Source organism: Bdellovibrio bacteriovorus, assembly GCF_048286975.1.
GTDB lineage: Bacteria > Bdellovibrionota > Bdellovibrionia > Bdellovibrionales > Bdellovibrionaceae > Bdellovibrio > Bdellovibrio bacteriovorus_H.
Genome location: NZ_JBLVRT010000002.1, coordinates 1 through 461,373 on the forward strand (window position 1 = coordinate 1; position 461,373 = coordinate 461,373).

A 461,373-nucleotide genomic window follows, 5' to 3' on the forward strand; every position below is an offset into this window, starting at 1 on the left:
GCGGTGGTGGTGGAATATCACCGTAATCTTCTGGCATATTTGGCGCTGGCACATAGCCGCCGTCGCCGCCAAAATCATCAAATGTTGGAGGTGGTGGGAACGAGGGACTGCTGGAGCCCCCACCGAAACTGGAACCACCGGATGAACCCGAACTGCTGGCACTGGTTCCAAATTTAGGTTTAGCACCAAACATGGCGCGCTTGCGATAGTCGTAGCGTGGACGATCTTCAAGCAAACCCAACTCCTGAGATTCGGACGGCAGATTCTTTGCCCCACGATCCAAGGATTCGCGGCGCGCACTTTCGGCCGCATACACTCGACGCTCCTTTTCATAGGATTCGTCCCAGCGTTTCTTAGCAGCCGCATCAGCCTGAGCTTCAGGGCCGTCTTCAGTCATAACAATCGATTTTTTGTTTTTCTTGTACTCTTCAAGCTGGCGGTCTTTCTGACGTTCCCACTGCTCTTCTTCTTCGAGGTAGGCACGCTCACCCTGCTGACGAGCCTGTTCAAAGCGATCCTGCGCTTTATGATGCTGAGCAAAACCCTTTAGACGAGCCTCTTCCGGGCCATCCCCCCAAGCGGAGGAAGCAACAAAACTAAGCAGAAGAAGTGAGGTCAGACGCCCTGAAGGTTTCATTCGTACTTCCGAGTCTATCAGGGCTCCCGCTTTTTTTTGAGCAAACAAAAAAGATGCTCGACCTTTGTCTGTTTTCTCAATAACGTACCAACTTGCCCCTAAGGAGTACTATGGACGCATTGCAGAGCATCGGAGTTTTCGCAGCACAGACCTTCTTGATCCTTTTTGCCGTTATTGCGGTGATTTTGGTCATCGCCCTGCTGGCTGCCAAGGCAAGTCATAAATCCGAAATCCAAATCGAACTTCTGCACAAGCGCTACAAGAACTTCCGCCATCTTCTGACAGCTCACACGGTCACCAAGTCCGAACGCAAAGAGCTCAAGAAAAAGTTGAAGGAAGAACGCAAAGCCCTTGAATCCAAATCCAGCGACGGCGACAAAAAGATTTTCGTTATCGACTTTGAAGGCGATGTGAAAGCCTCTGCCGTTGAAAACCTGCGCGAAGAAGTCACTGCGGTTTTGACCCTGGCCACCCCGTCTGACGAAGTTGTCGTACGCGTGGAAAGCCCCGGCGGTGTGGTTCATGGTTACGGCCTGGCGGCAAGCCAGCTTTTGCGCATCCGCGAAAAAGGCATTCCACTGACTGTCTGTGTGGATAAAGTGGCTGCCAGCGGTGGTTATCTGATGTCTGTGACTGCGAACAAAATCCTGTGCGCCCCGTTTGCCATTGTTGGCTCTATCGGCGTTGTAGCCCAACTTCCAAACCTGCACCGTCTTTTAAAAAAGCACGATGTGGACTACAAAGAATACACCGCTGGAGAGTTCAAGCGAACTGTGAGCCTTTTGGGTGAAATCACTGACAAGGGCGAAGAAAAGTTCAAACAACAGCTAGAAGACACGCATGTATTGTTCAAGAGCTTTGTCAGCCGCTTCCGCCCGCAGATGAATCTGGCTGAAGTAGCCACCGGCGAATACTGGTACGGCGAACAGGCCCTGACAAAACTGCTGGTTGATGAAATCTGCACCAGCGATGACTACCTTCTGACCCTTTCTGAAAAGCATCAGGTAGTTAAAGTAAAATTTGAACACCACGAAAGCTTCAGCGACAAGCTGACCGGCGTTCTGGGCAAAGCCTTGAAAAAAGGCGCCCTTTCTGCTGTGGAAGAACTTGAAACAAGACGCTTTCTTTAAGAGGACTTAAATAGTGGCTATTCAACCAATACTTGAAGTTAAGAATCTGGAAACCACCTTTCACACAAAGATGGGTCCGGTCCGTGCCGTTAACAATGTCAGCTATGACATCTATAAAGGTCAAACCCTGGGGATCGTGGGCGAATCCGGTTGCGGCAAGTCTGTCACCTCTTACTCCTTGATGCGTCTGATTGAAAGCCCCGGCAAGGTCACCGGCGGGCAGGTCCTGCTAAACGGCCGTGATATTTTGAAACTTTCTGAACCCGACATGGCCGAAGTTCGCGGTGGCGAAATGGCAATGATCTTTCAGGAGCCCATGACGGCCCTGAACCCCGTTTTGACCATTGGCTTCCAAATGGATGAACAAATCATGAAGCACAAAAAGTGCGGACCGAAAGAGTCCCGCGAACGTGCCATTGAAATGCTTCGCCTGGTGGGCATCCCTTCCCCGGAAGAACGCTACGAGGCTTACCCTCACCAGTTGTCCGGCGGTATGAGACAAAGAGCCATGATCGCCATGGCTCTTTCCTGCGACCCAACATTCCTGATTGCCGACGAACCCACCACGGCGCTGGACGTGACGATTCAAGCCCAGATCCTGGAATTGATACAAGGTCTGCAGGAAAAACTGAACATGACGGTTCAGTTCATCACCCACGACCTGGGTGTTATTTCTGAAATTTCGGACCGCGTGATGGTGATGTACGGTGGCCAGACTTGCGAACAAGCCGATACTTCCGAGCTGTTCCTGAATCCAAGCCATCCTTATACAGCAGCCCTGATCTCTTCACGCCCGAAATTTGGTGAACGCGTCAGTCGCTTGGCGACGATTGAAGGCTCCGTTCCGGCTCCATACGAATTGCCGAAGGGCTGTCCGTTTGTAAACCGCTGTTCTCGTGTGAAAAGCGAATGCGCCGGCACCAAGCCGCCTTTGGTAGAAATCAGACCGGGTCATAAAGTGGCCTGCTTCAACCCTCTTTAAGGTTCGGGAATAATAAAGATGAACGAAATCATTCTTGAAGCCAAAAATATCAAAAAGCACTTCCCTATCAAAAAGGGTCTGTTGTTGCGTGAAGTTGCCAGCGTTAAGGCCGTGGACGACGTTTCCCTGTTTGTACGCAAAGGTGAAACCCTGGGTCTGGTGGGCGAATCCGGATGCGGAAAATCCACTTTAGGCCGTACTCTGATCCGTCTTTACGAACCCACCGCCGGTGACATCAACTTTGATGGCCAGGACTTTCTGAAACTTAAAGGCGAAGCTTTGCGCAAAAAACGCAAAAACATGCAGATGATCTTCCAGGATCCATATGCGTCTTTGGATCCACGCATGACCGTGGGTCAGATCATCCGCCAGCCTATGGACATCCATAATGTCGGCACTGCTGAAGAGCGCACTCAGCGCGTTCTGGAACTGATTGAAGTGGTGGGTCTGCGCAAAGGTCACGTGAATCGCTATCCACACGAATTTTCCGGCGGCCAGCGCCAGCGTATTTCCATTGCTCGTGCCATTGCTTTAAATCCCGAACTGATCATCTGTGATGAACCGGTCAGTGCTTTGGACGTTTCCATTCAGGCGCAGATTCTGAATCTACTGAAAGACCTGCAGGAAAAGCTGAAACTGACTTATGTGTTTATCTCCCACGATCTTTCCGTGATCGAGCACACTTGTGACCGTATCGCCGTGATGTACCTGGGTAAGATTGTCGAAATCGCCCCGCGGGATGAACTTTTCAAAAATCCTCAGCACCCGTACACGCAGGCTCTGATCGGCGCGATCCCGCGCGTGGGTCATGGCAAAAAGAAAATGAAAAAGTCCCTGGGTGGCGAAGTGCCAAGCCCGATCAACCCGCCTTCCGGCTGTTCTTTCCATACAAGATGTCCGTACAAAATGGACATCTGTACACAAAAGACTCCGGTTCTGGAAGGCCAGGGCAACCATCAGAAAGCGTGCTGGCTTGAAGCCGCGCCGAAGATGCCGGTTTAGTTTTAAAACAAAGTTAATCAACAAGGAGAAAGTGATGTTGAAAAAGTTTGCGAAAGGTCTCTGCGTGGTTGCAGGTTTGGGCATGACTGTCCAGGCTGTGGCAGCTCCGTCCAACACCGAACTTAAAATCGGTATCTCTCAGGAATTCGAAACCATGAATCCGCTGATCATGTCCATGTCTGCTTCTGCTTACATGTACCGCATGGTGGGCCGTTCTTTGGTGGTTCTGACTCCTGAAGGCAAATGGGTCACTCAGCTTGCCAAAGAAATCCCATCTTTGGACAAAGGCACCGCGAAGATTATCGAAGAAGGCGGCAAAAAGAAGATTGTAGCCAACTGGGAAATCATCGAAAGCGCAAAATGGGGCGACGGCAAACCGGTTATCTGCCAGGACTTCATCACTTCCCACACCATCGCGACCAGCCCGACTGTGAGCGTGGGTGAAAAAGAACAGTGGACTCAGGTGGAAAAGATCGACATCGATCCTAAAAACCCAAAGAAGTGCACATTCAAATACGAAAAAGCCAAATGGGACTTCTTCACTCTGGCTCAGTTCTTCCCGGTGCCAACTCACCTGGAAAAACCTGTGTTTGACAAATACTCCAAGCAAAAAGAAGGCTACGAGAAGAACTCCAACTATGTTCGCAACCCGACCAATCCGGGCCTTTACAACGGTCCTTATGTGATCAGCGAAGTGAAATTGGGTTCTCACGTTGCTTTCGCAGCCAACCCGAACTTCTATGGCAAACAGCCGAACATCAAAAAAGTGATCGTGAAGCTGATCCCGAACACCGGGACTATGGAAGCCAATCTTCGTTCCGGCACAATCGACATGATTTCCACTTTGGGTCTGGACCTGGATCAGGCGCTGGCTTTCGAAAAGAAAAACAAGTCTGAGAACCTGCCTTACGTGGTTCACTTCGTTCCGTCAGTGACTTACGAGCACATTGATCTTCGTTTGGACAATCCAATCCTGAAAGATGTGAATGTTCGTAAAGCGTTGTTGTATTCCATCAACCGTGACGATCTGGTGAAAGCATTGTTCGAGAACAAACAACAAGTGGCTTTACACAACGTATCCCCGAAAGATCCTTGGTTCACTGCGGATCCAAAAGAGATCACGGTGTACCGTTACTCCAAGCGTGAAGCTGGAAAACTTCTGGATGCTGCTGGCTGGACAATGGGCAAAGACGGCTACCGTTATAAAGACGGCAAAAAACTTTCCATCGTCTTCCAGACAACTGCGGGCAATAAAACCCGTGAGCTGGTTCAGGTTTACCTGCAAAACCAATGGAAACAGGCTGGCATCGAAGTTCTGATCAAGAATGAACCGGCACGTGTGTTCTTCGGCGAAACAATGTCCAAGCGCAAGTTCGAAGGCATGGCTCTGTTTGCCTGGGTTTCTTCTCCGGAAAACAGCCCGCGCTCCACGGTCTATTCCAAAGCTATTCCTAACAACAGCAACGGCTGGTCCGGTCAGAACTATCACGGTTGGACAAATGCGACTGTTGATAAAAACCTGGAAGCTCTGGATCTGGAATTCAACGCAAAGAAACGCGCGGACCTGGTTCATGAAATCCTGAAGCTTTACACTGCGGAAGTTCCGGTTTTGCCGCTTTACTACCGCTCTGACATTTCTGTAACTCCGAAAAATCTGAAGGGTTACAAAATGGCTGGTCACCAGTTCTACGAGACAAACAACATCGAAGACTGGAACCTGAACTAGATCCCTGATTTTGGAGGACCCCTGTTATGACTACATTCATCACCCGCCGCATTTTGCAGACACTCGCAGTGATAGTGATCCTGTCCTACGTGTGTTTTTATCTGATGAGCTTAATGCCCGGTGACCCGGTGGACATGATGGTGGCCTCCAATCCCAAAATCACCGCTGAAGACGTGGCCCGTCTGAAGTCGTTGTACGGTTTGGACCAGCCGGTCTATAAACGTTACGCCAGCTGGATGGGCTCCATCCTTCAGGGTGATCTTGGTTACAGCCGCACCTATCGTGTTCCGGTTCAGGAACTGATGGGTCCTCGTCTGTGGAACACCTTCCTGCTTTCTGCAATTTCTTTGACCCTTTCCATTGCCATTGCCATTCCTCTGGGCGTGATCTCGGCGCTGAAGCCGGGAAGTCGAACAGACTATATAGTGAATCTGTTCTCGTTCGGGGGCATTTCCATCCCCTCTTTCTGGCTGGCGATCGTTTTGATCATTCTCTTTGCCGTGAAATTCCCCATCTTACCGGCCGGGGGCACACAAACCATCGGAGCTTCCGATTTGGGACTTTGGGCTGATATCAAAGACCGTTCCATTTATCTGATTCTTCCCGTCTTGAGTCTGTCCATTCAACAGATCGGACGTTTCTCTAGATTCACCCGTTCCACCATGCTCGAAGCCATGCGCAATGATTTCATCCGCACGGCAAGAGCCAAAGGCCTTTCCCGCAAAACAGTGATCTGGCAGCACGGCTTCCGTAATGCCCTGATCCCGCTGATCACGATCCTGGCTTTGAGCTTCTCGGGATTGTTCTCCGGCGCCATCCTGACTGAGACTGTTTTTGCTTATCAGGGCGTGGGCAAACTTGTTTACGACTCCATCATCGGTAATGACTACAACGTGGCCATGATCTCTTTCGTGATTTCCGTCAGCATGGTTTTGCTGATGAATCTGGTAGCGGACATCATGTACGGCTTTGCGGATCCTCGCATCTCTTACCAATAGGATCATAAAGTATGAGCGAAATGACCATGAACGAAATTGAAATCGATAACAACCAACTGTCTGCCAAGGACCGTGCCGAGCTTGAAAAAGCCCAGCCGATGTGGAAGATGATCCTGACACAGTTTGTGGATCACAAACTGGCTGTGGCTGGCGCTGTGATCATCAGCATCTTCCTGCTGGTGGCCATCTTTGCCGGCACTATCCAATCTGTGACAGGACTGGATCCGGATGCCCAAAATGTCGGAAACCGCTATCTTGCGCCAATGACAAAGGCCTCTGTCGGCCTGGACGTGCGCGAAACTGAAATTGAGCGCTTCATCACCGACAATCCTGAAGCGGCCGATGTTGTACAAAAAGCCCTGGTTGAAAAAGGCATTGTGGCAGTGGCGGAAGCCGACGCGATCTATGAACTGGGTGCTCAGGAAATCTCCAAAGCCCTGTCTGATCTGAAAAGCTTGAACATCGCGGAAACAGCGGGTCTGGTTTCCATGTTCAACAACTTTGAAACCTTCCACCTGTTCGGCACCGACGAACTGGGCCGTGATGTCTTTATCCGTCTGGTTTACGGCACCCGTGTTTCCATGGGCGTGGGTGTTCTGGTGGCTCTTGCTTCTGCACTGATTGGTCTTTTGATCGGCAGTGTCGCGGGTTTCTATGGTGGCATGATTGACACCTTCCTGATGCGCGTGACAGATGCTTTGCTGTCCCTGCCGCACATCCCGGTTCTGATTGTTATCGCCGCAATTGATCTTTCCAAGATCCCTTGGCTGAAAGCTATCATCAGCACGTCCAACGAAAGCATCTTCAAGATGATCATCATCCTGTGCCTGTTTTCGTGGATGTCGGTGGCTCGTCTGGTGCGCGGAAGTATTCTGTCCATTCGTGAACGCGAATTCGTACTGGCGGCAAAAACCCTGGGCGCGAAAGACAGCACAATCATCATCCGCCACATGTTCCCGAACGTGATTGCCCCGATGCTGGTAGCGATCACTCTGGGCGTGGGTGAATCCATCTTGTTTGAAGCGGCACTAAGCTTCCTGGGTCTGGGGATCATGCCTCCGACACCAAGCTGGGGTAACATGCTGAACAATGCTCAAGAGCTGATTTATCAGGCTCCGTTCCTGGCGGTTCTTCCGGGTCTGTTGATTTTCCTGACGACAGTCAGCTTCAACTATCTGGGTGACGGCCTTCAGGACGCCATCGATCCCAAAGCGATCCGCCGCTAGTTCTTACTGAGGGACCGTCATCCACGGTCCCTGCGCTCTTTTCTGATAAAATTCATCCAGAATCTTTCGACTTTTCTTTTGCAAGTCCGGCGCCAGCCATGATTCCACGGCGCGCTGGTATTCACTGGTCAATGCCAGTTTTTGTAAGACTTGATCTGCTTTGCGAACAACATCGCGGCCCCAGGGATTTTTTGTGCAAGCCAGATAAAACACCGCCGAAGGGTGGGATTCTTTCACAATACGGGTTATCAGGGGTTTTGCCGGAAATATTTTTTCATTATAGGCCCGCACCACCGCTTCGTATTCGATCATGTAATCAAAGCGCTTTTTTTCCAGCATCTTCAGCAGCGAAGTGTAACCTTCGGTCACGTTTTTCTTAAGCATCAGATGTTTATCCCTTGGGGATACGCCTTTCACCAAGCCATCAATCTCGGAACCGTATGATCGGTCCTTCACAAAAAGGCCGGTCCATTTTTTCTTTTTCATGACGTCCTTCAAAGAAACTTCTGCAGGCAGCTCTTCAAGCATTTTTGCATTCGCTGTCACCAGCACATATTCATGGGGCACTTGAAACGACAGAGCTGAAAAGTAAGCCAACTTTTCCCTTTCAGGAGTTATGAGTGCAGAGCCTGAGCAGATGTTTCTGCCGAGCTTCCACAAATCTATGGTCTTGGGCATATCCGCATACATGTCGGTGAACTGATAGTCTTTCAAGTTGTCTTCCAAGACCCGGCGCAAACGATCCACCCGTCCCATGTTGGCATTCGCACCTTCACGTATGTAGTAGGGCTCCCAATCAGTGACCGCCCAGGGAACGGTGGTTTTCTCAGCAACGACCGGGGTGCCTTGAGCCCAGCCCTGTGTCAGTACAAATGAAAGGATAATGGAGGCCAGAGGTATCACGGCGCCCTCCTCTGGTTTTAATTTACTCCCCTGAGCTGACGGTACCATATGTAATTTGACCCTTCTTCGTGTTCAGCAGGTGCCGACAAAAGACTGATCAAGGATGTAAAAAGGTAAGATTCACCGCCCTCAAAGCCCCCTTGGATTGGAGCAAGCCCGGCATGGATCTTGTTATAGGGGCCTATAGATAAATGGGGTTGATATGAAAACCGTATTCTCTTTCTTTGCCACTATTATGTTCTCGCTTTCAGCCATGCCACAAACTGCTGCAGAGCTGACTTGCCGCGCCCAGGCCAAAGAGATGGCTCTCCAGACCTACTCTTCCTGCATTACTGAAGCGCGCAACACGCAGGTTGAGGAAATCCGAAAAAATTATCAAAAAGAACTGTCTGATCTGAAGTCCAAGTACGACAAAGAGCTTAAGAAGATGGGTAATGGCAACGCTAAAAAGGCCGCCAAAGCCGCTCCGGTGGCTCGTGAAGTCCAGGCTCCTGTACCAACCAAGGGCATCGCAAAGCAGCTCCCAGGCAAAGCTCAGAGCTCTGAAGCCATCCCGGTACAAACCGTGACTGAAGGGACAAAAGTCGTTGCCGTTGGTTCAGAAGAAACCGACGGTCTTGAGAAAGAAGCTGCAGACGCTGATCAGGTCGAAATTATCGATATGCCAGTGGAATAACGCCAGACAAGCATTGATTTTCCTCCCAGACAGGTCTAAAAAGTGTACACTTTAAGAAATTTGGGAGGAACCCCATGGGTGAGTTTAGCCTTACGCACATTCTGCTTCTTGCAGTTATCTTTTTGATCTTCTTCGGTCCAAGCCGTCTGCCACAATTGGGTCAGTCCATGGGTAAAGCCATCCGTGGTTTCAAACAAGGCCTGAATGAAATCGACGTTGATGCCAAAGACATTCACGACAACCAACAGGTTTCCCATCAGAACAAACAATCTATGGGTCAAACTCAGAAACAAGGCGAAAACCAAAACTCCTAAGTTTTAGTTTTTTTGTTTCTCTTAAAAGCCTTCCTGGAGCTAAGCTTTACTTAGAACCATGAAGGCTTTTTTATTTTATTCCCGCTACAGTCTTGCTTATCTCTTTGCCCTGCTGGCTTTGCTTGGGGCTGCCTTGGGTGGCGCGTGGACTTTCCTGGGAGTCATCGGTCTTTTTGTGATCCACCCCATCTGGGATCATATTTTACGCACAAAGCACATCCCTGAAGTTCGCCCCAAAAGCCGCCTGCCTGAGGCCCTGCTGATTTTTGCACTTCCCTTCATGTCTGTGTTTCTGTTTACTGGAGTGATTCATTCTCTGGATGCCACTGCCTTGGAACTAACAGGACTGATTCTTTCTTTCGGCGCCTTCACCGGAGTTCTTGCCATCAACACCGCCCACGAACTTGCCCACCGTCGCGAAAAATCCATGCGCGGTCTTGGTGTGGGACTGTTGCTGCTGGCGAATTTCGCTCACTACGCCATCGAGCATGTGTATGGCCATCACAAGAATGTCGCAACTCCTGAAGATCCCGCCACCGCCCGCAAAAATGAATGGATTTACACCTATCACTTCCGCTCTTTCTTTGGGGGTCTTTGGGACGCCTTCAAGCTTGAAAACAAACGTCTGAACAACAAGCCCCTGTGGCACCGGGTTCGCCACCGCATTGTGTGGTATCTGCTTTTACAGGCATTGATGTGTCTTGCAGTATTTGGCCTTTACGGAAACGCGGCCCTTGTCTTCTGGCTGGGACAGGGGGTTGTGGGAGTGCTTCTGCTTCAGACTGCGGACTATATCGAGCACTATGGTTTGGTGCGCACCAAAAAAGAAGACGGCTTTTATGAAGGCACCAAAGCCCCGCATTCGTGGGACAGCTATCAGGCCGTCACAAACTACACTCTGATCAATCTGGGGTACCATTCGCATCATCATCTGAAAGCAACCCTGCCGTTCACCGAACTGCAAGAGCAACCGGGAGCACTGAAACTTCCCCATGGTTATTCAGCCATGGCACTGCTGGCTTTTGCGCCGCCTTTGTATTTTAAGAAAATGAATCCACTGATTTCTCAACATCAGAAATAATGCTGATCGCCCCGGCTTGAAGATAAGCTTTGGCACGATCCAGATCATTCACCGTCCAGAGCGCCACCGGAATGCCACGCTCTTTATAAGCGCGCACCTCGTTCGGCGTCACAAAGCGATAATCCAGATTCAATGCGTTCACCCCCACATAAGGGGCCAGCCAAAGTTTTTTAAGATAAACTTTATTTTCAGGATCGTTTTCACCGGTCGCAAGCAAAGCCCGCGGCACTTGCGGCAAAAGTCGGCTTAAGCGCCAGATGGAAATGGGATTAAAACTTGAAAACATCACGTCTTTTTCGCGATGATACTTTTTCACCAGTTCAGCCACACGTTTTTCAAGTCGAGAATCAAAAACTGAGTTGCTCTTGATTTCAATATTTATTGAGGCAGGAATGTCTTTGGATGCCAGCACTTCTTCCAGGGTGCAGGCGCCGGCCCATGATTTCAGATCTGCCGCAGCCACCTCAGTCACGCGCAGATCTTTTTGTGCGATACGCTTCAAGTCCCCGTCATGAAACACCACCGGAACTTCATCCTGGGACAGACGCACATCCAGCTCGAACATCTGAAACCCCATCTCTCGGGCTTTCACAAACGACGAATAAGAATTTTCCTGAGCGCCCGCCTTCCAGAAACCACGGTGTGCCTGCCATGATGCGGGCTTCACACCTTCGACAGGCCAGCTTTGCGCCTTCCAGGTTTTATGGCGATAAAACAAGAGCCCCGAAACTGCCAGCACCACCACCAGAAAAATCATTAGCGCCGCGCCTTATCTTCAACAAACTGCGGAAGCTCACGCGTGCCTTGAATCTGCCAGCGACGCTGGATCTTGCCGTCCTTCACCTGCACGTGGCCTTTTAAGCGGGCATCCTCATTCCAGGACCCCTCTGTGCTCAGCTTCCCGGTGCGCGAGGCCTGAGCCTGGAACCCCTTCCAGGAAAACTCTTTGGAACTCTTTGCACCCAACTGGCCAGTTAAACCTGTCAGATTTAAAACGCCCTCACGCCACCACGAGTTCAAAGTCACCGGACGCAGTACTTCAGCCGTTGGAGAATTTGGCGACACTTTCATCGACTGCACCTGGGCGTTCAGCAGAACCTCCCCTTTGCTCCAGTCAAAGGAAGCACGGGTTTTCCCCAAGGCCACACCTTCGACGTCCATGGAATTCAGTCGCAAAAGCCCTTTTAAAGACTGCACTTTGCCTTCGGCAAAACGCAGATCCCCGTCCAGACTCATCAGGCCGATTTCACCACCGTTGGTCATCAGCTTTTGCACTGGCAGCGCCAGCTGCAATTCATCGATATGAGTTTTCACCGCCACGGCTTTAAAATCACGGTCCGCGCGCAAGCTCAGATCACCGACAAAGACACCCCCACGGGGCTCCACTCGTTTGATCTGGAAACTCCACTGGTCCTGATCCAAGGCGATATCACCGACCATGCTTTCAATCACCTGAAGCTCACGCTGGCCTTTATTGGAAAAGACAAATTCAAGACCGGCATGTTCGCCGCTCATGCGCATCTTCTGATCTGACACGATTTCTGCGCGTCCCGTGAAACTGCCCAGATGCCCCAGAATACTGGTTTGTTTGGTGCGATTTAAAAGCACCAGCAGTTTTTCGATATCCAGCTTTTTCACATCGACGTGGATCGGCTCGTATTTCAAAGGCTCAATGGAAGCGATATTGATTTTATCAACATGCATTTCACCCAGATCACCTTCCATGCGCAGATCACGAATCTCCAGCGGCAAAGAGCGAATTTCATCCACCGGGCCCTCCATACGCGCCTTGGAAGACATCCACACCTGACGACCGTTCAGGTCCCGCGACGCCAGTTGATATTTCTGCAGGATCGCCAGAATCTGACTAAGTGGAATGTGCTTCAGGTCGGTTTCCACCGCCAGCAACTGATCACCCAGAGTGTAATTGGCAATCACACTATAGTGCCCTTCACGCCAGTTCCCGAAGAAATGCGCCTGCACGGCGGCCTCGGGGGATTCTTTGTACTGCAAATACAGATTCGCGTGAGACAGATAATCCCCGACCTGACTGTCTTTCATCAGATGGGTTTTTGCGGTGACTTCAATAATTTTTGGTTCAAAGGATTTTACCTTTACGGCAAAGTTCATCAGCTCGGTGGAGTACTGCGGATGCTTGGCAGAAGTAATTTTCAAAGTGCGAACCGAAACACCACGCACATCGTTGCGGTATTTCTGACTTTGTTCGGAAGGCGAAAGCATCACAGCCGGTCGTGGCTGGCTGGCCGGGATCTGTTCCGGATCCGTCGGGTCACAGTCTTTGAAGTCGTCTCGCAGGGTCAGATTCACACTGTTGGCTTCCACCACGCGCACCGGGGCTTTGCCCTGAATCAAATTCAGGAAAGACAACGGCAGGCGAAGCTCATCAATCTCCATCACGGGCGCAGCCCAGCAGGTCTGCGCAGACTCCATGCGCACATTGGTGATGATCACGGCAAAGCGTGGCAGAATGCCGTTGCTCAGACTGACATAGGCGGAACCAAAGCTGACTTTGACGTCTTTATGAATGTGACTTGCGGCTTTTTCAATTCGCGCTGCCAGCCGTGACGGCGACAGCAGGGATTTCGTGGTGTAACCAAGAAGAAACGCCAGAATCAGACCGGTCAGAAGAATGGTCATTCCAGGTTGTTCAGCTATGAGATGTCGGTCTGAGAGGCGTCTGCGCGAGTCCATGACCTATTCTCACAGAGAAGGTCATGGACCGACAAGAAAATTACTTATACTCGAAAGAGATGATTTCGAACTCTTTGTCGCCTTTAGGGCTTTGTACTGTCACGGTGTCAGAGTCTTTTTTACCGATCAGCGCACGCGCCAAAGGAGACAGGATGGAAATCATGCCCTTTTTCACGTCTGCTTCATCCACACCAACGATCTGGTACTGGAAGGATTCTTCGGACTCAGTGTCTACGATCTTCACAAACGCACCGAAAACGATACGGTCTGCTTTGATTTGAGAAGTATCAATAACATCCGCACCAGCCAGTTTGCCTTGAATTTCAGCAATACGACCTTCAATCATAGCCTGGCGCTCTTTAGCAGCTTCATATTCAGCGTTCTCAGAAATATCGCCCTGAGCACGAGCTTCCTCGATCGCCAAAATTACGGACGGTCTTTCTTCCAACAGAAGCTTTTTCAACTCTGCATCCAGCAGCGCTTTTCCGCGGATGGTCATAGGAAGTTTATCAGGTGTAGCAATAGCCATTTCAGCTCCAGTGTTAGAAGGACATTTGTTTTACAGGATTCCGGCGGGCTTTTCAATGCACTTATGACGCTTAGCAGTACTAAGGGTTCAGAAGTATCCTTTTCAGATGCGGGGCATTACAATTGATCCATGGGCGCCAAGAAAAAGACCGAAATCATCTGCCGTTGCAATAACGTGAGTCGAGAGACCATTGAGCAGGCCATTAAAAACGGCGCCACCACCCTGAATGACATCTTCGATACAACGTCGGCCGGGGTTGGACCTTGCGGGGGCTCTTGCCGCCGTAAACTGGGCCCTCTTTTGGATTATTATCTAAAAAACGGGACATTCCCCGATAAGATCACCGAAGACCTTACCGGAAAAGCCCCGGTGCCCCCGAAAAAGGATTAGGCCGACTTTTTACCCAATCTGAAATCGATGATTTTTTGAACTTCAGGACGACAGGTCCCGCAATTGGTACTGGCATTGGTCTGACGACTGACTACCTCTGTGGAATGAGCTCCCGCAATAATCGCCTGATCCACAGTGTGCGCCGAAACGGAGCGGCAATGGCAAAGCTCTTCTTCGCAATATGGGAAAGCCCATTCCCCACGCAAACGCAGAATCATTTCACGCAACAGCAGGCTTGAGTGATCCTGAGCCTCTGGTACAGGCCACTTCTTAAGGTCCGCACCAAAGTTTTTGCGCATGGTCTGCATCATATCCATAAACTGGGAACACCCCATGATCGAAACCTTTTCCACCGCGCCGGGAGCCTGGGTGTTGTCACCCTGGCATTGCACTTCAATAAAATCACGGCCTTCAAGCTCTACTTTGATCTTCATAATAAGTTCTCATTTTAGTGTAAAATCCCAGTTTGCCCAAGACCAGTTGTGCTGTTAATCAAACCCACCTTGGTCTTGTCGAAAGCAGTCCCAACTGCAAGAATAAGACATGGTGAAAAACGAACATGTCGAGCTGATCCCCATCTTTGACGACAACTATGTCTTCGTATTGATCGACGAAGCCACAAAAAAGGCCGTTGTTGTGGATCCGGGCGATGCGGGCCCGGTCACCGAGTTCCTGCGCGAAAGAAAGCTCGACCTAACAGCCATTTTACTGACTCATCATCACTCGGATCACATTGGCGGAGTCACTGCACTTAAGAGCACCTTCGGCTGTCCGGCGTACGCCCCTGAAAAAAACCAGAAGCAGATCCCCCAGGCAGATCACTGGCTGAAAGAGGGCGACCTGCTGAAACTGTCCCCTTGGGAATTCACCATTCTGGAGCTTCCCGGTCACACTCTGGGGCATATCGCTTACTGGGATACTCAGCACAAATGGCTTTTTTCCGGTGACGTAATTTTTGGACTGGGTTGCGGACGATTGTTTGAAGGCAGTCACGAACAGGCCTATACAAGTCTTCAGCGGATCAAAAAGCTTCCGCCGCAAACGCTGATTTACTGCACGCATGAATACACCGAACGCAATCTGGATTTCTGCCGGATTCTGACAATTCAGGACAACACCCCGATCACCGGCGATTCCGAGGCGCTGGAACTTTACGCCAACGAACTTTCCAATCGCCGGGAACTGGGGCGCCCCAGCGTTCCCCTGAAGCTTTCCATTGAAGAAAGCACAAACCCCTTCTTGCTGGCCAAAGACGTTGAACAGTTCAGATACCTGCGCGAGCTGCGCAACCGTCAGTGATCAATCCGTCTTGGTTGGCAGCGTTCCCATATTGGCGATGTATTTGCGACGAAAGGCAAAGATGTTTTCCACATCTTTCCTGACGAAACGATTTGCCACCAGCCATCCCAAAAAGCCCATCGGCATACGGTAGCGAACCCGGTCCACCAACAAAGTCCCGCCACAGAACGGACGGAATTCATGCGTGTGATGCCACAGCCGGTACGGACCTTTCAACTGATTGTCGACGAACTTAAAAGGCGGCTGCCATTCATCGATTTCGGTTTTCCATTTGGCCGGAACGCCGTGAATTTTCAGACGATAATCGATCAAGGTCCCCTGACCGATTTCCGGCGTCGACATTTTCTCGATCAAAAAATTCAGCGTGGGCGGCGTGATGCGCTCCAGATTGTGGGCATCCTTGAAAAACGGAAACAGCTTTTCCGGAGGTGCCGGGACAAACTGCTCAGCCACGAAAATCTCTTCCCCCATCTTAAATGGCAGACAGATTTCGTTCAGCGCCTCCAGCAGGTTTTCATAATGAAACTTGTATCCCAAGCGCTGCGCCTTGTCCGGGACCATGCGAGCCGAGGCCACCAAGGACTTCGCCAGCTCACCAAATAAAACATTCAAAGCAAAAAGAGGTACAGCCGGCCCCAGACGAGTCCCCAAAGCCTGCACCAGCGTTTCAGAGAACTCCCGATTGGTGACTGGATGCGGAGCCCCCGCATTCAGCGCGCCTTCCACATCGTGATGCTCGAGAGCAAACAGATACAGACCGACAATATCCTGCAAATGAATCCAGCTCATCCACTGCTTGCCGTCGCCAAGAACCCCGCCGACACCGCTGCGGAACGGGAAAAGCATCTGATCCAATGCCCCGCCCTGCCTTGCCAGCACAATCCCGGTACGAACAAAGACCGACCGACCCGGCGCCTTGGCTGCCTCAGCCTCCCATTCTTTGCAAACGTTGGCCAGGAAATCATCCCCATGCGCAGACTCTTCAGTCAGTGGTGTGTCGCTTTGATCCCCATAAATTCCCATCGCAGAAGAGGAGATGAAACATTTCAAGCCTTCGGGCAGACTTTGTACCAAATGGCGCGTGCCAATGACCCGGGACTGATAAATGCGCTTTTTCTTTTCCTCGCTCCAGCGTTCGCCTGCAATGGATTCACCCATCAGATTGAAAACGACCTCAACACCGGCCAGACGTGAATCATGCAGGGGGTTTGTGTTCAAGTCCCCTTCGATGATTTCACAGGGAAAAGGCAGCTGTTCGCGGGCCTTGGCCTGATCACGACTGACGACATAAAGGTCATGGCCTTTTTCCGCCAGAACCTTTCCCAACTCCCGTCCGATCAATCCGGTCGCTCCGGTCATCAGAATTCGCATGACTGCCTCCTACTTTTTTAGAACCTTGGTGAATGCCTGTAAACAGCGACCGCGGGCTTCGTTGTGATCCACCATAGGCTCTGGATATTCATCCGTTCCATACTCTGGAACCCATTTTTGCACATATTTGCCATCCGGATCAAACTTCTCAAACTGAGTTTGCGGGTTGAAGATTCTAAAATACGGAGCCGCATCACAGCCCGATCCCGCCGCCCACTGCCAGTTGCCATTGTTGGCTGATAAATCATAATCCAAAAGTTTTTTGGCAAAGTAACGCTCGCCCTCATACCAATGAATCAAAAGGTGCTTGCACAGGAAACTCGCCACCACCATGCGCACGCGGTTGTGCATATATCCAGTGGCATTCAGTTCACGCATGCCTGCATCCACCAGGGGGTACCCGGTTCGTCCTTCGCACCACTTCTGAAAATCCGCCTTGGATGTACGCCAGGCGATTTTATCGTATTCGGGACGGAAACTTTGCTTTTCCACCTGGGGAAAATGCCACAAGATCTGCATAAAGAAATCACGCCAGATAAGCTCACTCAACCAAACGGGTGAATACTTTTTAGCTTCGCGCGCCAGTTCCCGCACGCTCAAAGTCCCAAAGCGCAAATGCAGCCCCAGATGGGATGTGCCCTTTTCGTTGGCCGGAAAGTCCCGCGTCGCCTGATAGGTCTTCAGCATTTTAGTGGACAGATCCATGGGTGGGAACTCGATCTGACTGCGCTCAAAGCCCAGACTTTTCAATGTCGGCATCGCCTCTGTTTTTTTGACTTTGGCATAACTGCTTTCATACAGATCATTGGGATACGACTTCAGATAAAACGGAGTCAGGTTTGCCAATACCTTGTTTTTGTAAGGCGTATACACCGTGTAGGGTTTTCGCGCATCGGTCAGGATCTCATCTTTTTCAAACAGGCACTGGTCCTTGAAAGTCAGAAACTCAACGCCCTCTTGCGCCGCCCAGGCCGCCACCTTTTCATCCCGTTTGCGGGCCGCCGGCTCATAGTCATGATTGGTGTAAATGGCTTCAATTTCCATCTCCGCTGACAGATCCTTAAGAATCTCCAATGGCTTGCCATGACGAACCAACAGATCGGATTTTTTGGTTTTCAACTGCTGTTTAAGATCCTGAATCTGGTCATAAATGAACGTCACCCGCGCATCCGCCGGGTCGTCGAGCTTTTCCAGGATTTCAGAATCAAAGATAAACAGCGGCAACACCGCAGAGCGTTCTTTAAGGGCGTGATACAGCCCCGCATTATCATCTAGACGGAGATCGCGGCGGAACCAAAAAACTGTGACTTTTGACATAGGAATAAAAGTTTAACATTTCGACTACTTAAGGTAAATTGGGATTCTATGGACGAAAAAAAGTCTGCCAAAAAACATACAAAAAAGATCGAGAAGATCAAATCCTCGGTCTTTTCGCGCAGTCTTTCACTAGCCAAATTGACCATCCAAGCAGGTGCTTCCATCGCCCAGCACGGGGTCACCACCGCCTTAAAATCCAAAGAATCCAAAGAGGAAACCTGGAAGCAGCTTTTGCAAAACCAGGCCCAAAACATCAGTGCCGAACTGGGGGAGCTGAAAGGCAGCCTGATGAAGGCCGGCCAAATGCTATCCATGTATGGCGAACATTTTTTGCCGCCAGAGGCCAATGATCTGCTGAAATCCCTGCAGCACGACTCCCCACCTCTTTCCTGGGAGGCGATCGAGCCGACTTTGAAAAAGCAACTGCCACCGGAAAAGCTGGAGCTTTTGGAAATTGAAAAAGAGGCCCTGGCATCGGCTTCGATGGGGCAGGTTCACCGTGCGCGCATCAAAGCCACCGGCGAAAGCATTGTGCTCAAGATTCAGTACCCGAATGTGGATCGCGCCATCGACAGCGATCTTCGCGCGATCAAGACGCTTCTGGGGACCCTGAAGCTTCTGCCTAAAGATTTCAACATGGATCCGATATTTGCCGAGGTCCGTGAAATGCTGGTGCAGGAAACTGACTATGAGCTGGAAGCAAGCCTCACCGAAGACTTCCACAACCGCCTAGCTGGTGACAGCCGCTTTGTGGTTCCGAAAGTCCTTCGAGAGTTTTCAGGCCCCCGTATTCTGGCCACCACATTTGAAAGAGGCTTGCGCGCTGATGATTCCCTGATTCAAAGCCTGCCGCAGGAAAGACGCAATCGTCTGGCGCTGAATTTCCTGGATCTTTACTTCAAAGAGATTTTCGAATGGGGCGTCGTTCAGACCGACCCCCATGCCGGCAATTACCGCATTCGTATCGATCCACAGGGGCGTGACCAGCTGGTTCTGTTTGATTTCGGAGCCACCCGTTCTTACGATCTGGACTTCCTGACGCCGTATCGCCGCATGGTCAAGGGTTCGCTGTTCAATGACCGGGATCTTTTCTTAAAGGCCGCCATGGACTTAAGGTTCGTCCACGACAATGACAATCCGGTCCTTAAGCAGGTCTTTGAAGAGTTCTGCTTTGAAACGGTCGAACCCTTCATTGAATACAACGATCCCCGCAACAACCAGGGGCAGATTGCTGCCGATGGCACTTACGACTGGAAAAACACCACACTGCCCCAGCGTCTTTCCAAGAAGGTGTTTCAGATTATCCGAGGCTTCCACTTCCGCACACCACCGCGCGAGATCATCTTCCTGGATCGCAAGACCGGTGGGGTCTTTATCTTCCTGGCAGTCCTGCGCGCCAAAGTGCGCGGACGGGATTTGTTACTGAAATACATTGAAAGGATCTCTTAAATGAGATTTCTGACTGTTCTGATTCTGTTTTTGGCAGCCTCTGCTTTTGCCAAAGAAATGCCCTCCACTGCTGAATTCAAACGTCTGCCGACCGTGAGTTTAAACAAAAGCGACATCAAAAATCTGGAGGATCTTCAAGGCAAAGTTGTGTTGGTGGACTTCTGGGCTTCGTGGTGTGAGCCCTGTAAAGCCGCCCTTCCTCACTATAACAGCCTTTACAAAAAGTACCGCAATCAGGGGCTGGTGGTGCTTGGGGTGAACGAGGATGAAGAGGCTGCGGAGCGTGATGCCTTTTTAAAGACCGTAAAGCTTGATTTCCCGCTGTTTCATGATCAAGGACGTCTGGTACTGGAGGACTTTAAAGTTCTCGCTCTGCCAACGCTTTATGTCTTTGATAAAAAGTTAAAGCCTGTGGTTTTTTATCGTGGTTACGACGAAAAAAACTCACAGGCTTTGGAAAAGAAAATTCAGGAACTTTTAAAGCAGTAAATTATCTCTGGCTAAGCTTGGTCTCTGCCGGTGCCAGCCAGATATCCACGATTTTGCCTTTTTTGATCTTTTTGCCGTCTTTATACCAGAAGTCGGCGCGCTCGCGGGCCTCTGCATAAGCACCAATCGGACTCACCACTCCTTTTTCATAGTTCAGCGAGATCTTGGTCACTTTCGTGTGCAGCGCGATCATCTCCTCTTTCTGGGAAATGCCATCACCATTTTTATCCTGCCACATCACCAGTTTTTTGAAATCCTTGTCACGGTGATCAATCACGCCATCCTTGTTGGAATCAAAGGCTCTTAGGACCTCAAATCCATTCACTTCAGAAGCGTTATCACCGAACAACTCATCCTTCTGGTCGATCTTGCCGGACTTGTCGCGATCCAAAGCCACGAACCAGCCTGGAGCATTTGCTTCCGGCCAGTGAGTCTTGCCGACCGGATTCAGCGGGAAGTCACTCATGTTGTTGAAGTTTGGTCTTTGATCATCAAAGAAGACCATCAAAGGTGACCAGTAACCACCGCAGAAGCCCGTTTCACCCGGGAAGGACACGTTGATGTCCACCACGGATTTGTCGGCAGATACGGAGATACCGCCGAAGGAGGCTGTGATGGCTCCGGATTTCCCCATGAAGTCACCACACTTGCGTGTCGGAGTGTAAGACGAATAGCCGTATTGTCCGTAAATAGCCTGGTTCCCAGAGCAGTCCACTTCCTGGTTGAAACTGGAGGATTTCAGGGACACGTCCCCTTTTTCCGGGATCAGGACCTGACCTGAAGAATCCACACTGACTGATGTTGGAATTTTGGTTTTCATCACCACGGCATTTCCGAATAACGCGGCCGTGCCTGAAGCCCCTGTCACGACAAATTTATCCTGCGCCATCGGAGCTGGATTTGCCGTTGTCATTCCGGACTTCAGCACCAGATCACTAGGATACTTCACCGAGAAGGTATAGTCTTTACCACCAAGCACCAGAGTGAAGTTCGCTGTCACAATCGCTGAAGCAGCCAAAGGATTCGTCACCCCACGAAGGTTCGTTGGGAAGCACGAGTTATTCAGCCTAACTGTGACCACATCTTTGGCCGCTCGACTGACCATGCCGGATGCTGGAGCTGCCGTTACGGTCTCTCCGGAGCTGGCACTGTTCACAGACATCGGGAAGTCTTTGTCTTCAGCCTGAGCCGCGCCAGAGACCAACATCCCCGCGACTACGATCATTTTGAATTTATTGTTCCCCATAATTTCCCCCAAAAACGGACTACAGACCTGCCGTCTGCGTTGTCTTAACTTTCTTTACTTTAAAATAAATCATTCGTTTCAGAATCGAATCGCGACGAAGGCTTAACTGCTCGACACGATCGGCAAGCAAAACCGGCGTTCCCCAACGCCCTTCTGAATAATTCACCTTGTACAGTCTCGCCATGCGCTGTGTGCTGCCGGTTTCTTTCATTTCTTCCAAATAGTATTTAATCAAATGGACAGCCCGAAGACGGATCAAACTTTGACCACCGCCAATGGAAGGCGCACGACGCAGGAACAAGTCTGCGGAAGCAAGAGTCTCACCGGTTTCCGGATGGTCCATATTCACATACTGACTGATGTTGGAGTCTGAAACCGTGCTGATTCCATGAACTGTTCCAACATAGACCGGACTTCGCGGTGCCACCTGCATATTCGGCACTCCATTAACAAGCGGACGCAGTCTGGCTGGTGTATCCAGCATGACCGTGCGACCACTGTTCCATAGAGCAGGTCTTTGCGACGCCACCTTATCGTTATAGTTCAAACCTTTGAAAGTTAGACTTGCAGCCACGTTAAAGTCATCCGGCGCAGGACCGACCTCATATGCAAAAACAGGATCGTAAACCAGGACACCACCTGCCGCCGCATCCTGTGTCATGATCACAAAGTCCTTCCGGCCGGTCAGAGACAGCGTAGCCTCCCGCTCCAGACCATTTTTAATCGCGTTAGCCGGCACATCGGGATAATAGTCAAAGAACATTTTCCCGGCGTCATCCTTTACGGTCAGATTATTATAGGAAGGATCCACGTTATTGAAGTCACTGAACAGAATGCGCTCTGCCAGCTTGGTATCAATGGAGTCTTCCAGCTCTTTGGTCAGCTTCATCTGATCTTTGCTGACAGTCAGCTGCGTCGTTACCACGACACTTGTCAGGATGGCGACCAAACCGACCCCAATGACCAACTCAACTGCTGTTAAACCGTGATTATTTAAATTCTTCATTTTGCACTCACCACGAAATGATAGTCTTTAAAGGCCTCACCCTTTTCTATCCACGACTTGTGGGTCACTCGCAACGTCACTTTATAAAGTCCGCGGAATTCCGGATAAGGCTGAATCACATAGCCATAGGTGCCCTGGCAGGTATCACACTCCTTGCGCAAAGCCACTTTACCGTTATCCCATGCCATTGGCAGCGTATCCGGATTCAACAATTCAGACACACTTCGATTGGAATCATAGGTGATCTGGTAATTTTCAACACCAGATTTGATATTCTCCGCAATATCCGTAACCTGCTTGTCAGTCGAAGAAAGCAGGATCGTGCTTTTGGTGGTGTTTCGCAAAGAAACCATTCCCCCCACAAAGGTCAATCCCACCATCGTGATCAAACCAAAGCCCACAATGGCTTCAACAATGGTCTGACCTTTATTGTTTCGAATTACGTTCTGCATTTTCATTAGATACCTCCCTCACGGGATTGTTCCACAACGAAGAAGCGAACCAGTCGACGCTTACATGTGGTGTTCGACGCCATGGTTCCTGCCGCGATACCACAGTCCGGATCCACCGCTGTCCACTGGAATGGATCTGCTTTGGCCCGAAGACTGATCGTATTACAACTCATGCGGTCAGCAACGGCCTTAATTGATGGAATCGGATGCCAGATCGGTTCGTTGCTGGTTGAGTTACAATCGGCACCGCTGAACGAGTGCAGTATTCGTGGATTTCCCGCCGCACGCAATTCACGTGTGGCTTGAGGATGGTACACACTGCTCCAATTGATACCGGCTTTAATCGCCGTCGGATCAATTTTCATTCGCCCCACAATAAAGGTACCTATGATTCTCAAAGGCGTGCTTCTGGCTTCAATGTGAAGTTCATCACAAGTCATAAAACCCGTCACAAACGTGGAGCTTGCCTTGATCACACACTTACCGACGATGGAACGAACCTGGAAGGTTGCATTGGCCTGAGTCATATTGTCGAACTCAAACGTCGCCAATGCCGGGTCCGCCTTCATATCTTTGCTGCTGTCGGCACCCGCAAAGTTCCAGGATGTACGGGCCGTCGGAGCAAAACTCACGTCCCAACCAGCACCACCGAAGGAAGCCGACGTCATTGTTCCGTAAGCTTTAGCACATTCGGTCATCATTGTCTCAAGGTCGTTATCTTCTGCCAGTTGAACTGCAGAACCACCTTTAGGCACACGAGAAATGCTGGACGGGAAGTTCAATTCAGTCTTACTGCCGTTAAAGGTCATGTTGATGTAGCCCATCAACTTGCCATTCTCATTCTTAGGGTCAATCGGATTACTCTTATAATAAGTACTGTCATAAGCCTGAACCCCGATAAATGGCTCAGAATAGTTTCCGTTCTTGTCGATCATGTTCTGCACATTTTTCGCAGTCACTTCCAGATTCAATTTGTCAAAGTAGTAAGCGTTGGAAGCCTTGGAAACCTGCACCGTAATTTTTGGCGGATTGGCCTTTTGCAGCTCATAAGTATTCAATGCGGTTTTGTCGGTATCCAGTTGTTTGGAAGCCAGATTGACCACAGAAGACTGCGCCGGAATTTTATTATTGTTCAAATCACTGATCAGCTTTTTCAAATCACTGATAGCTCTTTCAAGTTCGGCAACAAGCTTTTCATCGCGATAGTCGATTTTGGTTCCGCCGCCAGTGGAAGACCCTGAGCCGGAGCCCGTGCCTGTATCCGCAACTCCAGAATCTTCGACTTTTTCTTCAGTTTCCAAAGTTTTTTCGATTGTTTTGGTCCCAGATCCACTACCAGTACCAGTACCAGTGCCAGTTCCTGTGCCTGTACCAGAGCCAGTGCTGCCACCAGCAAGACTGCCTTTAACTGGCTTTTCCATTTCTGCAGCCAAGTCAGCTTCTTTGTCCTTCAGATCTGAACGATACGCTGAAAGCGACTTGGTCAAATCAGCTTCGGACTTGACCGCTGCATCATAGGTAGCCTGTGAGGATTTAACTTTGCTTCTCAATGTCGCTTCAAGAGCGGCAGATCCCACTTCCGGAGTGAACGTCACCGTTCCCGAGCGCGGCAACTGAGCCTCCACTGTACGATCACCGACGGCCAGAAGAATCTTCACGACAGCATCATTATAGTCGTTGGAATCAACAACCACCTTACCATTGCCCCAATTGGATTTATCAATGGTCAGTGCGTTACTTTGACGGCTGAAATAGTTCCAATTGGAAAGATACAGACGATAATCAGCTTCGTTATAGCGTTCATCAATCATACGAGCACCCAGCTCAGACTTATAAACGCTGGTTTTATCGGCCTGTTTGGTACTCATGTCCTGACACTTCGCCATCAGGGTTTTATCCACGTTAATGCTTTTGGTTTTATCAGCAAGATAGACGAGGCCTGCATCTAGACCCCCGTCATTTTCAACCCCTTTAAGGAAGCCACCAAAAGTGCGTACGTCAGCCCAGAACCGGTCGCCCATCTGGCCGGAGCTTCTTGGCGAAAACTTCCCTTTGGAAGTCATAATATCACCGTTACCCATGTACACGCGGTCTGCAAACGTCACACCCGCATAATTGATTGAGTCCGGGGAAGCATCATCTCCCGCTTCATCCGTCGGCAGATAAATATTGCGATTTACAAACACGGGGCTTTGGAAAACTAGACCGGAGCTTCCTGCCATTTCTTTACGGCTCGTAAACTTGTGTAAAGCCACGTCACCGGCATTCATTGGCGAATCCCAGGAGCGATCCATGTACAGATCCTGCGGCACTAACAAGGCAAATGAGCCCACCTCACGCGGGTAAATAACGATCTGGGATTTCAGGCTCAGCTCTTTGTTGCCCACTTTGATGGGATTTATATTGCCCAATGAATCCACCAGATCCACACGGGAATCGACATAAACTTCTCGACCCGCTTTAGGCAGGTTGATACTTTCATTGCGAGTCAAGGTCACACGAATAGCGGCAACTTTAACAACATCACCGTTTTCATTGCGAACTGTTTTCAAGCTCTCCAGAACCGGGAACAATGGATGTGTTGTTGTCGCCTTGCCAACCTCCAGCAAACGCACAATAGTCTTCAAACGAATTTTATTCTGTGTTAGCGCATTGGATTCAAGCGGACCGACGTTTTTGCCGTCACCCACCAACTGACGAATAAAGTTTTCCTGCTCAGTAGACATGATCAAGCGCTCCACGCTACCGGTGTGCGCCAGATTACACTCAGCCCCCAGGTCATTCATCAACAAGTTGTCATTGGAAAAACAGTACTTCTGACGGACCCCGAAGATCACATAGTCCATAGCACTGTTCAAAGCAAATCGCAGGTTTACGACGTTGGAGGTCTTACTGACCTGCTGCCTTTGCCCGATCACGTAATTCGTTAGAAAGTAAAACGACGTGCTCATCACCGCGGTGGCCGCGAGGATTTGCAGCAAGATATTACCTTTGGTGTTACGTACCGAATTCAGCATATAAATGGTTCCTTATTTTCTAGGCCCGTACCTTTATCGGTAATTATGTGAAAAAACTGATGGAAATCGCTAATGTTTAAGTAATTGAAATGAAGTTCCGTCTCACGCTGATGCAAAGTGCGCGGACTGAGGAGTGAAGCTGACTCAGACAGAGATTGTGCAAAAGAAAAAGCCCGGCAATGCCGGGCTGGAATAACGTATCATTTGTAAACAGTCTTAATGGTGTTCCGGATCCGCGCAGTGAGTGCCGTCAGTTTCCGTTTCGATGGTGGCTTCGACAATGCCAAAATCACGCACTCGTTTTTTGACCTGATTTTTGATCTTTTCAATATCTGCAGCGCTGGCTCCGCTGGCCACGACAATATGCCCGGTGAAGATGTGATTTTCGCCATCCAGGGACCACAGGTGCGCATGGTGCACACCCACCACCTGATCCACTTCCAAAATGGCTTTTTCAACATCCAGCACCTGAATATGACTTGGTGATGCCATCAAAAACACCTTCAATGCCTCGCGCAGATTGCGAACCACGTTGTAAAGAATCCACAAAGCCAGCGCGATCGCCATGCCCGCATCCAATTGCGGCACATCAAAAAATTTCATAACCAAAGCGCCGACCAGAACCATCACCCAACCCAGCACATCTTCGATCATGTGCCACATCAGCATTTTTTCATTCAGAGATTCACCCTTGGACACACGGTAAGCAGCAAAACCATTCACCGCCACACCCAGAAACGCCAACAGGATCATACCATCTGCATGCGGCTGCTGCGGAGCAAACAACCGCGGCACGGCCTCTACCAAAATAAAGATCGAACCCAATACCAAAATCAAACCGGTGATCACCGCCCCAAGGGTGGAGAAACGTCGATAGCCATAGGAAAACCTGCCATCACTTTGTTTGTGCGACACTTTTTCCAGAATGATCGCCAAAAGCATCGCGATGGCATCGCCGAAATCATGAAGCGCATCCGACAAGATCGCCACAGAGTTCGTCCAAAGCCCCCCGATAAGCTCAATCACCGCAAAGGTCAGATTCAGCACCAGCGCAAAGGTCATACGCCCGACAACCGCGCCGTGGGAATGATGATGATGGTGTCCGTGAGAATGAGAATGGTGATGATGAGCATGCTTGGATTCAGACATAGCTCATTTAACGCTTTTCTGGGATTGGAAGTCAATCGAACAGCCTTGAATTGACCCCCCGAAACGGTCGTGATAGTTGAAAAGTCACTATGAAACGCTCTCAATACAAGCAATTTGCATTTGGCCTGCTCGTTTACACCCTTCTTGTCATCCTTTGGGGGGCATGGGTAAGGATTTCTCATTCTGGCGATGGCTGCGGCGACACCTGGCCTCTTTGCCACGGGCAATTGATCCCTGAAGCCGAACGCGGTAAAACGTGGGTTGAATACGGCCACCGCCTGATGTCTGGCATCTATGGCCTTGTGGTGATTTATTTCTGGTGGGTATCGCGCAGGCTTTACCCTAAAGGTCACTATGCCCGCAAAGCGGCTCTGGCGACTTTGATCTTCACCATCTCTGAAGCGCTGCTGGGAGCAAAGCTGGTTCTGTTCGGACTGGTAACCACGAACGACACACCTTATCGCGCTTTCATCATGGCTTTGCACCAGATCAATTCCTTCCTGCTGACCGGATCTGTGGCACTGACCTATGCAGCAGCCCTGCTAACTGAAGACCTGCGAGTTCCAACAACTCAAGACCGTCGTTATCGGCTGATGCCCTGGGTGATCGTGATCATCGGTATCACCGGAGCCTGGGCTTCACTTTCCAATTCCCTGTTTCCGACTGACAATTTGCTGCAGGGATTGTTGGATGATTTTTCCAGTGAGTCCCACTTCCTGGTTCGACTTCGCGGCTTCCACCCCGTACTGGCTCTGCTGGGCGGCGGCAGTCTTGCGCTGTTCTTCTGGCTGAAGGCTCAGACAACGGAATCCCTGCTGGTGCAAAAACGCTCCGTGCAAATGAGTGTGCTTTTGATTGCGGGTATTTTATTCGGAATCGCGACGCTGCTTTTGCATGCGCCGGTATGGATGAAAATCGTGCACCTGGCACTGGCTCACACGATCTGGGTGGTGTTGCTGCAATGGGTGTTCTTCATCCGCAGCAACAAGCTTACGTAGTCAGCTCGTTCGACTCCATCAGACGGTGCAGGAAATGCACCTTCTCGTTGATGTCATCGTATTCCAAAACCATCTGCTGCAAATCGTAATCGCGCACCAGATAGGATGCAAAACTCCCCACGATCTCTTCCGGGTGGGTGAGATTTCTCATGAAAATATCCCTCTGAGCCGGATCCGGAATGTGCGTCTGGATCCAACGGGTCAGAATCTTATGCAGGGAATTCAGCTCCAACCTTAGGCCGGGCTCAAGCACGGTTTTCTCGGGGATGATCTGCCCCTCACAAACCATATACGGAGTTCCACGATCCAGGACCTTGCCCAGACGTAACTTGCCCTGCCCCTGAATAAAGACCAAAAGGGTCCCGTTCAGGCGCTCTTCAATAATCTGAGCATATCCGTATCCGGCCACCTCACGCACAAAGGGAACAACCTCCCCTGGACGCACGGGAGTGACCTTCGCAGGATCCTCGATGAATCCCACGGCAATCGGGGTCTGGGTTTCCACAGCTTCCTTGATCATGGAAAGATAGCGGGGCTCAAAAATATTCAGAGGCTTGGTTGTCCTTGGGAACAAGGTCACATTGACTAGAGGAAAAAGAAAGACTTCCATGCGAACACGACTCCTCTTGCTTGAACTTTGATTATAAGGACTGTAGCCTGTAATTGCTATGGAAAAGGTGGATATATCAATGCGAAATGTGGTCTTTTTTGATGGCGTCTGCCACCTTTGCAATGGTTTTGTCGATGCTGTGATCAGCAAGGACAAAAACCACACTTACCTCTTTGCACCTTTGCAAGGAACGACCGCGGAAGAGGTTCTGAGTGCTCAGGACCGGACCAATCTTGATACAGTGATTTACTTTGAGTCAGGTAAACTTTATTACCGCTCCGCTGCCATTCTGAAGATCCTCACTGGCCTGGGTGGAGCCTACAAACTGTTTGGCCTGGCCTGGATCATCCCCGGACCTTTGCGTGATGCACTTTACAAACTCATCGCAAAAAACCGTTACTCGTGGTTTGGCGAACGCGAGTTTTGTCGCCTTCCCACCCCGGCTGAACGCGCTTACCTCTTGCCGTAAGCGTTCAGAATTTTCTCAACAAACGGGCGATCCGCCGCCGACAGGGACATCACATCAATTTCCTCAGGCCGCTGCCACTTGAAGGCATCATGTTCGGTCAATACCAAATCCTCTCCACCTCTCACTGATGCCCAGTACACTCTTAGACGGATGGTCTTGGACGGATAAGAAAAATCCTCCTCACCAATCAGCTCATGCACCCGGATATCCAAAGCCAGCTCCTCCGTTATCTCGCGGACCAAAGCCTGCTCGGGGGCCTCTCCGGCCTCCACCTTGCCACCCGGGAACTCCCAAAAACCCGCCCCGGACTGTTCGGGACCACGGCGAACCACAAGAATGCGCCCCTCGGGGTCTTCTTGTCTTTGAATCACGGCGGCGACGACTAATACCGGCAGCTTGGTCATGAGATTTCCTTCTGTAAGACTAAAGTATATAAGCGGTTTTTGAGTTTTATAAGGATTTGTTTTACTCTAAGAAAGATTCACGCACAGTATTGGTGCTTCCTAAATATGAAGCCCCTTGATAACATCAAGGTTTTGAGGGAACACGCATCATGATCGACTCGGGCAACTCGTACTTCATTCTCCTCGTCAGCGGGGTGGCACTCTTCCTTTACGGGATGAGCATGGCCTCCAGCTCTTTGGAGAAACTGATGGCCGGAAAAATCACCGGCCTTTTAAATCATCTTTCGCAAAGTAAATTTCTGGCCATCCTGACCGGGGTGGTTCTAACGACCCTGATGCAAAGCTCGGGGGCGGTAACCTCCATGCTGGTGGGATTGGGATCGGCCCGCGTGGTCAACCTGCGCCAGGTGATGGGTGTGATCATCGGCACCGCCATCGGCACCACGCTGACGGTTCAGCTGATCTCTTTGGATCTGACCCAGTATGCACTGCCGGTGTTCACGATTGCCTTTGCTTTCTATTTCAAAGCCAAGAAAACAGTCTTCAAGAACCTTTCCCTGGTCTTCATGGGCTTCGGCCTGCTGTTCTTCGGGATGAAGCTGATCTCGATTTCCTCCCACCACTTTGCTGAAAATCCAATGTTGACGGAGGTCTTCCAAAGTCTGCGTGACAATCCGGGTTATTCACTGCTGATCTCAGTCGTGTTCTGCGCCTTCGTACAAAGCTCGGCTGTGACGATTGGTCTGGCGATGAGTTTGGCAACCGTCAAAGCGATCACCTTCTACGATGCGATGTTGTGGGTGTATGGTGCCAACATCGGAACCACTTCCGTGGCTCTGATTGCAGCAGCTGGCGGCAACTATATCGGCCGTCAAGTGGCCTGGGCGCACTTCTTCTATAAAACTTTAAGCGTGGTGATCTTCTACCCGTTCACGCAGATCTTTATCGACTTCCTGATGACGTTCGACACCACTCAGACCCGCTCCATCGCCAATGCGCACTTGATCTTCAACGTATTGTCTTCAATCATCTTCTTCCCATTCATCAACAAGGGTGCCGAGCTGATTGAAAAAATGTTCCCGAAAGCGGCGTCTGAAGAATTTGGCACTGAGTTCGTGAACATGAACAACTACCAGAGCTCCGCTTTGGCGATATCTTATGCCAACCGCGAAATCATGCGCACGGCGGACATCGTTCTGGGCATGATCAAGGACTCCATTCGTCTGTTTGAAACGAATGACCCGAAGGACTTTGATTCCATCAAAGACCGCGATAATAAAGTCGACTTCCTGTACCGCGAAACCAAGATGTTCCTTCTGGATCACGCGAATAAATCCACCACAGTGGTGCACCAAAACGTCATGAACATGATCATGTTCCTCAGTGACGTCGAGCGCGCCGCTGACGCCATCGACATCAACATCCTGGCATTGGCGATCAAAAAGAACGCACTGAAACTTGAGTTCTCTGACGAGGGCTGGGCCGAAATTCGCCAGATGCACGAACAAGTGGTGAAAGTGGCGTCCATGGCCATCAATGCCTATCAGAACAAGGAACTGGCCGAAGCCGCTATCCAGCTGAAACGTGATCTGGCCAAAACCGAGATCTCTTTGCGTGAAAACCACATCAGCCGTTTGAACAGAGGTCTAAACACTTCAATCAACACCAGTTCGATCCACTTGGATCTGCTAAGTGAATACCGTCGTATCGCAAGTCTTCTGTGCAACCATGCTTACAATCAAAGGTCCCAGTCATGATGAATAATGCCCTTGCCCCGATCGGCCTGCTGATCATTTCCAATATCTTTATGACATTTGCCTGGTACGGGCATTTGAAGTCGTTGAAATCTTCAGCTTTGTGGCTGGTGATTCTGATCAGCTGGGGCGTGGCCTTTTTCGAGTACGTGTTTCAGGTTCCGGCCAACCGCCTTGGATCAGACCACTATTCCTTGCCGCAGCTTAAGATCATCCAGGAAGTCATCACGATGGTGGTCTTTGCGGGGTTTTCGGTTCTCTATATGAAACAGTCCCTGAAACTGGACTTCCTCTGGGCGGGTTTATGCCTTGTGGGGGCGGTTTATTTCATTTTCCGCACCCCTTAGAAATAAATCACGCATTTGCCTCATTTTAGGATACGATTAAAGTATGAAGTTCATTTATGTCCTGGAAGATGATGAACGCATTCAGAAGGATCTATTTGAGACCTTAAAAAATATAGATTCCGGGCTTTCTATTCGCTTTTTCCTGAACCTGGCAGAATTCCACGAATGGCTGAAAATTTCCGTTACTGAGGGACCAAAAGCACTGGCCATCGGTGGTCGCCGCCATGCTGACGACACGTCTCCGGATGTGACACCGGCAAGCACCCACGAACTGCGGCTGGTGATCGCCAAAAACGAATTCCTGGGCGTGCAAAACATGGGTCTGATCAAACGGGCCCGCGACTTCTTCCTGCGCAAGAAAATGTGTTCAACCCAGGAACCGACGGCATTGATCATCACCGCCTTTGACAGCCCGGATTTTGATATTTCGCTGGCCGAAGAGCGCATCATCAACAATGTGATCTTCAAACCCTTCGACAAACTTATTCTGCGCCAGCATCTGGAGTTCGCCCTGTCCGGCCATCACCCGGTCAGCTCAACCGCCGTGGCGTCAATGCAGATCAGCTCAACAATTGAGATGCTGAAAGAAGTTGAACTGCACAGTATTAATGAAATCGGCTTTGCAACTGTGAACAACCATGAAATCCGCATCGGAGCGCTGACCAAGTACTATAGCGAATCCTTTACCACAGACAACAAGCGATCACTGCTGGCCTACTGCCACTCATGCAAAGAGCTCTCTCCTAAAGAGTTTCTGTGCGAATTCCTGTTCCTGGGTGCCGACAACCAGCAACTAAGCCAGATTCGTAAAAATATCCTGACTGACAAAACCCACCTCCTGGAAAATGTAAAAAACAAACTGGGAAATCACACCCGAATCCTGCTGCTGGACGAGGATGTGCCGCTGGCCATCGAAATGAAAACGTTCCTGTCGGAACGCTTCGAAAACACCGAAGTCTTCACCTATTCCAACTACGGACAACTGCTTTCAGACCTGGCAAACAAAGAAACTCCGAATCGCCAGGAAATTCCGGCGCAGTTTGACATGATCTTTGTGAACTACGCGGATTTTGAAATCGAGAAACAGAAAAAATGGGAACAGCTCCAGCAGTATCTGAAAGACCGCAGCAAGATCTATAATCTGGAGTTCAATGAAGCGCCGGATCTTTACATGATCTCGCGCAAGCGCATGACTGTGGAAGAGGTTAAAACCATGTCCTCTTGGGTGAAGGACATCTACTTCACGCCGCTGGATAAGACCTATATCTTTAAAAAGCTATTAAAGACCCGCACTTCACTTGTGAATAAAACTGAAACCACCATTGCCAGCCACAAGGACAACAGTGCCCTGAAAGTCGCAAACCCCGTGGAAATCACCCAGATTTCCGAAGCAGGTCTGATCATGAAGTACTATCGCGAGATCAGCATCGGCGCCTTCCGGGAATTCGTTTTATGGCGTCCGGAAGAACTGGAGACTCCGGAAATCATCGGAACTGTCAACTACACCGAAAAAGACAAAGGCGGCGGAAACTACTTCCTGAACCACTTCGTCTTCTTCGGCATGAAAGACTACTACCTAAAACACATCCGCCTCTGGCTGCGCGAAGCCTACATCAAAACCAAAGAAAAATAAGTGCCTGGTTCTTTTAAATCTTCTTTCTTTTCAGCAGCAGCGAATTACTTACTACTGAAACTGAGCTCATCGCCATGGCGGCACCTGCGATGACGGGGTTTAACATTCCCAAGGCTGCCAGAGGGATCCCCAGGACGTTATAGATAAAGGCGAAGAATAAATTCTGACGGATTTTCTTTAATGTCAGATGTGACAGCTCAATGGCCTGAGCCACGGACTTCAGATCGTTTTTCATCAAAGTCACGTCCGCCGTTTCAATCGCAATATCGGTTCCAGAAGACATTGAAAAACTCACATCAGCCATCGCCAATGCAGGAGCATCATTGATACCGTCGCCCACCATCGCCACACGCAGTTTTTTACGCTTCAGCGTCACGATGACATTGGCTTTGTCGGCGGGCTTCACACTGTGTTTGTATTCAGTGATTCCAGCCTGACGGGAGATTTCTTTGGCAGTGCCTTCGTTATCCCCGGTAAGCATCATGACTTTCACACCGCGCTTTTGAATTTCGGCGATAGCCTCTTTCGAGCTTTCACGGATACGGTCTGCAACGGCGATATAACCCAGGACACGAGCGTCATCCGCGAGCACCATCAAAGTCTGACCTTTGGATTCAAGATTCTTTAAAAGCTCCTGATTCAAGGAAAACTCCGGAGCCACCCAGGCACTCTTACCCAGCTTCAGTGAACGGCCCTGAATACGGCCTTCCACACCCTGCCCCATCACGCTTTGAAAATTTTCAACATGAACCAGGGGCAATCCCTCTTTTTTTGCCTCTTCCAAAATAGCGTAAGCCAAAGGATGCGACGATCCCGCCTCAAGGCTTGCCGCAAAGGTCAGAACTTCTTTTTTGTCCTGACCGGAAGTCACATGAATTTCCGTTACTACGGGCTTTCCTTCTGTAATGGTGCCGGTTTTGTCCAAGACCAGAACATCAATTTTTTCGGCCAGCTCCAAGGCTTTGGCATCGCGGAATAAAACCCCAGCCTGAGCGCCTTTGCCGATGCCCACAACCACGGCGGTCGGTGTGGCCAAACCCAAAGCACACGGACAGGCAATAACCAGGACCGAAACGGATGAAATAAACGCCATCGTCAAATCCCCGGTCCACAGCCAGGTCCCAAAGAATGTCAGCACGCTGATAACAACGACCACTGGAACAAAGACCGCTGAAATCTTATCAGCAAGACGCTGAATAGGAGCCTTCGAGCCTTGAGCGGTCGTCACTATTTTAATGATTTGCGCCAACTGAGTCTTACTGCCCACACCCGTGGCTTTAATGCGCAGACTGCCATCCTGATTCAGGGTCGCTGCATAAACGTGATCATCGACAGCCTTTTGCACCGGCATACTTTCGCCGGTCAGCATCGACTCATCCACAGTCGAAAGTCCCTGCACAACCAAACCATCCACAGGAATGGATTCGCCGTTTTTCACCACCACGATGTCACCAGCCACCAGTTCGCTGACGTCCAAAGAAACAACTTCGCCGTTTCTTTCCACCATGGCCTTTTTCGGCTGCAGGCGCAGCAGGCCTTCCACCGCTTCCGAGGTTTTTCCCTTCGCGCGGCTTTCCATCAACTTACCCAGCAGAATAAGGGTAATGACCGCAGTGCTGGCCTCGAAATAAACGTGATGATGATGCCAGCTCATGGCCGTCATCACCGCACTCAAGCCATAAGCCATCGTTGTCCCCAAGGCCACCAGTACATCCATATTGGCACTGCCCGATTTCAAGGCGTAGTAAGATCCACGATAGAATCTCCAACCGACCCAGAACTGAACCGGCGTCGCCAGAATCCACTGCACCCAGCGCGGAATCATCTCATGCCCCACCCCGCTCAGCATCACGGCCATCTCAACCAGAAATGGCGCCGTCAGAATTGCTGAGATAATAAAAAGACGCAGCTCTTTGCGGTATTCAGCCGCAGCTTCCTCTTTCAGCTTTTGGGCATCGACTTCGGAATTCACTTCAAAAGCCTGATACCCCAGCTCCTGGATGGTTTTAATCAGGTTTTCAACTGTCAGGGGACTGTCCCCCAGATTCACCTGGGCTTTTTCTGTGGCAAAGTTCACCGTTGCCGTCACACCTGGCAAACCATTTAATGTCTTTTCAATCTTGCCTGCACAATTCACACAGGACATGCCAATGAGTTGCAACTCGGCACTGTTGTTTTGTGTTTCCATAACGACCTACTTACTGACGAGATTCATGATCTCGTCGATTTTTTTGGAGATTTCTTTTTCGTCCTTGGATTTGATCGCGGTCTTCACGCAACCGTGGACATGGGTCCTCATAATCTCATTTTCCATCGCCTGCAGCGCTTTTGCGGCCGCACGGATCTGAAACACAATATCAGGACAATAGCGACGTTCTTCGATCATGTTCTGAATGCCATCCAACTGACCGCGGACACGGTTGAGACGCTTTAAATGACCACTGTGGTCGGGATGCTGACCGGATTCTTTTTTCATGACACACCTCGATTTCAGTTCCAGTATATACCCCCCTGGGGTATGTATTTCAAGAGGCCTTGAAGAAAAATATTTTTCCTCGGATTGTCACAAGGCTGGATACCCCCTCCTAGTAGGGTGTGCGGAGGCATTAAAGTAGACCTATGCTTGATAGAATTATTAAATACTCACTGACTCATCGTCTCATTGTGATTGCAGTCGCTGCTTTAATGGTGGCCTATGGAGGCTGGGCCCTGGTGCACCTGCCTGTGGATGTTTTTCCAGATCTGAATCGCCCAACAGTTAACATTATGACCGAAGCCCATGGTCTGGCCCCGGAAGAGGTCGAAACCCTGGTGACCTTCCCGCTGGAAACAGCCCTGAATGGCCTGCCGGGCGTAGAGCGGGTTCGGTCGTCTTCGGGCGTGGGTTTAAGTGTGATCTACGTCGAATTCGGCTGGGACACGGATATCTATAGAAACCGCCAGATGGTGCAGGAAAAAATCGCCCTGGCCAAAGAGAAGCTTCCCAAAAACATCTCCCCGACTCTGGGACCAATTTCCTCCATCATGGGAGAAATCCAGTTTGTCGGCTTAAGCTCTCCGGACAATAAAGTCTCAGGAATGGATCTGCGCACACTGGCAGACTGGACTCTGCGCCCCCGTCTGATGAGCATCCCGGGTGTGTCTCAGGTCATCTCCATTGGTGGAGGCGTTCGCCAGTATCAGATTCTGATTTCGGCAGAAAAGCTGCAAAAGCTGCAACTGACGATGGACGAGGTTGAACACAACCTGTCGGATGTGTCCCAGAATTCAACCGGAGGTTTCATTGACCTGAACGGACAGGAGTTCCTGATCCGCAACATCGGCGCTGTTAAGGAAAAAGAAGAGATCATGAACTCCGTCGTGGGCATGCACCTGGGGCGCCCGGTTCTGGTCAAAGAAATCGCTGATGTTGTTGAGGGTCCACAGACCAAGCGTGGTGACGGCAGCATCAACGGCAAACCCGGCGTGATTCTGTCCATTCAAAAGCAACCCGGAGCCAACACTCTGGAGCTGACAGAAAAGATCGATGAGGCTTTGAAACAGTTCGCCACCACCCTCCCGGCCGGCGTTGAGCTTCAACCCAACCTGTTCAAACAGTCCCTGTTCATTGAAACAGCCATTGATAACGTAAAGATGGCCCTGCGCGACGGGGTCTTCCTGGTCTTTATCGTTCTGTTCCTGTTCCTCATGAATTTCCGCACCACTGCGATCACCATGACCGCAATCCCACTGTCCTTTGTATTGACGGCGATTGTGTTTAAATTTTTTGGACTTTCAGTCAACACCATGACCCTTGGAGGCTTGGCGATTGCCATCGGGGAACTGGTGGATGATGCCATCGTGGATGTCGAAAACGTCTATCGCCGCCTGCGCGAAAACAAACTTTTGGCAAATCCGCGCAATTCACTGGTTGTGATTTATGAAGCCTCTTCCGAGGTTCGTAACTCTATCGTGATTGCGACTTTGATTGTGGTTCTGGTGTTTGTGCCACTATTCAGTATGGGTGGCATCGAAGGACGTCTGTTCGTTCCACTGGGTATCTCTTACATCGTTTCTTTACTGGCGTCGATGGTGGTTTCTTTGACCGTAACCCCGGCCCTGTGCTCTTACTTCCTGTCCAAGGGCGAGCTGCTTGAACACAAAGACAGCGCTCTGGTGCGCTGGATGAAGAAACATCAGGAAAGACTGCTGAATAAAACCCTGGACAACCCGAAGCCTGTTCTGTGGTTCTCTGGCCTTTTGTTTGCCGGATCCATCGCCTTGTCTTTTGTTGTGGGTCGCGACTTCCTGCCGCACTTTAATGAAGGCTCCGCGATGATCAGCGTGGTGGCACCTCCGGGCATTTCACTGGAAGAGTCCAACAAAATCGGAGCACAAGCAGAGTTGATCATCCTGAAAACCCCGGAAGTCGTCACAGTATCCCGTCGCACAGGACGTGCGGAACTGGATGAGCACGCTGAAGGCGTGAACACCTCCGAAGTTGAAGTTGATTTCAAAGAAGAAGGCCGCCCTCGCGAGGTGGTTTTGGAAGAACTGCGCAAAAATCTGGAAGCAATCCCGAACGTGGGTGTGAATGTGGGACAACCAATTTCCCACCGTCTGGATCACCTGCTTTCAGGCGTGCGTGCCCAGATCGCCATCAAGGTCTTCGGACCTGAGCTTTCCACGTTGCGCGCCAAAGGCGCCGAAGTATATCAGGCCATCAAAGATGTACCCGGACTGGTCGACCTTCAGGTGGAACAACAGGTTCTGATTCCACAGGTTAAAATCCATCTTCTTCGAGAAGAAGCCGCCCGCTATGGAATCACCGTCGGTGACCTGGCACAACTGCTGGAAAAAGCTCTGCAGGGCGAAGTGGTGGGTCAGATTCTGGAAGGACACAAAACTGTTGATGTATTCATGCGCTTTGATGACAAGTCCCGAACGGACCTTGAGCTGATCAAACGCACACCGGTAAAAATCATGCCGGACGGAAGCCGCATCACCGTTGAAAAAGTCGCTGACGTGTACGAGTCCACAGGTCCCAACATCATTCAGCGCGAAAACGCCCAAAGACGCATTGTCGTTCAGGCGAACTCAACAGACCGCAGCCTGGATGCCATCGTCGCTGACATCAGAAAAAACATCGAAGCGAAGGTTGAAATGCCAGCGGGCTACTATGTCGTCTATGGCGGGCAATTCGAAAGTCAGCAGCAGGCCTCCAATATGATGTCAGTTCTGGGAGTAATTTCAATTCTGACGATCTTCCTGATCCTGTATGCCAACTTTAAGTCCACCTTTATCTCTATTCAGATCATGCTGAATATCCCGATGGCCTTCATCGGCGGTATCATCGCGATTTACCTTACGGGTGGCACACTGAGTATCGCCAGCCTTGTGGCCTTCGTCACTTTATGCGGGATTGCCTCCCGTAACGGCATCATGATGATCTCGCACTATCTGCATCTTATGAAACACGAGGGTGAAGACTTCTCTAAACACATGGTTGTGCGCGGGTCACTGGAGCGTCTGGTTCCAGTTCTGATGACAGCACTGACTGCGATCCTGGGCCTCTTACCCTTGGCACTGTCTCCAGGAGCACCGGGCCGCGAGATCCTTCATCCAGTCGCCATTGTTATTGTCGGCGGCCTATTAAGCAGTACACTGCTGGATATGTACCTGACTCCGGCGGTTTTCTGGAAGTTTGGCAAAAAGTCCGCATTAAAACACATTGAAGAAACTGAAAAACAAGGAGTCCTTTCATGAAACGCACCCTGAAAAGCCTGATCCTTCTGGCATCTCTGTCACTATCACCGTTGGCGCTGGCCCACGAAGGCCATGATGTGCCCGGCACTCTGAAAGCCCAGCACGGCGGCATTCCAAAATCAGGAAAATTGTTCAACATGGAAATGCTGGCGATTGAAAACAAAGTTCAGTTCTTCCCGCGCGCTCACGAAGGCGAAAGCGTTGACAACAAAAAGATCAAAATCACCGGCACCGCCAAATCACCAAAAGGAAAGCCCGTGGCTCTGCAATTCGCGCCCACGGCAAATTCCTTCGATACGACTGTAGACTTCCAAGGATCACACCGCGTGAATCTTGAGATCAAAGTCGACTATGAAGGCAAATCCGACACCTTCAAGTTCCTGGTAGAAAAGTAAAAGGAGTTCCTATGAAGTGGCAATGGGGTTTGACCACCCTGTTCTTCAGTCTCTCAGCGACCGCGCAAAACCTGACAAGCCTGCAACAGCAGCTTGTCAGCAACAATCCCGAGTTGCGCGCAAGCATCTCGCGCCAGCAGGCCAGCCAAAATCAGGCCAAGAGCCAATGGAGCCCTTTCCTGCCGGAGCTGTCAGCCTCTGCCGGATATGGCAAGGAAAACACTTTGCATGACAAAGACGATGGCTATGTCGGCTATTTAAGCGGACGCTGGAATCTGTATCGTGGTGGCCAGGACTGGAAAAACAAAGGCCTTGCCACTCAGGAATCCCGCATTGCCGACTTCGATTTGGAAATCACCTCCCGCCGTCTGCACCGCGAACTGGGCGAAGCCTATTACGAGGCCTTACTGAACACACACTTCATTTCCGTCGACTCTGAAAAACTGCAGTTCCTGCAAAATCAGCGCGCTATGGCTCGAAAGAAAATCAACGCCGGCCTGACTTCCGATGTCGACGCCATTGAACTGGATCTTGAAGAAAGCACGCTGTCGGCAGAAATTGAAGCTCACAAAACCGATTTGCAGATTTCAAAGGATGCTATCAAGACTTTGATCAACAGCACGGACGCAGTTCAACTGACGACAAAAGAAACCTTCCCGCGCGTGAGCGAGTCTGACTTTACAAGTTCCGATCTTGCGCGCAATCCCACCCTTCTGAAGCAACAAGCCCTGGAGGAAAGCACACAGCTTCGTCGCCAGCAAACCCAAGGCGCATACCTTCCAAGTATTGATGTGAATGCGCAGTATGGCCGTCTGGTTCCGAAGTACGATGATCCATTGGAGGCTACCGAATCCCGCGTGTCCGTACTGATGACCTGGACATTCTTCTCGGGCCTTGAAACTCGCTTCAAAAGCGCTGCCGCCAGGGACATGGAAAAAGCTCAAGGATTTGAAAAAAATGGCACCCGCCTGCAACTGGACACTCAGGTATCCAGCCTGCGCAACAAAGCCCGGGAACTATTGCAGCTGCGCACACTGCTGGAAAAACGCCAGACGCTGACTCAGAAGTATTACGACCTGACGCTGTCTGAATATCGCCGTGGAGTCAAAAACTCTTCGGATCTGGCCAGCGCCACGAACAGTCTTTTTGATAACCGCACCAGACTGCTGGAAGTGCAAAAAGAACTTGCCGTGCTAAAACTGAAATTCGACGAACTGACTATCTAAGGAGACTCACATGAAACTACTAGCAACCCTCATCCTTCTTCCGGCATTATCCTGGGCCCACGGCGAAGACAAACCGGGCCCTCACGGCGGTCACATCCAGATGCCCGGCGCCTTTCACACAGAAATCACCGTGGACAAAGACCAGAGCGTTCATGTTTACCTGCTGGATATGAACTTTGAAAATCCAACCATCAAAGATTCATCCGTAGCGGTGACAGCAAAAAATAAAAAATCAGAGGTGAAATACACCTGCTCCGTGATGGGCTCTGATCATTATCACTGCATCCCGAATGGAAAAGTCCCTGCAAAAACAAAATTGATTATTCAAGCAACCAGAGAAAAAGCCGTGGGCAACGAAGCCGTTTACAAACTGCCGCTACCAGCCTTCAAAGAATCAAAAAAGGAATCCAAAAAAGAAGACCACTCCCACCACCACTAAGCGAAAAACGTGCTGGGACTTAGGCCGCTCAAAAAGACCCAGATGCAAGGCGGAGGAGAAGTCAGATGGGCCTTTTTCAGCCGCCTAAGGGACGGGGCGGACTTTTTGGGTGGCTATGGTAATGGATTCGAATTCGCGACGGAACAGGGACATCAGGTCTTCGGCCACGCGCACTGGATCCAGCTCCAGATCCTGCAAAGACAGGGTTTCAACCGGAGTGCCCTTGTTGGTGACGTTCATGGCGAAATGAACCATCACAGACACTGGTGAGCGAGTCGCAATGCTAATGCTTAACTTTTTGGTATCCAGGTAAATATCATCTCCGTCACGACGAACAGACTTTCCGTTCAGAAGACCCTTCCCGTGAGACTGAACATAGTCTTTCGCAATCGAAGCAAACAGACGCTGCAAAGCCACGCCCGAGAACAAATCACGATCAAACACTTCGATGATAAAATGAAGCATTTCATCGGACTGGATCACCGCCTTTTCAAGCAGATCTTCTCCGTCGACCATGTGGTCAAAGGGAATGGAGCAAGCCCCTACCCAGGAAACAATGGAGGGCCCCAGAATTCCATGATCCAGATACGCAAACAAAGAACGTAGCTGGGAACCGTCATAGGCAAATTTCTTTTCAATAAATGAAGTTTCCATCCGCACTACTCCTTAAAAAGATGTTTCACATCAATACTGGCTGAAGCAAAAGCCCGTTTGGAACGAAGACAGGATTCACACTGCCCGCACCACTTGTCACCCGAGAAGTAACAAGGCCAGATCAGCTCCCAGGGAACTTTCAAGCCCTGTCCCAGGCGAACGATATCCGGCTTTTTCAAGTGAGCCGTATAACAGCCCACCGTCACGTGATTGGATGTGGAATACCACAGGGACTTAGTCGCTTGTTCCAAAAATTCACGGGAATTGTCCGGGAAAGTGGCAGCCTCTTCGGCATTAAACCCCGGTATCACGGCATCGGCACCCAATGCCTCGGCGTATGCCGCTGCGATATTCAAAAAAATCCCGTTGCGATTGGGAACCCAGACCGACTTGGCCGTCTCTTCGGATTTTTGCTGATTGTCGATTTCAACGGCAGATCCCGTGGGAACGGCCTGATCCTCGACCAGCAAAGAAGACTTGTTAAAATCCTTGAACCACGGAAGCTCGACAACTTTATGTGGAATCCCCAGATGCTTGGCGATGTTCGCCGAAGCTTCCAGTTCTTTCTTGGCGGCGCGCTGACCATAATTGAAAGTCAAAGCCAGAACAATTTCATGATGATGTTTGATAGCCTCGTAAGCATTCACCGTCGAGTCCAAACCCGCCGATAAAAGCACTACGACCTTTTTGTTTTTTTTCATGTGGCTGCCTTTAAATCCCGAATAAGAATCTGAACTGTCTTTTGCCCGGCAAAATAGTTCCACTGCAGTTCACCCAGAACATGGTAGAACCCTGGCACATTCGTCAAGGTATCCAGCTGGCGTGGTGTCGGCGTGAACAACAATGCTTCCGCAGAAGCTCCGCCATCAGCATCGGCAATCTTCAAACGAAGATGACCGCCCTTCAGTTCGCGCTTGGATAAAACCTGCACATTCGTGAAATGAATCAAAGGAATCGAGAACCCCGCCCCGAACGGACCGACGAAGTCATACCATTTCATCAGAGCTTCGCTGACTTCGGAAAGCCCGGCTTCAACATCGTAGAAGATTTCTAGCGGTTTGGGCTTTTCGCGCAAATCCGAGAAATGATCCGCAAGTTTACCGACGAAAGTGGAAACCTTGGTTTCAGCAATTTCAAAACCCGCTGCAGCCGAGTGACCACCGAAACGACTGAGCAACTCCTGCGCCGAAGACATCGCCTCCACCAGACAGGCTTCCTGACCTTGTGGCAAACGGGCACTGCCCACGATCATGCCGTCATCACCCACCGCCCCCACAAAGGCTGGTTTGTTATAGACTTGAGTCAGCTTCGTCGCGATCAACCCAAGAACTCCGCGGTGGAAGTTTTTGGAAGCGACAAACACGAAATCCTGATGAGGCCAGCCTTGAAGTAATTGTTGAGCTTCTGCTTCCGCATCCCCCTGCAATTGCACGCGGGTGGAATTATTCTTCATCACTTGTCGAACCATATCGCGGGCTTGGCTGGGATCATCCAACAAGAATATATCAATCGGAAGAATGCCGGATTCCATACGAGAAAGCGCATTCAGCTTTGGCGCAAAACGAATCGCCACATCCTGACTTGTCAGCGGTCTTCCGGTCAGGTCTAATTCTTCAAGCAACGCTCGAAGTCCTGCACGTTTGGTTTCAGCAAGCTTCACCAGACCATGCTTTACCAGCACGCGGTTGTCGTCCACCAGCGGCACCATGTCCGTCAGCGTACCGATGGTAAAGTAATCCAACACTTCTTTTAAATCCCAATTACTTTTAGGCAGTTGCGGATGATCGTGGAAGTGACGTTTCAATCCACGCAAAAGATAGAAGGCAACACCCGCCCCACAAAGATAACCCAATCCCGACGGACAATCCCCCTGATTGGGGTTCACCACCACAAATGCCGCAGGAATTGTTTCTGCTGGCAAATGGTGATCCGTCAGAATTACATCCACACCCAGTTCATTGGCTTTATCAATCGCCGCGTGCGCGGTGATACCCACGTCGACGGTGATGATCAGGCTGACACCTTGCTTTTTCAACTCCTCGACCGCATGGGCGTGGAAGCCGTAACCTTCCGCCAGCCGTTTTGGCTGATAGTGCAAAACATCCGGAAACCCCAAAGCCAGCATGCCGGTTTTCAGCAACGCAAGACCGGAAGTTCCATCCAGATCGAAGTCAGCATAGATGCAGATTTTTTCTTTATTCAGGTACGCCTGACCCAGGCGCTCAAGAGCTTGAGACATCCCCTTAAGCACAAGAGGATCTTTCAAATCAGCGAGCTTCGGGAAGAGAAGCTTCTCAACATGGGAAGCTTCAGCAAAACCGCGAGCTGCAAGAACCTTTGTGATGAGCTTCGGCCATTGCCCCTCGACATTCGAGGGGATGACTGGCTCATTCTCAGATTCCCGCAGCGTCCACAAAGGATTCATGAAAATCCTTACGCCGCTTTAGCTTTTTTGAACTGGAGCTTGTCCATCAAAAGAACGAAAGGAGCCGCTACGTAGATAGAAGAGTAAGTACCGAAGAAGATACCCACGCAGATAGAGAACGCGATGTCCTCAACTGTACCATCAGCAAAGATGTACAGGCAAAGCGCGGAAACGAAAGTGGTACCGGACGTAATCAAAGTACGCACCAACATTTCGTTGATGGACTTGTTGATAACGAACTTGAAGCCCTTATCGTGGTTTCCAGTGTCGATCTCACGGATACGGTCAAATACGACGATGGTATCATTCAGAGAGAAACCAATCAGCGTCATGATCGCAGCCAAAATAGACACATTCACTTCTTTACCCACAAGAACGAAGACCGCCAAAGTGATCACCGCATCGTGGAACAAGCAAAGTACTGCGCCCGGAGCAAACTTGTAATCAAAACGAAGTGCCACGTAGATCAGGATCACCAGCAAGCAATAGAATACTGCCAGCAAACCGTTACGCTTCAACTCCGCACCCACCTGAGGACCCACGGTATCAATACGGCGGATGTCCGGATTGGAAGCCTGGAATTTCTCAGTGATGATGCCACGAACCTTGGTCAGGTCCGCATTCAAAATCTCATTCGTCTCTTTGTCCGTTTTACCTTCACGGCCCTGGAAACGAATGATGAATTCGTTGCCTTCACCGAAGGACTGAACACCCACTTCACCCAAGTCCAGACCCGCCACGGAGTCACGAACCTGATCAATGGTAACACCTTGGTCAAATTTCACCTGGATCTCGGTACCACCTTTAAAGTCGATACCGTAGCTGATGCCGTGAACCGCAAGATAAATCAAAGAAGCAACAACCAGGACCAGGGACACGCCCCCGAAAAACCAGGCTTTACCGACGAAGTCAAAACGTCCAAATGATTCTGTATTTTTATTAGCCATATATACCTACTAAACCGACAACTTCTTGAAGTTGAATTTATTCACCAAAGTATCAACGATAACTTTGGAAACGAACACGTTTGCGAACATGGAAGTCACGATACCGATCAACAAGGTCACCGCGAAACCACGCACCGGACCCGTACCGAAGTACAACAGAACCACAGCAGTCGCTGCCGTCGTCACGTTGGCATCGATGATCGCAGACATCGCACGGTTGTAACCTTCAGCAACAGCCACCTTGATTCCGTGGCCCATGCGCAGTTCCTCCCGAATCCGTTCATTGATCAGAACGTTGGCATCAACCGCAAAGCCCACAGTCAATGCGATACCCGCAATACCCGGCAAAGTCAGAGTTGCACCGAAAGTTGTCAACAAAGCAAAGATGCCCAGGATGTTCAACCCCAAAGCAAAGGAAGCAACCGCACCCATGGATTTGTAGTAAACCAACATGAAGATCACGATGATCGCGGCACCCACGTATGAACCCAACTTGGCTTTGCCGATCGCATCAGCACCCAAAGTTGGACCTACACGACGCTCTTCCAATTGCTCCAAAGAGGCAGGCAAAGCACCGGCACGCAGAGACGTGGAGATCATTTTCGCTTCATCCATCATACCGTTACGGTCACGACCGCCACCCAGTGTGATGACAGCAGATCCACCCGCAATACGATCGCGGATGCTTGGAGCAGATTTTACAACTTTATCAAGAACGATGGCCATTTGCTTGCCAACGTTATTGCCAGTCAGGTCTGCGAATTTCTGAGCACCCGCAGAGTTGAACTGCAAAGACACCTGAGGAGAACCGTACTGGTCGTAACCAACAAACGCGTCATCCAAAGCCCCACCACCAAGATCTGTGTCAGTTCTTAGCAAGTAAGGGATAGCACCTGCATCGATAGTCGCTGCATTGGGAGCTTTTTCGAAGTAAACAGCCGTTTTCTCCGGAAGTTTGCCTTTCAAAGCCTCATTCACGCGAGTCACGTAGTCAGAGTACTTGGTGTTTTCCATGTTGAAGTTGCCCGCTTTTTCAGCTTCAGCAATCATCACCTGAAGTTCCTGAGGTGTCTTCTCATGGGACACGATCATGAAATCAAGCTTCGCAGTTGTGTTGATAAGCTGTTTCGCTTTTTCAGCGTCAGCCATACCCGGCAACTGGATCAGGATGCGGTTGGCACCCTGCTGGGAAATCGAAGGCTCTGCCACACCGAATTCATCGATACGGTTACGGATGGTTTCGATGGACTGCTGAATAACGCGATTTTTGTAGTCATTCAGGTAAGCATCGAAGTAACGAGCCGTTACAGATGTGTCTGTAGAGCTCACAACCTGCAAAACAGTTGAATATTTGTCGGCAATGAATTTCTCAACAGCTGCTTTACCAGCGGCATCAGCAACCAAAACCTGAACCTCTCCGGATTCAGGTTTTTCGGATTTAACGTCAGCATAAGCCACGTTTTCCTTGGTCATTTCAGACTTCATGGTCATGATCAGACGAGTGGTGGATTCTTTAACCACACCATCAACATCCACGCCCATCACCAAGTGCAAACCACCCTGGATGTCCAGACCGTAATTCAGTTTTTGTTTGGAAGGCCACCAGGACACATCCGACAAGTTAACCAAGTTAGGCAATACCCACACCAAAGATGCGGCTACGCCCAATACTGCTACAAACGTTCTCCAGCGAAGACCTTCCATTATTTCTTTTCCTCTTGAGTTGCTGCTTTCTGAGATGTTGCGATCTGACTGCGAAGCATTTTCACCTTAACGCCGTCGGCGATCTCCAAAGTCACAAATTGCTCAGTGATGCCTTCTACACGACCCAGGATACCGGAGGAAGTGACAACTTCGTCACCTCTTTTGATTTCGGTCAGGAACTTCTGGTGTTCTTTCTGACGCTTGGACTGAGGGCGAATAATAAGGAAATAGAAGATGACGAAGATAAAGATGAACGGCACAAACATTTCGAAAGCTGATGGCTGGCCGCCAGGAGCTGCTGATTGTGCATGAGCTGTGGATACAAGAAGTCCGTATAACATTGATTCCTCCATAAACTTACAATTCTAACTGACGTTAAAATTCAGCATTATTCTTGGGAAGAATCAATACTTTAGTAGAAAGTCGATCAAAAAGGTTCGGATGCAAGGCGGAGGGCCTTCCCGCAGCGCAGGCGTGCTCTATGCACGCCGGAGTGAGGACAAGGCCCGACAACGCAGCAGGCGGGCCTTTTTCATCGGCTTTAAGAATCTTTCTTGGCGAAGCGTGTTAAGCAGAAATCACGATACTCTGCCCAACGGCCCTGGGCGATGGCCTCACGCGCTTTTTCCATCACTTTCATATAGAAATGAATGTTGTGGATGGTGTTCAGACGGGATCCCAGGATTTCCCCGCTCATGAACATGTGACGCAGGTAAGACTTGGAATAGTTCTTACAAGTATAGCAATCACATTCCGGATCCAAGGCTGAAGGATCTTCCTTGTACTCAGAACGTTTGATGCTGACCTTGCCGTTCCAGGTGTAAATTGTCCCGTTGCGTGCCACTCTTGTAGGCATGACGCAGTCAAACATATCCACGCCGGAATCAATTGCGATAATCAAATCTGTCGGCGTTCCCACGCCCATCAGATAACGCGGTTTATTGGCTGGCATTCTTGGCGCCACATCCGGCAGCAACGCATGCATCAAATGCATCGGCTCCCCGACACTGAAGCCACCCAAAGCATAACCCGGAAGATCCACGGAACAGATCTGCTCCATGGATTTCAAACGGTGCTTCAGGCTCAAACCGCCCTGTACGATACCGAACAGCAGACTTTCTTTGCGGGTCATCGCCGCCTGAGAACGCAGCAACCAGCGATACGTCAACGCCATGGATTTTTCGATCTCTTCATCGGTGGCCGGATACTTCAAGCACTCGTCAAAGGCCATGATGATGTCTGAACCCAGGTCCATTTGGATTTCCATGGATTTTTCAGGAGAGATAAAGTGCTTCGCGCCATCAAGGTGGGAACGGAACTCCACACCCTCTTCAGTCATGTTGCGAAGCTGGGACAAAGAGAACACCTGGAAACCGCCAGAGTCCGTCAAAATCGGACCGTGCCAGTTCATGAACTTGTGCAGGCCACCCATGCGCGCGATGGTTTTTTCGCCAGGGCGCAAATGCAAGTGGTACGTGTTACCCAAAACAACCTGAGTGCCGCAGTCTTTCAGTTCTTCCGGCGTCATGGCTTTCACTGTGGCTTTGGTCCCCACGGCCATAAATACAGGCGTCTGCACCGGACCGTGCGCCGTCATCAGGGTGGCACGACGGGCATTGCCGTCAGTCGCGTGAACTTTGAATTCACCCAGTTTCATAGTTGCATCTGTTGCTGTGGAATTAGGACCCACGGCTGTGGAATTGTGACCGTCCAACATAACCTCACCCTTCGTGAACTGCCGACTTTGCGGCCGCGACCCAAACTGTCAGATCGCCATAAGAAAAGAGCCGGAACTTTCGCTCAATGGCCCATTGATAGCAAGCTTTTACTCGATTCAAGGAAGAAAATCCGGCGACCAAAGCCACCAGAGTCGACTGCGGCTGATGGAAATTCGTCATCAGACAATCGACCACTTTGTACTGATATCCCGGCTGAATCAGCAGTTTGGTAAAACCACTGAAACCAGTTTCGGACATCGCTCCCAACAGACCTTGCGCCGCACTTTCCAGCGAACGACTGGTGGTGGTGCCCAGCGACCAGATCTTACGACCTTCCGCCTTGGCTTTTTGCACTGCCAACCAGGTCGCCGCAGAGATTTCGACATACTCTTCGTGCATATCGTGATCATTCAAATCTTCCGCCGTCACCGGCAGGAAAGTTCCCAGCCCCACGTGCAAAGTGACTTCCAGAACTTTCACTCCGCGGGATTTCAGACCTTCGATATCCTCTGCAGAAAAATGCAGACTCGCCGTCGGAGCCGCAAAACTGCCCGGATTTTTATTCCACGCCGTTTGATACCAGGATTCATCAGCTTCCACCGTGTGGCGCTGTTCGCGGGCTTTTTGAATGTAGGGAGGCAGTGGCAGTTCAGCCACTTTTTGGAAGTAGTCTTCGCTGATTTGCTGGCTGAGAGAAACTGTTTGCGGGCGGCCTTTTTGCTGTAAAGTCATCTGCACACCCAAAGGAAGCTCCAGCACAGAGCCTATTTTGAATTTCTTGGACGGGAACAAAACCTCCCAGTCCGTGGTATTGATCTGCTTCAGGAAAAGGATTTCAACGTCGCCCGAAAATACCCGGCGTTTCAGAACACGGGTGTTATTCACGACCAGCACATCGCCTGCCGGAATTCGCGATAACAGATCCTGCAGACTGATTTCCTGGGGCTCCAATTCACCTTCCACCCACATCACGCGGGACGGCCGCACAGGGGACGTGGCAATAAGCTCTTCAGGGTAGGAAAAGTCCAAATCGGTCAGTTTCATAGGTGGGTTCTGATACCATAAAACCCCCATACGAGGCAGTTTTTTGTGGCTTCGGCCCACGGAAAGGGTTTAAAACAACAGCCATGACTTTAGGACCCCTGTTACTTTTACTCTCTGCCCTGCTTCATGCTGCCTGGAATGCCCTGGCCAAGGCCTCTAAAGACAAGGAAAGCTTCCTTTTTCTGACCATTTTACTAAGTGGTCTGATTACAGCCACAAGCCTGCCGATCAGCGGGACAGGGTTTATTTTTCCAGACAACCGCGCCTTTGCGATTGCCATTCTTTCCGGCGTTTTTGAGGGGTTCTATTTCCTGACGTTGTCCAAAGCCTTGCGGACCTCAAGCCTTGGGAAATCCTACGCCATCATGCGCGGAGGCGCCATGGTCTTGGTGTGGATGTATTCCACCCTGCTTCTGGACGAGCGGGCCCACGGTCTGCAATTCCTGGGAGCTGTTTTTGTGCTTTTGGGAATTCTGGCGATGAACTTCCAGGATCTGCTGAAAGGAAAACGGCAGAATCTGAAAAACGATATCTGGGCCTATATCAGCGCCGTCTTTATCGCCGGATATCATCTGGCCTATCACGAAGCCCTGACCGAAAACACCGATCCCAAGCCGCTCTTCATGGTGGCGATGATCGTATCTTTGCCGTTTTTACTTTACGGCATCCGCAGTGCCCCTTGGCAGCGCCTGAAAGCCACGATGACCTCGCACCCCGTGCGGGTTCTGCTGTGCGGAAGCTTCGCCACAGCTTCGTTCCTGATCTTTTTGTATGGCTTAAAGGTTTCAGCCCCCGGCTTTGCGATTTCGCTCAGAAACTCCTCCATCTTTTTCGCGGTTATTTTCTCGGTGTTCCTCAAAGAGTCCCTGACCCGGACACAAATTCTGAGTGCGGCCACTATCGGACTTGGCGCTTTGCTGCTAAGCCTTTAAAAAAATCTGGACTGTTTGCATAGTTCAGCGTCTCCTATCATTGTTATTTCACAACAAAAGGAATGCTTAACATGAACAAGGTTTCTCTTCGCTTAGGTTTGATCACAGCAGCCACTCTTTTCACCGCAGCTTGCGCCCACCACCCGGATGTTCGCGCCGGAGCTGACGGCATCCACCGCGTCGTCATCGCCAGCGAAGACACCGACCAAGGCTCCCGCGAAGCCATCCGTCAGGCAAACAGCTTCTGCAAAGAGCGCAACCAAACAGCCGCTTTCATCAACGAAAACTCCAAATACAAGGGCGACTATGATGAAAAGACTTATAAAACCGCAAAAAAAGCCAGCAAGGCAGCTCAAGTCCTGGGCAGCGCGACCTATGTTTTGGGTGGCCAAACTGAATCCACCGCCGGCGGCATCGTAGGCCTGGGCGGAGCCGTCGCCGACGGAGTTCTAGGAAACGGCTACAACGTCGAAATGAAATTCAAATGCATGTAAGAAAATGGGCGGGTCGTTGATCTGCCTTTAACACGACGATTTGGGGCCCGAGCAAGGCCCCTGTCGGCGCGCCGTTCGGCACGGCATCCTGCCTCGTCGCTTCCGCCTGCGGCGGAGGGCCATCCAGGCCCCGCGAAGGCCTCTCTCTGGCCGCCAGGGTCCTTCCTCGCTCCCCAAATTTTGCTATTTATGAATGATCAACGACCCTGATTTTCAGCGCCAACCCACAAAGCTCAGTGCAAAAAAAATAAAAGCAAAAAAACCGAGAGTCGCGCGCGCGGGCACGTTTAAAAAAACGAAAGAAAAAATGTATCCAGCACCGAGGGAATTGGGTGGGACTCTTAGGACCCGCCCGGAAGTGGGCCTTCGGTGGCGCATGGGGGAGGTGGGCCCTCCTGTGGAGGGTGCCGACCTCGGACCGGGACGCAGTCCCGGCACCGATTGAGCATGGATGCGTGCCCACTGGACTGGCGGGACCTAAGAGTCCCACCCAAGGCCCGCCCCCGCTCGAAGATTTTGGCTGTCGATTTGTTTTAAACGCCTGGATGGATTTGGGCGTAGGTTTTGATCGTATCGTCTTCGACACGCTTGTACAGGTGGCTTCGGTTCAAATCTTGGTGACGAGCGACACCCATCGCGCCAATCACGTGTGCAACGGATTCAAGTGTTTCCTGGTGGAAGTTCTTTACGCGCACGCGTTTTGTCGGAATGTGCAGGCCACGAACCAAGTTTGGATCCTGAGTTGCAACACCTGTCGGGCATTTGTTGTTATTGCAACGAAGGGCCTGGATACAACCCAATGCCAGCAGCATGGATCTTGCCGCGTATGTCGCATCTGCGCCCAGGCACAACAACTTGATGATATCAAAAGCTGTGGTGATCTTGCCGGTGGCGATGACTTTGATTTTGTCTTTCAAGCCGGCTTTTTTCAGCGTGTCGACAACAATCACCAAAGCATCCATTCCTGGCATACCGATGTAGTTGGTAAATTCCAGCGGAGCGGCACCAGTACCGCCTTCGGCACCATCCACGACGATAAAGTCAGGATACACTTTTTCAACGGTCATCAGGCTGACCAGCTCTTCAAATTCATTGCGATGACCAAGGCACAATTTAATGCCGATGGGTTTTCCACCGGAAAGTTCACGCAGTTTCGTGATAAAGGCCAGCATGCCGCGACTGTCGCTGAACGCTTTGTGACCCGGAGGCGAAATCACATCCTTACCCATTGGAACGTTGCGGATGTTGGCGATTTCCTGGGTCACCTTTTTCCCGGACAGCATACCGCCATGACCGGGCTTTGCGCCTTGAGAAAGTTTAATCTCAATCATCTTCACTTGTGGGTGAGCCGCGTTTTTCTTGAACAATTCCGGATCAAAATCACCGTCATGAGTGCGGCAACCGAAATAACCCGTTCCGATTTGCCAGATCAGATCGCCGCCCGGCTCCAAATGGTAAGGGGAAATACCACCCTCACCGGTGTTGTGCGCAAAACCGCCGTCTTTGGCGCCACCGTTCAAAGCCAGAATGCTGGCCGTGGAAAGAGAACCAAAGCTCATCGCAGAAATATTCAAAAGAGACATGGAATAAGGCTGCTTGCACAGATCCGTCCCGATCGTAACACGCAGATCTTTGCGATCGACATGCTTTGGATACATGGAATGAGTCACGAACTCATAGCCTTGCGCATACACGTTGTGCTGGGTTCCAAATGGAACAGTATCCAGTACTTTTTTCGCACGCTGATAAACCACGGAACGCTGTTCACGGTTGAACGGCTTTCCATCGGTGTTGGATTCGATAAAGTATTGATTTATTTCAGGTCGGATGGATTCAAGAATATAGCGGAAGTGACCGAATACCGGGAAATTGGCTTTGATCGCATGGCGATTCTGATGAATGTCGCGGAACCCCAGCAGGAAGAAAGGCACAAACAAAAACAGGGAATAAAGTCCTGGTGTCCAGTAAAGATAGAACAACACATTCAGACCCAATGCCACCGCAAATGCGATATAAAACTCTCTTCTCATTTCAGCCTCAAGACCCTCTCGCCTTAAAATAAACTGCGCTTTCCGACAAAGTATCGGACACAAAGCACAGCCAATCTAGTCCAACTGGACTGAAAAGGCAAAAGGGAAAGACCCGGTCAAAACCGGGCCTTTCTTTCGTCTTAAAACTTAAAATGTCAGAGGAAAGCTCACACTCAGCAAGCCGACCTTGTTCTTGAACTTGCCAAGCTCCCCGGTCACCGGACCGGCCTCTTCCAGCTTGGAAGTGCCGTATTCCAGGTCCATATACTCAAGATTCACGCTGACGATCAGGATTTTGATACCAACCCCCACTTTGGGCCCCTTGGCACCTTCAAACTTCACATCCACGCCACCGTCTTCTTCCGGATCCAGATCACCTCCAAAGATGTATCCGCCCCAGATGCGAAGCCCCGCCACCGGCATTTGCGCGCCGATCACCGCACCGTAAAGTGTCGATGTCGCCTCGGCAGAATAGTCGGTGGAAGCAGAGCTTTCAAACTTCGGTTTGGAGTAAGATCCATCCAAACCGACAAAAAAGATGTCATTGGCGTGGTAACCCAGCTTCAGATTAAAACCCAGGCCCTGCCCCGTTCCGGTGGAATTGCTCAAGGGCGCAGGCCACTCCAGCTCGTTATCACCTTTTTCATAGGTGATTCCGGGCTCAATATAAAATCCTGCATAGGCCGGCATTGCTGCCATCACGGCCCACCCCAGAAATATCGCGCTGATTGTTTTCATAAAGCCTCCGTTGTGAAATCAAGAATGACTACTTCATGTAAACCATAATGACAGCTTTGGACGATTTGGCTTTTTGATTGAAAAAGCCGGTTTCATCCTGCGTGCGTGGAGCAGCACCACTGTCTTCCATGGCCGTTTTGGTTTTTGCAGTATCTGTGTGCATGAACTTCTGCAGAGCATTCGGACGCTCGGTCATGTTGTAAGTGTTCACCGAACCCACTTTCAGTTCATCCTTGATGAAGTTCTTCACCACACGAGCGCGGTCATTGGCCAGATTCACATCCTGCTTGGAGGCTTTTGCACCTTCCGTCGGATATTCACGGTCTGCCCATACCGCGACCTTCAGCTCGTCAATTTTGCCTTTTTGCTTGGCTTCATTCACCATTTTGCGGATGTCGTCTTTGGCTGAATCCGTCAAAGAGGATTTCCCCTCGTCGAAGGAAATTTCTGAAACCATTTTTGCGCCCAGGGTTTTCCCTGCGGATTCCGTGGCGTTATCCACCGCAAAAGATGTGCTTGCAGACAAAGCCACTGTAAAAATCAAAGTGCCGATCACAGATTGAATGTTCATTTCATTCTCCTTTGTTGTTGTATAAATTCTGCGAATATCAGTATTTCCAGGTGGTGCATCAACCGGACCGGACTTGAAAACACATTCAATTGCAGCTCACAAGTCCACGGTCCCGAAATGCCCGCCCGGATTGCGGAGTTTTGCCCCGCGGGGATTTATTCCATAATCACCATGACGATCGACTTGGAGGCTTTAGATGGAGCTTTTGCAGTTGAATCAGTGGTTGGAATTCCCGCAGTTTCCAAGTTCTTTTTGATACGAGAATCGGAGGTGTTCAGCATGTCCTGCAACAGATTTGGCCTTTCGGCCATGCTGTACAAATCCACGTCCGGTGATCTGTCATAGGACTTAATATAGTTTTCAATGGCCTTGTTACGTTCTTTAACAAGCTTTACTTCGGCCGAAGACAGTTTTTTGGTTTCTGTAGATGGATAGTCTTTGTCGCCCCAGGTGATTACTTTGATCTCTTTGATGGTGCCGGTCTTTTTAGCTTCATCAATCAATCGCTGCAAATCCCCTTTGGCATCGTTGGTCAGCGCGCTGGATCCTTTCTTAAATCCGAACTCTGTCACGTGAGTCGCTTCTTCCTGCACCGCCACAGTTTTTGCCTCACTACTTGGCATAGTGTCGACCGTCTTTTCTTTATGTGAACAAGAAACCGTCGCGGCAGCAAACAATGCAATAACAAGATATGTTTTCATAGTTGATCCTTTGTTAAGGTTGTTGATCACCTGAAAGACTAAGATCTTTTTTTCACACGGCCTACATCTTCGGTCATGTTTGTGAACAGGCCTTCCCGCATGTAATAAAAATTTCTTTGCGTGCGTTTTTGAAAGTCCGCTTAATAAAAAAAAGGAGTTTTACATGACACCTCCCAGACCCAATGAAATTCCCATTCCCCAAGATCCACCACCATCAACACAGCCCCGTCCATCACCGGTGAAGGAGCCACCTCGCCCCAAAGTCGTGCCGGAAATTGATCCAGGAATGCCGCGGGAAAACCCCTCCAAAGATCCCGGCACGCCTCCTCCTTCTGAAGGATGAATTTGTGTGTATATTTGCAAAGACTTTTACCTTCCTCCCACCCCTCAAGGGTCCGATAATCGAGGGGTGAGGTTGCATGACGAAAGTGAAGAATTTCGTATTCACATTCGCAGAAAGATTCAGTGACTGCCACACCATGACCTGGGCAGCCTCGGTGGCTTTTTACACCTGCTTTTCTCTGGCACCTTTGGTGATGATCTCGCTGGCAGTGGTCGCCAATCTGGGACTGGAACTGCAACAAAGTTTTATGCAGGAGGTTTTTTCCCTGGTGGGACCCACGGCCGGCGAAGCAGTACAGGCAGTGGTTAAAAACGCCAATGATCGTGTGGACCTGATGTCTTTGGCGGGAATCGTGGGGTCACTGACCCTGATTCTTTCCGCTGGTTTGATTTTTGGCGAAATGCGCGCGGCCCTTACAGAAATTCTCGGACACAAAGTTGAGGAAGAGAATCTAAGTTTGCTTCACGCCACCATCGCCTACGTCAAAAGCAGATTGCTGCAAATCGGTCTGGCCTTCGGATTCATTTTTGCCATGATGGTGTCATTAATAGCCTCCACTTTACTGAACACCATCATCCGCATGGGCATTCTGGCCAACGGAGAAGGTGCATTCCTGATCAATATCATTTTCTCCATACTTCTTTACATCCTGCTTTTCACTGGCATCTTCCACTTTCTGCCAGTTCCCCGCCTGGCTCTGCGGGATGCCTTCCATGCCGGAATTATCACGGCATTGCTATTCGTGATCGGGAAGGAACTGGTAGGCCTTTATTTGGGCGGAAGCCCCATCACCTCTTCCTATGGGGCAGCCGGATCCATCGTTGTTTTACTGGCCTGGGTTTATTATTCGACCTTGATTGTATTTTTAGGTGCCCATTCGATTTATGCCTGGAGAAAGGAGTTTTCCCATGCAGCCACATCAACAGAATAACACCTCTATTTGGCAGGACACTCAGGTTCCCGAGTTTCCGCCACTTCGCGAAGACGCCTCCACTGATGTCTGTGTCGTCGGCGCCGGCATCGCCGGGCTTTTAAACAGTTATGTCCTGCTGAAAAACGGTTTTCAAGTGACGCTGCTTGAACGGGACACGCTGGGACACAATGAAACCAGCAGAACCAGCGCGCATCTTTCCAATGTTCTCGATGAAGGCCTTGCCAAACTGCTGGACAATCTGGGTGAAGACAGCGCAAAAAAAGCCATTGCCAGCCACAGTGACGCCATTGATCTTATCGAAAAAATCACCATCGAAGAAAACATCGAATGCGACTTCCGGCGCATCGACGGGTATCTTTACCTGAGCCCCGAAACCAACAAGGACTTTCTAAAGGAGGAAGCCAAGGCCGCCGCCAGACTGGGCTTCAAGGATGTGGAACTGCTTTCCTCACCCCCGCACTTTGCCGAGTTCGGACCGGCATTGCGCTTTCCGCGACAAGCGCGCATCCACAGTCAGAAATTCATCAACGGCCTGCTTAAAGCCATCGTGGAAATGGGCGGAAAGATTCACAGCAAGTCGCCCGCTATGGAATTCAAAGACGGTGCCCTGCCTTCGGTGAAAACTGACAACGGTCACTATGTCTATGCCAAACATGTCGTGGTGTGCACCAACGTTCCGGTCAATGACCGGGTGATGATTCACACAATGGAATCAGCCCATCGCAGCTATATCATCGGCATTGAAGTGCCTCATGACGCCTTCCCTGACATTTTAATGTGGGACACATCCCATCCTTATCACTATGTACGAAAAGTTGAAAACCACGCCGAAGGAAAAGACCTTATGCTGATTGGTGGCGAGGATCACCGGGTGGGACAGGAAGATCACCCTGAAGCCAAGTTTGAAACCCTGCACGACTGGGCTCTGTTCAATCTGGGAATCTCCGGACCGATTACCTATCAGTGGTCCGGACAAATCATTGAACCCGTCGACGGCCTGGCCCATATCGGAAAAAATCCGGGCAATCGCAATACCTACATCGTCAGCGGAGACTCAGGCCATGGCCTGACTCATGCCGCGGTCAGCGCCATGGTCATTCGTGATCTGATTCAGCAGCATCCCAACGAATGGACTCATATCTATTCACCATCGCGCTTTAAAGTTAAAAATCTGGGCAAGGTCATCTCGGCCAACATGAACGCACTCACCCAGTATAGAGATCGCATTATGTTACGGGATGAGCTGAAAAATGTCTCTGCACATCCGGGCGAAGGACAACTGATGCATCAGGGGGCAAAAACATTTGCCGTCTATACAAATGAACAAAACGAAACCGTCACTCTCAATGCCGTATGCCCGCATCTGGGCGGAATCGTGCACTGGAATGCCGCTGAAAAAACCTGGGACTGTCCGTGCCATGGATCGCGCTTTGCCTGTACCGGTGAAGTGATCAATGGACCCGCCATTTCAGGACTGAAACAAGCCGTTATGAAAAAACCACAGGAAAAGGCAGAAGCCATTTCCATGCCTGATGAAAGGACTGAGTATGAAAAAGCAAAACCGCGTGACACCTCAGCGGAAAGATAAGCGTCCCGCCCACGATGCCAGCGTTCACTGCTATCATGATCTGGATTCGCAAAAAGAGCTGCAATCCAGCAGGCCTGACATCAATCGCCAGCGCCGTGGCACCACGGGATGCACTCAAAGCTTCCGACCCGCTTTTGATGACGCCCGATTCGGCTCGACCTCCAGCAAGGACATGGAGCTCAGTGACCGAAATATCAGTGACGAAGTCGAGCACGCCCTGGCGTTGGAAGGAGACATTGATGTGGCGGACGTGGAAGTGATCGTCACACAAGGGGAAGTCACCTTGCGTGGCGTGGTTGCCGACCGCAAGATGAAAAGATTCGTTGAAGAGTATGTCTCCCGCTGCTCAGGAGTGAAAGACATCCACAACGATCTGCATTTCAAACGAAAGTAGGTATCCGGGGACCCACCAAGGTCCCTGGTCCTGCATGGTCTCTGACAGAAAGTGCGATGTTATATACTCTGCCCGCCCGGCCCGCGCGACAATAAAGAAAAACCAAGCAAGGAGGCTTTTATGGCAGCTCAGCATGCAGGAAACCCTTCCACGCATTATGGCAGTCCCAAACAAAGAAAACCAACATCGCCGACACACAAACCCACCATAACCGGATCTTCACCGCTGAACTTCAATAGTATCTATCAGCAAGCCGGCGAACTTCTGGAAAGCGGTCGCAAATACGCAGTGAAACACCCTTACCAGATTATTCTGGGTGCGGTGAGTGTGGCGGGCGTGGGGGCTTTGGCTGCGTACCTTTTAAAAAGAAGACACTAATCATTAACTCATCATCAGGAGGCTTTCTATGAAACTCACAGCACTCGTCGTCATATCCCTGCTGCTGCCATCGCTTTACGCCCAGGCACAGTACAGATCTTCCGAAACTCAGTATCAGTCACGCCCCATACCTACCGGGCCTCAGGAAAGACGTCCGCAGCCCAATCCCCGCACTTCCCAGAACACACTGGATCAGGACTGGGACCGACGTCAGGATGAGATAATCCGTCGTCAAGAGCAGCTGGACCGCAACATGCGTAGCCGTCAGCTCCGTGATATCGATTCACAGAACCTGATGCCCGATGGAAGAAGCTGGGACTGATTTCACTATTAACAACATCATAAAACAAAGGCCTTCATAACGAAGGCCTTTGTAGTTTCGTGACAAATTTGTTTTATAAAACATTACATAAAGGAAGGTGGTCATCCCCGAGGTATCGTCTCAACATCAACGCTCCAACAACAAAAGGAGTCAATTATGAGACATGACCAACGTGATCCACGCAGCATGCGCGGCGACAGATACTCATCTTCTGAAAGCAACTTCCGCCGGGATGAGCAGCGTCCTTCACGCCGCGAAGCCTCTGAGCGCAGAGACTGGTATGAGCGCGATGAAATGGACGAACGCTCAGGCTATCGTGATGAAGAATACCGTCCATCTTCAGAATATCGTGATGCCTCTGATTATCGTCGCGATTTTAATTACTCGAATCAGGACTATGGCCGCACTCAAGGGTCCCGCGAGTCGTCCCGTGGCAGTCGTTCCATCGACGGCAATCGCTCTGGCTCTTCTTATGAACCCCATGCCAGTGGCCGCCAGGATCGCTATGGTTCTTCCATCGAACAGTCTTATGACCGTTCCGATGACCGCAGTTCCCGCCGCGGGCTTTACGGTACCAGCGATCTGACACGTCAGGGTTCTGACCAATACCGCTCCAGCTCCTCTTTCGATACTGATCGTGAGCGTTCTTCTGAACGTGGTTCAGAGCGCGGGTCTGAACGCTCTGAAGGACGTTCCCAGTTCTTCGGTCGCGGACCGAAATCCTACAAACGCTCTGACGAACGCATCAAGGAAGATGTGTGTGAAATGCTGACTCGTGATAACAACATTGATGCCGAAGGCATTGAAGTCGAGGTGAAAGAAGGCGAAGTCACTCTGACAGGAACTGTGCCGGAACGTCGCATGAAACATCTGGCGGAAGACTGCGCTGAAGGCTGCTATGGAGTGAAAGATGTCACCAATAACATCCGCGTCAGCCGCGAGTCTTCATCCACTGAAAGAGACAGCTCCTCTTCATTGGGCAGCGAACGCTCTCCCAGCATGGGAACATCCGGATCAACTGGCACGAAGAAGTCCTCTTCTTCCAGCACATCCACAAACGCCCCTAATCATTAAGACGCAAAGGGAGGCCATGACGGCCTCCCTTTTATTTTTTCAAATAGACGGCATGATTCCGGGCGGGGTTATCAATCCCGACAATCTGCTGATCGAAACCGGAATTATTTCCGGCCGTAAAATCACCTCTTGGCCCAGTCTGCGCACCGACCTTATCAATGCTGGCGGCGACTGGTTTGACACCCAAGTCATGGTGGATCAGGGCCTGGTGACCAGCCGTAAGCCTGAAGACATCTCAGCCTTCAGCGAAAAGATGATTGAGGTCTTTTCTCAAGGTGATCAGCAATTGAGGGACACTTCGCCCCCTTTATGAGCCCCCCTTGCGAATATGCTGCATTTTAAGCCTTTATGGGCTGTTTTGTGTTGCGAGAAAGCACCACCGCGCCCGTAAAAAAAGATACAGTTTTTAGATGCACGGCCAATAAACTTTCCGGGTGTTGCAACTTGCCAGGACCTATTGGATAATTTTCTCATCGATTAAACACTATCCTCGAGAGAAATATTATGAGCATTCAACAAGTTCCATTTATCACCCTGAATCGTTTCGAACCTGGTTTCCGCGATGAATTCCTGAACGGCGTTGCAAATCTATTTGATAAAACACAATTCGTTGGCGGCCCGATCGTTGGCGTAATGGAAGCCAACCTTGCTGCTTACACCAAATCCAAACACGCCATCGGTTGCGCGAACGGAACAGACGCGATCCAGATCGCATTGCGCGCTGTCGGTGTTAACAAGAACGACAAGGTCCTTGTTCCTGACATGACTTTCTGGGCGACTTTTGAAGCCGTAGTTAACGTGGGTGCAAACCCTGTGACTGTGGACGTCAACCGCGAGACCTGCCACTGGGATCTGGCGACTTTCAAACAAGCTGTAGAACAATTCAAACCAAAAGCAGCCGTGATGGTTCACCTTTACGGTTGGGCTTCTGCTGACACTTTGGAAATCCGCAAATTCGCCAAAGAAGCAGGCGTTCTTCTGATCGAAGACGGGGCACAGTGCTTCGGCACTGAAATCGACGGTCAATCCATCCTGGGCACGGCTTTGATTTCCACCACAAGCTTCTACCCGGCAAAAGTTCTGGGTGCTTCCGGTGATGCGGGCGCAATCTTCACTACAAGTGACGAATATGCAAAGAACTGCCGCACTTTGATCAACCACGGCAGAACTGATCACTATTCTCACGGCATGATCGGCTGGAACTCCCGTATCGGGGCTTACGAGTCTTTGTTCCTGAATATGTCCTTGAAACACATCGATGCGCGCATTCAAAGCCGCATGAACGCAGTGAAATTCTATGAAGAGTCTTTGAAAGGCCTTCCACTGAAACCAGTGCGTGCGACTTCAAAAGTAAAAGAAAACGGCTACTGCGCGGTTGCGATGATCGAGCCTTCTTTGCGTGCTTCTTTGATTGATTCATTGAAAAAAGCCAACGTGGGTTACGGTACAATCTATCCAGGCGCGATGAGCCTTCAATCCGGTTCTGCAGGTCACTTGGCTGGCAAAATCGACAACGGCAATGCTCACCATATCTCTCAAGCGGTATTGAATCTTCCTTGTTATGCTTACATCACTCAGGAAGAACTTCAGTACGTTTGCGACACAGTTAAGAAGCACTTCTAGTTTTCTTAATTGGCAAGACCGGGGCCCGGGCGAAATAATTCGCCCAAGGGTCCTTCCCAGCCCTCAGTATCTGCAGGGCTTTTTTTATATCCACGGCATCCCCGCTTTTATATTTCTTCAACTGATTCCAGGCTATCGGCATCGCCACCGAACTGTACTCGCGCGCGCGCAGCGAGTACGGCAGCACACTGGTCGACCCTTTCGAGTTTCGGAAATAATCAATAAAGATTCTTCCCGAGCGGATCTTCTTGGTCATCTTGCTGACGAACCTTTCAGGATGGCGGTCCTCCCAATGTTGTGCCAGTGCTTGTGTGAATCGCTTGACCTCATCCCAAGAGGGCCCCGGTTTAAACGGCACATGAATGTGCAGGCCTTTGCCTCCGCTTAATTTCACAAAGCTTGGCAGCCCCAGACTTTCCAGATCCTTCTTAAACATCAGGGCCGATTCAACAACTTCATCCCAGCTGACTCCCGGGCCGGGATCCAGATCCAGGACAAACTGATCAGGCCGTCCCGGAGTTTCTGATCTGCTGTTTCGGCCATGAATTTCATAGGCCCCCATCTGCACCAGCTCCAACAAGCCGCGAGGCTCTTGCACAAACAAAGCATCATCCTTTTCAAAGATGGCCACGGTGTCGCCTTTGATATTCAGGTGTTTCTGAAAAAAGCATTTCCCGGCAGATCCCTCCGGGCATCGCAACAGGGCCAGAAGGCGGTTTTCAAGATACGGCCACATCCGTTCGGCGATCGTGATGTAGTACTGCGCCACCTGAAGCTTCGTGATTCCATCACCGGAAAAAAGAACCTTATCGGGATTTGTCAGCAATAATGATTCCGAAGTGACCTCGGGTGCCGGTTTATCTTCCCGCAATTCGATAAAGACCGGTGCACGCAAATGCTGATCTTGGGTCCAATTGGCAAAACGCACCTCCGCAACCAATTCCGGCTTTACCCAGACAGCTCCTCGCTTCGGTGGATCCCCTTTGGCGAAGGGATTCGATTTTCTTTCCCGGGCTTTTAATTTTTTTAAAATCGTGGTGATAAGACTTGAATCAAATCCGGTTCCGACTTTCCCCACATAACGAAGACCGGCTTTTTCATGAACTCCCAGCATCAGCGCACCGAAATGTTCGCGCCCGCCCCGACCTGTTGTGTACCCGCCAATCACAAATTCCTGGCGGATCTGAAACTTGCTTTTCACCCACTGGCCTTTTCTTCCTGAAACGTAAGGACTGTCCCACCGTTTCGAAATCACTCCTTCCAAACCTTGTTCTTCAAACTTTCGCAAGCTGGTGCCAGCCAGAGACTTCACTTCACCGCTGAGTTTTAAATCCGCACTGCGATGACCTTTTAGAATTTCGGCAAGTTTTCTTCGGCGTTGTCGTAAAGGCAATCCCCGCAAATCCTGCCCATTTAACATCAACAGATCAAAAACCTGATACACCAGTTTATGATCTTCGGATTCGCGAAAATAGTTTTGCAGCTTCTGAAAGTGACTGACGCCATTTTTATCAAGCACCACCACTTCACCATCCAGCACAGCTGACTGCACGCTCAGTCGCCGCAACGAGGGCGCCAGAGACGGCATTTTTCCCGACCAGTCATGCCCCGCCCTTGTGAAAAGCTGAACCTGACCGCTGCGCACATGCGCCTGAATTCGATAGCCGTCAAACTTCACTTCATGCATCCACTCTTTGCCCTTGGGGGGCTCTTTAGTGGACAACGCCAGCATTGGTGGCACAAATTCAAATTCTGCACGGTGACCGTGCCATTTGTGATGTCGGGTTGTTTTTTCAGCTGCACCAATAACCGCGGCTTCATTACCGGCTTTGGCGTAGCGATCCTCGCGCTTCACCAAAAGCCACTGGGTTTGGCGGCCCTGCATCCGTGTGCGAATCAGATCCCAGGTGCCTTTCAGCCGGTGACCTTTCAGTTCAAATTCCAGATGACCTTTCTTAAATCCTGCCGCCGGAGGAATTTTAGGAACCCATATTCCCGTATCCCAGATGTACACCTCACCGGCCCCGTATTGATCCTCAGGAATCACCCCCTCAAAACTTCCGTAGTCCAATGGATGATCCTCCACTTCAACTGCCAGACGCTTTAAATGCGGATCAAGACTGGGCCCCTTGGGGACTGCCCAGCTTTTTAAAACACCCTGCCACTCCAGGCGAAAATCATAGTGCAAATGCGAGGCATGGTGCTCTTGCACCACGAACATCAATTGATCCTTGGTGGACTGCGTGGATTTCTTTTTGCGGGGCTTGCCACGCGGTTCGCGCGTTTTTTTGAAGTCCCGCTTTTGGTGATACTCTTTCAACGGCATGAGTTACGCCCTTGCCCGCACCTTGCTGCGCTTGGTGGCTTTCCGCTTCGCCAGCAGTGACTTTTGCAACAGCGGCATCAAATCAATGACATTGTCGGTGGTGGCGATTTTTTCCTCTTTGGCTTCGCTGACCCGATGCCCCTGACCGCCTTTGACTTTGCGCTGGATGGTTTTCATCACATCCTGATAATAGGTGTCTTTGTATTGCTCAGGCCTCCACTCGCTGGTCATGCCTTCAACCAGTTCTTCTGCCATCTTCAGTTCTTTGGGGCTGTATGAAGGCTTTTTGGCTGACGCTGCCAGAAAGTGAACCTGCTTTTCACTTTTGACTTCATGGGAAAAACGCAAAATTTCAAGAACCAAATAGGGCCCTCGCGGCATAATCAGCGCAAGGTGCTGCTTGATCCTGATTACAAGTTTGCCTATCGCCACTTTACGAGTCCCTTCCAACGCATCACGCAGCAGGTAGTAGCCTTTCTCAGCCCCCTTTTGCGGCACCAGATAATAGGGCCGGTCAAAGAACATCGGATCCACCTCATCCAGCAGGACAAAGTCCTCGATATCGATGGTTTGAGTGGCTTTGACGTTGGCCTTCTTCAGCTCACCTTCGGTCATAATAACGTAGCGACCGGACTGGTACTCGTAGCCTTTAACGATGCGATCACTTGGAACTTCTTTGCCGGTTTTTGCATTGACCTTCAGATAACGAATGCGCGCCAGGTCCTTTTTGTCCAGCATGGAAAAATGAACCTCTTTTTCGCTTTGAGCACTTTGCAGACTCACTGGAATATTCAAAAGTCCAAAACTAATAGAGCCTTTCCAAATACTTCCCGCCATAAAGTTCTCCTTTTAAAAAGGACAAACCATCATAAGGAGTTTGAAAAGTCATAAGGGCTTGTTTTGCCAATAAGCCCCGATTCCCCGTCCAGTCCAGTGGGAAAAGACAATCACTCGATCCGATAGTGAATGGGCTTGCAATGAAAGTGATTTGTTTCCGGGTGAGAACACGCAGTCAGTCCCACATGCAGGTCCATTTGTGCCTGCAATAAAATATAATCCCCGGCCCGCACCTTGGGCGGTTGAATGGAAATCAGGCCCTGGGAATTCACTTCGACATTCATAAAAAGATTGAACGTGGTGCCCACAGTGTCTTCAGCAATGCCCAGGTCCTGAAATGCCTGCACCAGATTTTCATGACAGCTGGGATGATGGTCAGCATTTCCCGCGCCAATCTGAAACATTCGCAAACTGCATGGGGTCATCAAAAAATCATGCCGCCCACAACTGTCCTCCAAAACCGAAAGCATCACATTGCTGCGATTGGAATAAAGATCATGCCCTTGAGTTAAATAGATCGTGTCGTTGTAGTCAATCGACCGGCCGCTGGACAAAGTTTCCGTTACATCAGAAACCGAATAGCAAAACAGATCCGCAACCTGCATATCTTCCGGACTGACCACCCGAAGCTTCTGCCCGCGACGCAATTTAAACCCCGCTCCCCTCTGGGCAGGAATGCAGCAAAACGGAGAAAGCGTGCTCACCTCCATAACTTGCTCCGTAAAATTCCCAAGCCCTTCGTGAACGGACACTTCCATTCCGGCGGATTGTTTCGTCCCGAAAACTGGATGCTTTCCCAGGATTCATTATAAGTTTCGGCCATCGGATTCACCGAGCCCTGAAAGCGCAGATCCCGGTCCCGGTTGACCTTCACCATGGAATCATAAGTGCCCTTTTTCATCAGCTCGGTGAATTGGCTGTACAGATTAAACACCAGAGCATTATACGGAAGCCTTCGCGAGGTGCGACTGGCTGCCGGATGCAGGCCCACGACGAAGTAAGCGCTCCCATCCAGACTGAAACAAAAATTTTGATCTTCCGGATCGTCGCTGAACTGCGGATCCCAGCTGCCTGCGATTTTTTCATCCTCCCAAAGAGCAGACAGCTCGCGCCACATCTTCCGTTCAAACTCTTCCTCGGTATTGGCCCGGTCCTGGGGGTAAATGGCAAAGTAGCTTAAGTAAGGCACCTGGCTGCGTCGTTGTTCGTGTTTAAAACGAATCAGATTCACCGCCAGACGGTGCCGGGACTCCCCGGTGCCGAAGTCTTCATACACATCAAAACTGTAGTCTTGGTGATGCAGGGCTTGAATCGCGGCCACACACGGATAATGACGCTGATTTATCAGGGACTTAAGGTCGGCTTCAATTTGAACGGTTTCCATAAGGCATTGTCTGTGCCACTTCATACCCTAACAAGGTCGGGCTTCGTGTCTTTCTGCACTCCCTTTCAAGCTAAGAATATTGGATGTCAAAAGCCAATAAAGGGTGCTATGGTATTACCCATGCAAAATAAAATCGTGAAAATCGGAAATATCGAAGTTGCCAACGACAAACCCTTTGTTTTGTTTGCGGGCCTGAATGTCCTGGAATCCCGTGATCTGGCGATGCAGGTGTGTGAGCACTTTGTTAAAGTGACTGACAAACTTAAAATTCCGTATGTATTTAAATCATCTTTCGACAAAGCCAACCGTTCCTCCATCCACTCTTACCGTGGGCCGGGCATGGAAGAGGGCTTGAAGATATTTGCAGAGCTTAAAAAAACTTTCGGTGTGAAAGTCATCACCGACGTTCACGAAATCCATCAGGCAAAACCTGTGGCTGAAGTTGTGGACGTGATCCAGCTTCCCGCCTTCCTGGCCCGCCAGACAGACCTGGTTGAAGCCATGGCCCGTACCGGTGCGGTGATCAACGTGAAAAAGCCCCAGTTCCTGAGCCCGGGTCAGATGGGTAACATCGTTGATAAATTTGCAGAGTGCGGTAACGACAAGATCATTCTGTGTGATCGTGGTACCAACTTCGGTTATGACAATCTGGTTGTAGACACATTGGGCTTTAACATCATGAAGAAAGTTTCCAAAGGCAGTCCGGTGATTTTGGATGCGACTCACGCCCTGCAGTGCCGCGATCCATTCGGAGCCGCTTCTGGCGGCCGTCGTGGCCAGGTGGCAGAGCTGTCCCGTGCCGGTCTTGCCGTGGGCTTGGCGGGTCTGTTCATCGAAAGCCATCCAAATCCAGACAAAGCCCTCTGCGACGGACCATCAGCATTGCCACTTTCCAAAGTGGAGCCGTTCCTGCAACAAATGAAAGCTCTGGACGATCTGGTAAAATCCTTCCCAGAACTGAACACCGAAAACTAAAAAAAAGCCCCATCACTGGGGCTTTTACTTTTTCAGATCCTGAATGTCATAGACATAAAGCCCCGACTCGCGAAGTTCATACTTCACATCATTTCCCAGAACATCAATGCCATACCGCTGTCCCCACGATGCCGAGTCGGTCACCGGGTTTTGACGTTTTTGGAACGCGGGACGAGGATCAAGCTCCATCACATCCACAATCAAAGCACGCAAATTCTGCGCCCCTTGAGGATCACGTTTTAGAATTTCATTTTCAGCTTCATCCGAAAAAATAACCGGATAACGAGGAATAGGTGCAGACGCCCACCCCGCGCTGGCATGAGGAATTGAATCTGCATAAGCGATGTAGGGTTTGATATCCAGTACAGGAGTGCCATCCACAAGATCCACACCACCGACATGAATCTCGGGGCCATCTTCGGCATCAAAATCAATTTTTTCAACCAGAACCGCCGAAAGCCCGATCGGATTCGGGCGGTGCGGAGAACGCGAAGCCAGAACACCGACTTTGCGGTTACCCCCCAATCGCGGCGGACGAATGCTGGGCTTCCAGCCCTTGCCACCATGATCGTGAAAGACAAAGACAATCCAGATATGAGTGAATTCTTCCAGCGAACGCAGAGCGGTTTTCAAATCCGGATCGGGGTTGATTTTAATCACCCCTTTGGCCTGCGCCGCAAGCCCGGGCTGGCGCGGAACTCCGAATCTGTCTTTGAACGGAGTTCGCACCACACCTATTGCCGAAAATTCAAAAGCCTCTCCCAGCTGTTTCATTATCTTGGCAGGTTGGTCACGCCGATTTTGATCACCTGACCGTCAATGTCTGATGTTTCGGTGTGTTTGCCGTTAGGCTCTGCCGTCAACGCCAGGATGTTCAGGTTTTTCGTCAGCGTCTCGCCCGTAATCATGTCCTTGTGGGCATTCAATGCATCCAGCAAAGCACCGTCACACGCGATTTCCAAAGTGATCTTGTCATCCATCTGGAAGTCCGCCGTTTTACGGGCGACCTGGATCTTACGCATGATCTCTCGAGCAAGACCTTCACGTTCCTGCTCTGGAGTCACGGTCGGATCCACCTCGATGGATACGATCTGATGCACGGACAAATTCGCGTTGTCACCTTTAGGTGCACGACGGATTTCCACATCAGACAGACTGATCTCTTCACCTTCGATGACAACAACACCGCCGCCTTCAAGCTTCAGGATGTTTTCCAGGGACATGGACATGATGCCCGCGCCCACAGCTTTCATCTTAGGCCCCAGACGTTTACCCAACACCGGGAAGTTCGCCTTGGCCGTCACCTGAACGAATTGATCTTCATTCGGGTTGTAGACAACTTTGCGGAAGTTCAGTTCGTCCACGAAGAACGGTTCGAACTTTTTCAACGTTTCCAGAAGTCCTGCACTTCTGTGGATGATCTTGATTTCATTCAGCGGGATTTTTGCTTTCACGCCGATTTTTTCACGGTGATTACGACCCAGGGTCACCAATGTGTCCATGGCTTTTACGGCCTCTTCCAGTTCAGGACGAAGCATGGAAAGATCTGCCGTCGGGAAGGATTCCAAATGAACAGAATCTTTCTTGTCTTTCAGAACCTGCGCCAGATTCTTGTAAGTCACCTCTGACATGAACGGAGCAAACGGAGCCATCAAACGTGACAAGGTCACCAGAACCTCGTGCAAAGTCTCGTAAGCATAGCGTTTGGTTTCCGGCATGCCGTCTTGCCAGAACAAGCTGCGGTTGAAGCGGATGTACGTGTTGGTCAGGTCCTCAATGAACTGAAGCAAGTGAGGCACAACGTTGTACAGACGATAAGCGTCCATTTCCTTGTGCGTGTTTGCAATCAGACCGTTCAGACGGGACAAAACCCACTGGTCCAGAATGTTAGGCGATTTCTTCGCATCGCCCTTTGGAACAAAGCCATCAATATTGGCATAGTTCGCAAAGAAGGAATAAGAGTTCCACCATCTTAGCAAAATCTTACGAACGATATCGTAAACGCCTTTTTCAGAGAACTTCAGTTCCTGAGCTTTCACCACCGGAGAATCAATCAGGTACAAACGCAAAGCATCCGCACCGTGCTGATTCAACACTTCCATTGGGTCCGGATAGTTTTTCAAGGACTTGGACATCTTGCGACCGTCTTCAGCCAGAACCAAACCGTTCACCACCACGTTTTTAAACGGAGCCTGATTGAACAACGCCGTTCCGATGATGGAAAGCGTGTAGAACCAACCGCGCGTCTGATCCAGACCTTCCGCGATGAAGTCTGCCGGGAAGGCTTTCTTGAAGTCTTCCACAGACGTTTCAGGATAACCCCACTGCGCATAAGGCATGGAGCCGGATTCAAACCAGCAATCCAATACGCCGTCCACACGCTTCAACGGCGACTTGCCCGTTGGAGACGGGATAGTGATTTTATCCACGAATTCGATGTGCAAATCGTCGACCTTCTGGCCGGATAGTTTCTCTAATTCGGCGCGGGAACCGATACACATCACTTCGCCTTCAGCATTTCGCCAGATTGGCAGTGGTGTCCCCCAGAAACGGTTGCGCGAAATCGCCCAGTCACGAGCTCCCTCCAGCCAGTTGCCGAAGCGGCCATCACGCAGATGATCCGGAACCCAGGAAGTTTGTTTATTATTGGCAATCAGCTCTTCTTTGATTTTTTCAACGGCCACAAACCATGAAGACACCGCACGATAAATCAGTGGCGTGTCGGAACGATAACAGAACGGGTAACTATGCTGAATAGTGTCTTGCTTAAACAGGTTCCCGCGTTTTTTAAGATCCGCGATGATATCCTTGTCAGCTTCCTTCACGCGTTTTCCAGCGTAGTCAGGCACTTCCATTGTGAACATACCGTCGTCATCCACCGGATTGACCATCGGGATGCCGGCTTTCGCACACGCATAGTAATCCTCTTCACCGAACGCAGGCGCCATGTGCACCACACCCGTACCACTTTCAGTGGTCACGTGATCAGAAGAGATAATGCGGAAGGCCCCTTTGTCAGCGCGGTCACCAAAGTAAGGGAACAAAGGTTCGTAAGTCAGACCCACCAGCTCTGTGCCCTTCATCATCTGAAGAACTTCCACTTCCTCATCCGCTTTTTTGAAGACTGAAGAAAGCAAAGCCTGCGCCATGATCAGCTTGCGGCCCGTGGCTTTTTCCTGAACCTTGACGTATTCGATGTCATTGCCAACCGCCAACGCCAGGTTGGAAGGCAATGTCCAAGGAGTCGTCGTCCACGCCATGATCGCCGTGTCGGGCTGATTCACCAACTTGAACATCACCGTGATCGCCGGATCCTGAACCATTTTGTAGTTCTGATTGGCTTCAAAGTTTGAAAGCGAAGTCGAGATCCCTACAGAGTAAGGAACGACTTTATAGCCCTCATAGATCAAACCTTTTTCAAACAACTGCTGGAACACCCACCACACGGACTGCATGAAAGACACGTCCATGGTGAAGTAAGGATTTTCCATATCCACCCAGCGACCCACACGGCGAACCGTGGTTTTCCATTCAGTGGAATAACGTTTTACAATCGAACGACAGGCCTCGTTGTAATTGGCGACACCCATTTTGAAAACGTCTTTGCGGCTTTCAATTTTATGAGTCTTGTTGATTTCATACTCGACCGGAAGACCGTGACAATCCCAGCCAAAACGACGAGGCACAGTGTAGCCCTTCATCGTCCAGTAACGAGGAACAACGTCCTTCAACACACCCGCCAGCAAGTGACCATAGTGCGGAAGACCGGTTGCAAACGGAGGACCGTCATAGAAGCTGTAAGTTTTTTTGCCTTCAGGATTCAATGATTGCGCAAAAATTTTCTCCTGATCCCAGAAGTCCAAAATGGTCTCTTCCTGCTTGGCAAGATTCACATCTGGTTTTACGGCTGAATACGGTGTCGAACGTGTGTTTGCATTTGTCATAGGTCCTTAATAACTATCAGGTTTTCAAGGAACTTGCACGCCTAGAAGCCCGCTTTCCGGGACCAGATTGTTGTTTTGGCAATGCGTCAGAAAATGACACTTCCCGGAGCTTGTTTAGAGAGTGAACAGGGCCCTCTTCCCTGGGACTGCATTATTTGAATCTGGCCATGGAACGGATTCTGCTAGTTAAAGCCCGATGACTAAGCTGGTTTTCCTGACTCTTATTCTGATTTCCACAGTGGCTTTCGGTAAATCCGAGCAGGCCACCTATAGCGATTTGCGCCCCCGCCTGCTTTTACAGGCCACCGCCGACCTGTCCCAGGTGGTCACCCAGCCTGAACTTCTGCAACCCCCGGAAAAAACTGTCGATATGGCCCTGACTGAATACGACCAGTCTCCCATCCGCAAAGGCCGCTTGTATCGCGTCAGTTACGTTCACTCTTTTGATTCCTATGGCCTGAAAGACCACAAGAAAGTCGACACCGTTTACACGCTGTCTTTGGTGGAGCTGGGTAAAAACCTGCAACCCACCGGAGTCACTTATTTTGTGGGAGCCAAGGCGGACCCTGAATCTGTGATTGGTAATTTCAATAAGATCCCCGACCAGCTTTACAGAAGCCCGACCCTGCAAACCGGGCGCGCAGCCGTGCGAGATCACGTGGTGAATTCAGCATCGGTGATCCTCAATGGCAGAACCATTGCGGCCTACAACAAGTTTGAAGTCATCGCCATCAGCAAAGAGTACATCCCCTTCACTCTGGCCTTCAAATACACGCTGAAACTGCGTGAAGTCAGAACCAAGAACATTTACACGCTGGCGGCGCCAGAGCGCCAAAAGCTTCCACTGTGGGCACACCTAGTGGCCCCAGGGAACGAGCGCGTGATTAAGTTCCCAGGTGGCGAGCTTCACTACTAGCGTGAAGCCTTCTGATTTTCTTTTGAAATTTTAAGGCAAATTCGTGGCGCGAAGACCGTTCAGGGTGACTTCATCAAACACGTGAGTGGCGTCGTTGTAGTTCCACAGGTGACCGTTTTCCAGGTCGAAGTAAACCCCGAAAAGCTCTAGTCCGCGGTTTTTGATCGCATCCTGAATGAACGGGAACGAACGTAGATTCTGCAAAGAAGTCACGATGGATTCTTTTTCACAATCGCGGCAATGCGTGTCCAGATCCCCATGTGGATCTTTCTCAAGAACCTTCAGCTTCGCTGTTTCCGCGATGGTCATCCACTGCGCCACAAAGCCGCCCTTAAGGACGTTTTCAGGCTGGAACAGAGAGCGGATACCACCGCACTGACGGTGCCCCAGAACCACGATGTTTTCGACTTTCAAATTGGCCACGGCAAATTCGATTGCGGCACTGACCCCGTGGAAACCCATATTGGATTCATACGGTGGCACCAGATTGGCGACGTTGCGAACCACAAACATTTCACCCGGGGAAGAAGAGAACAAAATAGCCGGATCAACACGGGAATCGCTGCAGGCAATCATCAATGTCTTGGGACTTTGACCGATGCTGGAAAGGTGTTCGTACAGGTGAGAATCCTGATTGTTAAAGAATCGCTGCTGAAAGCGATGAAAACCAACAACCATCTTCAGAATTTCTTTTTTAAGAGTGCGTTCCTGTAAAGCCATGGGATTTCTGTACCACCGGATTGGACAGGCGAAAAGAATTTTATACATTCTACATCAAAGAAAAACCGGCCCACCTAACCAGTTGCGTCGCATGCGTCCAAGTACTCGAAATCACGTCGACTCCTGCTTATTTTTTAGGGTCCGTCGCACCGCCTGACAGAGCGACCGGATGGCATAAGCCTTAAAGTCATCGGCCGGATCGCAGGCGTCTTCGAACACGACTTCGATGCTCTCCAGATAGTTGCAGATTTCCTTCATTGAAGGGTCCTCTTCCGCCCGGGATAAAAGGGTGTCAGAAATGGACAATGCATGCCACCAGCGCTCCCAGTTTTCGACCTTGCTGGATTCTGTTGTCAGCACTTCTTCTTTTTTCATATTCATCCGATTCCCATAAAACAAAAGCAACCGCCCTGCTTCAAATTAAAGAAGCAGAACTCCATCCATAATTTTTTCCGATTTGAACAAGAAGCGGAAGAAAGGCGAGCCCAGCTCAAGCCTTTCTTCGCAAAACTACTCTGAGACAGAAAAACTAATTACAAACATAGGCTGACAATATCACAGCCCCGAAAAAATGTCCACACCCTGACGTCACCTTCTAGGTGCCGTCAGGGCGTCGGGTGGATCGGTATTGCATTGCCCGAAGGACAACAAAGACGACCAGAGTGATCACGTGAAACACAATCAGAGGATCCTGACGTCCGAAGATGTTTTTGAAACCCAAGTAGGCTGTCAGTTGTGACATAGCCACAACCAGAAAAAGAGCCGTCCCCCAGCTCTTTCTTTGCCATAGCCCCACTGCCGCGACCAGATCCAGCACCAAAAGATACAAAATCCAGGTCTTCCAGACGAATGACATCTCGCTAAACTTCAAGCGAAGATCAAACACGTCCAGCACATGTAAAAGGCCGCCAATGAAATAGCAGGCGGCCATGATTTTCAGGTAAATCTTCACTTTTCAAACACCTCTACGAATTGGCTTTTAAATAAAATTCGTTCGGGCCGGGCTTATAACCAAACTCAAACCAGACAAGACCGTGCTTCTGTTCCCATTCATCTATCGCGGCAAGATATTCTTTCGGCCACAGACCTTTCAGGATCGCCGTCTGCTTGTACTGCAGCCACCCGTTCACAGAGTGAGCTTTGGAATACACAGACCTGCAGCTTGAACGCAAGCGTTCGCGAATATCAGTATCCGTCACCTTCTCAAGAACAGACACCTCGGCCGCATTGGCATCCTGAGCGACGGCTCTTTGAATCTTGTTCGCCTCAAGAATGGAAATCCCCGTGGTTCGCGCAAGAATTTTCAACCAGTCTTCCCGGAAGATCAACAACCCCTTGGTGTCTTTAAGTTCAGGCAGTGATTCAGGACAGTCAGAAATGGTTCGTCGCGGATACGCAAAAAACTCTTCGCGCATTCCCAGCGACATCAAACAGTCCTGCACCATGTAATCCATCGGACCATTAAAAACATTTGCCTTAAAGAAGGCCTCTAGCTCGTCATTTTTCCACCGCGATTTTTCTTTCCATTCCTGAGTGGCATTTTGGTGGGCATGAAAATCAGGACTCCAATCAAGCCAGAACAGACCTCGTGTGCCGTTTTGAGGTGCATGCAAAATCATCGGATCAAAGTCAGAAAAGGAATTAAACTCCACTTTTCCGATTTTTTGCTCCAAAGATTTGAAAATATCCAGAAGAGGACTGCGGAAGGCAATGACCTCAACACCGGTTTTCTGTGAAAGTTCATCACACATCCGGCCGATTTCCTGGTGACGGGAGTACTCAACATCCAGCCAGATAAACTTGGAGGCACTGAAAAGTTCCGGCAGCAAGCCGTAATCCATCGGATTGCGCTTGGAATACCCCTCACCAAACAAAACCAGGCTGCCCGCAGAGTTCCCCCGCCCCGGCCCTAAAAGAATATTTTCTTTTTTTGCGTAGTCGATGATCTCGCGAATGCCCGCAATGACCTGTTTCTTCTCACTGGAATAAAGTGCGATTTCTTCCCGCACCTGCAAAAACGCACGCTCATCCATGATGCCTTTGCGCTTAAGATTGTTTTCGCTGATTTCAATGATGTTTTCCATAACCTGACTCCTCTCGGTTTCTGACAATTCCTTGTCTTGTTTTAAAGAGGTCAAAATGGATTCCAGGCTTTTTATCTGCTGCTGCATCAGCGAAACACTCTTGCGACTTTCACAAAGGCGCGCTTCTAAGAGTTCCTGCAAAGATTGCCCGTTTGTTTCGCGCAATAACGCCTTGATCTGCTCCAGCGAGAAACCAAGATGTTTATAGTGCACAACGCGCTCTGCCACCAAGACCTGCTCGGCAGTATAAACGCGGTAACGGCTTTCACTGCGAGTGTGCGGATTCAAAATCCCGCGCTCCTCATAGATACGCAAGGCCTTGATCGAAAGCCCCGTACGTTCGCCAAATTCACTGATAGTAAGCCAGTTCTTCATCATGAACCTCTGATACTAAGGCTCAAGTCCGCCCCTGGGGCAGAGTAAAGTGAAAAAGAAGCAGCCAGCCACACCCCAGACGCGCCGCGCCCTTGATCATGGATTGTTTTCGCCTTCTAATCTTCAAATGGAGTTTGAACCAAAGATATTTCGCACCATCATATTTGTTCGTCACGGGCAGTACTCTTCTGATCCCGAGGTTCTGACTGCCCTTGGCCGCAAACAAGCCAAAAAGACAGCAAAAGCCCTTCGCGAACTGATGCCCTCTAAACTTCATTGCAGCACAATGCCACGAGCGATCGAAACCGCCGCGATCATTGGTCAGGAAATTGGCCTTAAAGCAAGATCAAGTGATGTTTTTCGAGAAGGACTGCTGCCAGGGACAATCGGCTTTAACAATTTCGTCACAAAAGGCAAAACACCAGAGCAGGTAAAAGAACACTTTGCAAAAACCAAGCTTGCAAGAAAACAAGCAGACTCTGCCTTCAGTGAACTATTTAAAACTCCACAAAAAGGCCAAAGTGTCGAAGTCGTCGTGGCTCACGGAAACGTTATACGTTACTGGGTCTGCAAAGCACTCGATATCTCGGAAGAGAAATGGCTTATGATGGATGTCAGCCACACATCTCTGACAACGATTCGTATTTCAAAAAGCGGAAATATGATCCTTTTAGGTTTTTCGGATACGGGACACCTTCCGTTGAAAATGCGCACATATGTCTAATATTCGCGTCAAACTCATACCCGGCTCTGAAGCCGGCCCGATCGTTGATGCCTTCTATGAACAAGAAGGTAAAAGCCACCGCGCACGCGATACTGACTTATTCTTTACCGCCTTCATGGAAAACACCATCGTAGGCGTCTGTCGTTTTTGCATCGAAGAAAACACCCCACTATTACGCAGCATGATCGTGCACGCACCTCTGCGATCGCATAAAATCGGTGCAAAAATTCTGGAAAGCTTCGCCACGTACCTCGACGAAAACAATCACAGTCCGACTTATTGCATCCCCTACGATCATCTGGAAAAATTCTACGGTCTCATCGGCTTCAAGATAATCAAAGAAGAGGACGCCCCTGCGTTCTTACAAGAACGCATCCAAACCTATCGCAAAAACACCACCGACAAATTCATGTTCATGCGCCGAGACTAAAAAATATCACCCACGCAGTGAACGGCCCTCTGCGCGCAGCGCTCTTTGGGGCTCTTGCCCTCATTGGCAAGTTCCGCAGGCCTTTGCAGTAAACTGAAGCACCCAAAGACGCCGACGAACCCAAAAGCGACCTAAACTAGTAAAATAAAGAAAAGAGCGAGGACTGTCCGAAGCCAAGGAGGGCAAGAGCCCCAAAGAGTGGTGCGCGGAGAGGGACTTGAACCCTCACGCTTGCGCATACGCCCCTCAAACGTACGTGTCTACCAATTCCACCATCCGCGCGCACCTATAAGAAATTCTGATAGAGGGAACAACTAATTAACCATTTTGACCCCTCAGAGTCAATAGGATGCCCTTTGAGCCCCGGCCAGTAACTAGACCTTTTTTTGCCCACAAATTTAGCAAAAAAGATTAACCCCAACCCCACCCCTCCCTGTCATATCAATAAGAGCACGGACGCTCTTACAAACGGAAACAAGGGGACGCTAGGATGGCACCTCAGGAATCCGAGGCCAAGGAAGGCCGCAAAAAGTAAAGGAAGGAGAGTACATGACAGACTTACAAGATGTAGCGATGTTCTGCCTCTTCTACTCGGGAGTCGTGATGTACGCTCTCTGGATAACGGTGGCACGAAGCCCCGCCCGGGTTGAAGCAAGGAAAAGACGATACTGAAACTAAAAATTTATTTTGGGCGACTCAGTGAAGGTTTGGTGGTTCCCTTCACACGAGTCCGGGGGGCCGATGAGGCCCCCCATTTTATTTTCAGGCCTGCTTGAGCGCACCAAGTCATATTATTCCTACATTTTCTTCATTAAAATTTGCCCCAATGGTCATAACTCCCTATGGTGATTTTATGACTAAGCCTCAACCCATTCCTTTTGGAAAATCGGACTTATTCTCGCTGGGTGTAGAAGTTGAGCTTCAAATCATTCACCCGCTAACCAGAAACCTTTTTCCCATCTCTCCGGACATCCTGGAAGAATGGTCCCTGCAAAGCCCGCATCTGAAACCTGAAATTTTTCAGAGCATGCTGGAAATCGACACCCCGATCTGCAAAAACGTGCAGGAAGTGGAATATGAACTGCTGCTAACTGGCCGCGAGCTTTCGCGTATCTGTAAAAAGCACGGTGCAAGACTTGCGACCAACGGAACCCATCCGTTCGCTCAATGGCATCATCGTATATTTTATCCATCGGATCGCTATGAGTATCTGCTGGAGCGCAACCAACACATCGCGCGCCGCCTGATGATTTACGGTCTGCATGTGCATCTGGGAATGAAAGATGGTGATCACTGCATCGCCATGATGAATGAATTCCTGTACTATCTGCCGCACATGCTGGCAATGTCGGCAAGCTCCCCGTTCTGGACCGGGCATGACACCGGCCTGGCCTCTTCGCGTATCACCGTGTTTGAAGCCCATCCCGCCGGAGGCACCCCGTGCCGCGTGGAAAACTGGGCGCAATTTGAAGACATCGTACAAAAACTGACTCGCAGTAAATCCATCGGAAGTTTCAAAGATATCTGGTGGGACATCCGTCCAAGCCCGAACTATGGAACGCTGGAAATCCGCATCTGTGACGGCGTTCCGGGCATTCGCAAAACCACGCGCCTGGTGGCTTTCATTCATCTGCTGGCGAAACATCTGCAAAAACGCCTGGATCAGGGCATTCGCCGCCAGACGCCGGATGACTGGATGGTGCGCGAAAACAAATGGCGCGCTTCCCGCCATGGCCTGGACTGCGAAGTGCTGATTGATAACGACGGCATGACGAAAAATCTTCGCGAAGACATCAATGATCTGCTGTCCGCGATGAAAGAGGATGCCGCCGAATTGGGCTACACAGAATATCTAAAACAACTGGTGGAAGAGGATCTGGCCCATCCTTCCTATGAAATCCAGCGCGCCTTGTTTGAAAAAACCGGAGCACTCGAGGACGTTGTCGACTCACTTTGCGACGTCTTTGAAAAGGATCTCGAAGTCGTCTGATGGCAGGCCCCTTGCTTTGTTAAGACAGCATGCAAGGGTGCTTTTCCAAAACCTCTATAAAGCTGCTTAAAGCCGTGGTTGTCACATCCGTGGTCAGCCTGTTGCCGTTCTTCGCTGCTGCAGAGAACTTCGACACCTGCATGACCCACGCCCTGACAACCTCGTTCCCGCGTATTGCCGTGGGGGAAAAGTCGCGTCTCTTTGTGAGATGCTCCACTGAAAAAAGCCAGCCCGAGGCTGGCCAGCCACGCCCTCGCTATACCACTTCCGAAATCAAAGCCCTCAGCCAGGCCTTTGAAAACATCACGGACTGTCTGGAGATTGATCCACAGTGGCTGTTCCCGAAGCTGATGATGGAAAGCGGTTTTCACGTGCAAATTCAGAATCCCAATGGGGATGCCGGCATCGGTCAACTGACCGGAAAAGCCATCGCCGATGTGGATCAGGTGTTGCCCGCGTATAAAGAACAGATCTTTAAAAGCAGCAAAAAATCCTGCCAGTGGATCAAATCCCGCACCCAGTACCGTGGCGCCAGCTTCTGGCGTCCGCTGCTGAAAGAAAGCAAATGCTCTTTGATGTCGAAGAATTCAAATCCGGTGAAGAACCTGCTTTATGCGGGGATCTTCCACAAAATGAACGAAAGATACGTCGACAACGAATTCGCCAAACGCAACATCCCCGCTTTGCTGCGTGAAGCGGGCTATCCTCGCCAGGACTATGTCCAGCTCAAACGCATTCTGATCACTCTGGGATATAACACCGGAGGCGCCGTGGCGGTAAAGAATCTGCAGGACTATCTGTTCAGCCGTATTGATTTCATTCGTCGTAAAAGCCAGGAATTCAACATTCAGCTGCTGGGAAGCCTGACGACAGAAGACCGCGCCCAGGCGCTGTCTTACGTGCAGGCCAAAGACTTTGACTTCAAAAAAGGCCTGGGAGAATTCCAAAAACACAAAAACAGTCTGAAACAACAACTGCGTGAACAAAACCGCCAGCTGAGCGATGAACAAGTCGATGTGGCAGTTTCCCGCGTCTTAAGAAACGTGTCGGCGTCAATGTACAGTTTCCCCGAATGGCTGCAAGTGTGGCAAAGTCACGGCGGGCCCGGATATGTTTCAAGTCTTGCCCAAACGGCAGTGCACCTTGAAAAGCGCTTTGGTCGCACATGCTCAAATCCCGACAACTATCGCGTGATTGAATAACGAAATTGGGCGCTGTCTCACTCTGAAACGCTCGGTCCAACACAGAATCAACCATAACAAAGCTCAGCCCCACAAAGCAGGCATCGCTTTTGAATAGAACTCAGCTATGGGATACAGCATGTGGATTCTATTATTGGTTCTAAGTTTTGCCAGATTCGCCTGGGCTACGGGTGATCTGGTTCGTCTTTATGAGTGGAGTCCGGGAAACACCCTGGCGCCCATCATCCTTCCGGTGAAGTCGGGCGAAACACCACAACAGGCCGCCACCCGCTATATGCGCGAACTGCAAAGACAACCTGAACTGATGGAGCTTTTCGAAGGCAGAACTCCGGACTTGGCTTTGTCAGGCTTTAAACCATTGAATGAAAATTCCCGCGAATCGCGTGCACTCTTAATTGCCAATCTTCCCAAGGATTACGGCATGAATTCCCAGCGCGTGATCAACTTCAAAAAAATCTTTTCGCAAAGCCGCCAAAGCTCGTTCATCCTTCCCATGAACGCCAACCTGGGACTGAGCCTTGAAGAAACCCGTGACCTGTTCAAGCAAATCTCTGAAAAGTTCCCATTCATGGTGGCCATGGGTGGTGACGACGTCGAGCCAAATCTTTACAAGAAACAAAACACCCATTCCCGCAACACCATCCCGACGCGTGATCAGTTCGAGATTCAACTGATCAAGTCTTATGTTGCACAGGAAAAAGGTTTCCTGCTGGGGGTCTGCCGGGGTTCGCAGATTTCTGCGGTGGCTTTGGGTTATCAGCTGATGCAGGATGTGCCATTCCATGTTGGCGACAAAGTCAGCCATGGAAACGACTGGCACGAAATCCAAGTTCATAAAACCAAACACAACCTGCTGGGATCTTTCCTCGCCAATGGCGAAGGCAAGCTGATGGTGAACTCACTGCACCACCAGGCCGTGATCTATAAAGAAAATGGACCACTGCAACTGGCAGCGCAAGGACACGATGGCGTTACCGAAGCCACCGAGTTTAAAAATGGCCGTGGCTTGCTGCTGCAGTTCCATCCCGAACTGATGGGCAACGAATTGGGATCCAAAATCCTATGGCGTATCGTTCAGCAGAAAAACGTGGTCATGCCGTCCCGCTGCTCCAAAATCTTTGCCCTGTAACACAGACTGACTCACTAAACGATTGCCCTTTGAAGACAGTGTTCTAACATAAGGGCATGCTGGAAAAGTTTTTTCTTCATCAAAAGCAGTACAGTCAAAAAATCCGCGCCGAAGGCCTGGATTTCCGTATCGATGCCTTGAACGAGCTTGAAAAAGCGATCGAGGCCCATCGCACTGAAATCATTGAGGCCCTGAAAAAAGACTTCCAGAAGCCTGAAGCCGAAACTCTGCTTTCAGAGATCTATCCAGTCCTGAAAGAAATCAAATTCACAAAGAAGCATCTTTCTCAATGGAGCAAAGCCAAAAAGGTTCACACCCCACTGACTTTGTTTGGAAGCAAAAGCTATATCCAACCCGTGGCTCGTGGCGTGTGTCTGCTGATCGGCCCCTGGAACTATCCATTCCAACTGTGCATGCTTCCTCTTGTGTCTGCGATTGCGGCTGGTAATTGCGCAATCGTGAAACCTTCGGAACTGACCCGACACACCAGCAGCGTGATCAAAAAAATTCTGACAGGAACGTTTGTTTCAGACCACGTTTTTGTAGCTGAAGGTGGAGTTGAGACTACGCAGGAACTACTGAAGCTCCCTTTTGATCATATCTTCTTCACTGGCAGCACCCGCGTGGGAAAGATTGTTATGGAAGCTGCCGCCAAGAATCTTACCAGCGTGACGCTGGAGCTGGGTGGAAAGTCACCGACCATCGTGGATGCGACGGCCAATATTAATGAGGCCGCGCAAAAAATCGCCTGGGCCAAATTCATCAATGCCGGTCAGACTTGCGTGGCTCCGGATTATCTGTTCGTGCACGAAAGCATTCATCATGCATTTAAAAAACGTCTGATTGCGGCCATTGAAGACTTCTATGGCAAATCCCCTGAGCTACGCAAAAATTCGCCGGACTTTGCACGCATGGTTACTTTCAACCATGCTCGCCGCCTGAAGGACCTGATAGACGATGCCGTCAGCAAAAATGCCAAGATCGTCTTCGGTGGCTTGTCCACACCGGATGAGCACTTCTGCGAACCGACCTTGCTGGAAAATGTGGATCCTCATTCCCTGATCATGCAGGAAGAAATCTTTGGCCCCATACTGCCAGTTATGACTTTCAAAGAAATTTCAGAGGTGATTCACTTTATCAACGAACGGGAAAAGCCCCTGGCCTTGTACTGCTACACCAACAGCCAAATGAACATGGAACGAATTCAATACGAAACCAGCTCTGGTGGGCTGGTCTTTAACGATTCAGTGATTCACTTTGTAAATCCGTATCTGCCTTTTGGTGGCGTGAACCACAGCGGACTGGGCAGTTATCATGGGGAACATGGCTTCCGCGCATTTTCACATGAAAAAGCGGTCTTAAAGCAGTCCTTCTTCGGCAAGCTTTTGCGAATCATGTATCCCCCGTATACGCCGATTAAGATGACGGCACTGAAGAATCTGATCCGCTTCCGCCTTTAAGTCAGTTGCAGGATCTTTTCGCGATCTCCCACAATCCAAAGTAAATCCCCGCGCTTCAGCGTTTCGCTGGAGTCCGGGTTTAAAATACGCCCGCCTTCACGCTCAATACCCACCACCAGTCCGTGAGTGATCTCACGCAGACCGCAGTCACGGATGCTTTTGTTCAGGAATGGCGAACCTTCCGTCAGCAGATACTGCTCAAGGCTGTACTCGGCCTCGGCTTCAGTCGAAGCAACTTCAGGAACCTCAGATTGGATAAATTCCTTAAACAGAATCAACTGCTCATCCGTGCCGATCACAAAGACATGATCGTGAGGCATCAGGCATTCCACCCGGCCCGGCGCCGTAATACGACGGCGTCCGCGTTCAATCAGGGCAATCGTCACACCGTATCTTTCACGAATCGAAAGCTGATGCAAAGGCACACCAACGTACGGAGCCTCCGGCGGAATCATAAACTCGGTGATGTGTGCGTCCCAAGGGGCCAAAGAGCGACTGTTCTTTCGGGCATGGACTTTTTGAACATCGTCATGCAGGTTTGTCAGGAACCTCTTTTCAAACCAGCCGTAAATATCCTGCAATTTTTGAGAAAGCACATACCCAACCACCACAACCATCCAAAGGGTGATCGCCACGGCCCACAACAGCGGCACAAACTGGCCCACCATCGCGCCCAACAATCCGACCGCCAGCATGATCCGTGAAACCAGGAAGACATAGTTATGACTGCCCTTACCCTGCTCGACCAAAAGAGCTTCGAATTGTTTGGTCCGCCCAAAAGCCAAGGCCCACAAGAAAGGAGCACTCATCACCAGGGTGGCACTTAAAGTTAAGAACTTGGCCGGGCCTTCCTCCATCTGGCGCTCCAAAAGGAACGGCAAGAATACACGGGCCATGGTCAAAAACACCGCCACGACAACAACGGCATTCAAGAGAACCTTTAAGATATAGGCGCGAACCTGTTCACGCCATTCGCGGTTCCCGGACATTGAAAACGAGATTACGCTGTAACTGTCGATGGCTTGAATAAAGCGGGCTGGCAGGAACTTCTCAAGCCAGTTATAGGTCTTCTCTGCGGAGCGGGCCATGTACGGGGTTGTGAATGCCGTTAGGACTGATACTGCCACCGCAATCGGATAAATCTTTTCACTGATAACCTTAAGACTCAGACCCAAGGTCGCGATAATAAAGGAAAACTCCCCGATCTGCGCCAGACTCATCCCAGACTGCAAGGAGGACTTGAAGGTCTGCCCCGAGAGCACCGAACCTAAAGTCACACTTAAAGTTTTTCCCACGATAACAACAGCAGAAAGCAGCAGAACTTCTTTCCAATAAATAGAGATCACATGCGGATCAATCAGCATCCCGACCGAGATAAAGAATACGGCCGAAAACAGATTCTTGATCGGAGCAATCAAATGGTGAATTCGCTCCCCTTCAATGGTTTCAGCCAAAATGGAGCCCGTGATGAACGCCCCCAAAGCGGAAGAAAACCCGACGTTACTGGCAAAGACCACCATCATCAGGCAAAGCCCCACGGCCACCACCAGGACCGTTTCTTCGGACAAAAGCTTTTGCGCACGTTTCAAGAAACTTGGCAAAAGGAAGATCCCCGCCACAAACCAGATCGACAGGAAGAAGGACAGCTTCAGCACCGCCCCCAGCATTTCGGTTCCGGAAAAGTCCCGGGTCAAAGCCACGGTGGTCAGCAAGACCATCAAAAGAACGGCCACAAGGTCCTCAATAACCAGAACCCCAAAGACCATTCCCACGAACTTCATGTTCTTCATGCCCAGCTCTTCCACCGTGCGGATGATGATGGAAGTGGATGAAATGGACAGAATCCCACCCAGGAACAAACTGTCCATGGTGCTCCACCCCAGCAGTCGTCCGGTGGTGAAACCAAACAGGATCATCAAAGAGACTTCAAACAGTGCGGTAAAACTGGCGGATCCGCCGACACGCAAAAGTTTTTTAAAGCTGAACTCCAACCCCAGGGCGAACAAAAGGAAGATAACCCCGATCTCGGCCCACAGGTTGATGCTGGCCACCCCGATCACCGTCGGGAAAATCGAAGTTTTCGGTCCCACCAGGAATCCTGCGACCAAATATCCAAGAACTATGGGTTGATTGAGTTTTTTAAATAGAAGTGTAACAAGCCCCGCAGTACCAAGAATCAGGGCCAGGTCGTGAATCATCGCCGGTAAATGCTGCATAGATAAATTATGCCCACATTTCCACCGAAGGCACCAGCTGCGTTTTTACTAAAAGGTACCAGGTACCTTTTTCCGAAGCAGTGCGCCAGAAAAGCAAAACGGCCTTCCCGAAGGAAAGCCGTCTTTAAAAGATCTGAATTTGAAGCGAAAATTACTTCGCGTCGATCGCAGCTTGAACAGCCGCTTCCGCATTCACGATACCAGCGCCCAACTCGTTAGCAGAGTTTGGAGTCAGTGGAGTCGCAGTGCGCTTCAAGATTTCTTTTACTTGAGCACCAGTCAAAGCTTTGTTCGCAGCTTTCATCAAAGCAACAACACCAGATACGTGAGGAGTCGCCATGGAAGTACCGTCGAATGGAGCGTAGTCAGTTGCCATAGTGTGCAAAGTTGCAGTTGCTACTTTACCGGAGTTGATTACACGAACCAGCTCTTGACCAACAGCTTGTTCGATCATGAACACGCCTACTGGAAGAACAGAACCGTCATCAGTCAAAGCACCTTGGATCAGGCCCGGAGCATTGTTGTAAACAACCACACCAGCTGCACCAGCTTTGATCGCGTTCTTAACTTTGTCACCGAAAGTGATTTCACCGCGAGAGATCAAAGCATATTTGCCTTTAACGTCTACTTTAGCGAAGTCTTCTGGTTTACCCAAGTTAGCGTGAACAAGTACGTTCGTTTCTGGAGTCAGGATTTCTCTTGCACCTTGGAAAGTGGAAGAAGCAACTTTTACAGTTTTCTGACCGTTGGAAACGGATACTGCAGATTCACGACCAGTGCCTTGTGGTACGGAAGAAACAACCGCAACACCCGGAGCCACTACAGCCAATTCTGGACCGTATTGAGAGAAATCTGCTTTTTGCAAGTTTACGTCAACTGCGCCTACTGCAATAACAGTGGACAAAGCAGCTGGGTAAGAAACGCGGTTGGAACCGTTGTTACCGGAAGCCGCTACAACAGTGATACCAGCTTTATCAGCGGCAGCTACTGCAGTTCTTTCAGCAGGAGTGGACCAAGCGCCACCCAAAGACATGGAGATCACGTCTACTTTTTCCTGGATACCCCAGTTGATACCTTGAGCGATTGCTACGTTAGAGCAACCTTGCTCAGAGCACACGCGGCCCGCAAGAACTTTTGCTTTAGGAGCAACACCAGTGAAACCTGTGTTGTCCAGAACACCTGCGATTGTACCAGCTACGTGAGTTCCGTGACCTACTTTATCAGTGAAGTCAGAACCGTTGCTGTCGCCAGTGAAGTCTTTACCTTTTTCGAAGTTAGCAGCCAAAGAAGGGTGAGCTTCGTCGATACCAGTGTCCAACACAAGTACGCGAGCGCCAGCACCGCGGCCGGATTTATTCCAAGCCTGAGTCGCTTTTACTGCATGGATACCCCATGGAGTTTTTTGACCCAATTTAGCCTGAGAAGATTGACGGGCCTGACCCAAGAAACCTTTTACTGGAGCTGGAGCGTCGTGGAAGATTTCCTTCTCAACGTAAGCCACTGCCGGATTCGCTTTCAATTTTTCAATTTGAGCGTCGTTGTCAGTATTAACAACTAGTGAGTTCAAATTCGCAAGACTGTCCTCAAGTTGACCTACGGCTTGAGATTGAACTCCCAAGTCCAAGCCCTTAGACGCATAAGACCCCTTCATCTTATAAGCCATGTGAGCTTTATTGAAAGACTGTTGGTCTTTCATGATCACTAGAACGCGCTCTGCTTGAGCTGATGTCGCGAAAAGCACTGATACGATGAGTGCAAACACGTTGAATTTCATTAAAATTCCCCCCATATCCATGGACTCCAACAATTGAAGTCCTCATGGAGAGGCACTTCATTTCAGCTTGAAAGATTTATCAAGTACTCTTTTGGAACCACCTAAATATTTTTTTGGCACCAGAAAAGTGAAAAAATCTGTCATGAGGGTGGGGGTTCCAAAGTGGCACCCCAGTTCGATTTTAGGACCAGAGCGGCCTTTAGTATTAGATTCTCTTATAGATACCATCATTTATTTGGAATTAGCTGCACAATATTAAATCAAAGTAAATGACATTTTGCGTCGTCACTTTTTTGTTCATGAGCAGTTCTTGTGCAGCCGGAGAACCCCGGCATCAGGCCTTTTTAAGGCGACGGCGCATCTGGCGAATAGCAAAAAGCATCTCAACACTGTCATGTATAATGCGCACACGAGAAGATTCTTTGTGTTGCCAGCGAATCGGCACTTCGCGCACGCGCAGACGGAATTTTTCCATGAATAAAATCAACTCCACATCCCAGGCGAAACGCTCCACTGAAAGAAGCGGCAGCACTTTGCTGCGAAACACCTCTTCATTGCGCACAAGTTTGAAACCGCACTGAGTGTCCTTATATGGAAGGCCGATGAAAAAGCGCATGATGCGATTAAAGATCTTTCCCATCGTCTGGCGAATCCAATGCTGACGAACTTCAATCTGACTGTCCGGCAGCGCGCGCGATCCCATGATCAAGTCAGCACTATCTGAATAGGACAGAAGCTTATTCAGCTCTTCCCACGGGGTCGCCATATCCGCGTCCGCCACCAGAATCCAGTCAGCGCGGGATTCAATCAGACCTTTTTTAACAGCCGCCCCTTTGCCGCGATTTTCCTGAAGACTGTAAAGCCGAAGCACAGGCCACAGCTCGCGAAGTTTTTCCACAACTTCACGTGTGTGATCGCGGGAGCCGTCATCAATCACCAGCACTTCACAGACTTCGGCTTCAAACGCACCCGAAGAAGACAGCTCGCGCAGCCGCTGCAAGGTGCCCGGCAGACGCTCTTCTTCATTGTACGCCGGAATGACCACCGAAACTTTCCGCATCAGTGACCATGGTTTCCAGTGGAGGATTTCGGCACGGTGGAACCCACCGGCAGGAAGAAACTCAAAGGGCTGGAGAAGAATCTTTTCATCACCGCCTTGCGAATGGCTTTACGCTGAGGCGGCTTAATGCCACGGGCTTTGATTGCCACCCACAGGGCCATGCCAAAGCTGACCAATACATTCAGCGCACCGATAAAGAAGATCCCAATCACCGCACGCCAGAACTCCCAGGACTTCATAAAGTCCACACCCAGGACCGGCAAGGCACCGCCCAGGGTTCCGGACGACAACGTCACATGGCGCACATCCAGGTGCAGGCCGATGAATTTCATGATCTCTGGAGTCATCCCCAGCAAAATACCCAAGGAGATATTCCCGACAAGGCCCGAGATGTTATTTTCAAAGAACACGGCAATGCTGCGGGCCCCGCGCTTGCCAAAAACAGCTTTCAACGTCGGGCTGCGAGCCAGGGTCTTGCGCAAAGAATTCAGCGCAAACCAATTGTCAGCCCATCCGGCAAACAAACTTGAGAACCACAAAAGCACACCGGTGAACGCAGCAAACAACAATGCCGGCCCAAAGATGTCGACGGACTTAAAGGCATACACCGCTTTTTCATGGGACATCAGATGCCCGCCAAACAGCATAAAGAACAAAGCATCAATCAAAATCACACATGGCACCACAAACATCACGTTCCCGGCGATTGCCGCCACCTGCGAACGAATCAAATGCGTGATGTCTGTCACCAGATCATTCATCCCCTTTTCGCTGTCGACGTCCTGCATTTTTGCCGCCAGTGCGGGTGCCGTCATTGCCGGCTGCTTCGTTCCCAGAGTGAATCCGGCCAGATGGATGGCCACGAAACTCAAGGCATAGTTCATAGAGGCAAAAACCCCTTCCATGAAACTGGAAAGCCCCAGAGCCAGAATCCCGGTTTTTACATACACCGTGATTGCAGTCAGAGCTCCGCCACCCCCCGCAGCCTGAAGCATGCGGCGGTATTCGTCCTTGGTGCGGGTGATATAGTGCTCACCGGTTTCTGCGGCTCGTTCAACCACTTTACGCGCCAGCAAAGACACGTTCTGGGAAAACAGCGATGAAATGCTTCGCAGGTCCTGATTTTCCTCAATCAGTTTCGAAAGGAAGCTGGTGACTTTTTTCGAATCCACACGCTCATTGAGCAAAATCTCAAGCAGACTGTCCACCCGCTGCAGATAAGTGCGAAGGCGGGCCATCTGGAACACCAGATTGACACTGACGCCATATTCATCCAGATGCTTGTGAACCTGGGCCATTTCGCGACGGCACTCCCAGATAATCATGCGAAAGCGCGATGCCTTTTCCAATGCCAGGTTGCGATCCCCGGCATGATAGGCATTCATAAACTCTTCAAGGCCGCGGACCAGCGCAAAAAAAGCAGAATCGCGGAAGTTGGGTTTGTCCAGGCGATAACGGATCGCCGGAGAAAGTCCGATCGCGCGCACCTGAATAACCAGGTACACCAGCGCATCCTCCAGATCCATGCCGAAGCGGTTCCAGTCTTTCTCGTCTGAACCGACTTCGTAATTGAACAGCTCCACCAGACGTTCAAAGGTTCCTGGATCAATAGAGGCCACCCACAACGGGTCTTCTTTTTCCGGGAACAGAGCCCAGAACAAATACCCCAGCTCATGATCCAGCGGTGGTGTCGGCAGCATCTTCATCATCAGACGATCAGAAAGTTCACTCCATAATCCCAGTTCGCGCGGAAGACCCGTTTCGGTGTAAAGCTCAAGGCCGCTGACTTCGTGAACAACAGTTCGAAGAATCACCGCCACGGATTTTTTCCATTGCGGATTGCGCTCCAGAACCATCAGCAGATAGCGCAACCGCGCCACTGGCAAACGGCCCGTTTCTTTTTCAATATGCGCATCCACGGCGCCCTCATAGCGAACCCATTGCAGCAGCCGAACCAGCCACTGGAGCTGATCTTCCAGTTGTTTTTGCTCTGAGGCCGAACCTAAAAGCACATCCAGGTCACTGTGAACCTTGCTGCTTCTTTTGTACTGAATAAACCGATTTCGGAAGGCTTTGATCTTTGTAAACATATAGAAAGTTTACAGAATCCCAATTCAAAGGCACGCGGGATTCTGCCCAAAGCCGCAACGCACAACGCAACCATTTGTGGCATTTCTCCCCATCCCTCATCGTGCTAGAAGTTCGCAATGCGAAACGGTGTGCTTTTCATCCTTTTTTTGATGTTCTCTCAAATCTCTATGGGAGCTGATAAAATCACCAGCCTGTCAGGGCTGGATGTGATTAGCAGCGAGACGAAGACTTTTGCCACCGCCAACCAAAAGGCCACAATCATCGTGTTTCTTTCCGCCAAGTGTCCGTGTTCAGCCAGCCATGAATCTTTATTGAAAGACATGGCTCAACAATACAAGGACTTCCAGTTCGTGGGAATTCATTCCAACTCGGATGAAAACCTTGAAGAAACACAAAATCACTTCCGCGAAGCCAGACTATTATTCCCGGTGATTCAGGATTCTCGCAGCCACTGGGCGAACAAACTGGGCGCTTTGAAGACCCCTCACGCCTTTGTTCTTAGCCCCACTGGAGAAGTGCTTTATCACGGTGGAGTCACGGACAGTCACGTCGGCCCTACTGCGAAAAAGCACTTCTTAAAAGAAGTCCTTGAAGATCTGCAAGCGGGCAAACCCTCCCGCCACAAAGAAGGTCGCGCTCTGGGCTGTTACATCCAAAGAGCGGATGAAGCATGAAACATCTGCTTGTGCTTTTCGCAATGACCCTTTGTGCCTGCGCCCGTCCCGACTATCTGCCGGAGACACCGGCGGTGAACAATGAGCAGAACGACCCGCAGTCGACGTGCCCGCTTTATTTCAGCAAAGAAAATATTTGCGCTGAGCTGATCTGGAAACAAAACCCCACCAGCACGGACTTTTCTGAATTTGAACTTCGTTTCAACTCTGCGGTGGCTGCTGAAAATCTTTCGGTGATTTTATGGATGCCTTCCATGGGACATGGTTCATCTCCAGTGAAAATTGAATCTCTGGGTGATGGCAAGTTCCGTGTCTTTAAGGTCTTTTTCATCATGCCCGGCGACTGGGAAATTCGCATCGTTCTGAAAGACACCCAGACAACCCGGGATCAGGTCTTTGTACCACTGGTGGTGCCTTAGATGAAACTGCTGGCTGCGCTTTTATTTCTTTCAGGATCTCCGGCTTTGGCAGCAAGCTGCTGTGGCGGCAGCTTTTCATTTCCCGCTTTGATTCTGGGGGATGACAAGGCTCAGATCACCGGCACAATCAGCCAGTCTGAAATCACCGATGATGTCTTATCCAGCGGCAAGTGGATCCGCCGCAAAGACGACAACCGCGCGCAGATGCTAAAGCTTGAAGGGGCCGCTCTTTTAAGCGACAGCCTTCAGGGTGGATTTTCCCTGCCTGTGCATTCCAAAAACAGCCGCACCTCTGACCCCAGTTCAGGCCTTGGGGATGTGTCGCTGTATCTGGGGCATGAGACCTTCCCTGAACTGACATATTCTGCCTGGAAACCCCGCGGGATCACATTCCTGCAATTGACCCTGCCCACAAGCCCGTCCATTTATGACAGTGCTTTGAATGCATCGGACATTCGGGGCCGCGGCTTTTACTCTTTGGGGGCAGGACTGGCTCTGATCAAGGCCTGGAAGGTGTGGGACTTTAATTTCAGTTCCGAGCTTCACAGGTCTTTTGAAAGGACCGCTTCAGGAGAAGCCTATAACGGCGAAGCCACCATCCGTCCGGGCTGGGGCACAACGCAAAGCCTGGGCGTTGGCTGGAACCGCGGGGACTTCCGATTGGGAAGCACTTTGGCGTTTCTGTATGAAGAAGCTATTGCCATCAGCGGCTCAACGACTTCAGAGGGGCACGCACAAAAGAACTTCACGCTAAGTGTTGCCGGAAGTTACATGATCAATCTGGAATCGGCTGTAACCGTCAGCTACGCCGATCAAAGTCTGATCGGCAATCCCGTTAATTCAAGTTTATCTAATACCATTAATCTGAGCTACCAACAGCGGTGGCCCCGTTAGGAGATTTTATGTTTAAGAACTTCATGCTTGCTGCAGGTCTGATGCTGGCATCTGTAACAGCTTCAGCTCAACAATCCGCAGATTGCCCGCTTTCTTTCCCTGGCAGCGAATTATGTGCAACTATTGAGTTTGCACAGGCGCCAAATCAAAACACAGATTCGCCGTTTATCCTGAAAGTATATGATCAGACCAGCACGGCTTCTGTACCCGTCCTGGTGGATCCGGCTCAATTGAAAGTGGATTTGTGGATGAACATGGGCCACCACGGCCATGGAACATCACCGGTAAAAATCGAAAAACAGGAAGTGGGAACTTTCCTGATTTCTGAAGCTTACTTTGTGATGCCGGGTAAATGGCTGATCCGCGTTTGGATCAATAATGAGAAGAGCGAAATGACTGTGGTGGTGAAGCCTTAGGCTTCAACCACAAAGTATGGAATTTCCACGATGGCCCGGATGCCTTTTCGGGCCAATGTTGCCGAAAGAACCGCACGAATGCCGCTGATGTTCTTGCCTTTGCAGCCGATCACCTGTCCCAGGCACTTCTGATCGCACTCCACCTTATAGACAGTCGTCTTATCGCCCACCATATAAGTTACAGAAACCGTATCAGGATAATCGACCAATCCTCGGATCAAAGTCTCAAGCAGGCTGCGACCACTCTCTCGATCTTGGTCTTGGTTGGGACTGATCTCAGGTCTTTTACGAATGACTTTGATCTCTTTTAGGCCAGACATTTGTTTCACTCCAATTATATCAACAAGAAACATTTCGGTTTTGTAATAATCAAACTAAAGGGGGATTTGGCAAATGTAATTCAAAATCTGTAAGAACCCCACCAAGAGTTAGGCACTTTTTTTAGATTTCTCAAAGAGACTCGCACTTACCGAAAATTCCGGGGTTACTTAGTGTCAAATAGAATGGATCAAGAAATTATTCTCGAGTTTATTTCGCACTGTCCGAGCCAGGTATTCAGTGTAATTTCAATTGCGAGATTTCTTGGACATCCTGTCGGAAGTTTCCTCTAATAGTGTGATGATTCAACTTCTGAAAAGCTCCACTTATCAACGCATGCCCTGGAAGAACGGCCTTGGTGTCACAGATCAAATTGACCTGGCTCCGGCAGAAATCAAAAGCAGTCAGCCCTATGCGTGGCGCCTGAGTTCTGCTTTAGTGACGGCGTCGAATCCATTTTCAATCTTTGAAGGTTATGATCGTTTACTTAGTGTGATCGAAGGCGATGGCCTGATGTTGAATCAAAATCCGCTTCTGCCGCTGCAGGTATGCGAGTTTTCTGGGGACGATCACACCGATTGTCAGCTGATCGGCTCCCCCGTACGGGACCTGGGACTTATCTTCAATCCCAAAACCCACCGCGCACGCATGCAGTTTCACACCCTGCCCGCCGTCAGCGAATCCGTGATGTCCCTGAAAGAAGAGATTCACTTTTTCTTCGTGGTCCAAGGCAAGATGCGCCTGGACGGCCAAACAGCGGAAGTGCAAGACTGTTTTAAGCTCACCCGGGAAACCCAGATCAAAATCCAAAACACGGCCAGCGAGACCCTGGGATACTATCAGATCTCGCTTTCCCCCATTTAGTTTATTTTATAGATGCGACTTTCAAACGGGCGAAGCTCTCCACCGGTGATCTGACTGTGATCAGCCACGGTTTGATTCGCCATCAAAAGATTCGCCGAAGACAGACTGATTCCCGGCAGATCAAATTTCGCAGGCTTGCCCGTCATGTTGGCCATCACGAGCATTTTTTCATTCTCGTCAGTGCGGGTGTAAGCAAAGATCTGATCATGCTTGCCAAGAACCTCGTCATAGACACCATAGATGAATACCGGATGATTTTTGCGGAGACGAATCAGATTGCGATAAAAATTCAGAACTGAATTTGGATCCTGCTCCTGAGCTGCGACGTTGATGGTCTTATAATTCGGATTCACCTTCAACCAAGGACGACCTGTGGTGAAACCACCCTGCTCAGAAGCATCCCATTGCATGGGAGTTCTGGCATTGTCTCGAGAGGCACTGGCAAGGTCTGCCGTGATCTCGGCATCTGTCGCCCCTTGCCTGCGGCGAATTGTGAAAATATTTTTTGCAGAAACATCGTTAAAGTCCTCAGGCCCGGTAAAGACCGTATTGGTCATGCCGATTTCCTGCCCCTGATAAATGAAAGGGGTTCCCTGCATCATGAAATACATGGTCGCAATCGAGGTCGTGCTTTCACGCCAGTAATTCTGAATATCACCCCATTTGGAAGTGATACGAGGCACATCATGATTTTCCACGAACAGCGCATTCCAGCCACGGCCTTCAAGGCCTTTTTGCCAGCGGCCCAGAACGGATTTGAGCTTGGCCAGATCCACCCGGCGCTCGGGATTTGCGTCCCACAGGCCCACGTGCTCAAACTGTATGATCATATTGAATTTCTTCTGTGCAGTGCCCACCCACTCTTCCGCATTTTCCGCCGACACACCGTTGGCTTCCGCCACGGTCATGATGTCGTACTTGTTGAAGGTGTTGGTGCAAAGGTCTTTCAGATATTCCTGAATGCCATTCACGTTCATGTGTTTGTCATAGGACGGGACATACTCAAGATTGTTCGGATTGGGCATGTCAGCAAGGCCCGGCTCTTTGCGGGCATGGCTGATGGCATCCACACGGAACCCATCAATGCCCTTGTCCAGCCACCAGTTGATCATGTCATAGACGGCCTTGCGCATATCCAGATTTTCCCAGTTCAAGTCGGGCTGTTTGCTGGAAAAAATATGCATGAAGTACTGCTGGGTCAGTTCGTCAAACTTCCACGCCGAACCGCTGAAGATACTTTCCCAGTTATTGGGTTCTTTGCCGTTCTTACCATCACGCCAGATGTACCAGTCGCGCTTGGGATTGTTTCTGGAGCTGCGGGACTCGATAAACCAAGGATGTTCGTCGCTGGTGTGATTCACAACCAGATCGATGATCAGCTTCATTCCGCGAGCATGAACCTGCTGCAAAAGCTGGTCAAAGTCCTTCATCGTGCCAAACTCGTGGTGAATATCCTGGTAATCGCTGATGTCGTATCCGTTGTCGTCCTGCGGGGATTTGTACATAGGACAGATCCAGATAACATTGATGCCCAGATCTTTCAGGTAATCCAGCTTGGAGATCAGACCTTGCAGGTCCCCCATGCCGTCTCCGTTGGAGTCCTTAAAGCTGCGAGGATAAACCTGATATACAACTGCTTCTTTCCACCAATTCTTCTGAAATTCGGACACGGCTAAGACCCCTTGTGAGCCTCGAATTTAAACTGACGGCTCATCGGACTGCAAATCATTTCTCTTCAGCTGAAGCGGGATAATCCGGGAGTTGCGCACCCGCACTCGCGCCATCAGGTACGAAGATACCGGAATGCCCAGGAACAGCACCAAGGCCGCCAGCACCAGCAAGCCCCCCATCAAGACATCACCAAAATGCACGGCGGCGCCCGCACATAGCAGAACCACACCCAATGTCGAAGATTTGGAAACGGCCGCCATCCGCGTCAGCGTGTCAGGGAACTTCACTGCTCCGACAGAGGCCAACAAAATCAAAAGGCATCCCAACAATAACAGCACCTGCACAATGACGCTCATAACAGATCCTTTTTCCGTTCCAGTAAAAACACAAAGAACGTATTTGAAAGAAAAGACAGCGGAGCCAGCACCAAAATCAGGGAAACCGCGTCCTCGCTATTGCTGAAAACCGCAAACAACACCGCCGAAGCAATAGCAATGTTGTTCAAAAGATCAAAAATCATCACCCGGTCCATCCAGTCCGGCCCCTTGATACAGCGGTACATGGCCAGCCCGGCCGACATAATCAAAGCCGAGATCATTATATAAATCATGACTTCACCTCCCCCAGAATCAAACGCAGCTTGTGTTCAAAGCGGGATTTTAAAGTTTGTATATCCTTGTCGGCGTCATGGGTGTGCAGCAGGTGCACATACAACAACCCCAGATCCTGCCTCACTCGAACCACCATGGAACCGGGAATCAGAAATATAATCAGCGAAAGCCACCAGATGCCCCATTCACTTTTGATATCCAACGGCAGACGCACGATCGCAGGCTTCATATAACGATTGGGACGAAACACCCAGGACACCACCTGCAGCACAGCCACACAGAAGTCCCACACAAACTTCAACAGCACTTCCAAGGTCCACACAACACGCATCATCCACGGCCTCCGTCCAAAAGTTCCTGGGCTATTCTTTCAGTCAGGTTCACCAAGGGTTGAAAGCCCAACCCCACACCTAAAATCAGCAGGGTCATCGTCAACAGCGGCACCCCCAGCCAGCGCACGCGGCCCTGCCGGTCGTTCTCTGGCAGTGACGACACCGCGGGCTTCCAGAACACACCATTCCAGATCTTAAGCATCGACATCAGGGTCAGAAGACTGACCACCAACGCCATGGCCACCGCAAGCCACCGCTCTTCAATCAAGGCGGCCTCCAAAGTCAGAACCTTCGCCCAAAAACCTGACAACGGCGGAACACCGACCAGCGACAACGCCGAAAAAGCAAAAACCAACCCCAACAGCGGACGAGCCTTCCATAACCCGCCGGACTCTGAAACAAAACTTGTGCCGGTGACTTTTTCCATTACGGCCACGGTGAAGAATAAATTCGTTTTCACCAGCATGTGATGAATCATATAAAACACACAGGCCGCGATCCCTGCCGATGTTCCCATCGAAAGACCCAGGACCATGTAACCGATTTGTGAAGTGCTATGAAAAGCCAATATGCCTTTCATGTTGTCACGAGAAAGTGCCCCCAACACCCCCAGGATCATCGAAATCAACGCCAGGACATATAAAAGCGGCAGCAGTCTTTCACTTCCGGGCAGGGTCGACACGGGGACCAGGATGCGCATCAGGGAATAAACTCCCACCTTGGTCAGAAAGCCTGCGAAAACTCCGGCCACGGCGGTCAACGTCACCGGATATGCCGCCGGCATCCAGAAAAAGAACGGAAACAGCGCCGACTTCACTGAAAACGCCATCACCAGACAACACAGCCCGACGACCACGCCCAGATTCTGGCCATAGGTGCGCTGGTACTGAATCAGATCCCCGATATCGAGGCTGCCCGCGGTGTTGTAAATAAAGGCAATGCCGATCAAAAAAGCCACAGAGGAAAGAATGCTTAAAACCGCGTACTTGTAAGCTCCGGTGACGGAAGTGCGATAACGACTCATCGCCACCAGAAAAAACGAGGCCGCCAGCATCACTTCGTACCACACATACAAATTAAAAAGATCTCCGGTGGAAAAGGCGCCAAACACACCCATCATCATAAAGTGAAACAAAGTATAGTATCCACGCAGTTCCCACTGACGATTTAGCAGCGCCTGCATGCACAGATTCCCCACCAAGGCCACCAGCGAACTTCCCACCAGCATCAGCGACGAAAACAAACCCACGGCAAATGAAATACCAAAGGGTGACTGCCAGTTCCCGATCTGCACAGTTTGCCCACCGCCCTCATCCACCAGCAAAAATAAATGCACAGCCACTGCCAGGGCCGCCACTGAGCCCGCCAAAGACACACCTCGCAACAAAAGGGAATTTTTTCTGCACAAATAAGTCAGCAAAGCCGTAATAAAGCTGATAAGCACCGGAGCCACAATCATTCCGAGTCCTCCGGCAAGAAGTCCGCATCCCGGGACTTGGAATACTTAAGCCCCTGACTGGCCAGCACCAACAGCACCGCCATCATCCCCAGGCCGATCACAATCGCCGTCAGAATCAGGGCCTGAATTAAATGATCATCCCCTTGCAGGCCTCCACTTTTCAGAATCAGCAAATTCACCGCGTGCCCCAGAACACTCAGTCCTAAAATCAGAGTCAGCCAATCCCGGGACAAGAGCAACCAGACCCCGGCAGCAAAAAGCAGGGCAATGCTCAGAGAAAGAAAATCAATCATACATCCCTCCTCAAGAAAGCAAAGAACAAGCTTGTGCCCATTCCCAACACCAGCAGATAAACACCCACATCAAACAACAAGGGCGTCCCTAGAAACGCCAACGAGCCTGGCAACCACACCGCCGTCAAAAAGGGTTTTCCCAGCAGCACGGGCACCCATCCGGCGACAAAAGCCACAACCAGTCCGGTGCACACCCAGCTTAAGGGTTTCAGGACCAGCACCCTGCGCGCCCACTGTTCCCCAAAAACCAGACCGTAAAATGTAAATGAAATTGCCAGCACCAAACCTGCGATAAAGCCACCACCCGGCGCATTGTGCCCGCGCAAAAGAAGGATCAGAGAAATTAATGTGAACAAAGGCGCCATCACCCGAACCGAAGTGTGCAAAATAGTGGACGGCCGCAAAGTCAGGTTCAGACGTCGCCTTCTTAACAACATGAATTGAACACCCATGGCAACAATTCCCAGAACCGTGATTTCACCAAAGGTGTCCATCGCGCGGAAGTCGACCAAAATCACATTCACGACATTCAGACCTTTTCCCAGAGGATGGGCGTTCTCCCGATAATAATCAGCCACTCGGGAAGAAAGTTTTCCGTCGGCCATAACTCCGCACAAAAGCAATGCGCCGACAAAGGCCCCCGCCGTCACAATCCCACGTACACTTCGGTACACCACACTGAATCCAGACGGATTCGGCCTGAGAAAAACCAGAGACAGAGTCAACACAACAACAGAAAGCGTTTCGACCGCCATCTGAGTCATGGCCAGATCCGCGGCGCCCACACTCAGGTAAAACAGACTGATGCCGATCCCGACGACGCCCAAGCCCACCACTTTTAGTAGCGGTTTCACACTTAACAACATCGGGAGCAGGCCCAGCACCACCAGCACAAACGGAATCATCTGAAAAAGAATCAGTTCATCTGTTTTTAGAGATGGCACATATTCCTGCAAAGGCAGAACCCACGGCAGGATCAGACAAGGCACCATCAGCATCCACAGAATATAAAAACTCAATCGCCCGCTTTGCAGCCGGTCCATGATCTTTTTTGCCAGTGTTCCCATATAGCCGACTCGTGGAGACGGCTTGTACAATCCCTTCAACCATACAGCCGCTTTCGTGACCACCCCGGCATACCGGGCGGCCAGAAAAGTTCCCAGCCCCAGGGAAATCAGACTGAGAATCAAAGCCAGATTCACCCCCGTCCACATTTCAAGATTCAACTCCACGTTTCTCAGTACGATGGAAGACACCACCGGGTTCAGAAAATATTTGTTGATATCCGCCAGAAAAAAACCGGCCATCCAGCCACAAGAAGCCAGCAGCAGAGGTGGCCCCCACATGGTTGTGGGCACCTCACGCAGGACCTGCCGGTCTTCCTGGCGCGCAAAAATCACGACAATAAGCCGATAACCCACGACGATCGACATGATACTGGCCCCCAACAGTGCCAGCACCAGAAACGAGCCCGGGAACTTTAACGCCAGAGCGGATTTAAACAGATACTCTTTGCTTAAAAAACCCATGCTGAATGGAAGACCCATCATAGAACCCAACGCCATCAACAGTGCCAGCGAAGTCAGGGGCATGCGACGATAAAGACCCGAAACATGGTCCAGACTGCGCCCGCCCATTTGTTTGTCGATGTTACCAACACACATAAACAGACTGGCCTTGTAAAGAGAGTGCGCCAGAATGTAGGAAAAAAAGGCCTTCCAGGAATAGGCTTCATGCAATCCCACCAGCATGCACATCCCACCCAAGGAACTGACCGTGGTCCATGCAAAAAGCTGTTTCAGGTCGGTCTTGGTCAACGACACAATCATACCCCAAATCAGTGTCGCCGCCCCGACAAGACCCAACGTCATAAGCCAATCCAGATTCTGATCAAACAAAGGACTGAACCTTGCCAGTAAAAACACCCCCAGCTTCACCATCGTGGCGGAGTGCAAATAACAACTGGCTGGAGTGGGAGCCACCATGGCCCCAGGCAACCAGAAATGAAAGGGAAACTGGGCTGACTTGATCATGGCGGCAATCATGATCATCAGCATCGTCAACTGACTGTGTTGGTATTCAGTGCGACCATAAAGAATATCCAGCAACGAGTTGCTGCCCGAGGCCTGGGACAGCATCAGCAAGGCCAAAAGCAGACAGAGCCCCCCGGCTATATTCAGGACCAGCGCCTGCTTGGCACCTTTGCGCACGTCTGGATCCGCGAATTTGAATCCAATCAAAAGAAAAGAACACAGACCTGTGGCTTCCCAAAAACCGTAAAACACGAAAATATTGTCAGCCCAGAGGACCCCGAGCATGCACCCGGTGAAAGCAAAAAAGAGCGGAAAAAACCGGCGCCTTTCCACAGTTTTAAAGTAAGTTCCGGCATACACACAAACACAGGCCCCGATCCCACTGACGATACAGGCAAAAAAGTCTGTCAAACCATCACGGGGAAAAGGCCAGGATTGTTCGATGAAGGGTTTTAAACTTTCCCCAAAGGCCCCCAGATACGGCAGCAAAAAAATCACTCGCCAGATCACAGCCGGCAGACGCAAGCACAAAGAAGCCGTGAGTGCCAAAAGAAAGAAAAAAATCACCCAGTACATCAGCATCCGCACCTCTTATGTTTACTGTCTAAAGTGTTCCTAAGATGCGGGTTTTGAACAACTTTGAATGGAAATTCCGGGATAAAATCAAAGGCATTTTTAGGGACCCGAAACTGTTCCTCTGGCCCCCCTTTTGCTCTATGAAAACTTTGAACTTTTCGGTCTCTGGAAGTGAGGTCCCATGCACCCTCTAATGCGATATATGGCATTTGGGCTGGTCCTTTTGCAGTTGCAAGGCGCCAGCGCCAGCAATTTTCGTAACTCTGCCAGCGGCTTAACACCAGAGCCCTTTTATCAGTCCATCCCCCAGGCAAAAGATCCTGTGGCAGAACTCATTGAAAATCCTTATCACAAGTATTTTACCAGTGCAGACATTGAACGCATCAGTCAACAGATGCGCGAAGAAGAGCGCCACAAGCAGCGTCTGATCAAAGGGCAACTGATCATGGTCGACACCCGTGATCAGGAGGCCTGCCTTAAAATTCAGGATCAACTCTCCAGCAACAGGAACATGAAGGCTGTCAACGACATCAGAGGCCTTTGTGTGCAGGACAACACTAAACCTATTGCCAGCGTGATGGTGCTACGTGAATCCAACGAAATTGAGTGGCAACGCGAAGTGGACATCAGCGGTCTGACCTCGGATCAATCCAATCTTTACACCAGCACCCGCAACGTGGCCTTGGGGGCCGTGGGCGTGGCAGGTTTGCTGTACATGATGCCCGAGAGTGTGACCAAGTGGGACAAAGAGAAAATGAAAGATCTGGGCAAGAACTGGCAGGAAAACGTCAAGGAAGGTCCGGTGATGGACAAAGATGACTGGGCCATCAACTATATCGGCCACCCCTATTCCGGCGCAATTTACTATCAGGTGGCCCGTCATGCCGGTGTGGGCCCCATGGGATCTTTCGGTTACTCAGTTCTGATGTCGACGTTCTTCTGGGAATATGGTGTTGAAGCCTTTGCGGAAAAGCCCTCCATTCAGGATCTGTTCATCACACCGATTATTGGATCCATCATGGGTGAATTGTTCTATCGTGCAGAAATGAAAATTCAGAAAAATGGCGGTAAAGTCTGGGGCTCTAAAAAACTCGGCTCGGTGCTGATTGTTCTGATGAACCCCATGGGGGCCTTCAGCGACCAGATGAACAAACTCTTTGGCAGCAAGGTCATCAAAAGCGCCAGCGCCCGCTGGGTCGTGCGACGCCACACCAATTCTGGCGGTCATCCTTCCGTCGAACGCGCCCCCATTTGGGGCTTTGAACTGCAGTTTAAGTTCTAAATTGAAAATTGCCGCTGAAGGATTTCCAAGGTGGCCGGAACTGAATTGACCGAATGAAACGATCTAAACCCCAAATGCCCGGCCGCATCCACATTGGCTGGGCTGTCATCGATAAATACAATTTCTGACGGCGACAATCCCACTTCAGTGGCGGCGGCCATATAGATTTCAGAATCAGGTTTTCTGTGCCCCAGTTCAAAGCTGGTCAGGATCCGGTCGAATCGTTTCATGACAGGGAACTGTTTCATAAAATAATCATAGTGAGGACGATTGGTGTTTGAAAGTGCATACAGCGGAACTCTCCCGGCGTATCGATCAAAAATCTGATCCACTTGCGGAAGCGGCCCCAAGATCAACTGATTCCAGGCTTCTTCCAGAGGAGCCTCGGGCGAAAGCTTTAATTCACTTCTGACGAAGGCAAAGAACTCTTGCGGAGTTGCATTTCCCCGCTCCAGCTCCAGATGAATCTTGGCACTTCCCAGCACGGACCATATCTGGTCCTGTTGGGATCTATCGAAAACCCCCAAAGCTTCAACTGTCTTTCGCCAGTTGATTTCCAAAACAATACCGCCAATATCCAAAAAAATCGCTTTTGCCAGCATACACTGACAGTACCATCATTGGCCGAAAAAATACTACTGTTCACAGGTTGCATTAGAAGGTTTTGACAGCGAATCCAGGACGATCCCAGACTCTAAGCTGTGGAACCAACTGCGGAAACCCTTCAACCTGAAGCCCCTCAAAGCCCCCAGCAAGCACTGCTGCAGGCTGATGCCACCGCTTTCCCGGCTTTCTGGCAGAATCTGCAAAATCAGAATGTTCTTCTGGTGGGCTGGGGCACCGGCAAACTGGCAGAAAGCCTGCTGGACAAAGGCAACACCGTCACGTGCATTGAAGCCTCAGCGGATCTGATTTCAAAGGCGAGGGAGTTTACAGACACTCACCCCATTCACATGATTCATGCGGACCTTGCAAATGCCGCAGAGGAATCCGGACATGCAAAATTTCCGGTGGTGATCACAAGTCTTGTGGCAGAACCGGTGCGGGACCTTGCCCGTTTTTTCAAACAGGTGACGAGCCTGCTGAGCTTGCATGGCACCTTCTATATCTCAGAAATTCATCCAGAATCAGCTCCTCCCGCCAATCACATTCACCATGAAGAAACCGTCAACCTCACCGCCCAACAAACAGGACTTGATCTGGAGCGCACAGAAATTTTCTATGGTTCCTCGGATCTCAGAGCGCTGACCCAAATGTGGGAGTATCACCTTGAGACAGAATTCCCCCCTGCGGAACACTAATGTTCAGCGTGCCTAAGGATTGTTCTTAAAATTCAAAGCCGGGCACCGATAAGAACTAAGATGTTTAAAGGCACGTATTTCCTAAAGAAATTATCATATTTAAGATCCGCCTCATTGCAGGCCGGATTTTTATTTTTTGTTATGTTTCTTTCAGCGTGCACGGCGGAACTCGAGATTTCTGACATCCAATCTTCAATGCCGCTCTTCACGCAAAAACCCACGGCGTTTTCTTCCTCCACTTCAGCAACCTTTCATTTCAAAGCTGCCAACAGTGTGATCAAGTCCTACAAATGTTCTTTGGATCAAAGTGATTGGTATGATTGCACCAGTCCCCACACCTTGAGCGGTTTGGCACATGGTACACATGAATTCAAGGTGCAGTCGTTGGAGGCAGAAGGCACCCTTGCCGGGGAATCGTCCTTCCAATGGACCGTCGACACGGATCAGCCGACTTTGAATGTCACACAAACACCGACGGCCCTGAATAATTCAAGCACCGCCGTCTTTAACTTCGCAGCCGGCGATGCGACTTCACCGATTGCGGGTTATCAGTGCAAACACACCAGTGGCAGCCAGCCCACAGGAAACTTTGAAACCTGCAGTCCTCTGGTGCCGTTGGTGGGCCTGATTGAAGACGTGCACACCTATTCAATCAAGGCGGTGGATGAGGCCGGCAACCTTTCGGCTGAATACACCTACAGCTGGACAGTGGATTTGACGGCACCGGCAGTGCAAATCACGGCCAAGCCCGCGACAGCGACAACCAGCGACTCGGCCACTTTCAACTTTACCAACACCGAAATCGGCGGCGCTGTTTTTGATGGTTATCAGTGCAAGATAGACACTGAAGACTACGTCGATTGCGTGACGGGACAATCCTATCCATCCCTTTCGCAAGGGGCGCATAGTTTTTCAATCCGCGCCAAAGACACAGCCGGAAACACCAGCGTGCCCCTGACCTACAACTGGATCGTGGATTCAGGAGCGGTGACCCTGTCGGCCTTCACCATTGCCAACAATGCTCCAACCATTGGACTTGCTTACACAACAACGCAACTGACCGCTTCTTCGGCCTTTGCTGCCATCACCAGCATGAGGTTTTCAGAGCTGGCGGATTTCTCTGACGCCGCGTGGGTTCCGTATTCAGCCGCGGGGACAACCACTTTGAAAAATCCCGGCGGCTTCAAAACAATCCATGCCCAGGTCAGAAATGCTGCGGGAACAGTCAGCAACACACTAAGTGACTCGGTGACATTGGATTTGGGGAACCCTCCGTTGGTTTACCTCACGTCCCCTGTCGGCGGTCAAACTTATGCACCTGGTGCCACCATCAACATCGAGTGGTCCTGCAGTCCGGGGGCCGGGCCGATTCCTCTGGCGGCAAACCCGATCAGCTTGATCGAATACACCGTGGATGACGGCATCAGCTATCACACCATTGCAACAAATCGCCCGAACAACCTCAGCGCCACCACCGGAAATCATTCTTGGGTGGTGCCATCGCTGACCCCGGCGGGCCAGACCATCAGCGCCACGACCCCGTTAAAGTTTCTGATTTCCTGCGTATCGGATGCCGGAGTCGTCACCAGTGCTATTTCAAATGCAGTGAATTCGCAGTGGACCGTTCTAATAGGTGAACCCGGAAACCTAAGCAACGGCGTGCATATGAACGCCGCAGACCTGACGGCCAATGCCACAACGGGAATGTACGGTTTTTTTGCGGATTCCTTAAATCGAATTTATTACACCAAGTTCAACAGTATTTCGACAGTGAATTCGGAAACCGGTTTGGTTTCAACTTGGCTGGGGGAACCCTTCAACCCGCTTTGCGATATTGGAAGTGGAAAATTCACAAGCCCCATGATTCTGGATATCAACGAATCCGATGAAATGCTGGTTCTAAGCCTGCCGTGTTCCCAGTTGGCACGCATTCGTATTTCCGACAAAACAGTTCTGTGGAGCAAAACCCTTCCCACAATCACCATCAACAGCAATGTCCTGAACAAAGAACAGGCTTCCAGCATCCGATACGTAAAAACAGGGCATCTGTTCTATTTCTCAAATGAAGCGTTCTGGATGGTGGACGTAAACTCAACCGCGAAAAATCCAGTACTGGTCATGGGCACTCCGGGCACCTGCGGAACCATGGGGGCTGTTGATACCATGGCGGATGTTTCTCCGATCCCCTGCCCAACCTCAGACTTGTACCTGACACTTGTCAGACCGGACCTGAACAAAATCTGGATTCAAATCAACGGTTCAACTTTTGAACTGCAACAACAAGGCACCTACGGAAAGTACAAGATCGCCCAGGTGGGGATGACCACCGGCACCTGGAACACCTTCTTCAATCGCTGCACTCAAGTTTCAGGATTGCCAGGGAAGCTTTATTGCCTGCGCGCTCAGTATGAGGGCAACAAGATCGCTTACTTCGACCTGGCGACAGAAACCTGGTCCGCAAGCTTCAATCTGGACAAGCACTATAAAAACATGTCGACCATCTTTTACATGGGCGCCGCCAAAGACTTTATCTATGCTTTTTCCACCACCACCAACGAGCTATTCAAAGTCGTGGATGACAGTGGCTCGTTCACCAGCACGATGGTGGCCGGAGTCCCGTTCTTCACCTTTGGCAACGGCACAGATCCTTCCAAAACGGCGTTCACACAAATTTCCAGCATCGCCTATGAGCCGGCTTCGCAATATCTGTATGTGCGCGGTCCGCGCCATCTAAGACGTCTGCACGTCAACACGACTGTGCCCGGCTCTGAGACCATCGATCACATCGCCACGGGCTACCATGCCTCTGCAGGCAACAGTTCTGCCTATGCTTCGCTGACTATTTCAGGTACGGGCATTGCCGCTTTCTCGCAAATCGCAGGCACTCCGGCCAATCTGTGGAGTTCTTATGGCATGAGCACCTGGGATGCGAGCACTTTGGAATACAGCCTGACTGTCGGGCCTTATTATTATCAGGCCACCTCTGCGGCCAGTGCCTACCCCGCGGTGGACGTCGGGCAATTCAACACCATGAACACCGGCTATAACCTGCATTCATACCGCAAGATCGCAACGTTCCTTCCCAACAACAAACTGTATTTCTATGGCTCCTCAGGCCTGCTCGACGAAGCCAATCTTTGGATCTTTGAATCCGACAAAGACACCGGGAAAATCACGCCTGTGGTTGGTGGCGCGGGGGCGGCAAACTATGTGGGAACTGATCATGGCCAGAATGCCTGGGGGGCATACTTAAGCGATATCTCTGGCCTGCAAGCCAATGCCGACGGTGATCTTTTGATCTTTGACGGCTGGAGATTGCGTAAAGTCACCATTGCCACCGAATCCGGCAGCCCTAAAATTTACGATGTCACCAACTTCGCGGCTTTGCCGAACATGCCCACCATCGCCTCTTGGACCCACGCCGTTCACGACAATGCCACGGGCTGGAGCTATTTCGTCACTCAAACCGAAGGCACCACTCAAGGCCAAGTGTGGGCCGCACATCCGGATGAAGGCTTTGTGCAGATTCCGACCGCGGGCTGGGTTTTGCCATCTCGTCTAACCACATTCCGCCCTATCACTCTGCAAGTGACTCCACTGGGGTTGCTGCTGCTGGATACCACTAAAAAGCGAATTCTTAAAACCGCTCTTTTCCCGACACCTCTGTAATACTCGTGTCTCAATTTAATAAGTTCACTCTAAAACATAAATTAATTTAGTTTATTTCCGATAAGAACAGTCGGAGGACTTTATGGAGCAGAAGCGCAAGCCCCCCACATTGTTCTGGCCAGAAATCAACGATCGCATTGACGCCGAAGCCCTGGTCCGCCGTGCCGTCGGCATCTGCATCTTTATCGCTGCTATGGGTATCACCCTAAGCCTTTTATACAAGTACCAAGTCATTGATATACCTATGGCCAAAGACGCCTGGGGCAGTGCCTTGATTTACGGAGTCTTGGCTTACTTTATCTCGGAGCACTCCAAAGCGGCCGGCTGGATGGCCCTGATTGTTTATCTGGGCGATCGTGTATACACCATCAAGTACACGGGTGTCGGCGGCCTGGCGATCGCCGTCATCTTCACCTGCAGCTTCATTGCCTGCATCCGCGCGCTGGATTATCTTAAGAAGAATCCGACGGACAAACCCGAACAAGAAAACATCCCGAAAGCGAGCTAAAGGACATCCATGCAAACCACCGAAGTCACCCTTGAAAGAGCCGTTAAAATTCTTGTCAGTTGGTCGTGGAGAATGATGGTTCTGATGCTGCCGGTGATGATCATCACCGGTGTTCTGATGTTCTTCATTATGCCCACCCCAGAACCCGGCGCCACGCCGGAAGAAATTCAAAAGAACATGCCCTTGGGTCCGTTCTTTATCATGTGGTTCCTGATGATGTTTGGTGGGATCCTTGCCCATGCCATTTCCATCCAATGGCTGATGAAAGTGCGCTGGTCGGACTTTCATTTGGTGGCAGTAGAGTCTTCCCGAAAAACAGAATAGACAAGGGAAGTCTCTCACTGCAACCAACTACTATAACAAGGTGCCTTACTTCTTTTGTTTTTTGGGAGCAGGTCCTGCTTTCATCATCTTTTCACACTCCCCATGTGCCATCTTGGCTTTGCACTCTTCCATTGTTTGGTGGCCGCACATCTTTTCATCATTATGCATTTTCATACACTGACTCATCATCTCATGCATATCCATCATCCCGGAACCTTTTGCCTTCATAGGCATCCCCTTTTCTTCAGGATGATGCTCCTTATGCTGCTGATCAGCCGCAATAGAGGTTTCAAAACTCAGGCAGGCCAAAACAACAATAAAGCTTCCTATAAACGCTTTCATATGATGATCCTTTCAAATTAGGTTATGAACTTTTGTTTTCAGATGAAATTCCTAATGATCTGGCATTAACGGCAACAATAACAGTACTCACCGACATAAGCACTGCCCCCACCGCCGGATTCAGAACGACTCCCATTTTATAAAGAGCACCTGCTGCCAAAGGAATCGCGATAATATTGTATCCCGTGGCCCACCACAGGTTCTGAATCATCTTCCTGTAGGTTGCCTTGGCCAAAGTGATAATCGCGACGATATCCTTTGGATTGCTTTTAACCAGAATGATGTCCGCCGTCTCTATAGCAACGTCAGTTCCAGCACCCACCGCAATTCCAATATCCGCTTGTGCCAACGCCGGAGCATCGTTGACGCCATCTCCGGTCATTGCCACAATCAGCCCCCGCTTCTGAACCTCGGAAATCTTTTCAGACTTCTGATGAGGCAAAACCTCCGCAAAGTATTCGTCAAGACCAATCTCGTCGGCGACCCACTTGGCAACCAGTCGGCTGTCACCAGTCAGCATCATACACTTTATGCCCTGATTCCGAAGAATACCAATCGCCTCCTTCGACTCAGATCTGATTATGTCAGCCAATGCGATCGCTCCGATCAGCTCTTTATTGCATATAACAAAGATGACAGTCTTTCCCTGCACAGAAAGTTGGTCTAGATCCTTTTGAGCTGACTTTGGAATCTGCATCTGATTTTCGCGAAGATACCCAGGACTCACCACAAGAATATTTTTCCCGTCAACATCTCCCATGGCCCCCTTGCCCGGAACCGCCCTGAAGGAAGACACTGGCCGGGTGCCGTCCACCGCAGCAACAATCCCTTTGGCGATGGGGTGTTCAGAATGGGCCTCAATCGCCGCCGCAAAAGAAAGCACCTCGCCTTTTGAAAACTTCTCTCCAAATGAAATTATATCTGTAACTCCAAATCGCCCTTCGGTGAGTGTTCCCGTTTTATCAAAGACTATGGCGTTCACATTGCGCGACCGTTCAAATGCCGCCCGATCCCTGATCAGCAAACCGCTTGTCGCAGCAATGGATGTCGACGCTGCCACGACTAAAGGGACCGCCAAACCCAAAGCATGAGGGCATGCAATCACCATCACGGTGACCGCCCGTTCGATTGCGAATGCCAAGCTTTGATCTGATAAAGCCAACCAAGCCACCAATGTCAGCACCCCACCCACCAACGCGACAAAAGTCAAAACAGACGCCGCCCTGTTGGCCAGATCCTGCGTCTTTGACTTGCTTTCCTGGGCTTGCCGAACAAGTTCAATGACCTGATTAAGGTATGAATCGGCCCCGGCCTTATGGATCCGAAGCGTCAGCGAGCCTTCCCCATTGATGGCCCCACCAATAACCTCATCACCTTCCTCTTTGGGAACCGGCTTGGATTCGCCTGTCAGAGCGGATTCATCCACCGATGATATTCCGTCCACCACAATGCCGTCGGAGGGTATTTTTTCACCGGGCTTCACCAAAATGAGATCGCCCGGAACCAACTCCTCTATCGGCACCTCCAGAGTCGATCCATCTTTCACGACCTTATGAGCACTTGAAGGCATCAACTTTGCCAATTCTTCCAAAGATCTGGAGGCACCCAAGATGGATTTCATCTCAATCCAATGCCCGAGCAGCATGATATCAATCAGAGTCGCCAATTCCCAAAAGAACTCCATTCCCGCCAGTCCCAGAACGACTGCGGTCGAGTACACATAGGCCGTACTAATAGCAATAGCAATCAGGGTCATCATCCCCGCAGCTCTTGCCTTTAGTTCACTGATAAATCCTTTTAAAAACGGATACCCACCATAGAAAAAGACAACAGACGAAAGAGCCCAGCTGACGTACAAATCCCCACGAAACCGAAGCGCACCACCAAGCCCCGCGAAATGTTGTATCATTGGAGAAAGAACTAGAATTGGGAGAGTTAAAAAAAGACAAATCCAGAATCTGATACGAAAATCATCAACCATTTCCGAATGGGAATCATGACTGTGAGCTGGTACAGAAGACCTCCGGGAAGAACTCATCTTTTCCCCGGAATTAGTCTGCTCGCGCATGACAGAATGGTGGTCGTGATGATGCTCCATCATAGAAATGCCCCTAAGAAATAGTTCCTCACAGGCCGCCACAGCGCAATCTGTTAGTTAGCAGGTCAGCGAAAGACTTTAATCTTTCGCCCCTCGATCAATCCACCAGCGGATGACATTGATTTGTTCAGCGGTCAAAGGAGCATACCCGTCACTCAACGGCGGCATCCCTTTGGAGTCTTCTCTGATTAGAGAGATAATCAAACCCGACTCCTCTGAGTTGAAAGGAATGACCAGCTCCAACGGAGAATCCAACAGAGATTCTTTATCCAAAGGAACGCGCTTGCCGGACCCGGAAGGATTATGACAATCAACGCAGGACCGTTGAAAGACATAGCGGTCAATTGACTCAAAGGTCGGCTCGATTGGCAATGGTTCTGGCCGTGGAACTGAGTAGTCCACCTCAGACTTTGAATTCTCGCCCCCACGATCACTTTCAGCAGGACGGTTGCAGCCTAACAGCACAGCACTCACCAGCAAAGCACAGAAAAAGCCAATCATAGCCCTCAACACCTTTAGTTAACAAATTCAGCTGCGACAAAAGACCCATCAAGAGTCAGATATACCAGCAAATTTTCCGCTGACAGATCTGATGTCATTTTCCCCACAACGACCTCCTGTCCATTCCAGGTTCCTTTTTTGATCTCAAAGGACTTAAGGCCTTTGTCAAAAAGAGCGACCCGGGCATCGTTGGTGTTCTCAAGCACATAGTGAAGCGCATTCTCACTCAATGAAACCGCATCTTTGACAGACCAGCCGTAGTCAGGCCCAGCCACGCCACCAGGAATTGCTTTGTAAGACAACGGTTTGCCATCATCATCGAAAGAAATTTCAAGCTGCAATGGAGCTCCCTGCGTCGGTGGTGTCTGACTTACAACAACCATGTAGTAAACGGGCGCACTATTCACGACCACAACCTCCATTTTATCAAGGCGGCCCATAAACGAGGCATCAATCTTCCCCAGTGTCACAAGGCGATCAATTCGATGCGCGGCCAACTCCGCCACTTTCGCATTACTGACCCCTGGCCCATTCTCATGAGCAACTACATCAAGTGACAGGAAGGACATCAAACAAACAAAAAAAATCTTCTTCATATAAACTCCTTTAACAATTGAATAAAAACTATGGATAAGCACTGCACTGATTCGATCTGAAAGAAAGTGGATCCAGGGCCATCCTTCCGTACTCCACGCCCAGACTTCTCATTTTTTCCTTGGGCACTTTCGCGGAAGACAAAATATCTGAAACAATATCATGCAACATATGGTTGTTATCAAATGAGGCAGAAATCAGCGGGAACTGAGCAAAGAATGTCGGGGCCTCTTTGCGTGTCTCTGGCATCATGTCAAACTCAGCAGAATCCGGCAGGTCGCTGATGAGATTCCAGAACTCATCAACCGTCTGACCGACCGCCAGATCTCTCTGTTGCTTTGTCGGCTTCATCAAGGCCTCATACAGTCGGATCTGGAACCAGTGATAAGACCAGATCAGCAAGTTGAAACTTGGATAAGTCCTTCTGAAGTCTTTTGAAAAGTAGTGCCCGTCCATAAAGAGCATTGTTTTGCACACGTCTGTGATAGCCAAGTACTGATTCGCTTTGTATTGACTGAAGATCTCGTGAACCCGTTTATTCATTGCCGGCCCGCGATCCTCAGAGGTTGCCAGGACGTCCAGAACGAACTGGTGAAGCATGTGAGACCAGTCAAAGGCATTCACCATCAGAGGAAAGGTAAAGACATATTCTGGCGCAATATCGTCTTCATCAACCTTCACTTTCGGGGGATTTTTAAGAATCTCGGTAATATCACGCAGGATCTGCCGCTCAAATTCTTTGGGATTTTTAATCTGTCCTTTGTTATGCAAAAGTCTTTCGTAAACAAGAGCATGACCATAATCAAAAGCATAAAGAAGTTGTTGTGCTTCAGGATACAGCTGTCCGAACTTGTAGGCCTCTTTTGGCAGAGGGAACCAAGACGGGGCCGCCAGAGAAGATGAACCAAAAACAAAAACTAGCGCAAGGAAACATACATGTTTCATTTTTCACCTCTGTCCACCAAGACCAGGTGGTATTCATTCCAACGATAACGAATTTTTGCCTCTGTCGGCAGCATGATGGTGGGGTCCCTGATTTCAAAGTACAAATACGTGTCCCAACTTTCCTCTTTCCCACCAATCTGTGGCCAGCCAGCTCTTTTTGGACCTTGGCAGGCATAGTCATTGGCGACCAGATAAACCCTGACCACGAACTCGGGGAACAACGGGGAAGGGTTTTGATTGCTGAATCGATTGTCCTGCCCGTCTATGAATACACAGGTCAGTGGCAACTTTTCACCGTTGATTTCTAGGAAGGAACCATCTTTAAACAAAACACGATCCCAGAACATTCTATAGAAAAACCGTTCATTCAGACCGACATGATGATCCGAGACCATTGGCAGATCATAGACCGGTTTATCAAAGTCAAAATGATATTTAATAGAGCTCTGAACCCCCGGGAAAGGAATGGAAAACTCTCCGACAGATCTGATCCGCAAAGTCATGGCCCGGTAGTCTGTGGATTCTGGAACCCTGACACTGCTGCCCGCCTTATGACTCCCATGTGCGGCCAGAGACGCCAGCACAAATGAACTGATCAACAGAAATATCGCATAAATCTTCTTCAAGCTTCCCCCTTTTGTAACAAGGCCATGGTGCTATACCCGTAGGGGGTATCAAGTCAACAGTCCGATTTGTTACAAAAAACAATCTCCCTTAAGCTTTCACCAACAATGACGCATTGCTATTTCTCTCGATTTTCTATACCCGCCTGGGGTATCTAGATTTGAACAACCAAGAAACCTATGGAGATGCGTATGACAAAGTTAATTTTTTCTTTGGCGATTCTGTTCAGCACAAGTCAGGCCATGGCCCACGGACAATCCGAAGAGAGATTCTCAATCGAACCCGAAATTCAGGGACCTCTGACTGCAGGGAAGATTTCATTTCCATTTAAAATATTTGATGCCAAGGCAGCCAGAACTGTGGGCGACACTGATCTGGATGAAACTCACACAAAAAAACTTCATATGATCGTATATGACCAGGCTTTGCAGGAGTTCAACCACACTCATCCCACATTTGACGGAACAACGTGGAACTCCACACTGGAACTGCCTAAAAATGGCACCTACTTCATCTGGGCCCAAGGGCAACTGAATGATGGCACCGAATTTTCAACTTTCACAAAAGCACAAACTCAAGGTGGCACACCGGAAAATCCGACAAAACCCCTGGGCGACGTCAGAAAGTCTGCCCATGACGGTACAGTCGTAGAGCTTGCAAAAAATCAGGTCAAAGCGGGCAAAATGACAATGCTGAATTTTGTCGTTTCAAGACAGGATGGTTTGACTCCTGAAATCTCGCCTTACCTTGGCGCATTCGCCCATGTCATTGCCGTATCACCAGACGGTGATGAACTAATTCACGTTCATCCAATGGAAGGATCCCGTCCAAACTCAGGCATGCTTCACGCCACATTCCCAACCCATGGTGACTATAGAATCTGGATTCAGCTTATAGACAGAGGGACACTTAAAACAATCCCGCTGTCCGTCACTGTCATTAAATAGCAATAAAAAGGGCGCCTGTTGGCGCCCCTTTTTTATTTTATTGCAGGTCTTATCATTTAGATTCAACACCCTGATCATCAACCTATCGTTTAATTAAAAGCATGATTTCATTGATTTTGGTCGTCACATCTTTTTCATTTCGAGATTTAATTGCGGTTTGCACACAACCATGAATGTGTGTTTGCATGATCTCGGCCTCTACAGCTTGCAATGCCTTTGATGCAGCTCTGAGTTGTATCAATATATCAGGACAATAACGTCGTTCATCTATCATTTTGATGATACCGTCGATTTGACCTCTAACCTTTGTCAGACGTCGCTTTCCTGAGCTATGATCCATTCCTTCAGTTGTCTTGGCCATAAACACCTCTTTGCTGTAAATTGCACGGACCATACTTCAAAAAAGCACGTGATAGCAAGCAGGTTCAGCTTTTAAGTCTCCGTCTACAAGAAATCTATTGGCAGGATCTGTTCATATCAAGACAATCACTCACACACTGTCCAAACTGCTCATCTGCAGCACCATACTGAACCAACAAATCACAGTGATTTGCACAGGTCATTTGTTCGTCGATTGAATAAGAAATCTCAGCAAGACATTTGTTATATTCAGCCTGGCGATATTCTTCAGTTACCTCGGGAATACTCAGTATCAATTCACAATCAGCCTTTGTCAGATTTGCAGCAGAGGAGATTTGTGCGAAAAGAATGGCAGAAACAACGATCACTGTTTTCATAATAATCCTTTTTTTTAAAAATGTAGGCCATCCTGTAACTGCTTTTACATCTCGCCACAAATACAATTCTATTTATAGTAAAAACGAAAGGAAAATTGCCGAACAGCAACGGAAGCGAGATCCACTCTTAAAGAACGTATTTTAACGTTGGAATTAATAAAACACTGAGAATAATCAGAAGATAACCGACGAAATATCTGTGCTTTTCCCGAGGAAGCATTCTCTGAGGTCCCCATTCAATCAGAAGTCGACTTCTAAGCTTTGAATTTACTTTTGCGGAGATCACAAACCAGCCGCCGAGAAAGAGCAGTAGAGCCGGAACGAATCCTTCTAACCCAAAATACGGAATGAATAATGCCGGTATGCCAAAAATAACTGGCATACCCAAAAACCAAGCTTGAACTTTAGCTTCTTTTTCAAAGTTGACCATATTGTGCAGCTCCCCTACGCGGGTTATCGACTTTATGTGCGTATAGGGGGCTAACTTGCTCCTCCAAATGCTCTTTCAACTTGTCCTTATAGGCCCAGGCAACAATGAATACTCCTGCGGCAATCAACAGAATCAGAGCAAAGATGACCTTAACAATTTGAGGTTGTACCGGACAATCCATGCGATCTTTTAGCAAAGTTCGGACTTCACTTTCTAATGGAGCAAATTCCAATACTTGGTTCCGGAATCTTTGATATTGGGATGGCATCAACGGCACCCACATTGATACAACAATCCCTTTTCGACGTAGCACCAGACGATCGCCTTTTATAGCGACAGACCGAATATCGTCCCACTTTACAAAATCATTTCGAAATTTTACTCCGGCAATTCCCGCCGCGGGCATATCCAATAAGTACTTGGGAACCATCGTCATATGATTGAGGATATCGACCTGTTTAGAACATTCCCAACCAAGTTTCAGTCAATGGACCATTCTGAGATCGGAAAGGGGCTTAAAACGCAAAAACCCGCTGTTAAGCGGGTTTAAAGTTGGAGGTGACGAGCGGATTTGAACCGCTGTAGCAGCTTTTGCAGAGCTGAGCCTAACCCCTCGGCCACATCACCATGTGCATTTTCTTATGCGAAGGAAGGACCAAATTAATCCTTCCCCCCGTTTAAGTCAATATTTATCCCCCAAGTCGTTTTAAAGCTTCAAACGGAAGGTGGGTGATCTTTAAGGCTTCCTCAACATGAAGCGGATGAAGCTTTTCAGCCTTCATCAGGTCGGCCAAACTCCTCGCGACCCGGAGCGTCGCAAGCTCCCGGCGCCGAGAAGACAGCTCTTTTGGGAACAGCTCGCGCATATAAAACCCTGGCAGATCCTGGGTCAGATCTTCCCAACCCCAGCGGGCGGCCACCCTCAAAAACCGAGGATCTTTTCCGGCCATGGCGGCCCGAAATGCCCGAACCTCTTCCAGCTCTTTTAAAAGACTGATCCCGGCAACCGTCCCGCCCTCTTCCCGCTTGCGGGTGAAAAAGGTGATCTGAAAGCGATCCACCAAAGGCCCCGACAGGCGCTCCATATAAGAATGGCATTTCTTAATCGAACGCCCGCAGATGACCTTGGCCTGCGGCACCCAATCCCCGCAGGGACACAGGTTCGTGGTCGCGACCACCAGAGTGTCGGCCGGATGTTCTTCCACGTACCTTCCGCGACGAATGCGGATGCGGAAGTCTTCCATGGGTTCTCGCAACGCCTCTTGCGCGCGCGGGTTGAACTCCAACAATTCATCTAAAACCATCATCCCCTTATGAGCCCGGGTGATGTCGCCTTTAAACGGAGGCACTCCCCCGCCGATCAATCCCAAAGGCGAAGTCGAATGATGAGGATGCACCAGTGGACGCCACGACAAAGGCGCCTCGGCCCCGCCCTTGTTGTTTTGGCGGATTTCATGCATCTCTTTTTGCGTGGGAGCAGCCAGCAAGGCGTGCAGCGCTTTGGCGATCGTGCTTTTACCAGAACCCGCAGGGCCAGCCAGCAGCACGGAGTGCTCACCAATGGCGGCAAGTTTTAAAAGCTTTGCCTGACGGTCAGGAAACTCCAAATCAAGGCCAAACGACGGACGTTCAATCGGATATTCGCGCGGAGCATGAGCCACGATCTCTGGCGCCGTCACGGATTTTAATTCCCGCAAACAGGAACGCGCAAAAGGCGAAGAACGCCCATCACTGTCCCCGGTCCACACGGTCAATGGAACTTCAGGATCAAAGTCTTCATGCAGATCCCCCGGTTCAAACACCTCCCCTCCAAGGGAAAGTTCTCCATATACCAATGCTTCCCCATCCAAGGGCTTTGGAACTTGTTCTGTTTCCCACAAGATGCCCAAGGCCACCGCCAGCTCCAGCCCCCGCGAAGTTTTCTTTAAATGCGAAGGTCGCAGGTTCACCAAAATCTGCTGTGCTTTCGGGAATTCATAACCCTGATTGCGAATGGCGCTTTTGATTCGATGAATGCTTTCTTTGATCGCCTGATCCGGCAAGCCTAAGAATTGAATTTGCGGCAACCCCGGAACGAAGCTCAGCTCCACTTCCACAGGCACCAGACGGTCGTTGTTTCGAATAAGTGATTGGATTTTCATGACAGGGCCCAAAAGCAAGTTCAGGCCCGCTATAGAACAAATAAAAAAGGCCCCTCAGTGAGGAGCCTTTTCGAAAGCCGGACTATTTATCCGCATCCACCATCTGCGAAAGCGGATGGTGTTCTTCGATGGTTTTGGTCATCGTGTTGGTGGTGACGTTGGTGTAAATCTGCGTGGTCTGGATGCTAGCATGTCCCAGCAGCATCTGAATGGATCGCAGATCCGCTCCGCTTTCCAGCAAAGCCGTTGCACAACCATGACGGAATCGGTGCGGATTCACCGGCTCAGCAAAGCCTGCACGCGCCGACCACGCCGCCAGCCATCTCCACACATCCACGCGGGACGGACGATGACCACGGTCGTTGATCAAAATAGACGGGCTATTTTCTTTCACCAGAGCCATTCGGTGTTCTTTCAAATAAACTGTCAGATTTTCCGCCAGCTTTTCAGTCAAAGGCACCAGGCGTTCTTTATTGCCCTTACCCAAAACCTTGATCCAACGGTCCGTCTGATTGAAATCAACCACATTCAGACCGATCAGTTCAGACACACGGCAGCCCAAACCGTACAGGAACAACAGCGTCAGCTGGTTGCGCGCGGTTTTCACAGCATCCGGCACTTCTGCCGCATCAAAAAGTTGCTGAAACTCTTGCGGAGTCAGAACCTTTGGCAGGCCCACTTTCACTTTGGGTGGACGAAGCTCACGCAGCTCCGGGCATTTCATCCCGCGGGTTTCACAGAATTTGAAGTAAGTGCGCAAAGAAGAGATCACACGGGCCTGAGAGCGTGTGGAGAGCTTATTTTTCTTCATAAACTCATAAAAGCCCGGCACCGTTTTACCGGTTTTACGGTACTCAAGATAGAGTTCCAAATCGCGGCGATATGCCATCACCGTATTCTGGGAGCGTCCTCGTACATTTTGCAGTTCATCAAAGAAGTCGATCCAAAGAGGTAGTTCCATACCCTTATTAGACCCAGACTTTCATCCATACGCAAGAAAAAACCCCAGGTTTCCCCGGGGCTTGGTGATTCGTTTGTTTGGATTTGGTGAGGATCAGTAGAAGGAACCGAAGAATCTGCCAGAGCAAGCGTAGCCATTGACTCTGGTCACAGAAACTTTTGCGAACAGACGGGTTCCGGAAGTGAACAACTGACCGTTTTCGATCTTCACTTCGATGTTACCCACGTTGCTCAGCATTGCCGGCACATTCACATCGCCGCCAGCCAAGCCCATAGTTCCAGTCGTCAAAGTCTGCAAATTGTAAGTCCCTGCTGGCAAAACACAAGGAGTCAACTGAGCCCCCGTGATTGTATCCACATCCACCATCTGCTTGGTCACAACCATCTGACCCTGGATCGCGATAGGCCCCTGGTAGTTGTTGTAGTTGTTGCCGGAGGCATTTTGCTGAATCAGGTTCGCAGACACGATGATCTGCATGTTCTGCAAAATGATCTCTGGATTGCTTGTCGAAGACTGCGATTGGAAAGTCGTCAGCACAACCGGTGCTGTGATATTTCCACACGCTTGCGACAGACAGTTCAAACCCACATTGGTGTTCGTACCGCCGCCACCGCCTTTACCGCAGGCTGCTAAAGCCAGAACCATACCCAGCGCTGCGAAAGCTCGTGTGAACATCTTTGCTGGAAAACTTAAAGTTTTGTTGTTAAGTCCTTCCATTTTTTCTCTCCTGGTTAATTACCTTATTAATAATAATTATATTTAAAATTCTAAACTGCTTCAGCCTGCGCGCCCGAGGGCGCTTCGGCTCTGCCGGGCGCAGGCCCGATTACTTAAACGCTGCAGATTTCGCCAAGCCGGAGAATGTTCCAAGCTTTTTGAAGCCGTCTGCCGGGTAAAGGCTGGTCTTGTCAATCACTGCAGAAGCGCGGCAGTTGTATGGACCAGAGCGGATGTACCAGCATTTTCTGTATGGAGACTGTTGTACGTAGGACTGCGCGAAGTTCTTGTAGTATACAGAACCTGTTACATATCCGCCGCCTTGACCGTCACCTTGGTTCACTACGTTATCCACGATCAGGACAATGGCACCCTGAGCATCCTGGAAGTAAGCGCTGAAGACCGTCTTGCTGCCGTATTTGAACCAGTAGTTATAGTTGTACTCCAGCATGTTGTTGTCCTGCAGACCGCTCAGTTTCTGATTGGTACCAGAACCGGACTCAAAAACACCTTGATACTGGTAACCGGTATCCACATAAGAGATCTTCACAGAACCGGCATAACGGCCGCTCTCAAGCTTTTGCAAATCCACAGTCAACTTATAGTTGGATGGATTGTTCAGCGGGTGAGATGCCACATAGTTACTGAACTCAGTAAATGATGTCGGTACGAAATCAACCGTGTTGCTGCCAGAAGTGGATCCAGAAGAAGATGAACCAGAACCATCTGGGGAAGTTGGTACGCTGCCATCAACTCCGCCATCAACAACTGGAGGGTTGTTGGTGTTGGATCCAGTCTGGAACTGATTGCTCTTACCGCAACCAACGCCCATCAAAGAGAACGCTGCCAGCAGGAAGATCAGTTTAGAGTTGAATGTTTTCATATCAGCCTCACTTAAAAGGTCCGGTTGATTGATGGACCTCTCACCAAGACTCTATTGCGATGCTTGTGCCAACCCTGCCAAAAGGGTCTAACTCTATGATCTAACTGGGATTTTACAGCTAATCTCAGGGTGGTACAAACACCAGTAATCGTCTAATCCTTGAGGAAGGTGCGCAAAAGGGGCACCACTGTCACATCCTGAGCCGCCTAAAACTTCGACGAAAAAAGAAATATTTAAGATTTTCCCTCATCTTACCGAAATGGGATGTATCAATTTAAACAAGGAATTATAGATGACTGTTACAGCAACAAACGCATTGATCCTGGGCGCAGTATTCATGTTTGCAGCCCGCGTTTTCTTGGCATTCTAAGAATAGAACTTCCAAAAAAACTTTATCCGCGAACTCTTGAAATGGGCTTACAGGCCCTTTTTTTATTTCTGAACAGTCTCTTGCGCGACCAGCGTCGCATCACTCAAACCCGCCAATGGATAATAGTGTTTTAAAATCTGACGGAAGGAATAGCCCTTCTGCCCCAGAGCGCGGCTGCCCCACTGACAAAGTCCCACGCCATGACCAAACCCCCGGCCCTCGAACAGGAACCGATCCCCGGTTTTCTTCATATCGAACAAAGCACTGCGCAGATCCTGAAAACCCAGCGCCTGACGGAAGTCATTGGCTGAAATCACCTTGTCCGGCAGGCCATTGAAGGCCACACGCACAGACTTGATCCTTTGATCCGCCGGGTTTCTTTCAAGCTTCAGTTCACTGAAGTCCTCAACCTTCAAACGCTTTTGCAAATCCATTTTCGTCAGTGCCAACTTCCAGTGCCCCCGCGGGTTCGTGGGACAAGAGCTGTCCACCACCACACCTGTGTTCACACCATAGTTCCAGACATTCTTGGACGTCGTGGTTTTGCCACCGCAGTCGGAATGATAGAAGGCCTTCAGCACGCGGTCCTTATTTCCCAAAAGTTTGATTCCTTTGGTCGACTCCACGGCCTGCAAAGCTTTTTGAATCAACGGGCTTTGACGGTCTTCCGCCACCACATGACGAAACACCTGATCCAGCACACTGCTTTCCAGATGATAAGCTTTGTCTTTGCGTTCATTGATCACCGCCAGGGCATAGGATCTTGCCGCCACTGCCTGTGCCTTCAAGGTTTCCAGTGGCCAGGACAAGGGCATTTCGCTGGCAAGGACACCCGTGATATATTCATCCAGCGGCATCACGCCGATGACATCAATCTGTCTTTCAGAGTTCAAATTCAGCAAAACCCGGCCCGGCAGAGCCTGCGATCCGACTCGCAGATTGTGCCCCTGGATCATCAGGTACTTGTCGGTGAAAAGGTGTTCAGGGTCTTTGTTGTTGATACGAAGGGCCCAGATTTTTTTGGAGCCTTTGGAAAGAACTCGAACTTCCGCAGAAGAGGAATTGGGAATCGCCACCGGACGGAAATTCTGGGTCAGGTTCTGAAACTGCAAACCCGTCCCGCTAAAGGCAATTTTACCAGCCAACGAGCTTAAGCGCACACGCACGATCTCTTTGTCTTCCGCGCGGGCCTCTGAGGTGAAACTGACCAAACCAATGCTGAAGATCAACGCTGCAAAAACGAGCTTCACTGTTGTTACTCCATCCGTAGAGCAAAAAAATAGGGATAAAGCGTCTTGCTTTATCCCCTCTATTAAACCAACAGTGGTCCAGCGATGAAAGTCTAGTTTTCCTTTTTCGTCATCTCCATGAACGGTTTAATCATGTCTAGAGGCAACGGGAACAGGATCGTGTTGGATTTATCACCAGCAATTTCCGTCAAAGTCTGCAAATAAGCCAATTGCAGGGCTGATGGAGATCCCGCCAGAGTGTTGGAAGCTTCCTGAAGCTTCTGCGCACGCTGCACTTCCCCTTCCGCGCTGATGACTTTTGCACGACGCTCACGCTCAGCTTCCGCTTCACGGGCCATGGCTCTTTGCATTTCTTTTGGAAGGTCGATTTGTTTCACTTCAACCATCGTCACTTTGATTCCCCAGGATTCAGTCGCCTTATCCAGGATCACCTGCAAAGCGGCATTGATCTTGTCACGATGCTCTAGCACGTCATCAAGATGGTACTGACCCATCACAGAACGCAAAGTGGTCTGCGCCAGCTGACTGGTTGCAAAGTAATAGTCTTCGATTTTTGTGATCGCTTCCATCGGAGAAATCACCTTGAAGTAAACAACCGCATTCACCTGCATGGATACGTTGTCTTTCGTGATAACGTCCTGAGGCTGAACATCCATTGTGATGGTACGAGTGTCGATCTTGATCATGCGCTCTACGAACGGAATCAACAGAATCAAGCCCGGACCACGCACGCCCACAGCTTTACCCAGACGCAAAACCACACCGCGTTCCCAGTCGTTCAGAATCTTGATCATCGAGCTGCCGATGATACCGCCGATGACGATAATACCAATTATAAATTCCATGCTGCTATCTCCTTATTTGTTCTTTTTCACATTCAAAGTCAGACCCTGGCGGCCCGTGATATGCACACGATCGCCGGGAACCAGTGGATCTTCAGAAACGAATTTCCAGATTTCGCCGATAATTTCAACTTGCCCACTGTGTCCGTTGCCTTCCACAGTCATCACCACGCCGTCGCGGCTTTGCATCTGTGCATCCGCATCCTGGGTGCGCAGGCGGATGGTTTTTACCGCCAGATATCCCAAGCCCAGGAAGAAAACCCCCAAAACACCCACCACAGAAACAATCAAAGACATTGGCAATGAATACCCCGTTGTCTGCGCATCAAACAAAAACACACTTCCCACAAACACGGCAATCAATCCACCAATGCCCAGCGCCCCGAAACTTGGAATGAACATTTCAGCGATTAAGAAAGCCACGCCCAACAAAATCAACGCCAGGCCACCCCAAGTGACATCCAGCTTGTGGAAGGCCACCATCGAAAGCACCAGACCAATCCCACCGATCACGCCTGGCGCAATCAATCCCGGATGAGTCACTTCGACATACAACAAAGCCAAACTGCCCATAAATAGCAAATAGGCAAATTCAGGATCTGCCACAAAACTTAAAACCTTATAGCGAAGATCCGGCACAAATTCGCGTAAGTCATGAACCGCCACAACGGAAGGCTCTTTCTTTTCACCGACAAGAACTTTGCGGCCTTGAGATTGTTGCAGGAACTCCAGCTCTGTAGCTGCCAGAATATCCAACGCGCCTTCAGCATGGGCCACTTCACTGGAAAGCGATTTGGCTTCCGTGATGATTTCTTTTGAGAACTTCAGACTGCGACCACGAAGTTTGGTCACGCCTTCCATCCAGCTGACGGTGTCGTTGATAAGTTTTTTGCGCAGATCTTCCGGCGTCTTTTCACCCGTGCCCAGAATCGGCGTCGCCGCGCCGATATTGGTGGCAGTCAATCCGCCGTTCACGTGGCAAGCTTGCAGAATAATAGCCCCAGCACTGCCCGCATGCCCCCCGCGAGGAGCAATCAGACACAGGTAAGGAACCGGTGACGCCAGAATGCGTTCAACAATCAGACGCGTGCTTTGCAGGCTGCCACCCGGTGTGTTGATACGCAGATACAATGAACTGCACTTATCTTCGACGGCGCGTTTTTCAGCGCGTTCCAGATAATCAGAAGTGCTGGCCGAGATGGCCTCGTTGATAGTGATCGCCGTCGTACAGTCCGCTTTGGCAACCACCGACAGCAAAGACACAAACAGGATCAGCATCAAAGACTTCATACTCCGAGCTCCTTCATTACTTTTTGCAGGTCATTCCACACGACTTTTTTAGCGGCCGGGTCTTCCAGCAGATAAGCCGGGCTGTAGGTTTCAAGCCACTTGCCCGGACCTTTGAAAATCAACTCGCCGATGTCTTTCGGGAACGAGCTATAGACAACCACAACTTTGCTTTCACAGATCTTCGCCAGTTCCGACGGAAGCTGTGACCGGTCTTCCACCGTGCAATCCAACTCAAGCACCTGCAGATTACGCAGCTTCATCGCTGCCTTCATCTTGGAATAAAGATCGTTCACTTCCGGCAGGAACAGACTTTCTTTGCTTTGAGTCAGGATATTTAGAAACACCAATTCATAATGGCGAAGTTCAGAGACCGTGAACGGCCCTTTTGCAGTGAAAAACTGCGTCTTGGCAGCTTCAACCCCGGCTTGTTCCGGAGCGAGCATGACATTTTGCAGACCAAGAACGTCTTGAAGATACTGGATGTAGTCTTTCATGGCGCCGATTGTATCTGGACCTTGGTTTGGAGACACCAAAAACCGGGGTTAATGCACTGTTCAAAGGGGGCCAAAACCCGCTTTTTTGTCTCAAGTTGGGACAAACTTTACCGATAAGAAAGATATCACGCACAAACAGGAGGCATCACATGGAAGTATTCAAATTCAATATCATCCCGACTGAAGAATTCATGAAACGCGAAGCCTTCCGCAAAGCCATCAACAACTGTGAAGCCTGCGGCACGGCCCTGGAATTCAGTTACAAACAATTGAATGAATTTGCAGTGCTTTCAGAAGAAGCATCCTGCCCATGCTGTGCTTTGATCAAAGAAGAAAATCACCGAGTGCACTAAGCGCGAGTGAAATCTTTAAGCCCTTTGTAAAATCCAATCAGACCCAAACCCACGGAAGCCATGACAAGGGCCACACTTGTGGAACCCACACGCGCCACGGCTCCCCAGGAAATCGCCCCCAACGCCATGCCGGCATAGAACACCGCCAAGAACACCCCCAGCATTGTCGCCTTCAATTGCGAAGCTCCGGTGATTTGCCGAGAACTCATGTTCATCAAAGTGGAAAGCACCAGCCACCCCMCCCCGCCACAGAACATCGCTGCACACATCAGCATGTAACCGGGTGCAAGACCCAACAACAAAATCCCCACGGCATAAATAATATACGATCCCGCCAAGGATTTTTGAGTGCGATCCGGATGCATGATCTTTCCTGACAAGAAAGCACTGACGCAGGCACCAAGCCCAAGGAATCCCAGAAGTGATCCGTATTGCAGCGAGCTTAGTTGCAGCTCAATACGCCCGCGTGTCGGATAAAGCGCCCACAACGAAGACGCAAAGAAAGTGACCAGGAAAATTTCCACCCACAGTTTCATGTTATGCAATGACAACAACGGCTTCCAGTCACTTTCCTGAATGCGGATTTTTTGCTTTTGGGTTTCCACGGTTTGCGGCACTGGCCACTTCCAGAAAAACAGAATCAATCCCAGGTAAGAAACACTGTTCACCACAAAGGCACTGCTGGGCCCAAAACCACTTAAGATACCACCACCCAGTGTGGGCCCCAGTACTCGCGTGATGTTGATCCCCATGTAATACACGAGTACTGCCTGCGCCTGCATGGCATTGGGAACAAGATCAGTCAGCACGGACTGAAACGCGGGATTGGAAAGTGCGAATCCCACACCCATGATCAGCGACAACCCCAGCAAACTGACTTCGGTGACTTGTTCTGTCCAAACCAGATACGCCAAAAGACCCGCGGCAAAACACATCAGACCTTGCGCAAATAAAAGCAATTTTCGACGATGCCCCAGATCCGACAAATAGCCGGAAGGGATACTGAAGAACAACACAGGCAAACTGCCCGTGAACGACAGCAAAGAAATAATCAGCGGTGACGTCGATAAATGTGTCATCACCCAGCTGGCCGCCACATCCTGAATCCAGGTTCCCAGATTCGACAAAAAGGCACAGATCCAGAAGGATCGATAGATTGAAATTTTCATCGGAGACCAGACTGATTCGTTCATGACAAGAACAGCATACTCCTGAAATACTTTGCGACCAATCTCTTCTTGGGAAAAAATAGAGGTGTCAGGAGGTGCTTATGAAGCTTCTACTAAGTATTTTCCTTGCCGCAAGTCTTTACCTGCCCTTAACGACCCAGGCAGCCCCACTGGAAGTCACCGTCACTCCATCCACGATAGAGACGCAGTCGCATCAATACTATTACTACAACTTTGGCAGCGTGCGCGTGAACTGGAGTCAATACGCTGATATCTATTTGCGCAACACCGGACATGAGCCTTTGTATGTTCGTGGAGTTTACATCAGTGGTGCCGCGTTCTGGGCCTGGAGCCAATGTCCGAACTATCTGTATCCGGGCCAAAGCTGTTTGACCCGTGTCGAGTTCCGCCCTTGGTATGAAGGCTATTTCAGCGGCGCACTCAGATTCGCATTCCCGAACGGCAGTATTGTCGTCGAGCTTTACGGCTGGGGTGTACGCTGGTGATTAACGAATACGGCGCAGAACTTTCTGCATCAAACTGTGAGCTTGCTCTACTTTCAGAATATAACCCAGCGTGAAGTAGAGCAGGCCATAGACCGCCAGTGCCACTGCCGCACGTGCAATGACGTGCATTGAGGCATCGAGCAAGCCTTTGGCCACCAAGGCCCCGGCACCCGCCCCGATCAAAGCCATCAGCCACACTTTACCTTGGAATCTCAAAGACAATCCGGTGCGCCCGATGCGTTTATTCAAGGCCTTGCGCAAAAGATAGAACTCAATCCAACCAGCCATTCCCGCCGCCGCGGTCAGACCTGCCGTGCCCCACTGAGAATCAAGACCCAACGTCTGGGGCACATAGAACCCCAGCATCGCACCCAGCAAGGTCGCAAAGATCACACGCACAATCGCAAATTGCAGAGGCGTCTTGGTGTCTTTCAAAGAAAAGAATGTCGAGGAATACAAACGCCCCAGAGTGGAGGCCAATAGACCCAAGGTGTAACCCACCAGCACCATCCACACATAGTGGGTGTTTTGCGCCGTGAATTCACCAGTCTGGAAAACCGCACCGACAATCAGATCACCCAAAATCAGGAATCCCGCCACCGACGGAATAATAAAGAACGCGATCTGCTCAAGCCCCTTGTTCAGACGACCTTGCAGATAATGACGGATTTCTTCGTCAGAACCTGTGGCCTGGGACATCGCCGGCAGCTCGGCGGCCGAGACACTCATTCCAAAAAGACTTACTGGCAACAGATACAAAGTCTGCGCATAAGCCAACGCGGATACGGCTCCGGTCGGAAGCAAACTGGCCAGCACGTTGTCGATATAAGCACTGACCTGAACCACACCGCGGGAAAACACCACGGGCACAAAATTCTTCACCACCGTGCGAACAGAAGTAAGTTTCAAATCCAAAGACGGAGAAATCTTTTTCCCCAAGCGCAAAGCCGAAGGCAACTGCACCGCAAACTGCAGGAAGCTTCCGGCCACCAGACCCCAAGCCACAGTGACGGCCAGATCAAACTGACCTTGCTTCCCACCCCACATCACAAGCGCAGCGATGATCGCCAGGTTCCAGATCACCGGTGCCACATACGAAAGGAAGAACTTGCGATGCGAATTTAAAATCCCCAGACACCACGCCGACATCACCAGGAAGCCCGTGCCCGGGAACAGGATCTGGACGATTTGAATAGTCAGGTCCCGCTTTTCACCGGTGAACCCCGGCGCAATCACATCAATCAAAAACGGTGTCGCCAGAACACCCAATAGGACCAGACCTGACGTCATCAGGAACAGCAAACTGCCGATGACCGAGGCTACCTTGGCAGCGTCTTCATCGTGTTTTTTTGCCAGCAACTGGGCATAGACCGGGATGAAGCTTGCCGACAGCACACCTTCACCGAAAAGATTTTGCAGAAAGTTGGGGATTTTCAAAGCGGCCTTAAATGCGTCCCCGGCATCAGAGTTTCCGAAGTAGTGGGCAAAGACCCTTTCACGGACAAGACCCGCGATACGGCTTAAAAAAATCCCCAGTCCCACTAAGAGCGCATGACTCTTCACTCTTCAACCTCAGTTTCTTCTTCTTCACTTTCGTTAAGCTGAAGCAAAATACGCTCGGCCAGGACCCGGTTAAAGCCCTTCAGTTTTGCGATTTCCTCGGCATCAGCCATTTTGATTTCATCAACAGAGTTGAACTGAGTCAAAAGAACTTTCTTTCTTTTTTCCCCCAACCCCACGACGTAATCCAATTCACTTTCAAGCGACGTGCCTTCACGCAACTTGCGGTGGTAAGTGATGGCAAAACGATGGGCCTCATCGCGGATGCCCGACAGGATGTACAACGCTTCGGCGTTATGTTTGAAAATCACCGGATTGGAACGACCCGGCAGGAAGAAACGCTCTTCCGTGGATTCCACTTCCTGTTTCTGGAAGTCACTTTCAGTGCGCGCCTTGGCCAAACCCACCACCGGGATGTCCTTGCGGCCGATCTCTTCCAGAATCTTCATGGCTTGGGACAGCTGCCCCTTACCACCGTCGATCACGATTAAATGTGGATCATCATACTCGGTGTGCTTAAAACGACGGCTTAAAACCTCGTACATCGAGGCAAAGTCATTGATACCCTGAACTGTTTTGATTTTATAACGACGATAGTGTTCTTTGGCCGGAACCCCGTCCTCAAACACCACCTGCGACGCCACGGTTTCAGCCCCCTGGAAGGTTGAAATATCGTAACACTCAATGCGGCGCGGACGCTCCGGCAGATTGAAGCGCTCTTTGATCTCTTCCAAACCACGCAGTTTTTCTTCGGACTTGGAAACATACTTCAGGAAGTGCGACTTGGCGTTTTCATGGGCCATCTCAACCAGATTGCGGCCGCGTTCATCAGTTGCAAAGCGCACGGTGGCCTTGCTGCCAGAGCGTTCTTTCAGAACTTCTTCCATCAACTTGGTCAGGTCGTTGCCAATATCCAATGGCAGCAAAACCTCGTCCGGAATGAAGTTGTCTTCATAGTACTGATTCAGGAAATCCACCAGCCATTCGCGTGGATCTTCAACCGCATCGTTCGGGTCAAAATGCGGCAGGTAATGCGGCCTTGTACCGATAACACGTCCGGCACGGATGTGAACGGTTTCAATCAGACAGCCCCGCTCATCGCCATAGTATCCCAGAGCATCCTGGTCTTTTTCCGAGGTGTCGTTGATGACGGCCTGTTTTTGCAAGATGGCTTTAATGGATTCAATGGAATCCCGCAAGCGCGCAGCGACTTCGAATCGCTCCTCGTCAGCGGCGCCTCGCATTTTTTCGGTCATGGTTTTTATGACCTTCTTGTTCTGACCTTTTAGGAACAGCTTCGCCCCTTCGACCTCGTTGCGATAATCTTCCATCGTGATGTACTTCACACAAGGTGCGGTACAACGCCCGATCTGATAAGTCATGCAAGGTCGCGTGCGGGATTTAAAGACCGCATCGGTGCAATCGCGGATTTTGAAGGTTCTATTTAGAAACTTGATCGTGCCATGTACGGCCAGCCCCGAAGTGTAGGGGCCGAAATAAAGGGACCCGTCCTTTTTCACCTTGCGCGCCAGATACAATCTTGGCGCCTGATCACCCCAGCTAAAGCGGATGTAAGGATAAGCCTTATCATCGCGCAGACGAATATTGTATTTGGGGCGGTGTTTTTTAATCAGTGAGGCTTCCAGCAAAAATGCTTCAACCTCGGTTTTGGTCAGAATGTACTCAACTTCACAAATGTTCGAAACCAGCAAACGCGTCTTGGGACTGTGATCCTTGCTGTCGTTAAAGTAGCTGCGCACGCGGCTTCTAAGATTCTTCGCTTTACCGATATAAATAATCTTATCGGCGGTGTTTTTCATCAGATAAACACCACTTTGCGTCGGAAACTCTTTCACCTTGTCGCGAACTTCCTCGAACTTACTTGAGGCCATTCTTGACGACCTCCGCACTTTCCTGCTCGATCTCTCCGCTGCGCACGTTTAATTCCACAATCTGCAGACGTTTGATTTCGTCGCGGATCTTGGCTGCCTCCTCAAACTCGAGGTTCGCGGAAAGCTCTTTCATGCGGGCACGAAGTTTGGTGATCTCTTGTTGGATCTTTTCAGGCTGCTGGGCAAATTTGTTCATAATGGCCGCGGACTTGTTTTCACCACCCAATGGTGTGGAAACAGTTCCATCAAACATTTCACCCAAACCATCACGGATGCGTTTTTTCACCGACTGCGGCGTAATACCATTCGCTTCGTTGTATTCACTTTGAATACGGCGACGACGATCGGTTTCATTGATGGCTTTTTCCATACTTTCGGTGATGGTGTCACCATACAGAATCACGCGGCCATTCAAGTTACGAGCGGCACGACCGATTGTTTGAACAAGCGATCTTTCTGAACGCAGGAAGCCCTCTTTATCAGCATCGGTGATGCCGACAAGACTGACTTCCGGGATATCCAAGCCTTCTCGCAACAAGTTGATCCCCACCAGAACGTCGAAAACACCCAAGCGCAAATCACGCAGAATTTCCATCCGCTCCATGGTGTCGATCTCGCTGTGCAGGTATTTTACCTTGATACCCAGGTTTTCATAGTACTCGGTTAAGTCCTCGGCCGAACGCTTGGTCAGGGTTGTGATCAAAACACGCTCCTGCTTGGCTACGCGGATGCGGATTTCTTTTAGCAGGTCATCGACCTGATGTTTAACCGGACGAACTTCAACGACCGGATCAATCAGACCCGTCGGTCGAATGATCTGCTCGACAATAACCCCTTCGGATTTTTGCAGCTCATAGGTGCCCGGTGTCGCCGACACATAGACAACCTTGTCCATCATGGTTTCAAATTCCTGGAAGTTCAAAGGGCGGTTGTCCAATGCCGACGGCAGACGGAAGCCGTGTTCAACCAGATTCATTTTGCGTGCACGGTCCCCTCGATACATCCCCCCGATTTGTGGCACAGTGACGTGGGACTCGTCGATAAAGGTGACAAAGTCTTTCGGGAAGTACTCAAGCAGCGTCGGGGGTGGCTCCCCCGGTCCGCGGCCGGTCATGTGGCGGGAATAGTTTTCGATCCCCTGACAGAAACCCATTTGCTCCATCATCTCGATGTCATAATAAGTTCTTTGTTCCAAGCGCTGGGCTTCGAGCAGCTTCATTTCCTGATTCAACTGAACCAGGCGATCACGCAATTCATCCTGAATAGTCTTGATCGCGCGCTTTAAGCTGTCGTCGCTGGTAACGTGGTGACTTCCCGGATAAATGCCAATCTGGTCAATTTCCTCCAGGATCTGTCCGGTCAAAGGATCAATCCAGGAAAGGCGTTCGATATAATCGCCAAAGAATTCAACACGCACGGCGCGCTCTTCTTCATACGGAGGGAAGATTTCGACGTTGTCCCCGCGCACACGCACAGTTCCGCGCGAGAAATCCACGTTGTTACGCTGATACTGAATACGGATCAATTCACGCAGCAAATGATCGCGCTTCATCGAGGTGTTGGACACAATTTGGATCATCATGCCTTCATAGGCCTCAGGCGAACCCAAACCATAAATGCACGACACAGAACTAACGATGATCACATCACGACGGTCAAACAACGAACGCGTCGCCGAGTGGCGCATGCGATCGATTTGCTCATTGATGGCTGAATCTTTTTCGATATAGGTGTCGGTTGAGGGAATATAAGCTTCCGGCTGATAGTAATCGTAATAGCTGACAAAATATTCCACGGCATTGTGCGGGAACAATTCTTTGAATTCAGCATAAAGTTGAGCAGCCAGAGTTTTATTCGGAGCCAGCACCAGTGCGGGCTGATTCAGGTTTGCAATGGTGTGAGCCATCGTGAAGGTTTTACCCGACCCGGTCACACCCAGCAGTGTTTGATGCTTCAAGCCTGCGTTGAAGTTTTCAGCAATCTGCTCAATTGCTTTCGGCTGATCACCGGAAGGTTTAAACTCGGACACCAATTGAAAGTTCTTTTTATATGCAGAGGCCATCCCTCCAAGAATAGCACGATCATAAAAAAGTACCCGCCCTTTTTTGGCCCTACTCTGCGTTATATGCGAGGTGGCAATTAAAGGTTTTCTTGCCTCCCCACCAGACCCCGCCGACAGTTGAGGGATGAAAACACTCAAACGAAGCCTTCTCGTATTCTTCATCCTGGTTACCGTCTTCTGCTTGGGGGGTTACTTCTTCCTGCGTCAGTCCCTGCCACCTATGGAAGGTTCACTGCCGCTCAAAGGTCTGTCAGAGCCCGTGACCGTAGTTCGCGATCAATACGGCATTCCTCACATCAAAGCCGCCAACAAAAAAGACGCCCTGAAAGCACTGGGCTTTGTCATGGCCAGCGAAAGACTTTTTCAAATGGAGCTGTCCCGTCGCATGACCCAAGGGGAACTTTCTGAGGTCTTTGGCGAACTGGCCCTTCCCAGCGACAAACTGTATCGCAGTCTGATGCTTCGCCGATCGGTTGAGCGCATGCTTGCAAAAGAAAAAGCCGAGGGACGCTTTGATCAGAACATGTGGGACGAGATGGAGGCCTACTTTGAGGGCGTGAATCAATACATCGCTACTCAAAAAGCTCCGTATGAAATGACCTTGGTGGGGCTAAAACCCCGTCCGTTCTCGCCCTTGGATGCTTATATCATGACCGGCCACATGGCTTACAGCTTTGGGATCGCATTGAAAGCTGATCCCTTAATGACCGAACTTGCTGGCAAGCTTTCCCCGGAATCCTTCCAGGGTCTTCGCAATGTGCCACTAAAAGCCCCTCTAAAAATCACATCCCTTCAGGGCGGCTTCACACCGTTCGAACTGCTGACCGAAAATCTTTTCGCCGCTTCCTTCGAAGGCAGCAACGCATGGCTGATCGGCCCGGACCGCTCCCAGTCCGGTAAAAGTATTTTCGCCAACGATCCTCACATCGGCTTTTCACACCCGGCAACCTGGGTGGAAGCGCATATTCAAACACCCGAGTTTGAACTTTACGGCCACTATCTGCCCCTGGTGCCATTTGCAATCCTAGGTCACAGCCGCCAGCACGCTTGGGGCTTTACCATGTCGCTTTCTGACGATATGGATCTGTTTGCCGAAACTCTGAACAAAGACAAAAAGACCGCCGTGTATTTGGGTAAGGAAGTTCCCTATCAGGAATGGACGGAAACCATCAAAATCAAAGATGCGGATGATCTGGTACTGAATATGATCGAAACCAATCACGGCCCGATCATGGATGAAACTCTGGAACGCAAAAATCTGGCCTTGAAATGGGCCTACCATCGCCCGGAAAACAATCCCATGAAAGCCCTTTTTGAAATGGGCAAAGCGCCGAACATGGCGGATTTTGAAAAGGCTCTGCAATATGGAACGGCACCGGGTCTGAATGTCATGTATGCGGATGCTGAAAATATCGCGTGGTGGATCTTTGGTGATATTGCCATTAAGAAAAACCCCAACTCGGACATGATTCTGGACGGAGCGTCCGGACTTGATGAATACGAAAGAGTTCTGGCGTGGAAGGAAAAACCCCACAAAGTGAACCCTGAAAACGGTATTATCGTGACGGCCAATTCCCGTCCCGATGGCATCGCCGAAAACATCCGCGGCGACTGGCAGTCCGATGACCGCTACCAAACTTTAGTGCGCGCTTTGGGTGAAAAAGACCTGTGGAGCGCCGATGACGTGCGCGCCCTGCAAACAGACAACTTCAACTACAAAACCCGCGAGATTTTGGACAAACTGAACGACCATCTGCAACTGGATGAAGCGCAGAATCTTAAATACGAAACAGAATTGAACGCCCTGAAAAACTGGAACTTGCGTTCAGACATTCAATCCCTTGAAGCCAGCCTTTACCACCAGTGGAACAACGAACTGGTATTGCTGCTGCTCAAAGATGTGCCTCAAGAAATGAAAGCCACCTACCTGACCACCCCCTATGCCTGGGCCTTTTATGAGCGCGCCGTTTTGGATGATAATTCGCCTTGGTGGAAAGACCGCAGTCAGGATCAACTTATCACGCAAGCTTTCTTAACCGCGATTGAAAAAGTGCAGGACATCCCTTGGGGCGACTTGCACACGGTGGAATACAAACACCCACTGGGTCGCAGCTTCCCCATGGATAAGATCTTCAATCTGGGGCCCTATCCAATGCCGGGTGCTTACAATGAGATCAACAACAACAAGATGCGCGGACTTGGTGGCGACTTCCAAGTGGTGGCCGGGCCATCCACTCGCCGTGTGATTGACTTTGCCCGCCCACAAACCAGCTGGGGTATCAATCCTATTGGTATTTCCGGACATATCCTGTCACCATTCTACAAAGATCAGGTGCAGTTGTTCCTGGATGGAAAATACCGCCCGCAATATATGGCAGCCGAAGACATCGAAAAGAACAAAAAATACGAACTGAAACTGACACCCCAATAACCGGAGGATCCATGAAGTTTTTGATTTTGCTCACCGCTCTTTGCACAGCTTCCACATCATTTGCAGCCTTTGATATCAAGCCAGGGCTTTGGGAAGTAAAAATGCAAATGACCCTGGATGGAAAAGCCTTTGATCCCATGGCTGAAATGAACAAAGCCCTGGAACAACTGCCACCTGAGCAAAGAAAGAAGATGGAAGCCATGCTGGCAGGATCTGACAAAATCCCCGTCACAAAAAACGGTTATCGCATCTGCTACACAGCAGACATGCTGAAAAATCCAGACAAAGTAATGGAAGGCACCAAAGCCTGCACCACCAAGATCACAACTCAGACTGCAAAAAAGATCGCAGGCACTTTCGACTGCCCTAAGGACGATGCCAAAGGCAGCTTTGAATGGAACGCTAAATCCAGCAACGAATACGAAGGCCTGATGAACGGCAAAACCGGCAAAGGCAACAACACACAAATTCGTTATCAGGGAAAATTTATTTCTGCTGATTGCGGTAAAGTGAAGCCTGTACTTTAGCACCCGATCCGGTCTTGGACTTTCAGCCTTCTTCTTTGGATGCCATATTAGTGGCATTCCATGGAGGGAGGCTTTATGTTTACCAGATCTCTACTGACTGCTTTCACCACCCTGTTTGCCACAGCCGCTCTGGCCTATCCCAATGTCGGCGACAAAGTATCCTGGACAGGCACGATGAGCACTGTCAGCGGCGAAACCAACGCCGTGAAAATCACCAAAGAAGTCATCAGCCACGACGAAAAAAAGAACATATGGAAAATCAAAATCGAAGCCGTCGTCGGCACTGACAAAACCAGTGAAACGATGGAGATCTCAGACCTCTACTCCCCAGCAAAATACAAAGCCCTGATCGCAGATTGCGAAAAAAACGGCGGGACCCTGGAAAAACTCAGCGCGCCAGCGGGAACCTATGACACCTGCAAAATGAGCATGACCATGGCCGACGGAACCATGGTCGAACGTTGGTGGGGTGATATTCCATTCGGAGTCGTCAGCAAAAGCACGCGCGACAGCGGCAAAATGCCGATCTCAAAACCAGATCTGAATTCGATTATTGCGGGACTATAAAAAAAGCCCTCGTCACGAGGGCTTTTAACATTTACTTCGTCACTTCCCAGAAGCTGCCTTCCGGTGTGTCGCTGACAGAAATACCCAATGCGGTGATTTTCGCGCGCAATTCATCAGACTTCGCAAAGTCCTTCGCCGCGCGAGCCTCGCCACGTTCTGCAACCAAAGCATCCACTGCAGATCTTTCCAGGTTCATTTTCTTCAGCAACATATCATCAAGCTTGATCAAGAACGCGTGAGCCGGCTCCTGGAACAAGCTCATCATCGAGCCCATTTTACGAACGAAGTTATGGAAGGCCAAAGCTTTGCCTTGAATCGCCGGGTTCACTTTCATGCCACGGCGAACCTGGGCATTGAACTGACGAACCACTTCAAACATCGCCGCAAATGCATCCGGTGTTCCGAAGTCATGATTCATGGCTTCTTCCACTTTTTTCCAGGCGTCCTGCGTGATTTTTGCAAAAGCCGCATCTTCCTGAGTCACTTCCGGAGTCAGATAGCTTTCAGCCATGGAAAGCGCAGAGTACACACGGGACAACCCGCCGACGGCGCGCTCGACGGCTTCATCACCAAAGTCACTCAACGTGCGATAGTGCGCAGACAGGATCATCCACTTGTAGATCTCGGCGTTATACATCTCCAGGAACTCTCGCATGGTCACGATGTTCCCCAAGGACTTGGACATTTTCTGTCCGCCGAAGTTCAGCATGTTATTGTGCATCCAGTATTTTACGAAGGCTTTGCCGGTGCAGCCTTCACTTTGCGCGATTTCATTTTCGTGGTGCGGGAAGATCAAGTCCATACCGCCCCCGTGAATATCGATTTGATCGCCGAAAAGATTTTTGATCATCGCCGAGCACTCAATGTGCCAGCCCGGACGACCTGGGCCCCAAGGAGATGGCCAGGACACTTCACCCGGTTTTGCCGCTTTCCACAGGGCAAAATCCATTGGGTTGCGCTTTTTTTCGTCGACTTCCACTCGCGCCCCCGCCAGCAAGTCGTCGGTGTTACGACCACTCAGCTTGCCGTAGTCCTTGAAGGATTCGATGGAGTAAAGAACATCGCCTTGTGCTTCGTAGGCTTTTTTCTGACTGACCAGACTTTCCACCATGGAACGGATGTCGTCCATGTGCTCAGTCACTTTCGGATTCATATCGTGCGGGCGTAGCCCCAGCATCGCAAAATCTTTTTTGTATTCTGCGATGTATTTTTCAGACAATTCCGTCGGGGTCATACCCAGCTCGTTCGCACGGTTGATGATCTTGTCATCCACGTCCGTGAAGTTCAGGGCGTAGGTCACTTTGTAACCCAGATGTTCCAGCCAGTTGCGAACCATGTTAAAGACCACCGGCCCGCGGAAGTTCCCCACGTGCAGGAAGTTATAAACCGTCGGACCACACACATACATTTTCACCTGTCCCGGCGTCAGTGGTGTGAAATCTTCAAGCTGCTTGCTTTGGGAATTGTGAATCTTCAACATAGTTTTTATACCTACACTTTTGCCAGGGCCTGCTCCGCACGAGCCACCAGCGAGGATTTTTTCATCAAAGGAACCAGAGTCTTCAATTCAGCTCCGTGAGGCTTCCCGATCACCGCCACACGAATTGGCATGAACAGGTGTTTGCCTTTGGAACCGGTCTGGTTTTTCACTTCGTCCTGCATCTTCAGGAATTCTTCCTCTGTCATATAGTCAGAAGGATGCGCCTGCAGCAGATTTTTCCAGGAAGTCAGAACCGCTTTCGTGGATTCCCACTTCAGGGTTTCATCGGCTTCCGGCAAGATCACATAGGATTTGTCATTCAATGGACGATAAAGCTCGATCGCATCAGCCAGGATTTCCATGTAGGGCTTGAACAAATCCAAAGACTTGCTTTGCCATGCCGGGTCCGTTGGCAGATCCATGTTTTCACGAGCCAGGAACGGAGCCACCGCTTGCCACAACTCTGCGTTTGGCAAAGCACGCAAGTGCTGCGCATTCATCCATTTGAACTTCACACGGTCAAAGATCGCGCCCGATGGATTCAAACGGGAAATATCAAACACTTCCATCATGTCTTTCACCGACAGAATCTCGCGACCCTGAGGATCAGACCAACCCAGCAACGCGATAAAGTTCAATACGGCACTGGCCAGATAACCTTCGTCTTTCAACTGACCGCAAGCCACCGCGCCTTTGCGCTTGGAAAGTTTTTGGCGGTCTTCATCCAGAATCAAAGCCATGTGACCGAACTCTGGTGTTGGCCAGTTCATTGCCTCATAGATCATCAACTGTCTGAGGGTGTTTGGCAGATGTTCTTCCGCGCGGAAGACATGAGTCATCTTCATCAGGTGGTCATCGACCACGCAGCAGAAGTTGTAAACCGGCATGCCGTCAGAACGAAGCAGGACAAAGTCCCCCACCATGTCAGATGGGAATTTGACTTCACCGCGCACAAGATCGGTGAAGATATAATCTTTCACCAGGTTTTTGGTTTTAAAACGAACCACGGCTTTGTCGCCGGTTTTCAGACGCTCCAAAGCTTGATCCAAAGTCCAATCCTGGTAAGGCGACACCAAGTGCGCGAAGCTTCCGGCTGCGGCCTTTTGCTTCTCAATTTCCTCTTCGGTCATGAAGCAATAGTACGCTTTGCCTTCTTTCAAAAGCTGATCAGCAATTTCTTTGTAGATGTGCAGACGCTCACTTTGACGGTAAGGACCATTCGGGCCCACGTCTTTCAACGTCACCGGATCCACGCCTTCGTCCCATTTCAAACCCAGCCAAACCAGGTCATCCACCACCCCACGCAGGGATTCTTGAGTGGAACGGGCTTCGTCCGTGTCTTCGATGCGCAGGATGAACTCGCCGCCGTTTTTCTTGGCAAATAGATAGTTATAAAGCGCGGTTCTTGCGCCACCCACGTGCAAATAACCTGTTGGGGATGGGGCAAAACGAACACGAACATGCGGAGAGATTTTCGAGGACATACGGAACTCCAAAGCTGGGAAAGGCCCCAAATAAAAAAGGCCTGGTCTAAGAACCAAGCCTCGAATTTATTATGTTTTTCTGAAATCGTCCAGCCCACTTAACATTTACTAGGCTGGTCAAAAAGGTTCAGCCGCAAGGCGACTGTTAACCCGTGATGCCGAAGATCGCTTTTACTTCTTCTTCTTTGAACAGCTCTTCCTGGCTTGTCGCCAAAGTCAGCTCTTTCAGAAGCAGACTGCGCGCAGAATCAAGCATCTTGCGCTCACCGAAGGAAAGCTCTTTGTCCGCTTTCAAAAGGAACAAATCGCGTAAAACTTCAGCAATCTCGAATACGGAACCCGTTTTGATCTTCTCCATGTACTCGCGATAACGGCGATTCCATGTCTGATTGTCGATCTTGATGTCTTTTTCTTTAAGGATTCCAACAACTCGGGATGCTTCGGATTTGGAGATGATAGGACGCAAACCCGCGGACTTTACGTTCGTGGTAGGGATCATGATCTTCAGACCGGTGTCCACCAACTGCATGTTGTAGAACGTAGTCTTAGTACCAAGCATCTCTTTGGTTTCAATAGAAACCACTTTAACAACGCCGTATCCAGGATAAACTGCATTATCACCGACATCAAACGTCTGCATTCACGAACCTCCCCAAGGGAAAAGGGACACGTCCTAGGGCCTAGACCTTTGGACAGACTTGCAACCTCGACTGTTCTATCAAATTTGACACGAGTTATCAAACGGGAGCAGCGCATTGGAAATAATTTCAGAGCCCTTTTCAAAACAAAAAAGGCCCGGAATCACCCGAGCCTTTTGCTAGTATTTACAGATACTTAGATTGTCTATTTCGACCTATTTAGCCGTATAAACTAGAGCGTAAGCTTGAGCCCCGTTCTTCCCTTGCGGAACTTTAAAGCCTTTTACAGTCAACTTGTAAGTACCCGCCGGCAGGCCGGACTTTTCGATCATCTCAAGATTGTTGATGTGATCGTTCATGCTCAAAGTCTGACCATTTGGCAAAGTCAGAACCAAATCCAAGTCGTTCACCAGAGCTTGGGCCGCATTCGCAGAACCCGGAGCATCCGTCCAAACAAGGTTCGCATACAGACTGCCTGGCGCATTCAAAGTGAATTCGTAGGAAACCTCAGCTCCTTGAGCTACACCCTGACGGTTGTCGACGAACTGAGTAGCACCACCCAAGTTGGCGATGTTAGCCACGTCCACGCGACCGTAACCTTCATCAGAGTTCGGACGACGAGTCAGGATCTCTTGACCACGAGCTGCGCCGATTTCACCGAACTGACCTGGGTACATATCAACTGCCGTGTGAAGCATGGTTGCTTTCATCAAAGCCGCAGATGGGTTTTTGATGCCCAATTTTTCAACAAGCACCTGACGAGCAATCGCCGCCGCCCCCGCAGTCAGCGGAGTCGCCATGGACGTACCACCAGACCATACATAGTCTTTGTTGTAAGCGCCCCAAAGTGGAGAAGCGTCTTTTTCCTGAGAGAACACACTCAGGATGTTCGTGCCCGGAGCCACGATATCAGGCTTGGTACGGCCATCTGTCGTCGGACCACGGGAAGAAAACATCGCGATACCGTTGCCGTTATCAGAGATGTAAGAGCTGTAGATTGGTTCTGCCGGCCATTCATCTTTTGCCGCACGAAGCTTGTTGATTGGAACCTGAATACCACCGGACTTCGTCACGTTCTCAGAAGCGCCCACAGTCAAAACGTTCTTTGCCGTGCCTGGAGAAGCCATGGAGTTGGAATCAATACGGCCGTCTTTGTTTTTATCCGCACCGCTGTTACCAGCCGCAAACAGAATCAACATATCCGGGTTCGCGTATGACCATTCATCCACTTGAACTGCGAAGCTATCATAAGCACCGAAGGTACGAGCACCACCCCAGGAATTGGTGTGGATACGAGCGCCATCGGCGAAGGCTTTTTCAAACAAATCCCCTAGTTTGGATGGAACACTCAAGTTCTTCATCATTGGGGACCACATGCCTTCCGCAACCATGTTAGCCTCGTAAGCGCCGCCTTTCAGCAAGCCTTTGGAAGCCGTCCCACGACCCATCACAGATCCGGCAACGTGAGTTCCGTGACCCATTGGATCAGACCATGATTTAGACCACAAACCAAAAGGATAACCCGAGATCACGCCGCCTGCGAAATCCTGATGGATCGCGCCGGTGTTACCGGAATCAAGACCCGTATCCGCCATGGAAACAGTCTGACCTTTACCTGCGTAACCCATGGCCCAAGCTGCATCGAAGTTCATCAAACGAGTGCCGGACTCATCGCCCGTCAGGTCTGAATAATCACCCGCTGCAGTTGCAGAAACCTGATCTGCCAGGTCTTCATCCATCGCAAAGTGCAGAGATTCAATCACTGGAGCCGGTTGAACGTGCTCAACACCTGTCAAAGCAGCCACCGCCGGAACAAGTCCGCGAGGAATCAAAGCAGTGATGTGCTTTCCATCAACAACTTGAACCGCTACTTTAACATCCATTTTTTCAATTTTAGAGGCGATCACTTCCACTTCGTGGGATTTGAAAGTGTTCACAAGGACTGCAACCATGTTGTCTTTAGTAAAGACGCTGGCTGGAGCAAAAGAAGTGCTCACTTTATATTGAGCGGAATATTTCACCACAGCCTGAACACCAGGGTGGTTGGTTTTGAAAGTCACAAGATCAGAGTAGATCCCGCGAACAACCAAAGCATCATCAGGAAGATAGCCGAACACTTCAAACTGAGCTTTCAAAGCTGCTTTGTCTTTTTCAGTAACCGCTTTTTTGAACTGAACGATGTATTCAGTGGCTTTGGCTTCCATCATCCAGGAAGCAGCGTAATTGCTGGTAAGTTTGTTGGTGTCGATAGCTCCAGCATTGAATTTCAATACCGTGCCTGCTTGTGCTGCGCTGACAGAAAGAACTGCCGCGACCGTAGAGACCGTGATGCCCTTCACAAGATGATTCATAATACCCCCTCTGAGTACAAAATCAGATCACGACCGAAGTCCAGTCGCAAGGGGTACTTAGTATATTGATGCGCTGAGTGATTTTTTAAAGCTGATGAGCCATCACTGCCAGAGAAAGATTCCCTGCCGTGCGACCTTTGGAATTCATGCCAAATTCCATCTCTTGATTATCAGGAGCGAATATCTGAGCGCGTTCCGCGAGTTTCTTTTGCCCACGCACACGTTTTGTCACGGTCACATCCATATAAAGACCGTCTTTTTTATTCACCTGGGATTTGCGCGCAAACACTTCCACCAGCGTTTCGCTTTGTCCATCGTCAGAGATTTCACTAACGAAGCTTTTCTTGCCGGATTTTGCAACCGTATTGATAGAAATAGGAGAAGCCCCCTTCAAACCGACACGCATATTCACCTTGTAAGAGGGTGCCGCCGCCAATGACTGAAGAGAAAGCAGAACTGTTGCCGTAACTACGCTGAAGAACAATTTCATAAGAGCACATCCTTGTGATCTAGGAAAAGGATGACAAACAAAATTCACGGATGCAACAGCAAAATGTTCCGCTATTTTTTCTTAGAAACCAGTGATCAATGTCGAAACTGTCGGTTTCCTGCGTTCACAACTCATATTAGGCGATACCAGCAAGGGCGGCGGGGCCGTGCTCACGCAACAACTCAGCTTTCAAACCTTGATTCTCCAAATATGAGAGTTTTGGATCTTTGCGCAGAACTTCAAAGGCGGCTTCACGCGCCTCTTGCAAGATAGCCATGTCACGCACCAGGTTCGCAAGCTTAAACCCGGAAAGACCCGACTGCTTGGTCCCCATAAACTCACCAGGCCCACGCATTTCAAGATCGAATTCGGCGATCTTAAATCCATCGGACGTTTTTTCCATCATCTCGGTGCGGGCTTTGCCTTCTTCCGAGACCGCATAACCCATGATCAGAATACAGAAGCTTTTGTATTCTCCCCGCCCCACGCGGCCGCGCAACTGGTGCAACTGCGACAGACCGAAGCGTTCAGCGTGTTCGATGATCATGATGTTGGCATTGGGCACGTCGACGCCGACTTCAATGACGGTGGTTGAGACCAGCACTTGAATTTCATTTTTGCGGAACTGATCCATGACCTGGTCTTTTTCGTCAGGTTTCATCTTCCCGTGCAAAAGACCGATCTTCAGCTGCGGATAAAGCTGCTTCAGCTTTTCGTATTCCGACACCGCATCTTTCAGATCAATCTTTTCGCTTTCCTCCACCAGAGGATAAACGATATAGGCCTGGCGGCCTTTTTGGATTTGCTCCAGCATGAATTGCAGGGCTTGAGGGCGCTTGCTTTCAAACGTCGCACGCGTTTGGATCGGGCTTCGACCTGCCGGCATTTCATCGATGATGGAAACATCCAGGTCCCCGTACACGGTCATGGCCAGCGTTCTTGGAATGGGTGTCGCGGTCATCACCAGGAAGTGTGGCGAATTGCCTTTGTTTTTCAAAACCCCGCGCTGCTCAACCCCGAACCTGTGTTGTTCATCGATGATCACAAGTCCCAGATTTGAGAACTGCACTTCATCTTCGATCAGGGCATGGGTGCCAATAATCAGATCAATCTCGCCGGATGCCAATGCCGCCAGCAAGGTTTTTCGCTCTGAGGCTTTGGATTTGCCCACCAGCAATCCCAGTCGGATACCCAAGGGCTCAAGCACCTTGCGCGCATTTTTAAAGTGCTGTTCAGCCAGAATTTCGGTCGGCGCCATCAAACAGGATTGGTAGCCGCTTTCTGCGGCATAGATGGCAGCCATAAAGCTCACAAGCGTCTTTCCGCTTCCCACATCCCCTTGCACCATCCGGTGCATAGGGTGACCTTTTTCCAAATCGGCTTTGATTTCAGTGAAGACGCGCTTTTGTGCGCCCGTCATTTCAAATGGCAAAGACTGAAGCAACGCCCGCATCTTTTCGCCCGAGTTTCTGATTTGCGGAGCGCCCTCTTTCTGGAAGCCCGCTTTTTTGGAAGCCAGATAAAGTTCCAACCAGAAGAACTCATCAAAGATGATGCGTTTTTGGGCCGCGGTTTTAAATTCGGAATACTCCTTGGCCTTGTTTGGATCCGGAAAATGAATGTCCTTCAAGGCGTCTTTGCGCGGAATCAGATTGTACTTTTCGCGCATCCATTTGGGGAACGCTTCTTCCGGCCATTCTTCGATTTGCGCAAAGGCCGAACGCACAAGCTTCATGATCTTGGCTGTGGCAAGACCTTCAATTTCCGTGTACAGCGGAATCAGTGCATCCTGGGTTTCTTCGTCCGGCTCCACGTCTTTGATGTCAGGATGATGGAATTCCAAGCGGCCGCGGTACTCGGTGACCTTCCCTACCACACGAACTTCGGTGAAGGGCTTAAAGCGCTCAAAATAGCCTTTGTAAGGCACACGGAAATATTTGCAGTGAATCTGGCCGGAGGCGTCCCTGACCAGAACGTCATACATCTTGCGTGCCGATCGACCCATGTTCACGCTGTGAACAGCAACAACCGTAGCCTTGATGCTGACAATATCATCCGGGCGCAGGCTTGAAATGTTTCTGGCCGCGCGCTGGTCTTCATAGGCACGGGGATAGAACTCAAAAAGATCCCCCAAGGTTTTTAGACCCTTACGGGAAAACAGATCCCCTAACTTGGGACCTACACCTTTTAGAAATTGTATTTGCGTATCCAGACGAAGAGGCATGCAGGGATTATGACCCATTCACCGGGATTTCGGCAACTGCCGAACCCCCGGCAACGCAGCCTGCCGGGAACTCGGCGGGGGGCCAATCAGATCAAAATTAAGCCGTTATCAGAGCGAAATCCGCTGGCACCGCCTGTGCTTTATAGGTTGGCATAAAGGAGATCTTATGAAAGCTCAATACCAACAATTCATCCGCACTCACAATCACAAAACTGCCATCAACGGTGAGACCCTGGTGGCTTTAAATGGCCTGACTGAACGCAATCATGTCGAGTACCTACAAGATGTCTGCGCCGATCTCTTCCCAAATCCACAGGGCCTGAAAGCCCTGGACATGGGAGCCGCCCACGGGGTTTGCGCTATGGCTTTGGCTGAACTGGGCATGCAAGTGGCGGCTTACGACATGTACCGTTCTTCTGTGGCGATTGTTCACAAAATGGCGATAGAGCAGCACTTGAATATTTCCTTCCGCGTGGGCGGCAGCCTGCAAATCGAGCAGCTGCAGGAAAAATTCGATTTGATCCATGACCGTGATTGTCTGACTCACATTCCACTGCCACTGGACCGGGCTCGTTTTCTGAAAAGTCTAAAAAATATACTGACTGAAGACGGCAAGCTTGTGATCCGCACTTCCATCCTCAGCCCGCAGTTCGATCCGGATGACAGCTTCGAATCCATTTGTTTGGATGCCGACTATGTTTTGTGGAGACAAACTCCAGAATCAGATGCTCCGGGTGTGGTGACCATGAACGGCCGTCACTGGACGGCTCAAAAAAGACTGCCTCCGGCAGAGGTGATTCGTCAGGAACTGTGCCGTGCTGGCTTCATGATTCTGGACGAAGAAATCGAGCTGGTTCCAGGCAACAACCCATCCACACTTCGACTTGTCGTCACTAGCGCACAGTAATGGTGCTGCTGAAACGCTAATCCCGTCCCGCATTGAAACGTTGTGAGGGGTACTCGCCCCTCTGCTTCTAGACCAAGGACTGAGCTGTTTGTTTATTGCGGATTTAGTTCCTTCAAGCCCCCTTTCCGTGGCAGAATTTTCCTATGGATTCCACGACTTACTTCCGCATCCGTCTAAGCACGATTCGCCCTGACAAAGTCACCAGTTTTGACATTTACATCCTTGTGGATGGTAAACATATTCTTTACCTGCGCGCGGGCGACAAACTTGCCTCCGGCAAAATCAAAACTTTGCACGGACGTGACACGGGCGATTCTTTCTTCGTGCGCATGGAAGACAAACAGACTTATCGCGACTGGGTGAAGGAAGAGATGAACTCAGACCTTCTGAACCCGTTTGATAAAGCCAAGATCCTGCGTGAATCCTCGGTCGCTTTGATGGAAGATCTCTTTGAAAATCCGGATGTGAACAAGGCCCTGGATGAGTCCCGCCCGATTATCACCGATTTCATTGACCTGATGGAAAACGCACCGGAGGCCATGGGCTTTATGATCTCTTTGTCCGGGCATGACTTCTATACTTACAATCATTCTTTGGACGTCAGCATTTATTCTTTGGGTTTGGGAAAAGCCCTTGGTTATGATGCAAAAACCCTGGAAGAGCTGGGCGTGGGCGCCCTTTTCCACGATATCGGCAAACGCAATGTCAGTCTGGACATCCTTTGCAAAAAAGGTGGCCTGACGGATGCCGAGTGGGAGCAGATGAAAATGCACCCGCAGTATGGTTTGGTTATCATGAACAACCACCCGAATATCAGTGATGCCATCAAAGCCGCCTGCTTTGAGCACCATGAGTCCTGGGCCGGCAACGGTTACCCTCAGCAGCTGGTGGCGGAAGAAATCCACCCGTTTGCAAGGATCGTCGCCATCACCGACACCTATGACGCCATGACCACGCAAAGATCCTACAACGTGCCGATGACACCGATGGATGCCGTCGCCATGATGAAGGAAAAACTGGCCGGTCGTTATGATCCCGACATGTTGAAAGCCATGTATTCAGTACTTTTCAAAATAAAGGTCGCTTAGATGAAGCTCGTTTTGCATTCTTTGGTTCTTATTGCCTGCGTTCCGCTGATTGCCATTGCTCTTGAACCCACCAACCCTGCTGGTTTTTGCGAACGCTTCATCGGCGAAAAAGAAATCAGCGAATGCCAAGAGCGCACTAAAACCGAAAACGTCGACTGGTATGCCGCTACGGTTTGCCACCTGCAACAAGACGACAAAGCCTTCTGGGCATGCTGGGACAGCATCCAGGGCCAAAGCTACAACCCGGCCGAGCTTTCCAAATGTGGAGAGAACACCGAAGCCAGCGATACCCAGCGCCAAAGCTGTATTGATGCCGCCCGTGGGGGTCGTAAGCCTGCGTCCGTGGCTCCGTTTCAGCCTTTAAAACTTAAAAAATAGGCCCCCACATTCTGGGGCTGTCGAAAAAGCTGACAGTCCCTTGTATTTTATTCTTCGGCACTGAATCAAATCCCCCGACTTCACCAAAATTTGATAGAACCTTTGCCACTATGAAAAAGCACTTCGTTTTCTTGGCAATTTTGGGACTTTCTTTGGTGGGCTGCAGCTACCCAATGGAAGAATTGGGTCTGTTTAAAACCGGCGGTCTTGAAATCAAAGGTTTCAGTAAATTCCAAAACGAAAAAGTCAGCTTCGACGTGGTGAAAGCCACAGCAATGAGCACGTGTCTGGAGTGTCACACCTCGGGTTCTCGCAGCATGGACACCGCAGAAGAAGTTCTGGCGCAAAAAGATTCTATTTTGTCTGTGATCAACAAAGGAACCATGCCCCCGCGCTCTTCCGGTTATCAAGCGCTAAGTGCGTGTGAAAAACAGATCCTTGAAACATGGATTGATGATCAAATGCGCAGCCGTTCTGACGTTCAGAAGGTCGGCGAGCTTTCCAACTGTGGCGAAGCCGAAGCCCCGGTTCAAAAACCAAAAACGGACCTTGCGACTTTGGAACTGAGCTTTGAGAATCTGAAAAAAGAAATCCTGGCGCCGAAGTGCATGGTCTGCCATAGCACGGAAACGGCGAAACGCACGATCCTGGAAACAGTGGCGGATCTTCATAACCACAACCTGCTGGCAGCCACCGCCGAAGAAAGCGTGCTGTATCAGGTGACGGTTCCTGGGATGAATAAACGCTTTATGCCTCCACAAAGAGGCAAGACGATTCTGGCTCCGCTGACGGAAGCAGAGTTGAGTTACATGAAACGCTGGATTGAAGCAGGCGCTAGGTAATAGATTTCTGAATCACCCTACTCCAACTCACCCAGCAGGAACTTCATCTGCTGATAGTCTTGAGCGGTGCCCAGAAGGCCTTGGGACTTGATAGAAGCGGTTTTCTTGATTTCAGAGGACTTGGGCGCCTTGGGTGCTGCCTTCTTCGCCTTGGGCGCGGCAGAGGCCTTTACAGTCGTGGCAGGGTCCCATTTTTCAGAGATGGCGCCGCCAGCTAGCGCCGTCTTTTCTGCTGTCGACAGCAACTCGGCTCCGGCCGAGATCAAAATGAATCTGTACTTGATCTGCTCGTTTTGATTCAACCAAAGCTCGGCACTGTGGCGAACGGACTTTTTCGTCGCCACAGTCTTAAGAGCAAACTTTTGCTGCACCCCGAAGCTGTCGGTCACTTCTAGATACAGCGATTCCCCTGGCGCCAGACTCGCATCCAATAGCTCCACGTTGGTGATCAGTTTATCACCAACGGGCCGGGTTGAATCTAGAAACAAGGGGTTGTGCTTTTTCAATTCCACATTTCCTGCGCAAGACTTGCCAAAGCAAGTCCCGCCGGGTTTTTCGGAGAGAAGTCATTCACTGGCAAATGCTTGTGGTGAGCTTCCTCGACCGCGATGGATTCAGGGATAAAGTTATTAAACACCGGGATGGAATAGTTCGTGCGAAGATCCTGGATGACCTTTTCCACAATACGGCGGTTGCGGTACTTGGAAATGATGATCCCACGCACGTTAATGGTGTGACCAAGACCGTTCTTGATGCTTTTCAAAGTCTCAAGGATCAGATCAATGCCCATCAACGAGAAGTACTCTGGACAGATCGGAATCACGATGTCCTTGGAGGCAATCAACGCATTCACGGTCAAAAGACCCAAAGACGGAGAACAGTCGATCACAACGATGTCGTATTCTTCTTTGATTTCTGCCAAGGCTCTTTTCAGGATGCTTTCACGGCCAAACTTCGTGGACATGGAGATTTCAATACCGCTCAGCATGATTTCAGACGGAATCACATCAATGCCGAAGGATTCAGAGAATACCACCGCGTCCTGCGCCTGCACTTCACCGGTGATAACGTCATAGATTGTGTCTTCGAAGTCTTCATCGCCAAAGATCGCGCGAGTGGCGGAAGATTGAGGGTCCAGGTCGACCAGAAGAACTTTTTTGCCTTCTTTCGCCCACTGAGATGCCACGTTGATTGCGGTGGTGGTTTTTGCCACGCCACCTTTTTGATTGATGAATGATACGATGCTGCCCATACACGATTCCCTTCGTGGTAGATAAAATTCAACACCTAAGTCTAGCTGTTTTATTTGGGCAATGTGAAGCGCGATTTCGATTTCACGACGCGGCTGCTTAACGATCCTTCAACAACAACTCGGAGGTCTTTTTGATCCAAGGAAGGTAAGCATCCACACGCGAATAAACGGAATAGTCATAGCACTTTGGCGAAAGTGGCGTTGCCGCTGTGTCACCCCGGCTGGTGACCCCCATCAATTGAAGTTCGCCATTTTTTTCGATGTAAGCCGGACCACCCGAGTCCCCACTGCACACACCTTTTTTCGCGGACTGATCGATCAGAATCTCATTTTGTCCATACTGGGCCTCACCGACTTTCAATTTTGTGGTGCGAAGAATTCCTGATCCTTTTTTTACCCCCAGAGTCCAACTCAGTCCATAACCGGCTACCACAACTTCGGCCCCCGCCTTCAGGTCTTTGAAGTCGGCAAACAACGGTGCCGGAGCATAGCCGACCGGAAGATATTCACCTCTGATACGGACCAGTGCGATGTCCGCCGTGTCATGCTTGCGGCCGCGATTTCGTTCGTAGTCTTCATGACGGAGGGACTTAATGGCGTAGCGCGAATTGTGCGCATTCATTTTCTTGATGTCATCTGTAAAGAAAACCAGCTGATGCATGGACCCTGGAATTACACAATGAGCTGCCGTCAAAATCAGATCTTTCGTGATCAAAGTTCCGGTACACAGCACACCAGTGCCTTCATTATAAAGCCCCACCGTGGAGCGCATGATCCGGCTGCCTGGCCCCACTTTTTCCCCGCCCACGACACTGAATGAGTCATCAGCCAGCACTTCCGCCGTGTTCTGCTGCCCGCAGGCCGCAAGCATCGCCACCGACAACAAACTCAAAGAAAGTTTCTTAAGCATCACACACCTCACGGTTTTGCAATCCTGTTTTACCAGATTTTCAGAGGAAAAAGTGCGGAAATCCACAGAGTGACGTTTATTGTTTTTCGCCCAAAAGTTCACCAGCAAAAACGGCCAAACTTTAGACACCGCCTGAAAGCTTTTCCAGAGGGGAAATGGTCATCAGAACCCCACCAAAATCCTGCTATATTCAGCACCTATGAAATCGCTTATTTTCTTTCTTGTTATGATCTCGTGTTCGGCATTTGCCGGCGATCGCATTCCTCAATGTTTCGATCGCAAAGACCGTATGGAATTTAACGAAAGTCAGGTCCTGACCTGGCGCGAGTTCATGGACAACAAGTTCACCGCCCGCGCCTTTGTGGATGGCACCCTGGTGCGCCTGATGGAAGACCGTCAGGGCCATGTGCACTTTGAAGTGGACCTGGATGAAAACCTGAACACCGACGATGACCGCGTTGAGGTGATTTATAACGTGAAATACGGCAAACTTCCTGAATACCAACCCGGCGATCGCATCATCGCCTGCGGTGACTTTGTGGTCGACAAGTATTCTCCACACAAAGCCGTGATCCACTGGCTGCATATCAATCCGAAAAAAGGCGGTCCTCACGAGGACGGCTTTATCGCCATCAACGGACAAGTGGCCGGACTGACTGACACCAAGGGATCTAAAAAATGAGATCCCTTCTCTGCGCCCTTCTGCCTCTGACCTTGGCCGCCTGTACTGGCTCGACTCCTGAGTCTTTATCCAAGATCGAGGCTCCGGGGGCGATCTATAACGGCGACACCCGTGAAGATGTCAGCTCCTCGTCGTCTCCGGAAAAAGAATTGGTCAAGGCCACAGCCGTCTTGGTTCATTCTTACCGATTGGCGCAGATACAAAATTCTGTGATCAAGCTGAATTCAACACCACTGGAACAGCTATATCCCCTGTGCCCGGATGAAAAATTCCTGCCGCAGCCGACTTTGGGTTTTTGTTCTGGGACTTTGATCGCCCCCAATCTTGTACTGACAGCGGGCCACTGTGTGGAAAATCAGAAAGAATGCGACGACAGTCAGTTCATTTTCGGATGGACTGAAGAAAAATCCCGCCAAGCGGTGCTGCCTTCCTCTGAAATCTACAGTTGCAAAAGCATTGTGAAGTTTGAACTAAACATCAGAAAAAATATCGACTATGCAATTCTGGAACTGGATCGCCCCGTTCCAGGAGTTCGCCCGGCAAAGATTGCCAAAGAAGTTCTGCTGAAACCCGATCAGACTCTGCTAAGTTTGTCACACCCACTGGGTCTGCCAGTAAAAAAAGACTACGCACGCGTGCTTTCTGACACTCCAGAGATGCACACTTTTAAAGTCCAAGTGGACACGTTCTCTGGCAGTTCAGGATCTCCGCTGTACAATGCTCAAGGTGAAATTGTCGGAATTCTATCTCGCGGTATGGATGACATTCTGGAAGATGACATTTATCGTGTGCAAAAAGAAGGCGGCTGCATCAACTTTAACACGTGCGCCGTCGGACTTTGCTTTGGTCAGACTTATTACAAAGCGCCCCGCATTGACCTTTAGCATATTCATAGCTTCTCGTTTAGGGACCAAGGTTCTTTCACTCTAAACTAGAGGCATGAACCAAAAGCAACTGCCCTGGTGGACCTGGGTCCTTCCTTTTTTCATTTTACTTGGAGGCACACTTCTAAGCCTCGCCTTCAAGGTATCCCAGGGGATCTATTGGATCTACTTCCCGATCAACTTCGGCGTGATCATGGCCCTGTGGTGGGGACCGCGGGTTTTTGCGGCCGTTTTCCTGAATGCTCTGGTTGCTATTTCGCTTTTTGGTTTGCCTCGCCCGGCCCTTTATCCCCTGTTTGCTCTGCCTGAAACCCTGGAAGTGATCTTCTCGTGGTTCCTGGTGCGCGAACGCTTCAAAGACCTGCATGCCTGGAAACCCAGCCCGAAAAACATCAGTCTTTATTTTGTGTATGGCCTGCTGATTCCGTCGGTGATTTGCTCCATCGCGATTCAGGCGCTGTTTGTTTTAACCGGCATTCAGGACAAAGCTCTGTTCGGCTGGAGCACGCTGATCACAACGGTCGGCGACCTGACGGGCGCGATCTTTATGAGCATACCGGCATTGATTCTGATTTCGCCTTGGCTGCGCAAACGCGGTCTTTCATTGTTTGCCGTCCAGCCTCTTCCCCCAATGCACTGGGAAACCCTGACTCGCAAAGAAAAGGTCTTGTTTGCAGTCGTGTTGACTGGAATGCTGGCTTTGGCCGTTTCCGTGCATTTACCGCAGACGTGGTATGTCTATGGCATCCTAATGCTTCTGTCGGCAGCCTGGTACGGAATGTATGCCGCCTTGGCAGTGAATACTTGGGTCGTGTTCCTGACGATCATTCTGCCAAAAGTGACAAATCTTCCTTGGTCCAACAGCTTCATCGAGGTGCAAACTCCGGCAACGCTGCTGACCTTGTGCTTCTGCTCGCTCATCACGGGCTCCGCGGTGACATCACTCACTGGAAAGATCCGCGAACTGAGCGAAACCGAAGGGCAGTTGAAAGCCGCGAAAGAGCAGGCCGAAGAAGCTTCCCGCGCAAAATCAGAATTCCTGGCCCGCATGAGCCATGAGATCAGAACGCCGCTGAATTCCGTCTTAGGAATGTTGGAACTTCTGCGCGAAACCCAACTTTCAAAAGATCAGGAAAGATACTTAACTTTATTCAGCCACGCCGGGGAAAACCTCAAGGCCCTCATCAATGACCTTTTGGATTTCTCAAAGATTGAAGCCAAAGCCCTGACGGTGGAAAACGTCAGCTATAATATTCACAGCACCATTCGCAGTGTCTTTGAAATCCTGCAAATCAAAGCAGAAGAACAAGGCCTGCACTTTGAGCTGCAAGTGTCCAAGGATGTGCCGGCCTTGCAATGGGGTGACCCCACCCGCCTTCGTCAGGTTTTATTCAACCTGATTGGCAACGCCCTGAAATTCACCACCGAAGGCCACGTCAAAGTAAAGGTCGATCTGACCAAAGAATCCCCCGAACAGCTGCTGATCGAAGTGCAGGACACCGGCATAGGCATCCCCCGCGACAAACAATCCAAACTGTTTTCGCCGTTCTTTCAGGGAGATCCCACGATCACCCGCAAATACGGGGGCACGGGGCTGGGATTGGTGATTTCCAAGAATCTGGTTGAAATCATGGGTGGCACCATGGAAATGAAAAGTCTTGCTGGTCGCGGAACCACCTTCAGGATCTTGCTTCCACACCGCCCGGACTTTAGCAGCAACATCGAGAAAAAAGCCAAACCCGCCATGGTCTGGAGCCAGCTTCCCGCAGACAAACGCTTCCGCCTGTTATTAGTCGATGATTCTGAAGACAACCGCGTATTGATGATTCACTATCTAAAAAGCCTGCCCTTTGACTGCGACGAAGCCGTTAATGGCCAGGAAGCCTTTGAAAAGTTCAAAGAGAGCAAATACGACCTGGTCTTTATGGATATGCAAATGCCCATTATGACCGGGTATAAGTCCACCGAACTGATCAGATACTACGAGAAGATGAATAAACTTCCACATACACCGATCATTGCCCTGACGGCCACGGCGGTAGTGGAAGACTTGCAACGGGCCATCAACAGCGGCTGTGATTCTTACGCTGTAAAACCGGTGAAGAAGGCAGAGATTCTAGAGATTCTGGCTCACAACTTAACGACAAAATCGCCGACCAAGGAAGCCTTCAAAGAACCGCCATCACCGAGTATTTGAGAACGGATTTTTCCGCGAACGCGTTTCTTGGAAAGCAGTTCCTGATAGAACGCCTCTTCATCATCCTCAGAGGGAAACTCGCTGACGATATCAAAATCAGTTTCCACCGGGCGCAAATACTGGATCTCGCCCTTGGCAATAACAATATTTTCGGTGTCCAGGCCCCGCTGCTTTAACCCTGCCAATGCCAATGCATAGGCAGCCAGAACAGCCGACGCATACAAACTGCCACCAAAGGCTGTGCCCTTGTGGTTTTTGCTCTTATCCAGGGACACACGAAAGTGTACGCGCGCGGAACTGATTTCTTTCACTTCAATGCCAAGATGCTCATACAGAGTGATCTTGTCCTTCAGAATCTGAATCAGCTCCTGCGGGTTTACTTCCATTGTTCATAGCCCCCGGCAAAGTTTGTGGCCTTTTTATAGCCCAGGAAATTCAAAGCATACACTGCCGCCCCCGAGCGCACACCGTGATTGCTGACAACCAGAATACGACTCTCTTTAGAAATGTTCTTTTCATAAAGGACGCGTTCAATCTTTTTAGACGGAAGTCCCTTGTCATCAAAGAATTCACGCCATTCAATATTCACCACCGGCGCTTTCACGGACTTTTCCGTGGAAAGATTGCGCAATGCGAACTCCTGACCGGAACGCACATCCAGCACGATCACAGGCTTTTCATTTTGCGTGACGTCTGCCTTGAACACTTTCAAAGGTGTATCCAGGTTTTCCGCCACTTCCGGCTTCCAGTAAGGTTTGTTCTGAACCTGAGGTGCTTCACGGTTGGGATTGGTGTTCATTTCTCGATAAGAAGTGTGAACCAGAGTATAGACGTTTTTCACACCCAGGACTTTCAGCGTCCAGGCCACACGGCCTTCTTCCCCGGCTCCTTGCGCACCTTTACCCAACACCACTACAGGAGTCGACGGATCTACGCCCACCAGGGCCAGCCTGCGCGCAATCGCAAACAGATCGTTTTGCAACAAACCACGGGACTTGGGATTTTGTTGAGAAAAGTCCTCCCAACGAACATTGATAGAACCCGGCACATGCGCCAGATTAAACTCAAACGCCGGACGAGCATCCAGGATCACCGTCTTGCCTTTAATCAATTGTTCAGCCGTGACATTTTCACCCATCACCGGCTCTTGCACAGTCACCTTCGTCGGCTTCATCTGACACGCAGAAAGCACCACAAATGCTGCAATCAAAACAAACTTCATAACATACCCCTGAAAAAACAAAAGGGAGCTTTCGCTCCCCTTTTAGATACTATTTTGTGATTCTCATTGTCGGGAAGAAGATGATATCGCGAATACTCGGACGATCTGTCAGAAGCATCACGATACGCTCGATACCGATTCCCACGCCCCCTGTTGGAGGCATACCAGCGTCGATCGCCAGCAGGAAGTCTTCATCCATCGGGTGAGCTTCTTCGTCCTTCGCACGGTTGGCTTCCTGTTCTTTCAAACGGGCCAACTGATCTTCCGGATCGTTCAGCTCAGAGTAAGCATTGCCGATTTCCATGCAGGCTGCGAACGGTTCGAAACGCTCAACCAGTCTGCTGTCGCGACGGTGAATCTTCGTCAGCGGAGAAATCTCCACCGGGTGATCCATCACGAATGTCGGCTGCACCAGGTGCTGCTCTGCTGTCAGTTCAAACAGTTCCATGATCATTTCGCCGCGTTTACCCGGCTCATCGATATCGCCACCGTTTTTACGGATGGCCTGGAAGATTTCCTGATCAGTTGCCTTGTCCGGATCAATGCCAGCGTATTCTTTAACCCCGTCATGAACCGTCAGACGTCTCCAAGGAGGTGTGAAGTCGATCTCTTTACCCTGATAAGTCACCTTCATGCTGCCGGTGATTTTCAAGGCCAAAGAAGAGATCAGTTCTTCGAACTGTTTCATCTGATAGTTGTAGTCCGTGTAAGCCTCGTAGAACTCAAGCAACGCAAATTCCGGGTTGTGAGTGCGGTCGATACCTTCGTTACGGAAGTTTTTGCTGATTTCGTAAACTTTCTCGAAACCACCCACGATCAGGCGTTTCAGGTAAAGCTCAGGCGAAATACGCATGTAAAGCTTCATGTCCAAAGCTTTGTGGTGTGTGGTGAACGGAGTCGCCGCAGCACCGCCGTAAACCGGCTGCAAGGTCGGGGTTTCCACTTCCATAAAACCACGGTCATCAAGGAAACGACGAACTTCCTTGATGATTTTGGAGCGTGTTTCAAACACTTTGCGGGAATCCGCATCGGTCATCAAATCCAGGTGTCTGTGACGATACTTGATTTCGATGTCCTGAACGCCGTGGAATTTCTCTGGCAAAGGCTCGATGGTTTTCGTCAGAATCTGGAAGGACTTTGCGTAAATTGAAAACTCGCCTTTTTGGGATTTGAAAACAAACCCCTCAATACCGACGATGTCACCCAGATCCACCAGCTCGAATGCCGCGCGGTCCTGTTCAGACAGCTCCTCAGTTTTTACATAGACCTGAACGGAACCCGTCTGATCCTGAAGATTGAAGAAAGACGCTTTCCCCATCATACGCAGGGTCATCAGACGGCCAGCAATACGATAAGAGAATTCAGGCTTCTTTTCTCCCGCCTGCAAAGTGGCTGCGTGTTCCGCAGTCACTTCAGAGATCTTCGCCTTGTTTTCAAAGACGTATGGATACGGGTTGATGCCTTTTTCACGAAGCGCATGAAGTTTTTTGCGCTTCTCGGCTCTTAGCGGATTTTCATTGATGCTCATAATTACTCCAGTTACGGGGCCCGCGGGCCCCTCCACTCTGTGCGCCCAGCGCTTATAGTTTTTTACCTGCGAAGGCTTCCATTACTTTATGCAAAAGCTCCAGAGCTTCTTTTTTCGGACGTTGGAAGGCATTGCGGCCCATGATGGAACCGAAGGCGCCACCTTGTGCCAGTTCGCCCACTTCTTTCAACAAATCATCAGTGCTCTTGGCTTCGCCGCCAGAGAAGATCACGATGCGTTTGCCGTTGAAGCAGGACTGAACGATGTGACGAGTGCGGTCCACTTGAGAGGACACTTTGATGCCCTGTTCTTCGTAAACTTTTTTCGCTGCGGCCTGTTCAAGGTGCGCAGAGGAAGGTTTCACTTTGATGATGTGAGCGCCCAACTGAGCCGCGATGTGAGCCGCATACGCGATCACGTCGATGCCAGTTTCGCCTTCTTTGGAAAGCTGCTCACCACGAGGGTAAGACCAGATGATCACCGCAAGACCGGCTTCTTTAGCCGCGCGTGCCGCCTGAGCGATTTCTTCGTATTGGTTTTTGCGTTCTGCAGACCCCGGATAGATCGTGAAACCGATACCCACGCAACCCAGTCTCAAAGCGTCGTCGATGTAAGACGTCATCGCAGAGATCGGAGCCTTGTTGGCATAAAGAGAATCCGAGTTGTTGATTTTCAGGATCAACGGGATTTCACCAGCATAGTCACGGGCGATAGCTTCGATCGCGCCCAGTGGAGCCGCGTAAGCGCTGCAACCGGATTCGATAGCCAGCTCTACGTGGTAAGCCGGGTCATAGCCATCTGGATTTTTCGCAAAAGAGCGAGCAGGTCCATGTTCGAAGCCCTGATCCACTGGCAAAATCACCAGCTTACCGGTGCCTGCCAACTTACCGTGGTTCAACATGCGAGCCAGGTTCGTCAATACCCCTGGATTATCAGCTCCGTACCAGCTCAAAATCTCTCTAACTCTTGGCGTCATCTAGATCTCCTATAACCTAAAGAAAACTTACATTCATATTATTAAGGCGTGTCTGAAAGCCTCCAGTGCAAGGCGCGAGGAGGCTTTCAGGCACACCCTAGGCCGGGGTAAATTTATGAAGTTTTTCAAGTTTAATCAAGCGCGTCTCTGCGATTAACACGCTTGGCAGAAAACATGCTGTGGTATAATGTTCGTTGTCCCTGTGAGGTCTGTATGAATACGAGTGAAAAAACGCCTGTCAGCTTCGAACCAACCCCTAATCCTGCCACGATGAAGTTTTTGCTTCACAAAAAGGTCACGGATCAGGGCTTTGACTGCCCGACCGTTCAGGAGGCGGAACGTTCGCCATTGGCTGCCAAAATCTTCGGCTTCCCATGGACCAGCTCCGTTTACGTGGGCCCGGACTTCATCACTGTAACCAAGCAGGACTGGGTGGACTGGGAGCTGTTGGCGCACCCGCTGAGCGGCCTGATTCAGGAACACCTGGATCGTGATGAGCCCGTGGTTGTGACTTTCGTTGAAGCCGAAGAGGACAACGAAAACGACAGCCCGATGGTTCGCAACATCAAGTCGGTTCTGAACCGCGAAATCCGTCCGGTGGTGGCTCTGGATGGCGGCGACATTGTCTTCCATAAATACGAAAATAACGTGCTTTACATTCACATGAAAGGCGCGTGCTCCGGTTGCCCAAGCTCCACGGTCACCCTGAAAGAGGGTATCGAGGTTCGCATGAAGGAACTGTTCCCGGAGATCGTTGAAGTTGTCTCAGTCTAAATTCATCCACGAAAGTAAAATGCTGGCCCGTTTGTCCGGGCCTATCGTCATTGGTCAGGTTGGACAAAACCTGATCACTCTGGCGGACACCATCATGGTGGGAGCTCTGGGCTCGGTGGCCCTGGGGGCTTCGGCATTTGCCGGAAGTGTCTTTATTGTGTTCTTAATTTTCGGCCTGGGAATGCTGGCGCCGGTGACAGCACTTTTTGCGCGCATGCAGGGGCAGGAAAACTATCCCTACGGCGGAGTCCTGCTTCGCCATAGTATCGCTGTTGCCCTGGCCATCAGCGCTTTCATCATCGGACTTTTATACGCCCTGCTGCCGAACCTGAAGGTCTTTGGGCAAACCAATGAAGTTCTGGAGATGGGTGCAGCCTTTTTTGAGATCACCATCTGGTCTGTACTGCCAAGCCTGCTTTACCAGTCTTATAAACAGTTCACCGATGGCATCGGAAAAACCAAAGTCGCCATGTATGTGATGATCTTTGGTGTGGTCCTAAATATCACCGGAAACTGGGTTTTGATTCACGGTCTTTATGGTTTCCCAAAACTGGGTTTGAATGGGGCTGCCTGGGCCACCCTGATCGCCCGCTGCCTGATGGCCTTGATCATGGTTACTTATGTGCACATTCACCCGCACTTTAAAAAATATCTGGTCGAGCGCTGGGTGCATCGCTTTGACCATCATCTGCTTAAAAATATCATCCGCCTGGGGCTTCCCAACGGCTTCACCTATCTGTTTGAAGTGGGTGCCTTTTCTGCGGCGGCCGTGATGATGGGATGGTTTGGCGCGACACCTTTGGCTGCGCACCAAATCACCATCAGTCTTGCCAGTACAAGCTTCCTGATCACTCTGGGTATTGGCATCGCCGCCAGCATCCGCGTGGGCTATGAACTGGGCCGTGGCGACTATTCCCTGGCCCGATTTGCAGGCTTTACGGCAATCAAGCTGGGTGCGGCTTACATGAGCTTGTGTGCGCTGGGCTTCTTCTTTCTGCGCGAATGGTTCCCGACCTTCTACGTGACCGATCAGGACGTGATTGCGTGGGCAGCGAAATTCTTTATCGTGGTTGCGATCTTTGAGATCTTTGACGGCATTCAAGCCGTGGCGATCGGCGCTTTGCGCGGCATGAGCGACACCCAATGGCCCAGCATCATCGCTTTCTTTGCGTACTGGGTGATGGGTCTTCCGGGCGGATATCTGCTGGCATTCCATTTGGGAGTGGGCCCGGTGGGAATCTGGATTGGCCTGCTGCTGGGATTGATCTTTGCTTCAATTCTTTTGACGTGGAGATTCCACATCCTGAGCAAGCGCTTTCTGAAGAATTAGAGCTCAATTACGGATGATAAACGCAGCGATATCCGCCGTTGGTCAGGACCGATGTAACATCAGCAGCACGTTTGGCACTAAAGACCCCGGCAGAATTGCCATCTCCAGTTCCGCCCCCGCGCCAAACGCCCGTCACCGCTGAATTGCTGAAGTCGATTTTACCAAAACCACAATACTCAGGTCCGCCCACACCACTGCAGGTCACGGCCGTTGTACCAAATGCCAGATTCAGAGCATCACCAGTGTTCTGCGCCGGGTACACATAGGCCGGATTGTAGTTAATGCCATTGGTGTCTTTGATCGCTTCCATCGCATTACCAGCAAAGTCCCAGATGGTCTGACCATAAGGCAGCGAATGTGTTCTTCTTAACGCATTGCTGGCACAAAGAGCCGTATTCGGCGCGCAGACATCCCCGCCCGTGGCTGACACTGGAGAGCCGGATTGATTGTTCCCACGATGCAAAAGCCCCGATCCATAAGTGCCGCTGGCCCAGTTTCCTGCCTGTTTCGCAATCAGGTCCGCCACAGCCCGCCATTCACTATTGGTGACCAGGTCATAACCTGCACCCAATGAACTGCATCGCGACACCGCCCCCATATTACTTAAACTTTCAGGAACATGATCCGCAATAAAGCGCGGGCGAGCGGAGCCATCGTTCTTGGCTTCATATTGACCTATACAGAACGGACTTGCGACGATGCCGGCATTATGAACATAGACAAAATCCGGCGGGCACGAGAACGCCACAAAATTATTTGTCAATGTGCTGCTATAGTTCCCCATCGGGTCTTTCAGGCGCAGGCTCAGCGAATAAGTCAAACCCGGCTGCAGAGGCGTGGATAAAGAGGAGAATTTCACCGGACTTGCAACCTCGGTCCAATCACGTAAGATAGCGCCGTTGGACAGCTGCTGCAGGCGAAGTTCCGCCGTCAACACATCAGGATCTGAAGGGAAGGTGAAATTCACAAGGGGTGCTTCTGTGTACAATGGAGCGACCGCACCCAGAGTGAACGATGGCGGATTACTTGGCCCCAGAGCATCCACTTTGACGTTGGATGCTTTAAGCCCCTTGGCACCAGCATCCGCCGGCAAAGTCATTGAAGCCTGCACAACATCATTGGCCCTGTCCACCAGACAACCGGTGCAACCACTGAAGGTCGTGGAACTAACTCCCAGAGGGAAAGCATAGTTACCTGGTAACACCACATAGCTGAATTGCAGTGTCCGAAGATCCGCTTGCAGCGACACCGCCGTCACCAAAACTCCCGTATTCAGGACCATGCCCGGCATGACTCCGCCAACGACCTTCAGTTCACGGTCATACTCGACGCGAACAAGGACTGTTGTGCCACTGCCAAAGTGAGCCCCCGGAACAGCAGCATAAACCCGGGTGATTTGCGGAACCGGGAACTGGGTCGTAAATATAAATCCATTATTCGAAGCAGCTGTTTTATTGCCGTTCACATCGACGGCCATAGCATAAATAGTATAGGTCGTGCTTTGAGCCAAAACACACGACGAAAGGTCCACCGCCGAGGCTGCAATACTGCGCTCACAAATCGTTGTGGTGCCAGTACTGTCTTTTATAAATGCTTCGATATGATCAAAATCCGACGGCATCGTGAAATCAATCACCGGGCCTTTGTCGCGAAGGAATCCATCTGCCGTCACGTCTGCTCCGGCCATCGTGCGAACCCCTGTGATCGTAAAGGCCCCAGGCCCCACAAGATCCACAATGATATTTACCCCCGCAGCATACCCGGGATTACCCGCGGCATCCGTCTGCATAGCCTGGACTGCTGGTATGCCATTACTGACGGCCACGTCGGCAACAAAAGTGCGAACGGACGAACAGGTCACATCGCGAACAACGGCATCAATATTAACTTTTACAGGCAATAAATCTTCAGAACATGTGCCGCGCACAGTGATCGTTCCATCAGCGTTGACCGCAGACTGGGTGAACTTGGTATTGGCTGTCGGCGATGTGATCACAACCTCGGGAACTGTCACATCGACAAGAACATCTTTCTGCTCAAAACCAAAAACCCGGTAAGCCCCTGTCGCCATATGGTTGACTGAAATACTGGTCACACCATCGGCTAAATTGTTTTTCAAGGTCACGACCACGGCAAAGACACCACCCGAACAATTGGCACTTTGCGATCCTCCGTCAAAGGGACCTGTCAGACTCACCACTCCGCCGTCGATTTGGCAGGTGCCGCTGATTTCGTAAGCATGTTCGCCTTGTTTCGTGATGTTAATATTTTCCGCCGTCAAACTGACATCGGGAGCAAAAATCACCAATGAAAGGGTTTTGCTGAATACAAAAGTTTCACCTTCAAGATTTTTCACATACCAGCGGATTTGAAAGTCGTGAACAACATCCCCCGCGGCCGCCGGAGCTGAATATGGGAAGATATGCTCCAAAGGCAACTTGAACGAAGCTTTGCCTTCGGTGGCACATTTCACCTGCGCGTCACTTGCCAGGGCTGTGACGTCACGCCATATTTTTGTCTGCGGGTTTTCAGCTTCAATCTTTTCGATAGCGCGATCACAGGAAATACTCAAGGCGACGGAATCATCGGTGGAAGCCAATTCAAATGTGCCCGCGCCACTCAGGTTGTCGATGGTGAATTCACCCTTGCCGTTGATGGTTTTGTCTAAAAACCCCATCTCCAGCGTGCGCTCGGAACAGGCAGAGACCAAAATAGAAAAAAGCAACAGGCCTGCTGCTGCTTTGATCTGCTTAAAATTTTTGGTCACTTCCCACCCTACCAACGTGTGCATACATCACATATCGGTAATATTGGAAAGCGACCTGAGTATCAAATTGAGACTTTAAGTCCAGTTAATGCCAGCGGACATTTCGGTCTTCTTTGATAAAGATCATTCCAATCACAAACGTCATTAATGCAATTCCGATCGGATAAATCAAGCCGGCAAAGTGGTTCCCTGTGGCCGCCACAATTGCCGTCCCAATGAATGGCACCAGTCCTCCGAAAACCCCATTTCCGATATGATATGGAAGAGACATCGAAGTATAGCGAATTTGTGTCGGGAAAAGCTCGACCAGGAATGCCGCAATGGGGCCGTAGACCATAGTCACATAAAGCACCTGGATAAATACCAACAAAGTCAGCATCACGACGTTGGGATTCACAGCCGTGGCCATCGGATCCGCAGGATTCCAGCCGGAATAAAACTCCATTGCCTGATAGATCGGGTAATAAGTCAGTGCTGCGATCAAACACCCCGCCATCATGATGTTCTTGCGCCCGATCTTGTCAGACAGACCACCGAACACCACAAAGAAAGGTGTCGCAAACAATAACGCCACCGCGATAATCTGATTGGCTGTCACGAAATCGACCTTTAAAACCGTCTGCAAATAGTAAAGTGCATAGAACTGTCCGGTGTACCAAACAACCCCCTGCCCGGCCGTGGCCCCCAATAATGCCAAAATCACCAAACGGCGGTTTTCCGGATGCATGAAGCTGTCACGCAACGGACTTTTCGAGGACTTCCCTTCGGCCTTCATTTGAATAAAGACCGGGGATTCCTGCATCTTTCTGCGAATCAAATAAGAAACCAAAACCAGAACCACCGAAAGCAGGAATGGAATCCGCCAGCCCCAATCCTTAAAGGCGTCCTCACCCATCGTCAGACGGGTCAGCAGAATCACCCCGAGGGATACGAACAACCCCAGGGTCGCTGTGGTTTGAATAAAGGACGTATAGAACCCACGCTTGCCATCAGGACTATGTTCTGCAACGTAGGTGGCAGCTCCGCCGTACTCGCCCCCCAGGGCCAGCCCTTGCAACAATCGCAGAACCAACAGCAGAATCGGCGCCAGAATCCCAATCGTTTCATAGCCCGGCAAAAGACCAATCGCCGTGGTCGCAAGACCCATGATCAGCAACGTGACCATGAAAGCGTACTTTCGCCCCACCACATCGCCCACCCGGCCAAACACCAACGCACCAAAAGGACGAACGATAAAGCCCGTGGCGAACGTTGCCAGAGTGCTCAGCAACGCCACTGTTTCATGACCTTTAGGGAAAAACTGTGCCGAGATAATGGTGGCAAGACTGCCGAAAATGTAAAAGTCATACCACTCAATAAGAGTTCCGGCACTGGAGGCCCCGATGACTTTCCAAATTTTACTTTTATCCAAGACGGCTTTGCCCGCATCTTTGACAATAGCTGTAGCCATGAACGTTCCCCTCCTGATTTTTCCTCATTTTGATCAGGAGCGCAGAACAACAACAAACAAATTCAATAACGATTTCAAATTATTAATTAAGGGACTGTCGAAGCGCAGTCCCTAGTTGAACACCATTTCACAACGAATGACCGCTGCAGGTGTGGCGGCTTTTACCGGGATCACCTTTGGTGACAAGCCCAGCATGTCTTTCATTTCAATCCATCCAAGCTTCACAAGCTCTTTGTGAGAGATCTTACCCTCAATCGCCAAAGCCTTGTAAACGCGGGCCGGGTTTTTAACGGCCATACTTTTCATCAAAGAGCTGATGGACATCGTGCTGCCCGCATCCGCCAGCAGTTTATTCACAATTACGATACCACGGTTCAAACTGACGAACTCATAAGGCAGACGCAGTCCCAGATCCATCACCCAGGCAGTCCACATTTCCATCGTCAACGGCTGCTCATAACCGTGGCGGATATTGTGCATCTTCGCCTCAATCATAAATTGCAAACGGCTGTGCGTGATTGTGCTTTTTTGCCTGTCAGCGATATTCCAGAAAGCACGCGCCATGGTTTCAGAATTTAACAACTCGGTTCCTGCACCCAGCAGCATCACCTGCGTTTGCATATCGCGAGAGATCACCCCACCCATTCCGTAATCCAGAATATTAACAATAATTTTAGGCTCAGTGACCTGGATCATGAAGTTCCCCTGGTGCAGATCAGAATGATAGAATCCTCCACCAAACATCACTTCCTGTGCCCAGACACGGGCCATTTGTTCGATGATCACTCGTTTCATGTCTGGAGCAATTTCCTTGTACATGGCCACTTCTTTATCCAGTTTTTTACCGATGACCAGTTCCTGCACCATGAACTTGGAACCCTTTTTACCGTCATAAATTTTCGGCACATGGAACTGGATTTCGTTTTTATAGTCTGGCGTGTTCATGAACGCCATTTTTTCATATCGAGTCGCCGCAAGCTTCTGGCGGGCTACCGTATCCTCCTGGCTTAGCTCAGCCAAAACTGTGTCGGTGATATCCTGCACCACCGGGGTCAGTTTCGGAGCACCCGTTTTACGGAATTCAGGGTTTGAATCCAGAATTTCAGCCACATCCATCAGAATGCGTTTGTCTTCCTCCACGCGATCGGCAATGCCTGGCTTGATGAAACGCACAACCACGTCACGGCGCTGGCCATCGATAACGACTTTCGCACGGTGAACCTGAGCCATCGTACCCACACCCAGGGCTTTTCTTTCAAAGTAGGTGAACTTGTAGTTGCCGTTCTCAGAATTCAAAAGCTTTTCCACTTGCGACCACGGCACCGGGCGCACCGAGTTTTCAAGGCCTCGGAAGACTTCAACCATATCTGGTCCCAGATCCGCCTGACGAGCCACAACCTGAAGCAGCTTTTGCAATTGCGGACCACTGTTTTGAACCATCAGTTCAAACTTTTTCATTTCCGGCATATTCAGATCACTGCCCAAATAAGAAGACACGATCAGTTTTTTCGAAGCCGGGCTTAAACGTCTGAAATATTCGCTGAACATCGTCTGCAGGAATATCTTCATCGTCGCATCCTGCTGCTGACCCAGCTTGGATTCCGCGATTTTTTCACCCACGCGATCCAGTTCTTTCATCTTTTCAGTTAACAGCGCATCACTTTCAGCCAAGACCCAGCCTTCAGCCAGCTTCTGGCCTTCCGGGTTTTGCGCCAATGCCATCACCTGGGCTGCCAAGGCTTCCATCGGCAACTTTTGCTCCAGCTGATCCTGAGGAACCATGTCTTTTAGCTTTTGCTGCTGCCATTCAAGATAGGTTTCAATCTGCTTTTGCACCCGCGCACTGTCAGAAGTGTACGTGCGCATGGCTTTCGCACCACGGGCTTCAATCATTTCCAGATCCATAGCCACGCTGTGAGTGTTGGGCCATTCACCTTTATGAAGTTTCAGGAATTCATCAAAATTGCGAACTTTGACTGTTTCCACTTCCGTCTGATAAACAGAGGAAAAATAGTTTTTGGCTCTTGCCAGAATCTGCTCTTTATTTTCCGCAGTTTCCCCTTGGGCCATCAGGGCGTAGGTCAGCGCCAGTCTTTCTTCAAAAGACAGATGCAGGCCGACTTTCTCTGGCGTCACCGCCCAGGCAAAACGACCGAGGATCAGTATGAATAGCATTAAGAAACGCAACTGTCTCAACATGATACACCCTTAAATTAGATAATTCAGGGATCTAGCTGCACAGTTTGGACCCGGCGGGATTTGTGTTTTATGGGATCTGAAATGGTTAAGAAATTGTCAGCGCGCCGAAAGTGTCAGTTCAGGCGCGACAGTAACGAGGCAAAGTCAGCTATTCAAGCACTTCCAAAGTATCGCCCAGCTTGATAACGCCGGTGTTTTCCGGGATCCACAAGGTGCCGAAAAAGACCGAGGATCCCTCTCGACGATAGCCCGCCAACGTCTTCAGTGGGTCTGGTCCCGTAGCCACACCCGTGGATTGGTCAATTGTGGTAATCGTGCAACGTGAACAGCGCTTCGGTTGCGAGAACACCACCTCGCCCACGCGGATCTTTTTCCATTTGTCTTCTTCGAACGGAACATTGCCGGAATAGATGATGTTACCGCGGAAGCGATCCACACCTACAGGCTCACTCAAGCGGGAATTCAATTCTTCCAGACTTTTTGTGTTGATCAATTGCACGGGACGACCGTCAGCAAAACGCACTTCCGGCTTCCACGTTTTGTCGGTGGAAAGAACGCGGCGCTGGGAATACGGGGCATAGCGCACCAAACGGCAGTTCACGCCCAGATACTGGGATAGCGCCTGGGAATACAAGTCCGGCTCCAAAGCCGCCTCAAAGGTGTCATTCCAAACCTGAACCTTCACCTGGCGCTTGAAAGAATTATTGGTGGAGATCTTAAAGAACATCTTTTGAAATCCGACAGTCAGGGCGGTGTCTTCATAAAACACTTCGACCGTGGCAAGCTTCGGCAAAGTTCGCTGAGAAATGAATTTTCCATTTTCATCCACCAGCATCCACTGACGATCCCCCGCCGGCCCCTCATGGGTCATGGTCATCTGGTTGATCTTTTGCGCACGCGCGGACTTCAGGGGATAAATGCAAAGCTGTTCAATCTTCATAGGCAATATGCTTTCCCGTCGCAGCCTTTATGGCAAGCCATGACTACTGGAGCCATTCTGTCACCTGAAACCTTGGCCCTGGCATTGCAATACGTCCTCTTCGCCACTCGGGAGGGGCCAAACCATGAAAACCACCATTTTCGCACTTATCATCGGACTGTTTCTTCAATCCACAGCTTTTGCACAAAGCCAGGACAACCTTGAACAACGTATCGCCGAACTCAGAGCCCGTATGGAACAGGCTCAAAGCACGGAAGAGATTTTGCAAATCAGCGACGAACTGATCGCTTTGACGGATGGATACCTGGCGCAACACCCGGTCAAACCAGCGCCCATTATTCCAAACGAAGTTCGCACGGTAAAAGCCGATAAATTCGGCGCCAGCCGCCACAATCTTGATGTCTGGGGTTCTTTCCGCAAAATCATCATCCGCTGTGTTGAGGGGCAAGTGGTCTTTGAAAACACTCCGCGAGTCATCGCCCAAAGCGAAGAGCGCGTGACCATGAACTATATCTATAAAATGAGAGCCGGTGAAACCGTGGAATTTGACCTGGGTCATTACACCTTCGACCGTCACTTCGGCCAAAGATACTCTGAGACATTGGATGTGCGCAGTTTAATTCTGGATATTTCCAGTCCTAATATCATCGGCAGCCGCGGCCGCCTTGAAATAGAATTCGTTCGCTAAAAAGAAAAAGGGCCCCGTTTCCGGCGCCCTTTTTCCAATCTCTAATTTCGAACTCTAGCAACTACTGGCCTAGTACGTAAGCGAAGATCAGAGGTGCAACGATAGTTGCATCGGATTCAACGATGTAGCTAGGAGTTGTTGGAGCCAGTTTACCCCAGGTGATTTTTTCGTTCGGGATCGCACCAGAGTACGAACCGTAAGAAGTTGTGGAATCAGAGATCTGAGCGAAGTAACTCCACAAAGGAATGTCTTCGTGACCCAAGTCTTGTTCAAGCATTGGAACAACGCAAATTGGGAAGTCACCAGCGATACCACCGCCGATTTGGAAGAAGCCCACAGGAGCTCTTTTGGAAGCCGCCATGTACCACTCTGCCCAGGTTTTCATGTACTCGATACCACCTTTAACAGTGGTGGATTTTTTGATGTCACCTTTGATGATGTGACCAGTGAAGATGTTACCCAAAGTGGAGTCTTCCCAACCCGGAACAACCATTGGTAGGTTCTTTTCAGCCGCAGCCAACAACCAGGAATTTTTTGGATCGATCTGGTAGTACTGGTTCAATTTGCCGGAAAGAAGGATTTTGTACATGAATTCATGCGGGAAGTAAGACTCGCCTTTTTTATCAGCGTCTTGCCAGTATTCCAAAACCACGTTTTCGATACGACGGATAGCTTCCTCTTCAGGGATGCAAGTGTCAGTCACGCGGTTCAAATGTTTTTCCAAAAGTTTTTGTTCATCTGCCGGAGTCAAATCACGGTAGTTCGGGATGCGCACGTAGTGATCGTGAGCTACCAGGTTGAACACGTCTTCTTCAAGGTTCGCACCTGTGCAGGAAATCGCGTGAACTTTACCCTGGCGGATCATTTCAGCCAAAGAAAGACCCAGTTCTGCTGTGGACATGGCACCTGCCAAAGTCACTAGCATCTGGCCACCGTTGTCCATGTGAAGTTTGTAGCCTTTAGCAGCATCTTTCAATGCAGCAGCGTTGAAGTGACGGTAGTGATGATCGATAAACTGAGTAATAGGACCCATGATTTCTCCTGAAAGTTTCTAGCTTTTATCAAGTGGCATGGAAACTACCAGAAACAAAAGAAAACACAAGTCTAAAAAAGTCAGTCCTTCTGGAGTGTTAACTCACCCCAGTGATTCGAAAATGCCAATTGAAAAAAACGACACTACTCTGAGGGTTTACGCGCCAAAAGGGCTTTGGCAAAAAATCCCTGATCCTTATGCAGCCCCTCAAAACCGGCCGCTGTAAGCAGCCCTTCCATCGGATTCTGGGTGTAGTTTTTGTAGAACGGCTCATGGAAATCCACGGGAAACTGCTCTAACGCCCATTCAAAGTCATGGGTGTCTTCGGCCTGCAAAGAGTCCACAAGGCCGTAACAGCCCCCTGCCTTCAGCACCCGGAAGCCCTCGCGGATCACCTGACGGCGGATTTCGTGAGGCAGTTCATGAAACAGGAAGCAGGAGTAAACAAAATCAAACTTGGCATCCTGAAACGGCAGGTCTTCCGCCGCCCCCTGCACAAAATCCAGGCGGTCAAATTCGTGCAAGTTGTCTTGAGCCTTTTTTAAATAAGGATAACTTAGATCCAGCACAGTGATCTTGGCCTTGGGATAAGCAAGCTTCATAAAACGCGTCAGGCGCCCGGTGCCAGCACCCACCTCCAGGAAATGCAAACCTGCACCATCTCCGGGATGAGCCTGCTTTGCCAGCGGAATGATCAGGCGTCTCATGGCATCCGCCGAGCCTGAGAAAAGAATCTCGACCTGATGCTCGTAAAGCTCTGCCGATTCCCGGGTCAGATAGCCCCCGGTCTGAAAGTGGAAGTTTCGTTGATAATACTCAGGAAGGTCTTTCATGAAGTTTTCAGCTTCGCCATCAAAATCATGGGCCGACTTGTCCTTGCGGCGTTTGGCGATGGAATAGCCATCATAAATGATCCGCGGATAGCGCATGAAATGGCGGGTGACGGTTTCAGGCTTCAAAACCTCTACCGGATAAATTCCCTGGGCGATGTTTTCGCTGTCTTTTTTTAGCAGCCGGAAAAGCTCGCGGTACGCCAGGCGCAGCTTGTGCGGATCGATGTTTTTGTGAGGTTTCTTGCCACCCGTGGTGATAAATTCAAACAATGGCAGGGTCCACTGCTGGGCGGCGAAGCCCGCTGAACGCGCCAGTGAATACCCCAGAGTGATTTTGTCCTGATAAGGAATCTTGATCTTCATAGACAAGGCCTCCACGAATTATTTTACCGCTGGAGTGTGGAAAAAAACAAGAAGCCCTCCTTGTGATTCCCGGTGTCACTTTGGTTTGGCACAAAGGTTGTAAGGTCTTTCTTGCCTGTAAATGCTGTCACCATAAAGGAGATGTTTGTGCTTTTCAAAACCGCCACTGTCAGTTTGTTGATGTCACTGTGTTGTTCCATCTCTATGGCCGCTGACGACGCCAAAGTCAGCCGCAGTCTTGAGGAGATCACCGTTGCCAAAGAGCAAACCCGCTTGGTCATGGGCCAAGTCTCCAGTCCAGACCAAAAAGAACGCCTGCGCTATGTGAGCGACCGCTTAACTTCCGCTGAAGAACTTCTGCGCCAGGCCCTGGGTGGTGGCGGATCTTATCCTCCTCCGCCGTCTTACGGATCAGTGGAGCTGTTCCGCTCCGACTCCTGCTCTGGCAGTCTGATTGGCACTGTCAGTGCGGGTTCCAGCTGTGAAAGATTTTCTTCTGCTGGCGACACCTGGGCTGTTCGCATCAATGGACAGTGTTTAAATATCTCTGACACCTCATCCGTGAAAGCCTGCGAATCATTCAAAGGCGGAGCAGATCCTCGCGCCATCACAATCTTCACTTCTGACTCCTGCTCGGGCAATGCGATCGCCGCTGTCAGCGCAGCTTCTCGATGCGAAAACTTCGAAAGTACTGGTTCCAGCGCCTGGGCCGTGAAAATCGATGGCAAGTGTCAGAACATCAGCGACACCGCACCCGCCAAGGCGTGCGAAGCCTTTAAAGGGGCCAGTACACCGGGCGCTGTGAAAATCTTTAACTCTGATTCCTGCTCTGGAAACATGGTAGCGGCGGTGGACTACAACACTCGTTGCGAGAACCTCAGAGGCCTGCCGGCTGCGTGGGGAATTGAAATCAATGGCCGCTGTGAAAACATCAGTGACCTGGATATCGTATCAGCCTGCGAACGATACAGACCGTAAACAGCATCGCTCGAAGGCCCACCCCCAGCTTGTGGCGATCTATGATGTCTCAAGCTGGGTCGTTCCCATCACGACCGGGAACGAAATGCGCGGGTTCATACGGGTTATCCTATTAAAGCCTCGCGTTTGCTCCGATAAGTTATACCGGAGGCCTTATGAACTTTCGGTACGTTCTGCTCTGTCTTTCATCTGTCTTTTTTTCCACCGGTTGCGTGCTTCAAGCACACCTGATACCAGCCGTTGCCAACGTGGAAAGTGAAGTCAATCTGGGCTCGTCGCAAAGCGGATTCACGGCCGTATTCAAAGCCAACAACACACCCCTGTTTGGAATTTATGATGAAAACACGACCGCCGCTGTGCTTACCGGCATTTGCAAGCCCGGCAATCTTGTCGTCATTCTGGGAGCTTACGGAGTCACGCAAAAAAGTTCTATCTTCTGTCCTGAGAATGGTATCTGGTCCGTCGACTTCGATATGAGCAACCTTGCGGGTTACAGCTCCAGCGACTCGATGCAACCGATCACCGCGGGCACCCGAGGAACCTCAAATGTTTCCGTCGACATTCGCTTCACATATTCGCCGACAACGATTCCGGCCGCAGGCGCGGACTCCAGTATCAGCAATCAAAATGGAAAGAATTTTCTATTTCTGTTTGTTGGCGGCACAACCAGCACCGGAGGATTTTCCCAGGCCATCTCGCACATCGGGCTGACGCAGAAAGCACAGTATCAGTACCGCATGGAAATTTATCGATCCGGATCGGCTCTTTTGAGTCTTGGGACCAAAGACAGCATGAAAGATGCCATTGAAGTTCCCGGGTCGTACACTTGGCAAAATGGCGACACCGTGAAGGTGACGCCATTTGATTCTTCCGGAGACAAAGCCAGTATCAACATCGCGATACCAAATCCGGCCGGTGTCGGTATTTAATTTGGAATTTAGTTTTGAGCAGAAGCGGCTGCAGTAGCGGCCGCTTTTCTTTTGGCTTTGCCCTCTTTGTACCAGTGCCAGAAGGTGACACCCAAAAAGCCGAAGCTGAACAAAATAATCAAAGTTATCAGGATGAACCAGGCTAGAACGATCATGCTTTTGCCTCGTTCTGAACTTGAGCATGGATTTCATTCACGATGTGGGAAGCCATGGCCAAACCAAAAGCCCCCGTGACATAGCTTGCAGTCCCCCAGATCACATTACGGCTGTCACAGTTGTGCAGATCGTTTTGACCTTTAGGGCACACGCATTTGAAACCCTGACCGTGGTCGTATTTCAGCTCCACCGGCTGAATCGGAGTTTCATCCGAGAAGATGCAAGGAATGCCGAAATTCTTTTCCGGGAAATCATATTTTTGGCGCAGCATTTTTCGTACTTGAGCGGCCATGGGATCAACATACGTATCAGCCAAGTCCGCCTTCTTGATGCGAAGTGGATCCATCTTCGCCGCAGAACCACCGGAAGTGATGACTTTGATACCACGCTCGCGGCAGGTCGCCAGCAAGTGGGTTTTTGCCGTCAGGTTGTCGATGGCATCCACAATATAGTCCGGCTTATGGGACAACATCATTTCCGAGTTTTCAGCGTTGTAGAATTCCGGAATCACAGTGACGGTGTTCTGCGGGTTGATTTTGCGCAGACGCTCGCCCATCACTTCGGCCTTCTTTTTACCCACCAGGCCCTGCAAAGCATGCAACTGGCGGTTGGCGTTGGTGATGCAGATTTCATCGAAATCGATGATCGTCAGTTTGCCGACACCGGAACGAGCCAGGGATTCCGCCGCCCAAGAGCCCACGCCGCCCAAACCAATCACCATCACGTGAGTGTTGAAAAGGCGTTTCATCACCTCGTCTCCAACCAGGCGCCCCATACGATCGAAACGGCGGTGCAAAACGTACTCAGTTTCCTGAGGTTGAGGCAAATTAGGTGATTGTGTGGTTTCCATGAAAAAGTCTCCGAAAGTTTGCAGTAGTGATATCTAATATTTCCAGAGGATCAAGTGATTTTAACTCCCCTATAGTTCTTGCCACCTCCCAGATGCTTTCTGGGGGATTTAAGCGGCCTTTATAGGCAGGAGGCCCCTGATCCGGGCTGTCACTTTCAATTAAAAGCTGTTCCAGGGGGATTTCACGCACCGCCTGATGCAGCTTCTGATTGTCCGGGCGACACACCGGGCCTCCAATGGACAGCATAAGGCCCCTTTGCAGGAACTCCTGCGCCTTATAAGCACTGCCATTGAACGAGTGTACCATGCCTTTTTGCTTTGGCAGCCCCCACACGTCCATGATCTTAAGACTTTCCTCGTGGGCCTGCACCAGATGCAAAACCAAGGGCTTCCCCGTGATATGTCCCAGTTCCAACTGTTGCTCAAATACGGTGATCTGGCGCTCCATGGAGTCTTTCATGATATGGGGGCGGAAATCCAAGCCCAGCTCCCCCAAACCGTCGGCTTCGGGCAGTGCCTGCGCCAGCAGATCCAGAGCCTGCTCACATTCATCCTCATCGTGGGCCGCAACCCAGTACGGGTGCAGTCCAAAACAAAGGCCGATGTGGCTGGGATAACGAGCTTTGATTTCACGCTGGCGTTGCCAGTCCTCGGGATCAACCCCGCCTTGCATAAAGAAGGCGATGCCCTTGGTGCGGGCCTCGTCGATAATAGTATCCACCTGTCCCTGCCATCGCAGGTCCGCAAGGTGTCCGTGAGCATCGATCCAATAGCCAAATCCAACCATAGGTCTAGGTTATATCCTGAAAACCCGGACTCGAACAAGGCCGCAGTTCAACCGATAACAACAGACATGTAGGAGTATGTATGAAGCATAAAAGCTTGCGTTTGGGTTTTGATGTCACCATGGAAAAGGGTTCCACCTGGAAACCCGTGAAGGTTCAATTCTGGAATCAACCATCTGCTTACGATAAATTCAAAGCCTCTGAGCCGTTCAAGTACATGTCTGACGCCTTGGTAGGATTGTCTCTGGTCAAATTGAATCACTACATCAAAAGCCCGGTGGCAACTCCCCACCTGGATTATAACTTTGCGAGCGAAGCCTGGAAGGCATTGGATCCACACACCGAGCTTTACGAACGCTCTTTGCCACGCGTGCGTGCATTGCAGTCTCACATCGCGGTTGTGAATCCGGAACTGTGTGCCGAGTTTGAAGCTAACTTCAACGAACACTTTGAAACGGCCTTGAAACCCTGGGGTGTCGACCTGACGGCTTTGTGGCCGCTTCTGGACAGCTTCAGCTGGTTTGAAAACAAAATGGGTCAGCCATTGATGTACAACTTCGGTTTGAACTTCTCCAAACCGTTCGTCGACAAGCTTCAGTATCTTTACTCTTTCCTGTACAACCTCAGAAGCCTGGTGGCTGTGGATCATAACGCTCACGTTGAAGACCCGTCCCATGAAGGTGTTAAAGTGGACGCTATCACCGACTATCTGCCGCGCGCGGAATATGTGGTGAATGATGCCTTGTTGTACTGGAACTTCAAAAAGTTCTCTCAGCCATTTGCGGGCCCTAAAACTCCGGACAGCCGTGTGGAAAAACTGCTGGTGAACCCGATGGAAAAAGCCTTCCATAAGTATTCCCACAATGCCTGTCACCTGGTGGACAATTTGCCGAAAAACTTCATCGAATCTTTGAGCCCGATGGAGCTGGAAGAAGCCTTCTATCTCGTTCAGATGGACTGGTTGCTGGGTTCCCCTGCTGGTTTGCTGTTCAAAATCCGCGAAGAGATCTTTGCCCTGCAAAGTGGCTATGAGAAAATCTTCTGGAAGGACGTGGAGCCTAAGTTCCACTCAAAACCCGTCAGCCTGCACCTGTGCTGCGAGGTGACTCCGGAAGCGGTCTTCGGCAGCAACGCTGCATAAGATGTTTGCTTGCATTAAAAACTAAAAAGCCCAGCTTCGAGCTGGGCTTTTCTTTTTAGCGACTGGCAGCGCGGGCCGCCCAGCGCTGATGGATTTTCTTGGCGACAAAGTAAATAACCAAAAGACCGATGATTCCGAAAAGAACCAGCTTGAACTGACGCAGGTACTTCAGGATCGGCTCTCCGTAATGCGCCAGCAGGTAAATCTGAGTCGGCACGCTGATCAAGGCCGCGATACCGTCGATAACCAGGAACTTCCACACTGGGTATCTCAACATCCCGCAGGCCAAGTGACCTGGGAAACGCAAACCCGGAGTGAAACGGAAGATACCACAAGCATAGGCGCCGTATTTGTGAGTCCACTCTTCCACACGTTTCATCATGTGCTCAGGGAAGAACTTGTGAACTCTGGGGTGATACAGAAGCTTTCGTCCAAACACCCTTCCTATCACATAGATCAGGGTGTCACTGGCCACGACGGCCGTAAAGGCTATGATGGCGGCGGTATGAACATTGACGACAGGGGCGCCCTCATAAGGGGGCGGGAAATGCGCAGGGTGGGCACCCATAAAGGCCAAAATACCCACGCTAATCAGGGTGACTTCTTCCGGCAGCGGGAAACCAACGGCAGATAATGCCATCATCGCGATCAAACCGGCGTAAACCATCCCCGGCTGATACGCAAACTGAGACATCCATTGAAATATTGGCTCGTTAGCAAACTCCAAGCTGCATCTCTCCTTGAGGACCTTACTATGGATGAAACTGTCTCACTTGAACACCCTTGCTACACCGTGCTATGAGTGTTTCTAACAGAAGATTGAAATATGCAGAGTGCCAGAGGATTTGAATACGGAGTTAGACATATATTAAGCCCCCAAGCTGGTGGGCTTTGTGATGTATTATTAGGCAATCTGGAACTTGATCGTGAACAAATTGAGTTTCTTCTGCATCTGGGTGCCATTTACCACAATCATCAGCGCACGACAGAAGATTCCTCGGTTTCTGTTGGCGACTATATCAGGGTCCATACTAAACCACGCCGATTCACCGCCAACGACGGTCAATGGAGATCCCGTATCGTCTTTGAGAACGAACACTTTGTCGTCGCCAACAAAATCTCGGGCCTGCCCGTTCATGCCAGCGTTGATAATCTGCATGAGAATCTGCAGTCATATTTGCAGCAGACTCTCAATCAAACCGTGTACGTGACTCACCGTCTGGATGTTCCCACGCGCGGATTGATCGTCTATGCCAAGACGCCCGAATTCCAAAGCGAATTCAACAAACTGTTGATCGCGCGCGGGATGAACAAGATCTATCGTGCGCGCGTGCAAGGACAGGCTCTTTCCACCGGATTGTTGCAGCATTATATGGAGCCGTCCCCACGTGCTCCAAAAGTGGTCAGCAAAGAAATGCAACCCAAGTGGCAGGAATGCCTTCTTGAGATTCTTGAATTTTCAAAGTTGGAAGATGGATTGGGCGAAGCACGCATCAAACTTCACACCGGGCGCACGCATCAGATTCGCGCGCAGCTATCAGCAGAAGGTCATCCGATTGTGGGTGATGTGGCGTATGGAGCTTTGAAAGTCTGGGAAGAAGAAAGAATCGAACTTGAAGCCTGTGAGCTGGCGTTTACCAACCCGCTCACAGGGGAATATCACGAATTTAGAATCTAGAACAAGAACGCATTCGTCATTACGAAGTACTGAGTGTTCTCTGGCTGACCGAAAGCGATGTCTTTACCGCGGTAAGAATTCAGAACAGTTGTATTCGTCGCGCCCACCAGGAAGTTCACACCACGAACCGGACGAATACCAAGGCTGATTTGATAGAACGCTTTGGTCACGTGACGTGGCTCGATGCCCTCGATCGTGGAAGAATGGTACCAGTCTTCTTCAATACCGATACGTGGTTTGAAAGAGAAGTACTTGTTGATATCAGCAACCACCTCAAGGAAGTGCTCCAGGGAAGCCTGTTTGTTCGCCTGACGAGGGTCAGAAACATAGTTCCCGTCATCAAACTGAGGCATGTCATAGTTGAAACTCGCAGTGCGGCTCTGCCAGTAGTAATCAGGTTTGATACCATAAGAGATGGAAGAGAATCGGCCGATGGAATATTCCAGATAAAGTTCTGCGCGGAATTTAGCGATCAGACCGGAGTCTTGAGAGAACTTGCTGGTTGGAAGATAAACTTTCGCATTACCGGAAAGATCCACATCACCGATGTAACCCAGGTCGTACATGGAATAAACCGCGTGCACGTCAGACAGCATCGTTTCAGATTTCACCTGATCGCCGTATTCGTTCTGACCTGCGGTATTGAAGATGAATGGAACACGCAAAGAGAACTTTTCATCTGCATTCACTTTGTAGTTCATGCTGATGTACGTGTAAGAGTCCTGAGAGCGACCGTCAGTCTGTTTCTTGCCCGGCTTCATGTTGGATTGAGAAACCACGTTAAACAAAGTGAAGTTCCAGTTTCTGCGCAGGGAATCACCTACGGACATCACCATGCTTTCTTCACGCTCTTGAGCTTGAGCGAAAGGGGCAAGACAGGAGAAAACAAGGGAAAGTGCCAGGGCCTTTTTAAACATGGAAGCTCCTTAAGGGATCAAATTCGCTGGAAATATGCCATAGTGCGCCACGTTACACAATAGCGAATATTTAGACAGTATGAGTCTCAATAAATTCCTAAAACTCTTTCAACTTGAGTCCCCTGCCCCCATCCCTTACAACTGAGGACATGAAAAATTTACTGCAACTTAAGAACCTGACCCTTGCTCTTCTTCTGTCCCTTCTTGTGGGCTGTGCCGTCACCTTCAAAAAGGCCGAGTTTAGCCTTCCACCGAAGGCCGCTGACGAGGTTTCCGTGATGTCGTTCAACGTCGAAAATCTGTTCGACACGACCCACGATGAAAACCGCAATGACTACACTTATATGCCCTTGGCAGTGAAGCAGAAGGACCCAAAAATCGTTCAAGCCTGCAAAGACACCAACGACAGTGCTTACCGCGTGGGCGAATGCCTTTCCACGGACTGGAGCGAGGAACAGCTGGATAAGAAGCTGATCAACCTGACGAAGGTGGTTCTGGGCGTTGACGGTAATGGTCCGGACGTTCTGATGCTGATCGAAGTAGAGAACGAAAACGTTCTGAACATCTGGAACAAAAAATACCTTCAAAAAGCCGGCTACAGCACCGTGATCCTTATCGAGGGCCCGGACAAGCGCGGTATCGACGTGGGCTTGATGTCCCGTCTGCCAGTTGTTGGCAAACCGGTTCTGCACCCAATCCCTTGGAAGCCTAAAAACGACGAAGACAAAAAATGGATGGAAGCATCCCGTGGTGTCCTGGAAGTGACCCTGAAGGCGCCTAATGGCGATCCTATCACCTTCCTGACGGCCCACTTCCCGTCCCAGGCCAATCCGACCTATTGGCGTCAACAGGCTGCGGAGTTCGTGGCTAAATTGATCAAAGACAAGGGACCGGACACCATGGTTATTGCCGGCGGTGACTTGAACATCACCCACGAAGAAGAAAGCAAAGAACACATCTTCCGTGACACCTTCAGCCCGGTGGGTGACGTTTCCCACTTCGTAGGCTGCAAAGAATGCCCAGGCACTCACAACTATCGTAAGAGCTGGTCTTTCCTGGATGCACACATCTATTCCAAAGCGCTTCTGGAAAAAGGCTCCGGCAGCTATAAAATGGAGCCAGGTACAATCGACGTGATCCGCTACGATGAAGTTCACCTGAAAAAGGGCAAGTACCCACTGCGCTGGGACTATGACCGTCAAATCGGCGTGGCGGATCACTTCCCGCTGTATGTTCGTCTGAAGCAGCGTGGCCCGGCGAAAACCCCGGTGAAGGATGAAGCTCCTGCCAAAGAAGCAAAGCCCGCTAAAGACGCTAAAAAGACGAAAAAGAAGTAGTCTTCAGAAGCTCAAAATAAAAAAGCCGCGAGAGATCGCGGCTTTTTTTATGCTCTGAATTTGAGAACTGATTAGTAGATCAGCATCAAAGAAAGATCGATGGTTGGGCGGGATCCGCACGCACCGTAAGTGGACTTGAAGCTGGACTGAGTCACTTCAATTCCTTCAGCGGTGGAGATCATGTTCTTAGGGGTTTTACCCTTCATCACCGTATCAAAGATCGCCACGTTGCAAAGACCCTGAAGCTCAACAGACATTTTGGCAGCTTTCATGGATGACGTCCAAGGTTTGCCGCCTTCTTTGATATAATCAAGTTTCGCATCAGCATTTTTCACTGCTGCTTTACCTGCCAGAAGCTCTTCCAAAGAAACTTCCAGTTTTTCAGAGAACTCGTACTGTTCACGAGTCGCTGCATTTTTCAGACGGCCATTGATAACACCTTTAGCCGTGATGCTGACTTTCAAAACGCCGTTTTCGTTCAGTGCTTCAACAACCGCTTCGTCTTCGTTCATGTTCACGAAGGTTTTTTCCAGATTCTTCTGATCCAAAGAGTTGCGGGATTTTTTAGAAACAGCCTTCACCGTCGCCACTTGACCATCAACGTAAGTCACATCGATGTCCCAGGTTTTAGTCAAAGTGTTCGCGAATTCACCTTTGGATGTTGTGTAGGCAGTAACAACTTTATCAGCCACCAGTTTCACTGTGTCGCCGCCGTCATCACGTTTGGTCACTTCCGCTTTATAAACAGACTTGTTAACGTCCTGGGAATCCAGAGCGTAACGAAGTACTTCCAAACCTTCCAGCTGCTTACCCACGATAAGTGTGGTGCTGGAGAAAGAACCGAACTGGAACTTGAAACCCTGTTGACCGGCTTTTTTGTTCTTATTGTTCTTGCGCTCATTCTGCGCGATGATTTTTTTACGAACGGCATCGGAAGTAACCGCTTCGTCTTTCGGCGTACATGCTGTCGTCAAAAGTGCAGATGAAATAAATAGGACTGAAAGTAGTTTGGCTGTTTTCATGGAAAAGGAATGTAGCCGGAAAGGACGTTTTCCGCCAGTGGGTCCGTCGATTCCTTCAATAATTCTAACCAATTCCTGAAAATTTACAGACGTGTCAAAACTGTGAACAGGCAGCGCAAGCCGCCATTGTTGATTTTAACCTCTTTAAGCAGTTTATAGCCGGCGGGCACCGTCCCAAGACGCTCTTTTTCAGGGTAAAGAATACCCAGTTTCAAGGGCTTATGACGCTCACAGAGAAGCTTGGCCAGGGCCTTCAGCCCCCCACTTCCGGCCACCGGAAGACGCTCTCCGTAAGGCGGATTCACCACCAACCACGAAGGCCCCACATCTTCACTGATCTCCAGGGAATCGCCATGGATAAACTTGTGAGGTGCTTTCACAAATGCCGCTTTTTGCACGGCCTGAAGCTGACGTTCAACTTCGCTGAAGTTTCCTTCTGCAGCCGGGATCATATCGGCATCAATATCAAAGCCGACATAGGCCTTAAACGGATGAGTCGCAGGCAGCTTATAGTTCAAAGCAAAACTGGAAGACTGGAAAAGCTTCGGGGCGCGCTTCCATTTTTTGAAGGCAAAGTCCCGAACAAACTGCCCGGCCCACAGGGCGCGCGCCTCGCACAGGAAGGTGCCTGAACCCATCATTGGATCCAATAGAGTGATTTGCGCCGTCTCTGCCGGGTTGCTGTTGCCGATGATTTCCTTTAACAGGATCGCCGCCAAAGTCTCACGCAAAGGGGCTTCACCTTTTAGTGTGGCCCAGCCGCGTTTGTGCAGATGTTCACCCGTGGAATCAAGACTGATCGTGCAGGTGTCATCATCCATGCGGATATAGATGCTGGCGCAGACTTCTTTGCCTTTAACACCTTTAAAAATTTCAGTCAGGGCGGCTTCGGCGCTTTCCTGCAGGCGCTTTTCGTTGTTCAGACGGCTTTTTTGCGCCGCCACTTCCCACTCGACATGGGCGTGAGGCAGAAAATCGATCCACGGCAGGGCTTTGAATTTTTGATAGAACTTGGGAAGATCTTTCGCTTTGAATGAAGTCATTCGCAGCAACACGCGATTGGCCGTCTTCAGGAAGAAATTCAGCTGCAGACCAATGAACAATTCTGTCTCGAATTCAAAACCGCCCTCAAGCACCGTGACTTCCGGAAACGGCAAAGAATGAGGTTTGGCATCCTTCCCCAACAGGAACGGCCAAACTTCTTTCATTTCAGCCAAAGCCAACTTTTCAAAATCCAGCGGTGTCGCAACAAAAAAACGATTCATTTTAGAATCTCCAATACGCGTCGAACAGCAGATAGTAGCCGTCTTCGGGGGCGTATTTTAGGGAGGTGATGTCGGTTGAGTTGAGCGAGAAGCTCAGATGGAACTGATCCCAGATTTTAACATAGCTGAGATAGCCCCCCACCGCTTTGGATTCGAAGTTGTACGACGGACCCAACAAAACACGGTCCCAGTTGTCGAGGATGAACTCATAACCCGTCTGGAAGGAGCTTGTTCCCAGGGACTTGATCGCAGTGGTGTTGGCGGCATCTTCAAAACTGAACAGCGCCACGGACAAAAGCGTGTGCGAGATCACACTTTCAGAAGAAATTGAATCCCAGTAGATATTTAAATTCAGCGTGGAACGATTTTCATTCGGAATGCGCGCAAAGTTCAGACCGCCGGCAAAGTTATTGGAAGCGGACTGGTAAAGGCGTGACTTGATCGTCGCATTGTAAGCCCCCAGAATGTCCGCCGGGATGATCGAAGACACCGTCAGCCACTCTTTCCAGCCATAGTTCACCTGACCGTACCAGGTGATCAGGAATTCATTCTCCCACAGGGTTTCTGCGGTCTCACCGACTGCGATACCTTGCGTGAACAAAGGCTTGTACTTGGACGAGGTTTCTTTGGTGCCTTTTTTGATGATCAGATCGGTGGTGCCCTTATAACGATTGTTTTCAGAGCTCAAATCCAGATGCATGACCTGATCGCCGATCTGGATAAAGTTCATGCGGGACTGGCGCTGAAGTTCGCAAATCAGCTCATAGGTGCCGTCTTGCTTATTCTCTATGCCGGTAATCTCGACAAAGCCCACGATGCCCACAGAAGGTGTCTGGGACTCGATGGCGACCATTTCGCCGATGTACCAGTCACTGGCCGTTGTGATCACACGCAGGGTCTTATTATCGATAAAGGAGTCAATGCGCCCGCGGGCATCAGGCAGGGGTTTGGGCATTTCCATCGCAGGTTCGCGCAGAATAATAGGAACCTCTTCATCCATCGAGGATGAAGCCTGTGCCATAAAGGACACAAAACAGATTGTAAGCACCAGAACAAGCCGCAGCATGTCCCGGAGCCTAACCTAGTTTTCGACCTTGTTCAATTGGTCCTTGAGGGTGCCGAAAAGACGGGCGATTTCCATGCGCTGAGCATCGTCAATGCCCCACATCTTTTTAAACTGGAAGCCAGCAATGCCGCCCGCCCCCGGAATTTCGCCATAGAACACCAAATGCGCAAAGCCTTCCTTGATAAGGAACTCATATGTGCCCGGATTCACCTTTTTAAAGAAGGACATGAATCTTGGCGCCGAGGCATAAACTTCGTCCACGGACAGGCCTTGGTTATGGTCCGTATCGTAAATCACCATGATGGTTTCAATGTAGTGTAAAATCGTGACCATCGTGCGCACGTTCGCGGTTTCAATCAGGCCGGCACGCTGAGTTGGCGTTACCGACGCTGCCAGCACATAATCAAAGAACTGCTTCCACTGAGCCGCATTCAAGCCGCGCACATAGTTCACCATGCCCGGCATGTTTGCGAAATACACACCGATGTGCTTGCGCAGTTGTTCGCGGAAGCAGTCTTCTTTGTAGTAGTTAAAGCCAAAGACGTCCTTTTCTTCAATCGCACACTGAGCCAGCTTCATATGATCAGACACGGCATTGGAGGTCCCGAGACCGGCCGAGAACAGCGTCGTCACAAATTCAAAGGTCTCTTTCTGGTCCATGCTGTCGTTGCCGTTACCGCTGAAGGTAAAGAAGTTCGCCTCCAGGAAACTGCGAGAACCGGAATTCGCCGAACGCGGATCAAAGGCTTTCAGATCCAGACCCAATTCCTGGAAGTCCTCATACCACGACACCAGGCCCTTTTCGCTCATCTGGGATTGACTGAGGCGGCCGCCGACATTGTCAGCATAACCCAGCATCAGCATGCGCGACAGAACACGCATCAAGTTGAACTTGGTCAAAGCCGCCCAGCTTTGTTTTGTCTGGTTGCCGGTAGCAGAAATAATCAGACGTCCATCGCCATTGAAGTTCACCATTGTCGGGTTCTTGATCAGCTCCCCGATATCAGCCCACGCGTTTTCCAGGGCTTTTTGCTCAAAGGCGTCTTCGGTCAGGCCTTTTTCAATCACATAGGTTTTATTGAACTTGTTGTAGTATTCAACCAGTTGCTTTTGCGTGACCCCGCCACCCAGTTCATCCATCGGGATGTTGTCGATAAAGCTCTGATGCAGGCGGAAGATATTCAGCTCGCGCTGGATGCTCATGATGTGCTTTTTCTCTAGCCCCAGCAAACTGCGGGAATCCGCCACGCGCGCCGGATCCAGAATCTTCATCAGCACGGCTTTGTAAGTCTTGATCAAAGACTTCGGCTGAATCATGTCCGTCGCGGAAGGCAGAATCTGGTTGATCAGATTGTCGATGTCTTCCACCGGAATGCGGCCCGAGGTCTTCATCTGGTGAGAATTCAACAACAGTCCCAGCCCTTGCGTCAGGAACTGACTGGTCTGACGGACTTTGGCGGCATTCGTGAATTCAAAGTCACCAATGACATAATGATATTTCAAAGCCAGTTCGTACAGGTCCAACAAAGTATCAAGGCTTTCACTCCACTGATACAGCCCTGCGAAGTGCGCGCGACGGCCCATCAATACGACTTTAACGGATTCCACCATCGGAACCCACTGACTGTATTTCTGGTAAGGTGCAAATGGTTCTTCACCGCGAATGAATTCAGCAAAGCCAGACAAGGCTTTTTTGGCGTCTTCGAAACTGTAATCAGACTTGGCAATCTGGGTTTTTTCAAGCAACCGCTGCAATGAACGGCGCAACTGATCCACAGCCGCGGAAATCTGTTCCCACTCGGTCTTGTCAGACTGATTTTGATTCAATAGCAATTTTACGTGCGGAGAAAGCTCGATGGATTCATCACGCAAAAGTCCCAGGATTTCCACCAGACGCACGATCTCGTCTTTGGTGATATGACTGGTGGATCCACCCAAAAGAGCACGTTTGATTTTCATCAGCTCGGCAGCAAATTCCGGGGTCACGTTGTTCTTTTTCAGGAAGTACTTGCCAAAGAACCGGCGCATTTCTTCGACGGTATAAGCATTTTCCAAAGAACCGAAAGTTTTTTTATTAAAGTAATTCAAAGCATCCGTCATGCAATCAAAGCCCTGACGAATTTCTGATTCCTTGGCCTCGCCGACCGAGAACTTTTCCAAATGCTGCGGAATCACCTGAAGACAAGCAAAACGAGTATCCGAGAACTCAATCACTTCCGGTTCAGCCTTCTTCCCGTTCAAGAAGTCACTACAACCCACAGAAGACAGACCAAAAGAAGCAACCAAAACAAAACCAACCACACGCCAAGAAATGGCCATAAAAGCCTTGTTACGAGCGTTAAAACACATAAGCGGCTCCTAACATCAAGCGGTCATTATTCTCAAACTGGGCGATATCGTTTTGATTTTCCTGGCTTGCCGGCTCGGCTTTCACCATCTGCATTTCGCCGATGAAGGACCACAGGCCCGACAGGCGGAATCTGGCGCTGACACGAATCAGGTCAAACTTGTTTTTCTCGGAATGAGTGTAGCTGACCTTGGTGATCAGCTTCTTCGTGCGTTTGAAGCTGAAGTTCCCCATCAAAGACAACTGGGTTGCCTGCTGATACGGGTACCGGGTCATCAAAGGGGCGCGGTTTTCATTGGCCAGCTCACCCTCTTCAGTGACTTTTCCTCCATAGATTTCCAGGTGCTGCAAAGCCACGCCGAAATAAGAATTAGTCCATTCAACAAACGGGCTGACCAAAACGGCGTCTTCAAATGTCGGATGAGTCCACTTATCTTCAAAGATCTCATCTTTACTTGGTTTGTCATACAGGCCGCTAATGCCCAGGCGCAGGCGGTCGGATTTGTAGCTGATATCACCACCTACCAGCGAGTGATAGAAGACCTGAGGCTGCAAGTTCACCGCACCTTTAAGCTCCGCGACATTCAGATTTCCCTCGTAACCGATAGCCAATTGATTGGATGGTTTATAGGTGTAAGCCAGCTGCCCGCGCAACCCTTGCGGATCGCCAAAGGCCAGCTTCATACCAAAAGAGTTTTGCAAGACAACTTCAGTCTCGGAAGGCTTTTCGAAAGTATAATCGATGGCTGTGGCCTCTTCCCAGATACGGATGCTCTCTGGCGGACGGCGGAACCAAGGGTTCCCCTTCACGAAGCTGCCATTTTCAATATCAAAGCTCGGCCCCTGATCCGGAATATAGATCGGTGAAGCAAACAACAATAACGTATAATACGGTTTATCGACCTGCCAGAAAATCCCGGTCAAACCCTGGCTTTCGGCATTCAGTGGATTCCATTTGAACAATGGCTCCCACACACCCAGATCCCAGCGGGCATCCAGTTCATTCCACAGCATTTTCTTGCGTCCCATATAGAAATTCTCAGTCTCACTGAGGCGTGTTTCCAGATAGAACTCGGAAATATTGAGGTAATTTAGCAACGGGGCCCCGATCGCCACCCCACCGGAAACATCCATCTTAAATGGCGCCTCGCTGAAGGTGTCGCTTTTTAACTGGGCTCCAACAAACTGATAATTGGTCTTTTCTGCGGCCTCAAAGGTCGGGCTGATGAAAGAATCCGAGAATAAACGCATCTCCGTCTGCACCTGCGCAGACGCAAAAATCGGGGTCAAAACCAACAGCATGAACCCGATCAAAGATGTGTTTAGGGCCCCCAAAACGGGGACTTGTTTGAAAGCCATGGGCCTCCCATCAATGAGCTTTACTTCAATGCCCATGCCCGGCCAAAACGCCTATAGGCGAATACCCTTTCCACCTTTTAAACAAGTGACCTTTTTCGGCGCCTTTGATAGATTAGTCCCATGTTGGTACGGGACCCTAATAGTGCTAAATTTTTAATCATTCGCTTTTCCAGCTTTGGAGATGTCGTTCAGACTTTGAGCGTTCCTTCGGCTATCAAAGAAACCTATCCGAATGCAGAGATCCACTGGGTCACCCGCAAGGACATGGCCCCTTTGCTTAAAAACCATCCCAACATCCAACGCATTTGGGAGTTTGATCGTAAGGCGGGCTTATCAGGCCTGATCAAGCTGTGCCTGCAAATGCGCAAGGAAGGCTTTACGCACATTTACGACGCCCACAACAACATGCGCTCGCGCGTGATTTCGTGGATTTTGCGTCCGCTGGGAATTCTGGGCGTGGGTCCGAAGTTCATCCGCCGTTCGATCCGCCGTTGGAAGCGTCTGCTGCTGTTTAAGTTCCGCATCAACACTTTTGAAATGCCCTTCAATGGCCAGCGCGATTTACTGGAACCACTTCAGCCTTGGGGCATTTCTCGCAAAGCCCCGGCGGCACCGCAAATTTTCCCCAGCGAAGAAAGTTTCCAGAAAGCCCGCGAAGTTCTGGGCCACTATGCCGGCTCCGTGGCATTGGCTCCGTCAGCGGCGTTCTTTTTAAAACGCTGGCCGAAAGAATACTGGCAGGAACTGATTCTGCTGTGCCCGGATCAGCGCTTTGTTCTGTTGGGTGGACCGGAAGATTCCTTTATCGAGGACATCAAAGCCGCAGCCCCTGAGCGAGTTTTAAATCTGGCGGGCAAATGCTCTTTGCAGGTCAGCTCCAGCGTTGTGGGATTGTCGGCGGCACTGATCAGCAACGACACCGGCCTTTTGCACGTCGCCGAACAACTGGGACAAAAGACCATCGCCCTGATGGGCCCGGCTCCGTTTGGCTTCCCGTCCCGCCCGTCCACGAAGATTCTTGAAATTGAACTGAAGTGCCGTCCATGCAGCAAGCACGGTCAGGGCCCTTGCGTGAACAAATTCAAATATCACCAGTGTCTGGTCGACATCACACCACAACAAGTGGCGATGGAACTAAAACAGCTGCTGCAACGGAACCAGCCATGAGCGCTTTGATTTTCTATTTCTATAAGTTCGCCATCGTCCCTCTGGCTTATTTACTTCTGCAGCTTTTGCGCCCGTTTCTGCAAGGCAAGCTGCGCGAGATGATCGAGGACAAGAACAAAGGCTTTTACAAAATCAAGATCGCCGGTAATGAAGCTGAAATTGCGAAACACCGCCCTTTCTGGATTCATGCAGCCAGTGGTGAAATCGAATACGCCCGCCCGGTAATTCGGGAACTTAAAAAACAGCATCCGAACATTCCGGTGCTGGTAACGTATTCTTCCCCATCAGCCAAAAAGATTCTGGAAAGCCTGCATGATGTGGATGTGTGGTGCGCCCTTCCCTGGGATCTGGATTTCCAGATGCAGGACTTTATCAAGCGCTGGAATCCGCGTGTTTTGCTTTTCTCGCGTACCGATGTGTGGCCCGTGCTGGTTTCTGTGACTCACAAAATGGGCATTCCGTCGGCGCTGTTTTCGGCGACCTTTGCCGATAATTCTTCCCGCCTTAAAGGGATCACCCGCTATCTGACCCGTTATTCTTTGAATCATCTTTCAGAGATTCACTGTGTGTCGGCTGAAGACATTCAGAACCTGGATACGCTGGGCCTGAAAGTCCCGATGCTGGTCAGCGGTGACACCCGCTTTGATCAGGTCTTTCACCGTCTGGAAAATCCAAAGGCGCTGAAAAACCAGCTGATCCCAAGCCCTGAAGATTTCGTCTTTATCGCCGGTTCCACCTGGGCCGAGGACGAACTGGTTCTATTGCCAGCCCTGGAAAAGATGAAGGGCATTTACATGCGTGTGATCTTAGCGCCGCATGAAACCACCCCGGCCCACATGGAACATCTGGAAAATCAGATGAAGGCTTTGGGACTTTCCTATGTTCGTTATTCCCAGGCTGAAGAATGGCCGGCAGGCAGTATTCTGCTGGTGGATCAAGTCGGCATCCTGGCAGAGCTTTACACCTGGGCGGATATCGCCTTTATCGGCGGGTCCTTCAAAAAACAGGTACACAGTGTGATGGAGGCTCTGGCGGCAGGTTTGCCAGTAATGGTGGGACCTCATCACCGCAACAATCGTGAGGCTTTGTTCTATCAGAAAAAGAACTATTCATCCGGCATGATCGTGCAGGTGGTTCATTCCTCTGCTGACGTTGCCGTGCTGCTGCAACGAATGAAAAAGCAGCAAGAACAGATTCCACATATCAAAGAAGAAATCAGATCCGAGATCGGCAAAAACCGAAACTCGACCCAACGAGTTCTGACCGCCATCGAAAAGGTTATCTCTTAAAAATCCTCGCGATTAAGGCAAAAAAAAGACCGGCCATTGCTGCCGGTCTTTTTTTTGTTTTTGAACGTCCTTTGGATCAGGGCTGTTCGATATCGATGGCTTCGAAGTCGATCGTCAGACCAACACCAGGGCCCTGATAGTCCCATTTGATACCTTCAGCCAGCAGAATGGAGCGAGTCGCCGGTTCGTAAACCCACCCGTCTGTCACGCTGTTTGGAATCACTTGCGTTCCGTACTTTACCACGATGGTTTTTTCATTCGGCGTGCGGCTTAGCTTCACAGTTCCCGCCGTACGACGAACGATATCACGGGCAAATTCAGCCAGTTTCACACCATAGTCCGTAGCACAAAGGCTTAAAACATTGGTCTGCGCCTTATCGCCATTCACAACAGATCCCAGGAACTCTTCAAGCTTCCCATCAAGATCCTCGCTGGAACGACAGGTCTGCTGTTCAGCCAGCTTGTTGATAACCCCGTAAGCAAGAACCTTGTTCGGATCACCCTTTTTGGTATTCAGGAACTGCTGGAAATCCTTTGGCGAAAACGTCGACTGCTCTTTCGCGTCGGTGATGAAAATCACCGCCAGGAAAGCATCCTGACGATAGAAACCAGCGTTGATGCCGGTTTCCAGCGGAGGACTCAAGGCCGAGATCACAGGCGAGAACATCATCTCGTTATAATCCCCGTCTGTACCCACCATGATTTTGCGCGCCAGCGTGCTCACCAGGTCCGGCGTCGTGTTTTGCACAAAGGAAGGAATCCCCACCAATTTGCCGCAGGCGTCCGGCTTGTTAGAATAGCTGCAGGACATGTCTGTCGTCAGAACACCGATGTGGTAATCCAAAATGGAGACCTTGGAAATACCGTCGGCAAAAGCCGCCGCATTACGGCTCAGATTGCTCTGAGCGTTGTCCATACTGGCTGAGTTATCAATAACGAACAGAATATCCACCTTCGGATTGAAGATGGCGAAGTCCGCCGGTTTTTCAGAGACTTCTTCTTTGTTGATTTTAGCCTTTGGCACCAGCTTTGTGGATTCGTTTCCACAAGCAGTCACCATTGCGAAGGCTAACAGCAGGCTCAAAGCCTTGATCGAAGACTTCATCCTTACTCCTTCACGCTGTCTTTAGCACAGCCTTTTTTCACATCGACTTTGAAGTTGGACAATTCGTCGAACCAGATTTCTTTGTCGTTAGCAAAGCTCATCGCGTATTTGCCAGAAGCGCCCGTGGAACCTTTTTTGGTTTCAACCGCTCCGGCGTGTTTGATGAACTTGCTGGCAGAATCCACCTGCTGGATCATCTCAACTTCCACGATGCGCAGACGCTGCATCACTTGTTTGGAGTCTTCAAGCTCCGCTTTTGCCAGTTCCTGCACACGCTGGTAACCAGCACCTTGAGTCATGTCTGCACGGGTTTTCACCTGATTTTTCAGGGTTTCAAACTGTCCTTGCAGATTTCCGAAGGTCAAGGAACGCGCATACAGTTTTTCCGCCAGATCCGCTTCCTGATTCATGTACTGATGTCTTTTCACCAGAAGGTTCAAGACCTCATCACGAGACGCCACTGACGGCAAAAGATGAGCATCTTTACCCAGTTTCGCAGTGCCCACCGGACCTTGCGCCAATGCCTTCATCAGGTTTGCCACAGCCGGTTGATGGGGATCTGCGCTGAGTTTTTCAAGTGCGACCAGATGTTCGCCGAACTGACCTTTGATGGATTTCATCGTCGCCAGAACGCCGGTATAATCACACACTTTCAAACTGGTGAAAGAGCTCAACAGGTAAGACTCAATACCCACCCAGCCTTTGAAGTGCGGGTAAGTCAAAGTCTTCGTCAAAGCCATCGCGTTTTGCGGCTCGCCTTTTCTCATGTAAGCCCAGGCCATTTCTTCCTGCGCCTGGAACCAGTAATCAGATTTCTTGGTGATCTTTTCGTAGTACTTCAAAGAGGCATCCAGGAATCCGTTTTGGTAAAGCAACCGTCCCGCCGTCAGGGTCATCAGATCCTTGTCGATCGGGTTGTTTTTGGCTTTCATCAAGTGCGCCAAAACCTGGGCGGCCTTGGAAGCATCCCCTTTGATGCCCAGATTCAGAACCAGCTGCCATTGCAGAATGTTTCTTTCTTTGGAATCAACCGGAGTCTTCTTGATCAGCTCAGTCAAAGCCGCGATGTCTTCAGTGACATAGCTTTTTTGCAGAACCACGGCCATTTCAGCCGCCTGACCGAAAACTTGAGTCCAATAAGGATTCCAAGTCACCTGAGCCATGCCCCAGACCGGATCCTTGTCGTTCAGGTTTTCCTTCCACAGACTGATCACAGTGGCGTCAATCTTTTCAGGATTGGAAATCGCCAGCAGGTTTTCAACACCTGTCAGCTTCAGACCGTTTTTATAATTCAGGAAAGCTTCCAGAGCTTTCCCGGTTTCAGTCATCTGGAAAGCGGACTGATTGAAAGCCTGGCTCCACTGGAACAGGGCTTTTTCATAGTTTTTTTCCACCAGGAACTGGAAGAAGATGTTTTGCTCGGCTGAAGACGGGTTCACCGCTTTTTTCAGCTTGGCCACTTCTTCGCTTTCCACGAATTGAGCTTGGGCAGTGCTTGTTTTGCCTTCAAGAATGCTCATCAGGTCGTCTTCTGCAAGAGCGACGCTGTTCACACCCACCAGCAAAGAAGCCACTGTCAGGGATTTGATCAACATCATAGCATCCAACCCATTTGCACAGAGGCAACGTTTGTCATCATGTTTTCTGTTTTGTCGTAGTATTCCGCTTTGTACTGCTGAGCGCGGTACTCAATACGAGTTGTCAGGTTGTTGCTTAGCCAGAAGCCAAAACCCACACCCAAAGTCGCCGCTGGAGAAGTCCCTGTGGAAAGCTCCATCTGGCCGTAACCCGCAGTCAGGTAGGTGTCGAAGTGAGCCACACCCAGTTTACCGAAGCTGAGCTTCCCTACAACCGGATACCAGTTTACCATGCCCAAAGTTTCTGATTTTGGGTACACAACCTGGGGGAACAGGTATTGTGGATCTTTCGGGTTGGCTGCTGCTGCCTGATCAGCTTTATCAACCATCGCCTTGCCTTCCGGAGTCAGGGTGTTGAAGGAATAGTTGTACTTCACACCCACACTCCAGCTTGGATTGATGTGGTAATGAGCATTCAGACCCACGTTGTTGGTTTTATTGTAGGAATCCCCGCCGAAAACGCCGGAAAATTCTGGCGCCAGCTCCACACGCTTGGTGCGGTTGATGAAGCGGTTTTGCACCACTTCATTTTCAACTTCCGGATTCAGAGCTTTGGCTTTCATGTACAAAGCCTCATTGCCACCAAAAGAATCCACTTCCTGCTCGACCTGAGCATAAGAAACGGAAGACAAAAGAAGAGCAAAGATAATGCTTACTGATTTCATGGATTAGCCGCCTTTACATTGATACGAAGAGTGTGAGTGTTGGTTGCGGTTTGGATGGAGCGTGGAGAAACACTTTCCACCTTGATATTCACAGTCAAAGTTTTTGCCGCAGTGGTCGCATCTGTTTTAATCAGACCAGCGCAATCCAACTGAGAGCTGGTACCATAGGCCTTTTTACAGACCAAAGAGCTGCCGGGCAATGCTGCTGCCACATCATCCATGGAAACCAAGCGGATGTTGGCAAAGTTAGACGGATCATAGATCGAGAACGCCACCTGAACGGATTCACCCGCCGTGATATTCGGGACGTTTTCCATCGTCATTTTTGTTGGACGCAAACGCGGTTCAACAGTCACTTCGCGCTTGTAGAAGTCTGAAACCACACCGTGTTTTGAAACCGCAGCCAGAGCGAAGCAGTAAGTGCCATAAGCCAGGGTGTCAGCGTTGTTCAGATTCACAACCACTGTGCCGGTGTATTTGCCCGTGGAGCCGGCCACATCCTTGATATTTTTCACTTCAACAAAGTGAGAAATGGAATCAGAGGAATAGCTGGCTACACAGTCACGCACCTGAACAGACACGTTTTCTTTGGCATAAGCATCGATATCTTCCAAAGTCACAGTCATCTCGTAGGATTTTCCTGTGATCAAAACACCGGAGCTGCCTTCAATCGTGTTTACGATCGGTTTGGTGTAAGTGTTTTCAATGAAGAAACGAACTTCATGATTTCTAACTGAAACGGTCGGATGAGCCGGAGTGGACTCTGTCGCCAGAACCACTTTAAGGCTCATCGCCAGGTTTGGCAGGCTGCCCAGCAAAGCTTTTGACGGAGTCCAGATGAACTCCCCTGTAGCTTCATCAAACTTCGCCCCCGGGAAGTCCGCCAGATTCAGCACGATCATTTTAAAGGTCACGCCCGGAATCATCACGCGGCCGCCGACTTTGAACTGAACTTCAGAGCCCACACGAGCGTTCACACGCTCTGGAGCATCCACCAAAAGACCATCCTGCGGGATTGGCTTTTCCGGTACTGGTTTATTTGTATCCGGCAGGTGTCCGTTACGAACCTGATCGGAAGCATTTGCCAATGGATCCTGCTGCATTTCGCAAGCAGTAAGGAACAAAACGCTGGTCAATAGTGCCAACAATACTTTCATTTTTTACCCCTGACCTTGTCTGCGCAAAACGAATGGATAAGTTACTTTTACATCCACGCCCCCTTGAGGCAGTGGGAACTTCCAGGTTTTCAAACGCATGGTAATACAATCTTCAACACCCTTGTTCGCCATGGAAGAGCTTTCCACGGACGCGGACTTGACCAAACCGTTGCCGCCGATGGTAAAGCCCATCGCCACACGACCACTCAAGCTTGGAGTCCCCTGCAGGGCCTGCTCGTAACAAAAACGAACCTGACCCAGGTTGCGACGAATGACTTCATCAATCGCAGAACGATCCAGACCTTGAGCCACTTCAGCTTCTGCACCCAATGGAACCGGAGCACCGCCCGCAGAACCCACCAGGGACAAGCTGCCGTAACCCGCCTGACCGCCGCCTTTACCTTTGGTGCCGTAACCGCCACCACCGGCAATGTTAGCTCCAGGTCCCAATGGAGCAGATGTGATGCCTTTACCGTACAAAGACGTCTGTACACCACCGCTGCCGCCCGTGCCACCCAAGCCGACACCGGCTGTGGTGTTCACTGCACCCAGATTCAAACCACCACGCTGTTTGCCGGAACGCAGGCTGCCCAGGGCAGACAAAGCACCGGAACGTTTCACCAGTTCCGCACGTTTCACCGGCATTTTAGTTGCCGTTGGGTCCGCCATCATATTCGTGGTCGGAGCCACCGTGCGCTTGTGCTGTTCTTTGGCCTGAACGATCTTCACGACTTCCTGTTTTAGTTGCTCAGTCACCTTCGCGTTCTCTTTTGGAGCCAGCTTGAAGATGGAAAGAAGCAACAACAAGATGGCAATAGCCATCATCACGGAAGCTTTAAGATCTTTTTTATCATCAGTACGAACCAGCAAATCAGCAGGAACTGCTTTGACTTCCTTCACCAGTCGCATCGAGCCGAATTTACCCAGCTGGACTTTCTGGTCTTTCATTTCGTCAAAATCAAGATCCGCAATAACAGAGAATTTGATTTTGTTTTTGTCCAAAGCTGCTGTGTTCGTCACAACTTCCAGTCGTTTGGTGTCAAAGCGCTGGATCACCTGCGCCTTTTTCTCCGTCACCGGAATCTGGCGGGTCACATTGCCCAAATTGTCTTCAATAACCAGTCTTAAACTCATGGATTTTTCACCTCGCCAAGGGTCGCAGATTGTTTCATGCGATCCTTGAAGTCTGCTCTGACACCGATAAGGCTGTTCAGAACTTTGTCTTCTTCCACCGTGGTAACGGCTTCATCAGAAAAGTGATACTGACCGCTGACCAGAAGGTCTTCGAAGTTCACGTCCTGATTCTTTTTTGCCGGAGCTGTTTTTTCAGGAGCCGCCTGGACGGAGCCTGCCATCACAAGCATCATCAATACGTATTTCATCATTGCTGCTTCTCCTTCAATTCGGTGTCTTTCTTAGCCAGTGTTGCCAGACGACCTTCCAGGTATTCCACCATGGATTTGCGCTGGGCTTTCTTCTCAAGAACCAGAGCCTCTTCGATGGCGCTGGCCATGAATGGATTCTGCTTCAAATGAGTGCGGGCTTTTTCAAGCTCGACCAGAGTTGGTTTTGTTTGTGCGGACTCTTCCGCCTTGATTTGCGCTACCGCCGCAGTCCAAGTGGCTTTTTGAGCCTCTGGCGCAATCGCGGCCACCGCCTCCACTTCCTGGGAAGTGTACTGAGCCCACTCGGTGTTCTGAGTGGCAAAGGCTTTGTAAGATTCCAAAGCGCCGGTTTGTGCCCAGAATTCTTTGACTTTGGTTTCAGCCATCATCGCCGTGTTCTGATTCGGAGCCACTTGCTGAGACAGGATCGTCAGATATTCGTTTTCCTGTTCCGGCGTCAGACCGGAAGGCATTGGCAAAGACAGAGCTTCATTATAGAAGCGCGTGTTTTCCCTGGCCACCAGATCCAGAGCCAGCAACTGGGAAGACCAGTCCCCGGTGTTGATCGCGCGGTTTGCCAGAGCTTCCGCTTTTTCAAGCAGCTTCACACGGGCTTTTAATCCTTGTGCGATCGTGTTCTGGTTTTTGGTGTCGATCGTGTGCGCAGCCAACGGAGCACTCAATGCTTTCAAATCCGCCAGGAAGACGATCTTTTCGATCATCACAAACGCATCCTGTTTGGAAGTGCCTTTTTCCTTCAACGCCAGATCCAGAGCTTTGCGATCTTTGGTGCGACCGTAAACTTCCAAAGCGGCACGGGCATAAAGACCGTTGTTGCTTTTAAAGTACATTTTGTAAGTCTCAAGATCCTTTACCGGATTTTTCGACAAACGAATCAACTGGGACGCGATCAAAGGCTTTTTACTGTCGTCTTTGGATTGCTTCAGATACTGAGCGTAGTACTGCTGAGGATCTTTTTCCGCCAGCTCAGAATACATCGCAAGCTTCAGGACCTTGTCATCCGCAGACAAACCGGCAAAATTCATTTGCTCTGCTGTTTTCAAAGCAGTCGCAAAATCCAGTTCCAGTTCTGCGAACCAGACTTTGCGACCCAGCGCAAACTCACGCTCTTCCGACGTCAAAGTCTTTTCACGCAACAGATCCTCGATGGCCACGCGGGCTTCGGTGATCTTGTTCAGTTTTTCGCTCAAAAGAATTTTATTCTTCAGGTAAACCTTGCGGTCTTCAGCTCTTGCCGAAGCCGCATGGAAAGAACCCAATGCAGCCAAGGCTTGTTCAGGCTGGCTTTCCGCCAGTTTCGCCGACTGAGTCAGGATGGACTTTTGCTGGATCTGCTGGAAGTCGGCTTTCTTGTCAGCAAACTTGCCCGCGTATTCTGCGGACCACGCCATGATACGTGCGTCGTCTTTCAGCAATGCCAAAGCATCCAGTGAAAGTTCCGCGGCTTGCGTGCGAATCGCAGCACTGCCCTGCGGGTTCAAAGCCAGTTGTTTCAACTGGTCCGCCGCAACGGCATAGTCGCCTTTTTGATAGATTGCATAGGTCTTCTGATATTGAACATCGAAGGACTTCTGTTTCAGAACCGAGCTCTGAAGATAGTCATCCTGAGCCGCAACTAACAGACTTGCATCTTTGGATTTTTCAGCATTTTCGATGCCCAAAAGCAGGTTCTTCTCAAGTTTTTCAGCTTGGGATTTTTTTGCCGCCGCATCTTTTTCAACATTGTATTTAGCCAGGATCACTTTATTCGCCAAAGCCGTCCACTGGGAGGCTAAAGCATAATTACCCGCCGTTGCAGCCGCCTGAGCGCCCCACACATACATGTCTTCATCTTCAGCAAACACCTGGAAATATTCCTGGTACGCTGTCAGAAGCTCTGCACTTGGTTTGCTGTTTTCCAGACGGTTCCAGCCCACGATGAACTGACGAAGGCCTTTTGCAGATTCTTCGCAGGTCGCAGTCGTACAATCCGTGGCACCCCAAAGACCCAAAGCAGTCTGATAGGATTTTGCCGCAGCTTGAGTGTTTTTAAGATCAAAGTTCAACTGCGCCATACGCACCTGGGCTTCCAGACGCATTTTTGGATCGCTTTGTTTTTGATAGACATAGTCCCAGGTTTTCAAAGCCTGATCTTTTTGTCCCAGACGCAAGCCTTCGCGGGCCAGCATCGTCACCTGTTGCAGTTTGAACTGTTCCGGAGAAAGGCTGTACAGAGTTTCTGCATCGCCATCCTTGATTCCGCGCGCGGCCATGAAGGTCGCCATATCGCGGGAAACTTCTTCCAGGAACTGCACATCCGCCACACCACGGGACGCCGCCATGCGGGACTGCAATTTCGGATTCTTCAGAATAACCTGAAGCTGGGCGATAGAGGCATCCATATTCCCCTGACGGAAAGAGCACCAAGCGCGACGGTAAGCCGCCAACCCCTGAGAGCTCGCCCCTTCCGTTGCCAGAACCTTGTCGTACAGACCTGCGGCTTTCGCAAAGTCAGACTGACGGAAAGCCATTTCCGCCAAAGACAGATTGGCTTCAGCCATCTCGATGGGCGTGGTCATGCCACCATTGGCAAGCATGGCCTGATAGCTTTTTTCCGCAAGGTCATTACGGCCTTGAAGCTCGTAAAGATGGCCCATCTGCAAGTGAACCTTCGCCACAGACGTGGGAGGAACTTTGCTGAGAGCTTCAGTATAATAAGTCAGTGCTTTATCACGATCTTTTGCACCCGCAGTGCAAACCGTGCAGCCGTCGGCCAGTTCTTTCATGGAAAGCTGGCGACTGCGTTCAGCGTGAAGATCCGCCAGTCGCAAAAGCACAGCGGCTCGGGCCGGATCTGCCGGCGCCAAGCCCAGTTGCACCTGAGTCAGTTTTTGGATCAGAAGGTCTTGAGTCGACCCTGAGGCCATGGCGTGAGGGGCCGCAGCCACTCCCATTGTCATGGAGAAAATTAAAAGTCCTTTTTTCATTGTCGAGACCCCCTCTGTCTCTAAACTACTTTGGCAGATTTTACTTCATTACGACGGCAAACTTGATATCGCTGTAGCCCGCCTGATTCATCCCCAGAATAATCTGGTTCAGGAAGTCGTACTTCACACGACGATCCGCCTGGATGGTCGCGGTTCCCGGGAACTCCGTATTCGGATGCAGCTCCTGGTACTTTTTGCGGATTTCAAGCAGCTCGGCGGTGATCGTGTTGGCATTCACCAGTTTATCTTCGACGAAGATTTTGCCGTCTTCGACTTTGATAACCGGATTTCTTTCCAGTACGTCTGCCATGTGTGCTTTGGGAAGTTCCTGCCCCTTGCCAATCATCAGAATGTCGCCTGTGCTGGAGAAATTCATCAAAAGGAAGATCACAAGAATAGAGAAAGCATCAATCAGTGCGGTCAACAATAGATCCGCAGCGATCTGCCTTTTCATTTTGGCGCCGCGCGGACTGATCGTGGATTGCCCCTCGATCATCCCGGTCAGCACTGAATGTTTTAAAATTCCATCAGTAACCACAAAACCCCCACTATAATGGAGAAACGCCAAGATCTGTCATGCCGGTTTTCTTAAGCTTGTCCATCACGTCGATGATTTCCTCATACGCGGTGGATGCTGTCGGCTGAATCAGTCCTGTGTTCAAAGATGGCTCGACCTGTTTTAAGTTGGTCAAAGCCTTTTCCAACCCTGCCCAGTTCACTTGTTTGCCCTCGTGAGCAACGCGAAACTTGCGCAAAGACGCCGGCACCAGAGAGCTTTGCTGCACCTCCAGATCCAGATCTCCGGTAGCGGTCATGCGAATCCAGACCAGGGGACTTTTTTTCGTGTCCTCCTGAGCCTGCCCGCCAACCGCCTGTTTCACGTTCATCGATCCGACATTCAACCACACAGCGGTGATCAAAAGGAAACAGATCGATACCGACAGCAAGTCGATGAACGGAATAAGGTTGACCTCAAAATCCAGATGCTTTTTGGAGTGTTTCATAGAACCCCCTTAAAAATTAAGCATCCAGCTCAGCAGCGCGCTCGGATTTGGAAGTTTTGATGTTGTAGGAAGTCATTGGCTCGTAAGAGTAGCTCAACCAGTTATAAACTTTCAAACCAGCTTGATTCAGGTCTTCTGCCAGACGATTCGCACGGTTCTGAAGGATTGCGTAAGCAACCAGAGCCGGGATCGCGGTGATCAGACCGTAAGCTGTCGCATTCATCGCCTCAGAGATACCCGCAGAAAGCAAAGATGCTTTTTCAGCAGGATTTGCAAACGCCACGGCCGCGAAAGATGCGATCATACCAGAGATCGTACCCAACAAACCCGTCAAGGTCGCCACGTTACCGAACATAGTCAGGAAGCCTGTGCGGTGATCCAAAGCTGCGTTTTCCTGAATTAGAACTTCATCCATTTTACCTTGGATTTCCTCTTTACCACCCAGGTTGCGAGCCGCAGTTGCMCCCGCTGCAATTGCGCGAGCCACTGGATTTGTCGCCATAGCCGCTTGGGACTTGGAAATCACGGCATCCATTTCACCGCGACGGATGGACTCTTCAAAGCCCATTGCAAAGTCAAATTGAGTGATTTTACGACGAACGAACAAAGCGTAAGCTCTTTCGATCATGATTGCGATAGATGCGACTTGAATAAGCAAGATTGGCCACATCCAGAAACCACCGTGTTCGAATGCTACAGCCATTTTTGTCAGAAACTCCATTGTTACCCCCTCATTAATGTAACATTTCAATTACAGACCATGGTCCAGCAAATCGTAAAGAGACAAATGCAAGATGACACAACACAATATTATTTTTAGGTCAGGGAATAGTTGGCGAAACGAACGAATTACTCCTCCAAGCAAATCGTAATTCCTCTTACTGTACAAACAAGTTTCTCGAATGAAAAATTGCTTTTATGCAGTTTCCGATTTCACGCTTCTCCACCCCCACTGCCCTCGCCACACATGGCGGAACAAAATTATTTTTATGTTGGTGCATATTATAGATATAAATCCATGACACACCGTTTCGATGCAAAGCCTCATGCATTGACCCCTCAAGCACACAGGCAGAAGTTCTGTCGCACCGTCTGAACTGTCCGGGAGTTTTTTAGTGTATTCAAATGAATTGAAGCAACGTCGTCGCATTCTGCTGATCTGTGTTTTGAGCTGTCTAGTGGCTATCGCCAGTGTTCTGGTGGCAAAGCTGCTGCTTTTGGGAATTGCCCTGTTCACCAATCTTTTTTATTTCCAAACATTCTCTGTGGCAGAAAGCAATCCCGCAGACAACACCCTGGGAGCCTGGGCTGTCGTGGTGCCGGTCATCGGTGGTTTGATTGTTGGAGCCATGGCAAGATTTGGATCTGCCAGCATTCGTGGTCACGGAATCCCTGAAGCGATGGAAAATATCCTGCAAAAAGAAAGTCGCATCCCCCGTCGCATCACATTCCTAAAGCCCCTGTCATCAGCCATCGCCATTGGTTCGGGCGGCCCCTTCGGCGCCGAAGGCCCGATCATCGCCACTGGCGGCGCCTTGGGGTCCTGGCTGGGACAGATTGTGCCCGTCAGTGCCTATGAAAGAAAAATCATTCTGGCTTCCGGCGCGGCAGCAGGCATGACTGCGATCTTTGGCACACCATTGTCGGCGGTCTTGCTGGCCATCGAGCTGCTCCTTTTTGAATACCGTCCCAAATCTTTTGTTCCCGTGGCGCTGGCAACAGCCGTGGCGGCGACATTGCGTTCGGCCTTTATGCACACGGAAGCTTTCTTCACCATGCCGCCTATTCAGGCTCCTGACATGACCGGGCTGCTGACGTATCTGGTGTTTGGCGCTGTCATGGGATTACTGGCGGTCGTTGTCACGAAATCCATTTACTGGGTGGAAGACCACTTTGAAAAAATCCCCCTTCACTGGATGTGGTGGCCCGCACTGGGTGGCCTTGCTGTGGGCATTATCGGCCTGATTGAGCCACGCTCCTTGGGTGTGGGCTATGGCAATATATCACTGAGTCTTGCTGGCAGTCTTACCGTCGGCGCCGCAGTAAGCATCTTCGTATGGAAGTTCCTGGCCTGGGCCATTGCGCTGGGAAGCGGAACGTCCGGCGGGACCCTGGCGCCACTACTGACATTGGGCGCCGCTTTCGGATTTATCATTGGAACGCTGCTGGCACGATTTGCCCCGGAACTGCACACTGATGTAAACACCATGGCCCTGATCGGAATGGCCGCCCTGTTTGCGGGATCTTCACGAGCACTCTTGGCATCCGTACTGTTTGCTCTGGAAGGGACCAAACAACCCGTGGGCCTGGTTCCTTTGTTGGGGTGCTGTTGTATTGCTTATTTGATTTCAACCGTGATTATGAAAAACTCTATCATGACTGAAAAAATCGCACGCCGGGGCCTGAAGGTTCCCCATGAATACTACGGAGGATCCCACTCATGAGTCAGCAACGCATTCAAGCCACTGCCGGCAGCGATCATGTCGAGTACGGCACCGCCGACATCCGCTCGTATTCCCCGCGTGAGGTTCTGATCAAGTCATTGCAAAAGCTGGGAATGTTCTGGGGCCTGGCGATTTTCAGTATTCTGCTTCCAGTGGTGCACTTTGTTCTGACGCCGTTATTTTTTATTCTGGGAATCTATCTGTCCGTGCGCGCGCGTAAATTCCGTCACGAGATCTTGTCGGGCTCGATCCACTGCCCGCACTGCAAGACGCCAGTGACAATTGGCAAAGCCGCTTTTTTTGAGGAACACACGGAAATCTGCCAGAACTGCGCATCGGTTGTCCGTATTTCAATACCTGAAGCCTAGCTGGCCATAAATCGTCACTGGCATTATAAAAATTCACCTTGCTGAATTTTCACGGGCACCATGAGGGCGACTTTGATAGATTTTGCCCTTATGGCAAAAATCCTGATCGCCCTTATCATCAGCCTTTCTTCAGTTGCGCAAGCCGCAGACCCACTCTGCTATCAAAAAGAGCGCAACCCGAACACCCGTCAGGCCTTTGCCAGCGCTGATGAATACGATGCCTTCCGTGGTGACTGGGCTGACCAGAATCCTGGCACTGGAAATCCATTTTCTTTGATCAAGGCTTACAACGTTTACAAGAGTGAAAAAACCAAGGCCGAAAAGATGGGCACAGACAAACTGGCTCATTGTTACATTGGTTGTCGCATTTCTCAGGAAACCAACTATCACACGGCTGACTATGTGGGCTGGTTGAAAGAAGATCGCGACATCACCGACTGTAACTACAACACCCGCTTTGATGAAGACGACTATAAGGCCACTGCTCGTGGTGCCCAGTTTGGCGAATCTGCCCGAGACGCTGCCGCCTGCGAAAGCTCTTGCAAACAGGTCTATAAATAAACTGTCTCAATTCTGAAATTAAGAACTTCCTTCTAAATCGACCTCTTACTGCCCCCATTGGGGATTGTGAGCCCTTGTTGGCTTTTTTACCTGGCTGTGACAATTGAGGGCACACTGTCCAAGGCCTTTCTATTAAGTCTTATATCTTTGAAATGGTAACGCCAAACCCGCGCACGGAACTTGAAATGATGTGGGTAGGAATATGGGGTTGGCATGAAAAGAACTGCATTATCAACACTTTGTCTCATTCTGATACTGACGGCGCAAAGCTATGCGCAAAGTCAGATCAGCGCAGCTATGCCTGAGACCAAAGAAAGCAGCCGCTTCGATGCCGAGTGGAGACTGCGCCTTGCAGGCTCTGACGTGCACGATGAGCGCAGCCAATCCAAAGTCGTTGATATCCGTACAGATATCAAAGCCAAATACCTTCTAAGCCGTTCCTTGCAGTTGGACATCCAGCCTTCTTTGCGCCTGCAATCAGGCCAAACCCAGAGCGTGGATGGTGCCGACAGAGCTGAAAACAAGATCATCCTGAACCAGGCGGCAGCTCATTATCTGCCATTCTCGGCGTTGCGCCTGTCAGCGGGTGCCTTGAATCAGCGCCACATGCATACAAATCTATTGGTGGATGGCATTGCCTTCCCCGCAGCTCGCCTGGAAGCCCTGATGAAAGCGGGCCTGACTAAAACAAGCCTTTCTGTGGAATCCGCAATCCCGACTTCAACTTCTTTGAGCACGAACACCAAAGAACTTGAAAAGACTCCGTCCTTGAACACAGCAGCCCTAAAATTCCAGATGCAGGCCGCCCAGAACCTTTTCTGGAAGTCCTCTGTTGGTTATTTCATGTATAACAACCTGCCGTCTGCGGTGGCACAGCAGTCCAATCTGTTGGGGAACGAAGTTGAAAAGCTTTCTGAAGCCCAGTACGCATTCATGTATAAATACGAAGGCATTGAGGCCGCGGCTGAATTTGAATTCCCGGTGTTTTCACTGTTTGATTTCAGAGCTGGTGGCGAGTACTTGCAAAACACCAAAGCTCCATCCGACCAGAACACAGCAACCCGTTACTTTGCCGCGGGTGAGTTCCACTTTGGCAAAAACACGGACCTGGTCATTGAAGGCAGCTATTTCTCCATCGCTCCGGAAGCAGCGGTGGCTTACTTTAACGCTGGTGGTTTTGAAACCAACCGCGTGGGCTATTCCGCCGAAAGCTACCTGTCCTTTAAAAAGGAAGGTTTCAATATCGGCGTGAAATACACGGATTCTGAAGTGATGTTTAATCGCGACCCCCAATCCCGCGAGAAGACTTTGATGATCAAGCTGGAGACTTTCTATGCAAACATCTAAACTGACAATCCTTAAAGCCATCTTAAGTCTTTACGCTTTGTCACTGGCAGGATGTAATCTTCCTTCTCCGCAGGACAAAGAAAGCACGGGCACAGGGGCTGCGACTTTCACCGCGCAACCAATGGCTGACAAATCCAAAGCTTTGGAAGTCAGTGTTCAGGGTGACTTTGCCCTGCCGTCCTCTAAAGTTTTCAATCTTCAGGCATGTATCAAAGACGTTGCATACGACAAGGTCGTGGCGGGTCATGATTTYATGGTGGAAGAAACACAGCAGAAAGTTACAACTGACAAAGCCGGCTGCCTGACTTGGGCTGAGCGCGTGAGCTTTAACTTCCTGGCAGAATCCCAGTACATCCGCATCGAAAGAACCATCAAAGGCACGGGCGTTCACCGCGGTTCTCAAAAAGTGGCTTATGCGATCAACCCTTGGTCCCATGGCGAAACTTTAACTCCGGTTTTGAATCCGGATGATGGCAACAACATCCCTCGGCTGGTGGACAACCAGGAACAAGGCAAACTGGCTTTGAAAGGCCTTTCTGCTGACAACGCTCAAGCCACTCGCCCTTTGTGGGTGGAAGATGGTCGTCTGTTCGTAACAGAACAGAAAATGACTACCGATGGCGTGACCCTGCTGGTGGAAATGCGCCCGAATCCATCCATTCAACTGACCAAAATGAACGACGAAATGTTCCTGCGCGCCCTGACGGCGGGATCTTTCAAAGCGCGCATGAAGCTGATCCATATCTATCAGCACGACAACCAGGAAATCCGCCGCCAGATGTCTGAGACTCCGATGATGGACGTCAAAATGGAAAACGGTTCTTTGGCGATCAAATCCCCGATGCATCTTCCAGCCTTGCCTACTCGCGGTCAAATCATGCTGGGTCTGGAGCTTTCTCCGGTGAACGGTCCCCAGGGCCTGACGGCATTTGATGGCGTTTACTTCCTGGGTGAATACGATCAGATCAAAGGGTCTTCTTTCCTGAAACTGAACACGATTGTGGCTCAAACCAAGGGCTTCAAGATCAGCAACTATGTAAATGCACAGATGCAGGAAGTGGCGCAGGTCACACCGGCTGGCAAAATGAACGAAGACACTTACCAGAAACCAAAAATTGAAGTGTCCCAATTGGAATTCCGTTTTATCCGCGTGGGTTCTGAAACGACGTCCACTCGTGAAGTGTTCTATAATATCAAGGCCTGCGTAAGAAACGGTCTGGATCAGAAGAACACGCGCGCTCACACATTCAAAGTCACTAAGTTCCGTCAAAACGAGGCAGAGACTTCTTCTTCTGTGTCCTTGAAGACTGACAACAACTCATGCCTAAGCTGGGATGAGAGCATTTCCTTCAAGTACTTCGATTGCCAGCGCTATTTGAAGGGTTATGTTCAGATCGAAAACGAAGACCTGGGCATGAAGGAAAAACTGGAAATCATCGTGAACCCATGGGAATCCTGGGGTCAGGTGGCTCGTGACATGCGCTATGTGGATCCAACTGAAAAGCTGATCTTGAGCTGCGAAAAAGAAAGCCGCCCACGCACGCAAATCCTGCTGGACAGCTTCAGCTACAACACTTTGTCTTACAACTATAACGTGGATGCACAACTGAACCTGACTGTGACCAAGAAAATCCAGTTCAAGATGGACCCTCGCCTTTTGATCTATTCAAGCTTGGCCAACGGCCGCGCGGAAGCTCAGAAACTGCGTGACGGTGTTTACCTGATGAAACTGGCGATCGTGCAAAACCGCGACTATGACCAGAAGAACACTTATGTTACATCCGCAGACCGTTTCGTAAACGTGATGAACGGCCTGATCAACACCGACGTGACTTTCCAAACTCAGGATCTTAAAGCCCTGGGTAACCGCAACAACATCCTGGTGGAACTGCACCCGGTGGATGAATCCAAGGTTGTGGTTGAAAAAGGCGAAGTACGCCTGAAAGACGCTTCCCAGCACGTGGACACTGCGATTGATGCGGGTTCTGTGTTGGAAAATCCAACCTTCATTGGTCCGATCACTTTGAACATTGATGAAACCACCCGTCCGCTTCGTATCATGGACCCGGCAGCGATCAGCACTTACCTGTTGAAGGGTAAAGGCGAAAACAACACGTCTGAAAAGAATGTGGTGGCTCGCATCGTGGCGGAAGGTTTGAAAGTAAAAGCAGAAATCACCAGCAACATTAAAAACCGTTCTCAGGCGGCTCACTTTGCCAAAGAAAACAACCTGGATCTGCTGGCTTTGCCAAGCCTTGAAAAAGAACAGCCGCTGGTGAAAGCGCTGGTGGGCTCCACCAATCTGGCGGACCGCCTGATTGTGACGAAGTCTGATTTGTATTCCCTGGTTTCCACTGGCAAGTTGTCCAACGAAGCAGCACAAAGAATGTGTGCTTTCTGGGCCAGCGATTACATGAGAAAAATGTACGCTGCCAAAGGTGGTGCGATCATGCCTAATATCGCTCCGGCATTTGGTATGGATTGCTTCCACGCAGTTAAAAAAGACGCTTCCAAGTTCTTCATGGTTGAAAAACAGATGCTGATCAAAGAAGTCGGCAACACTCAATACCTGAAGGGTCTGAATCAGGGGCTGACTGTGGGCACAAGTTTCTCTTTGAGCGCTTCCCACTCTAAATCCGTGACGACTTCCACAAGTGTGTCTGCAAAGATTGGTTTGTCCAAGAAGTTCATGGATCTTTTGTCTGTCAGCGCGGACCTGGGATACACCATGTCCTGGGCCACTACAGACGCGAAAGCTTCCAGCAACTCGATTTCTGTGAATGGTTCCACTTCCATGACGGTTCAACAAAGCCAGATGAAGATTCGCGTGAACAAATACGAACAGTGTGCAATCGTGCGTCTGAACCCGACTTTGTTCATCAAGGACACCAAATCCTGGTTCGGCCGCAAGGACTATCTGATGGTTCTGAACTCACAACTGACTGAGGCTGAAAAAGCGGCGGCAGTCACTCGTGGTATCATGGTGTGTGACGGTGTGACTCACACTGAGCCAATGGACATCACCGAGAACTATTACCTGATCGCTCAGGAAACCAGCAGCTCTCAGATGCAGGACAGTGGGGATTCCCGCAACCGCAACTTCTTTATCGCGCTTAGATCGACGCAAGACTTCAACCGCTTCGTGATCGCCATGCGCGGGAACGCTGGTATGCCACAGGGGGCGGAAAAAGACGAAGATCCTCAGGTTCAGGCCACCAAGATGATGGAGCAGCTGTTCCAGATGCCTGCTCCAAGCTATCCGGGCATGTACCTGGTGAAATAGTCTCAAATCGGGAATTCCCCCACGACTGCTTTGCCGTCTTAGGGAATTCCTTTTATCCTGAAATCATGAAAATACTTTTGTTCGCTGGTATGTTTTTGTCGGCAGTGCCCGCGATAGCTTCTCAGGAACTGTCGCAGCTGATTGCCTGCCACGAGGCTTTGGATGGAAAATCCGAAGCCCGCACCTTTAAGCTCGAAGTCACCTCAAGCACCCCTTTTACGCTTGTTTCCGGAAAGAAGATCTATTTCATCACCAGCGATTCTGTCAGTGTTCTGGATCATAAATACGCCAACCAAAGCCTGACCGTAAAATTGGAAGAAAAAGGCCAGCCGTTCTATCGCACGATCAACTTCCAAAAAGACGGCACTGTGGGCAACGTTTCTTTCGAAGATGCTCCCCGCGAAGCCAAGGCCCAGGCAGTTACCCCAAGAGCCCAGCTGGATCCCGATTCCATTGCATTGATCAAAAAAGAGCTTTTACGTCAGATGAACAGCGTCACTGGCGAATACCAAAACAAATACGATCCGGAAGACACCCTGCACGCTCTGAACATCTGCCGTCAGGTGGAATCCAAAGAGCTGGCAGCCAGCATCGACAAACAGAGTGCCTTTTATGAAAAGCTGCTGCATCGAAAGGCTTCGTACAAATACCAAAAAGCCAAAGCCGGCCACAAATAAAAAAACCCGCGAAGTTCGCGGGTTTTTTTATTTTCGGACTTTTCAAATTACAGACTCAATTTCATTTCCTGCGCGGTCTTGCCAGCTTCATCCACCAGTTTCAGGTGAACTGTTTTGGCTTTCCAGTCCCATTCCAGCAAACCGAAGTTAAAGGCTTCCAGGGCACCACCCACATAGTGGAAGTCTTTTTCACGCGGGCTGGTTTCACCGTTCATTGGGCCCACGGTCAGGTCATACAGCGGGCCATAACCTTCCAGCAGATCCACTTTACCGACAGAGCCAAAGCCACGATTGCCGCTGACGATCACCACTTTTTTGGCGTTGGTGGCGCGCAAGGTATCAAAGAACTTCTGACGATCCAATGGGAACAAGCCCCAGCGTTCCTGGCCGCCGGTGTTGGCTGCCATCTGAAGTGGTGACACGATCACGCGGTATTCAGCTTCTTTGCGAAGCTCGCTTTCAAGCCAGCTCCACTGCCCGGTTCCCAACAAAGAATCTGAACGGTTCCAGTTTTTCTTAAACACACCATCCACGCCGGTGTCCAGCCATGGAGTCGCATAGAAACGCGTGTCCAGCATGATGATCTGCACGCGCTGACCTGGGGTGCCCAGAATCACCGAGTGCTCAACACCCTTGGCGGATTTAGGCTGAAGTTTCGGGATATAGCTCCAATAGTTCAGGAAAGCTTCGCGGCTTTCGTATTTGCCTTCAAAGCCCGAGTCCCCGTGACGAAGACCGAAATCCAGTCCGTCCCACACCGCCATGAAGGGAGCTTTGCCACGCAGTTGACGATAACCTTCGATTTGATCCAGCTTTTTGTACTGAGCACCCAGTGGTTTTTCGTCATAGCGAACCGCACTGACGCTGTTGCCGGTAAAGACCACAACATCCGGATTTTTGGCAGAAACCTGCTGCCACAGATTTTGCTCCTGATCCTGATGGGCGCAACAGACAAAGGCCACGCGCTGAATCTTTTTGACTGATTTCAGATCTTTTTGCGGGATCTCCGACTGATAGTTGTTTTCCGCCTGCATGCGCATCATTTTTAAAGTCAAAGACTCCGGCGCCTGGCTTTTTTCAGCACAAGACGTTGCAAGAAGAGTGGCCAAAGCCAACAAGGACACACGGGCAGAAAATGAAGTCAGAGTCATGATGCAGATCCTTCCTGATGTTCACACAACAAAATCATGAGATTTTATTCTATATCACCATGGGGATCTGTCACTGAGAACTCGAAAACACCAGACCTACTTCTGGAGATAGGCTTCTTTTAAAAACTCAAGACTGCGGACACCAAACCAGGAATAAGACTCCCCGTTGACGATCGCGCCATCAATATCCAGCGCTTTCAGATCCGCGATCTTTTTTTGGAACGGGAACGGTTCAGACGAAAACAAATAGAAGGCATTGCCGAAGTCTTCCAGCTCAACCACCGGATACTTTTCGCCCTCGGGGAATGCCGCCACTTTGGCTCCCAGTTTTTCCAGCACCGAGCCGATATAAGTCTCTCGGCTGACACTCATCCAGGGTTTCTTCCAGATCAGATAAAGGACTTCGTCATAGTTTTTTCCCGGCGGGCGCACCCACTCCAAAAAGCCCGGGATCTTTTGCATGTCCCACTTCAATGGCGGCGCCTCGATCAGATCCAAAGCTTCAACGGACATTTCCATCAACTGCGGATTTTCAAAGTGCTCCCCCAAGCGGGCCAGTTCTTTTTGCAGGGATTCCAGCGAATGCACATGGGTCGCCAGATAAGGCACAGGGCATTCTTCGGCCATTTCCAGGGGGTTTTCTTCCTGATCCAGCAGCACCAGGTCAGGCTTCAGATCCGCCACCAGATCCCAGGACACATCCTTGGTGCCCCCGACGATCGGAATATTAGTGATCTGCTTCGGAGGATGAATGCAAAAACGCGTGCGTCCAACTACCTGAACGCCGGCTTTTAAAAGTGTCTCGGTCCATGACGGAACCATACTAACAACTCGCACAATATTCCTCCGAAAACGCCATTCTAAACGCCCCCCAGCGCCCAAAGCAATAAAAACGGCCCACAACATAAGCACCCTGCGGTGTATTTTGAACTGCCTCTAGTCAAAACTTGACCCCGCTGCCAGAGAGGACAAGTATGTTTTTTTCAATTTTGAGTGAGGTATTTATGACGCAACTTTTCCCTCTGACCGAGAAGCCATCTTTGAGCCCGTACAAAAAAGGCGATGTCCTGGTCTTGTTCGGCGAGCTTTTCACTCGTGGATATGCCAACGGTTTGGTTGAAGAGGCTGAACGTCGTGGAATGACGATTGTCCGCGCCACTGTCGGCCGCCGTGAAAAAGACGGTTCCTTGCGCGCTTTGAATGCAGAAGAAACTGCCAACATCCCTGCTCCGTTCATCAATGTGCCAATGGAAGCCGGTTTTGACATGGAACCAGACTCCAAAGGCGTGACTCCTTGCCAGCAGTTGGAAGGCGTCAAAATGAGCGAATGGGACAAGGTCCACTTGGACTGGGCTTCCATCGAAGAATCCCAGAAAAACGGCACCGCTCGTTTTAAAAAGAACACCGAACTTTTCCTTAAAGAACTGGAACAGTACATCCCGGCAGGTGCCAATGTGTTGTTTGCGCACTTGATGGCCGGCGGCGTTCCGCGCACAAAAGTGATCATGCCGGTTTTAAACCGCGTTGCCAAAGGCACCGGGGACCGCCACATTTCCTCCCAGGCTTTGATGGACTCTGAAATCGGCAAGCTTTGCCTGAAAAACTTCCAGGACGTCACCGCGGATACTTTCAAGCATCTGGTTGATCTTTCCACCCCACTGCGCAAAAAACTGGAAGCTTCCGGCAGCCACGTTTCTTACACGGCTTACGGATACCACGGCACCGAAGTGCTGATCCGTGGCCAGTACAAATGGCAGACTTACACGTGCTACTTCCAGGGCTGGGCAAAAATGGCATTGGAAAAACACGCCGAAGACTTTGCAAAACAAGGCGTTCACTGCTGCGTTTACAACTGCCCAGAGATCCTGACGAACTCAAGCTCCATCTTCCAAGGTGTTGAAGTATCACTTTACCCTTTGATCGCAGCTATCCATAAAGACGCGGGCGACAAGAAGCACGCCGAACAGGTTCTGAACGACTGCAAGGCGCTTCTAAAAGATGACGTAACACTTGAACAAATCATCAAAACCACTGACGACTACTTGACCAACGATCTGACTTTGGAATTTACCAAATTCGAAAAATGGCCTCAACACTCCCGTCAGGATCAAATGGAGTATATGCTGAAAAACTCAGATGCCCTGTTTGATATGCACAAAGACCCTAAGAACCTGCTGACGGCAGTTTTGTCTGAAGTGGTGTTTAAATCCTGTGGTTATGTGATGCTTCACGACTCCTGGCAGCCAAAAGCTCCGGTGGCGTGGATTGGTCACGACCTCGTTGCCCGCTGCATGTAATCATATGTCAGTTCAAGCCGGAGAGAGTTGGAGTTACAACAAATACAAGTTTCATGGAATGTCGCTGTCGGGAATCCGCACGGCGATTTCCATGCCCGAACTCTCTTTGAGCTTTGATGTCGCACAAGGCTATCCGTTTTTGATAAACTTAAAGCAATTCTTTATTAGTCACGGCCATCTTGATCACGCAGCTGGGATTCCTTACATCATCTCGCAGAAAGCGATGAACTCAATGCCGCCCGGAAAGTTCTATATGCCGGGCACGCTGGTGGAGCCTTTGGATAAGATCATGAAGCTTTGGGAGCAGATTGAAAACCACCAGTACAAGTACGAGTTCATTCCCGTTAAAGCCGATGACGAAATCCCGCTGAACCCCCAGGCCTTTATCAAGGTCTTCCCGACCACTCACCGAATCGAGTCCTACGGTTACACCCTGTTTGAAGTTCACAAAAAACTGAAAAAAGAGTACCTGGGGTTGAAACAGGACGAGATCGTGGATCTGCGCCGTCAAGGACTTGAGGTCAACGAAACCACCAACATTCCGGTGGTCAGTTTTACCGGCGACACCCAGATCGAGTTTTTGGATTCCCGCCCCTGGGTTCGCCAAAGCAAGATCCTGATCATGGAATCCACCTATCTGGACGACAAGAAATCCGTCGAACACGCCAGAACCTGGGGTCACACCCATATTGACGAAATCATCCCGCGCCTCAAGGACATTGAGAGCGAGAAGATCGTTATCATTCATGCATCCAGCAGATATTCAGACAAAGAGGCTTTACGCCTGCTTCAAGAAAAAATCCCGGCAGAATACCGGGATCGTGTCGAACTGTTTCCAGGTCGCTAATTAGAACAGATCGCCCAGATCCAGCCACAATTTGCGGGTTTTCAGCTTTTTCGTGCGGAAGTGCTCGACCCACTCAGAAGACGTGCGTTTTTGCCAGTTGCTGGCTAAGTTTGCAGAGAAAATCAGCGGGCTGTACCCCTGACCAACGATATCGCGTGGTGCACGCAAAGCCGTCAGCATTTCCGGGCCATAAAACCCGATTACTGGGAACAAGCGATCTCTTTCACCCAGCTCACCAATGATCAGAGCGCCATGTACTTGCCCCAAAACTGTACGGCTCAACGGACTTGAAACCTCCGCTGGCCCAGGCCCCCCGGCGGCACCCACCACTACAAGGCCCGAGTCGACCTTCTTATTCAGAATCTCCACCAGCTCTTTATTGGCCTCGTTGGCTCTCATATTGAAATCGAAGAAAACAAAGGCCGCGTTGTCCGGCAGGGACTCCACACGCTCCTGCAGGGATGCCATGTCGACTTCACCTTCTTTAGTATAAGGTGTGTAGTTCAGGATCTCGCAGGATTTGCAGGATTTTACGAAGTCTGCAAAGACAGGCTTTACCTTCAATTCGAAGTCTTCAGCTTTATTCTGTCCGAAATAGATCACCGTCGTTTTAGAGGACGGCAAAGCGGCCTCAGCCCATGTTGCCCCGCAGGAGGCTAAGACCAGAAGACTTCCCGTCAGGAACTTTTTAAGACTTTTGATGTCCAGAGATATGTTGCTTAATGCCATAAAGTGAGTGTGCCCTCCCCCTTGCTTTGCTGTCGACTTTTTTAATAATTTAATGAACAATTGCGACATATGGAGTCATGGAGCCAAGTTCAAATTTTTCACTCAGGTGACGACTTTTTTTTAAGTCTCTCCCAAGATATAAGACAGGCTCGTCGCAGCGTCACTATTGAATCGTACATCTTTGCTGAAGATAAGCTTACCAAGACGATTTTGCATGAATTGACAAACGCGCGCGAGCGCGGCTGCACCGTTAAAATCGTTGTTGATGGTTTTGGCTCCTACACCTCAATCCCTTATCTGGACCGTTTTTGCACGGACAACGGCCTGGAACTTCGGGTTTTTCACCCGCTGCCATATCCACTGATTTGGGCTCACCAATTTGTACAGAAGTATTCCTGGCGCGGGTCTTTGTTTTTCAAACGCATGAATCGCCGCACCCATCGCAAGATTGCCATCATCGATGAGACGCGCGCCTATCTGGGCAGCATGAACTTCACCCAGGAACATTGTGCCAGCTTCGTCGGCAACAAAGCCTGGCGGGACACCGGCGTGTGGGTCGAAGGAGAACCCGTCAAGCGCCTGGTATTGGCTTTTCAGATTTCGTATTTGCGCACCTTTATGAAGGGCCTTTTGACGTGGGTCGGTCGCTGGCGCATGAATGAAGATGTCGCCCACAGTGTGCTGCGCCTGAACACCACCCAGCGCATACGTAAAAAACTTTATCGCGATCTGCTTCGCCGGATCAGTCACGCCGAAAATCGTATTTACCTGACCACAGCATATTTCCTGCCGCGAAGATCCCTGCTGCGCGCTTTACTTAAGGCCGCCCAGCGCGGTGTCGACGTGCAGTTGCTGATTCCCGGAAAGTCTGATGTACCAATGGTAAAATGGGCGGCATTCTATATCGTCCGCCTGCTGATCCAGCGCCAGATTCCAATTTTTGAGTATCAGAAATCCATTCTGCACGCCAAAACGATGATCATCGACAACGAGGGATTCGTGGGCTCTTTCAATCTGAATCATCGCAGCATCCTGCATGATCTGGAGGTCGAAGTGATTCTGAAAGACCCCGCGCTTGTGCAAAACATGCTGGAGCAATGGCACACGGACATCGCAAACTCCAAACCTGCCTCAGAAAAGGATTTTGCCACCCCATCCTGGCTGACCCACATCTTGTACAAAATCGCCTTCCGATTGCGTTATATGCTCTAGTTTTTTGTTTTGACCTAAGGACCGTTTATTAGGGACCATAGAGGTATGAATTCATACGTCAAAGTCGCGATCACCGGAGGCCCTTCAGGGGGAAAAACCACACTTATCGAAGCTCTGAAAAAAGAGCTGGGCCAGCGCTGTGCCATCGTGCCGGAAGCGGCCAGTATTCTGTATCGCGGAGGTTTCCCTCGCTACAAAGATCCGCAGACCGTGGTGCATGCGCAAAAAGCGATCTATGCGACTCAGTTTGAACTGGAAGCGATGATTTCTTACGTCAGCCAAAAAAGTCTGATCGTTTGTGACCGAGGTTCTTTGGACAGTGCTGCTTACTGGCCGACATCTTTGGGCAGTGATTTTTTCACCAGCATGAACACCACCAAGGAAAAAGAACTGGCCCGTTATGACTGGGTCATTCACCTGGACACAGCGGCTGCCGATGACTATGACAGCTCAAATCCCATCCGCACTGAAACCTATCAGGAGGCCTGGGACCTGAATGACCGTATTAAAAACGCCTGGGACGGCCATCCCCGTCGTGTGGTGATCACTCACAACGCCGACTTCCTTTCCAAAATGACTACATCCCTGGCAGTGATCAAAGCGATCATGGCCCACAAAAGCGCTGAAGAAATCAAGAAGGAGCTACTGTAATGAAATCCGCCCTGCTTGCATTGTTAAGTCTTTCGATCGCCCTGCCTGTGGCGGCACAAACCCGCACAAGCCGCCTGAAGCCCATGTACTTTCAGGCTGACAAAAACAATCTGCAGGTTCTGCCTCAGCGTTTTGAATACACCCTGATGGATGAAAACCGTCTGAAAGTCGGCGACATCCTGATTGATACCACGGAAGTCACCTTCCAAGTCGAACCATCTCCGTCTAAAAAAGGTTCTTACCGCATTCGTTTCTCTTGGCCGGCAGGCCTGATCAAGGATGGCGAACTGGCAGTGAAAAACAATTCCGGCAAAGCCATTTTCAACGCCGTTCTGGACAAGAACAACATCAAAGTCACCACCGACACCCTTCCTGCCGAAGAGGGTGACCTGCGTTCAGAAAAAGCGGAATTCGTGGTGGAAGAAATCGAAAACAATCTTGTCGACGACATGAAGTATCTGCCATTCATGACGTTCTGTATTTACCGCGAAAGTGAAGAGACTCGTTTGTATCTTTGCTCGAACGAACTTTACCTCAGTTCCCAACAAGGTCAGATGACGGTGAAAGCCCGCACCAGCACCAAGAAAGCTTCACAGATTGAAATCAACGGCAAGGTCGTGGGCAATCAGGGTATTATCTATCTGAACGACCGCAGTGAAAACGTGGCATTTAAAGCCGCGACCCGCTCTGGCGCCTTCCTGGAAATTGAAACCCGTAAAAAAGATGTCGATTTTAAAGATGTCGTGGTTTCAGACGATGGTGAAAATCTAATCCTGACAGCTTCGGGCGCTGAGCCTGTGGATGCAAAGAAAGTGAAGAAGCTTTCGGCCACAGAGTGGCAAATCTCTTTGCCGAAGTCCCGCCCGGTTTTGTACTTGAAAGGTGATGGCGACATCCCGATGCGCCAGGAGTTCTATATCCGTGGCCAACTGCCACGCGAAAAGAACCGTCCTTATCTTTCCAATCGTTCGGCCGTGCGCACGTATTCTTCATCTTTAAGCTTTGCGGGTGTGGCACCAGAAGGTGTGACGGTAAAAGTAATTGATTCCGACAAAGCCGCAAAATTGGAAGGCACCAAGAAGAATCAATTTGCTTGGACCATTGATGACATCCCGGCCGGAGTTGAAAACCGCCGCTATCTGGCAGTCACGGCCGACAGCCACACCTTTGTTGCTGGCAATGACGTCTTCCGCGGTCAACCCTTCGGCTTGGGGCTGGGGGCGCGCTATCAGACTCCGTCAGGCATTGCATTTGGCACTATTGAGTTCCAATGGTGGATTGAAAACTTCCTGTGGATGAGTTCTGACTGGACAAGATTCCACTGGGGATTGTCGATTGAACGCCAGCAGCATCTGACTGAAAACGATGACACTGCCAAGGTCGATCTGACGACAGTGGAGCTGATGTGGCGTGCTCAAGAAGGCTTTAACCTGGTCGATGCCACTTGGGGTCTTACAGTACCACTGCAAATGGTGGCCGGCGAAAGCTCCAGTGCCACGGCTTACGGGCTGGGGGCTTATATCATTAAAAAGCCAGGCCGTTGGATGCGTTCCTTCATGGACTGGTCCGAATACAAGCTGCAGTACTATGCAGGTTCTTCGGGAAGCGACTTCAAAGTGAAGTCCGCTTACAACCTGAAGGCGCAAGCTTATTTGCAGTTTGCGAATCAGTGGTTCTGGCGCTATGGCGTGGACCTGTCGGATTATAAGTTCGACCCATCGGCTGGCAAGGAAGACATACAAATCGGCCTGTCCACCAGCCTTTACTGGAAGTTTTAATTTCTGACGAGGGACCTTATGAAAAGCACACTGGTGATTTTCTCTGTTCTGCTTTCAGTGTCAGCCGCTTGGGCTGAAGGTCCTTCCCGTGTTTTGCTCTTGGGGGATTCCCACGCTTACGGCCGCTACGGCACGGTGCTTGATGCGCACTTCAGAAAGGGCGACACCCAGGTCACATCTTTATCCAGCTGTGGCTCGTCCCCGTCGACGTGGACTACCAGTTCTGAGAATTTCAAAAGCACCAATTGTGGTTTTTGGAAAAAGAATTCCAAGGGTCAAGAAACCCGCGTGACCAGTCACCGCCTGCCTTCGTTCGGTGAGGAACTTGCTGCCACGAAGCCTGATCTGACCGTGATCACCCTGGGAACAAACTTCCTGGCAAGCCCTGCCAATATCAAAAGTGAAAAAGCCCACGTGGAAAAGATGATGAAGCAGATCAATGCCGCAGGTTCCGCGTGCATCTGGGTGGGACCACCGGATCTGAAAAAAGATCCGTTCAAAAAAAATCTGGAACTGGGTGTGAAGGAATTAAAGTCCTGGGCTGACGCCAACAACTGTCAGTTCATTGATTCCACCAAGCTGACTAAATATCCCGGCGGCAAAACCGATGGCATTCACTATGGCCCGAAAGACTCGGCCGCCTGGGGTGAAGCTGTGGTGAAAGAAATCAGCAAATTGAAGATCAATCCACCAGCCAAAGCCCCAGCTCCAAAGGCTGCGGAAGCTCAGAAAAAGACCGGAAACAGATAGCCCTACTTAAACTGAACGTTCCACCATCAATCCATCATTTTTATTCACTACACTTGCATCAAAAGACTCACGACTCCCTGACATTTAGTCCATATTATTGCCACCATAATAACCAGCATTGTGTTTATATATCTATCATACCTAAACTAATGAAAGGAGAAAAAATGAAAACCATACTTATTCTTTTCGCACTAACGCTTTCTAACTTCGCAAATGCAAAGGCAGAATCAAAAGACATTCGCTTTTACACTGGATTGAAATACACATGTATTAAAGAAATTGGAAGAGCCGAAGACAGAGCTTCCTTAACTATCCCACCAACTTTGGGTTCAGATCGAGAAAGCATAAATGCCATTATGGAATCAAATTCATGTGAGAAAACATCCGGACTAGCCGCCAATTACACTTTAGTCTCAGCTCTAGAAATAAAAAACTTCATTACTACTATACGCGAAAGTGTATGCAACTCGATCAGGCCCGGCTCAATTAAAATCGGACTTGGAGTTGATAGCGAAGGCAAAGTATTTGGGATCGGTGTCGGAGCCAATGGTTCAATAGAAATCAATATTGATTGCAGATAACAATTGTAAAAATATTGCCTTTCAAAAGATCCGGGAAACAATCGTCGTGGTCCCGGACATTTTACATAACGTCAACAACCGATATATTTCTCAAATAGCACGGTAATTTTCCTGAACATGGGAATCAACTTCTGGCAGAACTTACAACTTCATAAAACCAGAAGGAGCTTCTATAATCTAAGAATTTAGAATCCACAACCGGACAATCCGGACGCCAAATCGAATATAAGCGGTTTATAGCCCTAAAATCCGGCGGCACGGACCGCGCAATACCCTCCTCACAACAAATACTTTCCTGAGGAGGAAACATGAAATCCAAAGCAATCCTTTACGCATTTATCGGTCTTTTGTTGGCATCCAAAGCCCAAGCTTCTGACTTGGAGCTTAGTAGCAAACTTGAACAAAGCCAGAAACTTGCCGCCAACTCTTGGAGCCAAGCTGACGCACACGACGACAAACGTATCGAAGAAAAAAAGTCCGATAAAGTTCCAGAATCCCGCAAACACTTCTATTCCCCGCGTGAACATGCTTGGTACTAATGGAATCACAGGAGTTCACCCCTTTAGCGCCATCGGACATATACTTCGGAAATTCTGGAGTTTCTGTTCGGAAGCAAGATGCACGGCATGCTGAATCTGTATTTGAAAAAGTACAGGCACAAAAAGAAAGACTGCAGGAATTTCTAAGCTGGCCGGTACACATCAACACTTTGGAAGACCAGCTGAGCTTTTCGCGAAAAGCAGATATGCAATGGGCGGCGGGCCAGGCTTATCACTTTCAGATATTCAAAGATGAAATATTCGCAGGGGCCATCTCCATCCACTCCTTGAACTATCAGGCCCGCAGTTTTGAATTTGGATATTGGTTAGATTCAGAGTCTGAAGGAAATGGATTGATGACTAAAAGCCTGCAACTTCTGATGACCGCCATGGCAGAAAGAGGCTGGATACAGGCCAAGATCAGAACCCCTCTACAAAACATTCGATCACAAAGGGTGGCGCAAAAGCTTGGCATGACTTCAGATTCGCAAACTGAACACTTTAAAACTTATACCAAACCACTGTTCCCGCAGATTTAAATACTTTCCTAAGGAGGAAAGGTGAAATCCAAAATCATTCTTTACGCATTTACATTAATCGGTCTTTCAATGGCGGCCTGTGCCCCCACCGCTGACGAGCTTGCAGATATTAAGAAAAAATACTCAGGCACTCGTCAGGGAATTTCCGGATTGGTGGTCATTCAGCATGCTGACCTCGATCCAGACGAGCCCCAGCTGACGCCGCAAATCTCAGTGGAGTTTGAACGCCAATCGAGCTCTGAAAATCATCTCATTCTTGCCAGATCCCTTAGACACATCCAACCTGACCGCACTGATGAAAAAGTCGTCTCTATTGGCTGTGACGAAGTCACGGACGTTGCAAAAATGCCAGCCACTCTCGACGTGGATACACTAATAATCTGTGGCAAACATACAATTGAACATACTGCTGTAAATATTAAAGCCAAAAAGATCGTTCTGGATAACGCGAACCTTGAATTCATTCCCCGTCGACCTTTGAGAATTGATGACAGCATCGAGATCGCTACAGAGTATTTCTTTATTCACGGAGAAAACCACATTACCCTTCAGGGGGCCGCTGTTCCTGGGGGACGCGAAATGCCGCCGACATTAATTCTGGATGCCGGGGTTGTCGGCGATTCTGGACATCTGAAAGTGTATTCCAAAGCCAGCATTTACTCCGTAAAACTTTGATATTACTTAGCCTGATTTTTTAGTTCTTATCAAGAACCGTGACAACGACTGGATCGACCAAGATCACACCGGGTTTTCCGGCGACTTTGGCGGTCCCTTGCGCCTGAAGACTTAGTTTGTTTTCTTTCAGGAACTGATCATTGATTCGCACAAGATACTGCCCCGCTTTGACGTCATCAAATCGGTACTTCCCTGCGGCTGACGTCAAGGTGGTGGCGACCACGGTGCCCTCGGGACTGCAAAGCTCCATGGGAACAAGTTTTTTAAAGTGCGGATTTTCAACACTGCCACGCACATCAAAGGACGGCCCCACCGGAATGTAAAGCACCAGTTCCTGCCCCGGTGTCACCGCCACATCATGCCCCAAATCAGACGGAGTCAGATAGATATTAGTCACGGATTCCCGCACCACTTCCAGGGTCATGCGCTGATAAGGCGCCACGGATTTAATGATCACTTCACCGGCGTCGTTGGTTTCATATTCCTTCTGGCGTTGGGCGTGCAGAATTCTTAAACCCCGCAGTGTGGTTTCATTGGAATCTTTCTTACCATCCCCATTTTCATCAATAAAGGCCACCACGCGGATGCGCCCCATTTGGAAGCTTTCAAGGGAGTTCAGCTCAAGCCCCGCCGGCGTCGCCCGGAAATTCGTCGATACCGAAAGGCTGTAGACAGTTTCCGAGGCGAACGTTGAAACCCGGGCTTCAAGCAAGACTTGTGAAAACAAATGGCTGGCGCCGAAGTTGTAAGAGTTCCGATTCCACCGATCGATAAAGTCTGCGCCCGCCGTGGTGTAGAAAACCGGTGTCCAATTCTTTTCCAAAGACACACGCCCCTTCATCCCGCCGCCATCAAAAAAGAAAACGCCGTACTTGCCGCGCAGTGCACGGTTGTAGTCGCCATATTCCAGATACAGCTCTGAACTATCCACAGAATGCCAGCGCTTTTCAGCCTCCATCAACAGTGACTTTGTTCCCAGCATCGAATAGGTGCGAAGTTTTAGATCGGTCGACGTTCCAGTGGTTTCGAACTCATCTTTGTCCACCGCAACCTGGGTCACGACCGGAATCCCCAGATCCAGACGCTTCATCATCGAAGTTTCCCACGACGAAGTCTGTGAACTGCCGGTGATCTTATTCACCTGCTGACTGCGGAAGTCTTTGAAACTTGCATATTCACTGGTCAGCAAAAAGCCCTTCCAGTTGACCTTGGGTGTGAACGCCAGTGCCGTTCCGTGCGTAGACATATCTTCCATGGATTGCACTCCGAGAGAGTAAAACTCCTGCATCCAGGTCAGACCATACTGGCTGTAATGACGACGTTCTTTTTCCAGAGGAGCTTCGGCAAAGCCGGCACTCAGGTTCAAATTGGACGACAGGCCATAGCCGACCTGGGCACTTCCCATGTAAAGCGCGCTGTTTTCAACCTGTCCATAAGACAACTGGTACGCCCAGCGACCGCGGCCCTCAAATTCATTCAAAACGTTATAGTCCTTCGAGAACTCGTAGGTCTGACCGATGGGACTGGTGAAACGATAAATCAGCGTGTTGTTGCCGTAAAATATCGGCACCCCTTCAAAGCTGAAGATCCCGTCGGCCGCGACAATGGTTTCTCCAAAGTAAGTGCCGTTGATGAAAAGCTCCACCTTCCAGCGTGGCGGCCCTTTTTCAAAAACGTTTTGTGTATCAAAAAGATTGCTGTCGATACGACGGTTGGAAATGCGCGCTCCCGTAACATTGACCGGGGTCGCAATGTATTTCAGATCGTAAGTTTGCACCGAACCCATGCTGTAATTTTTCGGCGCAAGACTTTTCTCATCCTCGGGGAATAGTTCTTTGGACAGTGACCAGTGAAAAACCTCGCTCTGGTCAAAGCGCGAATACTGCATTTCAGAATCATGACCCAAAAGCGATTGCATGCTGTAAAGCGAGCCGCCGAAAACATCCTGAGGGCCGACGTATTCAGCCTCTACCCGGAAGGTTGGGTATCCCAAAAGATCACGCTGAATCACCATGGGTCTAAGTGCTGATTGGTGACGGAAGCTTTCTTTTCCCAACTCGTTGCTCGCACGTGAAACCACCAACCGCATGTTGGCTTCATCCACACTCAGCGGCCACTTCAGAACATCTGTAAGGTACGCCGCGGGCAAATACAAAACTCCACGAACTTGCGTGTGCCCCCCGCAAAATACGGGAGCCGCCGAGTCACTGCACTTGTTGAGGTTGATCTCTTCATAGGCATCGATGCTGGTGTAAACACGATAGTTTTTGGCTTCGGGATGTTCGACACGAACACCAAGAACTTTGGCCGCATCCTCCAAAGGGAGTAGAACCTGACTGCTTGTCTGCAAGGCCACCAGCGGTTCTCCGAGGCGCGCGCCCCCTTGAGCGACGACTTCCAAAATCAACTCGTCGGTCTCTTCGGCAAATGCAACGCTTCCAAAAATCAGTTGTACGAATAGTATTGCAATCCCACAAAGGGCTTTATTACTATTTCGAAACATATGAGATTACTTTTCTTCGCAACATTTGCATTTCTACAAACATCATACGCGAGCATCGGTGATTCAACCGTTGGGACAGCCCGCCAAACAATTGTAAATCGTCTGCAGATAGAAAAGATTTCGGACCTGAATTTCGGAGAGGCTTCCCCGGGTGAGGGGCCAAAAACCGTGCGTGCCGGCTTCATGGAAACCGACGAAAATGCCAGCTTCGAAGTCAGCGGTGAACAGTTCCGTTTCTTCCAAATAATCCTGCCTGACAACAACACCGTGAAAATGGATACGGCCGGCGGCGGTCCCAATAAAGAGATCCGCATCGTCAGCTTCCATTCATTCCCGCACAAGCTGGGATATTTGAATCAAAGTGGTAAAAGCATGGTGTTTGTGGGTGCCCACCGCGAAGGGATCTCGCCGAACCAGTCTCCGGGCGAATACAGCGGGCAATTTCAGATTACCGTCGTTTACTAACGGCCTTTTTAGCTTCGCTCACTTCCACAACACTGACCTGATTGAATTCAGCTCCGCTGTCTGGGTTGGATTTAAAGACGACTTTGAGCTTGGTTAAAGCCTCGCCGGACAAAGCCTGCTGCATATCTGCGACTTTGTAGGTCTTATTAAACATGCGCTCTGGAATGTACGAAGACACGCCGACAATTTTATCCAAAGAGATTTCTTTATCCCCGTTCACGGCAAAGATCTCAAGATCCCCGTGCAAATAGAACTGATTGGCATTTTTAAAAGACAATGAAAGATCCACGTCGCCGTTTTTATTGCGAGTGGCTTTATCAGCCGTCATGGTGCCCGCGAAAGGCCCCTTGCCCTTGCGAACCACCACGGGAACCGCCACCGAGATTTTAGCCTGCAAACTGAAAGAGGATTTCTTTTTCGATTTCGAGTCGGAGGAAGCTTCTTCTGGCGTGTCCGGCACAAAGCGCAGGTGAATGTACTTATCCCCCACTGGCAAAGATTCCAGATCCGTCAGCATCACCCGGACGACCTGCTTGCCACCAGGAGCCAGGGTTACTTTTTTCGGAGAGAATTTAAGAATATCAATCAAACCATCCGTCGGAGTGGCTTCACGAACAAAGGTGCCGTCTTTATTCATTTTATAAAAGACGTATTCGACCTTGAAGGTCTGGGATTCGTTGGAAGTATTGCGCAGATTCAAATGGCCAGAGATTTTTTCTTCAGACAGCGCAAGATAGGTTGGGAACACTTGCACCTGGGCGAATGCGCCCGCACAGAACAAAACAAAAGAAGTAAGAACGAACCAGAATTTCATAATCTAAAAGTCCGCCGCTTTAATGCGGCGGACACCTTTATTTAGTAAATAACTTCAACGTCAAACGTAGTAGCGTAGTCGCCACCGTTTTGTGTCGGAGTCAACGCATCACGAGTCGCACCCACGAACAACTCTGCGTTACCGTTGCCATCCAATGCAGTTGGGTTGTTGCTAGTGAAAGAGTTCACCGGGATTTGATCGTCAGCAGTAGCACCACCGTTAGTCATCACAACCAAGCCGTTACCTGGCAGGTTTACTGTGATATTGCGGTTTGCTTCACCAGTGATCATAAAGCTCGCATTTTTATCGTCTTCAGAGCTGCCATGTGGAACTGTTTCAGCCGCAGCACCAGAAATAGCTTCATCAAAAATCAAATTAGAGTTAGTGGCCACAGAAAGACCCTTAACAACTTTCATCAAAGCTTCTGCAGTACCAGTCTCTGCATTTGCGTTAACAGAAACCAAAGACAACACTACCAACGAACCAGCTACTAGAGCGTTCACTTTCATTCTTTCCTCCTTGAAAGATAATGTGAGACTGGATTTATCGTAGGAAGTTGTTAAAAAGCAGGCAAGATAAATATGAAAAGAACTCGAGAAGGGCTGGATAATTGCTGGAATATTAAAGATGTCCGCAAACATCCACACAGATGTTCTACGACATTAATCGTAGATTTAGCCGTTCGAAAAAGCACAAACAACACGTTCTGATTTACGAAACAAAAATAACTATAAAGCATTAATTCAATGTTGAGAACACAAAGCTGAGAGGTTTAATTTCTGGCACTGGAAGCTCCTCGAATTTTTAGAGCTTTCAAATGCACCAGAAAAAGTTAGACACTTAAACTCTCTTCGAAGTGTATGGCGTATTTATTTTCCGCCTATTTACAGTCCTACTGCCCAGCTTGCAGCATCGCGGACTCACCCAGATTGCTTTCCTGCTGATGTTTCACGTTCGCCCAAATCTTCTGGCTGACCGGGCCTGGAAGAAGACTGTTGATACTGGATTCTGCCGTTGGATCCGCCGCCGCCCAGTTATGAAGGGCTTCCGCCTTCACCCCTGCAAGCACCTTGCGATCCATTTCATTCACAGAAGTATTTTCCACCGTAGAATCCGCGACCACACCTTTTAAAACTTCAATCGCCGCAGATTTCATATCGGTGTTCAACGCTTCAAATACAAAATCCAAAGCCGAATTTTGCATTTGCTGGGACTCTTCGTCGTTGGGAGCGGCCTTCAACAAAGCTTCCAGACTTTTCAGGAAGTCTTCATCTTTCAACAAACGCCGTTTGACGATTTTGTCAGGCTCCAACAACAAGGCCTTACGGCTCAGGTCCGCGTACTTTTTAAGGTCACGGGCCTGCTTGAATTCCTTAAACACCACCGGCATTGGCTGCGAAGATTTAATCACGTCCATCGCAGCAGGTTTCGTCCCTGCTGCGATGGCGGTCTCTTTTTCTGTTTCAACGGGGTTTGCCGCCGGAGCTTCCTGAGTCGGAGCCGCTTGGGACTCCGTCTCCGGCTTGCTCTTTTCACTCATCACGGTCAAACCCACACCCAGGACTGTTATTGCACCGGATAGCATCACTAGTGTTCTGATTCTCATTTGCCAAACACTCCACGGGTCATGTTGTTACGGAAGATCGTTCTGTTCATTTCCTTCGCACCGGCATTCTGGAAGAATGCGGATCCGTTCAGGTATCCATTGATCAGCACCACGTTTTTGTGAGGCGCATTGGACTGAACAAACACGTTGTACACCTTACCGAAGTACTTGATCTCGTTGATGGACACGATGGCATCCAGCGTTCCACCACTTTGGACAAGGGACTCTCCGACTTTGAATTCTTCAGCCACTTTCATGGATCCATCCTGACTCAGGACCGGGTGATTTTTGGTCACACGCAGTTCACGGCCGGACTTCATTTTGAACACCAGGATTTCGTGGTTAGAATCCACCAATTCTGTCACCCACTGATCCACTTTGGATTTCACAACCGCATTCTTGTTCAAAGAATCCGCGGACTGCATTGTGCCCACATAAGCGGACTGAGAAGTCAGAGCATCAAAGAAGGACATGTATTTCAGTTTCTTGCTTACAACCTCTTCAGCCAGAATCTGCTGCTCTGGAGTCGCACATGAAGACACGCACACTGTTGCCACGTAAGCCGTCGCAGGCATTGTACATGGAGCATTGGCTTTCTTCGGAGCGATCCATGCTTTTTCAGGATTGTATGCACGATCCATAAAGGTCGCATAGATTTCCTGACCGGCAGAACCCAGGCCCACTTTTTTACCGCCGACAGTCACTGTCACATCAGCAAAGCTGGTCAGGAATTCCTTAATTACTGGCAGCTCGTCCTGACATTTCACCATCCAGTCGTAACGGCCTTTAGCTTCGGTGTTGCTCAAACTGTCGTGAGAACAACGGCGCGCTACGTAGTCACGGCAGTATTTTTCCTCAACCCAAGCACCTGGAACCGCGACTTCGCTTTCCAATTGCACAGAGTGATCGATACAAGCCATGGTCTTGGTCGTGACAACCTCACGGGTTTTCACGATCACACCAATCTGGTTGGCTGGACATTTAGAAGAGCTGTTGGCCTCTTCGATAGTCGTTACAGAGGACTGACTGCGAACCGCTTCAGGGTTGGCGTCACACAGACGCTCTTCCACAGGTTTCACTTGGTCCGCACAACGGCTATCATCGACAGTCACACCTTTATCGTCAACACAGACAAAGATACGGTTTTGTTTACCGCCGCAATCTGCGGTACAAGCCGTGAAGTTGTCGGTAGGAGCGTATTTGTAAACCGGGCATTTCCCTGCTTCTTTCATCGTGCCCTGACGAGTGTTCGAGCTGATGATCTGACCGTCAGTACAAGTCTGGTCAGAGATTTCGTTATAAAGATCAAAGAAGCCCTCTTCATTGAAAGAACATTTCAATGGAACTTTCGTTTCACCCGTGATCACACCCGTTTTTACAGTGCCGTGGGAACCGAAGCTGCCGCAACCCTCGTGACAAGTCACCTGATTGTGAGTGCTGGAACCGGACAATACACCGTTATTACAAGTGCGGGATTCACTCACGCTGGAGCAAGAACCCACTGGAGTCGAATTGGAATAAAGAACCTGGGAAGCCCCGTGCGCCAGCAGACTGCCATCAGGCAATTTACAAGACTGACCTTCACAAGAACCTTCGTTAGTGACTTCTTTCGTGCGAGACACTTCCACCCAGTTCAGTTTTTCAACGACAAGTTTACATTCTTCAACCACACGGTCACGGTATGAAACAGTCTTTTTACCATTCACACCGCAGGCCACTTCTTCTGAAACCAGTTCACCCTGAGATTCACGGGTTGCACCAGCAACAGTACAAGCATTTGGATCCACTGGAACTTCTGGTTCCGGATCAACATCAAGATCTTCGATCACACGGATGGAATGATCCAGAGTCACCCAGGGTTCCTGATTGTCACCCAAATAAAGGGTCGCAGTTACAGGATAAGTGCCCACCGCCTGATAAGCATGAGTCACAGACTGATTAGCCGCCGTACCACCGTCACCGAAGTTCCAGCGAACAGCACCGACTTTGTTAACCAGACAAGGAGGCAAGTAAACGTGCATCATCGTAGCGATTTTTACTTTTGCCTCATTAGCCCCGGAAATACGCAGATCTTCGATACAAGCCATGTCATCAATCACCGTCATCACAGTCACACGGTGCGTGGCAACAGTAACCTTGCCATCGGCATCAGTCACAGTGGCCTGAACCTGGTATGTACCCACATTAAAGAAGGAGTGTTCCACAGTTCTGGCGTTGCTGACAGCAGCTGTACCGTCATTAAAGTTCCAAACGATGGACTGAGCATCCAAACCGGAAGGAATCACAACCTCAAAACTCATAGGATTAAAGACAAAACCGGCTTGTGGACCAGAGATCTTAAGATCTTCCTTCACAACCGTCGTCACCAAGGACAAAGAGATGTCTTCAGAACCCGCAGTTTTTTCCTGCGCAGTCACCACATAGGTACCAGCCACCTTAAATGTCGACGTCATCCCGGACGCTGACGTTTTAGTGCGACTGGCCCCTGCCACCTTCCATGTGACATCAGAACTGCTCACACAGTTCCCGGCCTGATCCAAGGAGTAGCTGACAGTGCTTCCTGCTTCTGTAGCTGATTTACCCACGATGCGAACTTCTTCAGAGGAAGCTTTGGAAAGCTGACCGGCACAGTAACTTGCCGCCTCCATAGTATCTGCTGAACCTTCACTCAAAGCGCTTTTCTGACATCCTGCTAGAACGATTAAACTCAGGGGCAGTAAGACTCTTCCGTAGTTCATCGTGCGACTCCTTGCTTATGTTCATGTTTACAAGCCGCAACTAAAATCTCCATACTTTTACAACATTCGAGTCATATTGATTTAGCGTCTTATCAACGCTTTAGACACTTTAAAGAACATTTTTTGAATGTTCCTTTTTCTGTAAAATCTTTGATCATTCCCCTCAGAGAAAATCTTTAATCCCAATACATCTTTCCACCACGAAACCCGCGGACAGAGACCTCAGTTGTTTCGGGCTTCTTTAAAAAGAAATAGCAGATGAAAACAATTGCCGGGCTGAGGGCTTTGGGACTCTGCCCGAAGGTGGGCCTTCGGCGGCGCAGGATGCGCGAACCGGGGCAAAGCCCCGGCGCCGATTGAGCACGGACGCGTGCCCACCGCAGCGGCAGRGTCCCAAAGCCCTCAGTCCGGCAATCCCCGTTTACAAAGATTTATTTCTTTTTAAAGAAGCCCGAAACAACCTGTTTCAGGTCGACGTTGAACACGTCTTGTTTCTTATTGGCAGCCGCCAAGACAGAGATTTCCCGACGTGCAGGAATGAAGGAAGGATCCAGCGCCACGCTCTTCTCGAAGGATTTGCGTGCGGCCACCATATCGCCTTTGGTTTTATTGAACAGACCAATCACAAACGGGAAAAGCGTGTCATAGCGCTCATCCGGCGGAACCTGCATCAGCTCCAGTTCCACTTCTTTCAGGACAAAGTTCTTTTTGGCCACTTCCACAGAACCGAGTTTCGCCCAAGAGCTGTACAAGTGCAGCTGCTGGGTTTGCGGATTCAGCTTAGCAACCTCGGCCAGCAGCTCCAGTGCTTTCGCAAACTGGGTGTACTGCAGGGCTTTTTTGACTTCTTCCATCAGGGAATTGGCGCGAAGCTTGGCTTCGGCTTCATTTCTTTGGGTTGCCTGGCGGATCTGGTCAATTTTATTGGTGTCTTTGGAAGCATTCATGGCCTCTTCAGCCAGCTTCTGCACCTTGTGCCACTGGGTGTACACTTCCGAAGCGGTGTCGGTCGGCTCATCCCCCAGCAACGTCATAAAGTCTGACAACATGGATTCCGCAGAACCACCGCCGGTCCCCGTTTCCATGTAAGCCACAATTTCATAAGAATTCTTGTTTTCCAGTTCAGCCGCAATCTTCTTGATGACTTTCAATTGTTCTGCCGGATTTGCAAAAGCTGCACGCTGGGCAAAGACAATCAGACCTTTGGTCAAAAGGAAGTGAATGGCCTTATAGACCGCCACTTCGCTGTAGCCTTTGATGTCCAGAAGCTGCGTCAGTGTGATCTGGTTGTTCAGCTTCACCGTCAGGCCTTCCAGGGATTTGACCAGGGACATGCTCAGGGCTGGATGGTCATCGCGGAAAGTCGGACTTTTCACGATGATGTTACCGGACCACATCACATACAAGGACTTCAGCCAGTTAACAGAGATTTTAGAGGCAATCCAGTCATGCAGATAATAAGACAGACTGTCGGCATCGATACTTGGATTGCTCATCTCAACTTCCGCAGATGCAAAGTTCACGCGGATCTTCTGATCAACAATCGTGCGCACCAGACGGATGTTCATTTGCTCCATCAGGATCAGATCAAAGGCATGGGGGCTTAGCTGATTGTTCTGAATCAGATAGTCACCAATGCGGCGGTTGTTTTTGACACGCAGAGCTTCCTGCACGTCTTGCGGAGTCGCATAACCACTCTGGATCAGCATCTCGCCCAGGAAGGTGGTTTTATCATCCACATCCACGCCCACGATATTCCCGTTACAGAACGAGATACCGGACACGGAACCGTCGGCATTATAGATATTCAAATAACCACCGCTCTTGGTTTCAACCAGCAGTGAATACAGGAATGGCAAGTCAAAGCCGCTGACCTCCTCAATAGACTCAATCACCTTTCTTTTCTGGCGGTTGGTCACTGTGGGGTTGGCGAACATCTGATAAAGCAGCTTGCGCGCGCTGGATTCTTCTCGGCGCGGAGCTTCTTCTTTTTTAACGATCTTCAGCACCTGCTCCATATCGAAGGGCTTTTTCATGAAAGCCACGGCTTGGGTGCTTTGAGTCGCTTCCTGAATGAAGGACTTGTCGGTATAAATACCGCTCATCAGAACGACTTTGAATTTGGCAGATGGATAATTGGCGCGGGCTTGTTTGATGAAATCAAGGCCCGTCATCTGTGGCAGCAAGCAGTCACAGAACAGGAATTCGATGTTGGAATTGCTGGCAAGAATGCTATTGGCCTCGTCCGGGCGGGACGCGACAAAGACGGAATGACCAGCGCGGCTTAAAATTTCTTTTAAGGCCGATCTGACTGACTCGTCGTCTTCCAATATCAAGATCTTAGATTTGCCTGATTCCACGCTTCCTTGTCGGCTCTAAAGGCCCTTCCATTTAGGATAAAAGCAAAAAGCGGGGCTGTAATACAGCACCCGCCTTAAGAACTGGACTTTTGTCGGAGGATTACTTCTTAATAAATTTGAAATACTTCGATTCAATGACGTCCATTTCCATTTCGTTCCCCTCTTCATCTTTCACTGATGCCGGAGGATTCACGCTGCCCTCACTGAACTCTGTCCCATAACGGAACAAGACGTTCTTTTCAGAGCCGGAGTCATCATTGTAGTAAGGGACAAAGAATGAATTCACTTTGCCGGAAGCCGGCAGGAAGCCATCAACCATGTTGATCTGATCCACGATCACCTTCGGGCAGTTGCTGAAGCTGATCTGCGCCGGGCCCGCTGTGCCCATCCATTTGATCCATTCACGGATACCGCAGGAGTTGATGCTCTTCAGTCCGCTCAGCTCCACTTCAATCTGTGGATTGCCGCCAAGGCTGAACTGAGAAAAATCAACGTCCTCATCAATAGTGCCTGCCATTTGGACAGTCAGCTTATCTGCGGCTTTGTTCATTTTCACATCGAGTTTACCCATAGTTCCAATCTCCTCGTTCACAAAATAACTTTAACTAAGACCTTCATTTTTCACTACAAAAAACGTGACGTCATCGATTAAGGGCGCGCCTTGACGATGGGCTTGGAAGCTCGTTGCAAAACGCTCCACCGAATCATTTACGCCCGGGAAATCCTTGTTGGCCGCGATCAGAGCTTTGATAAACTCTCGCTCGCCCCATGCCTCTTTACCCGGGTTCTGGATATCAGGAATACCGTCTGTATAGAAGAATACCAGATCTCCCGGCTCAACCTGAATTGTTGTTTGTTCGTAAACCGAATCTCGGGCCTGTCCCAGTCTGGGATTGTTCACTTCATTTAATGGAACAAGGTCTTTCTTTTTAAGTGTGCCGCCCTCATTTTTCTTCATCAGGAACGGCGCCTCGTGCGAAGCATTGCAGTAAGCAAGCTCCCCTGTTTCCAAGTCGAACGACGCCAGGAAGAACGTCATCATGATACGGCCTTTGGACACATCATAGATGGAACGATTCAACAGCTCCAACGCTTTGGACGGAGTGATATTCAGACGCTCGATAATTGTGGATGCTGACTTCGCCGCACTGGTGATCAAAGCTGCCGGAGCCCCGTGCCCCGTCGCATCCCCGATCCACAGGAAGATCTTGTTGCCAATCTGACAGTAATGCCACCAGTCGCCACCGCACTCGCTGGCCGGCTCATAGTAACCTGCAATCGACAACGGACCGATCTTGGCCTGCGTTTCCGGGAACAGGGTTTCTTGCACGGTTTTCGCGGTTTGCAGCTCGGATTCCATGCGCGCTTTTTCTGCCGTCTGATCCAACAGACGGGAAACTTCCGCCGCCATGATATTGAAATTATCCGCAAGGCTTCCAACTTCATCATTGGACTTTACATCAACGCGGATGTTGAAGTCCCCTTCCGCCACCTTTTTGGTGGCATCGAACAATTGTGTCAAAGCTTGAGTCAAACCGCTGGAGGCAAACAGACTCAAAATCACCGTCACGGAAATCAAAATACCGAAGAAGATCAAAGATTTTCGAATCAGGATCTGAACCGCACCCAGGGCTTTTTCTTTTTCCACCGTGGTCACAACAATCAGATCACCAAAACCCGCACGCGAGAAGGAAACCAGCAGTTCCTTACCATCCACCGAACGATCGGTCTCAGCCCCTTGAGCGATTTGCTTATTGGTGCCTTCCAGGAACTGAGGGCTGACCGTGGATTGCAGCTTTTGCCCCGGCATTCCATCCGGACCAAACAACACTGTCCCGTCAGAAGAAATCAGATACATTTTTTGCGACATCGCCGCACGGAACATCTCGGAGGCTTCACTCATTTTTACGATCACCAAAAACACCGTGTTGCGGGTGTTGGTTTCGTCACTGACTTTTTCCATGATGAAAACACGGTCATCACTGAAAGGCACTTTCACCACACGGCGGGTGGCTTCCACTTCCGCAAAGTAACCTGACATCTGAGATTGCAGACTGTTCAACACCCCGTCTGTTTGATTCGGAACTTTCTCAAGCACCGCGGCCTTTTCATAGGCACCGGTCGCTGAAGGTTTAAAGACCACGATGGACTCCAGATTGAATTCATTCTGGAAGATGGACTCCCCAACAGAAGAAAATTTCTGCTGGCTCAGGTAATCCTGGAAGATCGGCTTGGTCGTTCCAAGCACGGCGTTGAGCTGTGTCTTAATTTGAGCCGCCATGGTTCCGGACATGCTGCTGGAAGAATCAAAGACGTAAGCGATCTTGTCGTCCTCAAAAATTTTCAGCGCCAAAACCAAATACACCGTAAGTGTAATAAGTGGCAACGAAGTGAGTAGCAAAAGAATCTTGTATCTAATTGATAATCCACGTTTTTTCACGACTCCAGTATGCCCGTTCAAGCACTGGCCGAAAACAAATTCTCACATAACTTAGCCTAAGGTCCGTAAATCTCTTGTCATTTCCAACCGATAAGGTTTGAGCAGGAGTCTTATGTCGCGCTTTGGACGAACAGAAAAAATGATCTTTACCGGAGCCCTGCTTGTGCTCATGGTCTTCTCGTACTTCCTGTACGACGACTCTTTGCTATTCCCAAAATCAAATACCGGCGAACTGGAACTGATTGGCTCTGTGGCTATTTCCCAAAACGATGTGCGCCGCAAAAATCTGGATACATTCAGCTGGCTTCCCGCTTCGCGCAAAGACAATGTCTTCCAGAATGATTCTATCTTCACCGGCGACCGGTCTGAAGCCACGATCCAACTTCAGGATGGAACCCAGATTCGTATCGAACCGAATTCTTTGATCACCCTGAATCTTAAAAACGGTCAGATGAACCTGGATCTGCGTTACGGAAATCTGGTCGGGGAACTGGCACAAGGTTCCTCCCTGACAATCAAATCCGGCACCGAAGAGTTCAAACTGGAAGGATCCTCTACAAACACGCAGGAAAAGCCAAAAATCAAGTTCAACAAAGCCCACAGCGGCACAGTTGATTTGAAACTGCTTTCCGGAGACGTGAAATATATCGACAAGAAAAAGCAGGCCGTCAAAGAACTGCCTAAGAACGCTGTCGTCGCCGTTAAAAAAGATGGCGAAATCAAGCCGGTTGAAAAACCAACCTTGCTTGTGAAAACTCCGGACAACATGAACTGGCTTCGTGTGAACCCGGATGATCCACTGCCATTTGAATGGCAAGGTAAAGGCGACATTGCCCGCTATGAGCTGGAAGTATCTCCAAACGAAGACTTCAGCTCTGTGGCCCTTTCAAAAACAACCAACGAACAAAGAGTCGCGGTGACAGAACCTCTGCAGCCGGGCCCTTATTTCTGGCGTTTGAAAACCTACGACCGCAATGGCGAAGTCGGCGTTGTGTCACCGGCCCAGCGCATGAGCATCACTCACCTGGCCGGCCCGCAGATCGTGACGCCAGTTCAAGCCGCGCAAATCAATCTGGAACTGAAAGTAAAAACTCAGGAAGAACTGGCCACCACCACCGAAGTGCAGTGGAAGGCCATGGCCCAGCTGAAAAACTTCACCTGGCAGGTAGCAACAGATCCGGAATTCCAGCAGATCATCAAAGATGGTCAGACGGATTCATTGGCGGCGGTGACTCCTCGTCTTCCAAGCGGGACTTACTGGGTGCGCGTGCAGGGGCAAACAGCCAGCAACAATGTGTCTCCATGGTCTGAACCTGTTTCGTTCACGTTGAATCTGGCGGCGCACAAAGAAGAGCGTCCAAACAAACCGGTACTGATCACCAAACAAGTGGATTTCAAAGCTCCAACAGGTGAAAGAAACCCAGCTTCCCCGGAAGCTCCGAAACTGGCGTGGAAACCGGTTCTTAGAAGCAAAGGCTATCAGCTGCAAATCTCCAAGGACATGAGTTTTGCCGAAGTGGAAAAATACGACATCAGTCAAAATCAAGTGGCGTGGTCACAGTTCCGTCCGGGCAAGCACTACTATCGTGTTCAAGCCAAAGGCATCAATGGGCTTAACAGTGAATTCAGTGAAGTGGGAACCATCGACGTCAGCGTCGGCGGCCTGACTTTAAATCCTTTGAAAACTATCAATGCCATCGGCCAGGCTGCGGGACCTAAAGAAACCCCGATCAGCTGGAGCGAAGTGCCGTTCGCCAAGTCCTATCTGGTGCAAGTGGATAAATCAAAAGAGTTCACGGCCCCTCAGCAACTGGAATACTCTGCCACAGGCGGAAACCTGACGCTGCAGGATCCGGGCACCTATGTAGTGCGTGTGCAGGCTTTGGATGAAGCCAACAAGCCCCTGACTGATTTCTCGAATATTCAGGAAGTCATGTACACCTTCCGCACCCCACTGGTGGCACCACCTCTGATGGAGCCGTTCAACAATGCCTCTATCTTCCTGCAGACCGAGATGGAACCGTTCATCTGGCTGGAATGGAAAAAGGTGGAAGGTGCGACTTCCTACCGCATCGAGATTTCCGACAAACCGGACTTCTCCCGCACATTGATTGCAAAATCTTTGGCTGGCAACCGCTTCCTGATCAAGGAAAAGGTTCCACTGGGGAAAATCTACTGGAGAGTTCGCGCCGAAGCCAAAGGTGACGCCGAAATGTCCGAGTGGGCGGAAAAACGTGAATTCACCCTTTACCATCAGAAGAATGAGACCTTCGTAAAATGAGAATCCAGTACTCCCTCTTCGACACCCTTTTAGAGCCTGTTTTTGTTCTGACAGCAGATCAAAAGGTTGTCTATTGCAATGAAACCGCCGCCATCGTGGCTGGCCTTTCCATTCGCAAGATCACAAGAGGCATGAAGTTCAATGAATTGTTCCAATTCAGCGAGCCCATTGAAGCCCTGGACAATCTGATCGGTGTATCGGATGCGACCCCGTATAAAGAGGTCAATTTCAAAGCCCTCCACGCGGAAGAAGGCAAGGTGCAGATCACTCTGCAGCCGATCTTTGATTCCATGGGTGACAAGAACTGGATTGTCTTTGTGCGTGACGTGACTTTGGAAGAACGTCTGCAGAAAAAATACCGCGCTGAACTTGAGCAAAAAGAAGGCGTCATCACGGCGCTGGAAGAAGCCAAAGTTCAGCTTGAAAACTACAGTAAAAACCTGGAACAGATGGTGGCCGACCGCACGCGCGAGTTGTCCCGCCTCAACACAACCATGTCCGCCTTGCTGGACAGTCTGGGTCAGGGCTTCTTTATCTTTAATGCTGAAGGAAAAATCCTGGATGTATCCTCGAAGGCTTGTGAAGCCACGGTGGAGTGCAAACCTGACGGTCAGCTGATCTGGGATGTCTTAAAACTTCCTGAAAACAAAGTGGAAGGCTTCAAAAAGTGGATGCAAACCCTGTTCATGGAGATGCTGCCGTTTGAAGACCTGTCCTGTCTTGGACCTGAAACCTACCCGCACACCAAAGAGCGTAACATCGCCCTTGAATACCACCCGCTTCGCAGCAACGAAGGCGTGATGGAAGGCGTGGTTGTCGTGGCGTCTGATATCACTTCGCTGGTCGAAGCCCAAAAACAAGCCGAGCGCGAAAAAGAACACGCAAAATTGATCATCCACATGATCAAATCCAAACGTGAAATTCACCGCTTCATTCAGGAAGCTCAGGGCTTGCTGGGTCAAGTTCGTGATGAAGTCAGCAAGGACAACGGCCCTTACGACACAGAAGAGCTCTTCCGCAGTCTGCACACCTTGAAAGGTGGCGCAGCGCTGTTTTCGATCAAAGATGTTGCCGAAGCCTGCCATCAGGCCGAGGGACTGCTTGCCGAATTGAAAGAGTCCTGGACTCATCCAGGCTTTATCGCTCTTCGTGGTAAATGTTTTGAGGTCGAAGAGTTCTTCCACAAGTTCCTGGATCAGACCAAAGAGATCCTGGGAAGCTCGAACATGCCGGAAGAGCGTCAGATTGAAGTCGCCATCAGTAAACTGAACCATATTGCCCGCAAAGTGGGCTCACTGCCAGGTGGCGGTGCCGTGGCGCAGGAACTGTTGCTGGAACTTGCGATGGAGCCGGTCGCTGGCTTTGTCGAGCCATACAACGACGTGATGCTGCGAGTGGCAGCTCAAGTCGACAAAATGGTCTCCCCGCTGAAGATTCATAACGGAAACCTGATGGTCATTCCGGAAATCTACAGTGGTTTGTTCTCAACCTTCGTGCATGCATTCCGAAATGCTGTCGATCACGGTATCGAAATGCCGGATCACCGCGTGGACATCGGCAAACCTGCCGAAGGCCAAGTGGATGTTACATTCAGTCTGAATCACAATTCCCAGGGTTCCTGGTTGCTGGTGCAAATCAAAGATGACGGCGGTGGTGTTGACCCTGCCCGCATTCGCGAAAAGCTTACCGGCAAGGGCCTGGATGTGTCGGCCGAAACAGATCAGCAGATCATTCAGCATATCTTCGACAGTCAGTTCTCGACCCGCGAACAAGTCACGGACATCTCCGGCCGTGGCGTGGGTATGGACGCCATCAAAGTCGCAGCTGAAGAGCTGGACGGCCGCGTATGGGTCGAGTCCACCGTAGGCCAGGGCTCCACCCTGTTTGTGGAAGTCCCTTACATCACCGAATTCCAAAAAGACAAAAAGCTCCCAACCGCCGCCTAAAAAGGCGCCTGAACTTCAGGCATTATAGCGTCATTTCTGCCAATATATCGTCCCTTTGCCAATATAAAGACCAACGGGTTCCCTCATCCCCGCCCACCATCTATTCTGATCATGGAATTTCAACCTGAACGACAAGGAGACTCCCATGACTTACGAACTTCCAGCACTTCCCTACGCTAAAGACGCTTTGGCTCCGCACATGTCCGCTGAGACATTGGAATACCACCACGGTAAACACCACAAAACCTACGTTGATAACCTGAACAAACTTGTTCCCGGCACAGAACACGAAGGCAAAACTTTAGAGCAAATCATCATGAGCAGCTCTGGCGGCGTGTTTAACAACGCAGCTCAGATCTGGAATCACACGTTCTTCTGGAACTGCCTGTCCCCAAAGGGCGGCGGCGAGCCTACCGGTGAACTGGCGCAAGCCATCGTTCGCGATTTCGGTTCCATCGAAAAATTCAAAGAGCTGTTCGCGGATGCCAGCATCAAACAATTCGGCTCGGGCTGGGGCTGGCTTGTGAAAAACAAAGAAGGCAAATTGGAAATCCTTAGCACCAGCAATGCCGAAACCCCGATGACCAAAGGTCACACGGCGATTCTGACTTGTGATGTGTGGGAACATGCTTATTACATCGACTATCGCAACAGCCGCCCGAACTTCCTGGCAGCCTTCTGGAAGCTGGTGAACTGGGAATTTGCTGCAAAAAACTTTAAAGGCTAATATCTTGGTGTCATCGTCACGACGCTCAGGCCGATGGCTTTTGTAGCGCCCGTGTTGACATAGTTATGGGCTGAATCCCCCGGGAATGCCAAAACATCTCCGGGCTTCAGCTCAAAACTTTCCCCACTGACCACCACGGTCATCTGCCCCTGCACACAGTGCAAATACTCTTTGGTGCCGCTGGAGTGCGGAATGCCGCCCATGCGAGCCCCCACTTCCAGCTCCATGCGATCAATGGCCATCCCCGGAATCGGGTCCGGTAAAAGTTTGTAAACAGTGACGTTGCCCTTGGCTTTTTTATTGGCGGGAATTTYATCCTTGCGAATCAATTTTGTCTGGGATCTGGGCGTCGTCAGCAGTTCTTCGAATGAAACCTGCAAGGCCGCGCAGACCTTGGCCAGGTTCACCAGCGAAGGATTTCCCATCCCGCTTTCCATATTGGTCAACGTCGATCGCGGCACCCCGGCGAGTTTCGCCAAGGCAGCTTGAGTCAGTTGACGTTTTTTACGAAGTTCAGTGATTTGAGCGGCAAGGTTCTGGGCTAACACATCAAACGAAGTCATGCCCTATGGTAGATGTTTGGATCCAAGAGTGCAACGCACGCGCGCAGCACTCTTTAAGGAATCTATTTATTGTGTTTGCTGTAAGCAGCTTTCAATTTGTCTTCAAAGATTTTTGCCGAGAATGGTTTCACGATATACTGGGACACACCCGCAAGAACCGCTTCGGTGACCTGATCACGCTCGGACTCTGACGTCAAAAGCACAAATGGCAAATTGGCAAATTCCGCCGTGGCGCGAACTTGCTTTAGCAGTTCAAGGCCCTTCATTTTCGGCATGTTCCAGTCAGAAATCACCAGTTGGATTTGCGTGCCGGGAGTGTTGTTTTGAATAAGGATTTTAAGACCGGCTTCCCCGTCTTCAGCTTCCTGCAGGTTTTTATAGCCCATGGCTTTAAGCGTGTTCTTCACCAGATCACGAATGGAGGGCATATCATCAATAACTAGGATGCGGGTCTCAGGGGGGAACATAGACGAGGTCTCCTCTATCCCCCTATTCTAGAAAACCTGTGGTGAATCTCAAAGATTCTTTACAATGCTGGACTTTGAACTGGTGCCAGCCACAGATAATCAGCACGGGGACCGTCCTGAGTGCCCGGGTTGATTTCAGTCGCAATTTCGTCCTCAGTCAGACCTGACGTATTCACTTGCGAGAAGGTCAGCACCGGGAACTCGGCCCCGCGCACACGCAGACGATCCGGCAGACCGCCCCCATACTGCACATGGAAATCCCCGACCACAATCACCAGTACCTGGTCGGGATGAGAACGCATGAACTCCACTGCCTGCCACGCCATCGTGTCATCCCAGATGGACTGAGACGTAAAATAGCGCTCGCCCGCTTCCGGATTCGGCAGGTGCGGCATCATGGAAAGGAAACGGCGTTTGTAGCCGTCATTCCCCAAAGAGAACTGCGGCGGCATCAATTTCAGATCCTCCGGAGTCAGCGCCGCCAAGCCACCTTTAGACACCTTGCCCGTCAAAGAGCGCGGAGCATTCAAAGCAATCGTCTTGGACCCCTCAGAAAGGTTAGGGAACACACTTTGTTCGCGATAATAATCATAAGAGGGATTGCCCCATTTAATTTGAGAGAGGAAGTCAGCTTCGCTTAAAAGCCCCTGACGATAAGAGTCCACGGCCGGCTGGTCAGTATATGTAAAAAATTCCATCCCGACAGAGACCTTCAGGCCCTGAGCCCGAAGCGCCTGCATAATAGAGACTTGCTGGTTTTGGTGTTCTTTGAAGCCGTGATTTTCGCCGATAACTACGATAGACCCCGGAGTGACCGGGCGGACGGCTTCGGCCAAATTGACCGGTTGGAGGTCGTTTCCACGCAAAATGCCACTAGTTTGAGCATGTGCACAGGCCAACATGAGCAGGGAACTTAAAAAAAGGCCGAAAGTCTTCACGATTCCTCCTCTAGACGCGAATTTGTCTGTTGAAGTTTCCTTTTTCCTTTGATACCTTGAGCCCCTTTGAAAAGGTATTGTCATTTTTTCTATACAACGCGTGGCAGTACAAATGGTTCAATTTAAGGGGTATCGCAATGGCTAAAAAGACAGGAAGAATCATCGTAACTCTTGAGTGCACTGAAGCTCGTGCTGAAGGCAAACCTGTTTCTCGTTACACTACGACTAAAAACAAAACTAAGACTCCAAGCCGTCTTGAGAAGAAGAAATACAATCCGAATCTTAAGCGCCACACTGTCCACAGAGAAACGAAGTAATTCGTAATGATTCTGACGGATCAGCAAATTCTGGATTTCATGAAGGAAGGCGCCATTAAAGTGGAACCTTTCCGCAGAGAATGCCTGGGTACGAACTCTTATGACGTTCACCTGGGTAAGACTCTAGCCGTCTATGAAGACGAAGTGCTGGACGCCAAGAAGCATAACAAAATTCGTACCTTTGAAATTCCAGAAGAGGGTTTCGTGCTGATGCCGGACACTCTCTATTTGGGCGTTACTTTGGAGTACACTGAGACTCTGAAGCATGTCCCATTTTTGGAAGGCAAATCGAGCGTAGGCCGTCTCGGAATCGACATCCATGCCACTGCTGGCAAAGGAGACGTCGGTTTCTGCAACTATTGGACTCTGGAAATTTCCGTGAAACAGCCTGTGCGTGTTTACACTGGAATGCCGGTTGGTCAGTTGATATACTTTGAAGTGAAAGGCGACATTTTAACTCCTTATAATGTCAAACCTTCCGCAAAATATAACGACAAACAACCAATCCCGGTAGAGTCCATGATGTGGAAAAATTCATTCTAAAATCCCTGCTCATACTTGGTTTCCTGGCTACCGCCGCCTGTTCTTCAGGGGGCGAGGTCGAGGATATTTCCGGTTTAGACAGCTATTCTGTCGTTTCCGGCTCATTCAGCCAGGCTGACTCAACCGCGCTGCACATTGCAGGCACCACAGGTGTTGTCCGCTTCACCTCTACGTTGCCAGGCGTCAGCTCTTCCCGCTCTATTTCCCTGAAAGCTTCCTTAAACAACGTCACTTTGAGTGATGTGAGCGCCGTTTTCTATGCGAGCGATTCCAGCGTCTCGGGCTCCACAGGGATTGTGGTGACCTTCAGCCGCACCGGCGCCAGCGTGAACGCCTCGATCACCTTTAATGGTCAAACCCGCACAGTCACAAGCTCCGACATGGGCTTTTACATCCCGAACAATATTGATGTGGTGATTGACGTTCACAACGTCGGCACCAAGTCCCGCGTCTATATCTGGAGACGTGACAACCTGGTCTATGCACCGACCAGCGCTGATGTGGATTCAAATTCGGATGTTTCTTCAGCTCTTCCCACGGCGGTGGGCCCCGGGACTTTTGCCGGTTTGATTCTGAACTATGCGACAGTCACAGCGGCGCAAGTGTCGACTCCGAAAGTGCTCGATTAAAAAGTTTCACGAATTGTTTAAGCAATAAAAAAGCCCCTTTTCAGGGGCTTTTGTTTTTTCTGATTTTGGTTCTGAACTAAAGCTGGCTTGCGGCTTTTTCAAGAGCATCCTGAGAGGCTGGCTCCTGTACCAACTTGGCACTTGGGCTTTTGCTGACCTGTTCGGCGATATAACCCAGGATCTGAGCCAGCTGCACGCGGTCCGCCCACACGTCCCACTTGTCCTGCTTGCCCTTCCACTTGAACAGGAATCTTGCCTGCTCCATCAGCGTCGTTGGCGGTTTGCCATAACGAAGAATGAACGTGAAAACATCCAGCAGGTCTTTTTCTTTCAGCACGCCGCTTTTCAGCTGATCGGCGGCAAGCTCTTTCAGCAGACCTTTAAATGCCGGATAAGCTTTGATCGCTTCACTGGTGGAAATGAAACCGTCTTTGTTTTTATCAAAGCGGGCAAAGACCATTTCCACGTACTGAATCACGTGCGGAGTCAGGGCAATGTCCCCCATCTTCGCCAGATTCTTGTCATTCGGAATGTAACCTGCCGCCATAAAGACATTGTTCATATAATAAGCCCACTCATCGGCCGAGGCCTTCTTCATGAACTTGATGTATTCCGGCGTCGCCGACATGATCACCGGCATAGCGTCTTTATAAGCCGCGCGAGCACAGCTTAAAGTCACCAGACTGTTGTCAGTCACTTCCTCATCACGACCAAAGCACTTCTTTACAAGCTCGGTGCGCAGACGCGAGTTAATACCCACACCCGACCAGATCATACCGATAAGATCGGTGATTTCGGCTTGGGAAGCCAAGGCATTCCCGTCGGAGTGCGGAACAAAGATATTGGCTTCACGGAAACGCGACGACGCAAAGGATGTGTTCTTCGGATCCAACAAACCCATTTCCACAAAGATGGATTTAAGTTCGTTGAACGCCCCTTCCACTTCCGGCAAGGTCGCGCCCTGGAACGTATTGATACGATTCAGATCATTGGCAAAGGAACGAATCAGCAAACGCGCCACCGCACGGTTGCGGTTCAGGTCGCGCAAACTCTTAAATGTGTAAAGCTGTTCAAACTTGTTCGAGATAATCACAAAACCACGATAGTCCGTGGTCATTGGAACCGGGCTTTCCACTGACAAGATCAGTTCTGTCAGCGCTGCCTGCAATGGCAGGGCGTGGGCATCCAGGTTCTTTTCGGTTTTCTTCAACACCGCCAGCAGGTCCTTGGCTGTCAAACCCTCTTCCGGTTTCCAGCCTTCGGCCATCTGGGCAAACATCAGCTCGGTGTCGATCCAGATTTGCATTTCCTTACGACCCACTTCAACAGAAGTCAAAGTCAAGGCATCAGGCTTATGACCGGACAAACGGGCTTCCGGTGCCACCAGCATATTATTCAGAACCACGCTAAGCAGCTTGTCAGCAGACTGCTCATTGATCGCACCCGGCACCAGCTCCAAGCGAATCAGGTGCTTCATAATTTTGTTCAGTTCAACACGGGTGAACTGGTTTTCTTTTTTCACCAGCAACAGATCACGCAGGATGTTCAGCGTCTGATTACCGAAAACAGAGAAGTAGCTTAAATTCACCGGCTGCTGCAGAGATTCGCCCATCAGGAAGTACTGATAGTAGAGGAAGTCTGAATACGCGCGCGCAGCAAAGCCCAGCAACACACTCCAGTTGGATTTGCGCAAAGATGAATCATTGCCGCCCAGAACCATGTTCTTGGCATCGATCACCAGCGGCAGATAGCTTTTCACCTGCTCTGCCAGACCACGACCCTCTTTCGGAGGATACAGGATCTCGATTTCCCGCACGATATTATTCAGGTCATTCAGGTCATAAGACCCTTCAAACAGAACACCCGCTTCGCGCACTGTGGCTTCCAGTACGAACTGGGACTCCATGAAGAGCTTCTGCGCTTCATCGGCATCATACATGTCTGGATCCCATTCACGACCGTAAATGGAATAGAAAGGCATGAAACGCTCAATCAGCGTTTTAATGCGGCTGACTTTCAATCGTGCCGTTTCAAAGTCTGTGGTTGTCAGGGAATCAACACTGCCGCCAAAGAACAGTTGTTTGACCTTCATGCCTTCAAACACCAATCCCGAGGACACTTTAAATTCCGGCCAGACGATTTCCAGCGTTTTTAACAGGTCAAAGACCTCGTCGCGGGAAACAACGCCCTCAGGCTTTTCCGCCACCAGATCCTGGAACACAGACAAAACGTCCTCCACCGTGCGTGCCAGATAACCCAGACGGTATCCGGTGCCCGTTTCAGGAACAGACTTGATGAAGTAGTGATAGCGCAGGAACTGCACATAACCACGGGCACCCAACAAAGTGAAACGGCGCCATTCATTCGGAGTGATGGAGTTTTCATCCCCACCCGCCAGGGCCTTTTTCACTTTTTTGATGACCGGCATGTACGTCTGAATAACAGACGGGAATTCCCATTTTTCGCCGAAGAACTGCCCCATTTCTCGCATCAGAACAACAAAGTCTGACAGGTTGTAGCCTTGCGCATTTTGTTCAATCAAAGACGCCAGCATACGGGCGGCATTTTGCAGTTCTTTATTGGCTTCTTCAAAGTGACGAACATCACTTTGCATATTCGGAGTTTCAGAAACCTCCCAGTTCAGAGAGATCACTTTCATGTACGGATTCAGATTCACCGTGATTGTGCGAAGACTTTTAACCAAAGCGATGGTCTTATCCAGTTCGCTGCGGGTCAGGTACTCGCGACTGCCACCGACGAAGACCTGCTTCAGCTTCATGAACTCGGTCTGCAGCTGCTGGGAAATAACGACGTTGTCTTTTGGATCCAGGAAGTTCTTTTCAAGGAAGGTTGCCAGCTCCTGAGCCGTGTAACGATCAGCGGTGTTTCCACGCACGTAACGTTTGAATTTTTCAACAGCACTGCCAATACAATCCCAGGCCGATTCCAATTCTTCCTTCTTGGCGTCACCGACAACGAAGGCTTTGGCAACAGGTTTCGCGTCTGTCAGACACTGGGTGCCGCCGAATTCCTGAGATTCAGGAGGAGGCGGCTCTTCACCGACTTTGGAATCACAGGATGCAAGTCCCGCGACAAGACACAATGCCAGAACGGCCTTCAAACATTTAGAAAACATAAGTCATGCCCCCGTAGAAACGGTCGTTCGCGCGATATTGGTTGAGGAATCCGGATGGATCGTGCTTTTCATCCTGCACGCCCAAAACGTCTCCTCCGACGACCACGGCCCACTTTTGGCTTGGGTAATAGAGGAACTCGGTGTTCAACAACGAGCCTCTTTGATCATAATCATACAAGTACTTGAATCGGGTCACGAACGGACGATTGAAAAAGCTTGCCAGCTGCCCTTCAACACGGAAGGAAAGGGCGTTCGTGAATTTCAAACGATCATCAAACATCGTAAAGTCATCCGGCTGACCGTTGGACTGAATGTCCGTGATGCCACCGCCTTCAATTTTCAGGTACTCGACCTGGAAGGCCAAGGTTTTTGCCAGGAAATCCGCCAAAGAGAAATCAAACGCCGCGGAATACGCACGAATTGGTTCCAGCTTCTGGATGGACCATTCTGGATCATCCGGGCGTTTTTCAATGGGATCGTCCTCAAGATACGAAACAGAAGCCTTCATACGGCCATGGGTGTAACCCACGTCGATGGATTTGATGATGTGATGAGTGACATCCGGAGACACCGTCACATCTACTTTTTCTTCAGAAACGTCTTTGAAGTTTTTGCGCTTCAGAATCAGTTCGTTCACCGGCAGATAACCACCGCTGACAACAACCCAAGGACCACGCTCTTTACTGCCCAGACGGCCCATCATCGCAGCACCACCATTGGCCGTCAGCTTGGCAGCATCCGGGATGTCGAGCTGATACTGGATGGTGTTGATGTTGTTGTTGAAGTCATAGTCGCGCGATGGAGCACGATACCAGCGGCTGTCAGAAACCAGTCCGCCACCCTCTTCACGAATGTCCGGGCCCATGCTTGGAATGAACAGAGGAGAGGCAAACCCCACGATCTGCCAACCGTTGGTGTTGTAATCCAGAAACAACCCCGTCAGCCCCTGTTCTTCGGGACGAAGGGTGTCAATAGCGAACTTCGGCTGCCACAGACCCAACTGCCAGCGGCGGTCCATCTCGCTCCAGTCATGCTTCTTACGACCGGCAAACGCACGGAAAGGCGCTTTCTTGGAAGCCACATAGGCCTCAGAAACAACGAAGTGAGATTGTCCACGGGTGAAGAAGGTCCCGCCAGAGATGTCGGCGGCAAAGTCGATCCAGGAAGTTTCTTTAAGACCGGAAAGGCGAGCGGAAAGAAGCTGGCTGTACGTCAAATTCGGAGATTCAGGAATCGGGGTCAGATACTGCATCCCCTCCATCCTGATCTGGCCATACACCGTTGCCGGTTTTGACGAGACTTGCGGCTGTTGGATAGAGCTCACCCCTTCGGCTTGAGGAATTTTCAAGCTCGTCGATTGTGCCTTGGACTTTGAAACCACCACAACGCTCAAAAGCATCGCGGCCAAATAGGTCCTACTACTCACATCCGCCTCTGGATAAAAGTCTAGGGGATAGAAAATAAGAAAAGGCTGTCGGAGTCAACGGAGCCACGCGTTGATGGGCTCTAGAACGATTATATGCGAGCTGATGGTAAAAAAACCTCGCTCTGTTTGAAAAAACTTCCTTTGAAATCCTGTGTAAAAACAGGTGTTTTAGAGCAAGTGCTCCAGCAGCCATTGCGGGTCGTCAATGGGCACATCATGCCCAGCCCATGGGTGCATTTCCGCGCGCACTCCCCACTTTTCCGCGATCTTCAAAGTGCAGGTTGGTGAAACCAGGCGATCCCCGTGACTGCCCAGCAGGCGAATGTCACCAGGAGCCGAATCCGGAAAACGATAACGAGACGCCGCCAGCATCTGACGAATCACGTTCTGAGGGTTCATCGGGTGCTGTTTCGTATATTCCATCATCGCGCCGATTTCCTCTTCGCGACGTTCGTGGCTGTTGGTGATCATTCCAAGAATCGTTTTTTCCCAGAAGGTTTCATCTTTTTCGCGACCGATCAGCTTCAGACCCTTGGGAATGTTGCCGGCAATAAAGCGACGATAAAACGGAGAAAAACCGCCAGAGCTTGTGCACACCAAAGTGGCTTTGCGAATTTCATGAGGGTATTCCTTCATCCATTCCACGGTGATCATCGCGCCCAAAGAGACCGACAGCACCTGAAACGGTTCGCCTTTTTGCACATAAGAACAACGCGCACGCAGGTCTTTGACGTATTCTGAAATCTTGATCGGACTGGTTTCTTCGTGGCGGCTTCCATTCCCCGGCAGATCCAAAAACTCGAATTTATCATTGGGAAAATGCTGCTGAATTTTTTCAGCGAAAGATCCCCAGTGTCCCACTCCGCGCGCCAGTCCACGCAGTAATAGCCAGTTTCTAGATGTTGCCATACCAAAGCTCCCTGGCCCGGGTGTCAAGCTGCCGGACCTGTTCCTGATTCTGCGTTGCCCATGCCTGCGGTGAATTCACCGCGCGGATTAAAAACTCCATCAGCGTGTTATGACGGCGCAGTGTGCGTTTGTGACGATGACCTTTGAGCGGATTGAACGGGCCTTCCGCACTGAAAATCTGCCACGGATTTTTCTTCACCCACAACCACGACCCCATCTCCAGACACAGCGGCACATAGATGCCGTTGCCGGGATTAGCGCGATGATTGTCGTACAGATAATCCCACAGATCCCCGTGCGTGGTGTAGTTCTGAGCCTGCGGCTCAAAGCGATAAAAGTGATGCGGATACGTGCGATCCAGAAGGTCTTTCAGCGCGTAACACAGATGCAGTTCCGGATACGGCTTCACGGTTTTGGCATACGGGAACCACAGACGATCCTGCAGACCAAAACCTGAATGCAGATCCAAAGTCATGGCTAATTTGCTTTGCGAAATTTCCTTCTGAACACAGTCTACCAGGGTTTGCGCTTCCAGTTGCATCGGCGCGCCCTCTTCCCCGCGATACCAAGGCAGTTTTTTGCTATAGCGATGACCGCCCAGCAAAAACTGTGGATTGTCAGCGTCGATGGGCGCATTGCGCATCAAATCGACACCTTGAGGATTGCATCGGGTTTTGCGATAAATGCCCACCGGATTCACTGTCGGAATAAAAAAGATGCGGACTTTTTCAAGTGTCTGCTGAATGCTTTCGTCCCACTGGGACAGCTCGGCCAACGAGCTCATCAGGGCCACACAGACCTGGGCGCCGATGCGCTCAAGTCCGTGCACGCCACCGACAAAACCCAGCACCGGTGCCTGAGGGTCCTGACTGCCAAAAGAGACTTTGTAGATTGGAAAACGCAGATCTTCGAACTGACTATGAGTCAAAATCTCCGCCCGGGCGGTGGAGCCCAGTTGCGCGATCTTTTTCTCGATTTGCTGGATCTCAGGCAATGTTGTCATTCTTTTCCCCAGAGCCCCCTATTGTTCGCGATAATTCCACCGTGTCCAACGCTTAACGCTCGCGGCCATTAAAGGATTGCACCACTCTGACAAGAGGGGTAGTCTCGTCAGTGCCGAATCAATACTTAGGAGATCGCCATGATGAATCTGGACACTCTGTTGCAAAAGATGTGGGTGGATTACTGCCAACTGAACCCTGCAGCTAAACGCATTTATGACATTTTCACCGCTGAAGGTGAAACGGTGCTGAATGACCACATCGCTCTTCGCACCTTCAACCACCCGCGCCTGGGTATCGAATCCCTGGCAAAACACTTCAAAAAACTGGGTTACGTTGAAAAAGGTGAATACACGTTCGTGGAAAAAAAGCTTTACGCCAAACACTACGAACACCCGAACATGGACAATCCAAAAATCTTCATCAGTGAGCTGGAGCTTGAAAAGGTTTCCCCTTTCATCCGTGAAACCGTGAACCAACTGGTGGCACAGGTTCCGGATTCTGTGATTGAAAGCGAAACTTTCGCCATGGCGGGACGCCCTTGGAAAGTGAACTGGGAAACTTACGCAAAATTGGCGGAAGAATCCGAATACGCTTCCTGGGTGGCGGCTTACGGTTTCCGTCCAAACCACTTCACGGTCAACGTGAACAAACTGAACAAGTTCAACGATCTGCCGACTTTGAACAAATTCGTCCAGGACAAAGGCTATACGCTGAACAAATCCGGCGGCGAAATCAAAGGGACCAAAGCGGACTATCTGGAGCAAAGCTCCACCATGGCTTCTGAAATTCCGGTGAACTTCGACGACGGCAGCACCCACAATATTCCGGGCTGCTACTATGAGTTCGCAAAACGCTATGCACTGGATAACGGCCAGCTGTATCAGGGCTTTGTCGCAAAATCTGCTGACAAGATCTTTGAGAGCACGAATAAACAGAAATAGTGCAAATGAAAAAGGCCGGGAAACCGGCCTTTTTTTTATGCGATTTTTTTGATCAGGTAATTCAGAGTGTCCTGATCCTGCTTCTGGTCCTTCCAGTGCTCGTGCGCCTTCAGGAAGATCTGCACCAATTGCGGATCGAACTGCGTGCCCGAACACCGCTTCAGTTCTTCGTACACCACTTCCATCGGCAGGCCCTTGCGATAAGCGCGGGTTTCGGACATGGCATCACAGGTGTCAACCACCAGGATAATACGCGCGATCAAGGGAATCTCGTCGCCGTTCTTTTTGTCCGGATAACCACGGCCATCGACACGTTCGTGATGTCCGCGAATGCCCGGCAGAATCTCAGCAAAGAAATCATGGGTTGCCAATGGCTTGATGATCTCTTCACTCAGCACCGGATGACACTTCATCAGCTCATATTCCTGATCTGTCAGCTTGCCCGGCTTGGCGATGATCTCTTGAGGCACACCAATTTTGCCAATATCATGGAAAAGGCCGGCAAATTCAGCCAGCTTCTGCTGATACTCATTCAAGCCTGCATCGCGCGCCAGCTTGCGGGACATTTCCCCGACACGGCAGCAATGGGCATACGTCAAAGGGTCCACGACCTTCAATGACTGCATCAGCGCCTGGGCGGCATCGTAAGCCCAAGTTGGAATGTTTCCCCAGGAAGAAGACATGGCACTCCCTTTGTTCCCCTGTTTACCATCTTTTGTTCGGCTAAACGCGCCATTTACTTAAACTCGAGAAAGTTTTACGTCTCATTCCGAGACAACTTCTCGTTGACAGCTTTGCCCGTGGTTGGAAGACTTTGGTCTTGATATCCATCTTGTATGACTTGAAGAGGTTTTATGAAAAAGTGCTTTCTTTTGATCCTGTTGCTGGCTTTCTCCAGCTCCGCCTTTGCGCAAAAAATCAAAGTTCGCAAAGTGAAAGGCAGCCAGGCCATTATTGACTTCTCTGGCGGCAGCCTGGCCCCTGGACAGGTCTATGAGCTGGCCCCGGATGAATTTGGCGACACCACCATGAGCCAGTCCATGCGCAGATACTTGATCGCCGTTTCCTTTGACCTGACTAACACAAAGTCTGATGCCGCAGGCGCATCTAACGAAACAGATATTGCGATTTCGGGCCGTTTTGGCTGGAACTATGCGACCTATGAGTTCGGTCCTTTGGCTTCCTATGCCGCAGATGCCACTGGCAGCCTGACCAGCACCCTTTTCAAGTTCGGCGGCTGGGCGGATTACAACATGATCGCCAACACTCCGGGTGAAATCTTCATCTATGGATTGGGCGGCTTGTTTGATATCGGTCAGTTGGATAACGGTGCCGGATCAAAACGCGACATCATGGAATTCTTCGCAGGTCCGTTTGTGAAGTGGTTCCCGACGGGCAGCAATGTCGGTTTCCGTCTTGATGGCGGATACGTTTATCAAAAACAATCCGGCGGGGTTGCTTCTGACAACGTGGTATCTGGACTTGCAATGCAAGCCGGCCTTATGGGTTACTTCTAATCATAATCAAACTTTGCGCACACCCTGGGCGACTAAAAAGCCCAGGATCTTGCCTTCGCGGTGCAACGCCGAACCCACTTTCGGGTGAATCAAAAAGCGGCGTTTTTCCTCAGAATTACTTTCCCATACTTCGTGCTCGCCAATATCAAAAATCAAGGTGCCGGGAATGCGACCCTGCAGAGTCTGCAGACACATGGAAAAAAGCTTTTCCGTCACCTGAGGATCGCGGCCAAAGAGCTTCCACCACTCGACAGAATAGAGCTCTTCCACGGAATAGCTGCTCATTTCAAAAAAACGAAGATTACGGAAAATTTGAAAACCTTCGTCAGTGTAAATCTCGACACAATCTTCAGGTTTCACGGTCAGAAAAAAGTCCGAGGCAATCGAAAGGCCCCAGCGCTCAAGGGCCCGGCGGCAAAACCGTTCAGAGTCCCTTAAAGAGGACTGCTCGGCCTGCGCACTTTCGCAGATATCAACGTAATCGCGCAGGGTCTTGAAAGCCCGCTCTTGCTGACTGGGTGTCAGCGAGTTGAAGAACTGCAAAGAGCTGTCTTTGTAAGGGTGGATGCTGACGCCTTCCTTGCGCAGCAGTTGACTTAACTTCTCACACAGCACTTTAAAATCCGCGAAGCCCATAAATCCTCTATGCAACGTAAAACAGGATACTGGTTGTTTCAGCAGAGTTTCCAGACTCTGTCATGACCAAAAACTCTCTTCTTCAGAATACAGCCGAGTGTTCGCAGAGGGTTCACCCGAACGGGTTATCGCTGACAAAAAATGTCTGAATAGACACTCTATTGGGCTTCAAATCCATCAGGATTCAATTAAGGCAGGCACCCGCTTTGCTGGATAGAGGTGTCGAACCTTTGCCAATTTTTAACTGGATATCGAAACTGATCCGCGGTTCAACGAAGCGGAATAAAACAGGAGTTCGTAAATGAAAAAACTGATGATTCTGTCTTTGTCCATGCTGATCACTCTGCCCGTGTTCGCCAAAGGCCTTTCTTCCTCTGAAACGAATGCAAAAGCCCTGGAAGTTCTGATCGACAGCGCCGGTGCCATCACTCTGGAAGGTGACGTTCGCACTGATGAAAAACTGTCTGCAATCTTGTCCCGCGCGATGATTTCTGCAGGCCAGGGTTCTGCGACTATCAAGAATAACTGCATCTTTATCAGCTATGACGGGATCTTTGAATGCCACTTGGACATCCAGCATCTGATCGATGGTGTTAACTATGGCGAGACCGTGATTTCATACGAAACATTCGCGGACAAAGACGGCGCTCCTGATAAAATGCTTATCAACAAGGTTCGCGTTTCCCGCGGTCACTAATTAGCATCTTGACATCTCCGGTTCCCGACCCACCTTTGAGCTTCGGAGGTTTCGATGCAGTCCACGTCCCCCAATAGCTTTCTGGTCGTTCGCCGTACGTGGCTCAGCCGCCGTCCTCACTTCCGTGCAAGCCTTATAGCGGCCTGGAGCGTGTTTACCCTGATTGCCATGTCCGTCGTCTATTGGCGCAACTGGGGCGGCATTGGGGCCCTTTTACCAGCCTCGGGCGACGCGGTCTTTAAGAACCACGAATACTGGCGTCTGTGGACGGCCCTGTTTGCCCATGCGGATCTGGGGCATCTGGCTTCGAATTCTTTGGGTATCTTTGTTCTGGGGTACTTCCTGAGCGGTTACTTCAGTCTGTGGTTCTTCCCCGTGGCGGCTTTATTTATCGGGGGCTTCACCAATTACTTAACTCTATTAAGTTATGACCCGGCGGTAAAGCTGGTCGGTATCAGCGGTGTGGTTTACTGGATGGGGGCCGCATGGTTGATTTTATATCTGTTACTGGATCAGCAGCGAACCAAGACTCAGCGAATGCTGCGTGCGTGCGGTGTGGCCCTGGGGGTGTTCTTCCCCGCTTCCGCCTTTGACCCTTCAGTCAGTTATCTGGCGCACTGGTATGGATTCCTGCTGGGACTTGCCAGCGGAGCTGTTTATTATTTCGTTAACCGGAAGACTTTCCTGAAAGCTCTTATTATTGAGCAGGTTGTTGAGGACTCCCCCTCTGAAGACGGCTTGCAAGAACCAAGGAATGTCCCCCCCGAGATTCTTTAGTTCACAAAAAAAGAAAGAGGCTCCTTTTGGGAGCCTCTTCTTTTACAACAACATTTAAGTTAAGAAGACAATTACCAGTTGAAGCTGGATTCGTCGTAACCCCAGTTAGCAAGAGCTTTTTTGTACATGCCCTTCATGAACTTCTGAGCCTGGTGAGGTTTCAAACCCAACGCGGCAGCAGATCTGTTTGTCAGGTCTTGCATGCCAGAGTTGTCACCGAAGGAAAGATCTTTAGCAGCAGCCAAAGCGTCAGAGAACTGAACACCGAAGACAGCTTTGAAAGTCTTGTCCATGTCTTTTTCAGAAGTAGTACCGCGTTCAGCAGCAGCAACTGCCCAAGAGTTCAATGCAGAAGCAACCGCAACCGCTTTGTCTTGTTTGAAGCCGTATTCTTTCATCAGACGATCAGAAGCCATTTTAACAAGCTCTTTATTTGCATCAGAGTTCAAAGCAGCAAAGTTTGTGTCTGAAGCAGAAGAAGAAGTTTTGTCATTGATAGCTTGACCGTAGTTGGATTCACCGGAGTTCGCATTGTAAAGAACGCCGTTTTTACCCAACCAGTAAGTACCACTGGAGATATCTTCCCAATAGAAACCAGTTGTGCCCACACCGATAGTAGTGCCACCAACATAACCAGCGAATTCGCTTACGTTAGCATAGTACTGGAACACGCCAAGGTCGTTGTAAACCGCAGCTTTACCGTTGGAATCAAATTTAACATACCAAAGATCGTCAGAACCGTAGCCGCCTCTGTTGTAATCAGGATCGTCGGTTACTTTGATACGAGCGCCAGTGGATTTCAGGAAAGTACAGCCTGGAGAAGCTTCCTGAGTTTGGCACACGTCACCGTATACTGTTTCATATGGGTAGTAGATAACTGGTGCAGAGCCGCCGCCGCCACCACCGCCTCCGCCGCCGCAGGCAGCAAAGCTCGTCGCAACTACAGACGCAAGAACTACGCGCATAACATTTTTCATGATGGTTCCCCCTTATAGGTTTTGTTAAAAATCGAACTCTTATATTCGTTTTTGTTTAGTAAGTTAAATTAACTCTCAGCAATTTATCGCCGCAGTAGTAATCGAACGAGTGGGCTCCCTTGACCCCGTCAAAGACTGGTGTATCCATCGGACGACACCCTGTCGAAGACTTGAATCTCAAGCGCGCTGGTGACACCAGTTCGATCGCAGATCCATCCCTTGCAAAAACCGGTACCAACATTTTGACACCACGGCTGAGTTCCGAACTTTCCGTGGTAAATAGCGCTGGAATCTTCGTTGATGCGTCGCGCGCATCCTTTAAAGTCAGTGGGAAGTACAAATTCGTCATCAACATGTCCGGGAAGAAAGTGTAACGCTCGAAACTTTTGCTTACTACACGGGTCGTCACAAGGTCGTGATACTGGATTTCCGAGTTCGTTAGAACAAAGGCTCCTTTACGCTGCAGCCCCGCAAACACGGCGCGCACCCACAAAGCGGAGTCAAATTGGGACCGCTCAGCCCCCAGCTGCTGGTCTAACAGCTCCCAGTTCTTGTTATCAAAGACCGACAAACGCTGCTGACGGTTCAAACCTTCACCGAACCAGAAGCTGCCCGCGAACTCGTCCTTGCCGTAATCCAGGGCATGAACCTTGTCGACACGGGTGTCGAGGATGTTGCGGTAAGTGGTCTGATGGGCAAACAGATCCAGCTCCATGAAGTTTTCGATTCGACCTTCCACCACCTCGGCGATGGCGAAATTATATAGATAACTTGGCTTGGCTTCGGTTCCCTGGTTTTTTGCCAGCAAAACCGGCACACGTCCCGCCACCATCTGTTCACGGCGCGGTTCGATCACGTCGATGATCTTGTAACCCTGATGTTCTTCCAGGGCTTTGAGTTCATTCTTTTCGTTCAGGAAATAGAAACGAGTCTGCGGCTTTTCATAGTTGTCCGGATTTTCCCAGCGCTCTTTCAAACCACGTTTTTTGGATGGATCTTTACCACCACCCACCCATGCCGGGCGTTTGGTGCCACCGATTTTCTGCCAGTACATCTGATAAGGCGCCGGAGCCAGCTCCGCAGAGTACTTGAAGGTCTCTAGCAGCTTCATGGCTTTATCAAAGATATAGAACGTCATTGGTGATGCTTCCGGTTCATCCAATTCGGATTTGTCTTCCAGGATGCCCATCACGTATTCGCTTTGACCGTCACCGTTCAGATCCAAACGGGTCAGAACCTGTTCACGCAGATTGTCGGCTTCACCTTCAGGGCGGATTTTAGTGCCACCCACAGCGGTATAAGCGCCGTTGCCGTTATCAGCAACCAGCCACAACTGCCAGGTGTTGTTCTGCTGACCCAAAGCCAGGTAATCACGCTGTTCAGGGTGGTTGTCCAGATTTTCATCCAAAGGCAGGAAGGACACGCGGGTTCTTGGCATGCCAGTGATGTTAAATGTCTTCACATCGGCGGAAGCCATTTCCGGCGTCACGCTGACCACGACTTCACTTTCAAAGACATAACGGCGGGCTTCGGCATCACCAACACGCACATCCACAGTCAAATCCAGTTCACTTGGGATGCGGGACTGGGAAGGATCCTGAGAATCCACCAGACTCATCATCACCACGTATTTGCGCACTTCATTCTGCTTCCACACACCTGGGTACGGAGCGGCTTCTTTGATCGCCGTGATCCAAGGACGAACCGCATCCACATGAGGCTTGATGAACTGAGCGTTCATTTTCACTTTGCCGATATCAACGGCCTGCCATTTGTTCACAAAGGAAATCTCGAAGCTCAGGTCCTTGCTTTTACGGTCCCAGTTGATTTCGACTTTTTCTTTATCCGCAGGAACGATCAACGGCTGCACGGAAGCTTTCAGGGACTGTTCAACGTCCATGTTACCGGCCACAGAATATTTTTTGTAAATTTCCCTTTCCGGGCTCAGCGCTTGTCCTTGTTCATGAGAGCCGCCAGAAACCAAAGACAGATTTGATTTCAAAGGGCGGGCACCCAGTACAAGTCTTGCGTAAATCTCATCAGCCGGAACTCCACGAGCCATCAGCTCGGCCACAGCTGCCGCGACATAAGGCGACGCTTGGGACGTTCCAGAAAGGTATTCGTAACCCAAAGTTGAACGGAAACGCACCGGACGTTTGCTTTCAGGATAAGTGCTTAGGATGTTCACACCCGGAGCCACGATATCCACACCGCTGCCAAAGTTGGAGAAATGCGAGAACGCGCCATCAGGACCGGCCGCTCCCACGCAAATCACATTTGGATAAGCGCACGGACGAAGAAGCGCACGGGTCGAGTCATTGCCGGCAGCAGCCACGATGATCACACCGCGGGCTTGAGCTTCCGCAATCACTTTGCGCATGAAATCAGAATCTTTCGCCTGAGGCCAACCCATAGAGAAGTTGATCACCTTGGCGCCAGAGCGCATCGCATAGATCACGCCACGACCCACCATATCCCCCAGACTGCGGGTGACACTTTCACGGCCGGTCTCTTGTGGGGAATCATAAATAGACAAAGGCTTCATCGGCTCAGAAGGTTGAACACCGATCACCTGCACCGGCAGGATCTCGACGTTTTCACTCAAACCACGCACACCGATATTGTTGTCGACTTCAGCCGCGATAATACCTGCGACGTGAGTCCCGTGACCCTGGTCATCTCCAAAGTCCGGACGGCCCATGATGCCGGCGGCATTCACGCCACCCAGCAAGCTCCAGCCCTGACAATCCAGTGGGTATCCGTTTTTATCCTGATCCACTTCCGGATTGCTCAAATCCATCCATTTCTTTTCACAGGTCTTGCGGTCACTGTCAGCCACGCAGGCTTCAAATTTCGCCAAAGCCCGGCACTCAGATTCATTGCGACGGATCACACCCTTCAGATCCGGGTGATTTTTGGCGATACCAGTATCGAGGACTGCCACAATGACTTTGTTTTTGGCTTTTACCGGGGAAGGCAAACGCACGTCTTCCTGCGCACGCGCAGGAATTTTATAGGTGTGCAACGGATCCAAGTCGATCATTTGCGGCACACCCTGGTTGTTCAAACCCCATTGCTTGTCAGCAAAAGGATCGGCGGCCTGCACTTGGCCCGCCAGGAAGCTCATCGAGATAACGGAAAGGATCAAGGATCTCATCGGAAGCTCCCCAGGGATTTATCCAGTTCGATTGGAGAAATGCGGGTTTTCGTCGCGAACATCTGAATCAGACCGTTGGCATATTCGATGTTCTGCTTCGGATCACCCAATGTGTTGGAGAAGTACTCAATATCCCCGTCCTCATCACCGGCACGGAAGCCGTTGATGCGCACGAAGTAAATGTAGTTGTCCTTACCCAGGAATTTCAGCAGCTGAGGCAACGGGATCGCCTCTTCCAGCGTGTAAAGGACATTTGTCATCCACTGTGTCTGGGATTTTTTGTCCTTCGGGTAGCTGGCAGAAAGCTTCAGCAGTCTTTCCATCCACGGCAACATACAATCAAAGTAAGTTCCGTTGACCCAAGAACCCTGATAGTTCATCGTTTTTTCTTTTTTATGTGCATCCTGCTCTTCCTGACAAGCCGTGATGAACTCGGATTTACCGCGTTTGAAGTCGCCGTTGCCCAGTACGGTCACCATATCATTGAACATTTCCTGATCGTGAGGACGGGCTTTTCGGCCCATTTTTTCGCTCAGTTTCTGGAACAGACGTCCGATGAACTTGGCTTTAGGAACAGACTTCCCGTCCTGATCTGGTTGAAGGATCAGGTCTTTGACCTTGTCCAAACCACCCGGCAGGATGGAAAGATTCGCCGTGATACGATAGAAGTCCACCGCCGTCACATTCGCGAAAGCTTCCTTTTCAATCAGACGATAAGAGCCGACCGGAGAACTTTTCAGTTCGCCTTGAACCTCGTCGATCAGTTTCAGGAATTTTTTGCGGTTCAAGTGCCAGCCACCCCACACGCGCTGAACAACACCCACGGATGGATACTGTTTCGCGTTGGTGGTCAGGTCAGCTTCCGTGGTCACGGTTCTCCAGTACGCTTTACCGTACGGAGTGTTGGCCGGATTTGGATCGTCGGAACGAGCCAGATCCACACGGCCTTTAGGCCACCACTTGTTCATCAAGCCTTCAACCCAGTCAAAGGCAAAGCCCAGCAGATCGCGACCGATCAGTTCGCCGCGCTTATTAGAGAACAGCGTCACTTCTTCGTCTTTAGGATCCAGATCCGGAGCCTCTGCACTGCGTGGGTAACGGATTTTCAGAGTGTGATCTTCGTTAAAGGAATTCACACGCATCGCGAAGAACTTGTTACGGATCTCGCGGGTTTTCAGATTGTGGTCGATCTCAAACTTGCGGTGATTGAAGTTTGCGTACAACAACTCCGGGTCGTTGCTCTTAAACAACGCACGCAAGGCCGGTTTCAGGTCATTACGGGTTTTGATGAAGTCTTTTACGAACTTCGCTTCCTGGTTTTCAGAATCAATGTATTCCGCGTACTCAGGATTGTAGTCAATCACGAAGGCATCCGTGCTCAGTTCCGCCCAGGTCGTGTTGGCGCGAACACGCATCACGTTGATGAAATAGTTGATATCCAGGGTCATACCCATGGCTTTGCTGTTCTGGGAACGAACGTAAACCTGGACACCTTCTTTGGTGCGCATGAAGCTGGTTTGTCTTAGGATCGCACGATTGCCATCCACCCCCACAGCCACCGTGTTCAGGAAGTTCAATGGAGAAATACCCATCAGAACATCCAAAGACGACGACGCTTGAGCGTAAGCCGACAATGCGATGGAATCTGTCACTGTGAACACTTCACCTTCACGCAGTTCACTTAAGAAAGCATCCAATGGTTGACGGGCTGGCTTGCCTTCTTCCTGGGACTTGATAGGGTCCTTTTCATCCAGCACCGCAGAAAGCTTGCTCATGAAGCGAGGAATCAACAAATCCTTCCAGGACACTTTCGTGCCTTCCTGGATGGAGTTCAAAGGGCGTACGTGAGTGTAATCACGCATCACCATGATGTTGGCACCTGCCATTGGCGTAACCTTAGGCACCCCGTCCAGAGTCATGAAGTAACCCAGACGAGCGGCCACAGATACGTTATCCACCAGCTGAATTGGCGCCGAACTGCCGAAGTAAGTCCCCGTTGTCACGTGGCGAGTCGCCCCCAGATTGAAACCACCTACGGGACCGCCCCACGCTTCCACTTTTTGGTAAAGTGGTTCATACGGACGCTCACGGATATGCTCAAGAACCCGCTGAGTGATCTCATCACGGCGATTTTGGAAAAGATCCGAAGTGGAAAGCAAATCCAATTTTTCGTTGATGTGGTTCATCACAGTGCCAATCACCGCGGATTTAGCACGGATACCCATGTAACGCTCAAGATCCCCGTCCTGAAACGGAGACTGACGGTCCCCGTGCGCAAAACGCTGAGGATAGCCCGGAACGAATTCCTGAGTGACTTTACCGTCTTTCACCAGGCCAGAGCGTGACGTGATGTTCAGGTCCGGCAATGGCAACGCGGAAGTATTCTTAATGTTGAAAAGCTCCAGTGCATTATGAGCACGGTGCAGAAGTTTAGCCAGGATCAGGTCTTCAAGCTCTTGCGGGTAAGCACCAGCACGCACGATTTCCACGAAGTCACTGTAACGAAGATCTGCCATGCGGCGAACCAACCAGCGCACGTCCTCATAACTTGCTGCCGAGAATGATTCTGCTGATGGGTGATTGATCACCACGTGACCGGAAAGTACTGCACCGAACTTGGCGCTGAATCTGTTCACGGACTCGGGCAAATCAACCAAGGCAAATGGCAGGATCAAAGCGCGGTAAGCTCTGTAACGGGAATAGCGTTGTACAGCAGGCAGCTGATTAGGATTGTTTGGATCTGGAGCATAACCCCACTGGATGTCGAAGTATTCAGCCACAGCCGGCTCAAGAACCGCGTCTGAGAACACGACCGAGTGATTTTGTTTGTTGTCTTCCGTCACCCAGCCACGGCTTTCAAAGTCTGAAATCATGGATTCCTGGGCGTTCTTCAGGAAGGATTCTTTTTCAGCTTCGGTTTTGAAGAATACACGCAGGTTGCGGTAATACTTTGGAGACGGAACATAGTATCCCAGCTTTCTTAGCAAAGCCGCACGCATCAAAGTTGTATGAGTCAAACGGGACAGGCTTAAACGATAGAACAGATTCGGATTTTCCAGCGACTGAACGCGGGACATGTAAGTGAACGGCAAGGCGGCTTCTTCAGAAAGGAACTGCACCCCGCGCTGAGCGACCGGATAACTGCCTGGAATGTCTTCCACACCCGGATAAACGCGGTTTTGCCACATCTTGTTTTCAAGAGGATTTAGCAGACTGAGATCAGTCCCCTGATTGGCAAGGGCTGCGGCCTGACCGACATCCAAAGCTGTTCCGGAGCTGTTAACCAGATCCATCGCCGGCTTTTTTACAGAGTTCAATGGCAATGAAACACTCTCGGCACTTGCGATGGAGAGCGCCATCAAACACAGGGCGCAGACTATAACTATTCTGAGAGACATAGCTTATCCTTATCAAAAAGGTGTCAAAGTGGTGTCAAAAGGGCCTTACACAGACCCGGTTCCCGGAACAGCAAGGAACGGGCCACAAATTGTCAGTCATTTAGAAATAAGTTCCCGTTTAACTGCTTCAGAAACGAAATGACCGCCTTACACGGCGGTCATCTGTAGCTTTTACAAGCTCTGCTCAAGTTATCGGCACTTGATGCGATAGTGCGCCATCATTGCGTCTTCAAGCATTTCCCGCTCGTCTTCGTCCACAACATACACGCCCAACGAGCGGCTGGTGTTTTCAAGCACGAAGCGACTTACGATATCTGGTGCATAGAAAGCGCTGTTTTTCACAGAATAATAAAGCAACTGATCCTTCGAAGGCTGATTAGAGTCGTAAACAGTGAAAGTAATCATGTCATTGGTGGCCTTGTAGGACTTCACCATCACGATGTGCTGAGCTGTCCTGCCCGCGCGCAGATTCACCAGAGTCAGGCGCTTGGTGTCAGCATTACGGCGCATGGTCGCCACGGTTTCCTGATTTTTGCTGGCGCTGCGATCGCCAGAACCAGCACCCATGCCGATATTAGCTGCACGGAAGAAGTGACGAGCCTGATTTTCTTCAATCTCGGCACGGAAATGTCGGTGAACGTTTTTGCCGTCCACGTTTTCTACGTAACCTTCAAGCAAGCGCATCCACAGACTGTTGGTGTGCCACTTGTCTTCAGCCAGAGAATTGGTAGGAACCGGGAAAACGCTGTTGGCTTTCAAAGAACGCGTGATGATGCGTTCTGAACTGGATCTGAGTGCGTAGTTATCATTGTTATGATTGTCGTTAACCAGCTCTAGAGTTCCACCGCGGATCTGATTCAACAGCCCCGGGGAAATTTGATCCATTCGCAAGCTGGTGGGTTCATTATAACGGGCCATATAAGAGATCATGCGCTGAGTGCTGCTAAGAGCCCAGCAGCCTGCAATCGTCGCCACCCCACTTCTGAAAGGCCAGTTCGTGATCGGCATATTGCGGGATTCATGAAAGGCATCGGCTTTAATACGATAGTAAATTCCCTCAATACTGAGCTTGTTGCAGGTCAGATCCTGCACCAAAGAATCCGTGACTCTTTTGTTGGAGATGAACTCAGAGGCGGAAGTACTTCGTTTTTTGCCCCAGGCATATGCGCGGTCTGCCGTCGCGGCCATGGCCGTGGCAAAGGCACATAAAAAGAGCACAGCGGTCTTTACTAGCTTCAACATACAACGTCCTTTCATTTTCAACGTCGGATGCTAAAGCAATTCACAATCCATAGTGGTTCCATGTTTAAACCCTGTTCAGCTGTCAAAGACCTGAACAGGTGACCAAATTGGCAGTAAGAAATTGGAAAGTTGGACATTGGAGGGGGATTAGAAGTCGCGGCTGATGTTGAGGCCCGTAAACCCAGCCCCGACAATCGGGACTATATTATAGTCGCTTTTTCCGGTGTTCAGCGCGCTGGCGCGGCCCCAGTAAATGCCCAGGGCGGCGCCGGCCACCACATCACTTGTCCAATGGATGTTTTCACTGACTCTGGAGGTCGCCACGAAAGTTGCCAAGGCAAAGGCCGGAATACCGACCTTGTAGCCGTAAGCGTACGCCAGTGATGTCGCCGTGGCATAGGACGAGGATGCGTGGCCTGATGGGAAAGACAGATAATCTCGCCCGCTGGGACGTTCACGGCCTATCAGCGAGGCCATGGTGATATGGCTGGCAGCGGTGAGAGCCAGGGCCTTGCCGTGAGCCAGACCGTTTTGTGGATCCAGCCACAGCTGCGCCAAAGCAATGGCAATACCCGGCCCGCCGCTGCCCAGATAGGCACCTATATCCGCGGTGTCTTTATCCATGATCAGCTTGTCGGGATTGAGATTGTTTTTATAAACAGTCTGATCATATTGCCTTGCCGTCACAGTAGCGCCGGCCCCGATCAGCAAAATCAACTGCCCCCCACTGTCGAAGGAATTAGTGATGGTGGGTTTTAATTCCTGATGCCACAACCAGGATAAAGTTTTTTCTTCCGCTTGTGCGGCTGAATAAAAAAACAACATGAAAGCGACAATAAGGTTTTTCATGATGGACCCCTTTGCCATTTCATCGGGATCTGTTTTGCCATGAGCCCCAGTGCGGCCCCCAGAAGGCCGCCAAGAAGCGCACCAGCCGCGACGTCCCCTGGGAAGTGCACTCCGCAATACACGCGGGAATAAGCAGTTAAAGACGCCAGTGCCAACAATGGAACTCGCGCTTTGGGATAAAACACACCAATGAACACGACCAACGCAAAGGCATCCACGGCGTGACTGGAGGGGAAAGAAAATCCTCCCTGCTCTGTTCCGCGCAGAATCACCAGATCGGCAATGTCAGAGCGAAACGGCCGGGCCCGCTCGAACAGCGGCTTGATCAAATCACCCGACAAGAAGTCAGCAAAGCTTGCGACCACCACGGCAGACACAAGCACCAGCACACCTTTCAGTCGGGTCTTCGTAAACAACCACAGCAAAATCGTCGGCAGCACCATGAACAAAAACCACGGGGATTTCTGAAAATCTGTCCACCACGGAAAAAAGACATCAAACATCGGATTGGCCGTGGTGCGGTTGATGAATAAGAAAATCTGCTGGTCAAGTTGTTCCCACATGGCAGAACTCCTTAAAAGGCCAGGATGCCAAAGGTGACGGCGATACTGTAAATGCGCGCGTTGTTCGTGACCTGGTTGCGGGAAAGCACCAAGGGCACCTCCCCATCCATCATCACGTCCTCTTCACTTTCCAGTGTCTGGGCGGTGGCAGCGATTTCGGTGAACCACACCTGTCCCTTGGAATTCTTTTTCAGAACGCCCCAGCCCAAACCCACTACCGGGCCATCGAAATGAATGCGACTGGTACTGGGATCAGAAACGCCTTTTGGAGTTTCACCGTTCAGAAATAAAACTGTCGGAGCCCGGCCCACAAAGAACCTTGCATAAGGCGTCCCTTCCATCTCGGGATAAAGTTTTGGCAACTGCGTGCGAATCCCCATGGTCAGCAGCGTGTCCCATAAAAGGAAGCTGTCCTCCATACGATTGAACTTCACACTGGCACTCCATTCCACGGCCCATTCCGGATGAAATACATAAAGCAGGTCAGTCTTCAGATTCACTCCAACACCACCATCGGAATGGTCGTCATCAGAGGTGTACAAAGATGAATTAAAACCGCCGCCGGCCAGCAGATGAAGGCCTTTGCTCCAGCGGTCCGTTTCAAAATCAGTTGCCAAAGCCGAAACAGAAAGCAGCATCGTGAGCAGATATGCGGATACGGATTTTTTCATATCAGTACCTCCAGGACAGATTCAGTCCCAGGGAGTCCGTTCCCACATTTGGTATTGCCGCAAGTTCCTGCGGATAGTTCGACAACAAGGTGAAAGGATTCAGAGCATAACCCAAAGCGCGCATCCACGCGACATCCTGCCCGCGCAGATGATGACTTAAGCGTTCAAAGCCCATCCCCACAAGAGTTCCAAAGACCGGTGTCTGATAAATATCCTGGATGCTCGGAGGCTCAGTGTAGGTTTCCACCGCAAACTCGAAAGCCAGCGAAGAAAGGAATGTCCAGGCGAAGGCTTCTGTTTCGGTGTAGCCGCGATAGCGATAGAAAAGATAGTAGTACTGCCCGGCCAGAGCGTGTTTGAAGATGTTGTAGTCAAAGCTGTCTTTGTCGAATTCAGGATGGCGTGGATAATTGGCGAAGTTGTCCCAGGAACCATGATCGGCGATGGTTTTTTCCTGGGTGATCAAATACACGCTCCATTGCGCCACATAGACGGCACCAAAATTCAGAGCGTACTCACCTGCCGAGCGTGGAGGTGTTGATGTTGTTTCTGCCGCAAATCCTTGAGCGGCAAAGAAAAGGGTTAAAAGGACGGCAACGAGGGCTTTCATGGGAAACTCCGCATATCGCGAAACACCCTGTGAGTTCGGACTCCGAAGTATCTATCTGTAATTGTTGATTAAATATCAACAAAAGCTCACTTATGTATGTACGCGATTACTTACTTATATGAAAACAAAATTAACGGATTGCGCGTAAGTAATCAAGCAATTACTTAAAAAATGAGTATTGGGGGACGAAGCTTCGCCTGGGCAGAATAAAAAAAGGAAGGCTTTGGGGGCCTTCCTTTTTTGTTTTGATTTTACAATTCAACAGCTTAGAAGTTGATTCCGAGACCTACGGTTCCGTAGAACGTGTTCAGCTCGGCTTTCTGATTTACAGACTCATCAGTGAATCCATATCGTTTCATACCGAAACCTGCCTCCCCGAAGTATCTCTCGGACCACAACACTTTACCGTGGAAGTTCAGAGACATCGGCGCATTCAGTTTCACATTCGAGTCCATGGAGCTTGCGTAGTAGATAAATTCCATGTCCACCCATTTTGGATAACGCATGAACGGAAGAAGGTTGAAGAAGTCATCAAACACCTTCGGCATGGAGCGCGCCCAGAAGGCCCCTACCCCCAGCATCGGCGCCTTCAATTGATCGAAGGTCACATTCTGATAAGACACCATCGCACCGACGGATTCATCGCGACCCCACAGACCCGGTGTTACACGGTATTTCAAATCAACCGTCATTACACTCAGCGGAGCGGTGTTGCCCGCAGCATCGACTTTCAACTGATTAAAGGACTGGAAGTACTTCGCACTGAAGCCCCAGCGCTGACGGGACAACCAATAGTTGGTCCAACCGAACAGATCCTCGAACCACTGATTATAGGCCACTTCGCCCATGAAAATGAATTCGCCGGAAGCCTGCACCGCCGTGAAACGACCCGAAAGCTCGCGCGGATAACCTTTATAGATTTCATAGTAAGACTTGTAGGTCTTACCGTCGATGTCGACATTCAAGTACGAGCGATTGATCTGACCACGTTCGGTGGCTTTGAACTCCCACACGAAAGAAGCCGGATCCTGAGGATTTTCCTTTACGGAATTCTGCTCGGAAGACACTTGAGCCACCGGCTGTTTGCGGCCCTCTAGTTTGATACCGTCAATGTATGTGCCCGTCGGGGTTCTTTTGCTCAGGTAAACGCGCGACTGCGTGCGCGGAATCTCAGACAGTTCAAATTTCTGTTTGAAGATACCGCCGCCCTGACCTGGCAGATAAATTTTTGGATCATCTTTCTTGATCGCCGCTGCCCAGAACTTGCGTGGATCACCGATGGTGGATTCAAAGCCCAGCATCTTGGTGAAGGAACTGTACTGATCCGGATTCAAAATTACTGAACGTCCCACCGGGCGTGTGTCATAGCCGACAATTCTCAAAACACCTGGTTTTTTGGTGTCAGCGATATCCATCAGCTCCAGCTTGTTGGGTAAGGTCACAAATTCATAGGACTCGCCAGTTCCCAATTCTGCAAAGAAGGAGCTTGGCATGTCCGCCGCCACGGGAACGGAATTTTTCAATGCCGCCTCTTCATTATTCACCAGCACTCGCGGTGTCACTGCATCTGCGCGCACTTTCCCCATCACAACAGTTTTACCACTGGATTTGGAACCGTAACGCTGAGAACACATTTTCGTGGAGTTGCGACCATCAGTCTGAGTCAAACAGAAACGGAAGGATTCTTTCTGCCCCCAGAATGGAGCTTTCGCGGATTCAACATCCTGAATCGCAAACTGGGAACCAAAGATACCGGCACGAACCACGTCTTTTGACGGAACACCTTTTGCTACCAGCTCTTTTCTCCACGCATCCAATTGTTTTTGCCATTTGGTGCGATCGGCTTCCGTGAAGGAGTAACTCCAAAGCACTGTTCCAGTGCGAGAGATCATCTCGATTGTCCCATGGCTCATCAGTTTTTCAGGCCATGCCATCACCAATGCCACTTTACCAGCTTCACCGCTGCCCAGAATCTGATTGATCTGCGAGTGAGTTTTACCCAGTGGCAAAAGAGCGAAGAAGAAGTTCTTCTCGTTCAGCTGCACGTTCCCGATTTTCAGATTTTTCCCGCCAGCCGCGCTCAGGTCGTATTCCATCTCCAGCGGAGGAAGGATCACGCCATTATCCAGCTGATCGAAATAAAGGGGCTTATTGAAATCACGAGTCGCTGCGGTTTTTAGCAAGGAGCGTTGAGGCGCCGGAATCTCTTCCGTAGACTCAGCGGCTTCCGCTGGAGCCGAAGTTGGCGCCGCTGCGGGTGTTCCCTCTGGTGTTTGAGCGTGTGCAAAGGACGCAAAAGACAATAATACGGACAATACAAGATGCTGCGCACTATTCACGATATATACCTCACTGCTGTGCTTCAATTTTATTGAATGCGAGGTTTTGTAACAAGCTAAAATATTGGACTGTCTGGGTTTTTCGGTTTATGAAGACGGGACCGATTATGAAGGAGCCTTATGTCTGCCGCTCGTACTATCTATCACATGAGAGTTGAAGAAATCATCGACCACACCCCAACGGTGCGTGAATTGGTCCTGAAGACTGAAACTCCGAATGAATTCAGCTTCAAAGCAGGCCAATTCGTCATGCTTCACGTGCCTCAGGGCGAGGCAAAACCCGCATTGCGTGCTTACTCGATCGCCTCAGATGACCGCACCAAAAATGGATTCCGACTGCTTTTCAAGTTCGTGGAAAATGGCTTAGCCTCGACTTTCGTGTGGCAACTTAAAGGCGGCGAACTTCTGAACTTCACCGGCCCGTTCGGAAAAGTCTTCTTCCAAGAGCCTCCAACGGAGCAAATCGTCTTCCTGAACACAGGAACAGGCCTGTCCCAACACTTGTGCTATCTGCTTTCCAAAAAAGAGCAGTATCCAAATCTTCGTTATCGCATGCTGTTCGGCGTGCGCACCGAAAAGGACATGTACTATCAAAAAGAAATCGAAGAGCTGCAAAATGCTTTGCCTGACTTCAAGTTTGAATTTGTCCTGAGCCGTCCTCAAGACGACTGGAAAGGCAAAAAAGGCTACGTTCAGAACTTCATCTCTGAATTTGATTACAAAAACATACCGACGACGTTCTACCTTTGCGGTAACGGCGGCATGATCAAAGACGTAAAACACCAGCTTCTGGAAGTCGATGGCTTTGATAAAACAAAAATCTGGGCCGAGGCGTTTGACTAAGAATCGCGCAGCCCTGGAGCTGATCTTCGCCGGAGTCCTTTGGGGCTTCGGCTTTGTCGCCACTGTCTGGGCTCTGGAGGCCTTCACTCCGGTAGAGACCCTGTTTTTCCGCTTTGTCATCGCCTCTGTCATGGGCGAGATTTTGTACCTGATCATCAAAGGACCCAATTTCACCAGTCTGCGCGAAGAAATTTTCCGCGCCCTGCCCGCCGGGCTTCTTCTGGGCGGCATGCTTTTACTGCAGACCATCGGCCTAAAATACACCACCGCCACCAAGAGCGGATTTCTGACCAGTCTTTATGTGATTTTAGTGCCGCTGTTCAATGCGTGGTTCTTTAAATCTGCCGGCAATTGGAAAAACTATGCTCTGACCGCCATGGCTTTGTTGGGAACTTTCATTCTGGTTGATGCCAATCTTTCTGGAATCAACTCGGGCGATCTATGGACGCTGGGCTGTTCGGTGTTTGCGGCTTTTCATATTATTTATATCGGAAAGATTTCAAACAAAGTCGGCAATGCGTTTCGTTTTAACAATTTCCAATCCGCCTGGTGCCTGCTGGCGCTGACGCCTCTGTTGCTGACTCAGGAACGTACCGTTTGGAATATCACCGAATACAAACCGATTCTGGGGATTCTATGTCTGGGGCTGGGTTCCAGCATCATCGCATTTTACCTGCAGATCCGCACACAGAAGGTGCTTTCAGACTCCACCGCCAGCATGCTGTTCTTGCTGGAATCCCCGTTTGCCGCGCTTTTCGGGTTCTTGATTTTAAGTGAACGCCTCAGCGTGTTCCAGATTTCCGGGGCAGTGATAATTATGATTGCCTCGGTTCTGCAGATTCTGACCGACACAGCAAGCAAAACCGAAAGCGCCAAGACATAAAAAAAGCCTGCTTTAAAGAGCAGGCTTTTTTGTTTTAGTGGGAAGCTTGGATATCACCCTTTTTCAGGGACCAGATGAAGGATGTCAGGATGATCACCCCTCCGCTCAAGCCGGTGAACCACTCTGGGATGTGCAGGAACGGATCCGCCAGCATGATCATCGCCAGCAAACCGATCGCATAAAACGCCCCGTGTTCCAGGAATGCGAACTTGGTTAGCGCTTCTTTCTCCACGAACATGATCGTCAAACTACGCACAAAGAACGCACCGATACTCAGACCGATCATGATGATGAACAAGTTGTGAGTGATGGCAAACGCACCGACCACACCGTCAAAGCTGAAGGACGCATCCAGAACTTCCAGATAAAGGAACATTCCGGCGCTGGCTTTGTGCACATCTTTGATTTGATCATCAGACGCTTCCAGCCAGGAACCGATACCATCCACGATCACATAGGTGATCAAGCCGGCCATACCCGCCATCAGGAACGGCAGTTGTTCTTGGCTCTTCATGAAGTGGGTGATCAGGATCAAAATAATCAAGGTCAAGCACACTTCGATCGCTTCAACTTTGCTGCCGATGTAACGAGTTGGCTTTTCGATGAACGGGATCCAGTGCAGATCTTTGCTGCCGTCATAGAAGTACTTCAACGCCACCATCAACAGGAAGCTTCCGCCGAAGGCTGCCACCTGCAAGTGAGCATCCAGCATCATCTTGGCGTAATCATCCGGCTTGGTCGCCGCAATCACCAGGGCTTCCCAAGGGTTGACGTCGGCCATGAAGGTCACGATCAACAACGGGAACACCAAACGCATCCCGAAGACCGCGATCAGCATCCCCCAGGTCAGGAAGCGATGACGCCAAACTGGAGTCATCTCTTTCAAAACCACGGCATTCACGATGGCATTATCAAAAGACAATGAGATTTCAAGAATCGCCAGGATCGTGGCGATGAACAAAGCCTGAAAACCCGCCGCCACTGTGCCGCCATAAAAATGACCCACAAAGTACGAGGCAACCAAACCAAAGAAGGTAAAGACAAATGAACCTGTAAAGTATTTCATCCCCACAGATTTCACCGATTCAGCCCAAAGAATCAAGAACCGCTTCGGGGGACACGGGATGTCAAAAGACCCGGTTTTGGCCGGGTCTTTTTAAGGCTTTATTTTAGTAAGGGCTTAAGGAATTTGCCCGTTTCACTGGCAGTGACCTTGGCCACTTTTTCAGGTGTACCGGCGGCCACGATCTGGCCTCCGCCCTTGCCGCCATCCGGCCCCAGATCAATCACATGATCCGAGGATTTAACGACTTCCATGTTGTGCTCAATGACCAGTACGGTGTTCCCTTGATCCGCCAGTTCCTGAATCAGTTCGACCAACTTGCGGACGTCATCAAAATGCAATCCTGTGGTCGGCTCATCCAAAATGTACAGCGTCTTGCCGGTGCCACGGCGAGAAAGCTCTTTAGAAAGCTTCACGCGCTGGGCTTCACCACCCGACAGGGTTGTCGAGCTTTGCCCCAGGGTCATGTAATCAAGCCCCACCCTGTGCAGGGTTTCAAGCTTGCGATAGATCTGAGTGTGGTTGCGGAAGAATTCCAAAGCCTCGCCCACGCTCATTTCCAGAACGTCCGCGATGGATTTGGATTTGTACTTGATATTCAAAGTCTCGCGGTTGTAACGGCGCCCCTGACAGGTGTCGCAGGTCACGAAGACGTCACTGAGGAAGTGCATCTCCATGCGGATCTGTCCGTGGCCCATGCAGGTTTCACAGCGTCCGCCTTTGACGTTGAAACTGAATCGCCCCGGCTCGTAACCGCGCAGTTTGGAATCCGGCAGATTCGCGAACAAATCACGAATCATCGGGAACAATCCGACATAGGTTGCCGGTGTCGAACGCGGCGTGCGCCCGATCGGTCTTTGATTGATATCAATGACCTTGTCGATTTTGTCCAGGCCTTCGATTTTTTTGTAAGGCGAAGGTTGCGCCAAAGCCTTATAGAAGTGCTGCGCCAGAATTTTGTAAAGCGTGTCGATGATAAGCGTACTTTTTCCAGAACCCGAAACCCCGGTCACGGTGGTGAAGGTCCCCAGCGGTATTTCCAGATCCACGTTCTGCAGATTGTTCCCGGTGGCTCCGGTCAAGCGCACAACCTGCCCGTTGCCTTTGCGGCGTTCTTTCGGGATCGGAATGCGCATCTCACCATTCAGATATTTTCCGGTCAAAGAATTCGGATTGGCGGCCAGCTCATCCGGAGTCCCTTGTGCCATCATCTCGCCCCCCAGAACCCCGGCACGAGGCCCCAGATCGACCACAAAGTCAGCATAGCGGATGGTGTCTTCGTCGTGCTCCACCAACAAGATGGTATTCCCACGCTCTTTCAGTTCGCCGATAATATCCAGCAGCCTGTGGTGATCACGCGGATGCAAACCGATGCTCGGCTCATCCATGACATACAGACAACCAATCAAGGATGATCCCACTTGAGTCGCCAGACGAATACGCTGGGCTTCCCCACCGGACAGCGTGCGTGAAGGACGGCTGAGGGAAAGATATCCCGTGCCCACGCGGATCAGATAATCCAGACGCGCCAGAATTTGTTTCACAATTTTTTCAGCGATCAGCTGATCTTTGGATTTCCACTGAAGTTTGGCAATCCATTCACGCAGTTCAATCGCACCAAGATCCGAAAGCTCTGCGATGGTTTTGCCACCCAGGCGGATGTTCAGAGCTTCATTTTTCAAACGAGCGCCGTGGCAATCCGGGCAGTCGTTCAGAACCATTTCTTCGCTTTCTTCGTCGTCATCGTCCGACGTTTTTTTGCCTTTGTATTTATAAACGACTTTGTCCAGTTTCTTGCCGCCGACTTCGCCGTCAGAGAACTGCTCTTCTTCTTCAAGGTCGATAGTTCCCAACCCATGGCACGTCGGGCAAGCCCCGCGCGGGTTGTTGAAACTGAACAAACGAGGTTCAATCTCAGGGAAGCTGTAACCACACTCAGGACACGCCGAATGCAAAGAATAACTGGTGCGCTCCCCGTCCAAAGTTTCAATGATCACGCGGCCATTGGCCATGCTTAGAGCGGTGTTGATGCTTTCAGAAAGGCGCAGTTTCAGCGAGTCCTTCAGAATCAGCTGATCCACCACAAGATCAATGTCATGCGTTTTGGTTTTGGCAAGCTTTGTGGCCTTGTCGAGTTCAATCATCTTGCCGTCGACTTTGGCTTTCACGAATCCTTTTTTAGCCCAGCGTTGGAATTCCGCCAGGAACTCACCTTTTTTACCGGACGCCATTGGCGCCAGTACAAAGAACTTGGTGCCGACACCTTTTTTAAAGACCTCTTCAATGATCTGCTGCGGGGTCTGGCTGCTGACCGGAATATGGTGAGTCGGACACTCGGGAATCCCCAGCTTCGCAAAAAGCAGGCGAAGATAATCATAGATCTCTGTCACTGTGCCCACGGTCGAGCGTGGATTGGTGCTGACAGATTTTTGGTCAATCGCAATAGCCGGAGAAAGCCCGGTGATGGAATCAACTTCCGGCTTTTTAAGCTGTTCAAGGAAGTTGCGCGCGTAAGCAGAAAGACTTTCCACATAACGACGCTGCCCCTCAGCATAGACCGTATCAAACGCCAACGACGACTTCCCGCTGCCACTCAACCCCGTAAACACGGTGATCTTATTGCGCGGAATAGTCACACTGACATTCTTCAGATTATGCTCTTTTGCACCCTTAACTACGATTCCATCTTCAGCATGCGACATAACTCCAAAGTCTAAGCCCGAGCCTCGCAGAAGGAAAGCCGAAAAAGAACAAGCCAAGGCGGAGCACGTCGCAGTGAAGCGAAAGGCCTGACAACGCAGTCAGATGGGCCCTTTTCAGCAGCCGATTAAAGGCCGAAGCCGCATTTTCGTTTTAAATAAGAGTCAAAGTCGGAGTCCGAGAAATATTTGAAGTGCACCGGAGAATTCTGAGCCTGATTCGGCCACAGATCGCGCACAGGGACTTTGCAGGATTTGCCTTGTTTGGTCACCGTCGCCGTGCCGTTTGCCAGCAGACGCGGCTCTTCGCCCCGACGATCGACCCGGACCATGACGCCGTTACCGCGGTAAGAAACCTTGGCAGGCGCCAAAATTTTGCCTCCGCCAGTCATGGGACCGTCTTCTGAAAAGGCGCCACCGATGACTTCACGGGTTTGGGCATTGTAGGTCACAGTTTCCCCGGTTGGCAGGGTCACGATCTGACGGTTCCCTTCCACACGGATGTGCGGCAGGGTTTTACGCGGAAACAGCATGATGTAACTTTCCTGTGTGTGACTGACCGTCGAATTTGGAGAATCACTGATGCTGATACCAATATCCTGACGGGCCCCCGCTTCGTATTCGAAAGACCATTCACGAATGCGGTAGTCACCCTTGGAAACAACTTTATTCGGCCCCATGTTTCGAAGTTTGAACTTCCCCTCGGCGGTATCCCCTTCAAAGACACAGCTGTCATAAGTCCCAACAGTTCGACAACGTGTCGGACGAATACCATAAGGATTCACCGTCCGAGTCGGAGGACGCAGCACTGGCGCATCCGACGAAGCCCGCGCCGTGAACTGGCTGACCACTTTCGCTGCATCATTGGCGATCGCATCGCGAGCTTGCACTTTGGCCACTTCACAACCATCACAAGGTTTGGTCTCTTGAACTTTTTTATTGGCATCACGAATCTGCTGATTCAGCTCTTGAACAACCTGCTTTTCTTCCGCCTTTTCAGCCGCCGCAGGAACGCGCAAAGCCTCTATCTTGCGAGTGGTCTCAGCAGACTTGGCCTTTTCAACATCCGCAGAAACCAACGCCTCACCGGCCGCCTCAGCATTTTCAAAAAGCTTCATCCCCGGATCCGAAGGCTTATAATAAACCCAAACCTTCTCGCCCTTGTGCTTCCCGGAAAGCACTTCCACCTTCAGACCGTAATTGCCCGAACCAAACTGTTTTGTTTCTTCAATTTTCCCCCGAGTCCCCGGAGGCATGACAAACTTGACGTTACGAGTGGATTTCAAAAAGTTGGCCGAGTAACGGGCATTAAAGTAGCCCTCAAGCTCTACAACCCCGCCACTGCTCACACCCAAAATAAGAGGAATCAGCAGGAAAACTCCCCACCGCTTTATAGCCAACTTCATAAAGAAGTTATCGGCCGTTTCAAAACAAGACTTAATAAATTCCCAAAGATTTACAAAACAAAAACAACCCCGACCAAAATCCCACAACGACAGCAAAGCTGAGCCAGCCCCCACCCAATAACGCAGTGTAGGTGTAAAAAGTCACCAGGCACCTTCTGAACGCGATGGCGAAGCCGAGCCCCATCCGGGCGGACCGCGAAGCGCAGCCAGGCAGTCCCCATTACAGAGGTCGTTCAAAAAGGTCCAGATTCGAGGCGGAGGTCGGCCCTCGCAGCGCAGGCGTGCTCCAAGCACGTCGGAGCGAGAAGGCCGAACTCCAACGAAGAAGATGGGCCTTTTTCAACGGCCGTTTCTTAAAGATTCTTAGCTTGGCAGGATGGGCAAACGCCGTACAACTCCAGGATATGATGGGTCAGCTTAAATCCAAACTGATTCGCCACCTTCTCTTGCAGTCCTTCGATCGCTTTATTCTCGAACTCACAGATTTTACCGCACTTCACACACGTCAAGTGATCGTGGTGACCTTTGGGTGTCAGTTCGTAACGAGCTGGCAAACCACCCATGCGGACTTCCGTCACAAATGTGCCTTCAGTCAGGGTTCTCAGGAAGCGATAGACAGTGGCGAAACCAATGTCCGGATGTTCTTTATTCAGTTTTTCGTAAAGCTCTTGAGCTGTGACGTGACGACGGCCTTCATGCAGGGCTTTCAGGATCGCCATACGCTGACTGGTGACCTTCAGATTCAAGGCACGGATGATACGCTTAAGCTCAGCCTCGTCGAACTGATCGGCGTGAACGACAATATCGTCGTCGTGCTGTCTTGGAAGAAATGGAACTGCGTCTTTACCCATTAGTCACCTCAGGGCTTGGTTATAGGTGAAGGCCCTGAAGATGTCCAATTTATTAAGAATCATTTTCAATTGGTTTCCAGTAAGTTGACACTGGAGGACTAAAAACTACGTAGTTTCAAACCCTTAGAGATATGAGAAACGGCATTGTGTGGGTGCAGACTCTCAACATGGCTGAATTCAGCCACATAATCCAAAACATCTGCTTTCGCGTCCAAAGCTTCCTTCACACGGCGAGCGGCATCTTCACAGAACATCAGGTTCTGGCCGTTACGAAGTGCGAACTCCTGCTCGTCCTCGCGTTTTACAGCGCCTTGAACTGCGGTCTGCAAAGCCTCTTCAACGATGTCGATCAGATCGCCATAGTTGTAGTTCGCCCCAACTTCCGCTTTCACACGGGCAAAACTGCGTTGTGCGTGCGGAGTCGCAACGATCCCTTGCGGGGTTCCCAACCAGGAATGAACCACATCGAAATCCAACGGTTTGTCAGTCGAGAAATTCTGCTTGAAGCCATCCTGAATCAGCTGACGGGACAGGGCCGCCGATGCTGGGCAGGTGCTGGAATAAGTCACCACCACCTCAACGAAGTAGCTGATCTGCCCTTCTTCATTGAATGCCGAAGTGATCACCGGATAAGAGCGCCATGCCTGGTTCGCACTCTTCAAAGCTTTGCGAATCAGAGGCGCTTCAAACTGAACCTGCACCAAAGCTTTGGTGGAAAGGTCCTCGTGAGTGCGCAGGAATTCGGTCGTCACAGTGCCCAGAAGCCCCAGAGAAAGTTCAGACTTGGTCAGAAGCTCCTGGGACAAAAGATACAGGCGTGACATGTGAATGCCACGGGAAGGTTTTTTATCAAGGCTGACTTTCGCATCCACGCGCGCGGGAATGCGGTAAACCCCATCGGTCTGCTTCAGCATCACCGGCAGTTCGATAGCGCCCATACCGACCCAGTCGATCGGGGCAAAGCGTTCAGAGTGGGTTTCTTTGGCTACGTCAGGAAGAGATTGTTTCGTCATAAATTTATATCCAATTCACTGCTGGTCTTATCGCAATTTCCTGTAAATGGCTCTCACTTTTACCACCCAGCGAAGCTTTTTCAGACAGGTACTGCCCCGGTGCCTTTGAAGCACCGCAAGACAGAGCTTTAATATGGGTGGCGCCCTCGATAAGAAGCGATATATTGAGCCCCTATGTCACAAAAGCAACTGATCCTCGCAAGCACGTCCAAATACCGCCAAGAGCTTCTTTCTCGATTGGCTTACAGCTATTCGGCCCAAGCGCCTTTGATTGACGAAGAAAAAGAGAAAGACCCGTCCCTGGCCCCGCAGGCCCTGGCAGAAAAACTGGCGGATCTGAAAGCCGCAAGTCTTAAAGGCACCGGCAAAGTGGTCATTGGCGGAGACCAGCTGGTGTCTTTTGAGGGCCGTATCATCGGCAAAGCCCACACCCCCGAGCGCGCGATTGAACAACTGATGTCCATGCAGGGGAAAGTCCATGACCTGATCACGGCGATCTGCGTGTATGACGGCGACAAAAAAATTGCCTATACCGATATCACCCGCATGCACATGAAGAAAATGACCCGCGCCCAGATCGAACGCTATGTGCAGCTGGACAACCCGATTGATTGTGCCGGCAGCTATAAAATTGAAAAACACGGCATCATGCTGTTTGATAAAATTGAAAGTCAGGATTTCACGGCGATTCAAGGATTGCCCTTGATCGAACTTGGCAAAATATTAGAGAATGCAAACCTATGAACGATACACAGAAAAAACTATTTGAAGCCGCTTGCAAGGCACAGAAAAAAGCCCACGCTCCCTATTCCGATGCCCTGATTGGTGCGGCGGTCCTTATGAGCGATGGACAGATTTTCAATGGCTGTAATGTTGAAAACGCCTCTTACGGCGGCACCGTGTGTGCTGAACGCGTGGCAATCTTTAAAGCCGTCAGCGAAGGCGCACAAAAACTGATCAAGGAAGTGCTGGTTGTCAGCGATGCTGAAAAACCATGGCCACCGTGCGGATTCTGCCGTCAGGTGATCGCAGAATTTGCCAATGAACATACCATGATTCACACCGCGAACCTGCAAGGCAAAATCAAGACCTTCCAGTTCCCGGAAATCTTCCCCGAAGCCTTTACTCCAAAGCATTTGGATTAGACAATCAGGGAAAAGGGAAATGCAATGCCATTGCTGATGCTGGTTTTATTTCTTTTTTCCCCCTGGGCTGAGGCTAAGAAAATCATCTTTGCCTCAGATCCCTATCCGCCATTCATTTATGAAGAAAACGGCGAAGCCAAAGGCCTGGCGATTGAGGCACTGGAAAAGGCTCTGGAAATCCCCCGCAAAGACATCGAAGTCCGCATCATCCCCTGGAAGCGCGCTTTAAAAGCCGCCGAACAAGGCAATGTCGATATTATCGGCCCGATGCAGATTGATCCCAAGAAAGACTATCTGCTGTTCACAAAAAAAGTCTTCCCGTCCGAAGAGGCTGTGTGGACCCTGGCCTCCAGCCAGTATCTTAGCCAATTGAACTGGAAAACCACCGAAGAACTGCGCAATCACAATTTGGGATTTGTGCTGGGCTATGAGTATGCCGAGCCCTTCGGAAGTTACCTGAAATCCCCGCTGGCCAAAAAAGTTGAAGTGCAGGATGTGATTCAGGGAATGCGCAAACTTTTATCCGGCGATATCAGCCTGTTTATCTGTAACACCCAGGTATTGGAATTTTACGCCAAAAGCGAAGGCATTCCGCTGAAGACCTTCAAGCGCATTGGCCCGCCGATTATTGAAGAATTTGGGGTCTTTGGGATTTCTCACAAATCCAAACTGGCGCGCGATCTGGATAAGATCAACGCGCGCATCACGAAACTGCCACCGACAAAGTCCGGATTGAATTAACGGAAGCTTGAGAAGTAATTCCAGAACGCGCCGGACTTGGTCTGGAGCTGTTCTGTCATTTTGCGCAAAGCCTCAAGGTAAGGTTTGAACTCGGGTTCTTTGGCAGCAGCCAGAATCTTTTCTGCTTTGGCAAAGTTATCCAGGGCATAAGAACGGCGAAGCTCAATACCCAACGCATTGGTTTCGGAAGTTTTCGGCTCCACGGAGAACTGCACACGCACACCATAGTGATCAGACAACGGACGGCGTGGAGTCCCCTGCATATTCACCTGCCCGTCCACCACCTGAAGTGTCGTACCGGACTGACCCACGTTTGAATAGAAGATGTAATCAAAAACCTGATCGCTGAACAACCAGCCCAGTGGGTTTCTTGCGCAGTAAGTGCAATAACCCTTTTTAGGATATCCGCCCATGGCATCTTCCATGGCGTCACGGGTTGCCAGGGTCGCCATCACAAAACCGCGCTCGACACTGTCAACATTGGCATTAAAGTCACCGGACAAAAGCATCTTCAGATCCTGATGATCCATGCGCCAGCGCAGCAGATCCATCACTTGAGTCAGACGCACGGCTTCGGACGTCGGGTGCAAATGAGTATTAATAAAATAGAAATCCTCGTCGATGCCAAAGAATCCGGATTTCACGACGTGGAAGGCTTTACGCACGTTGAGGGCTTCACGAACTGTGTCCAGCACGCCGCCTTCATTATTAACGGCAAAGGCGTGGGTTTCAGTGCCTTTGACATCACCCATGAACAGGGACATCACACCGATACGTTCGGTTTTGTTGGGTGCGCTGATGCTGTACTGTCTTTTCAGGTCATTTTCGATTTGATTGATTTGCGAATCATTCCAGACTTCCTGAAGGTGAACAACGTCACACTTGGGGATGCCTTGTAAAAGCGCGGTCATGCGACCGGTGCGTTCTTCGATTCCCTTGGCATACACGGGACCATAAGCATTGAAGTTCTGCAGGCAGAATCTTGGCGGACGGTTGTCGGGAACCCAATACTGCTCGGCAAACGCCTGAGCCGACATCAGAAGAGCACCACCCAATAGCCATGCTTTTAGTTTCATAAGGAAATCCTCGCCGCCTTAAATTTTAGGGCATTCAGGAGCTGATGTTTCAAGAGTCGTGCAAAGCCGAGGAAGCTTTATATTGAAGGCCGCACCGCCCAGGCTGTCAAAGAATTCGACACTGCACCCGAGCGCGGCTCTGGGAAAGACCTATTTTTGAGAGATTACACACTGATACTGAGCAGGTGTTTCGCTGCGAAGATGCCAGGGTCTTTGCCCAAGCTGCAGGGGCCATCAAATAAGGCACGGCAATGATGCCGGGCAGACCAAAATGAAGCGCCCCCAAATTGAGAGAAGCTTGGAGGTGAGGATTTTTCCACTCACTTGTCTGAATAGTTTTTCAGATTAAACAGTCAGGCAAAGGCCGTCTGCCAGAACATGGACACGGATAAACTCAAGACTGCTGCCGGAAGCAAGCTTTCGTCCCTTCAGGGCGGCCGCCTGCGACAGCACATCTTCAAGTCCGGACAACTTGAGTCCTTTCAGCAGACGGAAACCTTCATGCTGATAATCCGCTTCGCAGTCAAAAACCCGGCACCAGACAAAATCCAGACGCAACAGTTGGCTGGATTGATCCTGAGGCACCAGTTCCAGGAAATGGGAATAGACAAAGCGCTGCTCTTCCGGGGATTGCTGTGCGTTCCATCCAAAACTCCACCCGCGCTCTTCACGGAAGGTCAGACTGTGCAGCACTGCCCCGGCCCCTTCGACGTTTTCGGCAAGCTTCAGGCGGGCCACCGCCATCACTTCAGCCAAAGCGTGATTCAAGCTGGCGCTTTTGGAAACGAACAGATCCCGCTCCAACTCGGCCTTCAAGGCCCCCAGCCACTGGTCCACATCCATCAGATTCACGCTCATTCCGGATAACGGGTCAATGCGACCGTTTTTAGGGGAAAACCCGGCGGCCAGATAAAAAAGAAAACCCCGTCGTGATGACAGGGCTCCTTTTAAAGTGATTCGAATGGGAATCTCTCTGACGAATTGAAGCATTAGTTCAACTGCAGAACTTGAGTGTTCATAGTCACGTGGGACTTGGAACGGAACATGTTGATCCAGGCTTCGAACATACCGTCGCCACGGCGTTTTTGCATCATCTCTGCAGACATTGGCTCCAGAGCTGTTTTTACTTCTTCAACTTTGCTTTCTTTAAGTTTCAGAACGTATTTGCTGTTACCGTCACGAACCAGACGCTTCAAAAGCGGCTCGGTTTTGCTCAGCTCAAATACGGCTTCTGTTGCCACCGAGCTGGTGATTTTCGGGAAAGTCTCAGAACCCAGTTCAACCAAACCAGTCTCTTCCCAAGTCGCCTTCAGCTCTTTCAGTTGTGCGTTAACTGCGGCTTCATCGCCTTTCACCAAAGCTTCATCCAAAGCCTTGATCGCTGCATCGGCTTTTTCTTTGGTCAAAGCCTTGGTTGCCGCTTCAGAGTCGATTTTTACGAAAAGAACATTGATCTTCGCCGCGCGCAGATCCTGGATCTTTTTCAGCTCCACCGCTGTTGGCTGAGTTGCCAGTTCGAACAATGCACGCGTGCGAACATTGGAGATGTCTTTACGGACTTTATCTTCAAAGTTAGCCGGAGTGGTGCGAGTTTGTTCGATATAACGCATGTAGAATTCTTTTTGGAACATGCCGTTTTGCTGGAAGAACGGAATGTCTTTCACGATAAAGTCGCGAACTTCCGCGTCGGTCGCCAAAATGCCGTTCTTTTGAGCAGCCTGGGAGACAAGCTCCATGCGCACCAGATTCTCAAGTGCTTGCTGGCGCAGCAACTGACGCTGAGAGCCAAAGTCCATCTGATTGCCGAACAGGTTTTGGTAGTACTGCTGGATGCGGTTTTCTTCCTGCTGGAAGTCCGCCAGAGAGATCAAAGTGTTGTTCACGCGAGCCACAGAACCAACACCCGCGCCCATTCTTTCGGGCATACCGAAGAAGACGAAAACCATAATGATAGCACCGAAAATCACCATCGCTGTCACGCTCTTCGCGTTGATTCCGCGCTTCATCTTATCTGCCATATTTTCGCTCATAACTTTTCCTTCCTTAAACAAGCTTGCAAACAAACCGCTTCATTACCTTACGAATTTTATAAATATTCAAGGGGAAATTGTTGTATTCCTTAGCGGTTTTTACTAGCGTTGAGAAATATTAATACAGCAAAGCCAAAGTCCGCAGAAACGACGCGATGCTCTTTGCTGGTTTTAAAGATGGTTTTTAAAAAGAGGAACGACCTTTGAATTTCTTCAACTTTGATCTCAAGAAACTTGTGATGATAGGGATTGTCCTGGCACTGCCGCTGATTTCAATCAACATGCAGCAGCGTCCGCAGGAATCCAACTGGCTGGCAAAACCATTCAGCCTGCTGGGAAGCGCGGTTTCTGAATCCTTCTATGGATTCAGCTCTGGCGTTAAAGGCACCACTGCCATGTATCTTGATCTGATTAATATCAAGAAGCACAGCGAACAGCTGACCAGCACCAACAATGAACTTCAGGCACGTCTTGAAAAAATGAACGAGCTGCTGATCGAAAACGACCGTTTGCGTGGTCTTTTGACCTTCAAAGAGCAGACCAAAATGTCCCTGATGGCAGCTCAAGTCATTGGCCGTGACCTTGTGATTGATCACAACACCATCACCATCAACAAAGGCACCCAGGACGGTCTGAAAGCCGGCCAAGCCGTGATCACCACTGGCGGGGTTCTGGGTTACATCTTCAAACCGGACACTTTCACCTCCCACGTCATGCTGATCACCGACCGCTATGCGGTGGTGGATGGTATCGTGCAAAGAACCCGTGCTCACGGGATTGTCGAGGGTAAATCCCAGTACAGCAGCAGCCTGCAGCTGAAATACGTGGAAAGAACCGAAGACGTTCAGGAAGGCGACCTGGTTGTGACCGGCGGCCTGGACAACATCTTCCCGAAAGGCTTCCCGGTGGCCGTGGTTGATTCCGTTGAAAAGAAAACCTTCAGCGTGTCCTTGAAAGTTGACCTGCGCCCGGTGGTGGACCCTTACAAAGTGGAAGAGGTCTTCATCGTGCTTCAGGGTAATAACGAAGACTTCGGCGACAAGTTCGCGCCAGCTTCCGCAAAAGCTGAAGCTCCAGCCGACGGTTCTGCTCCGGCTGCAGCGGCGACTCCTGGTGCAACACCGGCAGCCACTCCGGCTGCTACGCCGGCCGCAACTCCGGCAGCTGTGAAACCGGTCGCGACTCCGGCGGCAAAACCAGTGGCGACTCCTAAACCTCAGGAGAACAGACAGTGAAAATCCGCTGGAATGCCCTTTTGAATTTTCTGGTTTTCCTGGCGGTGCTGATGCTGCTGGCGGGATTCCAGACAACCTTCTGGTTCCAGCTTTTCGGGAATGTTCCATCCCCGCTGCTGTGGCTGAATCTGGTTGTATATATGATCCTTTATCGTAAACCGTTCCCGGCGATCTTCACGATTTACGCCATGGGCTTCATTTTGCTCACATTCACGGCGATGCCACTGAAGATGATGTGGATCAGCCTCATTATTCTCTTTACCTTGGTCTATACTATCAAGAGTCGCGTCTTCTGGTCCGGCTCAGGATATTATACGATTATGTGTGCATTCTCTGCCGTGGCCTATCACCTGATCTATTTCTTTGGATCTATGGTGCTGGAGAAAAACCCTGCGAGCTTTGAGATTGTCGATCGCCTTGTACAAATCATCCTGACTCCCTCCTTTGCATTCCCGATGTACTGGCTGTTGGCCAAGATCGACAAAGTCACTCAGGACGAGCTGGTTCATGAGCCCGGAGGATTGGAGCTATGAGTACATACGTCAGTAATCCGGATGAGGCAAAAGAGTACCTGGGCCGGTACAAGATCTTTTATATCGCCATCGGCTTTGCCCTGACCATCTTCACGATGCGTTTGTGGTATCTGCAGATCATTTCTGGAAATGAGCTGCGCGAGTTCTCGGAAAAAAACCGTATCAAGCAAAACAAAATCACCGCTCCGCGCGGACTGATGCTGGATCGTGATGGCAAAGTGCTGGTGGAAAATCTGCCGGGCTTTGAAGCCATCCTGTCCCCGCAGTACATCGAAAGCCTTGATGAGCTGGCGAAAACCGTCGGCCCGGTCCTGGGCATGGAACCGGACAAGGTTGTTCTGAAAGTTCAGAAAAGCCGCCGTCAGAACGGTCCGTTTGCACAGATCCGCCTGAAAGAAAACCTGAGCCGCGAAGAAGTCTTCCGCCTGAAACGCATGCGTCTGGATACTCCGGGGCTTGAGATCCGTGAATCCATCGTGCGCTTCTACCCGCTTCGTGAAAACGGCGCCCAGCTGTTTGGTTACGTGGGTGAGATTTCAAAACGTCAGCTGCCGGTTCTGAATGACCTGTACAAAGGTGCATTGAAATTTGATCAGGGAGACATCATCGGTAAATCTGGTCTGGAAGAAACTCTGGAAAGAGACATCCGTGGTTCCGACGGCGTCAGCTTCATCCAGGTCGATGCGCACGGGCGCGAAACTGTGACCCAGACACCAAACATTTACGGTGAGCAGATCAAGGACATGACACCTGTTCACGGTAACAACGCCATTTTGACGATTGACCGTGATATCCAGGAAGCGGCCTTTAAGTCCTTCATGAGCTTGAATCGTATCGGTGCAGTTGTGGCGATGCGAACCAACGGTGAAATTCTGGCATGGGTCAGCACCCCGTCTTTTGATCCGAATGAGTTTTCTACCGGTATTTCTGCGCAAACCTGGTCAAAACTGATCAACGATCCGTTCAAACCTCTGCGCAACAAAGTCATCCAGGATCACAACGCCCCGGGTTCGACTTTCAAACCTTTGGTGGCAGTTCCGGCTTTGCAGGAAAAAGTGATCACCCCGACAACGATTGTGTCAGCTCCGGGTGTGTTCTATTTCGGCCGTCGTCCTTATCATGACCACTTAAAAGGCGGTCACGGTAACATCACGGTGTTTGAGGCTTTGGAAAGATCTTCCAACGTGTTCTTCTATAAGATGGGTATCGCGTTGGGTGTTGATAAGATGTTCGACTATATCAGTCTGCTGGGCATCGGTCAGAAAACCGGTATCGAACTGGCGCGTGAAGTTTCCGGAACCATGCCCAACTCGGCGTGGAAGAAGTCCACTGTCGGTGAAGAATGGCAGCCGGGGGAAAACCTTTCCACGGCGATTGGTCAGGGCTTCGTGAACGTGACTCCGCTTTCCATGGCGATTGCTTACAATGCCATCGGCACCGAAGGGAAAGTCGTAAAACCATTCCTGCTTAGAAAGATCATCGATCAGGACGGAAAAGTCCTGCGCGAAAACTTCCCGCAAGTGGTTCGTGATCTGCAACAGACGCAGCCGAACGGCGTGCACATTTCTGCAGAAACGTTCAAAACAGTCAAAGAAGGCATGCGACGCGTGGCCAATGGCGAGCGCGGGACTGCAAAACGCTACAAAGTTCCAGGCGTGCAAATGGCCGGCAAAACCGGCACCGCACAGGTCATGGGCTTCTCTGCGGATCAGATCTATGCGAAGTGCGAAAGCCGCCCGATTCACATGCGTCACCATGGTTGGTTCATTGCGTTTGCTCCGGCAGACAATCCTGAAATCACCATCGCTGCATTGGCTGAACACTCCTGCCACGGAAGCTCCGGGGCCGCACCGATTGTTCGCGACATTGTTGAAGCTTATTTCATGAAATATCACCCTGAAGTGATCGAAGCGGCGTTGAAAGCCACTGGTGGCAAACGCGCGCAAGCTCCGGCAGCCGCACCGGAAATTGAAGGAGAATAAGAGTGTTTACCTCTTTGCATGTTGAAGAAAGAACCCTCTTCAAGAAATTAGACATCAATCTGATCATCGTGATCCTGGCCTTGAATGTGATCGGTCTGATCAATCTTTGGAGTGCCACCCACGGACCAACCACCCAGGACGTGGCGTCCCTGTTTATTTCCCAGATCATGTGGTTGATCGTGGGCTGGACCGTATTCTTGGTAGTGACCATTGTTGATTACTCCATCGTCACACGCATTGCCCTGATTGCCTATGTCCTGAATCTGGGCGCGATTTTGTATGTGACCTTCTTCGGTAAGGTCGCCCTGGGGGCGCAACGCTGGATTGATCTGGGCTTCTTCCGTTACCAGCCTTCTGAAACCATGAAACTGGCGCTGATCATGCTGATGGCGAAGATCCTTGCCACACGCAGCACACACGGTTCCGGCATGGGTTTGAAAGAACTGGCTCTGCCTTTGACAGCCCTGCTGATTCCTTTCGGTCTGGTTGTTGAACAACCGGACTTGGGAACGGCGATGATGCTGGCAGCGATCGGCGGCTCCATGCTGATCTTTGCAAAAATCCGCAAAACCATTCTGGCAACGATCATCGCCCTGGGAATCATCGCGATTCCGATCGCCTGGAAATTCGTTTTGCATGATTATCAGAAAAACCGCGTTTTGACGTTCCTTTCCCCGACCAGTGACCCGCGTGGTACCGGTTACAACAGCATCCAGTCAAAAATCGCCGTGGGATCCGGCCGCTTCTTCGGAAAAGGCTTTATGAAGGGCACCCAGTCCCAACTGGAGTTCCTGCCAGAACGTCACACGGACTTTATTTACTCAGTTCTGAGTGAAGAGCATGGCTTCGTCGGCTCAATCGCCGTGGTGGGTTTGTTCTGCTTCCTGTTCATCACCGGAATCCGTATCGCTTCGAACGCCCGCGATAAGTTCGGGGCTTTGCTAACAGTCGGAGTCCTCTGTTACATCTTCTGGCATATGTTCGTGAACATCGGAATGGTTATCGGACTTCTGCCTATCGTGGGGGTTCCTTTGCCGCTGCTGTCTTACGGTGGATCCAGCATGCTGACCACTATGGCCGGATTAGGCCTGGTATCGAGTGTCGCTTACCGCAGATATCTGTTCTAGCACGCGGACCTGCCTTGGGCTTGTCAGCCTTAGGCCCGCGATTACGTGACACGCCATCCGGGCTCTGCCGTGGCCCGCGCTTCGCGCGGGTTCGCGCCATCGTGGCGCCCACGGAGGTCACTTCACTGCAAGCCTAAGTCAGCCAAACCCAATTCAGGTCCACTTACTCTCGGTAAGATCACCTGAATCAAGCACATTTTCCCTCACAATTTCCGCACTTCCAGCCCGTCTCAATTTCGTTGTCTCATTCCCAGAAACTATCCCATTCCGACTAACCACTAATCAGACAGTGTTCATACTTTGATTGACACCCCCCGGGGCCAGCTTCAATCAATGGCCTTTGAAGGGTGCTTCAAACCAAGACCTGAAACATTCCGCACACCTGGCCCTTCGGCACGGCCCTTGAACTATACCTCTGTAACAGGAGGACGCGGATATGAAAACGAAACATCTCAAAATCGGAATCGCCTTTGTCACCGCTTCGCTCACGTCGGTTCTTTTTAACAACTTCTCTTTCACCCAGTGGCAGCGCCCTGAGGTGCCAGCGATTGAAAGCGTGAACGAGGCTTCACGTGTTTCTCACGCAAAAGAGCTTTTGGGTGGCGGCTATAAAGGCAGTGACGCCCAAAAAATCGAAGGTCAGAAAGCTTTGAATCAGGCCATCCTTGCCAAAGTTCAAACTCACCTGCCAGCCAAATTCAAAGGTCAGGCGCGAGCTATTGCCCGCACAGTGATTTCTGAAAGTGCAAAATACGGTATGGATCCGGTGTTTGTTCTGGCGGTGATCAAAACTGAATCCAAATTCAATCCGTTGGTTGTGGGTCGCCATGGTGAAATCGGCCTGATGCAAATCAAACCGGACACGGCTGAATGGATCGCAAAAAAGTTTGATCTGCCCTTCAACGGCAAAAAGACTTTGCAAAGCCCGTCTGCAAACATAAAGATCGGCATGGCCTACATGAACTATCTGCGTGCCAAGTTCGACAAGAAGGCCATGAAGTATGTCAGTGCCTATAACATGGGTCCGACGAATGTACGCCGTCTGCTGGCTAAAAACGTAAAACCTGCCGAGTACAACTCTCGTGTAATGAAGAACTACAGCGTTCTTTATTCCAACATCAATTCCAAAAACCCGCACACCGTGGCGGCATTGTAAGCTGATCATTTCCCAAAATCTGCGAAACACCTGCGCAACCAAAGACTGCCGTGGCTCTTGAAAGTGCCACGGTTTGTCTCTTCATAGGCATTTCAGACAGTGCAGCTTCTTCAGCTTCAATTAAACGGTTTCTCGCATTGGAACGTTTATAGCAAGGTTTCCTCCCATCAGGAGAAAACCATATGAAAAAGAGTCTGACGGCCCTGGTGGCCCTGTTCCTATTAAGCAGTATTGGTCAAGCAGCCCCTTATTACACTGGCATCGGCTGTAACGAGGAAGGCACGTCCTGCATCGCTGGAAAGCCCTCCAAACGCGTTTTACAGTGGTCCAGCAAAGGCACTGTGGATGAAATGGGTTCCCGTTGTGAGAAATTCTTCGACAACCTGGAACAACGCCAGCGTGTGATTGGCTCCCAGCGTGCCATTGATCTCAAATACAAAAACTTCACCTTCAGCTGGGTTGCGGGCGATCTGGATCAGAATGGCCACGCAAAAATCAGATGCTCCATCGAGCTTCACTCTGAAATCGCAGACGTGAAAATCGTGGGAGAAAAGGTCAAGAGCCTGTTCTGGGTTTGTGAAAATGAAAACAGCGGTGGCATCTGCAAAAACTACGAATCAGACTGTGAAGCTCTTCGCCAGCAGACCCTGAAAGATCCGACAGTTCTGGATGCAACTATCTATCGTGGCGCTTCCCTGCTGCAGGGTAATATCTGCGACGTGGTTGCTGCTCGTTTTAAATAGCCCTGACTGCCTCTTCTCAAATAAAAAAGCCGGAGTATTCCTCCGGCTTTTTTTTATTTCTGCGCACTTTAAGCGGCGTTGCGCCCCCGGGCCCGGGATATTTCGCGGCACTCATTAAGCATCTGTTCGTAATAACTCAAAGTCTGCCGCAGATTCTGCATCACCACCACCTGATCATCCGGCGACAGTGTGGCAATTTTGTTTAAAGCCTCTTCTGTATGCCCTACATCCTCTTCAGCGTGGACCCGAATAAAATGAGCGGCCTTTGGGCCCCAGGCTTTTTCAATGCGTTTGCTCATGTAGTCACCAAAGTGCGCAGCCAGAGCTTCCAGCCCCAGAATGTAGCCAAAGAAGGCCATCGGCGAATGGTGCTCAATGTAATAGTACTGCGTCTGATAAAGCGCGCAGGTGCCGGGCATCTCCGGCCACTCTTCCATTTTACTGCCCAGGGTTTTTAAGTCATTCACCAGTAATTTGTCGTGCCCTTTTTCCTCCGCACAGTGAGCCAGGAAGCGGTTGTGAAACTCGGGCGCACCAAACGGCGTGCGTGCTCCGGCCATGGCCAGCAGGCGCGTGGTGTGGCGGGCGAAATAGAAAGTCTGTGACACCCAGGCGGAATAGGCGTTTTTATCCTCCCAGGGAAAAGCTTCAATTTGCTTTTTGGAGGAATTCAAAAGGGTCATCAGTTCATCGCTAACGTTCTTATTAGGCATTTTTTTACTCTTTTCAGGTTTTAAAAAACCATTAAGCTGCAATTTTAAGATTGTTTTTACGGACTTCACGCAAGCAGGTAACGTGGGATCTTTTTTCAGCCCACAGGTTTTCCACCAGCGCATTGGACTTCGGATCCGGAAGAGGCACAACTTCCCCTTTCGCCGTCATCAGAATTTCACACTCATAGTTCATTTTCATAACACTGCCAAAATAAGCGGTTCCGCTTTTTTCAGCCTTGCGCCGCACATGCAGATCCTTGCGGGCCGTGCCCACCCAACAGTCCCATGGAGAAGCCTCCATCACCTTGCTTCCCAGGGCGATGATGATCTCAGCCCAGTTCACCTCGGCACTGCGCGAACGGTATTCGGGAATCACCGTGAGATATTCCATGCTCATCAGCGTGTTGATGCCGCGACTTTTGAATTTGTCGATGATCGCCTGATCAAAGGCTTTCATATAGTGATGATCACGTAGGGCGTCCGAGCGCAGATCAAAGGCGCTGTACAGATGGAAGCCGAAAACTTTTCCGTTGTCGGTCAGGCAGACGACAATGTCGTTGCGATGAAAATCATCCGGATTCAAAGGTTCGCCGACTTTGCCCAGCACCTCTGAATAGACCCGCCTCCAAACTTCGTAGACGTCGTTGCTTAATTTTACTGTTTCGGGATTTAAATCACGTGGATTGAAAAGGTGATACTGAAACTTACCCATGCACTCTCCTTCCGGCAGAGTGTTTCGGATGTTCCAGGTATGAACTTGATAGTGTTTACTAATTTAAGACGTTTGATTCTGAGAACCTATGACTTGTGTTTCGTGTTTCTCAAAAAATCACGTTTCAAAAAAAATCAGTTGCGGATCATTTCAACTTTTTCAAGAACGATCACAGCGTCAGGGCGCTTGTTTCGGTACACTGGAGCCATTCTGCGGATTTCACAGTTCATGGTCAGACGGTCCACCGACCGCGCCTCGCGCAGCTGATGAACCGGAACATCCGGCACAAATGTACCATCCACTTCACCATTGAATACCAGATTGCAGGCATCAATAATCTTCTGGGTGACGGCTTCTTCCCTTTCAAACAACGACCACCACTCGTAGGTGTTCAGTTCTTCAAGAGTATAAGAACAGCAGTCAAAGAAATTGAAATTGCGGAACAGCTGAACGTGTTCTTTGGAATAGATCTCGATGATATCTTCATTCTGGATATGACTGAACAAATCAGAACTTGGCACCAGCCCCAGACGACGGAACGCCTTCCATGTGAAAGAAAGACTGTCGTTGATTTTGTAGCCTTCTGCCAGCTGGGAATGACACAGCTCCTGATAGAAGCGCACTTGTTCAACTGCGTGTCTTTTCTTGTCCAGTGGTAAACGGGAAAAATACGGAAGACCAGGAACATATGGGCGCACGGTTTTACCTTCTGCTTTCAGCATCAGGGAAATATCCATGGTGATCGTCTTGAACTCTTCGTTCAGAACTTCGTGTTCGTTGTCTCTAACGTAAATCTCTGGGTACATGACATCCTCAACAGGCCCAACAAACATTGTTTGGGATCCTGTGCAGTATCATAGTGAAACGCAGGACTCTTGTCCAATTCAAACAAAAAAAGGCCCCCATTGGGAGCCTTCTTTACCTACTTCTAATAATTCTAAACAGAGACGCGATTAAACGTTCTTATTCAGGAATTCAAGAATAGCGTCTTTCGGGTGGTTGCCAACCAATTGGCCGACTTCGCTCCCGCCTTTGAACAACAACATCGCAGGAATACCGCGGATGCCGTATTTGCCAGGAACGCTTGGATTCTCATCCACGTTCACTTTTACGATTTTTACTTTCGCACCCAACTCCTGTGCAACTTCTTCAAGCTTAGGAGCCAAAGCACGGCAAGGTCCACACCACTCGGCCCAGAAATCTACCAGTACTGGAGTCGAAGAGTTTAGAACTTCTGCATCGAAAGACGTGTCTGTAACTGCTTTAGTAAATGTGCCCATGAATGGCCTCCGTAATATCTACACTCAATGTGATCACGGAAACCTTATCGTCAAGCCCCGTGAGGATCAATTACTTTTTAAAGAGGGCTTTGGTGAACTCTTGGCGCAACTTATCGAGTTCGTTGATGTTTTGACTATCCCAGTCAGCTTCCAGGGCTTTTTGTCGACGACGCGCCTCAACCCGAGTCACGGTGCTATTCGGAGAGACCTTCACATCCTCCACAAGCTTCGCATACTTAGCCATCTTTTCTTGAAGTGCTTTATCAGCGTTTTTCAAGTTCTCCTGAGCACGCGCAACCAGCTGTGCCTGCTCATCTTCTTCATTCCCCAAGCCCGTCCCAGGCAGTGGAACTTCCACTTTTTCGACCTCTGGCGCCCCGCCACCCAAAAGCTCTCGCTCAAAAGCCTTCAGATCCACATCCGGAAAGTCCGACGCCTCTTCCGCTGCTGCGCCGCGCTCTGCATCCGCTGCTGCCATACGATCACCAAAACGGAAGGACGGCTTTTCCCTTTGCTCTTCATCAGTTACAAGCAGGCCTTCAGAGTTTTCATCAATTCTTTCCGAACGCAAAGACTGCTCACCGTTGGCATCAACCTCTTCGGTTGAACCCTTGATATAGATGGCTTCCTCTTCAGGAGAAAACTTGCCACCGCCGGCGACAGTTGTGGATGACTTCTGCGGGCTTTCCACGTGCATGGCCTTATTCAGACGCTCCAGCAGAACAGCCTCATCATGCCCCAGCATGCGACCGATCACCTGAACCAAACGAACCGGAGGCACCGGGGATTCCAACACCATGTCGACGCGGATCTTTATCAAATCCTGCGGGTTGGGCTTGAAGTTTGCCGGAAAAATAAGCACCGACTTCCCCTGCCAGCGGGTCATCTCTTTCAGGCGTTTTCCAACCCCCAGCGAGCTGACTTTACCACCCTTACCGGCGCCCACAACAAGATCCGGATTGAATGCCAGCATCTGCTCGGCCACAGCGTATTCGCTGGACAGACCGATGACATCAAAGCCCACCTTTTTCAAAGTGCCTTCGACAGACATCAAGTCAGCATAATCCTCGTAAACCAAAAGAATCTTGTTCATAGTTCTATTGTCAGATAAGCAGAGTCATGGGTCAATAAGGCTTCTTCTGGACAATGGGCGCGATGACCTTGGGCCCAAGGCGCTCTAGAATAGGTTCAACACACAGAGACCCACGGGCGACCAAAACGGAGACCAGATTTGAGTATTTTTAACGGAAAAAAAGCCGCGCAGTACATTTTCTTTGAGATGCTCCCGAGTTTTATTCTGGGATTGCTGGTGTTCGTCTCCATTATTTTGATGTTCCAGGTACTGCGTTTGACGGAATTCGCCCTGGTGCATGGCGTGGCCATGAAAACCATCGCCGAAATCATCGGTTACGTCATTATCTCCATGCTGCCGATTCTGTTCCCCATGGCTTTGCTGTTCTCAGTTTTATTGACCTATGGACGGCTTAGTCAGGATTCTGAGATCGTCGCCATGAAAGCCTCCGGCCTGCCGATGGGCACGCTGCTGCTGCCCGCCCTGGTTTTGGCTACTTTGGTGGGTGTGATTTCAGCCCAGATGTCCTTCAACATCGCGCCTTGGGGGAACCGCCAGTTCGAGGTGCTTTATTCCCGCCTGGCCAACACCAAAGCCGCCGCGATCATCAAGGAAGGCACTTTTGCTGAAGGCTTCTTTGACATGGTCATTTACGCCAACGAGGTCAACACCGACAAGGGCCTGCTGAAAAAGGTCTTTATCTATGACGAGAAAAACGGCGACGTGCCTTTGACCATCATCGCCAAGGCTGGCGAAATCGTTCCCGATCCCACGCGTCCGGGCCATGAGATCTTGCTACAACTGAATCAGGGTGAAATTCATCGTCAGGCCAAAACCCACACCAAGATCAGCTTTGACACTTACGATGTACGCTTCTCAGAACCCCAGAACATCGAGGAAAAAGCCAAGTCGCCGCCGTCTTTGACTTTGGAAGAAGTCCGCAACCGCCTGAAAGAGGACATCAAAGACAAAGAAGTCCGTCGCACTCTGCAGAGCGAATATCACAAGCGTTGGGCGATTTCGGTTCTGTGTATCGTCTTTGCGATGATCGGCGTGGGCTTGGGAACAACCACCAACCGTCGTGCAGCCAAAGCCGGCGGCATGATTCTATGTATCGGCATCATCATCTTCTATTGGATTTTGTACGTGGCGGCAGAAGGCGCTGCCCGCAGTGGCGCATTGCCAGCGGCACTTGCGATCTGGACACCGAATGTTCTTTTTGCTGCTTTGGGTGTGGAAACTTTAAGAAGGAACTGGAACTAAGATCGGGCCTGAAAAATAGAGCGATGCAGTAGCATCCTTACTACCACGGTCGTCCCTGACCACATCGCCCCTCCCTTACTTCAAATGGTAGGGGCAATACCTTGAGCTTGCAAAAGGTTTTTTTAGAACATTTCATTTTTTTCCCAAGCATTTTGGCCACTTAGCATACCCACTACAGGTAGTGTTGTGATTCGAAAGCCTCTCCTACCCCTGCTGGTGGTGTTTGTTCACCAGCATTTTCTGATTGAAAAAACATGAGCAAGTCTTGAGCATCGCGAACCGCCTGCGCACCGTCCATTAACAAATCCAATGCGCCTTGAAAATGCGGATCCAGCGGGTGCCCCGGAACCACCCACACAGGTCTTCCAATCTGCGCCGCTTGGTGTGCGGTGATCAGCGTTCCGCTGCGACGACGAGCCTCCACCAACAGACTTGCGCGCCCCAAAGCGGCGATCAATCGGTTGCGGTGATGAAACAGATGTTTATGCATCTTTTGGTAATGATCATATTCACTCAAAAAACATCCGCCCTGTTCAATCACAAGGCCCATCCACTCTTTCAAGTTCGCCGGATAAACTTCACCAAGCCCTGAGGGCAAAACAACCACTGTGGGACAAAACTTGCGCAATGCCACACTGTGGGCCTTTTGATCCACTCCACGGGCTCCGCCACTGACAATACATGGACGTTCCTGCTCACAAAAAAGACCCAGTTCTTTTTCCATCCATAACAATGAATCCGCAGCGGGCTCCCGACTGCCCACCACCGCAAGCGTCTTTGCATTCAACCACGCCGGAGAGCCGCGATAGCTCAGGGTCAGCGGCGGATCCGTCATCTGATAACAAAGTTCCGGATACAGAGCCTCGCCATAGACGACAAAGTTCACCCCCTGCATTTTAAGTTGCAGACTTTCTTCGCAGTGCTTTCTGAACAGTTCATGGTTTTTCGACAAGGCCTCGGCCAGATCCGGCCACCGGGGGCGAAGTTCGACCAGCACCTGATCGGCGGCAAGCCTTCCGGCATTGGAAAGCTCACGATAAAGGGCATGAATACCGTCACGTTCAACGGCGTAAAGCGGGTGACTTTTTATTATTTGGGAAATCGAGTAAAGATCGTTCATAAGAAAAAAGGCCCTGCAATTTGCAGAGCCTTTTTAAAAGGGTCTTAAAAATCAAGATCGGAATCATCCAGTCCGCCATCCGGCGCCGGAGCCTCTGCCGGGGTGCTAGGGGCGTCTTCGAATTCCTTTTCGAAATCCTCGTCCGCCTTGGCTGGTGCTTCCACCACCGGAGCTTCACGCATCGCCTGAACCACCGGCTTACCGACATAGTCACCCACCAGGATATTGTCCGAAGCCTTGATCACATAGGCTGTGGCAAAGTTTGGCGACACACGCACAATCTTCACTGAACCCACCACGCGGTCATTCATCACGGCTTCATTTTTCTTATTACGAACGCGCTCGTCCGCAAATACCGCCAGGGTCTGACCTTCCTGCAATCCGGAAGCAGAACCGCCATCCAGGAACACCAAAGTGCTGTTGCCAAAGATATTGCGTTTTTTATCGAACTGCCCGCCCATGATTTTTGCTCCCACTCCTGACACCATGCCTGATGGAGACGGATCAATCATCGGAAGTTTTCCGGGAGTCAGGATCGCACCCACATCGACCGGCTGAATGGCTTTTTTCACAATCGCGCGATAAATGTTTTGCTGATCGTTCACTTTTTCCAGAACTTCAATTTCACCCTGCAGTTCCACCATCTGTCCCTGACGGTCTTTGACCAAAGGATCTTTCACCATGGTCAGATTCTTCTGCGCCACGAAGTCCTTGCCGCCATTGCCATCCAGACGCACGTAAATGTACTGGAACTCACCGGCCGTTTTCATGTCCATTTCAGTTGCGGTCACACGACCCACACCCTGTACCGGCGCATCTGCCAGATAGTATTCCAAAAACTCTGGCGCTGTCGGGAACTGGGTCTTCGGCAATTCGATCTGCAGTTCCAGTTTAGGATCGTTCATCGCACCCATGCGGTAAGATGGCAGACTGTTCGGAAGATTCTTCAACAGCGGTGCGCGTTTTTTCCCACGCGGCAAAGCCACTGTATCGGTCTTCGCACCAGCCTCAGGCTTCACGTCCGTCACCACAGTGCCGTCCGCTTTCCCAGTCGTGTCGGCCGCAGCCAGATCCAGCGTAGGCGCCTCATCTGCGGTGCCCGGGAAGAACTGAATGTTCATCTTCGGGTCGATTTCGTGCGGATTTAAAACCGCGCCATTATTCAAAGACCAAATTTTCGGCCAGAAGTTCGGATCACCGAAGAACGTTGTGGAAATCCCCCACAGCGTGTCCCCTTTCTGCACCTGATAGATTTCCGCCTCGCGGTTGCCAACAGCTTTTTCCCACAGCTCTACAGAAGTGGGTTGTTCGTTATAGTTTTTGTAAATGCGATGGAACTCGGCTTCACGGGCATAATCCGGTTCAGATCCCACAGCACCCGCGGCTGGCGCCGGACTGAAAGTTTCAACTGTCTGAGTCTCCTGGGTGGGAGCTGGAGGAGCGATGTCTTCCATCGTCGGTTCAGGGCTTGCCACTTCCGGAGCAGGTGGTGCCGGTACATCCGCGCCCGGCTCATCCACGTCTTTAAACTCTGGCACGCTTGGTTCAACCACTTCCTGCTGCTGGCTTTCCAGCACATCCAATGGATCCGACTCCCAGGTCGCATCCGGTGGGTTGTCTTGCGCCTGCGCCAGCATTGCCGTCAGGATCAGGGCCATCATTACGGAGAACTTCTTGTTCATCACTCTTTGCATCCTTGCCGTGATTTTTTATTTCAGAATCTTCAACTCAGCATCTGCACGGAACGATTCCGGGCTTCCCGGGTAACGGGAGCGGACTTCCAGCAGGGCTTTGCGTGAAAACTCGGGCAGATTCATTTTTTTGTAGGTCATCGCTTTGGCAAACTTGGCTGCAGCCACTTTATTGCTGCGAGGGTATTGCTTTTCGATTTGCGCAAAGTACTTGATCGCTTCAGCGTAATTGCCGTTATCCACCGCCATGCGGCCCGCGACGAACAAGGCATTGTCGGCGTAAGAGCTTTGCGGATAGCGGGACAGAAGGCTTTGCAAACGGCTCTTAAAGGCGATTTCATCATTGTTCTGATAGGCGCTTACCATTTCAGCATAAAGGCCGATGTCACTTTCTTTCGAAAGGTCTTTCCCGGTCAGCTCTACAAGCAGAGCTTCTTGGCTCAAGTCACGAGAAGAGCTCTTTGCTCCACTGGTTGCAGGTTTGGCGAACGAGGCCAAAGGCAGGCTTAAAAGGACCGTTGCTGCTAATAGTCTAAGTTGCTTCATCTATCGACACCTCTTGATCTTTTACTAGTATGACACGCCTTGAGAAGTGCAAACAAGCAGGAGTTATCCACATAAAATGTTGAGTTATTGTAATACTAGACCTTAGACCTATTTGTTTTCAAGGCTTTCAGCGATTTGCACGGATCTTAAGCAGCATATAACTATATGATATTTCACGATTTAAACGCATTAATGCCCTGTAATTATGCTCCTGAATTTCAGATCTTAAAATCCGCCCCTCGAAGACGCACGGACCCAATAACAGACTATTTTAGAAATCCACTGCGTTATGAAAATTGCTAAGTCATTAGAACCATGATTATTCTTCTAAGCCTTGCCCTTTGCTTAAGCATCGCGGTTCCAGACACTTTGCTGATAAACACAACACATCTGTCACAGAATTTTCAGAAAAAGTGTGTTCATTTTCTGCCAAAGAATTCACTAGAACAGCAATCCTTAGCATCTCTCCTTTGTGGTGAAAAAATCACAGACACTGATTTGCAGAAAAATCTGCAGCGCACATCACTGATTCACATCTTTGTTATTTCCGGATCTCACCTTATTTTGCTTGATGAACTCTTAAGCATCTTAAGAATTCCACTCTTTGTAAGAATCCTTTTTCTGGGCTTTTATTCGCTGATCGTAGGCTGGCAACCACCAGCGGTGCGGGCACTTTTAGCTTTGATCACACGCCATGGTCTAAGGCATTTTCGCCTGCATCTGCCGCCGGATCTGGGCGTGCTGGCGGCAGGCCTGATCACTCTTTCACTTTTCCCTGCATGGTGGGACTCGCTGTCTCTGCTGATGAGCTGGTGCGCCGCCTTGGCCCTGTGCTGGGGCAGCCTGCTGCGAGTGAAGCCGCCGCTGGCTCGCCTGCTGCTTTCCCAAGTCGGAATCTTTGTCTTTATGAGTGCACCTTTATGGGGACTGGGCAGTCTGCATCCTTTGAGTCTGATTTACAATCTGCTGCTGGCCCCGGTTGTCAGCTATGCGCTGCTGCCGCTCGCGTTCTTCGTGACTCTTTTACCGTCCGGCGTTTTCGTATTTGACGCAGTGATGGAATTTTTCCGCCAGACCTTGGCGATTTTATCGGAGCCCATCGTGATGCACAAAACCCGCCCCCCATCTGTGGCCGCACTATGGTGGTGGATCGTGTTTTGGCAGGTGATCATGCATTTCTTGCGTTTGCATTTATGGCAGGGCCGGGATTCACGATGAGTCTGTTTTTCTTTCTGTTGATTCTTTTCAGCGCATCACCCGTGAAGCATGCTTTGAACGGACACTATTATGTCGTGTGGAATGTCGGTCAGGGACAATGGGTCAGCGAGGTTACGGCCTTACGCTGTCGCCACTTTGACATGGGTGGAGAATTCTTTCCGTGGAAGCGCATTCACTTTGCCTGTGCCGAAAAAGAAAACCAGGTATTTTTGTCCCACTGGGACTGGGATCATATCGGGGCACTGTCAAAGACCTTTCAATTAAAACAGCTGCGGGGCCTGTGTCTGGCTTTGCCACCCCTGGGAAAATCATCGCGCTATAAGGAACAACTCCTACGCACCCTCCCCTTGTGTTTACAAACGGATCTGCCGGTATGGACTCCTGCGATTAACAAAGACAGTAATGCCGAAAGCCACATTCTGCGCTCCGGGCCGGTGCTGTTACCCGGAGATTCCCCGAAGTCGCAGGAGCTGCTATGGAAAACACGCGCGTGGGTCAACTCTGCTCAAGTGTTGGTATTGGGTCACCATGGCAGCAAGACAAGCACGTCGCAGGAACTTTTAAATACGCTGCCAAGGTTGCGGCTGAGCATTGCATCGGCAAGATGGCGCCGCTATCGCCATCCTCACCCAACGGTGGTGGCAAGATTGCATCAGAAAAAGATCCCCCTGCTCAAAACTGAAGACTGGGGGAATCTTTGGTTGGAACAACGTATGGCGAAATGATTCCGTCTGTTAATGACCGGAGTGTTCGTCGCCGATCTTTTTACAGATGACTCCACATTTATTGAAGACATTCTTCGCGCGATCCCAGCAGTACTTGTTGATAGGCTGGGTGCCGCGGGGGCATGAAATGCGACTGCCGCCCGAAATAGGTTCAACCACAAAGTCCTCTTGAAGTTCCTGAATCAGGTGCACCTCGTGCATGGCCTGATCATCAGTTTGCTCCTCTGCAAAGGCAGACAGACTGATTGCCACTGTAAATAAAAGAATCCATTTGATCATTGTTCATCCTCCATGGGGTTTGTGCCCAATGAAGAATCTTAGAAATGCTTTTACCGGAATCACCACGGGAAAATGCCCGGGCTGCCACAATGCACGGATTCCGCGCACTTTCCGGGAAATAAAAAAACCCGCATCCTTGCGAGATGCGGGTTTTAAAATTTCAGAAATTTTAAACCTTAGATTTTGTAAGGTTTGTATTCCATGTGAAGGTCGCGTGCTACAGGCTCGTAAACAACGTGGCCACCGTATACGTTCAAACCTTTCAACAATGCAGGGGATTTAGCAACTGCATCTTCCACACCCATCGCTGCGATCATGGAACCGTAGCGCAGAGTCACGTTCGTCAATGCGTAAGTGGATGTTCTTGGAACAACGCCTGGCATGTTTGGAACGCAATAATGGATCACACCGTCAACTTCGTAAGTTGGGTTGGTGTGGGAAGTTGGACGGCAAGTCTCGATACAACCACCCTGGTCAACCGCAACGTCCACAACAACAGAGCCTTTAGCCATGCTGGAGATCATTTCTTTGGAAACCAAAGTCGGAGCTTTGTGACCAGTGATCAGGACGCCACCAACCACCAGGTCAGATTCTTTTACGGAATCTTCGATGTTTTTCGCGTTAGAGAACAAAGTCATGCAACGGCCCTGGAAGATATCATCAAGATATTCCAAACGTGCTGTGTTCACATCAAGGATTGTTACGGAAGCGCCCAAACCGACAGCCATTTTCGCTGCGTTGGTACCCACCACACCACCACCGATGATAGTGACTTTAGCTGGTTTTACACCCGTTACGCCACCCATCAGGATGCCTTTTCCACCGTGGTCTTTTTGCAGGTAGAAAGCACCGATCTGAGTCGCCATACGACCGGCAACTTCAGACATTGGAGTCAACAATGGCAAGGAACCGTTGTCCAACTGGATCGTTTCGTAAGCGATCGCTTTCACTTTGCGTTCACAAAGAACTTTCGTCAGCTTCGCTTCTGCAGCCAAGTGAAGGTAAGTGTAAAGGATCTGATTTTCTCTCATCAGTTCGTATTCGTCTGGAAGAGGTTCTTTAACTTTTTGGATCATGTCCGCTTTTGCGTACACTTCTTTTTTGGTGTCGATGATTTTCGCACCAGCTTTTTCGTACTGTTCGTTAGAGATACCAGAGCCAACGCCCGCATCTTTTTCAACGATCACAGTGTGGCCTTCGCTCACATACTGACGCACGCCCGCTTCGGTCAAACCAACGCGGTTCTCAGAAATCTTAATCTCCTTAGGAACACCGATAATCATGATTTACTCCTGTTATTCCGGTTTTGAAACTCCGCAACTATGCCAGATCGGTAATAAAAAGCAAGCGACCCCAAGAAAGGTGCCTGGTGATTTTTTACACCTACGACGCGTCATTGACGCAGTGTAGATGTAAAAAATCACCAGGCACCTTTTCGGTCGGGATTAGGATGGGGAATGGTTTATTTCGCTATAAAGCCAGCCGGGTTCGTTCAAGGTGCCTTTGGCTTGGATGCCGTCTTCGGGGTGGCCTTCTTCCAAGGGGCTGTAGATAGCGGCGTATCCGGTATTTTCGGTGACGGTGGCGGTCCATGGGGCTTTCCCCAAAAGCTGGCTGACGATCACAAAGACGTTGTTTTCCATAGCGCGGGCTCTGGCGCCCAGGTGCACGCGGTTGCAGTCGATCTGGCTTTCGCTGCGGCTGGGGGCCAGAAGAATTTTGGCGCCCTCAGCAGTCATTGATGCTGCCGGGCCCGGGTACTCAACATCAGTGCTCATGCAAACAGCCATATCACCAAGGCGGGTTTCAAATACATTGAAAGCGTTCCCGCCGCTGACGATCCCCCACAACTCTTCTTCAAGTTTGGTGACGTTCTTTTTATCCTGCACTCCCACCCCACCGCTGGGACCAACAAAGAAACTGCGATTGACGAAAGCCCCGTGCTCGTTTTGGACCGGGATGGACGGAGCCACAATCGCGCACTGGTATTTCCTGGCCAGCTCTTGATAGGTCTCAAGGAATTTGTCTTTCATTTTATCAAGCTCACGAACCTGGGCTTTGGCATCCTGTTGAGTGGCTTCCTTCATCAAAGAAACCAATTCCATGGAGCCGTATTCGGGGAACACCAGCAGGGTCGCTTTGTTTTCAACCGCTTCGCGCACCCAGGATTCCACGGAATGCTGCCAGCCCTCAAAGCTGGAATGTTTTTGCAACAGGTACTGAGCGGCAGCGACACGAATCATGAGGTACTCCTTAAGGGTGAGAGGCCTATTCCTTCCCATATAAACTTCGAAAAAACACGCGAAATCCGCCGATTTTCGTGGCAGCTTTTAGACAACCCGGAAGTTTCTACTGTACAGAATCCTGACAGGGGCGGATTTCCCGGACATCGAGTATTCTCCCCGCTCGGAGAATAATATGAAATTAGCAGTACGTGTTTCCGCTATATTACTGTTGTCCCTGAGCGCACAGGCTCAAAGCAAGGACGCCGCCACCCAGTGGCGCGTTAGTCAGCCTGCGTGGACTGAATATCACGAAGAACAATTCGGTCAATTCGTGGCCCGTCTTGGTGACGCCGTTGAAAAACGTCAGTGCGGCAAGGTCAACACTTGTATGCTTAGCACCGCCAATATGTATTATGGAACCGACCCGTCGGGTTTGAAATACTATTCTGACTGCGCGGATCTTCCTTATTATCTGCGTGGCTATTTCGCCTGGAAGAACGGTCTGCCGTTCTCTGTAACAGCAGAGGTTAAGCCAAGTCCGCTGAACACCGACAAGGTGAAGGACGTTCGTTATTCTTCCCAAGGTAACATGGTCACCAAACGTTATGATGTCCTGACTAAAAACGGGATCTTCAAAAACACCTATCCAAATGCTTTGGAAATCCTGAATGACGTGGTTCCTGGCCTGACGTATTCAGCCACCTTGCGCATGTCCGGCAGCGAAGACGCGGAACTTTACACTGACTTCTATCCGGTGAAGATCGACCGTCAGGGCATCCGTCCGGGCACCGTGATCTATGATCCGAACGGCCACGTGGCTGTGGTGTACAAAGTCACTGATGACGGCCGTGTGTTCTATATCGATGCTCACCCGGACAATTCTTTGACGATGGGTATGTTCACTCCGAAGTTTGTGCGATCAAACCCAAATCAGGGTGCGGGCTTTAAAAAATTCCGCCCTTTGTCGTTGGTTGATGCAAAACAGGATTCCTCTGGCGCTTATGCTGGCGGCAAAATCGTGGCGGCAAATAACTACCAACTGCGTGACTACAGCCTGGAGCAGTTCTATGGAACTCAACCGGACAGTGCCGGCTGGAGCAAAGGCAAGTTCCTGTTCCGCGGTCAGCAAGTCACTTATTACGATTATATCCGCCTAAGCCTGACTGAAGGTGAAGCACACATCGATCCATTGAAAGACATGGCGCAACTGACCGATGATATTTGCGTCAGTCTGAAAGACCGTGTTGCGGCAGTTGATGCAGCAAGAACTTCCGGTGTGGCGGCGAAACCTCACCCAGAACGTCTGCCGGTGAACATCTTCGGTACCGAAGGCGAGTGGGAAAACTATGCGACCCCATCCCGTGATGCCCGTTTGAAAGTGGCGTACATGGATCTGGTGACGTCGACCCGCGCGAACATTGAAAAGTACAAAAAACGTGATCCATCCATCCGCTATAATGGCGGCAACCTGGCTCAGGATCTGTTTAATATCTACGCGCAAAAAGCCCAGGCTTGTCAGTTCTCGTACACCACTACCAGTGGAAAAACTGTGATGATGAATCTGGAAGCCGCAAGACAAAGACTGTTTGCCATGAGCTTTGACCCGTATCACTGTATCGAACTTCGTTGGGGCGCTCGTATCCCGGCAGAACTTGCATCCTGCCAGGATGACGCGAACAAACGTTCTTGGTATGAGCGTGAACAATGGTTGCGTAACCAGTGGGAACGTCGTTATGACGCTCGCATGGACTACAGCTTGAATGAGCTGACAGGCCCAATCCAAGGCGTTGGTATCGCGAATCCGCCGGATGTAGATATCGTTGGTTACTTGAAGTCTCAGAGATAAGTATACTCCCGGGCGGGAGAGCGGGGCTGCGCTGGTCCCGCCGCCCACCGCAGCCCCACTCACCCGATGCGAATTGCGAATCACTTTGTAGAATAAATAATTTCAAAGATGTAACTGCGGATTTACGAATGCCATCGAAAACGGTAAAACACCGTCATGATTTTGGCTTTAGTGACAGCACTTCAACTTCAATGCGGCATTCAACAAGCAGGCGAGCAATCGCTGAGCTACGGGACTGTCATCTATGTCACCGCAGAAAATCCGGCACCAAAACTAGCTTACTTTGAACTGACCGGCAACGATTTCACTAGCCATCCCTACTGTGAATTCATTCAAGAAAAAATGACCAGCGGCGAAACCTTCACGATCAAGCTCGACAAATCCGGCAAAAAGATCCAAGGCCTCAAATAAAAAAGGGCTGGCGACGCCAACCCTTTTCTATTCATTTTCACTAATTTAACTAGAAAGTACGACTAGTCGAAGTTCCGCAGCGATTGTAGCCGCTGATCGTCAGCGACTTCGAAGCCCAATCAGATGGCCATGCTGGCGTGTTCAGGCAATCCACCGAAGTGCCGCCGAAGCTGCACTCCAGGGAACCTACACCGGCACCGTTATCAAAGACGATAAGGGCATCAGCTGCGGACTTGCTTGGATCGTAAATGAATGTCGGCACGTAGCTTCCGCGAGTGTCGCAGATCTCGGTCGCCATGTCGGATGAATAGTGCGAACCATACGCGGAAGAATCCACTCTGATACCCAGACCCGTCGTATCGGCGTAAGAGTAATCAGAGATTTTCAAAATATACAGACGCATGTTCTTGGCCGAATTATAAGATGCCTTCACCGTCAACGACACATAGATATAGCCGTCGATTTCTGTGAACAGACCATAATAAGAAGCCAGCGCATAATCATCCCCTGGCACCATCCAGATATAGTCGGCAGCACTTCCCATATAAGAAGGCTTTTGCAGTTTCAGCGTGATCGCCTGACCTGGAACCAGAACAACCGGCGTTCCAGAGTTTGGATAACTCAAAATCCCGGAGCTGTCGGTACTGTTGGAATTGTTATTGTCACTGGATGCAGAGCCAGAAGAGCTCGGCGCGCAGTTTTGGAAACTAAGGGTACAAACGACAAGGACAGCAAACACAAAGGCACTGCCCCAGATTTTCTTTTGATTCTGCATACATTCCCCCACCAGAAGCACAGTATTGCCACTTTACCATTATACTGATCGGCAAATGTTGAGAAAAAATGGAATCAGTCTGATTCGTCTCAGACTGGGACATTTCTTACATGCAGCCGAAAGCTCTTTCCAGTAAATTCAGACCAGGAACCATTGAAGCAAGGTACTTGTGATTCTTGAGAACGTACTCTGCCTGCTCTTCCGGCGACCCTGAACAGAATCTGACGAATGAATCCAGGAAGGCCCCGGAATCAGCATCAAAGATGGCGTAGGAACTCTTCCCGGTATCTGGATTTTCAAAATAGACCACCAGATACTTCCCCTCTCGCTCGACGCCGTTAACTTTAGAAACAGGAATAGACTGCGCTGCCAAAGACGCAACCAAATCGTTCTCAACAACAAGGCCTTGAGTGATAACATCCACGGACTCAATCACGCGACTCGCCTCTGCAACATTGTTGTTAACAAAATAAATTTTCTTCTGATTCTCATTAACACTGCTTAAAATACTGTATCCGGTGATATCACTGACAATTGTCTGACACAAACCATCAACATCACAGGCTTTAAACTCTTGAGGCTGACCGAACACCCATGGCGAGTGAAAATAAATTCTTTCTCCGGCTATCCCCAGATAGTTGTCGCTGGAAAAGCTCAAGTTTGAAAGGCCCGAACCTGCGCGGTAAGCTTTTAAAGTTCCGTTGTCGTCCAGAATGAGAGCTCCGCCCATCACACCTTGAATATTAAACCAATTTGTCCCCACAAAAGTGCGAGTTAACGACAGCCCAGAACTGGCAAGATCGAGTGCCAAAAGATTTTGCTCCTGATTGGACGACTGGAATGAGGTGAACATCAACACTGACGGAAGTCTCTTGCTTGCGCCGCCGACCGAAGCTCGCTCGATTGCCGCCAGATCCGACGAAGAAATCGAGATCTTTTTGTAACCGTCATCCAAATAGATATACAGATCCACAAGTGTGGTGTCCGTGTCATCGGCCTTGGCAACCTTACGAACCTCAATAAAATCCAAAGCACTGCCCACAGAGCTTACTCTGCGTATTTCATGGCGATAGGTTCCGTCGTCGACATATCCAAGTTTTGCCAGCAAAGGTGTCGTTACCTTGTCTGACCTCGATATCTGATAGGAAACAACTTTATAATCACTGTCTACACAGTGCAGGTTGATTGAGGACTTTTGGGGAAAAAGATCGCAATTTTCCAATCCGACCGGGAGATCCACGAAATGCTGAACCTTCTCTGCTGTGGAGGACACCGTCCATAAAGCCTTGGCGGCCCACGATGACGGCGAAGACGAGTTCTTCACCACCACTACAAAACCAGCACCTGCCAAATATGGATCAGCTGCAAAGGTGTCCGTGTAACCAGCGATACTGGTAACGAAACTGAATTGTGATTTGTCGGAACTGACGTACAGCTCAGAAATCTCGGCATTGTCCGCTTTAGCCCTGAAGTCCACGGAAAGAATCTGATCGGAACCGGTTTCTGGTGCAAGACTTCCTATTTCGTGACCGTCCTGGAAAGCCAAGTCCATTGTGCAGGCGGAAAGCAGGATTGAGCTCATGAAAAGTGCCAAAACATTCAGTTTCATGCTGAAATATATCGGCACTTTTTGCGGAATCCCCAGCTCCATCCAGCGAGGATTCCTTCTACGCGAGTGTTAATTGTGTTCGCTCGATTTAAACAGACAGTAGTAACGCCTCAGACTGGGACAGTCCAGCCGGTATAACGGCGAACTTCGTCGGAAATATCCGCACCCAGTTCAACGTGACGATAGCTGGTCGGAGAATCCCAGATCTTGCGCACCAGCTTGTTCATGACATCATGGCCGGCCTTGTAAAGAACCACATGGCCCATCAATGGCATTTCCAACGTGACCAGATCCCCCAGCGCATCCAGCAGCTTGTGACGAACGAATTCATCCGCCCAGCGCAAACCTTCCGGGTTCACCACGTTTTCGCCATCAAGGACGATGCAGTTATCAAGACTGCCACCTTTGGCAAGACCGCGGGACTTCAATGCCTCCACATCCTTCATGAAACCAAAGGTGCGGGCATTGGCCACATCACGCCCGAAGGACTGTTCGTTGATATCCAGATCGATGGTTTGTTTTCCGATGGTGGGATTTGGAAAATCAATAGTCACCGTCAATCGCAGTCCATGATACGGAACCACGTAAGCATGCTTTTCACCTTCACTGAAATAGATCGGCTCGGTGATATAGCAATATTTGCGGGGCTGATCTTGCTCTACGATTCCAACGGCCAACAAAGCCTCCAGGAAAACACGGGCACTGCCGTCACCGATAGGAATCTCAGGACCATCCAGTTCGATGAAAAGATTGTCGATGCGCAAGGCAGACAAGGCTGAAACACAGTGCTCGATCGTCGCCACAGAAAACGCCGGGCCGCCAATGGTGGTCTGATGGGATGTTGCCTGCACGTTGCGGGCTGTGACTTTCAAAGAAGGACTGCCAGGCAGATCCGTGCGAATGAAGTAAACCCCCGTGTCAGCCGGAGCCGGGCGGAAGGTCAATGTACAAGGATCGCCGGAATGAATCCCGATCCCCTGAACCACAGTCTTTTTACGAATAGTTTTTTGCAAGAACATCTTGCTTTCAATTTAGCCTAACTAAGAGCCCTTCGCAATGCGGATTTGCCCGACCACGTCGCCACGCCAGTTTGTGACAGGAGACATGGTGAATTTGGAAAGCGCCTTGAATTCACTTTCATTCAAACCCCCCAACTGCAGCAAAAGCATCGCCGTGGCAGCCTGAGCCGCCCGCCCCGCCCCGTCTGCGGCTTTCACCGCGAACGCCACCTTCTTTTCCGGCAGCACACCACAGAAAACACCTTCAGCCCCGCCCTTGATCACGGCACGACCTTGTGACTTTTCGATCACAGCTGTGGCGAAATTGTCACTGCCGGAAATATAGAACGGATGAGACCGGACCGCGTGCAAAATACGCTCTGCCGCGACTTTGCGCGCTGGCGCCTCTTTGGGGTTGATAAAAGTCGACATCCCGATAGCCATGTTTTGCAGCGGAACGCCGTAAGTCGGGATACCACAACCATCCACTCCATAGGGAACCTTCGAGTGATCAATGCGCATGGTTTCGCTTAAAACCTTGCGCAGTCTTTTCTGCGCATTGTGCTCGTACTTTTCATAGCCCGTCGGGTCCTCGCCCAGGTGCAGACAGGTCGAAATAATTGCCGAGTGCTTCCCCGCACAGTTGTTACAGAGCACGGTGGGCTTTTGACTTTTACGAATCATCTCGTGAGCACTGGCTTCGTCGTATGGCAGATGCGGACCACAGACATACTGGGTTTCTTTCAAGGCTGCCTTTTCCATCCACTGCGAAAGCGCCGCCAGGTGATCTTTTTCACCGCGATGAGAGGCACAGGCCAATGCAATGTGTTTGGCTTCAAGATTGAATTTATCCGCAGCGCCGGACTCTATCAGCGGCAACGCCTGCAGCATCTTGATTGCACTGCGAGGCATGGTCAGATACTGCGGGTGACCCCAGTACTGGACAAGATTGCCAACTTCGTTCACGACAACGGACATCACCTGATGCTGACTTTCCACCACGGAACCTCGCAACACCTCAATGATCAAAGGCTGTTTTGATGCCATATCTTTTTCTCCAAACAAGCAGCTCAGGATTCTCAAAACAACACGATTCCGACAGAGAATTCTGCAAAAATATCGCCCAAACATCGCAGGCGAACCGCTGATAAGTCTATCAGGATGCTGGGGACCCCAACATAAAAACCTGCAACAGACTCAAAATACGACAAACAACAAAGCCGGCGTGATGCCGGCCTCGAATAGTAATCACGTTTTAAGGATATCCCTGCACTCTGATTTCTACAGTCCCCAGACCGTGCGCGGGAATGGGAAGCGATCTGCGGTTCCAACAACACCTTTGTTATTGTCACCCATGCACTTCATTTCACCCGTTTCCAGAACGAAACAGGTGCTGTCACTGCCCGCAGAGACAGCACGAACACCTTCCGCAACCACGGTTGCGGGGCCGGATGAATAACATTTATCAACCGTCGTCCCTATTCCAAGTTGTCCCTTCGGGTTCTGCCCCCAGCAAACCAAGCGGCGCTCGTCACCCACGATCGCGCACATATGGGAACGCCCCACAGAGACTTTCTTAACATCCGTCAGCAATGTTGTGGGAGTGTCGCTGTTCGTCCCCATACAAGCCAAGCCACTCCCCCAGCACTTCAAGTCTCCGTTTTTCATGACGGCACAAGAGCCCGGACTGGTTTCATGTCCCCCCATAGAGACGGAGTCAACCCCGGACAACAACGGCGTCGCTGGTATCGTTGTTCTATCAATAGTGTCACCCAATCCCAGTTGCTTTTGGGTGTTATCCCCCCAACAGAACAAATCATCATTGGTTGCGATATAACAGGCTGCCTGGTAAGACGTTTCAACATCCCGAACTCCGGACGACAACACCAGATTTGGAAGAGTATTGATGCTGGCACTGCCCGGCTTGCTCTGGCCGCTGTTGTTGTCGCCCCAGCAATTCAGACCGCCGGTCGTCAACAGCGCACACCCGCCGTCATCATTCAATGCCACCTTGCTGACATCTTTACCAATCACAATCTTTGGAGTTTTAAAGCTTGTGAAGGCAGGACTGACACCCAAACTCAAGTTTGCGGAGTTATATCCCCAGCATCTCAGCTCCCCATAGGTTGAAACTGAACAACTGCGCTCTCGCCCTGTGGCGATCTGTCGCTGATTGCGCGACAAGGCTTGAGTCGGAACCAAGCGAGGCAACAACGTTCGATCACCCACTTGCCCCACCGAGTTCTGCCCCCAGCAAAGAACTTCGCCCGAAGACATCAAAGAACAGGCCGAATAGTAGTTTTCATGGAACACATTGCTGACTGAAACTGATTCAACGCCCGTTGGAATGACCGTCACAGGCAGTGTTTTATTCACTGGCAACGGCGAGGCCATCCAACATTGAACCGAAGAATCCAGCATCAATACACACCGTGGATCCAGACCATCCGTTGGGCCATATCTATTCGACATTCTCAGCAGGTTTTTAACTCCGCCACTGATCAATTGTACTGGTGCCGACGCTGCCACAATCGGATTGCCGCCTGGGATTCGGCCACCAGAGCCCCACGTCCATACACTGCCGTCATTTTTCAAAGCTATGATCGACTCTTGCGATGTCATCATATCTTTGTATTCGGAACTCATCTCCACCGGAACAGTTGAACCTGCCCCGCTGGTTCCTGGGGTCAACTGACCGTTACTGCCATTGCCCCAACAATAGTTTTTGCGCACTGTCGGCGCACCTTCATCTTTTTGCACACAGATGTTGTCATTGAAAAGGTCATAGGAAACGATATTGGTTGCCAAGGGCGTCGCGGGCACAGTGGACGTGCTTCCTGAAGAGTACCAGGTCGATCTGTTACCCCAGCAGAAAAGATTTCTTTGCGACGGAGTTACGGAATCCAACTTAACCGCACACAAGGTGTTTCCGGTAACAGCCGCGATAAGACGCATTTCCTCCACCTGCCCTGTGACAAGCTGTGGAGCGGCCAGAGTGCGCGAAGCATTGGTCGATCCAGTACCAAAAATACCGGAATAGTCATCGCCCCAACACATCAGGTCTTTATTGGTTTTCAGGTAACATAGCACATTCGAGCTGACCGCCACCTGAGTGACTCCGGAATTCACATATTTCGTTGGCTGCAGCACTTTGCCACCGACGGATCCCGGCAGGGCACTGGCATTATCCCGTCCCCAACACCACATCTCGCCTGAAGTGTTCGCGGCGCAGACGGTGTAGCCTCCCACCTCAAAATGCGCCACATTCTGCATAACAGGTGTGGCGGATGGTTCATTCGTGTTGACCACAGTCCCATTGCCAAGCTGGCCATAGTCGTTGGTACCGAAACATTTCAGGTCGTTGTTGTCATACAGTGCACAGGCAAAACCCACGCCCTGCTTGAACGACACAACCTTCGGCGCCACAACAGCGGAATCATCATCCCGGATCAACACCTCATGCACCGAGAGCATCCCCCCGTTTCCGAGGGAGTTTTTCGCCAGAATCAGACGAATCCTCTTTTCAGGCTCTGCTACAGCATCATCAAGAATGGTCAGCGGAATATATTTAGTCGTTTCACCAACGGCAAAATTGACTTCTTTGGATGTCAGGGTGAAGTCCTCTGCACCTGCGTCACCCATGACCGCGATTGTCACTTTAAAGGCGATCGGAGCGGGAGCACTCAGCACCACCGGAATGTTCAAAGTGCCCGCATCTTCATTCACAATCTGACTGCTGGATACAAAGGATGCCGTCAAAGCCGACGTGTAAGTCAGAATCCCCGTCGTGTCTTTGACTGGCAGATCTGTCACCGCCACTTCATTGGCGGGATTGGTGACAGTGGCGCCATTCAGTTCAATAGCCGCAGGCATTTCAATACCGTCCGTATCATCATCACCGACAACAACCTCATATCGGAAAAGCAATTCCGAAGGGGATACCTTAGTCACATAGTTGGCGATACGATTATTACTGCCAATGCGAATGGTGATGCGCGGATTTCCAGTCACGGTCACTGGCTGATCGTATTTTACAATGACTTCCAAACTGGTGCCATCCAGGTACACGTCAGTGTCCGGGGTGCTCAGTCTTTTCACCTCAGGGATGGTGCGGATCAATACCGGCGTACTCTGCGACAAAGACTCTGCCGCCCCTGGAGCTGGCAGTGTCAGCAGATTGGCGACTTCATCAGCGGTGCCTGTGACATCCTCTGCGGGCTCAATAGAGCCGCCGTTTAAGTTGATTGCCTGCGTGCCCGTGTAATCCAACGTCAGAGCCGAATCCCCGGCAACCACTGCGTATTCAAATACCAGCATACTCGTGCCGGAACCGGAGGCATATGTCGCCAGACGCTTCGTCGCTCCGGTTTCAAGTTCAATCGTGGGATTGCCAGTCACATTGACCGGACCACTGAAGTGCACCTGGATAGGAACAATCCCCGCCGTGGTATAGCGAGGCAAGGCAAGCGTAGAAACCGAAGAAGCTCCGGTGGTGTCGGCATCGACTTTCAAAATTTTCGGATATTGCAAAGGAGCCGGCCCCGGCAAAGACGGATTCAAAATCGATCCGACCTTACCGAACATTTCAGCACTCAGATTTCCGCAACCGGCAACCGCCCACATCAGAAAAACTGACGTGAAAATACGGATGACATTCTGATAGCTCATCAACGCCCCTTAAAATCAAAGTGTTCCTGAGATTTTATCGGGTCAGTTTCCGAACTTCTGAAGCTTCAATATGAGAATTTAGCTAATTTCCACGAGTTTCCAAAACTCGCTATTTGTCCGCAAGAACTGAGTTTTTCGCAAATTCGGTGATAACACGCCCACGCTGGGTCTTTTGAATGAACCCCTCCTGAATCAGGAATGGCTCATAGACCTCTTCCAGGGTGTCACGCTCTTCACTCAAGGCCGCAGCGATCGTATCGATCCCCACCGGACCACCAGCGTACTTATCCTGTATCAGACTGAGAATTCGGCGATCCATCAGGTCCAAACCATACTGATCCACACCCAACTGATTCAACGCATACACGGCGATGTCTTTCGTCACCACACCGTTGCCTTTGACTTGAGCGTAATCACGCACACGCTTCAGCAGTCTGTTCGCCACACGCGGAGTTCCGCGCGAACGACGGGCCACTTCATCTGCGCCCTCTTCGTCGATTTCAACTTTCAGAATTTCCGCAGATCTCATCAGGATCTGGCGAAGAGCATCCTTATCATAGAACTGCAAACGCTCCACAATACCGAAACGATCCCGGAACGGCGGATTCAAAAGCCCCGCCCGTGTGGTCGCCCCCACCAAAGTGAACGGTGCCAAAGTGAACTTCATGGATCGTGCGCCAAGGCCCTCACCAGTCACGATATCGATGTAATAATCTTCCATCGCCGTGTAAAGATACTCTTCCACGTGACGGCTTAAACGGTGAATTTCATCAATGAACAAAACTGAATGCGGTTTCAGTGACGTCAGAATCGCTGCCAGATCGCCTTTTTTGTCGATAGCCGGTGCGGAAGTCATTTTGATTTCTGCACCCATGTCGTTGGCGATGATTTTGGAAAGTGTCGTTTTACCCAATCCCGGAGGCCCGCACAACAACACGTGATCCAGGGACTCGCCACGGAATTTCGCAGCAGCCACAAAGACCTTTAATTTTTCTTTCACATCATCCTGACCGGGGAAGTCTTCGAATTTCTGGGGACGCAGTTCGTTTTCCCAGCTCTTTTCGCCTTCAACCGGATCACCTTCAAGAATACGACTCATGACAAGCCTCCGGAAAGGGTCTGGAATCCTTTACGGATGCCGTCCTCAACGGACACGTCCGTTGGCAACGAAGATACAAACTGATCCACCAACTGGGACTTGTAACCCAAGTTCAAAAGTGCAGAAGTGATTTGAGTGTGCGCCACAGATTTGGCTTTGCCGATAACGCCACCGTCTTCGATCGACACAAGCTTGCCTTTTAAGGTCAGAATAATCTGTTCAGCGGTTTTTTTGCCGACCTTAGGCAGACCGGACAAGGCCTTGGCATCGCCCGCTTCGATCATCTGCTGAATTTGCGCCGGACGGCCGCCGGAAAGAATGCTCAAGGCCATCTTCGGACCCACGCCATTTACTTTCAGCAAGGAAAGGAACATGTTTTTTTCCTCTTTGTCGTGGAAACCGAAAAGTTGCAAAGCATCTTCACGCACGTGAGTGTGAATCCAGACGATGATGTCGTTCCCCAAAAGCGCCTGCAGATCCCCCAGCGTGTTGCTGGAAGCGTGGATTTCATAACCCACCCCACTGACGTCGATCAAAGCGGAGTCGTTCATCACTTCAATAATTTTACCGCGCAGATATCCAATCATAAACTCACCGCTCTTTGCATTAGGGCTTTCTTTTTCATTTCAAAGGCATGGTAACAAGCCATGGCCAGGGCGTCCGAGGCATCGATGCGGCTGATGGTTTTTAAGCTCAGCATGACTTTCAAAATGGCCTGCACGTCCTCTTTGGAGGCCCCACCGTTGCCGGTGACACCTTTTTTAACGGACCGGGTGGCGTATTCCTTAACTTCGGCGCCGCCCAGGCCGGCTTCGTACATGATCACGCCGCGGGCGTGCCCCAGTTTGAAGGCGCTGTCAGCATTTTTACCCAGGAAGATTTTTTCGATGACGACCTGTTCGGGTTTGTACTTTTCCATGACTTCTCGGAACGCAGAGCCCAGTTCGGTCATCCGGCGCGGGAAAGCGTCGTCACCGTCCATTACAATAACGCCGTGATTGATGTGCTCAATCTTTCCGTTCGCCACGCGAACAACACCGAAACCTGTAATGCGGGAACCGGGATCGACCCCAAGAATAACCAAAGACAACCACCCTGTTTTTAAACTCTCGCCCCTATTTGAAGCTGAAGCTATTGCTTAGTCAATCAATCTGCTTTAGTATCTGTTCATGCCCAAAATTGAAGCAAGCACCATCGAAAAGTACCAAAGCCTCCTCGAGAAAGATCCGAATTCTCAGGTTTTTGCTCCGCTGGCCGAGGCTTATCGTGAAATGGGAATGCTGCAAGAAGCCCGCAAAACCGTGACTGCGGGCGTTCAACGCCACCCGCAATTTGTGGGTGGACTGGTGACTTACGCCAAAGTCTTGCGCGATTTGGGAGAGCTTTCCAAAGCTCTGGAGACACTGAAAAAAGCCACCGCTTTGTCTTCCGAAAATATTCTGGCGCACCAACTGATGGCCGAAGTTCATCTGGCGCAAAAAAATCCGAAGGATGCTTTAAAGTCCTTTAAAATGGTTTTGTTCCTGAATCCAAATTCCAAAAGCGCCCAAAAAGCGGTGCAAAAACTGGAATCCCTGACGGCGGACGAATACGACGAAGACGTCTTTGCCATGACAAAACTCCCGGAAGTGAATCTGGAAGGTTCGGCCACCCCGACGGGGCGCGAACCCGATTTTGGCATTGAAGAAGTGGTCATCCGCCCCACTCCGGTCACCACCAACAAGGCGCTGGAACGCATGCTGTCCCTGATTGATGCCTTCATTGTGCGCAACGATTTGGAAAAAGCCCATGCCTTATTGAAGGACACCCGCTTGGAATTCGGCGACCATCCCGAGATCCAAAGACGCATGAAAACCCTTCAGGTCCGCTATAACGACACTGATGAGGCCATCCCCCTAAAACCCATCCAACCCCGTGAACAGTTGATCCGCGAACGGAAGCTGGAAGTTCTCGAGATGATGCTTCGCAAAATAGAAGACTACCGCGCCCAAGGTTGACCTCTGACGCCCGTTTAGGACATTATAGCCCTTCCTTGATTTATCTTATTTAGGAAGGATTTTACAATGTACGAAACGTCGGACTTTAGAAAAGGTCTAAAAATCATGCTTGAGGGCAAGCCTTACGTGATCGTGGATTTCCAACACGTTAAACCAGGTAAAGGCAATCAGTTCACCCGCACCAAGCTAAGAAACATGCTGACGGGTCAGAACCTTGAATCCACTTTCAAATCCGGTGAAAAATTTGAAGTTCCAAACGTAGAGAACAAAGAGATGTCTTTCTTGTACAAAGATGACACTGGCTACAACTTCATGTCTCAGGAAACTTTCGAACAAATCGCCATGTCTGAAGAAGATCTGGGCGAAGCCAAATACTACCTGACTGAAAACCTGAAAGTTGTGATCTTGTTCTACAATGAAAAAGCCGTTGCTTGTGACGTGCCAAAAGCTGTGAACCTGACTGTTGCACAAACAGACCCAGGCATCAAAGGTGACCGCGTGACTGGCGCGACCAAGCCAGCTACTATGGAAACCGGCCTGACTGTAGGCGTTCCTTTGCACATCAATGAAGGCGATGTTCTTCGTATTGACACCTCCACAGGTGAATACGTAGAGCGCGTCAGCCAAAAGTAACTAACGCCTCGTATTAAGTCTCCGCAACCACTGAATTTTATCGCAAAATAATGAGATAAAGTTTCAGATGAATTGCGGAGGCTTTTTTCTTGTCCACATATGTTGAGCTAGAAATCCAGAATTTACTCAATCAAGGCTCAGGTCAAACTGTCGATCTGGCTGAAGTGGCATCCCGTCTTGTCTCAAGCATCGAATCTTCCCCGGATCATTTTACTCTTGATAACATCACCGCCCTTTCACGTTTTCTGATTCAATCCGGAAACGAACTGGTGCTGGTTGAATTCGTTTTACGTCATCTTGAAAATGAATCCTTCCCGATTCCCTGGCCGTATTTCCTGGAGGCACTCAGCACCTTCAGCGAAGAGCTGGATGAAAAATCCGTGCGCGCGCTGATTGACGGTATCGAAGAAGACGGTGCTCAGGAGGAAGCATCCCGCTCCCTGGCTTTGCGCCAGACGATTCAAACTCTGGGCGAGTGGCGCAGCAACCGCAAATACAAAATTCACAAAGACTATCTGAACAACAAACGTCTGTTGCTGGATCAGTTGATCACACTGCGAACGCAGCAGTTGTATGAACAGGAAAAATCCCTGCTGGCTCGTCTGCAGAAGCTTTATCCGGGCGACAGTGACATTCGCCGCGAAGTGAACGAACACAAGCAGCGTTATGCGCTGGAAATTCTTTCCCGTCGCACACCACGCTCGCGCGGTGTGAAGACCGAAGATTTCTCTCCGAAAGATCCGGAAACAGAACAGGCACTGCAGGTGCTGATGCAAAGTATGCATGAGCACGCGGAAGCTGACCCGTCCATGGCTTTTGATTTCGCCATTGCCGCTTATATGCTGGAAAGTTATGAAGACGCGCTGTCTTTGCTGTCTTTCAGCGATGAATCGGAAGCTTTGATCTGGTTCCGTCTTGAAGTGCTGCTGAAGTGCCGCCGCTTCGTGGAACTGCTGACGGATCTGGCGAAAGTGGAAGTCGTCTTTGCCCATGAACCAGAAACTTTCTTTGCCACGGCTTATCTGCGCGCCCAGGCCCTGTGGGGTCTGGGGCAAAAACACACCGCCGTTGAAGTGATGGAAGGATTGCTGGCAGCGCGCCCGCATTACCGTGCGGCCAGTGCCCTGCTCAGCATCTGGGGTGGCCAGTGAGAAGGGCTTTTTGGATTTTACTGACGCCACTGGCGTGTTTTCTGGTTTTATGGGCTGTAGGTTCCACCTATATCGCACCAAAACTGGAAACCTGGGCGCTGAACAAAATCCAAAGTTACTCCGATGAGAATCTTCCGGTCAGCATTCGCGCCAAAAAGTTGTCGCTACGATTCTTGCGCCCGTCCGCAGCGATAGAAGGAATTGAAATCCGCGGCAAGGGCGAATTGGCTGATTCCCTGCCGCTGATTGAAATTGGCAGCGTGCGTGCCTTTGTCGATGTGTTTCATCTTATGGGGGGCCGACTGACCCTGTCTGCGGTGGTGGCGGAATCCCCGCGCGCGCAAATCAATATCGATCCTTTCCTGAAAGATGACTCTCCGGCCAAAGAACTTCCGATGGATGAGATCTTTGCCATCCTGGAAAAGCTGCCGCTGCAGCGGGTGTTTTTACAAAACATCCTGCTGAATGTTTCTTCAAAACAATTGAAACTGAATGTGGATGTTGAAAGCGGCGATCTGCTTTTGACCAATATGGGAAAAAACCTGACGGCCAAAGCCAACATCCCGTCCCTGCAGGTCAAGCTTGGCGGCATCGGTGATTTTGCGGGATCTTTGGACACGCACCTTTACCTGACCCGCCAGTCCCTGAAGATCATCCAGCTGGGTGTGCGCCTGGGGGAATCCGAAATTCTGACCCGCGGAGAGCTGACTCATTTTTCCAAAATCGCGATCAAACCTTCCGGCGTTCTGGATCTAAGCGCCAAGGTCAATCTGACTGACATCTACAACGAAATGAAACGCCTGCGCCCGGACATCAAACTGCCGGTGATCAATGGTGAGCTGGTTACCGAAATGGATGCCAAATTCAACGGTCTTGATGATGTCAAAGCTTCGGCTGACATCAACACCCGTTCAGTGACATTGGGAAAACTGGAACTGGGCGACGCCCGCATTCAGGGCGAATACCAAAATGGCGTTATCAGTCTTTCTGAAATGCAGGTGAACCACCCGGCCGGCGAAGCGACTTTGACCAAGTCACAACTGGAGCTGGACGGAAATTACGGTTTCAAATCCCTGATCACTGTCCACAGCCTGGATCTGTACAAACTTTTCCAAAGCCTGGATTTGGCAAATATCCCTGTGGGCATCGGGCTTGAGGGAGAACTGCCATGTGAAGGCCGCATCCGCCCGACCTTCCAAGTGACCTGCACTAACGCGGCCATCGCAGGTAAAGACCTGTGGGTGAAAACCGATCTGAAGCCAAAAACGAAACCTTTGGTGAATATCGACAGCATGAAAGCCAAAGGCCAGTTCCAGGTCACCACCCAAAGCGTGACCTATGCTGCAATTCTGAACGTCGGCAGCAGTCAGGGCACCACTGATGGGGTGATTGATTTCGACAAAGGCTTTAAAATCAATTTCAAGACGGACAAGCTGGATCTTAAAAACATCCGCAATCTGGCAAACTTGAAGATGATCGGATCCACCAGTATCTCGGGTTCCACTTCGGGGGATTCTGATGCCGCGATCTTCGACATGAAGCTGAATGCGCGCAACTTTGTCTTCGAAGACTTTGCGCTGGGAAATCTGATTTCTGACCTGAAGTACCGCAAGGGTCATCTGATTTTTGAAGACATTGCCGGGGCCATCAACAAAACCCAGTACTTGGGCGATCTTAATGTGAACCTGAATAACGAAACCCTGAGCGGCGATTTCAGCGTGCCGACGGCCGACATTGCCGATGTGGCCCAGGTGTTTGAGCCGATCTACAAGCTGCCTATTCAAGTTCAAGGTGTGGGTGCCGCCAAAGCCCATGTTGAAGGTCCGCTGAACTTCTGGAAGCTGAATTACAAACTTGAATCGGCATTCAAGAACGTCTTCATTGGTCTTGAAAACTTTGACTCGCTTCAGTTCAATGCTTCTGCGAACCAGGGAAATATCAAGGCTGACAAAGTTGTTTTGCAAAGAGCCAATTCCACCGTGACCCTGCAAGGGGGCATTTCCTCTGACAAGATCATGAATCTGTATGCGGATGGAAAGAACTGGCGTTTGGAGGAATCCGACATTATCAGCAAGATCAATTCCAATATCACCGGCAACCTGAACTTTGCCGCTGAACTGAAAGAGTCCGTGACTCAGCCGCAGATTCTTTTGAAGGGCGCAATCACCGACACCCTGTTTGAAGATCAGGAAATTCCAAATTCAAACCTGATTCTGAAAATCAACCGCCAGAGCTTTGGCGGCCAGATGACCCTGTTCGGAAACAAAGTCAAAGCGGACTTCCAGGTGCCTATCGCCAACAGCCGCACGCCACTGGTGATGAAGGTCAACACCAACAATTGGAACTATTCCACCCTGCTGGGCCTGATTGGTGGCGCGAATCTGGCCAATGAATATGACTCAACATTGACGTCTACTGTCGACCTAAGATCCGACAGCGGTGAGCTGTTTAAGGCCACGGGCAAAGTGCACATCGATGCTTTCACCTTGAAACGCGGTCCTTTGAGTTTTGCCAATAACGGTCCGATCGACATCACCATGGATCACGGTGTGGCCAGCATCCGAAACTTCATCCTGCAAGGTCCGAACAATCTGATCCAGATCCGCGGCACCAACTTCACAGCGGAAAATCTGAACGTGGGCGTGACTGCCAATGCCGACCTTCGCCTGCTACAAATCTTCACCCCGTTCCTGGAAGACATGGGTGGACCGATTCATGTTTCCACCAATGTATCCGGCTCCGTCATGAAGCCTGAGATTCTTGGTAACGCCAATGCCAAAGATACTTTTGTGAAAATCAAAGGCTTCCCGCACCCACTGGAAAAAGTGTCGGCGGAAGTCGTGTTCTCGCAAAGCCGCATCCTGATTAATTCCATCAACGGACAGATTGCCGGTGGAACTTTGACTGGTGACGGCGGCATTCAGATCAATGGTATCAAAGACATCCCGACCACCATTCGTGCCCGCTTGGAAGGTGTCACCTTCAACGTGCCTGACAAGGTTCGCAGCAGTGGCAGTGCCGACCTGTTGTTCTCGGGCCGCTGGTTCCCGTTCACTCTTTCCGGAACTTATCATGTGACCAGCGCCCTGGTTGAAAAAGAATTCACCGAAGATGGCGGTGGTGTTACCGGAGTTCGTCAAAGCCTGTACCTGCCAAAACTTCTGCGTGAAGGTCAGTTTGAAGCCATTTTGCTGGATCTGCAGATTCTGCTCACTCGCAATATAGTTATCAAAAACTCTTTGATTGATGGTTCGGTCACCGGTCAGCTGCAGGTCAAGGGACCTCCGACCAATCCGGTTCTGCTGGGTAAAATCAACATGGAAAGACGCTCCAAGATCATCTTCAAAGACAAAGTCTTTGATGTTCAGAGCGGTATGATTGATTTCAACGATCCGGATGAAATCAATCCGAACCTGTACATTTCAGCCGCGTCCCGTATCAATGAATACGACATCACCCTGCTGGCGCAAGGACCATCCAAAAATCTGACCATTCACCTGAACAGCGTCCCACCCCTTTCAGAGCAGGATATTATTTCTTTGATCGCCCTTGGGGTTACGTCCTCAGCAATGGACCAGAATCTGCAGTCTCGTCAGCAGGCCGAACAGCTGGGCGTGGAAATCGGTGGCGCCGTTCTGGCAAAACCAATCAACAAGCAGCTGGAAAGCACTTTGGGTCTGAATCTGGCCGTGACGTCCCAGTACGATTCCACCCGCAATATCTCGGTTCCTAAAATCACGCTGAGCCGCCGCCTTTCAGAAAAAATGAAAGTGTCTGGCAGCCGTCCGGTGGGCGACACTCAGTCTTATGACATCAAACTTGAATATTTCCTGAACAGCAACATCACGGCCATCGGTTCTTTTGAAACCCGTGGTTCCGAGGAAAGCACCAACGTGCAATCCACGCAGCAGGAATCCCAAAGCATCTTCGGTCTGGATCTGGAATTCAAAAGGGAGTTTAAATGATCTGCACACCCCTTTTGAAGCCCGCATTGATTTTGGCCCTTTCCCTGGGACTTCCCGCTTGGGCGGCGAAGAAAAGTCTGAACTATTCCACCCTGCCGCAGGAACTGCAGCAGGATCTGGAAAAAAGATTCCCGGATGCCAGAAAGGAACGCCTGAGCCAGGATCAGGTCGACGAAATCCTGCGCTTTATGCAGCAAAAACCCCAGTTGCAACGCCTGCGTGTTCTTGATGATGGTAACGGCAGCCCTTGGCGTTTGGACTTCCAGCTGACCCGTCGTATTTCCCAGGTTCAGATTGAAGGCAACAAAACCATGTCCTCGTCCGAAGCGGAAAGTCTGTTTGGCGTAAAGGCTGATGACGTCTTTGACCAGCAGACCCTGATCGAGGGCGGCGAGAAACTGCGCCAGGCCTATCGCGACATCGGTTTTTACAACGCCGTGATCGATATCGAAATGCCGCCGGAAAGCCCTGAGTCCGTTTCGATTCTGGTGCGCGTGAATGAAAACAAAAGAACCCGCGTTCACAACATCGTACTGCAAAGCCCAAATGATGACCTGAACAAACGCCTGATGAAAGAAGTCGACGGCGCACTGAATGATCCGTACACCGATGCGACCCTGTCCAAGATTCAAAAAGACGCCCGCGAGTTTTTGACCAAGAACCGCTATGTCCGTGCCGATCTGGTGGGCCCGACGGCGGATTTCAACGCCGACGAATCCCAGGTGACTTTGACCTATAAACTGGAAAAAACAGAAAAGTACAACTTTGACTATCAAGGCGTGCGTTTCTTAGCGATCCGTGGGATCGAAAGCGCTTTGGATCTGGACAACTATTATTCCGCCAGCCCGTCGGTCAGCGCCGAACTGGCCGCCAAGATTCGCAGCTATTATCTGTCCAAGGGTTACGCCCGCGCAGAAGTGAAAGCGGATGAATCCGAGCTGCGCAACTTCCAGCGCAAGGTGACCTTCCACATTGACGAAGGCCCGCAGGTAAAGGTGCAAAAATACAACCTGACCGGCCGCTACAGCAAAAAAGACAGCTACTACATCAACTTTATCGAGGAACACAGCTCACCCGTCGTTGACAGCGGTTACTACAACAAGGACGACATTGATGCGGGCCTGAAGAATCTGATTCTGGAACTGCAGAACAACGGTTACCTGCAAGCCAAGATTCTTTCCACACGCACGCAGTACAACAAAGAACGCGACGCCGTTACGATTTACATCAATCTGGATGAAGGTCCGCTGACCGTGGTGGAATCTGTCACCTTCACCGGCAATCAGGCCTTCACCCCGGAAGAGCTTTTGAAAGTCACCCGCCTGCGCCCCGGCCCGCTGAAGCTGGGCCAGATTGAAGAGGCTGTGGCCCGTTTGAAAAATCATTACCGCGAGCAGGGCTATATCGAAATGCTGCTGCTGAACGAACGCGCGGATCTGGTGACCTATGATGAAACCAACACCAAAGCGACTTTGAATTTCAAAATCTTTGAAGGCCCGCAAGTGCGCGTGGCTTCGATCATTCTGGAAGGCAACACCTTCACGTCCGATTATGTGATCAACAAAGAACTTGAGTTCACCAAGGGCGACCTGCTGACACCATCAAACCTGGAAGAATCCGTCGCGCGCCTGCAAAGAACCGGATTCTTCGGCTCCGTGGAAATCCGCACACTGGAGGAAAAAACCAACGTCGCCAATCGGACGGTGCTGGTAAAAGTGACCGAACGTGATCCGGGCGTCTTTACTTTGGGGGCTGGTGCCACCAATGAAAGAACCCTGACCTTGCGCGGCTACACCGGGATTGCCTATCGCAACCTGTGGGGCACCGGCCGCGGGATTTCCCTGCGTCTGGAAGGAAACTATAACGTTGCTGACATCAAGTATCTGGAAAGCCGCGTGGTCCTAGGATACCTTGAACCTTACATCTTTGATTCGCGCGTGCGTGGCCGCATCAACGTCACCCGTTCAAGCACCGTGACTGATTACGATATCAAGCAGGTTTCGGATGTTCGTTCGACCACTTATTCTCTGGAAAAAGACTTCACTTCGCGCATTCTGGGGATCTGGGATCTTTGGTCTTTGGCGACCATCCGTGACTTCGGTTTGGATGACTCTTACCCATACGATACACTGGAACAAAACATTGCCACCACCGGCCCGCAGCTGGATCTGGATTTCCGCGACAACCCATTCAACCCGACCCGCGGCACGTTCACGCGCTGGAATGCTGAATACTCCACTCCTGAAATCGGCAGCAGCCCGACGATTGAATACTGGCGCTCGACCTTAAGCTTCACTCACTATTGGACTGTGGGCCAACTGTCCAAGCAACCGGTTGTCTGGGCCAACCAGGTGCGTGGTGGTTATCTGAAGAACCTCAGCAAGGACGGCGGCGTCCCTTGGGATAAAAAAGGATTTACTCTGGGTGGCCAGTCCACGGTGCGTGGGTACGAGGCCGGAACACAGGAGGTTTTCCCGAACCGTCAGGATCTGGGCTTGAGCGACACCGATCCGACTTACTATCTGACGACCGATTCAACCATGTATCTGATTAAATCAGAGCTGCGCTTCCCGGTTTGGGAAAGTCTGGGTGGCGCTTTGTTCTATGATGGTGGTTCCGTCAAAATCCATGACCTGCATTTCTCAGATCCGTATCGTGATTCAACCGGATTTGGTATTCGCTACAACACCCCTGTGGGACCTTTAAGTCTTGAGTGGGCCTGGAAACTGGATGCACGCCCTGGTGAAGAACCATGGCGCTTCCACTTGTCTATCGGGACATTCTAAAATTCAGTACTAGATTGTAAAATCAGCGGGATTCCAGACACAGTCTTCGATGGCAATAAGTCCTTCGACCTTGCCATCTTTGATCAACGGCTCCAGATACAGGCGAGTCATATACATCTGCAGACGCTCCAAAGACACACGCTCCTGTATCTTATGAACTTCCGTGATGATCACCGGCTGATTCAATCGGCCGGACAGAACATAGTTGGCTTGTTCCAGGATACGCAGGGTCACTTCTTCGGCGCGGGAATACAGATGAGGCCAGCTGCGACAGAAGATATCTTCGATGGTGTAACTGCAAAACTCAAAAAAGTTGAATGAACGGAAAAACTGAGTGTGCTTGTGGGAATAAAACTCGACAATGCGCCCGTCAACATTCACCAACTGATCAAGGCCTTCAGGACTGATTTTATAACCATAATAATCCAAAGCTGTTTTCACCAGGAACGCCATGTCTTTGATCCGACGCCCTTGACGATGAACCGACCGACAGACTTCCAGATACTGATTCATCAAATCTGTGGCCTGAGCCTGCTCGGCTTCATTCAGTTGTTGAAAATAAGGCAGCGTTTCCTGGGAATAAGGACGAACGGACCACCCCTCCTGCTCAAGCATGGAGGACAGCTCTTCACAAAGAAGTCTAAATTTTTGCAGATGCCCCTGGATTGCCATACTCATGCTGCGCCGCTCTCGAAACAAGATCGTATTTATATTTCTCAAACAAAAAGAGCCCCCAAAGGAGCTCTTCGATAGTCAGTTTCTGAAAAAACTGGGAGCTTAGCGTGCTTTGCTGCTAGCGAACTTGCGGCGAAGATCCTGAGTCACCTCATGGATGGTCGCATTCAAGGTCACTTCGAAAAGATCGTCAGCAGAAACTTTGTAAAGCTCGCCCAATCTTTTTAGTGCGTTGATTGGAGGGTGAGATACACCACGCTCCCAGTTAGAAATAAACTGCGGAGTGGAGTAACCCAACTTATCTGCCACATCTCTCTGGGAAAGACCTGCCGATACACGTTTTTGCTTCAAAAAATCAGCTAACATATTTTTTTGTCTCATGTGATTTCCACCTAATGATGAATTTATTTATACACATCATGACGAGTGTGACAAGCCCTTTGCATTCAAAAAGCTTTCAAAATATTCTCAGCCAGATAAATACATTATAGCTTATTTGATCTAAATTACTTCCTGTTTTTTTGCAATTTCTAATCTTTTCCGTGTTTGAGATGTGAGCCATTTCTTGTTTTACAGCAGAAAAGATTGAAGGATATGAGCATGACAAACATTAGCAACACCCCTTGGATTGAGAACTTCCACATTACAAGTCTATTAGTTAATCCCTTAGGACGTTTGGGGTTGTACGGACTGCTGAACCTGCTGCAGGAAACCGCCTGGATTCACGCCGAAAAAATGGGCTTTGGCATGCAGGACATGGAAAAGCAGGGGCTGTTCTGGGTTCTGACGCGACAAAGCCTGCAAATGAAGACCTGGCCCCGCTTCGGAGAAAACATCCAGATTCAGACTTGGTTGCGCGCCCCGGAAGGTGCTTTTGTAGCTCGTGAATTTGCAATTCTCACCCAGTCAGGGGACGAAATTGGATTGTGTTCCACAAGTTGGCTGGCTCTGGATCGCCAGAGCAAAAAGATTCTGCCGGCGGAAAACCTGCGCCCCTGGGATCAGATTGCCCATGCCCGCTCCACAGGCATCAATCCCGAAAAAATCCCGGTGACCGGAACCTATGAAAAGATCGCCAAGTACCGGGTGCGCAACTCAGATCTGGATATCAACCAGCATGTGAACAATACCAAATATGCCCAGTGGATTCTGGATGCCATTCCCTATGATCTCCACAAAAGCCTGAAGCTGAACACGTATTCCGTCAACTTCCTGGCAGAAACTCATCTGGGCGATGAAGTCGAAGTTCACCGCAACTGCTCAAGCCCCGATGTGCAACTGGCCAGCCACGGAGCAAGCGCCTACAAGGGACTGCGCGTGGGTGATGAAAAAGTCCTCTTCACCGCCGTTCTGGGCTGGGAGAAACGCAAGTGAAACCTCTGATTCCTTTTACCAAAACACCTCTGACCAACACATTGCAGGTTCACGGCGGGGTCACACCGCTTTCCGACAGCCGTCTGCTGGTGGAGTTTAAGATAACCGGTGCTACTGACGCCATCAAATGGCCCGAATCCTCGACAACCGAGCGTCGTGAAGACGGACTCTGGAAGCACACCTGCCTGGAAGTGTTTTTGGGAAATGGTGCGGCACCCGAGTCACCGTATTTGGAGATCAACTGCGCTCCGAATGGCCACTGGAATGCTTATTCCTTTAGCAAATACCGTGAAGGCATGGCCCCGGCAACTGACACCCGCGTGCGCCTGCAGCCGCGAAACTCCGAAGAAGCCGAGGCACGTTTTCAGATTGAAATCGACAGCCGCAAGCCCTTGGACTTCACCTGCCTGGGTCTGACAGCGGTGATTGAGTTCGTCGATGGCACCTTGAGCTATTGGTCTTTGTTCCATCCGGGCCCCCAAGCCGACTTCCACAACAAGGCCGGCTGGACCGCTCTTTCGACGCATTGAGCGAACCGCCCGTTCCCCGTGGTCATTCTTGACCCTTTCTGGAGCCCAAGATAGCTTGGGCTGTTTCATTTTCTTAATCCAGAAAGGACCCATTCATGAAGAAACATACAGTTCGTGTGTACCCATCTAAAGAAAAGTTGGATCGCAAAGACCAACTGGCTTGGAAAATTGCAGAAATCGCAACTGACAATGCCCCTATCAAAGCTGACGTCACTGACATGGTTATCAACCGTATCATCGACAATGCCTCTGTAGCGATTGCTGCTGCCAACCGTCGTCCGGTGGCTTCTGCGCGTGCTATGGCGATTGCCCACCCACGCAATGGTGGTGCGACTGTCTTCGGCATGCCGAATGACCAGAAATTTGACTGTGAATGGGCGACTTGGGCGAACGGCACCGCTGTTCGTGAGTTGGACTACCATGACACTTATCTTGCCGCGGACTATTCTCACCCGGCGGACAACATCCCTGCTATTCTGGCAGTGGCTCAGCAGATGGGTAAAAACGGTAAAGAGCTTCTAAAAGGTATCGTGACTGGTTACGAAGTTCACGTGGACCTGGTTAAAGCCATCTGCCTTCACAAACACAAAAAAGATCATATCGCTCACTTGTGCCCGGCAACGGCTGCGGGTATCGGCACTTTGTTGTCTTTGCCAACGGAAACAGTTTTCCAAGCAGTTCAACAAGCGGTTCACGTGTCCTTCACGACTCGTCAGTCCCGTAAAGGTGAAATCTCTTCCTGGAAAGCCTACGCTCCGGCACACGCTGGTAAACTGGCTGTAGAAGCGGTGGACCGTGTTATGCGTGGCGAAGGTGCTCCATCTCCGATCTACGAAGGTGAAGACTCTGTTATCGCTTACATGCTTGATGGCAAAGACGGTAAATACGAAGTTCCACTTCCAGAAGTGGGCGAAGAAAAACGCGCGATCCTTGAGACTTACACTAAAGAGCACTCTGCAGAGTATCAGTCCCAGGCTTTGATCGATTTGGCTCGCAAAATGAAGCCAATGATCAAAAACTTCGACGACATCCAGTCCATCGTGATCCACACGTCCCACCACACTCATTACGTGATTGGTACTGGTGCAAACGATCCACAAAAAATGGATCCAAATGCATCCCGCGAGACTCTTGATCACTCCATCATGTACATCTTCGCCGTGGCGTTGCAGGACGGCACTTGGCACCATGTTAATTCCTACGCTCCAGAGCGTGCGAAACGTGCTGACACTGTGGCTTTGTGGCACAAAATCTCCACTGTTGAAGACAAACAATGGACTGCTTGGTACCACGAGACAGATCCAGACAAAAAACGCTTCGGTGGCCGCGTAGAAATCACAATGAAAGACGGCTCCAAAATCGTGGACGAGCTGGGCGTAGCTGATGCTCACCCTGCCGGTGCCCGTCCGTTCAAACGTGCGGACTACATCCGCAAGTTCGACATTCTGACTGAAGGTATCATCACCAAAGCAGAACGCGATCGTTTCATTGGCTTGGTTGAAAATCTGGAAAACCTGACTGCAGAACAAGTTCAGCAGTTGAACGTTCAGATCCCAATCGAAAAGCTTGTGAACAACAAACGCGACAACAAAGGGATCTTCTAGAACGAAGGTCCGCTTGAAGGGAGTGGGAAGCTGTCCTTTACGGGACACGGCTTCCTGCCTCGCTGGGGCCGGGCGTTCGCCCGGTTCGCGCTTCCTGCGCCCCCAGAGGTCCCTCCAAGTACAGCTTCCCACTCCCTTCAAGCTCATCGCTCTGTAAGTTCAATTTGTTGACGCTTATACTTGAGCACTACTTGAAATGGACTGTGATAAGATGACTGCTGAACCGGTTACTGCCAACGTTAACAAGCGATGCCGGGCATTGAGAGACAAGCATGAAACGTCGTGCTTGGCGCTGAATGAAGAAAACGTAAATAAAGAAATCGACCCAGGGGCTGCCTTGGGACAGGGGAAGGGCTCCTTGAGCCGTTCGCCGAGTTCCGCAGCAGCTCATCCCGAAGGGATGGCGTCCGCGAGGACTGTCTGAAGGCGAAAGGTTCAAGGAGCCCTTCCCCTGTCCCAAGGCGGTCGCTAGGAAAGATGAGGCTTGTATGTTGTTTCCTGAAATTACTCCTGCGCAGAAACGTAAGAACTTTAGAGATGCTTTGAAGTCTGGCAAGCTTTTGCAGATGCCGGGGTCTTGGTCTCCGCTGGTTTCTATGGCGATTGAAAAAGCGGGATTTGATGGGGTTTATATTTCTGGGTCTGTGCTTTCCAATGATTTGGGTTACCCGGACATCGGTTTGACTTCTTTGACTGAGGTCGCTCAGCGTGGTCGTCAGATTGCCCGCACGACAAAACTTCCGACTATTATTGATATCGACACGGGTTTTGGCGAACCAATGTCTGCGACTCGCACGGTTCAGGAAATGATCGAGATGGGTCTGGCGGGTTGCCACATTGAGGATCAGATCAATCCGAAGCGTTGTGGTCACCTGGATGGCAAGGGTCTTGTGACTCGTGATGAAGCAGCCCGCAAAGTGGCGGCGGCAGCTCGTGGCAAAAAGATGGATGAAAACTTCCTTTTGATCGCTCGTACAGATGCGCGTGCAGTTGAGGGTTTGGATAAAGCCATTGACCGTGCGAAAGCTTACATTGATGCCGGTGCGGATTGCATCTTCACAGAGGCTTTGGAAAACGAAAAAGAATTTGAAACTTTCCGCAAGGCTGTGAATGTTCCGCTTTTGGCGAACATGACAGAATTCGGTAAAGGTCGTCTGTACACTTACGAAGAGCTTTCCAATCTGGGTTACAACATCGTGATCTATCCGGTGACGACATTCCGTCTGGCGATGGGCGCGACAGTGGCGGGCTTGAATGAGATCAAARCCAAAGGCACGCAAGAGGGTCTTTTGGACAAAATGCAGACTCGCAAAGACTTGTATGCGCTTTCTCGTTATGACGAGTACAACTCTTTCGACACCAGCATTTTCAACTTCACTTTGAAGTAACAAAAAGGGAGGCTCCGAGCCTCCCTTTTTCTTTCGTCCCCTCACCTCTAAAAATTCTAATAGTCCTCACGAACTGCAATAAACTTGTCGTTGGGCAGGTTTTGCGGACAACACAAACGACAAACCCAAGCCGCAAACTTCGACCAGAGTCTGAATTGTCTTTTCAAAGCGGTCAGAACTCACAATCTCTTCTAAGATAGTCCAATGAAGAAAGAGTTCTCTTTACAGACGAAAATTGCCCTGCCCATTCTAACAATCACCTTCATCGCCTTGGCACTCCTAACCTATTTTTCGGCATCACAAAGCTTTCAAACTGCACAATCAGATGCCGAATTCAAAGTCACAAAATCAGCCGAAGCCTTTGCCAATGCTTTCAAAGCAGAATTGGACAGCAGCCTCATGGTGGCTCAGCAGGTGGAAGCCTATCTGGGCACCATTCGCAAGCAACCCACCAAGCATCGCTCGGAGGTCAACGCTGTTCTAAAAACCATGCTGGAGCAGGCACCTTCGGTGTTCGGCCTGTGGGCCACCTTCGAGCCCAATGCCTTTGACGGACAGGATGCGCAATATCTGGGGCAAACAGGATATGAAAAAATAGGCGGCTTCGGACCTTACTGGAATCGTTCCGGTGAAAACGGATCCCTGACCTGGGAAAATGATATCAACTACAATGGTGAATTTTATCTGGCTCCAAAAAATGCCGGCCATCGAATTTTGACTGAACCCTACTATGATGAAGTCAACGGACAGAATCTTTTGATGTCCTCCGCTGCAGCACCGGTCTATGAGGGCAATAAGCTGATGGGTGTCGTGGGTGTGGACTTGCTGCTTTCCCAGCTGGATAAGCAGATTTCCGCAGTGAAACCGTATGAAACATCTGTCGGCTTTCTTATTTCCGACAAATTCAACTATGTCACCAACCCGGATCCGAAGCTGGTGGGAAAGCCTGTGACCCTGGCTTTTGCAAATGAAGAATTCAAGCAAGCCTTGCGTGACGGCCGACTGCTTTTAAAATCAGGCAACGACAGTCAAACCGGCGAAGAGGTGCTTAATCTGCTGGTTCCCGTCTCCATTCCCTACTCAAACACATTCTGGGGAGTCCTGATCTCCACACCCGTTAAAACTGTTTTGGCCAGTGCTTATTCCCTGTTATGGGGTCAGCTTATAGTCTTTGTGATTTGCCTTCTGGTCATGGGCGTCGCGGTGTTTATAATTTCCCGCCGAATCGCCCAGCGCTTCACGACCCTCACATCCCGTCTGGATCAGGCAGAAAATGTCGTCACTGCCGCCATCGACCAGTTGAGCCGTGCCGGACAGAATCTGGCCCAGTCTGCGACTGAGTCCGCAGCCTCCATTGAAGAAACTGTCGCCAGCCTCGAAGAAATGACTTCCATGGTAAAAATGAATGCCGACAATGCCAAAGAGGCTGCCCGCCTGTCATCAGACTCAAATCAAAGCGCAGAACGAGGCAACACCGAAATGAGCGCCTTGGTGGGAGCCATGGGTGAAATCTCGGATTCCTCACGAAAGATCGCAGAAATCAACGGCGTTATTGATGATCTGGCATTCCAGACCAACTTGCTGGCATTAAATGCCTCCGTTGAAGCTGCTCGTGCGGGAGAACACGGCAAAGGCTTTGCCGTTGTAGCCGAAGCCGTCAGAACTCTGGCACAAAAATCCGCCACCGCAGCCAAAGACATTAACAGCCTCATCAATGACTCCATTGAAAAAGTTCAGCGGGGCAGCCATAAAGCTGAAAGCTCTAATACCAATTTGAAGGAAATAGTGGATTCCGTGCGCAAGGTCAGCCATCTGAATGGCGAAATCTCAGCGGCCAGCACTGAGCAATCCACGGGAATCCAGCAAATAAGCAAAGCCATGAATTCCCTGGACCAGGCAATTCAGACCAATGCCGCCTCGGCCGAAGAAATTTCAGCCACGGTTCAGGAAATCCTGAACCAGGCCCATGTGATGAAAAATGTGGTTAACGAAATGAACACGGTGGTTCAAGGCAGCTAGGCGTCGATCCTCGTTTACCTCTGGACTTATGACCAACTTGCGTGTGTTTATACTTTGCCCATGTATGACCTCTGAACAACAGGTAACATTAAGTCTGGAGGATTTACATGAATCAGCTTTTCCTGGGCTTGATATTCGGTATCGTTTCTTCGGCAGCCATAAGCAAAGCCGAGTCCCTGACGTGGCCCAAAGAAGTTGTCACTAAACTTCAGGCCAAGAATCCCCAACAAGCCCTGTGCAATTCACCCCTTTGCATCCAGTCACAGCAGGCTTGTGCTGCTTTCAATAAAAATAAAAACCTGAACCAGCAAAAAGCACCGACGGTGACGCTGAAAGAAGGCCTTTTGATCCTGACGGACGGCCGCAGGACATTGCAGCTGAAAAGAACCGCGACACCCACTCAATTTGAAATTAACAACAAGATTATCGACCTCGCAGATCATCGATCCTTTGAAATCCTTCACAAAGCCATCAACGCCCTGACACCTAAAGTGGCCATGCGTTCATTCTGGATCAACACGGCGGAAGCTCAATGGCGACCGGGTGAAGAAACTGTTTATGACCTTATGTCGGTCTATGCCCATCAAGTGGTGACGTCGACATCGGATCTGGAAACCTGCAAAGCGGCCCAGGAATTCACCAAGCAATGTGCTGTGAATATCGACAAAAGCCCCGACACCAAACTGTTCAAACACTTCCTTGATAAGCTTTCTGAAGGCAAAGCCTTTTCCGCGGAAGACAAACGCATGTTTTCAAACTCCGCAGAGATTCTTTACGTTGAATTGTACCGCATGAGAAAACTGACGGCAGGCTTTGACAAAAAAACAGATGCCCTTCTGGGCTGCCCGTCGACCCGACCGGCTCCGGGACGCTCTGTTGCCAATGATGTTATCGAATGCGCCCAATCACTGGAATCAGGAATGCAAGACATCGCCGGTCTTCCTGCTCTGGTTGCCCAGCTGGACAAGGAAAGCGCGGCAAAGATTGAAGACATCAAAAGGGACACCAGCGCGCTGACCCAAAAGTCTTCGCCAAACAGCCCTCAAAAATCCAAAAGATCTGAAGGCACGCGCTAGAGCTGAACGTACTTAAGCGGCGCTCAGCACTTTCACAGTGGAATTCATGACTTCAGATTTTTCGCTGATATGAGCGGCCGTGTTCACAATCTCGCCCGCTTCGGCGGCATTGCTTTGAATGACCTGATCCAGCTGGTTGATGGCCACGTTGATCTGCTCAATCCCCGCCGACTGCTGTTGACTGGCGTTGGCGATCTCTGAATTCAGTGTTGCCACTTTTTCAATACTGGAAGACATCTGCTTCAGGACATCGCCATTGGCGCGGACCAAAACTGTCCCCTGCTTCACCTGCACGACACTGGTTGAAATCAACTGAGTGATATCCTTGGCCGCAACAGCCGATCGCTGCGCCAAATAACGCACGGCTTCAGCAACGACAGCAAAGCCCTTTCCATGTTCGCCGGCCCGGGCCGCTTCCACCGAGGCATTTAATGCCAGCAGATTCGTCTGGAATGCAATATCATCGATGATGGAAATAATCTCTTCAATTTTCTGACTTGAGGATTCGATCTGAGTCATAGTCTGCACCAGCTCCAGAATCTTCTCTTCGCCGGCTTTTGCCAGGCGCGCAGAGTCCCCGGAAAGCATTGCCGCGTTCTGGGCATTGCCGGTATTCAGACGAACCATCGAGGTGATTTCCTCCAGGGACGCCACGGTCTCTTCAATCGAGGCTGCGGCTCGAGTGGAGGATTCCGCCAGTTGCCCTCCGGTGGAATTCAAATGCTGAATGTCCTCGGTGATCCCGGCCGAGGATTCACTCAAACCCTGGGACAAAGTGGATATCTTTTTCTCGGAGCGTTTGGCACCAAAATAGACCACCGACATCAACAGCATAAGACCGACCAAAGAAAACCCCAGTTGTCGCCATAGTGAAGCATAAGCTGCCGCCAGAATGGTTTTTTCCGGCGTGCGAATGACCAGCGTCCACTTCTGGGAAAGATCATAAATTGACACTGGCAGAACCAGGAAGAACTCCTTACCACGCTCAGAATCAATATCGATACCGCCGATTTCATGCTTTTGCACCAACGCCTGCAGGGCCGCACCGGCTTTGAATTCCTGCATCACTTCGTCCTGGTTTGGTCCTGCGACCACCATCATCTTGTCAGAAACAAGGAAGGACTGGGAATCTGCAAAGGGACGAATTTCCGCCACCAGCTCTTTGATTGTATCAAGACTGATATCAATGCCCACCAAGCCCTTGGCAGTCCCGTTTTGCACGACGGTATAAACCGCCGAGGTCATCACCAGCTCTTTGCCGTTAACGGTGTCTTTGTAGGGTTCCACCAGCATGCTTTGTTTGCTTTGCATGGGTTGGAAATACCAATCCCCCAGATCCGGAGTTTCTTCATTCAGTAAAGTTTTAAAGATAATCTGATCCCCCTGACGAACCCACCAAGGATAGACTCGTCCGGTCTTTTCATGAAATTCGGCATTGGCGAACTGCGCGTCTTTGCCGTCATAGGCATTGGGCTCCCAAGCCGACCAAGTGGCCAGATACTGGGAATCGCTTTTTAGAACTTCACGCAACAACTGATAACTTTTCTTGCGATCCTGCTGATGAGTTTCAGCCTCCATCGCCAGATAGCGCCCCACCACTTCAGCCTGTGCAAATGACTTATCCAGATAGGATTTTATCTGCTGGGCGTACTTGCGCCCCATCTCTTCTGACATTGTGTGCGCTGATTTCTTGGCGTCTTTAAATGAGTCCTGCACCGCCAGAAAGGCAATGCCCCCCAGCACCAGAGTGCCGACAAGCGCGATAGGCAAAGTTAACTGTTGAGTGAATGATAGTTTTCTGAATCCACGAACAAACATACGACAACTCCAGCTTTATCCGAACCTTGACAGATTCGGATGAAAAACTGGCAATGGAGAGAGGACCATGGTCCAGATCCCCTCTCAAATTTGATGTTTTTTCAGAATACTCCCCCGTTGGAATGAGGGACTTTAGTGACCGCCCGCTGTCGCTTTCAAGCCAATGATGGAAACAAGCAACAACGCTAGGAAGAACAGGCGAGCTGGAGTCGCCGCTTCATTAAACAGGAAGATCCCCAGAATCGCTGCCCCCAAGGCACCGATCCCCACCCACACGCCGTACGCGGTGCCGATGGGCAGCACTGTCGCTGCCCGCGCCAGCAAAAACATACTGCCGGCCAATGCAATCAGCGTCAGAACACTGGGAACGAGTTTTGTAAAACCTTCGGTGTATTTAAGGCCGATGGCCCAACCGACTTCAAGAAGACCTGCGATTGCCAAAATGATCCATGCTACTGTGTTAGACATACCAACACTCCTTTCGTTAGAAAAAAGCGTCGTCTTGTCCTGACCGGGTACGTCGCACATCGTCCGGGCACATCAGTCGCAGAAACTGAAATACAAGGCTATTAAAACTTAAAACAGGCAAAAAGTAAAGTTCAGACTCATTTACAAAAGAACTGGCTTGCTCTCCCCTTCCTGCGCCGCCTCGTTCTTGACCCATCCTCAATGGCGGACTAGGTTCAGACCTATGCAAAAACTTAAAGTGTTTCTGTCAGACAGTTTGAATCCTCACCTTAACCTGGCCACGGAAGAATGGATCTTTCACAATCTGGATCCATCACAGCAGGTGTTGTTCTTGTGGCGCAATGAAGAAACCGTGGTGATCGGTCGAAACCAAAACCCCTGGTCTGAGTGCAACCTCGCCAAAATGAAAGAAGAAAAGGTTCACCTGGCCCGCCGCACGACCGGTGGTGGCGCCGTCTTCCATGATTTGCAAAACACCAACTTCACATTCCTGTCGCCAAAAGAATCCTATAAGCGCGAAAACAACGTTCAGATCATCTTTGATGCTTTGAAGACGTTTGGCATCCAGGGCGAAGCTTCCGGGCGCAATGATCTGCTGATCCCGTTCCCCGATGGTCCCCGCAAGTTCAGCGGTAGTGCTTACCGCGAAAAGAAAGACCGCGCTTTCCATCACGGCACTTTGTTGTTGAATACCGATCTGACCCGCCTGGGAAATTACCTGACTCCAAATCCTAAAAAACTTCAGGCCAAGGGCAAAGAATCCGTTCGCGCCCGCGTGGCCAACCTGACGGAAGTGTCCCCAGGGATCAATCACGATCAGATCGTCACCACGATGGTGAAGTCTTTTGAAAACTTCTATGCGGGCAAAGCCGAAATTGAATCCCTGACAATGGAAAGCTTGAAGCTGATTCCGGAACTCAAAGAGCAGTACGACCTGCTCAGTTCCTGGGAGTGGCTGTATGGCAACACCCTGGAGTTCAGCCACAAGATGGATGAATACCTGTCCCTGGGCTTCTTTGATTTCCATTTCAAAGTGGAGGACGGACAGATCAAGGATTTGAAAATCTACACCGACTGCCTGTATCCGCACGTCATCGAAGATCTGACGGACAGTTTGCGTGGCAAAGCCTATCGTGGCGACGCTGTTCGTGAAGCGCTGATGAGTGTTCGGGGCAAGCACAGCGAATTGAATCTGGGCCTTTCCGAAGTGGAAGAATGGCTCTGCAAAAATATCGAAATCTAAACAAACAGAAGATATTCAGCTTCGGCAGCACTCCTGCCGAAGCAACACGCCATTCATCCCGTTTATTACAATCACTCCAGTTCACTCTGCAATTTCACAAAAACTGTCTACAGCACCATCAAGAAATTCAACTTAGACCTGAGTCCATTTTACATACTCACATTCAGCATTAATTTGGCTTAATAAATCGGACCTTTGTTACGATACATACTGTATGAAAACAAAAGTCACCGCCTCCAAAAATATTCTTGCGGCCTTTTTGCTCGTTTCAACTCTCGCTGCGTGTGCCCCATCAACCTCTGACGTCCTAAGCACAGCCCTTCCGGGCACGGACGCAGACAATTCCCAGTCGGTGCCGGGGACGGATGAACCGTCAACTCCGACAACTCCTGAACCCGAAGATGAAATCAAAGACAGCGCCAAGTCGCTGAAGATTCACGCCTTCGCCGACATGAACATCGACACCAGTGGCACCTATGCCAGCGCCACGATCTCGATTGTCAAATCCATGATCTCGCGCCAGCCAGCGGCGATTCTGGGTGTGGGTGATTACATCGACGGCGAAAAGAAAAGTCTTTCCGACAGCACCTATGTGAACATGTGGAATCAGTTCTCGAAAAAAGTTCTGTCGTTCATGCGTGATGCGAATATTCCATTCCTGCCGACGCCGGGTAATCACGATGCCTACTATGCGCAGGAACGCCGTCTGTATGACTCTTTCTGGGGTAACAACAAACCCAATGTGGAATACGTCGATGATGACAACTTCCCGTTCTATTACTCTTTCATCAAGGAAGATGTTTTCTTCGTTTCTTTGGACGATGCGAATTATTCAAAACTTTCCAACCGGACGACCCAACTGGCTTGGCTGAAAGAACAACTGTCTTCCGCCCGCGCCAAGGGGGCCCGTGCCCGCGTGGTGTATGGCCATATTCCGCTTTATTCCATCGTCAGCAGCAAAGCCAACAGCTCGACAGTTTACGAAAACGGTGTCCTGGCTGGTGAACGCCGCACCGCTGGCAGCAACACCCTGGAGGCCATCTTACTAAGTCACAACGTGGATTTGGTCATCTTTGGGCATTCCCATGGATTCTATTCCGGCCACTACACTTATCCGGATGGTAAAAAATTACAGGTTGTTTCCATGCCGTGTGCGGGCAGCTCGCCGAGATATTTGGTGGGCACCAGCACCCGCACTCCGCAGGGTTATGTTGAACTTGTCTTTTCTGAAACGAATCAGCTGACAATTCGCTATTACAATTCATCTGGCACACAACAAAGCCTCAGCTCCCTGCCGGCGTCGCTCACGTTGGATTCTAAAAACGGCGTGAAGTACGTCCGCTAAACAGGCTTGCAATAAAGTAACTTGGTTTTTATTTTCACCGGTCCTAGTCTCCGTGTTTCACAATACGGAGACCTTTCCATGCTTGCTGCATTTCTATCTTTCGCGCTGATCAGTTCAAATGCTTACAGCTTTCTGGATCCTCAATTTGATAAACATGCTGTAAAAACCTACAATCTCGAAGTTTCGGGAAAAGCCATTCCGGAAAAGTGCTACATCCTGCAAAGATTCCCTGGGATGGAAAATAAAATCAACAAAGACGAAGACGCCCTTTGTGCGATGAATCTGTATGCCACCCGCGGCGATCATCCCAAGACACAGATGTACTATGCCTGTCCGAAGGTGAATAGCACTTCGGTGGCGGTGGAATACTACACCATCCCCAAAGGAATGACCGAGGCGCAATTCCAAAAGACAATCTGCCCGCTGACCCGTTCCGCCAAAAAAGCCATGAAAGACAAATCAGGTTATCCGGATAAAGAGGCGAAATTCAAATTTGCCGCTCCTGGAGTTTCCGTCGGCAGCATTCTGGGCTATTCCCGCCTGACTCAACTGTTCAAATCCGTGGATGTTCCTGCCAGCGTTCTGCGCACGGTGGACCTGGACACGGTGTTAAATCATTCTCTGGCTGGTCGCTATCTGGGTTTGCAGATGGGTAACACCTATTTGAATCAATACTGGTACGATCAGATCGGCCACCTGGTTCGGGCCAAGCACGGCAATGTGGCGCAACTGCCGGATGTCTATACCAAGCCTCCTTATGGGTTGGGCATCGTGCCATCATCTTTCTATAAAGATGGGAAACGCCGAGGGCTGTCAGCCAATGCCACCGCCTATTGGACAACACGTATCCTGACTGAAGACAAACGGCAGGTCTTTGGCGTGCTGGCAGAAAATCCGGGTAACGAAGAGCTGTACGCGGAAGCTTTCGGTTTGAAATCAGACAAGACCCGCATTGATCAGTTCCGCAATAGCAGTGTCTTCTGGCCGCTCCTGAAAGACCCGCGCCCCATCGCACAAGTACTGGGCAGTAACGAATTGAGCAAAGCCGGTCAAAAAATGCTGGGTATGCAGGACTCCTCTGACATGCTGGTGATGGATTTCCTGTTGGATCAGGCTGACCGTATCGGGAACATCCACTACAAACGCCGCCAGTTCTTTAAAACTGCGCAGGGCACTTTGGACAGTATCTCGGACAAAAAATACAAAGAACTTCTGGCGAAGCCCGCGAATATGCTGACTCCGGCCGAAGTGGAAGTCCTTAGCGCCATCAAGCAGACCGGCGTTTCTTTGAAGGTCATGCTTCTGAAAGACAACGACGGTGGCTTTGATATGAACACGGCAAAGAAATACGCGCTGATTGCCGATGTCAAAAAAACCTCTGCCACTTATGACACGTGGAAGGACAATGCCGATCTGTTCCTGAATGCGACCATGGTGGTGAAACATTTCAGCCCTCACACTTATAAAGGTGTGATGCGCTTGTATGGACAGGTCTTTGGAACGCCCGAATCCCAGTTGGCGATGGAAACTTATTTCCGCAACTCATTGCAGTTCACGGCGGCGGAATACAAGATCTTTAAAAACAATTTACTCAGCTTGTACCGCGCTCTTTACAAGAACTGTAAAAGCGGCCACCTGTTCCTGGATCTGGACATCAAGGATTACTTCTCAAACAATCCGAATCCGGTGCTGACGACAACACCGGGCGTGTGTGAAGGGCAGTTCTAGATAAGGAACGGTCCCAGGGCGATGGCAGCTGGTACGATTTGCACCAGCGCTGCCCGCCACAACCGGCGTGATGATAGGATCAGCACCAGCCCCGCCGCGATGATGGACACCAAACCATAGATCACCAGGGTGGTGCCCGCAGCGCGAGTGACCTCGCCTGTTCGCAAATGCAAACCGAGCAAAATCGCCACCGCCAAAAACAAGTTATAAAAACCCTGATTAAAGGCCATCAACTTGGTGGTCGCGGCCTCGGCTTCCGTGACGCCGAAAGTCTTATTAGTCCTTTTACGCCCCCAAAGCAGGCTTTCCAGAGCGAAAATGTACACATGAATAAGTGCCGGAACGAGAGCAAATGATATTTCCATAGGCTAAGTGTGCGGAGCCCTTCCCCGTTCGTCAATCCCGCCGCTGCGCAAAGCAGAGTTCCCGCACCAACTCTTGACCGGCTTCAGGGGCCGCGCTAGCTTTGGTCGTTAATCATTAGCAATATAACGCACCGATTCCTGAATGCCTTAGGAACTCGCCTGCGCGGATTTCGCCGGAGGAAAAAATGGCTGAGTATATCAATCCAGATTATGTTCCAGAACCAGAGAAAATGAACGTTAAAAAGGGTCTTGATGGCGTTGTTATGGATACGTCTTCTGTATCCAAAGTAAACCCTCACACCAATTCTTTGATCTATCGCGGTTACCCGGTTCAAGACCTGGCTGAAAACTGCTCTTTCGAAGAAGTAGCCTTCTTGATGTACAATGGCGAGTTGCCAAATGCAGGTCAACTTGCAGAGTTCTCCAAAAAAGAACGCAGCTACCGTGAAATCTCCACAACTTTGTTGAACGTGATCAAAGCACTTCCACAAAAATGTCACCCAATGGATTCCATCCGCACGGCTGTTTCCTTCCTGGGCGCTGAAGATGCACGCATCTGGGATGCCTCCCCTGCAACGAACATGGACAAAGCCATGATGTTGCTTGCGAAAATCCCGACAATGGTTGCAGCGGACTACCGCTTCAAAAAAGGTTTGGATTTCATTCCACCTAAATCTGATTTGTCCATCGCGGAAAACTTCTTCCACATGTGCTTCGGTAAAGTTCCACAAAAAGAAGTTGTTAAAGCTTTCGACGTTTCTTTGATCCTTTACGCTGAACACAGCTTCAATGCTTCCACGTTCACAGCACGTGTTGTGACCTCCACTCAGTCTGACATCTACTCTGCAACTGTTGCAGGTATCGGTGCCCTGAAAGGTCCTTTGCACGGTGGCGCGAACGAAATGGTTATGCACATGATGAAAGAAATCGCTGATCCTGCGAAAGCAGAACAGTGGATGCTGGATGCTTTGGCGCAGAAGAAAAAAGTCATGGGCTTCGGTCACCGCGTTTACCGCTCTGGCGATTCCCGCGTTCCAACCATGAAAAAGTACGCTCAAGTTATGGCTGACGTGACTGGCGAACAAAAATGGATGCAGATGTACACGGCTTTGGAAAAAGTCATGGTAGACAAGAAAAAGATCTACCCGAACCTGGATTTCCCAGCGGGTCCTGCTTACTACATGATGGGCTTCGAGATCGACTTCTTCACACCGATCTTCGTGATGGCTCGTACAACGGGCTGGTCTGCACACATCATGGAGCAAACTGCTGACAACCGCATCATCCGTCCTCTTTCCGAGTACGTGGGTGCTGAACAGCGCAAAGTGACTCCAATCAGCGAGCGCAAATAGTTTTTAACCAAAAGTTAAAACGAAAAAAGGGAGCCTTCTGGCTCCCTTTTTTTATGCAAAAGTAAGCAGGTACCTTTTAAAAGGATGGTCAAAAAGGTCCTTATGCAAGGCGGAGGGGGTTCTCTGAAACGGAGGCGTGCTTCTAGCACGTCGGAGAGAAAGAGGTCCCCCGACAACGCAGTCAGAAGGGTCTTTTTCACCATCCTTAGTTAAGTGCGATCATTTTGGAGTCGTAGCGCATTCTTTCTTCATTATAGTCCGCCAGCGTTCGCTCGGCTTGCGCGGCAAAGGCCGGATCTTCACTGGAATGCTCCAGCGTTGTCCGAGTCGTATTCACTGACAGCACATAGTCACTTTTTCTGATCAAGTTCTGGAAATCAAATTCATACAGCTTTTTGAACTGCCCGTGACTGGAGCGACGTAGCTTCATCAGTTCGGTCATGGCCTGCAAATGACCCAGCACGCGCTGCGAATACTCGTCCTTCACCATATCGAAATCAATATTCTTCTGCCAGCGCTGAAACGCGCCCATCGAGGAAATCTCCAGATAGCGGCCGATTTGCAGATCCAGGCCTTCTGCAGAAGTTTTGGCTTTATTCAAACCCAGCAGCAGCTTTTGTTTGGATGCCAATCCATGTACAGCGGCGCCCTTTGTCGGCTGTCTCACCGTGAGACTTTTGCGCTGAAGTGAAGCTAATGACAGTTCACCCGCCAGAAGGGTCAGCCCCACAAAGAAAATCGCCAGAGTTCTGCTGTAAAGTTTCATTTTATTGCTCATGCCTAAGAATCAATACAAGGCTCGTGCCGTGTCTGAATTTGAGACAAAAGATGGTTGCCAAAAACCCCGGGGTTTTATGAAATACCCCTGAACTGTTTCAAGGAGACTGAATGAAGCGAATGATTCTGCTGGCGCTGGCTCTTTCTGCCTGCACTCACAAGACCCCGGACAAAGCCACCCATGTTCAGCATCTGGCGACAACCTACGTGTCCACCCTGCCTGCCCGCGGTGTCGACTATTCTGCCAAAATTGAACGTGTGGCCTTCGGTTCCTGCGCAAACCAGGACGAACCCCAGCCGATCTGGAACACCATCGCGGCCACCCACCCGGATCTGTTCCTGTTCACCGGAGACAATATCTATGGCAGCTGGTCCGGTCAGCAACCCCTCGCCGAACAATATCGCAAGCTGGATCTGCTTCCAGAATATCGTGCCGTTCGCGAAAAGGTTCCTTTCATGGCCACCTGGGATGATCATGACTTTGGCCAGCGTGACGGCGGCCAGGAATGGACGGGCAAAGATGCCGCCCGTCGTGATTTCATGAACTATTGGACCTACACCCGCAACAGCATGCCGCTGGAGCAAGGGGGCGTTTATCATAGCAAAATCATCGGACCGAAAAAACAAATGGTTCAGGTGATTATGCTCGATACACGTTATTACCGCAGCCCCTTAAAAGAACGCCCGGGCTTTGAAGGCAAAGCAATGAATTACATCCCCCAGGATGAAGGCACCATTCTGGGTGAGCATCAGTGGGAATGGCTGGAAGCCCAGTTGAAGCGCCCGGCGAATGTACGCTTTATCGTCAGCAGCATTCAGCTGATTGCCGATGACCCGCAATTTGAAAAATGGGGGAACTTCCCGAAAGAACGTCAAAGATTCTTTGATCTGATAAAATCCACCCGCGCCAAGAATGTGATCGTCATCAGCGGCGACCGTCATATCGCCTCCATCGCCAAAACAGATCTGAAGGGTTATGGCCCGCTATACGATATCACTGCCAGCTCTCTGAATCGTCCGAATAAATACCCGGACGCCGACAGTCACTATGTGGGCACCACCTACAATCAGGAAAACTTCGGCCTGGCAGAAATTGACTGGAAGAAAAAGGCCGTCGCCATGCAGATTCGCAGCATGGATAATAAAGTTGTAAACTCAGTCGAAATCAAACTGAAGTAGCTACTTGTCCGAAACACTCCAGTCAGGTCTGATGGCGGATTCCCGCGAAGGGCCGCCGTTAAACAAGGTGCGAGCCCAAAGGACGATCTCATCCACCGCCGAATCAAGATGGGTTTCATCCACGACCTGAGTCGGAATATCCAGATGATCCACCGCCAGATTGCGGCTGTCATCCATGGCACTTTCCACTATCACCAGGCCTTTCAGATTGCAGCCTTCCTGACAGACCTGCGCCAGATATTCGGCGCCAACACTCACGCCCACACCGATGATGCGATCTTTATCGACACTGGCGTGATTTTCCAGGAAATTCAAAGCCGCGCGGATGTCCTGCAGCCGCTTGCTGGGGGATTCCCAGGGCTGTGGCGCCAGCTCGTCTTCACTAAAATAACTGTGATCCATGATCAGGGTGATAAATCCCTCGGCACTGACCTCCCGGGCCAGTCTTTCGGTCACCTGAGCCGTGGCCCCCGTCATCGAACCTTCAAAAAGACAGGCCGCAAATATTTCAGAAGAGTCTTCGGGTAAAAAAAGAGTCCCCTCCAGCATGCGACCTTGAGACGTGAAATCGACAGTGAGTTTCATGGCGAACCTCCCACTGTCTTTAAAAGTAAAACGAGCTTGCAGAAGGCACACAGGTATTCAGACTAAAATGTCGCAAAACAGCAGACATCCCCGACGGAGGTCTTTACTCCAAACTGAGCAATTGCAGATTGATCATAAAATTGCGCGCAATACGATAGGCGCGTTCTTTGGCTTCATTCGCCTTAATACCCACGAAGTGTTCATCGACGGTTTCAACAAAAAGTCGCAGCCACTGTTCAAAGTGCCCGCGTTCCAAATTCAATTTGGTATGTGGAGGAAATGGCCGTCCACGATAAGAGTCTTCACCCAACAGTAAATCCGACCAAAAATTGTAAAGCTTGGGCAAATGTTCTTCCCAATCCACTTTCGCCACATCCGTAAAAATCGGGCCGATATAACCATCCGCGCGAACTTTTGCGTAAAAGCCGTCGACCAGGACTTTGATGTCCTCGCGGCTTTCCAGGGGTTTTCTTGATGCGGGTGTTGTCATAAAATCCTCCCTATGCAATGGGTAATACATCCAGATCCTTGGGACGAATCCTGCGCAGTTCTTCCGGGATCGATTTCAGAATGGCTTCGCCCAGAGCTTCGATCAGTTCGTTCTTATAGTGCTCACGACGATACACCAGACCGATTTCCCGCGCTGGAATCGGACGCTCGAAAGGCACCAGCTGACTGCGGTCGCCCAGATGCTCGGTCGCCAAATGCGGCAGCAACGTATAGCCACCATACAAATCCACCAGGTTTTTTAAAGTTTCAAGACTGCCGCTTTCAAATTTGTAGCGACGCCCCTGCCCTTTGCCTTTTCTTACCGAGCAAATATCCAGCACCTGATTGCGCAGGCAGTGACCTTCCTCCAGCAGCCAGATGTCGTCCATGCCCAGGTTCTGGTATTTGATCTTTTTCATATGCGCATATTCGTGATTCTTTTCACACAACACATAGAAGGGTTCATAATACAAAGGGAATTCGAACATCTTGGCCATCTGAGTGGGAGTCGCCAGGACACCGACATCGATTTCATCCCCATTCAAAGCCTCAAGAATTTGATCCGTCTGCAGCTCACGGATGTTCAGATCGACTTCCGGAAACATTTCCTCCACCACAGGCAAAAGTCGGGGCAAGAGATAAGGAGCCACGGTAGGAATGACACCAATAGACAAGGTTCCTTGTTTAGCGCCTTGTTGCTCATGCTGAATAATGCTCTCAATTTTTCTGGACTCAAAAAGGACCGTCTGAATTTGGGATATCAGCTTTTTACCCATGTGTGTCAGTAAAATGGGCTTTTTAGATCGGTCAAAGATCACCACCCCCAAATCCTCTTCCAGCTTCTGTATTTGCATGCTGAGCGTGGGTTGAGTCACGTGGCAGGCCTCGGCCGCCTTGGCAAAATGACCGTGCTTATGGACAGCCATAACGTATTCCAGCTGCGTCAAAGAAAAGTTCAATTTTGGGCTCATAAAAGGGCTCCTTAGGCTCAATTATGCCGCAATAGACAAAATCTATCAATGCATATTTACAATCGATTTCACTAAAAAGGGTTGATCCCGTAGTCTCAAAGACGAAAGATGTCCACTAACAACAAACAACGCTGGTGGACCTGATTTTTTATTTAGGCCCTAAGGCCACAACCTAACCACTTTATTCGAAGGAGAATAAATGCAAACTATCATCAACACGAAAGTGCCAGATTTCAAAGTTCAAGCTTTCCACCACGGTGATTTCAAAACCGTGACTCAGAACGACCTTAAAGGTAAATGGTCCATCTTCTTCTTCTACCCTGCGGATTTCACATTCGTATGCCCTACTGAATTGGGTGACATGGCTGACAAATACGCTGAATTCCAAAAAATCGGTGTGGAAGTTTACGGTGTTTCCACTGACACTCACTTCACTCACAAAGCATGGCATGATGCTTCTGAGACAATCAAAAAAATCAAATACCCAATGTTGGCAGACCCTACCTTCCAATTGACTCGCGCATTCGGCGTGCACATTGAAGAAGAAGGTTTGGCTTACCGTGGTACTTTCCTGGTGAACCCAGAAGGTAAAATCGTTTTGGCTGAAGTTCAGGACAACGGTATCGGCCGTAATGCTGATGAATTGTTCCGTAAAACTCAAGCAGCTCAATACATCGCTGCAAACCCAGGCGAAGTTTGCCCTGCGAAATGGACTCCAGGCAAATCCACTCTGAAACCAGGTCTTGATCTGGTTGGTAAAATCTAATTTAGATTTTACTGAATGTGCGAGTCCCCGCTCCGGCGGGGACAAGCCAACAACCGCAGAACAGAAATTAGCTGAAAGTTGTAAATGCAAGGCGGGAGAAGGAAGCCGTACTCCTGTACGGCGACGCCGACCAACGCAGCAGTTGCAATTTTCAGGTAATTTCCCCCCGAACGGAGGTCACAATGTTAGACTCTTCTCTTCTTGAACAACTAAGATCAGTCTTTGGCGCTCTTGAAAACACGGTTGAGCTTGTCTATGAAAACAGCTCTCACGAAGATCAAAAAGATCTTTTGGACATGCTTCAAAGCGTTGCCAGCACCTCGGACAAAATCACCCTGACTCAAAATGCCTCTGGCTCTTCGCCGATGCCTCAGTTCCGCATTGACTATAAAGGCAAGCACACGGGCATCGTGTTCAAAGGTATTCCCGGCGGTCACGAATTCACTTCATTGATCCTGGCGATCCTGAACACCGATGGCAAAGGCAAGCTTTTGGACAGCGTGATTGCGGACCGCGTTCGCCGTCTGAATAAAAACATCACTGTTCAGTCTTACATCTCTTTGACCTGTGAAAACTGTCCTGAAGTGGTGCAGGCTCTGAATCAGATTGCTTTGATTCACGGAAGCCTTCGCCATGAAATCATCGATGGCGGCTATGTTCAGGACGATATCAAGTCCCTGGGAATCCAGGGTGTTCCCAGTCTGGTGGCGAACGCTAAGATGTTCCACTCGGGCCGCATCCAGCTTTTGGATCTGGTCAGCAAACTGGAATCCACATTTGGTGTCGACGCGAATGCAGCACCATCTGAACCTGTGAACAAAAATCTGGGTCACTTTGACGTGCTTGTTATCGGCGGCGGCCCTGCGGGGGCATCCGCTGCGATCTATACAGTTCGTAAAGGTCTTTCCACAGCCATGATCACTGAAAAAATCGGCGGTCAGGTCCAGGAAACCAAAGGCATCGAAAACCTGATTGGCGTGACTTACACCGAAGGCCCCCAACTGGCAGCACAGCTGAATCAGCACATTGCCAGCTATCCGGTGAAGGTTCTGGAAAACCGTCGCGTGAAAAAGATCCACACGGAAAGCAAAGTCAAAGCCATCGAACTGGAAAGTGGCGAACACCTGACCGCCGACGCGATCATCGTCACTACGGGGGCGAAATGGCGCGAATTGGGCGTGGAAGGTGAAAAAGAGTATCTGGGCCGTGGCGTGGCTTACTGCCCACACTGTGACGGTCCATTCTATAAAGGCAAAAAGGTCGCTGTGATCGGCGGAGGAAACTCGGGCGTGGAAGCGGCAATCGATCTGGCCGGCATTGTTCGCGAAGTCGTGGTGTTTGAATACAACGATCAGCTGAAAGCCGACAAGATCCTGGTCGACAAACTGAAATCCCTGCCCAACGTGTCCATCGTGACCAGCGCCAAAACTGAAAAAGTCATCGGTGACGGCAACAAGGTTCAGCAGATCCAGTATTTGGATCGTTCCCTCAATAAAGAGGAAAAAATGGACCTGGATGGCATCTTTGTGCAGATCGGCCTTGTGCCGAACAGCCAGTTCCTCAAAGACACGGTGGAGCTGACCAAGTTCGGCGAAATCATCGTCGATGAAAAAGGTCGCACTTCAGCCAAGGGCATCTACGCAGCTGGCGACGTCACCACGACGCCGTACAAGCAGATCGTGATCGCCATGGGTGAAGGCGCCAAAGCCGCCCTGGCCGCCTTTGAAGACCGTATGTACCATTCTTAATCCATGGGCCCCACCCTCTTGGGGCCCATTTTCCACTTCTGCGCAAAGCATCTCTCTTGACTCCCTTCAGGCCTGACCTACGATAAGTCTGCAAAACAGGAGTCCATTTAATGAAAACAGCATTGAAGATGCCACTATTAGCAGCTCTGGTTTTTTCCATGAGTGCCTGCCAAACCCTGAACAAGAAGGAAGCCGTGAACGCAGAATACATTCCGCGCGAAGTTCTTTTTGGAAATCCCGACATCACCGGAATCAAGATCAGCCCTGACGGAAAATACGTCACCTATCTTTCAGCCCACAAAGGTGTTCTGAACATCTGGGCTCAGGAATTCGGCAAGCCGGAAACAGCAAAGCCGGTCACCCACGACACCAAACGCGGCATTTTCAGATATAATTGGACTTACACTCCAGGAATTCTGACCTTCGCTCAGGACGTTGCGGGTGATGAAAACTTCGGACTTTACACCCTGAATGTCTCCACCGGCGAAATCACTGAAATCACCAAGCCGGGCAAAGTCACTTCCCAGATTGCCGAAACCAGCCATCTTCGTCCGCAGGAAGTGGTCATCATGACCAACGAACGCGATCCCAAATACTTTGATTACAAGATCCTGAACCTGACAACAAAAGCCACCACGGATCTTTTCACCAACACTGAAAACTATGCCGGGATCATGTTCGACAAGAACTTCCACCCGATCATCGCCAGCCAGTCAAACAAAGATGGTTCTTCAACCATCTTCCTGTGGAATGCCGGCAGCAAAAAATTTGTTAAAAAGACCGTCGTACCTTTCGAGGACAGCATGACTTCTTCCGCGGTGGACGTTTCTCACGACGGCAGCAAAGTCTATTTGCTGGACAGCCGCAAACGTGACAAAGCCGCGCTGATCGAATGGGATATCAAGTCTGACAAAAGCAAAGTGGTTGCCTCTGACGAGCGCTCGGACATTCAGGGTTTGCAAATGCACCCCCAGACCGGGAAACTTCTGTGGGCGTCCTCTTACTATCTAAAACGCGACATCCAGTTCTTCGACAAGGATTTCCAGAAACACTTTGAAGGGATTGAGAAAAAGCTCAACGCCGAAATTAACGTGACTTCCATGAGTCTTGACGGAAATCAGTGGGTTCTGTTTGCAGATTCCACCGAAAAACCGGTGGCGTTCTATTTCTATGACGTCAAAACTGGAACTTTGAGCCCGCCTTTGTATCACACCAAATCCATGATTCCTTACGGCAACCGCCTGAGTGCCATGGAAGCTGTTGAAATACCATCCCGCGATGGCTATCAACTGGTTTCTTATCTGACGTTGGCCCGCAAGCCGGCTGGCAAATCCATGGTTTTGCTGGTGCATGGTGGTCCTTGGGGCCGCGATGACTATGGATACAATCCGTATCATCAGTGGTTGGCGGATCGTGGTTACAATGTCCTGAGCGTGAACTTCCGCGCCTCCACGGGTTTTGGGAAAAAGTTCCTGAACGCGGGCGACAAACAATGGGGCCGCAAAATGCACGATGACCTGATTGACGCCGTCAACTGGGCGATTAAAAACGACTATGCCGACCCAAAACAGATCGTCATCATGGGCGGATCCTATGGTGGTTATGCCGCATTGGCGGGTGTGACCTTCACTCCGGACACTTTTGCTGCCGCAGTGGATATCGTGGGCCCTTCCAATCTGGAAACTTTGCTTGCCACGGTTCCGCCGTACTGGGAAAGCTTCCGCGCAAATCTTTACAAGCGTGTGGGTGATCCGACGACAGCAGCGGGCAAAAAGCTTTTGAAAGAGCGTTCTCCGCTGACTCATGTGGATAAAATCAAAAAGCCGCTTTTGATCCTTCAAGGGGCCAACGATCCGCGCGTGAAAAAAGCGGAAGCGGATCAGATCTATAACGCCATGGTCGCTAAAAAGATCCCGGTGGAATACGTTTTGTTCCCTGATGAAGGACACGGTTTTGCCAAGGCTGCCAACAACATGGGGGCTAACGCCATCACCGAGGAATTCCTGCAAAAATACCTGAAAGGACGCCTGGAGCCGATTGAGGCTCATGTCAAAGCCTCTTCAGCACAAATGATCACCACGCCTCAGTAATTCCTTTAAGAAGACCTGAAAGCAAAAGCCCCGGTTTCCCGGGGCTTTTTATTTATTTTATAATTCGCAAAGTTCTATGGAATGCCCGTCAGGATCCAGCACAATGGCCTTTTTGCCATCAGGCATGTCCGTAGGGTCTAAAATGCACATCGCACCGGGAACTTTGACAAGTTCCTGCACTGTTTTCTCCAAATCCGTAATTTTGAAACCCAGCTGCAGGCTTGGAATCTGAGATCTTTGCGGATTTTGGATGTTGTATAGTGAAAATTCGACGCCGTTGTGAACGGCTCTGTGAACTTCACTCCCTTTATCAACTTTTGACGCTGTAAATTGAAAGCCGATAATTCGATAAAAACCCAGCATGCCCTGTAGCTGCGTGGTGTTTATTGTGATAGAAGTGAATAGCAAACTCATCCGTCTATTATCTGAACCGAGGCCGTATGAAACAAGAAAAAATTTATCTTAAAGACTATAAATCCCCTGCCTTCGCGGTAGATTCCATTAACCTCGACTTCAATCTGAACGAAGACTTTTGTCGAGTCGTGGCAAAATCCCAGGTTCGCCGCACCCACCCCGGTGAGATGCGCCTGAATGGCGAGGAATTAAAACTGGTTTCGATCAAAATCAACGGCCAACAACTGAACGCCGACCAATACCAGATCACGGAAGAAGAACTGATCGTTCCGTCAGTTCCCGACAGCTTCACTTTGGAAATCGAAACTGAGCTGCAACCTCAGAACAACACATCCTTGGAAGGCCTTTACAAATCCAACGGCATCTTCTGCACTCAGTGCGAGGCTCAAGGATTCAGAAAGATCACCTACTTCTTTGACCGTCCGGATGTGATGACTTCTTATTCTGTGACTATTGAAGCTGACAAAAAGAAATACCCGGTTCTGCTGTCTAACGGCGATCGCATCAAAGTGGAAGACCTTGGTAACGGTCGCCACAAAGCTTACTGGCAGGATCCACACAAGAAACCTTGTTACCTGTTTGCTTTGGTTGCGGGTGACCTGGGTGTGATTCGTGACACCTTCACCACAGCGAATGGTCGCAAAGTGAACCTTGAAGTTTATGCGGCTCATGGCAAACAGGATCGCTGTCACCACGCCATGGAATCCCTGCACAAATCCATGAAATGGGATGAAGAGGTCTTTGGCCTTGAATACGACCTGAACGACTACATGATCGTGGCGATTGATGATTTCAATGCCGGCGCGATGGAAAACAAGGGTCTGAATATCTTCAACTCCCGCCTGGTGCTGGCTGATTCCAACTCTGCAACCGATGTGGATTTCCACAATATTGAGTCTGTAGTGGCGCACGAGTACTTCCACAACTATACCGGCAACCGCGTGACTTTGCGTGACTGGTTCCAGCTTTCCCTGAAAGAAGGTCTGACAGTATTCCGCGATCAGGAATTCTCTGCTGACATGACTGATCGTGGTGTGCAACGTATCGAGGATGTCGATGCTTTACGTGCCGGCCAGTTTGCGGAGGATGCGGGCCCCAATGCGCACCCGGTTCGTCCGGAATCCTGCATGGCGGTTGATAACTTCTTCACCATGACGATCTATGAAAAAGGATCTGAAGTGATCCGCATGATGCAAACCATTGTGGGCCGCAAGGGCTTCCGCAAGGGCATGGATGAATACTTCAAACGTCACGATGGCCAGGCTGTGACGACAGAAGACTTTGCATCTGCAATCTCGACTCCGAACAACAAGGACTTCACTCAGTTCCGTCGCTGGTACAACCAGGCCGGCACTCCGGTGGTTGCTGTTCAGGAAAAGTTCGACGCAGACAAAGGCGAGTTCCATGTGACCCTGGAACAAAGCTGCCCTCCGACTCCGGGCCAACCAACGAAAGAGCCGTTCCACATCCCATTGATGATGGGGCTTTTGGACAAATCCGGCAAAGAGTTGCCATTGAACTGCGATAAAATCACCGTGAACACTGACGGCAAAAACCTGATGGAACTAAAAGAACAAAAAGAGACCTTCGTGTTCAAAGGCCTGAAAGAGCGTCCGGTGCTTTCCATCCTGCGTGAATTCTCTGCGCCAGTAAATTTGCGCTGGGAAGCTTCTGAAAACGATCTTTACTTCCTGATGGAAAAAGACACGGATTCCTTCAACCGTCGTGAAATGGCTCAGAAACTGGGGCTTCGTCTGTTCAAAAAGATGATCCAGCAGACTCGTGCCAAAGAAACCATGACTTTGGATCCTCGTTTCATCAGCACCATGACTTCCATTTTGGAAGATCAGGCGATGGACCCGGCGTTCAAAGCGAAGATGTTGCAATTGCCAAGCTATGCTGTTCTGGCACAGGAAGAAGCGGTACTGGATGCAGAAGCATTCTACAAAGCCCGCACAGCTTTGCGTAAAGAGATCGCAACCGTGAACCGCACTCAGTTGCTGAATATCTACAAGAAATTCCATGGCATGGAACCAAAAAGCCGTGATCCCAAAGTCTTTGGTCACCGCTCTTTGAAAAACCAGGCTTTGGCTTACTTGGCAGAACTGCACGATCCGGAAATCATGGACATCGTGAACAAACAATACTGGGAAGCTCAGAACATGACCGATCGTATGACGGCAATGTCGTTGCTGGCGGACTCTGATTCTGTTCACCGTGAAAAAGTCCTGCAGAACTTCTATGAAGACTGGAAAGACGATTCCGTGGTGATCAACAAGTGGTTCACCGCTCAGGCGACCACTCACCGTCAGCAGACTTTGGAAGACGTCAAAGCATTGACGAAACATCCTGCGTTCAACATCACGAATCCGAACAATGTGTATTCATTGCTTCGTGCTTTCGGTGCGAACCTTGTACGTTTCAACGACCCGAACACCAACGCTTACGAGTTCTATGCTGACAAGATCCTTGAGATCGATCCAAAGAACCCGCAAGTCGCGGCCCGTTTGTGCGCGGCCTTCAACTTTGTTTCCAAGCTGGAACCAGCCATGAAGGAAAAGGCCCTGACTCAAATCAAACGCATGGTTGCGGTGGAGTCTTTGTCCAAGAACTCTCGCGAACTTTTGCAATCGGCTTTAACCTAGGGTAAACGCACGGGCCCGGGCGAACCTCTGGGAGCCCGCCGCTACAGAGGGCACGCGTCCGTGCTCAGTCGGTGCCGGGGCGTTGCCCCGGTTCGCGCATCCTGCGCCACCGAAGGCCCTCTTCCGGGCAGCCTCCCAGAGGCTCCCCCGGTCCCTCAATCCACACTTGATCAAACCCAACTCAAAAGAATGCATAAAAAAAGGGAGTCCTAAGACTCCCTTTTTGCTTTTTCGTATTTATTATTTCCCCATCCCCATCACCCAAGACCAAGGCTGGTCAGATGGGCCTTTTTCACTAGCCGCTAGTATTTGGTTCGGCAGTGCTCTAGGAACTCTTCGCGTGTTTCCATTCTGGATTTGAAGTGGCCGCGCAGGTCGGATGTTGAGGTTGTGCTGGAGGTGTCTTCGATGCCTCTCATCATTACGCAGTAGTGTTTTGCGTTGATGTGGACGGCGATGTGTTCGGTGCCCAGGATGTATTGAAGGCAGTCGGCGATCTGTTTTGTCAGACGTTCCTGCACCTGTGGGCGGCGGGAGAAGTACTGCACGATACGGTTGATCTTGGAAAGACCGATTACTTTCTTATTTGGGATGTAGGCCACTGTGGCGAAGCCATCGATTGGCAGGAAGTGGTGTTCGCAGAAAGAAAGGCAGCCGATATTTTGCACCACGATCATTTGATCGTAGTTCATTTTGTTTTCGATCACGGTCATTTTCGGGAACTTCTTGGGATCCAATCCTCCGAAAACTTCGTTCACATACATTTTGGCAACGCGCTTTGGTGTTTCGCGCAAAGAATCATCATTCAGATCCAATCCCAGAGTATTCATGATGTCGGTGAATTTTTCAGTGATTCGTTCGATCTTTTCTTCGTTTGTCAGACCGTTGTGGATCATCGGTGTGGGGCGGACGTTGTCCAGAATCTGCTTCACAGACGCTGACACGTCAGAGCTTTGAGATTCTGGCTTAGCTTTTACACTGTTTTTACTGGTTTTCTGGGTGGTCTTCTTTGTTGTTTTTGCCATCGTAATTCCCTGCTCGAAAAGCCCACTTATGCCCTAAAATCGGCAGGTTCGCAAAGCTCAAAGCCCGTAAATTAGGTTTTTTGTAGATTTTGGCTGCCCAGCCATTGGCGCAGCAGGTCTTTCTCTGACGACGACAGACCGTCAAAGTGGATTCTGAGGACTTTGTCCTTCACATCGATGACCTTGGCTTTGCATTGGACGTCGTTGATCTCTGACAGAACCAGCGTCAGCACTTGGTCTTTTTTGAAAGACTCCACGCCTTCCGGCACAGAAATGCGAGCTCCCGTATAGGACAGATCCACGGTTTCACCACTTACTTTGCCATTCAAAACAACGGGGGTCACAACGACAAAACGATCCCCCGTCGGGGCAAACCAGTTCTGACGACGATCCAGGTAAGGATAACGGAAGAATGAAAACACCGTGCCCACGATAAAGAGCACCAACAGGCAATCCAGCACCCTTGCTGTGCTGATCGCCGGGTCCACCACGCCAAAGCCCTTAAACAGGCTGACCAGCGTGCTGATCACAAAGATCCCGCAAAGGATCATACCCATAACCCACGACAGCTTGTGACGGATCATCAGCGTCAATCCAGCGCCAAAGACCGACACCCAACCCACCCAATTCAGCACCGCAACTCCGGTTCTTTGCATCATGATGAGGTCAAGCACAGGCGTGAACATAAGCACAGCAGCAGCCATTTCCACTGCACGAGGACGCTCTAAAGCTGGTGATTTTGTTTCCATAGGAAACTTATCGGCTAGAGCTGAGTCAGGGTATAGATTTTTATTGATTATCTCGCTTCAATCCTTAGAATTTCTCATTGTGAGACACATAAATTTTCAGCACGTCATTTTCATCCTTGCTTCCCTTATTTTGACCAGTCAGGCACAGGCCTACCCTGATTTTATTGGGTACAGCTATTCCTCCTGCATCACCTGCCATTACAACGGTCTTGGCGGCGGAGCCCTGAATGATTACGGTCGCGCCCTGTTTGCCACCGAAATCACCTCCCGCTCTGTCTTCCCAAAGAACATGGAAGAGGAAGAAATCGCGGAAATGTCCGGCTTCCTGGGTAAAAAGAAGCTGCCTTGGTGGGTTCGTCCGGGTCTGAAGTACCGCGGCCTGTGGCTGAAAATGGAGCCAGGCTCCACCGCCACCACCGAGCGCTACATCAACATGCAAAATGATGTGAATCTGAACTTCTTCTTCGACAAGAAACAGAACTATGCTCTGATCACGACAGTTTCCTACACCGGTGTTGAGCCCTACTACGGAAAAACCAATACCTGGTTCATGCGCGAATACTATCTGCGCTGGAAACAAAGCAACAACTTCTGGCTGTATGTGGGTCAGATGGACAAAGCTTACGGGATCCGCAACGTCGATCACTCGGCCGTCAGCCGTAAGGCCATCACGCTGGGTCAGTTTGACCAGTCTCAGGGCGTGATCGGTCACTTCACTTATCCGGACTGGGACGTGGCCGTGAATGCCTTCTTTGGAAATGCCGCTCAGGAAGATCCGCAGAAACAAAAAGGCTTCTCTGTGGCGGGCGAATACCAGGTCTATGAAAAGTTCAAAGTCGGCGCTTCTGTGCTGACATCACAAAGTGATTTGCAACAGTGGAACCTGGCTGCCCTGACCACGCGTATGGGTCTATCAAAGGGTTCTGCGATCATGGGTGAATTCGGTCTGCGCCAAAAAAAGGATAAAATTGCCGATTCTGAAGCCGAACTTGGCACCTACGCCATCGTGCAAACGATGGTAGAGATCAACCGCGGCTACAACTTCCTTTCGATTCTTGAGCACACCAAAGGTGATATCAACAAATCTTCGGCCGAGGCGATGAAATGGAGCTTGGGAGCTATGATGTTCCCGCTGCCTAGAACCGAGTTCCGGGCCATGGCCACCAACGGAAAAACTTATTCTGACACCGGTGGCGCGGATGATGCCTGGGCTCTGCAAGGGCAGATCCATATTTCCTACTAAGGGACGCATATGAAAAAATGGATGTTCGTTTTAATAGCAACTCTTCTGCCCCAGAACGTTCTGGCGCAGGAAGAAACCGAGACTGAAGAAACTCCGGCTGCGGAGACCGCGCCAGCGACAACCACCGCCAAAAAACCGGCGGTTCGCACCCGTGAAAACTGGGGCCTAAGTCTTTCCACTTTGCAGTGGGATGAAACCCTGCGCGTTCAAGACGGCATCACCAACACCAAGGTGCCTGCCAACTATAATGCCATCACGGTCACCATCATGAAAGAAATCACCTACTATCGCTGGGGCTGGAGTGCCGGGGCCTTTATCGGTGCCGGTCGCGCCAACGGGGGTTCCGATGCCGATCCTTACTTGAGCGACAAAGTGGCCTTCACCACTTACGGGATTTCCCCACGTGTGTTTTACCGCCTGTCCGGTCGAATCAATGCCGGTGTGACGGGAATGCTGTTTTATAAAAACATCGACTGGCCGAAAGAATCCACCACACAGACCATTGATTCAGGTCGCAGCCTGAATGTCACGGGCATCGCGGACTTGAATATTCGCCTGTTTCAAAAGTGGGATTTCTATACCGGGATTGGTCCTTTGACTGAAGGATCCACGCTTTGGAAAATCGGTGTGAACTACCGATTCTAGAAAGACAAAGGCCCCTTTTCAGGGGCCTTTTTTTTTATTTATTTTACTGGAACAGTCACTGCCAAAGTCACTTCGTCTTCAACACCGACACCCATATAGTTGATGTCCTCGATACCAAAATCGCTCAGCTTCAACTTGAATTTCGCTTTCAATGTCTTGCCTTCAACCTTGTAAACTCCGGAAATGTCTTTTTCAATGCCACGAATTTTGATTTTGCCCGTGCCCTTGCCGCCTTTACCTTTTGCGGAAAGCAATACGGCCTCTGGGAACTTTTCAGTCTCCAGATGCTTTTGCGTGTGCTTGTCACGCAGCTCTACGCCGGTTTTCAAAGTCTTCAAATTCACAACAATGTTTTCCGCGGAAACTTCATCACCGTTCACCACGGCCTGACCTTTAACGTCAGACGTTTTACCCTTGAAATCCCCCATCGGATTCAAAACCACGTCCAGAACCACACTTTGCGCCATCGCTGCTGTGGAAATACCCATTGTGACAATCAATGCTGCAACAAATTTCATTTGCCCTACCCCTTTTACTTTTGGTGATTGTTTTAGAAACATATTAAATGACTTATTCAATGCTGTTGATCCAGTCAGCCACGGCTTGAACCTCTGCCGCTGACATAGAGCCCGACGTCGGCATATTTCGAGTTCCCGGCCCCACTGTGGCCCCTGACAGGCGATAGTAAAGTTTTGATCCCGCCAGATCCTTGGCTTTCGCCAGGCCGCGGGAAAGAGCTTTGGTCTCTGTCAGATTGCGGAAGTCACCGTAAGATGAGCTGTTATGACAGCTCAAACACTTGGAATCGATGACCGCTTTGGCCGCCAGGAATTTTGGATTTTCCACTGTGACTTCTTTGCCGTCATTGATCAACGCCGGATCATAGATCACATTTTCAATCAGATTGTTGGTCGCCACATAGCGGGACATCACATTAAGTTCACCCTTGCTCAGCGCAAGACCGTCAGTGTCCGAACCACCATAGACAACGTACTCATAGATCTGACCGTTCGTTCCGCCAGTCGCCACACTTTTCACGGTGAAAGCAAACTCTCCCGGAGTTCCGGTCTTTTGAATCTCTGCCGTCTGAACCACACCGTTCACCTGCAGGGTCATTTCAGTGGGTTTCACACCAAAACCTGCAGCCAGTACCATCTTGCTGCCACTGCTTGGAAGGTTCACTTCCATGAAGGCGATGTTACTGGAATCCGGAGCCGCACGCACCACGCGGATCTTGCCCGCAGCGATGTTGATATAAGCGTCCTCCTGATTGGCACCGGAAGAAACCGAGAACACTTTGCCGGTCATGCTTGTATCCAAAGCCACCACGAAGGACAGCTGATTGGCCATGAAAAGGGCTTTGTTCACATAGGAAGGATTGCCAGGCTTGGACCAGAAAGAAAGTTCGGTGGAGGACAAAAGTTTTGGCAGGGATTTTTGATCCAGGGCTTCGCGGGAATCAAAGATCCCCTGTTCGTAAAGAACCTGATCCTGCAAAGCAAAGTCGCTGCAATTCTGGAACGCCAGAATCATTGCAAACCCCGCACTGCCGACCGCAACGGTCTTTAAAACCCCTAATTTCATTCGAAATCCCCCAAAAACATACAGAACTCTTATCGGCACCAAACACAAAGAACCCAAGGCCTTCGTGTTTGGTTCACGGTCTCAATCTGAGACTATTGTGGCATTTGCAGATCCACCCATTTCTGCACGATGGCTTTCATCTGCGAAGACATCAATCCAGAGCGTGGCATCGGTGCACCAGCATCGCCAATACGCTTGATAATTACACCCGATTTGGCTTTCGCTGCAGCATAGTTACTAAGGTCCAGGCCTCCATCAGCTCCTGCACCGGAATGACAGCTCAAACACTGGGTTTTAAATACATTCACCTTGGGATCACTTCCCACCAGCATCGCATAAGTCACGTTGGCTGGGGTCTCATCGACCGGAACCACCACGTTCGAACCTGTACCACAGGTCGCCGTGGATTCGGCTTTTTCAATAGAGGTGAACTGAAGAGCAAACTTATCTGTGGTTTTAGTCGTGTTCAGCACCAAAAGCTGTGCATTGCCCACAGGAGCCAAGGCCAGCGGAGTCCCCGGACAAACAACCGCATTGATATTGCGATAGACCGTGGCCGAATCCAGCATCTTGTCATTCACATAGAAGAACAAACCCTTCACGCGATACTTCGCCGTGCCGGTTGTAATCGAAATGGTCGGATTGCGAGCTGCATAGCCAACTTCGACTCCACTCACTTTTGCCACTTGTAGTTCGACGGACATTTTCAATGGGAACGTTGTGGCTTTGGCCGGAAGATCCGCAGCTGTACTATAGTTCCACTCCAGCTTTGTCCAGGTGGTAGGTGTGCCTTTACTGTTGACGATAGCTGCATTGGTTTTATTGGCAGTGATAACGGATTTGTCCACGCCCTCATCCCCCTTGCACGCAAGATAAGATGCTTGAGCAGAAACCCACTCCGCTTTCAAACTTGAAACGGCCCCATTGTGGTGAGCACCTGTGTACGGTGGATTATGTGCCGGATTGATCGCATTATCTGAAATCGCCGCATAACCCTTATCCTTGAACACCTGATAGGACATCAAAGAGTTCTTGGAGGCAAAGGCCGGTGCTTCGTGATCACCATTGTGGCAGCCCGCGCAGTTGTTTTTCAGGAATGTATAATAACCTGAGCCGAACTTGGCATAAAGCTGATCTTCACAGATGTCGCCTGTGCTCTGCTCACCTTCATCCACTTCTTCTTCCGTGGATCCACCCGACAAATCCGAGCTGCCCTGATTGATCAGCTTCACGGTTTGCGTATCGATCTGAAAACCTTCGCCCAGACTCTGAGCGCAGTTTTGGAATGCCACAACCAGGATCAGTCCCCCGGATACAGCCCCCAGAACCTTCAAAGATTGAAGTTTCTTCATTCGCTTCCCCTTAAGCTACGTGAAGTTTAACAACTTTTTCCACGTCGTCCGCCTGCAAGGTGGCCGGCGCCAGTTGTTTGAACATCCCCATCTTGTAATTCAAATTCAAATAGTTCGCTAGAATCGCCGCCGCCACATAGTCCGGGCGGGACCCAACCAGCGTGGACGTATCCACACTCTGATCCGACAGATAATGACCGATCTGGGTACCGCTGGAAGTCACTTTGCCATTTGGATCAAAGGCAATAATGAACTGCAATGACGATGAATAGTCACTGGACCAGATGCTGGAAGAAGTGTCTGACACTTCCGAAGAACAAGCTCCATCAGTGGTCACCATAATGAACAGTGGCTTTTTCATCTGGCTGGCAAGTTCCAGCATATTACCGATCTGCACGCCCGCAGCGAAGTCTTTCGCATCGGCAGCAGTACGCACACCCGGAGAATGATAGTCATAACCACCCAGGGTGATACGGCCGTGAGCGATATTGCCATTCAAAGCATTGTAAACCACACCCGCCGTCACCGCTGTCGCGTTGTTGGCTGCCGTTGCCGTATTGATTTTATAAACATTCTGCACGATGGTGTCTTTGCGTGGATCCACACCGGAAGCACCACCGGCCGCGATAATATCACCGGACTTCACACCGGCTTCCTGCAAGGCCAGCTTCAAACCGTCATTTTTGGAATTCAGTTTTGAAACCTGGGACTTGGTCATTTTAGCAACGAAAGACGCCAGAGTTCTTTTTTGTTTGGCATTCAAAATACCATTATCTGCCAGGGTACTGGAATAGTTCAAAGCACCGAACATGTTGTCCAGACTTGCCAGCTCCAAGGAAGAATTAGGAGCCGAAAACACCGGACGGATATTTTCAGAACCTGCCCCCTGATGCACGCCCGGCAAAACTTTGCCGATCAACCCTGCTCTTTCCAGCGGACCGGAAAGATCATAGAACGGACGAAGAGCTGCCTGACCGTTGGTGTCGTTGGCCGTATCCGTGCAAAGTGCCACAAGACGGGCTTTACCCAAAGTCGCAGCACTTGCCACAGACTTGATACCTTTATGCAATTGGGAGCTGGAGGCAAAGTCTGCGCCCATCACTTTTTCAGTGGCAAACCCGGTTTTACCCAGCCCCAGTTTAGTGTAAGCACCCAACAGATTGTTGCCTTTGTCTTTCACGACAAAGTTTCCGTGCAGGGCTGCACCACCACTCAGACTTAAAGTGACAAACGGAATCATCGGGCCGCCTTCAGCCGCTACGGCCTTGCTTCCCATGGTCAGAATAGAAGTCACCGCTCCTGGCACTGCCACACGGGCCGCAAAGGAGATCACACCTGTTTCAAGCAGTTCACGGCGTGAAAGCTTCAGGCTGGAAACGTCGGTTTTTTCATCCAGGACTTTTTGCAGTTTATCGTTTTTCATTTTCCCCCCAAATCCCCATTGTCCGTTACAGAAGGTAAGATTCCGGCACGGACAACATGCCTGAACAGATAAAGACCGCCAGTTTGTCAGACTCTGTCGCTTTCCCCAAAGCCGCAGAATCCAAAGTGCTGTAGTACTCGTCCACAGCTTGCGTGATGAAGGACAGCTCTTCACTGGATGGTTTGCGCATCCAGAAACGGTCGATCATCAGAATATACGTATTGATGGCGCCCATTTTTCCATAAGTGCCAGGACCTTTTGCAAAATCCAGGTACTTAAAGATGTCACGAGTGCCTTTTTTCTCTTTATTCACGGCTTGCTGACAGACCACGCCCGCCAGGGACGTCGTCGCGATGATGCTTGGTGAGTTCACCAAAGTCAGATCATTCTGCGGAACCAGCAAGTTGCGACGATAGTTGATCTCGGCGTTCACCGTACCCATGTTGATGTCAGCACTTTTCAGATTCAAAAGCGACATCATGGATTCCAGGGTCTGCTTCGCATCCACAGGAGCCCCGTCGATATCCGACTGGGTCTTGCTGTTCACGCTGCTGTTGCTGCCATCAACGCTGCCACCGTTCAAGGTGACTTCCTCAAGGCTGGCAAAATCAGTCTGCTGAGCGCAGTTCTGAAAGCCCATTGTCACAAACAGGAAAGAGAAGCTCACACCGATCACTGCGCCAATTTTTTTCTTAGCATTCATGGCCTACTCCTCTTTCACCACGCCACAGACCGGGTCCAGGGCGACTTCTGTATAAAGACTTTTCAGATCATAATTGACCGCTTCAAAACGATCCCCCAAACGAACCAGTGTCGTGTACTGGGTGGATTCAAGCTTTTTCAGGCACACGCTTTCATAAACGCGTTTGGCCATGCACTGACTGAAACGACGGCTTTGAGAAAGCATTTTGCCGAAGTCCTTCACACCCTGACCGCCACCAGCGTTGCCACCTCTCCAGCCAAAGAATGTGGATTTGCTGCCTAAAACAGCGTTGTTCACGAAGTTATCGCTGCTGACAACAAAACCATAAGGATAGCTGCCTTTGTTCATTTTTGCCGCAACACCCGTGCTGGAATCAAAAGCGTTACGCGGGAACAAACGCAATTCTTCACGCGCTTCGAGGTAAGGTGTCACCAAATTGATCGGAGCCGGTCTGCCTCTGTTGATCAGCTTACCCAACAGACGGGTTTTTTCGGCATCAGCGGTCTTTGCCGCGGTCAAATACGCATCATAGTGCTCGTACAGCAAAGACATCTCTTTTTTATTGTCCAGATTGCAGATCAGGAACAGACGGCGCTGCTCGGCCACATCCGTGTTTGCTTTTACCAAATTATTCAGACAGCCCGCAACATATTGAGTTTTATATGCATCGACAGCACGATTCGCCTTCAAGTCATCCAGAAAGGCGGTTTTTTTTGCACTGAAGTCAGCCGCCATTGCATTTGCAATCGCCGGATCGCGAATAGTGCTCAATGTTGGATCCAGCTTGCCACGCGCCACAGCTTCGGTGTCCCCACGTTTCATCTGAAAGGCCAAACGTGTCGTGTACCAGGTGGAATTCGCCTGTCTGATTTCCAGATCAGGTAAAATGTCTTTAGTTACGGGTGTGATAAAGCTCGCACTGTAATCGTTATATTCAGTCTGGATACCATGCTTATTGAAGAAATCCCCGTTCATCTGGGAATAAATTCCAGTCGCACCACCGGTCGTGAAGTTCGTGTAGTCCATTTTTGCAAAGGCCCCACGCATGCCATCCATCACCGAGTGACAACTCTTACAGCTGGTCAGGTATTTATTGTGGTCCCCTGCCGGAAAACGTTCCACGTCACGGCCCACGTATTGGTCAGAAGCAGACGAATCTGCCGCTTCCGCCATGGACACACACAGAAACTGTTTTAAAGAAAACTCAACGGCACGACGGTTGGTACCACCGCTCAGGTTTCTTTCCGCAAAAGTGCGGGTCGTGAAAACACCGGCTGGTTCCGGATTGTCGGCCAGGTTCACCAGATCAAAGTTTTTGTCAGTCTGCTGAAATGGAGTGCTCCATGCCGATTTGACCATCTTCTGGCGGGTCTGCAACTGCAAGGACGTTTGCAGGTCCATATAAGCAGTTTCAACCGGAGTGAAGTTTTCCTGTGTGAAATAACGCGTTCTTTGGTCTGTCACCTTAGGAACGTTCTTCACATCATAGAAATAGTCTGCCGTCAGAATTTCACGGAAATCCTTGCCGTCACGAACAACCCCGACGATCAACGCCGAGAAGTCATTGAAAGGCACTTTCACCGATTCATCTTTGTTTGAAAGCTTCAAAGAAAGATTCTTGATCTGAACATTCAGGAAGTCAGAAGTGTCAGTAATATAGTTCGCAGCACCACGGGTGTCCCCTTTTGCTATCAGCTCCGCCACTTGCTTGAGCTCGGGCTTGGTAGACGACACCTTAACGCCCGTCATTCTCTCGTAGAGTTTCTTGGCCTTAAGCATGTCTGACTCTGCAGCATGAGCGTTTATAATAGAAAACGCTGACGCCACGACAACAAGATATTTGTAGCCCCTCATACTCAATTCCCCCTTGAGTGATTACATTATCGTCTAATTTGGGAAAAATTGTGATGCTCCGGACAGAAAAACTTGCTTGATTTTCTCTGTAGAAGACATTGACGATGTTTCATAGTGAAACACTTTTACCGGGTTTTACCGCGTAACTACCTGATGACAGGTGCATCCAATCCCCGATTGAAACGCTTTTGTGCTCCGGAAAGACGAAAACTAAATGTTCCCCAAAGGCAAAAAATCTGATTCCTGCTTCCACGAATGCACCAATGCGATACACATATCCAGTGGACCCATATTTTTCAGAGCTTTTTTCAACATTTAGCAGCCCGTCCCGGAAGGCTTGGGGAACATCTTTTCCTTTAGTTCCGTTTCAATTTGTCGATAAAGTCATTATGAGATTTTTGATTGCAACACTATTGATATCATCTTTGGTTTCACCAGCTTGGGCACTTAAGGCCGTGGTCGTTAAAGGCGATCGCGCTTTGATCGATATGGAAGGTGAAGACCTTCAGGTTGGCGACAAACTCGGAGCTCGCAACGCCGAAGGCAAGGCCCGCGCCCTGCTTGAAGTAAAACAAATCAAAAATGGCAAGGCCGTTGCGGCGGTCATCAAAGGACAAATGACGGCGGATCTGACCGTTGCAAAAATCGGCGGCACTAAAGCGGCCCCTACCGCCAAAGCGGCCGCTCCTGAAAAAGCCGGCAAAAGCAAATCATCCTGGGGTGTGACTGCGGGTTACGCCATGAACAACATGACTGTAAAACCAAGCTCCAGCTCTTCTGTGGCTTTGAGTGGCAGCAGCATCAATGCCTCCGCGTTCTATCAGATGCCGTTGGATGGAAACATCAGTGCGCGCATTCTGGGTGGCTATGAAACTCTGAGTGCCAAAGGCAGCTCTTCCACCGTCAGCTGTTCGGGTTCAGACTGTACTGTGGATATCAGCTATCTGGGGGTTGAAGCCCTGGTTCGCTATTCTTATCTTCGCAGTGCCAAGTTTGATGCTTGGGTGGGCGGCGGTCTGGGATTCCTGTTTGCTATTGGCAAATCCAGTAACGTTCTGGACACCAGTAAAATCAGCACGAACCAAACGATCGTGGGTTCTTTGGGCCTGGATTATCATCTGGACCGCAAGAGCTTCATCCCGGTGCAATTGGACTATGCCATGTTCCCGGATAACAACACGTCTTCGGCAAATCAAATCATCATCCGGGCTGGATGGGGCTGGCAGTTTTAATGAAGAAGGTCGTCTTCTTTCTTTTGATCGCCTTCATCGCGGTGTCGGCCTATTACAAAGACAAAGACAAAGAAGGCCAGGCCGACTTTGCTTCCACCAGCCGCACATTCACTCCAATTAAACTTCCGGCATTGCCTAAAAGCGGTTTGAACAACTTCAACACCGCCGCAGAAGCTTACAACTTTCAGGAATCGCAGCACGAAAGAAACGTCTTTCACTGGACCCCGGGCTTCCCCGTTTATATTCCCACTTTTGACAGCCAGAACCGCCCTTACCTGCGCCAGCATGAGCGCAGTCAAACCACCGCTCTCACCAGCGGTTTTGTTCGCTATGACGGTGGTGGCTGGACCGAGTTGTCTTTGGGCTCTGACTTTTTAAAAGATCTCTTTCCGAAATCCAATGTTGAAGAACTGACCCGCGCCAATCGCCAGGACCTGTTGTGGGATCCAAAAATGGCGGTGTTTGACCGGGACGACATCATGTACACGCCTCTGCGAATCAAAGACGGCTTGGATAAAAGCTATGTCGTGGCCTATTCCAAAGATTATGGTCGCAGCTGGAAGGCTTTGAATCTGCTGACTGAAACCGCTTTGCCTGAATGGTATGACCTGGAAAGACCCACTTCGGTGGAAGCCCTGTCCGGTCCTCCGGCCTTCTTGTACTATCAAGCCACGGGCAAGGCCCCGGGGTACGAACGCGGCTTTGAATACTGGCAAGGCACCGTCGGTAAATTGACTTTCCAGATGACCCATTTTGAAAAAGACGAGCTGGTCAAAGACCTGCCCGTGGTACTTTCTGAAAATGCCCAGCCCATTGGCTATCGCAGTGGCAGCGGCGTTAAAATCCTGCGTTCCAAGGACAAGTACTTTATCACTTGGCTGGAAGCGACGCTGGATCATAAAATGGAAAAGAACGAGCGTGGCCGAGTGACCAATTCCAAGCCTGACAAGGCTGGAAATCCCTATTCTGCCATCTGGATTGCGGAAGTTGACGTGAAAACCCGCAACTTCAAAAAAACCGAGATTCTGAAAACCTGGCCACTGAACGACAGTCACAATCAGCCTGCGATCGTGCGCAGTCAGGATGGGACCTTGCATGTGATTGGCGGCGCCCATGGTGCCCACTTCACATACACCCGCAGCTTGAAGCCTGACTCTATCGACAGCTGGAGTCCGGCCGAGTACGTGAACACCACGGACAGCGGTTATTCCGCCAACTTCAACATCCCGGGTGTCAAAGGTGGCAGTCAGACTTATGCGTCTTTGGTGATTGACCCGCAGAACCGACTGCATCTGGCGTACCGCCTATGGACCCATGACAAGTCTGTCTTTGATTTTGAATACTTTGGAGCTTTGGCTTATCAGATTGCAGAGCCTGACAACAGCGGCAAAAACTGGAAATGGTCAGAGCCTAAAATTCTGGTATACCCAAACGCTCAGGAATACACCCATTACTATCAGGTGCTGACAATGGACCGCAAAGGCAACCTGTATCTGGAATACAGCCAGATGCGCCCCTATGCACCTTATTACTTTAAATCACCCAGTGGTGAGGCCATCAACACCTCCCCGATGCTGAACTCGGCGTTGTTGAAATCAGAGGACCAGGGCAAAAACTGGTTCCTGGTCAATGACAAGGATTTCAAATAAAAAAAAGCTCCCCTTCGGGAGCTTTTTCTTTTTCTAAATATTCAAATCTGAGTTACTTAATAGACATCAACAATGCAGATGTTTCTGCGATCCATGGAGTGTAAGCATCCACGCGAGTGAAGATGGACATCATGAAGCAGTCTGGAGTCAAAGGAATCGGCAAAGAGTCACCACGGCTGGCAACACCCATCAAATACAGTCGACCGTCTTTCTGAACATAAGCAGGACCACCGGAATCGCCACTGCAGATGCCTTTACGAATAGACTGATCCAGCATGATTTCAGTCGTGCCGTACAGGGAACGCTTCACTTTCAATTCAGTTGTGCGCAAAGTACCCGCACCTTTTTTAACACCCCAAGCCCAGTTCAAACCAAAGCCCGCCACCACAACGTTGGAACCTTTTTGCAACTGGTTGAATTCTGTATACAAGGGAGCTGGAGCATAACCCGCAGGCAATGCGCCTTCAAATCTTACCAAAGCCACGTCAGCGGTGTCTTCCACACGCTCAGGATTGTAGTCCTTGTGCTGAAGAGCTTTAACAGTCTTACGAACCTTCGCCGGATCAAGACCCTTCATTTCCTGACCGAAGAACACAATCAGCTTGTCAGAATTTGGATCCACGCAGTGAGCTGCCGTCAGAACCAATTGGGGAGCGATCAAAGTCCCCGAGCACAAAGCACCGGCTTTTTCGTCGTAAAGACCGACTGTAGAGCGAGCGATGATATCGTTGGCAGAAACCTTATCGCCACCAATAACATCCTGACCTTGCGCCTGAATTTGACCAGCATTTTGATCCGCACAGGCAGCCAACATCGCAGCAGAAACCATCATCAAAGAAATCTTTTTGAGCATTTGAGCACTCCTTTAAAAGCGCTCCCCTTCTATCAAAAAAAGTCCCGCTGTGCCTCCTATTAAAAGTGTTCCCAGATGTTTTTACCCTACCGTCCTGATTTTTGACAWTTTTGGGCCCACCGCCACTCCCACAACAGCCCAGATCGCAATGGCTCGCCAACCGCGATGGTCCCCGCTTTGAAGTATTTCAATCCGTTCAAAGATTTACTCTCCAAAGGATAAGAAAATGAAAATGACTAAGATTGCAGTGTTTTGTCTGATGTTCGGCTCTTCCCTGTCCCAGGCGAGGGGACTTGATGTCTCTCAACTTCAAAACTGCCTGCATCAGGAACAGTCCCTTTACAGTTCCCAGCATCCCCTGAAAGCCCAGTACCTGCTTCAGGAGGTGGAAGGCTCTGTTCGTGATCTAATCCTGACAACAGCCTCCCACAAAGAGCACATCGCTGCCGTGCAAGAGATCCTTAAGACCTCCGGTTCTTGCGCTGAGGCCCGCACCCGCGCTTTGAGCTTCGCGAAAGCCAATGACCTGGCGGCGCTGCCGATGCTGCAAGCCCTGGTCGACAGCAAAAAATCGGACATGGAAGAATTGAAGCTTTGGGATGCCGAAGCCAGAAAGGCCTTGAAAGAAGCCTCTTACACTCAGGCAGAAAGCACTTTCCAAGCGGACCGCCACCCTTCTCTGGCGCTTTTCATGGCTTCGGGTGAAACGACGTCCATTCTGGAAGAACATTTTGAGTTTGCCGCCGGCAACACGATGAAAAACTCTTTGGAAACTTTGGCCGGGGCTGATGGCAACGCGGACCTGCTGGAAGCGCGTCTGTCTGAAAGAATCCGCACTGAAGCCGACCAGAAAATGGAAAAGGCCTTGGCACTAAGCGCAGGCCTACTTAAATAAGTTCCTGGCGCCGCTAAAAGGCGCCTGTATCAATTTTGGACACCAGAAGAAGCTTCTGTCCCCTATAGATTGCTTCTGAGGCCGTCTCAAATTGGAATCTGCTTTGCAACTATTGGCTGAGGCCGAAAGGCCCCTAACCATGAGGACTAAAAAATGGTACGTCGGTTTCATACATCCAAGATGCTGATCCCACTTCTGCTGACTTTGCAGAGTCTGAATGCCTATGCCGTCACGGACGCAAATCCGCAGATTGCAAACAAGCATCTGATGCCCAATGCCGTGCGTGTGCAAATCACCCAGCGCGGAATGAAATACTTCGACAACCGTCTGAGCGACATCCTTGGGAATGTGGGTGTGAAGCTGGATGAGGGGTACTTCCCGGCGATGAGCTACACCGCTGAAAAGCCAATCAACATGGATGAATTCATGGATGCCAATCCTGAGATGGTCAAAATGTACCAGCAGGTGCGTGGTCTTTTGACTCGTTGGCTGGTGGGCTTTTCTATGAATGATCACCAACCGACTATTGAAATCGGTGAATCCGGATACGTGGCCAAATTCTCGCGTTTCGGCCTGGTGACCGATGAAATTCTTATGGAAGCTCTGGGTAAACGTGATGGAGCTATCCTTGCGATCGAACTTGAAGTCAAAAAACTGACGATCTCCACCAAATCCGTGGTGGCGTGGGACACTCAAAACGAATTCCTGGGTAAAGCCGGTTTTGAAGACGTGACTTTGCAGGCCGCGGATGAGGAAATGCCTCTGAAAATCCGTCTGCCATTCTATCTTCGCATGAACAACCTGGGCGGGCTTGAATTTGAAGCTTTGGAGATTTCCAACAACTTTGATTCCATTCCATTGGGTTTGAAGTACGGTCGTCTGATCGTTCCCCAGTTTGCGGTTGAAGTGAATGGCAAGAAATTCTATGTTAACAACGAGGAACTGGAAAGACTGTTCCAGTCCCAGGCTCCGATGATTCTTGAAAAAGTTCGCGGCAGCATCGGCGATTTCGCCCGCACTCAATTGCCGGCAATGCTGAACCAAAAAGCCAAAGAATTCCTGGGTGGATCTTTGGAACAGGTTCAGGACATGGCAGCTCCGGGTCAGGAACCCACTGACACCCGTCCCGCCTTCAAGTGGGGCTTGCAGCTGCAAAGCCTGAATCTTAAGAAATCCCTGAATGTGGATCTGACCACTTATGTGGAAGATCCAGTCAACGCGCAGAGCGCTCCGGTGAAGTCCCACGCTTCCCGCGGTGCTCCGTCCTTCACGGCAGTAACTCAGGAAAATTATGATATCGGTCTGAGTGTGGACCGCGCCCTTATCAACCGCGTTTTGCAGTTGGCTTTCGAACGCAGAAACTTCGAACAGATCAAACAATCTGATGGTTCCGTTTTGAAACTGGTCGCGACGCCACTGATTGACTATGTAAAAACTCCAGCAGGTGTGGCGGTTAAACCTACGGAAACCTTCGTTAAATTGAGAGTTTCCGTCGAAATCAAGCCTGGAAGCATGTTCTTGAAAAACACCATCGTTGTCGACTTCGATATCATTGCAAAATTGCGCCAATTGAGTGATAAGACCGGCATGCAGCTGCTGATGTACTCCATCGACACTGACAGCATGTACCTGGATGACAAGTACATCTCGACAGCAGGAAAGCTGTTCAAAGGCAAGGTCCGTGAAGGTGTGAAGGACGAGCTGAAAAAACGCAGTGCCAACTGGGCCAAAACGGAAGAAGCCCTTCCGGGTGGGCTGCCACTGCCACCGCAAATTTTGGGAATTAAACTGGATATCAATCGCGTGATGATGGATCCAAACGGTCACTTGATCATGTATCTTGACTACGCGAAAACAGGAGCAAACTAATGAGATCCCTCAAACTTATCATCATCAATGCTTTGACTCTGATCATCGGTCTGGGCCTTATGAGTGGTTCGGTGTCACAAAGAAGTGCGGAAGCCGCACGCTTTGAAACGATCCCGTCTCTTCAGGTCAACAAACTGGGCAACTATCGCGGTCAGTATCTGACGGTTCTTTATGCGGTCGGTTCCCGCCCGTTCATCTCGACCGACAATTCCTCGATCTCTATTTCTCAGGTGAAAGAGGCGCGCACAGTTTACATCTCTGCTGATGCCATGAGCCTGCCATCCGTACAGGTTGAAAAAGAGGGCTTCCGCCCTTCATACAACATCGTGGTGTTTGTGGTGTCTCCGCAAGCTAATTACAGCTGGGTGAACGCCGATGGTTCTGTGCCTCAGGGCATGACCGCCACCGGCAACCGCCTGAGCTCTTTGATCAATGCGATCAACAAGACTGATGTTGATGGCTTCATCACCTCTCAGGGTGAAAACGGAACCTTGCAAATCAATCTGGTGAAATAGTTCTGAAAGCAAAATCTGAAAAAGAAAAAGGCCCTCGAACAGGGCCTTTTTTATTTTATCCCAAAGACACAGAGGCCGCAGCCTTCTGCCCGGTTTCAATCGCCCCTTGCAGAGTCCCGGCAAATCGCAGACTGGTGTGTTCGCCGGCAAACAACAACTGGCCGTTCAACTCCGGTTCAACAGCAGCACCACGATACTTCATATACTGACCTGGTTTAAACACGGCCATGGATCCCAAGGACCACTTGCGCTGCTTCCAGTTCACCATCTGGTCCCGGCCGTTGAATTTCGTCGGCACTTCACTATAGAACAGTCCCAGATCTTTCAAAGTGTCTTCTGTGGCGGAGGCTCCGGCCTTCAAACCAGCACTGCCTCCGCGCTGCCAGGTCAAGAGTCCTTGCGTTCCCGTTTGAGAACGCCCGGAATCCCAGATTTTTTCAGTCAGGAAGTCACCCGTGAAATTACCCAGGTTTGCCGGAGTCGAGCCACTGCGGTTTTTCCAGAAAGGGTTTGCAAACGGAATCAATCCTTTGGAATGAGTCGCGTATTCCTGAGTGCGCACGGCCTCTTTTTTGAGATTGGAAATTTCCAGATCCATAAAGCCCTTCACTTCACGCAATTTTGAAAACGGAATCGTGCAAATCACACTGCGCGTGCGGAAGGTTTCCTTGCCTTGCGGCCCCTGGAAAGTCAGCTCGAAGGTTTCATTTTCAAAAGACATTTCCACCAGAGCCATGTTCATTTTCACCGAATAATCCGGTATCACTCCGGCCACGCGCGAAGCCAGAGTCTGCATCAGATTCGACAGCCCGCCTTCCATGCGATAGGTCGTGCGTGCGCCCAGCAGCGAGCTGCCTTCAGCGTCCACGGTGGACAGGAAATGCAAAGAAGACTGATCGGCGGCATCCACACCAAAACGGCTGACGGCCTGTGTTTCGATCAACTGACGCAGCACCGGGTCCACTTCCGAAGACCAGGATTCCAAAAGATCTTTCAATGACAAAGTGTCATAGTAAGCGGCGCGCTCGTACTGGAAGGCGTTTTTGTAACTGAGCACCACATCCTGATCGCGATACAGATCCAGACGCACGCGGCGCAGTGGTGCCTGCAGGGTTTTGAGTCGTGGCAGCAGGTCCTTTACGCGGTACTGCTTTCCATCAAAGGAAAACAGGTGTGCTTCCACATCCGTTGGCGTTTTGATCTCGCGCACGGGCAGATTCAGTTCTTTGGCCAGGCTCAGCAGCTGCACATGGGAGTTGTCAAAAAACTCGGCCCCCAGCTCGCCAACGGGGCCTGATTCACCGAACACGGGAACACTTTGCACACGGCCGCCCACACGTGAGGATGCCTCAAAGATACGGAAAGGGATTTTCTTCTTTTTCAGCTCAAAAGCCGCCGCAAGGCCGGCAGCGCCAGCCCCCAGGATGACAACTTCACTGCGCAAATCGCGGGCATCCCCCATGAAGAATCGCTCAGCACTGGCGCAGCCGCCCCATGCCAAAGCCGAAGACCCCAAGGCCGAGATTTTTAAAAACTCGCGACGAGTAAAAGAACTTTTTGCCATCAATCCCTCACCTGCATAGAATGGCAACACTTTGAAGCAGAATCAAATCAATCTCACAAATCTCGATAGAATGTTTGATGACCTCGAGGACCATCACTGGTCCGTTGCAACCGAGGTTTTCTCAGAGGATTTCTGTCTGGCGCTCGCCCAAGAGTGTCAAAATCTTCACGCTGCCGGAGCCCTGAACAAAGCCTCAATTGGACATTCAAACACAAAGACCGTGAACACCGAGATTCGCGGCGATTTCACTCTGTGGCTGGAGCAGGACACGGGCTCTGATTTGCAAAAGCAGTTCCTTGGCCAGCTGGAGGTTTTACGCCAAAAACTGAATGAGAATTTTTATTTGGGTCTCCAAAGATTTGAATCTCACTTTGCCCTGTATCCTCCCGGCGGAGGATATGATAAGCATATCGACAACCACCGCGGTTCCGGCGCAAGACGGATCACTTTCATCCTCTACCTCAATGCTCACTGGCAAAAAGGCGACGGAGGAGAACTGAGTTTGTACAGCCCCGAAGATGAAAACCTTCTGCTGGCACAAGTGCAGCCCCGCCTTGGAACTTTTGTCCTTTTCCGCAGCGATCTCTTTCCCCATCAGGTGGAAAAGAGTCATTCACCCCGGCTCAGTCTGACTGGCTGGTTTAGGAACGATGCATCATGAAGTCACTGTTTGCAGAAGTTGTTTTCACTCGTATTCATGCCCGCTTCACCGTTCTGTTGTGTTCTTTGGTTGCGGCGGTACTGGGCTTGATGGGGCCTTTCTTTCAGAAGGAATTCATCGACCAGCTGACCGGAGTCGAAAGCAAGCTGCACTTCATCCAGTTTGATCACACCCTGTCTTACATCATCGGTGCCTTCTTCTGTGTTTTGCTGGCCCAGGCTTTCTCGCAACTGACAAACTTTCTGAGCGTTCGCGAAGCCCTGCACATGCAAAAGGTCTTTGCCAAACGCCTTTACAATAAAACCCTGCATCTGCGTGTCGACACCATGAGCGGCCGCCCGGTGGGGGAAATCGTTTCCCTGTACGCCACCGACGTGCAAGGGGCCACGGTGTTTTTGGATCAGACCCTGCCCGCCGGTGCTTCCACGATCTTCCCGCTGATTCTGGCGCCGTTTGCAATTTCCTTGCTGTTTGATATTCCACTGTGGCCGACGGTGCTGCTGATGCTGGGGATTTCCTGCCTGAACACCTTCATGGCGTTTCGTCAGTCGAAGTTCTTTTTCAATTTCAAACAACTGGCGGCAGAACGTATTGGCCTGGTGAATGAGTGGATTCAGAACATCCGCACCATCCGCATTTTAAGCTGGACCCATCACTTTGAAAGCAACATCTTCGCCAAACGCGAGATCGAAACCAGCAACCGTGTTTCCATGGTCACCAATGGCCAGATGATGAACTCGATTTCCACTTCCATCACGTTCTTCCTGAATGTGGTGGCATTGGCAACTTTGGTGTTTTACTCCAAACACACCCTGACCAGCGGTGAGCTTTTGGCGTTGCTTTGGATTGTGGCGGTGTTCCTGACCCGTCCCTTCCGTCAGATGCCGTGGTTCTTTACTTTTGCCTTTGATTCCTGGACATCGCTGCGCCGTCTGGAAGAATTCTTCTCGACCCAAAACAATGAAACCGCGGAAAACTCCCAGGAACGTCGTCAAGCGGAACTGGCTGACAAATATGCCCTGCAGGTGCGCGGCTTAAATCTAACGGTAGCACAAAGAAAAATTCTTAGAAATGTGGATCTGGATATTGCCCACGGGGAATTTGTCGCCGTGGTCGGCGAAGTGGGCGCCGGTAAATCCATGCTGCTTTTATCATTGCTGAAAGAAACCGGAGCCCACTTTGACTTCTATCACCTGGGTGGCAAAAACGCCCTGAATGTTCCAGTTGATGAAGTTCGTGCGCACTTTGCCTATGTCCCGCAGGAAGGCTTTATCATGAACGCCACCTTGCGCGAAAACGTGGCCTTCTTATACGACATTGAAGCGGAGCGGGACCCGATGGTGGAAGAATCCTTGCGTCTGGCGCAGTTTGATCTGGACACCGAGCGTGTGGAAAAAGGCCTTAACACCGAGATCGGTGAGCGCGGCGTGAATCTTTCCGGCGGCCAAAAACAGCGTGTGGGACTGGCGCGTGTGCACTATCACGAAGCACCGATCATGCTGCTGGATGACTGCCTCAGTGCCGTGGATGTCGACACTGAACATAAATTATTTGAACAACTTCTGCTGGGTGCCTGGGCGGACCGCACCCGTCTATTGGTGACTCACCGTCTCAGCGCGCTTCATCGAGTGGACCGTATTTTGTTCATGGAAGACGGTCAGATAATTGATTCGGGCACTTATGAAGAACTGCTGTCGCGCAACGAAAAATTCCGCGAATACACGACCAGCGTTGCCAAAGAAGCCACTGAAAAAGAATCCGCAAAGAAGGCGGAGGTGTCTCATGTCTAGTGCTCCAATCAAAGCCAAATACCTCAGCGATGGCGACACCAAAAAAGACGGCGGCTATAACAAGACCATTTTCGAAACCCTGAAGTTTGCCTACAGCCCGTTCTTCACCCGCATCATTCTTTGTCTGATTCTGGGGATCACCGGGCGCGGCTTGCTTTTGGCCAACACCAACGTGATCGGCTATTGGGTTGACACCATTGTCGGCAAAGAAAACATTCTGTCAGGCTTAAGCTCCGCCCAGTTGATCACCCTGCTGGCGGTGATGGCGGTGACAGGCTTCGTTCTGACCATGACCTTCCGGGTGAGCTTCTCGCGCCTGTCGGCCCAGGCGATTTCTTCATTCTATGATGAGGTGACTCTGCGCACATCCCGTCTGCCGATGAGTTTTTTTGACAACACTCCGGCCGGACGAATCATCACGCGTTTTTCCAGTGACTATGGCAACGTCTTCCGTCTGTTCGGGGGACCTTTGGCCGAATTTATTTCGATCATCTTTGATCTGACCATGATGATCATTCTGATCACCGTGGCCAATCCGGTGTATCTGATCTTCGTGGTCTTTATCGCCTTGATGAACTATCTGATTTACAAACTGAATCAGGAAAAACTGCGCACGGCCCGTCGCGAACTGTCGGCCAGCCGCTCGCCCAGCATCGCGCACTTTGCAGAAACCACTCAAGGGGCCAGCACCATTCGCTCATTCCGCCGTCAGCAGTCCTTCAGTGAACGGTTTGAACGCCTGGACAGCCACTTCCTGACGCAAAAAATGGACACCACAAAAAGCCTGCTGAGCTTTTCCCTGCAGATGAACAGCCTGACCGCCCTGCTGCTTTTGGTGACGGGTGTGTCGGCTTACTTTATGATCGAAAAAGGCTGGGCGACGGTGGGTTCCGTGGGTGTGGCCTTTGCCTTTATCGCGCTTTCCGGAAACACCGTGCAGATGTTCTTTGAATGGTTGACCCAGTTTGAAGAAGCCATGATCGGCGTTGAGCGTCTGGATCAGTACATGCGCATGAACATCGAACAAGGCAGCTTGCTGCCTTCCAGTGCCACTTTTGCGACGGGCCATCCGACTTATTCCCCGAGCGTGGAAAAATATCTTTCCACCCGCCGCCTGACCGAAGAACGCAATGCCTCAGTGCAAGTGCAGGATGTGTGGTTCCGCTATCGCGAAGACCTTCCCTGGGTCCTGAAAGGTGTCAATTTTGACGTTAAAGCCGGCGAACGCCTGGGCATCGTGGGACGCACCGGGTCCGGCAAATCCAGTCTGATCCAAGCCCTGTTCTATCTGTACCCGATCGACAAAGGACAGATCGCCATCAACACGCATCAGCCTAAACTGACTGCGGCTGCCAACGGCGTCGACCTGAATCTGTATCGTAAATCCATGGCCTTTATTTCCCAGGAACCCATTCTGTTCCAGGGAACTTTGCGCTTTAACCTGGACATCGAAGGCACCCTGACCGAAGAAAAACTTCTTTCTGTTTTGGCACAGGTGGGCTTGCGTGACTGGGTGCTGGCTCAGCCCGGCGGCTTGGACATGCGCATTGAAGAACGAGGCAAGAACCTGTCACTGGGGGAACGTCAGCTTCTGTGCATGGCGCGCTGCCTGCTGCAACAGGCCCCGATTGTTATCATGGATGAGGCCACCAGCTCGGTGGATCCGCAGTCTGAAGAAATCATGGTCCGCGCGACAGAAGAGTTCTTCTCGGATCGCACCCAGATCATCATTGCCCACCGTCTGTCGACACTGGCAAAGTGTGATCGAATCTTATGGTTACAGAATGGCGAGATCAAAGCTTTGGGACCGACATCCGAAGTGCTGCCTCGCTTTAAAAATACAGAACTGGTCTAACAATTAGGGTTGCCCCTGCCGATGATAAGGGGTATTTCATCGGGCAAAGCATAATTCTTAAACTGGTGGGGCGACATGGACAGCAACAACAACCAGAACAACATCGAAGTCCAGGATCAAGACACAGTTCTCAGTCTGTCTGAGAGCTGGTCTGCCCTTAGTCCGGCTGAACGCCGTGAAAAATTCAAAGACCTGCCCCGCACCGAAGCCGAAGAGCTTTTCCTCAGTCTTAAGACCCACGATCAGGCCGAACTGATCGAAGAAGCGACTCATCTTGAAAAAAGATCCTGGATCCGCCTGCTGGCCCCCGATGACGTGGCCGATTTGATCCAGGAAATGGGTGGCGATCACCGCGAGGACATTCTGTCTTTGCTGGACCCTCAGACCAAACGCGAAGTCACGGCTCTGCTGGCTTACGCAGAAGACGCCGCCGGGGGCTTGATGAGTTCCCGTTTCGTGCGTCTGCGCCCTGACATGAGCGTGGATGAAGCCATCAGCTACATCCGCATTCAGGCGAAAACCCACGTTGAAACGATTTATTACGCTTACGTTTTGGACTCGGACCAGAAGCTTCTGGGTGTGGTTTCTTTCCGTGAGTTGTTCCAGTCTTCTCCGGAAAAGAAAATTGCCGAGATCATGCACACGGATGTTCTGAAAGTTCCCGTTGAAATGGACCAGGAACAAATCGGTCGCATTTTCTCGCAACAGGATCTGATGGCCGTCCCGGTTGTCGATGAAAACGGTATCATGAAAGGTATCGTTACGTTCGATGACGTGGCCACGGCCATTCAGGAAGAAGCGACGGAAGATATCCATAAAATCGGGGGTGTTGAATCCCTGGATGCTCCGTACCTGAAGATCTCGATGCTGGAGATGTTAAAAAAGCGCGGTGGCTGGCTGATGATCCTCTTCCTGGGGGAAATGTTCACGGCGACTGCCATGGCGTTCTTCGAGGACGAACTGTCCAAAGCTGTGGTGCTTTCCATGTTTATTCCTTTGATTATCAGCTCGGGTGGTAACTCGGGTTCTCAGGCCTCCACTTTGATTATTCGTGCGATTGCCCTGCGCGAAGTGCGTTTGCGTGACTGGTGGCGTGTTCTGGGTCGGGAGATCATGACCGGGGCCTGCCTGGGTCTGGTGCTGGGGGCAATTGGTTTTATTCGAATCATGCTGTGGCCGAATCGTGAAACCCTGTACACCGCCCACTACATGCAAGTGGGTCTGACGGTTGCAGCCAGCGTCGTGGGCGTCGTATTGTGGGGAACTATTTCAGGCTCTATGCTTCCATTCATCCTGAAAAAAGTCGGCTTTGACCCCGCTTCCGCATCCGCCCCGGCCGTTGCCACGCTGGTCGACGTCACAGGTTTGGTGATTTACTTCACCGCCGCCTCCTTCTTCCTGTCAGGCATCCTGCTCTAAAAGGTTCCTGGTTCTTTTTCAGGCCCACAGCGCAGCAAAAATAGCAGCAAAAAAAAAGGGAGTCTTTCGACTCCCTTTTTATTTCTTATTTTTCACCACTCACTAAGTCTTGATTAAACCGCTGGTCCAATCTCGAATCATAGCCAGAGTTCCGGTTCGGGCATTTTCGAATGCCACCCCGTAGGCTTTGTTTTCTTCGCACCACACGACTTGCCCCTGCACCTCGATGACTTCGTGGCCATCCGGGCTTTGGATACGCATAGTGACGATACCGCCTTTTTCCAGAGCCTGATCCGTATTGAAGGACAGACCACCCTGGGAAATCGTGTTCACAGAACCCACCAGTTCACGGTCACCGACCTGAACGCGGATTTCAGAACTCATCTTGAAGCGCTCGTGTTTGCGGCGCGCTTTCGGATCACGGGCACGCAGAACCTGCCACAAGATCAAAGGCACCATCAACAATCCAAACACCACACCCGCAGCACCGCCGCCGGCGCCGCCCTGACCAGAGCCAGGGCCCTGGCTGACCACAGAGCGAACCAGACCACAACCGCCGCCGCCAGCAGCTCCATCAGAAGCGACACTTCGTTCTGACAGATAAGACGGTTTGTACGAAGGCTGGGAGGCCATTGTCGATGCCATGCTTTGCGCCCCGTTTAGCAGACTTAAAGCATCAATACGCGCACTGGAAGAAACAACTCCGTTCAGGGAATACACCTGATCTGCGGACTGCAATACCAGTTGTTTGATCTGATAACCGGAAAGACTTGTAGCTTCACGCAAAGCCAAAGCCGCCATGCCGGCCACAAACGGAGCAGCCATACTGGTTCCGGACATTTTCATCGTATCGTTCCCTGGAACGGTACTTTCAATGTATTCACCCGGACTGCCAATATGAACCGTGTAGCTGCCATAGTTCGAGAAGCCCGAGCGGTCATCCCACTTGGACGTCGAAGCCACCGCGATGTTGCTTGGAACATCGTAGTTGGCCGGATACATCGGAGCTGAGTCATTGTTGCTGCCATAGTTCCCGGCGGCAGAGACCACCAGCACATGATGGTCATACGCATAAGTGATCGCATCGTGCAAAGAGCGACTGTAACTTGAACCACCCCAGGAGTTGTTGATCACGCGCGCGCCGTTGTTTACTGCATAATAGATCGCTTTGATGGCATTGGCCGTGGAGCCCGAGCCCCCTGCCCCCAGGAATTTCAAAGGCATGATCTGGATTTTGGATTCAGCCAGAGGACGGGCAAAGATGTTCTGCCCGGCTCCAACGACAATCCCCGCCACGTGGGTTCCGTGGTCATCATCGTCATAGAAATTTCCGGTGTTGGAAATAAAGTTCCAGCCGTTGATGTCATCTACATAACCGTTCTGGTCATCATCCACGCCCGGAGTTCCGTTGGCTTCAATCTGATTGATCCACAGGGCTCCGGTACCGCCGGAGCTGTAAGGCTTAAATACGTCATGGGCCTTGTCCAGCCCCGTATCCACCACCGCCACGATCACCTTGCCGTGCGAGGAGTCCAAAGGAGACTGATAAGCCCAGGAATCAGCAACCCGAGTATCGGCTGTGGACTGGGAATAAACCGAAGGATTGGAAGAAACATAGCCTGAGGCCACGACGTCTTCATAGGACAGACGCTCTACAGGACCGTTGGGTTCAATCTCGTTCTTCTTCAAAACAAAGTTGGGCTCAATATACTCAACGTCCGGATCGTTTTTCAAAGCCTCAAACAGGGCCTTTTCGTCCATGTCAGACTTCATGGAAACCTGGAAAACACCCAAGCCCGGGAAGGCAGCCTTAAAATTGGCTTTCCCCTGCAGCTTGTTCTGCGCCAATCCAGGTCCTCCGGAAGAGGCCTTGAACTTGATCAGATACTCGCCAGGAACCACTTCAGGAGCTGACTGCGCCCCCGCATTCCACCCAATCAGAATCAATGAAATAAAAAGACCTCTTAGAATCGGCGTCACCGGTTCTCCTTTTCCACTCAGTTACTATTCGGCCGGAAGTCGAGGAGGATTTAGACAAATTATTTTTATTCTGTGCCTCACAGTGAGACAGCGTCAGAACTTGAAGACAGCGGGCTTAGCTGATATCTATTTAATGCCGATAGGTCATCAGAGAACAGGACATCTAGCTATGAAACAACTACAGAAGATCTTCTTGCAGGGCCTCGTTACATTTTTGCCGATCGCACTGACAATCTATATCATTTACGCCGGCGTCGCGATTGTAGACAGTTTCCTTGGGGACGCTCTTCGCCAGATTCTGCCTATTTATATCCCGGGATTGGGCTTCCTGATCACGATTGTTCTGATCCTGCTGCTGGGGCTGATGCTGAACAACCTACTGGCAGGCGGTATCTTCCAGAAGCTGGAACAAAAGCTGACCAAAGTTCCTTTTATCAAAGCCATTTACAGCCCCCTGCGTGACCTGATGAATTTGTTTTCCAAAGGTGGCGGCCCGGGCGGTCTGCAGAAAGTTGTTCTGGTGGATATTGGTGAGGGCGAAAATCCGATCCGTGCCATGGGCCTTGTGACCCGTGAAAGCTTCAAAGACGTTCCTGCCATTGAACAAAATGCCGGGGACCGTGTCGCTGTTTATATTCCTATGAGTTATGGTTTGGGTGGATTCACTTTGATGATTCCAAGAAATCGCATCACTCCGCTGGATATGCCGATTGAGAAAGCCATGAGTCTTGCCATCACCGGCTGGGTGAAGGCCGACAAAAACGAAGGCGAGAAAAAGTAATGTCTGATTCTTCTGAAAACACCCTGAGCAAAGCCCGTCGTATCAATCAGGACACCAGTCGTTATGGTGTGTTTGCGGAAATCGGCGCGGGTCAGGAGGTGGCCCGCCACTTCTTCCAGGCCGGTAAAGCGTCCCAGACTATTGCGAAAACCATTTCCGCTTATGACATGGTTGTCAGCGATGACATTTACGGCCGGGAAAAAAACGGCCGCTATGTGTGCGAGTCCCGTCTGAACAAGATGCTGACGCATGAATTTGATCTGCTGGTGGACCGTCTGAGTCCGACCCGTGGCGCACATTCACGCTTCTTTGCCATTGCGAACACGGTGGCCACAGCCTCTTCGAACAGCAACAAGCAGTCCCACGGCTGGATGGGTGTCCGTTTTCAATCCGAACCCGGCGGCCCTTCGAATGATATTATCCTCCATGTGCGCATGCTGGACCGCCATCGCCTGCAGCAACAGGAGGCCTTGGGCATCCTTGGTGTGAACCTATTGAACTGCGCTTTCTATCACCTGGCAAAAAGCGAAGACTTTATCACCGAACTGGTGGACGGTCTGAAAGATGATCAGATCGTGATTGATGTGATCAAATTCAGCGGCCCTGATGTGAAGCACTTCGACAATCGCCTGATGAATCTGGAGCTGGTGCATCGTGGCCTTGCAGAGGCCATCTTGTTCTCTCCACAAAATGAAATTCTGAACATCTCTGATGCGATTTACGGAAAATCTCTGTTACTTCAACGTGGAACCTTCAGACCTGTGACTGTCACACATCTGGATGTCCTGCAAAAAGGCCTGCAGCAAATCAAAGACGACGTGCAAAAATCCGAAGGTAAAGACCTTGAAGTTCTGCCTTTGATGGAACTGACCATGCACAATCTGACTGCCGATGGGCACGTGAACGAAAAAGATTTCCTGGCCAGAGTTGAAACTTTAACCAGTCAGGGTCTGCATGTTCTGATTTCCAATTTCTTCCTGTTCTATGGACTCAAGCGCTTTATCCGTCGCTATAATCCGCACTTCATGGCTTTGGTTGTGGGTGCCAGCCACCTGAACAAGCTTTTCACCGAAGAGCACTACAAGGATCTGGATGGCGGCCTGCTGGAAGGTCTTGGAAAACTGCTGGAGCAGAAGACCAAACTGTATATTTATCCCCACAAAACACCGAACCTGTGCCTGACGGCGAAGAGCTTCTTCCCCTCCCCGCACTTGCGCCACATCTATTCTTATTTCATCGAAAATCAGCAGATCGTCGATATTTCCGGCTGCGATGAAACTGGCGACTATTTGCACTCTGCAGATGTGATGAAGATGATTGAATCGGGCGATTCCAAGTGGGAGCAACTGGTCCCGCCAAGCGCTCGCGATTTGATCAAATCCAAAAAGTTGTTTGGGTTGAAGTAGATCCCCCATGAGGAGATCTACTTCGCAATCGTCTTTTCAATCTTTTCAAGACGCTTGTTCATTTCCTCGTTCATGCGTTCCAGCTTTCTGATCTTAAGGTCTTTGGCGGCATTCTCAGCTTTCAAAAACTCTACCGTTTCTATATCCGCTTTCGAGGCAATTTGACGGGCTTGAATCTCATTGGCAGCCTTAACGTCTATAAGATCGCGATAAAGTTCCTGAACAGCTTTAATAAGTGGAGCGATCAGCTCCGTGTACCTGACACTGTAACTGTCGCTGTCTTCGTTGTGGGTCACAATCACATCACTGGACTCACCCTTAGCTTTGGCAATAGCCAGCTCTGCTTCCTGAGCAATGACTCCGTAATGCTCTGTAGCTCCTTGTTTTTCATCTATCCAGGTCCATGAAACAGGACGTAGAGAGTTAACAAAATCCAGTCCAAGATCAGAGTCTTTTACATTCTTTTTCAAACGAGCGTCGGAACTCACATCAGGGGCATTTGAGAGATAGATATTGTTCCATCTTAGCGTGCTGGATCCGATGTTCTTTGATGCCGTTATATCTGGAGTGATGTTACCAGCAACTTGCAGCTTCGAAGTTGGACCTGTAACACCAATACCAACATTTCCGACCGAGTCGACCCTTAGGCGCTCTGCGCCATTCGTAGTGACCCCAAGAGTCGCTGTATTTGGAAAAAAGAGTCCCGCAGCAGAGCTTGATCCAATGGCATGCTCCAAAGCCGTACCATTGGGTAGAGTAATTGGAGTAGAATAGTAAGCACTCCACGGCGTGAAGCCGACAGCAAGAGTGCCATCTGTAATCACCCCGACTCCTTCACCACCATAGTGATACAATCCTGTATCAGAGTTGGCAGAAAACGAGATTGAAGGAACAGCCAGGCTTCCGTCGGCCACGCGTAAACCTCCTGCAACTTCAAGCTTTGCACTTGGGGTGATTGTCCCGATACCAACGTTTCCAGTGTCAAATTTCCCGAACATCAAAGGGGTTTTGGCTGTCATGGAATTATTGGCAATAATAAACGTATTCGATCTCTGGCCTCCATCAACGCCGGCCTTGTAGCCAAGGAAGACATTCCCATTCCCCGCCGTCAAACCTCCCGTATTTGCATTGTAACCGGCCTGGAAACCCAGCGACACCCCATAGCGAGACGCGTGAGCTTGAGCACCAACCCCAACAGCTTCTGACGTAGAGTTAGAATTCCATCCGATGGAAACACCACTCGCCGCTCCGTTGGCAAAATAACCCACTGCGGTCCCTTGGAAGTTGCCGTCCGCAGAATCCCCGACGGCGACCCCTGACGTCGGGGCATAAGAAGCATGACCGACAGCGACCCCGTTGGTAGCGCCATCTGCATACAAACCCACAGATGTGTTATCCGCAGCAAGAGTCAAGTTGGGAACTGTAGCACCCCAACCCGAGGAGATGTCCTTACAGTTTGCCCCGGCCTCATCACAAATCTCTGTCGCGCGAATGATGCCGTTCACATCCAACTTAGATTGAGGCGTCGTCGTGCCAATGCCGACATTGCCCGCAGAATTGATCGCAAATTGGTTCGAAAAACCATTAGTCCCAAACCGTAAGCTTCCACCGATCTCTCGATTACTGAAGACCACATCATTTGAGACATAATCCAGCAAAAACCCGTCGTTCACACCGTCGCCAACAGTGGCATTGGTCAGTTGAACTCCTCCACCACTGACGTGAAGTTTTCTTTGTGGACTTGTTAATCCCACCCCCACGCTCCCCGTGGTGTAGTAGATATTACTTCCCGAAGTCGTCCATTGAGACCCTGCTGGTATCGGCGAGTTACAAACCAATGAGCTGGTCCCATCAGAAGTACACATGCTGTTGGCTGTGATACCCGCGACACCAATTAAAGGAACGGCACCTGAACCCGTGCCGGTGTTTTTCGTTCCCGCCGTCCCGATTCCCAAAGCGGTTTGAGCACCCGCTTGTGTGGTCGCACCAGTTCCGCCATTTGCAATAGACAAGGCAGTGCCCGACCAATTGCTGTTGTTCACCGTTCCAGAAGTTGCAAGAGAACTCAAAGTCATCCACCCCAAATTGCCGGAACCATCCACGGACATCACCTGATTGGCTGCGCCTTGAGCTGCGGGCAGACGCAGAACATAACTCGTTCCGATCACGGTATTCGGCCCCGTCAAAGTGGCCGTGTTCGCAGTGGTCCCCTTGTAAGAAGTTCCTTTTGTATTATCGAATGTCAAATTTCCGGTGACCGTGTCACCGGCCTTATTCACCGGAGTGTAACCCAAGGCCGTAGTAACATCCCCAATGACCAAAGCAGATCCACTGGTCACGCGGCCTTGAGCATCCGTTGTGACTTTCGTATAAGTCCCGGCTGTACCCGTCGCCTTCAGTGTTGGATTCGGATAAGTGCCGGTCAAATCTCCCCCCGCAGATCCAGATGAAGCATCGTTCACGCAAGAAAAGCTTGTTCCATTGAACGTGACATACTGATTTGCACCGCAGGTTGGGATGGTTTTATACTCCAGAGCGCTACCCGCCGCATTCATTCCCAGCAATTGATTAGCCGTACCTGCCGCGCTCAAGCCTGTACCACCTTTGGCCACAGGCAGAGTTCCCGTGACACCCGTGCCTGCAAGACTGAGTTGAATGTCCTGACACTCAAACTTGTCTGTGATCGACGACCAACCCATTGTTTGGCTGGCAGTACAACTTGCAACATTGAACGCGGAGCCGGTTCCCAAGCTGTCTTTCAGTTCTGACAGCTTCACATTGTGGGGAACCCAACCCGTTCCATTCACATACTTCAGGAATTTTTGATCATCGATCGCCAGAGCTTTCGCCACAGGGATCTCGTTGATTTTTACAACTTTCGGATTTGGCAAAGTTCCGCTTAGATCCTGCCCCAAACTGGTAGACTCCTGAAAAGCCCCCGTCGGAAAGGCCACCCATTGCAATTTACCAGCACCATCAGTTTGTAAAACCATGTTGGCGTTCGCCGCATTTGTCATCGCAGGCCATTCAAGACTGTAGCCAGCCCCGCCCGCGCGATAAGTGAAGGTTAAATAATTTGATCCATTCCAGATTTTTAGGTTTTGCCCGGCAAGATTCGTAGCCGAAACATTCGTGCTCTGCACATCCACAGTCAGGGTACCTGAAGTGATTTTACTCGCAGGTAGCGCCGGGATATCACTGTCAGCCAAGGTCGTCCCCGTCGTCACACGACCATATTTGTCAGTCGTAACTTTGGCATAAGTTCCTTGCGTATTAAGTTCTTCAAGATTCAGAGTGGCTGCTCCTGCGGTGGCACCTCCGGCCAGTCCGGCACCCGCCACGACGGAGGTGATAGTTCCGCCACCGGCAACAACGGGCTGCCACGAGGCGTTCGTTCCATCCGTTTGCAAATAATAGTTGGTCTTTCCGGTTTGAATGGGAAGCAGATTCTGCAAGGCCGCCATTGAGGTTGTGGCTCCCGTGCCCCCCTGGGACACGGGGACCGTGTAACCACTGTCCAAACTCTGAGCCACGACCGCCGTCAAAGCGCTGGTGGCAGTGACTGTTCCATCCGGATTTACGTTGGATAATAGATTTTCAAGTTTCGTCGTTTGCGCCAGCACCTTTTCAAGATTGATCTGTGTAACCCCTTTCCCCGGGTCCACCTGCAGGAAATCACTTTCCTCCTTACCATTCAAAGTTTCGGAATTCACGGCATAAGCCATCGCACGCATATTAAAGTCAGCAAGCACGGGGATGCCATTAACAGCCAAATCAATTCGAAATTTTCGAACTCCACTGCTTGCGCCAGGATTGAAACTTCCACTGACACGCCCGCCCCCGGCCTCTATGCATTTTAATCCGCTTCGAACCTTGGAATTATCCATAACCTCGGTCATCGTGAAACCAGGATCATCTCCATCCCTGACTCCCTGACCGATGACCAGATTGATGTAACCATTGACTATGTTGACGGAACTGAATTCTTCTTCTCGTAAAATACAATTGTTCGCAGACAGGACCAGTCCACGCACGCTGACACCTGCAACGGAAGGATAATCCCCGCTGGGAAGTCTGATCACCCCCTGGAAGCTGATGCCTTTGTGGGTTCCCCCCGCAGCCAGTGTGGATTGACCGACAAAACAGACTGCAATGGCACACCAATGAATGAATTTATTCATAGAACGCCCCTTCAATGACAACATTATTTGTCAGTACCTTTTGCTCGGAAATTTCGCCAAAGGCTCCGCGAACAATGACGCCACTGGCGGTCGTCACCACTTCGGAAGCCACAAAATCCGGCTCGACTCTTTGAGCATCCACAACTGAGTTTTTATTCAAGTCGATGATCGAAGCCTCGATTCCGCAGCCGACAAGAAAAGCTGCGGCGACCATCGCGGTAATACGTCTAAAGAAATCGGCCCTGCTGCAAACGTCCATAAGCCACCTCACATAAATGTATCGGAAAGGTATAAGTGGCAGCTAAGGCCTCAGCGCCAAAAAGCGCTCCCATGGCGCGTCTAGGGGGAGCGAAGGCCACTTTAGAACTCGTGCGCTCCCAATTCCCCACCGCTGGGAGCGGCATCAGAGGCCGATTCCAACAAAATAATGACATCGCCATAGGGCTTATCTATAAAAGATGTAATGTCGCCTCATTTGATTTTAAAAAGAATTATTAAAGAGAAACAGTCCCACAATCCTCGTGTGTCGCTGCGACGAATCGCTGCAAGGATGGGGATCTCTTCCGGACGGCTGTCTGAGATTCTCAGTGAGAAGCGCCCTCTCACAGCCTATTACGCCGACAAGTTTTGTGCCGCACTGAATCTTCCAGATTCAGATATCAGTGCACTGAAAAGATCCCTGGCGGCACCGAAGGACAAACAAACCTTTGGGCCGGTTTTAGAAGAGCACGTTGTTGAAAAGCTCGCTGACTGGAAACCCTACGCCCTACTAAGCTTCTTCCAAACAACGATTTACGCTTCCCTTCGCCATCGACACCACACTCGCGAATCCCAAATTCAGGAGATATCAAAGCGCCTTAACATACCAACACAGGAACTGACCGTGTTGCTCGATGCCATGACTCAGACCGGACTGATCGAGTGGGATAACAACGCTTGGCGCCCGACTCATAATGAGGCCACGACCGGTTACGACATTCCCAGCCACGCACGAATGCAGGGCCTTATTGCCGACTTGCATCTGGCTCAAGAAAAAATCAAGAACATCAGTGTCCATGAACGGGATTTCAGTTCCATGACACTGACCATGGATCCCAAAGATATTCACAAAGCAAAAAAGCTGATCCGTGATTTCCGCAGGAACTTTGTGCGCGTCATGGAAAAGGGTTCTAAAAAAAGCGTTCATCAGATCAGCATCCAGTTCTTTCCCATTGTCAGCTCAGATACACCGTCAAAGGAGTCTCTATGAAAAGCCTGATTTTTATTTTATTGGCCTTTTCCAGCCAGTCCCTGGCCCTCGATTCCCGTCCACAAGGCTATGAAAGAGGCAATGGTGGATTTTTGATGACCTGCTCAAACCAGAGCTTTTTGGGAGCGGGCGTTTTCTCGGTGGATCATATCGAAGCCACCTATCTGCATGCATTGCCTGCCGCCGAATCTCTGAAGCTTTTGCGGGATGAAGTCGAAGTGGTTCGGTATATCCTGAACAAGCTGCACACCGTAAATCCAACCCGGGCGGAACTTTACACGCAATGGCTTCAGGAACTTTTGAGTTCCCGGGAGTTTGTAAAGAACTTTACCTTCATTCCCCTGCCCGACAGCAGCACCACGATGATTCCCGAGTACTGCAAACAGGAGCAGGCAGCCATCTTCATCACCACACCTGGGAAACCCAAACTGCGTTTCCTGTTCAATCAAAACCTGTGGGAACAAGCCTCCACCCTGGACCGAGCTTACCTGCTGCTGCACGAGCTGATCTACCGCGAAGCCCTGCTTGATGAAAACAACCACACCAATTCTGTCGCCGCGAGATACTTGAATGCCTGGCTTTTTCATTCAGTGGAAGACCTAAACCAACAGGATCTGCTGGAGCTGCTGCGTTCGCTGCATTTTTCGCGCGGCGACTATAATGGTGTGACGTTAAGACTTTTTGTGCGAACACCCTCGGGAAACCTCACTGGTGTTCGCCTGGCACCGATCATTTACTTCCCGGGTTCCAATAATATCCGCGTGGCTCCGCTGGCTGATTCCTTTACCGTTCGCATTGGCGAAGACATCTTCCACAGAGTCTGCAACGAAAGTTTTATAAACGAGAAGTTTCCAAGCTTTGTGGAGTTTTACCCTTCCGGAAAAATCAAAAAAATGGTGTTTCAGGCGACAGACGGAAACGTCCCCTACAGCTACACCCCGGGATATCTCAAGACCCAATGCTCTTTCAAAGGAAAGAACAAACTTGAATTTAATGAAAACGGGGAAATGACAAGTGCATCTTCGGTCCCTGAAACTCTGAGTGATGCTTATCTGGCGGACGTGGACTAGGAAACCTAAAAAAAATGGCAGACATCCTTTCAATGCCTGCCATTTTATCAATTATTTTCTTTATTTTTAGAATGTTTCGCAGCGGATGGAACCCACACAGTAGGATGGGTGCACCTGATCGCCACACTGTTTACGAGTATTGTATTCAGCCTCTATCAATGATTTCCCCTCCCCTTTGAAAGTTTTGCTGTACCCAGTATCGGTCAACACACAAACAGCACCTGCAATCGGACGATCCTGACGTGGATCAGAGCACTTCACCGCCCCTTGGCAGTAGCTGGAATGCACCGCTTTACCACAGGCTTCGCGAGCCGCCGCTTCCGCCTCAAGTTTTATGCGGCCTTTACCCAAAAAGACTTTGCTGTATCCGGTGTCGGTCACCATACAGGCCACCTCCGCGGCGACTGGCGGGTAAGGTTCCGGTCTTTGATTGTATTCCAGATTGGAAACGCGCTGGTTGATCTGACTGATGATGCCTTCCAGCTGATTCACACGGGTTTCAAGAATGCGGATGCGTTCCAAAGAACGTTCCTGACCTCGCTCTTGTGCGCCCGCGTTGTTGGCAAAAAGAAAACAGGCAGCTGACAGACCCAATACCAAAGAATTTCTAATAAGTGACATCATAAAGACCCCCAGGTGTTTTACCTCTTCGCCCCATCGAAGAAGGTGAAAACAACTAGAGCAAGATCAAGGCCAAAGAATTTGGTGTCAGAGTGACCCTAAGGGAAGAGCCAAGTGGTTACATCGACAGGAGATCCCCACATGCGGAAGACACTGTCGTTGGCAGTTCCCCCGTAGCGATTGCTACCCCAGCACTTCAGGGCCTGGCTTGAAGTTACCCCACACATGCTTACACCTGGAGCCCCCAAAGAGACATAAGGCTCTGTATCTGAAATCAATTGAGGAGTTGTTGCAGAAACATTGTTGTTACCCAACGTGCCCGTCAACACACCGTACGGACTGTTGGTGCCCCAACACATTACACGACTATCAGTGGTCCGAATGGCACAGCCGGCATTGCTGCCTGCCTTTACAGAGTCAAACTTGGTTCCGGAAGCCACAAGCTGGGGCGCCGTATAGTTTGTCGTATTGCCAAGACCCAATCTGTAATAGTCACCTTTACCCCAGCAGTAAAGATCCTTGGCTTCGCTGATGGCGCAAACAGAGTCACCGCCCCCCAGTGAAACATCAATAAACTTTGTTCCACCCATAACGACTTGTGGCAGATTGTAGCTGTAAGTACCCGTCCCGACTCCCACAGCACCATAGAAGTTGTAACCCCAACATTTCAAGACACCGGTTGTGGTGATCCCACAGGTGTTCCAGCCCGCCAAAGCCACTTTACTATATGATACACCGGTATCCACTTCCACCGGAGTCGAATAGTCTGACACAGCCGTTCCGACACCTATTGCACCGTTGGAATTTGAACCCCAGCACTTTAAAGTATCGCCCGTGGTGATCCCACAAGAATGAGTCGTGCCCACAGCAATGCTTTTGTATGTGACCGTGCCGTCGATCTTAACCGGTCGCAAGAAACCGGCACCGCTGCTGTTGACTCTGCCCCAGCAATAAATAAATCCATTATCGCGCAGTCCACAACTATACTGGCCCGAAGAAGACACCTCGGTATAAACCCGCCCGCGATCAATCACCACCGGGGACGTGCGCAGGATCTCGGTGCCATCACCGATTGAATACGCCGTACTGTATCCATCCCAACCGCCCCAACACTTCACCAGTCCTAATGAAGTGATCCCACAGGTCGCGGCAGGTCCCGTGGCCATTTTTGAATAGCTTTCACCCAAGTCAGAAAGGTTCGGCACCAGACGAATGTGATTGGCAGGGTCCGCCATGAAACCACGATTTATGTCCCCCCAGCATTTCAATCGTCCAGCCGAGGTCACTCCGCAAGTGGCATTGAATCCCGCGCTGACGGTGGTGAAGACGTCTCCACCCACAACCAGTGCAGGAACATTCGAGGAGTTATTGGTGACGTAGACACCATTCCCCAGCCCCCCCAGAGTATTCCAGTTATAAGTGTTATACCCCCAGCAACGCAGGCCACCACCCGTCATTTTTCCACAGGCGTGCATAGTTCCCATCGAGAGGTCGTCGTACTCATACCCGCCAGCGACCACGGTCGGCACCAGTCTTTCTGTCGTGCTTCCATCCCCCAATTGCCCATTGCTGTTATAGCCCCAGCAATAGATTAACTTGTCATCTTTCAGCGCACAGGTGCTTCGATTCGCGTAAGTTTTGACTTGGGTTCGCACCTTCACAAACCCCGTCCCAATCAGGACAGGCAGTGTCCGGTTCGTTTTCGTGCCATCACCCAACTCGCCCGCAGCGTTGATTCCCCAGCAGTACAACTCTTTGAGGGCATTAATTGCACAGGCATAACTGCTTCCGGCTGAAACTTCGGTAAAGTCAGAAGCCTGATCCAAGGTCAATCCCGGAACTGTGCGCTGGGGCCCCGTGGTTCCAATTCCCTGCTGACCGATACTATTATTACCCCAGCAGTAGACGTCGCCACTTTTGATTCCGCAGGTCATGTCATCGCCCGCTGACACAGAGGAAAAGCCACTACCAACAACAAAAGGAGTCGAGCGATGGGCCCAAAGACCATCCCCCAATTGGGAATAGGTATTGTATCCCCAGCACTTGACCTCGCCGGCCGAAGTCAAACCACAAGCATGTCGATTGCCGACAGAGACATCAACATACGTCGTTGCCGCATCAACACTGACAGGAAAATCACGGTCTTCTAGTGTACCGTCTCCCACCTGACCATAGGTGTTTGCTCCCCAGCATTTCAGTTTCCCAGAGGAGGTCACCACGCAGCGGTTTTCATTGCTGATTGCAACCTTCACCGCCGTATCCCGGGTGGTGTTATCCACGTCCTGGATCAACACACGGCTTTGATAGACATTCGAGAATCTGGCCGCCGGAGTATTTGCATAGTACAAATTCAACTGTGTGTATTTGTTCAGGCTGGATGAGTTATTGGCAAGAACCTGAAATGGCATCTCAACGCTGGTGGCACCTGCAGGGATGCGCACAGATCCCGAAAGAGGAATATCGTGATCCACTCCGGACACAGCCGTTCCTAAAGTACGATAGAACACATCGATATCGTACGGCTTGGTCACACTGAGGTTGAAAGTGATACTTTTTGCCGAAGCATCTGTCTCGCTAATGACCTGCTCTTTCTGACTTAACGAAATCGTCACGGCCGTATTGTCATAATAGAATTCAGCCGTCGGCGACACCGCCGTATTGGCATTACCCGCCAAATCCTGCACCATCGAGGCTTTTAAGAATATGGTTTTCACGCCCGTCGAAGGCGCCCCCGATGGAGTGAAATTCATCGTGTAAATCGCACCACTTCCTGCCAAAGACGACAAAGATCCCCCCGTGGCAGTAAAGTCGCCTATGGCGACGCCGGTCACGGGCTCACTGAATGTCACTGTCAAAGGTATTGGAGAATCAAAATTATAGTAACCCGCATCCGCCACTATCACCGCCGTCGGAGGTGTGATGTCATAGTTACTGGCCAGAGTATTTGCAGCCTGCGACAGATTTCCAGCAGCATCCAGGGCCGCATTTTCAGGAAGCGCAACACTGAACGGCCCTTCGCCGGAAGGGGTTACCGTCAGTGTGTAAGTGCTTCCACTGCCCGTCAGTGTCGCGGTGGCATTGACCAAAACAAAATCCGCCAGAGCCACGCCGGTCACATTTTCACTGAACGTCGCCGAGACTGTGACGGGGCTGATTTTGGTGTAACTGCCGACACCGGCCAGCACCACCGTGGGGCGAATGTTGTCGAACTGAACTGAAAGTGATGAGGCCGTGTTGTCTTTGCCTGCGCCATCAGTAAAGCTTCCCGCGGCGACAGACACGGTCACCACTCCCTGGGCCGTGGGTGTCACTTCGGCAGTCCAGTGCGTGCCATCCACGCTGCTAAAGTTACTGAGTGTTCCGTTGCTCACAGCAACGTCTGTCGCGGCGAATCCCGCTACGGCTTCACTTGCCGCGAATTGCACGACGAATGGAGAAACTCCCGTCGCCGTCCCCTGAAGAGATGTGATAGTCATGGTTGGAGCAAACAAATCATAATACCAAGTCAGCGTGTTGGAAGCCGCATTCGGATTGCCAGCCACGTCAGTCACAGCTGCTGCTGGCAACTGGACTGTGACTTCACCTTCAGCCGCCGCCGTGACTGTGAAGGTACGACTTGTGCCACTGCCAGCAAATGCGCTGATGGTTCCGTTCGTCACAATGAACGAGCTTTGTGACAACCCCGTCATCACTTCGCTGGAGCTCAAAGTCACAACCACACTGGCTTGGGTCGTGGGACTGACTTCGGTCTTTGCCAATGTCACCGTCGGGCCCGTCACATCATACACCCGATAAAGAGTGTTTGAAGCCAGGGAAGGATTGGACGAACCATCCACCGCGGCACTGTCATTCACCTGAACAGAAAATGTTCCCGGCACAATCGCCGTCAAAGTGAAACTGTAACTGTCTCCGCTGCCAGCAAAACCCGATACAGTGGCGTTGGTCAGGTTCAGATCCGAAGCATCAAAACCACTCACGGAAGAACTGAATGACGCCGTCACAGTGATAGCCCCCGGGTTCACCGCCGAGGCCGCCAAACTGCTCAAGACCACCGTAGGGCGGTTGCTATTAAAGGCCACTGTAATTATGTTGGAAGCTAAATTCAAATTCCCAGCCAGATCGGATCGCAGGTCCGCTTGATAAAGCAAACCCACCGTGGTGTTCGAGGAATCGGGAACAACCTCCACCGTATAAACCCGGCCGCTGCCTGTCAGATTTGAAACGGTTCCATTACTTATCAGGAAATCACTCAAGGACGGTGCTTCGGCCATGTCTTCGTCAAAGACCACCTCCACCAACAGCGGTGATACATTCGTTGGATTCGCCCCCAAATACCCCAGCGTCACCTGTGGACGGGTTCTGTCACTGAAATAAGACAGACTGTTTGAGGCCTCATTCAGGACTTCGGAAAAACGCCCCTCGGCTTGGCCTTTCGGCAACACAATCGTCACATCCCCATCAGCCGTGGGCGCAACAACCAAAGTCCAGGTCTTCGCATCAACCTGCACCAAACTTGAAACAGTTCCGTTCGTCACATCAAAGTCAGCAAGTTCCAGCCCCAGAAGCTCTTCGGACAATTGCGCTGAAATTTCCCAAGAAGAGACGTTGGATCGCCCCAGTACCTGGGACGTCAGAACAACTTGAGGAGGTGTCTGGGAAATCAGAGATGCCAGCTTGCTTTTAAGCTCGGCAGAAATGGTACAGCCCGAAAACAACAGCGCCAAAACCGCAAACAAGGCTGCGGACCGCAAGCGCATCAATAGACTGTAGACGTGCCGAATTTTTATCATCATTCTCTTTACGGATGGCCCTAAGCCTCCCTAAAGATCATTCACGAAAAAGCGAGCTTTTCTGTTCCGAAAAAACGGCGAATTCTCAAAACGAGAACAGAGCACACCTCCACTTCCAGAGGTGCGCTCCAAAAAGAAACTAACGGGACAAACGGGAATTCAAGAACTCGATCAAGCACTGAACCGGCTGCCCACTGCCGCCGCTGGCAAGCAAAGCTCCTTGAGCCTTGTCTGTCCAAGCGTACACATCCAAGTGCGCCCATTTTTTTCCGCGCACGAACTTTTGCAGGAACAATGCCGCCGTGATAGCTCCACCGAAACCGCCGCCCGAGTTTTTACAGTCCGCAAATGGTGAAGACAGGTCACCCCAGTACTTTTCAAACAAAGGCATACGCCAATTCAGATCACCGGAACGCTGACCGGCTTTGGTCAAAGCCGCTGCCAGTTCATCATCGTTCGAGAACAGACCCGCGATTTCAGCCCCCAGGCCCACCTTGATAGCGCCCGTCAGGGTCGCAACGTCAATCACCAGTTCCGCTTCTTCTGTGCCTTTTTGAGTGCAGGCCACATCCAAAACATCCGCCAAAACCAAACGGCCTTCGGCATCGGTGTTGTCGATTTCAACTTTCATCCCACTGCGGGCCGTGATGACATCACCCGGACGGAAGGATTTTCCATCCACCGCATTTTCAGCCAAGGCCAGATAGAAATCCAAAGGCCCCGGATAGTTGCTTTCCGCAGCCCACTGAGCCAGGGCGATCACACTGGCCGCGCCACCCATGTCTTTTTTCATCAGACGCATCGCTGAGCTTGGTTTGATATCCAAGCCACCGGTGTCAAAAGTGATCCCTTTGCCGACAATAGCCACCGGCTTCAAAGAAGACTTCTTCGCCGGACGGTATTTAAGATGAACCATGCAAGGACCGTTTTCAGCTCCCTGCCCTACGGCCACATGCAGACCCATTTTTTCGGAAACCAGTTTTTTGGTGTCCCAAACAGTGACTTTGGTGTTTTTCGGGAAACCCAGGCGTTTGGTTGCCATTTCCGCGAAAGATTTCGGATTCAGATCATTCGGTGGCAAGTTCACCATGTGACGGGCCACGTTAACCGCGCGAGCGCGCAACATCGCATCTTTCACAACCGCTTTATCCCAGGAACCCAGGGATTTTCTCAAAGCTACTTTCGGCAGGTCGGTCAGCTGCTTGCCGTCAACAAACTGACGGAAGTTGTAAACCGCCACATCCAAACCCACCAAAGCGCCCAGATCCTGAGCCCCTTCAGTGCCATGGAATTCCATTTGAACACCTTTCAGATGGTGCGCCTTCAACTGACTTACCAAAGTTCCGAACTGATCGCGGGCCCAGGAATAAGACGCTTCATCGATCAAACCGTCATGGCCGACACTCGCTTTTTTACGCGGGCGCAGAATCCAAACCGGGCCCTTGCTTCCTGCGAAATAAACAACCTCACGGTCGTTCTGCTTCAAAGTCTTCGCCTGCCAAGCCAAGCCATGCTCTTCAATCAAAGAGGCAAACTTTGCAGAGTCATCCACTCCCAGGAAATAGACAAAGCCTGTCATTTCATTTTTTACTTTAAGTTCTTTGCCGAAGTCGAAAGTTTCAATCCAGGAATGGAATTGAAGCTTCCCCGCCGCCTTTGCTGCTGGAGTCGCTTTTTTAGCCACTTTAAATCCTCACTTTTAGTTTGTGATTAGGGTGATATTCCGTAGAATCATAATATGACGTGGACAGAGACCACAAACCTAAAATTTTGCTTACTCAATGCAGAGAACCTGTTTTTGATGTTTGATGGAATCCCGTCCAAGGATGCTCTGAACCTGAAAGAAGCTCACTGGCAGCGCCTGTCCACCTCAGTCTATGAAAACAAGCCTCTGAAAAAGACTCAAGACATCGCCAAAGCCCTTAAAGAGATCAACGCCGACATCATCATGCTGTGCGAAGTGGGCGGGCTTGAGTCACTGAATAACTTCAACCTTCTCTTTATGGATGAGGCCTATTCCCCTTGTCTGATTGAGGGAAACTCAGAACGCAATATCGACGTGGGCTTTTTGATCCGCAAAGGGCTGCCGTTCTATTTTGACCTTCAATCCAACAAACACCGCCTGATCAATTACCTGTATCCGCACGAGCGCGACAGCCTGGCCCACGGTTATCCGGTCAAGGGCGGCAAGATCACCACCAGCCATAAATTTTCCCGGGATGTGGTGGAGTTAAAGCTTTTCAAAACGGACCGGGACAAACCCTTCATGATCATCCTGCTGACGCACTTAAAGTCCCGGCTGGATCCGGAACGCATCGATCCGAACGGTTTTGAACGCCGCCAGGCAGAATTGCGCACTTTGATTGAAATCTACCAGGAACTGGAAAAGACCCACCCGCAGGTGCCGGTCATGGTGGCGGGCGACTTTAATGGCAATGCGGGGCTCACCGGAACCGATGAAGAGTTTAAAGACATCTACAACCTGACTTCTCTGCGCGACGTGTTGGAAGTGGCGCAGCTAGAAATCGAGGAACGCGCGACCTTTTATCAAGTCCGCAATTCTTCGCGGGCCGACGGACGGCAAATTGACTTTGTCTTTATCCCACCTCTGCTGCATCCCTATCTGAAGCCGGCTTCAGCCCATGTGCATCGGTACAAAGATGAGTTCGGCATGGCTCACGACATTCCCCGCAATATGGATGCCAAGTTAAGCCTGCCTTCGGATCATTATCCTTTGGTGTTCGAAATTGAGAAGCTTCCTTTGAAATAAGAAGCCAACATATTGACGTTTTTCACGGTCAAATTTATTCTGAATGTCACTATGGCAATGCAAAAAACTTCAATCCCTGATTTCCAGATCACCGCGAAAGTCGTCTACGTACCGTCTGAGTCGCGTCCTGATGAAGGCTACCATTTCTTTGCCTATAAAATTGCCATCACCAACACAGGATCAACCCCTGCCCAACTGATGAGCCGTCACTGGGTCATCACCGATGCGTTGGGTAAAAAAGAAGAAGTCCGCGGCCCTGGTGTTGTCGGATTACAGCCTAAAATTCAACCTGGTCAGACCTTTGAATACGACAGCGCCTGCCCACTGACAACCTCCACCGGCAGCATGGTGGGACGCTATTTCTTCGTGGGAGAAAGTGGCGAAAGCTTCTCTGTGGAAGTTCCCGAGTTCTATCTGATTGCCCCTTTGGCACTGCATTAAATCCCTGCTGTTCCTAATTCGCTTTTGAACATTACATGGTCCAGTTTTCAGTTTTTGGCTGGAAATTGCGAAGAAACCCGTGCTAAACCCTCTGGCAATTCACGGGGGGGCGATGAATGACGTGGTTTAAAAATCTCAAAGAGCTTCTGGGCCTTGAAAAACCCGATATGTGCCTGTGCATGGTCGTCTCTGAACAAGAAGGTGCTGAGATCTGGGTTGAAGGTCAAAGAACCAACTATTTCACTCCCAAACTGGTCGCGATCAAAAAAGATCATCCGGTGAAAATCACCGTGAAAATGATTGGCCATGAACCTCACACAGCCGTGGTGAAAAGCTCGCACAATCTGACCTATTACTATTGCAACCTGGAGCGCATCCCGCTTAGACTCGTCAGCAATGAAGTCTATAGATCTGCCCATCGTTAAAAAAACAGCCCGCCTGATTCTGCGCCCCCTGGAAGCCACTGACTATGAAAACTGGGTGCAGGCCTATTCCAGTATGCGTCCTCCGCAAAATGAATGGGATGAAACGAACTGGGACGAAAGTGAACTGACCCGCAAGAAATTCAAAGAACTTCTGATGTCTGAAAAAGATCAGCGCAACCGGGATCACTATTATTCTTTCGGCGTCTTCCTGAAAGACGACGGCCTGCTAATCGGCCAGGTCAGCCTGATGGATATTTCCCGCGCGGTTTTTCAGAACGCCTATGTCGGCTATCGTATCTTCAACAACTACTGGGGTTACGGTTTTGCTCAGGAAGCGACCCGTGGCTGCATCGACATCGCTTTTAAAAAATTGAAACTTCATCGCGTGGAAGCCGGTATCGCCCCGACGAACAAAAAATCCATCAAGGTCGCAAAGGCTTTGAAGATGCGCAAAGAAGGCTTAAGCAAACGCCGCCTGCTGGTTCATAAAAAATGGCAGGACATGGAAATCTGGGCCCTGACCAAAGAAGAACTCTAACGACACGGACTTATCTCAATTTGATATGTCAGCCCTTCATTGCTGATCTAAAATAGAGGAAGTGTTGCATTTGCCTCATATGATTTCCTCGAGATTCCGAGAGAGAGACATATGAGAACGTTTCTAAAAAAATCCATCCTTGTAGTTGCTTTCCCTCTGTTAACCTCTTGCGGGCTTGTTAATGCCGAGCTGTTCCTGCCAAAGACTCTGGATCTGGGCAGTTCAGAACCTCCAGCCCCGCTCCTGCCACCACCGCCACCACCAGCTGTCTTAAAACAGGACGCCTGGGGATATGGCGGGACGATCTTCGATGTTGCGATCAGCGGCAGTCACATTCTTGCGGGAACGTCGCGCGGAATCAGTATCTATGATGTCTCCAGTCCTTACAGCCCCGCGGAAGTAAATCTGCTGAAAAGCTATAAGGTCAACAAAGTCAGCCAGGTCGGAACCCAGCTTTTTGTATCTTACAACAACGGTATTCTGGAGCTCTATGATATCACCACAGCTTCGTCTCCGACTCTGCAGTCTTCTCTGACTTTGACCAACCCTTATCGCGCAGCCACTCAAGGCACCATCGCTTATATTCCCGATGGCACCAGCGGCCTTCGCGTTGTGGACTTTTCTGATCCTGACAATATGCAGTTGGTGACCACCGTCGACACCAACGGCACCGCCGTGTCGGCACAGATCGATGGCGGGTTCTTGTATCTGGCGGACAAAGGACAGGGGATTAAAATCTTCAATCTCGCGAGCCCGACCGCCCCGACTTTACTGGGAAGCTATGTCACTGGCGGCGATGCCATGGATATCAAAGTCAAAGGCAACTATGCTTACGTCGCCGTTCAGTGGAACAGCCTGGACATCATCGATATCTCCAACAAAGCCGCCCCTGCCCTGTCCTTGAGTTATATGGACTACTTCAACTACAACAGCGGCTATCAGCAGCTTGAAATCCGCGGCGATACTCTTATGGCCATGGATTACTACAATGGTCTGATTTCTTTTGATATCTCCAATCCCATCAACCCTGTGGTCACGGGTGGAGCCAGCACGTTCGCGACACTTTGGTGGGGACTTCCCTATGGCTTTATCTCCAACAGCACTCACCTTTTTGTGGCTTCTGAAACTTACGGACTCGGGGCCATTGATATTTCAAGTCCCGAGGCTCCGCACATTCCCTATACCTATCGAGTTTTGGAATCATGGACCAACTCTGTGGATGCCGGCGGCACTCGCGCCTTTATCTGCGAAAACAACTGGGGCCGTCTGACGGTTGTGGATATCAGCGACCCAAGCAAACCACTTTACCTTGGCGAGACCCCACAAGGCGTGTCCGCCTGCACCCGCGAAATCATCTATGACAACAACTATGTCTATGCCACCGTCGGCAACAACGGCATGAAGGTCATCAGCGTCAGCAACCCAGCCAGCCCCGCTGTCGTTGCCACGATCGACAGCGGCAGCAACGCACGCAAGCTGATGAAGTCCGGCAACTTTGTCTATGTCGTCTACAGCTCCTTCCTTTATATCTACAACGTCACGACGCCGACGGCGCCCACCTTGGCCGGCAGTTACGCCTACAGTGCCGAAGATGTCTTTGTTGAAGGCAACTATGCCTATCTGGCTGGGCCCGACACTCTTCGTATCGTGAACATATCAAACCCCGCCAGCCCGGCCCTGACAGGGACTTACAATTATCCCACAGGCACCCGCACAACTTACAGCGTAGTTAAAAACGGAAACTATGTTTTTGTGGGAGGCAATGAAAACATGGGTGTCATTGATGTTTCAAATCCTGCGACACCGACACTGGCCTATAAAAACTCCGGCTCTTACGTCCCGGAAAACATGGTGGTTCTTAATAACAAACTTTACACCTGTAATTACAACTTAGGTGCAAAGGTCTACGACATCACCACTCCCACTCTTCCAACCTTGCTAGAGGCCTATCATCTGGGGGGCTGCCTAGGAATTCAGGCCCGCGATGGCAACATCCTGATTGCTGACGAAACCATGGGGCTAAAAATTCTTAACGATGCTTCGAAGCCCTACATGAAGATCAACAAACCCAACACCATCATGAGTTTGTCGGCTTTGGAAACCTCTGCCACCAGAACCTATTTGTCCGACAGCTCTATGGGGCTTATTGTCCTGGACAACAGCACACCGGAGCAGCCGACCTATTTGACGCGCATTGAATTGAATGCGATTTCGGCACCACCGGCTGAGGACGGCACCACACTCTACGTTTCGGACCAGTTTCTGGTGAAAGCCTTTGATATGACCGATCCGAAAAATCCTGTGGTTCTGTCCCAGGCGGCCCGCATCGGCACGGGCTATCTGAACGACATTGTCAAAGTTGGCAATATTCTCTATGTCCGTGAATCCAACAGCAGCCTAAACCTGTATGATGCGACAAATCCGGCCAGCTTAACCGCTCTGACCTCGCACCCCGTGGCCAATATTCGCCACATCACGCACTCCGGAAACCTGCTCCTGGCTGCCAGCCAGGCTGATGGACTGCGCGTGATCAGCCTCAGTACACCAACCAACCCGACGGTGATTGGAACCTATAACTCTCCAGGCACAGCAGTTCATTCTGTTGTCGACGGAAACATGGTCTATGTGGCGGACTCGGGCTCGGGCTTGCAGATCGTCAGCATCGCCGACCCCAACAATCCAGTCGCTGTCGGCAACTACAACACGCCGGGCACAGCCCAGATGGTGGCAAAGAAAGGCAACTATGTCTTTGTTTCCGATGCGGGTCATGTCGAAGTCGTTGATGTCACCAACCCCGCGGCTCCGACCCTGAAGCGCACGATCAACAAAAGTGAATTCGGCGGATGGAACGCCAAGGGCGTAAGTGTTCAGGGAGACCGACTCTACATCCAACTTTACAACGGGTATGAAGTGTTCGACATCTCTGACATGGACAACATACATCAGTAGCTCAAGCCCAGTCCTCTCAACGTCCTCGAGCTACTTCACCTTCATCAAATAAGCGGCGACGGCCTGAAAAGCAGGCAACGTCACCGCATCGTTGGCTGAATTCGCCGCTATCGGATGAGAACCAAACCGGGCAATCACCATCTGAGCTTTGGGATCCACATACAAGGCCTGCCCGTGGACTCCCCTGGCCATAAAAGCCCCATGTGAATTGTGTGTCACCCACCACATACTTCGATAAGACCAGCCTTGCAGATGATCATATCCGGCTTTTTTGAATTTTTCCGGATCGCCGCCCACCTGCACACTTGCAACGACTTTTTCCGGGATCACTTGTCTGCCACCCACACGCCCGCGATTTCGCATAAGCTCGCCAAATCTTGCCAGATCCCTCAAAGCCAGATTTAAACCTCCGCCTGCAAACGGAGTTCCGATCGAGTCCACCGTCATATAGGCATCCTGCTCGACCCCAAGCGGTCTCCAGATTTTTTCTGAAATCAGTTCAGCCACATTTTTCCCACTGGCTCTGGCCAGCACCCAACCCAGTGCATCCGTATTGGCGGTCTTGTAGTGAAATTCCGTCCCCGTGACACCTTCGGGACGAATGGTCTGCAGGAATTCAAAATAACTTCGAGGCCCCTTGTAATCCGGCGCCTTGGGTAAGGGGTTGCCCGCCTTGGCATGCTGCCAGACTTCAGCCTTCGGATCAGCATAGTCTTCACTGAAGCGAATCGCCGTCGTCATATCCATCAGATCCCGGACTTTGGCATCCTTAAAGCCGGATTGCTGAAGCTCTGGCACGTAGGCTACCACAGGCTTTTCACTGTCCAACGTCCCCTCAGCCACCAGAATCTCTGCAACCGTACCGACAAAAGATTTCGTCATCGACATCGCCGCATGCTGTCCTTCCCGATTGAGGCTGCCCAGATATTTTTCGTAGACAATCTTTCCTTTGTGCAGAATCAAAATCCCATCGGTGTAGTTTTCCAGCAGACTTTGTTCCCAGGACATTTCCGCAGCCTGGCCAGCGGGCTTAAAAATCAGCCTATCTATGTCACGACGAGGACTCACAGGCATACCAAGCGCAGGTCCCGTCCCTCGAGAAACACCGATCGTCGGCATTAACTGGCGAAAGTGGGACACACTCCAACGCACCTGAGGAAAGTTAAAAAAGGAACCGTCGTCAAACCTGACGATGCGATCCGGGGGAGGCGGAGATCCCACCATCCACTTCATTTTGATCGGATCACTTTCCACAGCATCAGGGAACTTCGCTGCAGGCTCTTTGGAAAAAGCCGACACCGAAAAAATCAAACTCAAGAACGCAATCCAAGTAAGCGCCACAAGCCACCTCCCCCACCACATTCAGTAAACCTGCGATAAAAAAGAAGATAAAGCTTTGCCGCGTGATCGGTTAAATAACAGGATCGCTGCAGACACACCTTTTCGGGGCGTCGACAAAGTACAAGGTCTGACGCCCTTCTTTTATATAGAAAGCCCCTACCTGTCCCATCGGCAAGTTCCGCAGCAGCTCATCCCAACGGGATGGCGTCCGCGAGGACTGTTCGCAGCCGAGGGGGCAGGTAGGGGCTTTCTATTTAAAAGAAGGAGCTAAGGGCTTCGTAAGAATGTCTTCCAGCCGCCATCTGAGGTGCGCTGATAAACATATCGTTCGTGCAGACGGCCGTTCAGGCCGAACCAGAATTCGATTTCGGTGGGGATGACTCTCCACCCGCCCCAGTGCGGGGGACGCGGGACAACTTGGCCGTCGAATTGTTTTTCGTATTCCTGCACCCGACGGGACAACCACTCGATGTCCGGGATTTCTTCACTTTGGTGACTGGCCCAGGCGCCAATTTGGCTTAGGCGAGCGCGTGTCGCAAAGTACGCGTCACTTTCAGCTGCAGAGATTTTTTCAGCTTTGCCGGTAATGCGGATTTGTTGCCAGATCGCAGGCCAGTGAAAATTCAGACAGACAACGGGATTTGTCTCGATGTCTTTGCCTTTATGAGAGTTGTAGTTCCCATAAAAAACAAAGCCCCCCTGGCTCACCTCTTTAAGATAGACGATGCGCACGGAGGGCACACCCTTTTCATCCACGGTCGCCACCGACATGGCGTTGGCTTCCGGGATCTGCTTTGTGACCGCCTCATTCATCAGGCGGTCAAAATGCTCAAAAGGGTCTTTGTTAATGTCGAACATTAATTACTTTTTCTTTTTAGTGTCTTGTTTAACGATATCGATCAACTCAACGTCGAACACAAGAACAGAGTTTGGCGGAATGCCAGGACGACCGGATGGACCGTAAGCCAGCTCAGGTGGAATGAAAAGCTTGGCTTTGCCGCCAACTTTCATCAACTGAAGAGCTTCTGTCCAACCTGGGATCACGCCACCAACTGGGAATTCAGCCGGTTGACCACGATCGTAGGAAGAGTCGAACTGTTCACCGTTAGTCAAAGTACCTTTGTAGTGAACTTTAACAACGTCTTCTTTTTTCGGAGAAGCGCCAGTGCCTTCTTTTTCAACGATGTACTGCAAACCAGAAGCAGTTGTTTTCACGCCCGCTGCAGATTTGTTTTTATCCAGGAAGTCTTTACCAGCTTTAGCATTGCCTTCAGCTTGTTCCTGTTGTTTTTTCATCGCCATTTCTTGAAGTTTCATCATAGCAGCTTGCATGTCTTCTTTAGACATTTCGTTTTTACCTGCTGCTGCATCTTTCAAAGCCATCGCCAATGCATCTGCATCGAAGTCGATGTTTTGTTGTTTCAAGTTACCACCGATTTGTTGACCGATAGCATAGCTCGCTTTTTTCATATCAGTGTCGAGCTTAACTTTCTTTTGGCAAGCTGTTGTGAAGGCCATAGCCGCAACAACCAGACCACCAAGGACCAATTTATTCATGCTGTCTCCTCTTAAGGGGTTTTGTTTTAAATACTAAAGGCTTTATCTTGCGCTCGTTTCTATTATTTTCAAATAGATAACGCGCAGTGAAATGAGGCTAAGTTCAGCGCAAGCTGTGGACGAACTTTTCAGCCTCAATGCGGGTTCCCTTGAACAGAACCGTCACATGGCGACGATCCAAAGATCCCAGATACATTGGGTCGTAGTAATATTGCAGCAGTTTTTCTATCCACACTTTATTGGCAGAAAGCTCAGCATGACTCAGGTAATCCAATTCGGCCTTTTCAAGATCAGCCATGACTTCCTGAGTTCTCAGCCCCCCCAGCTTACGATGAATCGCCTGCAAAGACTGGCGATACCGGGCAAAGAGCTGCAACGCCTGCCCGCGCAGGATGTCGTTTTCTTCGGCACAGCGAGGCACCGCCGCCAGACTCTGTCCAATTGAAGAGTTCAAAATATAATCTTCAAAGACGTTATCAACCCGCACCGTCAAAGGTTCATCAATCCAGATCACCGGTGAAGAGCGCAAACGAATAAAGAACGTAGCCGGCTGAGAAATTCGCCCGATCAGGCGACTTTCATCCTCCACCAGCGGTTTGATTTTTCCACTAATTTTGTCCTCAAGAAGCAGGATCTCCCGGGCCAGAGCGTTTTCATAGTCCACTTGAGTGGGCTGCGGAACCTCCCAATTGCCAAAGGCCGAACCCCGGTGACGAGCCAGAGCTTCAAGATCAATCACCGGGTAATCCTTCAAACTGCGCAGAAAATGAGTCTTCCCGCTCCCTGTGGGACCCGAAACGGAGATCAGTTCCTGGCGCACCGAAAACTCTTCGATTTGTTTGATCAGATAGGTCCGGGCCGCCTTGTATCCACCGACCAGAAGCGGACGCTCAATGCCGGCCTCTTTCAGCCAGGACTGAGAAATACGTGAACGCTGCCCACCCCTGAAACAATAAAAAACCGCGTCGGGATTTGCGACGACAAAATCCCTCCAGGCCTTCACACGCTGCTCTTTCACGACACCTGAAACCAGTTCATGCCCCAGCTTTACCGCAGCTTCATTGCCCTGACTTTTGTAAACTGTCCCGACCCGGGCCCGCTCTTCATCATTCATAATTGGCAGGTTCACCGCCCCGGGAATCGAACCCTGGTGAAACTCCACAGGAGCACGCACATCCATCAAAGGAATGTTGTTCTGGAACAGTCGTTTTAATTCATCGGGCTTGATATTTTTAAGGCTCAAAGATCACCGCTTTATCCTGGCGAGGCAAAACCTCTCCAATGATTTCAGCAGATTTGAATTTTGCGCGCAAGGCTTGAACCATGTCGCCACTGACCTCGCGGGAAACAGACAACAAAAGTCCACCGCTGGTCTGCGGATCATGCAGCAAATGCTGCTGCAATGTCTCAAGACCCGCCACAGAAATGGCTTCTTTCGTGTATTCGGCATTCGAACGATGCGCCTTGGTCAAAAAACCTTTTTCCAGGAAGGACAAGGCCTTGGCAAAGCGCGGGATTTTACCAAAAGAAATGCGCAAACTGACCTGACTGGCATTGGCCAGTTGCATGCCATGACCGGACAAACCAAAGCCCGTGATATCCGTGGCCGCATGAACTTCGGCTTTTAAAACCGGAGTCATATAGTCCACAGCATTGTTCACGGTAGCCATGCTTTGCAGAGCTTCCATGATATCTGTTTCCTGAACTTCCTGACGTTTCAGTCCCGCCGTCAAAGTGCCCGTCCCCAGAGGCTTTGTCAGGATCAAATGATCCCCGACTCTGGCTCCGGCATTGGTCCACACCTGTTGCGGGTTTACGAAACCTGTCACTGACAGACCGAACTTCAAGGTGTCATCATCAATCGAATGCCCGCCCACGAAGTTGGCGTCGGCCTCGGCGATTTTGTCGCTGGCCCCTTGCATAACATCAACGATCACTTCCTTGGGCAAAGTGGCCAAAGGAAACGCCAAAATACCCATGGCGGTTTTTGGCTTGCCACCCATGGCATAGACATCGCTCAGCGCATTGGCTGCGGCGATTTCGCCAAACAATTTGGGTGTGTCGACAATGGGAGTAAAAAAATCAAGAGTTTGCACGAGGGCGATCTCGTCGTTGACCTTGTAAATCGCCGCATCGTCAAAAAGGCCGCCATCCACCATCAAGGCCGGATGAGCTGCCGGAAATTTCACCTGCCTCAGTATGTCGCGTAGTTCAGAGGCAGCCACTTTCGCAGCACATCCCCCTTTTTGCACCGTCTGAGTCAGGGAAATTTTTGTGGAAGTCATGAGTTGTGCGTTTCTTTTTTCTCTTCAGTTTGTGGCTGCTGCTCATTCACCGGTCTTTGCGGATTCTGAGTGATCTGCTGTTTAGCTTCCTTTTCGTCAGCCGCAGGATCTTCATTCAAACCCTTCTTGAAGCCACGGATGGATTCACCCAAAGAACGTCCCAAATTGGGAAGTTTGCTTGGTCCAAAAAGAAGCAAAGCGATACCACCGATAAGCAGGATTTCTGTCCAACCCAAATTCATAAGGTCTCCTCGTTAGAACACCGAAACCCTAGCATAAGGCCTATTGCGCGGCAACAAAAGGAGGTGCATTATATTGAGAAAGGGGAAATACGATGCTGAGTTTCATCATGCTGCTGGCCCTGGCTGGTAATGCACAGGCCCAGAACCCACCTAAAGCCAAGAAAATGAACACTTCCATCTATGAGCAGGAAGCGGAAGAGGAAAAATCAGAGAGTTTTTCCGCCAAAGTCCGCGTTGTTCGAGAGATTTCCGATGAGGTCGAGGTTTTCTTTGAAGGCGAGAAAGCCAAGGGGGCCTACACCCTGCCCCGCTCCCTGCCGCAATACGGCGCGCTGCTAAAGACTTTAGAGAAGTCCCGCAAACCCGGCGGCCCTCCAGTACAGATCACTGCGGATGGCGACAAACGCATCAAATCCGTCGAGGCCTCCGCCGCCCCGAAATCCACGGTGATCGTGCCTGACGACCCTAACAAGAAATGGGACTTCGGTAAAATTCCAGATTGATCCTAAGCCCGGGAAGTGAGATTTTCACTTCCTCAATGAAAAACACTCGGGCACTTTGGTTCAATCAATCCTGGCTATACCTCAAGCGCATTCTGATCGTGAATGTCGCTTTCCTGATTATCGGTTCCATTTGGCGCTGGGCTTTCATGGCCACCTTCGGGGATTCCCGCGAACTGTCCCAACTGGCGCCCGCCGTTTTCAAAGCCTTTGTGCTGGGCTTTCGCTTTGACAGCACCGTCCTTTTTTACGTGAACGCCATTCCTTTGCTGATTCTGCTGTTCTTAAGCCTCTTCACTTTCTGGAAGGGGTTTGAGCCAGGTTTGAATCGCATCTATTCCCGCTTCGCGGCTTTCCTGGTTCCTTACTACACCGTGATGCTGTTTATCGTGATGTTTGTCACTGCGGTGGATTTTGGTTTTTACAGCTTCTATCAGGACCGCATCAACGTCCTGATTTTCGGGTACTTTGAAGATGACACCGTGGCCATCACCAAAACCATCTGGCGCAACTATCCGGCTGTGTGGATCTTCATGGGGCTGGGGCTTTTCACCTATCTTTTATGGAAGGGCCTTAAGATCAACTTCACTCAAGGTCGCGAGTGGCTTCCATGGCGCGCACAAAAAATCTCTTACCCGGTATTTGTGCTGTTCTTCTTTGTATTATTTGTCTTAAACGGCATCGGCGCCCGCGGTTCTTTGGCGCTATTCCCTTTGAGTGAAATGGACACCGGGATTTCCAAAAGCATCTTTGTGAATCATCTCAGCTTTAACGGTGTGCGCGCTTTCGGGCGTGCCATCGAACTGAAAGCCCAGCAGATTTCCCAGTGGGACAGCAATCTGCGCCACTATGGTTATGGCGGAAATTACCGTCAGGCCTTTGCCGATTTTTATCAGATCCCGGTGGACCAGGTTCCGGCCGACCCGTTGGATCTGATGAAGCGTCAGACGCCAAAAAACGCGTGGGCTGAAAAAAACCGCCCGCATGTGCTGTTGCTGGTGATGGAATCCATGGGGGCCTACTGGTTTAACTACAACAACCCGGAATTCAACCTGCTGGGTGACTTCAAAAAGCATCTGAACGAAGACACTTATCTGACGAATTTCCTTTCCAGCACCAACGCCACGATTGGATCTTTGAGCTGTCTTATGATTGGCTCACCGCAAAGACCTATTGGCGAGTTTTTGACGGAAAGTGATTACTTGCAGGTGCCGTTCCGCTCCAGCACCGCCAGAGTTTTCAAAAGTGCCGGTTACAAAGCCCGCTTCCTTTACGGCGGAAATCCCGGCTGGCGGGAAGTGAACAAGTTCGCAATCAAGCAGGGCTTTGACACGGTCGAAGGTGAAAGCGAAATGGCCGAGGCCCTTGGAGGCTTGAAAGAGCGCCACGACTGGGGCGTTTATGACGAAGAGCTGTTTGACTATGTCTATAAGACTTTGAGCGAAAGCACCCAGCCGCAGTTCCTGCTGACCATGACCACCACGAATCATCCGCCCTATCAGCTTCCGAACTCTTATCAGGTGCCGGATCTGAAAACTCCGGACGAGTTGAAATCCCGTCTGATTGGTGATGCGGCTTTGGCGGAAAAGCGTTTTAAAACCTATCGCTATTCTTCTGACCAACTGGCGAAGTTCATGACGAAACTTAAGAACTCGCCTTTGAAAGACAAGGTCATTGTGGCCATCACCGGGGATCACACCTTCTGGATTGTGAACTTCACGGAGCAAGAGCTTATGCAAAAAGGCTCGGTGCCTTTCTATCTGTACCTGCCTGAACCCATCCGCAAGAAACTGGACCCTGAATCCTTTGGCTCGCAGGCGGATATTGCGCCGACGCTTTACAACCTGGCGCTGTCGGAAGTTCCTTACTCGGCCCTGGGCCGCGATCTGTTTGATAAAAATGGCGACTTTGCGGTGAATGCTTTCAACCTGATTGCTGATCGCACGGGCGGTGTTTTGACAACCAGCAAACCCGAAAATGACATCTCTTTGGACTGGGAAGGCCACTATGAGCGCCTGGTCCGTGGTGAAAACACCGATCACAAAAAACAACTCGCCGTGAAATACAAATCCTTGATGAGTGTCCTGGATTACTATTTCATGAAGGAAAAGCAAGATCAGAAAGGGCCCGTGGATCATGCGGATTCTAGTCGTTGAAGATCAGATAAAAATGGCGAACTTTTTGAAAAAAGGCCTGAATGAGGTTGGCTATGCCGTGGACCTTGCCGAAAGCGGATCTGCCGCTGAATCTTACATGGCCCAAGGTGACTATGATCTGGTGATTCTGGATGTGATGCTGCCTGATCAAAGTGGCATCGATACCGCCCGCCACATCCGTCGTGACGGCTACGAAGGCCCCATCCTGATGCTGACAGCGCTATCAACCACCAAGGACAAGGTTCACGGACTGGATGCCGGTGCTGACGATTATCTGACCAAGCCCTATTCCTTTGATGAACTGCACGCCCGGGTGCGCGCACTGCTTCGCCGTAAAGCCCCTATCAACGGCACCACCACGAATGTTCTGAAATATGCGGATCTGGAACTGGATCTGATCCAGCGCAAAGCCCGCAGAAATTCCCAGGAGATCTCTTTGACCTCCAAAGAATTTGCCCTGCTTGAATACTTTATGCGAAATCCGGAGCGCCCCTTGGGTCGCGTCTCGATCGCTGAACATGTCTGGGACATTCACTTTGATTCTGAAAGCAACGTGATTGACGTCTATATCAATCTGTTGCGCAAAAAGATTGATGTCCCGTTCCCGAAACGTCTGATTCATACGGTGGTGGGCACAGGATATGTTCTTAAAGAAAATCTATAATTTCTTTCAAAGCTTCAGCATCCGTCTGCGCCTGTCGCTGATCTTTGTGCTGATCTTTGGCGCTACGACTGTCTTTTTTAACATGTTCCTGTTCCAAATGATGATCGACACCCTTCAACAGGATTTCGACGATGCTTTATTCAATTACTGTGTCGACGTTTCTGACGGGATTGAAATCGGCATCAAGGGCGACCTCAGCTTCCCGCCTTTAAGACTGGATCACGGTAAGATCCTGCCCTTCCCTCTGGGAACCGCGTTGATTCAGGTGCGCCACAGTTCGGGCGCCGTGCTGGCACGCGTGGGGAATTTCGGCGAATTCAATCCGCCTTACAAAAAGGACTTTGAACGCATCTGGAAGGGTGAAGAAGCCACCTACCGCACCATCGAACACATCCGCAATATCCCTTCGGCCGAGGCCGATTCCTACCGGCTGATTTCCTTCCCCCTGGACAACGCCGCCAAGCCCCAGTTGATGCTGCAAATTGCGGTGCCCATGACATTGATGGAGACCCAGATTCAAAAACGTCTGACGCTGTTGCAGCTGGGTATTCCGTTTGTGTTGTTCGTGGCAACCCTGGGTGGGATGTTCCTGTCAGCGCGTGCTTTGAACCCAGTGAATAACATCATCAAGATCGCCAAGGAAATCAAAGTCACTGAACTTTCCAAGCGCGTCCCTGTCCCCAATGCCAACGATGAAATCAAACAGCTGTCACTGACGTTGAATGAAATGCTGGATCGTATCCAGCAGGCCTTCCAGTCGCAGGAACGCTTCGTCGCGGATGCCTCGCACCAGCTGCTGACACCACTGACGATCATGCGCGGTGAAATGGAACTGCTGCAAAAAACTGAAAAGCGCGATGTGGATCAATTCATCAAAAGTGCTTTGCAGGAAGTGGACAACCTGTCCAGCATCGTGCAAGAGATGCTGCTGTTGGCCCGCGTGGATGCAGGGATTGGTGCTTTGAATCTGGAAGATCTGGATTTTGATGAACTGGTGTTCGAAGCCCTGGCTCGTTGTGAGAAACTGGCCAAGTCCAAAGATATCAAACTGAAAGTCACGATTAACAACGAAACCGGCGAAGAGCACAAACACATCCGCGGCGACAATGATTTGCTGACGAATCTCATTGTGAATATCGTGGAAAATGCCATCAAGTATTCTCCGAATCAGGAAGTGGTCTCTGTAACAGTCAATCACGGCCGTGAAACAACAGAACTGCTGGTGGAAGACAATGGCCCCGGCATCCCGGAAGAACAGCTGCCGTTCATCTTTGAGCGCTTCTCGCGCGGGTCCAATATGGAGACTCGTGTTAAAGGCTTTGGTCTAGGTTTAGCAATCGCGCAAAAAATCGCCATTCTTCACAATGCCAAGCTAAGTGCTCAGAATCATTCAGGGACCGGTGCGAAGTTCGGATTCGAAATTAAAAACATTTAATCTGCTTTTAATCAAAGATTTAACCCCGTTTGTTAGCCTTTCCTAGTTCGCAATTGAAGCTAACAAAGAACCATTAGGAGGTTACTATGAAATTCGCTTCTATCTTGATGACTATCGCTTTCGCAGGTGTTGTTGCTCACGCTAACGAAACTGCTCCAGCTGCTACAACTGCTGCTCCAGCTGCTCCTGCTGCTGAAGTTAAAGCTGAGAAAAAAGCTGCTAAGAAAAAACACACTAAAGAAGCTGCTCCTGCAGCGGCTGCAGCTCCAGCTGCTCCTGCTACTACAGCTCCTGCTGGTCACTAATCTTTCGCTCCTAAAGAGCAAAGAAGTGATAAAGGGAACCTTCGGGTTCCCTTTTTTTATTCCTGAATGTGTTGTTGAATTATTTCACCCAAAGCTCTACGCGCGGAACACCAATAGTCCCCGGCCCGGTCACAGTGTCACACGCCGGAATCCCAACGGTCGTTGTACCATATCCCGCAGGCGCCATCATCCCCACTGCGTAAAACCAGTTTGAGTGGTTGGCTGAACCATCCGCCAAAGCTGTGTTACTGGCACCATTGTATTCCAGACCACCCCAGTAATTCGACGTGGATTCGATGGTCACAGCCGTGTACCCTGCCACAGGTTGCGAAGTGAAGTTGCTGGTCTGAGTCCACCAGTTGCGAATGGAGCTGCCGGACCCCGGCCAGTTGATTCTTAGCTCCAGCTTTCCGGAACGATAGAACCCGGCCACGCGACCCATGATCGAATATCGAGCGGCCATTGGCGCAGCCGAATTGTAACTTAGAGTTTCCGCAATATTGGCGAACACACCGTCGGAATAGTTGTGGTTCAGGATTCTGGTCCATCCGCCACCATCCGTCGTCATGTCACAGTAAACCGGAATCGCCCCGGCACCGCCCGGATTGATTGTGTAAAGTCCCGTCCCGATGGAAGCCCCGCTATCCAAAATGTCTTTGCAGGAATTATAAGTGGTGATCGTGTCATCTTCTTTGATCCACAAATTGACTTCCGCCACACCTGCATTGGTCCCGATCATGGAACTGGCTGCGGGAATGCCCGCAGGCGTTCCATAGGCCACCGTCGATCCGATTGCATACCACCAGTCAGAAATCTGAACCGAACCATCCAGCAATGCCTGATTGTTGTTGATGGCCCCATGAGTTCCATTCCCCAGCTCCAGACCACCCCATTTATCAGTAATCGCTGTTGCCATGATGGGTGTCCATCCCGCAACGACCACATCGTTCAGTGGATTCGTGCTTTGCAGCCAGATATTTTTATTGGAATAGCCCGGCCAGGTTTGGCGGAAGCGATATTTCCCATTGGTGGCAAAGTCCGGAATTTTGGTCAGTTGTGAATAAAGATTTCCTGTCGGAGCGCCGGTGTTCTTAGACTGGGCATCGGCCGTGCTGGCAAAATMCCCCCCCGCCACATTGTGCCGGAAGATCCTTGTCCAGCCTCCACCATCGGTCGTCATATCACAGTATGCCGAATAAGAGGCATTTGCGCCCGTCCCATCCGAATCAATCGTGTATGTCCCGTCCGCAGGACTTCCCATCAGGTCTTTGATCTCTTTGCAGGATTTGGGATAACACTGGGTCGCGACAATAAATGCGGGCTTGGAAGCTCCGATAAACGTCGTCCACTCCGTCGAAGTTTTCGTTGGTACAAATAAATCACTGCTGGCGTGATTGTTGGTCACGATGTAGCAGGATCCCTGCGAGCTCACATAGGGAAGATAAAGGCGCGTGGAACCGCCGACAGGAATACGATAGCCTTCGCTCAGGGTGTTGATCCCCAGCACAAAGGGCGCCATCATAATCATAATTGCAATTCGCAGCTTCATTATTGTCCACGTCCCATATTAACGAAGATAAAACTTAAAGTTACACGCGTTGCCTTTGCCGCTATAGCAGACTTCCGTTGCTTTATATGCCGGCACTATCCCCTCGGCCCCCGTAAAGAATGCTATGTTGAAAGCGTCGGCACCATTGAAGTTGTCATTGGCATTCTGTCCGGCACACCCATTAGTACGACTGGTGTGCTGCAGGTTCCCTGTACACTTTGTACTATTATAGTTCCAGTTACCGCCCGCAAGATCAATGATCGCGGCCCCACCATTATAAGACGGCGAAATAAACATGGCGTCGGTCGTGTTCACCGCAATCGAAAAGGCTTCAGGGTTTACCGACGCCTGCTGGGCTGCTACTGTGTGTTTGCCGGCAGCTGCCAGGTTGTATGTATTCACCATGAAATCATTCGGCGTTGTTCCCGTCACCGCTCCGTTGGAATAGGCCACCAATGTCCAACCCCCACCTGACGTGGTCATGTCACAAAAGACTTCATAGGGCGCGGTTGCCCCCGCTCCATCAATATCAATTGTATAAATGCCATCGCCCTTGGAAGCGCCCGCGGCCAAAATGGCTTTACAGGAATTATAAACCGTATGCGTGTCGTCGTCCTTCATCCACAAGTTCACTTCCGACACCCCATGACTGGAGCCCAGCACATCCGAAGCGGGAATCCCCACCGGAGTTGTTCCCCAGGAAACATAAGCTCCAACCGAATAGAACCAGTTCACGTGATTTACTGAGCCATCAAGATACGACGATGTCTGCGCCGGTCCGTGAGCACCGTTCCCCAGCTCAAGACCACCCCAATAGTTCGTATATCCTTGAACAAAGACTGTTTTATACCCGGCCACCACCACATCCGCTGTTGGATTCGTCGTCTGAAACCAGATGTTTTTCAGATTTTCCCCAGGCCAGGTCAGTCGGAACTGATACTTGTTGCCCGCAGTTTTAAAGTGATCGATTTTGTTCAGAATAGAATACAGATCCGCGGTCGGTGTTGTCGTGTTTTTGCTGCTGGCGTCTGTCGCATCAGTAAAATACCCGCCTGCGATATTGTGTTTGAAAACCCGGGTCCATCCACCACCGTCGGTGGTCATATCACAATAAACAGGATAAGGAGAACTGCCCGTAGGATCGACATAATAGATGCCATCACCTTCAGAGCCGTTGTTATTCAAAATATCCAAACAGGAACCACATTTGGTCAGAGAGACATTCGTGATAGTCGCGGCCCGGAAGGCGGTCCATTCGGCTGCGGTTTTGGTGGGAACAAAGAAGTCTTTGTCTGCCGTGGCATTCACCACTTTCTTGCAGACGTTATGGGCATTGATGGCCTTGGTCGTGCCACGATTCACCCGATGACCTGTGTCCTGGGTGTTTAGTGCCACCAGCAGCGGTGACACAGCTAGAATGAAGGCGATCTTTCCAATGATCTTCACAGTCTTATTTTCCGTTCAGCAGAGCTTTTTCAAGACGTTCCAGACGTGCTTTCAGCTCCTGGTTTTCCTGCTCCAGTTTTTTCAAACGGCTGTCGGAAGATTCATTCACACTGGCCAGACCACGGGACACCTGGGCAATCTGCCCTTGACACAGGGCTTTGTCCTGCAGGCGCTCGGCGTGCTCTTGCTTCAGCGCTTCGACCAGAATCGCCACGATATTGCCGTATTGAACGGACTTGAAACCGGAAACTTTGTCGGTGCGAACCAATTCAGGATAAACGGCTTCCACTTCCTGGGCAATGAAACCCACGGTTTTTTCGCCGTTGTTTTTCCAGACGAAATTCACCCCGCGAAGCTTCAGCAGATTTTCCAAAGCCATCGGCAAAGTCACAACATCTTTCTTCAGACGCGCATCGGAGGTATACAGATAAGAAGCGGCTTTCACATTACCGTTAACTTCCAATGCCTCACTTGGTGCCGTGGTGTTGATACCAAAGCGGCCCGTGGACAGGATCGTCATCTTGGCGGTGTCACTCAACCCCAGCTGCAGGGTGCCCGACAGACCGTTGGTGATACTTTGACCGATAGTGATGCTATTGTTACCTGTTACAGTGTTACTTCTGCCAACAATCATCGAGTTCCCGGCATTGGACGCTGAATTAGATCGGCCAAACACATCCAGACTGTAGGAAAAGTTCATTAGCGTTGTGGAAATCGCGTTGCTGGAACCAATGATATTCATGACGCTGGCGTTACCACCACCCGAATTCGTGATCGAGTTCGAAGAGCCAATCACCCAGTTGGAAGCATTGGTGAAGGTCGTATTCCCGCTCCCGATGATGGCTGAGCCATTCACATGCAGAGGCGTGATTGGAGCTGTGGTTCCCACACCCAAATTTCCGGCTGCACTGATTCGCACTTTTTCAGCATTGCTGGTGTCAAAAATGATATYCCCCGCCACGCCATTACTGATAAACAGGTCATCTGAACCACCGCTGCTATAACCTATGGTGCCCTTCCAGGTTCCGTTGCGAAGCATGTCGATGGAAGGAATGCCCGACGCCACTGTATCCAGAATCATGGGAGCCTGCGTAGCACTGGTGGTTTTAATCGCCACTTTGGCGTTAACATCCGGAGCCTGACCAACGCCCACATTTCCTGTCGTGTCGACGGTCATGCGAACGACGTTATTGGTTTCAAGCTGCAAGCTGTTGTTGTCGTTGGTTCCGACTGTGGCGGCGCCAGCAAAGCTATTACCACCATTCACGAATGCTGTTGGGAAATTGGCAGCCCCCACCGAGATTGTCTGACACAGGAATGTATCAGTCGCAGCATTGTAATACATAGTCTGAGAAGTCGTACAAGCCGTGCTTGCAAACACCCCACCAAACGGAGTGATCGTCGAGCGCAAATCACCCAGTTGCAGGAAGGCCGGTGCATATTGAGTTGTCCCGTTATAACGAAGAACCTGACCCGCCGCCGTCGGTGCCGTGCTGCTTACCGCAGTGCTTTGAATCTTGGTCACGGTAAAGGCACCCGCGTTCGTCATGCTCACATCACCCGATGGCGTCACCGCCGTCGCCACACTGGAACCGTTACCCACAAGGATATTCGCCGGAGCCAAAGAAGTGGATTGTTTTGAATTAAACGCCGTCCAGTCCGCCGCCGACAGATAACCGGCTTGAGAACCGTTGGCCTGCTGAATACCGATATTCGGAGCCGCTGCAGTGCCCGAATTCACAATTGGAGATGTCACTGCCACACCCGCCGTCACTGCCGGTGTCGTCCAGGAAAGATTTCCTGAAGCATCTGTTGTCAGTACCTGATTGGCAGTCCCGACAGCAGCCGGGAATTTTAACACATAAGAAGTGGTCACAGTGGTCGGCGCCTGCAAGGTCACAGACTTGGAACCAGTATCACGCAAGATCACAGAGCCGACGCTGACATCACCAGCGGCAAAGTCACCGGTCGCATCGCGTTTCACGATCGTGCTGGCCGTATTCAGATTTGTCGCCGCATTTGCAGCCACGGTCGCAGTATTGACGTTCGCCGCCGTCGAGCCCCCGACAGAGTTGACTGTCGCACTGACCGTGCCGTTCCCGGAGGCGGTTACGTCACCAGTCAAAGCCGCAATCGTACCGCCAGCACCTGCGGAAGAGGCAATCGCCACCCAGGAACCTGCGTTGTATTGATAAATAACTTTTGTATCAGACGCGAAGTAAATCGCCCCTGCCGCGGGACTGCCTGGTTTCGCAGCATCAGTCCCGGACTGAATGCTTGGTGAACCACCGGCATTCGAAACCAAAGCGTCAGTGATACCATAACCAGACAATGTTGTCGGCTTGCCGGATGTGATCTTAGCCCAATCCAGATTTGGAATATCACCCGCAGCAAGCGCCGCAGAAGAAGTCACACGCCCTTTGGCATCATAAGTGATTTTTGTTCCAGTACCGGCGGTCACCACATTGGCCAATGTTGGATTCGGATAAGTGCCAGTCAGGTCACCCCCCGCAGAGCCTGATGGCGCGCGAGAGTTCGTCAGGCGTGAATCATTCCCCAGCACCACTTGAGCCGCTGTCGCGTCCCCGGCCGCCGGAGCATCTTTCACGGCCGCAGTTCCCAAGCCCAGATTTGTACGGGCTGTCGTAGCTGTTGCCGTCAGCTCGCTCAAATTATTTGCTGGATTCAGCGGTGTGAAGCCCAGCGCATTTTGTTTTCCATTAAAGGTGTTCCAGTCTGCAGAGGACAGATAACCGTTTGTTGTCGTGTTCGCTTGAGAAATCGAGATCACCGGAGTGGAGGTCCCCGTTGCCACAGAAATCGGCGCAGTGCCTGTCACATTCGTGACCGTACCGCCGGCATTGCTGTCCGCCGCCGCATACCAGCTGGTGCCGTTGAACTTCAGAACCTGATTGTTGGTTGGTGCCACCGTGAAATCCAGTGGGTAACCTTTGATCTGAGCAACAACTGTCGCGCCCTGAGTGCCCGTCACATCACCAACAAGACTTCCCAGGAAGTTCGTCGCTTGAGTTGCAGACCCCACAGCCAATGAAGATTGATTCGTACACTGCCAGCCCAAAGCCACGGACCACGTCAGCAACTGATTGGCACCGCAGGAAAGCGGAGCCAGCGTTGCCCCTGTGGATGAATCCGTCATCACCAGGCGGCTGATTCCAGGGTTAGCAAAAATTTTCTCGGTCGTCACCGCTCCCGCAGCGATTTTAGGTGTCGTCACTGCGTTGTCAGCAAGACCCGGATTCGGATACGTGCCCGTCAAAGCTCCACCAGCAGCCCCATTGGGTGCACGGGAATCAGTGAAACGCGCATCATTACCTGCGGCGACCGTGCCCGCCACCGTGCCCACGTTCAATGTGATCACCGGAGTGACCGTATCAGCTGAAACTGTCAGATAAGGATTGCTGCCCGCCGAGGCTGCCACGGATTGAACCGTTCCGCCGCTGGCACCAGACACGCCCGCACAACCAAATTCTTTGGTCGCCGCATTCCAAGTCAGGAAGCTGCCGGCACCGCAATCAGCACCAGCGTTGACTTCCGTTTTCATCACAAAGTCAGTTGCCACATGCGAACCCAAAGTCGCAGCGGAAGAAGCAAAACCTGCAAAAGGAACTGTGCGGATTTCATTGTCCGGAGAAATCGTCTGCCACTGGGAACCATCGTGGAATTTCACACGCAGGAAACGCCCGTCAGTCAGGCCCGGATTGTAAGGAGAGCCCCCATCACACACGAAAGGATTGCCGTTGTTGAAAGCATCCAGGATCGTGAAGGTCGGAGCCCCCGGATAACTGTGCGAAGCCCCGATTTTCACGTCGAAGACCCCGCCTGAATTTGTCATGTCGATATGATTAAGTTGCTCGCGGTAAAGAACGCAGACTTTATTCGGCGCCAGGATTTCAAACTGGAAGGCGACCGCGTTGTATTCCAGCGGTGCTCCATTGCTTTTAACGATGCGTCCTTGGTAAGTCAGCGCTGCCGGGCTGGCATGAGCCACCGTTGTTAAGAGGCTAACAAAGAAAAGTGCCGTTAACGTTCCGTAGTATTTCATACGTAACATATCGGCATTTATAATCTGACTCTAAATTACATTCACAAAATCCTAGGAAGATCTCACTATTTACGAACCTTTGTTACATATTTCAGCAGCGTTTAATCTCAATGTGAGACACAAACCCCGACTTAAATTGAGAATCCACCTAGTCCATCGACGGGGCTTCGACATGAACCGTGAGAGGTTTTTCAACCGCCGGACGGCGAAGTGCCTGTCGCAAAGTGGGATGCAACGTCTTGCTTAACGCGGTCAGGGTGACCGGCTTTCGCAGCTTCACCGACTTCATGATGGCTTCAATCACCATCAAATCCAGCACACCTTCTGTGGCATTGGGTTCAGGATGCTTTTTATTGATCAGGCAGTCTGAAAAATAAACGATCTCAGGCCCGAACTGATCGCTTTTCTTGAATCTGTATTTCCGAGTGGCGGCACTCACCCGGCTGAAATACAATGTCATATCGTCAAAGTATTCATAGGCATTTTCCAGACGCAGGCACCCGGTCGTGCCCACAACGTCAAAAGCCGCCTGATGGTGACCGCTAAAACTGCAAATAAAGGTCGCCATACGCCCCCCGGAAAACTTCATCACCACCGAAAGCATTTCATCCACTTCTGTGGAACGCTGATCGAATCCCTGATGGGCAAAGGCAAATACCTCCTCTGGCAATTCACCAAAGAAGCCCCGAACGGCGTTGATGCAATAGATACCGATATCATAAAGCGGACCACCGCCTTTGGTGCGACTGGTGCGCACATTGCCCTCTTTCACACGCATACTGAACACCGAATTAAAAAATCGGACCTCGCCAATCTGACCGGACTTGGCAATTTCGATGGCTTTTAAATTGGCGCGCTGAAAATGCAGACGGTAGGCCGTCATCAACCGACTGCCGGTTTTTTCGCTGACCTGAGCCATGATCTTGGCGTCATCAACCGACATGGCCAAAGGTTTTTCGCACAGGACGTGAACCCCGGCCTGCATGGCCTCGACCGCAAAACGGGCGTGCATATCATTCGGAAGGGAAATATAAACCGCATCGATCAATCCCGAATAAAGCATCTTGCGATAGTCAGAATAGTCGAAGGTGTAATCGACGTTGTATTCTTTGGAAAGCTTTTGAAGCTTCACTTCATCGCCAGACACCAGGGCGACCAGCTCCGAATTGGCGGTGGATTGAGTAAATCCCGGCAATACCGCATTCTGGGCAATATGTCCCAACCCCACCACTGCGTAACGAATCTTCTCGCTTTGTTTTACAGCCACCGAAAACCTCCTTCAAGGATCACATCCCTGAATTCTATAAAGCTTTCAATGCCACAAAAACAAGAAGGCCCCCGGGTTTGCCAAGAAACCAGGGGGCCTTGTGTTTATCTGCAAAAGTCGAAAATTACACCAGACTTTCTTCGATCTCTTCCTGTGAAAACTCTGTTGGACGGCGGATGGATTTCACTTCTCCTGCCGAAATCTCAACAATCTGATCACAGTCCGCGATCGTTCCCAAGCGGTGGGCAATGATCAACATCGTCACACCCGCAAAGGATGTGCGAATGACTTTTTGCAAAAGCGCATCCGTCTGCACATCCACGCTGGCGGTGGCTTCATCCATCACAATCACCCGCGCCTTGGTCAGCAAAGCTCTGGCCAGACACAGCAACTGACGCTGTCCCTGACTTAAGTTCAACCCACCTTCAGACACCGCCGAGTTCATTCCATCCGGCAAACTTTGCACATAATCCCACATGGAAGCATGTTTCAAAGCCCCCATCACCTCGTCATCTGAATACTCGTTATAACGATCCAGATTATTGCGAATGGTACCCATAAACAATGTCGGGTCCTGTGGAATGATCGCAAGGCTGCGACGCAGTTTTTCCAGCGGCACACTGGCCGTGTTCACTCCGTCAATGCTGATGCTGCCTTCTTCCGCCTCAATAAAGCGGAACAAGGACTGGAAGAACGTGCTTTTTCCAGAACCCGTGCGACCGATGATGCCCACGCGGCTTCCCGCCTCGACTTTGAAAGTGATTCCTTTCAAAACCTGCGGCAGATGGCTCGCATAGCGAACCTTCAGACCTTCCACTGAAATCTCGCCAAACTCCGGCCACGTCGGGCGCAGCGGTTCAGGCAAAGGTTTCAGCACGGACACCTCCCCCGGCAGATTCGAGAAGAACTTCAGGCGTTCAATCGAAGTCATGCGTGATTCAATATCGGCAAAGATACGAACACCCCAGTTCAGGAATCCCCAGAACGACAGCGAGTACAGCGTCACAAGCCCCGCGGTGCCGGCATCCATCACGCCGTAATAGGCCGACAAGCTGACCCCCACGGCCGTCGCCATGGAAATCAATCCCCCGACCAGCGGAATACGGGACGAAAACCAGCGATTGATCATAACGTGCGAATAGAACATGCGGTTGCTGTGCGAAAGTTTCGCATAGAAATTCTGCATGAACCATGGCGCTTTGTTAAAGCTGCGAATGACCACCAGCCCCTGCAAGCTTTCCTTGAAGTGGGCATACCGAGGTGATCTGGCGACGCTGTCAAAGCGCTTCACTTCGCGAGCCGGACGGCGATAATCCCGTTGCAGCACATAGTAAAGCGCCATCACCGGAGCGATCACGAACACCATCAAAGGCATCAAACCCAGAATCAAGACAATCGACACAATCACCTGCAGCGCACAGTGAACCGCCGAATCAAAGCTCCATTGCAGGTACACGTCCACCGACTCCACATCACGCGAGAAGCGCTGAATAATACGCCCCACCGGAGTTGAATCAAAGAAGCGCACCGGGGAACTCAAAACACTTTTCAGCATTTTGTCGTGCATGTTTTTACCGGCGCGAATACCACGATCCAGCCAGAACAGGTGATTCAGCAATGAACCTACCAGCACCAGCACGCCAATCAGTCCGTAAATCCCGATGGCCGTCAACGCCACCCACTCGGTCTGATGGCCGGAATAATAGGACAGCCACGCTTTTTGCGCCAAAGGCAGAAGTGTTGCAGCCGTAGCCCCCAGCAGCAGCGTCGCCAAAATCAAAGGCTTGGTGAACTTGCCGTCGCCACCCAAAGAACTGATATAGTCCCAATACACCGACCCTTTTACCGCCCCGACTTCGCGATCCTCATCTTCGGTCACGCGGGTCGTTTTGGCTTCAAGCTCGGTGTTGATGGACGCGGCTTCCTGAGCCGTGTCGGCCGGGCGTGCTTCGTGCCCTTCACCTTGAGTTTTGCCGTGTTCTTTATAAAACTCTGCAAATGGTGCACATGTCTTCACCAGCTCACTGAAAGTGCCCTGCCCCTGCACTCGTCCGTGCTGGATATAAATCACCTGATCAAACTGCGCCAAATGCTCCAGTCGATGCGTGACCACAATGCGGGTCACGTCTTTCCAGGCGCCAAAAATCAGGCGCTCACAAAGCAGGTTTTCCGTATCCGCATCCACGGCAGACAACGGATCATCCAAAAGCACGATCTGCGGTTTGCGCAAGAAGGCCCGGGCCAGGGCCACACGCTGTTTCTGCCCGCCGGACAGATTCACGCCTTTTTCACCGATCTCGGTGCGAAGTCCCCCGGACCATTCTTTCAGGTCGCGGCTCAGGCAGCTATTATGCAAAGCCCGACGCAGCTCTTCTTTGGAAACCTCTTCACCGAACTGCAGGTTTTCCAGCAGTGAAGTATTTACGATGTATGCTTCCTGCGGCACATAGGCCATGCGCGGACGTCCCGGCATTTCAGGCACAAACTGCAAAGCCCCCTCACGCGGAGCAACCTCGCCCAGCAAGGACATCAAAAGCGAACTTTTTCCCGCCCCGACAGGTCCGACAATGGCCAGTGAACTTCCCGCCGGCACATGAACGTTCACATCGTGAAGCACATCAGAAACCGCCCCGTCATGACGAAGGCTCAGGTGCTGCATCTGCAGGCCTACGGCAGCGCCATCGGTGCGCTCTTCAGTGGAAATTTCAACTTCGTCCTCGTTCAGATATTCAAGGATACGACGAGCACCCACTTTGGCATTGGTCGCACGTGAAATCAGTCGGGACAAATCACCAAACGGACCTTCCAGCAAACCAAACAAAGAAATACAGGTAAAGATCACCGCCGCATCCAGCTTTTCCCCACGCCAGGCATGCACCGCCAAGGCCACAAACAAGACCAGCGTGGACACTGCCAGGTAACCCAGGCTTGAAACCACTTCAGCTTTTGCCAGACGACGACGGCTGGTCAGTTCCTTTTCCCGAACTTCAGTGACTTCCTTGGCAACGCTTTTTTCCCAGGCAAAGTACTTTACCACGCGGATCGCATTCATCGCCTGAGTCATCAGGGTCACACGACGGTCCCGGTGTTCCATCATCTCTTCATCAAGATGCGTGAATTTTTTCGCCACGTAATTGGTTAATGGCGCCAGGATGAACAGCACAGCCAATGCCGCCAGTGCGGACCAGCCAATATAATAGAACAGCATCGCCACGACCCCGATGATCAGGAAACTTGCGGAAATCAAGTCACCAAACACCATCGGGAAATCAGACACATTGTCACTGTCCGAACTCATGTGATTGACGATATCACCGACCTGATTTTTCTGACGCGACTTTTGACTGAGCTTCAAACTGTGCTTGAACAGACGCTCATTCAAAATATTGGTCGTAACCTGATAGGCCTTCAACGAGTTGAAGAAATAGTGCTGCATGCACAGGCCCGACAAAAAGCCGCAAAGACCCAGCGCCACACCATAAATCAATGCCGACGGCAAAGTCTCTGCCGTCACACCGGCGGAAATAGTCCCGATAAAACGATTCACGAACACCGGTGAAAGCAGCGCCAAAACAGAGCTGGCCAGATACCAGATATAAGCAGGTCGGGTGAAATCACGCAAAGCGCGGATCAACGAAAACAGCAACGCCCGTGGGGACTTCCAGCTGATTTCCTGCATATCAACCTTGATATGCTGAGGATTCAGTTCCTGCGGCAGAGCCAGCAGATCACTTTCCTCGATATTTTTAGTTTTTGCCAATTTCACCAATGGCGTGACATCGGTGAACAACAAACGTCTGAAAAAATTCATAACGAATCCATAACTGCCCTAAATGGGCGTAAAAACAGTCAAATATTTAATTGTGCAGAAGAATAAGATCAGTTCTTAAATGAACAAATGACCTTAGAACTGTGACAGAAGAAGACCCATCAGTGAGCTGATATTCATCATTATCATGTGGTCCTCCTCTCGTGTGTGAGATGTTTTAAAGCCTAACCAAAGAAAAAGGGCTTGTCTAGCCCCCTCCTAAAATAAAAACCAAAGGATCTTATTTTGATCCCAGAGGTAGCGTAAAGTAAAAGACCGACCCCTGGCCGATTTCACTGGTAACTCCAATAGTTCCGCCCATTTTCTCGACCAGCTGCTTGCTGATGCTCAAACCCAGGCCGGTACCACCGAAGCGGCGCGTGATGGAGGAATCCCCTTGTGAAAAACGTGTAAAGAGCCCCTGCATTTGATCTGGCGCCATTCCTATGCCTGTGTCTTTCACTCCAACCCACAATTGATCACCACTCACCTTCAATTGCACTCTCACCTCCCCATGGGTGGTGAACTTCAGCCCGTTGCCGATCAGATTGACCAGCACCTGCTGAAAGCGCGTGGCATCGCCGTTGATTTTCTCCGGCACCTGAGGTTCGATCTCCAACTTCAGATCCAGCTTCTTTTCCACGGCTTTGATCATCAGAATCTCAAAAGCCCGGCGCACGGACTCACGGACGTTGAACGGAACTTTTTCAATCACCATCTGACCGGACTCAATTTTGGAAATATCCAGAATATCATTGATCAAATTCAGCAGATTTGAGGAAGCCCGGGTCAAAATCGTCACGAACTGACGCTGATCAGGGCTCAGCTCCGTATCCAGCAAAAGTTCGGACATCCCCATGATCGAATTCATCGGGGTGCGAATTTCATGACTCATGTTTGCCAAAAACTCGGACTTGGCACGGGTTCCGGCTTCGGCCGCCTCTTTGGCGCTTTCCAGCTCCTGCTGGTACCGGTGCAGTTCGGTGATATCGGTGGACACCCCCGCAATGGCAATCAGATGCCCGCCTTCATCCCGCATAGGAAACTTTTCAGACAGATAGTATCTTTGCGAGCCATCCACGAAAGTCAGGCGTTCTTCATAACTGCGCGGACGCTGCTCCAGAATCAACTGGCTGTCGGATTCAGAGAATCTTCGGGCATCCTCAACACCAAAAATTTCCTGGTCCGTTTTACCAACCAGATCCACGCTGGTCTTGCCAACCAGCTTTTCGAACGTGGGACTGACAAGCAAATAGCGTCCCTGCAGATCCTTGACATAGACAATGGCCGGCGACGACTGCAAAAACATCTTCAGCAGGAACTGTTGGTACCGCAATTCCTTTTCAAAACTGCGCTTCTGGGCGACGTCATACATCAGTCCATAAATCTGAATAATGCGCCCTTCCTGGCGCAAGGCTGTGCCCATCACCCTCGCCGGGAAAACCCGTCCTCTCCCCGAACGAACCAGGACTTCCACATCGTAATCTGTTCCGTGCTCCATCAGGCGCTGATGTGTTTCCATCATCATGGCCCGGTCTTTTTCAACGATCATTTCAAAACCGCGTAACCGTTCCAGATCATAGGTTTGCGGATCCACCTCGAAAATATCGTAAAGAGCACGGGACCAAAAATGCTTTCCAGTGGTAAGATCCATGCTCCACGTGCCAATCGTCGCTTCGGCATTGGCCTGATCGGCAATCTCGGTAAATATTTTCTGTGGAGACGTGTCCTTCGCCACACAAAGAGAATCGTTGGAAACCGGGTCGTACTGATAATTCCAGGAAAGAAATTTGTAATGACCGTCTTTGCAGCGATAGCGCAGCAGGAAATTGCGAATCACTTCGCCCTTTTGGATCTTTTCATATCGACTGACAATGCTTTTGATATCGTCGGGATGAATCAAGTCGATGAAAGATATCTGCATCAGCTCTTCATTGGACCAGCCCAACACTTCCGACCAAACATGATTCAGTTTCGTCGGACGCCAATCCTTTCCAAAGACACCGACCATGTCATTGGACAATTCAAAGAGAGCGTCATAACGGGATTCCATTGAGAAATCTTAACAGGGTAAAAAACAAAAAAGCCACCTCATAATAAGGTGGCTTCTCAAGTTAGGACCTCTGAATATATCAGTGCTTACAACATCCATAAACAAATGATAGCCACAGCCGTCGGAACAAGAGCTGCGATCAGCAGGTTCAACGGCTTGATGCCACCTGGGAATTTGTGACTTAGAATCGAATATCCCGCTGCATTCGGCGCATTGGCAATAATTGTCAGACCACCCCCGGCGATCGCCCCTGCAACCAGAGCGTATTTGCTGGAATCACTCAGCCCCTCGACCTGAGACCCCAAATAGGTCAGTGCCGCATTGTCCGTAATTGCCGTCAAACCCACGGCACCTTTGAACAACAGAAGGTCACTCATGCTCCCCAGCAAAGGCGCCAGCCACCACTTCTGAAATGCACCGAACTGAATAATGCCACCCAGGAACATGGCCACCAGCAGGCTTTCCTTCAAGCGCAATGAATCCTGATAACGCTGAGTCACGGCAGCCACCCCCAGGAACAGAAGGAAGATTCCCATAAAGGCATTCTGATAATGTGCTGTCACCACAATTCCCGTCAGGAACAACAGGTGCACCAGAGTCACTGGTGCCGGAATTGCCGCCTGCGAACCGGCCAGACGAGTTTCCACTTCACGCAAAGTGATACAGCCTTCGGTCAGCTGTTTGCGGAATACAGCAATCAAAAGGACCGTGTTGATTACGACTGCGATTGCACTCTTCCATCCGAAATGAGAGATGATAAAAGCAAAGTCCCAGTTCCATTTACCGGCCACCATCAAAATCGGTGGCGCCGCAAACGGAGTCAGTGCCCCGCCAATGGAAATATTCACGAACAACACGGCGATAAGTCCATAGATCAGTTTGCTGCTTTCTTTTTGCAGCATCGAATTCAGCATAAAGGCCGTCACGGTCATTGCCGCAGGCTCAGTGATAAAACTGCCGCTCAGCGGCCCCAAAATCAGCACTACAAAGATGTCTGTCAAAACCGCTGGTGTGCGGAAGACTTTTTGAATCAAAGAGGAAATGAATAAAATGCCCTTGCGCCCCGCCGCCAGAACCGGACGTGTCGAACACACAACCATGATGGCAAAAATAAAGAACGGCTCAATAAAGTTCAATTTGCTCTGATATTCCAGGGCGGTTGTCCATCCCTCCAGACCGATGAATATCGCCATGAACACAGCGGCCCAGATGGCAAAAACCGCCTCGATTTCACCCAGCAGGTGCAGGAAATTGCTCCACAAGGAATCTTTGGGAAAGTGATGCGACCAGGCCAGAATACGACCCACCATAAAGGTGTGAATGACTGCCAAACCAAATAGAATTGTTCCGATAAGTTCAATCGTTGTGTATGTCATTCCGACATATTACACAGAGACAAAAACCTCTGCCAAACAGAACCGGAAAAAGCAGGTGCGATTTTGCCCCGAGTCCAATTCCGCTATTTCTTGACACACGCGCCCTGGCGGCAGACTTGATCGGGCGCGCACAGGATTTCTTTTTCGATGATCTCCCCCTGCTGACAGGCAAATTCCAAAAGTTTTTGCGAATCCAGGCAACGATCAAATTCCTTCACCACCTGACCATAACAACTGTCACCAAGACAGTTTTCTTCCCCCAGGGAATAGATCACTTTACCTGCAGCTTCAGGGATCAACCCCTGATCAGAGTCCTTGCAGACCTTGGCATAAGCCACCGACGACGACATCAAGACTGCCATCAAAAGAGTTCTCATTGTGCCACCTCACAGCTGAAGGTTTTCGTCAGCTTGGCCTGTGTCTGCCACTCGCGATCCTTTTTCGGTGAACCGCATTGCACGACCAGTTCCAGGTCCACCGCACACTCACCTTTACCCGCGCTCTGAGTTTTCAAACGAATGACCGACGAATACGAGCAAGGGGACTTGCATTTGGAGTCTTCAAGAAAAGAACCCAGTTCATTTTCACCCATCAAGGTTTCTTGCGCGTACGTGGTGGCCGCTTCCTGACATTTTTTAGCGTCCGCCCGCATGCGGAAAGATTTTTTGAAATAATCCCCCTTCTGCCCGATAGCGAAACGCTGCTGTTCCGAGGAACTGAGTTTCAACGCCGTATACTGATCCGGACACGAAGTGTGCTTCACCACGGCCGTGGGTTGTGTGGAAATCTCAACCACCGGAGCATTGATGCGCGAACAACCCCCAGGACACCCCCCAGCCTCCGCCAGAAAGGCCTTTTGCATGCCTTCCATTTTCTCAAACAGAGACTTCATTTTTCCGGAGGCGCTTAAAATTCCATAGGTGATAGCCGGCACCGATTCGGTTTTGGCGGGCGCACTTACTTTACAGTGACTTTGGTTGGATTTATTAAGCTCATCGCAAAGACTTTGCAGATCCTTGACCGCACTTTTGGACTGAGGGCAGCTTTCCTGCGCCCCTGCTCCGAAGGCCGCAAAGACACCGAATAAAAAAAGAACTGTTTTCATGGGGTTCTTATCGGCACCCCGACCCGAGATTTGAGGGATTTCAGGACGAAATCCGCTCCTTATTTGATTCTTAATCTTTCCATAATCTCAGAGCGAACCTATTCGCACAGAGCCATATTATCATTCATAAAACGACGCTGATTCTGCAGATCACCCTCGCTATAAACGAATTCATTCAAATCACAGCGGTTTTCGCTGGCCAGTCGCAAAACGGTGTCTTTTTCCGGTGGCGTCAACCCCAGGGACCAGATCATTTTCACCTTCAGCCACTGCACCAGATACTGGCAGCGGTAGGCTGGGTTCGGTGGCATATAACCTTCCGGAGTTTTGTCGCTCTTGGAGGCGTTCTCTTTTCCAAACACGGACAACAGATGGAATTCATTCCCAAGATAGTTGGAGTAAAGGCAACGCTTCACACGGTTCCATTTATGGGCTCCGCTGATGTAGGCATTTTTCAACGGGACAAAGTGATCTATCTGAATATCACTGGCGCGGGAATACTGGCGATCCCCGTAGGGATCCTGCCATTGACCGGTGGAAACGGTGCAGCCGTTGGAGGCAAAGCCCACTGGAACTTCTGAATCCCGCATCAAAACCTTGGCGCGGGTGTTATGGCAGTTATCATCGCGATGATCATTCAACCAGCCACCAAAGTGTTTGGCGCGGTCGTAGCGCTCCCCGACGTTGCCGTATCCGTCGGTGTGATGATCAAAGCGCACCAGCGAATAAAGACGACTGCGAAGTTCTGTGAAAAATTCTTCGTTTTCGTGAATCAGATCTAGGGCTGCTTCCCAGGGGGCCGTGAAATTTTCAGAATTAGGAGAAATGGATTCCCTGACTGTGTAATAGTCATCGAAGCGGGGGTTGGCGAGATTTTCTTCTGCCAGGGCATTTGAAGTTCCCGAGGTGGCCACCAACATCATCACAAGAAACGTTTTCTTCATGAAGTCTCCAAATCCTTTTAGAGCATCGTTGTTTCCTTATTAGAAAAGGGAATTGGGGCCTTGGCAAAGAGTTTATTTGTTAGACTTCTGTCAATGGCTCCGCTACAAATCCAATTATGTTACGCGTCGGCCGATTCCGCCATCGTCTGCTGGAAGACGAATTCCTTCAACACACAAGTCCACTGGCCCACAAGTGCCTGCAGGTTTTTATGCGCCTGTGGCAGAGCAAATCCTTGTCCGATGCGGAAATCGCGGCAATTTACATTTTGATATTCAGCTTTTTGCGCCGCCCGAAAGACTTCCTGGGAGGCCCGCACAACCAACCGCTGGCAACCCTTCCCGTCAGTTCACGAATGTGCTGTCAGACGTTCTTCGAGCTGCTGCAAAAAGAGCTTCCTGAAGACCTGCGTCAGACCAAGTCCCTGGCCCGCTTTCAGCGCCCCGACGATCTTTTAAGCTATTTTTGCGCGCACAGCTGGCGCTCCATTCCCCTGTCCGTCGCGCAATCACTGATGGCGTGGGAAAACGGCCTGTATCCACTGCGTCTGCTGTCTTATGTGCCGACACCGAAAGAGGTTTTAAGCATGCAGAGCGAAGGTCAACGCTGTGTTTCGATGCTACAGGACCTGACAGAAATGCAGGAGTTTGTTGAAGAAGGCCGCGATGTCCTGGGTTTCATCGTGCATGACCTGATTCACGCGGACCATTTCTTTGCCGATCCGGTCAAAGCCCGCGCACAAATTGAATTCAGCCGCCGCTTGATGGTGGTGTTTGGCTTCCACGACATTCAGGTGATGTTGCAGACTGATGCGGCCTTTAAAAAGGAATTTGAATATCTGATGTCAGATATGAACTCTTTCCCGCTGCATTTGCTTAAAACCTTCAAAGCCGTCCTTTTGGGCTACTTCAAACGGCGTGAAGGTCTGGCCATGACCGAGGCCTTATCTGAGACCACAGAGGCCGAATTCCAACGATTATTCGAGTCCAGCCTGAAAATCTGGGAATTGCCGGAAAATGCTCACAGTGCGGCCCAGCGCTTGAATACGCCCCTGTTCCAAGGTCTCGAAGACAGCCTTTTGTTGCACTCAGCCCTGCTGCACTATCAATAAACTTTCATGACGAAAAAGGCTTTTTTCTGATAGACTGCCCCTATGTCGATCAAAAAAGAATGTAGCCCCCAATCCACCCCTGAAAACTGCAAAACATGTGGCAACCGCCTCGATAGCATCCTGTGCTCCAATCCCGATGTTTTGCTTATGGTGGAAAAGGCTCGTGTTTCCTGCCGCTTTAAAGCTGGTCAGATGATCTTCTATTCCGGCAACGATCCGCTGGGAATTTTCACCATTCAATCCGGCCTGGTAAAACTGGAAGTGACGTCTGCCTCGGGCGCGGCGCACACGCTGCGTTTGGTGGGGCCTGGCGGCACGCTGGGCTATCGCTCACTTTTTGCCAACGAGCCTTATCACGCCTCGGCCGTCGCGGTGGAAGACTGTGAGCTCTGCTTTGTTCCCAAAGCCGAGATCATGAACATTTTCAAAAACCATCCTGACTTGGCGATGAAACTTTTGTCCCATATCTCCAAAGACCTGCGTCTGGCCGAGGAAAAATGGATGGATCAAATGGACAAAGGAGCTTCCGAGCGTATCGCCGAGGCCTTGTTGTTCCTGCAAGACCACTTCGCGCATCAGAATTGGACCCGTCGTGAAATCGCCCAATGGGCCGGCACGACACCAGAGACCGTCATTCGCACTTTGTCTCAATTTGAAAAAGACGGCCTGATTGACCAGACTGATGGTCGCAGCATCCGCATTCTTTCCAAAGAAAAACTGCGCGATCGCGCGGAAGTCCGCTAACGGCAGGTTGTTATGGAAAAGCGCTTTATCGACAACTGCCCGATCTGCTCCTCTCAGGAAGAATACGTCACTGAACAAATCCTTTCTGTGATTCAGAAAAAAAACTTTGCCAAGAATGCTTTGGTCTTTGAACAGGAAGAAGAATCCAGAGGTTTGTTCTTAATCACCAAAGGTGTGGTGAAAATCTCCAAGATCTCCCCGGCTGGAAAAGAAATTGTTCTGGGACTTTTAAGTGCCGGTAAAACTTTTGGTGAAGGCAGCCTGCTGGGGCAGGACCGTCAAGCCGACACCGCCACCACCACCGAACCGACCGAAGTTCTTTATCTGCCGAAAAAAGACCTGCAGGCCATTCTGGACAAGAATCCCCTGCTGTATCAATCCGTGGTGGCTTCTTTGGTCCGCTGGATGGCAAACCTGAATAACGTCATTGAAAACATCAACACTCCTTCCGCAAAAGAACGCGTGTGGACTTATCTGTGCCGCCTGCAAACAGAGCAAAATAAAGAAGTGGTTCAGCTGAGCGGCAAAAAGCATGAAGTGGCTTTGATGCTGGGTCTAAGACCCGAGACCTTTTCACGGGCCCTGGCCGAGCTGGAAAACGACGGCCAAATCAAGATGAACCACAAACAGGTTCAAATTCTGCAAAGCTCCAAATAATTCTTCGGGATGATGCCGATCATCCTTTCCCCGTTTTAGGGGTGCCACGAAAGTCCGGCCCGATATCCTTGTTGTATCGGGAGGCTTGCAGTGAACATCTACAAGTACGACATCGTCTTCCAGGAAGTGCCGGATCATGTGTCCCTGGCATTCTATGTTTGTGGCTGCCCGCTGAAATGCCCGGGCTGTCATTCTCCCGAGCTATGGACTGAAAAAACCGGCACGCCTTTAACCACGGAACTGCTGCAGCAGCTGATCACACGTTACGGTGGCCGGATCACTTGCGTGCTGTTTCTGGGCGGAGAATGGCATGAAGCCGAGCTCTGCAGCTTTTTAAAGATCTGTCATCACAATCATCTTCGCACCGCACTTTATACAGGCCTTAACGAGGTTTCAGCCCGTTTGCTGGAAGATCTCGATTACCTGAAGACCGGCCCCTGGGTTCGCGCTTTGGGGGGCCTGGATTCCCCCGCTACAAACCAGGTCTTTCGGGATCTGCGCGCTGGTAAAATTCTAAATCATCTTTTTCAACACAACACAAAGGAGCCCTCCCTATGATCAGACTCACTGAAGAACAAATTCAGAAAAAGATCGCCTTCGTCCAGCAGTACAAATCCGCCGCCAATGCCGCGGAAGGTTCCAGACTGGATGCCAATGCCAACGTCACTTTAAAGAATATTGCGACGCTGGAGGCAGAGATCAACAAAGACATCAATATCCAGATTAACCGCAGCCTGGTTGCCGGAAAAATCGCCGAACTGTTCGGGCCCGAGCTTTCCGCCGAATATGTGCGCCAGATCGAAAGTCATGAAATCTATGTTCATGATGAAACATCGTTAAAACCCTACTGCGCTTCCATTTCCATGTATCCCCTGCTGCTGCAAGGTCTGCGTGATCTTGGCGGTGAATCCAAAGCCCCCCAGCATCTGGAAAGCTTCTGTGGCTGCTTTGTGAATCTGGTTTTTGCCGTGTCAGCACAGTTTGCCGGGGCGGTCGCGACGGTGGAATGGCTGATGTATTTCGATCATTTTGCCCGCAAGGACTATGGTGATGACTATCTGAAAACCCACCCGCGTCTGATCAACAATCACCTGCAGCACGTGGTTTATGCTTTAAACCAACCCGCAGCCGCCCGCGGATACCAGTCCGTCTTCTGGAATATCTCGGCGTATGATGAATACTATTTCAAATCCCTGTTCGGTGACTTTGTATTCCCGGATGGAGATCTGCCCCGCTGGGACAAAGTTGAAAAACTTCAGGCGCACTTCATGTCCTGGTTCAACGAGGAACGCAAAAAAGCGATTTTGACTTTCCCTGTGGTGACTGCTGCCATGCTGATTGATGAACAAGGCCCGCGGGACACGACCTTTGCCACAATGTGCGCGCAAGAACTCAGCCGCGGCAACAGCTTCTTTATGTACATGAGTGATTCCGCCGACAGTCTGGCCAGCTGCTGCCGACTGCGCAACGAAATTTCCGATAACACCTTCAGTTATTCCCTTGGGGCAGGGGGTGTTGCCACGGGGTCGATTAATGTTATCACCATCAACATGAACCGCCTGGTGCAAAAGAACCTGGATCTCGCCGAGATGGTGGACAAGGTGCAAAAGTATCAGGTCGCCTATCGTGAACTGATGCAGGAATATTTCGAAGCCGGATTACTAACGGCTTACACCGCGGGATTCATTTCCCTGAATAAGCAGTTTTTGACGATCGGAATTAACGGCATGGTGGAAGCCGCCGAATTCAGCGGGCTCGGCGTTGAAAATTCCGGCCCTTACAAAGACTTTGTGCGCGAAAAGCTGAAAGTGATTTATGAAGCCAACCGCAAAGCCCGTCAAACTTATGGCTATATGTTCAACACCGAATTTGTGCCCGCAGAAAACCTGGGGGTTAAAAACGCCCAGTGGGACCGCAAGGACGGACTATACGTCCCGCGAGACTGCTATAATTCCTATTTCTATGTGGTAGAAAACGATTCCGTGAATCCTCTGGACAAGATGGATCTGCACGGCAAAGAGATGATGCAATATCTTGATGGTGGATCCGCATTACATCTTAATTTGGAAGAACGGCTGACCGCCGAAGGATTCTTAAAACTGATCCGTGCGGCGGCACTATCGGGCTGCAACTATTGGTGCGTGAATATCAAAATCACCATCTGCAACGTCTGTGAACATATCGACAAAAGGACGCTGTACAAATGCAGCGACTGTGGAAGCCACGATGTTGATCACGCCACCCGGGTTATTGGTTATTTGAAACGTGTTTCCGCCTTCAGCAAGGCACGCCAGACCGAGGCGGCAAAACGTTTCTATCACCCTACTCCCTCACGCGTATCATCTTTGGCAGGAAAATCCAGCCCCACACCAGCAGCCCCAGAATCCAGGTATATGCCGCATACACCAGATGGGACTGATAGATATGCGGAGCAAACCCCGCCGACAGGCGTGTAAGCCCGGCTAAGGCCATCAAGAAAGCTCCAAGGAACAAACCCTTGGAGCTTTTCTCTATGATCATGTCATGCTTACCGTGAGACAAAGTCACACGTGTCGCAATCATGAAAGTCATCAGACCCAATCCTGAAACCAGAATCACGTGCAGCAAATGCACCCGGAAGGATGGAACAAATACTGTCGCAGCCTGCCCCACAAACATCAACCAGGCTGAACCCCACAACCACCAGCTTTGGAAAGCCCGGCGCTGCGGAAGACGATGCAGCTTCCAGAAAGAAAACACGATATAAGCCATGACGGCTGTGCGCAGAATCTGACCGGCTTGCGCGTTGATCAGAACTTCCAAAACAAAGCTTGCCACAAACAGAACCGCCAGCGACGAGAACAGTTTAATCCGCGGTGCTGTTTTCCCGGCTTCAGTAGGCAGCGGGGCCCAGCCCAAAAGCGCGGGAATCAAACGACTGCCCACCCCCATCACCAGACACAGAACATACGCCTGCAACAAGAAGGTGCGCGCCAAAGAATACAACGGGCCTGGAATGTTGATAAATTCACCGGCCAGTAAAGCCACGCAGCCCAACAACCCCGCCCCTAAGCCAACACCGACGAAAAGAAATGAATCCGGCGGATTGCTTTTACGATTTAAAAACCGGCGGGCCATATAAAAGATCAAAAATATGAAAAGCGCCGTGACGCTCGCATAAAACAGGGTCTTGCTTGCGGGCAGAAGTGAAGCGAACAACAAACCGATCAGCAACAACGACACTTTCTGTTCACCCGCAGTCGGACCAAAAGTGTTGGTGAATCGCGGAGCGGCCGTCATCAAAAAACCCGCCACGAAACAAAGAAAGAATCCACCGGACATGATTTCCGGATGATGAAGCCCGGGATAAGAAACCAAATTCCACGGGAACAGAATCCACAACAAAACTCCCCAGATGGCCATCACCCATCCCGCAGGAAAGAAATACCGGTAAGCATCCATTGAAGTCGTACTCATAACTGCCTCATTTCACCCTTCGCGGGTCTCAGAATCAAACTACTCCAACTCCACGGCTGATCACATGATCGGGATCAATATTGGGTAAAAAGTGGCGAAGTTGATCCGGATCATGTTGTTACGCGGGAAAGCGCCGCATTCTGTGTAAGAGGGTCCTATGAAAGACATTATCAGCGTCCTGAAAAAACAAGATTTCCTGCGCCAACTGAACGACCGTGATCTTCGTTCCCTGACACCTTACTTTGAGCTGATTCACACCTCCCATCGTGAGGTTCTTTTTAAAAAAGGTCAGCCCATTGAACACATTTATCTGGTGCTGTACGGCTCGTTCAAGATTCAGGAATCCCTCGACAAGGGGGCGGTGAAAATCTTTAATTTCCTAAGCCAGGGCGAGTTCCTGGGTGTTGCCATGGCGGGTCTGCCCCAGCCACGTTATCCCACTTCCGCGGTCGCCAATGAAGACAGCACCCTGCTGAAAATTCCCATTGGCTTTTTCTTTGACTGCCTGATGCTGATCCCCGAGGTTCGCCGCAAAGTGAACCGACAGATTTCCGAACGTTTTTTGGAATTTCAGAATGACATCTGCAAATCCCAGAAACTGGCCCCTTATCGTGTCGCGGACTTTTTACTGCGCCTGCTGGATCGCCAGGATTCAAACAAAACCTATATTCAGCTTCCCCTGACCCGATTGGATATTGCCGATCGCACCGGCACCCAAAGCGAAACTGTCATTCGCATTTTAAGTCAATGGACCAAACTAGGCTGGATCCGCACCGTGGACCATCACATCGAAATTCTGGATCCCCAGGCCCTGAAGGAGGTGGAAAGTGAACGCCCTTCTCGAAAAACTGCGCCAGGAACATCAGATCATCCTGAAAATGTTTGATGAGCAGGTTTCCATTCTGGAAATCATTCATTTCGTCGAAAAAGTGCATCACCCTCTGGAGGAACAAGAGCTGTTCCCGGCCGTGGCGACTCACCCCTTGCTGCGTGAAGGGGGTCCGCTGTGCACTTTCTTTCGTGGTATGGAACTGGATTTAAATCCGCAGGAAGGTCCCCGCCAGCACCTGCAGAAGCTTTATAAAGAAGGTTTCCCCAAAGCCAGTGCTTACGCGAGCTTTGACTGGCTGAATCCGCAGAATCCTCTAAGTCTTCCCATGGATGAACACGAACTGGGACACGAAATTGCCGAAGCTTTGAAGATCCTGGTCAATCCTGACGTGCAAAAAATCTATCCGGGATATTTTGAAGTATTAAAGGCTGATTATGAAAGCCTGCTACGTCGACATATTGCCAAAGAAGATGGCTGTCTGTTTGTCTTGTGTGAAAAAATGTTAAGCTGATCCCTGTTGCGCTGTCGCTGACGCAACAGGGGGCTTGTTTCAGGCTACTCGCAGAAACCGCAGCAGCCTTCTTTTTTCTTTTTCGTCAGACGCAGCTTCCAAACCGCCGGACCTTTTTCAAGATACTCATCAACAAACTGATTGGGACGGGCTTCACCGAACTGGCGCAGCAGCGGAAGCGGATCATGGTTATTCACGATCAACAGGCTGTCGCCGCCTTCCAGCTTGTCAAAACTTTCGAAAATAAAAGAATGGCGGGTCGCTGGTTCAATTTTCTGAGCTTCAATGACTAGTTCTTTCATGGAATCACTCCTTTGTTTTCCCCAATTTAGGATGAAAACTCAGCGCCCGCCTTGATCAGGATCAAGGGATGAACTTTATCAGATCTTTTGGATCCCCTGCGGCACCCACCTGACGGCCACGTGGAACGCCGTCGGCGTCAAGCACAGTGATAATGAAAGAGTGATCATAGTCGCCACCCTCCACTTTGCTGTACTTGATTCCCAGCACGCTGGCGATTTCGCGTGGTTCTTTGTCAGACTTGGAAGTCAGCAGGCTCCACTGTCCACTGAGGTCTTTCTTTTTACCAAAGGCCTTTAATACCGCCGGCTTGTCTTTTTCCGGATCAAAGCTGACCAGAACAAAGCGCACGTCTTTTTTGCCTTTGGCCTGCAGGGCTTTTTCAATCTGCTGCATTTGAGCCACAATCAGGGGGCAAGTGTACACACAGCTGGTATAGGCCATGGAAATCACCACGGGCTTCCCACGAAGACTTTCCAGATTCACTTTCTTCCCGTCAGTATCAAGCAAGGATGAATTCAAATTATAAATGGAATCTTCGCTTAAAGCCGGGCTCTTTTCCGCCGCAGCGGGTGCGGCGTGATGGTGATGATGGTCATTGGCCTGGGCCATTGCCACCATCAGCAGAACAATTCCTAGCGGCAGCACTTTTGACAGTTTCATAAATCACTCCTGGTTATTTAGCGCAGCGAAAGCCCAGATTCTGAACTGTGTATCGGGCTTGCAAACTGCTGCGAAATGCAAATCTCATAAAAGCGGCGTAATCTGCCGGGTCTGCTGCACCGGAAGCTCCGGCACCACAGAACAGGTTTTTATCCAGCCCCCCGTCAGCGCGGGACTCGCCGGTGACCAGAGCGGTGTTGAAATCTTCAACCCACTCCCAGATCAACCCATGCATGTCATACACACCCAAACGGTTGGCACTTCCTTTTTGAACTTTCGGCAAGGGCCACTCAGCCCCCCGCCCGTACCATTCCAGAATCAAAGCCTTGATGTCGGCGTCATTTTTAAAGGGACTTAACGCCACGTATTCCCACTCGTTGGTCAACGGCAGCCGCAGACCTTTCCACGCGCAGTACTCACGTGCCGCAAACCAGCTGACTCGCACCACCGGGGACTGCCCGGACACTTTGTCTTCCCAATGAAGATCGTTCTTCCAATAGTCCAGATAGCTGGCATCGGCGAAAATCTTTTTTACCTGGGACTTTCGCCACTGGGGATTTGCTTTCACAAACTCCAGATAGTCGGCGTTGGTCACCGGATGCAGGTCCATTTGGAATGCGGCCACAGCCTGTTTCTTCTGATTCAGCCGGGCCGGCATCTTGAACTCTCCCCCAGGGACCGCCACTTGATTCAGCGCCAAGGCACTGAGGCTGATGAAAAGGACGGCCACGATCAGAAGACCCTGTTTAATTCCGTCCATTTTCAAACCTCCTTGCCAAGTCATTGAATCTTACTTTTTCCCTGCTGCACGGACAGCTTTAACATCCGCCGGAGTCACAACTTTCTTCGAATTACCCCACATGCTGTAAACATAAGTCAGCACGTTCGCGGCATCTTCATCAGACAAAATCTGAGCCGGCATAACAGAATTAAATTCTTTGCCGTTCACTTTCACCGGACCTTCCAGACCGTGGATCACCGCTGAAATGGACTTTTCTTTGCTGTTGTTCAGGAAATCCGATTTTGCCAGCGGAGGGAATGCACCCGGCAAACCCTGACCATTGCTTTGGTGGCAGGCAAAGCAGGATGAATCGTAAATACGCTTCCCGCCCGCCAGACGCTCTTCCAATGTTTTGGCTGGAATCTGTTTCGGAGCTTCCGCACCGATTTCCTGGATCACACCGCCCTCTGGCTGATAGATCCCGTCTTTAGTTTTACCGGAATAAATCTCATGATCTTCTTTGCCTTCGACTTTCAGCATCCCGATGGCACCCTTATTAAAGGCGCGGAAGATCGAGTGATCGACCAGAATGAAAGTGCCAGTAGTGTCCAGTTTGAATTCAACAATCGCAGACCCGCCGGCCGGAACCAAAGTAGTCTGCACGTTTTCATTCACCAGTTTACCGCCTTCGACGTAAACCTTGTCGAAGATCTCACCAATGACGTGGAAGGAAGACACCAGGTTCGGTCCACCATTACCAACAAACAAACGGACTTTTTCGCCAGTTTTGGCTTTCATGGCATTGTCGCCCACCAAAGCACCCACGCTGCCGTTAAAGACCACGTAGTCAGCTTTTTCTTCGACCGCCTTAGTCATGCTGAAAGGCTGCAAGCCTGGAGCACCGTATTTGCCTTTAGTGTAGAACTCACTCTGCATAACATAGAATTCACGATCCACTTTTGGCAGACCTTCTTTAGGTTCCACCAAAATCAGACCGTACATTCCGTTGGCAATGTGCATCCCCACCGGCGCAGTTGCGCAGTGATAAACATACAAGCCCGGATTCAGCGCTTTGAAACTGAAAGTAGAACTGTGTCCCGGTGCAGTGAAGGAACCTTCGGCACCACCACCCTGACCAGTCACGGCATGCAAATCGATATTGTGCGGCAATTTACTGGAAGGATGGTTGTGCAGATGGAATTCCACCTGATCCCCTTCACGGATCCGGATGAATTTACCCGGCACCTTGCCCCCGAATGTCCAGAAAGTATAATCCACCCCGTCGGCCAGACGCAGTTTTACTTCCTTAGTTTCCAGATTCACGACCACTTTAGTTGCATGTTTGCGAGTGATCGGTGGTGGCACTTCCGGGGCGTCAGTCAAGACAGCCACTTCCTCGCCTTTAATTTTTTCAGCCATCGCTCCGACCGGAGCTGCGCCGATCAACAAGCCTGCCAAGAGTATCTTTTTATAATTCCAGTCTTTCATCTTTTGTCTCCTTGATGAATTCATCTGCAGCTTCATAGTCGTGAACAACTGACGGAAAATACATGACGGCCATCAATCATCCAAAAAAGTTGCGCTCTTTTTTTTGCTGTTATATATATCATTATGTTTACTTTAAAGGCAAACAACTGAAACTTGATCTGGATCATGGAACGGGATCCCCCACATGCCGTAGCATGGACTATTTCTAGACCGCCCCAGTTTAGAAAAAACCCGTAAAGTGCAGCAAATTGCAGCACCTGCGCCTCCAACCCACCTCACATTTTGCGACTATTTTGGGGAACATGATGCCGATCATATCGGGGCGGGGTGGAGAAAGGCATATTTGAGACAGGTCGAGGAGTTTATGAGCACAGCCACCCTACACGAATGCGCCTACTGCCGAGCGGGAACAACCGAACCCGTATACTGCTGTTCTGCGTGTGAAATGCTGGACCTGCATGTGCGCCAGATGCCGGTTCTGGGTGAAAAACAAAATCCCTTCGCTTATCTGGATCAACCTGAATTCCGTAAGCTTTATTCCCACCCGCAGCAGGGCTTTAACTATCTGTTCTTTGCGGAAGGGCTGCACTGCTCTTCCTGCGTTCACCTGCTGGAAAAACTTCCTGAATTTTACGATCGCATCGAATCCGCACGTGTGAATTTTGGCCAAAGCACGGTCACTATCAAACTGGCCGAAGGCGGCTCCTTGGCGCAAGTGGCGCACGTGATCGCCGAGCTTGGTTACAAGCCCTCCCCGCTGGCAGCCCAGGATAATCTGGCTGAACGATATCAGTCTGAAAACCGCAGCTTCCTGAAAAGAATCGCCGTGGCTGGCTTCTGTGCCGGGAACACCATGCTGTTTGTGATTCCGGTGTATGCCGGACTTGCTGGCAGCTGGGCGACCGTATTTAACTGGCTGAGCTTCGCGCTGTTCCTGCCAATTCTATTGTATTCAGCGCAGCCGTTTTACAAGGGCGCCTGGAACTCTTTGAAATACAAAGTTATCAATGTGGACCTGCCGATCACTATTGCCATGCTTTCCGGTTTTGCGCTGTCCACTGCGAACCTGATCCGCGGAAACGGTGACATCTATTTCGACAGCACTGCCAGCTTCATGTTCTTCATCCTATCCGCACGCTATCTGTTGAAACGCGTGCAGCAGAACTATCTGTCCCCGTCGCGTATGAAGTCATTCTTCCAGATGGAAAAATACGAGCGTGTTGACGGTGGCAAGGCCGCGGTGATCCCGTGGTCTTCCGTAAAATCTGGTGATGTGCTGAAGCTGAAACAGGGGCAAAGCCTGCCTTCGGATGCGACTTTGATGTCATCCCATGCCACTTTGGACATGTCGCTGTTTAACGGCGAATCCCTTCCTAAAGTCTTTTCGTCCGGAATGACTCTGTTTGCTGGCACCAAGGTTCTGGATGACGGTGTTTTGATCCGCATGAATGTGAATTTTGCTGAAAGCAAACTGGGTCAGCTTCTGCAGCAGCTGGATCAGGGGGCTTTGCAAAAAAGCCGCTTCATCGCCCTGACTGACCGCCTGGCTCAATATCTGATTATCACTGTTTTCTCTATCGCGGTTTTGTTCTTCCTGGCTTACGCCAGTGTGGATATGTCAGAAGCCTTCAATCGTTCCCTGGCTTTGATTGTGCTGGCCTGCCCTTGTGCTTTGGCCTTTGGCTCGCCGCTGACTTTCGGGCTGGCTCTGAAAAAATCCCAACGGCTGGGAATTCTATTAAAAGATGCGACCAGCCTTGAGCGCATGCTGGAAGTTAAAAACATCTTCTTTGATAAGACCGGCACTTTGACTGAAGGGCATCTGTCACTATCCCACTCTGAGCCGGCCATTATTTCTCCGCGCCTGCAAGCCTGCATTCTGGCTTTGGAAGCTCGCTCTTACCATCCACTGGCCTTTGCACTTCGTAAAGCGTGGCCTCATCCGGAAAGTCTTCCCGTGGTGGAGCAAGCCCAGGAAATTCTGGGAAAAGGTGTCAAAGGCCTGATCGACGGAAAACTTTATGAGATCCGTCACCTGTCTGAAAGCACTCACGAGGATGAAACAGCCATCGAAGTGATCTGCGAAGGGCAAAGCCTGTGCCGTCTTTACTTCCTGGATGAACTGCGTGCTGATTCAGCCCAGGCCGTTCAAGAACTGAAAAAACGCGGCATGAACTGCTTCCTGCTTTCCGGTGACAAAAAAAGCCGTGTCTATCAGGCCGCTGCCCAGTGTGGTATCGCCAAAGAAAACGCGCATGGCGAACTGTTCCCTGAAGACAAAAAAGAGATTCTGATCCGCCACAAAAACACCTGCATGATCGGCGACGGCGCCAACGACTCCCTCAGCCTTCAGGCTGCGGATGTTGGTATCGCAGTGAAAGGCAGCGTGGACTTAAGCCTGAACAGCGCGGATGTGTACTTCACTCGCGGGGGCCTTTCCCCGTTCTTTGATCTGATGCAGATCTCTTTGCAGACTCAGAATGTTCTGAAACGCAATCTGGGCATTTCATTGGTTTATAATACTGTCGGCGGACTGCTGGCTTTGGCTGGATTCATTGATCCGCTGATGGCCGCGATTCTGATGCCGATCAGTTCGATTGTTATCATTCTTTCTTCATTGTGGGGTTTCCGATGAACATTATCTTATTGATGATCCCCATGGCGTTAATTCTGGGAATAGGCTTTGTCTCTGCCTTTCTCTGGGCCACCAACAAAGGTCAGTTCGATGACCTCGAGACACCAGCACACCGTATTTTAGATGACGAAAACGAAAGGAAAAAATCGTGAACACATCGGGAAATCTCATCGAAAAAATTTACTACGATGACGATATTGTCAAAAAGTTCGTCCTGGCGACCTTGATCTGGGCCGGGGCTGCGTTTCTTTTTGGCTTGATCGCCGCGTTGCAACTGGCTTATTGGCCCATGAATGCCAATCTGGAATGGATCACCTTCGGGCGTTTGAGACCGCTGCACACCAATGCTGCGATCTTTGCTTTTGCCGGGAATGCGATCTTTGCCGGGATTTATCATTCCAGCCAAAGACTGCTGAAAACCAGAATGTTTTCGGATGTGCTTTCCAAAATGCACTTCTGGGGCTGGCAGCTGATCATCCTTTCTGCCGCCATCACTTTACCGCTGGGTTACACTCAGTCCAAAGAATATGCAGAACTGGAATGGCCGATTGATATCGCCATCACGGTTGTGTGGGTGATCTTCGCGATCAACTTCTTTATGACCCTGCGCCAACGCCGTGAAAAACACATGTACGTGGCGATCTGGTTCTATATCGCAACAATCATTACAGTGGCGGTTTTGCACATCGTGAACTCTATCGAGATCCCGGTGACATTCCTGCAGTCCTATCCGGTATATGCGGGTATTCAGGATGCGCTGGTTCAGTGGTGGTACGGACATAACGCCGTGGCATTCTTCCTGACCACTCCGTTCCTGGGTTTGATGTACTACTATGTACCGAAAGCCGCGAATCGTCCGGTGTATTCTTACCGCCTCAGTATCATTCACTTCTGGGCGTTGGTATTTATCTATATCTGGGCCGGTCCTCACCACTTGCTTTACACTTCCCTGCCGGAATGGGCGCAGACTTTGGGGATGATTTTCTCCATCATGCTGTGGGCTCCGTCCTGGGGTGGTATGATCAACGGTCTTTTGACTTTGAAAGGTTCCTGGCATCTGCTGAAAACTGAACCGCTGATCAAGTTCTTCGTTGCGGCATTGACCTTCTATGGAATGTCGACTTTCGAAGGGCCTCTGCTTTCCATCAAGTCCATCTCTGCGGTCGGTCACTACACGGACTGGATCGTGGGTCACGTTCACTCTGGCGCTCTGGGCTGGAATGGATTCCTGACTTTCGGTATGGTTTATTATCTGGTGCCACGTTTGTGGAGAACTGAACTGTACTCCAAAAAACTTCTGGAAAATCATTTCTGGATCGGTTTGACAGGTGTGCTTCTGTACTACACTTCCATGGTTGTTGCCGGTATCACTCAAGGTTTGATGTGGCTGGCGGTTGGTGAAGACGGTACTTTGGTGTATCCGGACTTTATCGAAACTGTGGTTCGTATCGTTCCACTTTACTGGGTGCGCGCACTGGGTGGATTCCTGTTCATCGTGGGCTTCGTGATGATGTGTTACAACATCTATAAAACCATCAAGCTGGCTCCCAAAGAACAACATGATGCCTACATCGAAGTGTCCCGTTCCGGTTATGACGAGCTGACTAAAGGTCACCGCAAACTGGAAGGCATGGGTGCGGTGTTCTCTGTCCTGGCATTCCTGGCAATTGCCGTGGGTTCCGTGATCGAGATTTATCCGACACTTTCCCTGCACCGCTATGTGAATCCGAACAACATCGTGGATCCGTATTCACCACTGGAGCTAGCAGGTCGTGATATCTATATCAAGGAAGGCTGTTACGTCTGCCATTCCCAGCAGATTCGTCCGATCGCTTCCGAAGTGATGCGCTATGGAGCCGCTTCCACGGTGGAAGAATCCATGTACGATCGTCCGTTCCAATGGGGCTCAAAACGCACAGGTCCGGATCTTTCCCGTCTGGGCAAGAAGTATCCGAACCTGTGGCATTACAGCCATATGCTGGATCCGCGTGCCGTGACTCCGAAAAGTATCATGCCGAACTATCCTTGGCTGGCAGAAAAAAAGACCGACTTCCTGGTCCTGCGTAAAAAACTGTCCGTCATGAAGCAGCTGGATGTTCCTTATGCTGACGATGTTGTGGCCAACGCCGACATCTATGCTCAGAAACAGGCCAAAGAGATTGCTGCGGATCTGGAATCCAACGGTGCTCCAAAAGGTCTTGAAGACAAGGAAATCGTGGCCCTGATTGCTTACCTGCAGTCCCTGGGGCAGAAAGGAAAAGTACAATGAAATCGGAAGGACTGAAATATTTCACTGACACGCACCTGACTGCGATGGGCCTTTTGATCTTCTTCCTCTTCTTTGTAGGAGTGATGATCTGGGTATACCGCAAAAACAGCACCGAGATTTATGCCCACATGGAACAGATTCCTTTGAAAGACGGAGAATAAAATGAGCGAAGATAACAAGGAAAAATTCCACGAATACGACGGGATTATCGAACACGATAACCCCCTGCCAACCTGGTGGCTGTGGACCTTCTTCCTCACCATCATTTTCGCCTTCATCTATTGCATCCACTATGAGTTGGGCGGTGGCCCGACTTTGCAGGATGAATTGAAAGTGGCGATGACTGAAATCGAACAGGTTCAAGCCAAGGCCGCAACCGCGTCACCGATGGAAACTGAAGAATCCCTGCAAGCCGCATTTGAAAAAGACGGTGTGCTGGCTTTAGGAGCCGCCCAGTTTGCCTCCAAGTGTGCTTCCTGCCATGGCCAGGAGCTGCAAGGTTTGATCGGACCGAATCTGACTGATAAGTTCTGGATGCATGGCAAAGCCACTCGCTTGGATGTGGTGAAGGTTGTTCGTGACGGTGTTCCCGAAAAAGGCATGCCTCCATGGGGCCCCGTCATGAAAAAAGATGAAATCTATGCGGTGTCGGCGTTTATCCTGTCCAAAAAAGGCAGCAACCCGGCTGGCGCAAAAGAGCCTCAGGGCGAGGCTGTGGAGTAAGTTATGTCGGGGTTGGATTCAGGCAAGCTAACAAGTGTTGATGAGCATGGTGACCGGTTGAACATTATCCCTGCCGAAGTGCGGGGGCGCTTCCGACGTCATCGCGACTGGACTCAGATCATTTTGTTGATTGTGTTCCTGATCCTGCCCTGGACGACTTTCAATGGTCATCAGACCATTCTGCTGGATATCCCCAAACGGGAGTTCGCTCTATTTGGGGTTTTATTCAAAGCCCACGATGCGCCGATGCTTTTTTATATCGTCGGAACTTTGACTCTGGGCCTGGCTTTTGTGACTTCGATCTGGGGTCGCGTCTGGTGTGGCTGGGCCTGCCCGCAAACAGTGTTCATTGATGCCGTCTATCGCCGCATTGAAAAATGGGTGGAGGGCACTTACATCCAGCGCCGTCAATTGCGTGACGGACCGATGAATCTGACTAAAATCCGCAAAGTGTCCCTGAAATGGTTCTTGTTTTTTGCCGTGTCTTCTGTGATTGCCCACAGCTTTATCGCTTACTTCGTTGGTGCAAGTGAGCTGCTGGCAATGACCCAAGGCTCACCGGCCCAGAACATGACATATTTCATTCTGGTACTGTTCTTCACCGCCATCATTCTTTTTGATTTCGGCTGGTTCCGTGAACAGTTCTGCGTGATCATGTGCCCTTATGGACGTATCCAGTCCGTGCTGCTGGATCAAAAATCCCTGGCGGTGGTTTACGACGTGAACCGGGGCGAACCCCGCAAAGGCACCACACAACCCAACGAAAAAGCCGGTGACTGCGTGTCTTGCAATCGCTGCGTGCAAGTCTGTCCGACAGGGATCGATATCCGCAACGGCCTGCAGATGGAATGCATCGCCTGCACCGCATGTATCGATGCCTGCGATGAAATCATGGAGAAAGTGAAAAAGCCCAAAGGGCTGATTCGCTATGACACTCTGGATGGCAGCAAGATCTCTTTGGCCAAACCACGTTCCATCATTTACATCCTGGCGATTGTGGGTTTGATTGGCGGATTGGCTTACGCGGTCAGCACACGCGAACCTGTGCATATCGCCGTCCTTCGCGGAGCCGGTCTGCCGTACTCTTACGTCAAAAACAGTGATGGTCAGGAAGTTCTTTTAAATCAGTTCCGCCTGCACATCCAAAATCAGGGCGCCTTGCGGGCCCGCTATAATCTGACCTTGCCTCAACAACTTCTGGATCAGGGAATCCAGGTTCAGGTGGCGGAAAATCCGATTCATCTGGCTCCGGGTGAATCACGTGAATGGTATTTCTTTGTCAGAATTCCGGTTTCTGTGATCCCGGCCAGCGGACAGTTAAAAACAGAAGTGAATGTGCAGGACGAACTGGCGCCGCAAGGCTTTAAAACCCACCGCGAACTGATTCTTGTGGGACCGAGGTCACAATGATGTCCTCCGCCCTTCTGGCATTGGGAATACTTTCCTCCAGCTTCTTCGGCAGTTGGCATTGTGCGGGAATGTGTGGACCTGTTGCGACGCTGATGAGCGCACGTAAAAGCTTGCTCTCCTATCACCTTGGCCGCTTGTGTGCCTATGTCCTTTTGGGTGTGCTGGCCGGTTCTTTGGGGCAGTTCTTTCTGAACAGTCAGTTTGTGACCCTGCGCTGGATTTCGGCCATTCTTTTGGCACTGGTGCTTGTGGGTTCGGGCGCTCGTTTGATTCTGCCGGTGTCCTGGCAGCAGCGTCTGTCTGCAAACAGGATTTCTCATTCCATCTTGGGTGTCATTAAACGACTGCAGGCGTTTCATGTGGGCAAATCAGGTTTTGTCGTGGGCCTTTTAACCGCCCTTCTTCCCTGCGGCTGGCTTTACACTTATGTGACTGCCGCGATTGCCACGCAAAGCCCGTGGGCCGGAGGTCTGACTTTGGCGTTGTTCTGGCTGGGTGGTTTGCCGGCACTGAGTGCCGTTCCCATGATGATTCGTCAGGGCCTGCAGCAAGCCGGCCTTCGCCAGCAACGCATTGCCGGGGGCGTGCTGATCGTGGCCGGTTTGTATTCTTTGGGCAGCTTCATGCTGATGCATTAGTTTTTAGTTATTTCCGCTTCGCAACAAACCCGACCTTTCTTTGGACGAGCCCCGTTGTTAGATCGCAACGATTCGACCGTCCAAGGTTGTTTTCCTTGTGCGCCTTCCTTCCGCGGGCTTAGCGTTAAATCAAGAGTTTAACACGTTCGTTCACGTCTACGAAGGAGGCGTTCTATGGTTTCCCGGACTCATAAGATACTAGCATCTGTGGCTGTTGCCGGATTTATCGCAGGTTGCGCGAGCAAACCACCCAATGTGCAGCCGATTTCTTCCAGTGCCAATCCGACGGCCGAGATTGAAAAAACCGAAGCCATGATCAGCGAGGCGCGATCCAAACAAATTGACGTTCTTTCACCTGAGAACTTCACCGACGCCACCAAAGCTTTGGAAAAAGCCAAGCAGAAAAAAGAAAAAGACAAACCCAATGCTGACATTCTGGAACAGGTTGCTTATTCCCGCGCGTGGTTGAATGAAGCCAACACCCGCGCAGAAATCGCACGAACGTCGATGCGACAAATCACCGATGCACGCGAAGGCGCAATGAAAGCCGGAGCCCCCAAACTTTACCCTAAAGAATGGGACAAGGCTGGAAAGGATCTGGAAAAGATCACCGTGGCGATTGAAAAAGGGAACTTGAGTCCGGCGGACAAACGCGGCGATGAAATCATCAGCCGTTACCGGGACCTTGAAATCATGTCCGTCACCAAAGCCTATCTGGGAACAGCCAAAGACAATCTGGACACCGCAAAAAAAGCCGGTGCTGACAAAAATGCACCCAAGTCCTTTGGCATGGCAGCGATGAAATATGAAAATGCCGAGAAGCTGATCAAGGCTGATCCGCGCAATCCGGCCGTCATCGCCCGCGCCTCCCAGGACGCCACCCGTGAATCCCAGCACTTGATGGACGTCACCCGCAAAGTCAATGCGGGCAATTCTGAAGACCTGGTGTTGATGGCAGAACGCCAGCAGCGCACCATCTCCACTTTGCGTAATGAATACTCCAGTGCGGAACAAGAACTGCAAACAGTTCAAAGCGAAGCTGAACGTCAGCGCATGGAGCTGGAACGGCAGCAGGCTTTGCTAAGTCGCGCTCAAGCCCTGCGCAGTCAACTGAAGCCCAACGAGGCGGAAGTCTTCACCGAAAATGGCAAGCTGATGGTGCGCCTGAAAGGTCTGCAATTCCCCACTGCACAGTCCAATCTGGGACCAAAAAACCAGGCCTTGCTGAAAAAAGTTGAAGGCGCATTGGCCGGAGTCACCCCTTCCAAAGTGATCGTCGAAGGTCACACGGACAACGTGGGAAGCGCAGAAGCCAACCGCGTGTTGTCAGAAAAACGCGCTCAATCCGTTCAGAACTTCCTGGTATCCCAGGGAACTCTGCCAGCGGATAAAGTCGAGTCCGTGGGAATGGGTTATGACAATCCAATTGGTAACAACAACACGGCTGCAGGACGAGCACAAAATCGTCGTATTGATCTTGTGATCGAAACTGAGTAAGGAGGTGCCTATGTCACAAATTCCTGGTCAAGGCTGGCAGGAACTGAAACGGGAGCTCATGCAGAAATGGCGTGAGCTTTCGGACAATGACCTTGAAAGCACCAAAGGCAATGCCCAGTCCATCGTCGATCTGCTGGAACGCAAAGTGGGAATGGCCATCGACGAAGCCAGTGAAAAGTTCGCCGAGATAGCATCACACTACCATCTTTATGATGAACCCGAGGAAAAGCCGGTCAAGGCTGACGAGGAAAAGAAAGAACGTGTGATGGAGCTGAAACCCAAAGCTCCGGCGAATCGTGACCGAAAACCAAAAGATGATTACCTGGGATGAGACCCTGCTCACCCACCGGAGGCTTGATTCAAGGATTTGTTTCTTTCGAATCAGGCCCCGCTTTTTCCCGCACCACACTAACAAAAGAGCAAGGCACTGACGTCACCACATGGGGTTCAGAATTCACTTTATGAATCAGCTCCAGCATATCCGGCGATCCATGCGCCTTTCGCACAAACACCATCCAACCGGACTCCTTTAACTGCGCAAAAACCTTTTGTGGAAACTCGGAAGAGCCGGCCGTGAATATCACCCGGTCATAGGGTCCATTGGCCGCATCCCCTTCAAAACCGTCCCCGGCTTTGACAATGACCTGGGAAAGATGGCGCTCCGCCAGGATTTTCTGGGCTCTGGCGGCAAGCTCACTGATCACTTCCACAGAGACCACCTTGCCGCTTTTACCAACAATATCAGCCATCATGGCGGTGTTCCAGCCACTGCCCGTGCCCAGCTCAAAAACCTTTTGTCCGGGCTCGAGTTTGAGCAAATCCAGAATGCGCAGAACAAAACTGGGTTGAGAAATAGTAGAGACAAAAGGAGGACTGTTGAACAACACCAGAGGATGATCTTCGTAGGCCTCTTCGACCGTGTATTCCGGCACGAAGATGTGCCGGGGCTGACTATAAAAAGCTTCCACCACTTTTTCAGACAGTGGCAATGCGCGCTTCAAGACACTTTGTTGATAGTGTTCCAGTGACAAGCCCATGATTAAGCTTGCAAGGTTTTTTCCCGAACGGCAAGCTTGTATCATGACACTGACTCAACTCGAATACATTCTTGCCGTCGCCGACACAGGCAGCTTCAGCCACGCTGCCCGCCAATGCCATGTCACTCAACCCACGCTGAGCATGCAAATTCAAAAGCTGGAAGAAGAACTGGGCGTGATTCTTTTTGATCGCACCAAACAACCCATCCGCCCCACCTCGGTCGGCGAAGAGGTCCTGCAGCAGGCCCGCCTGGTGGTCAAAGGTTCGCAGCACCTGAAAGAAATCGTCGACGATGCCAAAGGATCTCTGCGCGGCGAACTGCGCATCGGAATCATTCCCACGCTGGCCCCGTATCTGCTGCCGCTGTTCCTGAAAAAAATCAAGGACGCCCACAGCAGTTTACATCTGACTTTTGAAGAACTGCAAACCGAGGTGATGATTGAAAAGATCCGCAATCACAGCCTGGATCTGGGCATCATCGTCACGCCGATTGATGATCTGAATATCGCCAATCACGTTTTGTTCTATGAGCCGTTCAATGTTTATCTGTCCAAAGGGCACCCCCTTCTAAGCCAGAAATCGCTGGATGAAAAAGACCTTTCATCAGAAGACGTCCTGCTGCTGAACGAAGGCCACTGCTTCCGCGAGCAAAGCCTTTCCCTTTGCCGCAACAAAAAAAGTCCGGCGGTGATGGATCGCAGTTTCACCTTTGAAAGTGGCAGTCTTGAGACCTTGAAAAAACTGGTAGATCAGGGGGAAAGCTTTACACTGCTCCCTTATCTGGCTGCGCTCGACGTGCAGGACAAAAAGCGACTGCGACCTTTCTCGGATCCGGTCCCAACCCGGGAAGTGAGCCTGGTTCATGGACCTCATTTCCAAAGGAAGGCCCTTTTAAAGGCTCTTATTGAAACCATAAAGAAAAACCTGCCCGAAGGACTGTCTGCCACCCGAGGTAAAAACCAACTGAAAATCGACAATCCCTTAGGCTATCTCAAATAGTTTTCATCTATGCCTATAGACAGCATATAGATAATCTCTATAGTTCCCATAGAAAAAGAGAACTGTTCACCTCCCGTCACCGGGCTTATCCTGTTTACAGGCAAGAGCGAGGTTCCTCCAAGGGACCTCTCTGACAGTGACAAGGAGGAATTTATGAGATCACAAAACGCCCACTCACTGAATGAAAGCAAATCCGTCAGCAGCATGAAATCGGTTGAAACCGGCACCAATGCCGTTGTTGAAACACTGAAAAAATCATTGGCTGAGGAATACCTGCTGCAACTTAAAACCCAAAACTTCCACTGGAACGTGGAAGGTCCGATGTTCTTCTCTCTGCACAAGTTGTTTGAAGAACAATACGGCCAACTGGCGGAATTCGTCGATCGTACGGCCGAAGTCATCCGCGCTTTGAAAGTCAAAGCTCCGGGCAGCTTCAAAGAGTTCAAAGAACTGTCCTCCATTCAGGAGGCTTCTGACAAAATGAGCGCCAGTCAAATGATCGAAATGCTCAGCCAGGACCACACAAATCTGGCCATCGCTTTAAAATCCCGACTGGAAACCGCCGAGGAAGCGGAAGAAACCAGTGCTGTGACTTTGTACGAAGACCTGATCGGCTTCCATGAAAAAGCCGCTTGGATGATCCGCAGTCACAGATCCTGATCCCGATTTAAATCATCGAGAAAGGATGTAGAACATGGGCAGCGCATTGATGGGACTGTTGGCAGGAGGAATCACCGGGCTTTCAACAATGCTCGGTGCTCTTCCCATTCTGAAAAACAAAACCACCGGCTGGAATCCCTGGCGCAGTCTGAATCTGGATTTTGCCATCGGGATGATGCTGGCGGCGGCAGCCTTTAATCTTATCGGCCCTGCTTATTCAAGCACCCACAGCTCCTTCGGGGTGTCTCTTGCCCTGGCGCTCGGTGTGGCTTCCATCTATGGACTGAGCCATCTGATCCATAGCGTGACGCCCTCCGAATGGTCTGTTCACCGAAGAGCCTGGCTTTTCGTGACGGCTATGATGCTGCACAACCTCCCCGAAGGTTTGGCTTCGGGAGCTGCGCTGAGCGCTGATTCCATTTCCGCCGCCAACGGCTGGACAGTGGTGGGCGCCATTGTGTTTCAAAACTTCCCCGAAGGCCTGGCCACCGCCGCGGCATTCCTTTCCATCGGCATGTCCCGCAAGGTTTCTTTCTTCGGCGCCGCGATGACCGGGGTTATGGAAGTTCTGGGAGGAACTTTGGGGGGAATCTTCACCAGCGTCACTTCGGCGTCGCTGCCCTTCATTCTGGCTTTCGCCGGTGGCGCCATGATCAGTGTGACTCTGGAAGAAATCTTCGCCAAAATGAAAGAAACGCGCATGACTTATCTGTGGCAAAAACAATTTGTCGCCGGCGCCCTTTCTGTAATTGTAATGAACTGGATCATCGGTCAGTCCTAGGATGTTTCACTCTGAAACATCCCAATGAATAATAATTTATTTTATGATCTGCATCATCATTACTCCCCCCCGGCCCATCTTACACTGAAAGGGCACAGGAGGTTGTGCTTGAAGCTGATCACAAAAATTACTGCCATTGTTTCCCTTGCCGCTGTTGTCTCAGTTGTTGCCGCCACCCAAGTCTCCCGATCCGAGGTCCACGATCAGGGCGAAAAAGACCTGATCGACAAGAGCCGGGCCATCCTGGATCAACTGGAGGGCACGCGCGATTACGTCGCCTCCCAAGGGGGCCTTGCTGAATATATAAATGATATTGGCAGTCGCTATCCTGATGGAAATGTCCCGAAAGATTTAAAGATGAACATTCTGCGAAGGGTTCCGATTTTCGCTTCGATCAAAGTGGGTCAGGATCAGTCCGAGCGCAGTGGTTATAAGTTCAGGGTCTTTTCTCCAGAACCCCGCCGGGAGGAAAACCAGGCTCGAACTGATGAAATGCAGATCTACAACCGCTTTCTTAATGAACCCACTCTGAAGGAAATCGTCACCACCAGCAATGAATCAGTCATTGTCTATCGCCCGGTCCGATTGTCTGAAAAACAAGGTTGCTTGATCTGTCACGGCCATCCGTCGCAAAGCCCGTTTGGCAATGGTAAAGATGTGCTGGGGCATGACATGGAAAACTGGTCCGATGGAAAACTTCATGGTGTCTTTGCCATCACCAGCAGTATGGCCACCGCCAATGCCACCAGCCAGGCTTCGGTGAATAAGATCCTTCTATTTTCTTTCTTCGGACTTATTCTGAGCGTTCTTGTCGCCTGGCTTGTTCTGCGCAAACCGCTGGAAAACCTGCGCAACGCCGTCAACAGCATCAGAAACTCAAGTCAGCATCTTTCGGCCACAAGTTCGGAGATTTCCGATGCTTCACAGGGCTTGAGCACATCGGCCACGGAAGCCGCTGCCGCCCTTGAGGAAACATCCGCTTCTATCGAAGAACTGACCAGCATGGTGAAAGTGAATTCCGACAACGCCCAGAACGCCCGGTTGCTGTCCACGTCTGCCATGGATGCGGCTGTGCGGGGTGAACAAAATATGCAGGAGCTGATCACTTCAATGCAAGCTGTCTCCGTCACGGCGAAAAAGGTGCAGGAGATCACGGGTCTGATTGACGACATTGCCTTTCAGACAAATCTGCTGGCTCTGAATGCCGCTGTGGAAGCGGCCCGTGCCGGCGAAAATGGACGTGGGTTCTCGGTTGTTGCCGAAGCCGTCCGCCAACTGGCGCTGAAGTCCGCTCAGTCCGCGAAGGAGATATCCGGCTTGATTTCTGAAAGCGTCAGTCAGATCGAGGTCAGCTACAAATCCGCCCTGCAAGGTGGAGAAACTTTACAAACAATTCTGCAAGAGTCACAAAAAGTTTCAACTTTAAACAATGAAATAGCCCAGGCCAGTCAGGAGCAGTCAACGGGCATCGATCAGATCTCCCGCGCTTTGCATGATCTGGACAAAGTCACCCAGAATAATGCCGCCTCTTCGGAAGAAACTGCGGCGGCCTCAGTGGAGCTGTCGAGTCAGTCCCAGCAGCTCGATATGATGGTGGAATCCGTGGAGGGCGTGCTCAACGGACGCCCGAAAGCCAGCTAAAGGGTGGACAGCGGCGACGGGCCACGCTAGGCTTTTGTGATGACATTAACAGCATTTCAAACCGTCGCTCTGGCAGCACTGGTCGTTTATTTCGGCCGGTATATTAAAAGCAAAGTCCACGTCCTGGATAAGTACAATCTTCCGTCGCCGGTTATCGGTGGCTTTATTGTCGCTATCGTCATTTCAATCCTGAAGGCCAACGGCCTTTTTGTTCTGCAATTCAACAAGGCCTTTGAGGAAGCACTGATGATCACCTTCTTCACGTCTGTCGGCTACTCCGCATCTGTGCGCCTGCTAAAAGAGGGCGGTCGCGCGGTGGTGTTCTTCCTGCTTTTGACTGTCGGCGGCCTGCTGGTGCAAATCATTGCCGGGATCGGACTGGCAAAAATGATGGGCGAACACCCTTTGATGGGGGTTTTGACGGGTGCCGTCTCCCTTACCGGAGGTCCGGGCACAGCCTTGGCGTTCGGTCCCGTCTTTGAGGCGGCCGGAGTCGAAGGAGCCTCCGTCATCGGCCTGACTACCGCCATGGGTGGGATTGTCCTGGGTGGATTGATTGGAACTCCCCTGGCGACTTATCTGATCAACAAAAAGAAACTCAAACATCCGGTCGATCATGACAACAAAGAACAGCATGAATCCATGATGCTGAAATCCTTCGCGGGTCGCGACCTGCTGATGCACCTTCTGGCGCTCACCCTGATCATGGGTATCGGCACCACGATCAGCTCGTGGATCAGCTCTTTGAAAATCACCCTGCCCATCTACATTGGTTCCATGGTGGTTGCTGCGATCTTCCGCAACATCGAAGATATGAAGCCAGTCTTTAAAATCTCTCCGGAATGGATTGAGGAGATCGGTTCCGTCGCCCTGACCCTGTTCATTGCGATGGCCATCATGAGTCTGCGTTTGGAAGAGCTGAAGAACGCCGCCTTGCCGATATTAGTCTTCCTGACTGTACAGGCCCTGCTGGTGGCGGTGACGGCTCTGGGCCCCGCATTCTGGGTCGGTGGCCGGGATTACGAAGCGTCCGTAATGAGTGCCGGCTATGTCGGATTCATGATGGGAACCACAGCCAACGCCATGGCCAATATGCATTCACTCAGTCAGCGCTATGGTCACGCCTACAAGGCCTTCCTGGTGGTTCCACTGGTGGGGTCCTGTTTTATTGACTTTATCAATGCGGCGCTGGTCACCTTCTGCATCAACTTGTTTGGCAATTGATGCCGAAGCGAAATATTGAATAAAAAAAGCCCGCTGGATTTCAGCGGGCTTTTTTTTATTTAATACTTATGCCTGAAAAACTACCGTTCAAAACCGCAGAGAGACTTCGTCGACTCAAAGATACGACCATCCAAAGTCAAACCGAAGGTGTCATGTCCCGACTGGGCGACAACAGCCCCTTCTCCGCTTGCATCACGTATCCAGCTGCGCTGATGATCTACATAGTAATTACCGATGCAAACCTGCGACGGCTCACCGGTTTGATAGAAGTTGATGTAGCCACCCGGACGAGTCGAACGAAGACTGTAATCAATATGATTCAATTCAAGCTGAAGAGTTTTAATCTGAGTCAGCAATCCCTGTTCGTTGTAGAACAGTTCCGATGCGGTCGCCTGACCAATAGCTTCCTTCGAGCGCAGAACAAATCCCGCGGAAGTGCAGCCCATCTGAATATGCCTGACTTTTCCATTCGGCCAGAAGTTGATGATCCCCCCGCCCTTTTCTACCGGTGTCGACTGAGATCCCCCGCAATAAACCGGCATGGGGCGTCCGCCCGGACCAGAAAGATAAAACGATCTGGCCAATGTCGCAGAGGTAACAATACCCATATCGTTGAAGGAAACTCTGTAGGATTGACCACGACCCAATTCCTGACCCGAATGCAGGAAGACATGGTAACCATTCACGTCAGCCAACTGCAAACCTGATCTTTGCAACAGATCAATGTACTGAGGCACAGTCACATCACGCATCATGGTGGAATGCAGGAAGCCGTTCATCAGACGAACGCCATTGGATGTCTGGAAGTTGTTTTCAGGCTGCAGACCTTCGCGATAGATGAACTCATGCAGCACCAGCGCCGAACGCTGCGTGTTTGTCATGCGATCCCAGACATCCTTATTGAAGTAATAGCGATGCCCCTTGATGCTTGGGCGCTTGTACTGAACGGCGCCCTGAACCAGGATGCAACCCTTTGGCAAAGCACCCCAGCCACGATCCGGAATATCAGTGAACTCGGTGCCTTTCAGGAACAAAGCTTCACGATCAAAAGTCTCCAGAAACGAGTTGTACAAAATCGCCCGGGTTGGATTGATATTTTCCATGCGGGCAATCATCTGGCGCAGGATTTTTTTATACTCAAGACCTTCAATGACATCCATTTCGAAAGTCTGAATCTCGCGGGCCTCAAACAGATCCAGAACTTCAAAACGCTGATGTTCAAAACGGTTTTCGCAATAAATGACGCTGCCGCCATTGCCTTTTTCATCACCGCCGATAAATGCGGCCTGTGCCAGCGACCCCGCAAATGAAAACAGAATCAGGGGTAACAGGGTCTTTTTGATCATAGCGGCTTCTCACTTTCAGCAACAGTCAGGGGGAAAAACTGGATATTCAGGTTGTACACTTCCGTCATGTCGCCCTCCTCAACCAGCATGGACAGTTTACGGCGGAATTTTTTAATCAAACTCTTGGCCTCTTCCATTTTGTGCGGATTGATGGCCATGGTGATGGCGGAATAATCACGACGGTCCGTCGGAGTTCTTTTCAGAACCTCGATGGCCTTGTGCATGTCAGACACGTGGGCCTGAACCAACGCCTCACTTGGAATATCGGTGGTGGTGGCAAGACTTGCCACCGAACGCGCGATGGAATTGCCCTTGCGCTTAATAAAGCCCAAGTCCAAAAGCAGCTCCAGACTTTGCTGAACCTTTTCCAGCGGCAAGGCCAGACGTTCAGCAATCCATTCCGGATCCGGCTTGAAGGTTTTCATGCGGATAAGATTCAGGATCGCAAAGTGCTCCCAGCTGGCGATCAGTTCCAGCTCTTTTTCCGCCAAAGTTTTTTGTGCCGCAAATTTTCGGGAACGCGTGGAGATCAAAGAATAAACTTCGTTGCGTTCCTCGGCACCCAACTCAAGTCCCAGAACAATTTTGTTGGCATAAAATTCACTCAAAGGGCGCTTGCCGTGCATCAGTTCGTTCAAACAGCCTGGAGAGATGCCAACCTTCTTGGCCAAAGAACGGAACGAGAAGCGAGGGTTCTTTTTCTGAATTTCCTCTAGCTTATTTTTTAACAGGGCACCGAATTGATTAGACACAAAATCCCCCACCGACATGAGGGATTTTTTACATTTAATAACAAAGTTGCAAGGTTAAAATAGACGAAGAGTTCCGTACATCAAACAAAGGGAACGCTGCAACAGATTCAGATGACAAGCTCTATGATAGCGCGAAAGCCGTGATTGCCGGCCATTGCGCCGATAATATTGCGGAGCGAAGTGATATTCTTCCCCTGAGAGCCAATCAATTTACCTCGATACTCCTGCGGCACCGTCACTTTATACACTGTGGTTTTGTCGCCTGCTGCAAAGGTCACTTCCACCTGTTCATAGCAGGAAGTCATCTCTTGAATCACGCTCTCAAGCACCTTCGCCAAACGATCTCTGATATCCGCATCCTGGGTCATAGTCTCCGCCAACATCTTACGTTCTCCGTAACACCTATTTTGTTGATCCCCAGCCTTAAGAGCAACCCTGCCGCGTCCGCCCTAGCCCGGAAAGTGTTCCACCAAGAATATAGGAATGCTCAAATTTCCCTCTGATAGGACCCAGAAAACCAGCCACCGGGTTAACCTTTTTCTGTTTCTTCGGGGTCATTCAGTACCGGGACAAGGCCGTCCCTCCAATCCCCCATCAAAGGAAGATAACGGATGCAAAAAACAGTTTTATGTTTTTCTTTATTAGTGTTCTTAAATGCCTGCCAAAACAGCACCCCGGGTGAAAACTCGGCCATAACGCCACAAGCCCCCCCTGAGCTGCAGGAAAAAGTCATCTATGGCAGCGACGACCGAAAGGATCTCTTTGAAGTAAAGTCCTCCGTGCAACGGCGGCTGGCCGATTCCACGGTCGCATTGATCAAGGACGAAAATCTGCAGGTGGGCGCCGACATCACCCGCATCACTGCCCAAACTTTCCGCAGATCATACAACCTGTGCGCCTCCGAGCGCTTTGGCGAACAGGAAAATGCGGCCTTCTGTTCAGGCTCCTTGGTTGCGCCAGACGTCATAGCCACCGCCGGTCACTGCGTACGCTCCGTTCGTGACTGCAGTGACACCCGTTTTGTCTTTGGATATGCCGTTAAGTCCGCAGGAGTCCAGCCCCGCGAAGTCCCTTCCAGCGAAGTCTATCGCTGCGCTGAAATCATTCACACCGAGGTTCTGGCAACAGGTTCAGACTTTGCGCTGATTCGTCTGGATCGTGCAGTGCCCAACCATGCTGTTTTAAAAACCCGCAAAAGCGGAAGCATCAAAGTCGGAGCATCGCTGGTTGTGATTGGACATCCTGTGGGTCTTCCCACCAAAGTTGCCGCTGGAGCCAAAGTGCGCAGTGCCACAGAATCTGAACATTTCGTCGCAAATCTGGATACCTACGGAGGAAACTCAGGTTCCGCAGTATTTAACTCTTCCGGTGTGATTGAGGGCATCTTGGTCCGTGGAGACACCGATTTTGTATATCAGGGCTCATGCACGGTTTCCAACCGCTGCCCAAGCACAGAATGTCGTGGTGAGGACGTCACTCGTATCACACGCATCCTTCCCTATCTTTGACCTTCATCAGGTCAGGATGACATTGCTTTCCTGAACCGGTATTTTTGGTTCCAATAAAGAAATGTCACAAACTCAATGGCACAAGCTGGGTCCGATCGAACTGCTCAAGAAAAAGAGTCTGCAGCAGCTCGAAGTTCACCGGACCCGACTGGCTCTGATTTTCAAAGACAACGAGTTCACTGCCATCTCAGGCGTGTGCAATCACGTCGGCGGCCCTTTGGGCAATGGAACCCTGGAGGGCGACTATGTTGTCTGCCCCTGGCACTACTACAAATTTCACTATCGCACCGGATTTGGCGAGCCTGGCTATGAAGGCGACCGCGTGCCCGCATACAAACTCAAAACGGAAGATGGCGAACTGTGGGTGGATCTTGCCAGTGCAACGGCGCGAGGGCACCTGCCACATGAGCCCCATCCCCTCACCCGCAAAGTGCAGCGTGAACCAGGCCCGTTGCGAGTGGTGGGTATCTCAACCACAGTGATGGATAATGCCCATCCACGGATTTCAACATCGGAACTTTTACTGGAACAAACTCTGAAACACGCTGAAAACAAGGGCTATGAAACCCGCCTGCAGAAAATTCGCGAACTGAAGTTTCGCCACTGCGAGGGGTTTTATTCAAAAAGTGCGCACGCCTGCACCTGGCCCTGCTCGATCACGCAGATGGATCCAAACGATCAGCTGGATCGCGTGTATGAAGATCTCATTCACTGGGCGGATGTGATGATCGTGGCGACACCCATTCGCTGGGGCTCAGCCAGTTCGCTGTATTATAAAATGGCGGAACGCTTTAATTGCATCCAAAATCAAATTACAATCCACAACAACCAACTGGTGCGCAACAAAGTTGCCGGATTCATCATCACCGGTGGGCAGGACAATGTGCAGGCTGTCGCGGGTCACATGATGGGCTTTTTCTCAGAGCTCGGCTATCACCTGCCCCCGTTTCCCTTTATCGCTCACTCTTTGGGATGGAGCTCTGAGAACATGGAGCACAACGTGCGCTACGTCCAGCAAAGCCAGGCCCTGACAGAAGGCGCTCAGGAACTGCTGGATCGTTGCGCAGAACTGTCTTGTGCCCTGCTTGAGACCTCCGCTCACGTGCTGCAACACCGGGCCGGGCGCAAAGCTTACAACGCCTCGAAGCATCACGACCGTTAGGTCCGGGGACGGCACCGTCGATTTTATAGACAGTTTAAATCTGTCTGATTCCTTCCCGGCCCGGAACTGCTCTTGCATCTTGTGAAAACATGCGAATCGCCTTTTTAGCCCTAGCAGTTTTAGTCGCCTTTGAATTCACGACCCCGGCCTTAGCCGAAGCCTGCAGCTGCATCGCCGATCCGTATTCCAAAAAGTACCAGCTGTATAAGAAAACCTGGTACGGAACCCAGCGCAAATGGAGCTGTGTCTATACGTGCCAGGATTCGCAACAACAACGCTCCGAAATCACCGCCCACCATTCAGACTGGTATGTCACCGACAAGGGCCTTGAAGGCATCTGCGACGGGCTTCACTACGTGAATGTCTACAACACCCACCGCATGGATTTTGTCTGGAAGTTTGAAGAAGCCCGTTGGTTCAATCCATCCCAGTCCAGCTCCCCTGACCTAAAGGTCTGGTCTCAAAGCTGTCGCTAGCCTCAACTTGATACAAACACATTTCAGTGTAGTAATGAGTGTTACATTGATGTTCCGCCACTTGGTATCGAACAGTTCGCCGCCGATCAATTGTATGTATGAAAAATCTTGTCCGTTTCGGCGCCCTCATACTTTCTGTACTCACCCTCTCTGCCTGCGGAATCCATAGTTCTATTGAACAACTGTCAGGTTTGATCAAACCCTCTTATACCGTTTCTGCAAAATCAACTGTGACTTCCCTGACTGAAGGTGACGTTTTCCACGTCGATCTGCAGATTGAAAATCCGCGCCTGATCCCGACGACCATTCGCTGGAATATCGCCAACGGATCCACCGACTTCACCATCTCTGCCGGAACGATCGTACTGCCTTCCGGAAGTACAATGGTGACCTTAAATCTGCCCGTTTTGGATGATGCGATCTACGAAGACAACGAAGATTTCGTCCTGTCCTTCAGTTCCGATGACAGTGAAGTTTCCATCAGTCCTTCGGCTCTGGATCTGACTGTACAGGACAATGAAGCCATGCCGTCGGTGGAATTCCAACTGGCCTCGGAAACGGCGCTGGAATCCATCGGCAGCCAGAACGTGACTCTGACCCTCAGTGGTCCGTCAGGATTCACCTCCAAAGTAAACTACGCAATCAAAGGCACCAGCTCCGTCCAGGCAGCAGATCATTCTGTCACTTCGGGCACGGTCACCTTCAATCCGCTTGAAACATCCAAAACAATTTCGTTGGGTTTTGTCGATGACGCCGTTATGGAGTCCACCGAAAACCTGATCCTGGAGCTGAGTTCGCCAGATAAAGTTACCATCGGCACCAAGTCTGAATACAGCCTGTCCATTCTGGACAACGACACCCTGGATCTGACGGTGGTGATTGAACAGTCCGGCTCCCAAACCGACCCGACTTACAATCTTCCGATTGCCTATGTCATGACCTTCAATCGCGCCATCGATCCAGCAACACTGGTTGTGGCCGATCTATTCCAGGGCGGCACTGCGCCCACGATCACCTGGAGTCTTTCCACCACTGACAACCGTGTCTATAATTTGACGGCCACGGCCGTGGGTGGCAGTGGCACTGTCAAACCGGAACTTCCGGCGGGCCGCGTGAATGATCTGCTGGGAAATCCCAATCTGGCCTCTTCAAGCTCTGATGGAAATGTGACCTATATCCCCGCTCCGGCGGCATTTACCATCTCCGGAATCACCGGGGGGATGGACAATACCGTCGACTCACAACTGAGCAGCGGCAATCTGGCCACCGTCCGCTGGGCAGCCTCCACAGCGGCTGACAGTTATGATGTGACGATCTACGAAAATGACGGGACCACCGTCAAATGTGCGACGGTCTCTGTGGCTGCGCCAGCGACCAGCTATAGTTTCTCTGGCTGTGCCTTGAGTCTTTCTACCAGTTACAAAGCCTCTGTGGTTGCTCATCGCGCCAACGGGTACTTCACCGCCGCCACCAACAATCCATTCACTTTCTCAACTCCAGCACCTCTGACTGTGACCGTCAACCAGGCTGGTGGCCAGACCGATCCGGCAGCCACATTACCAGTCGAGTTTTCTTTAGTCTTCAGCCGCGCCATAGATCCAGCAAGTTTGAGCAGCGCAGATATCACTCAAAACGGCACCGCGACAGGTGTGACGTGGACTCTTTCCACTCTTGATAATATCAACTATATTCTGCGCGCCACTGTTGCCAGCGAAGGAACGTTGGTTCCATTCCTGGATGCCACAAAAGCAACCGACACGCTGGGAAATCCCAATCAGGCGTCAACTTCCACAGATGCCTCCGTCCTGTATCGTCAAAAACCCGCAGCCTTTAATATTTCCGGTGTCACCGGTGGTTCAGATGCCACACAAGATAATTCTTTAAGCAGCGGCTTAATCCCCACTGTTCACTGGGCAGCTTCGAGCAATGCTGAAAGCTATGATGTTACGATCTTTGAAAATGATGGCACCACAGTAAAATGTCCTGCTGAATCCGTCGCGGCACCTGCGACTTCCTACAGTTTCTCTGGTTGTACGCTGACGGCTGGAACAAGCTATAAGGCCCATGTCGTGGCTCATCGCCCGTCGGCGCCATCAACTTTGGCCACCAATGTGCCTTTCACTTTCACGACTCTGGCGGCCTTGTCAGTGACTATCAATCAGGCTGGGGGCCAGGCCGACCCGACAAACTCGGTTCCTGTCAATTTCACCGTCATATTTAATCGCGCCGTCAATCCGGCCACTTTCACCAGTGCGGATATCACTCACACGGGAACAGCGACTGTGACGACATGGACAGTATCGACCTCGGACAATATCATGTGGACGGTGTCTGCATCCGCCATCAGTGGCGAAGGCACTGTCATTCCATCCATCAATGCAGGTGTCGTGCAAGACACCCTGGCCAATACGAATCTGGCTTCCACATCGACGGACAACTCCGTGCAGTTCCTGTTTAATCCATCAGCCTTCACTATTTCAGGTATCACCGGTGGATCTGACAACACTGCCGACAATCAACTGACCAGCGGCCTTGTGGCCACCGTGAACTGGAATGCCTCGACTTATGCCGAAAGCTATGACGTCACTGTCCTTGAGAACGATGGAACCACCGTCAAATGTGCTCTGACCAATGTCAGTGCTCCGGTAACCAGTCATAATTTTGCCGCATGCACCTTGAATGCTTCGACCACTTATCGCGCCCGCGTAGTGGCGAAACGTGCATTGGCAAGCTCGGTCACTGCCACCAACAGTCTATATTCTTTCACAACCGGAGCTCCGCTGACAGTGACCGTCAATCAAGCTGGTGGCCAGGCCGATCCAACCTACAATCTGCCGATCAACTTCACGGTGGTATTCAACCGCGCCATAGATCCCGCGACTTTCAGCAATGCTGATATCACCCAGAACGGAACCGCACCGGGTGTAACCTGGGCTGTTTCCACCAGTGACAATATCACGTGGAGTCTGCAAGCCACGGCCGCCACCGGCAGTGGCACCCTGGTTCCGTCCATTGCAGCCGCTGCCGTTGCTGACCCTATGGGGAACAGCAATGCGGTATCTACTTCCACCGACAGTTCTGTGACTTACAATGCCGAACCCGCAACGTTCAATATCACGGGTGTGACTGGAGGCCTTGATTCCACGGCCGACAACCTGCTGTCCAGCGGTGACAAAGCCACCATTAACTGGGCGGCTTCCACGGCGGCTAACAACTATGAAGTCACAATCTTTGAAAATGACAACACCACCGTGAAATGTGCGACCCAAACTATTGCCGCGCCGGCAACAAGCTATAACTTTAGTGCATGCTCCCTGACCCTGAACACGGCTTACAAAGCCCGCGTGGTTGCAACCCGTACCAATGGCACCACCCGAACAGCAACCAACAGTCTTTATGCCTTTACGACTCCTACGCCACTTACAGTCACTATCGAACAAGCTGGCGGACAGGCAGATCCAACGTCGTCGTTGCCAGTGAACTTCACTGTCACCTTCAGTCGCGCCATCGACCCGGCAAGCATTTCCGACTCTGACTTTGGCCAGAGTGGGTCGGCTACGGGTGTTACCTACACCCTGACCACCTTTGACAACACCGTCTATACTCTTAGAGCGATTTCCGTGGGTGCAGAAGGCACCATCATCCCAACTCTGGCAGCAGGCCAGGTGACTGATACTGTTGCGAACCTGAATCAGGCGGCCACCAGTGTCGATGCCAGCGTTGGCTACTATCTGGAACCGGGTGCCTTTAACGTCAGTGGTATCACTGGTGGCACGGATTCCACCGTCGACAATTCTTTGGCCAGTGGACAGTATGCCACCGTAAACTGGAGCGCTGCCACCAGTGCGGACAGCTATGACATCACCATTCGCAACAATGCCAATACAGCCACCGTCTGCGCGACGGTCAATGTGGCAGCCCCTGCCACCAGCTATAACTTTGCCACTTGCGCCCTGAGTGCGGGAACAAGCTACAAGGTTCTTGCTGTTGCCAAACGCAATGTCGGGGTTCAAAAGACAGCCACGAACAGCCCTTACACTTTCTCTCGCGTTGCTGATCTGACAATTGTTACATTCGCCCGCAACACCGGACAAAACGGTACGACTTCGTCACTTCCCGTGCAGTTCCGCATCACTTTCAGCCGCGCGATTGATCCGGCAACGTTCACTGCTGCTGATATCACTGAAACGGGAACTTCTTCAGGCACGACTTGGAGTATTTCCACATCAGACAATACGATCTTTATAGTTTCCGCTACTGCTGTGACCAACCCAGGCACACTGCGCCCCTCCGTCGCCGCCAACGCTGTTCAAGATACCAGCGGGAACAACAATACCAACACTGTCACCGTGACTGCCGGTCAGGCTGTGACCTATGCCCCACCTCCGGGCCCGTTCACAATTTCAGGTATCACCGGAGGCACTGACAGCACTGCTGACAACCAACTGACCAACGGGACCAAGGCAACCGTCAACTGGGGTACGTCCACAAACGCGACCTCTTATCAGGTGACGATCTTTGAAAATGATGGCGCAACCGAAAAATGTCCACAACAGACCGTGGCAGCACCAGCAACCAGCTACTCCTTTACCAGCTGTACTTTGAATTTCGGGAACACTTACCGAGCGCGAGTTCGTGCCGTTGGCGGCTCGAACTTGGATGCATCAAACAGCCTGTACTCGTTCACGACTGCCACAGGGATTCTGATTACAGTCACACCCGCCTATCCAACAAACGGTGCAAAGTGGAATGACTATATCAAAAACGACAACTCGACTCTGCCAAGCTACCTTCAGGCGGACACGGCCTGCGACGGCACTGAAACCAACGGTTTCCGCAGCTGTCTTCACGGCGGTGAATTCCGCAAAGCCAATATGCCTTCGCAGCCAAACTGCACAGGTGTCACTGCCGCTGACTCTTTGGATGTCTTTGACTGGGCCTGTGATGACAGATCCGGCAATGCAGTGATCTATTCCCTGGGATTGAAAGCCAATAAAGGTCTTCGCCAGATGCTGAATGAAACTTCATTCATGAACAACACACTGACCGTCTCTGTCGGCGGCAATGAAGTGGCGCAAAGCGCCTCGGGTGTATGGTGGACGAACACCGTCCAACTGGCACCTTCGGCTGCCTCAGCCACTCAGACCCTGTCAACCGCTGGAACCATCTACACCATTGGGCCCAGCAATTCGACTGGACGCGGATACAACATCAACGCGGACAAGATCTCTTTGGTCACCTTATTCGGAATGATTACTCCTGCTTTCAGCTCATGGCCCCTTAACACCGACGCCACCACTGGTGAAACAGGTTCCGGAATCCGCACGAATGTGGCCGCGGGCTCTCAAAAATTCATCTGGATCGAAACAAATGTCTGGCAAAGCAGCAGCGGAACGGTCGGCACGTCGATCTTCCTTCACAATGTCACGTTCTCTCAAGTCCGTAACATCACAGACTTCATTGGGGACCCGACACTTGCCAACGGGCGGATGATTGCCATCAGCGGCTCACATTCAATTCAACTGAAGGATATCACTTCTGACTACAACTCGACTGCCGCAAACTGCCACACTTTGCACATCAGCAACAACTCCGGGAAAATTCTGGTGCAGAACCTGAACCTCGAAGATGCACCAAAAGTTCCGATCTTGATTGCCGGCCCTTCCGCCGGAAACGAATTCAATGTCGTTAATGTCATGTCATGGTACGGAGTGGATCGGATTTTCGATTTGAACTCAGTTACTGACAGTGCATTCCTGAATGTCGTTGGAAACAGCTATGGTCCGCTTTTCCAACTAACCAACTCATCGGGGAACCTGTTGGCAAACATCGTTTCAAACTGGAATAACACGAGCAGCGCCATGCTTCTATCTGGGTCAACCAACAATAGAATTATTAGCTATCAATGCGACTCAGACTATGGCTCAGCCAGCTGCCTTACCCTACAGTCCGGGTCGAACTCCAACGTCCTTCACAATCTGGCGATCAGTGCCGGTGGCAATGCGGGTATGGTCATCAATGGGTCGAATGAAAATATCATCACAAAAGTCCGAATTCTTGGGAACGGGAACACTCCAAGAAACATCAGTCTGGTATCCGCCCATCGCAACGTGATGACTCACATCACTTCAAGTCAGGGCTCATTCAGCGGTTCGACTGTTGAGTTTAATGCCTCCACCTACAACACCGTCAACAATCTGGTTGCCGCAGTTGCGCTATATGGTTTGAACATGATTTCCGGCTCTGACAACAACCGATTCGCCCAAACTCATTTTGCCGGAGATGACTTTGGCACTAATGACATCCGCATCAACGGCTCTTCCAATAACCAATTCACCAAGTTTTTCACGACAATGTCGGGCTCTTACACTCACTGTAACGTCAGTGGAGGAACCAATCCAGGAGTCACTCATTCCACTTGCGCAGCCTCCGGCTCCAGCACCTACACATACATTCCTAACGTGAATTCAAGCGGCTCGTTTAACGCAAGCCTTGAGCTTAATGCGGCGGACACGGCATTGCGTGACCGCGTGCAAAACGGCAACAGTGCCAACTCGAGCTTTGTTAATGGCGCCCTTTGCCCTGCGGGTTTGGATCCGGCCTCCTGGACAATCACAGATCAGCGCACGTCTCCGACGACATTCCTGATCAATGCTTATGAAGAGGTCTTTGACGATGTTGGAAACAACAACGGACTTTGCGAAGCCAATGAAGCCTGCACCTATGCCCCGAACTTCGGCGCATATCAGGGTCATGGTGACTACAGAACCCTGTCATGTACAATGCCAGCCGGTGCCTTCCAAGCCAACACCATCTACGCTTATCCAACCAACGGCTATTAAAAACAAAAACCCCCGGGTTTCCCCAGGGGTTCTTGGAAATTCAATTTTTGAATCGAATTACTGAGCAGTGTTGTTGATCCACTCGATCGCGTTGCTAACTTTGGCATAAACACCATAGTAGTTCGCACGAGCACAACCTTGACCCCAGCTCACAACA

Annotated in this window: 408 protein-coding genes, 2 tRNA genes, 1 pseudogene and 1 riboswitch (1 of these 412 only partly in view); of the genes and pseudogenes, 187 read left to right on the forward strand and 224 right to left on the reverse strand. The window is 50.5% G+C overall.

Annotated features, from left to right (window positions below; all coding sequences use genetic code 11):
• Nucleotides 1-637: hypothetical protein (locus ACNQKP_RS08310; protein WP_417864101.1), on the reverse strand; the 637-nt coding region annotated here is incomplete at its 3' end.
• 110 nt (nt 638-747) lie between these two features.
• On the opposite strand from ACNQKP_RS08310, the gene sohB reads away from it, so the two are divergent.
• From sohB to ACNQKP_RS08340, 6 genes are read left to right on the forward strand one after another with little or no spacing between them, the layout of a single operon-like run.
• Complete coding sequence (gene sohB / locus ACNQKP_RS08315) at nt 748-1,767, forward strand: protease SohB (protein ID WP_417864103.1); 1,020 nt, start codon at nt 748-750, stop codon at nt 1,765-1,767.
• A 13-nt stretch (nt 1,768-1,780) separates the two neighbouring features.
• Complete coding sequence (locus ACNQKP_RS08320) at nt 1,781-2,749, forward strand: ABC transporter ATP-binding protein (protein WP_417864105.1); 969 nt, start codon at nt 1,781-1,783, stop codon at nt 2,747-2,749.
• Between the two features lie 18 nt (nt 2,750-2,767).
• Nucleotides 2,768-3,751, forward strand: coding sequence for an ABC transporter ATP-binding protein (locus tag ACNQKP_RS08325; protein ID WP_417864107.1), 984 nt, complete (start codon nt 2,768-2,770; stop codon nt 3,749-3,751).
• Between the two features lie 34 nt (nt 3,752-3,785).
• Nucleotides 3,786-5,477: a peptide ABC transporter substrate-binding protein gene (locus tag ACNQKP_RS08330; RefSeq protein WP_417864108.1), complete on the forward strand. Its 1,692-nt coding sequence runs from the start codon at nt 3,786-3,788 to the stop codon at nt 5,475-5,477.
• A 26-nt stretch (nt 5,478-5,503) separates the two neighbouring features.
• On the forward strand, nt 5,504-6,475 hold the full coding sequence (locus ACNQKP_RS08335) for an ABC transporter permease (RefSeq protein ID WP_374033217.1): 972 nt from the start codon (nt 5,504-5,506) through the stop codon (nt 6,473-6,475).
• A gap of 11 nt (nt 6,476-6,486) precedes the next feature.
• On the forward strand, nt 6,487-7,701 hold the full coding sequence (locus ACNQKP_RS08340) for an ABC transporter permease (RefSeq protein WP_417864110.1): 1,215 nt from the start codon (nt 6,487-6,489) through the stop codon (nt 7,699-7,701).
• Between the two features lie 3 nt (nt 7,702-7,704).
• Here ACNQKP_RS08340 and ACNQKP_RS08345 read toward each other — a convergent pair whose 3' ends face one another.
• Nucleotides 7,705-8,604 carry a TIGR02285 family protein gene (locus ACNQKP_RS08345; RefSeq protein ID WP_417864112.1) on the reverse strand — a complete coding sequence of 300 codons (900 nt, stop codon included), beginning with the start codon at nt 8,602-8,604 and terminating at the stop codon, nt 7,705-7,707.
• Between the two features lie 202 nt (nt 8,605-8,806).
• On the opposite strand from ACNQKP_RS08345, the gene ACNQKP_RS08350 reads away from it, so the two are divergent.
• The 3 genes from ACNQKP_RS08350 (at nt 8,807) to ACNQKP_RS08360 (ending at nt 10,675) form a co-directional block, all read left to right on the forward strand.
• On the forward strand, nt 8,807-9,280 hold the full coding sequence (locus ACNQKP_RS08350) for a hypothetical protein (protein ID WP_088565088.1): 474 nt from the start codon (nt 8,807-8,809) through the stop codon (nt 9,278-9,280).
• 74 nt (nt 9,281-9,354) lie between these two features.
• A complete protein-coding gene (locus ACNQKP_RS08355) occupies nt 9,355-9,594 on the forward strand; it encodes a Sec-independent protein translocase subunit TatA/TatB (RefSeq protein WP_011164633.1) in 240 nt (79 codons plus the stop codon).
• Between the two features lie 58 nt (nt 9,595-9,652).
• Entirely contained in the window at nt 9,653-10,675 is a 1,023-nt protein-coding gene (locus ACNQKP_RS08360) for an alkane 1-monooxygenase (RefSeq protein WP_417864113.1), read from the forward strand.
• On the opposite strand, the gene ACNQKP_RS08365 is transcribed toward ACNQKP_RS08360, so the two are convergent.
• The 3 genes from ACNQKP_RS08365 to greA form a co-directional block, all read right to left on the reverse strand.
• Nucleotides 10,635-11,432: a glycerophosphodiester phosphodiesterase gene (locus ACNQKP_RS08365; RefSeq protein WP_417864114.1), complete on the reverse strand. Its 798-nt coding sequence runs from the start codon at nt 11,430-11,432 to the stop codon at nt 10,635-10,637. The genes ACNQKP_RS08360 and ACNQKP_RS08365 overlap by 41 nt on opposite strands.
• Complete coding sequence (locus ACNQKP_RS08370) at nt 11,432-13,333, reverse strand: hypothetical protein (protein ID WP_417864116.1); 1,902 nt, start codon at nt 13,331-13,333, stop codon at nt 11,432-11,434. The genes ACNQKP_RS08365 and ACNQKP_RS08370 overlap by 1 nt, the downstream gene beginning before the upstream one ends.
• Nucleotides 13,334-13,427: 94 nt before the next feature.
• Nucleotides 13,428-13,916: a transcription elongation factor GreA gene (greA, locus tag ACNQKP_RS08375; RefSeq protein ID WP_417864118.1), complete on the reverse strand. Its 489-nt coding sequence runs from the start codon at nt 13,914-13,916 to the stop codon at nt 13,428-13,430.
• A gap of 129 nt (nt 13,917-14,045) precedes the next feature.
• Between greA and ACNQKP_RS08380 the strand changes: the two genes are divergently transcribed.
• A complete protein-coding gene (locus tag ACNQKP_RS08380) occupies nt 14,046-14,306 on the forward strand; it encodes a (2Fe-2S)-binding protein (RefSeq protein ID WP_417864119.1) in 261 nt (86 codons plus the stop codon).
• Here ACNQKP_RS08380 and ACNQKP_RS08385 read toward each other — a convergent pair.
• On the reverse strand, nt 14,303-14,740 hold the full coding sequence (locus ACNQKP_RS08385) for a (2Fe-2S)-binding protein (protein WP_417864121.1): 438 nt from the start codon (nt 14,738-14,740) through the stop codon (nt 14,303-14,305). The genes ACNQKP_RS08380 and ACNQKP_RS08385 overlap by 4 nt on opposite strands.
• Before the next feature lie 109 nt (nt 14,741-14,849).
• Here ACNQKP_RS08385 and gloB point away from each other — a divergent pair, with 109 nt between their 5' ends.
• On the forward strand, nt 14,850-15,605 hold the full coding sequence (gloB, locus tag ACNQKP_RS08390; protein WP_417864122.1) for a hydroxyacylglutathione hydrolase: 756 nt from the start codon (nt 14,850-14,852) through the stop codon (nt 15,603-15,605).
• Here the strand turns inward: gloB and ACNQKP_RS08395 are convergent, their stop codons facing one another.
• Nucleotides 15,606-16,976 carry a TIGR01777 family oxidoreductase gene (locus ACNQKP_RS08395; protein WP_417864123.1) on the reverse strand — a complete coding sequence of 457 codons (1,371 nt, stop codon included), beginning with the start codon at nt 16,974-16,976 and terminating at the stop codon, nt 15,606-15,608. It lies immediately after the preceding gene.
• A 9-nt stretch (nt 16,977-16,985) separates the two neighbouring features.
• Nucleotides 16,986-18,293, reverse strand: a complete 1,308-nt coding sequence (locus tag ACNQKP_RS08400; RefSeq protein ID WP_417864125.1) for a cryptochrome/photolyase family protein — start codon at nt 18,291-18,293, stop codon at nt 16,986-16,988.
• A gap of 48 nt (nt 18,294-18,341) precedes the next feature.
• Here ACNQKP_RS08400 and ACNQKP_RS08405 point away from each other — a divergent pair, with 48 nt between their 5' ends.
• Entirely contained in the window at nt 18,342-19,742 is a 1,401-nt protein-coding gene (locus tag ACNQKP_RS08405; RefSeq protein WP_417864127.1) for an ABC1 kinase family protein, read from the forward strand.
• The gene (locus ACNQKP_RS08410; protein ID WP_417864128.1) at nt 19,743-20,231 is read left to right on the forward strand and encodes a TlpA family protein disulfide reductase; all 489 of its coding nucleotides are present in this window, start codon (nt 19,743-19,745) and stop codon (nt 20,229-20,231) included.
• Between the two features lies 1 nt (nt 20,232).
• On the opposite strand, the gene ACNQKP_RS08415 is transcribed toward ACNQKP_RS08410, so the two are convergent.
• The 5 genes from ACNQKP_RS08415 to ACNQKP_RS08435 form a co-directional block, all read right to left on the reverse strand.
• A complete protein-coding gene (locus ACNQKP_RS08415) occupies nt 20,233-21,477 on the reverse strand; it encodes an EF-hand domain-containing protein (protein WP_417864129.1) in 1,245 nt (414 codons plus the stop codon).
• A 19-nt stretch (nt 21,478-21,496) separates the two neighbouring features.
• On the reverse strand, nt 21,497-22,483 hold the full coding sequence (locus ACNQKP_RS08420) for a hypothetical protein (RefSeq protein WP_417864130.1): 987 nt from the start codon (nt 22,481-22,483) through the stop codon (nt 21,497-21,499).
• Complete coding sequence (locus ACNQKP_RS08425; RefSeq protein WP_417864131.1) at nt 22,480-22,941, reverse strand: hypothetical protein; 462 nt, start codon at nt 22,939-22,941, stop codon at nt 22,480-22,482. Before ACNQKP_RS08425 ends, ACNQKP_RS08420 begins: the two co-directional genes overlap by 4 nt.
• On the reverse strand, nt 22,941-25,952 hold the full coding sequence (locus ACNQKP_RS08430; RefSeq protein WP_417864133.1) for a hypothetical protein: 3,012 nt from the start codon (nt 25,950-25,952) through the stop codon (nt 22,941-22,943). The genes ACNQKP_RS08425 and ACNQKP_RS08430 overlap by 1 nt, the downstream gene beginning before the upstream one ends.
• Before the next feature lie 216 nt (nt 25,953-26,168).
• Nucleotides 26,169-27,101, reverse strand: a complete 933-nt coding sequence (locus ACNQKP_RS08435) for a cation diffusion facilitator family transporter (protein ID WP_417864135.1) — start codon at nt 27,099-27,101, stop codon at nt 26,169-26,171.
• Between the two features lie 89 nt (nt 27,102-27,190).
• On the opposite strand from ACNQKP_RS08435, the gene ACNQKP_RS08440 reads away from it, so the two are divergent.
• Nucleotides 27,191-28,099 carry a COX15/CtaA family protein gene (locus tag ACNQKP_RS08440; RefSeq protein ID WP_417864137.1) on the forward strand — a complete coding sequence of 303 codons (909 nt, stop codon included), beginning with the start codon at nt 27,191-27,193 and terminating at the stop codon, nt 28,097-28,099.
• On the opposite strand, the gene ACNQKP_RS08445 is transcribed toward ACNQKP_RS08440, so the two are convergent.
• Nucleotides 28,092-28,709: an LON peptidase substrate-binding domain-containing protein gene (locus ACNQKP_RS08445; protein ID WP_417864138.1), complete on the reverse strand. Its 618-nt coding sequence runs from the start codon at nt 28,707-28,709 to the stop codon at nt 28,092-28,094. The two genes, ACNQKP_RS08440 and ACNQKP_RS08445, sit on opposite strands and share 8 nt — an antisense overlap.
• A gap of 79 nt (nt 28,710-28,788) precedes the next feature.
• Between ACNQKP_RS08445 and ACNQKP_RS08450 the strand changes: the two genes are divergently transcribed.
• A complete protein-coding gene (locus tag ACNQKP_RS08450; protein ID WP_417864140.1) occupies nt 28,789-29,178 on the forward strand; it encodes a thiol-disulfide oxidoreductase DCC family protein in 390 nt (129 codons plus the stop codon).
• Here the strand turns inward: ACNQKP_RS08450 and ACNQKP_RS08455 are convergent.
• Nucleotides 29,163-29,582 carry a (deoxy)nucleoside triphosphate pyrophosphohydrolase gene (locus ACNQKP_RS08455; RefSeq protein WP_417864141.1) on the reverse strand — a complete coding sequence of 140 codons (420 nt, stop codon included), beginning with the start codon at nt 29,580-29,582 and terminating at the stop codon, nt 29,163-29,165. The genes ACNQKP_RS08450 and ACNQKP_RS08455 overlap by 16 nt on opposite strands.
• A 149-nt stretch (nt 29,583-29,731) precedes the next feature.
• Between ACNQKP_RS08455 and ACNQKP_RS08460 the strand changes: the two genes are divergently transcribed.
• Genes ACNQKP_RS08460 through ACNQKP_RS08470 form a run of 3 tightly spaced genes read left to right on the forward strand, consistent with a single transcriptional unit; the run spans nt 29,732 to nt 33,316 of the window.
• Complete coding sequence (locus ACNQKP_RS08460) at nt 29,732-31,339, forward strand: Na/Pi cotransporter family protein (RefSeq protein WP_041577687.1); 1,608 nt, start codon at nt 29,732-29,734, stop codon at nt 31,337-31,339.
• Nucleotides 31,336-31,683 (forward strand): DMT family protein, encoded by a 348-nt coding sequence (locus ACNQKP_RS08465; RefSeq protein WP_015091300.1) that lies wholly within the window; start codon nt 31,336-31,338, stop codon nt 31,681-31,683. Before ACNQKP_RS08460 ends, ACNQKP_RS08465 begins: the two co-directional genes overlap by 4 nt.
• 43 nt (nt 31,684-31,726) lie before the next feature.
• Nucleotides 31,727-33,316 carry a hypothetical protein gene (locus ACNQKP_RS08470; RefSeq protein WP_417864143.1) on the forward strand — a complete coding sequence of 530 codons (1,590 nt, stop codon included), beginning with the start codon at nt 31,727-31,729 and terminating at the stop codon, nt 33,314-33,316.
• 13 nt (nt 33,317-33,329) lie between these two features.
• On the opposite strand, the gene ACNQKP_RS08475 is transcribed toward ACNQKP_RS08470, so the two are convergent.
• Nucleotides 33,330-35,504 carry a heavy metal translocating P-type ATPase gene (locus ACNQKP_RS08475; RefSeq protein WP_417864145.1) on the reverse strand — a complete coding sequence of 725 codons (2,175 nt, stop codon included), beginning with the start codon at nt 35,502-35,504 and terminating at the stop codon, nt 33,330-33,332.
• Between the two features lie 6 nt (nt 35,505-35,510).
• Entirely contained in the window at nt 35,511-35,792 is a 282-nt protein-coding gene (locus ACNQKP_RS08480) for a metal-sensitive transcriptional regulator (RefSeq protein WP_088565064.1), read from the reverse strand.
• A gap of 143 nt (nt 35,793-35,935) precedes the next feature.
• On the opposite strand from ACNQKP_RS08480, the gene ACNQKP_RS08485 reads away from it, so the two are divergent.
• Genes ACNQKP_RS08485 through ACNQKP_RS08500 form a run of 4 tightly spaced genes read left to right on the forward strand, consistent with a single transcriptional unit; the run spans nt 35,936 to nt 41,121 of the window.
• Nucleotides 35,936-39,061, forward strand: coding sequence for an efflux RND transporter permease subunit (locus ACNQKP_RS08485; protein ID WP_417864147.1), 3,126 nt, complete (start codon nt 35,936-35,938; stop codon nt 39,059-39,061).
• A complete protein-coding gene (locus tag ACNQKP_RS08490; protein WP_417864148.1) occupies nt 39,058-39,456 on the forward strand; it encodes a hypothetical protein in 399 nt (132 codons plus the stop codon). The genes ACNQKP_RS08485 and ACNQKP_RS08490 overlap by 4 nt, the downstream gene beginning before the upstream one ends.
• An 11-nt stretch (nt 39,457-39,467) precedes the next feature.
• A complete protein-coding gene (locus tag ACNQKP_RS08495) occupies nt 39,468-40,682 on the forward strand; it encodes a TolC family protein (RefSeq protein ID WP_417864149.1) in 1,215 nt (404 codons plus the stop codon).
• Between the two features lie 10 nt (nt 40,683-40,692).
• Nucleotides 40,693-41,121 carry a hypothetical protein gene (locus tag ACNQKP_RS08500; RefSeq protein WP_417864150.1) on the forward strand — a complete coding sequence of 143 codons (429 nt, stop codon included), beginning with the start codon at nt 40,693-40,695 and terminating at the stop codon, nt 41,119-41,121.
• Nucleotides 41,122-41,205: 84 nt separating this feature from the next.
• On the opposite strand, the gene ACNQKP_RS08505 is transcribed toward ACNQKP_RS08500, so the two are convergent.
• From ACNQKP_RS08505 to queA, 8 genes are all read right to left on the reverse strand, one after another.
• Nucleotides 41,206-41,775: a DUF366 family protein gene (locus tag ACNQKP_RS08505; RefSeq protein ID WP_417864151.1), complete on the reverse strand. Its 570-nt coding sequence runs from the start codon at nt 41,773-41,775 to the stop codon at nt 41,206-41,208.
• Nucleotides 41,776-41,780: 5 nt separating this feature from the next.
• Nucleotides 41,781-42,476, reverse strand: coding sequence for a 7-cyano-7-deazaguanine synthase QueC (gene queC, locus ACNQKP_RS08510; RefSeq protein ID WP_417864152.1), 696 nt, complete (start codon nt 42,474-42,476; stop codon nt 41,781-41,783).
• On the reverse strand, nt 42,473-44,200 hold the full coding sequence (recJ, locus tag ACNQKP_RS08515) for a single-stranded-DNA-specific exonuclease RecJ (protein WP_417864153.1): 1,728 nt from the start codon (nt 44,198-44,200) through the stop codon (nt 42,473-42,475). Before recJ ends, queC begins: the two co-directional genes overlap by 4 nt.
• 8 nt (nt 44,201-44,208) lie before the next feature.
• On the reverse strand, nt 44,209-45,147 hold the full coding sequence (gene secF, locus ACNQKP_RS08520) for a protein translocase subunit SecF (protein ID WP_417864155.1): 939 nt from the start codon (nt 45,145-45,147) through the stop codon (nt 44,209-44,211).
• 9 nt (nt 45,148-45,156) lie between these two features.
• Nucleotides 45,157-46,851 (reverse strand): protein translocase subunit SecD, encoded by a 1,695-nt coding sequence (gene secD / locus ACNQKP_RS08525; protein ID WP_417864157.1) that lies wholly within the window; start codon nt 46,849-46,851, stop codon nt 45,157-45,159.
• Nucleotides 46,851-47,192: a preprotein translocase subunit YajC gene (gene yajC, locus ACNQKP_RS08530; RefSeq protein ID WP_226988156.1), complete on the reverse strand. Its 342-nt coding sequence runs from the start codon at nt 47,190-47,192 to the stop codon at nt 46,851-46,853. Before yajC ends, secD begins: the two co-directional genes overlap by 1 nt.
• Nucleotides 47,193-47,392: 200 nt before the next feature.
• A complete protein-coding gene (gene tgt, locus ACNQKP_RS08535; protein WP_417864158.1) occupies nt 47,393-48,568 on the reverse strand; it encodes a tRNA guanosine(34) transglycosylase Tgt in 1,176 nt (391 codons plus the stop codon).
• Nucleotides 48,569-48,572: 4 nt separating this feature from the next.
• Nucleotides 48,573-49,613 carry a tRNA preQ1(34) S-adenosylmethionine ribosyltransferase-isomerase QueA gene (gene queA, locus ACNQKP_RS08540; protein WP_417864160.1) on the reverse strand — a complete coding sequence of 347 codons (1,041 nt, stop codon included), beginning with the start codon at nt 49,611-49,613 and terminating at the stop codon, nt 48,573-48,575.
• Nucleotides 49,614-49,696: 83 nt separating this feature from the next.
• On the opposite strand from queA, the gene ACNQKP_RS08545 reads away from it, so the two are divergent.
• Entirely contained in the window at nt 49,697-50,545 is an 849-nt protein-coding gene (locus tag ACNQKP_RS08545) for an EamA family transporter (protein WP_417864162.1), read from the forward strand.
• Between the two features lie 71 nt (nt 50,546-50,616).
• Nucleotides 50,617-51,039, forward strand: a complete 423-nt coding sequence (locus ACNQKP_RS08550) for a hypothetical protein (RefSeq protein WP_417864163.1) — start codon at nt 50,617-50,619, stop codon at nt 51,037-51,039.
• A gap of 533 nt (nt 51,040-51,572) precedes the next feature.
• On the opposite strand, the gene ACNQKP_RS08555 is transcribed toward ACNQKP_RS08550, so the two are convergent.
• From ACNQKP_RS08555 to ACNQKP_RS08575, 5 genes are all read right to left on the reverse strand, one after another.
• Nucleotides 51,573-53,069, reverse strand: a complete 1,497-nt coding sequence (locus tag ACNQKP_RS08555) for an FMN-binding glutamate synthase family protein (RefSeq protein ID WP_417864164.1) — start codon at nt 53,067-53,069, stop codon at nt 51,573-51,575.
• A gap of 147 nt (nt 53,070-53,216) precedes the next feature.
• Complete coding sequence (locus ACNQKP_RS08560; protein WP_417864166.1) at nt 53,217-53,807, reverse strand: outer membrane beta-barrel protein; 591 nt, start codon at nt 53,805-53,807, stop codon at nt 53,217-53,219.
• Nucleotides 53,808-53,835: 28 nt separating this feature from the next.
• Nucleotides 53,836-54,378 carry a hypothetical protein gene (locus ACNQKP_RS08565; RefSeq protein WP_417864168.1) on the reverse strand — a complete coding sequence of 181 codons (543 nt, stop codon included), beginning with the start codon at nt 54,376-54,378 and terminating at the stop codon, nt 53,836-53,838.
• 155 nt (nt 54,379-54,533) lie between these two features.
• A complete protein-coding gene (locus tag ACNQKP_RS08570; protein ID WP_417864169.1) occupies nt 54,534-55,079 on the reverse strand; it encodes a hypothetical protein in 546 nt (181 codons plus the stop codon).
• Nucleotides 55,080-55,238: 159 nt separating this feature from the next.
• Nucleotides 55,239-55,400, reverse strand: a complete 162-nt coding sequence (locus ACNQKP_RS08575; protein WP_417864170.1) for a hypothetical protein — start codon at nt 55,398-55,400, stop codon at nt 55,239-55,241.
• A gap of 98 nt (nt 55,401-55,498) precedes the next feature.
• On the opposite strand from ACNQKP_RS08575, the gene ACNQKP_RS08580 reads away from it, so the two are divergent.
• The 8 genes from ACNQKP_RS08580 to ACNQKP_RS08615 all read left to right on the forward strand — a co-directional run bounded on the left by ACNQKP_RS08580 (nt 55,499) and on the right by ACNQKP_RS08615 (nt 61,735).
• Nucleotides 55,499-56,353 carry a YihY/virulence factor BrkB family protein gene (locus tag ACNQKP_RS08580; protein ID WP_417864171.1) on the forward strand — a complete coding sequence of 285 codons (855 nt, stop codon included), beginning with the start codon at nt 55,499-55,501 and terminating at the stop codon, nt 56,351-56,353.
• Complete coding sequence (locus tag ACNQKP_RS08585; RefSeq protein WP_417864173.1) at nt 56,331-57,944, forward strand: FAD-dependent oxidoreductase; 1,614 nt, start codon at nt 56,331-56,333, stop codon at nt 57,942-57,944. The genes ACNQKP_RS08580 and ACNQKP_RS08585 overlap by 23 nt, the downstream gene beginning before the upstream one ends.
• Complete coding sequence (locus ACNQKP_RS08590) at nt 57,904-58,338, forward strand: BON domain-containing protein (RefSeq protein WP_417864174.1); 435 nt, start codon at nt 57,904-57,906, stop codon at nt 58,336-58,338. Before ACNQKP_RS08585 ends, ACNQKP_RS08590 begins: the two co-directional genes overlap by 41 nt.
• A 120-nt stretch (nt 58,339-58,458) precedes the next feature.
• Complete coding sequence (locus tag ACNQKP_RS08595) at nt 58,459-58,716, forward strand: hypothetical protein (protein WP_417864175.1); 258 nt, start codon at nt 58,459-58,461, stop codon at nt 58,714-58,716.
• 28 nt (nt 58,717-58,744) lie between these two features.
• Nucleotides 58,745-59,038 carry a hypothetical protein gene (locus ACNQKP_RS08600; protein WP_417864177.1) on the forward strand — a complete coding sequence of 98 codons (294 nt, stop codon included), beginning with the start codon at nt 58,745-58,747 and terminating at the stop codon, nt 59,036-59,038.
• A gap of 156 nt (nt 59,039-59,194) precedes the next feature.
• A complete protein-coding gene (locus tag ACNQKP_RS08605) occupies nt 59,195-60,112 on the forward strand; it encodes a BON domain-containing protein (protein ID WP_417864178.1) in 918 nt (305 codons plus the stop codon).
• A 16-nt stretch (nt 60,113-60,128) separates the two neighbouring features.
• Nucleotides 60,129-60,425, forward strand: coding sequence for a DJ-1/PfpI family protein (locus ACNQKP_RS08610; RefSeq protein WP_417864179.1), 297 nt, complete (start codon nt 60,129-60,131; stop codon nt 60,423-60,425).
• A 191-nt stretch (nt 60,426-60,616) separates the two neighbouring features.
• On the forward strand, nt 60,617-61,735 hold the full coding sequence (locus ACNQKP_RS08615) for a DegT/DnrJ/EryC1/StrS family aminotransferase (protein ID WP_417864181.1): 1,119 nt from the start codon (nt 60,617-60,619) through the stop codon (nt 61,733-61,735).
• On the opposite strand, the gene ligD is transcribed toward ACNQKP_RS08615, so the two are convergent.
• The 4 genes from ligD to gntA form a co-directional block, all read right to left on the reverse strand.
• The gene (gene ligD / locus ACNQKP_RS08620; RefSeq protein WP_417864182.1) at nt 61,719-64,061 is read right to left on the reverse strand and encodes a DNA ligase D; all 2,343 of its coding nucleotides are present in this window, start codon (nt 64,059-64,061) and stop codon (nt 61,719-61,721) included. The genes ACNQKP_RS08615 and ligD overlap by 17 nt on opposite strands.
• A gap of 3 nt (nt 64,062-64,064) precedes the next feature.
• Complete coding sequence (locus tag ACNQKP_RS08625; RefSeq protein ID WP_417864184.1) at nt 64,065-64,898, reverse strand: Ku protein; 834 nt, start codon at nt 64,896-64,898, stop codon at nt 64,065-64,067.
• 110 nt (nt 64,899-65,008) lie between these two features.
• Nucleotides 65,009-65,608, reverse strand: a complete 600-nt coding sequence (locus ACNQKP_RS08630) for a DUF1989 domain-containing protein (protein ID WP_417864186.1) — start codon at nt 65,606-65,608, stop codon at nt 65,009-65,011.
• Nucleotides 65,599-66,282, reverse strand: coding sequence for a guanitoxin biosynthesis heme-dependent pre-guanitoxin N-hydroxylase GntA (gene gntA, locus ACNQKP_RS08635; RefSeq protein ID WP_417864187.1), 684 nt, complete (start codon nt 66,280-66,282; stop codon nt 65,599-65,601). Before gntA ends, ACNQKP_RS08630 begins: the two co-directional genes overlap by 10 nt.
• Before the next feature lie 120 nt (nt 66,283-66,402).
• On the opposite strand from gntA, the gene kdsA reads away from it, so the two are divergent.
• Nucleotides 66,403-67,257 (forward strand): 3-deoxy-8-phosphooctulonate synthase, encoded by an 855-nt coding sequence (gene kdsA / locus ACNQKP_RS08640; RefSeq protein ID WP_038449527.1) that lies wholly within the window; start codon nt 66,403-66,405, stop codon nt 67,255-67,257.
• Between the two features lie 24 nt (nt 67,258-67,281).
• Here kdsA and tsaA read toward each other — a convergent pair whose 3' ends face one another.
• Both tsaA and ileS read right to left on the reverse strand, forming a co-directional pair.
• Complete coding sequence (gene tsaA / locus ACNQKP_RS08645) at nt 67,282-68,031, reverse strand: tRNA (N6-threonylcarbamoyladenosine(37)-N6)-methyltransferase TrmO (protein ID WP_417864188.1); 750 nt, start codon at nt 68,029-68,031, stop codon at nt 67,282-67,284.
• Nucleotides 68,031-71,201: an isoleucine--tRNA ligase gene (gene ileS, locus ACNQKP_RS08650; protein WP_417864190.1), complete on the reverse strand. Its 3,171-nt coding sequence runs from the start codon at nt 71,199-71,201 to the stop codon at nt 68,031-68,033. Before ileS ends, tsaA begins: the two co-directional genes overlap by 1 nt.
• Nucleotides 71,202-71,397: 196 nt before the next feature.
• Here ileS and ACNQKP_RS08655 point away from each other — a divergent pair, with 196 nt between their 5' ends.
• Nucleotides 71,398-72,117 carry a hypothetical protein gene (locus ACNQKP_RS08655; RefSeq protein WP_011164690.1) on the forward strand — a complete coding sequence of 240 codons (720 nt, stop codon included), beginning with the start codon at nt 71,398-71,400 and terminating at the stop codon, nt 72,115-72,117.
• A 30-nt stretch (nt 72,118-72,147) separates the two neighbouring features.
• On the opposite strand, the gene ACNQKP_RS08660 is transcribed toward ACNQKP_RS08655, so the two are convergent.
• The 4 genes from ACNQKP_RS08660 to ACNQKP_RS08675 all read right to left on the reverse strand — a co-directional run bounded on the left by ACNQKP_RS08660 (nt 72,148) and on the right by ACNQKP_RS08675 (nt 75,299).
• Nucleotides 72,148-72,837, reverse strand: coding sequence for a carbonic anhydrase (locus ACNQKP_RS08660; RefSeq protein ID WP_038449533.1), 690 nt, complete (start codon nt 72,835-72,837; stop codon nt 72,148-72,150).
• 111 nt (nt 72,838-72,948) lie between these two features.
• Nucleotides 72,949-73,218 carry a hypothetical protein gene (locus ACNQKP_RS08665; protein WP_157865691.1) on the reverse strand — a complete coding sequence of 90 codons (270 nt, stop codon included), beginning with the start codon at nt 73,216-73,218 and terminating at the stop codon, nt 72,949-72,951.
• A 214-nt stretch (nt 73,219-73,432) separates the two neighbouring features.
• The gene (locus ACNQKP_RS08670; RefSeq protein WP_417864192.1) at nt 73,433-73,789 is read right to left on the reverse strand and encodes a DUF6163 family protein; all 357 of its coding nucleotides are present in this window, start codon (nt 73,787-73,789) and stop codon (nt 73,433-73,435) included.
• Between the two features lie 13 nt (nt 73,790-73,802).
• Nucleotides 73,803-75,299 (reverse strand): MerR family transcriptional regulator, encoded by a 1,497-nt coding sequence (locus ACNQKP_RS08675; protein ID WP_417864194.1) that lies wholly within the window; start codon nt 75,297-75,299, stop codon nt 73,803-73,805.
• A 46-nt stretch (nt 75,300-75,345) separates the two neighbouring features.
• Between ACNQKP_RS08675 and ACNQKP_RS08680 the strand changes: the two genes are divergently transcribed.
• Complete coding sequence (locus tag ACNQKP_RS08680; RefSeq protein WP_417864196.1) at nt 75,346-76,020, forward strand: histidine phosphatase family protein; 675 nt, start codon at nt 75,346-75,348, stop codon at nt 76,018-76,020.
• Complete coding sequence (locus ACNQKP_RS08685) at nt 76,013-76,450, forward strand: GNAT family N-acetyltransferase (protein ID WP_417864197.1); 438 nt, start codon at nt 76,013-76,015, stop codon at nt 76,448-76,450. The genes ACNQKP_RS08680 and ACNQKP_RS08685 overlap by 8 nt, the downstream gene beginning before the upstream one ends.
• Before the next feature lie 199 nt (nt 76,451-76,649).
• Here ACNQKP_RS08685 and ACNQKP_RS08690 read toward each other — a convergent pair.
• Nucleotides 76,650-76,732: transfer RNA gene (locus tag ACNQKP_RS08690), tRNA-Leu, on the reverse strand.
• Between the two features lie 571 nt (nt 76,733-77,303).
• Between ACNQKP_RS08690 and ACNQKP_RS08695 the strand changes: the two genes are divergently transcribed.
• The 4 genes from ACNQKP_RS08695 (at nt 77,304) to ACNQKP_RS08710 (ending at nt 82,231) form a co-directional block, all read left to right on the forward strand.
• Nucleotides 77,304-78,440, forward strand: a complete 1,137-nt coding sequence (locus ACNQKP_RS08695; protein ID WP_417864198.1) for a carboxylate-amine ligase — start codon at nt 77,304-77,306, stop codon at nt 78,438-78,440.
• Between the two features lie 29 nt (nt 78,441-78,469).
• Entirely contained in the window at nt 78,470-79,642 is a 1,173-nt protein-coding gene (locus ACNQKP_RS08700) for a hypothetical protein (protein WP_417864200.1), read from the forward strand.
• 106 nt (nt 79,643-79,748) lie between these two features.
• Complete coding sequence (locus ACNQKP_RS08705) at nt 79,749-80,771, forward strand: gamma-glutamyl-gamma-aminobutyrate hydrolase family protein (protein ID WP_417864202.1); 1,023 nt, start codon at nt 79,749-79,751, stop codon at nt 80,769-80,771.
• A 56-nt stretch (nt 80,772-80,827) separates the two neighbouring features.
• Nucleotides 80,828-82,231 carry an aldehyde dehydrogenase family protein gene (locus ACNQKP_RS08710; protein ID WP_417864203.1) on the forward strand — a complete coding sequence of 468 codons (1,404 nt, stop codon included), beginning with the start codon at nt 80,828-80,830 and terminating at the stop codon, nt 82,229-82,231.
• On the opposite strand, the gene ACNQKP_RS08715 is transcribed toward ACNQKP_RS08710, so the two are convergent.
• The 4 genes from ACNQKP_RS08715 to ACNQKP_RS08730 all read right to left on the reverse strand — a co-directional run bounded on the left by ACNQKP_RS08715 (nt 82,228) and on the right by ACNQKP_RS08730 (nt 89,371).
• Complete coding sequence (locus ACNQKP_RS08715) at nt 82,228-84,447, reverse strand: cation:proton antiporter (protein ID WP_417864204.1); 2,220 nt, start codon at nt 84,445-84,447, stop codon at nt 82,228-82,230. The two genes, ACNQKP_RS08710 and ACNQKP_RS08715, sit on opposite strands and share 4 nt — an antisense overlap.
• A 151-nt stretch (nt 84,448-84,598) precedes the next feature.
• Nucleotides 84,599-86,221: a S8 family serine peptidase gene (locus tag ACNQKP_RS08720; RefSeq protein ID WP_417864206.1), complete on the reverse strand. Its 1,623-nt coding sequence runs from the start codon at nt 86,219-86,221 to the stop codon at nt 84,599-84,601.
• 334 nt (nt 86,222-86,555) lie between these two features.
• On the reverse strand, nt 86,556-87,281 hold the full coding sequence (locus ACNQKP_RS08725) for a dolichyl-phosphate beta-glucosyltransferase (RefSeq protein WP_417864208.1): 726 nt from the start codon (nt 87,279-87,281) through the stop codon (nt 86,556-86,558).
• Nucleotides 87,281-89,371, reverse strand: coding sequence for a site-specific recombinase (locus ACNQKP_RS08730; RefSeq protein WP_417864210.1), 2,091 nt, complete (start codon nt 89,369-89,371; stop codon nt 87,281-87,283). Before ACNQKP_RS08730 ends, ACNQKP_RS08725 begins: the two co-directional genes overlap by 1 nt.
• Before the next feature lie 168 nt (nt 89,372-89,539).
• Here ACNQKP_RS08730 and ACNQKP_RS08735 point away from each other — a divergent pair, with 168 nt between their 5' ends.
• Genes ACNQKP_RS08735 through ACNQKP_RS08750 form a run of 4 tightly spaced genes read left to right on the forward strand, consistent with a single transcriptional unit; the run spans nt 89,540 to nt 91,775 of the window.
• Nucleotides 89,540-90,046 (forward strand): thioredoxin-like domain-containing protein, encoded by a 507-nt coding sequence (locus tag ACNQKP_RS08735; RefSeq protein WP_417864211.1) that lies wholly within the window; start codon nt 89,540-89,542, stop codon nt 90,044-90,046.
• A complete protein-coding gene (locus ACNQKP_RS08740) occupies nt 90,043-90,465 on the forward strand; it encodes a FixH family protein (protein WP_417864213.1) in 423 nt (140 codons plus the stop codon). Before ACNQKP_RS08735 ends, ACNQKP_RS08740 begins: the two co-directional genes overlap by 4 nt.
• Nucleotides 90,466-91,359: a serine protease spb1 gene (locus ACNQKP_RS08745; RefSeq protein WP_417864215.1), complete on the forward strand. Its 894-nt coding sequence runs from the start codon at nt 90,466-90,468 to the stop codon at nt 91,357-91,359.
• A gap of 8 nt (nt 91,360-91,367) precedes the next feature.
• On the forward strand, nt 91,368-91,775 hold the full coding sequence (locus tag ACNQKP_RS08750) for a serine protease spb1 (RefSeq protein WP_417864216.1): 408 nt from the start codon (nt 91,368-91,370) through the stop codon (nt 91,773-91,775).
• Here ACNQKP_RS08750 and ACNQKP_RS08755 read toward each other — a convergent pair.
• Nucleotides 91,772-92,095 carry a KH domain-containing protein gene (locus ACNQKP_RS08755; RefSeq protein ID WP_088565014.1) on the reverse strand — a complete coding sequence of 108 codons (324 nt, stop codon included), beginning with the start codon at nt 92,093-92,095 and terminating at the stop codon, nt 91,772-91,774. The genes ACNQKP_RS08750 and ACNQKP_RS08755 overlap by 4 nt on opposite strands.
• A 298-nt stretch (nt 92,096-92,393) precedes the next feature.
• On the opposite strand from ACNQKP_RS08755, the gene ACNQKP_RS08760 reads away from it, so the two are divergent.
• Nucleotides 92,394-92,957 carry a HutD family protein gene (locus tag ACNQKP_RS08760; RefSeq protein WP_417864218.1) on the forward strand — a complete coding sequence of 188 codons (564 nt, stop codon included), beginning with the start codon at nt 92,394-92,396 and terminating at the stop codon, nt 92,955-92,957.
• Here ACNQKP_RS08760 and ACNQKP_RS08765 read toward each other — a convergent pair.
• Genes ACNQKP_RS08765 through mbhE form a run of 7 tightly spaced genes read right to left on the reverse strand, consistent with a single transcriptional unit; the run spans nt 92,954 to nt 99,866 of the window.
• On the reverse strand, nt 92,954-94,627 hold the full coding sequence (locus tag ACNQKP_RS08765) for a glycoside hydrolase family 13 protein (protein WP_417864220.1): 1,674 nt from the start codon (nt 94,625-94,627) through the stop codon (nt 92,954-92,956). The two genes, ACNQKP_RS08760 and ACNQKP_RS08765, sit on opposite strands and share 4 nt — an antisense overlap.
• Before the next feature lie 27 nt (nt 94,628-94,654).
• On the reverse strand, nt 94,655-94,984 hold the full coding sequence (locus tag ACNQKP_RS08770) for a cation:proton antiporter (RefSeq protein WP_374027284.1): 330 nt from the start codon (nt 94,982-94,984) through the stop codon (nt 94,655-94,657).
• The gene (locus ACNQKP_RS08775; protein WP_041583559.1) at nt 94,981-95,238 is read right to left on the reverse strand and encodes a monovalent cation/H+ antiporter complex subunit F; all 258 of its coding nucleotides are present in this window, start codon (nt 95,236-95,238) and stop codon (nt 94,981-94,983) included. Before ACNQKP_RS08775 ends, ACNQKP_RS08770 begins: the two co-directional genes overlap by 4 nt.
• Nucleotides 95,235-95,573 carry a Na+/H+ antiporter subunit E gene (locus ACNQKP_RS08780; protein ID WP_417864222.1) on the reverse strand — a complete coding sequence of 113 codons (339 nt, stop codon included), beginning with the start codon at nt 95,571-95,573 and terminating at the stop codon, nt 95,235-95,237. Before ACNQKP_RS08780 ends, ACNQKP_RS08775 begins: the two co-directional genes overlap by 4 nt.
• Entirely contained in the window at nt 95,570-97,030 is a 1,461-nt protein-coding gene (locus ACNQKP_RS08785; protein WP_374027287.1) for a complex I subunit 5 family protein, read from the reverse strand. Before ACNQKP_RS08785 ends, ACNQKP_RS08780 begins: the two co-directional genes overlap by 4 nt.
• Nucleotides 97,027-97,323, reverse strand: coding sequence for a sodium:proton antiporter (locus ACNQKP_RS08790; protein ID WP_417864224.1), 297 nt, complete (start codon nt 97,321-97,323; stop codon nt 97,027-97,029). The genes ACNQKP_RS08785 and ACNQKP_RS08790 overlap by 4 nt, the downstream gene beginning before the upstream one ends.
• A complete protein-coding gene (gene mbhE, locus ACNQKP_RS08795) occupies nt 97,320-99,866 on the reverse strand; it encodes a hydrogen gas-evolving membrane-bound hydrogenase subunit E (protein WP_330935310.1) in 2,547 nt (848 codons plus the stop codon). The genes ACNQKP_RS08790 and mbhE overlap by 4 nt, the downstream gene beginning before the upstream one ends.
• On the opposite strand from mbhE, the gene ACNQKP_RS08800 reads away from it, so the two are divergent.
• Both ACNQKP_RS08800 and ACNQKP_RS08805 read left to right on the forward strand, forming a co-directional pair.
• Nucleotides 99,799-99,975, forward strand: coding sequence for a hypothetical protein (locus tag ACNQKP_RS08800; RefSeq protein ID WP_162145200.1), 177 nt, complete (start codon nt 99,799-99,801; stop codon nt 99,973-99,975). The genes mbhE and ACNQKP_RS08800 overlap by 68 nt on opposite strands.
• Before the next feature lie 159 nt (nt 99,976-100,134).
• Nucleotides 100,135-101,214 carry a DUF3943 domain-containing protein gene (locus ACNQKP_RS08805; protein WP_226988161.1) on the forward strand — a complete coding sequence of 360 codons (1,080 nt, stop codon included), beginning with the start codon at nt 100,135-100,137 and terminating at the stop codon, nt 101,212-101,214.
• Here ACNQKP_RS08805 and ACNQKP_RS08810 read toward each other — a convergent pair.
• Complete coding sequence (locus tag ACNQKP_RS08810) at nt 101,211-101,816, reverse strand: HAD family hydrolase (RefSeq protein ID WP_417864226.1); 606 nt, start codon at nt 101,814-101,816, stop codon at nt 101,211-101,213. The genes ACNQKP_RS08805 and ACNQKP_RS08810 overlap by 4 nt on opposite strands.
• Before the next feature lie 99 nt (nt 101,817-101,915).
• On the opposite strand from ACNQKP_RS08810, the gene ACNQKP_RS08815 reads away from it, so the two are divergent.
• The 4 genes from ACNQKP_RS08815 to ACNQKP_RS08830 all read left to right on the forward strand — a co-directional run bounded on the left by ACNQKP_RS08815 (nt 101,916) and on the right by ACNQKP_RS08830 (nt 107,016).
• Nucleotides 101,916-102,515: a class I SAM-dependent methyltransferase gene (locus tag ACNQKP_RS08815; protein WP_011164718.1), complete on the forward strand. Its 600-nt coding sequence runs from the start codon at nt 101,916-101,918 to the stop codon at nt 102,513-102,515.
• 141 nt (nt 102,516-102,656) lie between these two features.
• Nucleotides 102,657-106,184, forward strand: a complete 3,528-nt coding sequence (locus ACNQKP_RS08820; protein ID WP_417864227.1) for a hemagglutinin — start codon at nt 102,657-102,659, stop codon at nt 106,182-106,184.
• A gap of 82 nt (nt 106,185-106,266) precedes the next feature.
• A complete protein-coding gene (locus tag ACNQKP_RS08825; protein ID WP_417864229.1) occupies nt 106,267-106,692 on the forward strand; it encodes a hypothetical protein in 426 nt (141 codons plus the stop codon).
• Between the two features lie 9 nt (nt 106,693-106,701).
• Nucleotides 106,702-107,016 carry a hypothetical protein gene (locus ACNQKP_RS08830; RefSeq protein ID WP_011164721.1) on the forward strand — a complete coding sequence of 105 codons (315 nt, stop codon included), beginning with the start codon at nt 106,702-106,704 and terminating at the stop codon, nt 107,014-107,016.
• A gap of 45 nt (nt 107,017-107,061) precedes the next feature.
• Here the strand turns inward: ACNQKP_RS08830 and ACNQKP_RS08835 are convergent, their stop codons facing one another.
• From ACNQKP_RS08835 to ACNQKP_RS08860, 6 genes are all read right to left on the reverse strand, one after another.
• The gene (locus ACNQKP_RS08835; RefSeq protein ID WP_374027291.1) at nt 107,062-107,358 is read right to left on the reverse strand and encodes a hypothetical protein; all 297 of its coding nucleotides are present in this window, start codon (nt 107,356-107,358) and stop codon (nt 107,062-107,064) included.
• Nucleotides 107,359-107,380: 22 nt separating this feature from the next.
• Nucleotides 107,381-109,459 carry a copper-translocating P-type ATPase gene (locus ACNQKP_RS08840; protein ID WP_417864231.1) on the reverse strand — a complete coding sequence of 693 codons (2,079 nt, stop codon included), beginning with the start codon at nt 109,457-109,459 and terminating at the stop codon, nt 107,381-107,383.
• 75 nt (nt 109,460-109,534) lie between these two features.
• Nucleotides 109,535-109,957, reverse strand: a complete 423-nt coding sequence (locus ACNQKP_RS08845; protein ID WP_417864233.1) for a hypothetical protein — start codon at nt 109,955-109,957, stop codon at nt 109,535-109,537.
• Between the two features lie 14 nt (nt 109,958-109,971).
• Nucleotides 109,972-110,553: a hypothetical protein gene (locus ACNQKP_RS08850; protein WP_417864234.1), complete on the reverse strand. Its 582-nt coding sequence runs from the start codon at nt 110,551-110,553 to the stop codon at nt 109,972-109,974.
• 28 nt (nt 110,554-110,581) lie between these two features.
• Nucleotides 110,582-111,496: a hypothetical protein gene (locus tag ACNQKP_RS08855; RefSeq protein WP_374030456.1), complete on the reverse strand. Its 915-nt coding sequence runs from the start codon at nt 111,494-111,496 to the stop codon at nt 110,582-110,584.
• On the reverse strand, nt 111,493-112,122 hold the full coding sequence (locus ACNQKP_RS08860; protein WP_417864235.1) for a hypothetical protein: 630 nt from the start codon (nt 112,120-112,122) through the stop codon (nt 111,493-111,495). The genes ACNQKP_RS08855 and ACNQKP_RS08860 overlap by 4 nt, the downstream gene beginning before the upstream one ends.
• A 189-nt stretch (nt 112,123-112,311) precedes the next feature.
• Here ACNQKP_RS08860 and ACNQKP_RS08865 point away from each other — a divergent pair, with 189 nt between their 5' ends.
• Nucleotides 112,312-113,067, forward strand: a complete 756-nt coding sequence (locus tag ACNQKP_RS08865; RefSeq protein ID WP_374030458.1) for a hypothetical protein — start codon at nt 112,312-112,314, stop codon at nt 113,065-113,067.
• Between the two features lie 82 nt (nt 113,068-113,149).
• On the opposite strand, the gene ACNQKP_RS08870 is transcribed toward ACNQKP_RS08865, so the two are convergent.
• The 13 genes from ACNQKP_RS08870 to ACNQKP_RS08930 form a co-directional block, all read right to left on the reverse strand.
• Nucleotides 113,150-113,428: a metal-sensitive transcriptional regulator gene (locus ACNQKP_RS08870; protein ID WP_417864237.1), complete on the reverse strand. Its 279-nt coding sequence runs from the start codon at nt 113,426-113,428 to the stop codon at nt 113,150-113,152.
• 94 nt (nt 113,429-113,522) lie between these two features.
• On the reverse strand, nt 113,523-113,804 hold the full coding sequence (locus tag ACNQKP_RS08875; protein ID WP_374030460.1) for a hypothetical protein: 282 nt from the start codon (nt 113,802-113,804) through the stop codon (nt 113,523-113,525).
• A gap of 127 nt (nt 113,805-113,931) precedes the next feature.
• Nucleotides 113,932-114,234: a hypothetical protein gene (locus tag ACNQKP_RS08880; RefSeq protein WP_038449577.1), complete on the reverse strand. Its 303-nt coding sequence runs from the start codon at nt 114,232-114,234 to the stop codon at nt 113,932-113,934.
• Entirely contained in the window at nt 114,221-114,670 is a 450-nt protein-coding gene (locus ACNQKP_RS08885) for a hypothetical protein (RefSeq protein WP_417864238.1), read from the reverse strand. The genes ACNQKP_RS08880 and ACNQKP_RS08885 overlap by 14 nt, the downstream gene beginning before the upstream one ends.
• Before the next feature lie 117 nt (nt 114,671-114,787).
• Nucleotides 114,788-114,861 (reverse strand) — tRNA-Cys (locus ACNQKP_RS08890).
• Between the two features lie 62 nt (nt 114,862-114,923).
• Entirely contained in the window at nt 114,924-116,375 is a 1,452-nt protein-coding gene (locus ACNQKP_RS08895; protein ID WP_417864239.1) for an ATP-binding protein, read from the reverse strand.
• Nucleotides 116,376-116,457: 82 nt separating this feature from the next.
• Nucleotides 116,458-117,336: a site-specific tyrosine recombinase gene (locus ACNQKP_RS08900; RefSeq protein ID WP_011164726.1), complete on the reverse strand. Its 879-nt coding sequence runs from the start codon at nt 117,334-117,336 to the stop codon at nt 116,458-116,460.
• Between the two features lie 93 nt (nt 117,337-117,429).
• Complete coding sequence (locus ACNQKP_RS08905) at nt 117,430-118,053, reverse strand: hypothetical protein (RefSeq protein ID WP_417864241.1); 624 nt, start codon at nt 118,051-118,053, stop codon at nt 117,430-117,432.
• 109 nt (nt 118,054-118,162) lie between these two features.
• Nucleotides 118,163-118,936 carry a hypothetical protein gene (locus ACNQKP_RS08910; protein ID WP_417864242.1) on the reverse strand — a complete coding sequence of 258 codons (774 nt, stop codon included), beginning with the start codon at nt 118,934-118,936 and terminating at the stop codon, nt 118,163-118,165.
• 432 nt (nt 118,937-119,368) lie between these two features.
• A complete protein-coding gene (locus ACNQKP_RS08915; protein ID WP_417864244.1) occupies nt 119,369-120,556 on the reverse strand; it encodes a SpoIID/LytB domain-containing protein in 1,188 nt (395 codons plus the stop codon).
• 92 nt (nt 120,557-120,648) lie between these two features.
• Nucleotides 120,649-121,401 (reverse strand): slipin family protein, encoded by a 753-nt coding sequence (locus ACNQKP_RS08920; protein WP_015091380.1) that lies wholly within the window; start codon nt 121,399-121,401, stop codon nt 120,649-120,651.
• Nucleotides 121,402-121,413: 12 nt separating this feature from the next.
• Nucleotides 121,414-122,688: an NfeD family protein gene (locus ACNQKP_RS08925; protein ID WP_417864245.1), complete on the reverse strand. Its 1,275-nt coding sequence runs from the start codon at nt 122,686-122,688 to the stop codon at nt 121,414-121,416.
• A complete protein-coding gene (locus tag ACNQKP_RS08930; protein WP_038449588.1) occupies nt 122,685-123,182 on the reverse strand; it encodes a hypothetical protein in 498 nt (165 codons plus the stop codon). Before ACNQKP_RS08930 ends, ACNQKP_RS08925 begins: the two co-directional genes overlap by 4 nt.
• Nucleotides 123,183-123,331: 149 nt before the next feature.
• Between ACNQKP_RS08930 and ACNQKP_RS08935 the strand changes: the two genes are divergently transcribed.
• Nucleotides 123,332-123,535, forward strand: a complete 204-nt coding sequence (locus ACNQKP_RS08935) for a hypothetical protein (protein WP_011164733.1) — start codon at nt 123,332-123,334, stop codon at nt 123,533-123,535.
• On the opposite strand, the gene ACNQKP_RS08940 is transcribed toward ACNQKP_RS08935, so the two are convergent.
• The gene (locus ACNQKP_RS08940; RefSeq protein WP_417864247.1) at nt 123,532-124,728 is read right to left on the reverse strand and encodes an MFS transporter; all 1,197 of its coding nucleotides are present in this window, start codon (nt 124,726-124,728) and stop codon (nt 123,532-123,534) included. The genes ACNQKP_RS08935 and ACNQKP_RS08940 overlap by 4 nt on opposite strands.
• A 77-nt stretch (nt 124,729-124,805) precedes the next feature.
• Here ACNQKP_RS08940 and ACNQKP_RS08945 point away from each other — a divergent pair, with 77 nt between their 5' ends.
• Nucleotides 124,806-125,210, forward strand: coding sequence for a hypothetical protein (locus ACNQKP_RS08945; protein ID WP_417864249.1), 405 nt, complete (start codon nt 124,806-124,808; stop codon nt 125,208-125,210).
• Here ACNQKP_RS08945 and murJ read toward each other — a convergent pair whose 3' ends face one another.
• From murJ to uvrB, 3 genes are read right to left on the reverse strand one after another with little or no spacing between them, the layout of a single operon-like run.
• On the reverse strand, nt 125,211-126,752 hold the full coding sequence (gene murJ, locus ACNQKP_RS08950) for a murein biosynthesis integral membrane protein MurJ (protein WP_417864251.1): 1,542 nt from the start codon (nt 126,750-126,752) through the stop codon (nt 125,211-125,213).
• Nucleotides 126,753-126,769: 17 nt separating this feature from the next.
• Nucleotides 126,770-128,662 (reverse strand): excinuclease ABC subunit UvrC, encoded by a 1,893-nt coding sequence (uvrC, locus tag ACNQKP_RS08955; protein WP_417864252.1) that lies wholly within the window; start codon nt 128,660-128,662, stop codon nt 126,770-126,772.
• Complete coding sequence (gene uvrB, locus ACNQKP_RS08960; protein WP_417864254.1) at nt 128,649-130,724, reverse strand: excinuclease ABC subunit UvrB; 2,076 nt, start codon at nt 130,722-130,724, stop codon at nt 128,649-128,651. The genes uvrC and uvrB overlap by 14 nt, the downstream gene beginning before the upstream one ends.
• Before the next feature lie 124 nt (nt 130,725-130,848).
• Here uvrB and ACNQKP_RS08965 point away from each other — a divergent pair, with 124 nt between their 5' ends.
• The 3 genes from ACNQKP_RS08965 (at nt 130,849) to ACNQKP_RS08975 (ending at nt 134,249) form a co-directional block, all read left to right on the forward strand.
• Entirely contained in the window at nt 130,849-133,155 is a 2,307-nt protein-coding gene (locus ACNQKP_RS08965) for a penicillin acylase family protein (protein ID WP_417864256.1), read from the forward strand.
• Nucleotides 133,156-133,166: 11 nt separating this feature from the next.
• Nucleotides 133,167-133,682: a DUF3617 domain-containing protein gene (locus tag ACNQKP_RS08970; protein ID WP_417864258.1), complete on the forward strand. Its 516-nt coding sequence runs from the start codon at nt 133,167-133,169 to the stop codon at nt 133,680-133,682.
• Between the two features lie 75 nt (nt 133,683-133,757).
• Nucleotides 133,758-134,249 (forward strand): hypothetical protein, encoded by a 492-nt coding sequence (locus tag ACNQKP_RS08975; protein ID WP_417864259.1) that lies wholly within the window; start codon nt 133,758-133,760, stop codon nt 134,247-134,249.
• 31 nt (nt 134,250-134,280) lie between these two features.
• On the opposite strand, the gene cysS is transcribed toward ACNQKP_RS08975, so the two are convergent.
• From cysS to recG, 6 genes are all read right to left on the reverse strand, one after another.
• Nucleotides 134,281-135,729, reverse strand: a complete 1,449-nt coding sequence (gene cysS / locus ACNQKP_RS08980; protein WP_374033309.1) for a cysteine--tRNA ligase — start codon at nt 135,727-135,729, stop codon at nt 134,281-134,283.
• An 11-nt stretch (nt 135,730-135,740) separates the two neighbouring features.
• A complete protein-coding gene (gltX, locus tag ACNQKP_RS08985; protein WP_417864261.1) occupies nt 135,741-137,213 on the reverse strand; it encodes a glutamate--tRNA ligase in 1,473 nt (490 codons plus the stop codon).
• A 145-nt stretch (nt 137,214-137,358) separates the two neighbouring features.
• Nucleotides 137,359-137,853: a CarD family transcriptional regulator gene (locus ACNQKP_RS08990; protein WP_011164744.1), complete on the reverse strand. Its 495-nt coding sequence runs from the start codon at nt 137,851-137,853 to the stop codon at nt 137,359-137,361.
• A 213-nt stretch (nt 137,854-138,066) separates the two neighbouring features.
• Nucleotides 138,067-140,202: a S8 family serine peptidase gene (locus ACNQKP_RS08995; protein ID WP_417864263.1), complete on the reverse strand. Its 2,136-nt coding sequence runs from the start codon at nt 140,200-140,202 to the stop codon at nt 138,067-138,069.
• Nucleotides 140,203-140,287: 85 nt separating this feature from the next.
• Entirely contained in the window at nt 140,288-140,692 is a 405-nt protein-coding gene (locus ACNQKP_RS09000) for a hypothetical protein (RefSeq protein ID WP_417864265.1), read from the reverse strand.
• A gap of 136 nt (nt 140,693-140,828) precedes the next feature.
• On the reverse strand, nt 140,829-142,916 hold the full coding sequence (recG, locus tag ACNQKP_RS09005; RefSeq protein ID WP_417864267.1) for an ATP-dependent DNA helicase RecG: 2,088 nt from the start codon (nt 142,914-142,916) through the stop codon (nt 140,829-140,831).
• Nucleotides 142,917-143,082: 166 nt separating this feature from the next.
• On the opposite strand from recG, the gene ACNQKP_RS09010 reads away from it, so the two are divergent.
• From ACNQKP_RS09010 to ACNQKP_RS09025, 4 genes are all read left to right on the forward strand, one after another.
• A complete protein-coding gene (locus ACNQKP_RS09010) occupies nt 143,083-143,823 on the forward strand; it encodes a class I SAM-dependent methyltransferase (RefSeq protein ID WP_417864269.1) in 741 nt (246 codons plus the stop codon).
• Nucleotides 143,824-143,966: 143 nt separating this feature from the next.
• Complete coding sequence (locus ACNQKP_RS09015; RefSeq protein WP_417864271.1) at nt 143,967-144,911, forward strand: HD-GYP domain-containing protein; 945 nt, start codon at nt 143,967-143,969, stop codon at nt 144,909-144,911.
• Nucleotides 144,912-145,289, forward strand: a complete 378-nt coding sequence (locus ACNQKP_RS09020; RefSeq protein ID WP_417864273.1) for a hypothetical protein — start codon at nt 144,912-144,914, stop codon at nt 145,287-145,289.
• A 110-nt stretch (nt 145,290-145,399) separates the two neighbouring features.
• Nucleotides 145,400-146,131: a hypothetical protein gene (locus ACNQKP_RS09025; protein WP_417864275.1), complete on the forward strand. Its 732-nt coding sequence runs from the start codon at nt 145,400-145,402 to the stop codon at nt 146,129-146,131.
• Between the two features lie 17 nt (nt 146,132-146,148).
• On the opposite strand, the gene ACNQKP_RS09030 is transcribed toward ACNQKP_RS09025, so the two are convergent.
• From ACNQKP_RS09030 to ACNQKP_RS09040, 3 genes are all read right to left on the reverse strand, one after another.
• Nucleotides 146,149-146,643 (reverse strand): hypothetical protein, encoded by a 495-nt coding sequence (locus ACNQKP_RS09030; protein ID WP_417864277.1) that lies wholly within the window; start codon nt 146,641-146,643, stop codon nt 146,149-146,151.
• A complete protein-coding gene (locus ACNQKP_RS09035; RefSeq protein WP_011164754.1) occupies nt 146,634-147,383 on the reverse strand; it encodes a ParA family protein in 750 nt (249 codons plus the stop codon). Before ACNQKP_RS09035 ends, ACNQKP_RS09030 begins: the two co-directional genes overlap by 10 nt.
• A gap of 97 nt (nt 147,384-147,480) precedes the next feature.
• Entirely contained in the window at nt 147,481-148,293 is an 813-nt protein-coding gene (locus ACNQKP_RS09040; RefSeq protein WP_417864279.1) for a S1 family peptidase, read from the reverse strand.
• A gap of 199 nt (nt 148,294-148,492) precedes the next feature.
• Here ACNQKP_RS09040 and ACNQKP_RS09045 point away from each other — a divergent pair, with 199 nt between their 5' ends.
• Genes ACNQKP_RS09045 through ACNQKP_RS09055 form a run of 3 tightly spaced genes read left to right on the forward strand, consistent with a single transcriptional unit; the run spans nt 148,493 to nt 152,056 of the window.
• The gene (locus ACNQKP_RS09045; protein WP_417864280.1) at nt 148,493-148,975 is read left to right on the forward strand and encodes a hypothetical protein; all 483 of its coding nucleotides are present in this window, start codon (nt 148,493-148,495) and stop codon (nt 148,973-148,975) included.
• Complete coding sequence (locus ACNQKP_RS09050; RefSeq protein ID WP_417864282.1) at nt 148,972-149,859, forward strand: trypsin-like serine peptidase; 888 nt, start codon at nt 148,972-148,974, stop codon at nt 149,857-149,859. The genes ACNQKP_RS09045 and ACNQKP_RS09050 overlap by 4 nt, the downstream gene beginning before the upstream one ends.
• 55 nt (nt 149,860-149,914) lie before the next feature.
• A complete protein-coding gene (locus tag ACNQKP_RS09055) occupies nt 149,915-152,056 on the forward strand; it encodes an ATP-binding protein (RefSeq protein ID WP_417864283.1) in 2,142 nt (713 codons plus the stop codon).
• Here the strand turns inward: ACNQKP_RS09055 and ACNQKP_RS09060 are convergent.
• Genes ACNQKP_RS09060 through ACNQKP_RS09075 form a run of 4 tightly spaced genes read right to left on the reverse strand, consistent with a single transcriptional unit; the run spans nt 151,990 to nt 155,782 of the window.
• Nucleotides 151,990-152,442, reverse strand: coding sequence for a YiiD C-terminal domain-containing protein (locus tag ACNQKP_RS09060; protein WP_088564971.1), 453 nt, complete (start codon nt 152,440-152,442; stop codon nt 151,990-151,992). The two genes, ACNQKP_RS09055 and ACNQKP_RS09060, sit on opposite strands and share 67 nt — an antisense overlap.
• On the reverse strand, nt 152,433-153,278 hold the full coding sequence (locus ACNQKP_RS09065; RefSeq protein WP_417864285.1) for a sulfurtransferase: 846 nt from the start codon (nt 153,276-153,278) through the stop codon (nt 152,433-152,435). Before ACNQKP_RS09065 ends, ACNQKP_RS09060 begins: the two co-directional genes overlap by 10 nt.
• Nucleotides 153,279-153,327: 49 nt before the next feature.
• Nucleotides 153,328-154,806, reverse strand: coding sequence for a lysine--tRNA ligase (gene lysS, locus ACNQKP_RS09070; RefSeq protein WP_417864286.1), 1,479 nt, complete (start codon nt 154,804-154,806; stop codon nt 153,328-153,330).
• Nucleotides 154,807-154,858: 52 nt separating this feature from the next.
• Nucleotides 154,859-155,782, reverse strand: a complete 924-nt coding sequence (locus tag ACNQKP_RS09075) for a class I fructose-bisphosphate aldolase (protein ID WP_011164761.1) — start codon at nt 155,780-155,782, stop codon at nt 154,859-154,861.
• 213 nt (nt 155,783-155,995) lie between these two features.
• Here ACNQKP_RS09075 and ACNQKP_RS09080 point away from each other — a divergent pair, with 213 nt between their 5' ends.
• The gene (locus ACNQKP_RS09080) at nt 155,996-156,556 is read left to right on the forward strand and encodes a NifU family protein (RefSeq protein ID WP_011164762.1); all 561 of its coding nucleotides are present in this window, start codon (nt 155,996-155,998) and stop codon (nt 156,554-156,556) included.
• A complete protein-coding gene (locus ACNQKP_RS09085) occupies nt 156,543-157,886 on the forward strand; it encodes an MATE family efflux transporter (RefSeq protein ID WP_417864289.1) in 1,344 nt (447 codons plus the stop codon). Before ACNQKP_RS09080 ends, ACNQKP_RS09085 begins: the two co-directional genes overlap by 14 nt.
• A gap of 7 nt (nt 157,887-157,893) precedes the next feature.
• Here the strand turns inward: ACNQKP_RS09085 and ACNQKP_RS09090 are convergent, their stop codons facing one another.
• The 4 genes from ACNQKP_RS09090 to ACNQKP_RS09105 form a co-directional block, all read right to left on the reverse strand.
• A complete protein-coding gene (locus tag ACNQKP_RS09090) occupies nt 157,894-160,653 on the reverse strand; it encodes a hypothetical protein (protein WP_417864291.1) in 2,760 nt (919 codons plus the stop codon).
• A gap of 85 nt (nt 160,654-160,738) precedes the next feature.
• Nucleotides 160,739-162,103 (reverse strand): MFS transporter, encoded by a 1,365-nt coding sequence (locus ACNQKP_RS09095; protein WP_417864293.1) that lies wholly within the window; start codon nt 162,101-162,103, stop codon nt 160,739-160,741.
• A gap of 111 nt (nt 162,104-162,214) precedes the next feature.
• Nucleotides 162,215-164,302 (reverse strand): AarF/ABC1/UbiB kinase family protein, encoded by a 2,088-nt coding sequence (locus ACNQKP_RS09100; RefSeq protein WP_417864294.1) that lies wholly within the window; start codon nt 164,300-164,302, stop codon nt 162,215-162,217.
• Between the two features lie 148 nt (nt 164,303-164,450).
• Nucleotides 164,451-165,242 (reverse strand): MOSC domain-containing protein, encoded by a 792-nt coding sequence (locus ACNQKP_RS09105; RefSeq protein WP_417864296.1) that lies wholly within the window; start codon nt 165,240-165,242, stop codon nt 164,451-164,453.
• Between the two features lie 124 nt (nt 165,243-165,366).
• On the opposite strand from ACNQKP_RS09105, the gene ACNQKP_RS09110 reads away from it, so the two are divergent.
• Nucleotides 165,367-165,930: a hypothetical protein gene (locus ACNQKP_RS09110; RefSeq protein WP_417864298.1), complete on the forward strand. Its 564-nt coding sequence runs from the start codon at nt 165,367-165,369 to the stop codon at nt 165,928-165,930.
• 61 nt (nt 165,931-165,991) lie between these two features.
• Here the strand turns inward: ACNQKP_RS09110 and ACNQKP_RS09115 are convergent, their stop codons facing one another.
• The gene (locus tag ACNQKP_RS09115) at nt 165,992-166,963 is read right to left on the reverse strand and encodes a deoxyhypusine synthase family protein (RefSeq protein WP_417864299.1); all 972 of its coding nucleotides are present in this window, start codon (nt 166,961-166,963) and stop codon (nt 165,992-165,994) included.
• 143 nt (nt 166,964-167,106) lie between these two features.
• Nucleotides 167,107-168,159 carry a class I SAM-dependent methyltransferase gene (locus tag ACNQKP_RS09120; protein WP_417864301.1) on the reverse strand — a complete coding sequence of 351 codons (1,053 nt, stop codon included), beginning with the start codon at nt 168,157-168,159 and terminating at the stop codon, nt 167,107-167,109.
• Between the two features lie 141 nt (nt 168,160-168,300).
• Between ACNQKP_RS09120 and ACNQKP_RS09125 the strand changes: the two genes are divergently transcribed.
• Complete coding sequence (locus tag ACNQKP_RS09125; RefSeq protein ID WP_417864302.1) at nt 168,301-169,137, forward strand: hypothetical protein; 837 nt, start codon at nt 168,301-168,303, stop codon at nt 169,135-169,137.
• 155 nt (nt 169,138-169,292) lie between these two features.
• Nucleotides 169,293-170,066 (forward strand): hypothetical protein, encoded by a 774-nt coding sequence (locus ACNQKP_RS09130; RefSeq protein ID WP_417864304.1) that lies wholly within the window; start codon nt 169,293-169,295, stop codon nt 170,064-170,066.
• An 8-nt stretch (nt 170,067-170,074) separates the two neighbouring features.
• On the opposite strand, the gene ACNQKP_RS09135 is transcribed toward ACNQKP_RS09130, so the two are convergent.
• Genes ACNQKP_RS09135 through ACNQKP_RS09145 form a run of 3 tightly spaced genes read right to left on the reverse strand, consistent with a single transcriptional unit; the run spans nt 170,075 to nt 171,859 of the window.
• The gene (locus tag ACNQKP_RS09135) at nt 170,075-170,221 is read right to left on the reverse strand and encodes a hypothetical protein (RefSeq protein ID WP_417864305.1); all 147 of its coding nucleotides are present in this window, start codon (nt 170,219-170,221) and stop codon (nt 170,075-170,077) included.
• Nucleotides 170,218-171,072, reverse strand: coding sequence for a ThiF family adenylyltransferase (locus tag ACNQKP_RS09140; RefSeq protein WP_417864306.1), 855 nt, complete (start codon nt 171,070-171,072; stop codon nt 170,218-170,220). The genes ACNQKP_RS09135 and ACNQKP_RS09140 overlap by 4 nt, the downstream gene beginning before the upstream one ends.
• Complete coding sequence (locus tag ACNQKP_RS09145) at nt 171,050-171,859, reverse strand: TatD family hydrolase (RefSeq protein WP_417864307.1); 810 nt, start codon at nt 171,857-171,859, stop codon at nt 171,050-171,052. The genes ACNQKP_RS09140 and ACNQKP_RS09145 overlap by 23 nt, the downstream gene beginning before the upstream one ends.
• A gap of 80 nt (nt 171,860-171,939) precedes the next feature.
• Between ACNQKP_RS09145 and ACNQKP_RS09150 the strand changes: the two genes are divergently transcribed.
• Complete coding sequence (locus ACNQKP_RS09150; protein ID WP_417864308.1) at nt 171,940-172,998, forward strand: hypothetical protein; 1,059 nt, start codon at nt 171,940-171,942, stop codon at nt 172,996-172,998.
• Between the two features lie 55 nt (nt 172,999-173,053).
• On the opposite strand, the gene ACNQKP_RS09155 is transcribed toward ACNQKP_RS09150, so the two are convergent.
• Nucleotides 173,054-173,692, reverse strand: a complete 639-nt coding sequence (locus ACNQKP_RS09155) for a DedA family protein (RefSeq protein ID WP_038449629.1) — start codon at nt 173,690-173,692, stop codon at nt 173,054-173,056.
• A 132-nt stretch (nt 173,693-173,824) separates the two neighbouring features.
• Here ACNQKP_RS09155 and ACNQKP_RS09160 point away from each other — a divergent pair, with 132 nt between their 5' ends.
• On the forward strand, nt 173,825-174,676 hold the full coding sequence (locus ACNQKP_RS09160) for an RluA family pseudouridine synthase (RefSeq protein WP_417864309.1): 852 nt from the start codon (nt 173,825-173,827) through the stop codon (nt 174,674-174,676).
• On the opposite strand, the gene ACNQKP_RS09165 is transcribed toward ACNQKP_RS09160, so the two are convergent.
• On the reverse strand, nt 174,673-175,593 hold the full coding sequence (locus ACNQKP_RS09165) for a hypothetical protein (RefSeq protein WP_417864310.1): 921 nt from the start codon (nt 175,591-175,593) through the stop codon (nt 174,673-174,675). The two genes, ACNQKP_RS09160 and ACNQKP_RS09165, sit on opposite strands and share 4 nt — an antisense overlap.
• A gap of 149 nt (nt 175,594-175,742) precedes the next feature.
• On the opposite strand from ACNQKP_RS09165, the gene ACNQKP_RS09170 reads away from it, so the two are divergent.
• Nucleotides 175,743-176,930 carry an endonuclease/exonuclease/phosphatase family protein gene (locus tag ACNQKP_RS09170; RefSeq protein WP_417864312.1) on the forward strand — a complete coding sequence of 396 codons (1,188 nt, stop codon included), beginning with the start codon at nt 175,743-175,745 and terminating at the stop codon, nt 176,928-176,930.
• A gap of 71 nt (nt 176,931-177,001) precedes the next feature.
• Here ACNQKP_RS09170 and ACNQKP_RS09175 read toward each other — a convergent pair whose 3' ends face one another.
• The 5 genes from ACNQKP_RS09175 to ACNQKP_RS09195 form a co-directional block, all read right to left on the reverse strand.
• On the reverse strand, nt 177,002-177,952 hold the full coding sequence (locus ACNQKP_RS09175) for a hypothetical protein (RefSeq protein WP_417864314.1): 951 nt from the start codon (nt 177,950-177,952) through the stop codon (nt 177,002-177,004).
• Between the two features lie 83 nt (nt 177,953-178,035).
• On the reverse strand, nt 178,036-179,217 hold the full coding sequence (locus ACNQKP_RS09180) for a THUMP domain-containing class I SAM-dependent RNA methyltransferase (RefSeq protein ID WP_417864316.1): 1,182 nt from the start codon (nt 179,215-179,217) through the stop codon (nt 178,036-178,038).
• A gap of 1 nt (nt 179,218) precedes the next feature.
• Nucleotides 179,219-180,238, reverse strand: coding sequence for a hypothetical protein (locus ACNQKP_RS09185; protein WP_417864745.1), 1,020 nt, complete (start codon nt 180,236-180,238; stop codon nt 179,219-179,221).
• A gap of 60 nt (nt 180,239-180,298) precedes the next feature.
• Entirely contained in the window at nt 180,299-182,632 is a 2,334-nt protein-coding gene (locus ACNQKP_RS09190) for a hypothetical protein (RefSeq protein WP_417864317.1), read from the reverse strand.
• Nucleotides 182,622-183,989 carry a hypothetical protein gene (locus ACNQKP_RS09195; protein WP_417864319.1) on the reverse strand — a complete coding sequence of 456 codons (1,368 nt, stop codon included), beginning with the start codon at nt 183,987-183,989 and terminating at the stop codon, nt 182,622-182,624. The genes ACNQKP_RS09190 and ACNQKP_RS09195 overlap by 11 nt, the downstream gene beginning before the upstream one ends.
• A 120-nt stretch (nt 183,990-184,109) precedes the next feature.
• Between ACNQKP_RS09195 and ACNQKP_RS09200 the strand changes: the two genes are divergently transcribed.
• Both ACNQKP_RS09200 and ACNQKP_RS09205 read left to right on the forward strand, forming a co-directional pair.
• Nucleotides 184,110-185,156, forward strand: a complete 1,047-nt coding sequence (locus tag ACNQKP_RS09200; protein WP_041577754.1) for a glycosyltransferase family 9 protein — start codon at nt 184,110-184,112, stop codon at nt 185,154-185,156.
• Complete coding sequence (locus ACNQKP_RS09205; protein ID WP_417864321.1) at nt 185,153-186,445, forward strand: 3-deoxy-D-manno-octulosonic acid transferase; 1,293 nt, start codon at nt 185,153-185,155, stop codon at nt 186,443-186,445. Before ACNQKP_RS09200 ends, ACNQKP_RS09205 begins: the two co-directional genes overlap by 4 nt.
• Before the next feature lie 76 nt (nt 186,446-186,521).
• Here ACNQKP_RS09205 and ACNQKP_RS09210 read toward each other — a convergent pair whose 3' ends face one another.
• The 10 genes from ACNQKP_RS09210 to ACNQKP_RS09255 are packed head-to-tail and all read right to left on the reverse strand — an operon-like array spanning nt 186,522 to nt 197,106.
• Nucleotides 186,522-187,550: a VWA domain-containing protein gene (locus ACNQKP_RS09210; protein ID WP_417864322.1), complete on the reverse strand. Its 1,029-nt coding sequence runs from the start codon at nt 187,548-187,550 to the stop codon at nt 186,522-186,524.
• Between the two features lie 2 nt (nt 187,551-187,552).
• Entirely contained in the window at nt 187,553-189,148 is a 1,596-nt protein-coding gene (locus tag ACNQKP_RS09215; RefSeq protein ID WP_417864323.1) for a tetratricopeptide repeat protein, read from the reverse strand.
• The gene (locus ACNQKP_RS09220; protein ID WP_417864325.1) at nt 189,145-189,852 is read right to left on the reverse strand and encodes an outer membrane beta-barrel domain-containing protein; all 708 of its coding nucleotides are present in this window, start codon (nt 189,850-189,852) and stop codon (nt 189,145-189,147) included. Before ACNQKP_RS09220 ends, ACNQKP_RS09215 begins: the two co-directional genes overlap by 4 nt.
• Entirely contained in the window at nt 189,849-191,009 is a 1,161-nt protein-coding gene (locus ACNQKP_RS09225) for a hypothetical protein (RefSeq protein ID WP_417864326.1), read from the reverse strand. The genes ACNQKP_RS09220 and ACNQKP_RS09225 overlap by 4 nt, the downstream gene beginning before the upstream one ends.
• A 3-nt stretch (nt 191,010-191,012) precedes the next feature.
• Nucleotides 191,013-192,143, reverse strand: coding sequence for an AgmX/PglI C-terminal domain-containing protein (locus tag ACNQKP_RS09230; protein ID WP_374027312.1), 1,131 nt, complete (start codon nt 192,141-192,143; stop codon nt 191,013-191,015).
• Nucleotides 192,140-192,394, reverse strand: coding sequence for a hypothetical protein (locus tag ACNQKP_RS09235; RefSeq protein WP_088564940.1), 255 nt, complete (start codon nt 192,392-192,394; stop codon nt 192,140-192,142). Before ACNQKP_RS09235 ends, ACNQKP_RS09230 begins: the two co-directional genes overlap by 4 nt.
• Nucleotides 192,391-195,381 (reverse strand): tetratricopeptide repeat protein, encoded by a 2,991-nt coding sequence (locus ACNQKP_RS09240; RefSeq protein WP_417864329.1) that lies wholly within the window; start codon nt 195,379-195,381, stop codon nt 192,391-192,393. The genes ACNQKP_RS09235 and ACNQKP_RS09240 overlap by 4 nt, the downstream gene beginning before the upstream one ends.
• A 40-nt stretch (nt 195,382-195,421) precedes the next feature.
• Nucleotides 195,422-195,919, reverse strand: a complete 498-nt coding sequence (locus tag ACNQKP_RS09245) for an ExbD/TolR family protein (RefSeq protein ID WP_417864331.1) — start codon at nt 195,917-195,919, stop codon at nt 195,422-195,424.
• 10 nt (nt 195,920-195,929) lie between these two features.
• Nucleotides 195,930-196,385 carry an ExbD/TolR family protein gene (locus ACNQKP_RS09250; protein WP_011164797.1) on the reverse strand — a complete coding sequence of 152 codons (456 nt, stop codon included), beginning with the start codon at nt 196,383-196,385 and terminating at the stop codon, nt 195,930-195,932.
• Between the two features lie 16 nt (nt 196,386-196,401).
• Nucleotides 196,402-197,106 carry a MotA/TolQ/ExbB proton channel family protein gene (locus tag ACNQKP_RS09255; protein WP_080602390.1) on the reverse strand — a complete coding sequence of 235 codons (705 nt, stop codon included), beginning with the start codon at nt 197,104-197,106 and terminating at the stop codon, nt 196,402-196,404.
• A 394-nt stretch (nt 197,107-197,500) separates the two neighbouring features.
• Here ACNQKP_RS09255 and ACNQKP_RS09260 point away from each other — a divergent pair, with 394 nt between their 5' ends.
• The 6 genes from ACNQKP_RS09260 to ACNQKP_RS09285 all read left to right on the forward strand — a co-directional run bounded on the left by ACNQKP_RS09260 (nt 197,501) and on the right by ACNQKP_RS09285 (nt 205,065).
• The gene (locus ACNQKP_RS09260; RefSeq protein WP_417864333.1) at nt 197,501-198,829 is read left to right on the forward strand and encodes a chloride channel protein; all 1,329 of its coding nucleotides are present in this window, start codon (nt 197,501-197,503) and stop codon (nt 198,827-198,829) included.
• The gene (locus ACNQKP_RS09265) at nt 198,826-199,197 is read left to right on the forward strand and encodes a hypothetical protein (protein ID WP_011164800.1); all 372 of its coding nucleotides are present in this window, start codon (nt 198,826-198,828) and stop codon (nt 199,195-199,197) included. Before ACNQKP_RS09260 ends, ACNQKP_RS09265 begins: the two co-directional genes overlap by 4 nt.
• Nucleotides 199,198-199,287: 90 nt before the next feature.
• Entirely contained in the window at nt 199,288-199,758 is a 471-nt protein-coding gene (locus tag ACNQKP_RS09270) for a hypothetical protein (protein WP_417864335.1), read from the forward strand.
• 213 nt (nt 199,759-199,971) lie between these two features.
• Entirely contained in the window at nt 199,972-201,105 is a 1,134-nt protein-coding gene (locus ACNQKP_RS09275) for a hypothetical protein (RefSeq protein ID WP_417864336.1), read from the forward strand.
• Nucleotides 201,092-204,388 (forward strand): hypothetical protein, encoded by a 3,297-nt coding sequence (locus tag ACNQKP_RS09280; protein WP_417864337.1) that lies wholly within the window; start codon nt 201,092-201,094, stop codon nt 204,386-204,388. Before ACNQKP_RS09275 ends, ACNQKP_RS09280 begins: the two co-directional genes overlap by 14 nt.
• A gap of 65 nt (nt 204,389-204,453) precedes the next feature.
• The gene (locus ACNQKP_RS09285) at nt 204,454-205,065 is read left to right on the forward strand and encodes a hypothetical protein (protein WP_417864339.1); all 612 of its coding nucleotides are present in this window, start codon (nt 204,454-204,456) and stop codon (nt 205,063-205,065) included.
• A 47-nt stretch (nt 205,066-205,112) separates the two neighbouring features.
• Here the strand turns inward: ACNQKP_RS09285 and ACNQKP_RS09290 are convergent, their stop codons facing one another.
• Together ACNQKP_RS09290 and ACNQKP_RS09295 are read right to left on the reverse strand one after the other, a co-directional pair.
• Nucleotides 205,113-206,216 (reverse strand): alkaline phosphatase D family protein, encoded by a 1,104-nt coding sequence (locus ACNQKP_RS09290; protein WP_417864341.1) that lies wholly within the window; start codon nt 206,214-206,216, stop codon nt 205,113-205,115.
• Nucleotides 206,217-206,312: 96 nt separating this feature from the next.
• Complete coding sequence (locus ACNQKP_RS09295; protein ID WP_417864343.1) at nt 206,313-207,053, reverse strand: helical backbone metal receptor; 741 nt, start codon at nt 207,051-207,053, stop codon at nt 206,313-206,315.
• A 167-nt stretch (nt 207,054-207,220) separates the two neighbouring features.
• Between ACNQKP_RS09295 and ACNQKP_RS09300 the strand changes: the two genes are divergently transcribed.
• Together ACNQKP_RS09300 and ACNQKP_RS09305 are read left to right on the forward strand one after the other, a co-directional pair.
• Nucleotides 207,221-208,513 carry an enoyl ACP reductase FabMG family protein gene (locus ACNQKP_RS09300; RefSeq protein WP_417864345.1) on the forward strand — a complete coding sequence of 431 codons (1,293 nt, stop codon included), beginning with the start codon at nt 207,221-207,223 and terminating at the stop codon, nt 208,511-208,513.
• Nucleotides 208,514-208,571: 58 nt separating this feature from the next.
• Entirely contained in the window at nt 208,572-209,360 is a 789-nt protein-coding gene (locus ACNQKP_RS09305) for an MBL fold metallo-hydrolase (RefSeq protein WP_417864346.1), read from the forward strand.
• Here the strand turns inward: ACNQKP_RS09305 and ACNQKP_RS09310 are convergent, their stop codons facing one another.
• Nucleotides 209,361-210,089, reverse strand: a complete 729-nt coding sequence (locus tag ACNQKP_RS09310; protein WP_417864348.1) for a hypothetical protein — start codon at nt 210,087-210,089, stop codon at nt 209,361-209,363.
• A gap of 69 nt (nt 210,090-210,158) precedes the next feature.
• On the opposite strand from ACNQKP_RS09310, the gene ACNQKP_RS09315 reads away from it, so the two are divergent.
• The 8 genes from ACNQKP_RS09315 (at nt 210,159) to ACNQKP_RS09350 (ending at nt 216,814) form a co-directional block, all read left to right on the forward strand.
• Complete coding sequence (locus ACNQKP_RS09315) at nt 210,159-211,301, forward strand: phospholipase D-like domain-containing protein (RefSeq protein WP_417864350.1); 1,143 nt, start codon at nt 210,159-210,161, stop codon at nt 211,299-211,301.
• 45 nt (nt 211,302-211,346) lie between these two features.
• On the forward strand, nt 211,347-211,952 hold the full coding sequence (locus ACNQKP_RS09320; protein WP_011164811.1) for an ATP-binding protein: 606 nt from the start codon (nt 211,347-211,349) through the stop codon (nt 211,950-211,952).
• Nucleotides 211,952-213,730 (forward strand): hypothetical protein, encoded by a 1,779-nt coding sequence (locus tag ACNQKP_RS09325; RefSeq protein ID WP_417864351.1) that lies wholly within the window; start codon nt 211,952-211,954, stop codon nt 213,728-213,730. Before ACNQKP_RS09320 ends, ACNQKP_RS09325 begins: the two co-directional genes overlap by 1 nt.
• Nucleotides 213,731-213,748: 18 nt before the next feature.
• Complete coding sequence (locus ACNQKP_RS09330; RefSeq protein ID WP_417864353.1) at nt 213,749-214,480, forward strand: SGNH/GDSL hydrolase family protein; 732 nt, start codon at nt 213,749-213,751, stop codon at nt 214,478-214,480.
• A gap of 164 nt (nt 214,481-214,644) precedes the next feature.
• Nucleotides 214,645-215,061: a hypothetical protein gene (locus tag ACNQKP_RS09335; protein ID WP_417864355.1), complete on the forward strand. Its 417-nt coding sequence runs from the start codon at nt 214,645-214,647 to the stop codon at nt 215,059-215,061.
• A 308-nt stretch (nt 215,062-215,369) separates the two neighbouring features.
• The gene (locus tag ACNQKP_RS09340; protein ID WP_417864357.1) at nt 215,370-215,600 is read left to right on the forward strand and encodes a hypothetical protein; all 231 of its coding nucleotides are present in this window, start codon (nt 215,370-215,372) and stop codon (nt 215,598-215,600) included.
• The gene (locus ACNQKP_RS09345) at nt 215,600-216,139 is read left to right on the forward strand and encodes a GNAT family N-acetyltransferase (protein ID WP_417864359.1); all 540 of its coding nucleotides are present in this window, start codon (nt 215,600-215,602) and stop codon (nt 216,137-216,139) included. The genes ACNQKP_RS09340 and ACNQKP_RS09345 overlap by 1 nt, the downstream gene beginning before the upstream one ends.
• Before the next feature lie 21 nt (nt 216,140-216,160).
• Nucleotides 216,161-216,814: a hypothetical protein gene (locus tag ACNQKP_RS09350; protein ID WP_417864360.1), complete on the forward strand. Its 654-nt coding sequence runs from the start codon at nt 216,161-216,163 to the stop codon at nt 216,812-216,814.
• Between the two features lie 19 nt (nt 216,815-216,833).
• Here the strand turns inward: ACNQKP_RS09350 and ACNQKP_RS09355 are convergent, their stop codons facing one another.
• Nucleotides 216,834-219,317, reverse strand: coding sequence for a hypothetical protein (locus tag ACNQKP_RS09355; RefSeq protein WP_417864361.1), 2,484 nt, complete (start codon nt 219,315-219,317; stop codon nt 216,834-216,836).
• Between ACNQKP_RS09355 and ACNQKP_RS09360 the strand changes: the two genes are divergently transcribed.
• Nucleotides 219,318-219,782 carry a DUF4402 domain-containing protein gene (locus ACNQKP_RS09360; protein WP_417864363.1) on the forward strand — a complete coding sequence of 155 codons (465 nt, stop codon included), beginning with the start codon at nt 219,318-219,320 and terminating at the stop codon, nt 219,780-219,782.
• On the opposite strand, the gene ACNQKP_RS09365 is transcribed toward ACNQKP_RS09360, so the two are convergent.
• From ACNQKP_RS09365 to ACNQKP_RS09395, 7 genes are all read right to left on the reverse strand, one after another.
• Nucleotides 219,766-220,596, reverse strand: coding sequence for a hypothetical protein (locus tag ACNQKP_RS09365; RefSeq protein ID WP_417864365.1), 831 nt, complete (start codon nt 220,594-220,596; stop codon nt 219,766-219,768). The genes ACNQKP_RS09360 and ACNQKP_RS09365 overlap by 17 nt on opposite strands.
• Before the next feature lie 41 nt (nt 220,597-220,637).
• Nucleotides 220,638-221,105 (reverse strand): DUF4402 domain-containing protein, encoded by a 468-nt coding sequence (locus tag ACNQKP_RS09370; protein WP_417864366.1) that lies wholly within the window; start codon nt 221,103-221,105, stop codon nt 220,638-220,640.
• Between the two features lie 383 nt (nt 221,106-221,488).
• On the reverse strand, nt 221,489-222,202 hold the full coding sequence (locus ACNQKP_RS09375) for a hypothetical protein (protein ID WP_417864367.1): 714 nt from the start codon (nt 222,200-222,202) through the stop codon (nt 221,489-221,491).
• Nucleotides 222,199-224,940, reverse strand: a complete 2,742-nt coding sequence (locus ACNQKP_RS09380) for a PKD domain-containing protein (protein WP_417864369.1) — start codon at nt 224,938-224,940, stop codon at nt 222,199-222,201. Before ACNQKP_RS09380 ends, ACNQKP_RS09375 begins: the two co-directional genes overlap by 4 nt.
• 431 nt (nt 224,941-225,371) lie before the next feature.
• Nucleotides 225,372-227,300 (reverse strand): response regulator, encoded by a 1,929-nt coding sequence (locus tag ACNQKP_RS09385; protein WP_417864370.1) that lies wholly within the window; start codon nt 227,298-227,300, stop codon nt 225,372-225,374.
• 100 nt (nt 227,301-227,400) lie between these two features.
• Nucleotides 227,401-227,871 carry a hypothetical protein gene (locus tag ACNQKP_RS09390; protein WP_417864372.1) on the reverse strand — a complete coding sequence of 157 codons (471 nt, stop codon included), beginning with the start codon at nt 227,869-227,871 and terminating at the stop codon, nt 227,401-227,403.
• A 30-nt stretch (nt 227,872-227,901) separates the two neighbouring features.
• Nucleotides 227,902-229,653 carry a SpoIIE family protein phosphatase gene (locus tag ACNQKP_RS09395; protein WP_417864373.1) on the reverse strand — a complete coding sequence of 584 codons (1,752 nt, stop codon included), beginning with the start codon at nt 229,651-229,653 and terminating at the stop codon, nt 227,902-227,904.
• 199 nt (nt 229,654-229,852) lie between these two features.
• On the opposite strand from ACNQKP_RS09395, the gene ACNQKP_RS09400 reads away from it, so the two are divergent.
• The 3 genes from ACNQKP_RS09400 (at nt 229,853) to ACNQKP_RS09410 (ending at nt 234,694) form a co-directional block, all read left to right on the forward strand.
• On the forward strand, nt 229,853-232,021 hold the full coding sequence (locus ACNQKP_RS09400; protein ID WP_417864375.1) for a FecR domain-containing protein: 2,169 nt from the start codon (nt 229,853-229,855) through the stop codon (nt 232,019-232,021).
• Nucleotides 232,018-233,967, forward strand: coding sequence for an ATP-binding protein (locus ACNQKP_RS09405; protein WP_417864377.1), 1,950 nt, complete (start codon nt 232,018-232,020; stop codon nt 233,965-233,967). The genes ACNQKP_RS09400 and ACNQKP_RS09405 overlap by 4 nt, the downstream gene beginning before the upstream one ends.
• 145 nt (nt 233,968-234,112) lie before the next feature.
• Nucleotides 234,113-234,694, forward strand: a complete 582-nt coding sequence (locus ACNQKP_RS09410; protein ID WP_417864379.1) for a superoxide dismutase — start codon at nt 234,113-234,115, stop codon at nt 234,692-234,694.
• Here the strand turns inward: ACNQKP_RS09410 and ACNQKP_RS09415 are convergent.
• From ACNQKP_RS09415 to ACNQKP_RS09425, 3 genes are all read right to left on the reverse strand, one after another.
• Nucleotides 234,691-235,257 carry a helix-turn-helix domain-containing protein gene (locus tag ACNQKP_RS09415; RefSeq protein WP_417864380.1) on the reverse strand — a complete coding sequence of 189 codons (567 nt, stop codon included), beginning with the start codon at nt 235,255-235,257 and terminating at the stop codon, nt 234,691-234,693. The two genes, ACNQKP_RS09410 and ACNQKP_RS09415, sit on opposite strands and share 4 nt — an antisense overlap.
• A 62-nt stretch (nt 235,258-235,319) precedes the next feature.
• Nucleotides 235,320-235,724 (reverse strand): response regulator, encoded by a 405-nt coding sequence (locus ACNQKP_RS09420; protein ID WP_011164828.1) that lies wholly within the window; start codon nt 235,722-235,724, stop codon nt 235,320-235,322.
• Between the two features lie 59 nt (nt 235,725-235,783).
• The gene (locus ACNQKP_RS09425) at nt 235,784-236,560 is read right to left on the reverse strand and encodes a ChaN family lipoprotein (RefSeq protein ID WP_417864382.1); all 777 of its coding nucleotides are present in this window, start codon (nt 236,558-236,560) and stop codon (nt 235,784-235,786) included.
• A gap of 239 nt (nt 236,561-236,799) precedes the next feature.
• On the opposite strand from ACNQKP_RS09425, the gene rpmG reads away from it, so the two are divergent.
• The 3 genes from rpmG to ACNQKP_RS09440 are packed head-to-tail and all read left to right on the forward strand — an operon-like array spanning nt 236,800 to nt 238,151.
• A complete protein-coding gene (gene rpmG, locus ACNQKP_RS09430) occupies nt 236,800-236,979 on the forward strand; it encodes a 50S ribosomal protein L33 (protein ID WP_011164830.1) in 180 nt (59 codons plus the stop codon).
• Nucleotides 236,980-236,985: 6 nt separating this feature from the next.
• Nucleotides 236,986-237,522 (forward strand): dCTP deaminase, encoded by a 537-nt coding sequence (gene dcd, locus ACNQKP_RS09435; RefSeq protein ID WP_011164831.1) that lies wholly within the window; start codon nt 236,986-236,988, stop codon nt 237,520-237,522.
• A complete protein-coding gene (locus ACNQKP_RS09440; RefSeq protein WP_038449674.1) occupies nt 237,504-238,151 on the forward strand; it encodes a hypothetical protein in 648 nt (215 codons plus the stop codon). The genes dcd and ACNQKP_RS09440 overlap by 19 nt, the downstream gene beginning before the upstream one ends.
• 76 nt (nt 238,152-238,227) lie before the next feature.
• Here the strand turns inward: ACNQKP_RS09440 and ACNQKP_RS09445 are convergent, their stop codons facing one another.
• The 4 genes from ACNQKP_RS09445 to ACNQKP_RS09460 form a co-directional block, all read right to left on the reverse strand.
• Nucleotides 238,228-241,287, reverse strand: a complete 3,060-nt coding sequence (locus ACNQKP_RS09445) for a hypothetical protein (RefSeq protein ID WP_417864383.1) — start codon at nt 241,285-241,287, stop codon at nt 238,228-238,230.
• Nucleotides 241,277-242,539 carry a transposase gene (locus ACNQKP_RS09450; protein WP_417864385.1) on the reverse strand — a complete coding sequence of 421 codons (1,263 nt, stop codon included), beginning with the start codon at nt 242,537-242,539 and terminating at the stop codon, nt 241,277-241,279. The genes ACNQKP_RS09445 and ACNQKP_RS09450 overlap by 11 nt, the downstream gene beginning before the upstream one ends.
• A gap of 342 nt (nt 242,540-242,881) precedes the next feature.
• Nucleotides 242,882-243,622: an alpha/beta fold hydrolase gene (locus ACNQKP_RS09455; protein ID WP_417864386.1), complete on the reverse strand. Its 741-nt coding sequence runs from the start codon at nt 243,620-243,622 to the stop codon at nt 242,882-242,884.
• Complete coding sequence (locus ACNQKP_RS09460) at nt 243,609-244,625, reverse strand: M14 family zinc carboxypeptidase (protein ID WP_417864388.1); 1,017 nt, start codon at nt 244,623-244,625, stop codon at nt 243,609-243,611. The genes ACNQKP_RS09455 and ACNQKP_RS09460 overlap by 14 nt, the downstream gene beginning before the upstream one ends.
• 138 nt (nt 244,626-244,763) lie before the next feature.
• Between ACNQKP_RS09460 and ACNQKP_RS09465 the strand changes: the two genes are divergently transcribed.
• Nucleotides 244,764-245,567 (forward strand): DUF1338 domain-containing protein, encoded by an 804-nt coding sequence (locus ACNQKP_RS09465; protein ID WP_417864389.1) that lies wholly within the window; start codon nt 244,764-244,766, stop codon nt 245,565-245,567.
• Nucleotides 245,568-245,602: 35 nt separating this feature from the next.
• Here the strand turns inward: ACNQKP_RS09465 and ACNQKP_RS09470 are convergent, their stop codons facing one another.
• Nucleotides 245,603-246,250 (reverse strand): HD-GYP domain-containing protein, encoded by a 648-nt coding sequence (locus ACNQKP_RS09470; RefSeq protein ID WP_015091488.1) that lies wholly within the window; start codon nt 246,248-246,250, stop codon nt 245,603-245,605.
• Nucleotides 246,251-246,421: 171 nt separating this feature from the next.
• Between ACNQKP_RS09470 and ACNQKP_RS09475 the strand changes: the two genes are divergently transcribed.
• Nucleotides 246,422-247,084 carry a hypothetical protein gene (locus ACNQKP_RS09475; RefSeq protein ID WP_417864391.1) on the forward strand — a complete coding sequence of 221 codons (663 nt, stop codon included), beginning with the start codon at nt 246,422-246,424 and terminating at the stop codon, nt 247,082-247,084.
• Nucleotides 247,085-247,090: 6 nt separating this feature from the next.
• Here ACNQKP_RS09475 and ACNQKP_RS09480 read toward each other — a convergent pair whose 3' ends face one another.
• Nucleotides 247,091-247,720 carry a hypothetical protein gene (locus tag ACNQKP_RS09480; protein WP_417864393.1) on the reverse strand — a complete coding sequence of 210 codons (630 nt, stop codon included), beginning with the start codon at nt 247,718-247,720 and terminating at the stop codon, nt 247,091-247,093.
• Nucleotides 247,721-248,021: 301 nt separating this feature from the next.
• Between ACNQKP_RS09480 and ACNQKP_RS09485 the strand changes: the two genes are divergently transcribed.
• Nucleotides 248,022-248,417 carry a hypothetical protein gene (locus ACNQKP_RS09485; RefSeq protein ID WP_417864394.1) on the forward strand — a complete coding sequence of 132 codons (396 nt, stop codon included), beginning with the start codon at nt 248,022-248,024 and terminating at the stop codon, nt 248,415-248,417.
• Nucleotides 248,418-248,471: 54 nt separating this feature from the next.
• Complete coding sequence (locus ACNQKP_RS09490) at nt 248,472-249,194, forward strand: rhomboid family intramembrane serine protease (RefSeq protein ID WP_417864395.1); 723 nt, start codon at nt 248,472-248,474, stop codon at nt 249,192-249,194.
• A gap of 71 nt (nt 249,195-249,265) precedes the next feature.
• Here ACNQKP_RS09490 and ACNQKP_RS09495 read toward each other — a convergent pair whose 3' ends face one another.
• The 9 genes from ACNQKP_RS09495 to ACNQKP_RS09535 all read right to left on the reverse strand — a co-directional run bounded on the left by ACNQKP_RS09495 (nt 249,266) and on the right by ACNQKP_RS09535 (nt 262,976).
• A complete protein-coding gene (locus tag ACNQKP_RS09495) occupies nt 249,266-250,171 on the reverse strand; it encodes a hypothetical protein (RefSeq protein ID WP_417864396.1) in 906 nt (301 codons plus the stop codon).
• A gap of 55 nt (nt 250,172-250,226) precedes the next feature.
• On the reverse strand, nt 250,227-253,328 hold the full coding sequence (locus ACNQKP_RS09500) for a S8 family serine peptidase (protein ID WP_417864397.1): 3,102 nt from the start codon (nt 253,326-253,328) through the stop codon (nt 250,227-250,229).
• Nucleotides 253,325-256,726, reverse strand: a complete 3,402-nt coding sequence (locus ACNQKP_RS09505; protein ID WP_417864399.1) for a hypothetical protein — start codon at nt 256,724-256,726, stop codon at nt 253,325-253,327. The genes ACNQKP_RS09500 and ACNQKP_RS09505 overlap by 4 nt, the downstream gene beginning before the upstream one ends.
• 189 nt (nt 256,727-256,915) lie before the next feature.
• Nucleotides 256,916-257,968, reverse strand: coding sequence for a hypothetical protein (locus tag ACNQKP_RS09510; protein ID WP_417864401.1), 1,053 nt, complete (start codon nt 257,966-257,968; stop codon nt 256,916-256,918).
• 147 nt (nt 257,969-258,115) lie between these two features.
• The gene (locus ACNQKP_RS09515) at nt 258,116-258,817 is read right to left on the reverse strand and encodes a phosphatase PAP2 family protein (protein WP_417864402.1); all 702 of its coding nucleotides are present in this window, start codon (nt 258,815-258,817) and stop codon (nt 258,116-258,118) included.
• Nucleotides 258,814-259,380, reverse strand: a complete 567-nt coding sequence (locus ACNQKP_RS09520; RefSeq protein WP_417864403.1) for a phosphatase PAP2 family protein — start codon at nt 259,378-259,380, stop codon at nt 258,814-258,816. The genes ACNQKP_RS09515 and ACNQKP_RS09520 overlap by 4 nt, the downstream gene beginning before the upstream one ends.
• 11 nt (nt 259,381-259,391) lie before the next feature.
• On the reverse strand, nt 259,392-260,051 hold the full coding sequence (locus ACNQKP_RS09525; RefSeq protein ID WP_417864404.1) for a hypothetical protein: 660 nt from the start codon (nt 260,049-260,051) through the stop codon (nt 259,392-259,394).
• Between the two features lies 1 nt (nt 260,052).
• Entirely contained in the window at nt 260,053-260,661 is a 609-nt protein-coding gene (locus tag ACNQKP_RS09530; protein WP_417864405.1) for a DUF3943 domain-containing protein, read from the reverse strand.
• 266 nt (nt 260,662-260,927) lie between these two features.
• On the reverse strand, nt 260,928-262,976 hold the full coding sequence (locus ACNQKP_RS09535) for a hypothetical protein (protein WP_417864407.1): 2,049 nt from the start codon (nt 262,974-262,976) through the stop codon (nt 260,928-260,930).
• Between the two features lie 144 nt (nt 262,977-263,120).
• On the opposite strand from ACNQKP_RS09535, the gene ACNQKP_RS09540 reads away from it, so the two are divergent.
• Nucleotides 263,121-263,843: an FAD-binding oxidoreductase gene (locus ACNQKP_RS09540; RefSeq protein ID WP_417864408.1), complete on the forward strand. Its 723-nt coding sequence runs from the start codon at nt 263,121-263,123 to the stop codon at nt 263,841-263,843.
• Nucleotides 263,836-264,726, forward strand: a complete 891-nt coding sequence (locus tag ACNQKP_RS09545) for a DMT family transporter (RefSeq protein WP_417864410.1) — start codon at nt 263,836-263,838, stop codon at nt 264,724-264,726. The genes ACNQKP_RS09540 and ACNQKP_RS09545 overlap by 8 nt, the downstream gene beginning before the upstream one ends.
• Before the next feature lie 34 nt (nt 264,727-264,760).
• Here ACNQKP_RS09545 and ACNQKP_RS09550 read toward each other — a convergent pair whose 3' ends face one another.
• The 5 genes from ACNQKP_RS09550 to folE2 all read right to left on the reverse strand — a co-directional run bounded on the left by ACNQKP_RS09550 (nt 264,761) and on the right by folE2 (nt 271,758).
• Nucleotides 264,761-265,792, reverse strand: coding sequence for a DUF475 domain-containing protein (locus ACNQKP_RS09550; protein WP_417864412.1), 1,032 nt, complete (start codon nt 265,790-265,792; stop codon nt 264,761-264,763).
• 98 nt (nt 265,793-265,890) lie between these two features.
• On the reverse strand, nt 265,891-268,491 hold the full coding sequence (uvrA, locus tag ACNQKP_RS09555; RefSeq protein WP_417864413.1) for an excinuclease ABC subunit UvrA: 2,601 nt from the start codon (nt 268,489-268,491) through the stop codon (nt 265,891-265,893).
• Between the two features lie 125 nt (nt 268,492-268,616).
• The gene (locus ACNQKP_RS09560; RefSeq protein WP_417864414.1) at nt 268,617-269,894 is read right to left on the reverse strand and encodes a hypothetical protein; all 1,278 of its coding nucleotides are present in this window, start codon (nt 269,892-269,894) and stop codon (nt 268,617-268,619) included.
• A gap of 353 nt (nt 269,895-270,247) precedes the next feature.
• The gene (locus tag ACNQKP_RS09565; protein ID WP_051026306.1) at nt 270,248-270,745 is read right to left on the reverse strand and encodes a Fur family transcriptional regulator; all 498 of its coding nucleotides are present in this window, start codon (nt 270,743-270,745) and stop codon (nt 270,248-270,250) included.
• 98 nt (nt 270,746-270,843) lie between these two features.
• A complete protein-coding gene (gene folE2, locus ACNQKP_RS09570; protein ID WP_417864416.1) occupies nt 270,844-271,758 on the reverse strand; it encodes a GTP cyclohydrolase FolE2 in 915 nt (304 codons plus the stop codon).
• A 174-nt stretch (nt 271,759-271,932) separates the two neighbouring features.
• Between folE2 and ACNQKP_RS09575 the strand changes: the two genes are divergently transcribed.
• Genes ACNQKP_RS09575 through ACNQKP_RS09585 form a run of 3 tightly spaced genes read left to right on the forward strand, consistent with a single transcriptional unit; the run spans nt 271,933 to nt 273,644 of the window.
• A complete protein-coding gene (locus ACNQKP_RS09575; RefSeq protein WP_417864417.1) occupies nt 271,933-272,502 on the forward strand; it encodes a Maf family protein in 570 nt (189 codons plus the stop codon).
• A complete protein-coding gene (locus ACNQKP_RS09580) occupies nt 272,499-272,903 on the forward strand; it encodes a cytidine deaminase (protein WP_417864418.1) in 405 nt (134 codons plus the stop codon). The genes ACNQKP_RS09575 and ACNQKP_RS09580 overlap by 4 nt, the downstream gene beginning before the upstream one ends.
• A 24-nt stretch (nt 272,904-272,927) precedes the next feature.
• On the forward strand, nt 272,928-273,644 hold the full coding sequence (locus tag ACNQKP_RS09585) for a substrate-binding periplasmic protein (protein ID WP_417864419.1): 717 nt from the start codon (nt 272,928-272,930) through the stop codon (nt 273,642-273,644).
• On the opposite strand, the gene ACNQKP_RS09590 is transcribed toward ACNQKP_RS09585, so the two are convergent.
• The 3 genes from ACNQKP_RS09590 to ACNQKP_RS09600 form a co-directional block, all read right to left on the reverse strand.
• On the reverse strand, nt 273,641-274,720 hold the full coding sequence (locus tag ACNQKP_RS09590; RefSeq protein WP_417864421.1) for an endonuclease/exonuclease/phosphatase family protein: 1,080 nt from the start codon (nt 274,718-274,720) through the stop codon (nt 273,641-273,643). The genes ACNQKP_RS09585 and ACNQKP_RS09590 overlap by 4 nt on opposite strands.
• A gap of 345 nt (nt 274,721-275,065) precedes the next feature.
• Nucleotides 275,066-275,578, reverse strand: coding sequence for a hypothetical protein (locus ACNQKP_RS09595; RefSeq protein ID WP_417864423.1), 513 nt, complete (start codon nt 275,576-275,578; stop codon nt 275,066-275,068).
• 131 nt (nt 275,579-275,709) lie between these two features.
• The gene (locus tag ACNQKP_RS09600) at nt 275,710-276,750 is read right to left on the reverse strand and encodes a SurA N-terminal domain-containing protein (protein ID WP_417864425.1); all 1,041 of its coding nucleotides are present in this window, start codon (nt 276,748-276,750) and stop codon (nt 275,710-275,712) included.
• Nucleotides 276,751-276,989: 239 nt separating this feature from the next.
• Here ACNQKP_RS09600 and mreC point away from each other — a divergent pair, with 239 nt between their 5' ends.
• The 6 genes from mreC (at nt 276,990) to ACNQKP_RS09630 (ending at nt 283,526) form a co-directional block, all read left to right on the forward strand.
• Nucleotides 276,990-277,985, forward strand: coding sequence for a rod shape-determining protein MreC (gene mreC / locus ACNQKP_RS09605; protein WP_417864426.1), 996 nt, complete (start codon nt 276,990-276,992; stop codon nt 277,983-277,985).
• Complete coding sequence (locus tag ACNQKP_RS09610; RefSeq protein WP_015091519.1) at nt 277,982-278,518, forward strand: hypothetical protein; 537 nt, start codon at nt 277,982-277,984, stop codon at nt 278,516-278,518. The genes mreC and ACNQKP_RS09610 overlap by 4 nt, the downstream gene beginning before the upstream one ends.
• Nucleotides 278,515-280,500 carry a penicillin-binding protein 2 gene (gene mrdA, locus ACNQKP_RS09615; protein WP_038449708.1) on the forward strand — a complete coding sequence of 662 codons (1,986 nt, stop codon included), beginning with the start codon at nt 278,515-278,517 and terminating at the stop codon, nt 280,498-280,500. Before ACNQKP_RS09610 ends, mrdA begins: the two co-directional genes overlap by 4 nt.
• A 2-nt stretch (nt 280,501-280,502) precedes the next feature.
• The gene (rodA, locus tag ACNQKP_RS09620) at nt 280,503-281,627 is read left to right on the forward strand and encodes a rod shape-determining protein RodA (protein ID WP_088564876.1); all 1,125 of its coding nucleotides are present in this window, start codon (nt 280,503-280,505) and stop codon (nt 281,625-281,627) included.
• A 436-nt stretch (nt 281,628-282,063) separates the two neighbouring features.
• A complete protein-coding gene (locus tag ACNQKP_RS09625) occupies nt 282,064-282,783 on the forward strand; it encodes a lytic transglycosylase domain-containing protein (RefSeq protein ID WP_417864427.1) in 720 nt (239 codons plus the stop codon).
• Between the two features lie 182 nt (nt 282,784-282,965).
• The gene (locus ACNQKP_RS09630) at nt 282,966-283,526 is read left to right on the forward strand and encodes a hypothetical protein (RefSeq protein WP_417864429.1); all 561 of its coding nucleotides are present in this window, start codon (nt 282,966-282,968) and stop codon (nt 283,524-283,526) included.
• Nucleotides 283,527-283,594: 68 nt separating this feature from the next.
• Here ACNQKP_RS09630 and ACNQKP_RS09635 read toward each other — a convergent pair whose 3' ends face one another.
• From ACNQKP_RS09635 to ACNQKP_RS09655, 5 genes are all read right to left on the reverse strand, one after another.
• A complete protein-coding gene (locus tag ACNQKP_RS09635; protein ID WP_417864431.1) occupies nt 283,595-284,239 on the reverse strand; it encodes an iron-containing redox enzyme family protein in 645 nt (214 codons plus the stop codon).
• A gap of 31 nt (nt 284,240-284,270) precedes the next feature.
• Nucleotides 284,271-284,951, reverse strand: a complete 681-nt coding sequence (locus ACNQKP_RS09640; RefSeq protein ID WP_417864432.1) for a hypothetical protein — start codon at nt 284,949-284,951, stop codon at nt 284,271-284,273.
• 134 nt (nt 284,952-285,085) lie between these two features.
• On the reverse strand, nt 285,086-285,757 hold the full coding sequence (locus tag ACNQKP_RS09645; protein ID WP_417864434.1) for a hypothetical protein: 672 nt from the start codon (nt 285,755-285,757) through the stop codon (nt 285,086-285,088).
• A gap of 147 nt (nt 285,758-285,904) precedes the next feature.
• The gene (gene trxA, locus ACNQKP_RS09650) at nt 285,905-286,231 is read right to left on the reverse strand and encodes a thioredoxin (protein WP_011164878.1); all 327 of its coding nucleotides are present in this window, start codon (nt 286,229-286,231) and stop codon (nt 285,905-285,907) included.
• A 70-nt stretch (nt 286,232-286,301) separates the two neighbouring features.
• Nucleotides 286,302-287,324, reverse strand: coding sequence for a hypothetical protein (locus ACNQKP_RS09655; protein WP_417864436.1), 1,023 nt, complete (start codon nt 287,322-287,324; stop codon nt 286,302-286,304).
• A gap of 138 nt (nt 287,325-287,462) precedes the next feature.
• Here ACNQKP_RS09655 and lptF point away from each other — a divergent pair, with 138 nt between their 5' ends.
• Nucleotides 287,463-288,566, forward strand: coding sequence for an LPS export ABC transporter permease LptF (lptF, locus tag ACNQKP_RS09660; RefSeq protein WP_088564870.1), 1,104 nt, complete (start codon nt 287,463-287,465; stop codon nt 288,564-288,566).
• Between the two features lie 172 nt (nt 288,567-288,738).
• Here the strand turns inward: lptF and ACNQKP_RS09665 are convergent, their stop codons facing one another.
• From ACNQKP_RS09665 to ACNQKP_RS09675, 3 genes are read right to left on the reverse strand one after another with little or no spacing between them, the layout of a single operon-like run.
• On the reverse strand, nt 288,739-289,686 hold the full coding sequence (locus ACNQKP_RS09665) for a DNA-processing protein DprA (RefSeq protein WP_417864438.1): 948 nt from the start codon (nt 289,684-289,686) through the stop codon (nt 288,739-288,741).
• A gap of 44 nt (nt 289,687-289,730) precedes the next feature.
• A complete protein-coding gene (locus tag ACNQKP_RS09670; RefSeq protein ID WP_417864439.1) occupies nt 289,731-291,368 on the reverse strand; it encodes a LysM peptidoglycan-binding domain-containing protein in 1,638 nt (545 codons plus the stop codon).
• Between the two features lie 27 nt (nt 291,369-291,395).
• Nucleotides 291,396-291,923 carry a tetratricopeptide repeat protein gene (locus ACNQKP_RS09675; RefSeq protein ID WP_417864441.1) on the reverse strand — a complete coding sequence of 176 codons (528 nt, stop codon included), beginning with the start codon at nt 291,921-291,923 and terminating at the stop codon, nt 291,396-291,398.
• 315 nt (nt 291,924-292,238) lie between these two features.
• Here ACNQKP_RS09675 and ACNQKP_RS09680 point away from each other — a divergent pair, with 315 nt between their 5' ends.
• Together ACNQKP_RS09680 and ACNQKP_RS09685 are read left to right on the forward strand one after the other, a co-directional pair.
• Nucleotides 292,239-293,141, forward strand: a complete 903-nt coding sequence (locus ACNQKP_RS09680; protein ID WP_417864442.1) for a ComEC/Rec2 family competence protein — start codon at nt 292,239-292,241, stop codon at nt 293,139-293,141.
• On the forward strand, nt 293,138-293,866 hold the full coding sequence (locus tag ACNQKP_RS09685; protein WP_417864444.1) for a ComEC/Rec2 family competence protein: 729 nt from the start codon (nt 293,138-293,140) through the stop codon (nt 293,864-293,866). Before ACNQKP_RS09680 ends, ACNQKP_RS09685 begins: the two co-directional genes overlap by 4 nt.
• Before the next feature lie 9 nt (nt 293,867-293,875).
• Here the strand turns inward: ACNQKP_RS09685 and ACNQKP_RS09690 are convergent, their stop codons facing one another.
• The 3 genes from ACNQKP_RS09690 to ACNQKP_RS09700 form a co-directional block, all read right to left on the reverse strand.
• Nucleotides 293,876-294,145, reverse strand: coding sequence for a hypothetical protein (locus ACNQKP_RS09690; protein WP_417864446.1), 270 nt, complete (start codon nt 294,143-294,145; stop codon nt 293,876-293,878).
• A 176-nt stretch (nt 294,146-294,321) separates the two neighbouring features.
• The gene (ald, locus tag ACNQKP_RS09695; RefSeq protein ID WP_417864447.1) at nt 294,322-295,428 is read right to left on the reverse strand and encodes an alanine dehydrogenase; all 1,107 of its coding nucleotides are present in this window, start codon (nt 295,426-295,428) and stop codon (nt 294,322-294,324) included.
• A gap of 162 nt (nt 295,429-295,590) precedes the next feature.
• Entirely contained in the window at nt 295,591-296,388 is a 798-nt protein-coding gene (locus tag ACNQKP_RS09700) for a nitrilase-related carbon-nitrogen hydrolase (RefSeq protein WP_417864449.1), read from the reverse strand.
• A 175-nt stretch (nt 296,389-296,563) separates the two neighbouring features.
• Between ACNQKP_RS09700 and ACNQKP_RS09705 the strand changes: the two genes are divergently transcribed.
• The gene (locus ACNQKP_RS09705; protein ID WP_417864450.1) at nt 296,564-298,216 is read left to right on the forward strand and encodes a hypothetical protein; all 1,653 of its coding nucleotides are present in this window, start codon (nt 296,564-296,566) and stop codon (nt 298,214-298,216) included.
• A 156-nt stretch (nt 298,217-298,372) separates the two neighbouring features.
• A complete protein-coding gene (locus ACNQKP_RS09710) occupies nt 298,373-298,627 on the forward strand; it encodes a hypothetical protein (protein ID WP_417864452.1) in 255 nt (84 codons plus the stop codon).
• A gap of 49 nt (nt 298,628-298,676) precedes the next feature.
• On the opposite strand, the gene ACNQKP_RS09715 is transcribed toward ACNQKP_RS09710, so the two are convergent.
• The 8 genes from ACNQKP_RS09715 to ruvC all read right to left on the reverse strand — a co-directional run bounded on the left by ACNQKP_RS09715 (nt 298,677) and on the right by ruvC (nt 308,860).
• Nucleotides 298,677-299,402, reverse strand: a complete 726-nt coding sequence (locus ACNQKP_RS09715; protein WP_417864453.1) for a hypothetical protein — start codon at nt 299,400-299,402, stop codon at nt 298,677-298,679.
• Nucleotides 299,403-299,508: 106 nt separating this feature from the next.
• The gene (locus tag ACNQKP_RS09720; protein WP_417864454.1) at nt 299,509-301,011 is read right to left on the reverse strand and encodes a hypothetical protein; all 1,503 of its coding nucleotides are present in this window, start codon (nt 301,009-301,011) and stop codon (nt 299,509-299,511) included.
• A gap of 110 nt (nt 301,012-301,121) precedes the next feature.
• Nucleotides 301,122-302,030 (reverse strand): UDP-3-O-acyl-N-acetylglucosamine deacetylase, encoded by a 909-nt coding sequence (gene lpxC, locus ACNQKP_RS09725; protein WP_417864456.1) that lies wholly within the window; start codon nt 302,028-302,030, stop codon nt 301,122-301,124.
• 21 nt (nt 302,031-302,051) lie between these two features.
• A complete protein-coding gene (locus ACNQKP_RS09730) occupies nt 302,052-303,056 on the reverse strand; it encodes an asparaginase (RefSeq protein WP_417864458.1) in 1,005 nt (334 codons plus the stop codon).
• A 234-nt stretch (nt 303,057-303,290) separates the two neighbouring features.
• Complete coding sequence (locus tag ACNQKP_RS09735) at nt 303,291-306,677, reverse strand: Calx-beta domain-containing protein (protein WP_417864459.1); 3,387 nt, start codon at nt 306,675-306,677, stop codon at nt 303,291-303,293.
• Nucleotides 306,678-306,786: 109 nt separating this feature from the next.
• The gene (gene ruvB / locus ACNQKP_RS09740) at nt 306,787-307,776 is read right to left on the reverse strand and encodes a Holliday junction branch migration DNA helicase RuvB (protein WP_417864460.1); all 990 of its coding nucleotides are present in this window, start codon (nt 307,774-307,776) and stop codon (nt 306,787-306,789) included.
• Nucleotides 307,773-308,363, reverse strand: a complete 591-nt coding sequence (gene ruvA / locus ACNQKP_RS09745; protein WP_417864462.1) for a Holliday junction branch migration protein RuvA — start codon at nt 308,361-308,363, stop codon at nt 307,773-307,775. The genes ruvB and ruvA overlap by 4 nt, the downstream gene beginning before the upstream one ends.
• Entirely contained in the window at nt 308,360-308,860 is a 501-nt protein-coding gene (gene ruvC / locus ACNQKP_RS09750; RefSeq protein WP_417864463.1) for a crossover junction endodeoxyribonuclease RuvC, read from the reverse strand. Before ruvC ends, ruvA begins: the two co-directional genes overlap by 4 nt.
• Nucleotides 308,861-308,945: 85 nt before the next feature.
• Between ruvC and ACNQKP_RS09755 the strand changes: the two genes are divergently transcribed.
• From ACNQKP_RS09755 to ACNQKP_RS09775, 5 genes are all read left to right on the forward strand, one after another.
• On the forward strand, nt 308,946-309,773 hold the full coding sequence (locus ACNQKP_RS09755) for a tetratricopeptide repeat protein (RefSeq protein WP_417864465.1): 828 nt from the start codon (nt 308,946-308,948) through the stop codon (nt 309,771-309,773).
• A gap of 66 nt (nt 309,774-309,839) precedes the next feature.
• Complete coding sequence (gene efp, locus ACNQKP_RS09760; RefSeq protein WP_011164897.1) at nt 309,840-310,406, forward strand: elongation factor P; 567 nt, start codon at nt 309,840-309,842, stop codon at nt 310,404-310,406.
• Between the two features lie 89 nt (nt 310,407-310,495).
• Complete coding sequence (locus ACNQKP_RS09765) at nt 310,496-311,557, forward strand: hypothetical protein (protein WP_417864467.1); 1,062 nt, start codon at nt 310,496-310,498, stop codon at nt 311,555-311,557.
• Nucleotides 311,554-315,522: a translocation/assembly module TamB domain-containing protein gene (locus ACNQKP_RS09770; protein WP_417864469.1), complete on the forward strand. Its 3,969-nt coding sequence runs from the start codon at nt 311,554-311,556 to the stop codon at nt 315,520-315,522. The genes ACNQKP_RS09765 and ACNQKP_RS09770 overlap by 4 nt, the downstream gene beginning before the upstream one ends.
• On the forward strand, nt 315,519-318,308 hold the full coding sequence (locus ACNQKP_RS09775) for a POTRA domain-containing protein (RefSeq protein WP_417864471.1): 2,790 nt from the start codon (nt 315,519-315,521) through the stop codon (nt 318,306-318,308). Before ACNQKP_RS09770 ends, ACNQKP_RS09775 begins: the two co-directional genes overlap by 4 nt.
• A gap of 9 nt (nt 318,309-318,317) precedes the next feature.
• Here the strand turns inward: ACNQKP_RS09775 and ACNQKP_RS09780 are convergent, their stop codons facing one another.
• Nucleotides 318,318-318,986, reverse strand: coding sequence for a hypothetical protein (locus ACNQKP_RS09780; RefSeq protein ID WP_417864473.1), 669 nt, complete (start codon nt 318,984-318,986; stop codon nt 318,318-318,320).
• A gap of 99 nt (nt 318,987-319,085) precedes the next feature.
• On the reverse strand, nt 319,086-319,349 hold the full coding sequence (locus tag ACNQKP_RS09785; protein ID WP_038451964.1) for a helix-turn-helix domain-containing protein: 264 nt from the start codon (nt 319,347-319,349) through the stop codon (nt 319,086-319,088).
• 234 nt (nt 319,350-319,583) lie between these two features.
• On the opposite strand from ACNQKP_RS09785, the gene ACNQKP_RS09790 reads away from it, so the two are divergent.
• The 6 genes from ACNQKP_RS09790 to ACNQKP_RS09815 all read left to right on the forward strand — a co-directional run bounded on the left by ACNQKP_RS09790 (nt 319,584) and on the right by ACNQKP_RS09815 (nt 326,974).
• On the forward strand, nt 319,584-320,357 hold the full coding sequence (locus tag ACNQKP_RS09790; RefSeq protein ID WP_417864475.1) for an acyl-[acyl-carrier-protein] thioesterase: 774 nt from the start codon (nt 319,584-319,586) through the stop codon (nt 320,355-320,357).
• Nucleotides 320,354-320,887, forward strand: coding sequence for a DOMON-like domain-containing protein (locus tag ACNQKP_RS09795; protein ID WP_417864477.1), 534 nt, complete (start codon nt 320,354-320,356; stop codon nt 320,885-320,887). Before ACNQKP_RS09790 ends, ACNQKP_RS09795 begins: the two co-directional genes overlap by 4 nt.
• A gap of 95 nt (nt 320,888-320,982) precedes the next feature.
• Nucleotides 320,983-322,491, forward strand: coding sequence for an MmgE/PrpD family protein (locus tag ACNQKP_RS09800; protein ID WP_088564845.1), 1,509 nt, complete (start codon nt 320,983-320,985; stop codon nt 322,489-322,491).
• A gap of 488 nt (nt 322,492-322,979) precedes the next feature.
• A complete protein-coding gene (prpB, locus tag ACNQKP_RS09805; RefSeq protein ID WP_417864479.1) occupies nt 322,980-323,879 on the forward strand; it encodes a methylisocitrate lyase in 900 nt (299 codons plus the stop codon).
• A 204-nt stretch (nt 323,880-324,083) separates the two neighbouring features.
• Entirely contained in the window at nt 324,084-325,898 is a 1,815-nt protein-coding gene (locus ACNQKP_RS09810) for a methyl-accepting chemotaxis protein (protein WP_417864480.1), read from the forward strand.
• A gap of 107 nt (nt 325,899-326,005) precedes the next feature.
• Nucleotides 326,006-326,974, forward strand: coding sequence for a hypothetical protein (locus ACNQKP_RS09815; protein ID WP_417864482.1), 969 nt, complete (start codon nt 326,006-326,008; stop codon nt 326,972-326,974).
• A 12-nt stretch (nt 326,975-326,986) separates the two neighbouring features.
• Here the strand turns inward: ACNQKP_RS09815 and ACNQKP_RS09820 are convergent, their stop codons facing one another.
• On the reverse strand, nt 326,987-328,792 hold the full coding sequence (locus tag ACNQKP_RS09820; RefSeq protein WP_417864483.1) for a methyl-accepting chemotaxis protein: 1,806 nt from the start codon (nt 328,790-328,792) through the stop codon (nt 326,987-326,989).
• A 132-nt stretch (nt 328,793-328,924) separates the two neighbouring features.
• Nucleotides 328,925-329,260: a quaternary ammonium compound efflux SMR transporter SugE gene (sugE, locus tag ACNQKP_RS09825; protein WP_417864485.1), complete on the reverse strand. Its 336-nt coding sequence runs from the start codon at nt 329,258-329,260 to the stop codon at nt 328,925-328,927.
• A 23-nt stretch (nt 329,261-329,283) separates the two neighbouring features.
• Nucleotides 329,284-329,354, reverse strand: a riboswitch (guanidine-III (ykkC-III) riboswitch).
• Between the two features lie 129 nt (nt 329,355-329,483).
• On the opposite strand from sugE, the gene ACNQKP_RS09830 reads away from it, so the two are divergent.
• The 3 genes from ACNQKP_RS09830 to ACNQKP_RS09840 all read left to right on the forward strand — a co-directional run bounded on the left by ACNQKP_RS09830 (nt 329,484) and on the right by ACNQKP_RS09840 (nt 333,576).
• A complete protein-coding gene (locus ACNQKP_RS09830; protein ID WP_417864487.1) occupies nt 329,484-330,503 on the forward strand; it encodes a lipoate--protein ligase in 1,020 nt (339 codons plus the stop codon).
• Between the two features lie 214 nt (nt 330,504-330,717).
• A complete protein-coding gene (locus ACNQKP_RS09835; RefSeq protein WP_417864489.1) occupies nt 330,718-331,848 on the forward strand; it encodes a metallophosphoesterase family protein in 1,131 nt (376 codons plus the stop codon).
• A 78-nt stretch (nt 331,849-331,926) separates the two neighbouring features.
• Nucleotides 331,927-333,576, forward strand: coding sequence for a hypothetical protein (locus tag ACNQKP_RS09840; RefSeq protein WP_417864491.1), 1,650 nt, complete (start codon nt 331,927-331,929; stop codon nt 333,574-333,576).
• Here ACNQKP_RS09840 and ACNQKP_RS09845 read toward each other — a convergent pair.
• Nucleotides 333,573-333,941 (reverse strand): DUF1304 domain-containing protein, encoded by a 369-nt coding sequence (locus ACNQKP_RS09845; protein ID WP_417864493.1) that lies wholly within the window; start codon nt 333,939-333,941, stop codon nt 333,573-333,575. The two genes, ACNQKP_RS09840 and ACNQKP_RS09845, sit on opposite strands and share 4 nt — an antisense overlap.
• A 185-nt stretch (nt 333,942-334,126) precedes the next feature.
• Between ACNQKP_RS09845 and ACNQKP_RS09850 the strand changes: the two genes are divergently transcribed.
• Nucleotides 334,127-335,293, forward strand: coding sequence for a bifunctional 2-methylcitrate synthase/citrate synthase (locus ACNQKP_RS09850; protein WP_417864495.1), 1,167 nt, complete (start codon nt 334,127-334,129; stop codon nt 335,291-335,293).
• A 205-nt stretch (nt 335,294-335,498) separates the two neighbouring features.
• Here ACNQKP_RS09850 and ACNQKP_RS09855 read toward each other — a convergent pair whose 3' ends face one another.
• Nucleotides 335,499-336,071 carry a hypothetical protein gene (locus tag ACNQKP_RS09855; RefSeq protein WP_417864497.1) on the reverse strand — a complete coding sequence of 191 codons (573 nt, stop codon included), beginning with the start codon at nt 336,069-336,071 and terminating at the stop codon, nt 335,499-335,501.
• A 110-nt stretch (nt 336,072-336,181) separates the two neighbouring features.
• Between ACNQKP_RS09855 and ACNQKP_RS09860 the strand changes: the two genes are divergently transcribed.
• The gene (locus ACNQKP_RS09860) at nt 336,182-337,249 is read left to right on the forward strand and encodes an alkaline phosphatase D family protein (RefSeq protein ID WP_417864499.1); all 1,068 of its coding nucleotides are present in this window, start codon (nt 336,182-336,184) and stop codon (nt 337,247-337,249) included.
• On the opposite strand, the gene ACNQKP_RS09865 is transcribed toward ACNQKP_RS09860, so the two are convergent.
• The 3 genes from ACNQKP_RS09865 to ACNQKP_RS09875 form a co-directional block, all read right to left on the reverse strand.
• Nucleotides 337,250-337,834, reverse strand: a complete 585-nt coding sequence (locus ACNQKP_RS09865) for an alpha/beta hydrolase (RefSeq protein ID WP_417864500.1) — start codon at nt 337,832-337,834, stop codon at nt 337,250-337,252.
• A gap of 103 nt (nt 337,835-337,937) precedes the next feature.
• The gene (locus tag ACNQKP_RS09870; RefSeq protein WP_417864501.1) at nt 337,938-338,324 is read right to left on the reverse strand and encodes a group III truncated hemoglobin; all 387 of its coding nucleotides are present in this window, start codon (nt 338,322-338,324) and stop codon (nt 337,938-337,940) included.
• Between the two features lie 10 nt (nt 338,325-338,334).
• Nucleotides 338,335-339,294, reverse strand: a complete 960-nt coding sequence (locus tag ACNQKP_RS09875; protein ID WP_417864502.1) for a hydrogen peroxide-inducible genes activator — start codon at nt 339,292-339,294, stop codon at nt 338,335-338,337.
• 199 nt (nt 339,295-339,493) lie between these two features.
• Between ACNQKP_RS09875 and ahpC the strand changes: the two genes are divergently transcribed.
• The 3 genes from ahpC to ACNQKP_RS09890 all read left to right on the forward strand — a co-directional run bounded on the left by ahpC (nt 339,494) and on the right by ACNQKP_RS09890 (nt 343,898).
• Complete coding sequence (gene ahpC / locus ACNQKP_RS09880) at nt 339,494-340,060, forward strand: alkyl hydroperoxide reductase subunit C (RefSeq protein ID WP_011164920.1); 567 nt, start codon at nt 339,494-339,496, stop codon at nt 340,058-340,060.
• 182 nt (nt 340,061-340,242) lie between these two features.
• Complete coding sequence (ahpF, locus tag ACNQKP_RS09885; protein WP_417864503.1) at nt 340,243-341,808, forward strand: alkyl hydroperoxide reductase subunit F; 1,566 nt, start codon at nt 340,243-340,245, stop codon at nt 341,806-341,808.
• A gap of 110 nt (nt 341,809-341,918) precedes the next feature.
• Nucleotides 341,919-343,898 (forward strand): alpha/beta fold hydrolase, encoded by a 1,980-nt coding sequence (locus ACNQKP_RS09890; RefSeq protein ID WP_417864504.1) that lies wholly within the window; start codon nt 341,919-341,921, stop codon nt 343,896-343,898.
• Nucleotides 343,899-343,955: 57 nt separating this feature from the next.
• Here the strand turns inward: ACNQKP_RS09890 and ACNQKP_RS09895 are convergent, their stop codons facing one another.
• Nucleotides 343,956-344,312, reverse strand: coding sequence for a VOC family protein (locus ACNQKP_RS09895; RefSeq protein WP_041577782.1), 357 nt, complete (start codon nt 344,310-344,312; stop codon nt 343,956-343,958).
• A 26-nt stretch (nt 344,313-344,338) separates the two neighbouring features.
• On the opposite strand from ACNQKP_RS09895, the gene pepN reads away from it, so the two are divergent.
• Nucleotides 344,339-346,957 carry an aminopeptidase N gene (gene pepN / locus ACNQKP_RS09900; RefSeq protein WP_417864506.1) on the forward strand — a complete coding sequence of 873 codons (2,619 nt, stop codon included), beginning with the start codon at nt 344,339-344,341 and terminating at the stop codon, nt 346,955-346,957.
• Nucleotides 346,958-347,259: 302 nt separating this feature from the next.
• Here the strand turns inward: pepN and folE are convergent, their stop codons facing one another.
• Entirely contained in the window at nt 347,260-347,988 is a 729-nt protein-coding gene (folE, locus tag ACNQKP_RS09905; protein WP_417864746.1) for a GTP cyclohydrolase I FolE, read from the reverse strand.
• A 65-nt stretch (nt 347,989-348,053) separates the two neighbouring features.
• Complete coding sequence (locus ACNQKP_RS09910; RefSeq protein ID WP_417864507.1) at nt 348,054-348,731, reverse strand: PilZ domain-containing protein; 678 nt, start codon at nt 348,729-348,731, stop codon at nt 348,054-348,056.
• 79 nt (nt 348,732-348,810) lie between these two features.
• On the opposite strand from ACNQKP_RS09910, the gene ACNQKP_RS09915 reads away from it, so the two are divergent.
• On the forward strand, nt 348,811-349,974 hold the full coding sequence (locus tag ACNQKP_RS09915; RefSeq protein ID WP_417864509.1) for a hypothetical protein: 1,164 nt from the start codon (nt 348,811-348,813) through the stop codon (nt 349,972-349,974).
• 9 nt (nt 349,975-349,983) lie between these two features.
• Complete coding sequence (locus ACNQKP_RS09920; RefSeq protein WP_417864511.1) at nt 349,984-350,619, forward strand: hypothetical protein; 636 nt, start codon at nt 349,984-349,986, stop codon at nt 350,617-350,619.
• A 38-nt stretch (nt 350,620-350,657) separates the two neighbouring features.
• Here ACNQKP_RS09920 and ACNQKP_RS09925 read toward each other — a convergent pair whose 3' ends face one another.
• From ACNQKP_RS09925 to ACNQKP_RS09950, 6 genes are all read right to left on the reverse strand, one after another.
• The gene (locus tag ACNQKP_RS09925; RefSeq protein ID WP_088564816.1) at nt 350,658-351,137 is read right to left on the reverse strand and encodes a YceI family protein; all 480 of its coding nucleotides are present in this window, start codon (nt 351,135-351,137) and stop codon (nt 350,658-350,660) included.
• A 52-nt stretch (nt 351,138-351,189) separates the two neighbouring features.
• Nucleotides 351,190-352,203 (reverse strand): hypothetical protein, encoded by a 1,014-nt coding sequence (locus ACNQKP_RS09930; protein WP_417864512.1) that lies wholly within the window; start codon nt 352,201-352,203, stop codon nt 351,190-351,192.
• Nucleotides 352,204-352,295: 92 nt separating this feature from the next.
• Entirely contained in the window at nt 352,296-353,555 is a 1,260-nt protein-coding gene (locus ACNQKP_RS09935; RefSeq protein WP_417864514.1) for a hypothetical protein, read from the reverse strand.
• A 10-nt stretch (nt 353,556-353,565) separates the two neighbouring features.
• On the reverse strand, nt 353,566-354,978 hold the full coding sequence (locus tag ACNQKP_RS09940) for a hypothetical protein (RefSeq protein ID WP_417864515.1): 1,413 nt from the start codon (nt 354,976-354,978) through the stop codon (nt 353,566-353,568).
• Nucleotides 354,979-355,003: 25 nt separating this feature from the next.
• On the reverse strand, nt 355,004-355,681 hold the full coding sequence (locus ACNQKP_RS09945; protein WP_417864517.1) for a hypothetical protein: 678 nt from the start codon (nt 355,679-355,681) through the stop codon (nt 355,004-355,006).
• A 3-nt stretch (nt 355,682-355,684) separates the two neighbouring features.
• Nucleotides 355,685-357,430: a hypothetical protein gene (locus ACNQKP_RS09950; RefSeq protein ID WP_417864519.1), complete on the reverse strand. Its 1,746-nt coding sequence runs from the start codon at nt 357,428-357,430 to the stop codon at nt 355,685-355,687.
• Between the two features lie 494 nt (nt 357,431-357,924).
• Here ACNQKP_RS09950 and ACNQKP_RS09955 point away from each other — a divergent pair, with 494 nt between their 5' ends.
• A complete protein-coding gene (locus ACNQKP_RS09955; protein WP_417864521.1) occupies nt 357,925-358,767 on the forward strand; it encodes a hypothetical protein in 843 nt (280 codons plus the stop codon).
• Entirely contained in the window at nt 358,767-360,416 is a 1,650-nt protein-coding gene (locus tag ACNQKP_RS09960; protein ID WP_417864523.1) for a BNR-4 repeat-containing protein, read from the forward strand. The genes ACNQKP_RS09955 and ACNQKP_RS09960 overlap by 1 nt, the downstream gene beginning before the upstream one ends.
• A 52-nt stretch (nt 360,417-360,468) precedes the next feature.
• On the opposite strand, the gene ACNQKP_RS09965 is transcribed toward ACNQKP_RS09960, so the two are convergent.
• Nucleotides 360,469-361,269 carry a S1 family peptidase gene (locus tag ACNQKP_RS09965; protein WP_417864525.1) on the reverse strand — a complete coding sequence of 267 codons (801 nt, stop codon included), beginning with the start codon at nt 361,267-361,269 and terminating at the stop codon, nt 360,469-360,471.
• A gap of 226 nt (nt 361,270-361,495) precedes the next feature.
• Here ACNQKP_RS09965 and ACNQKP_RS09970 point away from each other — a divergent pair, with 226 nt between their 5' ends.
• The 3 genes from ACNQKP_RS09970 (at nt 361,496) to ACNQKP_RS09980 (ending at nt 364,548) form a co-directional block, all read left to right on the forward strand.
• A complete protein-coding gene (locus ACNQKP_RS09970) occupies nt 361,496-362,164 on the forward strand; it encodes a hypothetical protein (RefSeq protein ID WP_417864527.1) in 669 nt (222 codons plus the stop codon).
• 153 nt (nt 362,165-362,317) lie between these two features.
• The gene (locus ACNQKP_RS09975; RefSeq protein WP_417864529.1) at nt 362,318-364,033 is read left to right on the forward strand and encodes a DUF2785 domain-containing protein; all 1,716 of its coding nucleotides are present in this window, start codon (nt 362,318-362,320) and stop codon (nt 364,031-364,033) included.
• Nucleotides 364,033-364,548, forward strand: coding sequence for a hypothetical protein (locus ACNQKP_RS09980; RefSeq protein ID WP_417864531.1), 516 nt, complete (start codon nt 364,033-364,035; stop codon nt 364,546-364,548). Before ACNQKP_RS09975 ends, ACNQKP_RS09980 begins: the two co-directional genes overlap by 1 nt.
• Nucleotides 364,549-364,603: 55 nt before the next feature.
• Here the strand turns inward: ACNQKP_RS09980 and ACNQKP_RS09985 are convergent, their stop codons facing one another.
• Entirely contained in the window at nt 364,604-366,112 is a 1,509-nt protein-coding gene (locus ACNQKP_RS09985) for a flavin monoamine oxidase family protein (protein WP_417864533.1), read from the reverse strand.
• 31 nt (nt 366,113-366,143) lie between these two features.
• On the opposite strand from ACNQKP_RS09985, the gene ACNQKP_RS09990 reads away from it, so the two are divergent.
• From ACNQKP_RS09990 to mgtE, 4 genes are all read left to right on the forward strand, one after another.
• Complete coding sequence (locus ACNQKP_RS09990; protein WP_417864535.1) at nt 366,144-366,773, forward strand: 2OG-Fe(II) oxygenase; 630 nt, start codon at nt 366,144-366,146, stop codon at nt 366,771-366,773.
• A complete protein-coding gene (locus ACNQKP_RS09995) occupies nt 366,770-368,563 on the forward strand; it encodes an ABC transporter ATP-binding protein (protein WP_417864537.1) in 1,794 nt (597 codons plus the stop codon). Before ACNQKP_RS09990 ends, ACNQKP_RS09995 begins: the two co-directional genes overlap by 4 nt.
• Nucleotides 368,556-370,418 carry an ABC transporter ATP-binding protein gene (locus ACNQKP_RS10000; RefSeq protein ID WP_417864538.1) on the forward strand — a complete coding sequence of 621 codons (1,863 nt, stop codon included), beginning with the start codon at nt 368,556-368,558 and terminating at the stop codon, nt 370,416-370,418. Before ACNQKP_RS09995 ends, ACNQKP_RS10000 begins: the two co-directional genes overlap by 8 nt.
• A gap of 75 nt (nt 370,419-370,493) precedes the next feature.
• Nucleotides 370,494-371,837, forward strand: a complete 1,344-nt coding sequence (mgtE, locus tag ACNQKP_RS10005; RefSeq protein ID WP_088564802.1) for a magnesium transporter — start codon at nt 370,494-370,496, stop codon at nt 371,835-371,837.
• A 102-nt stretch (nt 371,838-371,939) separates the two neighbouring features.
• Here mgtE and ACNQKP_RS10010 read toward each other — a convergent pair whose 3' ends face one another.
• Nucleotides 371,940-373,817: a S8 family serine peptidase gene (locus ACNQKP_RS10010; RefSeq protein WP_417864540.1), complete on the reverse strand. Its 1,878-nt coding sequence runs from the start codon at nt 373,815-373,817 to the stop codon at nt 371,940-371,942.
• A 169-nt stretch (nt 373,818-373,986) separates the two neighbouring features.
• Here ACNQKP_RS10010 and ACNQKP_RS10015 point away from each other — a divergent pair, with 169 nt between their 5' ends.
• Together ACNQKP_RS10015 and ACNQKP_RS10020 are read left to right on the forward strand one after the other, a co-directional pair.
• On the forward strand, nt 373,987-374,598 hold the full coding sequence (locus ACNQKP_RS10015; protein ID WP_088564800.1) for a DUF502 domain-containing protein: 612 nt from the start codon (nt 373,987-373,989) through the stop codon (nt 374,596-374,598).
• Entirely contained in the window at nt 374,598-376,004 is a 1,407-nt protein-coding gene (locus ACNQKP_RS10020) for a hypothetical protein (RefSeq protein WP_417864542.1), read from the forward strand. Before ACNQKP_RS10015 ends, ACNQKP_RS10020 begins: the two co-directional genes overlap by 1 nt.
• 17 nt (nt 376,005-376,021) lie before the next feature.
• Here the strand turns inward: ACNQKP_RS10020 and ACNQKP_RS10025 are convergent, their stop codons facing one another.
• Entirely contained in the window at nt 376,022-380,185 is a 4,164-nt protein-coding gene (locus ACNQKP_RS10025) for a tail fiber domain-containing protein (protein ID WP_417864544.1), read from the reverse strand.
• Nucleotides 380,178-380,444, reverse strand: coding sequence for a hypothetical protein (locus tag ACNQKP_RS10030; protein ID WP_417864546.1), 267 nt, complete (start codon nt 380,442-380,444; stop codon nt 380,178-380,180). The genes ACNQKP_RS10025 and ACNQKP_RS10030 overlap by 8 nt, the downstream gene beginning before the upstream one ends.
• 216 nt (nt 380,445-380,660) lie before the next feature.
• Between ACNQKP_RS10030 and ACNQKP_RS10035 the strand changes: the two genes are divergently transcribed.
• Nucleotides 380,661-381,434: a TIGR02147 family protein gene (locus ACNQKP_RS10035; protein WP_417864547.1), complete on the forward strand. Its 774-nt coding sequence runs from the start codon at nt 380,661-380,663 to the stop codon at nt 381,432-381,434.
• On the forward strand, nt 381,431-382,504 hold the full coding sequence (locus ACNQKP_RS10040) for a hypothetical protein (protein WP_417864549.1): 1,074 nt from the start codon (nt 381,431-381,433) through the stop codon (nt 382,502-382,504). The genes ACNQKP_RS10035 and ACNQKP_RS10040 overlap by 4 nt, the downstream gene beginning before the upstream one ends.
• A 66-nt stretch (nt 382,505-382,570) precedes the next feature.
• On the opposite strand, the gene ACNQKP_RS10045 is transcribed toward ACNQKP_RS10040, so the two are convergent.
• The 3 genes from ACNQKP_RS10045 to ACNQKP_RS10055 form a co-directional block, all read right to left on the reverse strand.
• Nucleotides 382,571-383,128, reverse strand: a complete 558-nt coding sequence (locus ACNQKP_RS10045) for a hypothetical protein (RefSeq protein ID WP_417864551.1) — start codon at nt 383,126-383,128, stop codon at nt 382,571-382,573.
• 95 nt (nt 383,129-383,223) lie between these two features.
• Entirely contained in the window at nt 383,224-387,882 is a 4,659-nt protein-coding gene (locus ACNQKP_RS10050) for an Ig-like domain-containing protein (RefSeq protein ID WP_417864552.1), read from the reverse strand.
• 172 nt (nt 387,883-388,054) lie between these two features.
• Nucleotides 388,055-389,599: a M17 family metallopeptidase gene (locus ACNQKP_RS10055; RefSeq protein WP_417864554.1), complete on the reverse strand. Its 1,545-nt coding sequence runs from the start codon at nt 389,597-389,599 to the stop codon at nt 388,055-388,057.
• Between the two features lie 117 nt (nt 389,600-389,716).
• On the opposite strand from ACNQKP_RS10055, the gene ACNQKP_RS10060 reads away from it, so the two are divergent.
• The 5 genes from ACNQKP_RS10060 (at nt 389,717) to ACNQKP_RS10080 (ending at nt 395,038) form a co-directional block, all read left to right on the forward strand.
• The gene (locus tag ACNQKP_RS10060; protein WP_417864556.1) at nt 389,717-390,685 is read left to right on the forward strand and encodes an endonuclease/exonuclease/phosphatase family protein; all 969 of its coding nucleotides are present in this window, start codon (nt 389,717-389,719) and stop codon (nt 390,683-390,685) included.
• 51 nt (nt 390,686-390,736) lie between these two features.
• On the forward strand, nt 390,737-391,126 hold the full coding sequence (apaG, locus tag ACNQKP_RS10065; protein WP_038451974.1) for a Co2+/Mg2+ efflux protein ApaG: 390 nt from the start codon (nt 390,737-390,739) through the stop codon (nt 391,124-391,126).
• A 116-nt stretch (nt 391,127-391,242) separates the two neighbouring features.
• Nucleotides 391,243-391,551: a hypothetical protein gene (locus ACNQKP_RS10070; protein WP_038449787.1), complete on the forward strand. Its 309-nt coding sequence runs from the start codon at nt 391,243-391,245 to the stop codon at nt 391,549-391,551.
• A complete protein-coding gene (locus ACNQKP_RS10075; protein ID WP_417864558.1) occupies nt 391,523-392,089 on the forward strand; it encodes a GNAT family N-acetyltransferase in 567 nt (188 codons plus the stop codon). The genes ACNQKP_RS10070 and ACNQKP_RS10075 overlap by 29 nt, the downstream gene beginning before the upstream one ends.
• Nucleotides 392,090-392,200: 111 nt before the next feature.
• Nucleotides 392,201-395,038, forward strand: a complete 2,838-nt coding sequence (locus tag ACNQKP_RS10080) for an LVIVD repeat-containing protein (protein ID WP_417864560.1) — start codon at nt 392,201-392,203, stop codon at nt 395,036-395,038.
• Between the two features lie 30 nt (nt 395,039-395,068).
• Here ACNQKP_RS10080 and ACNQKP_RS10085 read toward each other — a convergent pair whose 3' ends face one another.
• The 6 genes from ACNQKP_RS10085 to ACNQKP_RS10110 all read right to left on the reverse strand — a co-directional run bounded on the left by ACNQKP_RS10085 (nt 395,069) and on the right by ACNQKP_RS10110 (nt 400,463).
• Nucleotides 395,069-396,400 (reverse strand): serine hydrolase domain-containing protein, encoded by a 1,332-nt coding sequence (locus ACNQKP_RS10085; RefSeq protein ID WP_417864562.1) that lies wholly within the window; start codon nt 396,398-396,400, stop codon nt 395,069-395,071.
• Between the two features lie 246 nt (nt 396,401-396,646).
• On the reverse strand, nt 396,647-397,237 hold the full coding sequence (gene pdxH, locus ACNQKP_RS10090) for a pyridoxamine 5'-phosphate oxidase (protein ID WP_417864564.1): 591 nt from the start codon (nt 397,235-397,237) through the stop codon (nt 396,647-396,649).
• 3 nt (nt 397,238-397,240) lie between these two features.
• A complete protein-coding gene (locus ACNQKP_RS10095) occupies nt 397,241-397,936 on the reverse strand; it encodes an FKBP-type peptidyl-prolyl cis-trans isomerase (RefSeq protein WP_417864566.1) in 696 nt (231 codons plus the stop codon).
• Between the two features lie 103 nt (nt 397,937-398,039).
• Nucleotides 398,040-399,179, reverse strand: coding sequence for a tRNA 2-selenouridine(34) synthase MnmH (gene mnmH, locus ACNQKP_RS10100; protein ID WP_417864569.1), 1,140 nt, complete (start codon nt 399,177-399,179; stop codon nt 398,040-398,042).
• Nucleotides 399,169-400,221, reverse strand: a complete 1,053-nt coding sequence (selD, locus tag ACNQKP_RS10105) for a selenide, water dikinase SelD (RefSeq protein ID WP_417864570.1) — start codon at nt 400,219-400,221, stop codon at nt 399,169-399,171. The genes mnmH and selD overlap by 11 nt, the downstream gene beginning before the upstream one ends.
• Nucleotides 400,218-400,463: a Sec-independent protein translocase subunit TatA/TatB gene (locus ACNQKP_RS10110; protein ID WP_011164971.1), complete on the reverse strand. Its 246-nt coding sequence runs from the start codon at nt 400,461-400,463 to the stop codon at nt 400,218-400,220. The genes selD and ACNQKP_RS10110 overlap by 4 nt, the downstream gene beginning before the upstream one ends.
• 92 nt (nt 400,464-400,555) lie before the next feature.
• On the opposite strand from ACNQKP_RS10110, the gene ACNQKP_RS10115 reads away from it, so the two are divergent.
• The 5 genes from ACNQKP_RS10115 to ACNQKP_RS10135 all read left to right on the forward strand — a co-directional run bounded on the left by ACNQKP_RS10115 (nt 400,556) and on the right by ACNQKP_RS10135 (nt 405,523).
• A complete protein-coding gene (locus ACNQKP_RS10115; protein ID WP_417864572.1) occupies nt 400,556-400,966 on the forward strand; it encodes a hypothetical protein in 411 nt (136 codons plus the stop codon).
• A gap of 35 nt (nt 400,967-401,001) precedes the next feature.
• Nucleotides 401,002-403,119, forward strand: coding sequence for an LTA synthase family protein (locus tag ACNQKP_RS10120; protein ID WP_417864574.1), 2,118 nt, complete (start codon nt 401,002-401,004; stop codon nt 403,117-403,119).
• Nucleotides 403,100-403,783: a response regulator transcription factor gene (locus tag ACNQKP_RS10125; RefSeq protein WP_088564784.1), complete on the forward strand. Its 684-nt coding sequence runs from the start codon at nt 403,100-403,102 to the stop codon at nt 403,781-403,783. The genes ACNQKP_RS10120 and ACNQKP_RS10125 overlap by 20 nt, the downstream gene beginning before the upstream one ends.
• On the forward strand, nt 403,761-405,218 hold the full coding sequence (locus tag ACNQKP_RS10130; protein WP_417864576.1) for an ATP-binding protein: 1,458 nt from the start codon (nt 403,761-403,763) through the stop codon (nt 405,216-405,218). Before ACNQKP_RS10125 ends, ACNQKP_RS10130 begins: the two co-directional genes overlap by 23 nt.
• 86 nt (nt 405,219-405,304) lie before the next feature.
• Nucleotides 405,305-405,523 carry a hypothetical protein gene (locus tag ACNQKP_RS10135; protein ID WP_374033497.1) on the forward strand — a complete coding sequence of 73 codons (219 nt, stop codon included), beginning with the start codon at nt 405,305-405,307 and terminating at the stop codon, nt 405,521-405,523.
• Between the two features lie 79 nt (nt 405,524-405,602).
• On the opposite strand, the gene ACNQKP_RS10140 is transcribed toward ACNQKP_RS10135, so the two are convergent.
• From ACNQKP_RS10140 to ACNQKP_RS10185, 10 genes are all read right to left on the reverse strand, one after another.
• Nucleotides 405,603-407,072, reverse strand: a complete 1,470-nt coding sequence (locus ACNQKP_RS10140) for a fibrinogen-like YCDxxxxGGGW domain-containing protein (protein ID WP_417864578.1) — start codon at nt 407,070-407,072, stop codon at nt 405,603-405,605.
• Nucleotides 407,073-407,090: 18 nt separating this feature from the next.
• Nucleotides 407,091-408,518: a fibrinogen-like YCDxxxxGGGW domain-containing protein gene (locus ACNQKP_RS10145; protein ID WP_417864580.1), complete on the reverse strand. Its 1,428-nt coding sequence runs from the start codon at nt 408,516-408,518 to the stop codon at nt 407,091-407,093.
• A 4-nt stretch (nt 408,519-408,522) separates the two neighbouring features.
• A complete protein-coding gene (locus tag ACNQKP_RS10150; RefSeq protein WP_417864582.1) occupies nt 408,523-412,590 on the reverse strand; it encodes a tail fiber domain-containing protein in 4,068 nt (1,355 codons plus the stop codon).
• A gap of 139 nt (nt 412,591-412,729) precedes the next feature.
• Complete coding sequence (locus ACNQKP_RS10155) at nt 412,730-413,848, reverse strand: Gfo/Idh/MocA family protein (RefSeq protein WP_417864584.1); 1,119 nt, start codon at nt 413,846-413,848, stop codon at nt 412,730-412,732.
• 124 nt (nt 413,849-413,972) lie between these two features.
• Nucleotides 413,973-417,659, reverse strand: coding sequence for an ABC transporter transmembrane domain-containing protein (locus ACNQKP_RS10160; protein WP_417864587.1), 3,687 nt, complete (start codon nt 417,657-417,659; stop codon nt 413,973-413,975).
• A gap of 238 nt (nt 417,660-417,897) precedes the next feature.
• Entirely contained in the window at nt 417,898-419,709 is a 1,812-nt protein-coding gene (locus ACNQKP_RS10165; protein WP_417864588.1) for a PAS domain S-box protein, read from the reverse strand.
• Between the two features lie 86 nt (nt 419,710-419,795).
• Nucleotides 419,796-421,085, reverse strand: coding sequence for a putative Na+/H+ antiporter (locus tag ACNQKP_RS10170; RefSeq protein WP_417864590.1), 1,290 nt, complete (start codon nt 421,083-421,085; stop codon nt 419,796-419,798).
• Nucleotides 421,086-421,168: 83 nt separating this feature from the next.
• Nucleotides 421,169-421,462 (reverse strand): hypothetical protein, encoded by a 294-nt coding sequence (locus ACNQKP_RS10175; RefSeq protein ID WP_374033505.1) that lies wholly within the window; start codon nt 421,460-421,462, stop codon nt 421,169-421,171.
• Complete coding sequence (locus tag ACNQKP_RS10180) at nt 421,459-422,190, reverse strand: hypothetical protein (RefSeq protein WP_417864593.1); 732 nt, start codon at nt 422,188-422,190, stop codon at nt 421,459-421,461. Before ACNQKP_RS10180 ends, ACNQKP_RS10175 begins: the two co-directional genes overlap by 4 nt.
• Before the next feature lie 98 nt (nt 422,191-422,288).
• Nucleotides 422,289-423,134, reverse strand: a complete 846-nt coding sequence (locus ACNQKP_RS10185) for an HNH endonuclease family protein (RefSeq protein WP_417864595.1) — start codon at nt 423,132-423,134, stop codon at nt 422,289-422,291.
• A 116-nt stretch (nt 423,135-423,250) separates the two neighbouring features.
• Here ACNQKP_RS10185 and ACNQKP_RS10190 point away from each other — a divergent pair, with 116 nt between their 5' ends.
• The 5 genes from ACNQKP_RS10190 (at nt 423,251) to nrdD (ending at nt 428,100) form a co-directional block, all read left to right on the forward strand.
• Entirely contained in the window at nt 423,251-424,243 is a 993-nt protein-coding gene (locus tag ACNQKP_RS10190; RefSeq protein ID WP_417864597.1) for a hypothetical protein, read from the forward strand.
• 42 nt (nt 424,244-424,285) lie between these two features.
• Nucleotides 424,286-424,987: a Crp/Fnr family transcriptional regulator gene (locus ACNQKP_RS10195; RefSeq protein ID WP_417864599.1), complete on the forward strand. Its 702-nt coding sequence runs from the start codon at nt 424,286-424,288 to the stop codon at nt 424,985-424,987.
• Nucleotides 424,988-424,999: 12 nt separating this feature from the next.
• Nucleotides 425,000-425,644 carry a Crp/Fnr family transcriptional regulator gene (locus ACNQKP_RS10200; RefSeq protein WP_417864601.1) on the forward strand — a complete coding sequence of 215 codons (645 nt, stop codon included), beginning with the start codon at nt 425,000-425,002 and terminating at the stop codon, nt 425,642-425,644.
• 90 nt (nt 425,645-425,734) lie between these two features.
• The gene (nrdG, locus tag ACNQKP_RS10205) at nt 425,735-426,202 is read left to right on the forward strand and encodes an anaerobic ribonucleoside-triphosphate reductase activating protein (protein ID WP_417864603.1); all 468 of its coding nucleotides are present in this window, start codon (nt 425,735-425,737) and stop codon (nt 426,200-426,202) included.
• The gene (gene nrdD / locus ACNQKP_RS10210; RefSeq protein ID WP_417864605.1) at nt 426,199-428,100 is read left to right on the forward strand and encodes an anaerobic ribonucleoside-triphosphate reductase; all 1,902 of its coding nucleotides are present in this window, start codon (nt 426,199-426,201) and stop codon (nt 428,098-428,100) included. The genes nrdG and nrdD overlap by 4 nt, the downstream gene beginning before the upstream one ends.
• Here nrdD and ACNQKP_RS10215 read toward each other — a convergent pair.
• Nucleotides 428,033-429,100 (reverse strand): annotated as a pseudogene (locus ACNQKP_RS10215) (NnrS family protein); the annotation flags it as partial. The gene nrdD and the pseudogene ACNQKP_RS10215 overlap by 68 nt on opposite strands.
• Before the next feature lie 157 nt (nt 429,101-429,257).
• Between ACNQKP_RS10215 and ACNQKP_RS10220 the strand changes: the two are divergent.
• Together ACNQKP_RS10220 and ACNQKP_RS10225 are read left to right on the forward strand one after the other, a co-directional pair.
• On the forward strand, nt 429,258-429,986 hold the full coding sequence (locus tag ACNQKP_RS10220) for a Crp/Fnr family transcriptional regulator (RefSeq protein ID WP_417864606.1): 729 nt from the start codon (nt 429,258-429,260) through the stop codon (nt 429,984-429,986).
• A complete protein-coding gene (locus ACNQKP_RS10225) occupies nt 429,928-430,443 on the forward strand; it encodes a hypothetical protein (RefSeq protein ID WP_417864607.1) in 516 nt (171 codons plus the stop codon). The genes ACNQKP_RS10220 and ACNQKP_RS10225 overlap by 59 nt, the downstream gene beginning before the upstream one ends.
• 44 nt (nt 430,444-430,487) lie before the next feature.
• Here ACNQKP_RS10225 and ACNQKP_RS10230 read toward each other — a convergent pair whose 3' ends face one another.
• From ACNQKP_RS10230 to nirK, 4 genes are all read right to left on the reverse strand, one after another.
• A complete protein-coding gene (locus tag ACNQKP_RS10230; RefSeq protein WP_015091639.1) occupies nt 430,488-430,745 on the reverse strand; it encodes a DUF2249 domain-containing protein in 258 nt (85 codons plus the stop codon).
• 61 nt (nt 430,746-430,806) lie between these two features.
• Nucleotides 430,807-431,406, reverse strand: a complete 600-nt coding sequence (locus tag ACNQKP_RS10235; protein WP_417864609.1) for an SCO family protein — start codon at nt 431,404-431,406, stop codon at nt 430,807-430,809.
• Between the two features lie 13 nt (nt 431,407-431,419).
• Nucleotides 431,420-432,166 carry a formylglycine-generating enzyme family protein gene (locus ACNQKP_RS10240; RefSeq protein ID WP_417864610.1) on the reverse strand — a complete coding sequence of 249 codons (747 nt, stop codon included), beginning with the start codon at nt 432,164-432,166 and terminating at the stop codon, nt 431,420-431,422.
• A gap of 30 nt (nt 432,167-432,196) precedes the next feature.
• Entirely contained in the window at nt 432,197-433,615 is a 1,419-nt protein-coding gene (gene nirK, locus ACNQKP_RS10245) for a copper-containing nitrite reductase (protein ID WP_416480344.1), read from the reverse strand.
• A gap of 364 nt (nt 433,616-433,979) precedes the next feature.
• On the opposite strand from nirK, the gene ACNQKP_RS10250 reads away from it, so the two are divergent.
• From ACNQKP_RS10250 to ACNQKP_RS10290, 9 genes are all read left to right on the forward strand, one after another.
• Nucleotides 433,980-436,250, forward strand: a complete 2,271-nt coding sequence (locus tag ACNQKP_RS10250) for a heavy metal translocating P-type ATPase (RefSeq protein WP_417864613.1) — start codon at nt 433,980-433,982, stop codon at nt 436,248-436,250.
• Nucleotides 436,247-436,402, forward strand: a complete 156-nt coding sequence (gene ccoS, locus ACNQKP_RS10255; RefSeq protein WP_041577808.1) for a cbb3-type cytochrome oxidase assembly protein CcoS — start codon at nt 436,247-436,249, stop codon at nt 436,400-436,402. The genes ACNQKP_RS10250 and ccoS overlap by 4 nt, the downstream gene beginning before the upstream one ends.
• Complete coding sequence (ccoN, locus tag ACNQKP_RS10260) at nt 436,399-438,519, forward strand: cytochrome-c oxidase, cbb3-type subunit I (RefSeq protein WP_417864615.1); 2,121 nt, start codon at nt 436,399-436,401, stop codon at nt 438,517-438,519. Before ccoS ends, ccoN begins: the two co-directional genes overlap by 4 nt.
• Nucleotides 438,516-438,680 carry a cbb3-type cytochrome oxidase subunit 3 gene (locus ACNQKP_RS10265; RefSeq protein ID WP_088564771.1) on the forward strand — a complete coding sequence of 55 codons (165 nt, stop codon included), beginning with the start codon at nt 438,516-438,518 and terminating at the stop codon, nt 438,678-438,680. Before ccoN ends, ACNQKP_RS10265 begins: the two co-directional genes overlap by 4 nt.
• Before the next feature lies 1 nt (nt 438,681).
• On the forward strand, nt 438,682-439,242 hold the full coding sequence (locus tag ACNQKP_RS10270; protein WP_417864617.1) for a cbb3-type cytochrome c oxidase N-terminal domain-containing protein: 561 nt from the start codon (nt 438,682-438,684) through the stop codon (nt 439,240-439,242).
• A 3-nt stretch (nt 439,243-439,245) separates the two neighbouring features.
• Complete coding sequence (gene ccoG / locus ACNQKP_RS10275) at nt 439,246-440,652, forward strand: cytochrome c oxidase accessory protein CcoG (RefSeq protein ID WP_417864620.1); 1,407 nt, start codon at nt 439,246-439,248, stop codon at nt 440,650-440,652.
• Nucleotides 440,649-441,290: a sulfite exporter TauE/SafE family protein gene (locus ACNQKP_RS10280; RefSeq protein ID WP_374030674.1), complete on the forward strand. Its 642-nt coding sequence runs from the start codon at nt 440,649-440,651 to the stop codon at nt 441,288-441,290. Before ccoG ends, ACNQKP_RS10280 begins: the two co-directional genes overlap by 4 nt.
• Before the next feature lie 174 nt (nt 441,291-441,464).
• Nucleotides 441,465-442,787, forward strand: a complete 1,323-nt coding sequence (locus ACNQKP_RS10285) for an OmpA family protein (RefSeq protein WP_416480340.1) — start codon at nt 441,465-441,467, stop codon at nt 442,785-442,787.
• A gap of 10 nt (nt 442,788-442,797) precedes the next feature.
• On the forward strand, nt 442,798-443,118 hold the full coding sequence (locus ACNQKP_RS10290; protein WP_417864622.1) for a transcriptional regulator: 321 nt from the start codon (nt 442,798-442,800) through the stop codon (nt 443,116-443,118).
• 28 nt (nt 443,119-443,146) lie between these two features.
• Here ACNQKP_RS10290 and ACNQKP_RS10295 read toward each other — a convergent pair whose 3' ends face one another.
• Complete coding sequence (locus ACNQKP_RS10295) at nt 443,147-443,824, reverse strand: protein-L-isoaspartate O-methyltransferase family protein (RefSeq protein ID WP_417864623.1); 678 nt, start codon at nt 443,822-443,824, stop codon at nt 443,147-443,149.
• 43 nt (nt 443,825-443,867) lie between these two features.
• Here ACNQKP_RS10295 and ACNQKP_RS10300 point away from each other — a divergent pair, with 43 nt between their 5' ends.
• From ACNQKP_RS10300 to gltS, 5 genes are all read left to right on the forward strand, one after another.
• On the forward strand, nt 443,868-444,824 hold the full coding sequence (locus tag ACNQKP_RS10300) for a hydrogen peroxide-inducible genes activator (protein WP_417864625.1): 957 nt from the start codon (nt 443,868-443,870) through the stop codon (nt 444,822-444,824).
• Nucleotides 444,825-444,977: 153 nt separating this feature from the next.
• Nucleotides 444,978-445,484 carry a Dps family protein gene (locus tag ACNQKP_RS10305; protein ID WP_417864627.1) on the forward strand — a complete coding sequence of 169 codons (507 nt, stop codon included), beginning with the start codon at nt 444,978-444,980 and terminating at the stop codon, nt 445,482-445,484.
• 34 nt (nt 445,485-445,518) lie between these two features.
• Entirely contained in the window at nt 445,519-446,265 is a 747-nt protein-coding gene (locus ACNQKP_RS10310; protein ID WP_417864630.1) for a ZIP family metal transporter, read from the forward strand.
• 108 nt (nt 446,266-446,373) lie between these two features.
• Nucleotides 446,374-447,906, forward strand: a complete 1,533-nt coding sequence (locus tag ACNQKP_RS10315) for a methyl-accepting chemotaxis protein (protein WP_417864631.1) — start codon at nt 446,374-446,376, stop codon at nt 447,904-447,906.
• Nucleotides 447,907-447,945: 39 nt separating this feature from the next.
• A complete protein-coding gene (gltS, locus tag ACNQKP_RS10320; protein ID WP_417864634.1) occupies nt 447,946-449,130 on the forward strand; it encodes a sodium/glutamate symporter in 1,185 nt (394 codons plus the stop codon).
• A gap of 80 nt (nt 449,131-449,210) precedes the next feature.
• Here gltS and ACNQKP_RS10325 read toward each other — a convergent pair whose 3' ends face one another.
• The 3 genes from ACNQKP_RS10325 to ACNQKP_RS10335 form a co-directional block, all read right to left on the reverse strand.
• The gene (locus ACNQKP_RS10325; protein WP_417864635.1) at nt 449,211-450,476 is read right to left on the reverse strand and encodes a hypothetical protein; all 1,266 of its coding nucleotides are present in this window, start codon (nt 450,474-450,476) and stop codon (nt 449,211-449,213) included.
• Entirely contained in the window at nt 450,473-451,228 is a 756-nt protein-coding gene (locus ACNQKP_RS10330; RefSeq protein WP_417864636.1) for a DUF4423 domain-containing protein, read from the reverse strand. Before ACNQKP_RS10330 ends, ACNQKP_RS10325 begins: the two co-directional genes overlap by 4 nt.
• Before the next feature lie 107 nt (nt 451,229-451,335).
• A complete protein-coding gene (locus ACNQKP_RS10335; RefSeq protein WP_088564757.1) occupies nt 451,336-451,611 on the reverse strand; it encodes a KH domain-containing protein in 276 nt (91 codons plus the stop codon).
• A gap of 228 nt (nt 451,612-451,839) precedes the next feature.
• On the opposite strand from ACNQKP_RS10335, the gene ACNQKP_RS10340 reads away from it, so the two are divergent.
• The 4 genes from ACNQKP_RS10340 (at nt 451,840) to ACNQKP_RS10355 (ending at nt 461,216) form a co-directional block, all read left to right on the forward strand.
• Nucleotides 451,840-452,736, forward strand: a complete 897-nt coding sequence (locus ACNQKP_RS10340) for a trypsin-like serine peptidase (RefSeq protein WP_417864637.1) — start codon at nt 451,840-451,842, stop codon at nt 452,734-452,736.
• 61 nt (nt 452,737-452,797) lie between these two features.
• A complete protein-coding gene (locus ACNQKP_RS10345) occupies nt 452,798-453,898 on the forward strand; it encodes a Rieske 2Fe-2S domain-containing protein (RefSeq protein ID WP_417864640.1) in 1,101 nt (366 codons plus the stop codon).
• Nucleotides 453,899-453,987: 89 nt separating this feature from the next.
• Nucleotides 453,988-454,374 (forward strand): hypothetical protein, encoded by a 387-nt coding sequence (locus ACNQKP_RS10350; protein ID WP_417864642.1) that lies wholly within the window; start codon nt 453,988-453,990, stop codon nt 454,372-454,374.
• 98 nt (nt 454,375-454,472) lie between these two features.
• The gene (locus tag ACNQKP_RS10355; RefSeq protein ID WP_417864644.1) at nt 454,473-461,216 is read left to right on the forward strand and encodes a Calx-beta domain-containing protein; all 6,744 of its coding nucleotides are present in this window, start codon (nt 454,473-454,475) and stop codon (nt 461,214-461,216) included.
• 57 nt (nt 461,217-461,273) lie between these two features.
• Here ACNQKP_RS10355 and ACNQKP_RS10360 read toward each other — a convergent pair whose 3' ends face one another.
• Nucleotides 461,274-461,373, reverse strand: partial view of a S1 family serine peptidase gene (locus tag ACNQKP_RS10360; protein ID WP_417864646.1) — the final stretch only. It continues 671 nt past the right edge of the window; only the last 100 of its 771 coding nucleotides appear in the window; the start codon falls outside the window, past its right edge; the stop codon is at nt 461,274-461,276.

Excerpts from the sequence above, each read along its gene's own strand:
- ACNQKP_RS10170 (WP_417864590.1), bottom strand. The coding sequence starts at position 421,085 with ATGACATACACAACGATTGAACTTATCGGAACAATTCTATTTGGTTTG.
- ACNQKP_RS08990 (WP_011164744.1), bottom strand. The coding sequence starts at position 137,853 with ATGCAGACGTTTGATGTCGGTGATAATGCAGTTTATCCTGGATACGGC.
- ACNQKP_RS09135 (WP_417864305.1), bottom strand. The coding sequence starts at position 170,221 with ATGATCGTTCTAGCCTGGTTCATCCTGATAACTTTGATTATTTTGTTC.
- ACNQKP_RS09110 (WP_417864298.1), top strand. The coding sequence starts at position 165,367 with ATGAAAACCACCATTTTCGCACTTATCATCGGACTGTTTCTTCAATCC.
- ACNQKP_RS09935 (WP_417864514.1), bottom strand. The coding sequence starts at position 353,555 with ATGAAGAAACTTCAATCTTTGAAGGTTCTGGGGGCTGTATCCGGGGGA.
- ACNQKP_RS09160 (WP_417864309.1), top strand. The coding sequence starts at position 173,825 with ATGCAGAGTGCCAGAGGATTTGAATACGGAGTTAGACATATATTAAGC.
- ACNQKP_RS09165 (WP_417864310.1), bottom strand. The coding sequence starts at position 175,593 with ATGTTTAAAAAGGCCCTGGCACTTTCCCTTGTTTTCTCCTGTCTTGCC.
- ACNQKP_RS10045 (WP_417864551.1), bottom strand. The coding sequence starts at position 383,128 with ATGATGTCACTTATTAGAAATTCTTTGGTATTGGGTCTGTCAGCTGCC.
- ACNQKP_RS10350 (WP_417864642.1), top strand. The coding sequence starts at position 453,988 with ATGCGAATCGCCTTTTTAGCCCTAGCAGTTTTAGTCGCCTTTGAATTC.
- ACNQKP_RS09735 (WP_417864459.1), bottom strand. The coding sequence starts at position 306,677 with ATGAGCTATCAGAATGTCATCCGTATTTTCACGTCAGTTTTTCTGATG.
- ACNQKP_RS09375 (WP_417864367.1), bottom strand. The coding sequence starts at position 222,202 with ATGAGAATCAGAACACTAGTGATGCTATCCGGTGCAATAACAGTCCTG.
- ACNQKP_RS09315 (WP_417864350.1), top strand. The coding sequence starts at position 210,159 with ATGGAGTCATGGAGCCAAGTTCAAATTTTTCACTCAGGTGACGACTTT.
- ACNQKP_RS09195 (WP_417864319.1), bottom strand. The coding sequence starts at position 183,989 with ATGGCTTTCAAACAAGTCCCCGTTTTGGGGGCCCTAAACACATCTTTG.
- ACNQKP_RS09205 (WP_417864321.1), top strand. The coding sequence starts at position 185,153 with ATGAGCGCTTTGATTTTCTATTTCTATAAGTTCGCCATCGTCCCTCTG.
- ACNQKP_RS09640 (WP_417864432.1), bottom strand. The coding sequence starts at position 284,951 with ATGGGTAAGTTTCAGTATCACCTTTTCAATCCACGTGATTTAAATCCC.
- ACNQKP_RS08885 (WP_417864238.1), bottom strand. The coding sequence starts at position 114,670 with ATGACGATGGTTCCCAAGTACTTATTGGATATGCCCGCGGCGGGAATT.
- ACNQKP_RS08845 (WP_417864233.1), bottom strand. The coding sequence starts at position 109,957 with ATGATTGGCTTTTTCTGTGCTTTGCTGGTGAGTGCTGTGCTGTTAGGC.
- ACNQKP_RS10020 (WP_417864542.1), top strand. The coding sequence starts at position 374,598 with ATGTCTGATTCTTCTGAAAACACCCTGAGCAAAGCCCGTCGTATCAAT.
- ACNQKP_RS08675 (WP_417864194.1), bottom strand. The coding sequence starts at position 75,299 with ATGATGAAGAACTGGCTTACTATCAGTGAATTTGGCGAACGTACGGGG.
- tsaA (WP_417864188.1), bottom strand. The coding sequence starts at position 68,031 with ATGAAACAGCTGGGAGAGGCTTTTGAATTTTCGGCAATAGGTGTGGTG.
- ACNQKP_RS09670 (WP_417864439.1), bottom strand. The coding sequence starts at position 291,368 with ATGAACAAGAAGTTCTCCGTAATGATGGCCCTGATCCTGACGGCAATG.
- dcd (WP_011164831.1), top strand. The coding sequence starts at position 236,986 with ATGATTCTGACGGATCAGCAAATTCTGGATTTCATGAAGGAAGGCGCC.
- trxA (WP_011164878.1), bottom strand. The coding sequence starts at position 286,231 with ATGGGCACATTTACTAAAGCAGTTACAGACACGTCTTTCGATGCAGAA.
- ACNQKP_RS09190 (WP_417864317.1), bottom strand. The coding sequence starts at position 182,632 with ATGTGTTTTAACGCTCGTAACAAGGCTTTTATGGCCATTTCTTGGCGT.
- ACNQKP_RS09860 (WP_417864499.1), top strand. The coding sequence starts at position 336,182 with ATGAAGCGAATGATTCTGCTGGCGCTGGCTCTTTCTGCCTGCACTCAC.
- ACNQKP_RS09715 (WP_417864453.1), bottom strand. The coding sequence starts at position 299,402 with ATGCAGAATCAAAAGAAAATCTGGGGCAGTGCCTTTGTGTTTGCTGTC.
- ACNQKP_RS10130 (WP_417864576.1), top strand. The coding sequence starts at position 403,761 with ATGTTCTTAAAGAAAATCTATAATTTCTTTCAAAGCTTCAGCATCCGT.
- ACNQKP_RS08435 (WP_417864135.1), bottom strand. The coding sequence starts at position 27,101 with ATGTCTGAATCCAAGCATGCTCATCATCACCATTCTCATTCTCACGGA.
- ACNQKP_RS09490 (WP_417864395.1), top strand. The coding sequence starts at position 248,472 with ATGCAGTCCACGTCCCCCAATAGCTTTCTGGTCGTTCGCCGTACGTGG.
- ACNQKP_RS09595 (WP_417864423.1), bottom strand. The coding sequence starts at position 275,578 with ATGAGCGTGAATCTGATGGATGTGGACCAGTGGCTGGGGGCCTTGAAG.
- ACNQKP_RS09150 (WP_417864308.1), top strand. The coding sequence starts at position 171,940 with ATGAAGCATAAAAGCTTGCGTTTGGGTTTTGATGTCACCATGGAAAAG.
- ACNQKP_RS09775 (WP_417864471.1), top strand. The coding sequence starts at position 315,519 with ATGATCTGCACACCCCTTTTGAAGCCCGCATTGATTTTGGCCCTTTCC.
- ACNQKP_RS08740 (WP_417864213.1), top strand. The coding sequence starts at position 90,043 with ATGAAACATCTGCTTGTGCTTTTCGCAATGACCCTTTGTGCCTGCGCC.
- pepN (WP_417864506.1), top strand. The coding sequence starts at position 344,339 with ATGAAACAAGAAAAAATTTATCTTAAAGACTATAAATCCCCTGCCTTC.
- ACNQKP_RS09870 (WP_417864501.1), bottom strand. The coding sequence starts at position 338,324 with ATGACAACACCCGCATCAAGAAAACCCCTGGAAAGCCGCGAGGACATC.
- ACNQKP_RS09865 (WP_417864500.1), bottom strand. The coding sequence starts at position 337,834 with ATGAAACTCACTGTCGATTTCACGTCTCAAGGTCGCATGCTGGAGGGG.
- ACNQKP_RS08340 (WP_417864110.1), top strand. The coding sequence starts at position 6,487 with ATGAGCGAAATGACCATGAACGAAATTGAAATCGATAACAACCAACTG.
- ACNQKP_RS09370 (WP_417864366.1), bottom strand. The coding sequence starts at position 221,105 with ATGAAAGTGAACGCTCTAGTAGCTGGTTCGTTGGTAGTGTTGTCTTTG.
- ACNQKP_RS09655 (WP_417864436.1), bottom strand. The coding sequence starts at position 287,324 with ATGAACAAGATTCTTTTGGTTTACGAGGATTATGCTGACTTGATGTCT.
- ACNQKP_RS09520 (WP_417864403.1), bottom strand. The coding sequence starts at position 259,380 with ATGTGGGAACAACTTGACCAGCAGATTTTCTTATTCATCAACCGCACC.
- ACNQKP_RS09665 (WP_417864438.1), bottom strand. The coding sequence starts at position 289,686 with ATGAACGATCTTTACTCGATTTCCCAAATAATAAAAAGTCACCCGCTT.
- ACNQKP_RS08825 (WP_417864229.1), top strand. The coding sequence starts at position 106,267 with ATGGAGCAGAAGCGCAAGCCCCCCACATTGTTCTGGCCAGAAATCAAC.
- uvrB (WP_417864254.1), bottom strand. The coding sequence starts at position 130,724 with ATGGCCTCTGCATATAAAAAGAACTTTCAATTGGTGTCCGAGTTTAAA.
- ACNQKP_RS09410 (WP_417864379.1), top strand. The coding sequence starts at position 234,113 with ATGACTTACGAACTTCCAGCACTTCCCTACGCTAAAGACGCTTTGGCT.
- ACNQKP_RS09420 (WP_011164828.1), bottom strand. The coding sequence starts at position 235,724 with ATGTTCCCCCCTGAGACCCGCATCCTAGTTATTGATGATATGCCCTCC.
- apaG (WP_038451974.1), top strand. The coding sequence starts at position 390,737 with ATGGCAATGCAAAAAACTTCAATCCCTGATTTCCAGATCACCGCGAAA.
- ald (WP_417864447.1), bottom strand. The coding sequence starts at position 295,428 with ATGATTATCGGTGTTCCTAAGGAGATTAAGATTTCTGAGAACCGCGTT.
- ACNQKP_RS10175 (WP_374033505.1), bottom strand. The coding sequence starts at position 421,462 with ATGAGAACTCTTTTGATGGCAGTCTTGATGTCGTCGTCGGTGGCTTAT.
- ACNQKP_RS09630 (WP_417864429.1), top strand. The coding sequence starts at position 282,966 with ATGAAAAAGAGTCTGACGGCCCTGGTGGCCCTGTTCCTATTAAGCAGT.
- ACNQKP_RS09675 (WP_417864441.1), bottom strand. The coding sequence starts at position 291,923 with ATGAAGCAACTTAGACTATTAGCAGCAACGGTCCTTTTAAGCCTGCCT.
- ACNQKP_RS09140 (WP_417864306.1), bottom strand. The coding sequence starts at position 171,072 with ATGGAAACCACACAATCACCTAATTTGCCTCAACCTCAGGAAACTGAG.
- ACNQKP_RS09985 (WP_417864533.1), bottom strand. The coding sequence starts at position 366,112 with ATGGCAAAAAGTTCTTTTACTCGTCGCGAGTTTTTAAAAATCTCGGCC.
- ACNQKP_RS09820 (WP_417864483.1), bottom strand. The coding sequence starts at position 328,792 with ATGTTTGTTCGTGGATTCAGAAAACTATCATTCACTCAACAGTTAACT.
- ACNQKP_RS10085 (WP_417864562.1), bottom strand. The coding sequence starts at position 396,400 with ATGTGGTGGGGGAGGTGGCTTGTGGCGCTTACTTGGATTGCGTTCTTG.
- ACNQKP_RS09920 (WP_417864511.1), top strand. The coding sequence starts at position 349,984 with ATGAAAAAATGGATGTTCGTTTTAATAGCAACTCTTCTGCCCCAGAAC.
- ccoG (WP_417864620.1), top strand. The coding sequence starts at position 439,246 with ATGTCGGGGTTGGATTCAGGCAAGCTAACAAGTGTTGATGAGCATGGT.
- ACNQKP_RS10305 (WP_417864627.1), top strand. The coding sequence starts at position 444,978 with ATGAGATCACAAAACGCCCACTCACTGAATGAAAGCAAATCCGTCAGC.
- ACNQKP_RS10340 (WP_417864637.1), top strand. The coding sequence starts at position 451,840 with ATGCAAAAAACAGTTTTATGTTTTTCTTTATTAGTGTTCTTAAATGCC.
- ACNQKP_RS08905 (WP_417864241.1), bottom strand. The coding sequence starts at position 118,053 with ATGGAAGGACTTAACAACAAAACTTTAAGTTTTCCAGCAAAGATGTTC.
- sugE (WP_417864485.1), bottom strand. The coding sequence starts at position 329,260 with ATGTCTAACACAGTAGCATGGATCATTTTGGCAATCGCAGGTCTTCTT.
- ACNQKP_RS08385 (WP_417864121.1), bottom strand. The coding sequence starts at position 14,740 with ATGAAGATCAAAGTAGAGCTTGAAGGCCGTGATTTTATTGAAGTGCAA.
- ACNQKP_RS09790 (WP_417864475.1), top strand. The coding sequence starts at position 319,584 with ATGACAAACATTAGCAACACCCCTTGGATTGAGAACTTCCACATTACA.
- ACNQKP_RS08590 (WP_417864174.1), top strand. The coding sequence starts at position 57,904 with ATGAAAAAGCAAAACCGCGTGACACCTCAGCGGAAAGATAAGCGTCCC.
- ACNQKP_RS09810 (WP_417864480.1), top strand. The coding sequence starts at position 324,084 with ATGAAGAAAGAGTTCTCTTTACAGACGAAAATTGCCCTGCCCATTCTA.
- ACNQKP_RS09265 (WP_011164800.1), top strand. The coding sequence starts at position 198,826 with ATGAGTCAGCAACGCATTCAAGCCACTGCCGGCAGCGATCATGTCGAG.
- ACNQKP_RS09480 (WP_417864393.1), bottom strand. The coding sequence starts at position 247,720 with ATGGGCTTCGCGGATTTTAAAGTGCTGTGTGAGAAGTTAAGTCAACTG.
- ACNQKP_RS09405 (WP_417864377.1), top strand. The coding sequence starts at position 232,018 with ATGAGAATCCAGTACTCCCTCTTCGACACCCTTTTAGAGCCTGTTTTT.
- ACNQKP_RS08975 (WP_417864259.1), top strand. The coding sequence starts at position 133,758 with ATGTTTACCAGATCTCTACTGACTGCTTTCACCACCCTGTTTGCCACA.
- ACNQKP_RS09495 (WP_417864396.1), bottom strand. The coding sequence starts at position 250,171 with ATGAAAAATGTTATGCGCGTAGTTCTTGCGTCTGTAGTTGCGACGAGC.
- ACNQKP_RS08410 (WP_417864128.1), top strand. The coding sequence starts at position 19,743 with ATGAGATTTCTGACTGTTCTGATTCTGTTTTTGGCAGCCTCTGCTTTT.
- ACNQKP_RS09340 (WP_417864357.1), top strand. The coding sequence starts at position 215,370 with ATGAAATCCAAAGCAATCCTTTACGCATTTATCGGTCTTTTGTTGGCA.
- ACNQKP_RS08625 (WP_417864184.1), bottom strand. The coding sequence starts at position 64,898 with ATGGCGGGAAGTATTTGGAAAGGCTCTATTAGTTTTGGACTTTTGAAT.
- ACNQKP_RS10270 (WP_417864617.1), top strand. The coding sequence starts at position 438,682 with ATGAGCGAAGATAACAAGGAAAAATTCCACGAATACGACGGGATTATC.
- ACNQKP_RS09360 (WP_417864363.1), top strand. The coding sequence starts at position 219,318 with ATGAGATTACTTTTCTTCGCAACATTTGCATTTCTACAAACATCATAC.
- gltS (WP_417864634.1), top strand. The coding sequence starts at position 447,946 with ATGACATTAACAGCATTTCAAACCGTCGCTCTGGCAGCACTGGTCGTT.
- ACNQKP_RS08600 (WP_417864177.1), top strand. The coding sequence starts at position 58,745 with ATGAAACTCACAGCACTCGTCGTCATATCCCTGCTGCTGCCATCGCTT.
- ACNQKP_RS08900 (WP_011164726.1), bottom strand. The coding sequence starts at position 117,336 with ATGGAACTACCTCTTTGGATCGACTTCTTTGATGAACTGCAAAATGTA.
- ahpF (WP_417864503.1), top strand. The coding sequence starts at position 340,243 with ATGTTAGACTCTTCTCTTCTTGAACAACTAAGATCAGTCTTTGGCGCT.
- folE2 (WP_417864416.1), bottom strand. The coding sequence starts at position 271,758 with ATGACGAAACAATCTCTTCCTGACGTAGCCAAAGAAACCCACTCTGAA.
- ACNQKP_RS09065 (WP_417864285.1), bottom strand. The coding sequence starts at position 153,278 with ATGAAGTTTGTTTTGATTGCAGCATTTGTGGTGCTTTCTGCGTGTCAG.
- ACNQKP_RS10335 (WP_088564757.1), bottom strand. The coding sequence starts at position 451,611 with ATGTTGGCGGAGACTATGACCCAGGATGCGGATATCAGAGATCGTTTG.
- ACNQKP_RS09680 (WP_417864442.1), top strand. The coding sequence starts at position 292,239 with ATGATTATTCTTCTAAGCCTTGCCCTTTGCTTAAGCATCGCGGTTCCA.
- rpmG (WP_011164830.1), top strand. The coding sequence starts at position 236,800 with ATGGCTAAAAAGACAGGAAGAATCATCGTAACTCTTGAGTGCACTGAA.
- ACNQKP_RS08705 (WP_417864202.1), top strand. The coding sequence starts at position 79,749 with ATGGGATACAGCATGTGGATTCTATTATTGGTTCTAAGTTTTGCCAGA.
- ACNQKP_RS08875 (WP_374030460.1), bottom strand. The coding sequence starts at position 113,804 with ATGAAAACAGTGATCGTTGTTTCTGCCATTCTTTTCGCACAAATCTCC.
- ACNQKP_RS09035 (WP_011164754.1), bottom strand. The coding sequence starts at position 147,383 with ATGGGCAGCATCGTATCATTCATCAATCAAAAAGGTGGCGTGGCAAAA.
- ACNQKP_RS08415 (WP_417864129.1), bottom strand. The coding sequence starts at position 21,477 with ATGGGGAACAATAAATTCAAAATGATCGTAGTCGCGGGGATGTTGGTC.
- uvrA (WP_417864413.1), bottom strand. The coding sequence starts at position 268,491 with ATGTCGCATGCTGAAGATGGAATCGTAGTTAAGGGTGCAAAAGAGCAT.
- gltX (WP_417864261.1), bottom strand. The coding sequence starts at position 137,213 with ATGTCCTCGAAAATCTCTCCGCATGTTCGTGTTCGTTTTGCCCCATCC.
- ACNQKP_RS08495 (WP_417864149.1), top strand. The coding sequence starts at position 39,468 with ATGAAGTGGCAATGGGGTTTGACCACCCTGTTCTTCAGTCTCTCAGCG.
- queA (WP_417864160.1), bottom strand. The coding sequence starts at position 49,613 with ATGAAACTGACCGATTTGGACTTTTCCTACCCTGAAGAGCTTATTGCC.
- ACNQKP_RS09550 (WP_417864412.1), bottom strand. The coding sequence starts at position 265,792 with ATGAAATACTTTACAGGTTCATTTGTCTTTACCTTCTTTGGTTTGGTT.
- ACNQKP_RS09910 (WP_417864507.1), bottom strand. The coding sequence starts at position 348,731 with ATGGAAACAAAATCACCAGCTTTAGAGCGTCCTCGTGCAGTGGAAATG.
- ACNQKP_RS10125 (WP_088564784.1), top strand. The coding sequence starts at position 403,100 with ATGCGGATTCTAGTCGTTGAAGATCAGATAAAAATGGCGAACTTTTTG.
- ACNQKP_RS09290 (WP_417864341.1), bottom strand. The coding sequence starts at position 206,216 with ATGACTCTGACTTCATTTTCTGCCCGTGTGTCCTTGTTGGCTTTGGCC.
- ACNQKP_RS08395 (WP_417864123.1), bottom strand. The coding sequence starts at position 16,976 with ATGCGAATTCTGATGACCGGAGCGACCGGATTGATCGGACGGGAGTTG.
- ACNQKP_RS08995 (WP_417864263.1), bottom strand. The coding sequence starts at position 140,202 with ATGAATCATCTTGTGAAGGGCATCACGGTCTCTACGGTCGCGGCAGTT.
- ACNQKP_RS09320 (WP_011164811.1), top strand. The coding sequence starts at position 211,347 with ATGAATTCATACGTCAAAGTCGCGATCACCGGAGGCCCTTCAGGGGGA.
- ACNQKP_RS08850 (WP_417864234.1), bottom strand. The coding sequence starts at position 110,553 with ATGAAGAAGATTTTTTTTGTTTGTTTGATGTCCTTCCTGTCACTTGAT.
- ACNQKP_RS08545 (WP_417864162.1), top strand. The coding sequence starts at position 49,697 with ATGACTTTAGGACCCCTGTTACTTTTACTCTCTGCCCTGCTTCATGCT.
- ACNQKP_RS08970 (WP_417864258.1), top strand. The coding sequence starts at position 133,167 with ATGAAGTTTTTGATTTTGCTCACCGCTCTTTGCACAGCTTCCACATCA.
- ACNQKP_RS09390 (WP_417864372.1), bottom strand. The coding sequence starts at position 227,871 with ATGGGTAAACTCGATGTGAAAATGAACAAAGCCGCAGATAAGCTGACT.
- ACNQKP_RS09105 (WP_417864296.1), bottom strand. The coding sequence starts at position 165,242 with ATGAAGATTGAACAGCTTTGCATTTATCCCCTGAAGTCCGCGCGTGCG.
- ACNQKP_RS08405 (WP_417864127.1), top strand. The coding sequence starts at position 18,342 with ATGGACGAAAAAAAGTCTGCCAAAAAACATACAAAAAAGATCGAGAAG.
- ACNQKP_RS08760 (WP_417864218.1), top strand. The coding sequence starts at position 92,394 with ATGATTCAACTTCTGAAAAGCTCCACTTATCAACGCATGCCCTGGAAG.
- ACNQKP_RS10135 (WP_374033497.1), top strand. The coding sequence starts at position 405,305 with ATGAAATTCGCTTCTATCTTGATGACTATCGCTTTCGCAGGTGTTGTT.
- ACNQKP_RS09995 (WP_417864537.1), top strand. The coding sequence starts at position 366,770 with ATGAAGTCACTGTTTGCAGAAGTTGTTTTCACTCGTATTCATGCCCGC.
- ACNQKP_RS10070 (WP_038449787.1), top strand. The coding sequence starts at position 391,243 with ATGACGTGGTTTAAAAATCTCAAAGAGCTTCTGGGCCTTGAAAAACCC.
- ACNQKP_RS09875 (WP_417864502.1), bottom strand. The coding sequence starts at position 339,294 with ATGAGCCCAAAATTGAACTTTTCTTTGACGCAGCTGGAATACGTTATG.
- ACNQKP_RS08420 (WP_417864130.1), bottom strand. The coding sequence starts at position 22,483 with ATGAAGAATTTAAATAATCACGGTTTAACAGCAGTTGAGTTGGTCATT.
- ACNQKP_RS09840 (WP_417864491.1), top strand. The coding sequence starts at position 331,927 with ATGCTTGCTGCATTTCTATCTTTCGCGCTGATCAGTTCAAATGCTTAC.
- ACNQKP_RS09930 (WP_417864512.1), bottom strand. The coding sequence starts at position 352,203 with ATGAAATTAGGGGTTTTAAAGACCGTTGCGGTCGGCAGTGCGGGGTTT.
- ACNQKP_RS09955 (WP_417864521.1), top strand. The coding sequence starts at position 357,925 with ATGAGATTTTTGATTGCAACACTATTGATATCATCTTTGGTTTCACCA.
- ACNQKP_RS09075 (WP_011164761.1), bottom strand. The coding sequence starts at position 155,782 with ATGACGCCAAGAGTTAGAGAGATTTTGAGCTGGTACGGAGCTGATAAT.
- ACNQKP_RS10200 (WP_417864601.1), top strand. The coding sequence starts at position 425,000 with ATGGAAAAGCGCTTTATCGACAACTGCCCGATCTGCTCCTCTCAGGAA.
- ACNQKP_RS09470 (WP_015091488.1), bottom strand. The coding sequence starts at position 246,250 with ATGTCTTCTTCCTGGGGAAACATTCCAACTTGGGCTTACGATGCCGCC.
- ACNQKP_RS10095 (WP_417864566.1), bottom strand. The coding sequence starts at position 397,936 with ATGAATAAATTGGTCCTTGGTGGTCTGGTTGTTGCGGCTATGGCCTTC.
- lpxC (WP_417864456.1), bottom strand. The coding sequence starts at position 302,030 with ATGTTCTTGCAAAAAACTATTCGTAAAAAGACTGTGGTTCAGGGGATC.
- ACNQKP_RS08455 (WP_417864141.1), bottom strand. The coding sequence starts at position 29,582 with ATGACCAAGCTGCCGGTATTAGTCGTCGCCGCCGTGATTCAAAGACAA.
- ACNQKP_RS09475 (WP_417864391.1), top strand. The coding sequence starts at position 246,422 with ATGAAAAAGTGCTTTCTTTTGATCCTGTTGCTGGCTTTCTCCAGCTCC.
- ACNQKP_RS08735 (WP_417864211.1), top strand. The coding sequence starts at position 89,540 with ATGGGAGCTGATAAAATCACCAGCCTGTCAGGGCTGGATGTGATTAGC.
- ACNQKP_RS09285 (WP_417864339.1), top strand. The coding sequence starts at position 204,454 with ATGAAAATACTTTTGTTCGCTGGTATGTTTTTGTCGGCAGTGCCCGCG.
- queC (WP_417864152.1), bottom strand. The coding sequence starts at position 42,476 with ATGAAAAAAAACAAAAAGGTCGTAGTGCTTTTATCGGCGGGTTTGGAC.
- efp (WP_011164897.1), top strand. The coding sequence starts at position 309,840 with ATGTACGAAACGTCGGACTTTAGAAAAGGTCTAAAAATCATGCTTGAG.
- ACNQKP_RS08770 (WP_374027284.1), bottom strand. The coding sequence starts at position 94,984 with ATGAGCGTCATTGTGCAGGTGCTGTTATTGTTGGGATGCCTTTTGATT.
- ACNQKP_RS09515 (WP_417864402.1), bottom strand. The coding sequence starts at position 258,817 with ATGAAAAACCTTATTGTCGCTTTCATGTTGTTTTTTTATTCAGCCGCA.
- ACNQKP_RS09705 (WP_417864450.1), top strand. The coding sequence starts at position 296,564 with ATGAAATTAGCAGTACGTGTTTCCGCTATATTACTGTTGTCCCTGAGC.
- ACNQKP_RS09040 (WP_417864279.1), bottom strand. The coding sequence starts at position 148,293 with ATGCTTAAGAAACTTTCTTTGAGTTTGTTGTCGGTGGCGATGCTTGCG.
- mreC (WP_417864426.1), top strand. The coding sequence starts at position 276,990 with ATGATAGGGATTGTCCTGGCACTGCCGCTGATTTCAATCAACATGCAG.
- ACNQKP_RS09115 (WP_417864299.1), bottom strand. The coding sequence starts at position 166,963 with ATGGGTCCTATTACTCAGTTTATCGATCATCACTACCGTCACTTCAAC.
- ACNQKP_RS08720 (WP_417864206.1), bottom strand. The coding sequence starts at position 86,221 with ATGAAATTCAACGTGTTTGCACTCATCGTATCAGTGCTTTTCGCGACA.
- ACNQKP_RS09845 (WP_417864493.1), bottom strand. The coding sequence starts at position 333,941 with ATGGAAATATCATTTGCTCTCGTTCCGGCACTTATTCATGTGTACATT.
- ACNQKP_RS10345 (WP_417864640.1), top strand. The coding sequence starts at position 452,798 with ATGTCACAAACTCAATGGCACAAGCTGGGTCCGATCGAACTGCTCAAG.
- ACNQKP_RS08490 (WP_417864148.1), top strand. The coding sequence starts at position 39,058 with ATGAAACGCACCCTGAAAAGCCTGATCCTTCTGGCATCTCTGTCACTA.
- ACNQKP_RS09175 (WP_417864314.1), bottom strand. The coding sequence starts at position 177,952 with ATGAAAACAGCCAAACTACTTTCAGTCCTATTTATTTCATCTGCACTT.
- ACNQKP_RS09895 (WP_041577782.1), bottom strand. The coding sequence starts at position 344,312 with ATGAGTTTGCTATTCACTTCTATCACAATAAACACCACGCAGCTACAG.
- ACNQKP_RS09210 (WP_417864322.1), bottom strand. The coding sequence starts at position 187,550 with ATGAAGTCTTCGATCAAGGCTTTGAGCCTGCTGTTAGCCTTCGCAATG.
- ligD (WP_417864182.1), bottom strand. The coding sequence starts at position 64,061 with ATGCCGTTGAAAGAGTATCACCAAAAGCGGGACTTCAAAAAAACGCGC.
- ACNQKP_RS09560 (WP_417864414.1), bottom strand. The coding sequence starts at position 269,894 with ATGAAGTTGGCTATAAAGCGGTGGGGAGTTTTCCTGCTGATTCCTCTT.
- ACNQKP_RS09505 (WP_417864399.1), bottom strand. The coding sequence starts at position 256,726 with ATGTCTCTCAGAATAGTTATAGTCTGCGCCCTGTGTTTGATGGCGCTC.
- ACNQKP_RS09145 (WP_417864307.1), bottom strand. The coding sequence starts at position 171,859 with ATGGTTGGATTTGGCTATTGGATCGATGCTCACGGACACCTTGCGGAC.
- ACNQKP_RS09950 (WP_417864519.1), bottom strand. The coding sequence starts at position 357,430 with ATGACGGGCGTTAAGGTGTCGTCTACCAAGCCCGAGCTCAAGCAAGTG.
- ACNQKP_RS08820 (WP_417864227.1), top strand. The coding sequence starts at position 102,657 with ATGTTTCTTTCAGCGTGCACGGCGGAACTCGAGATTTCTGACATCCAA.
- ACNQKP_RS09450 (WP_417864385.1), bottom strand. The coding sequence starts at position 242,539 with ATGCAGTATCTGACCCCGATTCCTGAATCTCCGAATTTGACGTACAGC.
- ACNQKP_RS10235 (WP_417864609.1), bottom strand. The coding sequence starts at position 431,406 with ATGAAACTGTCAAAAGTGCTGCCGCTAGGAATTGTTCTGCTGATGGTG.
- ACNQKP_RS10285 (WP_416480340.1), top strand. The coding sequence starts at position 441,465 with ATGGTTTCCCGGACTCATAAGATACTAGCATCTGTGGCTGTTGCCGGA.
- ACNQKP_RS08475 (WP_417864145.1), bottom strand. The coding sequence starts at position 35,504 with ATGGAAACACAAAACAACAGTGCCGAGTTGCAACTCATTGGCATGTCC.
- gntA (WP_417864187.1), bottom strand. The coding sequence starts at position 66,282 with ATGGAAACCGTTCAAATTGAAGCCGACCTTAAGTCCCTGATAAATCAG.
- ACNQKP_RS08865 (WP_374030458.1), top strand. The coding sequence starts at position 112,312 with ATGACAAAGTTAATTTTTTCTTTGGCGATTCTGTTCAGCACAAGTCAG.
- ACNQKP_RS09800 (WP_088564845.1), top strand. The coding sequence starts at position 320,983 with ATGAAGAAACATACAGTTCGTGTGTACCCATCTAAAGAAAAGTTGGAT.
- ACNQKP_RS08895 (WP_417864239.1), bottom strand. The coding sequence starts at position 116,375 with ATGAAAATCCAATCACTTATTCGAAACAACGACCGTCTGGTGCCTGTG.
- ACNQKP_RS09625 (WP_417864427.1), top strand. The coding sequence starts at position 282,064 with ATGAAAACGAAACATCTCAAAATCGGAATCGCCTTTGTCACCGCTTCG.
- ACNQKP_RS09125 (WP_417864302.1), top strand. The coding sequence starts at position 168,301 with ATGTTTGTGCTTTTCAAAACCGCCACTGTCAGTTTGTTGATGTCACTG.
- ACNQKP_RS10185 (WP_417864595.1), bottom strand. The coding sequence starts at position 423,134 with ATGAAGAAAACGTTTCTTGTGATGATGTTGGTGGCCACCTCGGGAACT.
- ACNQKP_RS08830 (WP_011164721.1), top strand. The coding sequence starts at position 106,702 with ATGCAAACCACCGAAGTCACCCTTGAAAGAGCCGTTAAAATTCTTGTC.
- sohB (WP_417864103.1), top strand. The coding sequence starts at position 748 with ATGGACGCATTGCAGAGCATCGGAGTTTTCGCAGCACAGACCTTCTTG.
- ACNQKP_RS08580 (WP_417864171.1), top strand. The coding sequence starts at position 55,499 with ATGACGAAAGTGAAGAATTTCGTATTCACATTCGCAGAAAGATTCAGT.
- yajC (WP_226988156.1), bottom strand. The coding sequence starts at position 47,192 with ATGTTATACGGACTTCTTGTATCCACAGCTCATGCACAATCAGCAGCT.
- ACNQKP_RS08450 (WP_417864140.1), top strand. The coding sequence starts at position 28,789 with ATGCGAAATGTGGTCTTTTTTGATGGCGTCTGCCACCTTTGCAATGGT.
- ACNQKP_RS08465 (WP_015091300.1), top strand. The coding sequence starts at position 31,336 with ATGATGAATAATGCCCTTGCCCCGATCGGCCTGCTGATCATTTCCAAT.
- ACNQKP_RS08790 (WP_417864224.1), bottom strand. The coding sequence starts at position 97,323 with ATGATTGATTTTCTTTCTCTGAGCATTGCCCTGCTTTTTGCTGCCGGG.
- ACNQKP_RS09815 (WP_417864482.1), top strand. The coding sequence starts at position 326,006 with ATGAATCAGCTTTTCCTGGGCTTGATATTCGGTATCGTTTCTTCGGCA.
- ACNQKP_RS10015 (WP_088564800.1), top strand. The coding sequence starts at position 373,987 with ATGAAACAACTACAGAAGATCTTCTTGCAGGGCCTCGTTACATTTTTG.
- ACNQKP_RS09850 (WP_417864495.1), top strand. The coding sequence starts at position 334,127 with ATGGCTGAGTATATCAATCCAGATTATGTTCCAGAACCAGAGAAAATG.
- ACNQKP_RS08800 (WP_162145200.1), top strand. The coding sequence starts at position 99,799 with ATGAAGGGTTTTAAACTTTCCCCAAAGGCCCCCAGATACGGCAGCAAA.
- ACNQKP_RS09835 (WP_417864489.1), top strand. The coding sequence starts at position 330,718 with ATGAAAACAAAAGTCACCGCCTCCAAAAATATTCTTGCGGCCTTTTTG.
- tgt (WP_417864158.1), bottom strand. The coding sequence starts at position 48,568 with ATGTTGGACGGTCACAATTCCACAGCCGTGGGTCCTAATTCCACAGCA.
- ruvA (WP_417864462.1), bottom strand. The coding sequence starts at position 308,363 with ATGATTGGATATCTGCGCGGTAAAATTATTGAAGTGATGAACGACTCC.
- ACNQKP_RS09365 (WP_417864365.1), bottom strand. The coding sequence starts at position 220,596 with ATGAAATTCTGGTTCGTTCTTACTTCTTTTGTTTTGTTCTGTGCGGGC.
- ACNQKP_RS09185 (WP_417864745.1), bottom strand. The coding sequence starts at position 180,238 with ATGGCACAGGCTTCATCCTCGATGGATGAAGAGGTTCCTATTATTCTG.
- ACNQKP_RS10050 (WP_417864552.1), bottom strand. The coding sequence starts at position 387,882 with ATGCGCTTGCGGTCCGCAGCCTTGTTTGCGGTTTTGGCGCTGTTGTTT.
- ACNQKP_RS08350 (WP_088565088.1), top strand. The coding sequence starts at position 8,807 with ATGAAAACCGTATTCTCTTTCTTTGCCACTATTATGTTCTCGCTTTCA.
- ACNQKP_RS08935 (WP_011164733.1), top strand. The coding sequence starts at position 123,332 with ATGGAAGTATTCAAATTCAATATCATCCCGACTGAAGAATTCATGAAA.
- ACNQKP_RS09120 (WP_417864301.1), bottom strand. The coding sequence starts at position 168,159 with ATGAAGATCAAGATTCCTTATCAGGACAAAATCACTCTGGGGTATTCA.
- ACNQKP_RS09525 (WP_417864404.1), bottom strand. The coding sequence starts at position 260,051 with ATGAAAAAATCCGTATCCGCATATCTGCTCACGATGCTGCTTTCTGTT.
- ACNQKP_RS09635 (WP_417864431.1), bottom strand. The coding sequence starts at position 284,239 with ATGCCTAATAAGAACGTTAGCGATGAACTGATGACCCTTTTGAATTCC.
- ACNQKP_RS09855 (WP_417864497.1), bottom strand. The coding sequence starts at position 336,071 with ATGAGCAATAAAATGAAACTTTACAGCAGAACTCTGGCGATTTTCTTT.
- ACNQKP_RS09010 (WP_417864269.1), top strand. The coding sequence starts at position 143,083 with ATGAAAGCTCAATACCAACAATTCATCCGCACTCACAATCACAAAACT.
- ACNQKP_RS08555 (WP_417864164.1), bottom strand. The coding sequence starts at position 53,069 with ATGAGAAGAGAGTTTTATATCGCATTTGCGGTGGCATTGGGTCTGAAT.
- ACNQKP_RS08430 (WP_417864133.1), bottom strand. The coding sequence starts at position 25,952 with ATGCTGAATTCGGTACGTAACACCAAAGGTAATATCTTGCTGCAAATC.
- ACNQKP_RS09230 (WP_374027312.1), bottom strand. The coding sequence starts at position 192,143 with ATGAGTTTAAGACTGGTTATTGAAGACAATTTGGGCAATGTGACCCGC.
- ACNQKP_RS09685 (WP_417864444.1), top strand. The coding sequence starts at position 293,138 with ATGAGTCTGTTTTTCTTTCTGTTGATTCTTTTCAGCGCATCACCCGTG.
- ACNQKP_RS10300 (WP_417864625.1), top strand. The coding sequence starts at position 443,868 with ATGACACTGACTCAACTCGAATACATTCTTGCCGTCGCCGACACAGGC.
- ACNQKP_RS08630 (WP_417864186.1), bottom strand. The coding sequence starts at position 65,608 with ATGGAGGTGAGCACGCTTTCTCCGTTTTGCTGCATTCCTGCCCAGAGG.
- ACNQKP_RS09925 (WP_088564816.1), bottom strand. The coding sequence starts at position 351,137 with ATGAAATTTGTTGCAGCATTGATTGTCACAATGGGTATTTCCACAGCA.
- ACNQKP_RS08910 (WP_417864242.1), bottom strand. The coding sequence starts at position 118,936 with ATGAAAACATTCAACTCTAAACTGATCTTCCTGCTGGCAGCGTTCTCT.
- ACNQKP_RS10110 (WP_011164971.1), bottom strand. The coding sequence starts at position 400,463 with ATGAATTTGGGTTGGACAGAAATCCTGCTTATCGGTGGTATCGCTTTG.
- ACNQKP_RS08565 (WP_417864168.1), bottom strand. The coding sequence starts at position 54,378 with ATGAACATTCAATCTGTGATCGGCACTTTGATTTTTACAGTGGCTTTG.
- ACNQKP_RS08835 (WP_374027291.1), bottom strand. The coding sequence starts at position 107,358 with ATGAAAGCGTTTATAGGAAGCTTTATTGTTGTTTTGGCCTGCCTGAGT.
- ACNQKP_RS08570 (WP_417864169.1), bottom strand. The coding sequence starts at position 55,079 with ATGAAAACATATCTTGTTATTGCATTGTTTGCTGCCGCGACGGTTTCT.
- ACNQKP_RS09015 (WP_417864271.1), top strand. The coding sequence starts at position 143,967 with ATGGATTCCACGACTTACTTCCGCATCCGTCTAAGCACGATTCGCCCT.
- mrdA (WP_038449708.1), top strand. The coding sequence starts at position 278,515 with ATGAGTACATACGTCAGTAATCCGGATGAGGCAAAAGAGTACCTGGGC.
- ACNQKP_RS08880 (WP_038449577.1), bottom strand. The coding sequence starts at position 114,234 with ATGGTCAACTTTGAAAAAGAAGCTAAAGTTCAAGCTTGGTTTTTGGGT.
- mgtE (WP_088564802.1), top strand. The coding sequence starts at position 370,494 with ATGGACAGCAACAACAACCAGAACAACATCGAAGTCCAGGATCAAGAC.
- ACNQKP_RS09500 (WP_417864397.1), bottom strand. The coding sequence starts at position 253,328 with ATGAGATCCTTGATCCTTTCCGTTATCTCGATGAGCTTCCTGGCGGGC.
- ACNQKP_RS10060 (WP_417864556.1), top strand. The coding sequence starts at position 389,717 with ATGTTTGATGGAATCCCGTCCAAGGATGCTCTGAACCTGAAAGAAGCT.
- ACNQKP_RS08925 (WP_417864245.1), bottom strand. The coding sequence starts at position 122,688 with ATGAAGTCTTTGATGCTGATCCTGTTTGTGTCTTTGCTGTCGGTGGTT.
- ACNQKP_RS09055 (WP_417864283.1), top strand. The coding sequence starts at position 149,915 with ATGAACCAAAAGCAACTGCCCTGGTGGACCTGGGTCCTTCCTTTTTTC.
- ACNQKP_RS09270 (WP_417864335.1), top strand. The coding sequence starts at position 199,288 with ATGGCAAAAATCCTGATCGCCCTTATCATCAGCCTTTCTTCAGTTGCG.
- ACNQKP_RS09335 (WP_417864355.1), top strand. The coding sequence starts at position 214,645 with ATGAAAACCATACTTATTCTTTTCGCACTAACGCTTTCTAACTTCGCA.
- ACNQKP_RS08750 (WP_417864216.1), top strand. The coding sequence starts at position 91,368 with ATGTTTAAGAACTTCATGCTTGCTGCAGGTCTGATGCTGGCATCTGTA.
- ACNQKP_RS09970 (WP_417864527.1), top strand. The coding sequence starts at position 361,496 with ATGAAAATGACTAAGATTGCAGTGTTTTGTCTGATGTTCGGCTCTTCC.
- ACNQKP_RS10220 (WP_417864606.1), top strand. The coding sequence starts at position 429,258 with ATGAAAGACATTATCAGCGTCCTGAAAAAACAAGATTTCCTGCGCCAA.
- ACNQKP_RS08695 (WP_417864198.1), top strand. The coding sequence starts at position 77,304 with ATGACTAAGCCTCAACCCATTCCTTTTGGAAAATCGGACTTATTCTCG.
- ACNQKP_RS08400 (WP_417864125.1), bottom strand. The coding sequence starts at position 18,293 with ATGTCAAAAGTCACAGTTTTTTGGTTCCGCCGCGATCTCCGTCTAGAT.
- secD (WP_417864157.1), bottom strand. The coding sequence starts at position 46,851 with ATGGAAGGTCTTCGCTGGAGAACGTTTGTAGCAGTATTGGGCGTAGCC.
- ACNQKP_RS08480 (WP_088565064.1), bottom strand. The coding sequence starts at position 35,792 with ATGAAAAAAGAATCCGGTCAGCATCCCGACCACAGTGGTCATTTAAAG.
- ACNQKP_RS08595 (WP_417864175.1), top strand. The coding sequence starts at position 58,459 with ATGGCAGCTCAGCATGCAGGAAACCCTTCCACGCATTATGGCAGTCCC.
- ACNQKP_RS09275 (WP_417864336.1), top strand. The coding sequence starts at position 199,972 with ATGAAAAGAACTGCATTATCAACACTTTGTCTCATTCTGATACTGACG.
- ACNQKP_RS10295 (WP_417864623.1), bottom strand. The coding sequence starts at position 443,824 with ATGGGCTTGTCACTGGAACACTATCAACAAAGTGTCTTGAAGCGCGCA.
- ccoS (WP_041577808.1), top strand. The coding sequence starts at position 436,247 with ATGAACATTATCTTATTGATGATCCCCATGGCGTTAATTCTGGGAATA.
- ACNQKP_RS08330 (WP_417864108.1), top strand. The coding sequence starts at position 3,786 with ATGTTGAAAAAGTTTGCGAAAGGTCTCTGCGTGGTTGCAGGTTTGGGC.
- ACNQKP_RS09510 (WP_417864401.1), bottom strand. The coding sequence starts at position 257,968 with ATGTTGAAGCTAGTAAAGACCGCTGTGCTCTTTTTATGTGCCTTTGCC.
- ACNQKP_RS10030 (WP_417864546.1), bottom strand. The coding sequence starts at position 380,444 with ATGGACGTTTGCAGCAGGGCCGATTTCTTTAGACGTATTACCGCGATG.
- ACNQKP_RS09830 (WP_417864487.1), top strand. The coding sequence starts at position 329,484 with ATGCAAAAACTTAAAGTGTTTCTGTCAGACAGTTTGAATCCTCACCTT.
- ACNQKP_RS08665 (WP_157865691.1), bottom strand. The coding sequence starts at position 73,218 with ATGAATATGAAAAAAGAAGAAGTGCTGACAACAGAATCCAGCAAGGTC.
- ACNQKP_RS08585 (WP_417864173.1), top strand. The coding sequence starts at position 56,331 with ATGCAGCCACATCAACAGAATAACACCTCTATTTGGCAGGACACTCAG.
- ACNQKP_RS09155 (WP_038449629.1), bottom strand. The coding sequence starts at position 173,692 with ATGTCTCAGTTTGCGTATCAGCCGGGGATGGTTTACGCCGGTTTGATC.
- ACNQKP_RS09890 (WP_417864504.1), top strand. The coding sequence starts at position 341,919 with ATGAAAACAGCATTGAAGATGCCACTATTAGCAGCTCTGGTTTTTTCC.
- ACNQKP_RS10025 (WP_417864544.1), bottom strand. The coding sequence starts at position 380,185 with ATGAATAAATTCATTCATTGGTGTGCCATTGCAGTCTGTTTTGTCGGT.
- ACNQKP_RS08755 (WP_088565014.1), bottom strand. The coding sequence starts at position 92,095 with ATGTCTGGCCTAAAAGAGATCAAAGTCATTCGTAAAAGACCTGAGATC.
- ACNQKP_RS09235 (WP_088564940.1), bottom strand. The coding sequence starts at position 192,394 with ATGATGAAATACGTATTGATGATGCTTGTGATGGCAGGCTCCGTCCAG.
- ileS (WP_417864190.1), bottom strand. The coding sequence starts at position 71,201 with ATGACAAATGCAAACACACGTTCGACACCGTATTCAGCCGTAAAACCA.
- ACNQKP_RS09445 (WP_417864383.1), bottom strand. The coding sequence starts at position 241,287 with ATGTTTTCTAAATGTTTGAAGGCCGTTCTGGCATTGTGTCTTGTCGCG.
- ACNQKP_RS10230 (WP_015091639.1), bottom strand. The coding sequence starts at position 430,745 with ATGAAAGAACTAGTCATTGAAGCTCAGAAAATTGAACCAGCGACCCGC.
- ACNQKP_RS08325 (WP_417864107.1), top strand. The coding sequence starts at position 2,768 with ATGAACGAAATCATTCTTGAAGCCAAAAATATCAAAAAGCACTTCCCT.
- ACNQKP_RS08805 (WP_226988161.1), top strand. The coding sequence starts at position 100,135 with ATGGCATTTGGGCTGGTCCTTTTGCAGTTGCAAGGCGCCAGCGCCAGC.
- ACNQKP_RS10355 (WP_417864644.1), top strand. The coding sequence starts at position 454,473 with ATGAAAAATCTTGTCCGTTTCGGCGCCCTCATACTTTCTGTACTCACC.
- kdsA (WP_038449527.1), top strand. The coding sequence starts at position 66,403 with ATGCAAAATAAAATCGTGAAAATCGGAAATATCGAAGTTGCCAACGAC.
- ACNQKP_RS10190 (WP_417864597.1), top strand. The coding sequence starts at position 423,251 with ATGTTACGCGTCGGCCGATTCCGCCATCGTCTGCTGGAAGACGAATTC.
- ACNQKP_RS10165 (WP_417864588.1), bottom strand. The coding sequence starts at position 419,709 with ATGGAATCCCGTTATGACGCTCTCTTTGAATTGTCCAATGACATGGTC.
- ahpC (WP_011164920.1), top strand. The coding sequence starts at position 339,494 with ATGCAAACTATCATCAACACGAAAGTGCCAGATTTCAAAGTTCAAGCT.
- ACNQKP_RS09730 (WP_417864458.1), bottom strand. The coding sequence starts at position 303,056 with ATGGCATCAAAACAGCCTTTGATCATTGAGGTGTTGCGAGGTTCCGTG.
- ACNQKP_RS09690 (WP_417864446.1), bottom strand. The coding sequence starts at position 294,145 with ATGATCAAATGGATTCTTTTATTTACAGTGGCAATCAGTCTGTCTGCC.
- ACNQKP_RS08745 (WP_417864215.1), top strand. The coding sequence starts at position 90,466 with ATGAAACTGCTGGCTGCGCTTTTATTTCTTTCAGGATCTCCGGCTTTG.
- ACNQKP_RS10080 (WP_417864560.1), top strand. The coding sequence starts at position 392,201 with ATGAGAACGTTTCTAAAAAAATCCATCCTTGTAGTTGCTTTCCCTCTG.
- ACNQKP_RS09310 (WP_417864348.1), bottom strand. The coding sequence starts at position 210,089 with ATGGCATTAAGCAACATATCTCTGGACATCAAAAGTCTTAAAAAGTTC.
- ACNQKP_RS10310 (WP_417864630.1), top strand. The coding sequence starts at position 445,519 with ATGGGCAGCGCATTGATGGGACTGTTGGCAGGAGGAATCACCGGGCTT.
- ACNQKP_RS09345 (WP_417864359.1), top strand. The coding sequence starts at position 215,600 with ATGGAATCACAGGAGTTCACCCCTTTAGCGCCATCGGACATATACTTC.
- ACNQKP_RS08560 (WP_417864166.1), bottom strand. The coding sequence starts at position 53,807 with ATGAAAACAATCAGCGCGATATTTCTGGGGTGGGCCGTGATGGCAGCA.
- ACNQKP_RS08445 (WP_417864138.1), bottom strand. The coding sequence starts at position 28,709 with ATGGAAGTCTTTCTTTTTCCTCTAGTCAATGTGACCTTGTTCCCAAGG.
- ACNQKP_RS09180 (WP_417864316.1), bottom strand. The coding sequence starts at position 179,217 with ATGAATCGTTTTTTTGTTGCGACACCGCTGGATTTTGAAAAGTTGGCT.
- ACNQKP_RS09590 (WP_417864421.1), bottom strand. The coding sequence starts at position 274,720 with ATGAAACTAAAAGCATGGCTATTGGGTGGTGCTCTTCTGATGTCGGCT.
- ACNQKP_RS08655 (WP_011164690.1), top strand. The coding sequence starts at position 71,398 with ATGACTAAGCTGGTTTTCCTGACTCTTATTCTGATTTCCACAGTGGCT.
- ACNQKP_RS09170 (WP_417864312.1), top strand. The coding sequence starts at position 175,743 with ATGAAAAATTTACTGCAACTTAAGAACCTGACCCTTGCTCTTCTTCTG.
- ACNQKP_RS08685 (WP_417864197.1), top strand. The coding sequence starts at position 76,013 with ATGTCTAATATTCGCGTCAAACTCATACCCGGCTCTGAAGCCGGCCCG.
- ACNQKP_RS09095 (WP_417864293.1), bottom strand. The coding sequence starts at position 162,103 with ATGGCTACAGCTATTGTCAAAGATGCGGGCAAAGCCGTCTTGGATAAA.
- ACNQKP_RS10120 (WP_417864574.1), top strand. The coding sequence starts at position 401,002 with ATGAAAAACACTCGGGCACTTTGGTTCAATCAATCCTGGCTATACCTC.
- ACNQKP_RS10325 (WP_417864635.1), bottom strand. The coding sequence starts at position 450,476 with ATGATCAAAAAGACCCTGTTACCCCTGATTCTGTTTTCATTTGCGGGG.
- ACNQKP_RS09565 (WP_051026306.1), bottom strand. The coding sequence starts at position 270,745 with ATGGGTAAAGACGCAGTTCCATTTCTTCCAAGACAGCACGACGACGAT.
- ACNQKP_RS09250 (WP_011164797.1), bottom strand. The coding sequence starts at position 196,385 with ATGAAACACTCCAAAAAGCATCTGGATTTTGAGGTCAACCTTATTCCG.
- ACNQKP_RS10265 (WP_088564771.1), top strand. The coding sequence starts at position 438,516 with ATGAAATCGGAAGGACTGAAATATTTCACTGACACGCACCTGACTGCG.
- ACNQKP_RS09400 (WP_417864375.1), top strand. The coding sequence starts at position 229,853 with ATGTCGCGCTTTGGACGAACAGAAAAAATGATCTTTACCGGAGCCCTG.
- ACNQKP_RS08550 (WP_417864163.1), top strand. The coding sequence starts at position 50,617 with ATGAACAAGGTTTCTCTTCGCTTAGGTTTGATCACAGCAGCCACTCTT.
- lysS (WP_417864286.1), bottom strand. The coding sequence starts at position 154,806 with ATGAGCATCAATGAAAATCCGCTAAGAGCCGAGAAGCGCAAAAAACTT.
- ACNQKP_RS10000 (WP_417864538.1), top strand. The coding sequence starts at position 368,556 with ATGTCTAGTGCTCCAATCAAAGCCAAATACCTCAGCGATGGCGACACC.
- ACNQKP_RS08380 (WP_417864119.1), top strand. The coding sequence starts at position 14,046 with ATGGGCGCCAAGAAAAAGACCGAAATCATCTGCCGTTGCAATAACGTG.
- ACNQKP_RS10160 (WP_417864587.1), bottom strand. The coding sequence starts at position 417,659 with ATGAATTTTTTCAGACGTTTGTTGTTCACCGATGTCACGCCATTGGTG.
- ACNQKP_RS10040 (WP_417864549.1), top strand. The coding sequence starts at position 381,431 with ATGAAAAGCCTGATTTTTATTTTATTGGCCTTTTCCAGCCAGTCCCTG.
- ACNQKP_RS09330 (WP_417864353.1), top strand. The coding sequence starts at position 213,749 with ATGAAAAGCACACTGGTGATTTTCTCTGTTCTGCTTTCAGTGTCAGCC.
- ACNQKP_RS10290 (WP_417864622.1), top strand. The coding sequence starts at position 442,798 with ATGTCACAAATTCCTGGTCAAGGCTGGCAGGAACTGAAACGGGAGCTC.
- ACNQKP_RS09000 (WP_417864265.1), bottom strand. The coding sequence starts at position 140,692 with ATGAAATTGTTCTTCAGCGTAGTTACGGCAACAGTTCTGCTTTCTCTT.
- uvrC (WP_417864252.1), bottom strand. The coding sequence starts at position 128,662 with ATGGCCTCAAGTAAGTTCGAGGAAGTTCGCGACAAGGTGAAAGAGTTT.
- recG (WP_417864267.1), bottom strand. The coding sequence starts at position 142,916 with ATGCCTCTTCGTCTGGATACGCAAATACAATTTCTAAAAGGTGTAGGT.
- ACNQKP_RS08810 (WP_417864226.1), bottom strand. The coding sequence starts at position 101,816 with ATGCTGGCAAAAGCGATTTTTTTGGATATTGGCGGTATTGTTTTGGAA.
- ACNQKP_RS09580 (WP_417864418.1), top strand. The coding sequence starts at position 272,499 with ATGAACGATACACAGAAAAAACTATTTGAAGCCGCTTGCAAGGCACAG.
- ACNQKP_RS09940 (WP_417864515.1), bottom strand. The coding sequence starts at position 354,978 with ATGAAAAACGATAAACTGCAAAAAGTCCTGGATGAAAAAACCGACGTT.
- ACNQKP_RS08730 (WP_417864210.1), bottom strand. The coding sequence starts at position 89,371 with ATGTTTACAAAGATCAAAGCCTTCCGAAATCGGTTTATTCAGTACAAA.
- ACNQKP_RS10180 (WP_417864593.1), bottom strand. The coding sequence starts at position 422,190 with ATGAAAACAGTTCTTTTTTTATTCGGTGTCTTTGCGGCCTTCGGAGCA.
- ACNQKP_RS09380 (WP_417864369.1), bottom strand. The coding sequence starts at position 224,940 with ATGAACTACGGAAGAGTCTTACTGCCCCTGAGTTTAATCGTTCTAGCA.
- ACNQKP_RS09240 (WP_417864329.1), bottom strand. The coding sequence starts at position 195,381 with ATGAAAAAAGGACTTTTAATTTTCTCCATGACAATGGGAGTGGCTGCG.
- ACNQKP_RS09305 (WP_417864346.1), top strand. The coding sequence starts at position 208,572 with ATGTCGCTGTCGGGAATCCGCACGGCGATTTCCATGCCCGAACTCTCT.
- ACNQKP_RS09300 (WP_417864345.1), top strand. The coding sequence starts at position 207,221 with ATGACGCAACTTTTCCCTCTGACCGAGAAGCCATCTTTGAGCCCGTAC.
- gloB (WP_417864122.1), top strand. The coding sequence starts at position 14,850 with ATGGTGAAAAACGAACATGTCGAGCTGATCCCCATCTTTGACGACAAC.
- ACNQKP_RS09325 (WP_417864351.1), top strand. The coding sequence starts at position 211,952 with ATGAAATCCGCCCTGCTTGCATTGTTAAGTCTTTCGATCGCCCTGCCT.
- ACNQKP_RS08610 (WP_417864179.1), top strand. The coding sequence starts at position 60,129 with ATGACGGCCTCCCTTTTATTTTTTCAAATAGACGGCATGATTCCGGGC.
- cysS (WP_374033309.1), bottom strand. The coding sequence starts at position 135,729 with ATGTTGAAGATTCACAATTCCCAAAGCAAGCAGCTTGAAGATTTCACA.
- ACNQKP_RS09575 (WP_417864417.1), top strand. The coding sequence starts at position 271,933 with ATGTCACAAAAGCAACTGATCCTCGCAAGCACGTCCAAATACCGCCAA.
- ACNQKP_RS09215 (WP_417864323.1), bottom strand. The coding sequence starts at position 189,148 with ATGATGTTGATCAAATCCCTGACAGTGGCTTCTTTGCTGGTGGGTGTG.
- greA (WP_417864118.1), bottom strand. The coding sequence starts at position 13,916 with ATGGCTATTGCTACACCTGATAAACTTCCTATGACCATCCGCGGAAAA.
- ACNQKP_RS08505 (WP_417864151.1), bottom strand. The coding sequence starts at position 41,775 with ATGGAAACTTCATTTATTGAAAAGAAATTTGCCTATGACGGTTCCCAG.
- ACNQKP_RS08660 (WP_038449533.1), bottom strand. The coding sequence starts at position 72,837 with ATGGCTTTACAGGAACGCACTCTTAAAAAAGAAATTCTGAAGATGGTT.
- ACNQKP_RS08355 (WP_011164633.1), top strand. The coding sequence starts at position 9,355 with ATGGGTGAGTTTAGCCTTACGCACATTCTGCTTCTTGCAGTTATCTTT.
- ACNQKP_RS09225 (WP_417864326.1), bottom strand. The coding sequence starts at position 191,009 with ATGAAAGTATTGTTGGCACTATTGACCAGCGTTTTGTTCCTTACTGCT.
- nrdD (WP_417864605.1), top strand. The coding sequence starts at position 426,199 with ATGATCAGACTCACTGAAGAACAAATTCAGAAAAAGATCGCCTTCGTC.
- ACNQKP_RS09530 (WP_417864405.1), bottom strand. The coding sequence starts at position 260,661 with ATGAAAGCCCTCGTTGCCGTCCTTTTAACCCTTTTCTTTGCCGCTCAA.
- ACNQKP_RS09710 (WP_417864452.1), top strand. The coding sequence starts at position 298,373 with ATGATTTTGGCTTTAGTGACAGCACTTCAACTTCAATGCGGCATTCAA.
- ACNQKP_RS08500 (WP_417864150.1), top strand. The coding sequence starts at position 40,693 with ATGAAACTACTAGCAACCCTCATCCTTCTTCCGGCATTATCCTGGGCC.
- ACNQKP_RS09540 (WP_417864408.1), top strand. The coding sequence starts at position 263,121 with ATGTCTGCCGCTCGTACTATCTATCACATGAGAGTTGAAGAAATCATC.
- ACNQKP_RS09975 (WP_417864529.1), top strand. The coding sequence starts at position 362,318 with ATGGTACGTCGGTTTCATACATCCAAGATGCTGATCCCACTTCTGCTG.
- selD (WP_417864570.1), bottom strand. The coding sequence starts at position 400,221 with ATGACTTCCACAAAAATTTCCCTGACTCAGACGGTGCAAAAAGGGGGA.
- ACNQKP_RS08440 (WP_417864137.1), top strand. The coding sequence starts at position 27,191 with ATGAAACGCTCTCAATACAAGCAATTTGCATTTGGCCTGCTCGTTTAC.
- ACNQKP_RS08920 (WP_015091380.1), bottom strand. The coding sequence starts at position 121,401 with ATGGAATTTATAATTGGTATTATCGTCATCGGCGGTATCATCGGCAGC.
- ACNQKP_RS08855 (WP_374030456.1), bottom strand. The coding sequence starts at position 111,496 with ATGAAACATGTATGTTTCCTTGCGCTAGTTTTTGTTTTTGGTTCATCT.
- ACNQKP_RS08700 (WP_417864200.1), top strand. The coding sequence starts at position 78,470 with ATGCAAGGGTGCTTTTCCAAAACCTCTATAAAGCTGCTTAAAGCCGTG.
- ACNQKP_RS08840 (WP_417864231.1), bottom strand. The coding sequence starts at position 109,459 with ATGATGGAGCATCATCACGACCACCATTCTGTCATGCGCGAGCAGACT.
- ACNQKP_RS09100 (WP_417864294.1), bottom strand. The coding sequence starts at position 164,302 with ATGTTGAGACAGTTGCGTTTCTTAATGCTATTCATACTGATCCTCGGT.
- ACNQKP_RS09785 (WP_038451964.1), bottom strand. The coding sequence starts at position 319,349 with ATGTTAGCTGATTTTTTGAAGCAAAAACGTGTATCGGCAGGTCTTTCC.
- ACNQKP_RS10075 (WP_417864558.1), top strand. The coding sequence starts at position 391,523 with ATGAAGTCTATAGATCTGCCCATCGTTAAAAAAACAGCCCGCCTGATT.
- ACNQKP_RS08485 (WP_417864147.1), top strand. The coding sequence starts at position 35,936 with ATGCTTGATAGAATTATTAAATACTCACTGACTCATCGTCTCATTGTG.
- pdxH (WP_417864564.1), bottom strand. The coding sequence starts at position 397,237 with ATGTTCGACATTAACAAAGACCCTTTTGAGCATTTTGACCGCCTGATG.
- ACNQKP_RS08775 (WP_041583559.1), bottom strand. The coding sequence starts at position 95,238 with ATGATTTATATAATGATCTCGGCTTTGATTATGTCGGCCGGGCTGGCC.
- ACNQKP_RS10280 (WP_374030674.1), top strand. The coding sequence starts at position 440,649 with ATGATGTCCTCCGCCCTTCTGGCATTGGGAATACTTTCCTCCAGCTTC.
- ACNQKP_RS08785 (WP_374027287.1), bottom strand. The coding sequence starts at position 97,030 with ATGATTGTGGCTCCGGTGCTTATCAGCTTTATTACGGCTTTGCTGACT.
- ACNQKP_RS08715 (WP_417864204.1), bottom strand. The coding sequence starts at position 84,447 with ATGCAGCATTTACCGGCGATGATTCACGACCTGGCCCTGATTCTTGGT.
- ACNQKP_RS09050 (WP_417864282.1), top strand. The coding sequence starts at position 148,972 with ATGAGATCCCTTCTCTGCGCCCTTCTGCCTCTGACCTTGGCCGCCTGT.
- ACNQKP_RS09645 (WP_417864434.1), bottom strand. The coding sequence starts at position 285,757 with ATGTACCCAGAGATTTACGTTAGAGACAACGAACACGAAGTTCTGAAC.
- ACNQKP_RS09700 (WP_417864449.1), bottom strand. The coding sequence starts at position 296,388 with ATGATTCGTGTCGCTGCCGCTCAGTACCTGTTGCAAAAACATTCCAGC.
- ACNQKP_RS09460 (WP_417864388.1), bottom strand. The coding sequence starts at position 244,625 with ATGACAACATTGCCTGAGATCCAGCAAATCGAGAAAAAGATCGCGCAA.
- ACNQKP_RS08360 (WP_417864113.1), top strand. The coding sequence starts at position 9,653 with ATGAAGGCTTTTTTATTTTATTCCCGCTACAGTCTTGCTTATCTCTTT.
- ACNQKP_RS09045 (WP_417864280.1), top strand. The coding sequence starts at position 148,493 with ATGAAATCGCTTATTTTCTTTCTTGTTATGATCTCGTGTTCGGCATTT.
- ACNQKP_RS09455 (WP_417864386.1), bottom strand. The coding sequence starts at position 243,622 with ATGGCAACATCTAGAAACTGGCTATTACTGCGTGGACTGGCGCGCGGA.
- ACNQKP_RS08870 (WP_417864237.1), bottom strand. The coding sequence starts at position 113,428 with ATGGCCAAGACAACTGAAGGAATGGATCATAGCTCAGGAAAGCGACGT.
- ACNQKP_RS09130 (WP_417864304.1), top strand. The coding sequence starts at position 169,293 with ATGAACTTTCGGTACGTTCTGCTCTGTCTTTCATCTGTCTTTTTTTCC.
- ACNQKP_RS09465 (WP_417864389.1), top strand. The coding sequence starts at position 244,764 with ATGATGAATCTGGACACTCTGTTGCAAAAGATGTGGGTGGATTACTGC.
- ACNQKP_RS08710 (WP_417864203.1), top strand. The coding sequence starts at position 80,828 with ATGCTGGAAAAGTTTTTTCTTCATCAAAAGCAGTACAGTCAAAAAATC.
- ACNQKP_RS09945 (WP_417864517.1), bottom strand. The coding sequence starts at position 355,681 with ATGAATGCTAAGAAAAAAATTGGCGCAGTGATCGGTGTGAGCTTCTCT.
- ACNQKP_RS08965 (WP_417864256.1), top strand. The coding sequence starts at position 130,849 with ATGAAAACACTCAAACGAAGCCTTCTCGTATTCTTCATCCTGGTTACC.
- ACNQKP_RS10115 (WP_417864572.1), top strand. The coding sequence starts at position 400,556 with ATGCTGAGTTTCATCATGCTGCTGGCCCTGGCTGGTAATGCACAGGCC.
- ACNQKP_RS09780 (WP_417864473.1), bottom strand. The coding sequence starts at position 318,986 with ATGAGTATGGCAATCCAGGGGCATCTGCAAAAATTTAGACTTCTTTGT.
- ACNQKP_RS10250 (WP_417864613.1), top strand. The coding sequence starts at position 433,980 with ATGAGCACAGCCACCCTACACGAATGCGCCTACTGCCGAGCGGGAACA.
- ACNQKP_RS09960 (WP_417864523.1), top strand. The coding sequence starts at position 358,767 with ATGAAGAAGGTCGTCTTCTTTCTTTTGATCGCCTTCATCGCGGTGTCG.
- ACNQKP_RS08615 (WP_417864181.1), top strand. The coding sequence starts at position 60,617 with ATGAGCATTCAACAAGTTCCATTTATCACCCTGAATCGTTTCGAACCT.
- ACNQKP_RS09060 (WP_088564971.1), bottom strand. The coding sequence starts at position 152,442 with ATGGAAGTAAACCCGCAGGAGCTGATTCAGATTCTGAAGGACAAGATC.
- ACNQKP_RS09025 (WP_417864275.1), top strand. The coding sequence starts at position 145,400 with ATGAAAAAGCACTTCGTTTTCTTGGCAATTTTGGGACTTTCTTTGGTG.
- secF (WP_417864155.1), bottom strand. The coding sequence starts at position 45,147 with ATGGCTAATAAAAATACAGAATCATTTGGACGTTTTGACTTCGTCGGT.
- ACNQKP_RS09755 (WP_417864465.1), top strand. The coding sequence starts at position 308,946 with ATGCCCAAAATTGAAGCAAGCACCATCGAAAAGTACCAAAGCCTCCTC.
- ACNQKP_RS10240 (WP_417864610.1), bottom strand. The coding sequence starts at position 432,166 with ATGGACGGAATTAAACAGGGTCTTCTGATCGTGGCCGTCCTTTTCATC.
- ACNQKP_RS08725 (WP_417864208.1), bottom strand. The coding sequence starts at position 87,281 with ATGCGGAAAGTTTCGGTGGTCATTCCGGCGTACAATGAAGAAGAGCGT.
- ACNQKP_RS09355 (WP_417864361.1), bottom strand. The coding sequence starts at position 219,317 with ATGTTTCGAAATAGTAATAAAGCCCTTTGTGGGATTGCAATACTATTC.
- recJ (WP_417864153.1), bottom strand. The coding sequence starts at position 44,200 with ATGAATCCTTTGTGGACGCTGCGGGAATCTGAGAATGAGCCAGTCATC.
- ACNQKP_RS10195 (WP_417864599.1), top strand. The coding sequence starts at position 424,286 with ATGTCGATCAAAAAAGAATGTAGCCCCCAATCCACCCCTGAAAACTGC.
- ACNQKP_RS09965 (WP_417864525.1), bottom strand. The coding sequence starts at position 361,269 with ATGCTCAAAAAGATTTCTTTGATGATGGTTTCTGCTGCGATGTTGGCT.
- ACNQKP_RS09585 (WP_417864419.1), top strand. The coding sequence starts at position 272,928 with ATGCCATTGCTGATGCTGGTTTTATTTCTTTTTTCCCCCTGGGCTGAG.
- ACNQKP_RS08945 (WP_417864249.1), top strand. The coding sequence starts at position 124,806 with ATGAAGCTTCTACTAAGTATTTTCCTTGCCGCAAGTCTTTACCTGCCC.
- ACNQKP_RS08780 (WP_417864222.1), bottom strand. The coding sequence starts at position 95,573 with ATGATGCGTGTTGTGTGGACCTTGGAAGTGCTGTTGAAGTTTGTGTGG.
- ACNQKP_RS09200 (WP_041577754.1), top strand. The coding sequence starts at position 184,110 with ATGTTGGTACGGGACCCTAATAGTGCTAAATTTTTAATCATTCGCTTT.
- ACNQKP_RS09220 (WP_417864325.1), bottom strand. The coding sequence starts at position 189,852 with ATGAAATCAGTAAGCATTATCTTTGCTCTTCTTTTGTCTTCCGTTTCT.
- ACNQKP_RS08370 (WP_417864116.1), bottom strand. The coding sequence starts at position 13,333 with ATGACCATTCTTCTGACCGGTCTGATTCTGGCGTTTCTTCTTGGTTAC.
- ACNQKP_RS08365 (WP_417864114.1), bottom strand. The coding sequence starts at position 11,432 with ATGATTTTTCTGGTGGTGGTGCTGGCAGTTTCGGGGCTCTTGTTTTAT.
- nirK (WP_416480344.1), bottom strand. The coding sequence starts at position 433,615 with ATGAAAGACTGGAATTATAAAAAGATACTCTTGGCAGGCTTGTTGATC.
- ACNQKP_RS08470 (WP_417864143.1), top strand. The coding sequence starts at position 31,727 with ATGAAGTTCATTTATGTCCTGGAAGATGATGAACGCATTCAGAAGGAT.
- ACNQKP_RS09600 (WP_417864425.1), bottom strand. The coding sequence starts at position 276,750 with ATGAGCGAAAATATGGCAGATAAGATGAAGCGCGGAATCAACGCGAAG.
- ACNQKP_RS08335 (WP_374033217.1), top strand. The coding sequence starts at position 5,504 with ATGACTACATTCATCACCCGCCGCATTTTGCAGACACTCGCAGTGATA.
- ACNQKP_RS09080 (WP_011164762.1), top strand. The coding sequence starts at position 155,996 with ATGAATACGAGTGAAAAAACGCCTGTCAGCTTCGAACCAACCCCTAAT.
- ACNQKP_RS09720 (WP_417864454.1), bottom strand. The coding sequence starts at position 301,011 with ATGAAACTGAATGTTTTGGCACTTTTCATGAGCTCAATCCTGCTTTCC.
- ACNQKP_RS08425 (WP_417864131.1), bottom strand. The coding sequence starts at position 22,941 with ATGAAAATGCAGAACGTAATTCGAAACAATAAAGGTCAGACCATTGTT.
- ACNQKP_RS08930 (WP_038449588.1), bottom strand. The coding sequence starts at position 123,182 with ATGAAAGACTACATCCAGTATCTTCAAGACGTTCTTGGTCTGCAAAAT.
- ACNQKP_RS08605 (WP_417864178.1), top strand. The coding sequence starts at position 59,195 with ATGAGACATGACCAACGTGATCCACGCAGCATGCGCGGCGACAGATAC.
- ACNQKP_RS09485 (WP_417864394.1), top strand. The coding sequence starts at position 248,022 with ATGAAAAAACTGATGATTCTGTCTTTGTCCATGCTGATCACTCTGCCC.
- ACNQKP_RS09980 (WP_417864531.1), top strand. The coding sequence starts at position 364,033 with ATGAGATCCCTCAAACTTATCATCATCAATGCTTTGACTCTGATCATC.
- ruvB (WP_417864460.1), bottom strand. The coding sequence starts at position 307,776 with ATGAGTCGTATTCTTGAAGGTGATCCGGTTGAAGGCGAAAAGAGCTGG.
- ACNQKP_RS09020 (WP_417864273.1), top strand. The coding sequence starts at position 144,912 with ATGAAGCTCGTTTTGCATTCTTTGGTTCTTATTGCCTGCGTTCCGCTG.
- ACNQKP_RS08460 (WP_041577687.1), top strand. The coding sequence starts at position 29,732 with ATGATCGACTCGGGCAACTCGTACTTCATTCTCCTCGTCAGCGGGGTG.